The 461,373-nt window shown below is 52.2% G+C and carries 415 protein-coding genes, 4 tRNA genes, 3 rRNA genes, 1 other RNA gene, 9 pseudogenes, 2 CRISPR repeat arrays, 2 riboswitches and 1 other annotated feature (1 of these 437 running past the window's edge); of the genes and pseudogenes, 182 read left to right on the forward strand and 250 right to left on the reverse strand.

The window, feature by feature from the left end; translation table 11 throughout:
• Positions 1-92: 92 nt before the first annotated feature.
• The gene (gene zipA / locus IG609_RS16075; RefSeq protein ID WP_193400172.1) at positions 93-1,133 is read right to left on the reverse strand and encodes a cell division protein ZipA; all 1,041 of its coding nucleotides are present in this window, start codon (positions 1,131-1,133) and stop codon (positions 93-95) included.
• A 224-nt stretch (positions 1,134-1,357) separates the two neighbouring features.
• On the opposite strand from zipA, the gene cysZ reads away from it, so the two are divergent.
• Together cysZ and cysK are read left to right on the forward strand one after the other, a co-directional pair.
• Positions 1,358-2,185: a sulfate transporter CysZ gene (cysZ, locus tag IG609_RS16080; RefSeq protein WP_193398373.1), complete on the forward strand. Its 828-nt coding sequence runs from the start codon at positions 1,358-1,360 to the stop codon at positions 2,183-2,185.
• A 162-nt stretch (positions 2,186-2,347) separates the two neighbouring features.
• Positions 2,348-3,316: a cysteine synthase A gene (cysK, locus tag IG609_RS16085; RefSeq protein ID WP_102118228.1), complete on the forward strand. Its 969-nt coding sequence runs from the start codon at positions 2,348-2,350 to the stop codon at positions 3,314-3,316.
• A 49-nt stretch (positions 3,317-3,365) separates the two neighbouring features.
• Here cysK and IG609_RS16090 read toward each other — a convergent pair whose 3' ends face one another.
• Positions 3,366-3,653, reverse strand: coding sequence for a hypothetical protein (locus IG609_RS16090; protein WP_193398372.1), 288 nt, complete (start codon positions 3,651-3,653; stop codon positions 3,366-3,368).
• 114 nt (positions 3,654-3,767) lie between these two features.
• Between IG609_RS16090 and ptsH the strand changes: the two genes are divergently transcribed.
• The 3 genes from ptsH to crr all read left to right on the forward strand — a co-directional run bounded on the left by ptsH (position 3,768) and on the right by crr (position 6,456).
• Positions 3,768-4,025 carry a phosphocarrier protein Hpr gene (gene ptsH, locus IG609_RS16095; RefSeq protein ID WP_005971891.1) on the forward strand — a complete coding sequence of 86 codons (258 nt, stop codon included), beginning with the start codon at positions 3,768-3,770 and terminating at the stop codon, positions 4,023-4,025.
• 45 nt (positions 4,026-4,070) lie between these two features.
• A complete protein-coding gene (gene ptsI, locus IG609_RS16100) occupies positions 4,071-5,798 on the forward strand; it encodes a phosphoenolpyruvate-protein phosphotransferase PtsI (protein WP_102118227.1) in 1,728 nt (575 codons plus the stop codon).
• A gap of 148 nt (positions 5,799-5,946) precedes the next feature.
• On the forward strand, positions 5,947-6,456 hold the full coding sequence (gene crr / locus IG609_RS16105; protein WP_010301392.1) for a PTS glucose transporter subunit IIA: 510 nt from the start codon (positions 5,947-5,949) through the stop codon (positions 6,454-6,456).
• A 65-nt stretch (positions 6,457-6,521) separates the two neighbouring features.
• On the opposite strand, the gene IG609_RS16110 is transcribed toward crr, so the two are convergent.
• Together IG609_RS16110 and IG609_RS16115 are read right to left on the reverse strand one after the other, a co-directional pair.
• A complete protein-coding gene (locus IG609_RS16110; RefSeq protein ID WP_193400174.1) occupies positions 6,522-7,889 on the reverse strand; it encodes an ATP-binding protein in 1,368 nt (455 codons plus the stop codon).
• On the reverse strand, positions 7,889-8,569 hold the full coding sequence (locus IG609_RS16115; RefSeq protein WP_193398370.1) for a response regulator transcription factor: 681 nt from the start codon (positions 8,567-8,569) through the stop codon (positions 7,889-7,891). Before IG609_RS16115 ends, IG609_RS16110 begins: the two co-directional genes overlap by 1 nt.
• 375 nt (positions 8,570-8,944) lie before the next feature.
• Between IG609_RS16115 and IG609_RS16120 the strand changes: the two genes are divergently transcribed.
• Together IG609_RS16120 and IG609_RS16125 are read left to right on the forward strand one after the other, a co-directional pair.
• On the forward strand, positions 8,945-10,144 hold the full coding sequence (locus IG609_RS16120; RefSeq protein WP_193398369.1) for an efflux RND transporter periplasmic adaptor subunit: 1,200 nt from the start codon (positions 8,945-8,947) through the stop codon (positions 10,142-10,144).
• Between the two features lie 3 nt (positions 10,145-10,147).
• Positions 10,148-12,100 carry a MacB family efflux pump subunit gene (locus IG609_RS16125; protein ID WP_193398368.1) on the forward strand — a complete coding sequence of 651 codons (1,953 nt, stop codon included), beginning with the start codon at positions 10,148-10,150 and terminating at the stop codon, positions 12,098-12,100.
• Between the two features lie 3 nt (positions 12,101-12,103).
• Here the strand turns inward: IG609_RS16125 and cysM are convergent, their stop codons facing one another.
• The 8 genes from cysM to IG609_RS16165 form a co-directional block, all read right to left on the reverse strand.
• A complete protein-coding gene (gene cysM / locus IG609_RS16130; protein WP_193398367.1) occupies positions 12,104-12,985 on the reverse strand; it encodes a cysteine synthase CysM in 882 nt (293 codons plus the stop codon).
• A 32-nt stretch (positions 12,986-13,017) separates the two neighbouring features.
• Positions 13,018-13,917: a Dyp-type peroxidase gene (locus tag IG609_RS16135; protein WP_193398366.1), complete on the reverse strand. Its 900-nt coding sequence runs from the start codon at positions 13,915-13,917 to the stop codon at positions 13,018-13,020.
• A 171-nt stretch (positions 13,918-14,088) separates the two neighbouring features.
• A complete protein-coding gene (locus IG609_RS16140; RefSeq protein WP_193398365.1) occupies positions 14,089-14,688 on the reverse strand; it encodes an RpoE-regulated lipoprotein in 600 nt (199 codons plus the stop codon).
• A 188-nt stretch (positions 14,689-14,876) separates the two neighbouring features.
• Positions 14,877-16,550: an ABC transporter ATP-binding protein/permease gene (locus IG609_RS16145; protein ID WP_193398364.1), complete on the reverse strand. Its 1,674-nt coding sequence runs from the start codon at positions 16,548-16,550 to the stop codon at positions 14,877-14,879.
• Complete coding sequence (locus IG609_RS16150; RefSeq protein WP_193398363.1) at positions 16,547-19,321, reverse strand: M16 family metallopeptidase; 2,775 nt, start codon at positions 19,319-19,321, stop codon at positions 16,547-16,549. Before IG609_RS16150 ends, IG609_RS16145 begins: the two co-directional genes overlap by 4 nt.
• A gap of 105 nt (positions 19,322-19,426) precedes the next feature.
• A complete protein-coding gene (locus IG609_RS16155) occupies positions 19,427-22,030 on the reverse strand; it encodes a TonB-dependent receptor plug domain-containing protein (RefSeq protein ID WP_193398362.1) in 2,604 nt (867 codons plus the stop codon).
• 70 nt (positions 22,031-22,100) lie between these two features.
• Entirely contained in the window at positions 22,101-23,072 is a 972-nt protein-coding gene (locus IG609_RS16160; protein WP_193398361.1) for a TonB family protein, read from the reverse strand.
• Positions 23,073-23,408: 336 nt separating this feature from the next.
• Positions 23,409-23,834, reverse strand: a complete 426-nt coding sequence (locus IG609_RS16165; protein WP_193398360.1) for a GNAT family acetyltransferase — start codon at positions 23,832-23,834, stop codon at positions 23,409-23,411.
• A 181-nt stretch (positions 23,835-24,015) separates the two neighbouring features.
• On the opposite strand from IG609_RS16165, the gene hemF reads away from it, so the two are divergent.
• Positions 24,016-24,948 carry an oxygen-dependent coproporphyrinogen oxidase gene (gene hemF / locus IG609_RS16170; RefSeq protein WP_193398359.1) on the forward strand — a complete coding sequence of 311 codons (933 nt, stop codon included), beginning with the start codon at positions 24,016-24,018 and terminating at the stop codon, positions 24,946-24,948.
• 3 nt (positions 24,949-24,951) lie between these two features.
• Positions 24,952-25,404 (forward strand): YaiI/YqxD family protein, encoded by a 453-nt coding sequence (locus tag IG609_RS16175; RefSeq protein ID WP_193398358.1) that lies wholly within the window; start codon positions 24,952-24,954, stop codon positions 25,402-25,404.
• A gap of 67 nt (positions 25,405-25,471) precedes the next feature.
• Here the strand turns inward: IG609_RS16175 and mtr are convergent, their stop codons facing one another.
• The 8 genes from mtr to IG609_RS16215 form a co-directional block, all read right to left on the reverse strand.
• Positions 25,472-26,665: a tryptophan permease gene (gene mtr / locus IG609_RS16180; RefSeq protein WP_250127255.1), complete on the reverse strand. Its 1,194-nt coding sequence runs from the start codon at positions 26,663-26,665 to the stop codon at positions 25,472-25,474.
• A gap of 276 nt (positions 26,666-26,941) precedes the next feature.
• A complete protein-coding gene (gene maeB, locus IG609_RS16185; RefSeq protein ID WP_193400178.1) occupies positions 26,942-29,221 on the reverse strand; it encodes an NADP-dependent oxaloacetate-decarboxylating malate dehydrogenase in 2,280 nt (759 codons plus the stop codon).
• 259 nt (positions 29,222-29,480) lie between these two features.
• Positions 29,481-30,443 carry a sugar-binding transcriptional regulator gene (locus IG609_RS16190; protein ID WP_193398355.1) on the reverse strand — a complete coding sequence of 321 codons (963 nt, stop codon included), beginning with the start codon at positions 30,441-30,443 and terminating at the stop codon, positions 29,481-29,483.
• Positions 30,444-30,644: 201 nt separating this feature from the next.
• The gene (locus IG609_RS16195; protein WP_103183622.1) at positions 30,645-31,502 is read right to left on the reverse strand and encodes a phosphogluconate dehydrogenase C-terminal domain-containing protein; all 858 of its coding nucleotides are present in this window, start codon (positions 31,500-31,502) and stop codon (positions 30,645-30,647) included.
• A 27-nt stretch (positions 31,503-31,529) separates the two neighbouring features.
• A complete protein-coding gene (locus IG609_RS16200; RefSeq protein ID WP_193400180.1) occupies positions 31,530-32,357 on the reverse strand; it encodes a sugar phosphate isomerase/epimerase family protein in 828 nt (275 codons plus the stop codon).
• A 16-nt stretch (positions 32,358-32,373) separates the two neighbouring features.
• Positions 32,374-33,153 carry an L-erythrulose-1-phosphate isomerase gene (lerI, locus tag IG609_RS16205; RefSeq protein WP_193400182.1) on the reverse strand — a complete coding sequence of 260 codons (780 nt, stop codon included), beginning with the start codon at positions 33,151-33,153 and terminating at the stop codon, positions 32,374-32,376.
• Entirely contained in the window at positions 33,150-34,922 is a 1,773-nt protein-coding gene (gene lerK / locus IG609_RS16210) for an L-erythrulose kinase (protein ID WP_193400184.1), read from the reverse strand. Before lerK ends, lerI begins: the two co-directional genes overlap by 4 nt.
• Before the next feature lies 1 nt (position 34,923).
• Positions 34,924-36,306 carry an MFS transporter gene (locus tag IG609_RS16215; RefSeq protein WP_102118208.1) on the reverse strand — a complete coding sequence of 461 codons (1,383 nt, stop codon included), beginning with the start codon at positions 36,304-36,306 and terminating at the stop codon, positions 34,924-34,926.
• 542 nt (positions 36,307-36,848) lie between these two features.
• Here IG609_RS16215 and rpiB point away from each other — a divergent pair.
• From rpiB to IG609_RS16250, 7 genes and pseudogenes are all read left to right on the forward strand, one after another.
• Positions 36,849-37,307, forward strand: coding sequence for a ribose 5-phosphate isomerase B (gene rpiB, locus IG609_RS16220; RefSeq protein WP_193398350.1), 459 nt, complete (start codon positions 36,849-36,851; stop codon positions 37,305-37,307).
• 198 nt (positions 37,308-37,505) lie between these two features.
• Positions 37,506-38,456, forward strand: coding sequence for a transaldolase (gene tal / locus IG609_RS16225; RefSeq protein ID WP_193398349.1), 951 nt, complete (start codon positions 37,506-37,508; stop codon positions 38,454-38,456).
• Positions 38,450-38,554 (forward strand): annotated as a pseudogene (locus IG609_RS16230) (transketolase-like TK C-terminal-containing protein); the annotation flags it as partial. The gene tal (IG609_RS16225) and the pseudogene IG609_RS16230, both read left to right, overlap by 7 nt.
• A gap of 365 nt (positions 38,555-38,919) precedes the next feature.
• Positions 38,920-40,824: a beta-glucoside-specific PTS transporter subunit IIABC gene (locus IG609_RS16235; RefSeq protein WP_193400194.1), complete on the forward strand. Its 1,905-nt coding sequence runs from the start codon at positions 38,920-38,922 to the stop codon at positions 40,822-40,824.
• A gap of 58 nt (positions 40,825-40,882) precedes the next feature.
• On the forward strand, positions 40,883-42,310 hold the full coding sequence (locus IG609_RS16240; protein ID WP_193400186.1) for a glycoside hydrolase family 1 protein: 1,428 nt from the start codon (positions 40,883-40,885) through the stop codon (positions 42,308-42,310).
• A 148-nt stretch (positions 42,311-42,458) separates the two neighbouring features.
• Positions 42,459-43,328: a BglG family transcription antiterminator LicT gene (gene licT, locus IG609_RS16245; RefSeq protein WP_010282486.1), complete on the forward strand. Its 870-nt coding sequence runs from the start codon at positions 42,459-42,461 to the stop codon at positions 43,326-43,328.
• A gap of 227 nt (positions 43,329-43,555) precedes the next feature.
• Positions 43,556-44,593 carry a LacI family DNA-binding transcriptional regulator gene (locus IG609_RS16250; protein WP_193398348.1) on the forward strand — a complete coding sequence of 346 codons (1,038 nt, stop codon included), beginning with the start codon at positions 43,556-43,558 and terminating at the stop codon, positions 44,591-44,593.
• A gap of 195 nt (positions 44,594-44,788) precedes the next feature.
• Here IG609_RS16250 and IG609_RS16255 read toward each other — a convergent pair whose 3' ends face one another.
• The 6 genes from IG609_RS16255 to nudK form a co-directional block, all read right to left on the reverse strand.
• A complete protein-coding gene (locus tag IG609_RS16255) occupies positions 44,789-46,312 on the reverse strand; it encodes a glycosyl hydrolase 53 family protein (RefSeq protein ID WP_193398347.1) in 1,524 nt (507 codons plus the stop codon).
• A 210-nt stretch (positions 46,313-46,522) separates the two neighbouring features.
• Complete coding sequence (locus tag IG609_RS16260) at positions 46,523-47,608, reverse strand: ABC transporter ATP-binding protein (RefSeq protein WP_116163314.1); 1,086 nt, start codon at positions 47,606-47,608, stop codon at positions 46,523-46,525.
• A gap of 36 nt (positions 47,609-47,644) precedes the next feature.
• Positions 47,645-48,457 (reverse strand): carbohydrate ABC transporter permease, encoded by an 813-nt coding sequence (locus IG609_RS16265; RefSeq protein WP_039274968.1) that lies wholly within the window; start codon positions 48,455-48,457, stop codon positions 47,645-47,647.
• A gap of 1 nt (position 48,458) precedes the next feature.
• The gene (locus IG609_RS16270; RefSeq protein WP_039274971.1) at positions 48,459-49,340 is read right to left on the reverse strand and encodes a carbohydrate ABC transporter permease; all 882 of its coding nucleotides are present in this window, start codon (positions 49,338-49,340) and stop codon (positions 48,459-48,461) included.
• A 63-nt stretch (positions 49,341-49,403) separates the two neighbouring features.
• The gene (locus IG609_RS16275) at positions 49,404-50,669 is read right to left on the reverse strand and encodes an ABC transporter substrate-binding protein (RefSeq protein ID WP_193398346.1); all 1,266 of its coding nucleotides are present in this window, start codon (positions 50,667-50,669) and stop codon (positions 49,404-49,406) included.
• A gap of 381 nt (positions 50,670-51,050) precedes the next feature.
• Positions 51,051-51,632 (reverse strand): GDP-mannose pyrophosphatase NudK, encoded by a 582-nt coding sequence (nudK, locus tag IG609_RS16280; RefSeq protein ID WP_193398345.1) that lies wholly within the window; start codon positions 51,630-51,632, stop codon positions 51,051-51,053.
• 272 nt (positions 51,633-51,904) lie between these two features.
• Between nudK and IG609_RS16285 the strand changes: the two genes are divergently transcribed.
• A complete protein-coding gene (locus IG609_RS16285; RefSeq protein ID WP_010282462.1) occupies positions 51,905-52,108 on the forward strand; it encodes a 2-hydroxymuconate tautomerase family protein in 204 nt (67 codons plus the stop codon).
• A gap of 66 nt (positions 52,109-52,174) precedes the next feature.
• Here IG609_RS16285 and IG609_RS16290 read toward each other — a convergent pair whose 3' ends face one another.
• Both IG609_RS16290 and grpE read right to left on the reverse strand, forming a co-directional pair.
• Positions 52,175-53,413, reverse strand: coding sequence for an Nramp family divalent metal transporter (locus IG609_RS16290; protein WP_193398344.1), 1,239 nt, complete (start codon positions 53,411-53,413; stop codon positions 52,175-52,177).
• 259 nt (positions 53,414-53,672) lie between these two features.
• The gene (grpE, locus tag IG609_RS16295) at positions 53,673-54,260 is read right to left on the reverse strand and encodes a nucleotide exchange factor GrpE (RefSeq protein WP_095993741.1); all 588 of its coding nucleotides are present in this window, start codon (positions 54,258-54,260) and stop codon (positions 53,673-53,675) included.
• A gap of 149 nt (positions 54,261-54,409) precedes the next feature.
• Between grpE and nadK the strand changes: the two genes are divergently transcribed.
• The 3 genes from nadK to bamE all read left to right on the forward strand — a co-directional run bounded on the left by nadK (position 54,410) and on the right by bamE (position 57,520).
• Entirely contained in the window at positions 54,410-55,288 is an 879-nt protein-coding gene (gene nadK / locus IG609_RS16300) for an NAD(+) kinase (protein ID WP_193398453.1), read from the forward strand.
• Positions 55,289-55,369: 81 nt separating this feature from the next.
• Positions 55,370-57,031, forward strand: a complete 1,662-nt coding sequence (recN, locus tag IG609_RS16305) for a DNA repair protein RecN (protein ID WP_193398343.1) — start codon at positions 55,370-55,372, stop codon at positions 57,029-57,031.
• A 153-nt stretch (positions 57,032-57,184) separates the two neighbouring features.
• A complete protein-coding gene (gene bamE, locus IG609_RS16310) occupies positions 57,185-57,520 on the forward strand; it encodes an outer membrane protein assembly factor BamE (protein ID WP_010282437.1) in 336 nt (111 codons plus the stop codon).
• A 237-nt stretch (positions 57,521-57,757) separates the two neighbouring features.
• Here the strand turns inward: bamE and IG609_RS16315 are convergent, their stop codons facing one another.
• Together IG609_RS16315 and IG609_RS16320 are read right to left on the reverse strand one after the other, a co-directional pair.
• Positions 57,758-58,039 (reverse strand): RnfH family protein, encoded by a 282-nt coding sequence (locus IG609_RS16315; RefSeq protein ID WP_010282431.1) that lies wholly within the window; start codon positions 58,037-58,039, stop codon positions 57,758-57,760.
• Positions 58,029-58,475 carry a type II toxin-antitoxin system RatA family toxin gene (locus tag IG609_RS16320; protein ID WP_193398342.1) on the reverse strand — a complete coding sequence of 149 codons (447 nt, stop codon included), beginning with the start codon at positions 58,473-58,475 and terminating at the stop codon, positions 58,029-58,031. The genes IG609_RS16315 and IG609_RS16320 overlap by 11 nt, the downstream gene beginning before the upstream one ends.
• A 155-nt stretch (positions 58,476-58,630) precedes the next feature.
• Between IG609_RS16320 and smpB the strand changes: the two genes are divergently transcribed.
• From smpB to IG609_RS16385, 13 genes and pseudogenes are all read left to right on the forward strand, one after another.
• The gene (gene smpB, locus IG609_RS16325) at positions 58,631-59,113 is read left to right on the forward strand and encodes an SsrA-binding protein SmpB (protein WP_102118193.1); all 483 of its coding nucleotides are present in this window, start codon (positions 58,631-58,633) and stop codon (positions 59,111-59,113) included.
• 50 nt (positions 59,114-59,163) lie between these two features.
• Positions 59,164-59,526: a transfer-messenger RNA gene (gene ssrA / locus IG609_RS16330) on the forward strand.
• Positions 59,527-59,703: 177 nt separating this feature from the next.
• A pseudogene (locus IG609_RS16335) lies at positions 59,704-60,943 on the forward strand (integrase domain-containing protein).
• Between the two features lie 276 nt (positions 60,944-61,219).
• Positions 61,220-61,435, forward strand: a complete 216-nt coding sequence (locus IG609_RS16340) for a helix-turn-helix transcriptional regulator (protein WP_193398341.1) — start codon at positions 61,220-61,222, stop codon at positions 61,433-61,435.
• A gap of 475 nt (positions 61,436-61,910) precedes the next feature.
• Complete coding sequence (locus IG609_RS16350; protein ID WP_182101077.1) at positions 61,911-62,108, forward strand: host cell division inhibitor Icd-like protein; 198 nt, start codon at positions 61,911-61,913, stop codon at positions 62,106-62,108.
• On the forward strand, positions 62,101-62,268 hold the full coding sequence (locus IG609_RS16355; protein ID WP_193398340.1) for a hypothetical protein: 168 nt from the start codon (positions 62,101-62,103) through the stop codon (positions 62,266-62,268). The genes IG609_RS16350 and IG609_RS16355 overlap by 8 nt, the downstream gene beginning before the upstream one ends.
• On the forward strand, positions 62,265-64,823 hold the full coding sequence (locus IG609_RS16360; RefSeq protein WP_193398339.1) for a TOPRIM and DUF927 domain-containing protein: 2,559 nt from the start codon (positions 62,265-62,267) through the stop codon (positions 64,821-64,823). Before IG609_RS16355 ends, IG609_RS16360 begins: the two co-directional genes overlap by 4 nt.
• A gap of 605 nt (positions 64,824-65,428) precedes the next feature.
• On the forward strand, positions 65,429-65,557 hold the full coding sequence (locus tag IG609_RS20495) for a hypothetical protein (RefSeq protein WP_264177029.1): 129 nt from the start codon (positions 65,429-65,431) through the stop codon (positions 65,555-65,557).
• Positions 65,558-65,798: 241 nt separating this feature from the next.
• Positions 65,799-66,308, forward strand: a complete 510-nt coding sequence (locus IG609_RS16365; RefSeq protein WP_226374086.1) for a hypothetical protein — start codon at positions 65,799-65,801, stop codon at positions 66,306-66,308.
• Between the two features lie 353 nt (positions 66,309-66,661).
• Entirely contained in the window at positions 66,662-66,901 is a 240-nt protein-coding gene (locus IG609_RS16370; RefSeq protein ID WP_039351585.1) for a type II toxin-antitoxin system RelB/DinJ family antitoxin, read from the forward strand.
• Positions 66,901-67,188 (forward strand): type II toxin-antitoxin system RelE family toxin, encoded by a 288-nt coding sequence (locus tag IG609_RS16375; RefSeq protein ID WP_193398338.1) that lies wholly within the window; start codon positions 66,901-66,903, stop codon positions 67,186-67,188. Before IG609_RS16370 ends, IG609_RS16375 begins: the two co-directional genes overlap by 1 nt.
• A 14-nt stretch (positions 67,189-67,202) precedes the next feature.
• Entirely contained in the window at positions 67,203-67,565 is a 363-nt protein-coding gene (locus IG609_RS16380) for a hypothetical protein (RefSeq protein ID WP_226374087.1), read from the forward strand.
• 157 nt (positions 67,566-67,722) lie between these two features.
• Positions 67,723-68,156: pseudogene (locus IG609_RS16385) on the forward strand (hypothetical protein); the annotation flags it as partial.
• 360 nt (positions 68,157-68,516) lie between these two features.
• Here the strand turns inward: IG609_RS16385 and IG609_RS16390 are convergent.
• Positions 68,517-68,900, reverse strand: a complete 384-nt coding sequence (locus IG609_RS16390) for an HVO_A0114 family putative DNA-binding protein (RefSeq protein ID WP_193398337.1) — start codon at positions 68,898-68,900, stop codon at positions 68,517-68,519.
• A 4-nt stretch (positions 68,901-68,904) separates the two neighbouring features.
• Positions 68,905-69,270, reverse strand: coding sequence for a toxin-antitoxin system TumE family protein (locus tag IG609_RS16395; RefSeq protein WP_193398336.1), 366 nt, complete (start codon positions 69,268-69,270; stop codon positions 68,905-68,907).
• A 230-nt stretch (positions 69,271-69,500) separates the two neighbouring features.
• On the opposite strand from IG609_RS16395, the gene IG609_RS16400 reads away from it, so the two are divergent.
• Both IG609_RS16400 and IG609_RS16405 read left to right on the forward strand, forming a co-directional pair.
• Positions 69,501-70,025: a hypothetical protein gene (locus IG609_RS16400; RefSeq protein WP_193398335.1), complete on the forward strand. Its 525-nt coding sequence runs from the start codon at positions 69,501-69,503 to the stop codon at positions 70,023-70,025.
• Complete coding sequence (locus tag IG609_RS16405; protein WP_193398334.1) at positions 70,022-70,222, forward strand: helix-turn-helix transcriptional regulator; 201 nt, start codon at positions 70,022-70,024, stop codon at positions 70,220-70,222. Before IG609_RS16400 ends, IG609_RS16405 begins: the two co-directional genes overlap by 4 nt.
• Here the strand turns inward: IG609_RS16405 and IG609_RS16410 are convergent.
• From IG609_RS16410 to aas, 4 genes and pseudogenes are all read right to left on the reverse strand, one after another.
• A pseudogene (locus IG609_RS16410) lies at positions 70,188-70,527 on the reverse strand (IS1 family transposase); the annotation flags it as partial. The gene IG609_RS16405 and the pseudogene IG609_RS16410 sit on opposite strands and share 35 nt — an antisense overlap.
• A gap of 140 nt (positions 70,528-70,667) precedes the next feature.
• The gene (locus tag IG609_RS16415) at positions 70,668-71,123 is read right to left on the reverse strand and encodes a GNAT family N-acetyltransferase (protein ID WP_014916544.1); all 456 of its coding nucleotides are present in this window, start codon (positions 71,121-71,123) and stop codon (positions 70,668-70,670) included.
• A 20-nt stretch (positions 71,124-71,143) separates the two neighbouring features.
• Positions 71,144-72,367 (reverse strand): lysophospholipid transporter LplT, encoded by a 1,224-nt coding sequence (gene lplT, locus IG609_RS16420; protein ID WP_193398333.1) that lies wholly within the window; start codon positions 72,365-72,367, stop codon positions 71,144-71,146.
• Positions 72,364-74,535: a bifunctional acyl-ACP--phospholipid O-acyltransferase/long-chain-fatty-acid--ACP ligase gene (gene aas / locus IG609_RS16425; protein WP_193398332.1), complete on the reverse strand. Its 2,172-nt coding sequence runs from the start codon at positions 74,533-74,535 to the stop codon at positions 72,364-72,366. Before aas ends, lplT begins: the two co-directional genes overlap by 4 nt.
• Here aas and IG609_RS16430 point away from each other — a divergent pair.
• Positions 74,534-74,749, forward strand: a complete 216-nt coding sequence (locus IG609_RS16430; RefSeq protein ID WP_119874455.1) for a hypothetical protein — start codon at positions 74,534-74,536, stop codon at positions 74,747-74,749. The two genes, aas and IG609_RS16430, sit on opposite strands and share 2 nt — an antisense overlap.
• A gap of 191 nt (positions 74,750-74,940) precedes the next feature.
• Here the strand turns inward: IG609_RS16430 and IG609_RS16435 are convergent, their stop codons facing one another.
• From IG609_RS16435 to IG609_RS16455, 5 genes are all read right to left on the reverse strand, one after another.
• Positions 74,941-75,414, reverse strand: coding sequence for a GNAT family N-acetyltransferase (locus IG609_RS16435; RefSeq protein WP_193398331.1), 474 nt, complete (start codon positions 75,412-75,414; stop codon positions 74,941-74,943).
• A 2-nt stretch (positions 75,415-75,416) separates the two neighbouring features.
• Complete coding sequence (locus IG609_RS16440) at positions 75,417-76,184, reverse strand: FCD domain-containing protein (protein ID WP_102117275.1); 768 nt, start codon at positions 76,182-76,184, stop codon at positions 75,417-75,419.
• 90 nt (positions 76,185-76,274) lie between these two features.
• Positions 76,275-76,592 (reverse strand): PTS sugar transporter subunit IIB, encoded by a 318-nt coding sequence (locus IG609_RS16445; RefSeq protein ID WP_039283225.1) that lies wholly within the window; start codon positions 76,590-76,592, stop codon positions 76,275-76,277.
• A 29-nt stretch (positions 76,593-76,621) separates the two neighbouring features.
• A complete protein-coding gene (locus IG609_RS16450) occupies positions 76,622-78,058 on the reverse strand; it encodes a glycoside hydrolase family 1 protein (protein WP_193398330.1) in 1,437 nt (478 codons plus the stop codon).
• A gap of 28 nt (positions 78,059-78,086) precedes the next feature.
• Entirely contained in the window at positions 78,087-79,424 is a 1,338-nt protein-coding gene (locus IG609_RS16455) for a PTS sugar transporter subunit IIC (protein WP_039361387.1), read from the reverse strand.
• Positions 79,425-79,678: 254 nt separating this feature from the next.
• On the opposite strand from IG609_RS16455, the gene IG609_RS16460 reads away from it, so the two are divergent.
• The gene (locus tag IG609_RS16460) at positions 79,679-80,023 is read left to right on the forward strand and encodes a PTS lactose/cellobiose transporter subunit IIA (protein ID WP_180786359.1); all 345 of its coding nucleotides are present in this window, start codon (positions 79,679-79,681) and stop codon (positions 80,021-80,023) included.
• A 131-nt stretch (positions 80,024-80,154) separates the two neighbouring features.
• Positions 80,155-81,168, forward strand: a complete 1,014-nt coding sequence (locus tag IG609_RS16465; protein WP_116155451.1) for a LacI family DNA-binding transcriptional regulator — start codon at positions 80,155-80,157, stop codon at positions 81,166-81,168.
• Positions 81,169-81,192: 24 nt separating this feature from the next.
• Here IG609_RS16465 and lysA read toward each other — a convergent pair whose 3' ends face one another.
• Positions 81,193-82,455 (reverse strand): diaminopimelate decarboxylase, encoded by a 1,263-nt coding sequence (gene lysA / locus IG609_RS16470; RefSeq protein ID WP_193398329.1) that lies wholly within the window; start codon positions 82,453-82,455, stop codon positions 81,193-81,195.
• Positions 82,456-82,604: 149 nt separating this feature from the next.
• Here lysA and IG609_RS16475 point away from each other — a divergent pair, with 149 nt between their 5' ends.
• Positions 82,605-83,528, forward strand: a complete 924-nt coding sequence (locus IG609_RS16475; RefSeq protein WP_193398328.1) for a LysR family transcriptional regulator — start codon at positions 82,605-82,607, stop codon at positions 83,526-83,528.
• A 32-nt stretch (positions 83,529-83,560) separates the two neighbouring features.
• Here the strand turns inward: IG609_RS16475 and IG609_RS16480 are convergent, their stop codons facing one another.
• Positions 83,561-84,469 (reverse strand): LysR family transcriptional regulator, encoded by a 909-nt coding sequence (locus tag IG609_RS16480; RefSeq protein ID WP_193398327.1) that lies wholly within the window; start codon positions 84,467-84,469, stop codon positions 83,561-83,563.
• A 107-nt stretch (positions 84,470-84,576) separates the two neighbouring features.
• Between IG609_RS16480 and IG609_RS16485 the strand changes: the two genes are divergently transcribed.
• From IG609_RS16485 to pspG, 4 genes are all read left to right on the forward strand, one after another.
• Entirely contained in the window at positions 84,577-85,458 is an 882-nt protein-coding gene (locus IG609_RS16485) for an MBL fold metallo-hydrolase (RefSeq protein WP_193398326.1), read from the forward strand.
• On the forward strand, positions 85,446-86,102 hold the full coding sequence (locus IG609_RS16490) for a DsbA family protein (protein WP_193398325.1): 657 nt from the start codon (positions 85,446-85,448) through the stop codon (positions 86,100-86,102). Before IG609_RS16485 ends, IG609_RS16490 begins: the two co-directional genes overlap by 13 nt.
• 348 nt (positions 86,103-86,450) lie before the next feature.
• Positions 86,451-87,473 carry a tRNA dihydrouridine(20/20a) synthase DusA gene (gene dusA / locus IG609_RS16495; protein WP_193398324.1) on the forward strand — a complete coding sequence of 341 codons (1,023 nt, stop codon included), beginning with the start codon at positions 86,451-86,453 and terminating at the stop codon, positions 87,471-87,473.
• A gap of 165 nt (positions 87,474-87,638) precedes the next feature.
• Complete coding sequence (gene pspG, locus IG609_RS16500) at positions 87,639-87,911, forward strand: envelope stress response protein PspG (RefSeq protein WP_010279209.1); 273 nt, start codon at positions 87,639-87,641, stop codon at positions 87,909-87,911.
• A 183-nt stretch (positions 87,912-88,094) separates the two neighbouring features.
• Here the strand turns inward: pspG and IG609_RS16505 are convergent, their stop codons facing one another.
• Both IG609_RS16505 and IG609_RS16510 read right to left on the reverse strand, forming a co-directional pair.
• Complete coding sequence (locus tag IG609_RS16505) at positions 88,095-88,259, reverse strand: hypothetical protein (RefSeq protein ID WP_193398323.1); 165 nt, start codon at positions 88,257-88,259, stop codon at positions 88,095-88,097.
• A 42-nt stretch (positions 88,260-88,301) separates the two neighbouring features.
• Positions 88,302-89,285, reverse strand: a complete 984-nt coding sequence (locus IG609_RS16510; RefSeq protein ID WP_193398322.1) for a quinone oxidoreductase — start codon at positions 89,283-89,285, stop codon at positions 88,302-88,304.
• Positions 89,286-89,412: 127 nt separating this feature from the next.
• On the opposite strand from IG609_RS16510, the gene dnaB reads away from it, so the two are divergent.
• Genes dnaB through IG609_RS16525 form a run of 3 tightly spaced genes read left to right on the forward strand, consistent with a single transcriptional unit; the run spans position 89,413 to position 92,574 of the window.
• Positions 89,413-90,819, forward strand: coding sequence for a replicative DNA helicase (dnaB, locus tag IG609_RS16515; protein ID WP_039490832.1), 1,407 nt, complete (start codon positions 89,413-89,415; stop codon positions 90,817-90,819).
• Between the two features lie 41 nt (positions 90,820-90,860).
• On the forward strand, positions 90,861-91,943 hold the full coding sequence (alr, locus tag IG609_RS16520; RefSeq protein WP_193398321.1) for an alanine racemase: 1,083 nt from the start codon (positions 90,861-90,863) through the stop codon (positions 91,941-91,943).
• Positions 91,936-92,574 carry a hypothetical protein gene (locus IG609_RS16525; protein ID WP_193398320.1) on the forward strand — a complete coding sequence of 213 codons (639 nt, stop codon included), beginning with the start codon at positions 91,936-91,938 and terminating at the stop codon, positions 92,572-92,574. The genes alr and IG609_RS16525 overlap by 8 nt, the downstream gene beginning before the upstream one ends.
• A 139-nt stretch (positions 92,575-92,713) precedes the next feature.
• Here the strand turns inward: IG609_RS16525 and IG609_RS16530 are convergent, their stop codons facing one another.
• Together IG609_RS16530 and vapB are read right to left on the reverse strand one after the other, a co-directional pair.
• Complete coding sequence (locus IG609_RS16530; RefSeq protein ID WP_219606029.1) at positions 92,714-93,115, reverse strand: type II toxin-antitoxin system VapC family toxin; 402 nt, start codon at positions 93,113-93,115, stop codon at positions 92,714-92,716.
• 11 nt (positions 93,116-93,126) lie between these two features.
• Positions 93,127-93,354 (reverse strand): type II toxin-antitoxin system VapB family antitoxin, encoded by a 228-nt coding sequence (vapB, locus tag IG609_RS16535; RefSeq protein ID WP_039278475.1) that lies wholly within the window; start codon positions 93,352-93,354, stop codon positions 93,127-93,129.
• Positions 93,355-93,967: 613 nt separating this feature from the next.
• Here vapB and IG609_RS16540 point away from each other — a divergent pair.
• The 10 genes from IG609_RS16540 to cas6f all read left to right on the forward strand — a co-directional run bounded on the left by IG609_RS16540 (position 93,968) and on the right by cas6f (position 106,753).
• Positions 93,968-94,447 carry an Lrp/AsnC family transcriptional regulator gene (locus IG609_RS16540; RefSeq protein WP_193398319.1) on the forward strand — a complete coding sequence of 160 codons (480 nt, stop codon included), beginning with the start codon at positions 93,968-93,970 and terminating at the stop codon, positions 94,445-94,447.
• A 250-nt stretch (positions 94,448-94,697) separates the two neighbouring features.
• Positions 94,698-95,312: a YitT family protein gene (locus IG609_RS16545; protein ID WP_010279239.1), complete on the forward strand. Its 615-nt coding sequence runs from the start codon at positions 94,698-94,700 to the stop codon at positions 95,310-95,312.
• Between the two features lie 63 nt (positions 95,313-95,375).
• Positions 95,376-96,569 carry an amino acid aminotransferase gene (locus IG609_RS16550; protein WP_193398318.1) on the forward strand — a complete coding sequence of 398 codons (1,194 nt, stop codon included), beginning with the start codon at positions 95,376-95,378 and terminating at the stop codon, positions 96,567-96,569.
• Positions 96,570-96,652: 83 nt separating this feature from the next.
• Positions 96,653-97,150, forward strand: a complete 498-nt coding sequence (locus tag IG609_RS16555) for a M48 metallopeptidase family protein (RefSeq protein WP_193398317.1) — start codon at positions 96,653-96,655, stop codon at positions 97,148-97,150.
• 29 nt (positions 97,151-97,179) lie between these two features.
• A CRISPR array of direct repeats spans positions 97,180-97,928; the repeat unit is 28 nt; unit sequence TTTCTAAGCTGCCTGTGCGGCAGTGAAC.
• 297 nt (positions 97,929-98,225) lie between these two features.
• Positions 98,226-99,206: a type I-F CRISPR-associated endonuclease Cas1f gene (gene cas1f / locus IG609_RS16560; RefSeq protein ID WP_193398316.1), complete on the forward strand. Its 981-nt coding sequence runs from the start codon at positions 98,226-98,228 to the stop codon at positions 99,204-99,206.
• Entirely contained in the window at positions 99,203-102,505 is a 3,303-nt protein-coding gene (gene cas3f / locus IG609_RS16565; protein WP_193398315.1) for a type I-F CRISPR-associated helicase Cas3f, read from the forward strand. Before cas1f ends, cas3f begins: the two co-directional genes overlap by 4 nt.
• 396 nt (positions 102,506-102,901) lie before the next feature.
• A complete protein-coding gene (csy1, locus tag IG609_RS16570) occupies positions 102,902-104,236 on the forward strand; it encodes a type I-F CRISPR-associated protein Csy1 (protein ID WP_193400188.1) in 1,335 nt (444 codons plus the stop codon).
• On the forward strand, positions 104,233-105,165 hold the full coding sequence (csy2, locus tag IG609_RS16575) for a type I-F CRISPR-associated protein Csy2 (RefSeq protein ID WP_193398313.1): 933 nt from the start codon (positions 104,233-104,235) through the stop codon (positions 105,163-105,165). The genes csy1 and csy2 overlap by 4 nt, the downstream gene beginning before the upstream one ends.
• A gap of 13 nt (positions 105,166-105,178) precedes the next feature.
• Positions 105,179-106,189 carry a type I-F CRISPR-associated protein Csy3 gene (csy3, locus tag IG609_RS16580; protein WP_193398312.1) on the forward strand — a complete coding sequence of 337 codons (1,011 nt, stop codon included), beginning with the start codon at positions 105,179-105,181 and terminating at the stop codon, positions 106,187-106,189.
• Between the two features lie 9 nt (positions 106,190-106,198).
• Positions 106,199-106,753: a type I-F CRISPR-associated endoribonuclease Cas6/Csy4 gene (gene cas6f, locus IG609_RS16585; RefSeq protein WP_193398311.1), complete on the forward strand. Its 555-nt coding sequence runs from the start codon at positions 106,199-106,201 to the stop codon at positions 106,751-106,753.
• A 128-nt stretch (positions 106,754-106,881) separates the two neighbouring features.
• A CRISPR array of direct repeats spans positions 106,882-108,469; the repeat unit is 28 nt; unit sequence GTTCACTGCCGCATAGGCAGCTTAGAAA.
• 38 nt (positions 108,470-108,507) lie between these two features.
• Here the strand turns inward: cas6f and IG609_RS16590 are convergent.
• Positions 108,508-108,927 carry a secondary thiamine-phosphate synthase enzyme YjbQ gene (locus IG609_RS16590; RefSeq protein WP_193398310.1) on the reverse strand — a complete coding sequence of 140 codons (420 nt, stop codon included), beginning with the start codon at positions 108,925-108,927 and terminating at the stop codon, positions 108,508-108,510.
• Between the two features lie 16 nt (positions 108,928-108,943).
• Positions 108,944-111,778 (reverse strand): excinuclease ABC subunit UvrA, encoded by a 2,835-nt coding sequence (gene uvrA / locus IG609_RS16595; protein WP_193398309.1) that lies wholly within the window; start codon positions 111,776-111,778, stop codon positions 108,944-108,946.
• Between the two features lie 250 nt (positions 111,779-112,028).
• Between uvrA and ssb1 the strand changes: the two genes are divergently transcribed.
• The 3 genes from ssb1 (at position 112,029) to IG609_RS16610 (ending at position 113,995) form a co-directional block, all read left to right on the forward strand.
• The gene (ssb1, locus tag IG609_RS16600; RefSeq protein WP_193398308.1) at positions 112,029-112,592 is read left to right on the forward strand and encodes a single-stranded DNA-binding protein SSB1; all 564 of its coding nucleotides are present in this window, start codon (positions 112,029-112,031) and stop codon (positions 112,590-112,592) included.
• Positions 112,593-112,676: 84 nt separating this feature from the next.
• Positions 112,677-113,159: a hypothetical protein gene (locus tag IG609_RS16605; RefSeq protein ID WP_193398307.1), complete on the forward strand. Its 483-nt coding sequence runs from the start codon at positions 112,677-112,679 to the stop codon at positions 113,157-113,159.
• Positions 113,160-113,536: 377 nt separating this feature from the next.
• Positions 113,537-113,995, forward strand: a complete 459-nt coding sequence (locus IG609_RS16610) for a GNAT family N-acetyltransferase (RefSeq protein WP_193398306.1) — start codon at positions 113,537-113,539, stop codon at positions 113,993-113,995.
• 86 nt (positions 113,996-114,081) lie between these two features.
• Here IG609_RS16610 and IG609_RS16615 read toward each other — a convergent pair whose 3' ends face one another.
• From IG609_RS16615 to IG609_RS16640, 6 genes are read right to left on the reverse strand one after another with little or no spacing between them, the layout of a single operon-like run.
• Positions 114,082-115,119, reverse strand: a complete 1,038-nt coding sequence (locus IG609_RS16615) for a LacI family DNA-binding transcriptional regulator (protein ID WP_193398305.1) — start codon at positions 115,117-115,119, stop codon at positions 114,082-114,084.
• Positions 115,119-116,171: a carbohydrate ABC transporter permease gene (locus IG609_RS16620; protein ID WP_205558238.1), complete on the reverse strand. Its 1,053-nt coding sequence runs from the start codon at positions 116,169-116,171 to the stop codon at positions 115,119-115,121. Before IG609_RS16620 ends, IG609_RS16615 begins: the two co-directional genes overlap by 1 nt.
• An 8-nt stretch (positions 116,172-116,179) precedes the next feature.
• Entirely contained in the window at positions 116,180-117,178 is a 999-nt protein-coding gene (locus IG609_RS16625; protein WP_193398304.1) for a carbohydrate ABC transporter permease, read from the reverse strand.
• A 23-nt stretch (positions 117,179-117,201) separates the two neighbouring features.
• Positions 117,202-118,293, reverse strand: coding sequence for an ABC transporter ATP-binding protein (locus tag IG609_RS16630; RefSeq protein ID WP_180785390.1), 1,092 nt, complete (start codon positions 118,291-118,293; stop codon positions 117,202-117,204).
• A gap of 2 nt (positions 118,294-118,295) precedes the next feature.
• The gene (gene bglB / locus IG609_RS16635) at positions 118,296-119,402 is read right to left on the reverse strand and encodes a beta-galactosidase BglB (protein ID WP_193398303.1); all 1,107 of its coding nucleotides are present in this window, start codon (positions 119,400-119,402) and stop codon (positions 118,296-118,298) included.
• A 1-nt stretch (position 119,403) separates the two neighbouring features.
• Positions 119,404-121,866: a hypothetical protein gene (locus IG609_RS16640; RefSeq protein WP_193398302.1), complete on the reverse strand. Its 2,463-nt coding sequence runs from the start codon at positions 121,864-121,866 to the stop codon at positions 119,404-119,406.
• A 452-nt stretch (positions 121,867-122,318) separates the two neighbouring features.
• Here IG609_RS16640 and IG609_RS16645 point away from each other — a divergent pair, with 452 nt between their 5' ends.
• The 7 genes from IG609_RS16645 (at position 122,319) to IG609_RS16675 (ending at position 130,001) form a co-directional block, all read left to right on the forward strand.
• Entirely contained in the window at positions 122,319-123,626 is a 1,308-nt protein-coding gene (locus IG609_RS16645) for an ABC transporter substrate-binding protein (RefSeq protein WP_102117311.1), read from the forward strand.
• On the forward strand, positions 123,623-124,174 hold the full coding sequence (locus IG609_RS16650; RefSeq protein WP_193398301.1) for a glucosamine kinase: 552 nt from the start codon (positions 123,623-123,625) through the stop codon (positions 124,172-124,174). Before IG609_RS16645 ends, IG609_RS16650 begins: the two co-directional genes overlap by 4 nt.
• Entirely contained in the window at positions 124,171-125,067 is an 897-nt protein-coding gene (locus IG609_RS16655; protein ID WP_193398300.1) for a glucosamine kinase nucleotide-binding domain-containing protein, read from the forward strand. The genes IG609_RS16650 and IG609_RS16655 overlap by 4 nt, the downstream gene beginning before the upstream one ends.
• Positions 125,068-125,108: 41 nt before the next feature.
• Entirely contained in the window at positions 125,109-126,932 is a 1,824-nt protein-coding gene (locus IG609_RS16660; protein WP_193398299.1) for a metallophosphoesterase family protein, read from the forward strand.
• 588 nt (positions 126,933-127,520) lie between these two features.
• The gene (locus IG609_RS16665; protein ID WP_193398451.1) at positions 127,521-128,231 is read left to right on the forward strand and encodes a metal ABC transporter ATP-binding protein; all 711 of its coding nucleotides are present in this window, start codon (positions 127,521-127,523) and stop codon (positions 128,229-128,231) included.
• Positions 128,228-129,082 (forward strand): metal ABC transporter permease, encoded by an 855-nt coding sequence (locus IG609_RS16670; protein ID WP_116155426.1) that lies wholly within the window; start codon positions 128,228-128,230, stop codon positions 129,080-129,082. Before IG609_RS16665 ends, IG609_RS16670 begins: the two co-directional genes overlap by 4 nt.
• Positions 129,083-129,122: 40 nt before the next feature.
• A complete protein-coding gene (locus IG609_RS16675) occupies positions 129,123-130,001 on the forward strand; it encodes a metal ABC transporter substrate-binding protein (protein WP_193398298.1) in 879 nt (292 codons plus the stop codon).
• Between the two features lie 189 nt (positions 130,002-130,190).
• Here IG609_RS16675 and IG609_RS16680 read toward each other — a convergent pair whose 3' ends face one another.
• From IG609_RS16680 to IG609_RS16700, 5 genes are all read right to left on the reverse strand, one after another.
• Positions 130,191-131,273 (reverse strand): ABC transporter ATP-binding protein, encoded by a 1,083-nt coding sequence (locus IG609_RS16680; RefSeq protein WP_193398297.1) that lies wholly within the window; start codon positions 131,271-131,273, stop codon positions 130,191-130,193.
• Between the two features lie 91 nt (positions 131,274-131,364).
• Positions 131,365-132,204 carry a carbohydrate ABC transporter permease gene (locus IG609_RS16685; protein ID WP_193398296.1) on the reverse strand — a complete coding sequence of 280 codons (840 nt, stop codon included), beginning with the start codon at positions 132,202-132,204 and terminating at the stop codon, positions 131,365-131,367.
• A gap of 27 nt (positions 132,205-132,231) precedes the next feature.
• Complete coding sequence (locus tag IG609_RS16690; protein ID WP_102117319.1) at positions 132,232-133,116, reverse strand: carbohydrate ABC transporter permease; 885 nt, start codon at positions 133,114-133,116, stop codon at positions 132,232-132,234.
• Between the two features lie 67 nt (positions 133,117-133,183).
• A complete protein-coding gene (locus IG609_RS16695; protein WP_102117320.1) occupies positions 133,184-134,473 on the reverse strand; it encodes an ABC transporter substrate-binding protein in 1,290 nt (429 codons plus the stop codon).
• 229 nt (positions 134,474-134,702) lie between these two features.
• Entirely contained in the window at positions 134,703-137,840 is a 3,138-nt protein-coding gene (locus IG609_RS16700) for an alpha-mannosidase (RefSeq protein ID WP_193398295.1), read from the reverse strand.
• A 327-nt stretch (positions 137,841-138,167) separates the two neighbouring features.
• Here IG609_RS16700 and IG609_RS16705 point away from each other — a divergent pair, with 327 nt between their 5' ends.
• From IG609_RS16705 to IG609_RS16715, 3 genes are read left to right on the forward strand one after another with little or no spacing between them, the layout of a single operon-like run.
• Positions 138,168-139,103, forward strand: a complete 936-nt coding sequence (locus IG609_RS16705; RefSeq protein ID WP_102117322.1) for an ROK family protein — start codon at positions 138,168-138,170, stop codon at positions 139,101-139,103.
• 54 nt (positions 139,104-139,157) lie between these two features.
• Positions 139,158-140,144, forward strand: coding sequence for a LacI family DNA-binding transcriptional regulator (locus tag IG609_RS16710; protein ID WP_102117323.1), 987 nt, complete (start codon positions 139,158-139,160; stop codon positions 140,142-140,144).
• 24 nt (positions 140,145-140,168) lie between these two features.
• Complete coding sequence (locus IG609_RS16715; protein ID WP_193398294.1) at positions 140,169-141,155, forward strand: aldose epimerase family protein; 987 nt, start codon at positions 140,169-140,171, stop codon at positions 141,153-141,155.
• Between the two features lie 13 nt (positions 141,156-141,168).
• Here IG609_RS16715 and IG609_RS16720 read toward each other — a convergent pair whose 3' ends face one another.
• The 3 genes from IG609_RS16720 to dtnK all read right to left on the reverse strand — a co-directional run bounded on the left by IG609_RS16720 (position 141,169) and on the right by dtnK (position 144,433).
• Positions 141,169-141,984 (reverse strand): DeoR/GlpR family DNA-binding transcription regulator, encoded by an 816-nt coding sequence (locus tag IG609_RS16720; RefSeq protein WP_193398293.1) that lies wholly within the window; start codon positions 141,982-141,984, stop codon positions 141,169-141,171.
• Between the two features lie 147 nt (positions 141,985-142,131).
• Positions 142,132-143,112: a D-threonate 4-phosphate dehydrogenase gene (locus IG609_RS16725; RefSeq protein WP_193398292.1), complete on the reverse strand. Its 981-nt coding sequence runs from the start codon at positions 143,110-143,112 to the stop codon at positions 142,132-142,134.
• Positions 143,105-144,433, reverse strand: a complete 1,329-nt coding sequence (gene dtnK, locus IG609_RS16730; protein ID WP_193398291.1) for a D-threonate kinase — start codon at positions 144,431-144,433, stop codon at positions 143,105-143,107. Before dtnK ends, IG609_RS16725 begins: the two co-directional genes overlap by 8 nt.
• Positions 144,434-144,668: 235 nt before the next feature.
• Here dtnK and IG609_RS16735 point away from each other — a divergent pair, with 235 nt between their 5' ends.
• From IG609_RS16735 to IG609_RS16760, 6 genes are all read left to right on the forward strand, one after another.
• A complete protein-coding gene (locus tag IG609_RS16735) occupies positions 144,669-145,805 on the forward strand; it encodes an iron-containing alcohol dehydrogenase (RefSeq protein ID WP_193398290.1) in 1,137 nt (378 codons plus the stop codon).
• Between the two features lie 68 nt (positions 145,806-145,873).
• Positions 145,874-146,758 (forward strand): dihydrodipicolinate synthase family protein, encoded by an 885-nt coding sequence (locus IG609_RS16740; protein ID WP_193398289.1) that lies wholly within the window; start codon positions 145,874-145,876, stop codon positions 146,756-146,758.
• A gap of 37 nt (positions 146,759-146,795) precedes the next feature.
• Positions 146,796-148,211: a sodium:solute symporter family protein gene (locus tag IG609_RS16745; protein WP_193398288.1), complete on the forward strand. Its 1,416-nt coding sequence runs from the start codon at positions 146,796-146,798 to the stop codon at positions 148,209-148,211.
• Between the two features lie 3 nt (positions 148,212-148,214).
• Positions 148,215-149,402 carry a sialidase family protein gene (locus IG609_RS16750; RefSeq protein ID WP_193398287.1) on the forward strand — a complete coding sequence of 396 codons (1,188 nt, stop codon included), beginning with the start codon at positions 148,215-148,217 and terminating at the stop codon, positions 149,400-149,402.
• 61 nt (positions 149,403-149,463) lie between these two features.
• The gene (locus tag IG609_RS16755; protein WP_193398286.1) at positions 149,464-149,931 is read left to right on the forward strand and encodes a NanQ anomerase/TabA/YiaL family protein; all 468 of its coding nucleotides are present in this window, start codon (positions 149,464-149,466) and stop codon (positions 149,929-149,931) included.
• Positions 149,932-149,977: 46 nt separating this feature from the next.
• Positions 149,978-150,667, forward strand: coding sequence for an SDR family NAD(P)-dependent oxidoreductase (locus tag IG609_RS16760; RefSeq protein ID WP_116361771.1), 690 nt, complete (start codon positions 149,978-149,980; stop codon positions 150,665-150,667).
• Positions 150,668-150,712: 45 nt separating this feature from the next.
• Here IG609_RS16760 and IG609_RS16765 read toward each other — a convergent pair whose 3' ends face one another.
• On the reverse strand, positions 150,713-151,903 hold the full coding sequence (locus tag IG609_RS16765) for a LacI family DNA-binding transcriptional regulator (protein ID WP_193398285.1): 1,191 nt from the start codon (positions 151,901-151,903) through the stop codon (positions 150,713-150,715).
• A 318-nt stretch (positions 151,904-152,221) separates the two neighbouring features.
• On the opposite strand from IG609_RS16765, the gene IG609_RS16770 reads away from it, so the two are divergent.
• Genes IG609_RS16770 through fsa form a run of 4 tightly spaced genes read left to right on the forward strand, consistent with a single transcriptional unit; the run spans position 152,222 to position 154,968 of the window.
• Positions 152,222-152,665 (forward strand): PTS sugar transporter subunit IIA, encoded by a 444-nt coding sequence (locus IG609_RS16770; protein ID WP_095700577.1) that lies wholly within the window; start codon positions 152,222-152,224, stop codon positions 152,663-152,665.
• 22 nt (positions 152,666-152,687) lie between these two features.
• Positions 152,688-152,975, forward strand: coding sequence for a PTS sugar transporter subunit IIB (locus tag IG609_RS16775; RefSeq protein ID WP_193398284.1), 288 nt, complete (start codon positions 152,688-152,690; stop codon positions 152,973-152,975).
• Between the two features lie 14 nt (positions 152,976-152,989).
• Complete coding sequence (gene ulaA / locus IG609_RS16780) at positions 152,990-154,249, forward strand: PTS ascorbate transporter subunit IIC (RefSeq protein ID WP_116163713.1); 1,260 nt, start codon at positions 152,990-152,992, stop codon at positions 154,247-154,249.
• 53 nt (positions 154,250-154,302) lie between these two features.
• Positions 154,303-154,968, forward strand: a complete 666-nt coding sequence (gene fsa, locus IG609_RS16785; protein ID WP_193398282.1) for a fructose-6-phosphate aldolase — start codon at positions 154,303-154,305, stop codon at positions 154,966-154,968.
• 46 nt (positions 154,969-155,014) lie between these two features.
• On the opposite strand, the gene yacL is transcribed toward fsa, so the two are convergent.
• Together yacL and acnB are read right to left on the reverse strand one after the other, a co-directional pair.
• Positions 155,015-155,374 carry a protein YacL gene (gene yacL / locus IG609_RS16790; RefSeq protein ID WP_025919395.1) on the reverse strand — a complete coding sequence of 120 codons (360 nt, stop codon included), beginning with the start codon at positions 155,372-155,374 and terminating at the stop codon, positions 155,015-155,017.
• A gap of 205 nt (positions 155,375-155,579) precedes the next feature.
• On the reverse strand, positions 155,580-158,177 hold the full coding sequence (gene acnB, locus IG609_RS16795; protein WP_193398281.1) for a bifunctional aconitate hydratase 2/2-methylisocitrate dehydratase: 2,598 nt from the start codon (positions 158,175-158,177) through the stop codon (positions 155,580-155,582).
• A 479-nt stretch (positions 158,178-158,656) separates the two neighbouring features.
• Here acnB and IG609_RS16800 point away from each other — a divergent pair, with 479 nt between their 5' ends.
• Positions 158,657-158,968 carry an ArsR/SmtB family transcription factor gene (locus tag IG609_RS16800; RefSeq protein ID WP_193398280.1) on the forward strand — a complete coding sequence of 104 codons (312 nt, stop codon included), beginning with the start codon at positions 158,657-158,659 and terminating at the stop codon, positions 158,966-158,968.
• A gap of 106 nt (positions 158,969-159,074) precedes the next feature.
• Here the strand turns inward: IG609_RS16800 and IG609_RS16805 are convergent, their stop codons facing one another.
• Positions 159,075-161,378, reverse strand: a complete 2,304-nt coding sequence (locus tag IG609_RS16805) for a TonB-dependent siderophore receptor (RefSeq protein ID WP_193400190.1) — start codon at positions 161,376-161,378, stop codon at positions 159,075-159,077.
• Between the two features lie 208 nt (positions 161,379-161,586).
• On the opposite strand from IG609_RS16805, the gene IG609_RS16810 reads away from it, so the two are divergent.
• A complete protein-coding gene (locus tag IG609_RS16810) occupies positions 161,587-162,570 on the forward strand; it encodes a helix-turn-helix transcriptional regulator (RefSeq protein ID WP_116155419.1) in 984 nt (327 codons plus the stop codon).
• A 107-nt stretch (positions 162,571-162,677) separates the two neighbouring features.
• A complete protein-coding gene (locus tag IG609_RS16815) occupies positions 162,678-164,006 on the forward strand; it encodes an MmgE/PrpD family protein (RefSeq protein ID WP_193398278.1) in 1,329 nt (442 codons plus the stop codon).
• A 46-nt stretch (positions 164,007-164,052) separates the two neighbouring features.
• Here the strand turns inward: IG609_RS16815 and IG609_RS16820 are convergent, their stop codons facing one another.
• The 7 genes from IG609_RS16820 to pdhR all read right to left on the reverse strand — a co-directional run bounded on the left by IG609_RS16820 (position 164,053) and on the right by pdhR (position 173,054).
• Complete coding sequence (locus IG609_RS16820; RefSeq protein ID WP_193398450.1) at positions 164,053-165,240, reverse strand: dienelactone hydrolase family protein; 1,188 nt, start codon at positions 165,238-165,240, stop codon at positions 164,053-164,055.
• A gap of 167 nt (positions 165,241-165,407) precedes the next feature.
• Positions 165,408-165,605, reverse strand: a complete 198-nt coding sequence (locus IG609_RS16825) for a hypothetical protein (RefSeq protein ID WP_226373147.1) — start codon at positions 165,603-165,605, stop codon at positions 165,408-165,410.
• Positions 165,595-165,798: a hypothetical protein gene (locus IG609_RS16830; protein ID WP_226373146.1), complete on the reverse strand. Its 204-nt coding sequence runs from the start codon at positions 165,796-165,798 to the stop codon at positions 165,595-165,597. The genes IG609_RS16825 and IG609_RS16830 overlap by 11 nt, the downstream gene beginning before the upstream one ends.
• Before the next feature lie 146 nt (positions 165,799-165,944).
• Positions 165,945-167,369, reverse strand: a complete 1,425-nt coding sequence (gene lpdA, locus IG609_RS16835) for a dihydrolipoyl dehydrogenase (protein WP_014916629.1) — start codon at positions 167,367-167,369, stop codon at positions 165,945-165,947.
• A gap of 214 nt (positions 167,370-167,583) precedes the next feature.
• Entirely contained in the window at positions 167,584-169,470 is a 1,887-nt protein-coding gene (gene aceF, locus IG609_RS16840; protein ID WP_193400192.1) for a pyruvate dehydrogenase complex dihydrolipoyllysine-residue acetyltransferase, read from the reverse strand.
• Positions 169,471-169,484: 14 nt separating this feature from the next.
• Positions 169,485-172,148, reverse strand: a complete 2,664-nt coding sequence (aceE, locus tag IG609_RS16845; RefSeq protein ID WP_193398277.1) for a pyruvate dehydrogenase (acetyl-transferring), homodimeric type — start codon at positions 172,146-172,148, stop codon at positions 169,485-169,487.
• Between the two features lie 141 nt (positions 172,149-172,289).
• Positions 172,290-173,054, reverse strand: coding sequence for a pyruvate dehydrogenase complex transcriptional repressor PdhR (gene pdhR / locus IG609_RS16850; protein WP_010306328.1), 765 nt, complete (start codon positions 173,052-173,054; stop codon positions 172,290-172,292).
• 680 nt (positions 173,055-173,734) lie between these two features.
• On the opposite strand from pdhR, the gene IG609_RS16855 reads away from it, so the two are divergent.
• A complete protein-coding gene (locus tag IG609_RS16855; RefSeq protein ID WP_010681496.1) occupies positions 173,735-175,093 on the forward strand; it encodes an amino acid permease in 1,359 nt (452 codons plus the stop codon).
• A gap of 73 nt (positions 175,094-175,166) precedes the next feature.
• Here IG609_RS16855 and ampE read toward each other — a convergent pair whose 3' ends face one another.
• On the reverse strand, positions 175,167-176,021 hold the full coding sequence (gene ampE / locus IG609_RS16860) for a beta-lactamase regulator AmpE (RefSeq protein WP_193398276.1): 855 nt from the start codon (positions 176,019-176,021) through the stop codon (positions 175,167-175,169).
• Positions 176,021-176,593 (reverse strand): 1,6-anhydro-N-acetylmuramyl-L-alanine amidase AmpD, encoded by a 573-nt coding sequence (gene ampD / locus IG609_RS16865; protein WP_193398275.1) that lies wholly within the window; start codon positions 176,591-176,593, stop codon positions 176,021-176,023. The genes ampE and ampD overlap by 1 nt, the downstream gene beginning before the upstream one ends.
• A 160-nt stretch (positions 176,594-176,753) precedes the next feature.
• On the opposite strand from ampD, the pseudogene IG609_RS16870 reads away from it, so the two are divergent.
• From IG609_RS16870 to hofC, 5 genes and pseudogenes are all read left to right on the forward strand, one after another.
• Positions 176,754-176,858: pseudogene (locus IG609_RS16870) on the forward strand (nucleoside-specific channel-forming protein Tsx); the annotation flags it as partial.
• A gap of 144 nt (positions 176,859-177,002) precedes the next feature.
• On the forward strand, positions 177,003-177,893 hold the full coding sequence (gene nadC, locus IG609_RS16875; protein WP_193398274.1) for a carboxylating nicotinate-nucleotide diphosphorylase: 891 nt from the start codon (positions 177,003-177,005) through the stop codon (positions 177,891-177,893).
• A 315-nt stretch (positions 177,894-178,208) separates the two neighbouring features.
• Positions 178,209-178,655: a prepilin peptidase-dependent pilin gene (ppdD, locus tag IG609_RS16880; protein WP_193398273.1), complete on the forward strand. Its 447-nt coding sequence runs from the start codon at positions 178,209-178,211 to the stop codon at positions 178,653-178,655.
• A gap of 2 nt (positions 178,656-178,657) precedes the next feature.
• Positions 178,658-180,142: a type II secretion system protein GspE gene (gspE, locus tag IG609_RS16885; RefSeq protein WP_193398272.1), complete on the forward strand. Its 1,485-nt coding sequence runs from the start codon at positions 178,658-178,660 to the stop codon at positions 180,140-180,142.
• Positions 180,139-181,344 carry a protein transport protein HofC gene (hofC, locus tag IG609_RS16890; RefSeq protein ID WP_193398271.1) on the forward strand — a complete coding sequence of 402 codons (1,206 nt, stop codon included), beginning with the start codon at positions 180,139-180,141 and terminating at the stop codon, positions 181,342-181,344. Before gspE ends, hofC begins: the two co-directional genes overlap by 4 nt.
• A gap of 107 nt (positions 181,345-181,451) precedes the next feature.
• Here hofC and IG609_RS16895 read toward each other — a convergent pair whose 3' ends face one another.
• On the reverse strand, positions 181,452-182,492 hold the full coding sequence (locus IG609_RS16895; RefSeq protein ID WP_010681506.1) for a GMP reductase: 1,041 nt from the start codon (positions 182,490-182,492) through the stop codon (positions 181,452-181,454).
• Positions 182,493-182,784: 292 nt separating this feature from the next.
• On the opposite strand from IG609_RS16895, the gene coaE reads away from it, so the two are divergent.
• The 3 genes from coaE (at position 182,785) to yacG (ending at position 184,426) form a co-directional block, all read left to right on the forward strand.
• Positions 182,785-183,411, forward strand: coding sequence for a dephospho-CoA kinase (gene coaE, locus IG609_RS16900; RefSeq protein WP_193398270.1), 627 nt, complete (start codon positions 182,785-182,787; stop codon positions 183,409-183,411).
• The gene (gene zapD, locus IG609_RS16905) at positions 183,404-184,156 is read left to right on the forward strand and encodes a cell division protein ZapD (RefSeq protein WP_193398269.1); all 753 of its coding nucleotides are present in this window, start codon (positions 183,404-183,406) and stop codon (positions 184,154-184,156) included. Before coaE ends, zapD begins: the two co-directional genes overlap by 8 nt.
• Positions 184,157-184,231: 75 nt before the next feature.
• The gene (gene yacG / locus IG609_RS16910) at positions 184,232-184,426 is read left to right on the forward strand and encodes a DNA gyrase inhibitor YacG (RefSeq protein WP_039483526.1); all 195 of its coding nucleotides are present in this window, start codon (positions 184,232-184,234) and stop codon (positions 184,424-184,426) included.
• 44 nt (positions 184,427-184,470) lie between these two features.
• On the opposite strand, the gene mutT is transcribed toward yacG, so the two are convergent.
• The 3 genes from mutT to secM all read right to left on the reverse strand — a co-directional run bounded on the left by mutT (position 184,471) and on the right by secM (position 188,285).
• On the reverse strand, positions 184,471-184,866 hold the full coding sequence (gene mutT, locus IG609_RS16915) for an 8-oxo-dGTP diphosphatase MutT (protein WP_193398268.1): 396 nt from the start codon (positions 184,864-184,866) through the stop codon (positions 184,471-184,473).
• An 89-nt stretch (positions 184,867-184,955) separates the two neighbouring features.
• Entirely contained in the window at positions 184,956-187,658 is a 2,703-nt protein-coding gene (gene secA / locus IG609_RS16920) for a preprotein translocase subunit SecA (RefSeq protein WP_193398267.1), read from the reverse strand.
• Between the two features lie 111 nt (positions 187,659-187,769).
• Entirely contained in the window at positions 187,770-188,285 is a 516-nt protein-coding gene (gene secM / locus IG609_RS16925) for a secA translation cis-regulator SecM (RefSeq protein ID WP_193398266.1), read from the reverse strand.
• 26 nt (positions 188,286-188,311) lie between these two features.
• On the opposite strand from secM, the gene IG609_RS16930 reads away from it, so the two are divergent.
• Entirely contained in the window at positions 188,312-188,839 is a 528-nt protein-coding gene (locus IG609_RS16930) for a DUF721 domain-containing protein (protein ID WP_193398265.1), read from the forward strand.
• Positions 188,840-188,857: 18 nt separating this feature from the next.
• Here the strand turns inward: IG609_RS16930 and lpxC are convergent, their stop codons facing one another.
• From lpxC to mraZ, 16 genes are all read right to left on the reverse strand, one after another.
• Complete coding sequence (gene lpxC / locus IG609_RS16935) at positions 188,858-189,775, reverse strand: UDP-3-O-acyl-N-acetylglucosamine deacetylase (RefSeq protein WP_039490971.1); 918 nt, start codon at positions 189,773-189,775, stop codon at positions 188,858-188,860.
• A gap of 104 nt (positions 189,776-189,879) precedes the next feature.
• On the reverse strand, positions 189,880-191,031 hold the full coding sequence (gene ftsZ, locus IG609_RS16940) for a cell division protein FtsZ (RefSeq protein WP_116163731.1): 1,152 nt from the start codon (positions 191,029-191,031) through the stop codon (positions 189,880-189,882).
• 68 nt (positions 191,032-191,099) lie between these two features.
• Positions 191,100-192,356, reverse strand: coding sequence for a cell division protein FtsA (gene ftsA / locus IG609_RS16945; RefSeq protein WP_102117354.1), 1,257 nt, complete (start codon positions 192,354-192,356; stop codon positions 191,100-191,102).
• A gap of 53 nt (positions 192,357-192,409) precedes the next feature.
• The gene (gene ftsQ / locus IG609_RS16950; RefSeq protein ID WP_102117355.1) at positions 192,410-193,252 is read right to left on the reverse strand and encodes a cell division protein FtsQ; all 843 of its coding nucleotides are present in this window, start codon (positions 193,250-193,252) and stop codon (positions 192,410-192,412) included.
• A 1-nt stretch (position 193,253) separates the two neighbouring features.
• A complete protein-coding gene (locus IG609_RS16955; protein WP_193398264.1) occupies positions 193,254-194,174 on the reverse strand; it encodes a D-alanine--D-alanine ligase in 921 nt (306 codons plus the stop codon).
• An 8-nt stretch (positions 194,175-194,182) separates the two neighbouring features.
• Complete coding sequence (gene murC / locus IG609_RS16960) at positions 194,183-195,643, reverse strand: UDP-N-acetylmuramate--L-alanine ligase (protein WP_193398263.1); 1,461 nt, start codon at positions 195,641-195,643, stop codon at positions 194,183-194,185.
• Positions 195,644-195,705: 62 nt separating this feature from the next.
• Entirely contained in the window at positions 195,706-196,797 is a 1,092-nt protein-coding gene (gene murG, locus IG609_RS16965; protein ID WP_193398262.1) for an undecaprenyldiphospho-muramoylpentapeptide beta-N-acetylglucosaminyltransferase, read from the reverse strand.
• The gene (ftsW, locus tag IG609_RS16970) at positions 196,794-197,996 is read right to left on the reverse strand and encodes a cell division protein FtsW (protein WP_102117359.1); all 1,203 of its coding nucleotides are present in this window, start codon (positions 197,994-197,996) and stop codon (positions 196,794-196,796) included. Before ftsW ends, murG begins: the two co-directional genes overlap by 4 nt.
• Positions 197,996-199,312 (reverse strand): UDP-N-acetylmuramoyl-L-alanine--D-glutamate ligase, encoded by a 1,317-nt coding sequence (gene murD, locus IG609_RS16975; RefSeq protein WP_193398261.1) that lies wholly within the window; start codon positions 199,310-199,312, stop codon positions 197,996-197,998. The genes ftsW and murD overlap by 1 nt, the downstream gene beginning before the upstream one ends.
• A 3-nt stretch (positions 199,313-199,315) precedes the next feature.
• Complete coding sequence (gene mraY / locus IG609_RS16980) at positions 199,316-200,398, reverse strand: phospho-N-acetylmuramoyl-pentapeptide-transferase (protein ID WP_193398260.1); 1,083 nt, start codon at positions 200,396-200,398, stop codon at positions 199,316-199,318.
• On the reverse strand, positions 200,392-201,753 hold the full coding sequence (gene murF, locus IG609_RS16985; protein WP_193398259.1) for a UDP-N-acetylmuramoyl-tripeptide--D-alanyl-D-alanine ligase: 1,362 nt from the start codon (positions 201,751-201,753) through the stop codon (positions 200,392-200,394). Before murF ends, mraY begins: the two co-directional genes overlap by 7 nt.
• On the reverse strand, positions 201,750-203,237 hold the full coding sequence (gene murE, locus IG609_RS16990) for a UDP-N-acetylmuramoyl-L-alanyl-D-glutamate--2,6-diaminopimelate ligase (protein ID WP_193398258.1): 1,488 nt from the start codon (positions 203,235-203,237) through the stop codon (positions 201,750-201,752). The genes murF and murE overlap by 4 nt, the downstream gene beginning before the upstream one ends.
• Positions 203,224-204,987 (reverse strand): peptidoglycan glycosyltransferase FtsI, encoded by a 1,764-nt coding sequence (locus IG609_RS16995; RefSeq protein ID WP_193398257.1) that lies wholly within the window; start codon positions 204,985-204,987, stop codon positions 203,224-203,226. Before IG609_RS16995 ends, murE begins: the two co-directional genes overlap by 14 nt.
• Positions 204,988-205,010: 23 nt before the next feature.
• Positions 205,011-205,331 (reverse strand): cell division protein FtsL, encoded by a 321-nt coding sequence (ftsL, locus tag IG609_RS17000; protein ID WP_102117364.1) that lies wholly within the window; start codon positions 205,329-205,331, stop codon positions 205,011-205,013.
• On the reverse strand, positions 205,328-206,272 hold the full coding sequence (rsmH, locus tag IG609_RS17005; RefSeq protein ID WP_102117365.1) for a 16S rRNA (cytosine(1402)-N(4))-methyltransferase RsmH: 945 nt from the start codon (positions 206,270-206,272) through the stop codon (positions 205,328-205,330). Before rsmH ends, ftsL begins: the two co-directional genes overlap by 4 nt.
• A 2-nt stretch (positions 206,273-206,274) precedes the next feature.
• On the reverse strand, positions 206,275-206,733 hold the full coding sequence (gene mraZ, locus IG609_RS17010) for a division/cell wall cluster transcriptional repressor MraZ (RefSeq protein ID WP_010298042.1): 459 nt from the start codon (positions 206,731-206,733) through the stop codon (positions 206,275-206,277).
• Between the two features lie 889 nt (positions 206,734-207,622).
• Between mraZ and IG609_RS17015 the strand changes: the two genes are divergently transcribed.
• Positions 207,623-208,060 carry an L-alanine exporter AlaE gene (locus tag IG609_RS17015; protein ID WP_102117366.1) on the forward strand — a complete coding sequence of 146 codons (438 nt, stop codon included), beginning with the start codon at positions 207,623-207,625 and terminating at the stop codon, positions 208,058-208,060.
• A 66-nt stretch (positions 208,061-208,126) separates the two neighbouring features.
• On the opposite strand, the gene cra is transcribed toward IG609_RS17015, so the two are convergent.
• From cra to IG609_RS17035, 4 genes are all read right to left on the reverse strand, one after another.
• Positions 208,127-209,131, reverse strand: a complete 1,005-nt coding sequence (cra, locus tag IG609_RS17020) for a catabolite repressor/activator (RefSeq protein WP_193398256.1) — start codon at positions 209,129-209,131, stop codon at positions 208,127-208,129.
• A 267-nt stretch (positions 209,132-209,398) separates the two neighbouring features.
• Positions 209,399-209,890, reverse strand: coding sequence for an acetolactate synthase small subunit (gene ilvN / locus IG609_RS17025; RefSeq protein ID WP_010681718.1), 492 nt, complete (start codon positions 209,888-209,890; stop codon positions 209,399-209,401).
• A 2-nt stretch (positions 209,891-209,892) separates the two neighbouring features.
• On the reverse strand, positions 209,893-211,611 hold the full coding sequence (gene ilvI, locus IG609_RS17030) for an acetolactate synthase 3 large subunit (RefSeq protein WP_193398255.1): 1,719 nt from the start codon (positions 211,609-211,611) through the stop codon (positions 209,893-209,895).
• A gap of 360 nt (positions 211,612-211,971) precedes the next feature.
• Positions 211,972-213,777: an AMP-dependent synthetase/ligase gene (locus IG609_RS17035; protein WP_193398254.1), complete on the reverse strand. Its 1,806-nt coding sequence runs from the start codon at positions 213,775-213,777 to the stop codon at positions 211,972-211,974.
• A 410-nt stretch (positions 213,778-214,187) separates the two neighbouring features.
• Between IG609_RS17035 and leuA the strand changes: the two genes are divergently transcribed.
• Genes leuA through leuD form a run of 4 tightly spaced genes read left to right on the forward strand, consistent with a single transcriptional unit; the run spans position 214,188 to position 218,896 of the window.
• On the forward strand, positions 214,188-215,786 hold the full coding sequence (leuA, locus tag IG609_RS17040) for a 2-isopropylmalate synthase (protein ID WP_102117369.1): 1,599 nt from the start codon (positions 214,188-214,190) through the stop codon (positions 215,784-215,786).
• Positions 215,786-216,877, forward strand: coding sequence for a 3-isopropylmalate dehydrogenase (gene leuB / locus IG609_RS17045; RefSeq protein WP_116186251.1), 1,092 nt, complete (start codon positions 215,786-215,788; stop codon positions 216,875-216,877). Before leuA ends, leuB begins: the two co-directional genes overlap by 1 nt.
• 2 nt (positions 216,878-216,879) lie before the next feature.
• Entirely contained in the window at positions 216,880-218,280 is a 1,401-nt protein-coding gene (leuC, locus tag IG609_RS17050) for a 3-isopropylmalate dehydratase large subunit (RefSeq protein WP_193398253.1), read from the forward strand.
• 13 nt (positions 218,281-218,293) lie between these two features.
• Complete coding sequence (leuD, locus tag IG609_RS17055; RefSeq protein ID WP_116186250.1) at positions 218,294-218,896, forward strand: 3-isopropylmalate dehydratase small subunit; 603 nt, start codon at positions 218,294-218,296, stop codon at positions 218,894-218,896.
• Between the two features lie 68 nt (positions 218,897-218,964).
• Here the strand turns inward: leuD and IG609_RS17060 are convergent, their stop codons facing one another.
• The 5 genes from IG609_RS17060 to sgrT all read right to left on the reverse strand — a co-directional run bounded on the left by IG609_RS17060 (position 218,965) and on the right by sgrT (position 223,483).
• Positions 218,965-219,276: an AzlD domain-containing protein gene (locus IG609_RS17060; RefSeq protein WP_010298072.1), complete on the reverse strand. Its 312-nt coding sequence runs from the start codon at positions 219,274-219,276 to the stop codon at positions 218,965-218,967.
• A complete protein-coding gene (locus IG609_RS17065) occupies positions 219,273-220,007 on the reverse strand; it encodes an AzlC family ABC transporter permease (protein WP_193398252.1) in 735 nt (244 codons plus the stop codon). Before IG609_RS17065 ends, IG609_RS17060 begins: the two co-directional genes overlap by 4 nt.
• 105 nt (positions 220,008-220,112) lie before the next feature.
• A complete protein-coding gene (locus IG609_RS17070) occupies positions 220,113-220,949 on the reverse strand; it encodes an AraC family transcriptional regulator (RefSeq protein ID WP_193398251.1) in 837 nt (278 codons plus the stop codon).
• A 211-nt stretch (positions 220,950-221,160) separates the two neighbouring features.
• A complete protein-coding gene (locus IG609_RS17075) occupies positions 221,161-222,780 on the reverse strand; it encodes a methyl-accepting chemotaxis protein (protein ID WP_193398250.1) in 1,620 nt (539 codons plus the stop codon).
• A 538-nt stretch (positions 222,781-223,318) separates the two neighbouring features.
• Positions 223,319-223,483, reverse strand: coding sequence for a glucose uptake inhibitor SgrT (gene sgrT / locus IG609_RS17080; protein ID WP_193398249.1), 165 nt, complete (start codon positions 223,481-223,483; stop codon positions 223,319-223,321).
• 90 nt (positions 223,484-223,573) lie between these two features.
• On the opposite strand from sgrT, the gene sgrR reads away from it, so the two are divergent.
• The 4 genes from sgrR (at position 223,574) to thiQ (ending at position 228,710) form a co-directional block, all read left to right on the forward strand.
• A complete protein-coding gene (gene sgrR, locus IG609_RS17085) occupies positions 223,574-225,232 on the forward strand; it encodes an HTH-type transcriptional regulator SgrR (RefSeq protein ID WP_193398248.1) in 1,659 nt (552 codons plus the stop codon).
• A gap of 37 nt (positions 225,233-225,269) precedes the next feature.
• A riboswitch (TPP riboswitch) is annotated at positions 225,270-225,366 on the forward strand.
• Positions 225,367-225,446: 80 nt separating this feature from the next.
• Positions 225,447-226,430 (forward strand): thiamine ABC transporter substrate binding subunit, encoded by a 984-nt coding sequence (gene thiB / locus IG609_RS17090; RefSeq protein ID WP_193398449.1) that lies wholly within the window; start codon positions 225,447-225,449, stop codon positions 226,428-226,430.
• Complete coding sequence (gene thiP, locus IG609_RS17095) at positions 226,406-228,013, forward strand: thiamine/thiamine pyrophosphate ABC transporter permease ThiP (RefSeq protein ID WP_193398247.1); 1,608 nt, start codon at positions 226,406-226,408, stop codon at positions 228,011-228,013. The genes thiB and thiP overlap by 25 nt, the downstream gene beginning before the upstream one ends.
• Positions 228,000-228,710 (forward strand): thiamine ABC transporter ATP-binding protein ThiQ, encoded by a 711-nt coding sequence (gene thiQ / locus IG609_RS17100; protein WP_180773822.1) that lies wholly within the window; start codon positions 228,000-228,002, stop codon positions 228,708-228,710. Before thiP ends, thiQ begins: the two co-directional genes overlap by 14 nt.
• A gap of 4 nt (positions 228,711-228,714) precedes the next feature.
• Here the strand turns inward: thiQ and IG609_RS17105 are convergent, their stop codons facing one another.
• Positions 228,715-230,337 carry a family 43 glycosylhydrolase gene (locus IG609_RS17105; protein ID WP_193398246.1) on the reverse strand — a complete coding sequence of 541 codons (1,623 nt, stop codon included), beginning with the start codon at positions 230,335-230,337 and terminating at the stop codon, positions 228,715-228,717.
• A 630-nt stretch (positions 230,338-230,967) separates the two neighbouring features.
• Between IG609_RS17105 and ilvB the strand changes: the two genes are divergently transcribed.
• Positions 230,968-232,632 (forward strand): acetolactate synthase large subunit, encoded by a 1,665-nt coding sequence (gene ilvB, locus IG609_RS17110; RefSeq protein WP_193398245.1) that lies wholly within the window; start codon positions 230,968-230,970, stop codon positions 232,630-232,632.
• Positions 232,633-232,637: 5 nt separating this feature from the next.
• Positions 232,638-232,931 (forward strand): acetolactate synthase small subunit, encoded by a 294-nt coding sequence (gene ilvN, locus IG609_RS17115; RefSeq protein ID WP_193398244.1) that lies wholly within the window; start codon positions 232,638-232,640, stop codon positions 232,929-232,931.
• Positions 232,932-232,966: 35 nt separating this feature from the next.
• On the opposite strand, the gene IG609_RS17120 is transcribed toward ilvN (IG609_RS17115), so the two are convergent.
• Positions 232,967-233,737: a DedA family protein gene (locus IG609_RS17120; protein ID WP_193398243.1), complete on the reverse strand. Its 771-nt coding sequence runs from the start codon at positions 233,735-233,737 to the stop codon at positions 232,967-232,969.
• Between the two features lie 75 nt (positions 233,738-233,812).
• Between IG609_RS17120 and IG609_RS20670 the strand changes: the two are divergent.
• The 4 genes and pseudogenes from IG609_RS20670 to rluA form a co-directional block, all read left to right on the forward strand.
• Positions 233,813-233,890: pseudogene (locus tag IG609_RS20670) on the forward strand (IS1 family transposase); the annotation flags it as partial.
• 268 nt (positions 233,891-234,158) lie between these two features.
• Positions 234,159-236,525: a DNA polymerase II gene (locus IG609_RS17125; RefSeq protein WP_193398242.1), complete on the forward strand. Its 2,367-nt coding sequence runs from the start codon at positions 234,159-234,161 to the stop codon at positions 236,523-236,525.
• A gap of 162 nt (positions 236,526-236,687) precedes the next feature.
• On the forward strand, positions 236,688-239,591 hold the full coding sequence (gene rapA, locus IG609_RS17130) for an RNA polymerase-associated protein RapA (RefSeq protein ID WP_193398241.1): 2,904 nt from the start codon (positions 236,688-236,690) through the stop codon (positions 239,589-239,591).
• Positions 239,592-239,776: 185 nt separating this feature from the next.
• The gene (rluA, locus tag IG609_RS17135) at positions 239,777-240,430 is read left to right on the forward strand and encodes a bifunctional tRNA pseudouridine(32) synthase/23S rRNA pseudouridine(746) synthase RluA (RefSeq protein ID WP_193398240.1); all 654 of its coding nucleotides are present in this window, start codon (positions 239,777-239,779) and stop codon (positions 240,428-240,430) included.
• An 81-nt stretch (positions 240,431-240,511) separates the two neighbouring features.
• Here the strand turns inward: rluA and djlA are convergent, their stop codons facing one another.
• The gene (gene djlA / locus IG609_RS17140; protein WP_116155400.1) at positions 240,512-241,402 is read right to left on the reverse strand and encodes a co-chaperone DjlA; all 891 of its coding nucleotides are present in this window, start codon (positions 241,400-241,402) and stop codon (positions 240,512-240,514) included.
• A gap of 185 nt (positions 241,403-241,587) precedes the next feature.
• Here djlA and lptD point away from each other — a divergent pair, with 185 nt between their 5' ends.
• From lptD to apaH, 6 genes are all read left to right on the forward strand, one after another.
• Complete coding sequence (gene lptD, locus IG609_RS17145; protein WP_226374125.1) at positions 241,588-243,957, forward strand: LPS assembly protein LptD; 2,370 nt, start codon at positions 241,588-241,590, stop codon at positions 243,955-243,957.
• A 97-nt stretch (positions 243,958-244,054) separates the two neighbouring features.
• Positions 244,055-245,350, forward strand: a complete 1,296-nt coding sequence (surA, locus tag IG609_RS17150) for a peptidylprolyl isomerase SurA (protein ID WP_180785314.1) — start codon at positions 244,055-244,057, stop codon at positions 245,348-245,350.
• A 15-nt stretch (positions 245,351-245,365) separates the two neighbouring features.
• Complete coding sequence (gene pdxA / locus IG609_RS17155) at positions 245,366-246,367, forward strand: 4-hydroxythreonine-4-phosphate dehydrogenase PdxA (protein ID WP_193398238.1); 1,002 nt, start codon at positions 245,366-245,368, stop codon at positions 246,365-246,367.
• Positions 246,360-247,178, forward strand: coding sequence for a 16S rRNA (adenine(1518)-N(6)/adenine(1519)-N(6))-dimethyltransferase RsmA (rsmA, locus tag IG609_RS17160; RefSeq protein WP_193398237.1), 819 nt, complete (start codon positions 246,360-246,362; stop codon positions 247,176-247,178). The genes pdxA and rsmA overlap by 8 nt, the downstream gene beginning before the upstream one ends.
• A 12-nt stretch (positions 247,179-247,190) precedes the next feature.
• Positions 247,191-247,568 carry a Co2+/Mg2+ efflux protein ApaG gene (gene apaG / locus IG609_RS17165; RefSeq protein WP_102117392.1) on the forward strand — a complete coding sequence of 126 codons (378 nt, stop codon included), beginning with the start codon at positions 247,191-247,193 and terminating at the stop codon, positions 247,566-247,568.
• Between the two features lie 2 nt (positions 247,569-247,570).
• On the forward strand, positions 247,571-248,440 hold the full coding sequence (gene apaH, locus IG609_RS17170) for a bis(5'-nucleosyl)-tetraphosphatase (symmetrical) ApaH (protein WP_193398236.1): 870 nt from the start codon (positions 247,571-247,573) through the stop codon (positions 248,438-248,440).
• 40 nt (positions 248,441-248,480) lie between these two features.
• Here apaH and IG609_RS17175 read toward each other — a convergent pair whose 3' ends face one another.
• Positions 248,481-249,020: a DMT family transporter gene (locus IG609_RS17175; RefSeq protein ID WP_193398235.1), complete on the reverse strand. Its 540-nt coding sequence runs from the start codon at positions 249,018-249,020 to the stop codon at positions 248,481-248,483.
• A 110-nt stretch (positions 249,021-249,130) separates the two neighbouring features.
• On the opposite strand from IG609_RS17175, the gene IG609_RS17180 reads away from it, so the two are divergent.
• Entirely contained in the window at positions 249,131-250,036 is a 906-nt protein-coding gene (locus IG609_RS17180) for a LysR family transcriptional regulator (protein WP_193398234.1), read from the forward strand.
• Between the two features lie 80 nt (positions 250,037-250,116).
• Here the strand turns inward: IG609_RS17180 and folA are convergent, their stop codons facing one another.
• The 3 genes from folA to IG609_RS17195 all read right to left on the reverse strand — a co-directional run bounded on the left by folA (position 250,117) and on the right by IG609_RS17195 (position 251,932).
• On the reverse strand, positions 250,117-250,599 hold the full coding sequence (gene folA, locus IG609_RS17185) for a type 3 dihydrofolate reductase (protein WP_010299774.1): 483 nt from the start codon (positions 250,597-250,599) through the stop codon (positions 250,117-250,119).
• A gap of 98 nt (positions 250,600-250,697) precedes the next feature.
• Positions 250,698-251,168, reverse strand: a complete 471-nt coding sequence (locus IG609_RS17190; RefSeq protein WP_010681755.1) for a threonine/serine exporter — start codon at positions 251,166-251,168, stop codon at positions 250,698-250,700.
• Positions 251,159-251,932 (reverse strand): threonine/serine exporter family protein, encoded by a 774-nt coding sequence (locus IG609_RS17195; RefSeq protein WP_193398448.1) that lies wholly within the window; start codon positions 251,930-251,932, stop codon positions 251,159-251,161. Before IG609_RS17195 ends, IG609_RS17190 begins: the two co-directional genes overlap by 10 nt.
• A gap of 223 nt (positions 251,933-252,155) precedes the next feature.
• Between IG609_RS17195 and IG609_RS17200 the strand changes: the two genes are divergently transcribed.
• Positions 252,156-252,770 carry a LysE family transporter gene (locus tag IG609_RS17200; protein ID WP_193398233.1) on the forward strand — a complete coding sequence of 205 codons (615 nt, stop codon included), beginning with the start codon at positions 252,156-252,158 and terminating at the stop codon, positions 252,768-252,770.
• An 86-nt stretch (positions 252,771-252,856) separates the two neighbouring features.
• Here IG609_RS17200 and carB read toward each other — a convergent pair whose 3' ends face one another.
• The 8 genes from carB to ribF all read right to left on the reverse strand — a co-directional run bounded on the left by carB (position 252,857) and on the right by ribF (position 264,552).
• Complete coding sequence (gene carB / locus IG609_RS17205) at positions 252,857-256,081, reverse strand: carbamoyl-phosphate synthase large subunit (protein WP_014916699.1); 3,225 nt, start codon at positions 256,079-256,081, stop codon at positions 252,857-252,859.
• 14 nt (positions 256,082-256,095) lie between these two features.
• Positions 256,096-257,244 carry a glutamine-hydrolyzing carbamoyl-phosphate synthase small subunit gene (gene carA / locus IG609_RS17210; RefSeq protein WP_226374126.1) on the reverse strand — a complete coding sequence of 383 codons (1,149 nt, stop codon included), beginning with the start codon at positions 257,242-257,244 and terminating at the stop codon, positions 256,096-256,098.
• A gap of 445 nt (positions 257,245-257,689) precedes the next feature.
• Positions 257,690-258,511 carry a 4-hydroxy-tetrahydrodipicolinate reductase gene (gene dapB / locus IG609_RS17215; RefSeq protein WP_180785306.1) on the reverse strand — a complete coding sequence of 274 codons (822 nt, stop codon included), beginning with the start codon at positions 258,509-258,511 and terminating at the stop codon, positions 257,690-257,692.
• A 338-nt stretch (positions 258,512-258,849) separates the two neighbouring features.
• The gene (gene ispH / locus IG609_RS17220) at positions 258,850-259,800 is read right to left on the reverse strand and encodes a 4-hydroxy-3-methylbut-2-enyl diphosphate reductase (RefSeq protein ID WP_193398231.1); all 951 of its coding nucleotides are present in this window, start codon (positions 259,798-259,800) and stop codon (positions 258,850-258,852) included.
• Complete coding sequence (gene fkpB / locus IG609_RS17225; RefSeq protein ID WP_039461726.1) at positions 259,781-260,254, reverse strand: FKBP-type peptidyl-prolyl cis-trans isomerase; 474 nt, start codon at positions 260,252-260,254, stop codon at positions 259,781-259,783. The genes ispH and fkpB overlap by 20 nt, the downstream gene beginning before the upstream one ends.
• Positions 260,254-260,766: a signal peptidase II gene (gene lspA / locus IG609_RS17230; protein ID WP_404825809.1), complete on the reverse strand. Its 513-nt coding sequence runs from the start codon at positions 260,764-260,766 to the stop codon at positions 260,254-260,256. The genes fkpB and lspA overlap by 1 nt, the downstream gene beginning before the upstream one ends.
• The gene (gene ileS / locus IG609_RS17235; protein ID WP_193398230.1) at positions 260,766-263,579 is read right to left on the reverse strand and encodes an isoleucine--tRNA ligase; all 2,814 of its coding nucleotides are present in this window, start codon (positions 263,577-263,579) and stop codon (positions 260,766-260,768) included. Before ileS ends, lspA begins: the two co-directional genes overlap by 1 nt.
• A 31-nt stretch (positions 263,580-263,610) precedes the next feature.
• Positions 263,611-264,552 carry a bifunctional riboflavin kinase/FAD synthetase gene (gene ribF / locus IG609_RS17240; RefSeq protein ID WP_193398229.1) on the reverse strand — a complete coding sequence of 314 codons (942 nt, stop codon included), beginning with the start codon at positions 264,550-264,552 and terminating at the stop codon, positions 263,611-263,613.
• A 425-nt stretch (positions 264,553-264,977) separates the two neighbouring features.
• Between ribF and rpsT the strand changes: the two genes are divergently transcribed.
• Positions 264,978-265,241: a 30S ribosomal protein S20 gene (rpsT, locus tag IG609_RS17245; RefSeq protein ID WP_010681770.1), complete on the forward strand. Its 264-nt coding sequence runs from the start codon at positions 264,978-264,980 to the stop codon at positions 265,239-265,241.
• Between the two features lie 37 nt (positions 265,242-265,278).
• Here rpsT and nhaR read toward each other — a convergent pair whose 3' ends face one another.
• The 4 genes from nhaR to dnaK form a co-directional block, all read right to left on the reverse strand.
• A complete protein-coding gene (gene nhaR / locus IG609_RS17250) occupies positions 265,279-266,193 on the reverse strand; it encodes a transcriptional activator NhaR (protein WP_180785302.1) in 915 nt (304 codons plus the stop codon).
• A 32-nt stretch (positions 266,194-266,225) separates the two neighbouring features.
• Positions 266,226-267,422 (reverse strand): Na+/H+ antiporter NhaA, encoded by a 1,197-nt coding sequence (nhaA, locus tag IG609_RS17255; protein WP_193398228.1) that lies wholly within the window; start codon positions 267,420-267,422, stop codon positions 266,226-266,228.
• 286 nt (positions 267,423-267,708) lie between these two features.
• The gene (gene dnaJ, locus IG609_RS17260; RefSeq protein ID WP_102118484.1) at positions 267,709-268,845 is read right to left on the reverse strand and encodes a molecular chaperone DnaJ; all 1,137 of its coding nucleotides are present in this window, start codon (positions 268,843-268,845) and stop codon (positions 267,709-267,711) included.
• A 108-nt stretch (positions 268,846-268,953) separates the two neighbouring features.
• Positions 268,954-270,861, reverse strand: coding sequence for a molecular chaperone DnaK (dnaK, locus tag IG609_RS17265; RefSeq protein WP_138254581.1), 1,908 nt, complete (start codon positions 270,859-270,861; stop codon positions 268,954-268,956).
• A 482-nt stretch (positions 270,862-271,343) separates the two neighbouring features.
• On the opposite strand from dnaK, the gene satP reads away from it, so the two are divergent.
• On the forward strand, positions 271,344-271,919 hold the full coding sequence (gene satP / locus IG609_RS17270; protein WP_039487144.1) for an acetate uptake transporter: 576 nt from the start codon (positions 271,344-271,346) through the stop codon (positions 271,917-271,919).
• 114 nt (positions 271,920-272,033) lie between these two features.
• On the opposite strand, the gene IG609_RS17275 is transcribed toward satP, so the two are convergent.
• Together IG609_RS17275 and mog are read right to left on the reverse strand one after the other, a co-directional pair.
• Positions 272,034-273,371: an MFS transporter gene (locus tag IG609_RS17275; RefSeq protein WP_193398227.1), complete on the reverse strand. Its 1,338-nt coding sequence runs from the start codon at positions 273,369-273,371 to the stop codon at positions 272,034-272,036.
• A 123-nt stretch (positions 273,372-273,494) separates the two neighbouring features.
• The gene (gene mog, locus IG609_RS17280) at positions 273,495-274,082 is read right to left on the reverse strand and encodes a molybdopterin adenylyltransferase (protein ID WP_193398226.1); all 588 of its coding nucleotides are present in this window, start codon (positions 274,080-274,082) and stop codon (positions 273,495-273,497) included.
• Positions 274,083-274,471: 389 nt separating this feature from the next.
• Here mog and IG609_RS17285 point away from each other — a divergent pair, with 389 nt between their 5' ends.
• Positions 274,472-275,560, forward strand: a complete 1,089-nt coding sequence (locus IG609_RS17285; protein ID WP_102118488.1) for a GGDEF domain-containing protein — start codon at positions 274,472-274,474, stop codon at positions 275,558-275,560.
• A 73-nt stretch (positions 275,561-275,633) separates the two neighbouring features.
• Here the strand turns inward: IG609_RS17285 and tal (IG609_RS17290) are convergent, their stop codons facing one another.
• Complete coding sequence (gene tal, locus IG609_RS17290; RefSeq protein ID WP_180785294.1) at positions 275,634-276,587, reverse strand: transaldolase; 954 nt, start codon at positions 276,585-276,587, stop codon at positions 275,634-275,636.
• 313 nt (positions 276,588-276,900) lie between these two features.
• Here tal (IG609_RS17290) and yaaA point away from each other — a divergent pair, with 313 nt between their 5' ends.
• Positions 276,901-277,674: a peroxide stress protein YaaA gene (gene yaaA, locus IG609_RS17295; RefSeq protein ID WP_193398225.1), complete on the forward strand. Its 774-nt coding sequence runs from the start codon at positions 276,901-276,903 to the stop codon at positions 277,672-277,674.
• A gap of 183 nt (positions 277,675-277,857) precedes the next feature.
• Here yaaA and thrC read toward each other — a convergent pair whose 3' ends face one another.
• From thrC to IG609_RS17320, 6 genes are all read right to left on the reverse strand, one after another.
• Positions 277,858-279,147 (reverse strand): threonine synthase, encoded by a 1,290-nt coding sequence (gene thrC, locus IG609_RS17300; protein WP_180830202.1) that lies wholly within the window; start codon positions 279,145-279,147, stop codon positions 277,858-277,860.
• 3 nt (positions 279,148-279,150) lie between these two features.
• Positions 279,151-280,080: a homoserine kinase gene (thrB, locus tag IG609_RS17305; protein ID WP_039507167.1), complete on the reverse strand. Its 930-nt coding sequence runs from the start codon at positions 280,078-280,080 to the stop codon at positions 279,151-279,153.
• Positions 280,081-280,082: 2 nt separating this feature from the next.
• The gene (gene thrA / locus IG609_RS17310; RefSeq protein ID WP_180785292.1) at positions 280,083-282,542 is read right to left on the reverse strand and encodes a bifunctional aspartate kinase/homoserine dehydrogenase I; all 2,460 of its coding nucleotides are present in this window, start codon (positions 282,540-282,542) and stop codon (positions 280,083-280,085) included.
• 91 nt (positions 282,543-282,633) lie between these two features.
• Positions 282,634-282,749, reverse strand: a sequence feature (Thr leader region).
• Positions 282,688-282,774, reverse strand: coding sequence for a thr operon leader peptide (gene thrL, locus IG609_RS20675; protein ID WP_072012441.1), 87 nt, complete (start codon positions 282,772-282,774; stop codon positions 282,688-282,690). Its footprint overlaps the feature before it by 62 nt.
• A gap of 193 nt (positions 282,775-282,967) precedes the next feature.
• Positions 282,968-283,654 (reverse strand): tRNA/rRNA methyltransferase, encoded by a 687-nt coding sequence (locus tag IG609_RS17315; protein ID WP_180785291.1) that lies wholly within the window; start codon positions 283,652-283,654, stop codon positions 282,968-282,970.
• 17 nt (positions 283,655-283,671) lie between these two features.
• The gene (locus IG609_RS17320; RefSeq protein ID WP_193398224.1) at positions 283,672-283,896 is read right to left on the reverse strand and encodes a hypothetical protein; all 225 of its coding nucleotides are present in this window, start codon (positions 283,894-283,896) and stop codon (positions 283,672-283,674) included.
• A 509-nt stretch (positions 283,897-284,405) separates the two neighbouring features.
• Here IG609_RS17320 and arcA point away from each other — a divergent pair.
• Positions 284,406-285,122: a two-component system response regulator ArcA gene (arcA, locus tag IG609_RS17325; RefSeq protein ID WP_010300511.1), complete on the forward strand. Its 717-nt coding sequence runs from the start codon at positions 284,406-284,408 to the stop codon at positions 285,120-285,122.
• 54 nt (positions 285,123-285,176) lie between these two features.
• Here arcA and creA read toward each other — a convergent pair whose 3' ends face one another.
• A complete protein-coding gene (gene creA / locus IG609_RS17330) occupies positions 285,177-285,641 on the reverse strand; it encodes a protein CreA (protein ID WP_431041466.1) in 465 nt (154 codons plus the stop codon).
• A 223-nt stretch (positions 285,642-285,864) separates the two neighbouring features.
• Here creA and robA point away from each other — a divergent pair, with 223 nt between their 5' ends.
• A complete protein-coding gene (gene robA / locus IG609_RS17335; RefSeq protein ID WP_193398222.1) occupies positions 285,865-286,752 on the forward strand; it encodes an MDR efflux pump AcrAB transcriptional activator RobA in 888 nt (295 codons plus the stop codon).
• Here robA and gpmB read toward each other — a convergent pair.
• Positions 286,741-287,391 (reverse strand): 2,3-diphosphoglycerate-dependent phosphoglycerate mutase GpmB, encoded by a 651-nt coding sequence (gpmB, locus tag IG609_RS17340; RefSeq protein WP_193398221.1) that lies wholly within the window; start codon positions 287,389-287,391, stop codon positions 286,741-286,743. The two genes, robA and gpmB, sit on opposite strands and share 12 nt — an antisense overlap.
• A 50-nt stretch (positions 287,392-287,441) precedes the next feature.
• On the opposite strand from gpmB, the gene yjjX reads away from it, so the two are divergent.
• The gene (gene yjjX, locus IG609_RS17345) at positions 287,442-287,981 is read left to right on the forward strand and encodes an inosine/xanthosine triphosphatase (RefSeq protein ID WP_005973177.1); all 540 of its coding nucleotides are present in this window, start codon (positions 287,442-287,444) and stop codon (positions 287,979-287,981) included.
• Between the two features lie 3 nt (positions 287,982-287,984).
• Here the strand turns inward: yjjX and trpR are convergent, their stop codons facing one another.
• Positions 287,985-288,332, reverse strand: a complete 348-nt coding sequence (gene trpR, locus IG609_RS17350; protein ID WP_102118495.1) for a trp operon repressor — start codon at positions 288,330-288,332, stop codon at positions 287,985-287,987.
• Positions 288,333-288,404: 72 nt separating this feature from the next.
• Positions 288,405-290,339: a murein transglycosylase gene (sltY, locus tag IG609_RS17355; RefSeq protein ID WP_193398220.1), complete on the reverse strand. Its 1,935-nt coding sequence runs from the start codon at positions 290,337-290,339 to the stop codon at positions 288,405-288,407.
• A 555-nt stretch (positions 290,340-290,894) separates the two neighbouring features.
• Here sltY and ettA point away from each other — a divergent pair.
• Positions 290,895-292,562: an energy-dependent translational throttle protein EttA gene (gene ettA, locus IG609_RS17360; protein ID WP_102118497.1), complete on the forward strand. Its 1,668-nt coding sequence runs from the start codon at positions 290,895-290,897 to the stop codon at positions 292,560-292,562.
• 78 nt (positions 292,563-292,640) lie between these two features.
• On the opposite strand, the gene IG609_RS17365 is transcribed toward ettA, so the two are convergent.
• Positions 292,641-294,344, reverse strand: coding sequence for a methyl-accepting chemotaxis protein (locus IG609_RS17365; protein WP_193398219.1), 1,704 nt, complete (start codon positions 294,342-294,344; stop codon positions 292,641-292,643).
• A 413-nt stretch (positions 294,345-294,757) separates the two neighbouring features.
• Between IG609_RS17365 and IG609_RS17370 the strand changes: the two genes are divergently transcribed.
• A complete protein-coding gene (locus IG609_RS17370; RefSeq protein ID WP_193398218.1) occupies positions 294,758-295,759 on the forward strand; it encodes a zinc-binding alcohol dehydrogenase family protein in 1,002 nt (333 codons plus the stop codon).
• Between the two features lie 54 nt (positions 295,760-295,813).
• On the opposite strand, the gene serA is transcribed toward IG609_RS17370, so the two are convergent.
• Both serA and rpiA read right to left on the reverse strand, forming a co-directional pair.
• A complete protein-coding gene (gene serA, locus IG609_RS17375; RefSeq protein WP_193398217.1) occupies positions 295,814-297,046 on the reverse strand; it encodes a phosphoglycerate dehydrogenase in 1,233 nt (410 codons plus the stop codon).
• A 294-nt stretch (positions 297,047-297,340) separates the two neighbouring features.
• The gene (gene rpiA / locus IG609_RS17380) at positions 297,341-298,000 is read right to left on the reverse strand and encodes a ribose-5-phosphate isomerase RpiA (RefSeq protein WP_193398216.1); all 660 of its coding nucleotides are present in this window, start codon (positions 297,998-298,000) and stop codon (positions 297,341-297,343) included.
• Positions 298,001-298,240: 240 nt separating this feature from the next.
• Between rpiA and IG609_RS17385 the strand changes: the two genes are divergently transcribed.
• Complete coding sequence (locus IG609_RS17385; protein ID WP_116155383.1) at positions 298,241-299,134, forward strand: LysR family transcriptional regulator ArgP; 894 nt, start codon at positions 298,241-298,243, stop codon at positions 299,132-299,134.
• Positions 299,135-299,239: 105 nt separating this feature from the next.
• On the opposite strand, the gene IG609_RS17390 is transcribed toward IG609_RS17385, so the two are convergent.
• From IG609_RS17390 to IG609_RS17400, 3 genes are all read right to left on the reverse strand, one after another.
• Positions 299,240-299,965, reverse strand: coding sequence for an oxidative stress defense protein (locus tag IG609_RS17390; protein ID WP_193398446.1), 726 nt, complete (start codon positions 299,963-299,965; stop codon positions 299,240-299,242).
• Positions 299,966-300,217: 252 nt separating this feature from the next.
• Positions 300,218-300,832, reverse strand: coding sequence for an arginine exporter ArgO (gene argO / locus IG609_RS17395; RefSeq protein WP_193398215.1), 615 nt, complete (start codon positions 300,830-300,832; stop codon positions 300,218-300,220).
• Between the two features lie 102 nt (positions 300,833-300,934).
• Positions 300,935-301,753 (reverse strand): IclR family transcriptional regulator, encoded by an 819-nt coding sequence (locus IG609_RS17400; protein ID WP_193398214.1) that lies wholly within the window; start codon positions 301,751-301,753, stop codon positions 300,935-300,937.
• Between the two features lie 479 nt (positions 301,754-302,232).
• Here IG609_RS17400 and IG609_RS17405 point away from each other — a divergent pair, with 479 nt between their 5' ends.
• The 11 genes from IG609_RS17405 (at position 302,233) to araD (ending at position 313,852) form a co-directional block, all read left to right on the forward strand.
• A complete protein-coding gene (locus tag IG609_RS17405) occupies positions 302,233-303,762 on the forward strand; it encodes a sugar ABC transporter ATP-binding protein (protein ID WP_193398213.1) in 1,530 nt (509 codons plus the stop codon).
• A 108-nt stretch (positions 303,763-303,870) separates the two neighbouring features.
• Complete coding sequence (locus IG609_RS17410; protein ID WP_102118504.1) at positions 303,871-304,953, forward strand: ABC transporter permease; 1,083 nt, start codon at positions 303,871-303,873, stop codon at positions 304,951-304,953.
• Positions 304,954-305,016: 63 nt separating this feature from the next.
• Entirely contained in the window at positions 305,017-306,117 is a 1,101-nt protein-coding gene (locus tag IG609_RS17415; protein ID WP_193398212.1) for an ABC transporter substrate-binding protein, read from the forward strand.
• A gap of 14 nt (positions 306,118-306,131) precedes the next feature.
• The gene (locus IG609_RS17420) at positions 306,132-306,977 is read left to right on the forward strand and encodes an SMP-30/gluconolactonase/LRE family protein (RefSeq protein ID WP_193398211.1); all 846 of its coding nucleotides are present in this window, start codon (positions 306,132-306,134) and stop codon (positions 306,975-306,977) included.
• 250 nt (positions 306,978-307,227) lie between these two features.
• Positions 307,228-308,226, forward strand: a complete 999-nt coding sequence (gene yiaK / locus IG609_RS17425) for a 3-dehydro-L-gulonate 2-dehydrogenase (RefSeq protein WP_193398210.1) — start codon at positions 307,228-307,230, stop codon at positions 308,224-308,226.
• Positions 308,227-308,240: 14 nt separating this feature from the next.
• A complete protein-coding gene (locus IG609_RS17430) occupies positions 308,241-308,714 on the forward strand; it encodes a NanQ anomerase/TabA/YiaL family protein (protein WP_193398209.1) in 474 nt (157 codons plus the stop codon).
• A 121-nt stretch (positions 308,715-308,835) separates the two neighbouring features.
• The gene (locus IG609_RS17435; protein ID WP_193398208.1) at positions 308,836-310,137 is read left to right on the forward strand and encodes an MFS transporter; all 1,302 of its coding nucleotides are present in this window, start codon (positions 308,836-308,838) and stop codon (positions 310,135-310,137) included.
• A complete protein-coding gene (locus IG609_RS17440) occupies positions 310,137-311,642 on the forward strand; it encodes an FGGY-family carbohydrate kinase (protein WP_284070740.1) in 1,506 nt (501 codons plus the stop codon). The genes IG609_RS17435 and IG609_RS17440 overlap by 1 nt, the downstream gene beginning before the upstream one ends.
• Positions 311,639-312,295 carry a 3-keto-L-gulonate-6-phosphate decarboxylase UlaD gene (gene ulaD / locus IG609_RS17445; protein WP_193398206.1) on the forward strand — a complete coding sequence of 219 codons (657 nt, stop codon included), beginning with the start codon at positions 311,639-311,641 and terminating at the stop codon, positions 312,293-312,295. Before IG609_RS17440 ends, ulaD begins: the two co-directional genes overlap by 4 nt.
• A 1-nt stretch (position 312,296) precedes the next feature.
• Positions 312,297-313,157: an L-ribulose-5-phosphate 3-epimerase gene (locus IG609_RS17450; protein ID WP_193398205.1), complete on the forward strand. Its 861-nt coding sequence runs from the start codon at positions 312,297-312,299 to the stop codon at positions 313,155-313,157.
• Positions 313,151-313,852, forward strand: a complete 702-nt coding sequence (araD, locus tag IG609_RS17455) for an L-ribulose-5-phosphate 4-epimerase (protein WP_193398204.1) — start codon at positions 313,151-313,153, stop codon at positions 313,850-313,852. Before IG609_RS17450 ends, araD begins: the two co-directional genes overlap by 7 nt.
• A 46-nt stretch (positions 313,853-313,898) precedes the next feature.
• On the opposite strand, the pseudogene IG609_RS17460 reads toward araD, so the two are convergent.
• From IG609_RS17460 to tkt, 5 genes and pseudogenes are all read right to left on the reverse strand, one after another.
• Positions 313,899-314,027: pseudogene (locus tag IG609_RS17460) on the reverse strand (mechanosensitive ion channel protein MscS); the annotation flags it as partial.
• A 132-nt stretch (positions 314,028-314,159) separates the two neighbouring features.
• Positions 314,160-315,236, reverse strand: a complete 1,077-nt coding sequence (gene fbaA / locus IG609_RS17465; RefSeq protein WP_039487408.1) for a class II fructose-bisphosphate aldolase — start codon at positions 315,234-315,236, stop codon at positions 314,160-314,162.
• Positions 315,237-315,374: 138 nt separating this feature from the next.
• On the reverse strand, positions 315,375-316,538 hold the full coding sequence (pgk, locus tag IG609_RS17470; RefSeq protein ID WP_039361752.1) for a phosphoglycerate kinase: 1,164 nt from the start codon (positions 316,536-316,538) through the stop codon (positions 315,375-315,377).
• Between the two features lie 72 nt (positions 316,539-316,610).
• Positions 316,611-317,627 (reverse strand): erythrose-4-phosphate dehydrogenase, encoded by a 1,017-nt coding sequence (gene epd / locus IG609_RS17475; protein WP_014916731.1) that lies wholly within the window; start codon positions 317,625-317,627, stop codon positions 316,611-316,613.
• Between the two features lie 314 nt (positions 317,628-317,941).
• Entirely contained in the window at positions 317,942-319,936 is a 1,995-nt protein-coding gene (tkt, locus tag IG609_RS17480) for a transketolase (RefSeq protein ID WP_193398203.1), read from the reverse strand.
• Positions 319,937-320,346: 410 nt separating this feature from the next.
• On the opposite strand from tkt, the gene loiP reads away from it, so the two are divergent.
• A complete protein-coding gene (gene loiP, locus IG609_RS17485; RefSeq protein WP_193398202.1) occupies positions 320,347-321,099 on the forward strand; it encodes a metalloprotease LoiP in 753 nt (250 codons plus the stop codon).
• A 677-nt stretch (positions 321,100-321,776) separates the two neighbouring features.
• Positions 321,777-322,322 carry a helix-turn-helix transcriptional regulator gene (locus IG609_RS17490; RefSeq protein ID WP_193398445.1) on the forward strand — a complete coding sequence of 182 codons (546 nt, stop codon included), beginning with the start codon at positions 321,777-321,779 and terminating at the stop codon, positions 322,320-322,322.
• 59 nt (positions 322,323-322,381) lie between these two features.
• Here the strand turns inward: IG609_RS17490 and speA are convergent, their stop codons facing one another.
• Entirely contained in the window at positions 322,382-324,364 is a 1,983-nt protein-coding gene (gene speA, locus IG609_RS17495) for a biosynthetic arginine decarboxylase (RefSeq protein ID WP_193398201.1), read from the reverse strand.
• A 709-nt stretch (positions 324,365-325,073) separates the two neighbouring features.
• Between speA and metK the strand changes: the two genes are divergently transcribed.
• The 7 genes from metK to ruvX all read left to right on the forward strand — a co-directional run bounded on the left by metK (position 325,074) and on the right by ruvX (position 330,558).
• A complete protein-coding gene (gene metK, locus IG609_RS17500) occupies positions 325,074-326,225 on the forward strand; it encodes a methionine adenosyltransferase (RefSeq protein ID WP_102118517.1) in 1,152 nt (383 codons plus the stop codon).
• A gap of 136 nt (positions 326,226-326,361) precedes the next feature.
• Positions 326,362-326,874, forward strand: coding sequence for a SprT family zinc-dependent metalloprotease (locus IG609_RS17505; protein WP_193398200.1), 513 nt, complete (start codon positions 326,362-326,364; stop codon positions 326,872-326,874).
• A gap of 96 nt (positions 326,875-326,970) precedes the next feature.
• Positions 326,971-327,669, forward strand: a complete 699-nt coding sequence (gene endA / locus IG609_RS17510) for a deoxyribonuclease I (RefSeq protein WP_193398199.1) — start codon at positions 326,971-326,973, stop codon at positions 327,667-327,669.
• Between the two features lie 117 nt (positions 327,670-327,786).
• The gene (gene rsmE / locus IG609_RS17515; RefSeq protein ID WP_193398198.1) at positions 327,787-328,521 is read left to right on the forward strand and encodes a 16S rRNA (uracil(1498)-N(3))-methyltransferase; all 735 of its coding nucleotides are present in this window, start codon (positions 327,787-327,789) and stop codon (positions 328,519-328,521) included.
• An 11-nt stretch (positions 328,522-328,532) separates the two neighbouring features.
• On the forward strand, positions 328,533-329,492 hold the full coding sequence (gene gshB / locus IG609_RS17520; protein ID WP_010285797.1) for a glutathione synthase: 960 nt from the start codon (positions 328,533-328,535) through the stop codon (positions 329,490-329,492).
• Positions 329,493-329,575: 83 nt separating this feature from the next.
• On the forward strand, positions 329,576-330,139 hold the full coding sequence (locus IG609_RS17525; protein ID WP_193398197.1) for a YqgE/AlgH family protein: 564 nt from the start codon (positions 329,576-329,578) through the stop codon (positions 330,137-330,139).
• The gene (gene ruvX, locus IG609_RS17530; protein ID WP_180785261.1) at positions 330,139-330,558 is read left to right on the forward strand and encodes a Holliday junction resolvase RuvX; all 420 of its coding nucleotides are present in this window, start codon (positions 330,139-330,141) and stop codon (positions 330,556-330,558) included. Before IG609_RS17525 ends, ruvX begins: the two co-directional genes overlap by 1 nt.
• Positions 330,559-330,654: 96 nt before the next feature.
• On the opposite strand, the gene fbp is transcribed toward ruvX, so the two are convergent.
• Entirely contained in the window at positions 330,655-331,659 is a 1,005-nt protein-coding gene (gene fbp, locus IG609_RS17535; RefSeq protein ID WP_010285800.1) for a class 1 fructose-bisphosphatase, read from the reverse strand.
• 169 nt (positions 331,660-331,828) lie between these two features.
• On the opposite strand from fbp, the gene mpl reads away from it, so the two are divergent.
• The gene (mpl, locus tag IG609_RS17540; RefSeq protein WP_193398196.1) at positions 331,829-333,214 is read left to right on the forward strand and encodes a UDP-N-acetylmuramate:L-alanyl-gamma-D-glutamyl-meso-diaminopimelate ligase; all 1,386 of its coding nucleotides are present in this window, start codon (positions 331,829-331,831) and stop codon (positions 333,212-333,214) included.
• A gap of 109 nt (positions 333,215-333,323) precedes the next feature.
• Here the strand turns inward: mpl and IG609_RS17545 are convergent, their stop codons facing one another.
• The 11 genes from IG609_RS17545 to nnr form a co-directional block, all read right to left on the reverse strand.
• Positions 333,324-334,622, reverse strand: coding sequence for an adenylosuccinate synthase (locus tag IG609_RS17545; protein ID WP_193398195.1), 1,299 nt, complete (start codon positions 334,620-334,622; stop codon positions 333,324-333,326).
• 99 nt (positions 334,623-334,721) lie between these two features.
• Positions 334,722-334,922: a DUF2065 domain-containing protein gene (locus IG609_RS17550; RefSeq protein WP_193398194.1), complete on the reverse strand. Its 201-nt coding sequence runs from the start codon at positions 334,920-334,922 to the stop codon at positions 334,722-334,724.
• Positions 334,923-335,046: 124 nt separating this feature from the next.
• Entirely contained in the window at positions 335,047-336,042 is a 996-nt protein-coding gene (gene hflC / locus IG609_RS17555) for a protease modulator HflC (protein ID WP_193398193.1), read from the reverse strand.
• A gap of 3 nt (positions 336,043-336,045) precedes the next feature.
• Positions 336,046-337,305, reverse strand: coding sequence for an FtsH protease activity modulator HflK (hflK, locus tag IG609_RS17560; protein ID WP_193398192.1), 1,260 nt, complete (start codon positions 337,303-337,305; stop codon positions 336,046-336,048).
• A gap of 96 nt (positions 337,306-337,401) precedes the next feature.
• On the reverse strand, positions 337,402-338,682 hold the full coding sequence (gene hflX, locus IG609_RS17565; RefSeq protein WP_193398191.1) for a ribosome rescue GTPase HflX: 1,281 nt from the start codon (positions 338,680-338,682) through the stop codon (positions 337,402-337,404).
• Positions 338,683-338,776: 94 nt separating this feature from the next.
• The gene (gene hfq, locus IG609_RS17570; protein WP_010285823.1) at positions 338,777-339,076 is read right to left on the reverse strand and encodes an RNA chaperone Hfq; all 300 of its coding nucleotides are present in this window, start codon (positions 339,074-339,076) and stop codon (positions 338,777-338,779) included.
• A 112-nt stretch (positions 339,077-339,188) separates the two neighbouring features.
• Entirely contained in the window at positions 339,189-340,130 is a 942-nt protein-coding gene (gene miaA, locus IG609_RS17575) for a tRNA (adenosine(37)-N6)-dimethylallyltransferase MiaA (protein ID WP_193398190.1), read from the reverse strand.
• A complete protein-coding gene (mutL, locus tag IG609_RS17580; protein WP_193398189.1) occupies positions 340,123-342,132 on the reverse strand; it encodes a DNA mismatch repair endonuclease MutL in 2,010 nt (669 codons plus the stop codon). Before mutL ends, miaA begins: the two co-directional genes overlap by 8 nt.
• 51 nt (positions 342,133-342,183) lie before the next feature.
• On the reverse strand, positions 342,184-343,854 hold the full coding sequence (gene amiB, locus IG609_RS17585; RefSeq protein WP_193398188.1) for an N-acetylmuramoyl-L-alanine amidase AmiB: 1,671 nt from the start codon (positions 343,852-343,854) through the stop codon (positions 342,184-342,186).
• A complete protein-coding gene (tsaE, locus tag IG609_RS17590) occupies positions 343,851-344,333 on the reverse strand; it encodes a tRNA (adenosine(37)-N6)-threonylcarbamoyltransferase complex ATPase subunit type 1 TsaE (RefSeq protein ID WP_193398187.1) in 483 nt (160 codons plus the stop codon). The genes amiB and tsaE overlap by 4 nt, the downstream gene beginning before the upstream one ends.
• A 5-nt stretch (positions 344,334-344,338) precedes the next feature.
• Positions 344,339-345,907, reverse strand: coding sequence for a bifunctional ADP-dependent NAD(P)H-hydrate dehydratase/NAD(P)H-hydrate epimerase (gene nnr / locus IG609_RS17595; RefSeq protein WP_193398186.1), 1,569 nt, complete (start codon positions 345,905-345,907; stop codon positions 344,339-344,341).
• 143 nt (positions 345,908-346,050) lie between these two features.
• Between nnr and queG the strand changes: the two genes are divergently transcribed.
• Positions 346,051-347,190 (forward strand): tRNA epoxyqueuosine(34) reductase QueG, encoded by a 1,140-nt coding sequence (queG, locus tag IG609_RS17600; RefSeq protein WP_039317738.1) that lies wholly within the window; start codon positions 346,051-346,053, stop codon positions 347,188-347,190.
• 531 nt (positions 347,191-347,721) lie between these two features.
• Here the strand turns inward: queG and ahpF are convergent.
• From ahpF to IG609_RS17615, 3 genes are all read right to left on the reverse strand, one after another.
• On the reverse strand, positions 347,722-349,284 hold the full coding sequence (gene ahpF / locus IG609_RS17605) for an alkyl hydroperoxide reductase subunit F (protein WP_193398185.1): 1,563 nt from the start codon (positions 349,282-349,284) through the stop codon (positions 347,722-347,724).
• A gap of 129 nt (positions 349,285-349,413) precedes the next feature.
• Positions 349,414-349,977 (reverse strand): alkyl hydroperoxide reductase subunit C, encoded by a 564-nt coding sequence (gene ahpC, locus IG609_RS17610; protein ID WP_039278061.1) that lies wholly within the window; start codon positions 349,975-349,977, stop codon positions 349,414-349,416.
• 110 nt (positions 349,978-350,087) lie between these two features.
• A complete protein-coding gene (locus tag IG609_RS17615) occupies positions 350,088-351,737 on the reverse strand; it encodes a DUF4153 domain-containing protein (protein ID WP_193398184.1) in 1,650 nt (549 codons plus the stop codon).
• A 523-nt stretch (positions 351,738-352,260) separates the two neighbouring features.
• Here IG609_RS17615 and IG609_RS17620 point away from each other — a divergent pair.
• Positions 352,261-352,713 (forward strand): hypothetical protein, encoded by a 453-nt coding sequence (locus IG609_RS17620; RefSeq protein WP_103861990.1) that lies wholly within the window; start codon positions 352,261-352,263, stop codon positions 352,711-352,713.
• A 98-nt stretch (positions 352,714-352,811) separates the two neighbouring features.
• Complete coding sequence (locus IG609_RS17625) at positions 352,812-353,609, forward strand: hypothetical protein (RefSeq protein WP_193398444.1); 798 nt, start codon at positions 352,812-352,814, stop codon at positions 353,607-353,609.
• A gap of 166 nt (positions 353,610-353,775) precedes the next feature.
• Here IG609_RS17625 and IG609_RS17630 read toward each other — a convergent pair whose 3' ends face one another.
• The 7 genes from IG609_RS17630 to IG609_RS17660 all read right to left on the reverse strand — a co-directional run bounded on the left by IG609_RS17630 (position 353,776) and on the right by IG609_RS17660 (position 360,874).
• Entirely contained in the window at positions 353,776-355,041 is a 1,266-nt protein-coding gene (locus tag IG609_RS17630; protein ID WP_193398183.1) for an HlyD family secretion protein, read from the reverse strand.
• Positions 355,034-356,500: a TolC family protein gene (locus IG609_RS17635; protein ID WP_193398182.1), complete on the reverse strand. Its 1,467-nt coding sequence runs from the start codon at positions 356,498-356,500 to the stop codon at positions 355,034-355,036. The genes IG609_RS17630 and IG609_RS17635 overlap by 8 nt, the downstream gene beginning before the upstream one ends.
• Positions 356,493-357,740, reverse strand: a complete 1,248-nt coding sequence (locus tag IG609_RS17640; RefSeq protein ID WP_193398181.1) for an ABC transporter permease — start codon at positions 357,738-357,740, stop codon at positions 356,493-356,495. The genes IG609_RS17635 and IG609_RS17640 overlap by 8 nt, the downstream gene beginning before the upstream one ends.
• Positions 357,733-358,434, reverse strand: coding sequence for an ABC transporter ATP-binding protein (locus IG609_RS17645; protein ID WP_226374127.1), 702 nt, complete (start codon positions 358,432-358,434; stop codon positions 357,733-357,735). The genes IG609_RS17640 and IG609_RS17645 overlap by 8 nt, the downstream gene beginning before the upstream one ends.
• 281 nt (positions 358,435-358,715) lie before the next feature.
• The gene (locus IG609_RS17650; protein WP_180785246.1) at positions 358,716-359,234 is read right to left on the reverse strand and encodes a hypothetical protein; all 519 of its coding nucleotides are present in this window, start codon (positions 359,232-359,234) and stop codon (positions 358,716-358,718) included.
• Positions 359,235-359,594: 360 nt separating this feature from the next.
• Positions 359,595-360,287: a hypothetical protein gene (locus IG609_RS17655; RefSeq protein WP_226374128.1), complete on the reverse strand. Its 693-nt coding sequence runs from the start codon at positions 360,285-360,287 to the stop codon at positions 359,595-359,597.
• 197 nt (positions 360,288-360,484) lie between these two features.
• On the reverse strand, positions 360,485-360,874 hold the full coding sequence (locus tag IG609_RS17660) for a hypothetical protein (RefSeq protein ID WP_226374129.1): 390 nt from the start codon (positions 360,872-360,874) through the stop codon (positions 360,485-360,487).
• Positions 360,875-361,697: 823 nt separating this feature from the next.
• Here IG609_RS17660 and IG609_RS17665 point away from each other — a divergent pair.
• Together IG609_RS17665 and IG609_RS17670 are read left to right on the forward strand one after the other, a co-directional pair.
• Positions 361,698-362,171: a hypothetical protein gene (locus IG609_RS17665; protein ID WP_193398180.1), complete on the forward strand. Its 474-nt coding sequence runs from the start codon at positions 361,698-361,700 to the stop codon at positions 362,169-362,171.
• An 86-nt stretch (positions 362,172-362,257) separates the two neighbouring features.
• Entirely contained in the window at positions 362,258-363,127 is an 870-nt protein-coding gene (locus IG609_RS17670; RefSeq protein ID WP_193398179.1) for a hypothetical protein, read from the forward strand.
• A gap of 214 nt (positions 363,128-363,341) precedes the next feature.
• Here IG609_RS17670 and IG609_RS17675 read toward each other — a convergent pair.
• The 5 genes from IG609_RS17675 to IG609_RS17695 all read right to left on the reverse strand — a co-directional run bounded on the left by IG609_RS17675 (position 363,342) and on the right by IG609_RS17695 (position 368,333).
• A tRNA-Gly gene (locus IG609_RS17675) sits at positions 363,342-363,417 on the reverse strand.
• Between the two features lie 846 nt (positions 363,418-364,263).
• Positions 364,264-365,190, reverse strand: coding sequence for a D-2-hydroxyacid dehydrogenase (locus tag IG609_RS17680; RefSeq protein WP_193398178.1), 927 nt, complete (start codon positions 365,188-365,190; stop codon positions 364,264-364,266).
• Positions 365,191-365,318: 128 nt separating this feature from the next.
• Positions 365,319-365,588 (reverse strand): DUF6138 family protein, encoded by a 270-nt coding sequence (locus tag IG609_RS17685; RefSeq protein ID WP_250127226.1) that lies wholly within the window; start codon positions 365,586-365,588, stop codon positions 365,319-365,321.
• Positions 365,589-366,235: 647 nt separating this feature from the next.
• Complete coding sequence (locus tag IG609_RS17690) at positions 366,236-367,285, reverse strand: NAD(P)-dependent alcohol dehydrogenase (protein ID WP_039283638.1); 1,050 nt, start codon at positions 367,283-367,285, stop codon at positions 366,236-366,238.
• Between the two features lie 430 nt (positions 367,286-367,715).
• On the reverse strand, positions 367,716-368,333 hold the full coding sequence (locus IG609_RS17695; RefSeq protein WP_193398177.1) for a LysE family translocator: 618 nt from the start codon (positions 368,331-368,333) through the stop codon (positions 367,716-367,718).
• 250 nt (positions 368,334-368,583) lie between these two features.
• Between IG609_RS17695 and IG609_RS17700 the strand changes: the two genes are divergently transcribed.
• The 3 genes from IG609_RS17700 to IG609_RS17710 all read left to right on the forward strand — a co-directional run bounded on the left by IG609_RS17700 (position 368,584) and on the right by IG609_RS17710 (position 371,861).
• Positions 368,584-369,468: a LysR substrate-binding domain-containing protein gene (locus IG609_RS17700; RefSeq protein ID WP_193398176.1), complete on the forward strand. Its 885-nt coding sequence runs from the start codon at positions 368,584-368,586 to the stop codon at positions 369,466-369,468.
• 18 nt (positions 369,469-369,486) lie between these two features.
• Entirely contained in the window at positions 369,487-370,653 is a 1,167-nt protein-coding gene (locus tag IG609_RS17705; protein ID WP_193398175.1) for an MFS transporter, read from the forward strand.
• 68 nt (positions 370,654-370,721) lie between these two features.
• Complete coding sequence (locus tag IG609_RS17710; protein ID WP_226374188.1) at positions 370,722-371,861, forward strand: DUF1963 domain-containing protein; 1,140 nt, start codon at positions 370,722-370,724, stop codon at positions 371,859-371,861.
• A gap of 104 nt (positions 371,862-371,965) precedes the next feature.
• On the opposite strand, the gene IG609_RS17715 is transcribed toward IG609_RS17710, so the two are convergent.
• The 4 genes from IG609_RS17715 to orn all read right to left on the reverse strand — a co-directional run bounded on the left by IG609_RS17715 (position 371,966) and on the right by orn (position 373,890).
• Positions 371,966-372,664, reverse strand: coding sequence for a YjjG family noncanonical pyrimidine nucleotidase (locus tag IG609_RS17715; protein ID WP_193398174.1), 699 nt, complete (start codon positions 372,662-372,664; stop codon positions 371,966-371,968).
• 223 nt (positions 372,665-372,887) lie between these two features.
• Positions 372,888-372,963, reverse strand: a tRNA-Gly gene (locus IG609_RS17720).
• A 76-nt stretch (positions 372,964-373,039) separates the two neighbouring features.
• A tRNA-Gly gene (locus IG609_RS17725) sits at positions 373,040-373,115 on the reverse strand.
• A gap of 232 nt (positions 373,116-373,347) precedes the next feature.
• Positions 373,348-373,890, reverse strand: coding sequence for an oligoribonuclease (orn, locus tag IG609_RS17730; RefSeq protein WP_010283124.1), 543 nt, complete (start codon positions 373,888-373,890; stop codon positions 373,348-373,350).
• Between the two features lie 183 nt (positions 373,891-374,073).
• Here orn and rsgA point away from each other — a divergent pair, with 183 nt between their 5' ends.
• The 3 genes from rsgA to mscM all read left to right on the forward strand — a co-directional run bounded on the left by rsgA (position 374,074) and on the right by mscM (position 379,729).
• Complete coding sequence (gene rsgA / locus IG609_RS17735) at positions 374,074-375,123, forward strand: small ribosomal subunit biogenesis GTPase RsgA (protein WP_110162335.1); 1,050 nt, start codon at positions 374,074-374,076, stop codon at positions 375,121-375,123.
• A gap of 189 nt (positions 375,124-375,312) precedes the next feature.
• Entirely contained in the window at positions 375,313-376,341 is a 1,029-nt protein-coding gene (asd, locus tag IG609_RS17740) for an archaetidylserine decarboxylase (RefSeq protein ID WP_193398173.1), read from the forward strand.
• 64 nt (positions 376,342-376,405) lie between these two features.
• Positions 376,406-379,729 carry a miniconductance mechanosensitive channel MscM gene (mscM, locus tag IG609_RS17745; protein WP_193398172.1) on the forward strand — a complete coding sequence of 1,108 codons (3,324 nt, stop codon included), beginning with the start codon at positions 376,406-376,408 and terminating at the stop codon, positions 379,727-379,729.
• A 51-nt stretch (positions 379,730-379,780) separates the two neighbouring features.
• Here the strand turns inward: mscM and epmA are convergent, their stop codons facing one another.
• A complete protein-coding gene (gene epmA / locus IG609_RS17750; RefSeq protein ID WP_193398171.1) occupies positions 379,781-380,758 on the reverse strand; it encodes an elongation factor P--(R)-beta-lysine ligase in 978 nt (325 codons plus the stop codon).
• 475 nt (positions 380,759-381,233) lie between these two features.
• Between epmA and frdA the strand changes: the two genes are divergently transcribed.
• From frdA to IG609_RS17775, 5 genes are all read left to right on the forward strand, one after another.
• Positions 381,234-383,030 (forward strand): fumarate reductase (quinol) flavoprotein subunit, encoded by a 1,797-nt coding sequence (frdA, locus tag IG609_RS17755; RefSeq protein ID WP_102119406.1) that lies wholly within the window; start codon positions 381,234-381,236, stop codon positions 383,028-383,030.
• The gene (locus IG609_RS17760) at positions 383,023-383,760 is read left to right on the forward strand and encodes a succinate dehydrogenase/fumarate reductase iron-sulfur subunit (RefSeq protein WP_193398170.1); all 738 of its coding nucleotides are present in this window, start codon (positions 383,023-383,025) and stop codon (positions 383,758-383,760) included. Before frdA ends, IG609_RS17760 begins: the two co-directional genes overlap by 8 nt.
• Positions 383,761-383,773: 13 nt before the next feature.
• Positions 383,774-384,169 (forward strand): fumarate reductase subunit FrdC, encoded by a 396-nt coding sequence (frdC, locus tag IG609_RS17765; RefSeq protein WP_102119418.1) that lies wholly within the window; start codon positions 383,774-383,776, stop codon positions 384,167-384,169.
• A gap of 14 nt (positions 384,170-384,183) precedes the next feature.
• The gene (frdD, locus tag IG609_RS17770; protein WP_193398169.1) at positions 384,184-384,540 is read left to right on the forward strand and encodes a fumarate reductase subunit FrdD; all 357 of its coding nucleotides are present in this window, start codon (positions 384,184-384,186) and stop codon (positions 384,538-384,540) included.
• A gap of 123 nt (positions 384,541-384,663) precedes the next feature.
• Positions 384,664-385,248: a lipocalin family protein gene (locus tag IG609_RS17775; protein ID WP_226373140.1), complete on the forward strand. Its 585-nt coding sequence runs from the start codon at positions 384,664-384,666 to the stop codon at positions 385,246-385,248.
• 39 nt (positions 385,249-385,287) lie between these two features.
• Here IG609_RS17775 and IG609_RS17780 read toward each other — a convergent pair whose 3' ends face one another.
• The 3 genes from IG609_RS17780 to efp form a co-directional block, all read right to left on the reverse strand.
• Positions 385,288-385,641 carry a DMT family protein gene (locus IG609_RS17780; RefSeq protein ID WP_005972979.1) on the reverse strand — a complete coding sequence of 118 codons (354 nt, stop codon included), beginning with the start codon at positions 385,639-385,641 and terminating at the stop codon, positions 385,288-385,290.
• Between the two features lie 114 nt (positions 385,642-385,755).
• Positions 385,756-385,887 (reverse strand): entericidin A/B family lipoprotein, encoded by a 132-nt coding sequence (locus IG609_RS17785; RefSeq protein WP_102119429.1) that lies wholly within the window; start codon positions 385,885-385,887, stop codon positions 385,756-385,758.
• Positions 385,888-386,070: 183 nt separating this feature from the next.
• Positions 386,071-386,637, reverse strand: coding sequence for an elongation factor P (gene efp, locus IG609_RS17790; protein ID WP_039279757.1), 567 nt, complete (start codon positions 386,635-386,637; stop codon positions 386,071-386,073).
• A gap of 41 nt (positions 386,638-386,678) precedes the next feature.
• On the opposite strand from efp, the gene epmB reads away from it, so the two are divergent.
• Positions 386,679-387,731: an EF-P beta-lysylation protein EpmB gene (gene epmB, locus IG609_RS17795; RefSeq protein WP_193398168.1), complete on the forward strand. Its 1,053-nt coding sequence runs from the start codon at positions 386,679-386,681 to the stop codon at positions 387,729-387,731.
• Between the two features lie 59 nt (positions 387,732-387,790).
• On the opposite strand, the gene IG609_RS17800 is transcribed toward epmB, so the two are convergent.
• On the reverse strand, positions 387,791-388,138 hold the full coding sequence (locus tag IG609_RS17800; protein ID WP_193398167.1) for a DUF4156 domain-containing protein: 348 nt from the start codon (positions 388,136-388,138) through the stop codon (positions 387,791-387,793).
• 43 nt (positions 388,139-388,181) lie between these two features.
• On the reverse strand, positions 388,182-389,831 hold the full coding sequence (gene pgi / locus IG609_RS17805; protein WP_014916787.1) for a glucose-6-phosphate isomerase: 1,650 nt from the start codon (positions 389,829-389,831) through the stop codon (positions 388,182-388,184).
• A 168-nt stretch (positions 389,832-389,999) separates the two neighbouring features.
• A riboswitch (Lysine riboswitch) is annotated at positions 390,000-390,193 on the forward strand.
• Positions 390,194-390,309: 116 nt separating this feature from the next.
• On the opposite strand from pgi, the gene lysC reads away from it, so the two are divergent.
• A complete protein-coding gene (gene lysC, locus IG609_RS17810; RefSeq protein ID WP_102119426.1) occupies positions 390,310-391,686 on the forward strand; it encodes a lysine-sensitive aspartokinase 3 in 1,377 nt (458 codons plus the stop codon).
• Between the two features lie 43 nt (positions 391,687-391,729).
• Here the strand turns inward: lysC and IG609_RS17815 are convergent, their stop codons facing one another.
• Complete coding sequence (locus tag IG609_RS17815) at positions 391,730-393,376, reverse strand: Na/Pi cotransporter family protein (protein WP_193398166.1); 1,647 nt, start codon at positions 393,374-393,376, stop codon at positions 391,730-391,732.
• 325 nt (positions 393,377-393,701) lie between these two features.
• On the opposite strand from IG609_RS17815, the gene IG609_RS17820 reads away from it, so the two are divergent.
• The gene (locus tag IG609_RS17820) at positions 393,702-395,156 is read left to right on the forward strand and encodes a DASS family sodium-coupled anion symporter (protein ID WP_102119424.1); all 1,455 of its coding nucleotides are present in this window, start codon (positions 393,702-393,704) and stop codon (positions 395,154-395,156) included.
• Between the two features lie 48 nt (positions 395,157-395,204).
• On the opposite strand, the pseudogene IG609_RS17825 reads toward IG609_RS17820, so the two are convergent.
• Both IG609_RS17825 and metH read right to left on the reverse strand, forming a co-directional pair.
• A pseudogene (locus IG609_RS17825) lies at positions 395,205-395,456 on the reverse strand (AraC family transcriptional regulator); the annotation flags it as partial.
• A gap of 516 nt (positions 395,457-395,972) precedes the next feature.
• On the reverse strand, positions 395,973-399,608 hold the full coding sequence (gene metH / locus IG609_RS17830; RefSeq protein WP_250127256.1) for a methionine synthase: 3,636 nt from the start codon (positions 399,606-399,608) through the stop codon (positions 395,973-395,975).
• 364 nt (positions 399,609-399,972) lie between these two features.
• Between metH and iclR the strand changes: the two genes are divergently transcribed.
• Positions 399,973-400,803, forward strand: a complete 831-nt coding sequence (gene iclR / locus IG609_RS17835; protein WP_193398164.1) for a glyoxylate bypass operon transcriptional repressor IclR — start codon at positions 399,973-399,975, stop codon at positions 400,801-400,803.
• A 293-nt stretch (positions 400,804-401,096) separates the two neighbouring features.
• On the opposite strand, the gene aceK is transcribed toward iclR, so the two are convergent.
• The 8 genes from aceK to IG609_RS17875 all read right to left on the reverse strand — a co-directional run bounded on the left by aceK (position 401,097) and on the right by IG609_RS17875 (position 412,620).
• On the reverse strand, positions 401,097-402,872 hold the full coding sequence (gene aceK, locus IG609_RS17840) for a bifunctional isocitrate dehydrogenase kinase/phosphatase (RefSeq protein WP_193398442.1): 1,776 nt from the start codon (positions 402,870-402,872) through the stop codon (positions 401,097-401,099).
• Between the two features lie 49 nt (positions 402,873-402,921).
• Positions 402,922-404,229, reverse strand: coding sequence for an isocitrate lyase (gene aceA / locus IG609_RS17845; protein WP_193398163.1), 1,308 nt, complete (start codon positions 404,227-404,229; stop codon positions 402,922-402,924).
• 31 nt (positions 404,230-404,260) lie between these two features.
• Entirely contained in the window at positions 404,261-405,859 is a 1,599-nt protein-coding gene (gene aceB / locus IG609_RS17850; protein ID WP_193398162.1) for a malate synthase A, read from the reverse strand.
• Positions 405,860-406,142: 283 nt separating this feature from the next.
• Positions 406,143-407,072, reverse strand: a complete 930-nt coding sequence (gene metA, locus IG609_RS17855) for a homoserine O-acetyltransferase MetA (protein ID WP_104213266.1) — start codon at positions 407,070-407,072, stop codon at positions 406,143-406,145.
• A gap of 405 nt (positions 407,073-407,477) precedes the next feature.
• A 5S ribosomal RNA gene (rrf, locus tag IG609_RS17860) occupies positions 407,478-407,593 on the reverse strand.
• Between the two features lie 129 nt (positions 407,594-407,722).
• Positions 407,723-410,629: ribosomal RNA gene (locus tag IG609_RS17865) — 23S ribosomal RNA — on the reverse strand.
• A gap of 233 nt (positions 410,630-410,862) precedes the next feature.
• Positions 410,863-410,938, reverse strand: a tRNA-Glu gene (locus IG609_RS17870).
• 140 nt (positions 410,939-411,078) lie between these two features.
• Positions 411,079-412,620: ribosomal RNA gene (locus tag IG609_RS17875) — 16S ribosomal RNA — on the reverse strand.
• Together the 16S, 23S and 5S rRNA genes with 1 tRNA gene alongside form the textbook arrangement of a ribosomal RNA operon.
• A gap of 505 nt (positions 412,621-413,125) precedes the next feature.
• On the opposite strand from IG609_RS17875, the gene IG609_RS17880 reads away from it, so the two are divergent.
• Positions 413,126-413,674, forward strand: coding sequence for a gamma carbonic anhydrase family protein (locus tag IG609_RS17880; protein ID WP_193399535.1), 549 nt, complete (start codon positions 413,126-413,128; stop codon positions 413,672-413,674).
• On the opposite strand, the gene IG609_RS17885 is transcribed toward IG609_RS17880, so the two are convergent.
• Genes IG609_RS17885 through dprA form a run of 6 tightly spaced genes read right to left on the reverse strand, consistent with a single transcriptional unit; the run spans position 413,659 to position 417,466 of the window.
• Positions 413,659-413,916, reverse strand: coding sequence for a DUF1488 family protein (locus IG609_RS17885; protein WP_039466504.1), 258 nt, complete (start codon positions 413,914-413,916; stop codon positions 413,659-413,661). The genes IG609_RS17880 and IG609_RS17885 overlap by 16 nt on opposite strands.
• Complete coding sequence (gene aroE, locus IG609_RS17890; protein WP_193399536.1) at positions 413,913-414,740, reverse strand: shikimate dehydrogenase; 828 nt, start codon at positions 414,738-414,740, stop codon at positions 413,913-413,915. The genes IG609_RS17885 and aroE overlap by 4 nt, the downstream gene beginning before the upstream one ends.
• 19 nt (positions 414,741-414,759) lie before the next feature.
• Positions 414,760-415,329, reverse strand: coding sequence for an L-threonylcarbamoyladenylate synthase type 1 TsaC (gene tsaC, locus IG609_RS17895; RefSeq protein ID WP_193399537.1), 570 nt, complete (start codon positions 415,327-415,329; stop codon positions 414,760-414,762).
• The gene (locus IG609_RS17900; RefSeq protein WP_193399538.1) at positions 415,322-415,879 is read right to left on the reverse strand and encodes a DNA topoisomerase family protein; all 558 of its coding nucleotides are present in this window, start codon (positions 415,877-415,879) and stop codon (positions 415,322-415,324) included. The genes tsaC and IG609_RS17900 overlap by 8 nt, the downstream gene beginning before the upstream one ends.
• A 20-nt stretch (positions 415,880-415,899) precedes the next feature.
• The gene (locus IG609_RS17905; protein ID WP_193399539.1) at positions 415,900-416,373 is read right to left on the reverse strand and encodes a DUF494 family protein; all 474 of its coding nucleotides are present in this window, start codon (positions 416,371-416,373) and stop codon (positions 415,900-415,902) included.
• Positions 416,345-417,466 (reverse strand): DNA-protecting protein DprA, encoded by a 1,122-nt coding sequence (gene dprA / locus IG609_RS17910; RefSeq protein WP_193399540.1) that lies wholly within the window; start codon positions 417,464-417,466, stop codon positions 416,345-416,347. The genes IG609_RS17905 and dprA overlap by 29 nt, the downstream gene beginning before the upstream one ends.
• 128 nt (positions 417,467-417,594) lie before the next feature.
• On the opposite strand from dprA, the gene def reads away from it, so the two are divergent.
• The 5 genes from def to mscL all read left to right on the forward strand — a co-directional run bounded on the left by def (position 417,595) and on the right by mscL (position 422,373).
• The gene (gene def, locus IG609_RS17915; protein WP_193399541.1) at positions 417,595-418,107 is read left to right on the forward strand and encodes a peptide deformylase; all 513 of its coding nucleotides are present in this window, start codon (positions 417,595-417,597) and stop codon (positions 418,105-418,107) included.
• Positions 418,108-418,130: 23 nt separating this feature from the next.
• Complete coding sequence (fmt, locus tag IG609_RS17920; RefSeq protein ID WP_193399542.1) at positions 418,131-419,078, forward strand: methionyl-tRNA formyltransferase; 948 nt, start codon at positions 418,131-418,133, stop codon at positions 419,076-419,078.
• A 67-nt stretch (positions 419,079-419,145) separates the two neighbouring features.
• Positions 419,146-420,435, forward strand: a complete 1,290-nt coding sequence (gene rsmB, locus IG609_RS17925) for a 16S rRNA (cytosine(967)-C(5))-methyltransferase RsmB (protein ID WP_193399543.1) — start codon at positions 419,146-419,148, stop codon at positions 420,433-420,435.
• A 56-nt stretch (positions 420,436-420,491) separates the two neighbouring features.
• Positions 420,492-421,868: a Trk system potassium transporter TrkA gene (gene trkA, locus IG609_RS17930; protein ID WP_193399545.1), complete on the forward strand. Its 1,377-nt coding sequence runs from the start codon at positions 420,492-420,494 to the stop codon at positions 421,866-421,868.
• 91 nt (positions 421,869-421,959) lie between these two features.
• Positions 421,960-422,373: a large-conductance mechanosensitive channel protein MscL gene (gene mscL, locus IG609_RS17935; RefSeq protein WP_180785764.1), complete on the forward strand. Its 414-nt coding sequence runs from the start codon at positions 421,960-421,962 to the stop codon at positions 422,371-422,373.
• Between the two features lie 30 nt (positions 422,374-422,403).
• Here mscL and IG609_RS17940 read toward each other — a convergent pair whose 3' ends face one another.
• From IG609_RS17940 to IG609_RS18130, 39 genes are all read right to left on the reverse strand, one after another.
• Positions 422,404-422,616, reverse strand: a complete 213-nt coding sequence (locus IG609_RS17940; RefSeq protein ID WP_193399544.1) for an alternative ribosome-rescue factor A — start codon at positions 422,614-422,616, stop codon at positions 422,404-422,406.
• 207 nt (positions 422,617-422,823) lie between these two features.
• Positions 422,824-423,216 (reverse strand): 50S ribosomal protein L17, encoded by a 393-nt coding sequence (rplQ, locus tag IG609_RS17945; protein WP_005970246.1) that lies wholly within the window; start codon positions 423,214-423,216, stop codon positions 422,824-422,826.
• 40 nt (positions 423,217-423,256) lie between these two features.
• Complete coding sequence (locus IG609_RS17950; RefSeq protein ID WP_102119298.1) at positions 423,257-424,246, reverse strand: DNA-directed RNA polymerase subunit alpha; 990 nt, start codon at positions 424,244-424,246, stop codon at positions 423,257-423,259.
• Positions 424,247-424,271: 25 nt separating this feature from the next.
• Positions 424,272-424,892, reverse strand: a complete 621-nt coding sequence (gene rpsD / locus IG609_RS17955; protein ID WP_010286047.1) for a 30S ribosomal protein S4 — start codon at positions 424,890-424,892, stop codon at positions 424,272-424,274.
• A gap of 30 nt (positions 424,893-424,922) precedes the next feature.
• On the reverse strand, positions 424,923-425,312 hold the full coding sequence (gene rpsK, locus IG609_RS17960) for a 30S ribosomal protein S11 (RefSeq protein ID WP_002919257.1): 390 nt from the start codon (positions 425,310-425,312) through the stop codon (positions 424,923-424,925).
• A 16-nt stretch (positions 425,313-425,328) separates the two neighbouring features.
• Entirely contained in the window at positions 425,329-425,685 is a 357-nt protein-coding gene (gene rpsM, locus IG609_RS17965; RefSeq protein WP_010286058.1) for a 30S ribosomal protein S13, read from the reverse strand.
• 146 nt (positions 425,686-425,831) lie between these two features.
• A complete protein-coding gene (rpmJ, locus tag IG609_RS17970; RefSeq protein WP_002227352.1) occupies positions 425,832-425,948 on the reverse strand; it encodes a 50S ribosomal protein L36 in 117 nt (38 codons plus the stop codon).
• A 33-nt stretch (positions 425,949-425,981) separates the two neighbouring features.
• Positions 425,982-427,313: a preprotein translocase subunit SecY gene (secY, locus tag IG609_RS17975; protein ID WP_010286083.1), complete on the reverse strand. Its 1,332-nt coding sequence runs from the start codon at positions 427,311-427,313 to the stop codon at positions 425,982-425,984.
• Between the two features lie 7 nt (positions 427,314-427,320).
• Positions 427,321-427,755 (reverse strand): 50S ribosomal protein L15, encoded by a 435-nt coding sequence (rplO, locus tag IG609_RS17980; RefSeq protein WP_010286086.1) that lies wholly within the window; start codon positions 427,753-427,755, stop codon positions 427,321-427,323.
• Between the two features lie 3 nt (positions 427,756-427,758).
• A complete protein-coding gene (gene rpmD, locus IG609_RS17985; RefSeq protein ID WP_004846568.1) occupies positions 427,759-427,938 on the reverse strand; it encodes a 50S ribosomal protein L30 in 180 nt (59 codons plus the stop codon).
• Between the two features lie 5 nt (positions 427,939-427,943).
• Entirely contained in the window at positions 427,944-428,444 is a 501-nt protein-coding gene (rpsE, locus tag IG609_RS17990) for a 30S ribosomal protein S5 (protein ID WP_005970257.1), read from the reverse strand.
• Between the two features lie 14 nt (positions 428,445-428,458).
• Positions 428,459-428,812: a 50S ribosomal protein L18 gene (rplR, locus tag IG609_RS17995; RefSeq protein WP_010286111.1), complete on the reverse strand. Its 354-nt coding sequence runs from the start codon at positions 428,810-428,812 to the stop codon at positions 428,459-428,461.
• 9 nt (positions 428,813-428,821) lie between these two features.
• Positions 428,822-429,355: a 50S ribosomal protein L6 gene (rplF, locus tag IG609_RS18000; RefSeq protein WP_005970259.1), complete on the reverse strand. Its 534-nt coding sequence runs from the start codon at positions 429,353-429,355 to the stop codon at positions 428,822-428,824.
• A gap of 12 nt (positions 429,356-429,367) precedes the next feature.
• Positions 429,368-429,760, reverse strand: coding sequence for a 30S ribosomal protein S8 (rpsH, locus tag IG609_RS18005; RefSeq protein WP_005970261.1), 393 nt, complete (start codon positions 429,758-429,760; stop codon positions 429,368-429,370).
• 33 nt (positions 429,761-429,793) lie between these two features.
• The gene (gene rpsN, locus IG609_RS18010) at positions 429,794-430,099 is read right to left on the reverse strand and encodes a 30S ribosomal protein S14 (RefSeq protein ID WP_010286114.1); all 306 of its coding nucleotides are present in this window, start codon (positions 430,097-430,099) and stop codon (positions 429,794-429,796) included.
• A gap of 13 nt (positions 430,100-430,112) precedes the next feature.
• The gene (rplE, locus tag IG609_RS18015) at positions 430,113-430,652 is read right to left on the reverse strand and encodes a 50S ribosomal protein L5 (protein WP_039487909.1); all 540 of its coding nucleotides are present in this window, start codon (positions 430,650-430,652) and stop codon (positions 430,113-430,115) included.
• A gap of 14 nt (positions 430,653-430,666) precedes the next feature.
• Entirely contained in the window at positions 430,667-430,981 is a 315-nt protein-coding gene (rplX, locus tag IG609_RS18020) for a 50S ribosomal protein L24 (protein ID WP_005970267.1), read from the reverse strand.
• Between the two features lie 10 nt (positions 430,982-430,991).
• Positions 430,992-431,363, reverse strand: a complete 372-nt coding sequence (rplN, locus tag IG609_RS18025; protein WP_000613954.1) for a 50S ribosomal protein L14 — start codon at positions 431,361-431,363, stop codon at positions 430,992-430,994.
• A gap of 161 nt (positions 431,364-431,524) precedes the next feature.
• Entirely contained in the window at positions 431,525-431,779 is a 255-nt protein-coding gene (gene rpsQ / locus IG609_RS18030) for a 30S ribosomal protein S17 (RefSeq protein ID WP_010286161.1), read from the reverse strand.
• Entirely contained in the window at positions 431,779-431,970 is a 192-nt protein-coding gene (gene rpmC / locus IG609_RS18035; RefSeq protein ID WP_005970272.1) for a 50S ribosomal protein L29, read from the reverse strand. Before rpmC ends, rpsQ begins: the two co-directional genes overlap by 1 nt.
• Positions 431,970-432,380, reverse strand: coding sequence for a 50S ribosomal protein L16 (gene rplP / locus IG609_RS18040; protein WP_005970273.1), 411 nt, complete (start codon positions 432,378-432,380; stop codon positions 431,970-431,972). Before rplP ends, rpmC begins: the two co-directional genes overlap by 1 nt.
• Positions 432,381-432,392: 12 nt before the next feature.
• Entirely contained in the window at positions 432,393-433,094 is a 702-nt protein-coding gene (gene rpsC / locus IG609_RS18045; protein WP_005970274.1) for a 30S ribosomal protein S3, read from the reverse strand.
• A gap of 17 nt (positions 433,095-433,111) precedes the next feature.
• Entirely contained in the window at positions 433,112-433,444 is a 333-nt protein-coding gene (gene rplV, locus IG609_RS18050; RefSeq protein ID WP_005970275.1) for a 50S ribosomal protein L22, read from the reverse strand.
• 14 nt (positions 433,445-433,458) lie between these two features.
• The gene (gene rpsS, locus IG609_RS18055) at positions 433,459-433,737 is read right to left on the reverse strand and encodes a 30S ribosomal protein S19 (RefSeq protein WP_004929772.1); all 279 of its coding nucleotides are present in this window, start codon (positions 433,735-433,737) and stop codon (positions 433,459-433,461) included.
• Between the two features lie 16 nt (positions 433,738-433,753).
• Positions 433,754-434,575 (reverse strand): 50S ribosomal protein L2, encoded by an 822-nt coding sequence (gene rplB / locus IG609_RS18060; RefSeq protein WP_102119299.1) that lies wholly within the window; start codon positions 434,573-434,575, stop codon positions 433,754-433,756.
• A gap of 17 nt (positions 434,576-434,592) precedes the next feature.
• Positions 434,593-434,895 carry a 50S ribosomal protein L23 gene (rplW, locus tag IG609_RS18065; protein WP_005970277.1) on the reverse strand — a complete coding sequence of 101 codons (303 nt, stop codon included), beginning with the start codon at positions 434,893-434,895 and terminating at the stop codon, positions 434,593-434,595.
• Positions 434,892-435,497, reverse strand: coding sequence for a 50S ribosomal protein L4 (gene rplD / locus IG609_RS18070; protein WP_010304939.1), 606 nt, complete (start codon positions 435,495-435,497; stop codon positions 434,892-434,894). The genes rplW and rplD overlap by 4 nt, the downstream gene beginning before the upstream one ends.
• Positions 435,498-435,507: 10 nt before the next feature.
• Positions 435,508-436,137, reverse strand: coding sequence for a 50S ribosomal protein L3 (gene rplC, locus IG609_RS18075; RefSeq protein WP_010304941.1), 630 nt, complete (start codon positions 436,135-436,137; stop codon positions 435,508-435,510).
• Positions 436,138-436,169: 32 nt separating this feature from the next.
• Positions 436,170-436,481, reverse strand: a complete 312-nt coding sequence (rpsJ, locus tag IG609_RS18080; RefSeq protein WP_001181005.1) for a 30S ribosomal protein S10 — start codon at positions 436,479-436,481, stop codon at positions 436,170-436,172.
• Between the two features lie 305 nt (positions 436,482-436,786).
• The gene (gene bfr, locus IG609_RS18085) at positions 436,787-437,260 is read right to left on the reverse strand and encodes a bacterioferritin (RefSeq protein ID WP_010286186.1); all 474 of its coding nucleotides are present in this window, start codon (positions 437,258-437,260) and stop codon (positions 436,787-436,789) included.
• A gap of 72 nt (positions 437,261-437,332) precedes the next feature.
• The gene (bfd, locus tag IG609_RS18090) at positions 437,333-437,527 is read right to left on the reverse strand and encodes a bacterioferritin-associated ferredoxin (protein WP_005970281.1); all 195 of its coding nucleotides are present in this window, start codon (positions 437,525-437,527) and stop codon (positions 437,333-437,335) included.
• Positions 437,528-437,730: 203 nt separating this feature from the next.
• Positions 437,731-438,915, reverse strand: a complete 1,185-nt coding sequence (gene tuf / locus IG609_RS18095; protein WP_102116828.1) for an elongation factor Tu — start codon at positions 438,913-438,915, stop codon at positions 437,731-437,733.
• 69 nt (positions 438,916-438,984) lie between these two features.
• Positions 438,985-441,099: an elongation factor G gene (fusA, locus tag IG609_RS18100; protein WP_039281905.1), complete on the reverse strand. Its 2,115-nt coding sequence runs from the start codon at positions 441,097-441,099 to the stop codon at positions 438,985-438,987.
• Positions 441,100-441,195: 96 nt separating this feature from the next.
• Complete coding sequence (gene rpsG, locus IG609_RS18105; protein WP_009111198.1) at positions 441,196-441,666, reverse strand: 30S ribosomal protein S7; 471 nt, start codon at positions 441,664-441,666, stop codon at positions 441,196-441,198.
• Positions 441,667-441,762: 96 nt separating this feature from the next.
• Positions 441,763-442,137: a 30S ribosomal protein S12 gene (rpsL, locus tag IG609_RS18110; protein WP_005969567.1), complete on the reverse strand. Its 375-nt coding sequence runs from the start codon at positions 442,135-442,137 to the stop codon at positions 441,763-441,765.
• A gap of 131 nt (positions 442,138-442,268) precedes the next feature.
• Positions 442,269-442,556 (reverse strand): sulfurtransferase complex subunit TusB, encoded by a 288-nt coding sequence (tusB, locus tag IG609_RS18115; protein WP_193398015.1) that lies wholly within the window; start codon positions 442,554-442,556, stop codon positions 442,269-442,271.
• Between the two features lie 17 nt (positions 442,557-442,573).
• Positions 442,574-442,933, reverse strand: a complete 360-nt coding sequence (gene tusC, locus IG609_RS18120) for a sulfurtransferase complex subunit TusC (RefSeq protein ID WP_193398016.1) — start codon at positions 442,931-442,933, stop codon at positions 442,574-442,576.
• 9 nt (positions 442,934-442,942) lie between these two features.
• The gene (tusD, locus tag IG609_RS18125; RefSeq protein ID WP_102116832.1) at positions 442,943-443,332 is read right to left on the reverse strand and encodes a sulfurtransferase complex subunit TusD; all 390 of its coding nucleotides are present in this window, start codon (positions 443,330-443,332) and stop codon (positions 442,943-442,945) included.
• Positions 443,332-444,054 carry a helix-turn-helix transcriptional regulator gene (locus IG609_RS18130; protein WP_010296984.1) on the reverse strand — a complete coding sequence of 241 codons (723 nt, stop codon included), beginning with the start codon at positions 444,052-444,054 and terminating at the stop codon, positions 443,332-443,334. Before IG609_RS18130 ends, tusD begins: the two co-directional genes overlap by 1 nt.
• A 302-nt stretch (positions 444,055-444,356) precedes the next feature.
• Between IG609_RS18130 and eptA the strand changes: the two genes are divergently transcribed.
• Genes eptA through pmrB form a run of 3 tightly spaced genes read left to right on the forward strand, consistent with a single transcriptional unit; the run spans position 444,357 to position 447,762 of the window.
• Positions 444,357-446,003: a phosphoethanolamine transferase EptA gene (eptA, locus tag IG609_RS18135; protein WP_193398017.1), complete on the forward strand. Its 1,647-nt coding sequence runs from the start codon at positions 444,357-444,359 to the stop codon at positions 446,001-446,003.
• Positions 446,000-446,668: a two-component system response regulator PmrA gene (gene pmrA, locus IG609_RS18140; protein ID WP_193398018.1), complete on the forward strand. Its 669-nt coding sequence runs from the start codon at positions 446,000-446,002 to the stop codon at positions 446,666-446,668. The genes eptA and pmrA overlap by 4 nt, the downstream gene beginning before the upstream one ends.
• Positions 446,665-447,762 carry a two-component system sensor histidine kinase PmrB gene (gene pmrB / locus IG609_RS18145; RefSeq protein ID WP_193398019.1) on the forward strand — a complete coding sequence of 366 codons (1,098 nt, stop codon included), beginning with the start codon at positions 446,665-446,667 and terminating at the stop codon, positions 447,760-447,762. Before pmrA ends, pmrB begins: the two co-directional genes overlap by 4 nt.
• A gap of 131 nt (positions 447,763-447,893) precedes the next feature.
• Here pmrB and IG609_RS18150 read toward each other — a convergent pair.
• Positions 447,894-448,133, reverse strand: a pseudogene (locus IG609_RS18150) (YggS family pyridoxal phosphate-dependent enzyme); the annotation flags it as partial.
• 103 nt (positions 448,134-448,236) lie between these two features.
• Between IG609_RS18150 and pdxR the strand changes: the two are divergent.
• The gene (gene pdxR / locus IG609_RS18155) at positions 448,237-449,730 is read left to right on the forward strand and encodes a MocR-like pyridoxine biosynthesis transcription factor PdxR (protein WP_193398020.1); all 1,494 of its coding nucleotides are present in this window, start codon (positions 448,237-448,239) and stop codon (positions 449,728-449,730) included.
• A gap of 134 nt (positions 449,731-449,864) precedes the next feature.
• Here pdxR and fkpA read toward each other — a convergent pair whose 3' ends face one another.
• Positions 449,865-450,683, reverse strand: a complete 819-nt coding sequence (fkpA, locus tag IG609_RS18160; RefSeq protein WP_102117061.1) for an FKBP-type peptidyl-prolyl cis-trans isomerase — start codon at positions 450,681-450,683, stop codon at positions 449,865-449,867.
• A gap of 283 nt (positions 450,684-450,966) precedes the next feature.
• On the opposite strand from fkpA, the gene IG609_RS18165 reads away from it, so the two are divergent.
• Complete coding sequence (locus tag IG609_RS18165; RefSeq protein ID WP_010277499.1) at positions 450,967-451,185, forward strand: protein SlyX; 219 nt, start codon at positions 450,967-450,969, stop codon at positions 451,183-451,185.
• 116 nt (positions 451,186-451,301) lie between these two features.
• Here the strand turns inward: IG609_RS18165 and slyD are convergent, their stop codons facing one another.
• From slyD to kefG, 4 genes are all read right to left on the reverse strand, one after another.
• A complete protein-coding gene (slyD, locus tag IG609_RS18170) occupies positions 451,302-451,886 on the reverse strand; it encodes a peptidylprolyl isomerase (RefSeq protein WP_102116837.1) in 585 nt (194 codons plus the stop codon).
• A 120-nt stretch (positions 451,887-452,006) separates the two neighbouring features.
• A complete protein-coding gene (locus IG609_RS18175; protein ID WP_102116838.1) occupies positions 452,007-452,201 on the reverse strand; it encodes a YheV family putative zinc ribbon protein in 195 nt (64 codons plus the stop codon).
• Between the two features lie 190 nt (positions 452,202-452,391).
• Positions 452,392-454,203, reverse strand: a complete 1,812-nt coding sequence (kefB, locus tag IG609_RS18180) for a glutathione-regulated potassium-efflux system protein KefB (RefSeq protein WP_193398021.1) — start codon at positions 454,201-454,203, stop codon at positions 452,392-452,394.
• Between the two features lies 1 nt (position 454,204).
• Entirely contained in the window at positions 454,205-454,756 is a 552-nt protein-coding gene (kefG, locus tag IG609_RS18185) for a glutathione-regulated potassium-efflux system ancillary protein KefG (protein WP_193398067.1), read from the reverse strand.
• 125 nt (positions 454,757-454,881) lie between these two features.
• On the opposite strand from kefG, the gene IG609_RS18190 reads away from it, so the two are divergent.
• The gene (locus tag IG609_RS18190) at positions 454,882-456,795 is read left to right on the forward strand and encodes an ABC transporter ATP-binding protein (RefSeq protein ID WP_193398022.1); all 1,914 of its coding nucleotides are present in this window, start codon (positions 454,882-454,884) and stop codon (positions 456,793-456,795) included.
• 61 nt (positions 456,796-456,856) lie between these two features.
• Here the strand turns inward: IG609_RS18190 and IG609_RS18195 are convergent, their stop codons facing one another.
• Positions 456,857-457,459, reverse strand: a complete 603-nt coding sequence (locus IG609_RS18195) for a LysE family translocator (protein WP_039529833.1) — start codon at positions 457,457-457,459, stop codon at positions 456,857-456,859.
• A gap of 106 nt (positions 457,460-457,565) precedes the next feature.
• Here IG609_RS18195 and IG609_RS18200 point away from each other — a divergent pair, with 106 nt between their 5' ends.
• The 3 genes from IG609_RS18200 (at position 457,566) to IG609_RS18210 (ending at position 459,848) form a co-directional block, all read left to right on the forward strand.
• Complete coding sequence (locus IG609_RS18200; RefSeq protein WP_193398023.1) at positions 457,566-458,621, forward strand: hydrolase; 1,056 nt, start codon at positions 457,566-457,568, stop codon at positions 458,619-458,621.
• The gene (locus IG609_RS18205; RefSeq protein ID WP_193398024.1) at positions 458,618-458,854 is read left to right on the forward strand and encodes a YheU family protein; all 237 of its coding nucleotides are present in this window, start codon (positions 458,618-458,620) and stop codon (positions 458,852-458,854) included. Before IG609_RS18200 ends, IG609_RS18205 begins: the two co-directional genes overlap by 4 nt.
• Before the next feature lie 124 nt (positions 458,855-458,978).
• Complete coding sequence (locus IG609_RS18210) at positions 458,979-459,848, forward strand: phosphoribulokinase (RefSeq protein WP_193398025.1); 870 nt, start codon at positions 458,979-458,981, stop codon at positions 459,846-459,848.
• Positions 459,849-459,960: 112 nt separating this feature from the next.
• Here the strand turns inward: IG609_RS18210 and IG609_RS18215 are convergent, their stop codons facing one another.
• Positions 459,961-460,368: an OsmC family protein gene (locus IG609_RS18215; protein ID WP_014916835.1), complete on the reverse strand. Its 408-nt coding sequence runs from the start codon at positions 460,366-460,368 to the stop codon at positions 459,961-459,963.
• A 375-nt stretch (positions 460,369-460,743) separates the two neighbouring features.
• Between IG609_RS18215 and crp the strand changes: the two genes are divergently transcribed.
• A protein-coding gene (crp, locus tag IG609_RS18220) for a cAMP-activated global transcriptional regulator CRP (protein ID WP_004090925.1) crosses the window boundary here: on the forward strand, positions 460,744-461,373 show its 5' portion. 3 nt of this gene lie beyond the right edge of the window; 630 of the gene's 633 nt are visible here — the first part of the coding sequence; it begins with the start codon at positions 460,744-460,746; the stop codon falls past the right edge of the window.

The following is a 461,373-nucleotide window of genomic DNA, read 5'->3' on the forward strand; positions in this document are numbered from 1 at the left end:
TTTTGCACCACACCATTGCTGGGTCGAAAAATAAAAAAAGCCTCCACTAACGGAGGCTTCTCTCACCCACAGAATTCACAAGCTTTATACTATCAGGCGTTAGCTTTCAGCACATCACGAATGCGGGCTTTGTAGGATTCAACCTTCTGCGGCGTCATCATTCGACGTTCATCATCCTGCACCACACCGCCAACATCGTCAGCAATGCGCTGTGCAGACTGTAACATCAGTTTAAAGTTTTGGCTGGCATCGCCATAAGACGGCACCATCATGAAAATGGACACGCCGGGCGTCGAGAACTCAGACATGGCATCGATATTAAACGAACCGGGCTTAACCATATTAGCCAGACTAAACAACACCGGCCCTGCGCCAGCAGGGTTCACATGGCGATGGAAAATGTTCATTTCACCAAACTGGAAGCCGGCCTGAAGCAGGCTTTGTAACAGTAGTTGACCGCCGATGACACCGCCATGATGCGCCACGACGTGCAGCACCAGAACCGCTTCTTTTGCCGCCGCGGGTTCAACTGACTCTGCAGGTTGCTGAGGCTGTGCAGGTGCTGGCTGAGCTTTTTCATGCAGCAAATGTGCTGCATGTTGCTGTGGGGCTGACGCCGGTGCAGCATACGCAAACGACTCACGCGGAGCGTTAATGCTCGGTTCAGAAGCTGGGGTTTCTCTAGGAATGACAACCTGCGGGTGAGTATCGCTACGTACCTGCGCACGCGGAGAATCTACTGGCGTGGCTTCATCCAGCAGAGGATCGTAAGAAGACACGGGAGACAGATGATCGAACGGCGATTTCGCTTCTGAACGAACGTCTTCGCGTACACTGTTATTATGTGAAAAATTATTAAATGCAGGGTCATCAAATGACGCGTTATCCAGTGAAGCGCTGCCCAATGGAGGCTCACTCTGCTGCGGGCGGGCACCCTTCACGCGAACGTCACCAACGCCTTCATCCAGATCGTCAAGCGGCGTTTCATCACGCGCTTTCTTTACACGTTTAGCTGGGCGGTCACGAAAAAGGGACGAGCGTTCTTTACGGCTAGTCCACAAGCCGTGCAGTAAAAGCGCTATTATAGCGATCGCGCCAACAACGATTAATATCAGACGCAAGTCCTGCATCATTGCTATCCCAATTGTTCCAAAAAAACATTGCCACTACGGCAAATACCTATACTACTAACTCTATTTGCCTGAGTACACAAGTGCAAGCCTGCACGGTACTTTATGACAATAAAGATAGATACAACGCACTTTTTTGCTGTTTTTTCATCCAAATGCGGGCTAGTCAGCATAAGATCATCCCGATATGATGTCTCAACAAACAAATGACTGAGTCTATCGGCACTATGTCTTCAGAAAAACCATCGTCTTCAGAAAAACCATCATCTTCTGAAAAATCGTCTTACGGTAATACCACAGGCCAGGTTCGCGGCGGCATACACTATTTTCTAGCTGGATGGCGCCTGCTCTCACTGCCAGGCATCCGACGTTTCGTTATTCTGCCCTTACTGATGAACATCGCACTGATGGGCGGAGCTTTCTGGTGGCTTTTTACCCAGTTGAATGACTGGATTCCGCAGATCATGAGCCACATTCCGAGCTGGCTGCAATGGCTCAGCTACCTCATTTGGCCACTTGCCGTGCTCTCCATTTTGCTGGTATTCAGCTACCTATTTAGCACAATCACCAATTTCATCGCCGCTCCGTTTAACGGCTTGTTAGCCGAGCAGTTAGAAGCAAAACTCACCGGCCAAACGTTGCCGGACAGCGGCATACTTGGCATTGCTAAAGACGTCCCACGTATCATGAAGCGTGAAGTCCAAAAGCTGGCGTATTACCTGCCACGCGCCATTGTACTATTGCTCCTCTACTTCATCCCCGGCATTGGGCAAACTGTCGCGCCGGTACTATGGTTCCTGTTCAGCGCATGGATGCTGGCGATTCAATATTGCGATTATCCTTTTGATAACCACAAAGTGGGATTTGCCACGATGCGTCAGGCATTACGTCGCCACAAAGTCGCCAATATGCAGTTTGGCGCCTTGGTCAGCCTGTTTACGCTGGTGCCTTTTTTGAATCTGGTCATCATGCCTGTCGCGGTATGTGGTGCAACGCAGTTGTGGGTGGATCGTTATCGCGATCTGTCAGCAACCCTGCCGAAAAAATCGCCATAAAAAGACAGCAAGCACTAGCTGATAACGGCCAGTGTTTTCTATTGTAATGAAAAGATATTTCTTAAGAACATAACGATATAGCAATTCTTTACTTCACTGAAAGGTGTGAACGAGTATTCTCTCTACGTTCGCAAAAATTTCATACAGTTATAAGGACAGGCTATGAGCAAGATCTACGAAGACAATTCTTTCACAATCGGCCATACGCCGCTGGTTCGCCTGAACCGTATCGGCAACGGACGCATTCTCGCTAAAGTGGAATCCCGCAACCCCAGCTTCAGCGTAAAATGCCGTATCGGCTCCAACCTGATTTGGGATGCAGAAAAGCGTGGCGTTCTCAAACCGGGCATCGAACTGGTTGAACCTACCAGCGGAAACACAGGGATTGCCTTGGCCTATGTCGCCGCCGCTCGCGGTTACAAACTCACGCTCACCATGCCGGAAACCATGAGCATCGAGCGCCGCAAGCTGCTGAAAGCGCTGGGTGCTAATCTGGTGCTGACCGAAGGCGCGAAAGGCATGAAAGGTGCCATCGCCAAAGCCGAAGAGATTGTAGCCAGCGATCCGCAGCGTTATCTGCTGCTACAGCAGTTCAGCAACCCTGCTAACCCAGAAATTCACGAGAAAACCACCGGCCCTGAAATCTGGGAAGATACCGACGGTCAGGTTGATGTCTTTATCTCTGGCGTCGGTACGGGCGGTACGCTGACCGGTGTCAGCCGCTACATCAAGAACACCAAAGGTAAAGCCATTATCAGTGTGGCGGTTGAACCTACCGACTCACCCGTGATTACTCAGGCGCTGGCAGGCGAAGAGCTGAAGCCAGGCCCGCACAAGATTCAGGGCATCGGCGCGGGTTTCATTCCGGGTAACCTAGATCTGAAACTGATTGACCGCGTAGAGAAAGTGACGAACGAAGAAGCGATCGGCACCGCGCGCCGTTTGATGGAAGAAGAAGGTATTCTGGCGGGTATTTCTTCTGGTGCCGCCGTTGCTGCCGCGCTGAACTTGCTCAAAGAAAAAGAATTTGAAGATAAAACTATCGTCGTTATTCTGCCTTCTTCCGGCGAACGCTACCTCAGCACGGCGCTCTTTGCCGACCTGTTTACTGAGCAGGAACTGCAACAATAACCTCCCAGTCACACTCGAACAACAAGTGACCAATATGTTAAAAAAGCACCTATTTAGGTGCTTTTTTGTGGCACAGTTCAAACTTTCCACCACATATGGATTGCTTTTCTACATCAGGTTTAGTATTTAACCGAACAATTATTTTGATGCGTGAAATTAATATCCGACAAGCACCGCGCCTCATCACATTATGTTTTTCCTGCGCATGACTTTTTTCCCTGCGCACGATAGCCCACATCGCCGTTTTGCGACTGAGGTTAAGATAATGGGTAGCGGAAGCTGCGGTGTTTGATGGTATTTTATTCAGGAAATACGTTTGACGGTTTTCTTGTCGCATCGTGGCCCGCCCCTGTAACATAAATCAGGAGCTAACCAAACAGGCTAAAGTTCAGTGAATCAACTAAACTTTAGTTCCACAACATTAATCTAATCCATAAGTTGGGGAAAAAGCATGTTCCAGCAAGAAGTGACTATCACCGCACCGAATGGCCTGCACACCCGTCCTGCTGCTCAGTTCGTCAAAGAAGCTAAAGGCTTCACCTCTGAAATCACAGTGACGTCTAACGGCAAGAGCGCTAGCGCTAAGAGCCTGTTTAAATTACAAACACTCGGCTTAACACAAGGAACTGTGGTTACTATCGCTGCGGAAGGCGAAGACGAACAAAAAGCGGTTGAACACCTGGTTAAGCTGATGGCTGAGCTCGAGTAAACGACGAGTTTTTTAGTGAACACCAGAATCGAGTAAGGTAGGGTTATGATTTCAGGCATATTAGTATCACCGGGTATTGCTTTTGGTAAGGCACTGTTACTGAAAGAAGATGAAATTCTCATCAACCGGAAAAAAATCTCTGCAGATCAGGTGGAGCAGGAAATTGAACGTTTTCTGACTGGCCGTTCCAAAGCATCCGTACAGTTGGAAGCTATCAAGAAGAAAGCGGGCGAGACGCTGGGCGCAGAGAAAGAAGCCATCTTCGAAGGCCACATCATGTTGCTGGAAGATGAAGAGTTCGAGCAGGAAATCATAGCCCTGATTAAAGATGAGCATGCTTCCGCCGACGCTGCTGCATTTTCCGTCATCGAAAACCAGGCTAAAGCACTGGAAGAGCTTGATGATGAATATCTGAAAGAACGCGCCGCAGACATGCGTGATATTGGGAAGCGTTTGCTACGCAACATTCTCAATATGACCATCGTCGATCTGGGCGATATTCAGGATGAAGTCATTCTGGTTGCCACGGACCTGACACCGTCAGAAACCGCGCAGCTGAATCTGGACAAAGTGTTGGGCTTCATCACCGACCTCGGTGGCCGCACGTCTCACACGTCCATTATGGCCCGTTCGCTGGAACTGCCTGCGATCGTCGGCACAACAAATGTGACCCAGCAGGTTAAAAACGGCGACTATCTGATTCTGGATGCCGTGAACAACCAGATCTATCAGAATCCGACCGCGGATAAAATTGAAGAATTAAAAGCGGTTCAGCAGCAATACCACGCCGAAAAGCATGAGTTGGCCAAGCTGAAAGATCTGCCGGCCATCACGCTGGACGGTCATCAAGTTGAAGTCTGTGCCAACATCGGTACCGTGCGTGATGTCGCAGGTGCAGAGCGTAACGGTGCAGAAGGTGTCGGCTTGTATCGTACCGAATTCCTGTTTATGGATCGTGACTCACTGCCTACCGAAGAAGAACAGTTCCAGGCGTATAAGGCAGTTGCCGAAGCCGTTGGTGCTCAGGCGGTTATCGTTCGTACCATGGATATCGGCGGTGACAAAGACCTGCCATACATGAACCTGCCGAAGGAAGAGAACCCGTTCCTTGGCTGGCGTGCTATCCGTATCTGTCTGGATCGTAAAGAAATTCTGCATGCTCAGTTGCGTGCCATTCTGCGCGCATCAAAATTTGGCAAGCTGCGTATCATGTTCCCGATGATTATTTCCGTGGAAGAAGTCCGTGAGCTGAAAGCCGAACTGGAGATGCTAAAAGCGCAGTTGAGAGAAGAGGGTAAAGCCTTCGACGAGAGCATTGAAGTCGGCGTGATGGTTGAAACACCTGCCGCCGCCGCCATCGCGTCACATTTAGCCAAAGAAGTCGACTTCTTTAGTATTGGGACAAATGACTTAACCCAGTATACTCTGGCAGTTGATCGCGGTAATGAGCTGATTTCTCATCTCTATAATCCGATGTCCCCTGCCGTCCTGACCCTTATTAAACAGGTTATTGACGCGTCTCATGCCGAAGGCAAGTGGACAGGGATGTGTGGTGAGCTCGCCGGTGACGAACGTGCTACACTACTGTTATTGGGAATGGGGCTGGACGAATTCAGCATGAGTGCGATCTCTATCCCGAGCATCAAGAAAATCATCCGTAATGCGAATTACGAAGATGCGAAGGCGCTGGCGGAGCAAGCACTCGCTCAACCGACAGCACAAGAGTTAAGCAATCTGGTGAGTCGCTTTATTAAAGAAAAAACGCTCTGCTGATTCTGCTTTACCTAATAGATTTCAAGGTGGCAATCAGCCCCCCGACAGGCGATGCATTCGCAGTCGGGGTAGCGAAGAACGCCAATGCCACATCGACTTGAAAGATTAGGGTATACGCTGGCCCAATATTAATGCTTAGGAGAGAATCATGGGTTTGTTCGATAAATTGAAATCTCTGGTTTCTGACGACAAAAAAGACACTGGCAGCATCGAAATTATTGCCCCGTTGTCCGGTGAAATCGTCAATATTGAAGATGTTCCTGATGTCGTATTTGCAGAGAAAATTGTCGGCGATGGCATTGCCATCAAACCAACTGGCAACAAGATTGTCGCTCCGGTAGACGGCACCATCGGTAAAATATTTGAAACCAACCATGCGTTTTCCATCGAGTCTGACAGCGGTATTGAGCTGTTTGTGCACTTTGGTATTGATACCGTTGAATTGAAAGGCGAAGGCTTCAAGCGCATCGCCGAAGAAGGCCAGCGAGTGAAAAAAGGCGATCTCATTATCGAGTTTGACCTGGCTCTGCTGGAAGAAAAAGCGAAGTCTACTCTGACGCCAGTGGTTATTTCCAACATGGATGAAATCAAGGAATTGACCAAACTGAGTGGTACGGTTGTTGTCGGTGAAACGCCGGTTATCCGTATCAAAAAGTAAGCCACCTTCTACGGATGGTTTACTACGTTTGCACGAAACGGCACCCGGATGGTGCCGTTTTCGTTTCAGGCTTTCCAGCGCGGTACGCACAGACGAATCACTAAACCGCACTGTTCACCATTCTCCGCCTCAATATGTCCACCGTGCGCCAGCACAACTTTGCGGGCAATTGCCAGACCCAGCCCATAACCTTTACCAGATAGCGGTGAATCGACTCGAATGAAAGGATCGAAGATACTGGAGAGCTTGCTTTTTTCCACGCCAGGCCCCTGATCGGCGACCTGAATCATCCACTCCTGCTCATTGCCAATGAGCGACACGGAAACCTGCTGCGTGGGAGCAGAAAAACGTAGCGCGTTGCGCATCACATTATCGACCGCCCTGCGCATCAGCTCTGCATTGCCTTTGATCGTGTAATCTTCTTTTTCATCCGCCGTCAGCAGGATTTCAACACCGGTGACCTGCGCTTCATAGCGAGTATCGTTTACCACGGCCGTCACCAGCCCCAGCAAATCGAAATAGGCTTCCTCAATGCCGGAATGCTCCGTGCGCGACAGCGTCAACAACTCGCCAATCATCTTATCCATCAGCAGCGCCTCGCGTTCAATACGCTGCAAGGAACTCTCTATATTGTCGGTGTTCTGTCTTATCAATCCGATAGCGAGCTGCAAACGCGCCAGCGGTGAGCGCAGCTCATGCGAGACATCATGAAGCAACTGTTCACGCGCGCTGGCCAGGCTGTCCAGCCGTTCGACCATCGAATCGAAATCACGCGCGACATCGCTGATTTCATCATGACGCTTATGCATCACTGGTAGCAGTCGCACGTTCAGATCGCCCTGCGCAACCTGATCAAATCCCGCGCGGATCTGGCTTAACGGGCGTGCCAGACTCCATGCCAATACCGAGCTGAACAGCAGGCCACCAACCCCCGCAATGATCACAAACGGCACAGGCACGTTGAGAAATTCGATTGGACGAGGGGGACGAAACTCGCTACGTAGCCGCTCGGCGTCATAGCGTATCTGATACCACTTTCCGGTTGGGCCGCTGATCTGTTTGATAACGACAGCAGCACGCTGCGCGCCACGTTTCTCCGGTGCAAAAGCCTCGTCGAGCAACGCGTTCTGCGGAGCGGAAACTAATTCCTGTTCCGACAGCGGCAACGGCGATTCCGTGACGGAAATGTATTTCTGCTCTTTTTGCGGCAGCAGCAACATCACATCGTTGAGTTCCCCCAAACCACCGTGTTGCAGCGCCGCAGCGACCAATTCCGTTTGCATCGTCGCAATGCGCGACACCACGATTTCTTCCAGTGGCTTATGGCGCTCACCGTACAGGGAAAAAGACAGCCACAGCAGTTGAGACATGACAAGGAACGTTAGCCAAAACCCCAGCAATATTTTCCAAAAGAGCCTTCCACGCATCATCATTAGCGAATCCGGTATCCCACGCTGCGCACGGTTTCAATCGTCATCATGTTGCCTGGCAATACCGCAAGCTTCTGGCGAATATTGCTGATGTGCACATCCACGCTGCGGTCATACGCTTCACGGCGACGCCCTAGGCATTTTTCGGACAGCTCATCCTTTGACACCACCCGCTCCGGAGAACGTAACAGCAGTTCCAGTAAATTAAACTCAGACGCCGTCAGATCAAACGGCTTCCCACGCCATTCGCTGATGCGCGTGGCAGGGTTCAACACCAGATCGCCGCTGGCGGCTAGGCTCTCGTCGCGCTTTGTGCTCGGCTGATCGTCATAGCGACGTAGTACCGCACGCAGTCTTGCCACCAGCTCACGCGGATAGCACGGTTTGGGCATATAGTCATCTGCGCCCATTTCCAGACCGATGACCCTATCGATATTATCGCCTCTCGCGGTCAGCATAATGACGGGCAATTGCTGGGTTTTTCTGATCTGGCGCAGCACGTCAATCCCGCTCATATCGGGCAGCATGACATCCAGAATCATCGCCGTGTAATCCCCCGATATCGCGCCATCGACGCCCTCTTTGCCCGTCAGCACCCGCGAGGTCGAAAACCCTTCCGCATTCAGATACTCACAGAGCATATCGCCCAGCTCTACGTCGTCATCGACCAGTAAAATATTCATATCCTGTCCTCATTAATCGGGTATACCCTACGTATTCGAGTTGCGGGAAGGAAACGCACAAGCAGCTTGAAGTATGATGGGTATAGATGCTGTATTCTCAGGCCAGACGTGAATATTCGCAGCCAGATTTACTTAATCCTTACCATTTCTTTCAGCAAAGATTACCGCTACCTTTACGGACTCGGGGTAAATTACTCACCTGCGTTATTTATTCCCGTTGATACCCTAAATAATTCGAGTTTCAGGCAGGCGGCAAGCGAGGGAATCCCGATGAGCTTACTCAGGTAAGTGATTCGGGTGACTAAGCGCAGCCAACGCACATGCAACTTGAAGTATGACGGGTACAGATGCATTCATTAAGGACGACTTCCCCTGATGCAATCACGATTTTTTACACGACACCGTACGACGATCGCGCTTGGCCTTATCGCTGCTGCTGTAGTTCTTCATCTGTTTTTCAACAAGCCATCGCCAGCGCCCAATGCGCTTACCACCGCCGCCGAGATTGCGGATCTCGAACAGACCGTGCTCGCTGACGGTAAAATTGAGGCACAGAAGCAGGTTAGCGTCGGTGCACAGGCTTCGGGGCAAATCAAAGCGCTGCACGTCGAACTGGGTGATAAGGTGAAAAAGGGGCAATTGATCGCCGAGATTGATGACCTCACTCAGCAGGACACGCTAAAAAATGGTGAGGCGGCGTTAAAAAACATTCAGGCGCAGCGAGCGGCCAAACTGGCGGAATTGCGTAATAACGAATTAAGCTGGCAGCGTCAGCAAATGTTGATGAAGCGTGGCGTTGGGGCACAGGCCGACTACGACAGCGCAAACGCGACGCTGGATACTACCAGAGCCAATATCGACGCGCTGGACGCCCAAATCATTCAGGCACAGATTACCGTCAACACCGCCAAGGTTAATCTAGGATACACCCAAATTCGTTCACCGATGGATGGCACCGTGGTGGCCATTCCGGTTGAAGCGGGGCAAACGGTCAACGCGATTCAGACGACGCCGACCATCGCCAAAGTCGCTAATCTGGACACCATGACCATCAAGGTGAAAATCTCAGAGGCCGACGTCGTCAAGGTGAAAACCGGCATGCCCGTGTGGTTCAGTATTCTGGGCGAACCGAATAACCGTTACGAAGCCACGCTGAGCTCGATTGAGCCTGCGCCAGACTCCATCAACACGGACTCGACCACAACCTCATCCAGTTCAAGCAGCAGCACCAGTTCATCGTCCAGCACCGCGATCTATTACAACGGCCTGTTCGATGTGAAGAACCCTGACGGCGTATTGCGCATTTCCATGACGGCGCAGGTGTATATTCTGCTGTCTTCAGTGAAAAACGCCATTGTCGTTCCCGCGACGGCGTTAATCTCGCGTGACGGCATGTGGTACGTGCAAGTTGTGAATGCGAACAAGAAGGTTGAATCGCGTCTGGTGACGCTTGGCCTCAACGATAACGTGCGCACCCAGATTCGTTCGGGGCTCAGCGTGGGGGAACAGGTCGTTGTCAGCCCATCGTCCGGCGATGTCGCGTCTACGCATCCTGGCCCACCGATGGGGATGTAACGTATGTCCACATCCTTACTTAAGCTGACCGGTATTACCCGCCGCTTTTCCAACGGCGAACAGGACGTCACCGTCCTCAAAGACATCAACCTGACCATCAATCAGGGAGAAATGGTGGCGATCGTCGGGGCGTCTGGGTCAGGAAAATCGACACTGATGAATATTCTCGGCTGTCTGGATAAACCGTCCGCTGGTGATTATCAGGTGGCAGGACGCGCCGTTGGCGAACTGGATAACGACCAGCTCGCGGAACTGCGCCGCGAGCATTTTGGCTTTATTTTCCAGCGCTATCACCTGCTGAGCGACCTCAGCGCGCTGGGGAATGTTGAAGTGCCGGCCATTTATGCAGGCAAACGTCGGCTCGAGCGCCGTCAGCGGGCAGCAGAGCTGCTCACTCGGCTAGGACTGGAAAGTCGTCTTCACTATCGGCCCAGTCAGCTTTCCGGCGGCCAGCAGCAGCGCGTGAGTATCGCACGGGCGCTGATGAACGGCGGCGGAATTATTCTGGCGGATGAGCCAACCGGTGCGCTGGACACCCACAGCGGCAACGAAGTTCTGAGCATACTTCGCGATCTGCACAGGCAGGGCAATACCGTCGTGATCGTCACCCACGATATGACAATTGCCGAACATGCTCAGCGCATCATCGAACTGCGCGATGGCGAAGTGATTGCCGACCGGCAAACGCGCCCCGAAGAGGCCGCCGTGCCGTCAACGGAAACCGCCAGCTCTCCGGCGACGTCCGCCCTGAATCAGTTCAAAGATCGCTTTATCGATGCGTTTAAAATGGCGCTGCTGGCGATGAACGCCCAGCGGATGCGTACTTTTCTGACCATGCTCGGCATTATCATCGGTATTGCGTCTGTCGTTTCGGTCGTCGCGCTGGGAAAAGGTTCACAGGAACAGGTGCTGGCCGACATCAACTCAATGGGCACCAGCACGCTGGAAATCTTCCCCGGCAAAGACTTCGGCGACATGGATGCCAGCGCCATCCAGACGCTGCGGGCCAGTGATATCCAGCCGCTGACGCAGCAACCCTACGTGCATAGCGTCACGCCTTCTATCTCCACCAGCGTAACGATGCGCTACGGCAACATTGCCGTTTCCGCCAGCATTTCTGGGGTTGGTGAGCAGTTCTTCACCGTGCGTGGCTACACCCTGCAACGCGGCGTACTTTTCCCGCGCAGCAGCGTCGATGAACTGAAGCAGGACGCAGTAATTGACAAAAACACGCGCGATAAGCTCTTTCCCCACGGCGAAGATCCCATTGGGAAAGTGATTCTGCTGGGCTCGCTGCCCGTGCGGATTATCGGCGTCGTCAGCAAGAATCAGGGAGGCTTCGGCAGCGATGAGAACCTGAATGTCTGGGTGCCGTACACCACGGTGATGAAGCGCATGGTCGGACAGTCCTACCTGAAAAGCATCACGGTGCGGGTGAAAGACAATGTGGATATGAACGTCGCGGAGAAAAGCATCACCGCCCTGCTGACGCAGCGGCACGGTACGAAAGATTTCTTTATCATGAACACGGACAGCATCCGTCAGATGATCGAGAAAACCACCACCACGCTCACGCTGCTGGTGTCGATGATTGCCTTGATCTCGCTGCTGGTCGGCGGGATCGGCGTGATGAACATCATGCTGGTTTCCGTCACCGAGCGAACCCGAGAGATCGGCGTTCGCATGGCGGTTGGCGCACGCACCAGCGATATCATGCAGCAGTTTCTGATCGAAGCGGTGCTGGTTTGCCTGTTCGGTGGCATCATCGGCGTGGGGCTGTCGCTGGCTATCGGCGTGCTGTTCGCCCAGTTCAGCAGCAATTTCGCGATGATCTATTCCAGTTCCTCGATTATTGCCGCATTCCTGTGCTCCAGCCTGATCGGCATTATCTTCGGCTTCTTCCCCGCCCGACGAGCCGCACGGATGGAACCGATTCACGCGTTGGAGCGGGAATAGCCATCAGTCAAATACCCCGGTGGACAAATACCGATCGCCACGATCGCAGGCGATTGCCACAATCACGCTGCCGGGGTTTTCTGCCGCAAGCCGCAGTGCGCCAGCCACCGCGCCACCGGAACTGACACCGCAGAAAATACCTTCCTGACGCGCCAACTGCCGCAGCGTATTCTCAGCGTCCACCTGCGCCATATCCAGAATGCGATCGACCAGATCAGCACGAAAAATCCCTGGCATATAGTCCGGCGTCCAGCGGCGAATACCGGGAATGTGGCTTCCTTCCGCAGGCTGTAATCCCACCGTACAAATTGCCGGGTTCTGCTGTTTCAGATAACGGCTGACGCCGGAAATGGTGCCTGTCGTTCCCATACTGGAAATAAAATGAGTCAGCTTTCCCGCCGTCTGCTGCCAGATTTCCGGGCCGGTCGTGAGAAAGTGCGCCAGCGAGTTGTCTGGATTGTTGAACTGATCGAGTGTTTTTCCTTCTCCCGCCAGCACCATCTGTTTCGCCCGATCCCGCGCCCCTTCCATCCCCAGCTTGTGATTCACCAACACCAACTCTGCGCCATACGCGCGCATCGCGGTCTGGCGTTCATAGCTCATGTTGTCCGGCATCAGCAGACGCAGCCGGTAGCCTTTTACCGCCGCAATCATCGCCAACGCAATGCCGGTGTTCCCGCTGGTCGCCTCAATGAGCCGGTCACCGGGGGCAATGTCACCGCGATTCTCTGCCTGCTGGATCATGGAGAGCGCGGCACGATCTTTTACCGATCCTGCAGGGTTATTTCCTTCCAGCTTCAGCCAGATTTCACTGTTTAACCCCTGTGTTATGCGCTGCAATTTCACCAACGGGGTATTGCCAATACACAGCTCAAGCGTTGTCACTTATTAAATCCTAAAAAAACCCACGTCGGCGATCACAGCGACAACAGCTGATCCAGAGAAGGTGCAAAGAAGTAGCTACCGCTGACGGCACGCGTAAAGCGCAGCATGTCGTCACGTTTACCGTCACGATCGCCGAACATGCTCAGCAACTGCTGTTCAATGTTATGCAAACGTGCGCAGTAAGCGACAAAGTAGAGTCCGTTTTTCCCGCTCGCGGTGCCATAAGGCAGGCTCTGGCGCAGAATTTTCAGCCCCTTGCCGTCTTCTTTTAAATCTACGCGGCTAAGATGCGACGTTACAGGGCGTTCATCGGAAGACAGTTCTTCGTTATCCTGCTTCGTACGCCCGATCATCTGTTCCTGCTGTTCCACGCTAAAACGCTGGAGCTGCTTCAGGTTGTGTTCCCAACGCTGGGTAAACACGTAGCTGCCGCCTGCATCCGGCTGGCCCTCAGGGATAATCGCCACGGCGTGACCGGCATCGCCCTGCGGGTTTTCCGTGCCGTCGACAAAGCCGCTTAAATCGCGATCTTCCACCCAACGGAAACCGTGCGTCTCTTCTTCGATACGGATCGCGCTGCCAAACGCGGCCAGTGCCGCCTGTGCCAGCGTAAAATTAACATCATGACGGAGTGATTGGATGTGAATCAGTAGATCGCGCTGCGTGGCTGGAGCAAGCCCGTTACCCAGCGGCGTGAACGGTTTCAGCTCCGCTGCGCCGTGGTTGCAATCCAGATCGCGCCAAACGTCGTTGCCAAATGCCAGCACCGCGCCCAATCCCGCATCAGGATACTGCTGCTGTAACGCTTGTAACGTCTGACAGAATTTTTTGCATCCCTGCCGGATAGCATCAAACTCTCCCTGAATCATCGCTTCCATAAAAATGGCAAAACGGCGGTGTTCCAATAAAATACCGCTTTGAATTGGTGTCATTTCTGCTTCCTCAAGCGTCAGTTTTTTCTTTTGTTGTTATGGTTTACTACGGTCATTATGGCGAATATGGCTGCCGAAAAAGATATCAGGCGGCGCGGGTATCATACCGGAAGCCGCCTGACTTTAACCTTGCGTAAAAACAAATTAGCCCGTTACGAGACGTAACTTAGCTTAGTTGCGCGCCTGCGCGTGCCACACGATTTTGCTCACTTTCCAGGTTTTCAGGATATCGTCGGGCGGCATCAAACCTTCTGGGCCGCTCCACTCGCCGGAATAGACGTAGCTGATATGCGTACTCTGCGGGGCGGCACATTCCACGCTCTGCGCATCGTCACCTTGTCCCAGTTGGCAGGAGTCGAATGCTTTGCTGTAGGTAGTGCTAAAAGCATCACCAATTTTCACGCCACCTGCGCTGCCAATCGCCGGATCCATGACCTCAACTTTGCGTACGCTGCCCTTCGGCTGGCCGCTGACGATCATTTTCACCTCTTTGCCATCCAGCGCCTGATAAAACGCGACCAGTTGACCGTTGGACGTTCCCATTCCGCTACGCAGTTGATAACTGCCATCTAGCGCGCTCTGTAGCGCCCCTTCGGACAGTGGTGTACCGGCATTGATGCCACCGACACCCGCATCGGTAACCTCCAGCGAGCTGCCGAACCAGTTAAACGGCGACAGGCTGGACCAGGAGAAATTGGACAGCGTGCTGCATCCAGTCAGCAACAGCGGTAAACCCAGCACCAGCGATAAACCCAACGGGCGAAAATTCATGGCATGTACTCCTCAAGATTGAACGGCTTCCATCGTCAGCCACCATAGCAAGATGGGGGTTGGAGTCTGCAAGCAACGAAAAGTGCCGTAAAAGACGGGATAATCCTGCGGAAGATTATAAGGGGCATATGGGAAGAAACCTACCAGAACCGCAGGCCTCCCGACATTCGGAAGGCCTGCGAACAACATCAACTACGCTGTGAGGCAAAATCTGTTAAGTCATAACGGTGCGTGAACAGATCGTCCAGCTCAGTCTGGTGCGTAATCGCCACCACGGTACACGCTGGCAACGCCAGCTTGACCAGCGCCAAAAGCTGTCTGGCGGCATCATGATCCAGATTGCTGGTCGCTTCATCCAGATAGAGCGTATCGGGTTTAGCAATCAGCGCGCGGGCAAAGGCGACACGCTGCCGCTCCCCGCCGGAGAACACCCGATCCCAGTTCAGTTGCTCATCCAGACGATCGCGCCACGCGCTCAGCCCGACGCTATCCAGCGTCTGACGCAGCATCTCGCTGTCGGCTAGCGGCGGATGCGGATAGCAGAGGATCTCTGCCAGCGTCCCCTGCCCCAGATAGCTTTGCTGCGGTAACAGCAGGCTACGGCCTTCCAGCGATTGCCAGCAGCCATCGTAATACGGCCACAGACCATTTAGCGTACGCAGCAGCGTGGATTTCCCCAGCCCGCTGCGGCCAGAAAACTTACTCCAGCTACCCGCTTCACAGCGCAGATCCACATTTTGCAGCAGCGGAGAGCCCTGCGGCGTGGTGAAAGAAAGCAGATCAATACGTAAGTCCTGCCCTACCGGCGCATCGACCTGTTCAGACTGATGACGTTTGATTTCGTCCTTGAACTGGCTGAGACGCGCCATACTGGCAGAAAGAATCACGAATTCTTTGTACTTATGGATAAACCAGCTCAGCGCACCGTGCAGCTGCGCAAACGCCCCGCGAATCTGCATCAGCCCGCCCAGCGTTACCGTTTTACTCAGGAAAGCAGGCAGAGCGGCAAAGACCGGCACAATCTGGCTTACACGCATATAGCCTGTGGTGAAGAAGCCCAGATTACGCTCGGCATTCATAAAACGCCCCCAGTTCGACACGATGGCAGAGAAATGCCGCTGAAGATGGCTTTTCTCTTGCGCTTCGCCGCCGTACAGCGCGATTTGCTCGGCGTTATCATGCTTACGTAGCAGCGCCGCACGGAAATCGGCCTCTGCCTTTTGCTTCTCATAATTAATATTATGCAGACGCTTCCCGACCACATGCGTAATCAGGCTGCCGAGCAGCGTATACAGAATAGCGATCCAGACCAGATAACCTTCGATTACCCACTCTTTGCCAAACAGCGTAAAGCGCTGAACGCCCGATAATCCCCACAGAATGACGACGAAAGAGAACAAACGCGCGGTCACGATCAAAAATTCGATCACCAGACTAACGGCTTTGTCGACAAACAGGTTGATATCTTCGGCAATACGCTGGTCTGGGTTATCAATCTTGCCCGCAACTGACATCCGATAAAATGCCCGCTTCGCCAGCCAGCTATCTACCAGCTCGGCGGTTAACGCGGTACGCCAGCGGATAATCAGCAGTTTGGTAAACCACTCCTGATACACGATCGACCCGATATAGAGCAGGATGTAAACGCCGTATTCTTTCATCAGAGACAGCAGCAAATTGCTGTCGAATGCGCCTAACGCATCATAAAACGTCTTACTCCACTCGTTTAACAACACATTGAGATAGACGATCATCCCACCCATCGAAATGGTTACAAGCAGTAGGAGCCATGCCTGCCAGCTGCGTTTGCCGCCCCAGAATGGGCGGCAGAGATCGACAAATTGAGCGACAACCTTCCTCACTCTTTCACCTCTTGCGGCAAGGTGATGTAAAGCACGCGGTTATCCGGGTTATACAGCTTCGCTGACATCGCCCGTACGTCTTCCAGCGTGATGCTATCCGCCAGTTTGGCTACGCTAGTCAGATAACGCGGGTCGTTATAGTGGCGATAGCTCAGGAGCAGACGGCGCTCTATCGTTGTGAGATCGCTCTGACGCCCTTTTTCTGCACGGATGAACTGCGCTTTCTGCTCATCCACATCCTGCTGCGTAATCTTGGTCGGCAGGTCAGCAAAAACTTGCTCAGCCAGCGACCACAGCTCCTGCGCACGTTCCGGCGCACTGGTGAAGCTCACTTCCGTCTCAATACGCTGTTTTTTGTCTTCCAGTTCGCTATCGACACGCATGCGATAAATACCCAGTGCATCATCACGCAGGCTCGTCTTGAGATATTTATTCGCAATATTGCGGGCAACGCTCACCTGCACCGCGGCCTGCGGCGTCCACGTATGCGGCGTGAAGCTCCAGGTCAGGACATCGGCACGCGGTTCGATGTTGATGGCCGAGGTCGCCTCATGTTTACCCGGCAGCGCCAGAGACTGTTTTACCTCGCTGGCAGGCTGACGCGGAATTGTCGCCAGATAACGTTCAACCTGCGGCAAAATTTGTGCAGCAGGCATATCCGCCACCAAATAGTAGGTAACCGGTGCGAAAGCGGCTTTATGCCACTGTGAAAGCAGCGCTGGCGCTGAGATTTGTTTCAGCTCTGCAATTTCAGGCTGCTGCCAGGCTGGCTCACCAAAACGCAGTTTGGCAATGTCACTGGCCCGTTTTCCTGATACAGATTGATCGTCAGTAGCTTTTTGACGCGCCAGGCCCATCATGCTCTCTTTCATCACCTCAGGATCGATACCTGGCGCAACATTCAACTCACGGTATAGCCCCAGCAAATTTGCCAATTGTTCAATCGGGGCGCTCCCGCTCAACGTCAGTTGATCTGCTTCCTGAGCAATACCCAGCGACAGCATCTTTTCCTTTTTCCAGTTATTAAGCGCTTCACCGTTCCATGTTGCAGGCCCGCTTTGGTTTACCAGTTGGCTTGCCAGCTGTACCTGCCACGGATTGGTCGACGTGGACAAATACCCCGCGTCGCTCACTGCCGTCAGGTAGACTTTTTTTCCCGCTTCCGGCGCGCGTAGCCACACAACGCGGTCACCATTGCTCAACTGCCACTGCTCGACCTTCTGCGCAGCGAAGGTTTTCACCGCCGTGCGTTTCCCGCTTTGCGTCACGGCAGGAAGCTCAGGGATGACTTTCTCTTTTTCTACCTGTAACGGTGCCAGCGTCGCGGCAGCCCACTGCGCTTGTAACTTACGAATCGCATCCGGCTTCGGCAAGGTGAACGGCGTCGCGCCCGGCACGCTAAACTGTACTAACGTATCCGGTGACGCTAACCAGCGTTGCCAATGGCGGTTCACATCTTCTGCCGTGATGGTATCCAGTGCTTCCAGCGCGTCTTTACCACGCTGCTGGCTGCCGACATAAGGACGATCCTGCTGCCAGACGGTGGTCAACTGCTGAACCCAATCGGAGAACTCGCGTACTTCCTGCTTGTTAGCCATACGCTGCGCGACTTCACGAATGTCGGATGTGATCTCCGTAATATCTTGCTCGTTTAACGGATAGCGTTTAAACCGCTCAATTTCTTTCAGTACGGCAGACATCGCCGCGTCATGGCCACCCGGCATCACATTCGCGAAGAAGCCCAGCGCTGCAGTGGTTTTACCGATATCGGATTTACGCACCACCAGACTACTGGCGTCTTGCGGCAGTTCCGCTTGTTGCCGACGAACCTGACGCGTTACCGCAGACATCGTAATTTGCGTGAGTAAACGATGACGGTAATCGGATTGGCCAAATGCTTCTTTATCATTGAAACGGTAGACAAACGACACCTGACTGCTGCCGCTTTGGCTATCCTGCAAACGCGCCACGTTGAGCCGCGGTTTCAGTAACGGTTCATAGTAATCACGAACTGGCACAGCAACATTCGGCAGCGATGCAAAATAACGTTGAATTTCGCGTTCTGCATCCGCAGGCGTGATATCACCAATAATCATCAAACGCATATTCGACGGGTGATACCAGCGTTGATAGAAATCCTTCAATACGCTGGCTGGCGTGTCGTTAATCGACGCTTCCGTACCAATCACTGGGCGGGAAGGATAACGAGAGTCATGGCGAATCGCCTGTACACGTTGCTGGTTCATACGTTCCGCTACGCCCAGCTTGCCACGCCACTCCTCCAGAATGATTTTGCGCTCGTCATCGAGATCGCTTTGCAGCAGCTTGGCATGGCCCGTCATCTGGCTCAGCGCCTGCAAGGACGTGCCCAGATCGCGATTACCTTTCGGTGGGCTCATCATGTACATGGTGCGTTCGTAGTTGGTCACGGCGTTATAGCTCTGTCCGCGTCCCCAGCCCTGTTTATGCAGTTCCGTACTCACGCCTTGAGGAAACGCGTCGCTGGCGCGAAACACCATGTGTTCCACCATGTGCGCCACGCCGGATTCGTTGTCTTTCTCATCAATCGAACCAACATCTACAATCAGGCGAACATCGACCCGTGACTTCTGCCCTTCCAGCGGTACGAGGGTGTAGCGAAATCCATTCGCCAGCGTTCCTTCTTTAAAAACCGGCAGCGGACTTTTGATTTCTTCGGCCTGACTCACCAGACTCCCCGCTAACAGGCCGACAGCCGTTAGCGATAACCAGCAACATTTCTTCCAGTTCATAACAACCTTTTCGTTTTTATTTTTGCCTGCAAGGCAATTTCTGAATGCATCAATGCAAAATGCCCCGTCATTCGTCAGCATGTGACGAATGACGGGGCATAGGATTTACCAGGTGTAAGCAACGCCAAGCCAGAACTGACGGCCGGGTTTGTAGGTTACGGTCGTCGTATTAATATTCGTCTTCTGCTGCGTTTCGACCACGTTATCCAGAACGTTCAGCACATCCAGCGTGATATCCAGCGTCTGTTTTTTGTAAACCGGCTGAGAGTAAGAAAAACGCCAGTCGTAGGAGATAAAATCGTCGTATTGGGTGGAGATATATTCTTTCGCATCCCCCGAAAAACTAGGATCGGCGTCACAGGCAGGGCTACCGCCAGGGCATACCGTATTCAATGCCAGCGGCATATATCCTTTATAACCAGAGGTATAGCCTACTCGCTGTCCCCAATTGAGGCGAATTGCTGGGAAGTAAGTATCCACGTTCAGGAAGGCAGTCCAAGGGGTGTTGAAGTCCATCGCATCCATATCACCTTTATACATCAGCTTATCATCAACAATAACCCTGCTCTCATCTGAACTCACGTCATCGTAATAAGCAATCGAGTTAGCTTTATTTTCTGCAATGCTGGCGCCCAATTTCCAATTAACTTCTGCGAAGCTGAAACGATGCGGGCTAATTGGCTCCACTTCCAGAGACAATGTATTCCCTTCCGTCCGTCCAGCATTATTCATCACACGGTAGCGTTGCCCATCAACGGTCTTTGATTGAGCGCCAAACTGATCTTTTCCCTTACGATTAACCCACTTCGCCGTCCACACCGTATTCATCACACGCTGTGATAACCCCAGTGTTATTTCGTCACTGTAAGGTGTGTTTAAATCAGAAATATCGTAATCAAGACCCGCGATTCTTGCAGGGTTGGAAACCCATGGATCGCTGGCTGACGTACGGTTTTGAATAATATTCGTGTTAATCCCCTGACGCAGCTTATACGACAGCATATTCGCGCCATAATAGCGATTCGCCCCACCAAACAGACGTGTTGACCGGTCGCCGAAGACATCATAAGAGGCAGAAAAACGGGGCGCGAAATTCAGGTTCTCCAGAAAATCATCATAACTAGCACGCACGCCGGGGGTCACTTCTACACGGCCAAAAGAAATACTGTCCTGAAGGTAAACGGCGTAATTAGTATAACTTCCCTCAACGGTACGTTCTGGATATAGAGTCCGGCCTTTGAAATATTGTTCCCCGGCAATACAATAGTCATCCCCAGCCTGACACACTGTATTTTTATCAAAAGTTGGTCTTGCTCGGCTTGAGCTAACATCGCTAAAGCGGCGGTATCTTGTATTATAAGAATCAACTTGCCAGCCTAAATCTAACTGATGCTGGGTTCCCCAAATTGCTAAAGGGTTAAGCTCATAGTCCTGCTTTAATGTAATTGTGCTTTTTTCTGTTGCAAACGTTCCGGATCCGCCTATTAATGAATTTTGATAGCTACCAGCAGGAACAGAACTAACCCAGTCAATTTTTTCGGAAATAAAATTATCCCTTGTACTGTAACGATTCCATGTCTGAAAAGAATTTGACTCATGTTCAATTTTATTTTGTTCAGACTGATATCCCGCCAAGCTGATCACTTTCCCCCAGTTGGCATTGTGCTCCCACTCCATATTAAAGCGGTAACCACCACCAGTATTAGTGAACGAACCGTTTTTAACATCTCGTTTATAATATTTTGATTCGTGCGGAGAATACATGCCCATCATGCGAACAATATCACCATTATCCGCCAGATAGACGCCTTTTAGCAGGTAGGTTTCACTCACTCGCTCCTGATCGTCCCACTGTTGCAAATACTGATGATAATAGGGAATATCTGACTGCTGACGGTTATAGGCAAAAATAAAGCCTGCTTTATCACTCAACGGCTGATTAAAGGTGGCTGAATAGAACTGCTTCTTAAATTTTGGTTGATAGTACAAGTTAGTAGCAGAATAGAAGTTTTCGCTAATGTTGGAATCAACGTGATAACTCGTCCAGCTATCGTTCGAGGTACGGTAAGAAACCTTGCCAAATACATTATCCAGTTTAGGGTCCATCAGTTTGGCATCCACCACACCGCCAGTAAAATCACCGTACTTAGCGGATATGTTGCTATCAAATACTTCCAGCGACTCAATCAGCTCCGAGTTAATCCAGAATGACTGTGTCCCACCCGCAGGTAGATCTGTCGCATTGTAACCATCAGGATCGCCATCTAGCTGCCCCTTATTGGCTCCAGGGTTGATATTGCTATTATTCGATAGCCCATCGATCATAAAATTATTGTTATAAAATTTCTCGCCGTGGAACGAGACGTTCTCTGGAGCCAACTCGCCCAGCGTATTGCTGCTATTCGCTGTGTTCGAGAACTGCACAGCAGCGTTATTCTTTAATAACTCCGGTATCGAACCGTTTCCAGTAGGCATCTTTTTAATCTGCTCAGCATTAATGATCTGCGTCCCCATCGACTGGCTGGTCGGGGTTGAGCGGACTAAAATCGTATCTTCGCCGTTTTCCGAAGAGGAATCACCCTGCTGTTCTTCTTCGGTTTCTGCATTGTTTTTCTGCTGATTTTCATCAACAGAGTTGTCGTTTTGCTGTGCGAGCGCAGGCCCTGATAATAATGACAATAGCATCATTAAATAGACGTTCTTATTCATTTATTCAAAATCCCCAATAAGCATAATCATTTGAAAAATAAAATATTATTGTAAATTCCATGTGTAATATTTATTGCTGGTCGTCAACCCGAATGTGTCCATTCAGTTTGAAAACGATGGAAACCACCTGATTCTCCACCGGAGCCTCCGTGCGATAGCGCCAGCGCGCCATGTCTTTCACCACGTCATCGCCAAATACGCCGTCTGGCGTTTCAGACAGAATCTGTACGTTAGTGACCGTACCGCTACCGGTAATATCGAATTTGACGCGTACTTTTCCTTCCACACCCAGCGCTTTTGCCCGAGAGGGATAATTCACGCGGCGATGCAGCGCTTTAAAATTTTGGCTATTGCTTTTCCCTGCACCGCGCGCAGCCTGCCCGCTATCGCTTTCTCCAGCCTTAGCGGTTGCTGCACTCCCCGGCATACCAGCAGAGGCTTGCATTGGTGAAGGCGCATCGCCGGTTTGGCTTGTCGCTACGGGAGACTCACTCTTTTTTTCTGTCTGCTGCTGCGCCACCTGCTGTTGTTCTTTTGGTTTGTTCTCCGGCTTCTTTTCAGGCTGCTTTCTCTCACGCACGGGCGGCTTCTTTTCCGCCACAGGTGTGACAGGCTTGCGCTCAATGACGGGTTGTTTAATAACCGGGTTGGGGTGTTCTGGTAACGGAGGGGAAATCGGTTGTTCTAAAGAAACGGTTTGCGTCGCCACAACGGGAGGATCGGAAGATTCTGCGGTAGGAGGGGATGAATCAGCATGCTGCGTCATTGCCGCAGCCATCATCGTGACCTGCATGCTTCCGCCTGCATTTCCCGCCATATCTTCAATGCTTTCTTTCGGGGAAGAGTGCAATAGAAAGAAAAGCGCCAGCGCCGCATGCGCTACGCAGGACAAAACAAAGAATGCCAGAGAACGCCAGTTAGGCACATCGGCGGTCAGCGTTGCGGTTGGATAGGAATGAGCAAGAGGACGAGAACCCAGCAATACGCTGCGGCCAGTGCGGTTCGCACCCAGCAAAGCCCCCTGAAGATTTTCACGACTCACTATCCAACTCCATCTCTTAAACTTCAACTTCCTGGTGTCAGTCGTGCAATCACAATCTTCCAGGCGATAAAATGTAAGCAAGATCGGAACACGAAAAAACATGTCAAGGCCGATCGGACAACATTAATAAATAATAATACAAATGAGAATCGTTTTACAAATGAAAACTGTTACCCACAAAGTCTAACAAACTGCAGGCAATATCATTACAAATCACAGTAACGCATTGAGGTTAAATGAAAAAAGTGCGCTAACAGAGGCGCACTTTTACTAAAAGGGGATAACTCGGGGGAGAGGCAGTGCAGAAATAACGGTTTAGCATCAACGCAATAGCAATCAATATTCCCTGTCTTCAATCAGGCGTTTTCCCAGCGTGATACTATCGACAATCTCGTAATCGAGCTTTTCATACATGCCGATCACGGCATCGTTGTCTTCACGCACCATCAGGTGGATCTTCGGGCAGCCGCGGGCAATAAGCTTTTTCTCCAGACGGTTAATCAACGCATTCGCAATGCCGCGGCCGCGAAAATCTGGATGCACGCCCAGATAGTACGCAGACCCACGGTGTCCGTCGTAACCGCCCATCACCGATCCCACGAGTTCACCGTTCACCTCTGCGACCAGAAACAGATCGGGATCGTGATTGAGCTTACGTTCGATGTCCATTTCAGGATCGTTCCACGGGCGCAGCAAATCACAGCGTTCCCAGAGGGTGATCACGGCTTCAAAGTCATCCTGCCTAAATATGCGGATTTCCATCACAGTCGCCATTTTGCAATAAGGTAAATCGTGATTATCGCGTGATTTTTATCAGACGCAATCTCAAATTGCGCGCCGCCATCAGGAATCACACAACGGGTGGCCGGGGATCGATTTTATTGATGGTATACTGCCCGCCTTTATTATTGTGCCCTATCGCCAAAGAAACGAGATGCCTACTATGTCTGACGTCAATGCGGTAAAAAATTTTTTGCTTAGCTTACAGGAAGATATCTGTCAGAAGCTTGCGGCGATCGATGGCGGAGCCGATTTCGCCAAGGATGAATGGCAGCGGGCCGAAGGCGGCGGCGGGTGCAGCCGCGTGCTGTCCGGCGGGCGCATCTTTGAACGCGCTGGGGTCAATTTTTCCCACGTGACCGGCAAATCATTGCCACCTTCGGCCAGCACCCACCGCCCCGATCTGGCTGGCCGCAGCTTTCAGGCGATGGGCGTGTCGCTGGTCATTCATCCGCTGAGCCCTTATATCCCCACCAGCCATGCCAATGTACGCCTGTTCATCGCCGAGAAACCGGGAGAAGAACCGGTTTGGTGGTTTGGCGGCGGATTCGATCTTACGCCCTATTATGGTTTCAAAGAGGACGCAGTACATTGGCATCAGACCGCTCACGACCTGTGCCAGCCGTTCGGTGACGATGTCTACCCACGCTATAAAAAGTGGTGCGACGATTACTTCTTCCTCAAGCATCGTAACGAAGCGCGCGGCATCGGCGGGCTCTTTTTCGACGATCTCAACGAGCCCGATTTTGCAACCAGCTTTGCCTTCATCCGTGCCGTTGGTAACGGATTCCTCGATGGCTATCTGCCCATCGTTGAACGGCGTAAAGATCTGCCGTGGGGAGAACGCGAACGTGAATTCCAACTCTATCGCCGTGGCCGCTATGTGGAATTCAACCTGATTTGGGATCGCGGGACGCTGTTTGGCCTGCAAAGCGGTGGACGCACAGAGTCAATTTTGATGTCCATGCCACCGCTAGCACGCTGGGAATACCAGCACCAGCCTGAAGCGGATAGCCCAGAAGCCGCACTTTATCGAGATTTCTTGCCCGCTAGAGACTGGCTGGCAGAAAGTCACACGCACAACAAGGAAGCATAAGTCATGCAGATTTGGGTAGACGCTGACGCCTGTCCTAACGTCATTAAAGAAGTGCTATTTCGCGCGGCGGATCGCACACAAATGCAGATCACGCTGGTCGCCAACCAGACCATAAAAGTGCCACCCTCACGCTTTATCCGCACGCTGCGCGTCTCGGCGGGTTTTGACGTTGCCGACAATGAGATTGTGCAACGCGTTGAAGCCGGCGATCTGGTGATCACTGCGGATATTCCGCTGGCATCGGAAGTGATAGAAAAAGGCGGCGTCGCGTTGAATCCGCGCGGAGAGCGCTATACGCCGGATACCATTCGGGAACGCCTGAACATGCGGGACTTTATGGATACCATGCGAGCCAGCGGGATACAAACCGGTGGCCCCAGCGCATTAAACCAGCGGGACCGTCAGCAGTTCGCGAATGAGCTGGACAAGTGGTTGCAGCAGTCAAAAAAGCCATAATGACCTGAAGCTCTCGCCATCCCGCATTTGCTGCTTTTGACAGGCAAAGCAGGATGGCGATACTGACTTAGCGATACACTGGCAGCAGATCGAGGCTGGAAAGAATATGTATCAGCGCGGTGCCGATGCCAAATAGCAGCACCAGCGCAACCATCGCATTACCGCCCCGCACGCGAAACAGCGGGTTACCGAAGCGGACGCGCGACGCACGAGCCAGCAACGCAGGCGTAATCACCGCCCACACCGTAGCGGCCAGCCCGGCAAAGCCAATCGCATAAATAAAGCCGTTCGGATATAGCAGGCCACCGATGACCGGCGGCAGAAAGGTCACCAGCGCTGTTTTGGCTCTCCCCATTCGACTATCGTCAAATTTCAGCAAATCTGCCAGATAATCAAACAGCCCCAGCGTCACGCCGAGAAACGAACAGGCCACAGCAAAATTGGAAAAGACGGTCAGCAGCACATTCAGATAAGGGCTATTCAACACTCCCCCCAACGCCTGTACCAGCACGTCAATATTCCCACCCTGCTCCGCAATTCCGATAAAATCAGGGCGAGAAATATTCCCCATCGTGCCAATCAGCCAGATGGCATACATCACTAGCGCCAGCAAACTGCCAATAAACAGGCAGCGCTTGATGATCTGCGGTTCACGGCCGTAATGCTTCACCAGGCTGGGGACGTTGCCATGAAAACCAAAAGACGCCAGGCAGAATGGCAGCGTCATCAGTACATAAGGCAGATAGCTGGGTACCGGCTCCGCCACATTCAACAATACCGTTGGCTTCACATTCCACAGCAGGCTGCCGAACGTCATGAAAAAGGTCAGTACCTTTGCTGCCAGAAAAAAAGCGGTCATGCGGCTCACTGCCGCGGTACTCCACCACACGGTCAACGCGACAAACAGCGCAAACAAGAAACCACCAATGCGTGCAGAGAAATCAACCGACATCTCAGCAAGCGTGTGATGGATAATGGAACCACTCGCCGAAATGTAGGCGTAAGTCAGAATATAGAGGACAAAGGCAATCGATATGCCGTTAATCACATTCCAAGTCTTACCTAGCAGATCTTTAGTCAGCGTATCGAAGCTGGAACCAGTCGGATAATTAAGGTTCGCCTCCAGTATCATCAACCCCGAGTGATACATGCAAAACCAGGTAAACACCAACACGGCCAATGACCAGAAAAACCAGGCTCCCGACATCACCACCGGCAGGGAAAACATCCCAGCGCCAATAATCGTCCCAGCAATAATCATCGACCCGCCAAACAGCGAAGAAAGACGCTTTCCTGTACTGCTTTTTTCTACTGTATTCTCGCTCACTGCACGTGTTGCCATAACCGATAGTCGCTCGTTGGTTTTTTTATCAAGTCCGGGGGAGCTTCCCCCTAAAGACGAGGCGGGATCATGGCATAAAACCAAAATTATTCCATTGATTCATCTTAGTCAGGCGACTATTTGGTCGATAAATTGCGATAAATAAAAAAACCCAGCCGACTTCTGGCTGGGTTTGTCTGTATGACAGGAAATGGCTTACAGCGGCTGAGTTTGTGCTTCTACCACTGCCAGTGCGACCATGTTCACGATCCGGCGCACGGAGGCAATCGGCGTCAGGATGTGTACTGGTTTTGAAATACCCATCAGTACCGGCCCTACCGTCACGCCTTCTGAAGAGGAAACGCGTAGCAGGTTATAGCTGATACGCGCAGACTCCATGTTCGGCATGATCAGGATGTTAGCCGATCCTTTCAGCGGGCTGTCCGGCATTTGCTCGCGGCGGATCGCTTCCACCAGCGCGGCGTCACCGTGCATCTCGCCGTCGATCTCGAGTTCGGGTGCCAGCTTGTTGACCAGTGCCAGCGTGGCACGCATCTTCTGCGCCGTCGGAGAATCCGAAGTGCCGAAGCTGGAATGCGACAGCAGCGCGACTTTCGGCTCGATACCAAAACGGCGTACGCTTTCTGCTGCCATCAGCGTGATTTCCGCCAGCTGTTCCGGCGTCGGATCCGCGTTGACGTAGGTATCAGCGATAAAGGTGTTGCCGCTCGGTAGCATCAGCGCGTTCATCGCCCCCGCCGCATGGACGCCCTCGCGGTAACCGAACACTTTCTCAACCACGTCGAAATGCTCTTCATACGTGCCAATCGTGCCGCAAATCAGCGCGTCCGCTTCGCCACGGTGAACCATGATCGATCCAATCAGCGTTGGGTTTCCGATCACCGCACGCTGCGCTTTTTCCTGCGACACACCGCGACGCTTCATCAGCTCGAAATACTCGCTCCAGTATTCTTTGAAGCGCGGATCCGATTCGTTATTGACCACTTCGAAATCTTTACCGATGGTCAGCTGTAGTCCCAGTTTTTGCAGACGCATTTCGATGACGCTCGGACGACCAATCAGAATCGGGAAAGCCAGACCCAGCGTCACCAGCTCCTGCGTGGCGTGTAGCACGCGCGCATCTTCACCTTCCGCGAATACCACGCGTTTCGGCTGCTGACGCGCCTGCGCGAAAATCGGCTTCATGAACAGGTTGGTTTTGTAGACGAACTGGGTCAGTTTTTCGATATAGGCATCGAAATCTTCGATCGGACGCGTCGCCACGCCGGAATCCATCGCTGCCTTCGCTACCGCTGGTGCGATCTTGATGATCAGGCGTGGATCGAACGGTTTCGGGATCAGGTAATCTGGGCCAAACGACAACTCCTGATCGCCGTAGGCAGAGGCAACCACTTCACTCTGCTCTGCCAGCGCCAGATCGGCAATCGCGTGCACGCAAGCCAGCTTCATCTCTTCGTTAATCGTGGTCGCGCCCACATCCAGCGCACCACGGAAGATGAACGGGAAGCACAGTACGTTGTTCACCTGATTCGGGTAGTCAGAACGGCCGGTACAAATAATCGCATCCGGTCGCACTTCCTTCGCCAGCGGCGGCAGAATTTCTGGTTCCGGATTTGCCAACGCCATGATCAGCGGGCGCGGTGCCATGGTTTTCACCATCTCCGGCGTTAGTACACCGGGACCAGAGCAACCGAGGAAAATATCCGCATCAGGGATCACGTCAGCCAGCTTGCGGGCACCTTTATCTTCAATGGCGTAAGCGGCCTTGGTTTCTTCCATATTTTCGTCACGGCCGTGGAAAATCACGCCGCGCGAATCGCACACCACAATGTTGTGCTTCTGGAGACCCAGCGCCACCAGCAGGTTCAGACAAGCGATAGACGCCGCGCCCGCACCGGACACCACCAGGCGCACATCAGAGATATTTTTGTCCACTACGCGCAAGCCGTTCAGAACGGCGGCAGTACAAATGATGGCGGTGCCGTGCTGATCGTCATGGAAGACGGGAATCTTCATGCGTTCACGCAGTTTCTTCTCGATGTAGAAACACTCAGGTGCCTTGATGTCTTCCAGATTGATACCGCCGAACGTCGGCTCCAGCGCGGCGATCACGTCGATCAGTTTGTCCGGATCCAGCTCGTCGACTTCGATATCGAAAACATCAATGCCAGAGAATTTTTTGAACAGAACGCCTTTGCCTTCCATCACAGGCTTACCCGCCAGTGCGCCGATATTGCCGAGGCCCAGAACAGCCGTTCCGTTAGAGATCACGGCGACCAGATTGCCGCGCGCGGTATATTTGTAGGCTGCCAGCGGATCTGCCGCAATTTCCAGACAGGGAGCCGCAACGCCGGGAGAATACGCCAGCGCCAGATCGCGCTGCGTTGCCAGCGGCTTAGTCGGGGAAACCTGAATTTTGCCGGGGATCGGATACTGGTGGAAATCAAGGGCGCTTTGCTTTAGCTGTTCATCCATCTTATGTACCTTTTCGGTTTTGTTGTGTTGTGTCTGTAGGGTCAAGAGTACCCAGTATAGTGTTTGCGTATGGCTAAACTACCGAGGATGGCAAAAACTGAGGGGGAATGCTGGTTAATATAGTTATTTTATTTGACGGTTTTTTGTTCAACTTGCAGCTAGCGTCGAAGACACCAGGCGGGATAATTGAGAGAGATTCAGAGAAAACGGGGAGGATCGTCGCGTGATGCAAACACACCACGCAACAGAGAAAGAGAGGTTACTGCATCATATTCAGAATAGTACGAATGTTGCCTGCGCTGGTGGCGATAATATCGATGGCTCCGGTGCGCAGCGCGCCAAGAATCGCTAAGGCTTTGGTATTTTCAGACGCAATGGCAATCACACAGGGGATTTTATGTAGCTCTTCAATACTCACGCCAATCACCCGTTCGTTCATCACCGTATCCACATGCTGGCCCTGCGCGTTAAAGAAGTCATATCCGGCGATATCGCCAATCACACCCTGATTGAGGCTGGCATCAATAATTTCATGCGGGGTGAACCAGCCGAGTTTAACCATGTAGCTGTTCTCGTTCATATCCCCAATGCCCACCAGCGCGATATCGGCCTTGCGCGCCCGATCCAGCGTTTCCTTAATGGTGCCGTTTTGCATGAAGGCTTCTTTCAGCGCCCGGTTTTCGACATAAGCGGGTGAATACAGCGTTTCGCTGCTGCCACCGAATTTCTTTGCCAGACGGCGGCTGATATGGTCGGCGTTAATCGCATCGCCGGGACGGTGTGTTCCACCGATACCGCAGATAAAGCGGCAATTGCGTTCCGCCACATTGCTCACATGATCTGCGACCGCCGCCACATTACGCCCCTGCCCCACCGCCACCACCGTATCGTCTTTCAACGACAGCGCCAGATAGTTAGAAACCAGCGCTGCAACCTGCCGCCGCTGTTCCTCTTCATCCTGATGATCTAACGCAATCAAGGCGCGCTTGATCGAAAAGCGCTCCAGCATCTGCTGTTCAAGACGCGTGCTGAAGACCGGATGATAGCGCACGGTAATTTCAACAATGCCTTCTTCTTTCGCTCGTTTCAGCAAGCGCCCGACTTTAATGCGCGAAATACCAAATTTCTTGGCAATCTCTTCCTGAGTAATTTCGTCCTGATAATAAGCCACGGCGATTTCAGTCAGAAGTTCGCTTTCCTGAGATCCTGATTGTTTTTCCATCTGGTCACATTTTCCTTACGCAATGGGATCGGTTTATACAGACGCTGTGTCTACAGATGAAAACCGTCGCGATGAATAATTGTTGCATGCCGGGAAGAGAGGCTCAAGCCCGGCGCGATGATCCCTGACGGTGACGCAAACGAACAAAGGCCGCCGTGCCGTAAGCCAGCCCAAAAGGCTGGCTCAGACAGCGGCAGGATATTACCGTTGAATCGCATCAATCTTCAGCATTTTGGCAATCACCAGATCGAGCTCTTTCTCATCGAAAATCTTCTTCCAATCTGGCTTGATGATGTTCTCTTTACCGTATTCAATCGCGATCATACAAGCATCCGAGAACGGATTCGTGCTGCGGAAAGCCACCGCCAGCGCGATCTGAATGTGTCCATAAAGCATAGCTTTCGCCGCGGCCTCCGGTACACCAATCGTGTTGATAGTTTCATCCAGCGCTTCTTTCATCAACGTGCCAACCATACAGGCGACGGTTTCAACCAGCGTCGGTTCCAGATAGGCCAGCTGTTTTACCGTCACCCAGTGCACATCAAGCACTGGGCCATACATCACTTTCACCACGCGAGCCAGTTCAGCTTTCTGCTCGTCACTGCCCGCCTCATAAGAGGCGGCAACGTGCTGTGGCGCGGCCACGCCGCCAAATGCATCGGCATGTTCTTCCGGCGTGAAGCGATCCAGAAATACGGAAGGATGGCACGGATGGGCAACGGCGTAATCGATATCATCACGCTTGGCGATAAGGTTGGCATAGGCCGCCGCCGGGTCCAGCGTCAGCAACACCGCGTTGCTTTTCATCTGCGGGACAACCAGTCCGGAGACCACCTTCAGCGCAATATCTGGCACAGCCAAGATCACGACATCGCTTTCAGGAATCACCTGCTCAGCAACGGACAATTCTCTGCCCGCGGCAACCACTTGCTCCTGCGCACGCGGTGAGTTCTCGCAGTAAAACACCTGATAGTCACTTTTCTGGAAATTGGCAGAGATACGCATGCCCATTTTGCCGCCAGCGCCCAGTACGGTAATGGTTTTCAATTCAGCAGCCATGATTGTTACTCCTCGGATTTGGGATATTCAAAGAATGTGTGATGAACGGTTCGCATCGGGATTGCACGTGTAGAGATAATTCAGGCTATGGCGCGTCCAGGCGTCTTCCAGACGGCACGTTTCTTCCGCATTGGCCTGCCACGGCAGCCAATGCTCGACGATCTGATTAATGTTTCGCTCGTTTGGACGAACGATCTGGTGAAGTGCGTCGTAATCCAGCAGGCCAGTTCCGAGCAGACAGCCGGAATAGGTAAAGCCCACCCAACCTTCCTGACGGGCAAACGCAAAATCTTTGATGTGCAGGTTAACTACCCGCGAGGCCGTTAGTTCAATCACCTCACGCGGATATTCCAGGGCGGCAACACAGTTGCCAGGATCGAGACAAATTCCCAGCGCCGGACTGTCGATGGCGTCAACGACCGCCAGCACGTCGCGCGTTCTTACCTGCTCATAAGTTTCCAATCCCAGTTGGATATTGTGCTGCTCAAACTCAGGCAGCACCTGACGCAGTAACGTAAGCGCCTCGTCTTGTGTCGGCTTATGTGTTGCTGTGTTGAACATGGTGCGGATAAAACGGACATCCAGCGCACGCGCCATCGTGAGATAGCACGTCAGGTGATCCGTAGCAAGTCCTCGTGTTCCCAGTTCCAGTTGAATACCGAGATCGGCGGCGTGCTGTCGCAGTTTTTCCAACTCGGTGGACGAGAGCGCTTCCACCGCGGCGTAATCACAAATCTGGAAAACGCCTGCACCAGACTCTGCCGTTTGCTCCAGCATCGCTTGCAATCCCAGCGGATTCGGCACGCGGGAAGAGGCTCGCCAGAAGAACGCATAGGTACTTAATCCAATTGCCATATTTATTTCCTCTCACTTACGCCTGCGAGCCGAGCGTGAAGGCTTCATCCATAATGGCGTTAAACGCCGCCGGATCGTGGGCAAAACGCCCCAGAAACAGGCCATCAGCCGAATCGCCAAGCTGACTCAGCAATCCCGGCCCGGCGCTGCCGCCATAAATAATTCGTCCCTCACGCACGCCAGCCTGTGTTGGAAAATGCTGTTTTAATGCCTGACAGACCTCGCTGATGTACGCTGTCGGGGCGGGCTCCGTACTACCAATCGCCCACTGCGGTTCATACGCCAGTACCAGATCGCCCGTCAGCTCTTGCTTCTGGGCCAGATTCAGTGCCGCGTCTAATTGAGCCTGACAGGTGTCGATGGCTTGTTGCGTCGAGCCACGTTTCTCCTCGCCTACGCACAGTACCGGCGTTAGCCCATTACGCCAGGCCGCCGCCGTTTTCAGCGCGAAATGTTCATCCGTTTCACCAAAATAGCGGCGGCGCTCGGCATGCCCGATTTCGACATAGCGACACCCCATTTCATGTAGCATGGTGCCGCTCACTTCTCCGGTGAAGGCTCCGTTATCCGCCCAGTGCAGATCTTGTGCACCGACATGAACGGGTGACTCGGCAAAGCGCTGCACAACGGGCGCTAACGTCGGAAAAGCGGGCAGAACAAATAGCCTGACCGAAGGCAGTGACGATAATGGATGCTGTGCCACCATCGCCTGAATGTGCTGGCACCAGTCGAGTGTCTGCTGGTAGCCGAAATACATTTTCAGGCTGACGCCCAGCGTTAATTTGCGCGAACTCATCGCTCATTCTCCGCTTGCGCCGTCGTCTGATACGAAAGAGTCGGCGTCGTATCGCTGTTCAACACGGCTGACACCGCATCAAGGATCATGGCTAGCGATATCGCCCCCGCATCGGGCGTTCCCAGGCTTTTTTCTGCCAGCGGGCGTGCGCGACCAATTTTGGGTAACAGCTGTGCCGTGTCGTCAGCGGCCTGTTGGGCACACTGTGCAGCCTGCTGCCAGGCTTCTGGCAAGCGCATTCCCGCTTCGACTCGTTGCGTCAGTGCCAAACTAAAGGGGATGAGTGCATCCACCAGCGTTTTATCCCCCGGTTTCGCTTTACCGAAATGCATCACGCTCTCTTTGGCCTGACGTATACCGTCAGCCACGCGGCGACCGTCAGGACGCTGCTCATCACCCAACACCGTTCCCAGCGCATTCAACGCGACGCCCCAGATTGCGCCAGACGTTCCTCCTGCGCGATCGGCCCAGGCATCTGCCGCACGTTGCAATAACGTGCCGGCCCCCGCCTGCCGTTCCAGCATCTCCGCCGCTTTTTCCGCCGCGGCAATCACCCCGCGCTCCATACCAATGCCGTGATCGCCATCTCCGGCAATGGCATCGATACGGCCCAACTCGGTGACGTTAGCCAGTACAATGTCACGCGCCGCGTTCAACGCCGCCGCAACACAGTGTGCCGCTGCTTTCGATGCCGCCGTCGCGACTGGGATCACATCGAGTTCTGCCGTGAATGTCCGCTCAGCCAGCGGTTCGGCGGGAGACATACTGCCTTTACGGAATGCCGGTGCATCCGCAGGCGCACGCCAGAAACGTTCTAGTTCCTCATCCAGCCAGAACAACGTGAGCGATAGACCCGCCATATCAAAGCTAGTTACCAGCTCACCGACTTCCGGCTCGACCACCGTCAGCCCCTGCTCAACCAGCAGTTGTGAAACGCGGCGATAAACCACAAACAATTCTTCGTATTTCACCCCGCCGAGGCCGTTGAGTACCACGCTAATCCGCTGTCCGGAGAGCGTCGTGATGCCTTGCGGTACCTCTTTCAACAGTGAACTGACCAACAGCTCAGCCAGTTCATCAGCGGTTGAAATAAGGACATCACGGATACCCGGTTCGCCGTGAATCCCCATGCCTACCGCCATCATTCCTTCAGGAACGGTGAACAACGGGTGTTCCGCGCCCGGCAGGGTACAGCCAGAGAAGGCCACGCCGAGCGAGCGGGTACGCTGGTTGGCGCGCTCGGCAACCTCAAGCACAGCGGCCAAATCATAGCCCGCTTCCGCCGCCGCAGAGGCCGCCTTAAAAACCATCAGATCGCCCGCTACCCCGCGACGCTTTTGCCATTCATCCAGTGGCGCACTGGAAATATCATCGGTAACTGCCAGCAGCTCACACGGGATACCTTCCGCATTCAGACGCGCCTTAGCCTGTCCGAAATGAAGCACATCGCCCGCATAGTTACCGAACGTCAGCAGTACGCCACCACCATTGTGTGCCGCTCGGGCGACGGAGCAGATCTGCTGGGCTGATGGCGAAGCAAACAGGTTGCCCATCGCCGCGCCGTGCGCCAGCCCCTGCCCGACCAGTCCGGCAAACGCCGGGTAGTGGCCGGAGCCACCCCCGACCACAATAGCGACCCCACCTTCACGGCTGCGAGTGCTTCTGACCACGCCGCCAAGCACTTGACGCACTTTGTCAGCATGCGCCGCCGCAAAGCCTTCGGTCAGTTCTCGGGCAAAGGCGGAAGGTTGGTTGAACAAATACGTCATATTAATGCTCCTGTGTTACTGAGGCGGCTTTCGATACCCGATCCGAACGACTAAGCAGAACCATTAACACGGCGGAAAGCAGCATAAACCCGCCGACAATCATCATAGGCATCACGTAGGTTCCGGTTACGCCCCGCACCGCACCGGTGATGTATCCCGCGGAGAACCCAGCGACATTACCAATGGTGTTGATGAGTGCGATGGCCGCCGCCGCTGATGCGCCCGTCAGGAACTGAGTTGGTAACGTCCAAAAGTTAGGTAGCGCAGCGAAGATGGAGCAGGCCGTTACGGTAATCACCGCAATGGTCGCCGTCGGGGATTCCATAAACAGCGCCAGCGGAATGCTGATCGCACCGGTCAACGCTGGGATGGCGATGTGCCATGAACGACAACCGCGGCGCGTTGCATCACGCGACCAGAAATACATCACGATGGCCGCAGGCAAGTAAGGGATCGCGGTAATCAGCCCTTTATCCATGACGTTGAACGTCGTGCCGAACTGCTGTTGGAAACCCGCGATAATTGTGGGCAGGAAGAACGCCAGCGCGTAGAGGCCGTAAATAAAACCGAAGTAAATCAGGCACAGTACCCAGACGCGTTTGTTGAACATCACGGTCATCACGCCAGGGTGTTTGCTGTGATTTTTGGTGGCATGCTCGCTTTCCAGTTCACTGACCAGCCAGCGTTTTTCATCGGCATTCAGCCACTTGGCATCGGCCGGACGATCCACCAGATAGAACCAGGTAATGAGTCCAACAATAATGGCGGGAACAGAGACACCGAGGAACATCACCCGCCAACCGGACAATCCGAACAGGCCATGCTGCTCAATCAACCAGGCAGCCAGCGGCGCGCCTAACACCACCGTCAGCGGCTGTGCCAGATAGAACAGTGACAGGATCCTGCTACGGTAGCGGGCAGGCACCCACATACTGAGGAACAAGATCGCGCCAGGGAAAAAGCCCGCCTCCGCAATCCCCAGCAGGAAACGTAGGATATACAACCCTTCAAGACTGCTTACCCAGGTAAACAGCAATGACACGATGCCCCACGACACCATAATGCGTGACAGCCATTTGCGCGCGCCGAAACGGTGCAGCGCCAGATTACTTGGGACTTCCAGCAGAATATAACCAATGAAGAAAATGCCAGAAGCCAGTCCGAACTGCGCCACGGTGAGCGCAAGATCGGTGTTCATGCCATTCGGTCCCGCGAACGAAATAGCCGTACGATCGAGGAAGTTAATGAAAAACATCAAGCCGACGAAAGGCACCAAACGCCAGGAGATCTTGCGAATGGCCGATTGTTCTACAGCAGATGGTGTGGTGGTGGACGGTTTTGTGGCAGATTGCCCCGCCGTTGCAGCAGCCGATACTTTACTCATACAGCCCCCTTACTACCGATAGCCAACCCCTTCCCTGTCATTGCCTCTACGCCAGGCTGTTCCTGCATTTCATCCTCTTTCGTCATTCGATACCCGGTGTGACCTTTGTTGTTCGTTGTCTTTTTTATGGTTTGCATGCAGGTCTGACACATTGTTATGCCCTCTAAAGATTTAGATCATTAACACACTAAATGAACATATGAACGATATATTTGCCCCAGTCTTTTGCCTATCTCTCTGTTTAAAAATTGTGAGCATGATCTAAATATGTATCAAAAAGGTAAAATATCGCCTTAAAAGCCGCAAAAGTGACCAAGATCACTCTTTGAATCATCGTTTCCTCTCCGAGAAAACAAAAAACAAATAATCACACATTGAACATTTGAAAAAAGCGGTATATGTTTAGCCATGAAAAGGCCGGAAATGTACGGAATCATGTAGAGAGATTCTCGTTAGCGTCTGTTTATTCATGTTTTTATAAACAACTTAGCGAAAGCGACATATCAGGCTCACTTTGACCCTCAGCTAGGCAGGAGATAGATATGCTCTCGATTGCAATTGGTGCAGACAGCGCCGCGATTGATCTGAAAAACACGATTACTGATTATTTACAGCAGAAGGGGCTGACGGTGACCGACTACAGTTACGATCCCACTGGGGAAAACCCGATCTACCCCGATGTTGCCTACATGCTGGCACACGCGATCAAAGACGGTAAGCACCAACGTGGGATCCTGCTGTGCGGCACCGGGATCGGCATGAGTATCGTGGCTAACAAGGTCAATGGCATTCGTGCCGCTCAGTGCCATGACACCTATTCCGCTCAGCGAGCCAGAAAGAGTAACGATGCGCAGGTGATCGCACTGGGCGCTCGGGTTATCGGCCCTGAACTGGCAAAAGAGATTGTCGGTGCCTGGCTGGATGCCGAGTTTGAAGGCGGCGGATCGGCACCGAAAGTCGAGAAAATCAGCTACTACGAACACCAAGAAAATCACCGGTAATCCTGTCTGACGGCCCGTGGCTATCCCCAGACTGGCTGGCCGTCAGTCTTACCGTCCGTTCAACCGACTTATGCGTTCCGTCGAAAGAGCCCAACCGCAGCAATCGGAAAAAGCGCATGTTATTTCACGACCTCATGGCGCAGTGTGTTAGCTCTGTTTTACGCATGCCATTCTTCTTTTACACCAAGGAGCTCAGTCATGAATCAATTAGAAGCCCTTAAGCAGTTTACCGCGGTGGTCGCCGATAGCGGCGATATCGACTCTATTTGTCAATTTTCACCGCAAGATGCCACCACAAATCCGTCACTGATTCTAAAAGCCGCCACCTTGCCCCAGTATCAACCGCTGTTTGATGACGCGATCGCCTATGCAAACCAGCAAGGCGGTAGTCCGGAAACGCGCCTCATCAACGCCAGCGACCGACTGGCTGTGAATATCGGTGCAGAAGTGCTGAAAAGCATTCCAGGGCGCATCTCCACCGAAGTGGATGCCCGCCTCTCGTTCGATCGCGGTATGTGCGTCGCCAAAGCACGCAAACTCATTGGGATGTATCAGGAAAAAGACATTCCGCGCTCGCGCATTCTGATCAAACTTGCCGCCACCTGGGAAGGGATTCGCGCGGCTGAAGAGCTGGAAAAAGAAGGGATAAACTGCAACCTGACGCTGCTGTTCTCGTTTGCTCAGGCGCGTGCCTGCGCTGAAGCGGGTGTCTTTCTGATCTCGCCGTTTGTTGGTCGGATTTATGACTGGCATCAGGAAAAGCAGCCCACCCGCGACTATCAGGCTGAGAGCGATCCTGGCGTGATCTCCGTGCGTCATATTTATGACTACTACAAACGCCATCGCTACCAAACCGTGATCATGGGTGCCAGCTTCCGCAAAGTGGAACAGATTCTGGCGCTGGCGGGATGCGATCGCCTGACGATTTCCCCCACGCTGCTGGAGCAATTGAAAAACAGCCATGCCCCAGTCGAATGCCAACTGACGCCGTCGACCGAAGCGTTCAATCCACCTTCGCCACTGTCTGAAGCCGAGTTCCGCTGGGAACACTGTCAGGATGCGATGGCCGTCGATAAACTGGCGGAAGGCATTCGTCTGTTCGCTGCCGATCAACAAAAGCTGGAAGCGCTGCTGGCGGCCAAGCTGTAACGTCTGGAGTCGAACTGGCTGTCGGCGCGTATGACAAATTGACTGCCGCAGGCCGCAAGGTGCGCGTAGTGTCCATGCCGTCTACGGATGCGTTCGATAACGTGGTCGAAAAAGCGCAGGCGCTGCTGAAGTAAAGCGGCGGTTCGGTAAACTGACGATGCAGTAAAACACCGGTAGTAGACTGCGATATCGTGCACAAAAGGATCGCAAACCGCGCTATTGTTTGTGATCCAGATCAATTAATTCATCTGAGCACATTGCATGACTCCAGCGCCGCATGCTGATATTGCGGCGCAACACCATAAGTTGCACCAGCCTATTTTTATCGCGGCGTGCTACTGCTCCGGCAGGCAAGACCAAAATAAAAATGCATTTCCTCTTTTTTAGAGGTGCATTTTTATTTTGGTCTTTTTTTTTGGCCTAATTGGCGTCAACACAGGGTAAAGCTATGAATTATCAAAAAATGAATTATCAAAAACTTGGAGTCGACATCCTCGCGTTAAGCGGCGGCAAGCAGAACGTCAGCAAGCTGACCCACTGCGCTACCCGCTTACGCTTTGAGTTCAACGACAGCGATGCCGTACAGGCAGACGCAATTGCCAAACTCCCCGGCGTTATCAGCGTGGTCGATCGCGGCGGTCAGTTTCAGGTGGTCATCGGCAACGATGTCCAAATCACCTATCGCGCGATTTTGAACGAGATTGGCGAGATGAACGGCCAACGCACTGCCAGCAGTAAAGAACCGCAGAAGAAAGGCGGCATTTTCTCGCAAATCATCAGCGTGATTTCCACCACTTTCACCCCCGTTATCCCAGCGATTACCGGCGCAGGGATGATTAAAGCGCTGCTGGCGATCCTCAAGCTGACGGGGTTAATTTCCGCCGACAGCACGACCTATCGCCTGCTGGACACGATCTCCGATGCCGCCTTCTTCTTCCTGCCTGTGCTGCTGGCTTACGGTGCCTCCATCAAGTTCGCCTGTAACCCGATTCTGGCGATGACGATTGCGGGCGCACTGCTGCACCCGAATCTGGCTCAGCTACTGGCCTCCGGCGGCCCCATCAGCTTTATCGGTATTCCGGTACGGCTGGCGGACTATGCCGGATCGGTATTGCCGATCATTCTTACCGTATGGATCATGTCTTACATCGAGCAGTTTGCCGAAAAGATCTCGCCTTCGATGATCAAATTTTTCACCAAGCCGATGATTGTGCTGTTGTTTACCGCGCCGCTCGCGCTGGTGGTGATTGGGCCTTTCGGGATTTTCCTCAACGATCTGGTCGCCAGCGGTGCGGCGATCATTGACGGAAAAGCGAGCTGGCTTATTCCGATGCTGATGGGCGGTCTGCAACCGTTTTTGGTGATCACCGGCACCGCCTGGGCGATGACGCCAATTGCCACCTCGCAGCTGACTCGCAACGGTTTCGAGATGATCAACGGGCCCGGCATGCTGGCCTCCAACATTGCGCAGGGTGCGGCCACGCTGTGCGTAGCGCTGAAAACCAAGAATAAGAATTTGAAACAGCTGGCTTCTTCCGCAGGCTTCACCGCTCTGCTGGGCATCACCGAGCCTTCTCTGTACGGGGTGACGCTGAAACTGAAGAAACCGCTGATTGCCGCCATGATCGGCGGGGGCTGTGCGGGGATCTACGCCGGGCTGGCCGGGCTGGTTCGCTATGCCTTCGTCTCACCGGGTCTCGCGGCGCTGCCCGCCTTTATTGGTGAAAACCCGATGAACATCGTCCATGCGCTGATCACCTGCGCCATTGCGATTGTCGTCACGTTTGCGCTCACCTGGATCATGGGATTTGACGATCCGGTGGATGAAACCGAGACCACAGCAACCACCAATGGTCCGTCTACCTCGGAAACAGAGACCGCCAAAAAACCGCAGGCGGCGGAAAGCCACTCAGAACCACAAACGATACTCAGCCCGATGTCCGGCAAGCTGGTCGCGCTGAGTGACATCAACGATGACGTATTCTCACAGGGATTACTGGGACAAGGCGTGGCGATTATTCCTGACAACGGTGAAGTCGTCGCGCCGGTTAGTGGCGAAATCATCACGTTCCTTGAGTCTAAACACGCCGTCGGTATCCGGACAGATAACGGTCTGGAATTACTGATTCATGTCGGCCTTGATACGGTGAATCTCAACGGCAAGCACTTTACCGGCCATATCAAACCGGGCGACCGTGTCACCGCAGGCGACAGGCTAATTAGCTTCGATCTGCATGAAATCACGCGTCTGGGCTACGACCCGATTACGCCAGTGGTGATCATCAACAGCGATGACTACGCCAGCGTCGTCTGTACCGCACCACAGCCGATCGCCTCGCTGGATACCATCATTAAAGTGAACGCCTAATCCCCATAGAGGCATTGGGTGCTCTGCCCGATGCCTCTTCCCGGATGTGAGAGAACATATGCATTACCAACAGCAAAAACACTTCCCTGCGGGCTTTCTGTGGGGAGCCTCGACCTCGGCTTATCAGGTCGAAGGAGGCTGGCAGGCCGAGGGGAAAAGCCCGTCGATCATTGATAAATGCCTGCACCCGGAAAACACCGCCGACTTCACCGTGGCTAGCGATCACTACCATCGCTTTAAAGAAGACGTGCAGCTGTTTGCGGAACTGGGATTAAAGGCCTATCGCTTCTCTATTGCCTGGACGCGTATTCTTCCCGACGGCACCGGTGCAGTAAATCCGCTGGGCATCGCGTTTTACAACAGCCTGATTGATGAACTGAACGCGCACGGTATCGAGCCGGTCGTCACGCTCTACCATTTCGATTTGCCTTATTGTCTGGAAGCACAGGGCGGCTGGCAGAATCGCGCCACAATTGACGCCTTTGTTCACTACGCCCGCACGCTGTTTACGCATTTCGGCGACAAGGTGAAATACTGGCTGACGATTAATGAGCAGAACACCATGATTCTGCACCCCGGTGCGATTGGCCTGCCGGAAGGTGGCGTTTTGCCATCTAAAAAAGTGCTGTATCAGCAGAACCATCACATGATGCTGGCACAGGCGCAGGTCATGGCGTTGTGCCACGAACTCGCGCCCAACGGTTTGATTGGCCCGGCGATCAACACCACCTCCATGTATCAGGCCACCAGCAAGCCGGAAGATGCCATCGCCGCGCACAACTGGGAAACGCTGCGCTGCTGGAGCTTTCTGGATGTCGCGGTGCATGGCCGCTACAACGCGCTGGCCTGGCGCTATCTGGAAGATCGCGGCCTCGCGCCGGAGACATTGCCCGACGATGACGACATCCTGCAGTCAGGCAAACCCGACTACGTGGCGATTAACTACTACTCCACCGCCACCATTGCCGCCAGTAAAGGCGATGCATCGGATGTCAGCGCCCGCGCGGGCGATCAGCAAATCATGCTGGGCGAACCCGGCGTCTACCGCGCGGCGGACAATCCGCACGTCGATAAAACGCCTTATGGCTGGGTGATCGATCCCATTGGTTTGCGTTTAACGCTGCGTAAAACCTACGAGCGCTATCATCTGCCAATCCTGATTACGGAGAATGGCATGGGTGCGCCGGATAAGCTTGAGGCCGACGGGACGATCGACGATCAATATCGCATCGATTTTATTGCCCGTCATATTGAACAGATGCAGCTCGCTATCAGCGATGGCGTTGATCTTATTGGCTATTGTCCGTGGTCGGCGATCGATGTGGTCAGCACCCATCAGGGCTACGGTAAGCGCTACGGATTTATCTATGTGAACCGCGATGAGTTCGAGCTGAAAGATTTGCGCCGCATCAAAAAGAAAAGTTTTTACTGGTATCAGGGCGTCATAGCATCAAATGGCGCGCGGTTATTTCCTGGGGAATCCTAATACTGACGCCCCGGTACACGCTGTTAAAACAGAGATAAGCTCACTCTGAATCACTCATGTTGCGGGAAAACGCCCCCGCAACATGAAAGAGAAGAAATGGGTTATTATTTTACTGACGCTCCCACTGATATCACTCAAGAAACGCATGATGGCTGAACCGATAAAAGCAATAAAAATACTGAACAATAGCCTGGTGTTATCTTCCGATGCAGATAACAACGAAATCATTGTCATGGGGAAAGGGATCGGTTTTAACAGCAAAACCGGCGATATTCTCGATCCGACCAAAATTGAGAAGACCTTTATTCTCAAGGACGGCACATCGCCACGCGAATTTGCTCGTCTGATTGAGCACGTCGGGGAAGAATATGTTCATATCGTGAATAAGATTATTGATGATGCGAACCGACAGCTTCATGGTCGCCTGAGCGAACAGGTCTTTTTTACGCTGATCGACCATATCAGCTTTGCGATTGAGCGCTATCGCAAAGGCATCAGCATACAAAATCGTCTGCTTTATGAAGTAAAGCGATTTTACCCGCAGGAGTTTGCGATTGCCTCGCGGGCGCTCAACGACATTAACCAGCAAATGAACCTGGAGTTACCCGAAGAGGAAGCGGGCAATATCGCGTTCCATTTGGTCAACGCCCAAACCGACGTCCAGAATATGGAGAACACGCTCCAGTCGGTCAAAATGCTGAAAGATATCTTTAATATCATTCAGTACAACTTCCATATCGTGATTGATAAAGAATCCATTAACTACTCACGCTTCCTGACGCACATGCAATTCTTTATTCAGCGTCTGCTGGAAAATAGCCTGATTCATTCAAACGATGACTTTATTTTTGAGCAGGTCACCAAAGAATATCCTGATGCCTATAAATGCAGCCGACTGATCAAAGACTATATTCACAACCTGCTCAACATCGACATTTCTAACGATGAAATGCTGTACCTGATTATTCATATCGTCCGTATCACCCCAGAACAGGAAAGTGCGCCCAATCGGCGATAAATTGATCAGCGGTTTTCCTGCCGCTGCTGCACCTCCTCGTTCTGATGACCTCACAAGTGCAACACGCACAAGAACCCATCCCTGATAGTCCATTTGGACAAGGAACAACCCATGCGGGTGACACGGCGATTACTGAAAGTTTCATCGCATTTTTGGGTACTGGGCATGTTCAATCAATAAGGCATTGGCTACTATCATTTTCATAAGCAAATTATGGAAAATTTTTTGTGGCAACGATTACAGATATCGCTCAAAAAGCTGGGGTGGCAGCCTCAACCGTTTCTCGCGTACTTAATAACGATCCCAGCCTGTCCATAACCAAAGAAAAGCGCCAACTCATCAAGAAAATCGCCCATGAGTTGGCCTATTTATCGCCTACACAACGTAAGCAGCAGAAAAAAAAGTTAGAGAACTCGCTCGTTGTCCGCTCTCATTTCAAAATGGATAATGAAAACGTATTGAATCTCGCCGTCGTCCACTTTCTTACGCCCTCAGAAGAACTCAACGACCCTTATTTCACCGCAATGCGTATTGGCATTGAAAACCGCTGCCATCATTTTAATATTTCGTTACGCAATCTATTCACCACCAATTTATCATCCAATAGCCAGACTTTAGCTCAGGCGCAGGCGATCATTTGCGTAGGTCACTTTAGCGATAGCGACATCGCCTTAATCTATTCATTAAATAAAAACCTGATTTTTATCGACTCGGCCCCTCTCGATAAACAATGTGACGCCGTGCTTTTTGATCGGGAAGCGGCTGCACGCGAAGTATTACATTACATTGTGAATAGTGGCGCTCAGCGCCCCGCATTTATAGGGAACAATGAAAGCCGGTTGCATGTATTTCAGGAGATAACGCAAAAACACGGTATCTACGACGAGTCGCGATGCAAGGTCAGTCAGCTATTCTGTATTGAGTCCGGCTATCAGGCGATGAATGAGTTGCTGCAACAAAAAGAGTGGCCTGATGTCGTATTCGCGGCGACAGACATTATCGCTATTGGCGTGTACCGGGCGATTCAAGAGAAAGGTATTGCCATTCCTAAGCAAATAAAAGTGGTTGGGATGAATGACATCCCCACAGCACAGCATCTCAATCCCAGTTTGACCACAATGCGACTTTACCCCACTGAAATGGGCGAAGCTGCCGTCGATCTGTTTTTAGAGCTGGTGGCAGGACGCTATTATAAAAAACACGTACAGATTGGTTATGAGATGATGTGGCGCGAAAGCTTCACACTCAACGATGCCCTTTTATAATACGTCCCCTTATCTTTCCTATCCTTACAAATATACCCTAAATAATTCGAGTTGCGTGAAGGCGGCAACCGAGCGAATCCCCAGGAGCTTACACCGGTAAGTGACTGGGGTGAGTAAGGGCGGCCAACGCACAAGCAGCTTGAAGTATGACGGGTATAAAGTGGCCACGTAAGCAAACTACGTGGCCAGAGAATGTCAATTAGCGGTTATTTTCCACAGCTGATTCCATCCCCCATTATCATGCCATTGAATACCGGAGGCACCGTTCTCTGTTGAACGACTACTGATATCCAGCAGCTTTCCGCTATTTCTATTCATGATTTTATAATAGCCATCGCCAGCATCTAAAATCAGCCATTGCTGGCTAAAATGGCCGGTGTTATACATTTGGAGAATTTGCGCACCATCCTCATTGGCACTGAAATTAACATCAATGTACTTTCCGCTATTCACATTCACCAGATTGAAATAACCATTGCCAATCGCGTTAAAATAAAAACGCTGGCTGTCCCAGTTGCCGTCACTGTATTGTTCAACCCATGCGCCATCTTCACTCGAACCGCTCACGATATTCAGCGATTTACTACTGTGTCGATTAACGATTTTATAGCGGGTGCCGTTGACGAAATTGATTTGCGATTCGGCAAACGCGTCCAGTGCTCGGGTAAATTGCAATACATTGGTTGAAACTTGCGTCGTCGCGCCTAAAGCGTAGCCATCCGGTAGCACCTTTGCATTAGCCGCTGGTTCCCAATAAAAAACCCCAATCCCTTTATTTCCCGGCACGGCTTTAACAAGATTAATCGTATCCCTGATCGTCCAGTAACTGTCTGTCGGGTTGGTTTCCAAACCGCCGACTTCAACGACCATGACTTCCTTACCATACCGGCTCGCCATATCATTGAGATTGCTCGCCAGAGCGCCAGTGAGCTCCCAATAATTTTTCCCTTCCCAGTAGGGATAGAACGAAAAGCCAATCACATCGGTTTTCCCACCGTGCGTGGTGAGGAAATTATCAAAAAACCAGCGAGAGTTTGAATTATTATTCCCATGCGCCAGATGGCTGATCACCTTAGAGGAAGGGCTGACCGCTTTAACCGCATCATAGCCCGCATTCAGTAGCTGCGTTAGATTGGCAAACCGGCTTGTGCTACCTTCCGGGAGTAAAATGCCCGGGTTCATTTCGTTGCCGACCTGCACCCATTCCGGCGTCACGCCAGCGGATACCAACGCAGTCATCACTTCATGAGTGTGATTATAAACGGCCGTCGTTAATTGACTCAGATTGTAGTTCGCCCACGCCGCTGGCTTTATTTGATGACCCGGATCCGCGAAAACATCACTGTAGTGGAAATCCACCATGACGCGCATTCCCATCGCTTTGGCGCGCTGCGCGGCATCCACCACGCGGGTTTTATCCGTATAGCCAAGCATCGTCCAGGTCGTATTATCTTTATGCCATAGCGCACTGGGGTCGGGATTAACGAAAATGCGTAACCGTACAGCGTTTATACCGTGATCGCGCAATATCTGTAATACATCGCGCGGCGTTCCTGCATCATCACGCCAGCTTACCCCGCGATCTTCTAATTGCTTTACCCAGCCAATATCCGCGCCGTAAGCAAACGGCTGCGCCGCTTTCGCCAAATTGGCTGACATAAACCCTATAAACAGCATTAACAATATAGAGATGATTCCTGAATAATTATTCTTTTTCATTCATTTCTCCTTGAGGTAACACGCTTAAAGGGCATTTATTACATAAATACCCAGGTACAGATTAAAAATAGAGGGGGATACTGATAAAAATAAATTTCACAGAATAAACCAAGCAGCCATTAATGGCTGCTTAGCTATTTTCTAAATTTTTCACTTATTCAACATGACGTTTTCTATGGCGTTATCCTCGTCATGACAGACATTTTATTTTTAATTAATCCGCTTTCCATTTTCATCAAAAAAGTGCAGATGTTCACTACGGCACGTCAGCGGAATCGTTGAGTAAGGCACAATACTATTATCACCCGACAAATGAACCTTGAAATTATTAACGCCAGAATACGCACCAAAAATATAGGTCGCATTACCCAGCCTTTCCGTGACCTCACTCGTGATCGACAAGCTGACGTCCCCACCGTTCGGGTCAATACTCAGGTGTTCAGGGCGAATACCCACGGTAATTTTCTGATCGGCACACAATCCGTGGTTAGCAAGATTAACGGAAAGCGTATTGAGCTTATTGATCAAGATACTCACGTTGTTCCCTTCAACCTGTAGCACTTCGCCAGGTAGAAAGTTCATATTCGGCGAACCGATAAAACCTGCGACAAAAAGATTTTCTGGCTTATGGTAGAGCGCCATCGGTGTCCCAACCTGCTCAATATATCCCTTGTTTAACACCACAATTTTATCCGCCAGCGTCATCGCTTCGACTTGATCGTGCGTCACATAAACCATGGTGTTACGCATTTCCTGATGAAGCCGGGCAATCTGTAAACGCATTTCCACGCGTAATTCGGCATCGAGGTTCGACAAGGGCTCATCGAATAAGAACACTTTAGGATCGCGCACAATGGCACGCCCAATCGCAACACGCTGACGCTGACCGCCAGAAAGCTGTTTCGGTGTGCGGTCTAACAGTGCTTCTAGCTGGAGCGTCATCGCGGCCTTACGCACCATTTTTTCGACTTCAGCTTTGGGGTGCCCGTTCATTCTCAACCCAAACCCCATATTTTCAGCCACCGTCATATGCGGGTACAGCGCGTAAGACTGGAACACCATCGCAATCCCCCGCTCTGCGGGATCGAAATGGTTAACTAAACGGTTATCAATATGAATTTCGCCATCCGTGATATCTTCCAATCCTGCGATCATTCTCAGCAACGTCGATTTACCACACCCCGACGGACCGACGAAGACCACAAATTCGCCTGAATTAATCTCAAGATTAATACGATGGATGGTTTCAGTCTTATCGTAACGCTTCACTATATTTTTTAATAAAATATCAGCCATGTTGAACCTCAAACTTAATTTGCCATTGCGCGCGTATTACTTCACTGCGCCCGTCATGCTGGCGATAAATTGCTTTTGCATGGCGAAGAAGATAAGTAAGCTAGGAAGAGTAGAGATGACTGTTCCCACCATAATAAGCCCGAAGTCTGGAGAATAGGCAGAAGCAAAGCTGGATAACACCAGATTAATCGTCTTTAATTCATTAGACTGGAGGACAATAAGCGGCCAGAGAAAGGCATTCCATGACGTCATAAAAACAATGATAAACGCAGCGGAATAGCTGGCTCGCATAATCGGTACATAGACATACAAGAAAATTTTCCACTCCGCGACGCTTTCCACGCGCGCAGCATCGATCAACTCTCTCGGAAACGTTTTCGTACATTGCCTAAAGTAAAAAATAATAAACGCACCGGCCACCGTCGGCATGACAACGGCAAAATGCGTATCCAGTAAGCCAGCCTTACCAAACATGGTAAAAAGCGGGATCATTAATGCTGCAAACGGGATCATCATCGTCGTTAATAGTGCGACATAGACACGCTCACGATTCTTGCTGGAATAAATCTCAAAGGCATAACCTGCGATAGAGCACACCACCAGCGTTGACACCGTACTGATCAATGCAATCTTTGAGGTATTCCAAAACACTAATGCCAGATCCACCTGACTCGTCAGATTGGTAAAGTTGACCAGTAATTGATCGCCAAACGTGAATTTACCCATGTTGATTTGGCTGGTGCTATTCGTGCTCGATACCACCATCCAATAGAATGGGAAAAGCGAGAAAATGCTCATCAGCACAAGAAAAATATGCATCAGCATGCTGTTAATTTTACTTTTTCTCATATTATCCCTTCCGTGCTGCTTTAAACTGAATCAGCGCCAGTATTGCTGAGAAAACAACAATCACGTATGAAACCGTTGCCGCATAGCCAAAGTTCGGTACAAATTTGAATGACAAATTATAAATATAAAGCGATAACGTCAGCGTCGCATTTGCCGGACCACCATTCGTGATATTCATGACTTCATCAAACAACTGTAATGTGCCAATGGTTGATGTCACACTGGTAAAAAGAATAACCGGTTTCAATAAGGGTATGGTGATGAAGAAAAACTGCTTAATGGGGCTGACGCCATCAACCCTAGCCGCCTCATAAATTGACTTATCAATATTCTGCATAGCAGAAAGATAAAATATCATGTTATATCCCGTCCAGCGCCATGTAATGGCAATAATGATGGTCACTTTCGCCCAGAAAGGATCGGACAACCACGGAATCGGATCGTCAATAACATGAATAAACAGCAAGAATGAATTAATCACGCCATCCAGTTCAAACATACTCTTGAAAAGAATGGAGTAGGCCACCAGTGAGGTCACACAAGGTAAAAAGATCGCTATTCTAAACCACTGGCGATATTTAAGCTGAGACGAGTTCAAACAAGAAGAAATAGCCAGTGATAATAGAATCATAATGGGGACTTGGATTACCAGAAACGTTAACGTATTCCAAAGTGCCGTTTTGAACATAGGATCACTGAATAAACGAATGATATTTCCCAGGCCAACAAATTGTGTCACCACACCACGGCCAGACTGAAAAGAAAGCCACAGTGATTTGAAAATAGGGTATATCGTCATTAAGGCAATTAACCCAACAGCGGTAGCGACAAAAGCCCAGCCGTTGATGTTATAAAGCCTATTCATTTTAGGTTTATACATCATTATCACACCATCGATTTCTGGAGAGAAATACTTGAGGGCTTGCCGCCCTCAAGCTCACACTCGCTACTGCATAATCTGATTTTTTAATGTCGCTTCGGCGCGTTTTAAAACGTCATCAACAGAATCGCCTTTCAGTAATGCAGGTATTTCAGCAGCAATGGCGTTATCAACTTCCTGGGTATACATACCGTAGGAAACCTGTGGAATTTCAGTCACCCATTTAGAGAAATCAGCGAACACGGGTTGCCCGCCAAAGAACGGATCGTGTACCGCGTAAGCAGGGCCGGAAGTGGCGGGAAGGAAGGTGGCGAGCGCACCGCGATCAACCAAAAGGGTTTGATACATATTGCTATCTGCCGCAAAGGTTTTCTGCAAAAATTCAATCGCCTGTTTAGTATTTTTGCCACCTTTTAAGACATACCAGCTCGATCCCCCCTGATTGGAAGCATGTACCGCTTTGTCGAGGTTCAGCCGTGGGATCGGCGCGACACGCCATTTGCCTTTCTGATCTTCAGCACTTTTAATGGAGCCAATCACCCATACGCCAGAAACCACACTCGCCGATTTTCCGGCATTAAAGCTCCCGACAAAACTCGACCAGCCTGAGATAGGACGTGCAATTTTCGCGTCATTAATCGCTTTAATTGTTTTTAACGTTTCTTTCAGTGCATTATTTTTGGTGAGATTGAGTTGTCCTTGATTATCGAAGAACCATTCTCCACCGGACTGCATCATAATATGAGGGAGAACTACATCATTCATATCGTAGGTCAGCATATCAACACCGGTTTTCGCTTTTACCTGCTTACCGATTTCAATATATTTATCCCAGGTAATATTCACCATATCACTCTCTTTATATCCGGCAGCCTCCAGATAATCGAGTCGATAGAACATTCCCGCCACGCCGGAATCAAAAGGAACACCGTATACCTTATCCCCTACCGTCATCACCTTCGTTTTATAAGGTGCAAACTGGCTATAATCGATAACATCCTGTAATGGGGTAAAGGAATCAGGATAAGCCTGAAGATATTTCTGAGCATTATAATCCTCAATCAGCACAATATCAGGAAGCGAGTTTTTAACCCCTGAAGCCAACATGGTATTTAATTTCTGCTCAATATCTTCTTTACCTGAGTCGATCACTTTCAGACTAAAACTTGGATCGGCTTTTTTATATATCGACGATGCCTCATGCATTGCCGCGACATTGAAGTTAGGATCCCAGGCCCACACGGTGACTTCAGCAGCCAGGCTGTGACTCGATAAGCCCAGCGTGAGGAATGAAACTGCAAATAGGGTAGATACTTTATTCTTGATCTTCATCAGAGCAGTCCTTCTTTACTTTTTGTAAAGAGAGAATATGAGTTACTGCATAATGAAGCAACGAGTTACACCGCTTACATTCTTTCATCCGGTGATACGGGTCACACAACAGGGAGAAAAATGACTAAATATTCGATCTAAATACAAAAAATTTAGGAAAATTTTCCTCCTACAAAGCTCATACCAGCCCATAAAAATGATGAAAATAAAAGCAGAACCCACCACATACCATTGAAAATAAAACAAAAAATGGCGATGTAAAAAGGTTAATCAGCGCATATTAACCATGATCACCTCTTCACCGTGGAATTACGCAAAAATGAAAGCGTTACCACAGAAAATCAAGCGGCACATGGGATACCCGTGTGCCGCAAAACATGCCTATGCCTTGGAAAACCAGCCGCGAATGATCGCGTGCTGTAGCAGCATGATGGTCTTGCCGTCTTTAATCCGGCCATCGTTCATCATCGCGACGGCTTCGCTGAACGGCAGTTCCAGCACCTCGATATCTTCATCTTCCACACCACCGCCCAGATTATCCCTCTGCGACTCATCGTATTCAGCAGCGAAAAAGTACACACGCTCCGTCACGCTGCCCGGCGACATGTAGGCATAGAACAGCTTTTCCACGTTGCCAATCGCATAGCCCGTTTCTTCGATGGCCTCGTTACGGATACATTCTTCGGGCGAATGATCGTCCAGCAAACCCGCGCAGGTTTCCAGCAGCATGCCGCTTTCGTTGCCGTTGACGTAGGTAGGAATACGGAATTGTCGTGTCAGAATCACCGTGCCTTTCGCCCGGTTGTACAGCAGAATCGTCGCGCCATCACCACGGTCATAAACCTCACGAACCTGGCGAACGACGCCGCCATTATTTCTTTTTAAATCAAATGTATATTTGTTCAGAATATACCAATTATCGGATAGCAGCTTCTTTTCGACGATATCAATGGGAGACGACATGCAAACACCTCGATGCTCGATGACTGAAGGGATGGTTCGTTTATATAAACAACGCGAATTCATCATATCTACTTTTAGTGGCGGCATAAACGGATAAGAAGGTATCCGCAGCTACGGTAAAAGAGCCCGGCTCCCGCGAGATCGCCCCCGTGGAGTTGGGCTTGATATAGGCGTTGTGTATCAGCGATGCTATGTAGCGCAACAGCACTTTTCATCGCGGCAGGGCTCTGCTTCGCCTACCGTCGGTTACCATCCTAATCTCGGAGAACCCAATGCCATACGTCAACATCAAAATCACCAATGAAGGCGTCACTGCTGAACAAAAGCGTCAATTGATTGAGGGCGTGACCCAACTGCTGGTCGATGTGCTAAACAAAAACCCCAAAACCACCGTGGTGGTGATTGATGAGGTCGAAACGGACAACTGGGGAATTGGCGGCGTGCCGGTGACGGAATTGAGGAAGGCCAGCAAGTAAAAAGGCTGGTGATAAAAAGTGGAAAGGTGCCACGCTATTCTGGCGTAATAATCGGTGGCACCCGTTTTATATCCCCAACATCGTATCAATCAGCAGATACATATTGAGAGAAACTACCAGCACGACAATGAGTTGCCCGATGCGCTGTACCCATTTGCCATTGACCATCGTCCCCATCAGTTCACGGTTACCCGTGAAGGACAGCAAGGGAACCAGCGCCAGCGCAATCCCAAAGCTCAGCACTACCTGACTCAATACCAGCACCCGCGTCGGATCCATACCGGACAGAATCACGATAAACGACGGCAGCATCGTCACGGCGCGGCGCACCCAAAGTGGGATATGGAAACGCACGAATCCCTGCATTACCACTTGGCCTGCCAGCGTGCCAACAACGGTAGAAGACAGGCCAGCAGCCACCAGACTCAGACCGAAAATGACCGCGGCGGCTTTACCTAGCAGCGGCTCCAGCGTGAGGTAGGCTTTATCCAGATCGGCAATATCCTGATTACCACTGAAATGGAACGCCGCCGCTGCCGTCGCCATCATGGCCAGATTGACGAATCCAGCGATGGTCATCGCAATTGCGACATCGACTTTCGTTGCCGAATAACGCTCGGCACGAGTATGGCTACCTTCATGCTGCGTCAGGGAAGAATGCAGATAAATCACATGCGGCATAATGGTCGCCCCCAAAACGCCTGCGGCCAGCAGCACGGCATCGGAGGTTGGCAGACTAGGAATCGCCATCCCTTTGGCTAACGCGGACAGTTCAGGCTGAGAGAAGACCAACTCGACAATATACGCCGCCGCAACAAACAGCAGCAGGCCGCCGATAACCATCTCCAGCGGCTTCTGCCCGCGCTGTTGCAGCATTAAAATCAGGAAGGTTGCAATGGCGGTGAGGATCGCACCTTCCAGTAGCGACACGCCCAAGAGCAGTTTGAAACCAATCGCTGCACCGATAAACTCGGCCAGATCGGTCGCCATCGCAATAATTTCGGCCTGCACCCAATAGGCCCAAACGGCCGGACGCGGAAAGCGATCGCGGATATGTTCCGCCAGATTCTTACCGGTTGCGATCCCCAATTTGGCGGACAGCAGTTGGATCAGCATCGCCATCAGGTTCGCCCACACCACCACCCACAGCAGCGTATAGCCATAGGCCGCGCCAGACTGGATATTAGTGGCAAAGTTACCCGGATCGATGTAACCAATCGCCGCGATAAACGCCGGACCCATCAAAGAAAGTTTAACCTTCCTTGATGTGCGGCTTGTTGACTCAATAACACGGCTACCCAGCATAGTATGACCCTTCTAACACTGTTGTTTTATTACTCTCACAAAAACGATAATGATTATCAAGTGCATTTAAAGTGGTAATACCAATTCTTTTGATAGTTAATGATGATGAGTCATTCAAAACCTAAAAAACATCTTTTTTATCAAACAAATCTTAACAAAATATAAACAAAAAACCCCATGCGATGGCACGGGGTTTGGAATGAAGATACGCTGTCACTATGGTACGTAAAAAGCAGACGGTGCGTAAAAGCAAACAGAATCAGTCTTGTGCTTTTGATACCGCAACCATCGCCGGACGCAGCAAACGGCCGTTCAGCGTATAGCCTTTTTGCATGACCATCATGACATGGTTCGGCTGGTGATCGGCCGAAGGTAGCATCGTCATTGCCTGATGCACTTCTGGGTTAAACGGTACGCCCACATCACCCACAACCTCGATGCCAAACTTGCGTACAGCATCCAGCAACGATTTCAGCGTCAGTTCAACACCTTCAATCATCGCAGCCAGTGATTCGTTGGATTTATCCGCCGTATCCAGCGCACGTTCCAGGTTATCGATAACCGGCAGCATTTCGCTGGCAAATTTCTCTACCGCAAATTTGTGCGCTTTCTCAACATCCATTTCCGCACGGCGGCGAATGTTATCGGCTTCAGCACGGACGCGAAGCATATTGTCACGTTCACGCTGTTGCAGTTCGCTCAACTGGGCTTCCAGCTCGGCGATGCGTGCATCACGCGGGTCAGCTACGTCTGCCGTCTCTGGCGCGGCATCCGCTTGCTGCCCTTTTGCTGCTTCCTTTTGATCCAGGACTTGCTCGTCAGGCGTTTTCTGTTCTTTACTACTCATGAAATTCTCCGCGGTTTAGCATTAATCTCGCTAGTTGCTTATTATGGGGATCAAAATCGGGGATTCAAGAGAACCCGTCATATATTGGTTCCAACCGCTGCCGATACACCACGCTGAGGACAAAAACAGCAATGAACACACCGCTTACAATGAACAGGCCGTTTAATTGTATTGGCATTGTCGGCCATCCGCGCCACCCAACGGCGCTGGCAACGCATGAGATGCTTTATCACTGGCTCACCGACAAAGGTTACTCGGTTCTGATCGAGCAGCAGATCGCCCGTGAGTTGAATCTAAAAGATGCACCCACAGCGAGCCTTGCCGACATCGGCCAGCAGGCGGATTTGGCGGTTGTCGTTGGCGGTGATGGCAACATGCTCGGCGCAGCGCGCGTGCTGTCGCGCTATGACATCAAGGTGATTGGTGTGAACCGTGGCAACCTCGGTTTTCTGACCGATCTCGATCCTGATCAGGCACAGCAGCAGCTTTCTGACGTTCTCGACGGCCATTATTTGAGCGAACAGCGTTTCATGCTGGAAGCGCACGTTTGCCGCGAAAACCAGCCCGACAGTATCAGTACCGCTATTAACGAAGTAGTGCTTCACCCAGGAAAAGTTGCACATATGATTGAATTTGAAGTCTATATTGACGACAAATTCGCCTTCTCACAGCGTTCAGACGGCCTGATTATCGCCACGCCTACAGGCTCCACTGCCTATTCCCTTTCCGCTGGCGGCCCAATCCTAACACCGTCGCTGGATGCCATTGCGCTGGTGCCCATGTTCCCGCACACGCTGTCAGCCCGCCCGCTGGTCATCAACAGCAGCAGCACGATTCGGCTAAAATTTTCCTGCATTACCAACGATCTGGAGATCAGCTGTGACAGCCAGATTGCGTTACCGGTACAGGAAGGCGAAGAAGTCCTGATTCGCCGCAGCGAATATTACCTGAATCTGATCCACCCAAAAAACTACAGTTATTTCAATACACTAAGTTCAAAACTCGGTTGGTCAAAAAAATTATTCTAAAATTTCACCCAGCTACTTTACTGTATATAAAACCAGTTTATACTGTATGTAATCACATGTGATTACATACAGAGGTTTATCATGCTGGCGCAACTCACTATCAGTAACTTCGCCATCGTGCGCGAATTAGAAATCGATTTTCAGTCAGGAATGAGCGTTATAACTGGGGAAACCGGTGCGGGGAAATCCATTGCGATTGATGCCCTCGGTTTATGTCTGGGAAATCGTTCTGACGCCAGCATGGTTAGGCCGGGCACCGCCCGCGCCGACATTTGTGCCCGCTTTGCGCTGGCAGATACCCCAACTGCACGTCAGTGGCTGGAAGAAAACCAGTTGGATGACAGCAACGAGTGCCTGCTACGTCGCGTGATTAGCGCCGATGGCCGCTCACGCGGCTTTATTAACGGCACCGCCGTGCCGTTGTCTCAACTGCGCGAACTCGGTCAACACCTGATTCAGGTACATGGCCAGCATGCCCATCAGCTACTGTTGCGACCCGATCATCAAAAACACCTGCTGGATGCCTATGCCGATGAACCAAAACTGCTGGTTGCTATGCAGCAGGTTTGGCATCAGTGGCACCAAAGCTGCCGCGCGCTGGCGCAGTTGCAACAGGCAGCCATTGAGCGCGAGGCTCGCCGGGAACTGCTGCAATACCAATTAAAAGAGCTGAATGAATTCTCCCCACAGCCCAGAGAATATGAGCAGATTGACGTTGAATATAAGCGTCTGGCGAATAGCGGTCAGCTACTGACGATGAGCCAACAGGCCATGCAACTGCTGAGCGAAGACGACGAGCAGAACATCATCAGTATGCTGCACAGCGTAAAACATCATCTCGGCGAACTCATCAGTATGGATGACAAGCTGTCCGGCGTGCTGTCCATGCTCGAAGAAGCCGGCATTCAGCTTAGCGAAGCCAGCGATGAGCTGCGCCACTACAGCGAACAGATGGATCTTGACCCGATTCGGCTGTATGAACTGGAACAACGCCTGTCGCGTCAGCTCGCGTTGGCACGCAAACACCACGTTGCTCCAGAGGCGCTCCCAGCGTTCCATCAACAGCTATTAGAAGAACAGCAACAGTTGGCACAGCAGGAAAGCGACCATGACGCGCTTAGCGCTTCCGTCGGCGAATACCATCAGCAGGCGTTGCACCTTGCAGAACAGCTGCACGTGCGCCGTCAGCACCACGCCAGCGAACTGGCACAGCTCATCACCACCAATATGCGTGAACTGGCAATGCCACACGGCCACTTCTCCATTGATGTGAAATTTACGCCAGACAACCTGACGGCCACCGGTGCCGACAGTATCGAATTCCGCGTGACCACGAACCCAGGCCAGCCGCATCAGACGTTGGCAAAAGTAGCCTCGGGCGGTGAGCTATCGCGTATCGCGCTGATTATTCAGGTGATCACCGCGCAGAAAATGGATACGCCAGCGATGATCTTCGATGAGGTCGATGTAGGTATTAGCGGACCAACCGCCGCCATCGTCGGCAGAATGCTGCGCCAGCTCGGCGAATCCACGCAGGTGATGTGCGTGACGCACCTGCCACAGGTCGCAGGCTGCGGTCATCAGCACTTCTTCGTGAGCAAACAAACGGACGGTGCAGAAACGGAAACGCTGATGCAACCCTTAGATAAACGTGCACGGCTACAAGAACTGGCTCGTCTCCTCGGCGGTAGCGCCGTCACCAAAAATACGTTGGCAAATGCCAAAGAACTGCTGGCAGCCTAAAATTCACAACCGACAAGGGCGAGAAAGGTGCATCACCGGTAAAAAAGCTCAACTTTTTTACCTTCCTGAGGTCATACAATCGCCTTGCAGGTTTCCAAGTCCTGCAAGGTCTATTATCATCGGCAACCTATGCCCTTAAGGAATGTAATCACTATGCGCTGTAAAACGCTGACTGTCGTCGCCGCGGTGGTTGTTATGCTGACTGCCGGTTGTTCCACACTGGAAAAGGTGGTCTATCGGCCGGACATCAATCAGGGAAACTATCTGGCACCGGCTGACGTTGCGAAAATTCACACCGGCATGACCAAACAACAGGTCGCTTATACGCTGGGTACACCTATGATGCAGGATCCGTTTGGCAGCGATACCTGGTTTTACATCTTCCGCCAGCAGCCTGGTCATGAGTCGGTAAAACAGCAGACGCTGACGCTGACCTTCAGCGGCAGTGGCGTGTTAACCAACATCAACAACAAGCCCGCGCTGGATTAATGTTTTCAATGCCGTTCGGCTGAATCGGGATGAACGATTCTGGCAGCCAGAAGTGGCAAGTTAAGACCAAACCCACAATGGGCGGAGTACGTGAATGAAGCCAGCGCACACGCGGCTTGATGTATGGCGGGTATAACAGCAGGCAAATCTGAACACTTCAGGTTTGCCTGTGTTTTTTTGTAAGGCATTTCGAGAAGGGCGCTCAGTAAAACGTCATGTGCCGTTCAACGACATCGTTCAGGATTTACTCTTAGCACGTTCTGCGCGCTGACGACGTAGCTCTTTCGGATCGGCAATCAGCGGACGATAAATTTCCACGCGATCCCCCTCCTGCACCACATCGGCCAGCTTCGCCGCGCGGCTGTAAATACCAACTTTATTCACCTGTAAATCGATATCATGGCGCAGTTCCAGCAGGCCCGATGCCACAATCGCCTGCTCAACCGTACTGCCCTCTTCCAGCTTCACCGTGCGTAGATACTGGCGTTCCGGCAACGCGTAGACCACATCAACCTGCATTGCGGACACGGTAGACCTCTTTTGCTCGCTGCGTGAAAGCCTGCACCATATTTCCTGCCAGCTCCTTGAATACTTTGCCAAAAGCGAGTTCAATCAAGGCGTTGGTGAATTCAAATTCCAGATGCAGCTCGACTTTACAGGCCTCGGCGCTCAACGGCGTAAAATGCCAGTCGCCCCCCAACTGACGGAAGGGGCCATCGACCAGTTGCATATTGATATTCTGGTTGTGCGTCAGCGTATTACGTGTAGTAAATGTCTTGCTGATACCGGCTTTGGAAACGTCGACTGCGGCGATCATCTCTCCTTCTGAGGAAGAGAGCACACTGCTCCCCGTACAGCCCGGTAAAAACGCGGGGTAAGAAGCGACATCATTCACCAGCTTGTACATCTGTTCCGCACTGAATGGCACCAGTGCGGAACGACTTATCTTTGGCATACTCTTTTCCGTGATTCATAAAACGCGCAAAATAATATCACTGATAGCCCGGCAGGCAAAAATTCTGCGAAGCTTATCGCACGATATCATTAACCACGACACGGACGCACGGCGGGGATTTCATTCCCAATGACATCCAGTATAATGACGGCACTATGACAAAGAAAAAAGCATACAAACCCGGTTCCGCCACCATTGCGCAGAACAAGCGCGCCCGTCACGAATACTTCATTGAGGAAGAATTTGAGGCCGGCCTTGCGTTGCAAGGATGGGAAGTCAAATCACTGCGCGCAGGCAAAGCAAACCTCAGCGACAGCTATGTCACCTTCATGAACGGTGAAGCTTACCTGTTTGGCGCAACGATCACGCCACTGAATGTGGCTTCATCACACGTGGTGTGCGATCCAATACGCACGCGCAAACTCCTGCTCAACAAACGCGAGCTGGATTCACTGTTTGGCCGCGTCAGTCGTGAAGGCTACACGGTCGTCGCGCTATCCATGTATTGGAAAAATGCCTGGAGCAAAGTCAAAATCGGCGTGGCTAAAGGTAAAAAAGATCACGACAAGCGTGATGACATCAAAGAACGTGAATGGAAGTTAGACAAAGCCCGTATCATGAAGAACGCCAATCGTTAAGCCACTGGCTTAACAACGGTAAGTTCTGATATACTGGCAACAGTTTCTTGGGGGCTGATTCTGGATTCGACGGGATTTGCAAAGCCCAAGGTGCATGCCGAGGGGCGGTTTGCCTCGTAAAAAGCCGCAAAAAAATAGTCGCAAACGACGAAAACTACGCTTTAGCAGCTTAATAACCTGCTTTTAGCCCTCTCTCCCTAGCCTCCGCTCTTAGGACGGGGATCAAGAGAGGTCAAACCCAAAAGAGATCGTGTGGATGCCTTGCCTGGGGTTGAAGCACTAAATCTAATCAGGCTAGTTTGTTAGTGGCGTGTCTATTCGCAGCTGGCAAGCGAATGTAAAGATAGACTAAGCATGTAGTACCGACGGTAGAGTGGTTCCGGACGGGGGTTCAAATCCCCCCAGCTCCACCAATTTAGATTCCGGTTATTACCAGATAAGACCGGAAACACCATAAAAACCCGCATTCTCATTGAGTTTGTGGGTTTTTTATTGCCTGTTATCTATCGGGATACCCCGTTTACAGCCGGAAAGTTTAGTTATACGCTTAGTTATACCGCCCCATATAACTACAAAAGCGTATAACTACGATGGCTCGTATAACTACCCCACTGAGCAATACCGAGATCAAAGCTGCCAAACCTGCCGAGAAGGAATACACACTACAGGACGGGGATGGTTTGTATCTGCTGGTGAAACCGAGCGGTTCTAAAATCTGGCGATTTAATTATTACCGTCCCGATACGAAGAAACGTGCATTAATCAGTTTTGGTTCATACCCTGCGGTTTCTTTGGCCGAAGCCCGACAACGACGTGAGGCGGCAAAGGCACTGATAAGCAAAGGCATTGATCCGCAATTCCACCAGCAGCAACAGCGCGAACAAGAACAAGCCATCAACCTGAACACGTTCACCAAAGTTTCCGCTGACTGGTACGAATTAAAAAAGTCTCAACCGCTTGCCGAGAACACCATTAAAGATATCTGGCGTTCGCTGGAAAAACACGTGTTCCCGTTCATCGGAACCCTACCGATCACCCAGCTTACCGCTCGTCACTTCATCACCGCGCTGGAACCGATACAGGCCAGCGGCAAGCTGGAAACCGTCAAGCGGGTAATCCAGCGAATTGGATTACGCGGTTAACTCTGGGCTGATTCCTGCTAACCCCGCCGCCAAGATCCGCAAAGCGTTTCAGACACCAGTTAAAACTCATATGCCGACCATCCGGCCAGAGGCATTACCTGACTTGATGAAGACGCTATCGGTCGCCAGTATCGAACTACAAACCCGCTTATTGATTGAATGGCAACTACTGACCGTCACCCGCCCTGCTGAAGCCGCTGAAACCCGCTGGAGCGAGATAAATCTGACGGAAAGTACCTGGACGATCCCCGCCAGCCGTATGAAGATGCGCCGTGAGCACGTTATTCCCCTACCCACACAGGCGTTAGCCATTCTGGATGCCATGAAGCCCATCAGCGGACACAGGGAATACCTGTTTCCTTCCAGTAAAGATCCGAAGCAGCCGATGAACAGCCAAACCGCTAACGCCGCATTGCGCCGTATGGGTTACAAAGGCGTACTGGTATCCCACGGTCTACGCGCCATATTTAGTACCGCCGCTAATGAAGAAGGCCTCCCGCCAGATGTGATCGAAGCAGCCCTAGCCCACGTAGACATCAACGAAGTACGCCGCGCCTATAACCGTTCTACCTATCTGGAACAGCGCAAAGTGTTGATGTGCTGGTGGGGCGAATTTGTCGAAACAGCCGCAACAGGAAAAGTGATGGCGTCGGAAGGAGCCAGAGGATTACGCATCGCAAATGGTTAATGTTGTATTTATATATGGGGCAATAAACTGCACCAGAAAAAACGCGCGGAATATGTAGTGCATATAGTCGGTGCTGTTCTCAGTGAGAACACGCCGAATAAGAATGAATTCTTTCATAAACTGGTTGTAAGGCAGCGTGAAGTTATCAGAATCATTATTTCAAGAATTTACTTAATTTTCCCAATTTTAAACCTAAATTACCATACACCTCCCTCTAGAACCGTTTAACTATCTGCACTGACCGGACAACACCGGTTTCATTGGAGATAAGCACGTATGAACCTGTTAGATAGAAAAATACTGTTAAAGAAAGAAGTGAAAGCCATCCTGCGCGTTAGCTCGGACAGCAGTTTTCAGGAAATGATCAATGCCGGAGAATTCCCCAAAGGGTTTCGGGTTGGCTTACGGCGCGTAGGCTGGTTCGAGGATGAAGTTAGCAACTGGTTAAGGCAACGTATTGCCGAACGTGACCAGCAAACCGAAACCGCATAAGCCGACACATCCATTTTTATTGCCGCGATAGCGGCATATTGGAATCAAAAAATATGATGTTCCAAAACTCTGGCACTGGCTGGAACGGGCATTGTTACGCGAAAAATCAGGGAATAGCCCTTTTTATACACAATAGCGAGTCTATTTCTACCCCCCTGGAAAATGCGCAACGCTTAGCAAAACCAATACAAAACGTATTGACGCTGGCGGGGCATCTGGCTTATCGTTTCGCTGTTGCCGCAAAATCGGCGACCAGGTTTAGCAGCCTGAATGTACAAGCGGACGACCGCTTTAGTTTCATGCGGTTTTTTTACGTCCGTAAACCATGTTATGCCCAAATTATGGTGGGGCGTAATGGGGGAGCCTTCGGGCTCGCCGGTTTCTTGTACGCCGGTCTGCTAACCCTGTTACGTCCCACCACCCTGTTTAGCAGCGGAGTGGTGGGGTTTTCAAACCCGTACAAGAGGCCACCGCTATGGTTGCTACCCCTACCCCGTTTCACCCTCATTTCACCTTTCTCTTTCTGGCGGTCTACCGCACAGCGCCGCACGAAAAACCGCACCGTAAAGCCATTATTGCCCCAAATGAGCGATCCGCTCGTCAGCATTTTGAGCCTGATTTTATTCTGTTCTTTGCTGGTCGCCTTCCCGTGCAGGAGGTGCGCCATGTTTGATAACACACCGCTGGAACAGGAAGAACTGATCGATCAGTGTCGTGCGTTGGCTTATGCCATTGTGGAGTTAAGGGAGCCGCAGGCAAAAGAGAGCCTGATGTTCATTCTTGCCGAACGGCTTGATGCGCTCCACCGTGCGCAGGAGGACGAAGCCGCATGAGCAACACGTTTATTCAAGACGTGCGGGCAAAAGCCAACGGCCATTGGGAAGGGATTTTGCAGCGATTAGGCATCCCGACCAATCGGCAGGAAAGTGAATGCCCCAACTGTGGCGGGAATACCTGCTACCGTTTTGACGATAAAGAAGGCCGTGGCACCTATTTTTGTTCTCACTGCGGTGCAGGAACTGGGCTGGATCTGGTGATGAAGGTGAACAAGTGTGACGCGAGGCAAGCAGCGGAACAGGTCGCCGAGGTACTAGCGCTTCCGTTGCCGGTCGTTATGCCCGCCAGTGAAAAGCCTGATAATCGTCTGATTACCGAACGGGTAAATTCGCTGGTGGCGAAAGCGGTATCCGGTCAATCTGGCTATCTGCTGAATAAGGGGCTGCAAAACATGGACGGAACCACCACCGGCGCACAGCTTATCAAATCTAACGGAGAGAAAAAGCTAATTGCCGGTAGCCGCAAGAAAGGCGCATTCATTCCCGTTAGTACCCTACCTGAACACACGGACACCGTGATCATTGCCGAAGGGTACGCCACGGCAGTTACGGCATCGTTACTGATGCAAGGTGTCACTATCAGCGCGTTAGACAGTGGTAATCTGATTCACGTTGCGCGGTCTTGTCGTGCTGTCTGGCCGGACGCCAAAATCATCCTTGCTGCGGATAATGACCATAAAACCGATGGTAACAACACGGGAAAAATCGCGGCTGAAAAAGCAGCACTGGCGGTAAATGGTTGGGTGACGCTCCCGCCAAAAACTGAAAAAGCCGACTGGAATGATTACTACCAGCAGCATGGCGCAGCGGTATCGATATCGGCTTTTGCCGCTTCACTTTATCAGCCTGGACAAAAACAGCAGCCGTCTTCCGCTTCCCCCTTAAAACCTTACGCAGATATTCGTCATGGTGGGCTGTATTGGGTAGAGCCGAAGACTGACCATGACAGCGGCGACATTATCGAGCGTGAAAGCTGGCTGTCAGACCCTATTACGGTAGCGGGTATCGGATCGGATGAGTCAGAACGTTATCTGGTTTTAAGCTGGACGCCAAGCGGTGAAAATCAGCCCCGTACCGAAGCCATTCCAATGCGAGATATTGGCGAACGTGAAGGCTGGGCGCGATTACGTGCGGGTGGGCTGGCAGTCACAGCTAAAGGCGGGTTACGGGCAATACTGGCCGATCATTTGTGCCGTAGTCATGCAGGTTGCCTCTGGGCAATCGCCAGCGCGACCGGCTGGCAACATGGGGCATACCTGATGCCGGACGGTTCTGTTATCGGTACGCCGAGCATTCCCGTCTTGTTCAACGGTAAATCGGGTGCCGCCAAAGGTTATGCCACCAGCGGAACGGCGCAAAGCTGGCGCGAAAACGTCGCAGCGCTGGCACAGGGTAATCCCTCCATGATGCTGGGGATCGCCTGCGCCTTTGCCGCACCGCTTATCGGGCTGGTAAACGCGGACGGATTCGGCGTGCATCTTTTTGGCGGCTCGTCTGCGGGCAAAACCATCACTGGCAATGTTGCCTCTTCCGTCTATGGCGATCCTAATGCGCTTAAACTGACGTGGTACTCCACCGCGCTGGGGCTGGTGAACGAAGCCGCCGCCCACAATGACGGCTTTATGCCGCTAGATGAAATCGGGCAAGGCAGCAATCGTAAAGCAGTGACCGATGCCGCCTATGCGCTGTTTAACGGCGTGGGTAAGATTCAGGGAGCCAGAGAAGGCGGCAACCGAGAGCTAAAACGCTGGCGGGCAATGGCGTTCAGTACCGGCGAGATCGACCTGGAAAGCTATATTCGCGCTGATGGCGGACGAGTGAATGCCGGTCAGTTGGTGCGCTTGCTGAATGTCCCGATAACCAAAGCAACTGTATTTCATGGCTATCAGGATGGCAAAGCCCATGCCGATGCGATCCGCGATGCCAGCAACGCCCATTATGGCGCAGTTGGTCGGGCGTGGATCGCCCACCTTGCCAGCCAGAAAGAAAACGCGCTAACAACCTACCGCAAAACAGAGCGACGCTGGTTGTCACTCTTACCCGATGATGCCAGCGAACAAGTGCGGCGGGTGGCGTCACGTTTTGCCGTACTGGAAGCCGCTTTATTACTCTCGGCTTCTTTTACCGGCTGGACGGCGCAAGAATGCCACGATGCGCTACAACACAGCTTCTATGCCTGGGTAAATGAATTTGGCATGGGCAACCGTGAAGCCAAAGCCTGGGTAGAACAGGCCGACGCCTTTTTGCACCAGTTTGGCTACAGCCGCTATTTACCCCATCCCAATCCAGATCCACGCGATTTACCTATCAAGGATCTGGCAGGATATAGGGTGAAAAAGCCGGGAGCCGATACGCTGGTGTTTCACACCTTCCCCGCCGTGTTCAATAACGAAATTGCCACTGGTGCGAATGCCACCGCGTTTGCGCAGGTGCTGGCCGATGCCGGAATGCTGGATAAACCCGCCAAAGGCATTACACGTAAATCACTGCGCATTGACGGCAAGCAGCCGCGCTTTGTGGTGCTCATGACGCTCGACGACGAGGAAGAGTAAATCACGCGCAAGGTAAAATAAGGTCGGTTCGGTAGGTTCATTATTTTAATACATTGATTTATGGTTGTTTTTATTTGAATAGTGAACCGACCCTGAACCGACTTTAGCCATTTTGAACCGACCTAACCAAACGCCCCTTTTCTGGCTGGCTTGGTGAACCGACTTACACACCGCGTGAACCTACCCATAGGTCGGTTCAATTCTGAAAATAATCATCTTATCTATCAATTAGTTGACCACATGAACCGACTGAACCTACCGAACCGACCCACTTTTGCTTATCTATAAGAATTTGCGCACACAAAAATCATGATGGGTTAAACCATTACCAGCAAAAAAGTGCGCAAAACGACACAGCGCCGTTACGGAAAAATGCACAATGTGGTACGCAGTTGTACGCATTGCAGTGCGAACTGCGTACCTCGCTGCAACCCGCGCCACGCCTCATTTTATTCAATTTGAAATCAATTTTTTGGTCGGTACGCATGTATCGAAATGCTATGGTTTTTTGCGCAGTCGGCGCGGCTGAGAACAAAGTAGTGTTAGATATTGCATATTTTTATCCTGAATTTACAATGTTAGGTTATAAATAAAAAGGAGTATGCATGATGAAAAATGATGGAAAGAAATACGAAGATTTCGTAAAAAATATTCAAGAGTCGTTAATTGAAGCGGAAAAAATATCTCACTTAATTAATGTTAAAATTGAAAACAATAAAAAAATAAAAAAATAAAAGATAGATCTGGGATAGATAGAGAGTTTGATATTTATTGGGAGTTTGAACTTGGAGGGCAAAAATATAAAACCATCATAGAATGTAAAGATTATTCATCTCCTATATCTATAGAGAAAATAGATGCATTAATTGGGAAAACCCATGATATACCTGGTCTAAAATTAATTTATGCAACAAGAACCGGATACCAAAATGGGCAAAAATAAAAGCGGAACAGCATAACATTGACCTTCTAATTGTGAGAGATATTGCCGATACAGACTGGTTCGATGATGATGGAACACCTTTTATAAAAGAAATTCACATTAAAATCGTAGCAATAACACCTCCTATTATAACGGAGTTCAATCCTAAAGTTGATATTGAATGGTTTAAAAATCAAAATACCTACACAGAAAAAACATTAGGGAATATATTTGGACATCGTCTAACAAATGAAATTTTTATACATGAAATTTCTATAGGGGAAAAATATAGCATCCATGAACTGGAAAAAATGTTAATGAATAAAATACCAAATATATCATATGGTGTTGGTGAATATAGCGAAGAATTAAATGATGCATTTATTGAAAGTTCAGATGGGCAAATAGCAGTAAAAATAAGCGGTTATTCTTTAAAATATATACATAGAAAACCAATAGAGAACATAGCCATTATCGATTATTCAAAACAAATAATGGGCATAGTTGAAAATTATTTAACAAAAGAGAAAAAGTGGGTTTTGCAAGATGGTACTATTAAATAGGGGCTTGCCACTATTTCTAAATAACTTCGCGCATTGATGCTTCACTTATCATATGACGAGGCCAGAGCTGGCAATGTGCCTCCTTCAACAAGTGTAGCAATATTATGCAAAGCTATTTAGAGTTCATTTGACTGAAACCTATTTGTTAGCAGCGAAACAAGCTGGTAACGATCACTGACCTCCTCTACAACCGAAACAGATGTACGCTCTCGCGCATTCAGCAATGTGAGTTAAAGTACAATTCAAGATACAAAACCTTATTCCTTATTTGACAAAACCTACTCACACCTTGCAACTGAATAAAAAAAGAGCGATACTACGTAAAGACAAACGTAACTACAAAGGTAAATATAATGGGCAGCATTAACCTCCGTATCGATGATGATCTTAAAACGCGTTCCTACGCAGCGCTCGAAAAATTGGGAGTTACCCCTTCAGAAGCATTGCGACTTACACTGGAATACATTGCTGAAAATGAACGGCTTCCCTTTAAGCAAGCATTACTTAGTGATGAAGATGCCGAATTGATTGAAATTGTTCGTGAACGTCTTCGCAATCCCAAGCCAGTACGCGTGACGCTGGATGATCTTTAATGGCGTACTTTCTGGATTTTGACGAACGCGCACTAAAGGAATGGCGTAAGCTGGGCGAGACTGTTCGCAATCAATTCAAAAAGAAGCTGACCGATATTCTGGAAGCTCCACGTATAGAAGCAAACAAATTGCGGGGTATGCCGGACTGCTACAAAATTAAGCTACGCACTGCTGGCTACCGGTTGGTTTACCAGGTTCAGGATGAAAAAGTGGTAGTTTTTGTGGTGTCAGTTGGAAAACGTGAGCGTTCAGAAGCATACGATGATGCGATAAAACGCTTACGTTAATACAGTCCCATACAATGATGAGAGAAGACAAAAAATATAACCAACAATCAAGATCGTCCGGTTGGGGTGGGAAACGAGCCGGTGCCGGCGCTCCCGTTGGTAATACCAATGCGGTGAAACATGGAGAACGCAGCCGCCAGGCATTCTTTCCTTTGGCTGGTGATAATGGGCAATTCACGCCGTTGCAATTGCTACGTGTAAGAAACCTGCTCCTGGCCGAACGTGTCGGCGAGTTGATGCACAGATCTCTTTCTTTTGGTACAGCCGAGTGGCGCGAGTTTATGTTGCTCGATGGGATTCTATGGCAACACACCCGAAAAATGATGGTGTTGGAGTGTCGTAAAGCAAAATTAAATTTACAGCACTCCCAGCACTAAAAACCGACACATCAAACGAAACTCTATTGCCATACGCAGACTATTTTTCAGAGTGACTTTTCGTTTTAGTTATACGTTTAGTTATACGAAAAAAAACATCATCAGTAAAAAATAAATTAAAACAATACATTATACATTTAGTTCAATTTCCACCCGCGCACGGGAAGGCGGCAACCGTGAGCTAAAACGCTGGCGCACCGTGGCGATCAGCACGGGAGAAATGGATATGGAAACCTTTCTGACCAGTGCAGGCATAAAATCCAAAGCCGGTCAGTTGGTGCGTTTACTCAATTTACCACTGGAAAAGGCGCAGCAGTTCCACGGATACAAGAGCGGTAAAGATCATGCCGACGCACTGAAAGCCGCTGGCGATCGCTTATCCCTTCTAACTGCGGTGAACAGGTTCACCGTGTAGCAGAGCGTTTGGCCATTCTGGAAGCGGCGTTGCTGGTGGGGAGAACGATCACAGGGATGTTGACCCCGCCCACCAGCGGCAGAGGGTTTCAGCGTAAATCCCCCCGTATTGATGGGAGACAGTTTAACGTGTACGTGATCCACTACATGCCAGAGGAAGAAGCCACGCAGGAATAACCCCTACGTGCGAGAAAATGTGTTGGTTCAGTCAGTTCAGTTGGTTCAATTTGTTAATTACATTGTTTTATAAGGAAAATATTTTCTATTTTGAACCAACACTGAACCAACAAACGGGCAGTTTGAACCAACACAGCGACCTATCCGGTTATTTTCTGGCTGGACGGGTGAACCAACAAAAATCACCGCTGAACCAACGCAATAAGAGCTATGTTGGTTCACATAAACCCAGTGCTGGCGCGGCTTAGCAGCCCGTGAACCAACTGAACCAACCGAACTGACACCTTTCTGCTGATCTATAGAGAAATTGGGCGGGAATAAAAAAGGCAGGGAATAGCAGCCCAGCGAACTGGGCTACGTTCAGGCAGCTTTCGGTGAAAACTTCTCAATAAACTCCTGTTTCACCTGAATATCAAAATCAGTAAACATGGCTACTGGCTTAACACTTCTCCCGACTTTTTCCAGCCTTACAAAGCCATGCGAATTCAGTGTCTTGAGCGTCACGGATAAATTGCTTTTCTGACGACCAGACATTCCCGCCAGTTCAGTGAGGGTTTCCGGTTTTTGTTCATCCATAAGCCGCAGCAAAGCGATATTTTCATTACTGAGAACCTGAGCCAGTGCGTTCATGGAGGTAAACCAGACTTTAGGCTCCCCTTCTTCCGGCTTATACTGACCTTTGACGATGGCAAGCATTCTCGCGCGGATCACGGCTTCTGGCATGACGCCAATCAGGGCTTTCATCGTATTAACCTCTCTTTTCACGTTCTGCGATAACTTCATCTATTTTGGTAAAGAAATCTTCAAGTAACTGTTCGACAGACACAAACTCATACGGATAACCTTTATCCACAGGTGTTCGGTGTACATGGTCATAGACCAGACGCCCCGAAAACTTCCCTTTCTTGGGGGGCTTGATGGCGTGGGCGTTATCCATTCCGAATACCCGCGTATTGTGCTTATCATGCAGCGTCAGCGCATATCGGATGCCGTGGGGGATGGAAGCCGTCTGTTTAACCATCCAGGCATCCACTTTCCACCAATACCCATCTTCCCGATATACTGTCTCACCATGCAATGAAAGCAGATAATCCAAAGCACTATCACGTTCCATATGTAATCCTGTAAATGTTATGACCCAATCATAACAACAAACCTGTTCATGTCAAATCCAGTCAGACAATAATCAACATCCCTCTTACCCCATTCATCAATACGCGCTAGATTCGCGAAAGATACCGGAGTATGCCCAAAAAGCAGCTCTGGTATTTTTATGCCTAAAATCTGCCATAACCCCTAAGCCTGCATGGTTCGCCCAGCAGGCTTTTTTCATGGATACATACGATGGAAGCTCACGAATTAGTTGAAGCATTACGCGAAGAAGAAAAGCACCAGGAAGAACAAGAAACCACGTTTGGCGGCACTGACCTGAGAATTGTCTACATCGGCGATAAGCTGGAAAAACGCATTGATTACAAAGGGCGTAAGTTTCTGTTTCGCCAGTCTACCCCTTCCGATGTTCCCCCCGTTGTTGCTGGGTATTTGCTGGATAACTTCCCCCAAATATTTGCTATACCGGAAAACGCCAAACGCAAGGCCGTACAGGTGGAAGAAGCCGAACGCCAGCGGCAGATTATTGCCAACTATCGCCACCAGCAAGCGCTGGCACAAGAGCAGGCCGACGCCGCCGCAAACAGCTTTGTGGTGAAAATCGGTAATGATGCTATCGATCTGGCAAAACTCACCAGCCACCAGCTACGTGAATTAGCGGAAGAAAATGGCGTAAATCCTTACTCGCTCCCCCCTAATCCCAACGATATGCGGCGCTATCTGGTCGATCACTTCAATCAACAGAAGATGCAGGCATGAGCGAAAAAATATTACGCGAAAAAGCGGTATGCGAAAAAGTGTCTCTTGATCGAGGAACATTGCGTGTGATGTGGGAGAGCGGCCAATTCCCTGCACCATTCAGCATCACGGGAGGCCGCGCCGTTGGCTGGCGCGAAGCTGATATCGACGAGTGGATCGTCAGACAAAACGCCATTGCTCATCGAGTTCGCAGATAAGCACCACGTCAGAATGAGCGATCGGTGAGGATGTTATTCGCTTCGGCGCGAGTTTTTTAACGTGCGAATAACGGTGTTGATAACAATGTTCAGTGTCCTCGCGGTATCGCGCCTCCCGTGCCGTTGAAAGCCATTTCGGTGATCTGTTCTTTGACACCCACCTTGCGCGCTTCGTGGGTATAAGTGAGTAGAAACACGCGGTGGCGGTCACGGCAGCGAAATCTGTCACGACCTTTAGGATTATGACCATGGCGACAAACCTGAGCAGACTGACAGCGGGGACAATGAACACTAACGCTGCCCATGGGAAAACCTGAAAAGCGAGCATGATATATCACAATCAACGAATCGGATGCGTTATCCAAAAAACAGCATTAATCAATGCGCACGAAACATTTATGGTACTGACAGAATGCTAAATCCAGGTTTTAGGAATCCCTAATTTTCAAAACGCCGACAGCATATCAATATGCGGAATGCCGTCTTCGTCGTACTCCTCACCGGTCGCCACAAAACCAAATGCGCCGTAGAACGTTTGCAAATGAGCCTGCGCGGACAGGAAAAGATGCTTTTGCGGCCAGTGGCGTGCGCAGGCAATCAGCGTGTGTTCCATCAACTGGTGCCCCAGATGTTGCCCGCGGGCATGCGGCGCGACAATCACGCGTCCAATCGTCACCACATCGTTGTTCGGATGGGGCGCTAGCAACCGGGCGCATGCGGCCAGCTTGCCGTCACGGTACGCCGTAATATGGCGATTGCCGTCCACCAGATCGCGGCCATCAATGTCCAGATAGGGACAGGTTTGCTCGACCACGAATACCTGATTGCGCAGCGCCAATATGTCATGCAGTGAATACACGTTAAGGTCTGCCACATCCCAGTCATGCCATATCAGACTCATTGCTACCCTTCCTATTTCGTTTATTTCGCACCGACGGAGCGATCGCGGCGCTTAGCCAGAATCAGCCATGCCCACAGCAGCGCAATTGACAGCGCAAACAAGGCGCCAAAACCAATCCCGATGGTGATAACCGACACGCCGAGTTTCACCACCAGAGAATAAAGCCCAAGCATTAACAGCATAGCGCCGTTCTCACCCAAATTCTGTACGGCGATCGCATTCCCCGCACCGACGCTAGCCTTCCCACGCTCCTGCAACAGCGCATTCAGCGGGACGATGAAGAATCCACCGAGCGCCCCCAGCAGAATCAGTAAGGAATAGGCGCTCATGAGGTTGTGCTGAAGTGTAAAAATCACCACCACTACGCCGATCAGGAACCCCGCAGGCAGGCAGCGCCGCACGCTATCGAGCGTTATCAGCTTCGCAGCCGCACCGGCTCCCGCCACGATACCCACGGCGACCATCGCATTAAGCAGCGTCGGTGTAGCATTGTCGGTGATGCCGAGCGCATGCGGCACCCACAGCACCAGCAGAAAGCGCAGCGTCACGCCTGCGCCCCAGAACATACTGGTGCCGATCAGCGAAAGCCGGGCATCGCCATCGCGCCACAGTACCCGACAGGCGGAAAAGAAGCTTGCAGCCATCTGCACCGGATGCCACGGCTGCCCGGGTCGCGCCGCGTTGAGACGAGGAATCAGCATATTCGCCCCCAGCGCTATGCCGTAAGCTACCGCACACACCGACAGCGCTCCGTAAATGTTCCAGTCCGCCAGCACGCCGCCCGCGACTGAACCGGTCAGGATCGCCGCAATCGTCGAGGCTTCCATCAGACCATTTGCTTTGACCAACTGATCGCCGCGCGTGATCTCACCCAGAATGCCGTATTTCGCCGGGGAATAAGCGGCAGCACCAATGCCCACCAGCGTGTATCCCAGAAACGGATTACCGCCCACGCAAATCAGCAGCGCACCTGCCAGTTTCAGGGTATTGGCGAACATCATCACCTGCCCTTTGGAGAAGCTGTCCGCAATTTGCCCGACAAACGGTGCCAGAATGATGTACGCAGCGACAAACCCCATCTGCAAAAACGGCTGGCTCCAGTCGGGATACACCAGCTGTTTGATCAGCGCTAACGTGGCAAACAGCAGCGCATTATCGCCAAACGCGGAGAAGAACTGCGCGATAATCACCGCGCTCATACTGCGCGACAGCAAAGGCGTCGCGGGTTCAGTCTGTTGACTCATGCATTCGGCTCCGACGCGTTAGTTGCTGGTTCTTCGGCCATCTGGCGCAGCGTGACAAAGTCAGGCTTGCCGCTGCCGAGTAGCGGTAAGGCTTTCACATAGCGAATATCGCGCGGCACCGCCAGTTCCGGTACACCACTGCTGCGTGCCTGTGCGAGCAATGCGTCACGGGTTATCTGGTTGTCCGTCGTAAACAGCACCAGCGCCTCGCCTTTGCTGCTGTCACTTTTCGCACTGGCCGCATGCTGCGCTTCCGGCGATATCTTCACCGCTAGCTGTTCTACGCTTTCCAGCGACACCATCTCCCCTGCCAGCTTGGCAAAGCGCTTCACGCGGCCGATGATGGTGCAGAAGCCTCTTTCATCCAGCTCGACAATATCGCCCGTGTCATACCAGCCCTGCTGCAATTCACCTTGGGAGTTTTCTGCCGCAGGCGCTTCGAGCACGCCGGGATTTTCCACCCGCAGATAGCCTTTCATGATATTCGGTCCGCGTAGTTGCAGGCGGCCACCGCGCGTGATGCCCGGCACCGTAATCAAACGCGATTCAATTTCCGGCAACAGCTTGCCGACGGAATGGATTTTTGTCGCCATCGGCACGTTGATCGCCACCACCGGCGCACACTCGGTCACGCCGTAGCCTTCCAGAATGCGGATACCAAATTTGTCCTGCCAAACCTGACGCGTGGTTTCAGACAGCTTTTCTGCCCCGGCAACCACATAGCGCAGACGAGCAAAATCATAAGGATGGGCAAAGCGCGCGTAGTTGCCTAAGAACGTTGAGGTTCCGAACAGCACGGTACAGTTCTGGTCATAAACCAGCTCCGGCACGATGCGATAATGCAGCGGGCTGGGATAGAGGAACACGCGAGCGCCCGTCATCAGCGGCGTTAACAGCCCCACCGTCAGGCCAAACGCATGGAACAGCGGCAGCGCAGACATAAAGCGGTCGCGCGGCGTGAAATCCGCCACTGTACGAATCTGCTCAACGTTCGCCAGCAGGCTGTCATGGGAATGCACGACGCCTTTCGGATTCCCCTCAGAGCCGGAGGTAAACAGCACGATAGCCGCATCGTCAGGTTTCTGCGGCAGCATCGCACGAGCAGGAAACAGCAGATGAAACAGGATCCACAGCTTATCCGTCAGCGTCACAGTGTCTTTCAAATCTTCCAGATAGACCCAGTTGGCCTCGTTAACCTGCTTCGGCAGATCCGTCAGCTTGCCCTTTTCAAGAAACTGGCGAGACGTGACGATGGTTTTGATCCCCGCCGCTTTCATCGCACTTTGCAGCCCTTTCGCGCCAGCGGTGTAGTTCAGCATGGCAGGAACTCGGTTACGCAGCGATGCGCCCAGGATGGATGCCGCGGTAATGGTCGCGTTGGGCAACAGCATGCCGACATGTTCATCGACGCGGGTAAAGCGCTGCAAAATGCGCGACACGCCCAGCGATTTTTTCAATAAGCCCTGATAGCTGTCTTCATTGAATGAGATATCCGCAATACTGGGGGAGGTGCGCCCGTAACGGGTTCTCGCGGCCAGAAAGGCCTGATACAGCGTGTGCTGCGGGCGCGTATCCATCCGCGCTTTCATCATAATCTGGTGTAAATGCTCGCCGGCCAGCGCACGGCGTTCTCTGGCACTGTTGGCTTCCGGCATCGGCAACGTGGTCGGTGGCAAATAGGTGATCGTAATCTGCGGGAGGCAGCGGCGTTTAAAGACGCCCGCCAGCCGACCAAACGGCGTGAACTCTGCGCCATCAATGCGCACGGGGATAATCGTTGCTCCCGATTTCGCCGCGACAAACGCCGCGCCGCTGTAAATCTTCATCAGCGATCCGGTTACACTGATGCGCCCCTCAGGGAAAACCACGACGGGCTGGCCGCGTTCGATCACCTTGATCAGACCTTTAATCGCCAGAGGCTTAGTGGGATCTAACGGCACGAAATCGATATACGGCTTTAGCCAGCGCATAAACCAGCGGTCGGAAATGGAGGAGTACACGGCAAAGACGGGTTTTATCGGTAAGAATAACGCCAGCAAAACGCCATCAAGGAACGAGACGTGATTGGGGGTAATGAGCAATTTGGATTGCTGAAACTGGCTGCTGTCGCCCTCGATCCGGATGCGGTACAGACGCTGGAACACCCAACGTAACAGGGTATGAATCATGCCTTCTCCCAATAGACAGATAAACGGGCAGCTTGCTGAAACGCAAAAACCACCAGGCGATACGTCAAAATACTACATACATATCATACTTCAAGTGATGGGCACGCGGCTGAACGTGAAGATTGCCAACGGCACAGCATTCACATCGCATAAAATGGCTGGAAATAACGAAAACGGGAAATTCAGGCAAAAAAAAACCTACGCATCCGCGTAGGTTGGTGTAATCAAATGGTTTCAATGTACAGAGCACATCGATATATCACCAATCAATACCTCTGGGACTTGTCACTCTAAGGATCGTCACCGCTCTTCACCAGCGATGAATCGAAAGAGTTATTCTATAAGTGCAACCAACTGTAAGATTCTGGTGAATCATGTAAGGCCGCCGCCTTTTAGCGCGTTTTTCTAGCGTGATAGCGACTGGTGATACAGCCGCACGGACTTATCCGGGTAGTCCAGCCCGTCGCCGATGTAACGCCAGCCGTGTTTTTCGTAATAGCCGCTAAACGTGGCGAACAAATAGAGATCGTCAAAGCCTCGACGACGGCAGAAATCCAGTACGTGCTGTTGCAGCGCGATACCCAACCCTTTGTCACGCTGGCTTTCTTCCACGTACAGCGATGCCAGCCAGGGCGTCAGATCCTGTCGGCTGATTAAATCACAGCGCCAGAGTCCCACCGTCCCGACTAAACGCTCACCCTCCAGCGCGATAAACGTCAGCGGCAGCGCCGCCGGGTTCAGGCTATTGCGCACCACGCTGGCAAAGAATTCACGGCTGTTCTGGCTACCGAACGCCTGCCAAATCCAGTCGATCACTTGTTCCTGATGCTGAGGATGATCCGCCAGATAAACAATTTTCACGCTAGACATGTCCGTCATGATTACACCAGTTTTCCCTGAAAGATCGGCACAGAATCAAACAAATAGCCGTCAAACTCTGGTGCATCGGCGTCAGAGATTTCCATCAGCGTATTTTTGACATTTTCGAGGTGCTGCCACATCGCCTGATAAGAACCAGACACATCACGACGCCGCAGCGCCGCCAGAATAGCCTGATGATCCGCCAGCCATTTCAGACGATAGCCCTGCGTCCCAACGTGCGTATAAAGCTGCTGCCAGAGCGCGTTATCGTCACGGCACGCCCAGATATTGCTGACCGTTTCCAGCAGCATCTGGTTTTGCGTCGCACCGGCAATTTGCAGATGGAACAGGCGATCGAAATCGCCACGGTAATCTTTTACGGCAATCGCGGCCTGCTCTTGTTCCAGCGTCTTACGCAGGTTTTCGATATCCGCACGCGTTGCCATACGTGCCGCAAACGCCGCAATGTTGCTTTCCAGCAGTTGACGAGCCTGTAGCATTTCAAAGGCGCCGATATGGTTTTTTCCACCCTCTGCCGCGTCGTCTTCATCGGGAATACGCAAGACATAAACCCCAGAGCCCTGACGAATATCGACCGTGCCTTCCAGTTCAAGCATCAGTAGCGCTTCGCGCACTATCGTCCGGCTAACGCCATAGGTTTCCGCAATATTTCGTTCAGGAGGAAGGCGCGATCCGACGGGGTAGTCCCCTGACTGAATCTTCTGACGCAAATCACAGCCGATTTCCTGATATTGCTTCTTCTCTTGCAGAACTACATCCTTCGCCACGCTTTCACCCTACATGCACTGTCGCCCTAGGTGCGGACGTCAGGCCCGCACCGAATATACCCAGCCACGTACTGACGTCGCGGCGGGGCATTAGTCTACCAAACTCAGCGCCTGATCCAGTACTTTTGCGCCATTTAATGTGCCGTAGGCGACAGGGTCGATCACCGCGATAGGAATCTGGTAGCTGTCCGTCAGCTTTTTATTCTCGTTAAGCTTGAAGCGCACCTGCGGCCCCAGCAGAACCGCAATAATGTCGCCGCCAAACTCCTGCAATTCATCCCGCAAGTTTTGCTCAGGGATCGCGTAGATTTTCAGTTCCATTCCCCGCATTTCCGCTTCCTTCTCCATCTTGGTGACCACCAGTGAGGTCGACATTCCTGCTGAGCAGGCCAGTACGATTCTTTTCATATTCCGTTCCTCATTTTGGTTATCTGCACCTATTTCTCTTCATCATCCAGCGTCAATTCAAGCCGACGCGTGTCATGTAGCTGACGAAACCAGGCGGCGGATTTTTTCGGCCGCCGTTGCCGATCCTGCTCCAGATCGATTTCGATCAATCCGTAGCGATTTTTAAACGCGTTCATCGGCGAGACGTTGTCGGTAAAGGCCCACAGCATGTAGCCCTGGCAGTTTGCGCCTTCCTCCTTCGCCTTCAACGTCCAGTACAGATGTTCGGCAATAAATGCGATACGGTAATCGTCCTGAATCACGCCCGCGTCGTCTTTAAAGCGCGCCTCGTTCTCAATACCGATGCCGTTTTCCGCCACAAACCACGGCGCATTGCCGTAGTCGCGCTCTATGCGTTTTGCCATGTCGTAAATGATTTTGGGATTGATCTCCCAGCCGCGCGAGGTGTTCATGCGACGCCCCGGTAGCTCAAAATGCTCGTAATAATAGACCGGATGGAACGGTGTCTCTTTGTTCCACTCGCGGCTGGGCGCTTTGACCCGATGCGGGTAATACAGGTTGATCCCTACCTCATCGACCGTATTGTCCCGAATGATCGCCAGCTCTTCTTCCGTGTAATCCCACTTCACCCGATGCTGCGCCAGCAGCGCCACCAGCTCCGCCGGATATTCCCCTTTTAACGCCGGATCGAGGAAAACGCGGTTATAGAACAGATCGTAAAGGTGCGCCGCTTTTACATCGTGCGCCGCACGGGATCGCGGATACGTGACTTCGGGATTGAGGATCACGCCGATCGAACCGCCATCTCGGTGATAACCCTGCTGCCGAAACCGCTGCACCACTTTTGCCGTTGCCAGATTCTTATGGTGATTCCACTGCATCCAGGTGTGCGTGTTCTGCTCATAAGGGTAGCGTAGCGCGTCCAGATAAACGCGCGTCTGCACCACAATCGGCTCATTGAAGGTAAACCAGCGCTTCACTTTCCCGGCATAGCGGGCGAAAACCGCGTCGGCGTACAGCACAAACCACTCCACCACCTGCTTGGATGACCAGCCCTGATACTTCTCCAGCAAGCAGGCGGGCAGCTCGTAATGCTCAAGGCAGATCATCGGTTCGATCCCCTGCCGGTGCATTTCATCCAGCAGGTTATCGATATAGGTCGCGTACTCTTCATCGACGATGCCTTTCTCATAGTCCAGCATAAAGCGTGACCAGTTGATCGACGTACGATAGTGCGTCAGCCCTGCCAGCTTCATCAGCGCCACGTCTTCCCGATAGCGATTAAAGAAATCCGTCGCTTTCGCTGGGCCGTAGCCGTTGTGCCAAACCTGACGATCCTGCTTGTACCAGAGATCCAGATAGGAATCCTGCCCGGCTTTCTTGCCGCTCCAGCCTTCCGTTTGCCATGCCGATGCCGCCGCGCCCAGAATAAAATCCGGTGGAATAGTCAGTGCAACCTTACTCATGCGTTACCTCTCTTCTCGTCCGTTTGTTTCAGGCTTTTTCCGCTGCGGCCTGCTTTTCTGCTTCCAACTGCGCCAGCTCGGCACGACGGGACGCCACTTTGACAAACGGCAGATAGATCAACATCGCAACGATGATGCATACGATCTGTGTCGCGACGGCTCCCATCGATCCCGCCGTCGACAGCCAGGCGTTAATGATCGGCGGCGTTGTCCACGGCACCATCACCACGGCTTTACCCGCAAACCCCATGCTGGTGGCGAAATAACCAATCGTGCCCGTCACTAACGGTGTGATAATGAAGGGAATCGCCAGAATCGGGTTGAGCATAATCGGCATACCAAAAATCACCGGCTCATTAATATTGAACACGCTGGGGCCGAAAGAGATTTTGGCGATCTCTTTCATCTCTTTACGCTTGGACGCAATCATCACCGCCAGCAGCAGGCCAATCGTCAGGCCGGAACCCCCGATGCTCATGTACACATCCCAGAACGGCATGGTGATAATGTTCGGTATCTCCTGCCCCTGCTCAAATGCGGTCATGTTGACGGCAATCGCCCCCAGCAATAGCGGTTCACGAATCGGTTTAATCATCTGGTTGCCGTGAATCCCGATCACCCAGAACAGCTGAGCGACAAACATCAGCACCAGTAAACCAGGCAGGCTTTGCACCACAGATTCCAGCGGCTGCTGTACGACTTTATAAACGGCGTCATACAGGTACATGCCCGTCACGCGGTGAAACACAAACCCAAAGGTGGCGATAGCAACCACCGTGATAATGGAAGGAAACAGCGCAGAAAAAGAGGCCGCGACGTTGGGCGGCACGCTGTCCGGCATTTTAATCTGCAGCCGATCGACATTTTGCAGCTTGGTGTACATCTCGACAGACAGGATGGCGATGAACATCCCCAGAAACAGGCTCTTCGTATCGGAGAACTGTTTCGCCAGCACGTCTTTCACCACCATCATCTGCCCGTTGACGGCCATTTCGATCGTAGTTGGCGTGACGGCAATAAAGCAAATCACCGCCAGCAGGCCGGGAAACAGCCCGCGTGAACCGTTAATCTTCCCAAGCTCGATACCAATCAGGAAGACGGCACCGATAGTCAGAAAGCTGAGCGTGGCGTAGTTAATGCCGCTCATAATCGGTTTCAGTTCAGCCAGAAACGAGAACATGGAAAAACTGGCCAGACCATTTTTCGGATCCATCACCATGTTGGAAATCAGAACGGAAAACGCCCCGACGATAATGACGGGCATCAGCGTAATAAAAGATGCCTTAATCGCCATAATGTAACGCAGACTGTTAAATTTATTGGCAAAGGAGCCCAATGAATCAATCAGTTGGTCCTTAAATGACATAACACCACCTCTTTCATCATCATATTGTTATATCGCGTGTGACACGCGGGATGGCCGTTACGCGCAGGGTAAATGCAGGTACCGCGCTTTCGCGTTTGGCATACCAAAAATCAACCATAATGAATTATTTTTCTGTGACACGACTCTCACAAGACAATATTGGAATTCCAATATGATGAAAATGTGATTTTTGGCATACCATAAATTCTCAGCCAACCTAGGCTGCTTTCCTGACCGTAATAAGGAAACCGACGATGAAAGACACAGAAAACGTTCCTGCATTCGATATGGAACAAACCGTGATGGAACTGCTGATTAATGCGGGTGAAGCGCGCTCAAACGCCATGATGGCTATTCAGGCGGCGCGCCACCGGGAGTGGCAACAGGCAGACGATCTGCTCGCGGCATCACAAGAAGCGGCGCGTGCGGCTCACCGTGTTCAAACACGGCTGATCGGTCTGGACGAAGGGGAAGGCAAGGTGCCCGTCAACCTGATCATGGTACATGCACAGGATCATCTGATGACCGCCATGCTATGCCGGGATTTGGCGGAAGAGATTGTCTTGTTACGCCGAGAAATGGCTGCATCACAAAATTGACAAAAATCTGATTGAGAAACGAACATCAGGCGTTAAATCCAACAATATGCCTGTGGTAATATGTCATACGACGTTCGTAACAGGGATGGATAGGCGTTTAGCCCGTCATCATACTCAATTAAGGTGCAGCGATGAAAACCATGCTTGAGGTGGCAAGACGTGCAGGCGTGTCTAAAGCGACCGTCTCCAGAGTGCTAAACGGCACGGGTCAGGTCAAACAGACAACACGCGATGCGGTATTTCAGGCAATGGAGGAGCTAGGCTACCGTCCTAATTTTTTGGCGCGTTCGCTGGCTCGCCGTACCTCAAACAGCATTGGTCTTGTTATCTCCAATTTTAACGGCCCCTATTTTGGTCGCCTGCTGCGCCGTGCTACGGATATCGCAGAAAGCAACGGTAAACACCTGATCGTGACAGACGGGCACGATACGCCGGAAGATGAGCAGCGCGCGGTGCAACTACTGTCAGACAGGCAGTGTGACGCCATTATTCTCTATACCCGTTATATGTCCGAATCGGACCTCATGACGCTGCTCGACACGCTGACCATTCCGATGATCGTGATGAATCGCGATCTGCCGCAGGCGCGAGAGCGCTGCATTTTCTTCCGCCAGCAGCAGGCCGCGTTTGACGTGGTGAATTACCTGATCGAACAAGGCCACCGCGAGATCGCCTTTATCACCGCCCCCATGCAAACACCGACGGCGCAGGCGCGGCTCGCGGGCTATCAGCAGGCATTAACCGCTCACCAGATCGCGCTTGAACCGCGCCGAGTGGCATATGGCACCAGTATGGTCGCCAGCGGTTATCAGGCTGCACGCCAGTTGCTGAATAGCGGCATCAGTTTTAGTGCGCTGTTTGTCAGCAACGATCACATGGCGATTGGAGCAATGAAAGCGCTGTACGAGGCGGGGAAAAAATTACCGCAGGATGTCTCCGTCTTCGGCTTTGACGACGAGCCCTGCGCCACTTACCTGCACCCTTCGCTTTCCACCGTCTACATGCCGATTGAAGAGATGGCCGCTACCGCGATTACGCAAGTGCTGGATCTGATCGCGGGTAAGGACGTCAACCCGCTACAGCCCTTCACCGGCGAACTAAAAATCCGCGAGTCGGTACAGAAAGGGCCGTATTACGCTAAGTAAAACGCCCCTTTTTCTCAATCTCGATTAAAGCGCTTCCAGCGCCAGCAGCTCATCCAGCGTCTGGCGACGGCGAATCAGTCGTGGTTCACCGTTTTCAAACAGCACTTCTGGCAGCAGCGGACGGCTGTTGTAGTTCGAGGACATCGATGCGCCGTACGCACCGGTATCATGGAAGACCAGATAGTCGCCAACCTGCGCATCCGGCAGCGCGAACGTTTCCACGCCGCCGCCCGCCTGCTGGGTGAACACATCACCGGATTCACACAGCGGCCCGGCAATCACGCTGTCGCGCAACGTGGACTGGCTGATCTCGCGACCATCGCCCGGCAGCAGAGAAACATGGTGATAGCTGCCGTACATCGCCGGACGCATCAGATCGTTAAACCCGGCATCAACCAGCACAAAGTGGCGACTCCCCATAGATTTTATCGCCCGCACTTCCGCCACCAGCACGCCGGATTCCGCGACCAGAAAACGTCCTGGCTCGATTTCCAGCGTCACTGGGTGACCAAGATGCGCGGCAATTTTCTCACGCGCCGCGTTCCACAGCCCGTAATAGTGTTCGGTATCAATCGCTTCTTCGCCGTGGCGATAGGGAATCGACAGCCCGCCACCCGCTGAAATCGCCTCGATATCCTGACCGAGTTCAACAACCTGCTGCACCATCGCCTCGCACACCTGTTCCAGATGGCCGTAATCGACGCCGGAGCCAATGTGCATGTGGATTCCCACCAGCTTCAGCTGATAGCGCTGAATGTGCGCCAGCGCCAGCGGTAAGTCACCGTACCAGATGCCGTGCTTGCTGTTCTCGCCGCCGGTGTTGGTTTTCTGGCTGTGACCATGACCAAAGCCCGGATTCACACGTAGCCACACCGGATGCCCCGGCGACTGCTGCCCAAGCTGTTCCAGCATATCGACCGATCCGGCGTTCACCGGAATGTTCAGTTCGGAAACGCGTTGCAGCGTCGGACGATCCAGCAGATCGGCAGTAAACACGATCTCATGCGCATCGGTGCCTGGAACAAAGCCTGCAATCAGCGCACGCTCGATCTCGCCCAGCGATACCGAATCCACTTTCACACCCTGCTCACGCATCAGGCGCAAAATGTGCGTGTTGGAACACGCCTTCTGCGCGAAGCGAATTGTGTCGAACTGGCGTAGTTGGCCGATACGGTTAACGATGGTCTCCGCGTCATAGGCCCAAACCGGGCAACCAAAGCGGGCAGGCAGTTCACGCAGACTTTGCGCGTTCAGGGCGTGTGTTACGTCATTCAGATCGTGAGGCATAAATAATTACCAATTACGGGTTAATCGTGGTTAAGAATCACTATAAAAATTACCATTCTGGTAAACAAATATCGTTTTAAGCACACTCTATTCATTTCTGATATGGTTTATCAAAATGATGGTTTATCAAAGTAAAGGAAGGAGGCGATATGGCAGCAGTATCCCTACGACACATCGAAATTTTCCACGCAGTCATGACGACCGGGAATCTGACGGAAGCGGCGGATCTGCTGAACACGTCGCAGCCGACCGTCAGCCGTGAGCTGGCCCGCTTCGAGAAACTGATTCAGATGACGCTGTTCGAGCGACTGCGCGGCCGGCTTTACCCCACCGCACAGGGGCTACAGCTGTTTGAAGAAGTGCAGCGCTCGTATTATGGACTGGATCGGATCATCAACGCCGCCAGCGATATTCGCCGTTTTCAGCAGGCACAGCTTTCCATTGCCTGCCTGCCCGTATTCTCACAGTCGCTGCTGCCCGACGCCTGTAAACCGTTGCTGGCGCGTTACCCGCTGCTTAATCTGCACATCATTCCGCAAGAGTCGCCGCTGCTGGAAGAGTGGCTGTCTGCCCAGCGCCACGATTTGGGCTTAACGGAAAACAGCCTCACGCCAGCGGGTACAGAACGGCAAACGCTGATGTTACTCAATGAAGTGTGCGTGCTGCCTGCGGGGCATCCGCTGGTGCAAAAAGCGGTGCTCACGCCGCAGGATTTTGCCGATGAGCCCTTTATCAGCCTATCGAGCGCCGACAGCTATCGCCAGTTGCTGGATAAGCTGTTTCAGGAACAGGGCGTGTCGCGCCGGATGGTACTGGAAACGCACAGCGCGGCATCGGTGTGTGCGATGGTGCGGGCAGGCATCGGGCTGTCGATCGTTAACCCGCTCACCGCGTTGGATTATGCCGCTTCCGGTGTGGTCGTGCGGCCTTTCAGCATCGACGTGCCCTTTACGGTCAGCCTGATTCGTCCACTGCACCGCCCTGCTTCGGCGCTGGTCGATACCGTGATTGATCAACTCAAGCAGTATGCCGCCGATGTACCTTCACGTCTGGAGCAGGTCTTGCGGCAGTAATATTCCAGCCTTGGGTTGGCTCACATCAGCGATTACAGCGCTGACACCCGCCAGCGAGGATCGTGAGCAAACCAGTCCACCAGAAAATCCAACAGGGTACGCAGCGCAGCGGGCATCTGGCGGCGCGAGGTGTAAATACCGTAAATTCCCATCGCCTGCGGACGGTATTCCGGCAACAGCGCCACTAATTGTCCACTAGCGAGATACGGCGCCACAGAATAGCGCGGTTGCAGCGCGATGCCCGCGCCTTCCAGCGCACCGGCCAGCAGCACCAGCGACTCATTGCCGCTCAGGTTACCGCTAACGGGAATCGTAAACTTTTCATCATCGCGGGAAAAATGCCACAGGCTTTTGCCGAAATAGGTGTAGGTCAGGCAGTTATGAATCGAGAGATCGGTCAGCTGTCGTGGAATACCGTGCTCATTCAAATAAGAAGGCGATGCACACAGCACCGACTCACAGCGTGAAAGCGGTCGGGCAATCAGATTGGGATCCAGTTCGTTGGTGATGCGCAGCGCTAGATCGATACGTTCCTCGACCAGATTCACCGTTCGGTTATTCATTTGCAGATCGATAGCGACCCGAGGATGCCGCCGCAGGAAAGCGGTTATCGCCATACCGAGCGCGCCCTGCGCCAGCGATTGCGAACAGCTGACGCGCAGCAAACCGCTTAACGTAGCATCGTCGGTATCGGCCTCGACGCGCATATCCGCCGTCAGCGCCAGCATCTCCCGACAGCGCGCCAGCGTTTTTTCACCGGCATCCGTCAGGCTCAACTTGCGCGTGGTGCGGTGCAATAGTCGCGCCCCTGCCCACGTTTCCATCTCCGCCAGATAGCGCGTCACCATCGCCCGGGACATGTCCAGCGTCTCTGCCGCCGCGATCATGCTACCGCGATCGATAATCGTGACAAACACTTCAGCAGCCGTAATACGATCCATAAATTAGTCCGTTTTATGCAACAAACAATTGCCCGTTTTGCGGTTTTTCGTACGATTAATGCAACATAACATAAACCCACTTTCTGTCCTACCTGTGGAGTATCACCATGTCTAAATCTATCGTTTTTACTGTCTCTTTACTCGCGGCATCAATGAGTCTGGCTTCTGCGGCTAACGCCGCCGAGTTAAACATCGACGTGTTTAATCCAGGTGAAGCCAGTATGTTCCCAGTTTCTTCTGAAATTATCAGCGGCGATAAAGAAGTCGCGTTGATCGATGCGCAGTTCCAGCGTAACGATGCTCAAACGCTGGTTGATCGCATCAAAGCCACCGGAAAAAAACTGACTACCGTCTATATCAGCCATTCTGACCCTGACTACTATTTCGGTCTGGACGTGATTAAAGCCGCGTTCCCAGACGCTAAAATTATTGCGACCCAAGCCACCATCGATGCGATCAACGCCAGCAAAGACGGCAAAGTGGCACACTGGGGCCCAATTCTGAAAGAAAACGCGCCGAAAGAGATCGTGGTTCCTCAATCGCTGGCAGGCGATAGCTTTACCATTGATGGCAAAAAGCTGGAAGTGAAAGGACTGAAAGGACCAACGCCGGATCGCACGTACGTCTGGATCCCTTCGCTGAAAGCTGTGGTCGGCGGTATTCCGGTGTCTGCCAACATCCACGTCTGGCTTGCCGATACCCAAACGCCAGAATCTCGCGTTCACTGGCGTGACACGCTGAAATCCATTGAAGCGCTGAAGCCAACCACCGTCGTGCCGGGTCACTTTATCGCGCCAACGGATTACACCTTGAAAAACGTGACGTTTACGCTGCAATATCTGGATACGGTGGAAAAAGAGCTGGCAAAAAGCAAAGATTCTGCCGAACTGATCGCAGCAATGAAAAAACACTACCCGACGCTGAAAGAAGAATCGGGTCTTGAACTGAGTGCCAAAGTCCTGAAAGGTGAAATGAAGTGGCCACAGTAAGACTGCATTACATTTACGATCCGTTGTGTGGTTGGTGCTACGGCGCCGCCCCACTCGCACTGGCAGCGCAGGAGATTGACGGGCTGGATCTGATCCTCCACGGCGGCGGTATGATGACGGGCAGCAATAGCCGTACTATCACCCCAGAGTGGCACGATTACGTGATCCCCCACGATCGCCGCATTGCGCAAATGACCGGGCAAACCTTCGGGGAAGCGTATTACGAAGGGCTACTGCGTGACACCAGCGTCGTACTGGATTCCGCGCCGCCAACAGCTGCCGTACTCGCTGCGGAAGCGATGGATGATAAAGGCATGCTGATGCTGCACGAAATCGAGCGTGCGCACTATGTTTCTGGACTAAAAATCGTCGACGCCGCCGTGCTACGTCAATGTGCAGAAGCGATCGGTCTGGATGGTGAGACGTTCAGCACCGAGTTCACCATTATTCAGGCAGAAACGCTGTCAAAACACATCAGCGCTAGCCGGGAATTACTGGCAAAAGTACGTGGACAAGGCTTCCCCACGTTTGCGCTGGAAGACGCTAACGGGAATTTCCAGCAAATCCCGGCGGCAAACTACCTCGGTCAGGTAGACGCATGGCGCAAGGTGCTGACACAGAGGGTCAACGACGCGACGGCATAAGCATCCGCATCAACCTTCATTAAGGGAGCACGCCAATGGCCTGCTCCTTTTTTTCGTTCCCGATGACGCCTGAATCTGATTTGATCTTTGAGCTCTTCCCCCTGCTCAGTACCGACGTAAAGTCGCGTGTTCGAACACAGGACACAGCCGGCTCCAACCCTCGTAATACGTAACTAACGTCGTGATTCATACTTCTTGATCTCAGGTTATCGCGTATGCGGGACGTCTGTTCCCTGATGCAGAGTAAGATAGCTATCAGTCACAACCCGCTCCCTGTGCTATAGTCGGCACCAGAAAAGATAACCTCAGACCACACCGCCAGACACACGAAACGATAACTGACAAACCATGACCGACGTAAAATCAGGTACACCCCACACGGTATCCACCGACTCTCGCGCTTCTCGCCTTAACCGCTTCTCCATCGCGCCGATGTTGGACTGGACCGATCGCCATTGCCGTTATTTTCTTCGCCAGTTGAGCAGCCAGACACTGCTGTATACCGAAATGGTGACGACAGGCGCGATTCTTCACGGCAAAGGCGACTATCTGGCCTACAGCGAAGAAGAACACCCGCTGGCGCTACAGCTCGGCGGTAGCGATCCGCAAGCGCTGGCGCAGTGTGCCAAACTGGCAGAACAGCGCGGCTATGATGAAGTTAACCTGAACGTTGGCTGCCCGTCTGACCGTGTACAGAATGGCCGTTTCGGTGCCTGCTTGATGGGCGAAGCGGCACTGGTGGCGGACTGCATCAAGGCGATGAAAGACAGTACCTCAATCCCGATTACGGTGAAAACCCGCATCGGCATTGACGATCAAGACAGCTATGAATTCCTGTGCGATTTTATTCAAACCGTCGCCGAACGCGGCGAGTGCGATACTTTTATCGTCCACGCGCGCAAAGCCTGGCTATCGGGCCTGAGTCCGAAAGAGAATCGGGAGATTCCACCGCTGGATTATCCGCGCGTTTACCAGCTCAAGCGCGATTTCCCTGCGCTCACTATCGCTATCAACGGCGGCGTCAAAACGCTGGAAGAAGCCACAACGCATTTACAGCATCTGGACGGCGTGATGATGGGCCGTGAGGCTTACCAGAATCCCGGTATTCTGGCGCAGGTTGACCGTGAGCTATTTGGTATCGACACCGCCACGCCGGATCTGGCTGGCGTGGTACGAGCCATGTATCCCTATATCGAGCGCGAACTCTCTGGCGGCGCGTCATTAGGCCACATCACGCGTCACATGCTCGGCATGTTTCAGGGCATCCCCGGCGCGCGTCAGTGGCGACGCTATTTGAGTGAAAACGCCCACAAACCCGGTGCTGACGCTGCGGTGGTAGAGCGTGCGCTGGCGCTGGTTAATCTGGTTTAAAAAACACTAACAGTTAGTCTTTTTCACCAACACTCTTTCATTTCTCTTCCCTGTGCCGCTGGTAAATCAATCACTTACCAGCGGCGCATCTTGGCATGATTCTTGTTATAGCTTATGTGGCACGCAGAACTTTTCTCTGCGGTTTAACCGCTACAGGAGCACACCATGTTGGAAATTTTCTTCGTTATTGGCTTTTTTATCATGCTGATGTTGACGGGCGTGTCACTGCTGGGCGTGATTGCGGCACTGTTTGTGGCGTCCCTTTTTATGTTGATTGGTGGGCTGTTTAGCATCGCGATAAAGGTGCTGCCGTGGCTGATTTTAGCCGTCGCAGCGGTGTGGCTGTGGCGCAAATTTAGCGGTCGACCTGTCTACAACTCGCACCGCTATACCTATCGCAAATACACCTATCGCCAGCGCAACGGAAATGAGTGGTAATGCCAGAAAAATCTGGGTTACACGAAAATGAGTTGAGCACAAAAATGACGGGCAACGCCGTGTTTAACATCAACTTGTTTTACTACGGCTTGTTTTAATACGGATTATTTTAATATGACCTGTTTTAGTACAAAAGTGTGCGCCAGCAGATATTTTTTCCCAGATGTGGCTGCTAGGATGGCGCTACTGTTTGATACCCCAATGTCGTTTACACGGGTAAGCAAGCACTGTGGCAGAAAGCCACACAATTTCATCATCGTCAGGGAAATAATAGCCGCACAGCGGCACTTTCGTGACGATCACCACGCTGTACCCTACATACAGTTTGATGAAATTGGCGAACGGCAAGGGCTTCCTAACAGGAAGCCCTTTGCTTTTCAGAAACAAATATTAGGGAATCAGCAGACATGAACCCTGTGTACTGCGGCTTTCCAGCGCCCGATGCGCCGCTTGCGCATCCGACAGCGCGAATTTCTGGTTCTGCGGCACATCTACCGTAATTGCTCCACTCGCGATCAGTGAAAAGAGTGCATTGCTGGCCTGTTCGAGTTCGGCGCGGTTCGTCACATAACCAAACAGCGACGGACGCGTGACGTACAGCGAGCCTTTCTGGTTCAAAATCCCCAGATTGATGCCAGTAACCGGCCCAGACGCATTGCCGAAGCTAACCATCAGTCCGCGACGGCGCAGGCTATCGAGCGAGGCTTCCCAAGTATCTTTCCCAACCGAGTCATACACGACGTTCACCTTCTGCCCCTCGGTCAGTTCTGCGACACGCTGTGCAATATTCTCGGTACGGTAATTAATGGTCGCCCAGGCACCTGCCTGTTTTGCCCGCTCCGCCTTCTCATCGGAACCCACCGTCCCGATCAGCTTCGCCCCCAGCGCCTTTGCCCACTGGCAGGCGATAAGCCCAACGCCACCCGCAGCGGCATGGAACAGGAAGACTTCATTTGGCTTGATTTCATACGTCTGGCGCAGCAAATAGTAAACCGTCAATCCTTTCAGGAAAGAGGCTGCCGCCTGCTCAAAGCTGATGGCATCCGGCAGCAGCGCCACTTTTTCCGCCACCACGTTGTGCACGTCGCTATACGCGCCCAGCCCAGACTGCGCATACACCACGCGATCGCCGACTTTCAGCTCGCTAACCCCTGCCCCAACTTTCGTCACGACGCCTGCCGCTTCGGTTCCCAGACCGGAAGGTAAGCCAGGTACCGGATACAGACCACTGCGAATATAGGTATCAATAAAATTAATGCCGATGGCGCGGTTCTCAACCTGAATCTCTCCCGCTGCGGGGTCGGCAGGTGTGAAATCCACATATTGCAGAACCTCTGGGCCACCATAAGCTCGGAACTGAACGCGTTTTGCCATGTTATTTCCTTAATCGTGACAGCTTCATCATTGCTCTATTATGGATATGGATTGTGTTATTTCGGACGTGCGGCATATACAATGCACCCTAATCCAATGGCAAATCAACCGGTAAAGAACCCGTTTTATGGCAGAGAAAAGACCCACCAATAAATCGAATGCACCTCGCGACCGCCAGATGGAAGGTCTGAAACTTCCGCCACATTCGCTGGAAGCGGAGCAATCGGTATTGGGTGGCCTGATGCTCGACAATGAACGCTGGGATAATGTCGCCGAGCGTGTTGTTGCTAACGATTTCTATAACCGTGCTCACCGTCTGATCTTCACCGAAATGCATCGGCTGCTGGAAATGAGTAAGCCGATCGACCTGATCACGCTGTCCGAATCGCTCGAACTGCAAGGCTCACTGGAATCCGCTGGTGGCTTCGCCTATCTGGCTGAATTGGCAAAGAACACGCCGAGCGCCGCTAACATCGGTGCCTACGCCGATATCGTGCGCGAGCGCGCCGTGGTGCGTGAAATGATCTCCGTTGCCAATGAGATCGCCGATGCCGGCTACGATCCACAGGGCCGCAGCAGTGAGGATCTACTCGATCTGGCGGAATCTCGTGTCTTCCAGATCGCCGAAAACCGCGCCAGCAAAGATGAAGGCCCGAAAAGTATCGACCGCATTCTGGAAGATACCGTTTCCCGTATCGAGCAGCTTTACCAGAAACCACATGATGGTGTGACGGGGGTGGACACGGGCTATCAGGACCTCAACAAAAAAACCGCTGGCTTGCAGAAATCCGACCTGATCATCGTGGCAGCCCGTCCATCAATGGGGAAAACTACCTTTGCGATGAACCTGTGCGAACATGCCGCGATGACACAGGAAAAGCCCGTCCTAATCTTCAGTCTGGAGATGCCCGGCGAGCAGATCATGATGCGTATGCTCGCGTCTCTGTCTCGCGTGGATCAGACGCGAATCCGTACCGGCCAGTTGGATGACGAGGACTGGGCGCGCATTTCCAGCACCATGGGGATTCTGCTGGAAAAACGCAACATGTACATCGATGACTCCTCCGGCCTGACGCCGACCGACGTGCGATCCCGCGCCCGCCGCGTGTTCCGTGAACATAATGGCCTGAGCCTGATCATGATCGACTACCTGCAATTAATGCGCGTGCCGTCATTATCCGACAACCGTACGCTGGAAATTGCAGAAATTTCCCGCTCGCTCAAAGCCTTGGCAAAAGAATTGCAGGTTCCCGTCGTCGCCCTGTCGCAGCTTAACCGTAGTCTGGAACAGCGCGCCGATAAGCGCCCGGTTAACTCGGATCTGCGTGAATCCGGCTCCATCGAGCAGGATGCCGACCTGATTATGTTTATCTATCGTGATGAGGTTTATCACGAAAACAGCGACCTGAAAGGCATCGCTGAAATCATTCTGGGGAAACAGCGTAACGGCCCGATTGGTTCCGTTCGTTTGACCTTTAACGGGCAGTGGTCGCGCTTTGATAACTATGCCGGCCCACAATATGACGATGAATAACGCAGCGCTCAGCAATGACAACACTGCACTAAGGAACAAGAATGAAAACGGCAACGGCCGTCATTAACCGGCGTGCTTTGCGCCACAACCTGCAACGTATCCGCCAGCTAGCACCTGGCAGTCAGGTCGTTGCCATCGTGAAAGCCAACGCCTACGGCCACGGCATGATCGACGCTGCCCATACCTTTTCCGACGCTGATTGCTATGGCGTCGCGCGGCTCTCCGAAGCGCTGGCGCTGCGTGCCGCAGGCATCACCAAGCCTATTGTCCTGCTGGAAGGCTTTTTCTCCGCCGACGACCTTCCGCTTCTGGTCGAGCACCAGCTAGAAACCGCCGTTCACAGCCCCGAACAGCTTGCCGCACTGGAACAGGCCACGCTGCCACAGCCGATCCCCGTGTGGATGAAGCTCGATAGCGGCATGCACCGCCTTGGCGTTCTGCCGGAACACGCCGATGCGTTTTGGCAGCGCCTGACCGAATGCCGCAATGTGGTTCAGCCGGTCAATATCATGAGCCACTTTTCTCGCGCCGATGAGCCCGAAGCCGGCACCACCGAACGCCAACTGGCCTGCTTCGATGCTTTTACACAGGGTAAACCCGGCGCGCAGTCCATCGCGGCCTCCGGCGGTATTCTGCTGTGGCCGCAGTCGCACCGCGATCGCGTTCGTCCCGGCATCATTCTCTATGGCGTGTCGCCGCTGGATAACGAAGACGCCGCGCATTTCGGCTTCCAGCCCGCAATGACCTTTACGTCTCACCTGATTGCCGTTCGCGAACACCACGCGGGCGAAGCGGTGGGTTACGGCGGCACCTGGACCAGCCCGCGCAATACCCGTCTGGGCGTGGTGGCCGTCGGCTACGGCGATGGCTATCCACGCTGCGCGCCAGCAGGAACCCCCGTGCTCATCAACGGGCGCGAAGTGCCGCTTTCCGGCCGCGTATCAATGGATATGATTACGGTGGATTTAGGGCCGGATGCGCAGGACAAGGTTGGCGATGAGGTCATTCTTTGGGGGCCAACGCTACCGGTTGAACGCATTGCCGCGCATACGGGTGCCAGCGCCTACGAACTGATTACGCGCTTAACCCAGCGCACTGCGTTGGAATACGTCGACGGTGAGTAAAAACGGACTGGCTAGCTTTTATCGGCAGGCTCATGGCTTGCCGACCTTAAAACGGGTTATCTACTCTACGGCAAGCTGGCTTGCCGTCTCCGCGATCCTGACGCTGTTTGCCCTCGTCAATTTCTATACTCTGAAACCGACGGATGTCGGCGGCACGCTGTTTGGCGGCATGTTTAGCGCGATGTTCGACCTCATCTATTGGTCTTGCGCCGCGTCGGGATTCTGCTTTCTGGCGCTCTTTCGGCTTTCAGGATGGCGTGTTGCCTGGATACTCGCGGGGCTGGTGCAAATCGGTATCGGCGCACTGTGGCGCATTCAATATTGGCAGGCGTATGAAAGCGAAGAGCTGATACTTTCCCCGATGCCCGGCGAACTGTATGTTTCCATGCTGGTGGGCGCAGGCATGGCCGCCATCGGCGTCATGAAATATCGACACGCGCGGCGCAACCCAGTCGCTCAACGTCCAAGCTATGCGAAAGCGGTCGCTGCATTGCTGCTGATCGCGCTTTATTTCGCGCTCCCGCTGCATTTCTACCTGCGTGAACCTCTCCCCTACTGCGCTTTTAGCCCCAGCGGTCAGCAGTTAACGGTATGTCTGGGAGACAATGACGAGCGGATTATTGTTGAGTGATGGATTTACCGCCGCACAGGCAGCTAAGAAACACCACGTTTTAACCTTATCGACAACATCAAGGTTCACTGCCGTATAGGCAGCTTAACAAATATCAGGACATTCACTTCGCCAAACATCATCCTGTCAGCCTGACCGATTATTTAACCCAATCTTCCAACGTCAGCCCCGGTACTCGCTCAAATTCTCTCAGATTATTGGTGACTAATATGGCCTTAGCGCTGATGGCATGGCCCGCGATGGCCGTATCGTTTGGACCAATAGGCGTGCCAGCGGCGGCTAGCTCGATTTTGATTTTCGTGGTGGCATCTACTGCGGCGCTATCCCAAGGTAATACCGCATCGAGCCGACGGCAAAAAGCATCGACCAGTTGCATATGGCGTGGCGAGGCTTTTTTACCAACCGCCCCGAAACGCATTTCAGCGTAAGTGATGGCAGAGACCACAATACGATCACGCCGCAGCGTGCATTGCTGCAACTTTTCAATCACCTCCGCAGGGTGTTCCCGCATAATGAAGGAACAGATATTGGTATCCAGCATGAACAAGCGACTCACAGTTTGAATCTCCCCTCCTCGACCACATCCTGACGTTCTGTCATAAAGTCGGCGTCAGCGCGATCTTCTTGCAAAAACGAATGCCAATTGGGTTTAACAGGACGCAGCATGATGGTATCTCCCTCACGCACAATCTCCAGTTCGTTGACCCCTTCAAAGTCCATATCACGCGGCAAGCGAATGGCACGGTTGTTACCGTTTTTAAATACCGAAACAATACGCATGAGCACCTCCTCCTTAATAAATACATAAATTCAGCCAGAGACTTACCGTTTATTATTGCTGGCTAAAACATAGGCTAAGTATAGATATTAATCACTCGGTTGTATATCCATAGCATATGCAGATACCTGACATAGGCCTATTGTCGATAAATAAAATCTTTGCCATACGTTCATGACCCTTTTTTACGCATCGTCGTAACTTATTGATTTTAAATTTAGATTATCAGCTCTGATAAAAAAGGTTTTTTCGGGGAAAATGGTTTATTTCCTTTTAAAATTAGGCAACTACCGTAAAATATGAACGTTCACTGCCGTATAGGCAGCTTAGAAACACGGTTTAGCGCTAGCAGTTGGGTCTTCAACGTTCACTGCCGTATAGGCAGCTTAGAAATGCTGGTACGTGATAGAGCCTTCGTCATAAATGTTCACTGCCGTATAGGCAGCTTAGAAACTCCATCGAACGGCGAGAATAAATTAATCTCAGTTCACTGCCGTATAGGCAGCTAAGAAAATTAAACGCGCCGAAAATCAGGAATAAAAAACTCATAGGCAACGCGGCCTAAAAAGCTGGTAGTCTGTTTGGCCGACTGCCTGATACTGTTTAGGAAACGCGATGTACCACATTGATGACTTCGATCTGAAAATCCTGACGCTGCTACAGACGAACGGCCGCCTGACCAATCAGGAACTGAGCGATCTGGTTGGGCTTTCCGCCTCGCAGTGTTCCCGCCGTCGCATCGCGCTAGAGCAGGCACAGCTGATTCTCGGCTATCATGCCCGCCTGTCGCCGAACGCCGTCGGGCTGGAATGTCTGGGGTTAATTGAGGTGCGACTCATCAATCACACCAGCGAATACGTTGAGCGCTTTCACCAGATGCTGGGGGAAGTGGATGCCATCATCGACGCCTATAAAACCACGGGTGATGCCGATTACCTGTTAAAAGTCGCCGTGGCCGATCTGCCCGGACTCAGCACGCTGATTAGCCAAATTCTGTCGCAGAACAAGAGCGTCGCGCACCTGAAAACCTCAGTAGTATTGAACCGCCTCAAAGAGAACGGTTTGGTGATACCAGAACGGCCTGCGTTGCCCTAAATTGGGGCAATCGCCTCTATTTGGTGCAGAAAATGAATATCTCACGCAATAATATCCAAATAAACGCACAAAATAGACAAATAAATGATAAAAAACGCATGAATCGCGCATTATTTTCATTCATATAATTCAATATGTTGCTCTTATCGCAGGCGAGATTATGCTGATGCCAGCCGCTAAGTAGCACTATTTGGTGTGATTCTTGCTTTGGTAAGCACATGTTTTTACGACAGTCTGTTGAGTGCTCACCATGGATAACGTTATTCCCACACAAAAACTATCACACACGCTGCTGGAAGATATTCTGGCGATACTGATCGGCACGCTGATGGTATCGTTTGGCGTCATTCTGCTGCGTCAGGCCGGTGCCCTCACCGGCGGCACCGCAGGTATCGCTTTTCTTATCCACTATCTGACAAACGTCTCCTTTGGCGTCGCGTTTTTCCTGCTGAACCTGCCCTTCTACTATCTGGCCTTGCGCCGCATGGGGTGGGAATTCACGGTGAAAACGTTCTGCGCCGTCGGGCTGGTTTCGCTGTTTTCCGACCTGCACCCGATGTTCGTTCATTTCGATCAGCTCAATCCGTTCTACGCCACGCTGTTTGGCAATATCATCACTGGAATTGGCTTCGTGGTGCTGTTCCGCCATAAGGCCAGCCTCGGCGGCATGAACATCCTAGCGCTGTATCTTCAGGACAAATACGGCCTGCGGGCGGGAAAACTCCAGATGGGCGTTGACGTTGTGATTGTGCTGACTTCCCTGTTCGTGGTAAGCATACCGATGTTGATTGCTTCGATTCTGGGGGCAACCATTCTGAACCTGATTATCGCGATGAACCATCGCCCCGGCCGTTACGCGGCCTGATTGTCCCCACCATCGTCGGGGTTGCGGTACCCATAAAAATGACACATTCAGGAGAGCTACACTGTGTTTCAAAACGTTGATACCTATGCCGGAGATCCTATCCTGTCTCTGATGGAAAAATTCAAACAGGATCCAAGAGCGGATAAGATCAATTTGAGTATCGGGCTCTACTACAACGAGCAGAATATTATCCCGCAGTTGCGCTCCGTCAGTGCGGCAGAAAGCAGCCTGAAACAGCCAGCGCAGAGCGCGAGCTCTTATTTGCCGATGGAAGGGCTACAGCCTTACCGTACCGCGATCCAACAACTGCTGTTTGGTGCAAACCACGCGGCGCTGGAAGCGGGTCGCATCGCCACCATCCAGACGTTGGGCGGTTCCGGTGCGCTGAAAGTAGGTGCAGATTTCCTGAAACGCTACTTCCCGAATTCAGAAGTGTGGGTCAGCGATCCAACATGGGAAAACCATATTGCGATTTTTGAGGGGGCGGGCTTTAACGTTCACACTTATCCGTATTTCGATGGCGAAAGTCTGGGCGTGAAATTTGACGCCATGCTCGCCACCCTGCAAGCGTTGCCAGCACGCAGCATCGTGCTGCTGCACCCGTGCTGCCACAACCCGACCGGTTCTGACCTCACCACCGAACAGTGGGATCGCGTCATTGAGATCATCATCCAGCGTGAGCTGATTCCGTTTATGGACATCGCCTATCAGGGCTTTGGCCTCGGGATTGAGCAGGATGCCTATGCGATTCGCGCCGTTGCCAGCGCGGGCGTTCCGGCACTGATCGCCAACTCGTTCTCCAAGATTTTCTCACTGTATAGCGAGCGCGTTGGTGGCCTTTCTGTAGTGTGTGACGATGCTGACAGCGCACAGCGCGTGCTGGGCCAGTTAAAAGCCACCGTTCGCCGCAACTACTCTTCCCCACCGAATTTCGGCGCACAGGTGGTTTCTAAAGTCCTGAACGACGCGCAGTTGAATGCCGACTGGAAAGCGGAAGTCGAAGAGATGCGCACCCGCATTCTGAGCATGCGTCAGGAACTGGTTTCGGCACTGAAAAACGCACTGCCGAACCGTAACTTCGACTACCTGCTCACCCAGCGCGGTATGTTCAGCTACACCGGATTCAGCCCGGAACAGGTTGATCGTCTGCGTGAAGAATTCGGCGTGTACCTGATCGCCAGCGGCCGTATGTGTATGGCGGGGCTGAACCACAGCAACGTCCAGCTCGTTGCTGCGGCTTTCGCCGCGATTCAGTAAATCGTAAAATAATAAAGCCACTGAGTTAACCGACTCACCGTTGTGAACTCGCTTAACTCAGTGGCTTCTGTGATAAAAATCCCATGACCCAACTACGCTACCTGAACGGCTATCCCCCAGCGATTGTTGCCCAAGTACAAACGCTCCTCGATCAAGGCAAACTCGGCCTCTGGCTGGAAAAAAAATACCCTGACCGTCATCCGATCCAGAGTGATAAGTCGCTCTATCAGTTTGTCGCCGAGCTGAAACAGCGCTATTTGAAAAACGCCCCGGCGATATCAAAGGTGCTTTACGACAATAAACAAAACCCGATAAAAGGGACACTAGGAACCAATACGTTTGTGGCGCGTGTGCAGGGCGGAAAATTAAAGTCCAATAACGAAATCAGAATAGCGATGCTGTTCCGTGACGGGCCAGAAGATTTCCTGCGGATGATCGTGATACACGAACTCGCTCACCTCAAAGAAAAAGATCACAACAAGGCCTTCTACCAACTCTGCTGCCATATGGATCCTGATTATCACCAGTTGGAATTTGATATGCGAATCTGGCTGAACTGGCGAGAAATAAATGCGGGTTAGGATCTATTGACGCGGTAATGATTCACGCTTTTCTAAGCTGCCTATACGGCAGTGAACTAGCGGGCCGTTCTCCTGCTCTAACTGGTTCATTTCTAAGCTGCCTGTGCGGCAGTGAACTCAGCCGTAGGTCAGCAGATTCAACCAATGCTTTTCTAAGCTGCCTGTGCGGCAGTGAACGTCACTGTAGAGCCAGTCAGTAACTGTGCCGTTTTCTAAGCTGCCTATACGGCAGTGAACTCAATCAGCGCATCATCGGGTACACAGGGAGATTTCTAAGCTGCCTATACGGCAGTGAACTAACGCCTGGATCGACAGCTCATCCAGCAAGTTTTCTAAGCTGCCTATACGGCAGTGAACATGGCAAAGATAACAAGGGCCGTTTGCAGAATTTTCTAAGCTGCCTATCCGGCAGTGAACTGCCGTAAGGTCGGAAGTACCCACGACGAATATTTCTAAGCTGCCTATCCGGCAGTGAACTGATTAACAATCCATTAACAAGGCCACCTTAATTTCTAAGCTGCCTATCCGGCAGTGAACAAAATGTTAACAGAATGTACAATTCAATGAACTTTCTAAGCTGCCTGTGCGGCAGTGAACAGTCATTTTGTGTTGCTCCGCTGTTTGTGTTTTTTCTAAGCTGCCTGTGCGGCAGTGAACATTCAGAGCGAATGCTAACCGTAACTCAATCATTTCTAAGCTGCCTGTGCGGCAGTGAACGCAACTGCTGCGTGCAATGTTTGCAGCCGTCAGTTTCTAAGCTGCCTGTGCGGCAGTGAACTGTAGCCCGATCACTCTAACGGTTTGTTTTATTAGTAGCAATTGCCGTTTTCCCTGCAAAAACCCTTTTTTTCAGCTCATCTGTAACTCATTGATTGTTAAGCCTGTGAAATAGGCCAAATAAAAAGGGTCTGTGTTTGGGTCATATTTTTTGCAGCCACCATTTTTTCTGAATATTTGTGATAATCTGATTTTCGTTAGTTTTCTGAAGATTATATTTTTTTCTTTATCAAATAGTTAGCCTGCGATTCATTCCGCTGGCGTCACAGCTATTATCGATTGCGGCAGAAAATACATTATGGATAACGCCTTTAGCCCTTCGGACTTAAAAACCATTCTGCATTCTAAACGTGCCAATGTTTATTATCTCCAGCATTGTCGCATTCTCGTTAACGGTGGGCGTGTCGAATATGTGACGGAGGAAGGAAACCAGTCTCTGTACTGGAATATTCCCATCGCCAATACCAGCGTGGTGATGTTGGGAACCGGCACCTCCGTCACGCAGGCAGCGATGCGGGAATTTGCCAGAGCGGGCGTGATGATCGGTTTTTGTGGCGGCGGCGGTACTCCGCTGTTTGCGGCAAACGAGGCGGAAGTCGCGGTGTCCTGGCTATCGCCACAGAGCGAATATCGGCCAACCGAGTATTTGCAGGACTGGGTGAGTTTTTGGTTCGATGATGAGAAAAGGCTGGCTGCCGCCATCGCTTTCCAACAGGTACGAATAACGCAAATTCGTCAGCACTGGCTGGGCTCTCGCCTGTCCCGCGAATCTCGTTTTACCTTTAAAACCGACCATCTTCAGGCGCTTCTGGATCGCTATGAAAAAGGGCTAACCGACTGCCGCACCAGCAATGACGTGCTGGTGCAGGAAGCGATGATGACCAAAGCTCTGTACAGACTGGCCGCCACTGCTGTGAGCTATGGCGACTTTACCCGCGCCAAACGCGGCGGTGGCACCGATTTGGCTAACCGCTTTCTCGACCACGGTAATTATCTGGCTTACGGGCTGGCCGCCGTCGCGACATGGGTGCTGGGTCTGCCGCACGGGTTAGCCGTGTTGCACGGTAAAACTCGCCGTGGTGGGCTGGTATTCGACGTCGCCGATTTAATTAAGGACGCACTCGTACTGCCGCAGGCGTTTATTGCCGCGATGGAAGGCGAAGATGAGCAAGAATTTCGTCAGCGCTGCCTGACCGCATTCCAACAATCTGACGCGCTGGATGTGATGATCGGCAGCTTGCAGGATGTCGCTGGCAAGCTGAGTCAGGTGGGTCGATGAACATTCTGCTGATTTCAGAATGCAATAAGCGCGCGCTGGTCGAAACCCGCCGGATACTGGATCAATTTGCCGAACGCAAGGGCGAGCGCACGTGGCAAACCGCTATCACGCAGGAAGGGCTGAACACGCTACGCAAGCTGCTGCGCAAAACGGCGCGTCGTAACACGGCCGTCGCCTGTCACTGGGTTCGCAGTGCGAATCATACCGAACTGCTGTGGATCGTCGGTAATTTACGGCGTTTTAATGCACAAGGGAGCGTACCGACCAACACCACCAGCCGCGATATTCTGCGCGCGCAAGATGAAAACCCGTGGCACAGCGCCGAGGTGTTTAGCCTGCTGGCCGCTATTGCTGGGTTATTTCACGATGTCGGCAAGGCTAATGCGCTATTCCAGACGGGGTTGAGCGGTACAGGTCCACGCAGCCAACCGTATCGGCATGAATGGGTATCACTGCGGCTGTTTCAGGCCTTCGTGGGGGAGCAAGACGATAAAGGCTGGTTAACCGTGCTCAGCACGGTGACTCCAGAGGCAGAAACAACCCTGCTGGCGGCCTTACAGCGGGATAAGCAAACGCCCAGTAGCAGTCCATTTCGCACTTTGCCGCCGCTGGCGCAGGTTATCGCCTGGCTGATTGTTTCGCACCATCGGCTGCCTGTGTTTAACAAATCGGCAGAGCTTGCCCCCAACAGCCGTGAACCCCAGCTCGACTATGCAGAAACATGGTTAACCGACCATCTCTCGGCACAATGGAATGCACTCAATCATTGCAAGCTCGATGTCACGCCAGCCAATCTGGCACAGGTGTGGCAGTTTCCGCATGGCACACCGCTACGTAGCAGCGTCTGGCGTGAGAAGGCGCGCAAGTTTGCGGGTCGAGCGCTAAAGCTCCCCTCATTCATGCATTTCGCTCGGTTAGATCAACGGCTGACCGTGCATCTGGCGCGTCTCGCACTCATGCTGGCTGACCATCATTATTCAGCAGGCGCGGCAACGGTTGGCTGGCAGGATATGACTTATTCAGTCTGGGCTAACACCGATCGCAAAACGGGGGAATATAAACAGAGGCTGGATGAACACTGCGTCGGCGTCGGGCAAAATGCTCTGCTGCTGGGGCGCAGCCTGCCGAACCTGCGCGATACGCTACCCGCAATTACTCGCCATAAGGGGTTTCGCCAGCGCAGCACACACCCGCGCTTTCGCTGGCAGGATCGCGCATTCGATCTCGCCTGTTCCATTCGTGAATCCAGCAGGCAGCATGGTTTTTTCGGCGTCAACATGGCCTCGACAGGCCGGGGGAAAACCTTCGCTAACGCCCGAATTATGTATGGTTTGTCGGACGAGTCTATCGGCTGTCGCTTCTCTGTCGCGTTAGGGTTACGCACGCTGACGCTACAAACGGGTGATGCGCTACGGCAGCGCTTAAAGCTGGATGAAGACGACTTAGCGGTGCTGATTGGTTCACAGGCTGTGCAAGATCTCCATGAAATGCAGTTGGAAAATGAGACGTGCCAACAAAACACAGCGCAGATGGGCAGTGAATCCGCCGACCCGCTGTTCTCTGAACATCAGTATGTTCGTTACGATGGCTCGCTGGACGATGGTAGGTTAAAGACGTGGCTGGAACGTAGCCCAACCCTGCATCAATTACTGAGTGCACCGGTGCTGATCACCACCATCGATCACCTGATGCCCGCCACAGAAAGCCTGCGCGGCGGCCACCAAATTGCCCCGATGCTACGGCTATTGACCTCCGATCTGGTACTCGATGAACCGGATGATTTTGGGCTGGAAGATCTTCCCGCGCTCTGCCGACTGGTTAACTGGGCAGGCATGCTGGGATCGCGTGTTCTACTTTCCTCGGCCACGTTGCCACCCGCGTTAATTCGCGCATTATTCGGTGCCTATCTTGATGGCCGTGCCGCCTGGCAACAGGCTTACGGCACGCCGAATACGCCGCTGAACGTGTGCTGCGGCTGGTTTGATGAATTTGATTGTCAGCATGAGCAGTACGGCGATGTGAAAGGCTTCATAACCAGGCACGATTCATTCGTTCAGCAACGGCTGAAGCATCTTACCAAAGAGGAACTCCCGCTCCGGCTGGCCTCCATTGTGCCCGTCAGTAGCCCCAGTAAAAATAAAGATGATGTTCATCTGGCCGTCGCGCAGGCGATCCACCCACTGCTACGCGATTTGCACTTACAGCACCATCAGAAACACAAGAACGGCAAAGCCGTTTCTCTGGGGCTGGTCAGAATGGCAAACATCGGCCCGTTGGTTGCCGTCGCCCGCCAGTTGCTTGCCATCCCCTCACCGCCGGATACCTGTATTCACTACTGCATTTACCACAGCCAACATCCGCTGGCGATGCGTTCCTATATTGAGCAACGGCTCGATGCCGCGCTGATGCGTAACGACGCCGATGCACTATGGCAGGTCGATGAAATTCGTCAGGCGATAGAAAACACGCCGCAGCAACATCATATCTTTGTGGTGCTGGCGACCTCGGTCGCCGAAGTCGGTAGAGATCATGATTACGACTGGGCGATTGTTGAACCTAGCTCAATGCGTTCATTCATCCAACTCGCCGGACGAATATTGCGCCATCGGCAGGATGAACAGCATGTGCCTAAAACGCCGAATATCTGCCTACTTAGCCACAATATTCGCGCGCTGAGAGGGGAAGATATCGCGTACTGTAAACCCGGCTTCGAGTCAAAAGACGAACGGCTGGATACGCACGACCTTCGTCAGCTATTGCAGGAGAAGGACTACCGTCATCTCAACGCCGCCCCGCGCATTGTGCAACCGCCGGCCCTCACCAAACCGTTTTCACTGGTGGCGTTAGAACATGCTGTTTTAGGAAAAACGCTGCTTGGCCTCAAAAATCAAAAGCTCGATGGCCTGAAACGCCCGCCCGCTGCATTCTGGTGGCGTGCACATCCGCACTGGAACGGTGAATTACAACGGCGCACACCCTTTCGAAAATCCGACAGAGATGAACCGTACATCCTATGGATCGCCGATGACGATGAAGATGCCGTGTTCATGATACCGGACGACAGCCCCAGTAAATGGAAGCCAAGCGATGTGATCCGCCCCACGTCACTGCACATGGCAGAAGGCGTTTGTGCATGGGTCGATCCCAACTACCACGCCTTATACCAGCGGCTGGCGGATGAGAAACAGTGGGAACTCAAACGGGTTAGCGCTCGCTTCGGCGAAATCCGCCTGCGGGAAGACGAGGAAAAAGACTGGCTCTGGAACCCGCTACTGGGAGTGTTTGGCGCACTCAATTGAGTGCGCCGCTACCTGTACGGCAGTTTTACTTAGAGCATCTATTTCTAAGCTACCAATGCGGTAGTGATTTCATTCTATACGGAGTGCTATACAAAGACCAGAAAACCAAAAAAATTTAGAGTATCTAGGTTGTATGCATAAGAATTTCCATTTATGATGCTTTCATAGTGCAGGCTTTAAGCAGGTCACAGCATATGAAACGATTAAACGTTATTGGATTAGCAGCGTTATTGGTCGCCATTTTGATTGTCATCCTTTGTATGAAACCCATGACCATGCATATCAATAACCAAGCAGACAGTTCAGCAAAGGGACAGCAATTTTCCATTTTTTCTATCACAATCAACCGAAACTAGAAGAAAGTTCATGTAAAAGGCTAATAATAAAGGATTAACTATGAGTGGTGAGAAATTGAAAACGTTCATACTCTCCTACATCAGCACGCGAAAGCAGGCCAAACTGGATGCATTCGATAAAGAAGCGGAGAAGAAACGTGCGGTGCTCAGCGGTGAAGCGTTAGCCGCAGAGGAATTGGAGCTGGCCGAGAAGCGGCGAGAGATAGAGCAAAAACACGAGGTTCGCGCGTGGTTAAGCGATGCCGCCAGCCGCGCCGGACAAATCAGCCTGGTCACCCACGCGCTGAAATTTACCCACAGCGATGCCAAAGGCACCAGCGTCTTTAGCGCTGAAACGGTAACAGAGGCCAAAACGCTCTCCACTGCGACGCTGGCACAACCCGCTATCGATGCCGTGGGAAACGCCGCCGCCCTTGATGTCGCCAAATTGCTCCAGACCGAGCACGACGGGGATTCGCTGGTCGCGGCCCTACAGCGTGGCGATCACCGTGCATTAGAAGCGCTGGCAGAAAGCCCGGAACAGCTCGCACAGTGGCTGGCAGGGTTTCAGCAGGTCTTCACCGATCGCCAGCCCAGCTCACATAAGCTAGCCAAACAGATCTATTTCCCCATAGCAAACGGTGAATACCATCTGCTCAGCCCGCTGTACTCCTCTTCACTCGCGCAAGCGCTCCACCAGCGGATTAATGCCGTGCGCTTTGGTGATGAAGCCAAAGCGATTCGTCAGGCGCAAAAAGCAAATCAGTGGCACGACCAGCTCTCCATCAGCTACCCCAATCTGGCGGTGCAGAATATGGGGGGCACCAAGCCGCAAAATATTTCATCACTCAATAGCAGCCGCAGCGGCCGTTCCTATTTGCTCAGTAGCGCACCTCCACAGTGGAACAGCATTGAAAAACCGCCGCAGCAGCATGACTCTATTTTCCGCCCACGCGGCGAGGTGGACTATCACACCCGAGCGACCTTAGCGCAGATGCAGCGCTTTCTGCTTAGCGTCAAAGAGGTGGAAAACAATCGTGACATTCGTCAACAGCGCCTGCGTTATCTCGACCAGTTGATCGATCAGCTCTTCTTTTATGTCTCCAGCGTGCAAAACCTGCCCTCCGGCTGGAGCGCAGAGTCTGAACTGAAACGCGCCCAGCAGTTGTGGCTCGATCCCTATCGTGCAGAAACGGATACGGTTTTCCGCCGCGAGCGTGAAGCAGGAGACTGGCAAAAGGCCGTGGCCTACGATTTTGGCCGCTGGCTGAACCGTCGGCTCCAGCATGAAGAGTTGATCTTCGGCGAAGTCGAACGTCGCGAATGGTCTACCGCTGCGCTGTTCAAACGCCGGATGCGTGAAATGGAAAGCGCAATGAAAGAGGATCTGGCATGAGCACTTTACTTATCCTGCGCCGTATCAAGGTGGAAAATGCCAACGCTATCGCCGGGCTGACCTATGGTTTCCCCGCTATTACGCACTTTCTCGGCTTTACCCATGCGCTGTCACGCAAGTTACAAACCAGCCACGGGCTAACGCTGGAAGGCTGCGGCGTGGTGAGCCATCAGCATCAGCTACACGCCTACGGTTCTAGCTGGGAACGGAGTTTCGCCCTGACCCGCAATCCATTGACCAAAGAAGCGAAAACCGCCGCTTTCAATGAAGAAGGCCGTATGCACATGACCGTCTCGCTGTTAATCCGCTGTGAGGGCCAGATCCCAGCGGATACCACGGCATTGTGTGATTTCCTCACCCAGCAGGCACAGTGCCAGCGACTGGCGGGCGGCACCATTGTTGATATCGAGCGCGTCACCATCCAGTCATTACCCAGCGACGAAGCGGAAACTCGTAAAGTTATGCGCCGTTTGTTACCTGGCTTTGTACTAAAAGATCGCACATCGCTGCTGCATGACCATTTCCAGACGCTACAGCAGGACAATCCGCAAGCGGAACTGATTGATGCCTGGCTGGATTTCGCCGCGTTAAAAATGCGGGCAGAGCGCGATCCCAACGGGAGCAATGTACAGTGGCAGTACCAGCCCAAACCCGGCGGCGGTGGTTTCTTGATCCCGCTAATGATCGGCTACCGCGCCATTTCGACGCTTTATGCCCCCGGCGAGGTCGATAAAACCCGCGATCCGCACACGCCATTCTGTTTTGCCGAAGCCGCCTACGGCATCGGGGAATGGCAAGGCGCGCATCGCATCAGTGATATCCGCCAGATACTCTGGGAGTACGACTATCAGAACGGCGATTATCACTGCCGCCAATTAGCAGACACCCATTCAGCAGCAGAAGACACTTCCTACGAATTCGATGACTAAAAAGGACGATATCATGGCAAAAGCACCAACAAGTTTAAAAACTGCGTCAGTACTGGCTTTTGAACGCAAGCTGGCGAATTCGGACGCGGTAATGTACGCAGGCAACTGGGCGCAGCAGGATAACTGGACGCCTATTGCCATTCAGGAGAAATCGGTGCGCGGGACGATCTCCAACCGCCTGAAAAATGCCCTCACCAGCGACCCCGCCAAGCTGGATGCAGAAATCCAAAAAGCCAACCTGCAAACCGTAGACGTTGCCGCCCTTCCCTTCGGAGCCGATACCCTGAAAGTCGTGTTTACTCTGCGGGTGCTCGGTAATCTGGCGCAACCCTCGGTCTGTAACGATCAGGATTATCAAACCGCGCTGGGTAACATCATCACCGGATACGTTCAGGATCAGGGTTTTGGCACACTGGCGGCACGCTATGCGGAAAATATCGCGAACGGTCGTTTTCTGTGGCGCAACCGCGTCGGGGCAGAAGCCATTCGTGTGGTCGTGACCACAGGTGAACAACGCTGGGAATTTAACGGCGAAGACTATTCGCTGCGTGAGTTCAGCCAACCAACCGGTGACCTTGCAGCACTGGCACAGGCGATTGAGCAAGGGTTGGCTGGCGACTCATCGGTGCTTTTTACCGTGGAAGCCTATGTGCAGTTAGGCAACGGGCAGGAAGTCTTCCCGTCTCAGGAACTCGTGCTCGATGAAAAAGCGCGTAACGGCAAGAGCAAGATTCTCTATCAGGTGAACGATGTCGCGGCTATCCACTCGCAGAAAATCGGTAACGCGCTACGCACCGTTGATGACTGGTATCCCGCCACAGATGAAGCGGGCCCGATTGCCGTCGAGCCCTACGGTTCCGTCACCAGTCGGGGTAAAGCCTACCGCCAGCCCAAGGAGAAGATGGATTTTTACACGCTGCTGGATAACTGGGTGATTAAAGGCGATGTACCTGCACCGGAGCAGCAGCATTACGTGATTGCCACGCTGATTCGCGGCGGCGTGTTCGGTGAAAAAGGCGAATAAGGTGGCGGTATGGATCACTACATTGATATTCGCGTCCAGCCCGATCCTGAGTTCACTGCCTCGCAGCTCTTGAACGCGCTGTTTGCCAAACTGCACCGAGCACTCGGACAGGTGGCGGATGGCAAGATTGGGATCAGCTTTCCCCAAGTGGGTAAAACGCTGGGGGAATGTTTGCGGCTGCACGGTACAAAAGAGGCGCTCTCTACGCTAGATCAAACGGCCTGGCTGAAAGGATTGCGGGATTACACATTGATTTCTGAGTGTAAAGCCGTACCCAACGGCGTGAAATTTCGCACCGTGCGCCGCGTTCAGCTCAAGAGCAGCGCAGAACGGTTGCGCCGACGCTCGGTGAACAAAGGCTGGCTAACGGAAGCGGAAGCCGCAGCACGAATTCCCGATGCGGTGGAAAAACGCAGCGCACTGCCGTTTGTGCAAATTAAGAGCTTGTCCAACGGGCAGATGTTTTTCGTGTTTGTGGAACATGGTCCGCTACAAGACGCCCCTGTCGCCGGACGCTTTTCCTCCTACGGCCTAAGCGCAGAAGCCACCGTCCCTTGGTTCTGACCCTTTTTTGGCGACCATCTGCAACCCATTGATTTTTAAATGCAGTTGGTCGCCCTAATAAAAAAGGGTTTCTCGCGATAAAATGAATATTCTCTTTAACAATCTGGTAGTTAGCATAAAAACTTAACGTTCACTGCCGCATAGGCAGCTTAGAAAGCGACCGCTGTCGCTGGGCTGACGTATTCGTAGTTCACTGCCGCATAGGCAGCTTAGAAATTGCTTGACAGGGCAGAGGCGTCGACCAAAAAGTTCACTGCCGCATAGGCAGCTTAGAAACCGAAGCCGTAGTTTTTGTCCATCCACTTCTCGTTCACTGCCGCATAGGCAGCTTAGAAATCGTTCCAGACCACCAAAGACGGCACTATAGAGTTCACTGCCGCATAGGCAGCTTAGAAAAAGGCCCAGCTCGCAGTTATGCGCCAGTAAATGTTCACTGCCGCATAGGCAGCTTAGAAATCCGCGGCGCGCGACACAGCCGAACTGCCAGCGTTCACTGCCGCATAGGCAGCTTAGAAAAAGAGTCATATAAGCCAGCACATCATGCATCGGTTCACTGCCGCATAGGCAGCTTAGAAAGTCTCGCGAATGATTATGCGCAACTGTTCTTCGTTCACTGCCGCATAGGCAGCTTAGAAAATGATAATGTCTGCCTCGAACATGCTGACCTCGTTCACTGCCGCATAGGCAGCTTAGAAAGTCCATTGCAACAGCCGACGACAAGCGTCCGGGTTCACTGCCGCATAGGCAGCTTAGAAAATCACGTCGGCCATCTTGAACAGCAGGTCCACGTTCACTGCCGCATAGGCAGCTTAGAAATGATTGCCTAAGCTTTGTAGCGCGCGGTCGGCGTTCACTGCCGCATAGGCAGCTTAGAAATTGACTAAAGTTTAACCGGGGCCACAATGGACGTTCACTGCCGCATAGGCAGCTTAGAAAGAGAACCTGAGCGTCGGCGGTTACCTCGACCTGTTCACTGCCGCATAGGCAGCTTAGAAATCAACCTGAATGTTGGGTATCGCAGTAATAGAGTTCACTGCCGCATAGGCAGCTTAGAAACGCCCGTACTCAATAATTTTGTGACTAGAGCCGTTCACTGCCGCATAGGCAGCTTAGAAATCGGATATGGGACCCAATGCAATGAGTGAAGCGTTCACTGCCGCATAGGCAGCTTAGAAATCGGATATGGGACCCAATGCAATGAGTGAAGCGTTCACTGCCGCATAGGCAGCTTAGAAAGTGACCAAGCTGGCCGACGAAGACGTCGAAGCGTTCACTGCCGCATAGGCAGCTTAGAAAAAGACAGGGCCGCGACACATATTTCGAGCCTGGTTCACTGCCGCATAGGCAGCTTAGAAACACCCGCCATGTGCGCAAAGTCACCCGCACGCGTTCACTGCCGCATAGGCAGCTTAGAAAGAAAGACGAGCCGAAAGGCCCGGACGTAGCGAGTTCACTGCCGCATAGGCAGCTTAGAAAAGCCAGGGTTTTAATCATGGGTGACTTATATTGTTCACTGCCGCATAGGCAGCTTAGAAAGGTAGAACTCCTGTCAAAGGCGCGACCCGCTGGTTCACTGCCGCATAGGCAGCTTAGAAAGATGTTATATGCCAGACTTACCATCGCGTCGAGTTCACTGCCGCATAGGCAGCTTAGAAACACAGAATTACGGGGGTTAACCGTGGGTAAAAGTTCACTGCCGCATAGGCAGTTCAGCACTTATCGAGATGCGTCGCTGGCGCGACGCATTTTAGAGGCTATTCCCCGTTGAGGGTAACCACCAGCGAGCGGCCGCCGCCGTGGTTGCGGTGTTCACACAGGTAAATGCCCTGCCAGGTGCCGATGTTCAGGCGTCCGTTGGTGATGGGAATCGTTAGACTGTTGCCCAGCAGGCTACCTTTTAGGTGCGCGGGCATGTCGTCGTTGCCTTCATAGGTATGGCGGTAATACGGCTCATCCTCCGGCACTAAGCGATTAAAAAAGCTCTCGAAATCCTGCCGCACTGTGGGGTCGGCATTCTCGTTAATCGTTAGCGCCGCCGAGGTGTGTTTGATGAACACCTGCATCAGCCCGACGTTTATCTGGCGCAGTCCAGTAACCTGCGCCAGTATTTCGTCAGTCACCAGATGGAAGCCTCTGGCTTTCGGCTTCAGGCGGATTTCATATTGTGCCCACATCACCGTACTCCCACTATCAGGCTTCGCGCGCCAGAATCGGCCGCAGGAAGCGCGCGGTGTGAGACGCTTCGCACTCTGCCACCGTTTCCGGCGTGCCGGAGACCAGAATTTCTCCGCCGCCGCTGCCGCCTTCCGGTCCTAAATCGACAATCCAGTCTGCCGTTTTAATGACATCCAGATTGTGCTCAATCACCACGATGGTATTGCCCTGATCGCGCAGCTGATGCAGAACGGTAAGAAGCTGCTGAATATCGGCAAAATGCAGGCCGGTCGTGGGTTCATCAAGAATATACAGCGTCTGTCCGGTTCCGCGTTTTGACAGCTCACGCGACAGTTTTACACGCTGCGCTTCCCCGCCGGACAGCGTAGTGGCCGACTGCCCAAGGCGAATGTAAGACAGACCGACGTCGATCAGCGTTTGCAGCTTCCGCGCCAGCGCCGGAATAGCATCAAAGAACTCTCGAGCCTCTTCGATGGTCATATCCAGCACTTCATGGATGCCTTTGCCTTTGTATTGAATTTCCAGCGTTTCGCGGTTATAGCGCTTGCCTTTGCACTGGTCGCACGGCACATAAACATCCGGCAGGAAGTGCATTTCGACCTTAATCACGCCGTCGCCCTGACAGGCTTCACAGCGTCCACCGCGCACGTTAAAGCTGAAACGGCCGGGGTTGTAACCACGGGTACGCGCTTCCGGCACGCCGGCAAACAGCTCACGAATCGGCGTGAAAATACCGGTATAGGTTGCCGGATTGGAGCGCGGCGTACGGCCAATCGGGCTTTGATCGATATCGATCACCTTATCGAAATGCTCCAGTCCCTGAATTTCACGGTGAGCGGCAGGTTCCGCCAGCGTCGCGCCGTTCAACTGACGCTGCGCCAGCGGGAATAACGTATCGTTGATGAGGGTGGATTTGCCCGATCCCGACACGCCAGTGATGCAGGTAAACAGTCCAACCGGCAGCGTCAACGTGACGTCTTTCAGGTTATTGCCCTTGGCGCCAATCAGCTTCAGCACTTTAGTGGGATCCGCAGGCACGCGCTGTTTCGGGATTTCGATCTTGCGTTTACCGCTAAGGAACTGCCCCGTCAGGGAATCCGGCACCGCCATGATCTCTTCCATCGTGCCTTCTGCGACAATCTGGCCGCCGTGCACGCCCGCACCGGGGCCGATATCAATCACATGGTCGGCAGCACGAATCGCATCTTCATCATGTTCCACCACAATGACGGTATTACCCAGATTACGCAGGTGAATCAGGGTTTCCAGCAGGCGCTCGTTGTCACGCTGATGCAGGCCGATAGAGGGTTCATCCAGCACGTACATGACGCCAACCAGCCCGGCACCAATCTGGCTCGCCAGACGAATACGCTGCGCCTCGCCGCCGGACAGCGTTTCTGCCGAACGAGAGAGCGATAAATAGTTCAGCCCGACGTTCACCAGAAACTTCAGCCGATCGCCAATCTCTTTCAGCACCTTCTCGGCGATTTGGGCGCGTTGCCCACTGAGCTTCATATTTTGGAAAAACGTCATCGCATGGCCGATGCTCATATCGGAAATCTGCGGCAATGTCGTCTGTTCAACGAACACGTTACGCGCTTCTTCACGCAGGCGCGTTCCGCCGCAGCTGGCACAGGAGCGGTTGCTGATGAATTTCGCCAGCTCTTCGCGCACCGCTGTGGATTCCGTCTCTTTATAGCGGCGCTCCATGTTGTGCAGCACGCCTTCAAACGGATGACGACGCACCGAGGTGTCGCCGCGATCGTTGATATATTTGAATTCGACGTTCTCTTTACCGGAGCCGTACAGAATCACTTTCTGCACCGCGGCACTCAGGCTTTCAAATGGGGCATCGACGTCAAATTTGTAATGCTCCGCCAGTGAGCGCAGCATCTGGAAATAGTAGAAGTTACGGCGATCCCAGCCGCGAATCGCACCACCCGCCAGCGACAGCTCGGCATTTTGCACCACGCGGGACGGATCGAAGAATTGCTGCACACCCAGACCATCACAGCTTGGGCACGCGCCCGCCGGATTGTTGAACGAGAACATACGCGGTTCCAGTTCGTGCATGCTGTAGCCACACACCGGACAGGCAAAGTTCGCCGAGAACAGCAGTTCAGGCTGCGTCGGATCGTCCATATCCGCGACCACCACGCTACCGCCGGACAGATCCAGCGCGGTTTCAAACGACTCTGCCAGCCGCTGCGCCAAATCTTCGCGCACTTTAAACCGGTCAACGACAACTTCGATGGTGTGCTTTTTCTGTAATTCTAGCTTCGGCGGATCGGACAGATCGCACACTTCGCCGTCGATACGGGCGCGGATATAGCCCTGCGAGGCCAGGTTTTCCAGCGTCTTGCTGTGTTCGCCTTTGCGATCTTTCACAATCGGTGCCAGCAGCATCAGGCGCTTGCCTTCCGGCTGCGCCAGCACGTTGTCCACCATCTGGCTGACCGTCTGCGCATCCAGAGGCACATCGTGATCGGGGCAGCGCGGTTCACCCACGCGAGCAAACAGCAAGCGCAGGTAGTCATGAATTTCGGTAATCGTCCCGACCGTGGAACGCGGGTTATGCGAGGTGGATTTCTGTTCGATAGAGATGGCGGGCGACAGCCCTTCTATATGATCGACGTCCGGTTTTTCCATCAGCGACAAAAACTGACGGGCATAGGCGGAGAGGGATTCCACATAGCGCCGCTGCCCTTCGGCATACAGCGTGTCAAACGCCAGCGATGACTTACCCGACCCCGACAAACCGGTGATTACGATCAGCTTGTCACGAGGGATTATCAGGTTGATATTCTTGAGATTATGGGTACGAGCACCACGAACTTCGATCTTATCCATTCACACACTTCCCGGAATAAAAACGGTTTGTCATCGCCTCTCGAAGAGAGAGAACCGGTACGAAACGAGCAATTATGGCACAAACAAGGCTGAATGAATATCCAGTATTAAACCCGTTTACCTTGCAAACGCTGCAAATTTTACTTTCATTTCTGAAGCCATTTCGCAGGTATGACAGAGAGTTTTCCACATGGTAAGATTGATCGTTTAGACTTAGAAAATAAATCTACCGATTCATCAGGAGACGAGCATGGCCAGCAGAGGCGTTAATAAAGTGATTCTTGTCGGGAATCTGGGTCAAGACCCAGAAGTCCGCTATATGCCGAATGGTGGTGCAGTTGCCAACATCACGCTGGCTACGTCGGAAAGCTGGCGTGACAAGCAAACCGGTGAGCAGAAAGAGAAGACCGAATGGCACCGTGTCGTGCTGTTCGGCAAACTGGCAGAAGTCGCGGGCGAATACCTGCGCAAAGGCTCTCAGGTTTACATCGAAGGCGCACTGCAAACCCGTAAATGGGCCGATCAGGCTGGCGTAGAGCGCTACACCACCGAAGTCGTCGTTAACGTCGGCGGCACCATGCAGATGCTGGGTGGACGCCAGGGCGGCGGCGCACCAGCAGGCGGTGGCAATGCAGGTGGCAGTCAGCAACAAGGCGGTTGGGGTCAACCTCAGCAGCCGCAGGGCGGCAACCAGTTCAGCGGCGGCGCGCAGTCTCAACAGCGTCCGGCCCAGAACTCATCTTCCTCACAAAATAATTCCCCAGCACAAAGCAACGAACCGCCAATGGATTTCGACGACGACATTCCGTTCTAATTTGCGTTAGTTAGAATAATTACTAATATATTTATTTAATGGCCTGAATATCCAGGCCATTTTGCATGGAAAGCTCGTAACACCATGAACAAAAATATTGACCATGTGCCAACACTGACACTACCGCTAATTCTGATTGAAAATAGCAATGGATATTCTTCGCAAACCCGAGAGAGGAAAAAAATTGATATTTCTGGTTTCCCTGAAGAAATTGGTGCCTACGTTATCCGATATCAACAGCATCCGATCCCTCGATTAATAGGAACCAGCCCTATATTAAAGATAGGTTGCACTACCGATAGTTTCAGAAAACGTTTCAAGAACTACAATCATCAATCAGATATGACCACTCCTGATGTTGATTTATATGAAAAACTTAGTCTAAGAACACAAAAAACGAATATCAGGATTATGTATTTTCTTTCCCACCATAAACATCAAGATGAGATTGTTATCGACTTTTATTTCTCCACACTTGATGAACCGAAATCATTAGAGTACAAACTTATCAAAAACTATATGGAATCACATGGTGAATTACCACCACTTAATTTTGGCATGAAATAATGTAATAACACCCATTACATTTTCTTTATTTAAAATTTATTCCGCCCGCTGCACAGGCTACCTGTACGACAATCCGCCGTATGGATAAACACCACATAGCCGTCCTCCATTCTGCGAAATAACCTGCCGCCATAAAGCCGTTTGCATTCATTTTCACTTGGCGCACCGGAGACCAAACGTGGGATATGACCATAACAGCCCGCTAACACTACGGCAAAACCCACGGCCTGTTCAGGCTCAGACCGTGGGAATTTAAACGAATTGGTCTGGTTATCTCTCAATAAGTGGAGGGGCATATCCATCTATTTGATTGCTATTTTATTCCGGTACATATCAGCCTGATTGCCAGCACTTATCCACGATAATATGAGAGTAAGATGATGAATAGAGACCAAGAAATTATTGTTAATTCCGTTGAGCCAGAAGATCACGAGCAGTGGCTGCCCTATTGGAAGCGTTATCAGGAATTCTATAAGGTGCAGCTTTCCGATGAGGTCACGGAAGTCACCTGGGATCGTTTTTTTAAAGCCGAGATTCCCGTGTATTGCGCCGTGGCGCGGGAAGGGTCGCACATTATTGGTTTCGTACACTTTGTTTTTCACGATTCAACATGGGGAGTAAACTCTTATTGTTATTTAGAGGATCTGTTTGTTACCCCCACCGCTCGCGGTAAAAACGTTGGCAAAAAACTGATTGAATACGTGAGAGAACAGGCACAGGAAAAAAGCTGCGATCGGCTGTATTGGCATACTCAGGAAACCAATAAAACCGCCCAGCGACTTTATGATTGGATCGCGGAAAAACCCGGTGTTATAGAATATAGAATGCCGCTTTAACTATCGTATTTATGCATAAAAAATAGTATTTATGCAGAAACTATAGTGCTTATGCGGGATGAAACTTCCCTGTAAATAACGCCCGCCTACCCTACCCGCCGCACCGATTCTCTGACCACCACCTGTCCGGCTAGCTCGGTGCGCTGGGCAATACCCAGCGCCTGTGCAGGCGTCATTTGCTGTGCCAGCAGTTGTAGCGCCGCGCGGGCGATGGTCTCAAACGGCAGATGCACCGTGGTGAGCGAAACGGGTAGCATGTCGAACGGCAGAATGTCGTCCATGCCCATGACGGAAATATCCTCCGGCACTCGTAGCCCATGCTGATACAGCGCGTCGATCACACCGATAGCCTGATTATCCGCGGCGCAGAAAATCGCGGTGACGCCCAGCCTGTCGGGGTTAGCCGTCAGCCAGCGCAGCAGTGCATCACGCGCGGTACGCGGATGGAAATCCGGCAGCGAGAGGATCAAATCCTCATCCACCGCAATGCCCGCCTGCATGAGCGCATCTCTATAGCCGCGCTCGCGCTGTTTGATCGTCATGCGCGACGTCCAGGTCAGATGCAGGATCCGCGTATGCCCTTGTTCGATCAGGTAACGCACGCCCGCCGCCGCCGCGTAGTGGTTGGCGGGCGTGACGCTGCTCAGGCGCATTGAGGGATCTTCACCGTTGATCAGCACCGCCGGAATCCCGCTTTCCGCAACGGCGTTCAGCAGCGTCGGGTGATCGTCATTCACAATCAGAATGCCGCTCTCTTTTCCGCCCTGAAGCTCACGCAACAACTGTTGTTCGTTAATGGTGTCGTGCTCCCCCAGAAACGGACGCAACTGGATATTACGTTGCAGGCAGAGCGTTTTTAGGGCGTTGATCAGCGTCAGCGACACCAGATTGTACTCACTCTCCAGCATCAGATTGCGCGGCGTCGCCAGCAGAATGTGGCGCAGCGGCTCCGTCTGCGCGATGGCCGCTTTGCCCACTTTATGCAGCGGATAACCCTGCTCGGTGGCAATCGCCATAATGTGCTGCCTGACTTTGGCGCTGATCGGTGCCGTCCCGTTCAGCGCACGGGAAACCGTGCTGATGGAAACCCCGGCGCGGTCGGCAATATCCTTGAGTGTCGCCATTATTTCATCCCCGTGTTGGCAATCCCCGTCGTGATGTATTTTTGCAGGAAGACGAACACCGCCGTCACCGGCAGAAGCGAGAGCATCGTCATCGCCAGTATATAGTGCCACTGCACCGAGAACTGCCCCTGAAACGCATTCAGCCCGATTTGTAGCGTAAAGTTCTCCTGGCTGGAGAGGACGATAAGCGGCCAGAGGAAATCATTCCAGCGCCAGATCACCGAGAAGATCGCCAGCACCGCCAGCGCGGGGGCGGTTAACGGCAGAATGATCTTCCAGTAAATACGGAACTCGCTGGCGGCATCGATACGCGCCGCTTCGATCAGCTCATCGGGGATCGTCAGCATGTATTGCCGCAGCAGGAATACGCCGGTCGGCGTCGCTACCGTAGGGATAATCACGCCCCACAGGTTATCGCCCATGTTCAGGCCAATCACCACTAGGAACGTCGGCACCATCACCACCGACAGCGGAATCATCATGGTGGAGAGAAACAGCGTCAGCACCGTACCGCGCCCGCGAAACTCGTATTTCGACAGTGCAAACGCCGCCATCGAACTGAGCAACAGGGTCAGCAGCGTCGCGATCACCGTCACGAATACGGTGTTCTTCAGGTAGGTGGCAAAGTGGAACTTCGTTATCGGCGTCGTGTAGTTCTCCGTCTCCAGATGCAAGGCCTTCATCGGCACCAGATCTTTCGTCGATACACGCACCACCTCACTGGGCGCAGTTGGGTTCACCATCTGCGCGATCAGGCCGATGCGCCTGACCAGCGCCATGGTTTTCGCTTCGCCGTCGTCCTGCTTAACCTGCCACAACTCCAGCGGTTTCGGGTACTCAGGCAACGTGATGGTATCCGCCGCCTGTGGCAGAAAACTGGGCGGAAAACGGTTGATCTCCGCAGGCGTTTTGAACGACGACATCGCCGCCCACATCACCGGAATCATCACCAGCAACGTACCTACCACCAGCCAGACCCAGCTCATGATATCCGTGATGTGAATGCGCCCCGGATGACGGGTACGGGTGAGAAATGCGATTATTTTCATCATGGCTCCCGTTATTTTTTCCCTTCCAGCCGACGCGTCAGCAGGAACTGCAACGCCGTCAGGATCATCAACACCACGCCCATCAACACCGAGGCAGCCGAAGCCAGCCCGTAGAGTGACGCGTTTGACGAAAAAGCCGTCTGGTAGATGTACTGCACGATAAAGCTGTTGGCCGTGCCGGGGCCGCCGCCGTTGGTGAGCACCCAGGCTTCATCGAAGATCTGCACGCTGTGGATGGTCAGCAGAATCACCACCACCAGAATGTTCGGTGCCAGCAGCGGCAGCGTCAGGCGATAGAAACCACGCCAGCGCGAGGTGCCGTCCACCGCCGCCGCTTCATAGATATCACGCGGGATCGCCTGCAATCCGGCCAGCAGGATCAGGGTATAAAACCCGACGTGAAACCAGACAGAAACAAACACCACCCAGAAACGCGATAGCGTCGGGTCGAGCAGGAAGGTAATCGGCTGCCCACCCAGCGATGACAGCACCAGATTCAGCAGGCCGTTGCGATTAAGGAACCATTGCCAGATCAGACCAACGACCACCGGCGACAACAGCACCGGATAGAAGAACATGGCGCGGAAAAAGCCACGGGCGATAATCTTGCGGTTGAGGATCAGCGCCGTCACCAGCGCCACCAGCAGCGTGCAGAGCACATTGAAAAAGGTGAACGACACGGTGTTGTAGACGCCGGTCCAGAACAGATCCTGTTCACAGGTGGATGGCTCGGCGTAGTTGCCGCAACTCAACAGCGTGGAAAAGTTATCCACGCCAACGTAAGGGCGTTCCCACAGCAGGATATTGGTGCCGCCAGTAAAGGCGTAGCACACCGACAGCAGAATAGGAATGAAGACAAAAACGGCGAACAGCAGCATATTCGGCGCGATAAAAAACCACGGCATCACTTTGCGGCCACCGAGTTTTTGTAGCAGATTCACCGCTTTTTCCACTGGCGTGACCAGCTTGTCGAGCAGCGATCCTGCGGGCAGTAAGGCAATCTTTTTCATGTCGTCCTCTCCCGTCGCGATAATTAGTGCTCGGTACAACGCGGCAATGTGTCATCCGTTTTGCCGTCGAACAGATGGCAATACGCCGGTGGAAAGCGGACGAACACCGATTCGCCTGCGGCGAACTCACGGTGCTGCGCCAGATGGACAATCATCTCATCGTCAATGCCGCTCATTCGCCCGTAGATAAAGGTTTCATGCCCCATCATCTCGCAGCGATCGACACACAGCGCCATGCCCTCGCCATCCCCCACCAACTCACAGTGTGAAGGACGAATGCCGAGCGTGACGTTCTGCCCGACAGTGCCGATAAACGGCAGCACCAGACGATTACCCGACGGACACTGCACCTCAACGCCGTCTGCACAAGTGGCGACAATCTGCGCCGGGAACATATTCATCCGCGGTGAACCGATGAAGCCCGCGACAAATTTGTTTTTCGGCCGATTGAACAACTCCAGCGGCGTGCCAACCTGCTCAATGCGACCGGCGTTCAGCACCACAATACGCTGCGCCATCGTCATCGCTTCCACCTGATCGTGAGTCACATAAATCATGGTGGTGCGCAGCTTCTGGTGCAGGCGAGACAGCTCGCCGCGCGTCTGCACGCGCAGCTTGGCATCCAGATTGGAGAGCGGTTCGTCGAACAGGAACAGGTCGGGTTCACGCACAATCGCGCGACCTATCGCCACGCGCTGCTGCTGCCCACCCGACAGGGCACGCGGTCGGCGATCCAGATAAGGTTCCAGCCCCAGCATGCGGGCGGCTTCATCAATACGGCGAGCGATTTCGTCTTTGGGGAAGTGCAGGTTCTCCAGTCCGAACGCGAGGTTCTTACGCACCGAAAGGTGCGGATAGAGCGCGTAGGACTGGAACACCATCGCAATCTTGCGCTCTGCCGGTGTGAGATCGTTCACCTTGCGGTTGTCGATCAACAGCTCGCCGCTGCTGATCTCTTCCAGCCCGGCAATCATGCGCAGCAGCGTGGATTTTCCACAGCCCGACGGGCCAACAAAGACCATGAACTCGCCATCATGAATCGTTAAGTCCACACCTTTGATGATGTTCACCGCACCATAATTTTTGTGGACGTTTTTTAGTTCCAGACTCGCCATTGTCAGCCCTCGCAAACAGAATCTAACTGTGCCAATAACATCAGCATGACCAGCGCCTGCCCGTAAGGCACGGCAACATTGGGAATATCGCGATAGAACTGTAAGTCGTGCCCCATCGCCGTGCCGTCCGAGACACCCTGCACCACGCCCTGTGCGTCAATCTGCGCCACCACGGCAGCATAGCCTTTTTCCAGTACGTCCTGCGGGAAATCGTGCAGCATGCCCAATCGACGCGCCGTCAGAATCCCAGCAATGAATCCGGCGCTGGCGGAGGTCTCCAGCGGCGAATCTGGGTCATCCAGCAGCGTGTGCCACAGGCCAGACTCGTGCTGCCAGCGTGCCAGCGTGGTCGTTTGCTGTTCCAGAATCGCTTCCAGCGTGCGCAGAACTGGCGCGGACAGTTGATCCTCCGCCAGCACTCGCATTTCCGGCAGCACCAGCGTGATCCAGGCGTTGCCGCGTCCCCAGAACGCATTGGCATAGTGATGGCGACCGACAAACGTCCAACCGTGATACCACAGCCCGCTGCGCACATCGGCCAGATAGCGCGCATGCGTAACGAGCTGGTATTCCGCCTCTTCGATCAGATCGCGGCGGGAGAGCAATTTCCCCGCCACCACCAGAAACAGACCGGCCATGAACAGCGTGTCATCCCACAGCTGTCCGGTGTTCGGGCGCTCTTTCACCGTGTGCTGGAAGCCGCCGTCCTCGGTTTTCGGCAGCGAGTGCAGCAGCCAGTCCGCCCAGTCGCTCACCGTTTCACGCCACTGCGCGGGCGCATCCGGCTTGTCCTGACACAGCAACGCCAGCACCAGCATCGGTGCCGTCGAGTTGATCTGGCGCGGCGGCAGCCCGGCATCCAGCTTTTGCTGATACCAGTTCGCCAGCGTCGTCAGCATGGTGTCGTCCTGCGTCAGATGCGCCAGCTTCCAGAAACCGTACAGCCCGACGCCAACTTCCCAATCCCATTCTTCGAATTGAATCGTCAGTCCAGCGTCCGGCGTGTCGTCCTGCGTCACGCTGTCGATTGCTTTCAGGCGGCAAAATGCCCGCGCCACCTGCGCCAGCAGCGCTTCGGTTTGTTGTCGGTTAAGTAAACCTGTCTGCATGTCATGGGTTTCCTGTGTTGAACTGCGGGACGACCGGGACATCGTCGGGAAAAATGAAAGGCTGCTGTGCCACGCTGAATCCTGCCGTGTGGCTAAAGGCCAGTTCGCCGTAATCGGGATCGTCGATGCGTACGCCGTCGCGGTCCTGTATCAGCGAACGTCCTCGGAAACGGGCAGCGAATGCGGCGAATCCTTGCGCGCCGTCGCCGCTGTCCACGGCAACGAACCAGACGTTCTGTTCGCCATACGCGCGTAGTTCGCCTTCCGCCTGCTGGCCTGCGGTCGCAAACGGCTGTAACCCAGCGGGATTATGGAAGGCGGCATAACCGTTGCCGCCGCGTACGAAACACCAGACGCCTTCAACGATGACGTCATCCAGCGCGGTTTGTGGCAGATAGAGATGTGTCCAGGGGCGGATATCCTGTTGCAGATCGAACACCATCAGCGCGCGATTGCGGTACTGCATCAGGTGCGGCAAGCGTCCGTTGCCCGCCCAGTAAGAAGGACGGTGCACACCGTCAGGGCGATCTTCGCCGGGGTGGTTCACCCACAGGCGGGCGGCATAGTGTGTCCCCAAACGTACATCCAGCAGATGCTGCTGGTGTCCGGGCTGGCTGGGGTGATGATCGAAGACGGAAGAAAACGCTACGTCGCGCTGCTTCCAGGCGATGATGCGGGCGCTACGGTTCAGCCCTTGCACCCAACGTGCTTCTGCGCCGTGCGGCAGTGACCAGTGCGCGATCCGATCCGTTGTTTCCGGCGGCTGATAGTCGCTCAGGCACAGCAGCGGCAGCGCGGCGCAGTGCGGAATCAGCCAGCCCTCGCCCCACATCAACGCACACAGGCCGGACAGCTCGGTCAACATGCCGGAGCGCAGTTCTTTATCGTAGGCGCGTCCCATGGTGCCAACCGCGACGCCGTTCTGATGTACCCACGCCGTCATCAGCATGATGCGGTCAATCACCACGCGAGATTTCTCGCGCAGATCGGCGTCCTGTGCCAATTCGTACAGCGCCACCAGCCCAATCAGATCGATGGGGTAATAAGCTGCCGAATTCCACTCCACCAGCCCGTGCTCCAGAATGGAATCAAACCAGCGCGTCAGGCGCTCGTGAGCAATCGCCTTTTGCTCCAGACCGCGACGGCCGCTGCATGGGAAGGTGTCATCAGGGAAGTTTTGTCCGGCCAGATATTGCGCGACGTGGAAGCACAGGCAGTGGTTTTCGCTCCAGAACCACATGGTGTCGTTGCCCGGTTCATCAATCCAGTAGCGGAAGCCAAGAATGGCACTGCGCACGCGCCGCCAGTCCTGCGGTGGCAACTGCTGCCCCTGATAGCGCTGCCACAGCCAAATTAGCGGCACCAACTGGAAATCGGCACAGTCTTCGCGGCGACTGATTTTCTGCAACGCGCTGTTGAGAATCGGCGCAGCCGCATCACTGCCCTCACCCGTCGCGACAATCGCCAGCAGCCTTCCGAGGCGTTCAAAACCGTGCAGCGCGGTATGGCGCAGTACCGCTTCACGCCGCGCGGCCAGAGTCGGTAACGCGGGCATCGTTTGCGATGGCAAGCGCCCGAAACTGAGCGTACGCGTCAGCGTAATGCCGTTGCAGGTCGCGGCGCAGACCAGATCGTAATAGCCCACCAGAACCGCAGGCAGATCCACCTGCCAGCCGAGATTGCCAGCAGGCAGCGTTTGTTTTTGCTGCCATGCGGGGACGGATTCGTTGACGTTGCCAATCAGCCGATGCGCCATCGTCACGGATTCCGGCAGCAGTTGCGCGCTATTGAGCACCAGCACAGGCGGTTGGATCAGATTATTTTCCAGCGTCAGCCCGTTCACCCAGCTATCCAGCGCGGTCAGCTGTGCGCTGAACGCCGCGTCGTCATCAAGCTGCCAGAAGAGCGTGTCGTCTCCCTGATAGCACAGGCTGAACAGGTAGTCGGTATCGCGCTCGCACAGCTCTTCGCTATGCACCACCAGCGTGTTCGCCCCTGATTGCAGCGGCAGCGTGATAGCACAGGTGTGTTCGGTGTTGCGGGTAAACGGCGTAAAGCGGGTAATCGGCTCACCATTCAGCCACAGCGTAACGCCGCCGCAGGTGCTGAGCGTAAACGGTGCCGTCTGTGCGCTGTCGCTGTGGATCACGCAGCGGGAAAAGCGCTGCACGTGAACCGGACACGGCCAGAAATCGCTGAAATTCACGCTGCGGCTTTCATCGCCGCCGCTCCACATCAGTGGGAAACGTAAATCGTCCGGCAGCACCACCTCACGCTTTGCCTCTTCCTGCAAAAAACGCACGCGACAGGGTAAAACGCCAACATCGACAAAACCGTTAATAAATCGGTAATTCACCTTATCCGGCAGCGTATCCGGCTCGGCAAAATAACGTCTTTCCGTCAACTCGGTGATGAGAAACCGATTAATGACACCGTTCTTCTTTAATTTCCAACCGATATTCATACGGAATCCTGTTTACGGCGTTGAAAAATAAAATAACGAAAATGTATGGCGTAACTTATTTGCACTTTCGCTGTGCACACTCTGCCAATATGTAGAGCGAAGGGGCATTCCTTGCACCGTGATATCGCAATTTAATGCAAATTTGCATTAAAATTTCATTTGCATTCATTTATTGACATTTCGCATTAATAAATAAGATTATCGCGTTTACATATGTGATCAATATCACAAAAATGTTTTATTTAAATCAATATTTAAAATATCTTTAACCTGCTTCACATAAATCAATCAGGGTTCTGTCCATGATTGCATGATGAAAATGACAGATGAATGCAAATTTGCATTAATAAGAAAACGGAATAATTCACAGAAATAAAATAAACCCCGTCGCCAACGCCAGGGTATTTACGTCATTAATCAAACATAAGATGTGCTCACCAACGGAGAGGTTTATGATGCGTTCCAACACCGCGTTATTTTTTTCCGCCCTTGCACTGGGGTTATTCAGCAACAGCGCGTTAGCCGCTAAAACGCAAATAACATTTTTATATAGTGACGACGATCCCGAATTAGTGCATTTCATGGAGCAGAAAGTAAAATCTTTCTCTCAGAGTAATGAGCGCATCGATGTGAATTTTGTCAGCACCGGCTATAACGCGCTGCAAACACAGTTACCGATGCAGTTGGCGGCGGGCTTAGGCCCGGATATTGCCAAAACCACGCAAATGGGGCTGCTCGGCTATACGCTAGATTTGCGCCCCTATCTGAAAGATCCAGCCGCCTTTGAGAAACGCTACAGCGCGGGTATCGAAAAGATCATGCGTGTAAAAGGCGTGCATAAAGCCGATGCACTGCCGGGCTTTGTCGCCTCCTGGACTGCCGACCTGCCATTTATTAACGTGACGCTGTTTGAGCAGGCAGGTGTGCCTCTGCCGCAGCCGGGCTACACGATTGATGATTTGATGAAAGCCTCGAAGCTGGTCGCGGAAAAAATCGGCGTGCATATTCCCTTCACCATCGACCGCAGCGGTTTCCGCTTCTCTGGCCCAGCCTATTCTTACGGTGCACGTTACGATAAAGACGGGCTGATCAACTTCCCGGACGCCGCCGCGCAGCAGTGGATTAAAGATCTGAAACGCTGGTCGGACGAAGGCGTGTTCCCGCGTGAAATGTGGGGCGCGGCAGGCGGTGGTCAGTACAAGAGCATGGCGGACGATTTCGTGAACGGCAACATCGTGACCTACTTCTCCGGCAACTGGCTGTTGAACCAGTTCAGTAAGCAGATTGGCGACGGTTTTGACTGGAAAGTGCTGCCCGCGCCTTGCAAAGAGAAGTGTATTTCGATGGGCGGCGCGACCTTCATCATGCCGTTCACCACCACCAAACACCCGCAGGAAGTCGCCGAATTCATGGAATGGCTGGGCAGCGAGCCGCTGCAACGAGAGATCGCCGAGCGCTTCAATATCATCGTCGGTGCGGATATTGCCGATCTGCACTACCAGACCAAAGATAAGCACGTGATCGACGGCCTGAACACCGCGCGTGAAGAGATCAAAAAGATCCCGTCTTACGTCTTTGATTGGGAACGTATGGAAAGTCTGGGCGCGAACGAACTGTACCCTATCATCCTGACGCGCTTTACCCAATATCTGAACGATCAGGTGTCATTTGATGAGTATCTGCGCCTGACCTCAAACGATGTGAAGCGCCTCAACGAAACGATCGCGACGAATCAACAACAGCGGAAAAACGCACCGTGAAAGGGCAACTGAGGGAGATCGGCATCGATGGCGATCGCCCCTTTGATCGCGCAAAAGAGAGCACGTTGTGCGAACAGCGCTGGCCGGGACAAAGCCGCTATCTGCTGGTCACCGGCGGCTTCACTCGCCTGCTACACTGGCATAACGGCCTCCTGACCTGTCGCGGCGGCGATAGCTTTCCCCTCGGCAATCCGGCCAGCCTATCTCGGCTGGGGCTGTGGGCGGTGCAGGAGATGCTTCAGGCCGTTGAGGGCATCACGCCGCTTACACCGCTCAGTGAAGCGCTGTTCCTGCACTTCGATAAGCATATCGATCGCGTGATCGACTGGTCAAAACAGGCGCAGGCCGCTGACTACAGCACGTTCGGACAAATAGTGCTGGCACACCCGCAGGACGCGCTGGCGGTGCAGTTGCTGACCCGCTGCGCGGGTGAGCTGGCTCTACTGCTCAGCAGCCTGCCGGATTCACAGACTGAATCCATCAGCCTCAGCGGCGATCTGGCGATTGCCTGCCTTCCCTATCTGGATTCAGGAGCGCACGCATCATGACAACATGGCTCTATGCCGGTGTGGATGGCGGTGGCACAGGCTGTCGGGCACGGATTTATCAGGACGACGGTACGCCGCTCGGTCAGGGACACGGCGGTCGTGCCAATCTGCTGCTCGGCGTGGAAAGCGTGCGCCAGTCAGTGGACGATGCCATTGCACAGGCGTTGAAGCACAGCGGGCTGTCGCCGGATGACGTATCCCGGCTGAAAGTCGGTCTGGCACTCGCCAGCGCAGAACATCGCGCCGCCTACGAGGCGTTTCTGGCGTTGCCGCATCCTTACGCGACGCAGGTGCTCAATACCGATGCGCTGGGTGCCTGTCTGGCCGTCAATCAAGGGAAAGACGCAGGCGTGGTCATTGCCGGAACAGGCTCCTGCGGGCTGGCGTGGCAGAACCAGACGATTACCGCCTACGGCGGCCATGAATTCCCGATTTCCGATCAGGGTAGCGGCGCACGGCTTGGGCTGGCGGCGCTGCAACACACCTATAATGTGCTGCAAGGCTGGTGCGCGCCGTCTGCGCTCAGTCAGCGTATCGACGATTTCTTTTCCGCCAGCACAGCGCCTACGAACACGCTCGACGCGCTACAGACATTTAGCCAGCAGGCGAAACCGGGCGACTATGCGCAGTTCGCCCGCCACGTATTTGACTGCGCTCAGCAGGACGATGCCGTTTCTTACGCGCTACTCGCGCAGACGGCCAGCGAAATCGGCCTGCTGTTGGCCGCCGTGGCACGCCATACGCCTCCCCGCCTGTCGCTCATGGGCAGCATCGGCTTACATATTCGCCCCTGGCTACCAGACGAGTGGCAATCCCAACTCGCGGCCCCGATGGGCGATGCACTCGACGGCGCGCGATTGATAGCCTGTCATGATTATGCGTTATACCGCTAGTCCTTTGGGTTCGACCAGCAACCCCACCTATGGAGATAGTCATGGAATCACTCACTCGCAGAACCTTCGTCAAGCTCGGTGCAGGCAGCGCCATTACGCTGGCTGGCGGCTTTTTCCACGCTAACGGCGAATCGGCAGCACCCGCCGGACCGCTGCGTATTGCCATTATTTCGGATGTCCACGTCCACAATATCTACGGCAACTACGATTTTGACGGCCTGCCCGATGCGCAGACGGGAAAGACGCTAACCATTCGCACCCTGAAAGATTCGGTGAATTCGACACGCATCTTCAATGAACCCTACTTTGCGCTGCTGGCCGCGCTGGACGAACTGGCAAAACAGCAGGTGAAATACGTGGTACTGTCCGGCGATTATTCTGATGACGGCCAGCAGCCTACCGTTGAAGGGATTGCCGCCATCCTGACGCAATATGAGCAGCGCCACGGGATGCGCTTCTTTGCCACGCCCGGCAACCACGACGTTAATCGCCCGCAGGGGGATGACAGCTCGGAGAGAATGCTCAATGCTGATGGCAGCAGCACCATGCTGAGCAGCAAACCCGGCGTTAAACTTGGCGACGCGCAGTCGCTGATTGTCACCGCCAAGATGCAGGCGCTCGGCTATGAGCGCGGCCTGCCGCTGATGAAGCCGTTTGGTTTCTTTAAACGCGACGACTTCCTGCACTGGGAAACCCCATTTGGCGACAGCGATGAACTAAGTAAACGCCAGTATCTCGCCCGCTCGCCAGACGGCAGTAAGCAGTGGAATATCGTGGACGCCTCCTATCTGGTGGAGCCGGAAGCGGGACTGTGGCTACTTTCCATCGATGCCAACGTATATCAGGTCAAAGATGGCCCAGAGAAACGCGAAGAGATTAAAGGCTACTCCACCAGTAACGACACTGGTTGGAATGCCTTGTTGACGGAAAAGCCGTTCATGCTGCCGTGGGTGAAATCGGTCGTGCAACGGGCAAAAGCGCAGAACAAGAAGCTGCTGGTGTTCTCGCACTATCCGTTGGTCGATTTCCTCGACGGTACGGTAGAAGACGAAAAACAGCTGTTTGGCAGCAATAGCTTCATTAAACGCACGCCGCGGCCGGAGGTTGCCGAACAGGCGCTGGCAGCCGGAATCCGTCTACACTTCAGCGGCCACCTGCACGTTAACGATACCGGCGTGTATCGCGGTTCACAGGGGACGCTGGTGAATGTCGCGGTGCCGTCGCTGGCCGCTTACCCGCCCGCCATGAAGCTAGCGACGCTGCATAGTGACCGAGTCGATATCGATACGCTGGTCCTGCGCAACGTGCCGCAATTCAACCATCTATTCCCGTTCTATCAGAAAGAGTTGGATCGCACTGGTGAACCGCTGGGCGACATCCTGAAAAGCCGCGATTATTACGACTTCCTGCACCATCATCTGGCACTGCTGGTACGCCAGCGTTTTCTGGTGCAAGACTGGCCGGAAGATTTGTCACCCCTCATCAATACGCTGAACTGCGCCGATCTGCTGTGGATCGCACAGCAACAGGAACCGCTCAGCGCCAAAGCACTGCCCGACGCGGCCGATCGCAAACCGAACGCGGTCGCGGGCACAGATGGGTTACAGGATATTTCACTGCTCACGCTGGTGACCGACTGGTACTGCCTGCGCAACGGCAGCGATCTCGCCTGGCAGGATATTCCGGCTGCACGGGTGAAACAGTACCGCGCTCTGCTGGCGGCCTACACGCCAACGGCCACGCTACCTCCGGACAGTCTGCAATACCGCTTCGGCCTGATGCTGAAAATCCTCGCCGGTTATATCAACGATGAGCCCGCGACGCACTTTGTGGTTGATATGCAGGGGAATTTCGTCACGGTGTAATGTGTTTCATTTCGCGGGGCTGTCGCTTAGCTACATTGGTTATGCCGAGGGGGTTTCGTGCGCTTCAAACACCGTTCTCTTCATGCTACGTCGTAGCACGCGCCCGACATAGGGGGCTACGCCAGCCCCCTATGAACCCCGGCTTTTTGGCGGAAATTATGCCGCTAAAGCGGTGCCTTCGTCGGTATCAGGCTTAGAGGACCGCTTGCGACACGTTCCATACGTGGCGCAAGCTTGAGCCGCGTCCATGCGGCTCATCCTAAGCCTGCTATCTCCTCAGCATAATTTTTTACGCCGTGAAAAGAAGCGCCATCGTGATATGAGTTAGCTGGGTTTTGTCAGCTGTGTGGCGCACGAAATATTCCCCCAAACCAAACCAAACCAAACCAAACCTAATCGGCTTACATAATTTTTTACCTATTCCCTCTGTCGTCATCACCAAAAAATGATATGTTATAATATAACAATTAATCTTTTATCGATGATGATGACACGTTTTTACTCCCTCTCCGCGCTGAAGCGCGTGTTACTGGTTTCCCTGCTGTTGATGCTCATGTGGCTAGTGGTTGGGTGGGCGGTGATGTTGCCATGATTGCCCTACAGGAACTGGCGTTTGGCTATCATAATCAACCACCGCTCGCGACGCTCAGCGGGTGCTTTCATCAAGGCTCGCTGACAGCAATTATCGGCGCAAACGGCACGGGCAAATCCACGCTACTAAAAACGCTGGCGGGTCTATTGCCGCCGCTTTCCGGTTCGTTCAGCCTCGGTAACGGCGGTAAAGATAACGCGATTAGCTATCTACCCCAGCTATCCGAATTTGATCGGCAGTTCCCTATCAGCGTACGCGATCTGGTACTCATGGGGTCGCTGCCACACCGCGGATTACTACGCAGTATCAATGCCAACTGGCATCGTAAAGCGGCAGACGCGCTCGACGCCGTCTCAATGGCAGACTTTGCCGATCGGCATATTGGCGTCCTGTCCGGTGGGCAGCTACAGCGTGTGCTCTTCGCGCGGCTGATGCTGACACAGGCTCCCATCATTCTGCTGGATGAGCCTTTTACCGGGGTCGATAGCCACACCACGCAGGCGCTTTTGCAGATTATCGAGCAGCTTCACGCCGAAGGCAGGACTATTCTGGCCGTGTTGCACGATCTGGAACTGGTCGGTCAGCACTTCCCGACTATATTGCATCTCACCCCAGACGGCCACCGCTGGGGAGATGCCCAACCCCTATTACATAGCCTGCGCAAGGCCGACAGCGATACGCCAACGCTCAGGATCGTCACGTCATGATGCTATTTCACCTGATGACTTCTCCTTTTGCCGAGTTCGGTTTTATGCGTCGGGCGCTGGTCGGCTGTCTGGTCATCACGCTGAGCGCCGCGCCGTTGGGCTGTTTCCTGCTGTTGCGGCGCATGAGCCTGATTGGTGATGCGCTGTCGCACGCGGTCTTACCCGGCGTCGCCATCGGCTACCTCATATCCGGGATGTCGCTGCTGGCGATGGGGATCGGCGGTTTTATCGCTGGGCTATCTGTCGCCATGCTCTCCGGTTTCGTCACTCGCCATACGGAATTAAAAGAGGACGCCAGCTTTGCCGGATTTTACCTCGGTTCGCTGGCGCTCGGCGTCACGCTGGTGTCACTGCGCGGTTCCAGCGTCGATCTGTTGCATGTGTTGTTCGGATCGATTCTCGCAGTGGATCGCGCCGCGCTGATCGACATTGCTCTGATCGGATCGACCTCTTTGCTGGTGCTAGCCGCTCTCTATCGGGCGCTGGTGATTGAATCGTTTGACGTGACCTTCCTGCGCATCAGTTCAGGGCGCTATCGGGCGTTAATCCACGGGCTATTTCTGTCGCTGGTGGTGTTGAATCTGGTCGCAGGATTCCAGCTGTTAGGCACGCTAATGACGGTCGGCATGATGATGCTACCTGCCGCCAGCGCGCGTTTCTGGACACAGCGTCTGCCCGTTATGCTCGGCATTGCGGTGCTGCAAGGGATGCTCGCCAGCCTGATCGGGCTACTGTGGTCCTACTATGCCGAGCTGCCCGCCGGGCCTGCCATCATTCTGACGATTACGCTGTTTTTTTGTTTCTCGGTCTGCGTTGGTCACAACGGTGGGCTGTTACGCCTGCGTCGGTGACCGATGAATCTCGTTATCTGCAACTGTCTGTGAGGGAAAAATGAAACGTTCACTGTTAGCTATTGCGTTATCCGGCCTGCTGCTTAGCCCACTGGCGATGGCAAAGAACCTTGATGTTGTCGCCAGCTTTTCCGTACTGGGCGATATGGTCAGCCACATCGGCGGCGATCGCGTGACCGTGATCGATCTGGTGAAGCCGAATGGCGATCCGCATGAGTTTGAACCGTCGCCGAAAGACAGCAAAACGCTGGCGAAAGCCGATCTGGTTTTCGTTAACGGGCTGGGTCTGGAAGGGTGGATCGATCGGCTGGTCACCGCCTCCGGTTACCGTGGTGAGGTCATCACGGCATCAAACGGCATTGAAACCCGCACCATGGTGGAAGACGGAAAAACCGAAACCGATCCTCACGCCTGGAACAGCATGGGCAACGGCATCGTTTATGCGCACAACATCGTCAACGCGCTGGCAAAAGTCGATCCGCAGAATGCCGATTACTATCGTCAGCAGGGTGAAGCCTACATCAAGCAGTTGCAGGAACTGGATCGCTATGCGAAGAAAACCTTTGCCGACATTCCGCCAGAAAAACGTAAAGTGCTGACCAGCCATGATGCGTTCGGCTATTTCGGCCAGGCCTACGGCGTGACGTTCCTGTCGCCAGTGGGCTACTCGACCGAGTCGGAAGCCAGCAGCAAAAAAGTGGCCTCGCTGATTAAGCAAATCAAACAAGAGAAGGTGAAAAGCTACTTCATTGAAAACCAGACCGATGGACGTCTGGTGAAGCAAATCGCGACGGCCAGCGGCGCGCAGCCCGGCGGTGAACTGTACCCAGAAGCGCTGACCGATGCATCCGGCCCCGCGTCAACCTACACGGCCGCGTTTAAACACAACGTCGATACCCTCGCCGCCAGCATGAAGTAAACGTGATGGTGCGCGCCACTGCCGCTTTTCGCCGCTACTGACAGCCGCCACAGGACTACAGCTAGTCAGAAGGAGCGGGCGTGATGTACCGTCCGTGATATGTCATCGCAGGCATCATCCTGATGGGATCTGCACCGAGGAAGCTTTACGACGCTGCCCGCCCATTGAAGAAAAAGGGCGGGCACACGTTTAGGCATTAAGACGTTTGCCGCTGGCTTGATCAAAAACATGAACCGTATTGGCTTTAGGACGCAGATAAACCCGATCGCCCGCTTGCAGCATCAGGCGTGTTTTCTGGCTGACAGTGATGCGGCGACGATCGCTCAACAAGCAAAAAACATGCAGGTCACTGCCGGTATTTTCCACCGTTTCGACCGTAGCCGCGATCGTGTTATTTCCCTCTTCCACCCATTCAAAGTGTTCAGGGCGTACTGCATAGACGATTTGTTGGCCTACCGTAACCGTCACATCTTGCGGCACGGGCATTTGGGTATGTTCATCCAGTTGCAACACGCAGGTGCCCTGATGTTCAACCGCCCAGCCGGACAATTGGTTAATCTCAGGAGAGCCAATAAATCCCGCCACAAAACGGTTGGCAGGGCGATCGTACAGATCGAGTGGCGACCCTACCTGTTCAATCACGCCATCACGCAGCACCACAATCATTTCGCCCATGGTCATGGCTTCAATTTGATCGTGCGTAACATAAACCGATGTCGTATGTAGACGCTGGTGCAGTTCACGAATTTCCGCCCGTACCTGAGTACGCAGTTTGGCATCCAGATTGGAGAGCGGCTCATCGAACAAAAACACCTGTGGGTTGCGCACAATCGCACGTCCCATCGCCACACGCTGACGTTGGCCACCAGACAACTCTTTCGGCAAACGGTCGAGCAATTTTTCCAACCCAAGCAGGACGGCAACGTCATCCACCTTCTGGTTGATCTCTTTTTTCGGCATCTTTGCTAATTTAAGTGCAAAGCCCATATTTTCCCGCACCGTCATCTGCGGATAGAGCGCGTAGCTTTGGAACACCATAGCGATATCGCGTAATTTGGGCTCCTGCTCGGTCACATTCAGGCCGTTGATGTGAACCTCACCCGAGGTCACCTCCTCCAAACCCGCGATCAAGCGCAATAACGTGGATTTACCACAACCGCTGGGGCCAACCAGCACGCAGAACGTCCCGTCTGGGATCTCCAGTGACACATCACGAATGATTTTCGTGTTATCAAAAGATTTGCTGACGTTTTTAAGAATGACAGAACCCATAGTAATCCTCAGTCTCATTCACAGGGCGCGCATGACTGCCGCCAAAACCAACCGGCGGCGCGCTGCCTGCGCGCCGCAACACAACGGGAAATCACCCTTTTACTGCACCAGACATCAGCCCACGGTTGAAATATTTTTGCAGTCCCAGGTAGACAATGGCGCTCGGCAACATCGCCAGCAGGGTGATCGCGATAAAGACGTTGGGCGAACTGTTTTCATCCGAGCTGAGCACACGCAACATGACCTGAATGGTGTACATGCTCTCCTGGTTCACCACGATCAGCGGCAGCAAATACTGATCCCAAATCATGATGAAACCAAAAATCACCACCGTACCCAGCGCGGGACGAACCAAAGGCAGAATCACATTCCAGAAAATTTGCCATTCGGAAGCCCCGTCGACGCGGGCAGCATCTTCCAGATCCTTAGGAATGGCGGACATAAATTCACTCAACACAAAAATCGAAAAGGCCCAGCCAACAATCGGCAAGATCATGCCCATGTAGCTGTTGGCAATCGAGGCATCCAACACGGGTAACTTCCAGTTGATAATGACGTACAGCGGAATAGCGATCACTTCTTCTGGCAACATCATTGTGGACAGGATAATCAACCCGACGACGGACGCGCCGCGAAATTTTTTGCGCGACAGGGCGTAGGCAGCCAATGCGCTCACCCCAACCTGTAAGATCAAACCGAAAGCCACCACCACCAGCGAATTGAACAGAAATTTCCAGACGCCAACCTCAAACCAGGCGCGACGGAAATTCTCCAACGTAAAATATGAGGGCCACAGCACCAGCTCTCCCGGTTTCACCGTCGCACCACTGAACGCAGTCATAACGATACCGATAAACGGCCCCACGAAAACAATCAGTACCGCCGCATAAATAATGCCGCAACCGATACGATCCCACAGTTTCATTTTCATCTACTCATACCTCTGGTGCCTTTCAAATTAATACTTCACGTAACGTTTCTTGACGGCAAAATGAATTAACGTCAGCAACACGGTAAAGATGAACAGCACAAACGACACCGCCGAGGCATAGCCGTAATCAAACTGAACGAATCCGGCCTTATAAATTTGCGTCATCACGACTTCTGTCGAGCCTGACGGTCCGCCCCCGGTAGAAGCGTAGATTTCGGCAAACACGCGAAAACCGCGAATGAAGGAGAGCATGATGATGACCGAAATCGCGGGAATCAGCCCCGGCAAGGTCACATAACGCAAACGATTCCAACGACTGGCGCCGTCAACGTTAGCTGCGTCATACAGTTCGCGGTTGATGGTGGCAAGCCCAGCAATGAAGATCACCATGTTGTATGGCACCGCTTTCCAAATTTGCAGCAGCATCACCATCGGCATAGCCTGGTGCGGATCGGTGAGAAAGCCCTGCGCATCAATGCTAAACCATGACAACATGTGGTTGATCACGCCGTTGGGCGTAGGGTTGAACATAATTTTCCACATTTCTGCCACGATAGCCGCGCTGGTGATCGCTGGCAGGAAAATCGCAGTACGGATAAAACGCAAATGCCGTGCTGGCCCTTCCAACACAATGGCAATAAAGAAAGCAATAAATGCTGACGCCAGCGCGGTCACTACCACGTTAAGCAAGGTGTTGAGCGTGGCATCATGGAGATCGCCGTCGTTCACTATGCGTGAAAAGTTTGCCAGCCCGACCCAATTATCGGGCTGACCAAAGTTGATCTGATAAAAACTCATCACCATGCCCTGCACCATTGGAATGAATTTAAACCAGGTAAAAACGATCAATGCCGGAGCCAGAAACAGCCAAGGCGTTAACCAGCGTTTAGTACGTGGGGAAAGGATGCTCATATTCACCGCCTGAATGCATCGTCATCGCGGCCGCCAACAACAGGCGGACGCGATGACGTGGAATGACTTATTTTGCTAAAACTTTTTGTTTACCCAGTTCAATATTCACTTTTTCATTGAGCTGTTTCAGCTCAGTTGGAATATCAGACTGGCAATTGGACAGGATTTTGTTGAAACCATCGGCAGTTACCTGACGAATTGGCGTCCAGTTCGGCACGGCAGGCACATAGTGACCATCTGAGGCATACTGCTCAGCAAATACGCCCCAACGTTGATCCTGATAAATCGCATTGGCATCTACCGTTTTATTCACTGGCAAACGAACGATCGGTTCGTTAGGCGTGCCGACAGCAGTACCGATCTTCTGTCCTTCCTGCGAGATAAAGAAGTCGATAAACTTCAGCGCCTGTGCTTTTTGCTTACTACTTTTTACCAAGAAGATCGCTTCACCTTCCGCCAGGCTAGCGTTGCTGACCGGACCACGCGGCGGTTTTACCACTTCAAACTTATCCGGACCTGGCTCATTAGAGAACACGGGCATACTGTATGGGCCAGACAGCACCATACCCACCTGACCAGAGCGGAAGGCGTTGGAAATATCAGAGGTTACTGCGTTGATAGCCCCCGGCTGAACCACTTTGTCACACACCATGCCACGCATGAAGGTTACGGCATCGACCACGCCTTTATCATCCAGTGAGGCTTTGAAAGCATCACCTTGACGGCTCACAAATTCGCCCCCCGCCTGCCAAATAAAGGAAGAGAGGATCCAACTGGTATAACCACGCGTAGCGGAACCCGGTAGGCCAAAACCGTAGGTATCATTTTTACCGTTACCATCGGGATCCTTTTCAGTAAAAGCTTTCGCAAGCGCCTTCAGATCATCCCATGTTTTTGGCTGCGGTAACCCAAGCTTTTCACGCCAGTCTTTGCGAATATAGAGTGCGGAGGCCTGCACCGACGTCGGAATACCGTAGTATTTACCATCACCAAATTTCAGGCTGTTCAACGCCACAGGTTGCAGATCCTTCCCATAGGACAACTGACTTGGCTCAATAGCATCTACCACGTTTAATTGAATCAACTGCCCCATGTAAGCTGCATCATTGATGATCAGATCCGGTAGTGTATTACCTACGGCTGCACGAGCCAGACGCTGTTCAAAGTCAGTGCTGGCACTGAAGTAGCTCACTTTGATACCGGTTTGCTTCTCAAACGCTGCTGCTTCTTGTTCATAGATGACGCGGGCGTTGTTGTTGGCTCGGATCCAGACATTCAATTCGTCAGCGGCGTGAACCGCCAACGAGCTTCCCGCCAACAGCGCGGTCGCAACTACCTTGGCTACTATTTTTTTCATTATGGTTGTTCCTCGTTTTCGGATGGCCCTGGTGTCAGACGCATAAAGCGTTATTCTTCATTGCGATGACTGAACGGATGCAAAGCCACTTCCCACGATTCAATCTCTACAGGGAATGCCGCCTCGCACCAAATGATTACTAAACAGATATTTTTATAGTAAACAAAAATACAACATAGTAAATTGGACAGATCGCGATTTGTGATTAAGATCGACATGTCCTTTCCCATCAGACTGCGGTATCGGCATGGGCAAAACAGATGGCCACCGTCTTAATCTCATAAGGTGCGAACGTCAATGTCAGCGGTCCCTGCTGTGGCGTTTTCCCGCTTTCCGGCGCTTCCAACAGATCGCATTCCCTCCACTCGCGGATAGGCAGCGAGCTATCAAGCGTGAGCTGCTGCCGCCCACCGGCAAACTCATGCAGTCGCACGATAACCCACTCGCTTTGTTCTGCTTTCTTAATCGCATCCAACGCAACAAAAGGATGATCACAGCGAATCACACCATTTGCTGCTTCTCGCCATTCTCCCAGCAATACCTGCAATGGTTCATTGAGTGAGAAGGCCTGTTGTGCCACGGCAGCATCACGCCAGTCTCCGGCATGTGGAAGCAGCGCATAAGTAAACTCATGTTCGCCGCGATCGGCATGAGCATCTGGACTAACCGCAGATTTGATCAGCGTCAGTTGCATCACGTTATCTTTGATCGCATGACCGTACTTGCAGTCATTCAGCAGGCTAACGCCATAGCCGTACTCCGAAAGATCGGCCCACTGGTGTGCCACGCTCTCGAAGCGCGCAGCGTCCCAGGTGGTGTTCCAGGTTGTGGGTCGTTTGACGTTGCCAAACTGGACGTCATAGGTGGCCTCTGTGGCACGCACCGCCACTGGGAAAACCACCTTGAGGAGTTGATTAAAGTCTTGCCAGTCGACACGGGTATGGAAATCGATACGGCGCAGTTGGCTATAAACCTGCATCTGCTGTACCACGCGACTGTTATGATAACGCCATACAAATTCAATGGAGCAGCGCAAGGCACCTTGTTCAACAACGCGTACTGATTCCAATTCGGTTACTGGGCGCTGTTTCTGGAAGTAGAAAATTTCGATATCCCAGGCGTCGTATTTCAATGGTTTATCTTCATATACCGTCAATACGTTGCCGTGATCCGCCAAGACCTCACGCTGATACTGTCGGTCGTAAATACGCGTCAAATGGCCTTGTTCATTCCAGACAATCAGGTAGTGTGGCGTTTCCAATTGACCTTCACCGAACACAAACGGGGTATTTTCTTCGACATTCGTTTCCAACGGCGTAGCGTAGATCGTCGTACCTGACAGCGAAGGCAAATCACTTACCTGCACCAGGCTTCCGCCATCCACAGGCTGCGATAACAGCATTTGTCCTTGCGCATCACGCCATACCACATCGCTAGCACCAGGAATAAAGGCCATATCGTCGCGCTTCCAAGAGCCGCTGTTCACTAAGCTCACCGCATCCTGATGCGGCGTCACCAAGTGATGCCAGCTTTCATTAAGCACGTCAGCCACGATGTTTTCTGCCTCCTGATACTCCAACGCCGCATCCTGATACACCTCAGCAATGGAGGAACCAGGAATGATGTCGTGGAACTGATTGCGCAGCAGGATTTTCCAACCGTCAGTCAAATCGTCAGCGCGATACTGTGACCAGCCCCCACCTGTCAAGGCGCTCAGCACCTGAACCCACTCTGCTCGACGGTAGCGTAACTCGGCCTGACGGTTGGCCTTTTTCACTTGAGCCTGACTGGTGTAGGTACCACGATGGCTTTCAAAATAGAGTTCACCGTCCCAGGTGTGTTGGTATTCATTACTGTCCTGCAAGCGCGCATCAAGGCGGGTAAAGTAATCATCCACACGCCCCATCTGAATCGCAGGTAGTGCCGGCATTTTTTCAAAGCGGCGTAACAACTCCAGCATCTCTTCCGTTGGGCCACCGCCACCGTCACCATAGCCGTAGGCCAGCAGTAATTCCTGATTGAGCGGTTTGTCTTTATAGTTGTCCCAAATACCTTGCACCGATTCCGCATTCACCATGCCGTTATAGGTATAACGAGGATGACCAGCCTCTGGGGTAGTGATGAAGTGTGCCAACACATCGCTACCGTCAATACCACGCCAGGTAAACGTATCATGCGGCATCTTATTGAATTCATTCCAACTTATCTTCGTGGTCATGAAGTATTTGATGCCGCTTTTTTTCAGAATTTGTGGCAGTGCCCACGAATAACCAAAAACATCAGGCAGCCATAGGCAGTGTGGCGTGATGCCAAATTCATCCTGCATAAAGCGACTACCCAGAAGAATCTGGCGCACAAAAGACTCACCCGAGGGTAAGTTACAATCCGCTTCAACCCACATTGCCCCATCCACTTCCCAGCGCCCTTCTTTGATGCGCTGTTTTATTTGACGATAAAGATCGGGGTAATCCTGTTTAATGTAGTCATACAACTGGGGCTGAGACTGGAAGAAGGTGTATTCAGGATAGCGTTCCATCAAACGCAGCACCGTGGAGAATGAACGAGCGCATTTTTCACGTGTGTGTTTGAGTTGCCATAAAAAGGCGACGTCGATATGCGTATGCCCGACACAATGCACCGTCACTGGGTGTGACTTGTTGGGCTGCGCATAGTCACGCTCCAACTGAGTGGAAGCGTCAGTAATGGAGCGGTAAAAACCGTCACTGCCGGGATCTCGCCAATCAATCAGGCGGTAGGCAGCATCAGTGACCGTTAATAATCGTATACGCCAAGGATCGTTTTCCGGCAACACTGCCAGCGTTTGCAAGATTGCCAATGTGGTGTAATAGAGCGTGTCAGTCGGTTTATCCAACACGGCAAATTGCGCGGTTTCAAACCCGTTCCCAACGTGGAATGCCTGAAAATGTTTACGAACCTTACCTTCCAGAATCCCCGACCAAAGACGGAAACAAAGTTCGAGGGTTTTACCCTGATATTCCTCAGGGAAAACAACCTGCGCATGGTTTTGATCGATGCCATGAAACGGCAGACCGTCAATATACAGCAGAGCTTCAAAGTCAGGCCGTTGCACGCCCAAGCCAAAATCAAAATGCCCGACGACAGTGTATTGCGGGCCTCCCTGTGGCAACGTTACACGTAATTTCAGCCAGGCATAAATATCCCGTTCCTGCCAGCGGAATCCCTGTTTACAGGGCTGCCAGTCAGCCTCGGTGCCCGGTGGGTAAGCACCGTTTTTTCCTTCACGATCAAAGCAAATCTCCGCCAGCTCTACCGATTGAATCTGTCGCAATCGATATTGGGCTACTTCGTCCAAGCGCTGGCTTAACTTTTCCTCGGTAAAAAACATAGCGTGCTCACTGTAATCATAGGGGGGTAAATGCGGCTCCTATGTAATAGCACTCAGTGTTTTTTTAGTAAACAAAATGAGTTTTTTAATTAAACATCCGTGATGTGATTCACAACATGGCGTTATTTTTTCATATGCCATGACAATAAAAAAACACAAAACAATGATTAATAAAGGTTAAAACCAAAACCCACTTGTCTAACCCCCCAAAACACCGATTGAGTTTAGTAAACATAAAAAGTACCCTAGACGAAAATTAACAATTTATAGCGCCTCTAATTTATGGCGTATCTCTGTCGCCAGTGGGCGGCACAGGAGCGAAACACCATGTTAAGTTTGGGCATTGATATCGGCGGGTCTAAAATCGAGGCCGTTGTGCTGAACGCAGCGGGCGAAGTCGTCTATCTACAGCGCTATGCCACAGAAAAGCAGAGCTATGAATCTTTCTTTCACCGTCTGTGCCAAGTGATTGAAGAGGTGCGGAAAGCCCTTCAGCAGCCTTTTACCATTGGCATCTGCCTACCCGGCACGGTAGAAGCCAGTAACCGCTGTATCAAGAACTCCAATATTCTGGTGATTAATCAGCAACCGCTGCCAGCCATGTTGGAGGCGTACGTAAAGCAACCCATCGCCATTAGCAACGATGCCAACTGTTTCACTCTCTCTGAGGCTATCGACGGAGCGGGCCGAGGCTACGATACCGTATTCGGTGTCATTCTCGGCACCGGTTGCGGCGGTGGTATCGCTATTCATCAGCGGGTACTGGATGGCCGTAATCGCTGTGCAGGTGAGCTGGGTCACAATGCGCTGCCACGCTATACGCCGGAGTATGACGGCCCAGCGGTCAGTTGCTATTGTGGGCAAAGCAACTGTATTGAATCGTTTGTCTCTGGTACCGGTTTAGCCCAACGCTACAATCACTTTAATGGTACTACGCTGAGCGCCAGAGAAATTATGGATGCAGTCGAATTCAAAGAGAGCAACGCGCTGGCTTACTTTCAGCGTTATCAGGATCAACTCGCACGTGCATTGGCCAGTGTGGTCAACCTGCTCGATCCCGACGTGATCGTGCTGGGCGGCGGGTTATCAAATAGCGAAGCGATTTATACCGATCTTGGCGATCGTATTGCCCGCTACGTGTTTAGCAATACCTTTATGACGCCGATCGTACAAGCCAGATACGGCGACAGTAGCGGTGTGCGCGGCGCTGCCTGGCTCGGTGCAAAAGCCGGTTACCCCATGCCAGACGATGAAACGTTGTGATACCATAATGCAATCATCACGGAGTTCCTTTTTATTCACAGCGTAAGGTAACGCATGACCAAGCGGATCAGGATCAGAGATATTGCCGCCGCATCCGGCGTGTCCACGGGAGCAGTGTCCCGAGCCCTAAAAGGACAGCCAGGACTAAAAGAAGAGACTCGGCAGCGCATTCTCTCTATCGCCCAGCAACAGGGTTATGATTTTACTCGATTACGCACAGAAAAAATTCGTCGAGTCCTGTTTCTGCTACACCGTCAACACAACATCACCAGTGCATTATCCTTCTATTCTCCACTGTTGCTCGGTGTTGAAAATGCTTGCCGTCAGGAAGGTATTGCCTTGAGTTTTCTTGCATTAGGGCCGATGGATCCCGTCGAGGAACAAGTCAGGCTGCACGAGCCGGATGCATTACTGTGTGCAGGTTTCTTTGAGCCTGAGCTTCTGGCCGTGCTGCACAAGATGCAACTGCCTTTGGCGTTGGTGGATCTTTGGGCACCTGATTTACCCAGCGTCAACCCAGATAATGTGCAAGGTGGTTATCTGGCGACCCAGCATCTGATCGCCCAAGGCCGGACACGTATCGCCTATTTGGCAAGCAGCTTGGCTCACTACAGTATTCGCCAACGAGAAAAAGGCTACCGCCAAGCGCTATATGAAGCGAAATTGCTGATGCCCCCAGAGTATGAAGCGATCGCCCCACCATTGCTGGATACCGAAAAGGCGCTGACGCAGGCGGTGGAAGAGCTGCTGGCACTGCCGCAGCGTCCTGACGCCATTTTTGCCTATAATGATTCCGCGGCGTTGATTGCTATGCGCGTCTGTCAAAAACAAGGGCTTAATCTGCCGCAAGATATGGCAATTGTCGGGTTTGATGACATTGATTCTGCACGTTTGGCTCATCCGCCCTTAACCACAGTTGCGATTGATAAAGCACAGTTAGGTCATCAAGCACTCGCTCTCTTACTTGACCCTGAACGGCGCGTGGGCGCTCAGCATCTCGCAGTGCAGCTAGTGATCCGTAAAAGTGCAGGTGAAGAGTAGTATTCCTTTTACCTTGGAGACATTATGCCTTCACAACCCCACCTGTTCTCTTTGACCAGCCATGATGGCCAACTTGCTGCCACGCTGAGTACGGCGGGTGGCATTTTGACTTCGCTACGTTACAAGACATCCGTTCTGCCGCCCCGAGAAGTGCTCTACCGCGCCCCTTGGCTGGATGATGTAGCAGCCTGTGCCAATCTTCCGCCATTAATGCAGCGCCTTGCGGGAGAGTGGGTGGCCGTCCCATTTGGCCATAGTTCACAGGATGGTGAGGGCTTTTTTCATCATGCTTCACATGGTTTGCCTGTTAACGGTGAATGGCAGGTTACATCTCAGAAAGAAAACGTCATTCAGCTCCAGTTTCTGTTTGCTGAGGATTTTCCACTCACACGCTTAACGCGTGAAGTAACGTTGCAAGACGACGGAAGGGCGTGTTTTCGACTGATTGTTGAAGCGCGCCGAGAATGCCGTTTTCCTATCGGCCTGCATCCCATCTTTCCCATTGGCAATGACGCAGGAGATGTCATTTTAACGGCAGAAAACATGCAAAGTGGGCTGGTGTACCCCGAAGCACCGGAGCCAGGCATCAGCCAGTTACGCCCCTTGGCAAGGTTCAACAGCCTTGCTACCGTGCCAACGGTATCAGGCAATGCGATGAATCTGCAACGGCTTCCATTAGCAGAAGCCACGGAAGAAATCGTCCAGCTACTGAGCCCAGTATCAGCCATCAGTCTGCATTATCCAGCACAACAGCACCGCGTCACGCTGCGTTGGGACACGCAATCGCTTCCTCACTGCTTGCTGTGGTTTAGCAATGGTGGCCGTGCTTATGCACCCTGGAATGGGCGAAACCGCTGTTTGGGTGTTGAACCCATTTGTTCAGCTTGGGATCTTGGCCCCAAAAGCCTCAGGGAAAATCCTATCGCCGCGCAAGGTTATGCGACCAACCAGCAAATAACGCCAGAAAAACCACTGAAGATTGATTACCAGCTACATTGTCAGCCCGCTTAAACGGTAAGCATGCTTAAACAAGATGCAATTGAAAAGGTTGTGCGTTGAGCTGCTGCTGCACCTCAAACGCTAACGCGCTGTCGGTGATGATATCGGTTAGCCCCGACAGCGGCATGACGCAGAACAGTGAGTACGCGCCGTATTTGCTGCTGTCAGCCAGCAGTATCCGGCGACTGGCATTCGCACCGAGATCTTGCTTCACGCCGGCTTTCTCTTCCGTCGGCGTAGTGACACCTTTATCCAGACTCCACGAGTTGCAGCTGATAAAGGCAATATCGGGGTAAATGCTGCGTAACAGACGGCGGCCGTGTTCGCCGATGCAGGACTGACTGCTGTCATCAATACGTCCACCGATAATCGTCACTTCGATCTGCTTGAACTCAGACAGAAACAGCGCAATTTGCAAATCGGCGGTAATCACGCGCAGCGGCAAATGTGTCAGGTTTCGCGCCAGCTCCAGCATGGTCGTTCCCGCATCCAGCACCACCGCGCTGCCCGGTTTGACCAGTGTCGCGGCGTAGCGAGCAATCGCCTGCTTCTCCTGAAGGCTGCGCTGTAATTTCTCATTCGTGGTCGGCTGGGAAGGAATAAAACGATTGAGCGTCACGCCGCCATGACTGCGGCTAATCACGCCTTGCTCATCCAGTTTGATTAAATCACGACGGATCGTCGCCGGAGAAGCGTCGATCACGGACACCAGTTCATCGACTGTCACCAGATTATGGCTTTTCAGATAATCCATAATCTGATCAAGACGGCTCTGGCCTCTTACTTTATCCCCGCTCATGCGGAAAGCATCAGTTAATGTAGGATCCACGGCGATATCCATCTTGCGGTTGTTAAACTCTCTATTCTTGATTGCAGGATACCAGAAACCTTCCCAAACGCGGGAAGGAAGATATCCTGCAATGCGTGCTGTATCGCGTTTTATTCGCTTACAAAAACCGAGCTATCAGCCGTGATGAGTTAGCCTGAATCATGCCAACTGCATGGCGAGCTGGATAGAGATCGCCATACTTTCTGACTTCGCTTTCCCTGTCCAGGCAATATCAAACGCCGTGCCGTGGTCAGCAGAGGTGCGGATAAACGGCAATCCAGCGGTGATATTCACCCCATCATAGAAGCCCAGCAGCTTAAGCGGAATGTGCCCCTGATCGTGATACATCGCTACCACCATGTCGTACTGGCCTTCATACGCCTGTAGATAGACGGTATCCGGCGGGCATGGGCCATACACATCAATGCCTTTGGCCTTCATGGCTTCCACCGATGGCGACACAATTTTGATCTCTTCATCACCAAACAGGCCATTCTCGCCCGCATGCGGGTTAACCCCGGCAACGGCGATACGCGGGTGGGTAAAACCAACGCGCTTGAGGAAGATATCCGCCATGTCGATCACCGTTTCCACGCGATCGCGGTTCAGCGTATCCAGGAATTTACGCAGCGCAATGTGCGTTGAAACATGGATCACCTTCAACTTATCGGTATACAGCACCATCGCATAGTCGCGGCTGTTGGTCAGCTTCGCTAGCAGTTCGGTGTGGCCCGGATAGAGGTGGCCCGCCGAGTGCAGCGCTTCTTTATTCAGCGGCGCGGTGGCAATCGCATGGACTTCACCCGCCATCGCCAGTTCAGTCGCTTTCTTGATGCAGCGGTAAGCCAAATCGCCCGCCTGCGCCTGAACAATGCCAGGCTTCAGTGCCTGAGGATCTTCCAGCGGCTCATCAATCATGTTGATTACGCCCGGCGCGAAGACCGCGTCAGCTGGTTTATCAATAATTTTCAGCTCTACGGCTGGCACCACATTCAGCGCCAGAATACGTCGCATCGTCTGTACGCAGCCCACCACCACGGCAGACGCACCGGAAAGCTCGCCTTCGGCCAGAGACTTGATAATAATTTCCGGTCCAATCCCTGCCGGATCACCCATCGTTACCGCAATAATTTTACTCACTGACCTTCTCCTCAATAAAACGTAAAACGTCGAGCAAAGTAGTTTCGTTGCCAAAACCCCCCGCTTTAGTCATCACAGGGGTCGTGCCGACAACGCTGTTCAGCAGGTATCCCCAGGGCACACAGGATGCGATTTGCCCCTTAATCTGAAAGCCGGTCGCGCCCAGTGCGGTTGCCACGGCAATCGCAATGTCACCACCGGATAAATACAGTCCGCCCGGCAGGCGCTGGTTAGCGCTGTCCGCCGTCAGGGTGTCTAGCGCCTTAACAATATTGCGCGTCAGTTCCCCCAGATAGTGGCTGATCGTTTCGCCAAGCTGCTGTCGGCTAAGCCCAAGCTGCTGGCACCGCGCGTCAATCTCGAAGCGCTGATTTTCGTTATGACAAGTACGAATAATGCAGTGATTACCGATCATCAGCGCCTTCACCGCGTCCTCACACTGGGATGCCATGACGGTGGACGAATCGGCTGAAAAAAGTGCGTTGATATCGATATCAACCAGCGTGACATCGCTGCGCAGCCTGACGGCCGCAATCTGTTTTTGAGCGATGTCGCTCATCGACCCGACGACAGCCAGCAGCGGCTTTTCGGTTTTACGCGTAAAATTCTGCGTATTCGCCAGCGCTTCGCTCAGCCCCGCCGAGCCGACCAGCAAGGGGCGAAACGGCAACTTTCTGGCGGCATCAACGATATGTGTCAGATCGTCCTGCACGTCCGTATCAAGAATAATCAGACGCACGCCCTCGTCCGCCAACTGCTGCAAACGGTGGGCTAAATTAGCCTGACGGACGTCATCAAGATGTATTTCCGCCACGAATAAAGCGGTTTGCTCTGCCAGACGGGCTGCGATAGAAGCCGAAGCAACCGGTGTTTTTGGGTCGCTGGCAAATTCCGTGTCGGTAAGCAGACGACCATTCACCCAGACTTCGCCTTGGCGGGTCACACGCCCTAGCGTCGGCGACGCGGCAGCAATCAGCGCCACGGGCACGCCTGCCGCAGACAGCGCAGCAGCCACTTCCGCCCCCAGATTCCCACGCAGCGTCGAGTCAATCTTCTTAATAATCCAGCCTTGTCCGCCGACTGCCTGCCAAGCTGTAACCGCTTCTACGATACGTTGAGACGCCACGTCATCACGCGCCGCACGGCTATCGGTGTTGATCACCACCGCATCGCCCAGTAAATCCGCGTGCAGTTTATTAACGTCAAAGACGACGCTAACCCGCGCGCCATGCTGCGCCAGACCGACGCCCGCATCATTGGCACCCGTAAAGTCATCAGCGACCACTAATACCTGTTCTGCTGATTGCTGCACGTTTGGCATACCTCATCCCCGGTTCATGATTACCTGATAATGATTATATTGAATCACATTTGATTATATGTGAGCAATATCAAATTATTTAAAAGGAATTTCACCTATAAATTATCACCACGATGTGGCAAATGGCGTTTAGCAGTGACTAAAACCGTTCCATTTGACTGAAAGTAATCAATATTGCAACCATTATCATCGCGATAACGCTCTGGCGAAGAAGAGAAAAGGCAAGGTAATAAGCATGAATATCAATAGCACTATCCTCAGCGGTTACCGGGTACTTCAGGACATTAGTCACCTGTTGGCAGGGAAACAGCACGTTTTATTTGTCACCGACAAAAACATCGTCGGGCTGCCTGACGTTCAGGCGCTGATCGCACAAGTTAAGCACGCCGTTCCGCAGGTTCTGTTGGTTGATCATGTTCCTGCCGAGCCAAGCCAACACGACGTTGCCCAGATACTGAGCCAGCTCACACAAACCCAGACCGATCTGGTGATTGGCGTCGGTGGCGGTAGCGTGCTGGACGTCGCCAAACTGCTTTCCGTACTGTGCGCGGGCGATGAAACCGTCACGCTGGATAGCCTGCTGGCAGGAGAGAAACCGACGCGCCGCACGACATCCCTGCTTATCCCAACCACAGCAGGAACCGGCTCAGAAGCTACGCCAAATGCCATTCTGGCGATCCCAGAGAAAGAGACCAAAGTCGGCATTATTACGCCAGTGATGCTGCCGGATTACGTTGCGCTGGTGCCAGAGCTGACCATCAGCATGCCGTCACATATCGCCGCTTCAACCGGTATCGATGCGCTCTGCCACCTGATTGAGTGTTTCACCTCAACGATTGCCAACCCAGTCAGCGACAACTACGCGCTGATTGGCCTGAAAAAGCTGTTTGCCAACCTCGAAACCTCCGTGCGCGAGCCGAGCAATATGGAAGCCAAGCTGAACATGCTGTGGGCGTCCTACTACGGCGGTGCAGCCATTGCCCACTCCGGTACGCATCTGGTTCACGCCATGTCTTACCCGCTGGGCGGCAAGTACCACATCCCGCACGGCGTGGCGAACGCCATCCTGCTCGCCCCTTGCATGCGTTTCGTGCAGGACGCCGCACAGGACAAATTCGCACAGGCGTATGACCTGCTGCCGGATGCCGATCTGACGCTGAATACCGAGGAAAAAGCGCAAGCGCTGGTGAGCTACTTTAGCGAGTTGGTTAAACGCCTCAATCTGCCTAACACCTTACAGCAGCTCGGCGTGGAAAAAGACCACCTGCCGTATCTGGTTGATGCCGCGTTACAGGTTCAACGCCTGATGAAAAACGTGCCAACACAGGTCAGCGCTGACGACGTCCGCGAGGTTTATCTGACCCTGTTTTAAAACGTACGGATTTAGGTTGAACGGTTTTAAATTTTCATCTTTTTGATTACGTGTCACGAGGAAGAACAATGCGTAAAAATATTACCGGCGTCCTGACCGCCATCGTCACGCCGTTTGATAAACAAGGCGAATTTAATCCCGCTGCTATGCGTCTTCAGGTTCAGCGCCAGATGCGCTATGGCAACGGTATTTTCTGTAACGGCACCAACGGTGAGTTTTTCGTTCTACACACCGATGAGAAAGTTGCCGTCACAGAAACCTGCGTTGATGAAGTCGCCGGAAAAGTGCCGGTTGTCGGCCACATCGGTGAAATCTCCACGCGGGAAACCATCAAGCTCGGCAAGCGCATCGCCGCGCTGGGTGTTGATGCCGTTTCGGTCATCACCCCGTATTTCATCCCACTCAAACAGGAAGAACTGATCGCCCACTACACTGCCGTCGCCGATGCGCTGACTGTGCCGGTGTTTCTCTACAACATTCCTGCACGCACGGGGAATACGCTGGCGCCGGAAACCGTCCGCACGCTGGCAGATCACCCGAACATCATCGGCATTAAAGACAGCGCAGGCAGTTATGAAAGCCTGAGCGGTTATGTGCAAGCGGTGAAAGGCGTACAGGGTTTTAACGTACTGAATGGCCCAGACTCGCTCATTCACCAGGGCTTTGTTGACGGCTGCTCCGCCTGTATTTCTGGGCTGGCTAACGTAGCACCGGAACCGATCAGCCAGATTTGGCATCGTTTCCACGCCGGTGACATCGAAGGCTCTCGTCAGGCACAAGAACAGGTTGCCGAGTTGCGTAAGACACTGTACGCCATCGCGTTCTCACCGGCTGTGGTGAAAAAAGCGCTGGCGATCATGGGTGAAGATGTCGGCGTCAGCCGCTATCCAATCCAGTTTTCCGCACAGGATGAAGACAACATCCGCAACATCCTTAATCAATTCTCGCAGTAACAGAGAAATATCAATTTCCATTTAAGGCCGAGAAGATATGAACCATTTTGACTTCACCGATACCCTCATCATCATTGGGATGATAGTGTTTTATATCGCGTTTACCTCTTGGTTAACGCTCAAACTACGCAGTAAATCAAACGCTGAGTTCATGGAAGGGTCGCGTGCGCTACCGGCATTTATCGTCGGTGTTTTGCTGATGACCGAATTCATCGGCGCCAAATCGACGGTCGGTACGGCACAGTCTGCCTTTGAGAACGGCATCGCCGCCTCCTGGTCGGTGATTGGTGCCGCGATCGGCTTTCTTTTGTTCGGTATGATTCTGGTTAAGAAAATCTATAACACCGGCAAATTGACTATTTCTGGTGCTATCGCCGAGAAATACGGTACGAGTACCAAAAATATCATTTCGATCATCATGATCTACGCTCTGCTGTTGGTAAACGTGGGCAACTACGTCAGCGGTGCAGCCGCAATCTCTACGGTGTTGAAGATTTCTCTGCCCGTCGCCGCACTGATCACGGCGATCGTCAGTACCTTCTATTTCTACTTTGGTGGTTTAAAAGGCGTGGCTTACGTCACCCTGATTCACAGTGCCATCAAATACATTGGTGTGATGATCATCCTGTACGTCGCATTGAAAATGACCGGCGGCATCACCCCGATGATCGAAAAAATGCCGGATTACTACTGGACATGGGACGGTAACATCGGGGCCAGCACTATCTTCGCTTGGCTGATTGGCACCATCGGTTCCATCTTCTGTACCCAGTTCGTGATTCAGGCCATCTCTTCAACCAGCAGTGCAAAATCAGCCAAACGCGCTACCTGGGTTGCTTTCTTTTTCTGTATGCCTATCGCAATTGCTATTGCGGTCATCGGTGTTGCAGCGAAGTTTGCTCACCCAGAAATCAAAAGCCTCTACGCTATGCCGATTTTTCTACAAGATATGAATCCATGGGTTGCCGGTCTGGTTACGACATCACTGGTCGCGTCTATCTTCATCAGCGTGAGTACCGTCGCACTGGCGATTGCTTCACTGATTGTTAAAGACTTTTATGTTCCGTATTACAACCCAACACCAGAAAAAGAGATGAAGATGACGCGCGTATTCTCGCTCATCATCGGCTTCCTGCCATTGATCTTCGTTTTACTGGTGCCTGAAGTTCTCAAGCTGTCATTCTTTACCCGTGCCATCCGCCTTTCTATCTCGGTGGTCGCCATCATTGCCTTCTATCTGCCGTTCTTTAACAGCACCCGAGGCGCGAATGCCAGCCTGATATCAGCCTGCGTCGTCACCTCTGTTTGGTATATTCTCGGCAACCCGTACGGTATCGATAACATGTATGTCGCATTGGCCACGCCAGCGATCGTCATGCTGATCGACCGCATGATTCCGAACAAAGCGACCAAAATCAAAATTTCTCAAACTGAAAATAAATCAGGAGCCTGAGTCATGAGTAGCGAAATCATTACCGTGGAACGTAGCGGAAAAGTTCATCACGCAGAAGGCGATGCCGCGCGTATGGATGCCTACATTCCATCGGAATGCCCGCAGAATCATGCGGCCAACCTGCTCCATCTGCCGAACGGCGATGTGTTGTGCGTCTGGTTCGGCGGCACACAGGAAGGGATTGCGGATATCTCTATCTACATGTCCCGTCTGGTGAAAGGCAGCAATAGCTGGAGTCAAGCCGTTAAGCTGTCTGAAGATGCTACGCGTTCCGAGCAGAACCCAGTGCTGTTCCTCGCACCGGACAACGTGCTGTGGCTACTGTACACCGCACAGAAATCCGGTAATCAGGACACCGCGATTGTGCGCTACCGTCAGTCTACGGATTTCGGTGCGACCTGGGGCGAGATCGGCACGCTGCTCGATCAACCGGGTACCTTCATCCGCCAGCCCATCACCGTGTTGGCAAACGGCGACTGGCTGCTGCCCGTGTTCTACTGCCGCGTTCAGCCAGGTGAAAAATGGGTCGGCAACGATGATGACAGCGCCGTAAAAATTTCCAGCGATCAGGGGAAAACCTGGCAGGAATATCCAGTGCCGAACAGCACGGGCTGCGTACATATGAACATCACCCCGCTGAAGGACGGCACGCTGCTGGCGCTGTACCGCAGCCGCTGGGCGGATTTCATCTACCAAAGCCGTTCAACGGATGGCGGTAAAACCTGGTCAGATCCCGTGCCGACCGAGTTGCCGAACAACAACTCGTCCATTCAGGTGACGACGCTGGAGAATGGCCATCTGGCGCTGGTGTTCAACCACATGAGCGCCGCCGATGCTACCGAACGCCGTCTGTCGCTGTACGATGAAATCGAAGATGAAGAAGACAAAGCCAGCAATGCCAAAATGCCGGAAGTGCAAGCCGGTGCTCGTAGCGCCTTCTGGGGTGCCCCGCGCGCCCCGATGACGCTCGCCATTTCGGAAGACGGCGGTAAAAGCTGGCCGTGGCAGCGCAATATCGAAGTGGGCGACGGCTACTGCATGACCAATAACTCCACGGAGAAGCTGAACCGCGAGTTCTCTTACCCCAGCGTCAAGCAAGCGCAGGACGGTAAACTGCACGTTGCGTTCACCTACTTCCGTCAGGCGATAAAGCACGTCGTGGTGAGTGAAGAGTGGGTCAAAGCGAACTAAACCACGCTGCTTTTTCTCTTTGTCAGCGGGGGCTCTCCCCCGCTACCTTAAGGACACTATTATGATTGCAGGAAACCTCAACGCCCTCAAACTCGCCACGCTGCCCGATGCACTGTGGACCATTCTGTCCGCACCGGGCATGTCGTTAGCTGAACTGAATGCGCTACCCGAAGGCCGCTATCAGCCGGAAGGAGCCGACTGGTTCTATAACATCGGCACCGTGAACACCACACCGCGCGCCACGCGACACACCGAATTTCACAGCAACTACCTCGATATTCAGTTGATTCTGGAAGGCGAGGAAATTATCGGTTACGGTCTGAATGATGTGCACGGCCAACCCGCGACCGAACGTAAACCGGATCTCTACATTCTGGATAATCCTCAGGTGCCGCATCAGATCCACCTGCGGGCAGGCGACTTCGTCACGTTTTATCCGGGCGAAGCCCATCAGGCGCTATGTGCCATTAACGACAGCCCTGCTCCGGTCAAAAAAGCCGTGTTTAAAATCCCCGTCACGTTATTGTAATTAAGAATGGTTGCATCAAAGCCGTTAAGTTTGATTAAGGAGACACATGTCAGCGACAGCCCCTAAACACGCCCTGATTACCGGTAGCAGCTCAGGGATCGGTGCCGCCATCACACAAAAATTACTGGCGGAAGGCTGGCGGGTAACCGGCCTGTCACGCAAGCCGGGTGACTACTCACATCCAAACTTTACCCACCGCGCGGTGGATATCATGGATACGCCCGCGCTGACGGCCATTCTGGACGAAATTACGCAGGTTGATGCCGTCATCCATGCCGCGGGCATCATGAAAACCGCCCCGCTCGGTCAACTTTCGCTCGAAGACGGTGAAACGCTATGGCGATTGCATATCAACGCGGCACAGGTGCTTGCCGACCGTCTGGTCGATAAGCTGCCGCAAGGTGGCCGCATCGTGCTGCTGGGCAGCCGAACGTCGAGCGGTTCAGCAGGGCGTAGCCAGTACGTCACCACCAAATCCGCGATGATCGGCATGGCAAGAAGCTGGGCGGCGGAACTGGCTCCGCGCGGCATTACGGTAAACATCGTCGCGCCGGGCGCAACGGAAACGCCGATGCTGACGATGCCGGGCCGCCAGAGTTCTCCGCCGAAGCTGCCGCCGATTGGGCGCTTCATCCAGCCACAGGAAGTGGCCGATCTGGTGGGCTATCTGCTCTCCCCGTCTGCCGCAGCCATTACCGGACAGCAGTTGGTGATGTGCGGTGGTGCGTCGCTGTAATTCATCACACTGTCCTTGCTAAGCCGGCCGCGCAGGCCGGTTTAGCTAGCTGCTGGCACGCGGTTCAAAGATAAACTTCACTTTTTCCACTACCGGTGGATGTTCGTCGTTGTCCATCATGGCGAGTACCAGACGCCCAACCTCCGCGCCCAGCTTTTCATAATCAAGCCGCATTGCAGTCAGCGTCGGGAACGTGTGCTCACATTGTTCAGAACCATCCAGACAGGTAATCGCCAGATCGTAAGGGACTTTCATCAGACGGCGTTGACATTCAAAGAGCGCCCCCAGCGCAATTTCCTCATGGCTACAGATAATCGCATCCAGCTCCGGCTGGTTTTGTAGCAGTTCCGTCATCGCATAGCGGCCAAACTGTAGGCTAGGCGCTTCCGGGATCGTAATTTTCAAATCCGCATTGTGATAATGCGCCAGCATGGCTTTATTCCAGCCGTTCAACTGCTGTTTTTGCAAACGGTTATCCGTATGCGCGCCGATATAAGCCACGTGGCGATACCCCTTTTCCAGCAGCGACATCGTCAGTTGCTCCGCCGCTTCGGCCAGGGCGATATCAATATTGATATTCGCACTCAGCACGTCAGCACCGGAAACGTTCACCGTAATAACGTTGCTGGCCTGAATAATGTCTCGGGTTCGCTGTGAGAGTTGCGCGCTGAATAACACCAGCGCCGCTGGCCGCTGCTGCAGGAGTTTTTCGACCATTCCCGCTTCGGTATGCTGACGATATTCATGGCAGCCCATGATTAACGGAACGTTATGTTTGCCCACCGCCTGTTGCAGCGCCTGCACAAAACGCACGCTGGCGCGATCTTGCTGAAAAGGATAAAGCACCGCGACAGCAGGCTGATAGGCTGATGCCAGCGCGCCTGCGGCCTGATTCGGAACATAGCCCAGCGTTTTTATCGCGTCATTGATTTTCTTCTGTGTCGCATCAGAAACCAGACCGGGTTCCCGCAACGCGCGGGACACCGTCATCGCGCCGACACCGGCATGGCTCGCAATGTCCTGTAGCGTCACGCGACTCGTGCTCTCGGTGAGCTGGCTGGCCTCTTGATTGGGTTCATAGCCTAATGCTCTGGCGGCCAGTTCCACTTTGCTGCGTAACTTTTCAGAGACCAGATCGGGTTTGCGCATTACGCGTGATACCGTCATCGTCCCTACGCCCGCGTAGTCGGCGACATCCTGTAGCGTAACCTTACCGGTACTGCGACGCTTACGCATGCTCACTTCCTCTCCATTCGTCATTTTTCTCATCGCACGGTCGCGATAACAGCCTGTTACGTCATTGCCTTCAGGCTAGCGTGAAGGGGTAAGCAACGTGCGAACACCCTGATTTCTACTGCGCCATTCACGCCGTGTCATCGCCGTTCATAGTGTGCCTGTGACAACACGGGGGAACAAATAATGGCCCCGCTTGTGCTAAGCCGGTCACAGTTAATGATAGCTATATCAGTTAGCGCTATCTTTTTAGATGTTAATCACATTATTTTCGAGGGCGGCACACTATCCTGCGTTCAGAATGATACAGAGGTGACTCTAATGCTTAACACTTTACTAACACCAGACATTGTTCAGATTTTACCTGCCTGTGATGACTGGCGTCACGCTATCGCCTTGTCCTGTAAGCCTTTACTGGATAACGGGTCGATTGAACCCACCTATGTTGAAGCGATCTACCGCTCTCATGAGGCTATCGGTCCTTACTATGTCGTCGGCCCGGGAATTGCCATGCCGCATGCACGCCCGGAAGACGGCGTGAACCAACTTGCCGTCAGCCTGACGCTGATTCGCGACGGCGTGGTTTTCCATTCCGAAGGCAACGATCCCGTGCATTTGCTGATCGTTCTGGCCGCCACGGACAGCAATAGCCATATCGATATTATTTCACAGCTCGCTCAGTTGTTCGACACGCCTGATGACGTCGCCGCGTTAATTAACGCGACGGAAGTAGAACAGGTGCTTTCCGTTATTTCTCGTTATTAATTGCCACCAGAGGACACAGATTATGAAAATTACAGTCGTATGCGGTAACGGCCTGGGTACCAGCCTGATGATGGAAATGAGCATTAAAAACATCGTTAAAGAACTCGGCGTGGTTGCTGACGTGGACCACGTGGATTTAGGTTCGGCGAAAGGTACGGACAGCGACATCTTTGTCGGTACAAAGGATATTGCCGATCAGCTCGTCGCGCAGGCAGTGGGGGGAAAAATCGTGTCCCTGAATAACATGATCGATAAAGTGGCGATGAAAGAGCACCTGTCGGTCGCCCTGACAGAACTTGGCGCGTTATAAGCGAGGGATCAAAAATGGAATTCTTCCGTTTTTTAATGAGTGATGTGCTGTCTGAACCGTCCATATTGGTCGGTTTGATTGCGCTTATCGGCCTGATTGCACAGAAAAAACCGGCCACGGAATGCATCAAAGGCACGGTGAAAACCGTAATGGGCTTCCTGATCCTCGGGGCGGGCGCGAGCCTTATAGTGTCCTCGCTGGGGGATTTCGCCCAGATTTTCCACCATGCGTTTGGTATCGCCGGTGTAGTACCGAACAATGAAGCTATTGTCGCGGTAGCACAGAAGAACTTCGGCACCGAGATGGCGATGATCATGTTCTTTGCGATGGTCATTAATATCGCGATCGCCCGCTTTACGCCGTGGAAATACATTTTCCTGACCGGCCACCACACGCTGTTTATGTCGATGATGGTTGCGGTGATTCTGGCAACAGCAGGCATGAAAGGAGTGATGCTGATTACCGTTGGGTCACTGGTCGTTGGGGTATCAATGGTGCTGTTCCCTGCCATTATTCACCCGTATATGAAGAAAGTCACAGGCTCGGATGACGTCGCCTTTGGTCACTTCTCGGCGATATCACAGCTGCTGTCAGCGTTTATCGGCAGCAAGTTTGGTAATAAAGAGAAATCAACAGAGGACATGGAAGTACCGAAGAGCCTGCTGTTCCTGCGTGATACGCCGGTTGCCATCGCCTTTACCATGTTTTTCATCTTCATTTTCACCTGTCTGTTTGCCGGTCCGGAAGCAGTGAAAACGATGAACGCCGGTGGGAAAAACTGGTTCATGTTTTCGCTGATCCAATCCATTACCTTTGCCGCTGGCGTGTATATCGTGCTGCAAGGCGTGCGGATGGTGATTGCGGAAATCGTGCCTGCGTTTAAAGGTATTTCTGACAAACTGGTTCCCAACGCTAAACCAGCATTAGATTGCCCCGTTGTCTTCCCGTATGCCCCGAATGCTGTTCTGGTCGGCTTCCTGAGCAGCTTTGCGGCTGGGGTGATCGGTATGGTTCTGCTCTACCTGATGGGGTGGACGGTGATCATTCCCGGCGTGGTGCCGCACTTCTTCGTCGGCGCAGCGGCTGGCGTTTTCGGTAACGCCACCGGCGGACGTCGCGGTGCGATTTTAGGTTCTTTTGCCAACGGATTACTGATTACCTTCCTGCCTGTTTTCCTGCTCCCAGTGCTAGGCAGTATCGGACTGGCGAACACCACGTTCAGCGATTCCGATTTCGGCGCGGTAGGGATTCTGCTGGGTATTATCGTGCGCTAAGCCCGCATAATGAATGTCATCCAACAGACCGATTTTAGTTAATGGGGAAAATGATGGAATTCTATTTAGATACGGCGGATGTCGCCGCAGTAGAACGACTCGCTGGCGTGTTGCCGATTAAAGGCGTGACCACCAATCCGAGCATTGTCGCACGCGGAAAATCCGATATTTACAGCGTGCTGCGGGATATGCAGGCCATTATCGGCACGGAAGGACAGCTGTTTGCTCAGGTGATGTCGCGCGATCCTGATGTGATGGTGGAAGAGGCATTGAAGCTCAGAGAGGTGATTCCTTCTCTGGTCGTCAAAGTGCCGGTGACGCATTCGGGTTTAAGCGCTATCAGGCAATTGACGGCGCTGGATATCCCTACCCTCGGCACCGCCGTGTATGGCGCAGGGCAAGGGTTTTATGCCGCGCTGGCGGGGGCGAGCTACATTGCGCCTTACGTCAATCGCATTGATGCACAGGGTGGAGACGGGATTGCGCTAGTAAAAGAGTTGCAAACCCTGATTAACCTGCACAGCCCGCAAACTCAGGTGCTGGCAGCCAGCTTTCGCACGCCGCGTCAGGTGCTGGACTGCCTGCTGGCGGGGTGTCGGGCGATTACCGTCGACCCTGCCGTTGCTGAACTGTTCCTGCAAGATCCTGCGGTTGACGATGCGCTTAACCGGTTCGATCATGACTGGCAGGCACGCTTTGGTCATGCCGATCTTGGCTGATTGATGGAAAACACCACTCGCTCGCCGGGTGGTGTTTTCAACACGCTCAATGCAGGACGAACTCGCGATACTTTTCCACCAGCGTCAGAAAGTCATCCAGACCGCATAACGACAGGCTCTCTTCGTCGTAATAACTCATGCCCTCCTCCAGCTCATCCGTGGTGAAAGACAGTTGATTTGCCTGCACCATCACTTCTTCTTCATCAAGAAGCAGCGTGTATTCATGGCCCACGCGCCGCCACTGCCGCTCACTGCCCGCAACAGAGCGCGCCGCTTCTTCAACATCAGTCAATACCGTTAGCTGGCCTTTTACTTCTTCATTGAACCAGTGCCCGATCGCTTCATGTCCCATCGACATACGAACGATGACCTGGCCCGTCACATCCCGCAAAAATTCATAGTCCATGGTGCCATCCTCACTGTGATGTTGCTTATGTTCAGTTTAGTCGCCTCTGCACCCTACCGTCGTGATACACCTTCACCTTTCATGTTGCAAAGGCACGATACCAAACGCCAATGCACAGGCAAAGTGAGGTATGACGCGTATAAAACGGGCAGAAAAAAAGGAGGCACAAGGCCTCCTTCGGTGTAGAGATGCGAACTATAGCGAGTTAGACCGCCGTCTGGAAGATCACGCTATCCGCTTTCTCGGTATATTGACCTAACTGGTCAAAATTCAGATAGCGATAGGTGTCCTGCGCGGTTTTATCCACCTGCGACATGTAGGTTTGGTACTCTTCCGAGGTCGGCAAACGACCCAGCAGCGACGCAACCGCAGCCAGTTCGGCAGAGGCCAGATACACGTTAGCACCGGTTCCCAAACGGTTCGGGAAGTTACGCGTCGACGTGGAAACGACCGTTGCACCATCCGCTACGCGCGCCTGGTTACCCATGCACAGCGAGCAACCTGGGATCTCGATACGCGCGCCACTCTTACCAAACACGCTGTAGTAGCCTTCTTCGGTCAGCTGTGCCGCATCCATCTTGGTCGGCGGCGCAACCCACAGGCGGGTCGGCAGTTGGCCTTTGTGGCTATCCAGCAGCTTACCTGCCGCACGGAAGTGGCCGATGTTGGTCATACAGGAACCGATGAAGACTTCATCAATCTTCTCGCCCTGCACGTCAGACAACCAGCGCGCATCGTCTGGATCGTTCGGCGCACACAGGATCGGCTCTTTGATGTCGGCCAGATCGATGTCGATCACCGCAGCGTACTCGGCATCGGCATCCGCTTCCAGCAGTTGTGGATCGGCCAGCCATTTTTCCATGCCCTGAATACGACGTTCCAGCGTACGACGATCGCCGTAGCCTTCGGAGATCATCCACTTCAACAGCACGATGTTGGAGTTCAGATACTCGATGATCGGCGCTTTATCCAGCTTGATCGTACAGCCAGCCGCAGAACGCTCCGCCGAGGCGTCGGTCAGTTCAAACGCCTGCTCAACTTTCAGATCCGGCAGACCTTCGATTTCCAGAATACGGCCAGAGAAGATGTTCTTCTTACCTTTCTTCTCAACGGTCAGCAGGCCTTGCTTGATGGCGTACAGCGGAATGGCGTGAACCAGATCGCGCAGAGTAATGCCCGGCTGCATTTTGCCTTTGAAACGCACCAGAACGGATTCCGGCATATCCAGCGGCATCACGCCCGTCGCGGCAGCAAACGCCACCAGACCGGAGCCCGCAGGGAAAGAGATACCGATTGGGAAACGGGTGTGTGAGTCACCGCCCGTACCAACGGTATCCGGCAGCAGCATACGGTTCAGCCAGGAGTGGATAACACCATCGCCCGGACGCAGCGAGACGCCGCCACGGTTCATGATGAAATCAGGCAGCGTGTGGTGCGTGGTCACGTCAACCGGCTTCGGGTAGGCCGCAGTGTGACAGAACGACTGCATCACCAGATCGGCGGAGAAGCCCAGACAGGCCAGATCTTTCAGCTCATCACGGGTCATTGGCCCGGTGGTGTCCTGTGAACCTACAGACGTCATCTTCGGTTCGCAGTATTCGTCAGGGCGAATACCCGCAACGCCACAGGCACGTCCCACCATTTTCTGCGCCAGCGAGAAGCCTTTTTTGCTGACTTCAACCGCTTTGGAAATACGGAAAACATCGCTGTGCGGCAAGCCCAGTGATTCGCGCGCCTTGGACGTCAGCCCACGACCGATAATCAGTGGAATACGGCCACCGGCGCGGACTTCATCCAGTAAGACGTCAGTCTTCAGCGCAAACGTCGCCAGCACGTCATTGGTGTCATGGCGGCGCACTTCACCTTCATACGGGTAGATATCAATCACATCACCCATATTCAGATCGTTCACATCGACTTCGATCGGCAGCGCACCGGCATCTTCCATGGTGTTGAAGAATATCGGGGCGATCTTGCCGCCCAGCACTACACCACCGCCGCGTTTGTTCGGGACGTGAGGGATATCATCCCCCATGAACCACAGCACGGAGTTAGTTGCCGATTTACGCGACGAACCGGTACCAACAACGTCACCGACGTAAGCCAATGGGAAGCCTTTTTTGTTCAGTTCTTCGATCTGTTTGATCGGGCCCACGACGCCAGGTTGATCGGGATCGATACCTTCACGGGCGTTTTTCAGCATCGCCAGCGCGTGCAGCGGAATATCCGGGCGCGACCAGGCATCAGGTGCCGGAGACAAGTCATCCGTGTTGGTTTCACCGGTGACTTTAAAGACAGTAACGGTAATTTTTTCCGCCAGTTTCGGGCGGGACAGGAACCACTCGGCATCAGCCCAGGATTGAATTACTTTCTTGGCGTGCGCATTGCCTGCTTTCGCCTTTTCTTCTACATCGTAGAAGTTATCAAACATCAGCAGCGTGTGGGACAGCGCTTCGGCGGCAATCGGTGCCAACTTGTCGTTGTCTAACGCATCAATCAGCGGATGAATGTTATACCCCCCCTGCATAGTGCCCAGCAGCTCAACCGCTTTTTCCTGGGTGACCAAGGGGGAAGTGGCTTCGCCTTTAGCGACGGCAGCCAGAAAACCGGCCTTCACGTAGGCGGCTTCATCAACGCCGGGGGGGACACGGTTAATCAGCAGGTCAAGCAATACTTCTTCTTCGCCCGCTGGGGGATTCTTGAGTGACTCAACCAGCGCGGCCATCTGCGTGGCATCTAACGGTTTAGGAACAATCCCCTGCGCAGCCCGGTCGGCTACGTGCTTACGATATTCTTCTAGCACGACGTTCTCCTCGCTCTCATTGTCTTCATTATGCCCGGCGCTCTTGTTCCCGCTTGTGGTGTCCATGCCTGGGTGCCAGCGTGTGGATGTAAGGTAGTAGAGTGTCCGGTCCAGCCTCGTCAGCATATCAGGATTTGAATTGATTGTTAATTCGTTCACATAATAGCAACATTAATTTTTATTCAACTACGCTATGTGCCCAATTTCGCTCTCACTGAAAAATGCCGACCTCAGCAGAATAGCATGTCCCTGACGGTGCACACTAACTATGCTGAGTTAACCACATAATAGGTAGGTTTTTAACAATATAGTGTGATTAATCATCGTTTGATGGCGTAACGATAATCAGAATGTTCGCAATAGCGTCGGGAAAAGTGAATATGACGGGTACGGATATCATCCCGCTCGAAGCCGAGGGTATGATAAGCTCAATATATTAGGTATCACTAAATTAGTCAGTTACGCAGGATGGTAGAAACATGGCGTTGAGCAATTCGGATCGAGAATTCATGCAGGACGGCGCAGCAAAAGCAGCGGCTATGCTGCGCGCGATTGGCAACGAGAACAGACTACTGGTGCTTTGCCTGCTTATCGAGCACGGCGAAATGTCGGTTGGCACGCTGCTTGAACACATCCCGCTAAGCCAATCCGCCCTCTCGCAGCATCTGGCAAAAATGCGTGAAGAAGGGTTGATTAGCTATCGGCGCGAGTCACAAACGCTGTACTACCGCATCGAAAATCAGGACGTGGAAAAAATCATCTCCACCTTAAAAGGCATTTTCTGTCCCTGATAGCGGCAACGGCCCGCAGGGTGAAGGCCAGAGATGGCACGCCATAAAAAACGCCACGGCACAATGGCACCGTGGCATTCGCGATTCAGTATGACGGAGATAAAACTTAGAACGACGTATTCACACTGACAAAGAAAGTCCGTCCCGGTTCGTTATAGGTTGCCGCACCAGCGCCCGCAATGGTAACCACGTTATTGTTCACCACATCCTGCGCATTACCCGCGCGGAACAGGCGTTTATCAAACAGGTTATCGACACCACCGGTCACGCTCAGGTTCTTGTTAAACTTATAGGTACTGCTTAACCCAAACAGCGCATAAGGGCTTAACTCATTGGTTGCGCTACCCGTTACTCGCTCACCTTTGTAGTTATATTTCTTCGGCTTCTGGCGGCCATACCAGGTCACATCGGCCAGGAAGGAAAGGCTTTCCGTTGCCTGCCAGTCCACTGATGAGTTCAGGGTAAACGCCGGCGTAATCGACAGATAATCGCCCGTGGTTTTATTTTTCGATTCCAGCATCCAGGTCAGGTTGTTACGCCAGTTGATGCTTTCCGTGACAGGAACGGTCAGGTTACCTTCCAGTCCCTGAATAACGGCTTTCGGTACATTGCCCCACTGGAAGATATTGGCATTAGCATATTGGGTATTGGTTCCGCCTACCGCTTTACCGATAACATTGTTGCCTGCTTCAATTTTGTTACGGTAATCGTTGTGGAAGTAGGTAATACCCGCGATCAACCCATCACGGTGAAACTCCAGACCAATCTCTTTATTCAGGCTGGTTTCCGCCTTCAGGTCTTCATTGCCGATCAGGTAGCAAGACGTGCCGCCAGCACAGCCCTGTCCACGGCTATAGAGGAGATAATTCTCGTTAGTCTGGTACAGGTTCGGCGCTTTGTAAGCACGAGCGATACCTAACTTCAGCGTGTAATCGTCACCCAGTTCCTGCGACAGGTTGAGCGACGGGCTCCAGTTGGTGCCTGCCGTGCTGTGATGATCGACGCGCAGCGCTGGCGTCAACATGGTACTGTCCGTCAGTTGGACGTTATCTTCCACAAAGGCAGAAGCCAGACGAGCCGCAGATTTCTCACTACGACCGCTGCTGCTCAGTGAACCTACGCTGCCCGCTTCGGTTGTCGTCTGCAAGTTCGAAACCGGATCCGTCATCTTCTGCTCGTTCCACTCAACTCCGAACGTGAGTACCTGATCGACCCATAGATTCAGCGGAAGATTCACTTCGTTGTGCGCGGTGAAATTATCCAGTTTTATAGTTCCGAAGGTATCCGCTGCAGAAAACAGTCCTTCGGTTCCGCCTGCCAATCCTTCCAGAATACGGGTATTGTGCGTGCGTTCGTATTGCAGATACGACGTAGAGCTGACGCCGCTGTCCCAGTAGCCGCGATGCGTTACTGCGAAGTTTTGGCGGTACATGCGGTTGGTTTCCTTACCATAATTACCGCGAACATAACCTGTATTGACATCGGTATTTGTATTTTGTGTATCGCCCGCATAGATATTGCCCTGACGGCTGGAACCCGCTTCAAATTCCAGCGACTGCTGCTTGGTCATATCCCAACGCAACAGACCATTAACATCTTTATTACGCACCCCTTCTCGTCCGGAAGGCAGTGAAGCTGATTGATTGCCCGCGCGTGCGGACTGATGCCCTTGGTTAATATCGCGTGCATCAGCCTCGGTTTTATTCAGGTTGCCGTACAGACGGAAGCTCAAGCTGTCGGTCAGGCCGCCCATCAGGCTGAAATCGGTACGCTTGGTTGCGCCTTCTGAACGATGCTCCGGTGCGTTCAGGAAGGTATTCCAGGTGCCGTGCCATTCTTGCGTCGGCTGTTTGGTGATGATATTAACCACACCGCCCGCTGCGCCGTTACCATAGCGCGCCGCGGCTGGGCCGCGCAGCACTTCAATGCGCTCGACCATATCGGCAGGCACCCAGTTGGTGTCACCACGGGTATCACGCTCGCCGCGCCAGCCGTAACGCACAGCTGTACGGCTCGACACGGGCTTGCCATCCACCAGAATCAGTGTGTTTTCCGGTCCCATGCCGCGGATATCGATCTGGCGGTTGTTACCACGCTGGCCGCTGGTTGAGTTACCGGACAGATTGACGCCCGGCATGGTGCGAATCAGATCGGACAGATCGTTAGCGGGCGGACGTTTGCTGATATCTTCAGCCGTAATCACCGACACGCCTGGAGCCTGACGGGTTTGCTCAGCGGCCGTCACCACCATCGTATCGCCCGATGCTTTACTTTCGGCCTGATTCTGCACCTGAGGGGCAGGTTCTGTTGAAGGCGCGGTCGAAGTCTGCGCAGCGCTCAGAAACGACGTCATCCCGCAGCTAACGCCAATGAGCGTCGCCAGATAACGACGCGATTGTGGTAGTTTCATCAAAATTATCCTGCCCTGTAAGAAATGAGGCCTCGCACTGTGACGTCCCCAACGAAAAATGCTATTGAGAAGTATTTGCATTACCATTTTGGCGCGGTCATTGTTACATTTGTCATTCAGGACGGGGTTTGCTCTAGCAGCAAAATGTTTTGCCAAAGCATCAAAATGGAAGGCGCAGGTCGAAGGGTTTAATCAGGTAGGTAATCACGTGCGCAGCTTCACTCAGTCATCAAAGCCGATCTATAAAGATCACATCGTTCAGCAATCGAGTCTGGTCGCGAATAATTACCGGTTTATCGGCCCCCGGCTGATCGATAACACGCCGGTGCTATTCGGGTCGTTCACTGTCGTACAGCTCAATCCCCATCTGATCCTGCATACCGCGGATGTGATTAATCGCCACAATATGAAAACCCAAAACCTGCTGGATGGCGCCATCAAGCTGGCCATCGTGGTAAGTGGCAATGCGCACATCTCCTTTGGTCATCAGGAACTGCATCTGGGAGAGAAGCAGCCCGCCTCGCTGATTGCGCTGACGGAGCCGACGATGTTTACCCGCATCGGCAAGCGCGATGAATATGAGCGAACGATTACGCTGACGTTCGACAGGGAATGGCTGTACGGCAATATGCTGGATACCGTTGGCGACTGGCAGGCCATCCACGATTTCACGCAGACCCATCTGGCGACACACCTGTGGACACCGTCCCGGCAGGCGCTGGCGATTGCTTTACAAACGCTGGATGCCGAACCTTGTCAAACGCCGCTCCAGCGCCTGTATCTGGAAATGCAGTGTATGAGCCTGATTATCGAGGCGTTTACCTCATTGACCGCCAGCGTCGCGCAGGAAAAAAGCAGCGGTGTGACCCTGCGCAGCTACCATCGCATTCAACAGGTCAGAGATATGCTGGAAAGCGGCAGCGCCGACCATCTTTCGATGAGTGAAATCGCTAAAAGCGTCAACATGAGCGAAAGCACGCTACAGCGCCACTTTCGTCAGACGTTCAATATGAGCGTGTTTGAATACCTGCGTAACTGCCGTTTACAGCGCGCTATGCTGGCCTTGCAGAAAGACGGGATCGGTATTGCCCAAGCCGCCAGCATCGCCGGTTACAACAGCCCCGCCAACTTTGCCACCGCTCTGCGTCGTGCATTCGGTATCACACCGGGGCAGCTAAAAGACCGCTTCTGATTCCGAATTACTAATAACCAAATGGAATTTATTATTCCGTTTGGTTATTAATCGCTCTTCAGCGATGCGCAGTAAATTAGTGTTTTTCTGCCAGCACACGACTATCCATGACCAATCAGACTGATATCACCGCAACGCTTGCCCACCACATCATCCATAGCGAACCTCATCGAGAAGCGCTAGAGGCTGCCCGTAACGGGGTGACTGACTTCGTTTCAACCGCACTTCCCATCGTACAGGGTGCGATTGCCGATAGCGGGCTTGCGCCGTTAAAGCAGGTCTTCAGCGGCACGGACAGCCTGACGCGTAGCCTGATTCTGGGTTATGCCGGTCACGTATTGGATTTTGACGATTACCATCCGGCGTTTCGCGGCCACCCCAGCACCGTCATTCTGCCTGCCCTGTTTGCTCTGGCTGCAGAAGATTTCTCCGTCACGGAAGAGGCATTTTTGACGGCGTATGTGATCGGTGTGGAAGCCGCAGGCAGAATCGGGCTGGCATGCGGCCCGCGTCATTACAGCCTCGGCTACCACAACACGGCGACGCTCGGCGCTATCGCCGCCGCTGCCGCTGCTGCACGTCTGGCTGGCGCGTCGGTAGAACAGACGCAAACCATTCTTGGTCTGGCGGCCACGCAGGCCGCTGGGCTGCGGGCGCAGTTTGGTTCAGCGGTCAAACCGCTACATGCCGGGCTTTCCGCCAGAGCGGGGCTAACCGCCGTCAAGCTGGGCTTAGCGGGCTTTGAGGGCAACGAACAGCAGGTGATTGACGCCTTTCTTGCGGCGCACGGCGATCAAAAACAACAGCCGGAGCTGCTGGTTGAAAACTGGGGCGCGCCGTGGCGTATGTTGTCTCCCGGTCTGGAGTTCAAGCGCTACCCAACCTGTGGTGGCACCCACAGCGCTGCCGAAGCCGCGTTTGCCCTGCGGGAACAGTGGCATCAGCAGAATGGGGCGGATGCCGATCTGGCCGCTGCCATCGAACAGATCACGGTGACTTTCCCGCCGGGCGGCGATGTTGCTCCCTTTATCCGTAACGCGACAAACGGGGTAGAAGCCCGGTTCAGTCTGGAATATGTGATTGCGGCAGCACTGATTGAAGGGGAGCTAAAGCTGGCTCATTTTTCAGAAGCCCCGGTTGAAACCACGATCGCCGCGCTAGCGAACCGCGTCATACGCCACGCCGATGAAACCGCTCCACCCGATGAGCTTGACCCGGAAGCACGTTTTCATGAGGTTACGCTGCACTTGCGTAACGGCAGCACGCTAATCCAGCGCACCACACGTCAGGAAACCTCGGCACGCCCTACCGATCTCCGCGCCAAACTGCGGCAAACGATCGGTTCGCTGGCGCATCTCGACAGCAATCAGATCGCCGACCGCTGTGCATTACGGCAGGAAGGCGATTTACTCTATTTGCTTGGGCTGTTGTTTTAACAAGGTACTGTTTTAACAAAATGCTAGTTTTAACAAGATGCTGGTTTTAGCGGGATGCAGGCTTTAGCCACTGGTCCAAAAAGCTAAAGACTTCTTCCTGCTGCTCCTGATAGAAAACGTGTCCCAGCTCAGGCCAGATCTTGGTTTGCAGCTTGCTGTCCGCCCGCTGGGATTGCCACACCTTGTGCATTTTGGCATAGGCATCCTCGACGGATTGCGTCGGGAACAGTTTGTCTTTGCCGCCGTTAAATAACAGCATCGGTTTTGGCGCGGCGACGCTAGCCACATCTGGGAAGTCAAAGCGTGTCGGTAACCCCGGATGCAGCATATAGAATGCCGACTGCCCTCTCAGTACATTGTTGCCTGGCGTCATCAGGCCATCGTACGTGCCAATCCAGGACACCGCTGCCGTTGCCGCCACCTTGTCGGACAGCGCGGCGAGCTGCCAGGCACGATAGGCCCCCATCGAGAAGCCCACAACGCCGATGCGTTGTTTATCAACCTGTTCAAGCGATGCCAGAAAGTCCGTCGCCCGCATGTCTTCGTAGGCCATCAGCCCTGCAAGTGAGCGCCCCAGATTAAAGAAATTGCTCGCCAGCGCCTGCTGCTGCTCATATTTGATCGGCCCGCGCGATCCCCAACCTAGCGCATCGACCGCCAGCACCACATAACCCCGCTTCGCCAGCTCATCCCCGACAAAGCGGCCAGTGAAAAACTTATCTGCCCATGCCTGTGCGGAATCGAGCTGTGCGTCATTGCCCCACGGCTTGATCATCTTCTCTTTGCCGATATCAAACTTCGCGCCGTGATCGTGCAGCAGGATCACCGCAGGATGCGGCCCCGCACTTTTTGGCGTCAGGAGCAACGCGTCTACGCGGCTTTCATCCGTCAGATTGAATGCGACTTTCTCCGCCGTGTAACTACCGCGATCCTGTTTTTCCATCGCCTGCGGGGCAAAGTCTTTGGTGGAATCCGGCGTCAGGAGCAGCGAACGCAGCGTTTTTCTCGACTGGGCTTGCCACTGGCTAAAATCCGTAAAACGCCCAGATAGCCAGGAATCCGAGTAGGTCATCTGCCGTTTCAGCTGCGGATAGAATGAAGGAAGCCCTTCATCCGTCACCGCCTGATCTGTCGCGGGTTGAATCGTAGGGGTCATATCGTTCGCCATCAGTGAAGGACTGGTCAGCAAAGCCGCCAGTAGCCAGACAGAGGAGCGTAAGGTATTAAGATTCATCATAACCTCAAAAATAAAACGTCGTTTCTTTTTGAGGTTTGATTGTAATTGACGCGGCTAAAAATAAACGGACGGAACGCGCATTCTGCGAAGCCGCAGGCAAAAAAAATCCAGCACCTTTACGGTGCCGGATTATGATTCATCGTAGCAGTAGGCGCAAAATGACATCAGGCTACAGATTCACCTCGTTTACGTTCAGCCACCAGCACAGCCCCTTTGCGCGATTCATTCGGTGCAAGACTCCAGATATTGCTTTCGGGAATACTGCGACCATCATATCGGATTCGTTCTCCGTCATACGGCCAAAACGCACGCTGTTCTGAGTCGAATACAAATACCTGAATACCGGCTTCTTTACGCGCCATACGTGCCCACAAGGTTTTCCCACCTGGGAATTGAGTTATCACTCACCAGCACAATGCCGTCATTAATGAGCGCCTTATACATGGCGCTCGCGACATTGGCGTTTCGTTCACGTTTAGTGACAATCACACCTTCAACCTGAGCAAGAGTGTCATCTACCAGTTGCTGATTTTCGTAATAACCGATGACCGCCAAAATAGTCTCGGTTTCATCATGCCAAAAGTACGGGCACTCGTCGATTTCCTCTGCGCACGAGTATTTCCCGCCTCTGATGCGTAAAAAAAATCCGGCACCTATAAAAGGTGCCGGATTGAATTCACGCTAGTCGAACCTGAGCGAACTTACTTCTTCTTCGCTTTCGGGTTCGGCAGGTCGGTGATGCTGCCTTCAAAGATTTCAGCCGCCAGACCAACAGACTCATGCAGCGTTGGGTGCGCATGGATGGTCAGTGCGATATCTTCTGCATCACAGCCCATCTCGATCGCCAGACCGATTTCACCTAACAGTTCACCACCGTTAGTACCGACAATCGCCCCACCGATAACACGGTGAGTTTCTTTGTCGAAAATCAGTTTGGTCATACCGTCAGCGCAGTCAGACGCGATAGCACGGCCAGACGCCGCCCATGGGAAAGTCGCGGTTTCGTAGCTGATGCCTTTCTCTTTCGCTTCTTTCTCTGTCAGACCTACCCAGGCCACTTCCGGTTCGGTATAGGCGATAGAAGGAATCACTTTCGGATCGAAGTAGTGTTTCTTGCCGGAGATCACTTCGGCAGCAACGTGGCCTTCATGCACGCCTTTGTGCGCCAGCATCGGCTGACCGACGATGTCGCCGATAGCGTAGATGTGTGGCACGTTGGTGCGCATTTGCTTGTCAACGTGGATGAAGCCGCGATCGTCAACTTCCACGCCCGCTTTGCCAGCATCCAGGTTTTTGCCGTTCGGTACACGACCGATAGCAACCAGAACCGCATCGTAACGCTGTGGCTCGGCTGGCGCTTTTTTGCCTTCCATCGTCACATAGATGCCATCTTCTTTGGCTTCTACTGCCGTCACTTTGGTTTCCAGCATCAGGTTGAACTGCTTGCTGATACGCTTGGTGAAAACCTTAACGACATCTTTGTCAGCAGCCGGGATAACCTGATCGAACATTTCAACCACGTCGATCTGTGAACCCAGAGCATGGTAAACGGTACCCATTTCCAGACCGATGATACCGCCGCCCATAACAAGAAGACGTCCTGGGACGCTTTTCAGCTCCAGCGCATCGGTAGAATCCCATACGCGCGGGTCATCATGAGGAATGAAAGGCAGTTGGATTGGACGTGAACCCGCCGCGATAATCGCGTTATCGAAGTTGATCGTCGTTTTGCCGTTTTCGCCGTCAACTTCCAGCGTGTTGGCACCAGTGAATTTGCCCAGACCGTTAACCACTTTAACTTTACGGCCTTTCGCCATGCCAGCCAGACCACCGGTCAGTTGGGTGATGACTTTTTCTTTCCACAGACGGATTTTATCAATGTCGGTTTTAGGTTCACCGAACACGATACCGTGTTCTGCCAGTGCTTTGGCTTCTTCAATAACTTTAGCAACGTGCAGCAGGGCTTTGGAAGGGATACAACCCACATTCAGACACACCCCACCCAACGTGGAGTAGCGCTCTACCAGTACGGTTTCCAGACCCAAATCCGCCGCGCGGAATGCAGCAGAGTAACCCGCGGGGCCGGCACCAAGTACCACTACCTGAGCTTTAATTTCAGTACTCATCATGACCTCTTAATTGATTTCCGGCGGGTCTGTGACGTCATTGTTATTGAGTCTTAACGCCCTCTTCCACCGGGACGTGTCTTTGCCGCAGTAGTTTACAAAATCGTTAACAATTTTGAAACAACAAGCGACTAACGATTTGTCCTTGATCACTGACAGCTGTAACAAATTACAGCTTATCAGAAAAAAGCCGGCCGTCAGGCCGGCTTTTCGATTACATCACCAGACGGCGGATGTCAGACAACATGTTATTAATGATGGTAATGAAGCGAGCACCATCAGCACCGTCAATGACACGGTGGTCGAAGGACAGAGACATCGGCATCATCAGACGCGGAGTGAACTCTTTACCATTCCAGACCGGTTCCATCGCGGACTTAGACACACCAAGAATAGCAACTTCCGGCGCGTTGACGATCGGCGCAAAGTGCGTAGTCCCGATGCCGCCCAGGCTGGAGATCGTGAAGCATCCGCCCTGCATTTCGCCAGCGGTCAGCTTACCGTCACGGGCTTTCTTGGAGATCGCCATCAGTTCACGAGACAGTTCAGTGATGCTCTTCTTGTTCACGTCTTTAAAGACCGGAACCACCAGACCGTTCGGGGTATCAACCGCAACACCGATGTTGATGTATTTCTTCAGCGTCAGACGTTGTGCATCTTCAGACAAGGAACTGTTGAAGCGTGGCATCTGCTCAAGCGCAGCGGCAACAGCTTTCATGATGAAGACAACTGGGGTGAATTTCACATCCAGCTTGCGCTTCTCAGCTTCGGCGTTCTGCTGTTTACGGAACGCTTCCAGATCGGTGATATCCGTTTTGTCGAAGTGCGTAACGTGCGGGATCATCACCCAGTTACGGCTCAGGTTAGCACCAGAGATTTTCTGGATACGGCCCAGTTCCACTTCTTCCACTTCACCAAACTTGCTGAAGTCGACTTTCGGCCATGGCAGCATGCCCGGCAGACCGCCGCCAGCGGCAGCAGTTGGCGCGGACTCAGCGCGTTTCACGGCATCTTTCACGTAAGCCTGAACGTCTTCGCGCAGGATACGGCCTTTACGACCAGAACCCTTCACTTTCGCCAGATTCACGCCGAATTCACGAGCCAGACGACGGATAACCGGCGTGGCGTGAATGTAAGCATCATTCTCAGCGAACTCGCTCTTGCCTTCTGCTTTCGCAGCCGGTGCAGCAGCAGGTTTTGCCGCTGGAGCAGGTGCAGTTGCCGCTTCTTGCTTAGCAACTGGAGCCGCCGCAGGTGCGGCGCCTTCCACTTCGAAGACCATGATCAGTGAACCGGTTTTCACTTTGTCGCCGGTGCTGATTTTGATTTCTTTAACCGTACCCGCGAACGGCGCAGGGACTTCCATCGAAGCCTTATCGCCTTCAACGGTGATCAGTGATTGCTCAGCCGCGATTTTATCGCCCACTTTAACCATCACTTCAGTCACTTCGACTTCGTCACCGCCGATATCCGGTACGTTAACTTCTTTAGCGGCAGAGGCCGCTAAAGAAGCTGCTGCTGGAGCAGCGGCTTGTGCCGGAGCGGCAGCAGGTGCAGCACCCGCCACTTCGAATACCATGATCAGAGAACCGGTAGAAACTTTATCGCCGGTGCTGATTTTGATCTCTTTAACCGTACCTGCGAAAGGTGCCGGGACTTCCATAGACGCTTTATCGCCTTCTACGGTGATCAGAGACTGTTCAGCAGCAACGGTGTCGCCCACTTTAACCAGCACTTCAGTCACTTCGACTTCGTCACCGCCGATATCCGGTACGTTGACGTCTTTCGCTGCCGATGCCGCTGGGGCAGCAGCCGGAGCCGCTTCTTTCTTCTCTTCTGCCTTGGCAGGTGCAGCGTCAGCTGCACCGTCGGCGGAATCGAAAATCATGATCAGTTTGCCAGTTTCAACTTTGTCACCGACAGAGACTTTAATCTCTTTCACGACACCAGCCTGCGGAGAAGGGACTTCCATAGAAGCCTTATCACCTTCAACCGTGATCAGCGATTGTTCAGCTTCAACTTTATCGCCAACCTTCACCAGCACTTCGGTGACTTCAACTTCATCTGCACCGATATCCGGTACGTTGATTTCGATAGCCATGTAATCTTTACCTCTTATGCCAGACGCGGGTTAACTTTATCTGCATCGATGTTGAATTTAGTGATGGCATCAGCAACCACTTTCTTATCGATTTCACCGCGTTTAGCCAGTTCACCCAGAGCCGCAACCACGACGTAAGACGCATCAACTTCAAAGTGGTGACGCAGGTTCTCACGGCTGTCAGAACGACCGAAACCGTCAGTACCCAGTACGCGGTAATCGCTAGCAGGGACGAAGTTACGGATTTGCTCAGCAAACAGCTTCATGTAGTCAGTAGATGCCACCGCTGGCGCATCGCTCAGTACCTGAGCCACGTAAGGTACGCGTGGCGTTTCGGTTGGATGCAGCATGTTCCAACGCTCACAATCCTGGCCTTCACGTGCCAGTTCAGTGAAGGACGTCACGCTGAATACGTCAGAACCGATGCCGTAGTCTGTCGCCAGAATCTGAGCTGCTTCACGTACGTGACGCAGGATAGAGCCAGAACCCAGCAGTTGCACTTTACCTTTGCTACCTTCAACCGTTTCCAGCTTGTAGATACCCTTACGGATACCTTCTTCCGCACCCTGCGGCATGGCAGGCATGTGGTAGTTTTCGTTCAGCGTGGTGATGTAGTAGTAAATGTTTTCCTGCGCTTCACCGTACATGCGATGCAGACCGTCATGCATGATGACCGCAACTTCGTAGGCAAATGCCGGATCGTAGGAAATACAGTTCGGAATAGTCAGAGACTGAATGTGGCTGTGACCATCTTCGTGCTGCAGACCTTCGCCGTTCAGCGTCGTACGACCGGAAGTACCACCGATCAGGAAGCCACGAGCCTGTTGGTCACCCGCTGCCCAGCACAGGTCGCCAATACGTTGGAAACCGAACATGGAGTAGTAGATGTAGAACGGGATCATCGGCAGGTTGTTGGTGCTGTAAGACGTTGCCGCCGCCAGCCAGGAAGAACCTGCGCCCAGCTCGTTGATACCTTCCTGCAGAATCTGACCTTTCTGGTCTTCTTTGTAGTAAGCAACCTGCTCACGGTCCTGCGGAGTGTACTGCTGGCCTTTCGGGCTATAAATACCGATCTGGCGGAACAGGCCTTCCATACCAAAGGTACGCGCTTCGTCAGCGATGATTGGAACCAGACGATCTTTGATAGATTGGTTCTTCAGCATCACGTTCAGGGCACGTACAAACGCGATAGTGGTAGAGATTTCTTTGTTCTGCTCTTCCAGCAGGGTGCTGAAATCTTCCAGCGTTGGCAGTTCCAGTTTTTCGCTGAAGTTAGGCTGACGAGATGGCAGGTAGCCACCCAGCGCCTGACGACGTTCGTGCAGGTATTTGTACTCTGCAGACTCTTTATCGAAAGTGATGTACGGCAGTTTTTCGATGTCAGCATCAGACACTGGCACGTTGAAGCGGTCGCGGAAGTAACGCACGCCATCCATGTTAACTTTCTTAACCTGGTGAGCGATGTTCTTACCTTCAGCCGCGTCGCCCATACCATAACCTTTAATGGTATGTGCCAGAATAACGGTTGGTTTGCCTTTGGTGTCCTGCGCTTTTTTCAGTGCAGCGTAGACTTTCTTCGGATCGTGACCACCACGGTTCAGTGACCAAATTTGATCGTCGGTCCAGTCTTTAACCAGTTCTGCCGTCTCCGGGTATTTACCGAAGAAGTGCTCACGCACATAGGCACCGTTTTTGGATTTGAAGGTCTGGTAGTCACCGTCAACGGTTTCTTCCATCAGTTGGATCAGTTTACCGCTGGTGTCTTTACGCAGCAGTTCGTCCCAACGGTCGCCCCACATGACTTTAATCACATCCCAGCCAGCGCCGCTAAAGATACCTTCCAGCTCGTTGATGATCTTACCATTACCGGTAACCGGACCATCCAGACGCTGCAGGTTACAGTTGATGACGAACACCAGGTTGTCCAGTTTTTCACGGGTCGCGATAGTGATCGCACCTTTGGATTCTGGTTCGTCCATTTCACCGTCGCCCAGGAAGGCATAAACGGTTTGCTTAGAGGTATCTTTCAGACCACGGTTTTCCAGATACTTCAGGAATTTAGCCTGGTAGATAGCACCGATCGGGCCCAGACCCATAGAGACGGTCGGGAACTGCCAGAAGTCCGGCATCAGTTTCGGGTGCGGATAAGAAGACAGACCGTTACCGTGAACTTCCTGACGGAAATTGTTCATCTGATCTTCAGTCAGGCGGCCTTCAAGGAAGGCACGAGCGTAAACGCCCGGAGAAATGTGGCCCTGGAAGTAGACCAGGTCGCCGCCGTCCTGCGCAGTGCGAGCACGGAAGAAGTGGTTAAAGCACACTTCATAGAAAGTGGCGGAAGACTGGAAAGAAGCCATGTGGCCGCCCAGATCCAGATCCTTTTTAGAAGCACGCAGCACTGTCATGATCGCGTTCCAGCGGATTGCTGAGCGAATACGACGTTCCAGATCCAGATTACCAGGGTATTCCGGCTCGTCTTCCACTGCGATGGTGTTGATGTATTGACGTGCAGCTGTACCAGCAGCAACGCTGACACCGCCTTTACGTGCTTCACTCAGAACCTGATCAATCAGGAACTGGGCGCGTTCAACACCCTCTTCACGGATGACCGATTCGATCGCCTGCAGCCAGTCGCGGGTTTCGATCGGATCCACGTCATTATTTAAACGATCTGACATGGTTATTCCTTATCTTCTCTAATCAGTTAGTTTATGGAGCCTGTCTTCCTGCATTCTGAGTCAGGTTTCGTCCTAAGCAAAACACATGAAGACAGGCTCATCGTCGTCATTACCGCATTCAGAGCACCAAATTACGGATGCTCAATCCCTGCGTTGCTGGAGCCGACGCAGCGATCTCTCGCGCCGACTATGTTCCCGGTTAAGATCCAGCAATACTTCCTCAATAAACGCCAGATGACGGTGTGATGCTTCGCGCGCCTTCTCTGGCTCACGGGCAACAATCGCCTCAAAGATGCTGGCGCGATGAATGCTCACCTGAGCCAACACTTCACGGCTCAAATAAAGCAATTCAAAATTCTGCCTCACATTCTGTTCGAGCATCGGCCCCATACAGCGCACCAAATGCAGCAACACCACATTATGCGTCGCTTCTGTTACAGCAACCTGATACTGCATAACGGCTTCTGATTCGGCGTCCAGATCGCCCGCTTCCCTCGCCTTCTCAATCACGGCATGACAATCCCGGATACGCTGCAGATCCGACTCTGTGCCACGCAACGCAGCATAGTAGGCAGCAATGCCTTCCAGCGCATGACGCGTTTCCAGAAGATCGAACTGTGATTCGGGATGTGTGCTCAGTAATTCTGCCAGCGGATCGCTGACGCTTTGCCATAGATTGGCTTGAACGAAGGTACCACCACCCTGACGGCGCAAAAGGAGACCTTTGGCTTCCAGGCGTTGAATGGCTTCTCTCAGAGAAGGGCGGGAAACATCGAACTGCTTTGCCAGTTCGCGCTCCGGTGGGAGCTTCTCGCCGGGGCGCAAGGTTCCCTCAAGAATCAGAAACTCCAACTGCTGTTCAATCACATCTGACAGTTTGGGCTGACGGATCTTGCTGTATGCCATAATGAATTCTTCTCTGCGAATGGCGCGGAGTCAATTGGTAATACCAATTTCAAAAACGTGACGCTAAAGTAACAAAGTATTCACCTTCTGTCCATAAGGACCTTGAGCTAAATCACCAATCCCACCAGATTTTAACAAATGCACGAGAAATATGCGGCAAAGTGATAGCCCGCCTGTGGTATTACCATTAATCCCCTCTGTCTATATTTTAACTTTTTTGAAACGTAAAGCAGGCATTGCTGAACCGTTTAAATACGGAAATAATGAATTTTAATTCAAAAAATAAGAATTTTTATTCTAAAAAGAAAAGCATTCTCCAGCAACGCCACATTGTGGTGAGCACTCTTTTTACTGCGGGGATAAAGAGATAATAAAAAGGAGTAAACCTAAAGAGGTAACAACCCCTTCCCATCCTAAAAAACCTCTCTCGATTTTCTTGTCATCAGGCTCTTAATTAAAGAAGGATGAAAATTTTGATGTAGCGATAGCTTTTAATTATCAGACGATAAGAAATCAGTGCAATCTTGCGCACTTACCACTATTCTCTGGCAAACGGTAGCGGTTTCATTATTTTAAGAAATACCGTTCCGTAAAAATAAAATTACACAAACGTATAGTCACTAATACGCGTGTTCGTTCACACCGTGTTTTTTACTTGCACTGGCAGAGGGTTAAATTTGATGGATAATCAACAAACGGACGGCACGCTAAAGCGTGGTTTGAAAAACCGTCATATTCAGTTGATTGCCTTGGGTGGCGCGGTAGGTACTGGCCTCTTTCTTGGTATTGCGCAGACAATCAAAATGGCTGGGCCATCGGTCCTGTTAGGCTATGCGATTGGCGGCCTGATCGCGTTTCTCATTATGCGTCAACTGGGCGAGATGGTGGTTGAAGAGCCGGTAGCCGGATCGTTCAGCCACTTTGCTTATAAATACTGGGGCGATTTCGCGGGCTTTGCATCAGGATGGAACTACTGGGTACTGTATGTGCTGGTTGCCATGGCCGAACTTAGCGCCGTGGGGATTTACGTCCAGTACTGGTGGCCAGACATTCCGACCTGGGTGTCCGCCGCCGTCTTCTTCCTGCTGATTAACGCCATCAATCTGGCGAACGTCAAAGTCTACGGTGAGATGGAATTTTGGTTTGCCATCATCAAAGTCGTTGCGATTATTGGCATGATCGTCTTCGGTGGCTGGCTGCTGCTTAGCGGTACGGGCGGGCCGGAAGCGACCGTAACCAACCTGTGGGCGCAGGGCGGGTTCTTCCCGAATGGCGTGCTCGGTCTGGTGATGGCGATGGCCGTTATCATGTTCTCATTTGGCGGGCTGGAGCTGGTGGGGATTACCGCAGCAGAAGCAGATGACCCAGAGAAAAGCATTCCACGCGCGACCAATCAGGTTATCTACCGCATCCTGATTTTCTACATCGGTTCACTCGCGATCCTGCTGTCACTGTACCCGTGGGGCAAGGTTGTGGAAGGCGGTAGCCCATTCGTCATGATCTTCCATGAACTGAACAGTAACGTTGTGGCAACGGTGCTGAACATCGTGGTACTGACCGCGGCGCTGTCCGTTTACAACAGCTGCGTGTATTGCAACAGCCGCATGCTGTTCGGTCTGGCGAAACAGGGTAACGGACCGAAAGTACTGAAAACTGTCGATGCTCGTGGCGTTCCGGTTGTTGCTATCGGTATCTCCGCGCTGGCGACGGCGCTGTGCGTCCTGATCAACTACCTCATTCCGGGTAAAGCCTTCGAGTTGCTGATGGCGCTGGTCGTGTCGGCTCTTGTGATTAACTGGGCGATGATCAGTCTGGCGCACCTGAAGTTCCGTGCGCAAAAGGACAAAGAAGGTACGGTGACCAAGTTTAAAGCGCTGCTTTATCCGCTGGGTAACTATATCTGTCTGCTGTTCCTGGCCGGCATACTGGTCATCATGTTCCTGACGCCAGGCATTCAGATTTCCGTCATGCTGATTCCGGTCTGGCTGGTTATTCTGGCCGTGGGCTACTTTATCAAAAAGAAAAATCAGGCGGCTTAAGCCTCAGCGTTCACCACATCCTTTTCCATGGCCGACTCTGTCGGCCATTTTTAGATCATATCAACGTTTAAAATCAAACCAGCGCGCCGTATATGGTCAGGAGCGCGACCACCACCACCAATGCTAGCGTCACCTTTTTCGCCAGCGTCACGGCGGCTTTGGGCGTATCTACAGGCTCAACGTGGGATTCACGCGCGAGAGAAAACTGAGCCAGTTGAGTCAACACCCAATACTGTGAACTGCGAGAATCCCCCAGCGAAGCGAACCAGGCAGGCAGCGCTTTCTCGCCGTGTCCCAGCAGTGCGTAAGCGGCACCCGCTAAACGTGCAGGGATCCAATCAAGCCAATGCAGTAAACTATCGACGCCAGACTGCGCGCGCTCCAGCGGGGTGTGGTGGCGGGCAAGCCAGGTTTGTCTGGCGCGTAAAAATGCATACCCCGTCAGCGCAATCGGCCCGTAGGGTCCAACTGCGATAAACCAGAACAGCGGCGCTAAATAAAACCGGAAATTTATCCACAGCAGCGCATTTTGCAGCTCTTTCAGTTGCTCTTCTTCTCCCGTGCCAACGGGCAGACCGTGAATCAGCGCCAGTTCAGCCGCCATCTCCCGGCTGGCATCCGCCTCACCGCGCTGTGCCGCCTGCAAATAGCGCCGATAGTGCTGACGGATTTCACCCGCACCAATGCACATCAGGCTGATGACAATCCACAGCAGAAGAGAAATCAGGCCAAACAGAATGCCGCTCGTGAGCCACAGCAAGCACGCCACGATGCCCATGCTGCAGAGCGTCAGAAACAGCGTTTGCAGCAAAGACGGAGACGGCACGTGCCGGAATACAACCTCAAGCCGATGATCGATCTGCCAGTGCTCGCCCTGTTTGAACAAGCGTTCCCATGCCAGCGTAAGCAACAGTGTAAACAGCGTCATTAATCCAGACTCCCTTTGTTCTCTGTCCCGTTTTCTTGTAACAGACGATGATAGCCGTCCCAGTCAAATGCCGGTCCGGGGTCGGTTTTACGGCCCGGTGCGATGTCGCTGTGTCCGGTAATTCGCGATAGCGTAATAGGATAGGCCTGCATTAACAGGCGTGTAATTGCAACCAGCGAGTGATACTGCTGTGCGGTAAAAGGCAGCGTATCCGTCCCTTCCAGCTCAATGCCAATAGAGAAATCATTACAGCGTTCCCGACCTTCAAACACCGAAACACCGGCATGCCAGGCGCGCTGATCGAAAGGCACATACTGGGTGATTTGCCCATCGCGGCGAATCAGGCAGTGTGCCGCGACGCGTAAATGGGAAATATCGGCGAAATAAGGATGCGCAGTGGGATCCAACGTCGCCGTAAACAGTTGATCAATATACGGACCGCCAAACTCACCGGGCGGCAGGCTGATATTGTGGATCACCAGTAGGGAAGGCACCTCATCATTCGGGCGACTATCATAATGCGGTGAAGGCGTGTGTGTAATGTCGGATAACCAGCCATTTTCCAAAAGCATCGGCGATAACCTCGCATCGTATCGTTTGCCGGCTGAATCAGGCGAAAAATCAATTTCAGGAGTAAAAACAACGTCAGTGTAAAAACAATTGTAACCAAAAGTCCTTGTATTCAAGATACCATGTTTCACACCACGCTATCTATTCAACTGGATATCAACAGGCGGCCAATGGGCTGATGGCGCAGAACTCAATTTCGGCAAAGGCCCGTTTGAAGTGAAATCTACCGGCTGGGGCTACTACCTGGTCGTAGGTTACCACTTCTAAAATCGCCTCCGCTTTCCGGCGACCACGGATGTTCGCCGGAAGACTCATAAAAGTAACATATTGAATTGTAATAAGTATTCATTCTGGATGTCCTGATATAAACAAGGTAGCATAGACCTCCGAATCCCCTTTCGGAGTTTTGTCATGTCAACGCGTCGCTACAGTCAGGAACAACGCCAACAAGCCTTACTTGCTCGTATTACACAAGATATCCCCGCCAGCGTGCAACTGGCCTTGCGTGAAGATTTAGGTGGCATCGTCGATGCTAATCAAGACATTACCGCGCTTCTGCTTCCCGACAACGAGACTGTCAGCGCACGCATTATCACGCGTGAAGCGGGCATATTCTGCGGCACGCGCTGGCTTGAGGAAGTCTTTTCTCAATTAGGCGATACAACAACGATCGTCTGGCACGTTGCCGATGGCGACGCTATCACGCCCAACCAAACGCTGTGTGACATCACAGGCCCAGCCAAACAGCTCCTGACAGGTGAACGCACTGCGCTGAATTTCCTGCAAACGCTGTCCGGCGTCGCCACTGAAGTCAGCCGCTATGTTGCCGTATTACAGGGAACGCGTACTCGACTGCTGGATACACGCAAGACGCTGCCTGGGCTGAGAACCGCGCTGAAATACGCCGTATCATGCGGTGGTGGAGACAACCATCGACTTGGCCTATCCGATGCTTTCCTGATCAAGGAAAACCATATCATCGCCGCGGGTTCAATCAAAAATGCAGTAGAAAAAGCACAGTCTCTGCGCAGCGATGTTCCGGTAGAGGTTGAAGTCGAATCACTGGACGAATTACAGCAAGCGCTGGAAGCGGGTGCCGATATCATCATGCTGGATAATTTCAGTCTGGATAACATCCGGGAAGCCGTTAACACCACGCAAGGCCGCGCGCTGCTGGAGATATCCGGTAACGTCACTCTCGACACGCTGCGTGGCTATGCGGAAACGGGCGTAGACTATATCTCCGTGGGGGCGTTAACCAAGCACGTACAGGCACTGGATTTATCTATGCGCTTCGTCTAACCGCTCTTCTATTTCTATCGGCGAGGTGCTATTCCGCACCTCGTTCACCTCTCGACATCTCATCCTCTCGCACACCACCGTAACAACACAAACTACAAATCCCGCGCGGACTTCCTGTCCCGACAGCGTGAAAATTGCGTCTCTGCTCGCAAAAAATTTTCAATCCTCTGCAAGTCCGCTCAAAACATGTCGTAGCGCTTTCCTGTTTCACATTTCCCTGCTCGTCAGCCTTCGCGCCCTTTTCTATGCTGCCGCCATCCGTATGGATTTCTGCACCAAAGCCTTTAATTTATGAGCCACAACAGGGAAATCAACATGACAACACAACAAGGATTTACGCTGATTGAGCTGATGATCGTTATTGCGATCGTCGCCATCCTCAGCGCTATTGGCGTACCGGCTTATCAAGGCTATCTGCAAAAAGCAGCGCTAACGGACATGCTACAGACGATGGTGTCTTATAAAACGCCTGTCGATCTCTGTGGTCTGGAAAATGCCGCGTTTACCGCCTGCAATGCAGGTAGTCAGGGCATTCCGAGTAGCAAATCTTCACGCTATGTCAGCGCCGTTAGCGTCGCTCAAGGCGTGATTACGCTGACTGGCCAATCTACTCTGCAAGGGCTGCGCGTTATTCTGACGCCAACGTGGGATACCGAAATCGGCGCTTCACGCTGGACGAAAAGCTGTGCCACGGATGACAGTACAGAAAGCCTGCAATCTGCCTGTCAGGACGTTTTCCGTTTCGATAATACAGCAGGCTAATCATGACAGACTCCTCCTTCTCCTCCGAGCATACCCTCAGCGAATTACAGACGCTGTGCCGACGTTATCAGGCATTGTTGCTCAGTCTCGATGAACAAACGCTGTCGGTCGCCGTCACGGCCTCCCCTTCTGCAGAGATGATTGCCGCGCTGCGTTTCGCCAGCAATCGCCGAATTATGGTGGAACAGTGGCCACAAGCCAGAATGGAACAGCAGCTTAACCCGGTGAACGCCGTTGCCGAGCCCGCAGAAACCTACCATGCCAGCACTCATAACAATATTCATAACAACAGCACAGGGCAGCAGGATCATGACGATGACTCCCCTGTTGCACAATTTATCCATCAAACGCTGCGTCTCGCGGTTCAGCGTCGCGCTTCTGATATCCACTTTGAGCCATTACTGGACAGCTATCGCGTACGCTTACGCATTGACGGCGTGCTACAGGCCATATCCGCACCGCCGCCCGAACTGACAAACCGTATTACCGCACGGCTGAAAATCATGGGTAAGCTGAACATCGCTGAACGGCGATTGCCGCAGGACGGCCAATTCAGCCTGACGCTGGATCAACAAGCCTACTCATTACGCATCGCTACGCTGCCCGTACAACAAGGCGAAAAAGTCGTACTGCGTATTCTGCAAACGCACCAGCAGGAGTTAGCACTGGATAAACTCGGGCTAACCGCAAAGGCGTTACAGCAGGTGATTAGCGTGCTGAGCGCCTCACAGGGAATGCTATTAGTCACGGGCCCAACAGGCAGTGGAAAAACCGTCACGCTTTACAGCGCGATACGCTGGCTAAACGAGTGCAGCCGCAATATCTGTAGCGTGGAAGATCCGGTCGAAATTCCCTTGCAGGGCATCAACCAAACGGCAATCAATCCCAAAGCCGAACTGGGCTTCGGCCGAATTTTACGAGCGCTGCTGCGGCAGGATCCAGACGTCATTATGATCGGTGAAATCCGTGACGCTGAAACCGCAGAAATTGCGGTAAAAGCCGCACAAACCGGCCATCTGGTCATGTCAACGCTGCATACCAATTCTGCCGTAGAAACGTTAACTCGCCTCAGTCATCTGGGCATCCCCGGTTACCTGTTAGCTGCGGCGCTAAAACTCATCATCGCACAACGCCTTGTACGTCGGTTATGCCCGCACTGTAAAACCCCAGGGGAACCACTACTTTCACTACCAAACAACGTATGGCAAGGGCCACTGCAACATTGGCAAGCCCGCGGCTGTAGCCACTGTTTTTCTGGCTACTATGGTCGCGTCGCGCTCTATGAATTGTTGCCTATCACGCCAGATTTTCAGGCAGCGCTAGCGGGCAACGCCAGCACAGGGGAATTATCTGCACTCTCTCGCCATGCCGGTTTTCCAACGTTGCTGGCTGCAGGGCTTGGGTTGGTCAACGACGGCCTGACCTCACTTGCTGAAGTCTACCGTGTGGTGGGCGATGAGAGGTCAATGAATCAGGAGGCGAAATGAGGCTACAACGCTTATATCACTGGCAGGCCATCACGTCCGAGGGCGAATTTATCGATGGAGAACTCATTAGCACACATCGCCAGCACGCCTATGCCAGCCTGATTGCACAGGGTTACCAACCGCTTCTCGTAAAAGCCAGCCATTACCTGTCGCTACGCTACTGGAAACGTGAACAGCTAGGTGAGTTAATCAAACAGCTTGCTGCCCTGCTACAAGCTGGATTACCACTGCTGGAAGCATTAAAACTAGTATCGGAACAGCACGAGCGCCCCGGCTGGCGCTGCGTATTACGGGATGTTCGTACCCACGTTGCTCAGGGAAGCTCACTGTCTGAAGCACTACAGGAATATCCTCACATCTTTCCCGTTCTGTATCGTTCCCTCATTGCCGTCGGCGAGCTAACCGGCAAGCTGGACGCATGCTGTCTACAGCTCGCCAAGCAGCAAGAAAAACAGTCCAGGCTGCAACAGAAAGTCATCAAAGCGTTACGCTATCCCTGCTTTGTTTTAGCCATCGCCATGCTAGTCAGTATGATGATGTTAACGCTGGTTCTTCCCGAGTTTGCATCGCTCTATTCCTCGTTCGATACGCCGTTGCCGTGGTTTACCCGGCAATTGCTTTATCTGGCAGAGGTCATATCTGACTACGGATTCATTGGGGTGCTGGTACTTAGCAGTTTGATAGTGGGGTACGCCCGCTTGAGGCAGAAACGGCCATTGTGGAAAACCCGAGAGCAAGAATGGCTGCTGAAGCTTCCTATCGTATCCAGCCTGTTACGCGGCAAATCGCTGAACCAGATATTCCATATTCTCGCCATGACGCAACATGCTGGCTTGACGCTCCCGGAAGGGCTGGATGCCGCCGCGACGATCCGTCACCCACTTTATCAGGCCGCAATTCAACAAATACAGGCGCAGCTGCATCAGGGGACGTCGCTATACCATGCCACACAGCATCACGCCATACTGTTCCCTGCGCCCTGTCCGCAACTGATCCGCGTGGGGGAAGAAACCGGTGCGTTGGATGCGATCTTTACACAACTGGCAGAATGGCATGAAGGTCGGGTACAACAGCAGGCAGACATGATGACACAAACGCTGGAACCGTTGTTGATGATGGTCGTCGGGGGAATGGTCGGGGCGCTGGTGATTGGCATGTATTTGCCTATCTTCCAGTTGGGGAATGTATTGGCCGGTGCCTGAACCGGCCAATACAACATACAAACCAATACAACATACAAACAGCGACAAACTACGCCGTATGCACCGTCGCTAGCAGCGGACGGAAAGACGGCGCGTAACAGCGGCAATTACCCGTTGAAAATACGGTTTTCCTGCTCGGCTACGCGGATAAACGTTGTACGCTTTGTCAGCTCTTTCAAACGGGATGCACCAACATAGGTACAGGCCGAGCGCAGGCCGCCAAGAATATCGCGCACGGTATTGTCTACCGGACCGCGCAGAGGCAACTTCACGGTTTTTCCTTCTGCGGCACGGTATTCCGCCACGCCGCCAACGTGACGCTCCATCGCAGAGGCGGAACTCATGCCGTAGAACAGCATCATCTTCTCACCGTTTTCTTCAACGATAGTGCCTTCACATTCATCATGTCCTGCCAACATACCGCCCAGCATGACGAAATCGGCTCCGCCACCAAATGCTTTCGCGACATCGCCCGGCATGGCGCATCCGCCATCGCTCACGATTTGCCCACCGAGACCATGTGCTGCATCAGCGCATTCGATCACGGCAGAAAGCTGAGGGTAACCTACACCCGTTTTAACGCGCGTCGTGCAGACAGAACCGGGGCCAATACCAACTTTCACGATATCCGCGCCGGAGAGGATAAGCTCTTCCACCATTTCACCAGTCACGACGTTTCCAGCACAGATAACTTTGTCTGGGCAAGCCTCGCGTGCTTTTTGCAGGAACGTGACGAAGTGCTCGGAATAACCATTGGCGACATCGATACAGATAAATTTCAGCTCAGGCGACAGCGCCAAGATTTGCTTTAACTTGATGAAATCAGCCTCAGATGTCCCAGTCGAGACCATGACATGGCGCAATACCGATGCTGGTGTGCGTTGCACAAATTGAGACCATTGTTCGACAGAGTAGTGTTTATGCACAGCCGTCAGAACATCAAAAGAGGCCAGGACTTCCGCCATACTAAACGTACCCACGGTATCCATATTGGCTGCGATAATCGGTACGCCGGACCAGTTGCCGCCAGCATGGAGGAAGGTGAATTGACGTTCCAGTTCAACGTCGGAGCGGCTTTTCAGCGTCGAACGCTTTGGCCGGATGAGAACGTCTTTAAAGCCTAACTTTAAATCTTCTTCAATACGCATGAGGTTCGAGTTCCTGGTTAATGACGGCGGAATACTCAGTATCGTTACTGAGCATAATCATTTCTGAAAAAATAATGCCCTTTACCAGTGACGTTATCATACGCAGGAATAATCCTGCGGCAAGACTGCGATTTTCACTTTATTTGGGATAAAATCAGAGAAATTTACCTATCACCCAGCAAGTGATAACGTGAAGCACACTGCGGTTGATACCTGATTGACTTCAGGGGGGCGGGAAGATATTCCTCACCCTTGAAAATAGTAGAAATGTTAACTTTTCAACACGGGTGCAATGACATACATCGTAGCCTTAACGGGCGGTATCGGCAGCGGAAAAAGCACCGTAGCTGATGAATTTGCCAAATTAGGGGCCACCATCGTTGATGCGGATATTATCGCGCGTCAGGTAGTCGAGCCTGGGGAACCCGCACTGGATGCCATCAGGCTCCGGTTTGGCGACGCTATGCTCAATACTAATGGTTCATTGAACCGTGCCGCACTACGCCAACGGATTTTCTCCTCACCAGAGGAGAAACAGTGGCTGAATAATTTACTCCATCCGTTGATCCACCAAGAAACACAGGCCCAGTTTCAGGCTGCATCCGCACCGTACATTCTGTGGGTCGTCCCCTTACTGGTGGAGAATGGTTTACAGCAGCGGGCACAGCGTATTCTGGTCGTTGATGTAGACAAAGAAACACAGCTTGCACGTACGCTGGCCCGCGATGGCATCAGCCAGCAACAAGCAGAAAACATACTGGCAGCACAGGCTACCCGAGAACAGCGCCTGGCTTATGCCGATGATATTATTGATAACAGTCGCTGCCCAAACGAGCTGGCTCCACAGGTTGCGGAATTACACCGCCAGTACCTGGAGCTTGCCGCCTCCGCAGCCGACAGGATGACTAAGAATGAGTGACGCCCCCTCAACGATTTTATTCGAATACCCGCTAAACGAAAAAACACGTACCTGGTTGCGTATCGAATCATTATTGCAGCAGTTACATCAAAACCACTCCCTGACCGATATGGGAGGCGCTCTAACATTTTTTCGTGCTATCGCCGAACTGCTCGATGTTCTGGAACGTGGAGATGTACGTACCGAGCTGCTGAAAGAACTGGAACGGCAACAGCAAAAACTGCTGCAATGGAGTGATGTACCGGGCGTTGACATGGAGCGCATCCATACGTTGAGACGCCAGTTGAAAGATCTGGCCAGTACGTTGATGGCCGCACAACGAATGGGGCAATTCTTACGGGAAGATCGCCTGATTGGCATGGTACGCCAGCGGCTTGGTATTCCCGGCGGGTGCTGTAGTTTCGATCTGCCCACTCTGCATAGCTGGCTGCACCAGCCTCAGGAACTGCGTGAGAAATTGGTTTCCGGCTGGCTTAACTCCTTATCACCGCTCAAACAAGCGTTGGACATGATCCTGGAACTGATCCGCCATTCTGGCACGTTCCGCCCACAGACCAGCCTGAACGGTTTTTTCCAGGACAATGCCTCCGATGCTGACCTGCTACGTTTGCGCCTTGAACAGGAACATCAACTCTATCCGCAGATATCAGGCCATAAGACACGCTATGCCATCCGTTTCCTGCCATTAGATAGCGAAAACGGCCACATTCCTCCGCGTTTAACATTTGAACTGGCCTGCTGCTAGACTCAGCCCTGACAAACCAAAATGCGTTAAGTACCCAATATGTGTTAAGTAACAAATAGAGTGAAAAAGAATCTTATGACAACAGAAATTACGACGGTGAAATGCCCAACTTGCAAGCAGGCGGTCATCTGGGATGAAACTAGCATCTATCGCCCATTTTGCAGCAAACGTTGTCAACTCATCGATTTGGGTGAATGGGCTGATGAAGAAAAGCGCATTCCAAGTGATGATATGGTTTCTGATAGTGAAGACTGGAGCGAAACGCAGTAACAACCACGTTTCGCGATAGCGGTTTTCAGGCAGGTAACGTTAGATTAAAGCGATTTCAGCCAGTGGATCATTTCTGCATTTGCTGGCGGAAATTCTTCCTCACATAATTCTTCTACGCTCACCCAACGAGATTCCTGGCCTTCCCGACCATAGGGTTCCCCCTGCCACGTTTCAACCAGAAAGAAATGAAGCGTGATGATTCTCTCCGGCGTAGAAAACGCTTTGTTGTTTAGCGGCTGTGGTGCGCTGGCTTCGATACCCGTTTCTTCACGCAATTCACGAATCAGCGCCAGCTCTGGCGTTTCGCCTTCTTCAATTTTACCGCCGGGAAATTCCCACATCCCTGCCATATGAACGCCATCAGGGCGGCGAGCAATGAAATATTGCTGATCCGCATTGCGGATGATGCCTACCGCGACAGATAACTTTTTTTGCGTCATGACACTTCCTATCAGGTTCTTATCAAGTAAAAGGCGGTCAATGACCGCCTTTTACTTATCACATGTTAATCACTGGATTCAGCAGTCAATTATTTCTGTAAGCGGCCGTGGCACTGCTTATATTTCTTGCCTGAACCACATGGGCAAGGATCGTTACGCCCAATTTTACGGTCTGCCTGCGCCGGTGAACCGGTATTCAGGCCATCTTCTTCCTGATGGCTAAACTGCTGCTGCTGCGCCAAACGATCAGCTTCTTCACGGCGTTGCTGCTCCAGCGCTTCGATTTCTTCCGGCATTCTCACCTGAACTTTGCTCAGCGTACTGATCACTTCATATTTCAGTGATTCCAGCATCGCGGCAAACATAGAGAACGACTCACGCTTATATTCTTGTTTCGGATCTTTCTGTGCATAGCCACGCAGATGAATGCCCTGACGCAGGTAATCCATTGCCGCCAGATGCTCTTTCCACAAGGAATCCAGCGTCTGCAGCATCACGCCTTTCTCGAAGTTGCGCATGACTTCCGTGCCAACCACTTCTTCTTTGCGATGATAAACCTCAAGCGCGTGCTGGAAAATACGTTCACGCAGCGTTTCTTCGTGCAGCTCAGGCTCTTTATCCAGCCACGCCTTGATCGGCATATCCAGATCGAAGTCGTTCTTCAAGCGCTGTTCCAGACCTTCCGTATCCCACATTTCTTCCAGAGATTCAGGTGGAATATAGCTGTCGATAGTCGCTTTAAACACATCCTCACGAATACTGGTTATGGTTTCACTGATATCGGACACATCCAGCAGTTCGTTACGCTGTGTGTAGATCGCACGACGTTGGTCGTTCGCCACATCATCGTATTCCAGCAGTTGTTTACGAATATCAAAGTTACGGCTTTCCACTTTACGCTGTGCGTTAGCAATCGCCTTGGTGACCCACGGGTGCTCAATCGCTTCGCCCGGTTTCATACCCAGCTTGCGCATCATGTTGGAAACGCGATCGGAGGCAAAAATACGCATCAGCGCATCTTCCATCGACAGATAGAAGCGTGATGAACCCGCATCCCCCTGACGGCCGGAGCGACCACGCAGTTGGTTATCGATACGGCGAGACTCATGGCGCTCTGTACCAATAATGTGCAAACCACCCGCTGCCAATACAGCATCATGGCGCACTTTCCAGGCCGCTTTGATTTCTGCAATTTGCGCATCATCCGGGTTTTCCAGATGGGCAACTTCGGCCTGCCAGCTACCGCCCAATACGATGTCTGTACCACGACCGGCCATGTTAGTCGCGATAGTGACCGCACCAGACTGACCCGCCTGCGCAACGATGTCCGCTTCCATGGCGTGGAATTTCGCATTCAACACATTGTGTTTGATCCCCGCTTTTTCGAGCGCCTGAGAAACCACTTCGGATTTCTCGATGGAAATCGTACCGACCAGAATAGGCTGGCCTTTTACGGAACGGTCTTTGATATCTTCAATGATGGCATCGATTTTTTCCTGCTCGGTCATGTAGACCAGGTCAGGCAAGTCTTTACGAACCATCGGACGGTTGGTCGGCACCACAATCGTATCCAGCTTATAGATAGAGCTGAATTCGAATGCTTCGGTATCTGCCGTACCGGTCATCCCTGCCAGTTTTTCATACAGGCGGAAGTAATTCTGGAAGGTAATGGAAGCCAGCGTCTGGTTTTCATTCTGAATGGCCACCTTCTCTTTCGCTTCCACAGCTTGATGCAAGCCATCGGACCAGCGACGCCCCTGCATGGTACGGCCAGTATGTTCGTCGACGATGATCACTTCACCGTCTTTCACAATGTAGTCCACATCGCGGGTAAACAGCACGTGCGCACGCAGCGCAGCGGTAACATGGTGCATCAGCATGATGTTCGTCGGCGAGTACAGTGATTCGCCCTCCTCCATAATGCCTTCCCGCACCAGCAGTTCTTCTACCAGAACCAGACCACGCTCGGTGAGGTTAACCTGACGCGCTTTCTCATCAACAGAGAAGTGGCCTTCGCCGTGGAAGGTATCCGAATCGTCTTTCTCCTGACGGATCAGGTGAGGGATGATTTTATTGACGCTGATATAAAGCTCAGAGCTGTCTTCAGCCGGGCCAGAAATGATCAGCGGCGTACGTGCTTCATCGATCAGGATGGAGTCAACCTCATCCACCAGCGCGTAGTATAATTTACGCTGCACGCGCTCTTCTGGGCTGAACGCCATGTTGTCACGCAGGTAGTCAAAACCGTATTCGTTATTGGTACCATAAGTGATGTCTGCCGCATAGGCTTCACGCTTCGCTGGAGCAGGCATTCCCGGCAGGTTGATACCAACGCTCAGGCCAAGGAATTCAAACAACGGACGGTTATTTTCGGCATCACGCTGTGCCAGATAATCGTTCACGGTAACTACGTGTACGCCACGACCAGTCAGCGCATTCAGGTACGCAGGCAGCGTTGCCGTCAGCGTTTTACCTTCACCAGTGCGCATCTCCGCGATACAGCGTTCATTGAGTACCATACCGCCGAGAAGCTGCACGTCGAAGTGGCGCATACCAAATACACGTTTACTGGATTCACGCACCACGGCGAAGGCTTCCGGCAGCAGGTTCTCCAGAGACTCACCTTTTTCCAGACGGGCACGGAACTCCTGCGTTTTCGCTTGCAGTTCCTCATCTGAAAGTTTTTCCATTTCTGGCTCTAAACGACCAATAACATCAACATTTTTACGCATACGACGCAGCGTACGATCGTTACGGCTACCAAAAATTTTGGTTAGGATATTCATGACCATAATAGTTTTAATCTCACAAGTGCCACGTATCCAGTGGCAACACAACATCGAAAAACTGAGAAACTCAGCAAAAACGAGAGTAATTTCTTCAGCTAATTATCCACTACACTTTCAACTGAGAAGAGAGGGCCCTGCACGGATGCCGCGGATTTGGGCAAGCCAGATACCGATTTGATGGTATGCCTGAAGATAAAAAGTGACGCGCCCAGCATGCGGGGAGATCACAAAGGGATGGTGGGAATCCTGCGTCAGCAACGCATTTAGCGTATCCAGCAAAACCAGAGAATGAGGTTGAAGATCGTCAACTTGCTGGGCACTAGCCGCCTGTGGCGTCGTCAACGCAAAAGAAAGGTGGCGAATTACCGTACGAATCGCATGCTGGTGCCAGTAGTCAACGCTGTAGGACGAGCGCCGATGCGCTTCTTTCAGCGCGACCAGATCGGTAAGGTTCAGCGATACGTTATTCTGGCGACTCACGCTGGAGCTTGAATTAGGGAGTGAAGCGATATCCTGTGAGTCGTTCAGGCTTGTCGGCAGGCCAAAACTCGCCGCGACCATCCCTAATAAGAGATGCGGCCAAAAATAACGTCTGCCAAATTGTCGCCAACGATTTAGAATACCAATCACGAGTAACATCCACCGGAGCCAAGTCTATGCGTGATAGCCGCCCACAATCACTGGAATTTCTGTTTGATAACGCATCCATGTCGGGTAAAGGCCCGCTACAAGATGTGCAACAGCGCGCTATCGCCTTATTAAAACTCAACCGTGCCGTACGCGGGTTATTGCCTGCACCGTTGCACCCATGGTGCCGCGTCGCTAATTACCGGCAAGGTTTACTGATACTGGAAACCGCCAACGCCAGTTGGTTGATGCGGTTACGTTACGAACAACCTGCATTACTCTCTGCATTACGCGCACAAATATTACCATCATTGGCTTCAATCGACATCAGGATTAATCCAACGCTTGCCGCAAAAGGACATGAAATCGTGAAAAATAGTGACATTACAGCGACGGAAAATCCCCATGACAAACCGTTGCGTCAGTTGAGTGAACAAAGTGCGGAGACATTGAGGACATTAGCAGGCAACAGCCCAGAAAAACTCAGAAAGATATTAGAACGACTGGCTTCTCTGGCCGGAGAGAGTACCAGTAAAACCAGTCGTAATAAGAAGTGATTACTTCAAGTTCAAGCGTTACGCCAGCACGATAGACGGTGCTTTAAATGCCAACGGCATTTCAGCTTCGTCTTCAAAGGTGACGTATTCCCACGCTTCCTGATTTGCCAGCACAGCCTGCAACAGTTTGTTGTTCAGCGCGTGTCCAGACTTAAACGCAGAAAACGCACCGATGATGTTGTAGCCACACATAAACAGGTCACCAATGGCATCCAGCATTTTATGGCGCACAAACTCATCTTCAAAACGCAGACCGTCTTCGTTCAGTACGCGGTAATCATCAACAACGATGGCGCAATCCATACTGCCGCCCAGGCACAACCCACGAGACTGCAAGTATTCGATATCGCGCATGAAGCCGAATGTACGCGCACGGCTGATCTGACGAACAAACGCATCAGCGGAGAAATCCAAACGATAACGCTGGTTGCCTGCATCAATCGCCGGGTGGTTGAAATCGATAGTGAAATCCAAACTGAAGCCGTTAAACGGTTTCATCTCGGCCCACTTGTCGCCATCTTCAACACGAACAGGCTGTTTGATACGTACGAATTTCTTGGCACAATTCAGCTCTTCGATACCCGCATCTAACAACAGGTAAACGAACGGGCTAGCGCTGCCATCCATGATTGGAATTTCCGGCGCGTCAACATCAATGACAATATTGTCAATGCCCAACCCTGCAAGCGCAGCGTTAAGATGCTCCACCGTAGAAATACGGACGTCATGCTCATTAACTAGGCAAGTACAGAGCATGGTATCACGCACGGATTTTGCATCAGCCGGAAAATCAACCGGGGGATTCAAGTCTGTGCGGCGATAGATGACCCCGGTATTTGCCGGTGCAGGACGCATGGTCAACGTGACCTTCTTGCCGGTATGTAACCCGACACCAGTCGCCTGAACAATACGTTTTAATGTACGTTGTTTGATCATCATTTTATCTCGCATGTTACTGAACCTACCGACCTAGTATACACCAGGCTCGGTGGCACAGTTTAGCACAAAGAGCGGAGATTCCAACGTTATCTGGCAGCAAATTAGTCTGCCTGCTTACGCAGAAACGCTGGGATATCGAGATAGTCTGGCTCTTTATTCGTCTGCGGATTCGGGTCGTTAACCACTTTAGCAGCCGGTTTTTCCTGCGCCAGTGGAGTCATACCATGTTGCTGATAACGATGATCCATCACAGGCTGGCTGGCCTGCTTGTTCGTCACCAGAGTAATCTCAGGACGCTTGTCCATGCCGATACCCGTCGCAACAACCGTGACACGCAGTTCATCATTCATTTCCGGGTCAAGCGACGTACCGATGACGACTGTCGCATTATCAGACGCGAATGCACGGATGGTGTTACCTACAGTCTCAAACTCATCCAAACGCAGGTCAAAGCCCGCCGTGATGTTGACCAACACGCCACGCGCGCCGGACAGATCGATATCTTCCAACAGTGGGCTAGAGATCGCCATTTCAGCCGCTTCTTCTGCACGGTCTTCACCACGCGCAACACCGGAACCCATCATGGCATAACCCATTTCGGACATCACGGTACGCACGTCTGCAAAGTCGACGTTCATCAGGCCCGGACGTGTGATCAGTTCGGCAATACCCTGCACCGCGCCTTTCAGTACATCGTTTGCAGCGCCAAATGCATCCAGCAGGGAGATACCGCGTCCCAACACTTTCAACAGTTTGTCGTTTGGAATGGTGATCAGCGAGTCGACGTGCTTAGACAGCTCGGCGATACCCTGCTCCGCAAATGCCATACGCTTTTTGCCTTCAAAGTTGAAAGGCTTGGTCACGACAGCGACGGTCAGAATGCCCAGGTCTTTTGCAACTTCGGCAACAACTGGCGCAGCCCCTGTACCTGTACCACCGCCCATACCTGCGGCGATAAACACCATGTCCGCACCTTCCAGTGCTGAACGCAGTGCTTCACGATCTTCTTCAGCCGAATTACGGCCAACTTCGGGGTTAGCGCCTGCACCCAGACCTTTCGTGATGCCACTGCCGATCTGAATCGTCTGGCCAACAGCCGTTTTGCGTAATGCCTGCGCATCCGTGTTGACCGCGAAGAATTCGACGCCTTCGATGCGCTCACGCACCATGTGTTCGACGGCATTACCACCGCCGCCACCGACGCCGATGACTTTAATCACCGCGTCGTTGGTTAATTCCATTGGTTCAAACATAATTTCTCTCCGTTTGTGCCTGTAACTGCGAGATCATAAAACTGTGCCAAGTGATCTCTTTGATAAAATTAAAATTCTTTCCTCAACCAGCTGTTGATTCTCTTGAACCAGTTGCTCACTGAGGCACGTTTTTCGACTTCATGCTCACCACCCAGATGAGATTCTTTTCCGTAATGCAGCAACCCAACCGCCGTTGAGTAATAAGGCTCTTGGGCATAATCCGTCAGCCCTGTTATATTCATTGGTTGTCCAATACGCACCTGTGTATGGAACACACGCTGCGCACAGGCCGCCAGACCGTCTATTTGCGCGGCACCGCCGGTCAGCACGATCCCTGCCGCCAGATGGTGTTTCACGCCTTGTTGACGCAACTGCTCCTGCAACTGTAAAAGTTCATCGTTCACCAAGTTCAACAGCTCGGTGTAACGTGGTTCAATCACTTCCGCTAATGTCTGCCTTTGCAGACTTCGGGGTGGACGTCCTCCAACACTCGGGACTTCCACATTCTCATCTTTGCCGACGATCGCGCCTAATGCACAACCGTAGCGTACCTTGATCGCTTCGGCATCCGTCGGCGGCGTGCCAAATGCATAGGCAATATCGCTGGTAACTACATTGCCCGCATACGGAATCACTTTAGTGTGTCGCAATGCACCGCCGGTATAGACCGCAATGTCCATTGTACCGCCGCCGATATCCACAACGCACACACCCAACTCACGTTCGTCTTCAGTCAGAACCGCATAACTGGAAGCCAGTCCCGCAAAAATCAGTTGGTCGACCTTTAAACCGCAGCGTTCAACGGCTTTAACAATGTTCTTCGCCATATCGTTATGGCAGGTTATCAGGTGGACTTTCGCCTGCATGCGCACGCCGGATAAGCCAACTGGGTTTTTAATCCCTTCCTGATAATCGATCGCGTACTCCTGTGGAATCACATGGAGAACACGATGTTCATCACGCACGCGCACAGATTTAGCGGTATGCACCACGCTTTCCACATCGTCCTGTGTCACTTCTTCTTCTGAAATAGGCACCATCCCTATTTCATTCTGGCAACTGATGTGTTTTCCCGACAGCGCCAGATACACGGAGGAGATCTGGCAGTCTGCCATCAACTCAGCCTGATCAATAGCGCGCTGCACACATTTAACGACCGATTCCAGATCGTTTACGCCGCCTTTATCCATACCGCGTGACGGGCAACTGCCTACGCCAATAATGTTGACCATGCCGTCGGGCAGAACTTCCCCTACCAGCGCAGCCACTTTTGCTGTACCGATTTCCAGCCCAACTACCAGTTTTCTGTCCGTCGACTTGATCATTGTTGTTTAGCCTGTGCCTATTTCTGGTTACTGTTCTTTTGCTGATCAATGTCTTATTGCTGACCAACTCGTTGCCGATCACCGTGTTGTGGTTGATCACCATGTTGTTGATCAAGCAAGGCAGGAGCCCAACCTATCGCGGCCCCGCTGTCATACCGCAAATCCACATGGCTGATACGTTTGTTTTCGCTCTGAGCCTGCCGCTGCAACAGCGGATACAGCTCGATAAAGCGTTGCAGACGTTTGGCCCTATCGTCCCGCCCTAACTCAAGGCGAGTATCATCGTCTAATCCTAGTTGCCACGAATGCCGCGCACTCATCGCCACCATTTTTAACGTAAACTTCGCGGCGGCTAGCGTCTGATTCATTGCACGATAGCCTTCCAGAACTTCTGCCTCACTGCCTTCCGGACCATACAGCAATGGCATCTTACGATTGCCAATACGTTCGGCAGGTACACTGAACGAATTTCCTTCTGCATCAACCATTAGCTGATCATTCCAACGCGCTACCGGAACATACTCAACCAAATGAATCTTTAATTCGTCCGGCCACTGCTTACGTACACTAGCCTGTTTTATCCACGACAGACGCTCGATCTGCTGCTGGATCACGTTCACATCCTGTGTCATGAACGTTCCCGGCGACCCCAACGACAAAATCGCCTGACGGATATCGTCGTTGGTGGTGTACTGCCTTTCCCCTGTCACTGCCATGCGGGAGAGCGGTAAGCGGCTGGCGTCTTTCATCCACCCCACAACCATCCAACTTCCCCAAACGATCGTCCCTATCACCATCAGCAGGAAAATCATCCCTGCCAGTTGGCCTCCATTACTGCGACGTGTTCCTTTCGTTTCAGGCTCTCGTCCGCGTGTATTCAGCGCTGCCTGCGACATATCAGCCAGCAAGCCCTAAAATTTTCACGACCAGTTGTGAGAAAGTCAGCCCGCGTTGGCGCGCCGCCATAGGAACCAGACTGTGGCTCGTCATACCTGGAGACGTATTCACTTCAAGTAGATAGAAGGCGCCGTCGCTATCCAGCATAAAATCGACGCGCCCCCACCCACTACAATCCACCGCACGATAAGCCGCCATTGCCAGTCCCGCTAACGCCTGCTCTTGCTCGTCCGGCAAACCACTCGGACAGAAATACTGCGTATCATCCGATAGATATTTCGCTTCATAATCGTAAAACGTACCCGCAGGCTGAATACGAATAGAAGGCAACACGTCATCACCTAGAATAGCAACCGTATACTCTGGGCCACTCAGCCATTTCTCGACCAGAACATCATCGTCGTGACGGAATGCTTCTTCCAGTGCCGCAGGCAGCTCGCTAAGCGTATTCACTTTGCTCATGCCAACGCTGGAACCTTCACGGCTTGGCTTGACGATCAACGGCAATCCGAGATGGGTGAACTTCGCCAACAAGGCGTTTGCCGCCGTTTCTGAATATTGGCGACGATCCAGCGCCACGTATGGCGATACAGGCAATCCCACCGTTTGCCACACCTGTTTGGTGCGGAGTTTATCCATCGTTAGTGCGGATGCCATGACACCGCTGCCAGTATAAGGCAGCCCTAGGAATTCCAGAACGCCCTGCAATGTGCCGTCTTCACCACCACGCCCATGCAACGCGATGAAAACCTTGGTAAAGCCTTGTTCCTTTAACGTCGTCACAGAGACGTTACGGGTATCAACCGCATGTGCGTTGATGCCCGCTTCTTTCAGGCCAGCCAAAACCGCCTGACCGGAAAGTAACGACACTTCACGTTCGGCAGAGGTTCCACCAAGCAATACAGCAACTTTCTCAGTCATGATGTTCCTCATTCACTCATCTGCGGCTGTAATCTGGAATCAGCCAGTTTACGCGCCAATTTACCGATGTTGCCGGCACCCTGAACCAAAATCAGGTCTTCACCTCGCAGCGCCTGTGACAACAGTTCAGGTAAAGTATCCACATCCGTCACCAGAATCGGATCAATCTTACCTCTTCCACGAATCGTACGGCACAGCGAACGGCTGTCCGCGCCTGGAATCGGCGACTCTCCGGCGGAATACACATCCAACATCAGCAGCACGTCAACCTGTGATAGCACGTGCGCGAAATCATCATACAAATCGCGGGTTCGCGTATAGCGATGCGGCTGAAAAATCATGACCAACCGCTTATTCGGCCACCCAGCACGGGCAGCTTTAATCGTGGCGTCGACTTCCGTCGGATGGTGGCCGTAATCATCCACCAACATCGCCGTGCCGCTTTGCCCGTTAACCAACTCAAGCGGGTATTCACCGAGAAAATCAAAGCGACGGCCAGTGCCCTGAAAACGCTCAAGGGCGCGTAGAATCGCCTCATCATCAATCCCTTCATCGGTCGCCACAGCAACCGCCGCCGCCGCGTTGAGCGCATTGTGACGCCCCGGTGCATTCAGCGTAACGTTTAGCAGCGGTTTATCTTTCCGCTCCAGCGTAAAGTGCCCTTGCGCGCCAGTTTGGCGATACCCAGCAACACGCACATCAGCATCATCGCTAAAACCATACGTGGTGATATGACGACCTACACGCGGGAGCAACTCACGGATTACCGTATCATCAATACACATCACCGCTTGTCCGTAAAACGGCAGGTTGTGCAGGAAATTGATGAACGTCTGCTTCAGGTTCTCAAAATCGCCCTGATAGGTATCCATATGGTCGGCTTCAATGTTAGTCACAATCGCCACCATCGGCTGCAAATGCAGGAAAGACGCATCGCTTTCATCCGCTTCCGCAATCAGGTAGCGGCTTGAGCCCAAACGCGCATGCGTTCCTGCCGCCTTCACTAATCCGCCATTCACAAACGTCGGGTCTAACCCTGCTTCCGCGTAAATACTGGTGACCATCGCCGTTGTCGTCGTCTTACCGTGCGTACCCGCAATCGCAATACCGTGACGAAAACGCATCAGTTCCGCCAACATCTCAGCACGACGGATCACCGGAATACGAGCGTCATGTGCGGCGACAATCTCAGGGTTATCCGCAGTAATCGCACTCGACACCACCACCACGCTGGCGTTCAGAACATTCTCCGCACGGTGGTGGAAGTAAATCTGCGCGCCAAGTTCAGTCAACTGCTGCGTCACCGCATTTGGAGCCAGATCGGAACCGCTAATTTCATAACCTTCGTTGGCCAACACTTCAGCGATACCACCCATGCCAGCACCGCCGATGCCGACAAAGTGTATGTGTCGGACGCGATGCATCTCGGGCACGATTGAACGTAGTTTCGCCAGTTGTTGAGTATTCACTTTATTCTATCGCTACCTTGTAGCGTCGTCGCACAGCCTTATGTCCGACAACGTTGTATTAATTAACCATGAGCCACATGTGTGGCCCGACTGCCTGCCGCTGCACTGACTTCCGCCGCAACCCGGTCGGTTGCATCTGGAATGGCCACTGCGCGGGCTTTTTGTGCCATTGTCAGCAAGGTTGTGCGATCCCAACTGGATAGCACATCGCTAACAGCCGCCACGCTGAACTGTGGCTGCTCAATAATTTTTGCCGCACCTGCCTTTTCCAACGGCAGCGCATTCCAGTACTGCTGCCGATCTTTATGCTGGAACGGAACAAACAGTGCCGGTAGCCCCACCGCCGCAATTTCACTGACGGTTAATGCGCCGGAGCGGCACACCACCACATCCGCCCAGGCGTAAGCTGCCGCCATGTCATCAATAAATTCGGTAATCTTGTGCTGCGTCTGCCCAACATCCTGATAGGCCTGTTGAACGGTTGATAACGCCCCTTTACCAACCTGATGCCAAACCGTCACGCGATCGCCCAACTGTGCTGCAACGCCGGGTAGCGTTTGATTCAGCACTCTTGCGCCCTGACTCCCCCCCACAACCAGCACCCTCACAGGGCCTGAGCGATCGGCTAATCGTGTTTCTGGGGCAGGCAATGCCAGCACATCGGTTCTGACCGGATTCCCCACAACATCTGCGTTGGGAAACGCGCTCGGAAATGCCTGCAATACCTTTTTTGCGATATGGGATAACCAGCGGTTGGTCAGCCCTGCAATACCGTTCTGCTCATGCAGTACGACCGGAATGCCACACAGCCAGGCTGCCAAGCCGCCAGGGCCGGAAACGTAACCGCCCATACCCAGCACCACATCAGGCTGGTAGCGGCGCATAATCGCGCGAGCCTGAAGCACGGCCTGAAAAATACGAATCGGCGCACTTAACTGCGCCATAATACCTTTACCACGCAAGCCAGAAATGCGGATAAAATCAATTTCGATGCCATGCTTAGGCACCAAATCAGCTTCCATACGATCCGCCGTACCTAACCAGCGAACCTGCCAGCCCTGCGCCATCAGGTGGTGCGCAACCGCCAGCCCAGGGAAGACATGCCCACCCGTACCGCCAGCCATCACCATCAAACGCTTGCCTTCGCCACTCATCGGGCACCTCTCGTAAACGCCTGCGCTTTCGTCAGACGCGTTTCAAAATCAATGCGTAACAACAACACAATCGCCGTCGACATAATCAGCAAACTGGAACCGCCATAACTGATCAGCGGTAGCGTTAACCCTTTTGTCGGCAACATTCCCGCTGCCGCGCCAACATTTACCAGCGTCTGAAAGCTGAACCAAACGCCGATCGAACATGCCAGAAAGCCCGAAAAACGCTGATCGATCTCCAGCGCTCGCTTCCCGATAGACATCGCGCGAAAAGCGACGAAGAATATCATTAACAACGCTAAAACCACACCGATATAGCCGAGTTCTTCACCTAAAATGGAGAAAATGAAATCGGTATGCGCTTCTGGTAAATACTCCAGTTTCTGTACTGAATTTCCCAGCCCTTGTCCCCAGAATTCACCGCGTCCAAACGCCATCAGGGACTGCGTTAATTGGTAGCCATCGCCGAACGGATCGTCCCATGGATTCCAGAAAGACGTCACACGGCGCATACGGTAGGGTTCAGCCACAATCAGCAGGCCAACAGCAAACCCACCGGAACCAATGATCGCTAGAAACTGCCACATTTTGGCACCAGCCAGAAACAACATCGCCAGTGTCGTAATAAACAGAACAACCACGGTACCGAGGTCAGGCTGCGCCAGCAGCAGCACCGCCAACACCACCATCACACCCATCGGTTTGCAAAAGCCCCAGAAGTTATTTCGTACTTCTTCAACTTTTCTCACCATGTAGCTGGACAGGTAGCAAAACAGCGCCAGCTTGGATAATTCCGCAGGTTGGATGCGCAATGGCCCCAGCGAAATCCAACGTGATGCACCGTTCACCGAGCTTCCTACTGCGAGCACCACCAGCAGCATGACCATGGAGAGCAGTAGCAGCACCGGGCTGTAACGTTGCCATATCTCCATCGGGACACGCAGCGTGATTAACGACAAGCCAAATGCCAACCCCAGATAAATCGCATCACGCTTCGCGAACAAGAACGGATCACTAGCAAGCCGCTGCCCGACAGGCATAGAAGCCGACGTCACCATCACAAAACCAATCACGGCCAGCCCAAGTGTCAACCACACCAATGTTCTGTCATACAGAACAATGCTGAGCGTATCGCTTTCGCGCGTTCCCATCACCCAGCTCTTGATGCGCTCGATAAACGCCAGCCCGAAGAACCGCATCAGCCTAATTCCTCCGCCAAACGAGCGAATTCATCGCCTCGCTGTTCAAAACTGCGGAACTGATCCAGGCTGGCGCAGGCTGGCGACAACAGCACCATATCGCCCGGCTTAACGCGTTCGGCGATAACGCGCATTGCCTGTTCCATTGTTTCAGTCTGCTCGGCAATTTCCGGGCGCAACGCAGCCAACTGTTGCCCATCCTGGCCGAAGCAATACAAATGAATGTGCTCACCCTGCAAATACGGCACTAGCGGCGAGAAATCAGCAGATTTACCGTCACCGCCTAACAGCAGATGCAGCGTGCCTTCCACCGCTAAACCGCTCAATGCAGCCTCGGTGCTGCCCACATTGGTCGCTTTAGAGTCATTGATCCACCGCACGCCATTACGCTCAAAAGCCATTTGAAAGCGATGGGGCAATCCGGTAAATGACGTCAACGCCGTCAGCGCAGACGCACGTGGAATCTTCACTGCGTCAGCCAGCGCCAGCGCTGCCAACGCATTGGTATAATTGTGCTGCCCGACCAGCTTGATTTCACGGGTATTGAGCACACGTTCGCCGTCGACCCGCAGCCAGGTTTCGCCCTGCTGGCGGTTAAGATGGTAATCGCCAACATCGACGCCAAAACTGCGACAGCGCGCATCCGCACCGCGAACCGGCATGGTCAGCGCATCGTCGGCATTCACAACACACAACTCCGCGCGTTCATAAATACGCAATTTCGCCGCGCGATACTGCTGTAGACCAAACGGATAACGGTTGGTGTGATCTTCCGTCACGTTCAGAATGGTTGCCGCCGCGGCGTGCAGGCTACTCGTCGTTTCCAGTTGGAAACTCGACAGTTCCAGTACATACAGTTGAGCAGGCTGTTCAAGCAGTTGCAGTGCAGGTAGGCCGATGTTGCCACCCACCCCCACCAGCCAGCCTGCGGCACGCGCCATTTCACCGACCAGCGTCGTCACCGTGCTTTTACCGTTAGAACCGGTAATCGCCACAATCGGAGCCTGCGCTTCACGGCAGAACAGTTCGATATCGCCAACGATCTCAATGCCAGCGTCGGCAGCGTCACACAGAATCGGCGTCGCCAACGCAACACCGGGGCTGGCGACAATCAAATCAGCGTTCATCAACCAGTCTTCATTCAGGCTACCAAGGTGTCGTTCCACCTGCTCCGGCAGTTTATCCAAACCTGGCGGACTGATACGGGTATCCACTACGCGCGGTACGACATCGCGCGCGAGAAAGAAATCAACACAGGATAGCCCAGTCAGACCCAACCCGATAATGACGACTTTTTTACCCTGATAGTCCACCATGTCTTATCGTACCTTCAGCGTTGCCAGGCCAATCAGCACTAGCATCAACGAAATAATCCAGAAGCGCACAATCACGCGCGGTTCCGGCCAGCCTTTAAGTTCATAATGATGATGAATCGGCGCCATGCGGAAAATCCGCTGCCCACGCAACTTAAAGGACCCAACTTGTAAAATCACCGACAGCGTTTCGACTACGAAGACACCGCCCATAATCACTAACAAAAACTCCTGACGCAGCAGGACCGCGATAGTCCCCAGCGCGCCGCCCAGCGCCAGCGAGCCTACGTCCCCCATGAAGACCTGAGCCGGATAGGTGTTAAACCACAGAAACCCAAGCCCCGCGCCCACAATCGCGGTACAGACGATCACCAATTCACTGGCATGACGGATATACGGAATATGCAGGTAACCAGCAAAATTCATGTTCCCCGTTGCCCATGCTACCAATGCAAAGCCAGCGGCAACAAATACGGTCGGCATGATTGCCAAGCCATCCAGACCATCGGTCAGGTTTACCGCATTACTGGTGCCGACAATCACAAAGTAGGCCAGCGCAATATAGAGCAGGCCCAATTGCGGCATTACGTCTTTGAAAAATGGCACAACCAGCTGCGTGGCTGGCGTATCTTTGCCGATGGAATACATGGTGAAAGCCACCACAAGCGCAATCACTGACTGCCAGAAATATTTCCAGCGAGCAATCAACCCCTTGGTATCCTTACGGACCACTTTGCGGTAGTCATCAACAAAACCGACCGCGCCATAGCCAGCTAACACCAGCAGTACGCACCAGACATACGGGTTAGACAGATTCGCCCACATCAAAACGGAAACGATAATCGCCACCAGGATCATCACGCCGCCCATCGTCGGGGTACCGCGCTTACTGAAATGTGATTCTGGTCCTTCGTTACGCACAACCTGCCCAATCTGCAAACGCTGCAGCCAGGCGATCATATGTGGTCCCATCCATAGGGAAATAACCAATGCGGTCAGCAGGCTGACAATGGCGCGGAACGTCAAATAAGAAAAGACGTTAAAACCGGTATAAAGTTTGGCCAAATGTTCGGCCAGCCATACTAACATTGCGCATTCTCCTGTAATGCATGTACAACATGCTCCATCGCAGCACTGCGTGAGCCTTTGACCAATACGCTGATGACGTTATGTTGTGACATCAGCACCTTCAAACGTGAAACCAGCGCGGCTTTATCCTGAAAATGCTCACCATTGCCACTGGCAGTGCCGATCAATTCACTCAATGTTCCCACACTCAATACGCGATCAATGCCTGCAACACGCGCCGCTTCTCCCACTAGACGATGGCACTCGGGAGCGTCATCCCCCAGTTCGCCCATATCACCAACGACCATCACGCGGTAGCCCGGCATCTCCGCCAACACCTGTGCCGCCGCCGTCATTGAACCGACATTGGCGTTGTAGCTGTCATCCAGCAGCAGCTTGCCTTCAGACAAAGTTATCGGGAACAGTCGCCCCGGCACCGCCTGAAGCTGAGATAATCCGGCTTTAACGGCTTCCAGCGTCGCTCCGACGGACATCGCTAGCGAAGCCGCCGCCAGTGCGTTAGAAATGTTGTGTCGACCCGGTAAAGGCAGCAGAACCTGCGTTTCGCCAAACGGTGTATGCAGCGTGAAACGCGTGCCTTGCGCCAAAACGTCTACGTCGCTGGCAAAAAAATCGATATCGCAAGCAGCCTGCGGTGAGAAACGCCAGACGGTTTTATGATTCAGCATGACCTGCCAGTGCGGGAAATCGTTGCTGTCCGCATTCACGATCGCTACGCCGTCTGCTGGCAAACCAGAAAATATCTCACCTTTCGCCTGCGCCACACCGGCCAGTGAACCAAACCCTTCCAGATGCGCAGCAGCCAGATTGTTGACCAGCGCGCTTTCCGGCCGCACTAGATCGGTGGTATAGGCAATCTCACCAATGTGATTTGCCCCCAGCTCAATCACTGCGAACTGGTGTTCCGCCGTCAGACGCAACAGCGTTAGCGGTACACCGATATCATTGTTGAAGTTACCAGCGGTATACAACACGGAGCCACACTGGCGCAGAATCGCCGCCGTCATCTCTTTAACCGAGGTTTTGCCGGAAGAGCCTGTCAGGGCGACAACACGCGCCGTTGACTGCTGACGAACCCAAGCACCCAATTGACCCAGCGCCAGACGCGTATCGCTCACCAGCAGTTGCGGCACATTTAGAGGTAAGTGCTTACTGACTAACAGAGCCGCCGCACCGCCTTTCACTGCATCCGCAGCGTAATCATGCGCATCGAATTTCTCGCCTTTCAGCGCGATAAATAAACCGCCAGACGTCAGCTTACGCGTATCGGTTGAAACATCTTCAATATCAATACTTTCGCCAATCAACTGCGCATTCAGCACCGTGGCAAGCTGCTGCAAGGAGACGCGAATCATGCAATTACCCCCAGCAGGCGGGCAACGGTAATGCGATCGGAATAATCAAGACGCTGATTGCCAACCAGTTGGTAGTCTTCATGTCCTTTACCCGCAACCAGCACCACGTCATTTTCCTGCGCCTGCATAATTGCGCTAGTGACCGCTTCAGCCCGTCCGTGAATCACCTGAACGCGCCCAGCATCCAGCAGCCCAGAGAGAATATCGGCAACAATTGCCTGAGGCTCTTCACTGCGCGGGTTATCATCGGTCACCACAACGCGGTCGGCCAACTGTTCTGCGATGCCGCCCATAAGTGGGCGCTTACCTTTATCACGATCGCCACCACAGCCAAACACACACCAGAGTGTCCCCTGACAGTGCAGGCGTGCCGCTTCAAGCGCTTTTTCCAGCGCGTCTGGCGTGTGGGCGTAATCCACAACGACCGTTGGTTTTGCTTCAGCATGGAAAACTTCCATGCGGCCACATACCGGTTGCAGTTGAGAACCCGCGATAACCAATTTATCGAGCGGATAGCCCAGAGACAGCAGCGTTGCCAGCGCCAGCAGCATATTGCTGACGTTAAACGCGCCCATCAGGCGGCTTTCAATTTCGCCATGCCCCCAGCTTGAATCAAACGCAATCGTGGCGCCGTTATCGTGATAATCAATATGTGTCGCTTTCAGCCAGCGCCCACGGCAGCCGGGGACAAGATTGTTTTCCATAGTGACAGCAACCGCATCCGGCAGCTTCGCCAACCAGCGCAGCCCGACGTCGTCATCCGCGTTGATAATCATCTGCCCAACACGATGCTCGGAGAACAGCGCCCATTTCGCCGCTTCGTAGCTTTCCATATCGCCATGGTAATCAAGATGATCGCGGCTCAGGTTAGTGAACACCGCCGCCGCAAACGGCAGCGCTGCCACACGATGCTGCACCAGACCGTGGGAGGACACTTCCATTGCGGCGAAGGTCGCACCTTGCTCTACCAACTGGCTCAGCACCTGCTGAACATCGACAGCAGACCCTGTCGTATTCTCTGTCGGAATCGCCCGACCCAATAGGCCATTGCCTACCGTGCCCATCACCGCACTCGTTTCGCCTAATGCCTGGCTCCACTGCGCCAGAAGCTGAGTCGTCGTCGTTTTCCCGTTGGTTCCCGTTACGCCAATCAGCTGTAACGTTTCCGCAGGCTGCTGATAAAAACGGCCTGCCAGCGCGGAAAGCCGCTGGTTCAGATTGCTGAAATATACCACTGGCACACCATGCATTTCGCGAACGGTGCCATCAGCGGCTTCACCTTCTGCTTCGGCAACAATCGCTGCTACGCCTTGCGCAATTGCCTGCGGAATATAGCGCCGTCCATCTGCTTTGTGCCCGACAATCGCGACAAACAGATCCCCGGCAGCCGCAACGCGGCTGTCTAATGTCATTTCCCGCAGCGCGCACGCCGGAGTGTCTTGCACCCACGGCGCAAGTAAATCGCGCAAATTACGATCTGCCACCTGATCCCTCTTCTCTATTAATTACAAACTCGTTTTTGTCGCCTGTCGGCAACGCATCCGGTTCGATATTCATCGTACGCAGAACGCCGCCCATGATGGCGCCAAAGATTGGCGCAGAAACCGCGCCGCCGTAGTACTTCCCTGCCTGCGGATCGTTAATCACGACAACCAGAGCAAAACGTGGGTTACTGGCAGGTGCCACACCCGCCGTGTAGGCAATATATTTGTTGATGTACTTGCCATCTGGGCCAACTTTCTTGGCCGTACCGGTTTTAATCGCGATACGGTAACCTTTGATGGCCGCCTTGGTGCCGCCGCCGCCGGGCAGTGCCACGCTTTCCATCATATGCACCACGGAACGCACCAACGCCTCAGGGAAGACACGCTCGCCTGGAACGGGTGGATCAACTTTGGTAATCGACAACGGACGATAAATACCGAAACTGCCAATCGTGGCGTAGACTCGCGCTAACTGTAACGGTGTTACCATCAGCCCGTAGCCGAAAGAAAAGGTGGCCCTCTCTATGTCAGACCACCGTTGTTTTTGAGGGTATAAGCCACTGCTTTCTCCGACCAATCCCAAATTGGTCGCTTTTCCTAATCCAAAGCGCGCGTAAGTATCTACAAGCGCAGAGGAAGGCATCGCTAACGCCAGCTTAGACACGCCAACGTTACTCGACTTTTGAAGCACACCCGCCAGCGTCAATTCGCTGTAACGCGCCACGTCTTTGATCTCATGGCCATTCACGTAATAAGGTAGGGTGCTGAGCACACTGTTTTCTTTCACGACCCCGCGCTGTAGCGCCGTCATTACCACCATTGGTTTAACGGTAGAGCCGGGTTCGAAAATGTCGGTAATCGCTCGGTTACGCATAATGTCTTGCGGCGTACCCGCCAAATTGTTCGGGTTATAAGACGGGCTATTCGCCATCGCCAGCACTTCGCCCGTATTCACATCGACCAGTACGGCCGTTCCTGACTCAGCTTTGTTAAAAGCAACGGCGTTGTTGAGTTCGCGGTAAACCAGCGCCTGCAAACGCTCATCAATGCTAAGCGCCAGATTGTGTGCAGCCTGACTGTCAACAGAGGAGATATCTTCAATCACGCGGCCAAACCGGTCTTTACGCACGGTTCGTTCACCAGGTTGCCCGGTCAGCCAGCGGTCAAAACTTTTCTCAACGCCTTCAATGCCCTGTCCATCGATATTGGTGAAACCAATGAGGTGAGAAGTCACTTGCCCAGAAGGATAATACCGGCGAGATTCCTGCCGCAGATTAATACCCGGCAGCTTCAGCTTATGAATGTATTCGCCAATGGCTGGGTTCACCTGACGCGCGAGGTAAACAAAGCGGACTTTAGGGTTAGCATTGATCTTCGCTGCCAACTGATCCAACGGAATATCAAGCGCATCAGACAGTGCTTTCCAGCGCGTATCCAGCGTAATACCGCCACGATCGTTCACTTCTTTCGGATCGGCCCAGACGGCATTCACTGGCACGCTAACGGCCAAAGGACGGCCAGCACGATCGCTTATCATGCCGCGTGCCGTTGGTACTTCCTGTACGCGCAAAGAACGCATATCCCCTTCGCGTACCAGTTTATCTGGGTTGATGACCTGAAGATAAGCCGCACGCGCCATCAAGCCAACCATCGCAAGCAGAATACAGCCGCAAAGCAACGCAAAACGCCAGCTAACAAAGCTGGCTTGATCTTCCTGGCGCTTTAACTTTCCTGTACGGGCTGCTTTCATGCTTAGCTGGTTGCCTATTTAGTTCATTGCTTAACCACAATGTTTTCCTGTGACGGATCAACGTGCCCCATTTGCAGTTTTTCTGTCGCGATCCGCTCCACACGGCTATGATCCCCTAGTGAGTTTTCCTCCAGGATCAGGTTTCTCCATTCGATATCCAACGCATCACGTTCCAGCAGAAGCTGCTCGCGTTCGGCTGTTAGCAAGCGCGTCTTATGCGCCGTTGTGACCACAAAGATCGCAGAAACCAGCACGGCAACCATCAGCAACACTGGGAGCTTTGCATGACGCAGCAGATCCTCACCGATGACGCCGACCAGCGTATGCCGCTCGTTACCTATCACGCTGGCAGTCTCTCCGCGAAACGCAAAACAGAACTGCGCGCGCGTGGGTTTTCCGCCACTTCTGCTTCCGAAGGCATCAGTTTCTTGCCGACAGCTTTTAACGTCTGCCCGCCTTGGCTACGCAACTGCTCTTCCGTTAACGGCAGACCAACTGGCACCTGTGGCCCACGGCTCTGATGGCGAATAAACCGTTTCACAATCCGATCTTCTAACGAGTGAAAGCTGATCACCGACAGACGCCCCTGCGGAGCCAGTACGCTCAATGCACCTTCTAATGCACGTTCGATCTCTTCCAGTTCGCTATTGATATAAATGCGGATCGCCTGAAAACTGCGCGTTGCAGGATGCTTATGCTTTTCTCTAATCGGGCTAGCGGCAGCGATCAATTCGGCGAGTTCTTTTGTCCGCGTCATCGGGTCGAGACGATTACGTTCCACAATGGCGCGAGCAATACGCTTGGCAAAACGCTCTTCGCCGAACGTTTTCAAGACCCAGACAATGTCGTCAGCTTCCGCTTTCATCAGCCATTCAGCGGCGGACAAACCATGCGTCGGATCCATACGCATATCCAGCGGGCCATCGCGCATAAATGAAAACCCCCGTTCAGGGTCATCAAGCTGAGGAGAAGAAACGCCAAGATCGAGCAGAACGCCATCGATCTGACCGGTCAGCCCGAGTTCCGCAACATACTCCGCCATCGCGGAAAACGGCCCGTGAATAATAGAGAAACGAGGATCGTCAATCGCCTTGGCGGCTTCAATTGCCTGAGGATCGCGATCGATAGCTAACAGACGTCCTTCCGGCCCCAGTTGGGAAAGAATCAGACGAGAATGACCACCACGGCCAAATGTGCCATCGATGTATATGCCGCCGCTGCGAATGTTCAGGCCATTTACTGCCTCATCCAACAGGACGGTGGTATGTTTATAATTTTCCAGCATGGCTATAGCGATAGGTCCTGCAACCGCTCAGACAAAGGTTCCTGAGTCGATTGTTCAGCGTCAATATCATCCCTGACCTGTTGATACCAAGTCTGTTCATCCCACAGTTCAAACTTGTTGAACTGCCCGACTAGCATCACTTCTTTTTTGAGGTCCGCATGCTGCCTTAACGTATTCGCAATCAACAAACGCCCTGCACTATCCATTTGGCACTCGCTGGCATGCCCCAATAGCAAACGCTGAACACGACGTTCAGCAGGGTTCATGCTCGACAAGCGCGACAATTTTTGTTCAATAATTTCCCATTCAGGTAAGGGATAAAGCAGCAGGCAGGGCTGATGCAGGTCAATGGTGCAAACCATTTGACCTTGTGATTCCCCGTTCAGCATTTCCCGATATCGGGTAGGCACAGCAAGGCGCCCTTTACTGTCGAGGTTAACCAGCGTAGCTCCACGAAACATACCTGAGTTACCCCTCCATCACCTTTTTCACCACTTTACCCCACAAAATCCCACCTTTAAGAGTGTACGGAGGGTATGAAAACCTTGTCAAGCCAGAGCGGACGCGCTTTGGGATTATTCCTGAATGAATTGGGGCCGTCATAGAGGTAAAAGGAATAAGGAGTCAGAATTAACAAAGATTAACATCATGATAATTTGAGGAAAATCCATAGCAGAACGGGAATATTGCAAACATATAGCCACCAACTCCGGTATATCGATTATTTTTATTGTCACACGCTGATACCAAAGACAGCCGTTTTCAGAATAGTCTTACCAAGCCAAACACCCTGAATACCAAGGCTTATACAAGCCGCAGCATCATACCGTAGCTGTTAACATCTACTCAATGTTACATTTTTAACATCAACACCACCGATTCTTCATTAATCAGCCGATTTACGTTGATGGATACCCTACTGACGAATGCGGCTTCCTGAAAAGAAAAGTAGGTTCAGGAAACGCGCCGAATAAATTGAGCGTCCCCATATCCAAAGACGCATTAAAAATGGGGCAACGCAAGCAACCCTATTTTATCGGTCATCTACTCACTTCCTTTAATGCTTGAACGCCATTCCCTCTCGCGCAAAAAGTCCTCTCGCAAAAAGAATAACAAATTGTTTTTAAATAACTTTAAATCCCTTGTCGCGATAAAAAAACGGGAAAGTTATGGGACAGAGATAAAGTAGCGAGAAAGTATAAAAAAAAATCAAAAATAAATGTTTTTACCTAGTACAAAGCCATCAACGCAGTGATGTACACTACACAAACAAAATAAGGCATGACAAAAAACCATACATAATCATTACACCAGTTATCCGCCCTAATACTAATAATGGAGCAACCAGGAATGTTTTCCCCGACGTCACGATTGCGAAGTGCCACCGCAGATACCTTTGCGCTCGTTGTCTATTGTTTTATCACTGGCATGGCGATAGAAATCATGCTTTCCGATATGAGCGTCGAGCAATCGCTGTCTTCACGCTTGTTATCTATCCCCGTCAATATTGCTATTGCCTGGCCGTATGGGCTTTACCGCGATCGCGTGTTGAATATGGCCAGACGTCACGGCGGTGAGCATTTCCTGGTGCGCAGCGTCGCCGATCTGTTTGCCTATGTCAGCTTCCAATCCCCGGTTTACGCCATTATTCTCTGGTCTATCGGAGCGAATTCTGCACAAATCCTGACCGCTGTTACCAGTAATTTGGTAGTGTCGATGGTGACGGGCGTGATATATGGCTACTTTCTGGAATATTGCCGTCGGCTATTCCGAGTCGCCTTGCCGTAAAAGTGAATTGAGGCTGGGTAAAGAAGAGACGCCATAGCAATCTATGGCGCAAAAAGCAGGTCGAGATTACGCGCGGCTCAAAGAACCACGACGATACAGATTACGCCGGATACGATTCAAACCAGGTTTCGGCCTTTTCGGCTCATCCAGACTGGCCAACACCAACTCCAGTACGCGTTCCGCGACTTCACGATGGCGCTGAGCGACGGACAATACCGGGCATTCCAGATAATCCAACAGTTCATTGTCCCCAAAGGTCGCGATAGCCAGATTATTCGGCAAACGCCCATTAATCTTCAGGTTGACGTCCATCACTCCCTGCAATAGCGGGAATGAAGTGGTGAATAACGCTTCGGGCATAGGATTATTTTTCAAATAATCCATAAACGCGGCAGCGGCAGCCACGCGTTCATAGCTATTAGAATAAAGGTAATTCACTTCGCGCGGATCGCCCGCCCACGCCTGACGGAACCCCTGCTCACGCAGGAAGCTGACGGAAAGCTCAGGCAAGGCACCAAGATAAAGTACCGATTTAGCAGGCATTTTCCTTAATTCCTGTGCCAGCATTTCAGCATCTTCAAGATCGGCCCCCACCACGCTGGTGAAGTGCTCACGATCTAACGCCCTGTCTAACGCAATAATCGGCAGACTGCCGTTTATCCAACGTTGATAAAACGGGTGTTCCGGCGGTAATGCGGTAGACACAATAATCGCGTCAACCTGGCGCTGCAACAGATGCTCAATACACCGCATCTCATTGTCTGGCTGATCTTCTGAACACGCAATTAATAGCTGATATCCGCGCTGTCTGGCCTGACGCTCCAGATAATTAGCGATGCGTGTATAGCTGGTATTTTCCAAATCGGGAATAACCAAACCAATTGAACGCGTGCGCCCGGCACGTAATCCAGCCGCGACGGCGTTGGGATGATAGTTGTGCTCCCTGACGACAGCCATGACTTTCTCAACGGTTTTATCGCTGACGCGATATTGTTTTGCTTTCCCGTTAATGACATAGCTGGCTGTCGTGCGTGAAACACCCGCAAGACGCGCGATTTCATCCAGTTTCACGGTAACCCCTTAGTAGGCCGGAAAATAAGTAGGCCGGCTCAATAAATAGTGTGATGACCATAAAATCATCATGGATATGGCGTAGATCTAACAGCAGAAGCTTTTGTACGGCAACTGCTTTTATCACGTTACCCACATATTTCAAGCTGCCATATCAATAATGGATGTCTTTTAAGCTGAATATATTGTGTTTATATAAGATAAGGGAAATAAAAAGGCCCGATACGATTATCGGGCCTCTTAAAGGAAAAAGCAGCGAAAAATCAATTAACGCATGATTTTATCGCCGCGCGATACGCCGACGATACCAGAGCGCGCCACTTCAACAATTTCAGACACTTCCCGTACGGCGCTGAGGAATGCGTCCAGTTTATCGCTGGTGCCAGCAAGCTGTACGGTATAAAGCGAGGCGGTGACATCCACGATCTGACCGCGGAAAATGTCGGCGCAGCGTTTCACTTCTTCACGACCATAGCCTGTGGCCTGTAGCTTCACCAGCATGATCTCACGCTCAACGTGCGCGCCCTGCCCCAGTTCGCTAACGCGCAGGACATCCACCAGCTTGTGCAGTTGCTTTTCGATCTGCTCCAGCACTTTCTCATCGCCTACCGTCTGGATAGTCATACGAGATAGCGTTGGATCTTCGGTTGGTGCCACCGTCAAACTTTCGATGTTGTAGCCGCGCTGTGAAAACAGGCCGACGACACGTGACAAGGCGCCTGATTCATTCTCAAGTAATACTGATAAAATCCGCCGCATGATCAGGTCCTCTCCGTTTTGCTCAACCACATTTCATCCATCGCCCCGCCGCGAATCTGCATAGGGTAAACATGCTCGCTACTGTCGATGTTGATATCAACAAACACCAGACGGTCTTTCTGTGCCAGCGCTTGCAACAGCTTGCTTTCCAGTTCGTCCGGCGTATCGATAGAAATCCCGATGTGACCGTACGCTTCAGCCAGCTTGACGAAATCCGGTAATGATTCCATATAAGAGCTGGAATGGCGGCCAGAGTAAATCATGTCCTGCCACTGCTTCACCATACCGAGGAAACGGTTGTTCAGGTTAATGACCACCACAGGCAGATCATATTGCAGCGCCGTAGAAAGCTCCTGAATATTCATCTGAATACTGCCGTCGCCCGTTACACAAATCACCGTTTCTTCCGGCAGAGCAAGTTTGATGCCCAATGCCGCAGGCAGGCCAAAGCCCATCGTGCCCAACCCACCGGAGTTCACCCAGCGGCGCGGTAAATCGAACGGATAATACAGCGCAGCGAACATCTGGTGCTGACCGACGTCCGATGCCACATAGGCTTTGCCTTCGGTCAGCCGATGCAACGTTTCAATGACCGCCTGCGGTTTAATCTTGTCGCCTTCGGTGCTGTATTTCAGACAGTGACGCCTACGCCACTGTTCGATACCCTGCCACCAGTCACGCAACGCATCAAACTGCTGCTGTGCGCCATCCTGTGCCAGCAACTCCAGCATCAGGCTCAATACCTGTTTGGCATCGCCGACGATAGGAACATCGGCGTTTACCGTTTTGGAAATCGACGCGGGATCGATATCAATGTGCAGAACCGTCGCATTCGGGCAGTACTTCGCCAGATTGTTCGTCGTACGGTCGTCGAAGCGCACCCCAACGGCGAAAATTACATCGGCGTTATGCATGGCCATATTGGCTTCATACGTCCCGTGCATCCCCAACATGCCGAGGCATTGGCGGTGCGTTCCGGGAAAACCGCCCAGCCCCATCAGCGAGGTTGTCACTGGCAGGTTAAGTTTTTCCGCCAGCGTCAGCAGTTCTTCGTGGCACTCCGCGTTAATCACGCCACCACCGCTGTAGATAATCGGCTTTTCTGCTGCCAGCAGAGTTTGCAGCGCACGACGAATCTGCCCTTTGTGCCCTTGAACCGTCGGGTTATAGGAGCGCATGCTGACACTTTCTGGATAAACGTACGGCAGCTTATTCGCCGGATTCATGATGTCTTTCGGCAGATCGACCACCACAGGCCCCGGACGTCCGGTTGATGCCAGATAAAATGCTTTTTTCAGGATCGTCGGGACATCTTCCGCTTTCTTGACCAGAAAACTGTGCTTAACGATAGGCCGAGAAATCCCCACCGTGTCGCATTCCTGAAAAGAATCATAGCCAATCAGCGAAGTCGCAACCTGACCGGACAACACCACCATAGGAATGGAGTCCATATAGGCAGTCGCGATACCGGTAATCGCGTTGGTCGCACCGGGGCCGGACGTGACCAGCACGACGCCGACCTCACCCGTCGCACGCGCATAGCCATCCGCCATATGTACCGCACCTTGCTCATGCCGCACCAAAATATGCTCGATACCGCCAACCGTATGCAGGGCGTCGTAAATATCCAGCACCGCACCGCCCGGATAACCGAACACATGTTTTACGCCCTGATCGATCAACGATCGGACCACCATTTCGGCGCCTGACAACATCTCCATGGGTCTGCCTCTTTTGTTCAGAAAGCGGAATCCGCTTCTGTATTGACCGGGGAAAATCCCCGCGCTCACGTTGTGTTAATACTGTTAACTTTTAGTACAACAATACGAAATATTACAGGATTGCTAATAACCCATTAACATAACGCCAGATTATGGCGCAGACAAACGGCAAAAAACCACCGCCCTTAATCAAGCCCAGGGGAAATCGAACGTTAGGGGAAAAATAACTGAGATAAAATACTAACTAGAAACCTTCAGACCTGAGAAATCGTCCATAAAGGCCATAAATTACAGAGTGAAATATTGAGGCCGAAAACCACATTTCTTCTCAGGAAACGCGCTTCTCGGCCTACGACAGCATCAAGACTCTGCGTACATCGCATCAATTTCCAGTTGGTAACGCTGGTTGATGATCTTTCTGCGCAGCTTGAGCGTTGGCGTCAATTCCCCTTCCGCCATCGAAAACGGGACAGGCAACAGCGTGAATTTCTTCACCTGCTCAACGCGGGAAAGCTCTTTCTGCATCTCCCGCAGGCGCTGCTCGAACAGCTCAATAATATGGCTGTGGCGCAGCAGTTCCAGACGATCGTGGTACTTCAGGTTGATGGAGTGTGCGTATTCTTCCAGCGCCTCGAAACAGGGAACAATCAGCGCAGACACGTACTTGCGCGTGTCCGCAATAATCGCAACCTGTTCAATGAAGCGATCCTGCCCCAGCGTGCCTTCCAGATGCTGTGGTGCAATATATTTACCGCCGGAGGTTTTCATCAGATCTTTCAACCGTTCGGTAATAAACAGGTTACCGTTGGTATCCAGTTCCCCCGCATCGCCGGTTTTCAACCAGCCGTCTTCGGTAAAGGTTTCTGCGGTTTCCTGCGGACGGTGGAAATAACCTCGCATGATGGTTGCGCCGCGTACCTGAATCTCTTTTTCCTCACCAATGCGGACCTCAATGCCCGGCAGAGGCGTACCAATAGAGCCTAAGCGGAAGCGGCCTTCTTCCCAGCAGGAAACCGTCGCGCAGGTTTCAGTCATACCGTAGCCATAGATGATGCGAATCCCAATCGACCGGAAAAACAGGATGATGTTGTCATCCAATCGCGCGCCCGCAGCTGGCATAAAGCGAATCTCTCCCCCCAAAAGTTGGCGCAGTTTCCCTAACACCAGTCGGTCTGCATAGCGATGCATCACGCGGCGGAAAAGACTGCCTTTCTTCGCGGCCTGGCTCGCCAGAAAAGCGTGTTGTCCCTGCGCAATAGCCCAGTTAAATAGACGCTGGCGATACCACGGTGCCTGCGCCACTTTTTCATGGACTGCGCTGTAAACTTTCTCATAAAAACGCGGTACGGCACACATCACGGTAGGCTTCACCGCCTGCATCGCGGCACGCACCAGATTCGTATCGCTGAGATACACGTTCTGCGCGCCACGGTGCATAATGACAAAGCTCCATGCGCGCTCAAATACATGAGAAAGCGGCAAGAAACAGAGCGATACGTCGTTTTCTGACATATCCAGACGATCGTCATGCAGCTTTAGCTGCATCGCCATGTTGGTGTAATCCAGCATGACGCCTTTCGGTTCACCCGTCGTGCCAGAGGTATAAATCAGCGTAAACAGATCGTTGAGATCGCGGCTGTCGATGCGTGTTTGCCATTCGTCACGCCAGAAATCGTCTACCGCCTGCGCTTCAAAATCGCGCAGGGATTGCACAATGTCACTGCCGCGCAGGTTAACACCGTCATCCATCACGATGATGTTTCGCAGCTGTGGGCAGGTATCGCGCAACGCCAGCAGCGCATCCAACTGTTCCTGACCGCCAACGAATATCGTACGGATATCCGCATCATTGATAATGAATGCCGCCTGTGCCGCCGTATTCGTGGCATAGATTGGCACGCTGATCGCACGCAGGTGCAGCAACGCCAGATCGGCCAGCGACCAGTTCATTGAATTATGAGAGAAAATCGCCACCCGTTCCTGAACATCCAGCCCCAGCGCTAAGAGCGCGCTGGCAATGCGCTGAATGCGCTGCCCGGCCTGTGTCCAGGTGAGCTGCAGTTCGCCCGCAGGCGTCCACTCGCGCAACGTAATACGGCCTGCGCAGTGATTGATTTGATCTTGGACCCGGTGCACCACATGGTATGGCTGTAAATGATTATTCATCTGTAAAAGAATTTCTAAGGGGGAAGAATTTGACAGCATTTCAGCGTACAGCTGTACATTATTTGGCGTGCAGTCTACCGTCATTGTTCAAAACTGCAACGATCTTTCGTTCATTCGCCGCTGGCTATCGCTGGTTTACTTGACGCACGTCACACCAATCAAACGTTGACATAACCCTGATAATAGAGTACCAATAAAAGAACACCGAATTTTAGATGACGAGACACTATGTTCAATTTTACTGTCCTACTAGGCCTACTACTAAACGCATCCTTCTTGCGCGGTAGGTTTGTGGGCAGAGTTCAGAACTAAGTTTCTCGCCACACGATACAAAAACCCGCGCTGATGCGCGGGTTTTTTTTTACTCGCCGAGCGCCAAGTACAAGTAGACATGACAAGGAACTAAACCGATGAGCGAGCAAGTCATTATTTTCGATACCACATTACGCGATGGTGAACAGGCTTTACAGGCCAGTCTGAGTGTAAAAGAAAAGCTGCAAATTGCCTTCGCCCTGGAGCGTATGGGCGTTGATGTGATGGAAGTTGGCTTCCCTGTGTCCTCTCCAGGCGACTTTGAATCCGTTCAGACGATTGCCCGCAACATCAAAAATAGTCGTGTGTGTGGCCTGACCCGCTGTGTTGAGAAAGACATCGATGTCGCCGCAGAAGCGCTGCGTGTCGCAGAAGCTTTCCGTATTCACACTTTTATCGCGACCTCACCGATGCACATCGCCACCAAGCTGCGCAGCACGTTGGATGAAGTGATCGAACGCGCCATTTACATGATCAAACGCGCACGTAACTACACAGACGACGTTGAATTTTCCTGCGAAGATGCGGGCCGCACGCCAATCCCAGACCTGTGTCGCGTGGTTGAAGCTGCCATCAACGCCGGTGCTCGCACCATCAATATTCCTGACACTGTCGGCTACACCATGCCGCATGAGTTCGGCAATATCATCGCCTCGTTGTACCAACATGTTCCCAATATCGATAAAGCCATTATTTCTGTTCACACTCATGACGATCTGGGTCTGGCCGTTGGCAACGCTATGGCGGCAGTGCACGCAGGCGCTCGTCAGGTGGAAGGCACATTGAACGGTATCGGCGAACGTGCGGGTAACTGTTCACTGGAAGAAGTCATCATGGCGATCAAAACCCGCCATAACATCCTGAATGTCCACACCAACATCAATCATCAGGAAATCTACCGTACCAGCCAACTGGTCAGCCAGATTTGCAATATGCCCATTCCTGCCAACAAAGCGGTTGTGGGCGCCAACGCCTTCGCCCACTCCTCTGGTATTCACCAGGATGGCGTGCTGAAGAACCGTGAAAACTACGAAATCATGACACCGGAATCCATCGGCCTGAAAGAAGTCCAGTTGAACCTGACTTCCCGTTCCGGTCGCGCCGCGGTGAAACACCGCATGGAAGAAATGGGCTATCAGGACAGCGACTACAATCTGGACGATTTGTACTCTGCCTTCCTGAAACTGGCAGACAAGAAAGGTCAGGTCTTTGATTACGATCTGGAAGCGCTGGCCTTTATCAACCGTCAGCAGGAAGAGCCTGAGTTCTACCATCTGGATTATTTCAGCGTTCAGTCCGGCTCCAGCGTGATGGCAACCGCCTCTGTCAAACTGATCTGCGGCGAAGAAACCCAATCAGAAGCCGCGACGGGTAATGGCCCAGTGGATGCCGTTTATCAGGCGATCAACCGCATTACGGGTTATCAGGTTTCGCTGGTCAAATACCAACTAACCGCCAAAGGCCAGGGTCGTGATGCGCTGGGTCAGGTTGATATTGTCGCGGATTATCAAGGGCGTCGTTTCCACGGCGTTGGTCTGGCAACGGATATCGTTGAATCTTCCGCGCAGGCAATGGTAAATGTATTAAACAACATCAAACGTGCTCAGCAGGTAGAAAAAGAAATTCAACGTCTGCAGCAGCACAGTAACCAACAACAAAACGATAGCAAACAACAAAACAGTCAGGAAACAGTGTGATGACAAAGAGCTACCATATCGCCGTTTTACCCGGAGACGGCATTGGCCCAGAAGTAATGGCGCAGGCCCATAAAGTACTGGATGCGGTACGTCAGCGTTTTGGCATCCGCATTACCACCAGCGAATATGACGTTGGCGGTATCGCCATTGACCGTCAGGGCACGCCGCTGCCGGAGGCGACCGTTGCAGGCTGTGAGCAGGCCGATGCGATTCTGTTTGGTTCCGTTGGCGGCCCGAAATGGGAACACCTGCCACCGGCAGAACAGCCAGAGCGCGGTGCGTTATTGCCTCTGCGTAAGCACTTCAAACTGTTCAGCAACCTGCGTCCTGCTCGTCTGTATCAAGGACTGGAAGCGTTTTGTCCGCTGCGTAGCGACATCGCCGCGAAAGGCTTTGATATCCTGTGCGTCCGCGAACTGACGGGTGGGATCTACTTCGGCCAGCCAAAAGGTCGTGAAGGCAGCGGTCAATATGAGCGCGCTTTCGATACCGAGGTGTATCACCGTTTTGAGATTGAGCGCATCGCGCATATCGCGTTTGAATCCGCTCGCAAACGTCGCAGCATCGTGACCTCCATCGATAAAGCCAACGTGCTGCAAAGCTCGATTCTGTGGCGCGAGATCGTGAATGAAGTTGCCAAAGACTATCCAGATGTGAAGCTGTCCCATCTGTATATCGATAACGCGACAATGCAGTTAATCAAAGATCCGTCTCAGTTTGACGTGATGCTGTGTTCTAACCTGTTCGGTGACATTCTGTCCGACGAGTGCGCCATGATTACCGGTTCAATGGGCATGCTGCCTTCCGCAAGCCTGAACGAACAAGGCTTCGGTTTGTACGAGCCGGCTGGCGGTTCCGCACCGGATATCGCGGGTAAAGATATTGCTAACCCGATTGCACAGATTCTGTCGCTGGCGCTGCTGCTGCGCTACAGCCTGGGGGCGGATGATGCCGCAGAAGCGATCGAAAAAGCTGTCAATACCGCACTGGCTGAAGGCTATCGCACTGCCGATCTGGCAAGCACCGGCAGCGCGATCGGCACCAATGAAATGGGCGACGTGATTGCGCGTTTTGTCGCGCAAGGGGCATAACCATGGGTAAGACGTTATATCAAAAATTGTTCGAAGCGCACGTGGTTCATGAAGCGCCGAACGAAACGCCGCTGCTGTACATCGACAGACATCTGGTACACGAAGTGACTTCCCCACAGGCTTTCGACGGCCTGCGCGCGATGGGCCGCAAGGTTCGTCAACCGGGGAAAACCTTCGCGACCATGGACCACAACGTGTCCACGCAGACCAAAGACATCAACGCAAGTGGCGAGATGGCCCGCATTCAGATGCAGGAATTAATCAAAAACTGTGCGGAATTCGGCGTTCAGCTGTATGACCTGAACCACCCGTATCAGGGCATCGTTCACGTTATTGGGCCTGAACAAGGGATGACCTTGCCGGGTATGACCATCGTCTGCGGTGACTCGCACACGGCAACGCACGGCGCATTTGGTTCACTGGCTTTCGGTATCGGTACGTCGGAAGTGGAACATGTGCTGGCGACGCAAACCCTGAAGCAAGGTCGCGCCAAAACCATGAAGATTGAAGTCACCGGCGATGCACCACACGGCATCACCGCGAAAGACATCGTGCTGGCGATCATCGGTAAAACCGGTAGCGCAGGCGGCACCGGTCATGTGGTTGAATTCTGTGGTACCGCTATTCGTGCGCTGAGCATGGAAGGCCGTATGACGCTGTGTAATATGGCGATTGAAATGGGCGCGAAGGCAGGTCTGGTCGCACCGGACGAGACGACCTTCAGCTACCTGAAAGGCCGTCAGTTTGCACCGAAAGATGCCAACTGGGATGCCGCCGTTGCGTACTGGAGCACGCTGAAATCCGATGATGACGCGCAGTTCGACACGATCGTCACGCTGGACGCCGCTCAGATCGCGCCGCAGGTTACCTGGGGCACCAACCCCGGTCAGGTTATCGCCGTCAATCAGGAAATCCCGAGCCCTGACTCTTTCAGCGATCCGGTAGAACGCACCTCCGCGGCCAAAGCACTGGCCTATATGGATCTGCAACCCGGCATTAAACTGACTGACGTGAAGATCGATAAAGTCTTCATTGGCTCCTGCACCAACTCGCGTATCGAAGATTTACGCGCTGCGGCAGAAATCGCCAAAGGGCGTAAAGTCGCCGCTGGCGTTCAGGCTATCGTCGTACCCGGTTCCGGCCCGGTAAAAACCATGGCAGAGCTGGAAGGGCTGGATAAAGTGTTCATCGAGGCGGGCTTTGAGTGGCGTTTACCAGGCTGCTCCATGTGTCTGGCGATGAACAATGACCGTCTGAACCCCGGTGAGCGTTGTGCATCAACCAGCAACCGTAACTTTGAAGGCCGTCAGGGGCGCGCTGGCCGCACCCATCTGGTCAGCCCGGCAATGGCTGCGGCTGCAGCGGTAACAGGTCGCTTTGCCGACGTCCGCGAGTTGAATTAAGAGAGAAACCGACATGGCTAAATTTACCCAACACACAGGTCTGGTGGTTCCTCTGGATGCCGCTAACGTCGATACCGACGCCATCATTCCCAAGCAGTTTCTGCAAAAGGTGACGCGTACTGGTTTCGGCCAACACCTGTTCCACGACTGGCGCTTTCTGGACGATGCGGGCCAACAGCCTAACCCTGAGTTTGTGCTGAATCAGCCGCATTACAAAGGGGCGAGTATCCTGCTGGCGCGGGAAAACTTCGGCTGCGGCTCTTCCCGTGAGCACGCACCGTGGGCACTGACCGATTACGGCTTCAAAGTTGTTATCGCGCCAAGCTTCGCCGATATCTTCTACGGTAACTCGTTTAACAACCAGCTGCTGCCGGTGAAACTGAGCGACGAGGAAGTGGACGAGCTGTTCAAGCTGGTTGACGGTCAGGAAGGGACTAACTTCACCGTTGATCTGGAAAATCAGGTTGTTCAGGCGGGCAGCAAACGCTATCCGTTCGAAATCGACAGCTTCCGCCGTCACTGCATGATCAACGGATTAGATAGCATCGGCCTGACGCTGCAACACGAAGCATCTATTACTGAGTACGAAAAGAATCAGCCTGCATTTTTGAACTGATTCAAGATTACAGATAGCCCGAAGCCCGCACTTTATTGCGGGCTTTTTCTTTTGGAAGAATGGGGGGATTACAGTAAAGCGGCAATCATATAGAAAGCCAGCATACTCAAGAGCACCGCGACGACTATATTTCTGATAAAGAATGAAATTACGACACTCACTATCGCGCCGAGAAAATATGGATTATCAGGAAAGGCGCGAATCACGCCGTGATCCATTAAAATAATCGGTCCGCAAATCGCAGTGAGTAAACAAGGTGCTGAATACTTTAATGCACGATGGAGTAAAACCGGAATTTTTACCGGCACCGCGGGTTCGAGAAAAATATAGCGATTAAAAAAAACGATCCCTGCCAGAACGAATATCAATAACCAGCTCATTTTTCTTCCTTAAGTACAGACGCAACGAACACAGAGAAAAACATGCCGCCGACACCAGCAATAGCAATGGCGCCTTCTACCTTGAAATAGGTCAACAGCATCGACAACATCAGAGAAAACAAGACACCAGAGAAGGTACTGATCTTCTTTATCATCGGTACGACAATGGTGATAAACGTAGCAACGATAGAATAATCAAGATGATACTTATCTAAATCAGGCACAGAAGACGCCATGACCACGCCAAGAATGCTGAAGATATTCCAAAAAATATAAAAGGTGAAACCCGCACCGATTAAATAACTCGTGCTAACGTTGTTCTTCCTGTCTTTCTTTTCGCTGAGTGCAAAAAGCTCATCCGATAATAAAAATCCGATCGGAAGCCGTTTTCTTAATTTCAACGTTGAAACATATTCACGCAGCGTCAGGCCATATATCAGGTGTTGTGCGGTAATAAAAAAAACGGAGATTAATAGCGTCGCAACATTCGCTCCGGACATAAGCAAGCCTAACGAGACGAGCTGCGCCGCTCCCGCGAAAATAATCGCGGACATCCCGATACTTTGCCCGACAGATAATCCCGATTGGATTGCCATGGAACCAGCCAGAATGCCCCAGGGTACTACAGATAAACAGAGCGGCAGCATTTCAACCACGCCGGTCATAAAATGCATCCACGGACTCACGGTGTCTTTTGATTCAGACGATGAACGGGCTACGGTGTTTTCCATATAACATTGCTCTACCATAAAAATATCGATAGCGGAAAACTAACAAACCGTCTTTTAAGAGTATTGGATAAAGTTGCTTACCCTCGGAATAGAGGGAAAGCCTGCTTATGCGTTGCCTTTAGCAAACTCGCCAGGCGTCAATCCCAACGAGTTTTTGAAATGGCGATGGAAATGGCTCTGATCGGTAAAACCACACGACACGGAAACATCAAGGATAGCGTCGCCTTTACGCAATAATTCCTTAGCCTTGCGCAGACGAGCCTGAATCAAGTAGGCGTGAGGCGTAATCCCCACCACCGCTTTAAACTGTCGCAAGAAGTGCCACACACTGAGTTCAGCCAGCGCGGCTAATTCAACGAGAGCCAGTTCCCTCTCGGGATAGCTGTCCATAAACGCTTTAACATTCAGTATATTTTGGGTCGCAACGGGCAGCATCTGTGGCGTCAGGCGCGTCTTGCTATAGCGCATCGTCAGCCAGGTTAATGACGACAACAGCAGCGTTTCTTTCAAGAGCATATTGCCCGGCTGAGCGAGCATATTGAACGTCATGAGCAGTTGATCCGACAGCCCTGGGTCGTGAACAACCGCGTAGGGAAACCACGGGATGGAATCCTTTGAGCGTTGCAGATCCTGATTAATCGAACGAAAAAGATCGGGGTGCGGATAAATGGCGCGATAGGCCCAGCCGGTTTCGACCTCCGAACTCCCCGTGTGTACATCGTCCGCATTCACCAGAATGATGTCGCCTTTGGGCGCAACGTGCTCTGCACCGGAGCGATAAAAACGCTGAGCTCCCTGCTCAATCACACTGATGCAATACGTATCATGCACATGGCGAGGAAAACGCTGCTGGTAGTACTGCGCCTGCAACATATCCAGACCACCTAATGCCTCCAGGTGTCTGAAATGTGTTTGCTCTTGCACTATCGGCTTTTTATGCACGCGTGAATCCTCTTATCGTTTGTACAAAATTGCTCTGGCGGAAGCGACATGTGCGTACTTCTTTATAGCCAGAAACAGCGTACCTGTTTCACTGATTCTATCAGAAGCGGATTCACATCCCCATGCTCGAAAAAACGACGAAAAAAAGCCAGCGACAAAGCCGCTGGCCATTGATGACGCATTCTCGTCTTTATGTCTTTTACCAACCGGGTTACATCAGATGAAATCGGGATACGCCAAGATTCAACCGTTCGGCCTGCTGTTCGAGCGATGCGGCAGACGAGGAAGCCTCTAGCACCAGTGTCGCGTTTTGTTGCGTAACCCGATCCATTTCTGATATCGCTAACGATACCTGATTGATACCGCTGCTCTGTTCATCGGAAGCCAGCGCGATTTCATTCATAATGCGGGTGACGTTATTAATTTCAGCCACAATCTCGGCCATCGCTTTACCCGCTTCGGATGCCAGCGTCGTTCCCTCTGTCACTCTGGCTTCGGATTCTTTAATCAGTGCAGCAATTTCCGTTGCGGCATTAGCCGAGCGCTGTGCCAGATTACGCACCTCTCCTGCGACTACCGCAAATCCTTTACCCTGCTCACCCGCTCTCGCGGCTTCAACCGCCGCATTCAGTGCCAGAATATTGGTCTGGAATGCAATCCCGTTAATGAGCGCAATAATCTCAGAAATCTTGTCTGAACTCTTGGCGATATCCGCCATAGACCCCACCACCTGTTCAACAATACCGCCACCGTTCACCGCTTTGGCAGAGGTCTCCGTCGCCACAACGCTTGCATGGTGCGCATTATCGGTATTCTGCTTCACAGCAGCCGTGAGCTGCTCCATGCTGGCCGCCGTTTCCGCCAACGCCGCAGCCTGCTGCTCTGTTCGTGCAGACAAATCCGTATTACCGACGGCAATTTTCGTCGAACTGCTGTGAATCGACTCCGCACTGTCGCGCACTGAGCCAACCGTTTCGGAGAGCGAGTCCTGCATTTTCTGGATGTTGTTTCCCAAAATACCGATTTCATTCCGCCCGACATCCACACTTGTGCACGTTAAATCTCCGTGCGCGATGGCCTGTATACGCGACACCCAATACTGCACTGGATTAATAATGACCCGACGAATTAATAAGAACGTCATACCCGTTAATACGATAGCTAAAATAAAGGCACCTATCATGAGCGTGTAGCCCAGTGTGGAATTCCGTTCAGCTGTCACATTAATATTTTTTGCCATTTCAACACGATAAAGATAGGACGCTTTCAACGGCACATCATATTCATCATCCAATTTAGACAGGGTCGTCGACTCAAATGCATTGAGTTCTTCAACATTGCCCTTCTTCGCGATGTCAAACATGGGTTTAATACCGCGTTCGACATAATCGCCATAGCGCGCTTTTAATTCATTATCGCGGGCAAGTTCAACATCTGAACGAACCGACCTATTTTGATACCCATTAAACATTTTCTGAGACATCGACAGACGTTCTTCTGCCGCTTTCATACTCGCATTGTAGTTATCAGTAAGACCATTACGTAAGTGATTCACAGCATGGAGCAAATTCATACGCGCTGCTCGCATATGATTAGCACTATCAACCAGTTCCATTCGAACATTCAATTCCAACGTCGAACTATTTAACGACTGTTCAGCCTGCTTAAGAAAATAGGACGATGTGGAAACTGCCAAGGCAAAGAGCAGTAAAACACCAGAAAAAACAACGATAAAAAGCGGAGTTAATTTGATGTTATGCAATCCAGAAGCGGAATGCTGGAGTTCTGGTTTTTCGTAAATAGCTATTGACTGATAAGGAATATCGCTCATTTTTACATCCGTCGAGTTATTCAAAAAATTGCTGTGAAGTAAATTGTCGGTAAGCAAGAAAAAACAAAATGCCGCCACATGTTACATAACATTTAAAGATTGTGATAATGTGCGTTAAAGACAAGATAAAAAACAGTGGCGTATAAGAAATAATTTTATACATAGGAGCGTCATCACAAAAAATCGCTATGATTTCAACGGAAATAGTTTCAAAAAAAACAGTTTATAATTGGAATCATTACGCTAACTTAATGAACTATTTTAGTCATTATTATTACATTAATATTAATTATTAAAGAAAAAATAAATTAGCGAACTCATTCTTTTTTATTGAAAAAAATACGATTTGACATTCAACATTATTGATTGATTTATTATTTCGTCATTCTGAATATAAAAGCATCACGTAAACAACGCCGCTGCGACCTCACTACCCTGCAAACCACCCGCAGCAGGTAAACACCATAAAAAAAGCCAGCGAAAAACTCGCTGGCTGGTGAAACGTCACCATTACTCAGAATAAATTGTTTCGCACCGCCTAAAGCCAATGACGGTACTCGTCGTCAGACATGTCTTTCAGGTGCCACTGCGTCGCCTGCTGTAGTAATGCAATACGCTGTTGGGTAGACATCCATCGCAACCACTTTGCTTTACAGGTCGATAAGTAGGTTTGATAGAACGGGTACAAACGGGAAATCGCCATCAGCTACCTCCTCTCTTTTCTTGTTGCAAAGTATCGGCGTAATATAGGGAAAGATAAATTGATGACTTTAGTGCTGGGAGTTCCTCTTTTATGTCTTCCCCTCGATTGCAACAACAGTTCATCCGCCTGTGGCAGCACTTTCAGGGGCAAACCACCGACACCACGCTGCAAGAGTTGACCGGGGTGTTGAACTGTTCCCGCCGCCATATCCGCTCATTGCTGAACGCGATGCAGCAAGAAGGTTGGCTGATCTGGCAGGCAGAAGCCGGCAGGGGAAAACGCTCTCAGCTATCGTTTGTTTATACCGGACTGGCGCTACAGCAGCAGCGCGCTGAGGATCTGCTGGAGCAGGATCGCATTGAGCAGCTAGTGCAGTTGGTGGGTGACAAAGAAGCAGTGCGCCAGATGTTGCTAGCCCACCTTGGGCGGAGCTTCCGGCAGGGGAAACACATTCTGCGCATCCTCTATTACCGTCCTTTACGCAATTTACTGCCCGGCTCGGCGCTACGGCGTTCAGAGATGCACATTGCCCGACAAATTTTCAGCGGACTCACCAATATAAATGAGGAAAATGGGGAAATTGAGCCCGATCTGGCTCATCACTGGCAGATGATCTCCCCCCTGCATTGGAGATTTTATCTGCGTCCGGCCATCCGCTTCCATCACGGTCGCGAGCTCACGATGGAGGATGTCATCACCTCCCTCAAGCGCCTCAGCGCCTGGCCACTGTTTGCGCACCTTGAAACCGTCATATCACCGATGCCCTTCGTGATTGATATTCGGCTAAACAGCTCGGATAAATGGCTGCCGTGGCTATTGGGCAGCGTGCACGCCATGATTTTGCCGCAGGAATGGCAAACGCTCCCCGATTTCGCTCAACACCCGATTGGTACCGGTCCTTACGCCGTGGTGCGCAATAACAGCAACCAGTTAAAGATCCGCGCCTTCGATGATTATTTTGGCTATCGGGCGCTAATTGATGAGGTCAATATTTGGGTCTTGCCCGACGAGCCAGAGGAGATGCCGGTATCTATCCAACTCCAGTCTGACAATTCTCGTCACGAACAGCTGGAAAGCCGGATGGAAGAAGGCGGCTATTTCCTGCTATTCGATAAGCGTTCGCCGTTAGCATCACGACCGGAAGCTCAGCGATGGCTCAGGCAGGTATTTAACCCTATTTCGCTACTCAACCACGCCAATATCAGCAACCAGCGTGACTGGTCTCCCGCCTACAGTTTGCTACCGCGCTGGCACCATCACCATCCCGATGTACCGCAATCCATGCCGAAAGGGCTAACGGACGTCACGCTCACGTTCTATCAGGCACACCCTGAATATCGGATATTAAGCGAGATAATGCGCACACTGCTGGCACAACATGGCGTCACATTACATATTCAGACGGTCAGCTACGAAGACTGGTATCAGGGCAATGCCGACAGCGATATCTGGTTTGGTAGCCTGAATTGTTACCTGCCTATCGAATTCTCCCTATTCGCGATGCTCTACGAACTCCCGCTGGCACAGCACTGTCTGGATGACGATCTGCATGCAGACGCACAGCAGTGGCGTAACCACACGCTGCCGATGGCAGAGTGGTGTGAAAAGCTGATCGCCAGCGGCCAACTGCACCCTCTTCTGCATCACTGGCTACAGCTTCAGGGGCAGCGCAGTATGCGCGGCGTCAGGATGAATATGCTCGGCTGGTTTGATTTTAAATCTGCCTGGTTCGCACCGCCGGAACGCTGAGAGCCTTTCGCTGCCCGACTTAACCCTTTACAATGTGCCGTTCTCAACGGGGTGCGGAAAATTTTTCGCTGAGAAGATACCCGTCGAACCTGATCCGGTTAATACCGGCGAAGGGATTTGAGAGTGCTGCTCATTGCTGCCTCAAAGTCCTTTGCCACCCTATGATTCTCAGGAGTGCAAAGTGTTAAATCAATTATTACCGCGTTCAGCCACCGTGCTGAAAACCAGCCTGTCTTGCCTGCTACTGCTCTCTGCTTCGGCGTTCGCCAAGCCTGCGCTTACCGTATATACCTACGATTCATTTGCTTCCGAGTGGGGTCCAGGCCCTGTCATCAAGACCGCATTTGAAAAAGAGTGCGAGTGCGAACTGAACTTCGTCGCGCTGGAAGATGGTGCCTCGCTGCTGAACCGTCTGCGTATGGAAGGCAAGAACAGCAAAGCGGATATCATTCTGGGGCTGGACAACAACCTGTTGCAGGCGGCGGAACAAACCGGCCTGTTTGCGCCACACAATCTGGACACCCGCGCCGTCACGGTGCCGGGCGGCTGGAACAATAAGACGTTCGTGCCTTATGACTACGGCTATTTCGCGTTTGTGTATAACAAAAACACGCTGAAGAACCCGCCGAAAAGCCTGCATGAGCTGGTGGACAGCAACGAACCGTGGAAAGTGATCTATCAGGATCCACGCACCAGTACACCGGGACTGGGGCTGCTGTTGTGGATGCAGAAAGTGTATGGCGACGATGCGCCGCAAGCCTGGCAGAAGCTGGCGAAAAAAACCGTTACCGTCACCAAAGGCTGGAGTGAAGCCTACGGTCTGTTCCTGAAAGGGGAAGCGGATCTGGTGCTGAGTTACACCACGTCGCCGGCCTATCACATCATTGAAGAAAAGAAAGATAACTACGCGGCAGCGACCTTCAGCGAAGGGCACTATCTGCAAATTGAAGTCGCCGGACAGCTGGCTTCCAGCAAAAATCCCGAGCTGGCAAAACGCTTTATGCAGTTCATCCTAAGCCCAACGTTCCAGCAGGCGATCCCTACCACAAACTGGATGTATCCGGCGGTTAAAACCGATCTGCCAGCAGGCTTCGCGACGCTCGCGGTGCCGGAAAGAGCCATGCAGTTCAGCGCGCAGGAAGTAACCGATCAAAGGACGCAGTGGATTCAGGCATGGCAACGCGCCGTCAGCCACTGATCGGCGGACGTCTGTGGCCGGGGCTACTGGCCACCACGCTGTTAATTTCCGTTGCCGCACTGGCTTTCGGCGCTCTGTGGCTACAGGCGCCCGAAAGCCAGTGGCGCACGCTATGGCATGACAGCTATCTCTGGCATGTCATTCGGTTTACCTTCTGGCAGGCCTTTCTCTCCGCGCTGTTTTCTACCGTTCCAGCCATGTTTCTCGCCAGAGCGCTGTACCGACGACGCTTTCCCGGCCACCGCTGGCTGCTGCGCCTGTGCGCGATGACGCTGGTGCTGCCCGTGCTGGTTGCCGTTTTTGGCCTGCTCAGCGTTTACGGTCGCCAAGGCTGGCTGGCTTCTGCGCTGGGCTGGTTTAACCTGAAATATACATTTTCGCCCTATGGGTTGCAGGGCATCCTGCTGGCGCACGTCTTCTTTAATCTGCCGCTGGCAACCCGATTGCTGTTGCAGTCGCTGGAAGGCATCGCTACCGAGCAACGTCAGTTGGCCGCGAATCTGGGTATGAACAGCTGGCAGCATTTCCGACTGCTGGAATGGCCCGCCCTGCGTCGGCAGATTTTACCCACTGGCGCACTGATTTTTATGCTCTGCTTCGCCAGCTTCGCCACCGTGCTGTCGCTGGGCGGCGGCCCGCAGGCAACCACCATTGAGCTGGCTATCTATCAGGCATTAAGCTTTGATTACGATCCGGGGCGCGCAGCGCTGCTGGCGTTAATTCAGATGGTTTGCTGTCTTGGTTTGGTACTGCTGAGCCAGCGGCTGGGGCGCATTCTGCCCGTCGGCAGCACACAGCAGCTTGCCTGGCGCAACCCACAAGATAGCGCCTTAAGCCGCCTCACCGATGGGCTGCTGATTGGTGCGCTGTTGTTGCTGGTCGTCCCTCCTTTACTGGCCGTGGTGGTGGATGGCGTGAACCGATCGCTGGTTACCGTGCTGCAACAGCCTGTGCTCTGGCAAACGCTGTTTACCTCACTGCGCATCGCCTTAGGCGCAGGGCTCCTGTGTCTGGTACTGACCATGATGCTGCTCTGGAGCAGCCGCGAACTCAAGTTACGCCAAAAGCCGCTCTACGGGCAGTTGATGAACCTGAGCGGAATGCTCATCCTCGCCATGCCCGGTATTGTGCTGGCAACCGGCTTTTTCCTGCTGCTGAATAACAGCATCGGGTTACCGCAATCCCCTTACGCGCTGGTGGTGTTCACCAACGCGCTGATGGCGATTCCCTACGCGATCAAAGTGCTGGAAAACCCCATGCTGGACGTTGCCGAGCGCTACAACCGACTCTGCACGTCGCTGGATATTCGCGGCTGGCAGCGATTGAAACTGATCGAACTCGCCGCGCTGAAACAGCCGCTGGCGCAGGCGTTAGCTTTTGCCTGCGTGCTGTCGATTGGTGATTTCGGCGTTATCGCGCTGTTCGGCAATGAGCAGTTCCGCACGCTGCCGTTCTACCTGTACCAGCAAATTGGTTCCTATCGCAGCGCCGACGGCGCAGTCACGGCGCTGCTCTTAATGCTGCTGTGCTTTATGTTATTTACCCTGATTGAGAAACTGGCAGGCCGTCATGATCGCGCTTGAGAAATTGACCTACTTTTATCAGCACTTGCCCATGCGTTTTGATTTTCACGTCAAACCGGGCGAGCGCATCGCCATCCTCGGCCCTAGTGGCGCAGGGAAAAGTACATTGCTGAATCTGGTTGCCGGTTTCCTGATGGCAGACAGCGGGGAATTACGACTTAACGGCGAATCTCACCGCGAGACACCTCCCGCTAAACGACCGGTGTCGATTCTGTTTCAGGAAAATAACCTGTTTCCTCATTTGACAATCGGACAGAACATCGCGCTGGGGCTACATCCCGGCCTGCGCCTCAGTGCTGTACAGCATGAAACGTTACGGCAGATCGCCGATCGGGTCGGTCTGGCGGATCTTCTGGATCGTCTGCCGTCGCAGGTGTCCGGCGGGCAGCGCCAGCGCGCGGCACTGGCACGCTGTCTGGTGCGCCACCAGCCTATTCTGCTGCTGGATGAACCCTTCTCAGCGCTCGATCCTGCGCTGCGTCAGGAGATGCTAGATCTGGTTGAGAGCGTGTGTCAGGAGCGTGAATTCACGCTGTTGATGGTGTCCCACAATCTGGATGATGCCATGCGGATCGCGAAGCGTACGGTGCTGATCGTGGACGGACAGATTTATTATGACGGGCCGACTCAGGCGCTACAGGATGGCAGCGCTGAGGCCGCCGCCATCCTGGGAATTTCACGTCCGTCTTCGGATTGAGAAATTAAGGCAACGCCTGATAGCGCAGGTTGCTGAACGTCACCTCGCCTTCGCCTGAAGCATACAGGGCAGGCCGCAGACTGAGGAAATCATACGCGACGTTGTGATGGTAGCCGGACACTTCCATCTGCACCGGGTATTTCTTCCACGGTTCCTGATCCGAGGTTCGAGTGTAGAACGTCACGATATGGCGATCGTTTTTCATCCGAATCTGCACCTCATTGCCCGTAATATGCGGCAGTTTCTTCTCCACTCTTTCCAGCCCGTAGCGATGCATGACGGTGCCATCCTGATTAAACGACAGCCCGACATATAGCTTCGCATTGTAGAACAGCAATAAACCAGCCTGTGCACCGGGCGCAAAGTTCGCTGTCACTTCAATCTGGTAAGCCTGATCGCCGGGGATCATCGTCAGCGGCGCGCTATCTTTCGGCGACGTGCCTTTTGCCTTCAGGTGCAGCTTGCCGTCACTGAGCGTAACCCGCTTTAGCTCTTCCGCATTGGCGCGGTAGAAATGCCAGCGAGCCGGAAATTTCTCGTCGGTAAAGCTATCAGACCAGCCGATGCCGTGAGGCACCGCGTCGCCCCCTGCCGGCTTGCGAATCGGTTTGCCGGTATCGAATCCGGCAGACGTAAACCAGCCGTCATCGCCCCAGACAATTGGCTCCAGCATCGCCTGCCGCCCCAGCGTCATAAAGCCATTTTCATAACCGTGATACACCATGTACCAGTTTTTATCCGGCCCTTCGATCAGCGTGGCATGACCGCGTGACCACCACTTCTCTGAACGATCCTGCGTGCGGATAATCGGGTTGTGCGGCGAGTTTTCCCATGGTCCGTTGATCGATTTAGATCGCGCGGCAATCACCATGTGCCCGGTCGGTGGTCCAGCCGTTCCGCCTTCCGCCAGTACCATGTAGAAGTAGTCGCCGTGGCGCAGCATCTTAGGCCCTTCCTGCGAGAAGCTTTCCACATCCCACTCTTCCGGGTACTGCCATCCCTGATAGACCACCTCCATGTCGCCGACCGTCGACAGCCCGTCGTCCGTTAATTGCACGCGGTTGCCACCAGACATAAAGATGTAACGCTTGCCATCCTCTCCCACGACGTGGCCGGGATCGCTAGCCGGGTTTTTCAAGCCAGTATCTTTCGGCGGCGTCCACGGGCCGTGGATATCATCGGCGGTAATCACATACAGCGTTTTCTTTTTCGTCCCTTTGGCGTCGATAATCCGGTTTGTAGTGAAGTAGATATAATACTTGCCGTTGTGCTTCACCAAATCCGGTGCCCAGATCGCGTCGACAGGCGTCGTGATCGCGGGACCAAGCGGTTCCCAGTTCACTAAATCGCGAGAATGCCAAATCAGCAGCCCGGGGATGTCGTCAAATGACGAGAACGTCATGTAATAGTCATCCCCGTCTTTGATCATCGTGGGGTCAGGATGATCGCCCGCAATAATCGGATTGAGATAACAGCCATTGCCCAAATCCGCCTGACGCTGCTGTTCAATACCCCGCTTCCATTCGTTAGCAGGGCCAGCCTGACAGGCCATCGCCGTGCCGATACCCATTGCCATCAATAAGATACCGCTTAATACGCCTTTCCCTACCGCTCGGGACACGCCCATTTATCACCACCCACTATCTCAATGATTATTTTATAATTTATAACATTGAAACCCTGTTCCAATTGTGAAAACAGTCACGCTTCTCTCGGTTATACGGCGAAAAATCAGGCGATAGTCGTGCGGTGAAATACCAATATATACCCTAAATAATTCGAGTTTCAGGAAGGCGGCAAGTGAGGGAATCCCGATGAGCTTACTCAAGTAAGTGATTCGGGTGACTGAGCGCAGCCAACGCACATGCAACTCGAAGTATGACGGGTATACTGTGACCAATTCGACATATTCAGTTTTTATCCCTTGTAGGTATTGTGTCTTTTTGTACTGCTGTGCTTATATGAGTTGACGAGTGAATAACTCATTCGAACACAACATTCGGCCATAAATAATTCACTAGAACATAAATAGGATTCCCGTGACGCACTATTCTTCTTCCACTTCAGCACTACTAAGCACCGCGCATGTTGACGCGGTCGTCGTCGTGCGCGTGGCAGTCGTGGTCGTCGTCGGCAGCGCGCCGTAACGGGTTCCGAATCAAAGATTCTCAAACCCCGCCGGCGCAAGCCGAGCGGGGTTTCTTGTTTCTACCCTCCCCGCTCCGACACCGCACCGGCCCTGATGAAGGATGTAAACATGCGTTATACAGGCGCTCAGTTAATTGTTCGGCTGCTCGAACAGCAGGGCATCACCACCGTCGCGGGCATTCCCGGTGGCGCGGCCCTGCCGTTATATGATGCACTGGGTCAGAGTAAGACGATTCGCCACGTTCTGGCTCGCCACGAACAAGGCGCTGGATTTATGGCACAAGGCATGGCGCGCGCCAGCGGACGCGCTGCGGTTTGTATGGCTTCCAGCGGGCCGGGGGCGACCAACCTGCTCACCGCCATCGCCGATGCCAAACTGGATTCGATCCCGCTGGTGTGTATCACCGGTCAGGTGCCTTCCAGCATGATCGGTACCGATGCGTTTCAGGAAGTCGACACCTACGGCATCTCTATTCCCGTCACCAAACATAACTATCTGGTTCGCGACATCAACGAACTGCCGCGCGTGATCCCGGAAGCCTTTCGCATCGCGCAGTCGGGTCGTCCTGGCCCCGTGTGGATCGATATTCCCAAAGACATTCAGAATGCGACCATTGAGCTGAGCGAACTGCCGGACGTCTTCCCTCTCGATACGCCACCCGCCATTGCCCAGCAGGAAATCAAGCGTGCTGCGGCCATGATTAACGCGGCTCAGCGTCCGGTGCTCTATCTGGGCGGTGGGATCATTAGCAGCGCCGCGCACGAACAGGCGATTCAACTGGCGGAACGCTCCAGCCTGCCAACCACCATGACGCTGATGGCGCTGGGAACCATGCCCGTCGATCACACTCTGTCACTCGGGATGCTGGGTATGCACGCCGCACGATCAACCAATCTGATCTTACAGCAGGCGGATTTGTTAATTGTGCTGGGTGCACGTTTTGACGATCGCGCGATTGGCAAAGCGGAACAGTTTTGCCCGCAGGCCAGCATCATTCACATCGATATCGATCCCGCCGAGTTGGGCAAGATCCGCCAGCCGCACGTGGCGATCAACGCAGATGTCGCACAGGCGCTGGATCAACTGCTGCCACAGATTACACCACAGCAGCGTGACGTATGGCGCACAACCGTCCGCGGGCTGCAACAGGAATTTCCGTTCAGCATGCCGAGTGCTGACGATCCACTAAGCCATTATGGTCTGGTTCAGGCCACGGCGCAGGCACTGACGGATGATGCCATCATCACGACCGATGTCGGCCAGCATCAGATGTGGGTCGCGCAGTCTTATCCGCTGCGTCGTCCACGCCAGTGGCTGACATCCGGCGGGTTTGGGACGATGGGTTTTGGCCTGCCTGCGGCGATTGGCGCGGCCCTGGCTGAACCAGATCGCACCGTGGTGTGTTTCTCGGGTGATGGCAGCCTGATGATGAATATTCAGGAAATGGCGACCGCGGCAGAAGAAGGACTCAACGTAAAAATCGTCCTGATGAACAACCAATCGCTCGGTCTGGTTCACCAACAACAGGATATGTTTTTCCAGAAACGCATCTTCGCAGCCGATTACCGCTACAGCACGAATTTCCTCGCGATTGCCGCAGGTTTTGGCTTTGCAACTTGCGATCTGAACGCCGCCGCCGACCCACAGGCAGCGCTGCAAGAGATGCTCAATCAACCAGGTCCTGCGCTGATCCACGTACTGATTGACGCCAATGAAAAAGTGTTACCCATCGTGCCACCGGGCGCAGCGAACATCGATATGATCGGAGATTAATGACTATGTCAATTCAACCAACTTCAAATCAGGTCACGCTAGAACTCTCTGTGCGCAACCATCCCGGCGTCATGTCACACGTTTGCGGCCTGTTTGCCCGCCGGGCATTTAACGTGGAAGGCATTCTGTGTATGCCGCTGGCCAACGGTGAAGAAAGCCGCATCTGGCTACTGGTCAAAGATGACCAGCGGCTACCGCAGATGATCAGTCAGGTGGAAAAGCTGGAAGACGTCCTTCAGGTTCGCCGTCACGGTGAAGAAATGCGTATTTTCGAGCAGGTCGCCGAGTTCTACTGCTAACTGGCTTGGCCGGGTCTTTCCCGGCCTGCCCAACATTACCCGTTTAACACCTGCCACAGCAGATGGCGGTAAACGGGCATCAGCGGATGCTGTAGTAGTACGATCAGCAAGGCAACCGCTGCCACGGACATCACGGGCGCGACCCAGCGCAGGCGTTTGAGCGGCATCGTTCTGTTAAACCAGTCATGATGCTTACGCTTATCACTGCGCCACCAGCGCCAGTTTAGCCAGCCTGCGCCCCACACCATGATGGCAGTAATCAGCAGCAGCCATTTAAATCCTGCGCTGTTTGTCCCCGCGGGAATATCAATCGCGACACCAGCCAGAATACCCGGTAAGAAATAGGCCAGCGGCCACAGCAGGCAGCCAATGATATTCGGCACGGCAAATTTATAAGGTGGTAACCCCAGCATCCCCGCCACCATCGGGATGAGCGGACGCGTCGGGCCGACGAAACGCCCTATCAGTATCGTCGGCATCGGATGCTGATATAGGGCATATTCGGTTTTACTCAGTAACGTCTGATACTTTTTCAGGAAAGACCAGTTATGTAACGGGGCTTTGAAACGCCTACCAATAAAATAGGAAATCCAGTCCCCTAGCAGGCAACCAATAATCCCAGCCGCCCACGCTGGGTAAAGCCCCAATTGTCCGCTGCCGATCAGTGCCCCTAGCGTTGCCATCATCACCGTGCCCGGCAACAGCAGCCCCACCATAGCCAGAGACTCCAGAAAGGCGACCAGCATGACGGCGATCAGTGAATACGCGAGTGATTGGGTAACCAGATGATCCAGCCACACTTCCATAAAACCTACCCGTACGTTATAAAAACAAGGATTGTCTGGATCATAGCAGAAGCGGTCAACTCCTGATTTTATCCCATCATTGAAGTTGCCTGCCGATATTGCCAGCAAACAAAACCCGTCCGTAAGCATGGAACAGGAAAGGCAGGATTTTCCTGATACTACTGTCAACAATGTTGGTTTTTTCACCACCGATGATTGGGGGTTGCTACGCACGAAAAATCGTGTCAGAAAAACACCATTACAACGCATTTGCGCCATAACCATAAATGTCATGTTATCAGGTGAGAGAGAGGCCTTTTCCCTGCCCGACGATAACAGCGGGCTCATTACCGCATAGCCAAACACTGGACATCACCTGTATAAATAACCATACTTACTCCTACCATCCTTCCCTATCTCGCTTGCGATAAAAGGCCGCTTAGTGACTCAGGTTCGTCAGGGGTTTCTACTGACCCGCCATTGGAACGATACACCAGCCGGCACGCAGGTTGAATTCTGGCTGGCCACCGATGAGGGCCCGCAACTCGCACGCCTGCCGGTACAGCAGGCCGTTGCCTTTATTCCAGCACAGCAAGAAGCCCGCGCAAGAACGCTTTTACAGCAGGAAAAACGCTGGCAGTTAAAACCGCTCGCCATGCAGGATTTCCACCATCAGCCGCTGCTAGGGCTGTATTGCCCACAATACCGCCAGTTGCTGCGACTGGAGAAATTGCTGCGTGAAGGTGGCGTTCAGATTTACGAAGCGGATATTCGGCCGACGGAACGCTTTCTGATGGAGCGCTTTATCACCGCGCCCGTGTGGTTTAGCGGTAACCCAACGTCAGGTAGCCTGCTGACGGAAGCCCGCATGAAGCCCAATCCTGATTACCGCCCGACGCTCAAACTGGTGTCGTTGGATATCGAAACCACCCGCCACGGCGAGCTTTACTGCATCGGGCTGGAAGGCTGCGGACAGCGTCAGGTTTACATGCTTGGCCCGCCGAACGGCACGCCTGCCGAGCATGAGGATTTTACGCTGGAGTATGTTGCCAGCCGTCCGTTGCTACTGGAAAAGCTGAATACCTGGATGCAGCAGCACGATCCCGATGCCATCATCGGCTGGAATCTGGTGCAGTTTGATCTGCGTGTCTTGCAGAAACATGCCGAGCGCTACAACATTCCGCTCAAGCTGGGGCGCAACGGTCAGGCGTTAGAATGGCGGGAGCACGGCTTTAAACAGGGGCATTTTTTTGCCAGCGCCACCGGCCGTTTGATTATCGACGGCATTGACGCGCTCAAATCTGCGACGTGGAATTTTGCCTCGTTTAGTCTGGAATTCGTCGCGCAGTCGCTGTTGGGGGAAGGCAAAGCCATCGACACGCCCTATCAGCGGATGGATGAAATCGACCGCCGTTTTGCCGAAGATAAACCCGCTCTCGCGCGCTATAACCTGCAAGACTGCGAACTGGTCACGCGTATTTTCGACAAAACCGAGCTGCTGCCTTTCTTGCTAGAACGCGCCAGCGTCACTGGTCTGGCGGCCGACCGCAGCGGCGGTTCCGTGGCGGCATTTTCCCACCTTTATTTACCGCGCATGCATCGCATGGGTTACGTTGCCCCGAATCTGGGTGACGTCGCACTTGAAGCCAGCCCCGGCGGATTTGTGATGGATTCGCGTCCCGGACTGTATGATTCGGTGCTCGTGCTGGATTATAAGAGCCTCTACCCTTCTATCATCCGCACGTTCCTGATCGACCCAGTCGGGCTGGCGGTGGGAACACAGAATCCTGACGCTCAGTACGCCGTCTCCGGCTTTCGCGGAGCGTGGTTCTCCCGCGAACAGCACTGCCTGCCGGCGATTGTCGAGCAGATCTGGCAAGGGCGTGAGGCGGCGAAGCGCGCCAATAATAAACCTCTGTCTCAGGCGCTCAAGATCATCATGAATGCCTTTTACGGCGTACTGGGCGCGACAGGCTGTCGCTTCTTCGATCCGCGTCTCGCCTCCTCCATCACCCTACGCGGCCATGAAATCATGCGCAAAACGCGCGAACTGATCGAGGAACAGGGCTATCAGGTAATTTATGGCGATACCGACTCCACCTTTGTCTGGTTGAAGCACGCGCATAGCGAAGAAGAAGCAGCAAAGATTGGCAAAACGCTGGTGCAGCACGTTAACCAATGGTGGACGCAGCATTTGCAAGACACTCAGCAGTTGACCAGTGCGCTGGAGCTGGAGTTTGAAACGCATTTTCGCCGCTTCCTGATGCCAACGATTCGCGACGCGGAACAAGGCAGTAAAAAACGCTACGCCGGCCTGATCGACACGCCACAAGGCGAAAAGATGGTATTCAAAGGGCTGGAAACCGTGCGCACCGACTGGACACCGCTGGCGCAGCAATTTCAGCAGCAGCTCTATCTGCTGATTTTTCAGCAACAGCCTTATCAGGACTGGCTGCGGGATTATGTCGATCGTACCCTGAACGGTGATGTTGACGACCTGCTGATCTACCGTAAACGGCTGCGCCGCCGGCTCGATGATTACCAACGCAACGTGCCGCCCCACGCCAGAGCCGCGAAAATCGCCGATGACTATAACCGCCAGCAAGGGCGACCGCTGCAATACCAAAACGGCGGCTGGATCAGCTATGTGATGACCGTCAACGGCCCCGAACCGCTGGAAACCCAGCATTCTCCGCTGGATTACCAGCATTATGTCGAACGCCAGCTCCAGCCCGTCGCGGACGCCATTCTACCGTTCCTGCACGACGATTTTGCTACACTGGTAACCGGCCAGATGGGCTTGTTTTAAATGAAAGGGGTTAATTCGCGCCACAGCAAGTTTGAGGGGTGACGAACGCACCGTCATCTATTACCATAACGCCCTTTCTGAATTTGCATCAGCAGCATTATCAGCACCCGATAATGTAATCAGACATTCCTCCGACACAGACGAACATCGAGCTAAGAATTTATGCCTTTTACACTTGGTCAGCGCTGGATCAGCGATACGGAAAGCGAACTTGGACTGGGAACGGTTGTTGCCGTCGATACGCGTATGATTACGCTGCTTTTCCCTGCCAGCGGTGAAAACCGACTTTATTCCCGCAGCGACGCCCCCATCACCCGCGTGATGTTCAATCCCGGCGACACCGTCACAAGCCATGAAGGCTGGCAGCTCAAAGTGGATGACGTGCGAGAAGAAAAAGGGTTGCTAGTGTATTGCGGCCAACGCCTGGACGATGAAACGTCGGCGGAACTGCGTGAAGTCTTTTTGGATAGCAAACTGACGTTTAACAAACCGCAAGATCGCCTGTTCGCCGGACAGATCGATCGTATGGATCGCTTTGCCCTGCGCTATCGCGCCCGCAAGCATCAGAACGAGCAGGCGCGACAACAATGGGGCGGATTGCGCGGCATGCGTGCCAGCCTTATCCCCCATCAACTTCATATCGCTCATGAAGTCGGCCAACGCCACGCGCCACGCGTTTTGCTGGCGGACGAAGTCGGACTGGGAAAAACCATTGAGGCGGGGATGATCATCCACCAGCAACTGCTGGCGGGTCGTGCTAGTCGCGTGCTGATTGTCGTGCCGGAAACGCTGCAACACCAGTGGCTGGTCGAAATGCTGCGCCGCTTTAACCTGCTGTTTTCCCTGTTTGACGACGAGCGCTATGCCGAAGCCAAGCTGGACAGCAGCAATCCGTTTGAAACTGAACAGTTGGTCATCTGCTCACTGGGATTTGTGCAACGCAGCGCCCAGCGCTTTGCGCAGCTCGTCAACGCCGACTGGGATCTGCTGGTGGTGGATGAAGCCCACCATCTGGTCTGGAGCGAAGAAAGCCCCAGCCCAGAATATCAGGCTATTGAAACGCTGGCACGCGCCACGCCGGCCGTTCTGCTGTTAACCGCGACGCCGGAACAGCTTGGCCAGCAGAGCCACTTTGCGCGCTTACGCCTGCTCGATCCCAATCGTTTCCACGACTATAAGGAGTTCGTTGCCGAACAGCAGCAGTACCGTCCGGTCGCCGATGCCGTCACGTTGCTGTTAGCGGGCGAAAAGGCTAAAACGGCTGAACTGAATGCGCTGAGCGATCTGCTGGGCGAGCAAGACATCGAGCCGTTACTGAAAGCCATCAACAGCGATAGCGATGACAATCAGAAGGCGCGTCAGGAACTGATCACCATGTTGATGGATCGCCACGGCACCAGCCGCGTGCTGTTCCGTAACACGCGTCAAGGGGTTAAAGGCTTCCCGCAGCGTGTCCTGCATCAAATTCGCCTGCCGCTGCCGGCGCAGTACCAAACGGCGATTAAAGTATCCGGCATTATGAACGCGAATAAGGCGCTGGAAGTCCGCGCCCGCGACATGCTGTACCCGGAACAAATTTATCAACAGCTCGAAGGGGACGATGCCACCTGGTGGAACTTCGATCCACGCGTAGAATGGTTACTGAACTACCTGACCGCCAATCGTAATGAAAAAATCCTAGTGATCTGTGCGCAGGCAGCCACCGCGCTACAGTTGGAGCAAGTGCTGCGCACGCGTGAAGCGATCCGCGCCGCCGTCTTCCACGAAGGGCTGTCGATTCTGGAACGTGACCGCGCCGCCGCCTATTTTGCTTCCGAAGAAGAAGGTGCGCAGGTGCTGATCTGTTCAGAGATTGGTTCCGAAGGCCGTAACTTCCAGTTTGCCAGCCATTTAGTGATGTTCGATCTGCCGTTCAACCCCGACCTGCTGGAACAGCGTATTGGTCGTCTGGACCGTATCGGGCAGGCCAAAGAAATTCAGATTCTGGTGCCGTATCTGGAAAGCACCGCACAGGCGTTGCTGGTGCGCTGGTATCACGAAGGGCTGGACGCATTTGAGCACACCTGCCCGACAGGCCGTACCATCTATGATGCCCACCACACGCAGCTGATCGAGCGACTGACGACAGTCGGTGAACAGCAGGGACTGGATGAGTTTATCCATGTTTGCCGTCAACAGCACGACAGCCTGAAACAACAGCTTGAACAAGGCCGCGATCGCCTGTTGGAAATGCATTCTAACGGTGGCGAACAGGCTCAACTGCTAGCGCAAGCCATTGCCGAGCAGGATAATGACGTCAATCTGGTGACATTCGCCCTGAACCTGTTCGATATTGTTGGCATCAATCAGGAAGATCGCAGCGATAACCTGATCATCCTGACGCCATCCGATCATATGCTGGTGCCAGACTTCCCGGGCCTACCGCAGGACGGCTGTACGATCACTTTCGATCGCGATCAGGCGCTCTCTCGCGAAGATGCACAGTTTATCAGTTGGGAACACCCGCTGATCCGTAACGGGCTCGATCTGGTGCTGTCCGGCGATACCGGCAGCTGTGCGGTGTCACTGCTGAAAAATAAAGCGCTGCCGGTCGGCACACTGTTGGCGGAACTGGTTTACGTGGTGGAAGCGCAGGCACCAAAACACCTGCAACTGACCCGCTTCCTGCCACCTACGCCGGTTCGCCTGCTGATGGATCGTAAAGGCACCAATCTGGCAGCACAGGTTGAGTTTGAGAGTTTCAACCGCCAGCTCAACGCGGTAAACCGTCATACATCCAGCAAGTTGGTGAATGCGGTACAGGCCGATGTTCACGCCATGTTGCAACAGGCGGAAGCGCTGGTCGAAACGCAGGCACGACAGCTCATCACCGAAGCTCAGGAGCAGGCTGACCTGCAATTGCGCCGCGAGCTGGAACGTCTGGAAGCGTTGAAAGCCGTCAACCCTAACATTCGTGAAGATGAGCTGACCGCGCTGGAAAACCAGCGCGAGCAAGTGCTGAGCAACCTGCATGAAGCCAACTGGCGTCTGGATGCGATCCGTCTGGTTGTGGTGACACACCAGTAATGTTCCGCCCGTACTATGCGTTATGCGTATTATGGGCAGCCAGACTTTTCAGCACACGGATAGTTGCATATTAGGGAAAGCACGGGGATGAGGTTTCCGCAGGAACACCTCGCCCCGTGATAAGCCCGTGTATCTCGGTCAAACAGCAACGACGTCCCTGTTTCTTGCCTATTTTTGGAGCGTGAATGGAACCCTATAATCCGCCTACCGATCCCTGGTTGCCTATTCTGTACCAGGATCAGCACATCATGGTGGTGAATAAACCCAGCGGTCTGCTGTCGGTTCCCGGCCGTGCGCCAGAACACAAAGACAGCGTCATGAGCCGTATTCAGGCTGACTATCCGACCGCAGAATCCGTACATCGTCTGGATATGGCAACCAGCGGCGTGATTGCCGTTGCCCTCACGAAAGCCGCCGAGCGCGAATTAAAGCGTCAGTTTCGCGAGCGTGAACCCAAGAAATCCTACCTTGCCCGCGTCTGGGGACATATGGCGCAAGATGAGGGCGTCATCGACCTGCCACTGATCTGCGACTGGCCGAACCGCCCGAAACAGAAAGTCTGCTTTGAAACAGGAAAATCAGCACAGACGGAGTATCAGGTACTTTCGCGTGACGCTGACGGTACAACACGCGTCAAGCTGATGCCGATTACCGGTCGCTCCCATCAACTGCGAGTCCACCTGCTCGCGCTGGGTCACCCTATCCTCGGCGATGGCTTTTATGCGCACCCCGATGCCAAAGCACTGGCCCCCCGTCTTTTACTGCATGCACAAGAACTGGCTATCACGCACCCCGCTTTCAATACCCCAATGCACTTTCGTTGCGAAGCCGATTTCTGAGGCAAACTCACTGAAGGTATTTGCAAATCGGTGTTTGGTAGAGCATTAAAATGGGGAAGTAATGAAGAGGAAGGATGCGGATTATTTTGTCTGATTCGCGCTTTTCAACAGTTCATAGGCGGCCTGAATATCCTGCGCCTTGCGCTTGGCCATCTCCATCATCCTTGGCGAAAGCTTCTTGGCGACCAGCTTATCGGGATGATGTTCGCTCATGAGTTTGCGGTAGGCGCGCTTAATCGTCACAGCGTCATCGCTGCTGCGCACGCCTAGCGTACGGCAGGCACTTTCGACCGTTGGCCCTCGCGGCGGTGAAGCCGGGCGTTGGCCGCCATAAGAGTGTCCGTTGGAGTAACCCCCGCTGGAGTGACCGTTACTGCGACGCTGATACGATTTACCGTTCTGGCGTGACTGATTCTGCCGCGACTGCTGCCCCGTGGTACTTTCCATATTCCGCAGAAAGAACTCAAACTGCTCGCGCGTCACCCCCAACTCATCGGCAATCACGTACAACACGCGTCGTTCGTTAGGATGCAGAACGCCATCAACAAACGCGACCTGAAGCTGAATTTCCAGAAACATCTTAATTAAATCAAAACGTCCCAGACAGGCATCGCGCAGCTTGCGTAATTTTATTCGCAGAGGGAAATGGCTGGTTTTTCCTTCTCGGAAAGCCCGTTGAGCGGCAGCTCTGGCCTCACCAAATAGCTCAAGGCGATCCATCATTTTGGTCGCGATCCTGATATCAGCTTCCGTCACCCGGCCTTTGGATTTGGTCAGGTGTCCCATGGCCTGAAAGGTCGTGAGAAAGAACAATGACTGACGGGTAGACTGAGCAGAGAAATAATCACGGCGACGCGATGCCCGAGCTTTGTCAATCCAATGCCCCATCAGTAAGCCCATGATCATTCCCCAGATGCCAGCACTTGAGACGATTCCCAGCGCCAACCCCAGCAACTTTCCCCAATACCGCATATACTCCTCAAATCCTCATGCCGTCAGCCAAAAATTGCTTTATCATACCTGTCATTTATCTTTGCACCTAACGGCGGTGCGTATAGGCGGTGGGGATTTAACACTGGCGCAACGCTAACGAGTGATATAGTCTCTGACCGTTTGCCAGCATGATGCCCCTGATGACGGAACACCTGATACCACGTATGAAAAAAAGTTTCCCAACTCTGCTGGCCACTCTGGTTTGGTCGGCGCTTTACAGCCAGCACGCGCTGGCCGATCTCGCTCAACAGTGCATCCTGGGTGTACCTACGTACAACAGACCGCTGGTAACAGGCGATCCCAACCAGTTGCCGGTCAAGATTCAGGCTGACAAAACCGAAGCCAGTTATCCCGACAACGCCAAATTCATCGGCAATGTTAACATCCAGCAGGGCAACAGCGTCATGACCGCCGAACAGGTGGAACTGAACCAGATGGATCCGACAACGCAGGGTAGCACACCAACGCGTACTATTACTGCAACGGGAAATGTCCACTACGACGACAATCAGGTTATCCTGAAAGGCCCTAAAGCGTGGGCCAACTTGAACACCAAAGATACCGACGTCTATGAAGGCGACTATCAGATGGTGGGCCGTCAAGGGCGTGGTTCCGCCGACAAAATGAAAATGCGTGACAGCAATCGCTACACCATTCTGGAAAACGGCTCCTTCACTTCCTGTCTGCCGGGAGATAATAGCTGGAGTGTCGTCGGTTCGGAAGTGATTCAAGACAGAGAAGAGCAAGTTGCTGAAATCTGGAATGCGCGTTTCAAGATTGCTGGCGTACCTGTGTTCTATAGCCCGTATTTACAGCTTCCTATCGGCGATAAACGACGCTCTGGCTTCCTGATCCCCAATGCGAAATACGGTAGCAGCAATGGCTTCGAACTGCTGACGCCCTATTACTGGAATATCGCCCCTAATTTTGACGCCACGATCACGCCGCATATGCAAACCAAACGTGGTATGCAGTGGCAGAACGAATTCCGCTACCTGACCACGCCAGGCCTTGGCGTTATTCAATTCGACTGGCTACCCAGCGACAGTGAATACGCCAAATATACACCACAGGACGATAATGATACCCGTTGGTTGTTCCACTGGGGTCACAGCGGCGTGATGGATCAGGTGTGGCGTTTTGACGCGGACTATACAAAAGTCAGTGACGATCGCTACTTTACCGATCTGGACTCGCAGTATGGCTCAACCACCGATGGCTACATTACCCAAAAATTCAGTGCGGGCTATGCGAACCAAAACTGGAATACCACGTTGTCCACCAAACAGTTTCAGGTTTTTTCCAATGCGACCAGCCGTGATGTCTATCGTGCAGAGCCGCAGCTCGATATCAATTATTACCAGAATGATATCGGCCCAGTTGATATGCATCTTTATGGTCAAGCAGTAAAATTTACCAACGTCAACGACAATCGGCCGGAAGCGACTCGTCTGCACGTTGAACCAACGCTGAATCTGCCGCTGGCAAACCGCTGGGCTAGCCTGAATACCGAAGCCAAGCTGTTGGCGACACACTATCAGCAGGATAACCTAGATCGCTATCGTGCCTCCTCGACGCCAAACATTGCCCAAGAGACAAAAGATGCACTGAAAGATTCAGTGAATCGGGTGATGCCGCAATATAAAGTCGATGGCAAAATGGTCTTTGAACGCGAAATGGACTGGTCGCAGGCCTATACCCAAACGCTGGAACCTCGCGCGCAGTACCTTTACGTGCCTTATCGCGATCAGAGCGGTATCCATACCTATGATTCCACGCTTATGCAGACTGACTATTCCGGCCTGTTCCGCGATCGCAGTTACAGCGGTCTGGACCGCATCGCGTCCGCGAATCAGCTTGTGACCGGTGTCACCACGCGTATTTATGATGATACGTTGGTTGAACGTTTTAACGCTTCTATTGGTCAAATCTATTACTTCGATCGCCCACGCACGGGTGACCGCAGCACGTCACTCGATAAAAGCGATAACAACGGTAGCCAAGTATGGGCAGGTGACTCCTTCCTGAAAATCGATGACAGATGGGGTGTTCGCGGAGGTCTGCAGTATGACAATCGCCTGAACGAAGTCGCGCTGGGCGATGCCGTGTTAGAATACCGTCGCGACGCGGAACGTCTGGTGCAGTTGAATTATCGTTACGCGAGCCCAGAATATATCCAGGACATGATCCCTAATGTCACGAACCCTGGCTTCCAGCAAGGTATCTCGCAGGTCGGTATCACCGCAAGCTGGCCGATTGTCGAGCGTTGGGCGGTGGTTGGCGCTTATTATTACGACACCAAAGCCAATCAGCCGGCAAACCAACTGATTGGTTTACAGTATAATACCTGTTGTTGGGCCGTGAGCGTCGGTTATGAACGTAAAATTACCGATTGGAACAGAGCCAGTCGCAGCAGCGAATACGACAACAAAGTGTCATTTAATATCGAATTACGTGGTTTAAGCAGCAATTACAGTCTGGGTTCCGAAAAAATGCTTCGCTCGGGTATTTTGCCTTACCAGCGCGCATTCTGATGTCATCCAGAGTGCTTAGCCGATAAGGGCAAACAGGCTGTCTCACTGAAATGTTGGAACTTTTAACCCGCCTTGCGGATGAAATAATGGGAAAGGTATGAAGAACTGGAGAACGCTTATTCTCGGATTGGCACTGAGTGCCTCTACCGCGTTCGCAGCACCACAGGTGGTTGATAAAGTCGCAGCAGTGGTCGATAACAGCGTCGTGTTGGAAAGTGATGTAAACAGCCTTTTGCAGTCGGTAAAACTGAACGCCCAGCAGGCCGGGCAACAGTTACCGGATGATGCCACGCTGCGTCATCAGATTACCGATCGCCTGATCATGGATAACATCATCCTGCAAATGGCGCAGAAGATGGGTATTCAGGTGACGGATGAGCAACTGAATCAGGCGATTACCAATATTGCTGCTCAGAACCGGATGTCTCTGGACCAGCTAAAAAGCCAATTGGCTTATGAAGGTCTGAACTACAACACCTACCGTAACCAGATTCGCAAAGAGATGCTGATTTCGGAAGTACGTAACAACGAAGTCCGTCGTCGCATTACCGTATTGCCTCAGGAAGTCGATACGCTGGCTAAGCAAATCGCCACCCAGACCGGTGAAAACGATGAGCTGAATCTGAGCCACATTCTGATCTCATTACCGGAAAACCCGACTCAGCAGCAGGTTGATGAAGCGGAAAATCTGGCAACATCGCTGGTGAAACAAATCAGTGACGGTGCGGATTTTGGTAAGCTGGCCATTACTTATTCATCTGATTCTCAGGCGCTGAAAGGCGGTCAAATGGGTTGGGGTAAGCTGCAAGAGATCCCAACGCTGTTTGCTGAACGCTTAACACAGGCGCAGAAAGGTCAGGTCGTTGGCCCGATCCGTTCTGGTGTGGGTTTCCACATTCTGAAAGTGAACGATATTCGCGGCGGTAACAAAAGCGTATCGGTAACCGAAACGCATGCTCGCCATATTCTAATCAAACCGTCTGTCGTCATGACGGACAGCCAGGCGCAAGCCAAGCTGGCCGAAGTGGCACAGCAGATCAAAAACGGCAGCACCGATTTTGCCTCACAAGCCAAACTGCTCTCCCAGGATCCTGGTTCAGCGAATCAGGGCGGCGACCTTGGCTGGGCTTCTCCAGATATGTACGATCCGGCCTTCCGCGATGCGTTGTTGAAACTGAAGAAAGGCGAAATCAGTCAGCCTGTTCATTCCTCTTTTGGCTGGCACCTGATTCAGTTGCTAGACACCCGTCAGGTTGATAAAACCGACGCGGCGCAAAAAGAACAAGCGTACCGTATGATCTTTAACCGTAAATTCGCTGAAGAAGCGCAAACCTGGATGCAGGAACAGCGTGCGGCGGCCTATGTCAAAGTAATTAATGGTGCCAGTAACTAATGCAGATTGAAACTCATGCAGACTGAGAGCAATACGCCACGCGTTGTGATCACCCCCGGCGAACCCGCCGGGATTGGCCCCGATCTGGTGATTGCTCTGGCTCAGCAGGCCTGGCCTGTAGAGCTCGTGATCTGTGCGGATCCTGACCTGTTACTCAGTCGCGCATTGCATCTGTCTATGCCGCTGACACTGCGTGACTATCAACCCGGCCAGCCCGCACAACCACAACAGGCGGGTAGCCTGACCATTCTGCCGATCGCCGCACCAGCAACCATCATTCCAGGCCAATTGAATGTCGCTAACAGCGCTTATGTGGTTGAAACGTTGACGCGTGCTTGCGATGGCTGCCTGAATGGTGAATTCGCCGCGCTGATTACCGGCCCAGTGCATAAAGGCATTATCAACGATGCTGGCGTCCCCTTCAGCGGACACACTGAGTTTTTCGCCGATCGCAGCCGCTGTGACCGTGTCGTCATGATGCTGGCAACAGAAGAACTGCGCGTCGCCTTAGCGACCACGCATCTTCCGCTTGCAGCCGTTTCTGCGGCGATTACCCGCCAGAGCCTGCACGAAGTCATCACGATTTTGCATCATGATTTGCAGACAAAATTCGGTATCGCTCAACCGAAAATCTATGTATGTGGGCTAAATCCTCATGCCGGTGAAGGCGGCCATATGGGCCGTGAAGAGCTGGATGTGATTAACCCAGCGCTGGACGAACTCCGGCAGCAGGGCATCACGCTGGTTGGGCCGTTGCCTGCCGACACGCTTTTCCAGCCAAAGTATCTGCAACACGCTGACGCCGTTTTGGCGATGTATCACGATCAAGGGCTCCCAGTTCTGAAATATCAGGGCTTCGGGCGCGCCGTTAATATCACGTTGGGGTTACCTTTTATTCGTACGTCGGTCGATCACGGTACAGCGCTTGAGCTGGCCGCAACCGGCAGCGCCGACCCCGGCAGCTTCATCACGGCATTAAATCTTGCCATTAAAATGATAAAACACAGTAATGAATAATCGCGTACACCAAGGTCACTTCGCCCGTAAACGTTTTGGGCAAAACTTTTTAAACGATCACTTCGTGATCGATAGCATCGTTTCGGCGATTCATCCTCAACCTGGTCAAGCGATCGTCGAGATCGGTCCCGGCCTCGGCGCGTTGACTGCGCCCGTTGGCGAACGGATGGATCGTTTTACCGTTATTGAGCTGGATAGGGATCTGGCAGCGCGCCTGGAAACGCATCCGACGCTGAAAGACAAGCTGACGATTATTCAGCAAGATGCCATGACGATCGATTTCGCCGCGCTCGCTGAACAGGCTGGGCAACCGCTGCGTGTTTTCGGCAACCTGCCGTATAATATTTCCACACCGCTGATGTTCCACTTGTTCACCTATACTCAATCTATCCGCGACATGCACTTTATGTTGCAGAAAGAGGTGGTTAACCGCTTGGTGGCAGGGCCGAACAGTAAAGCCTTTGGACGCCTGAGCGTCATGGCACAGTATTATTGTCAGATAATCCCAGTGCTTGAAGTACCACCAGAGGCATTCAAGCCCGCGCCTAAAGTTGATTCAGCCGTAGTGCGACTCGTTCCTCATGCCGAGATCCCCTACCCGGTCAGCGACATTCGCGTGCTGAGCCGCATCACGACGGAAGCGTTTAACCAGCGCCGTAAGACATTGCGTAACAGTCTAGGCAACCTGTTCACCCCGGAAATCCTCACCGAGCTGGGGATCAATGTAACCAGTCGCGCAGAGAATGTGACCGTTGAGCAATATTGCCGATTGGCGAACTGGCTGAGCGAGCATCCTGCAAAACAGGAATAACTGGAGTTCATCATGATTAATGCGCCCCGTGTTTGTTTACAGGTTCAAAGCTTCTACGTGGAATCACAGTCGGAGCCTGATGAAGAACGTTTCGTGTTTGCTTACACGATTACGATCCGCAATCTGGGGCGTCATGAAGTCCAGCTTTTGGGGCGTTATTGGCAGATCACCAACGGTAACGGCCGCCAGACTGAAGTTCAGGGTGAAGGCGTCGTCGGCGAACAGCCGATTATCCAGCCCGGCGGCGAATTCCACTATACCAGCGGTGCCGTCATAGAAACGCCTCTTGGCACGATGGAAGGCCACTACCATATGGTTGACCATCAAGGTAAAGCGTTTCAGGTCCCAATCCCCGTTTTCCGTCTGGCTATCCCTTCACTGATACATTAATTATGTCTACCTATTTAGTTGGCGATGTTCACGGCTGTTACGTTGAACTCAACGCGCTATTGGCGCAAGTTTCCTTTAATCCAGAGCAAGATACACTTTGGTTAACGGGTGATTTAGTCGCACGGGGGCCGGATTCGCTTCAGGTTCTGCGGTTTGTTCGTTCTCTCGGTTCTTCTGTCCGTATGGTGCTTGGCAATCACGATCTGCACCTGCTGGCCGTTTATGCCGGTATCAGCCGTAATAAGCCGAAAGATCGTCTCAACGACCTCTTCACCGCACCGGACGCCGATGAGCTTATCAACTGGCTACGTCGCCAGCCGATCTTGCAGGTTGATGAAGAGCTGAAGCTGGTTATGGCGCACGCGGGCATCACGCCGCAGTGGGATCTGCCGACGGCGCTTATGTGTGCACGCGAAGTCGAGTCGATCCTGAGCAGCGACAGCTATCCGCTTTTCCTCGATGCCATGTATGGCGATATGCCGAACCACTGGAGCCCGGAGCTCAGCGGTCTGGCTCGTTTACGCTTTAGCACCAATGTCTTTACCCGTATGCGCTACTGCTTCTCTGGCGGACAACTGGATATGCTGTGTAAAGAGCCACCGAGTCATGCCCCTTCTCTGCTAAAACCGTGGTTTGAGCTGCCGAGCCAGGTTACCGAGGAATACGCTATTGCGTTCGGCCATTGGGCCTCGCTGGAAGGGAAAGGCACGCCGGAGAACATTTACGCGCTGGATACCGGGTGCTGTTGGGGGGGAGATCTGACTATGCTGCGTTGGGACGATAAGCGCTATTTCACGCAACCGTCGCTTTCATCAAACACTTCATCAACTGACGAGCTTTCTGGCGATAGCGCGCCCTTATCGGGTGAGTAAAGGCTCGAAAGCCGTTGCTCCATCGCCAACCGTGCCAAAGTCATAAAAAGGGGAAAGTCGTCTCAGACTGAGCCTTTTTGGATGATGGTACGGCCAGTGGTTGAGAAGCCGCAGAATATTGCACCACCAGCATCCCCATCACGATTAACGCGACACCCGCGATTCGCCCCAGCGTCGCAGGCTTCACCGCCAACCCCATCAAACCAAAATGATCGATGATCAGCGATGCCACCACCTGCCCAACAATCACGCAGACAATAAAACCTGAGGCTCCGAGCTTTGGCGTCAGCAATAAGGCGGCGGTGATATAGGCCACGCCTGCCACGCCGCCCAGCCAGATCCACCACGGCCCCTGCAAGGCATTGCCCAGTGTTGGCGTGGGTACCCGAGCAGCAAACAGAATCGGCAACAGCACGCAGATGCTAACCAGCAGTGAGACCAGCGTTGCCCAAAGTGGATGGCCTAACGAGCGCCCCAGCATCGCATTACTGGCGGCCTGAAAAGGCACAATGCTCCCAGCGAATACCGCAATACCCAGCGGCAACAATAATGAGAGAGAAAAAGAAGAGAATAACGACATAGAGTCCCCTGATTCACAATATAAGTTCACAACGTAATTGGGATGTTCCAATACTCCATCATCCATTAAACTGATGGAAATTCGTAATTCATACGAAAGGCATTCATAAAATGGATGATTTACGGCGTATCGATATGAATCTGCTGCTAACGCTTCATGCACTGTTGACGGAAAAACACGTCACGCGGGCGGCACTGCGCCTGCACCGCAGCCAGCCTGCCGTCAGCCATTCACTAGCACAGCTTCGCCAGATTTTTAACGATCCGCTGTTAGTCCGACGTGAAGTCGGTCTGACGCTGACGACGCGCGCTCAGGCGCTACTCGGCCCGCTGGAACTCGCGCTTGATCAACTAAATGGCCTCATACAAGCTCCGCAGTTCGATCCACGCCATAGCACGCGACATTTCCGTTTGGCGCTTTCTGATTACGGTACGAATGCCGTTTTGCCAACGCTCATGCGGCATCTACGCGTGCAGGCTCCCGGCGTTTCGCTGGCCGTCAGTCATGCCGGCCGTGAAATGATGCTGGCACAGTTGATTGATGGAGAAATCGATTTAGGCCTCGGCGTATTTCCTGAACGCCCGTCTGAAGTACACGCCGAGCTTCTCTTTGAAGAACAGTTTGCCTGTCTGGCCGACCACGCCACGCTGCCGGAAAACGGTACGCTGTCGCTTGAGGCATGGCTGGAACGACCACATATTCTGGTCACCATGCATCCCGATTCAGCCAATGAAGTGGACAGCGCGCTGGCTGCAAGCGGCCTGTCGCGCAATGTCGTGCTGACGCTGCCCCACTGGCACGCCGCCATCAATCTCATTGCCGGTACTGACCTGATTTTGACTGCCGCACGGCGCAGCATGGCCCACATCACTACGCTAGATTTGCACATTTTTCCGCCTCCATTCGTGATACCCGACTTTGCATTCCAGCAGGTGTGGCATACGCGACGCGAGAGCGATCCAGCGCATCGCTGGCTGAGACACGCCATTTGGGAAAGCTGTCAGGCGGGGAAGTAAACATCGGGCCAGAAACGAAAAAACCCGCAACAAGACGGGTTTAGTGAGTCATCGACAGAATGTTATCGCAGGAAAGGCGCTTAGCGACGTTCCAAAATTTCGAAGCAGTAACTGTGTGAGTTGCGCTCGTCAGCATCATGGAATTCGCTGAAAACAGACTGCCACTCATCCGGCTCATAGTCAGGGAAATGCGTGTCGCCTTCCACTTCGGCATCAATGTGCGTCAGATAGAGGCGATTAGCCTGCGCCAGCATTTGTTGATAGATACTGCCGCCGCCAATCACCATCACTTCCTCGACGTCGCCCGCTGCCGCCAGCGCAGCGTCCAGCGAAGAGACCCAGGTCACACGATCGTCATCACCGGGATGATTGCTGACGACAATGTTCAGCCGGCCGGGCAGCGGCTGACCGATAGAACGGAAAGTATTACGCCCCATAATAATCGGCTTATTAAGCGTATTACGCTTAAACCATGCAAGATCGGCTGGCAAATGCCACGGCATCGCGTTTTCCATACCAATCACGCGATCCACTGCCAGTGCAGCAATCAAACTAATAACCATGGTGAAAAAACCCTGTAGGCCAGAAAATTGCAGACACTATACGGAAAGCCCTTTCGCTCGTCGATATAGATACAAGACCGAAACGTAATATAAGCGTTTTATACTCCCGGCCGTTTACGGTAGAGCCAGATCCCCGGTAAAGACAGGCCGATAGAGAGCGCACCGACGATAAAACTAGCCTTCAGAAAATTGGTTATCATGACGCTCATCAGCGCTTCGCTGTAGCCAAGATGCGAAATCTCTACCACCGAAATCATCGCCGTATAGGCAGAAATACCGGGAAACATCGGGATCACCGCCGCTACGGTAAAGACTTTCGGATGCGCCAGCAGCCAGCGTGACCAGCGAATACCGATGATGCCAATCAATATCGCCGCCAGAAACGACGCCCATTCGATATTCATGCCGAAATGTATCGCCAGAAACCGTACGCCATGCCCGACACCACCTAGCAGTGCACAGTAAGGCAGTACTTTCAGCGGGACGTTGAAGACCATCGCAAAGCCCAACGCAGGAACCGCCGCCAGCACCATATCCTGCAAGAGTGCCCACAGTAAACTTAAGCCCATCCGCGTAACCCCCACAGCGACATCGCCATCACCACACCAATACAGGTCGCCAGCGTCAGTAAACTCGCGACCGTCCAACGTGCCAGACCGGTATTTACATGCCCTTTAAACATATCCGCCACGGCGTTAATCAACGGGAAGCCGGGAACCAGCAACAGCACGCTCGCCGCCATCGCGACCGTTGAGGTTTGTTCAAAAGCAGGCAAACGCATCAACAGCCCAGATGCCGACGTCGCCACAAACGCCGTAATGCAGAAGTTGATCAACGGATTCAGGTGCCGCGCCGTAAAGACCTGTCGGATATACATTGCCAGGCCGCTGGCGAGCAGCGTGACGATAAACGCATCCCATCCGCCGCCGTTCAAACGGCTGAAGCAGCCGCAGGAAAGTGCGACAACGGAAACCATCAGCCAGCGCGGATAACGCAACGGTTTGATATTTCCCAGACGTTTTTCCACCCCTGCCACATCTAGCAGCTTATGCTCAGCCATGATGACCGCATGCTGAACCTCAATGACGACGTGCATATTAATACCGCGATCCGCATTCTTCCGCGTTGACGTTAGGCAATGCCCCTGCATGATGGTGGTCAGCACAATCGAATTTGCTGAGATGGAGCTCTCAACGCTATCAGCGCCGAGTGCCATACCTAGCCGTGACGACAACTGCTCTACGACCATGCTTTCTGCGCCATGCTGTAACAGCAACAGCGCACATTGGATGCACAGTCGGGTTATTTCCCGCTGCATCGGTGCTTCCCCCATCTGTTTTTCGGCACTACATTGTTTTTCACTACTGAATGGTTCACAGTTCTCACGTTCACTGACCATGTTGTTATCTCAACCCGCCCCTGAAATTAACCGCAAAAAATGAAAGGACAATTGTTAACATATCGCCGCCGAATAACCAATAAGTGTGATGCGAATTCATTATTCTGGCACTATGATTTCCCTCGGCCCCTCTCTTTCTTCACTGCCTGGAATGACCATGTTAGAAACATCACTGTTTGTCGCGACCATCGCCACGCTGGGGATGCTCTCTCCCGGCCCCGACTTTTTCCTCGTTATCAGGAATGCGGCGCGCTATCCACGTGCTGCTGCAATGATGACCGCCTTTGGCGTCATCTGCGGCGTAGCAACTCACATGGCGTACTGCGTCGCTGGGCTAGCCGTCGTCATCACCACCACGCCTTGGCTGTTTAATGTACTGAAATATGCAGGTGCCGCCTATCTGATCTGGATCGGTATTCAAGCGCTATTCGCGCGCAGCGGAAGCAAAATGGACGTATCAAATCTGACACAGCAAAGCGTCAGCCTGAAAAAAGCGTTCCTCCAAGGCTATCTCTGCAACCTGCTGAATCCGAAAGCCACACTCTTCTTTCTGGCGATGTTCACTCAGGTTCTGAATATTCACTCAGGCCTCGGTGAAAAACTGTGGTACGCCATGATTATCTGGCTGCTCTCTCTCGTCTGGTGGCCGCTGTTGGTGGTACTTTTCCAAAGCGAACCAGTACGCCGCGGATTGGCTAAAGCACAGAAACTGGTGGATAAGCTGCTCGGCACAGTATTAATCGCGTTAGGTATCAAAGTCGCGCTAGGTTAACACCCAAAACGCTTACCATGAAAAAAGCCAGCGCTGTTACCAACGCTGGCTTCACTATCGGCTTACTGCCTACCGAGGTCGGTCAATCAGCCTTTAATCATCGCATGCATTTCCTGTACGGAAGTGACCTTCTCCGTCGGATCTGCCGTCAACGACATCGCGGTCGCGAAACCACCGTTCAGCGTGGTGTCGTAGTGCACCTTGTATTGCAGCGCACTGCGGCGAATCAGCTTAGAGTCTTCAATCGCCTGACGTCCTGCGGTGGTGTTGACGATGTAGGTGTACTCACCGTTCTTGATGCGGTCCTGAATGTGCGGACGACCTTCATGCACCTTGTTCACCAGACGCGGATTAATGCCCGCTTCGCCCAGCTCAATCGCCGTGCCATGCGTCGCATCCAGCTCAAAGCCGTACTTCAACAGCTTAGCCGCCAGATCCACCACGCGAGCTTTATCACCTTCACGCACTGACAACAGGGCGCGTCCGGTTTTCTTCATGTGCGAGTTACTGCCCAGCATCGCTTTAGCAAACGCTTCAGCAAACGTGCGGCCCACGCCCATCACTTCACCGGTTGAACGCATTTCTGGCCCGAGGATCGGGTCAACGCCAGGGAATTTGTTGAACGGCAGCACCACTTCTTTTACGGAGTAGTACGGCGGGATAATTTCTTTCGTGACGCCCTGCTCAGCCAGCGTTTTGCCTGCCATCACGCGTGCCGCGACTTTAGCCAACGGAACGCCCGTCGCTTTCGAGACAAACGGTACGGTACGCGCCGCACGTGGGTTCACTTCAATCAGATAAACTTCGTTATCCTTCACCGCGAACTGCACGTTCATCAGACCACGAACGCAGAGTTCAAACGCCAGTTTCTCAACCTGCTGACGCATCACGTCCTGAATCTCTTTGCTCAGCGTATAAGCCGGCAGTGAACAAGCTGAGTCACCGGAGTGAACGCCCGCCTGCTCGATGTGCTCCATAATGCCGCCAATCAGCACACGCTCGCCGTCACAAATCGCATCAACGTCGACTTCGATAGCATCGTCAAGGAAACGGTCCAGCAGAACTGGCGCATCGTTGGACACGCTAACGGCGTTTTGGAAGTAGCGACGCAGGTCGATTTCGTCGTACACGATTTCCATCGCGCGGCCGCCCAGAACATAAGAAGGACGGACAACCAGCGGGTAGCCGATGCCACGCGCTTTTTCTACCGCCTGCTCAATGGTCGCGACCGTGGCGTTAGCCGGTTGCTTCAGCCCCAGACGATTAACGGCCTGTTGGAAGCGCTCGCGGTCTTCTGCGCGGTCAATCGCGTCCGGGCTGGTGCCAATCACTGGCACACCTGCGGCTTCCAGCGCACGCGCCAGTTTCAGCGGCGTCTGGCCACCGTACTGCACGATCACGCCTTTTGGCTTCTCGATGCGGACGATTTCAAGCACATCTTCAAACGTTACCGGCTCGAAGTACAAGCGGTCAGACGTATCGTAGTCTGTTGACACGGTTTCCGGGTTACAGTTGACCATGATGGTTTCATAACCATCTTCACGCAGCGCCAGTGAAGCGTGGACGCAGCAGTAGTCAAATTCGATCCCTTGACCAATACGGTTCGGTCCACCACCCAGTACCATGATTTTGTCACGATCCTGAGTCGGATTGGCTTCACACTCTTCTTCATACGTGGAGTACATGTACGCTGTATCGGTCGCAAATTCTGCCGCACAGGTATCGACGCGTTTATAGACGGGATGCAGGTCGAACTTATCGCGCAGCTTGCGAATTTCGCTTTCCGCCACGCCAGCCAGTTTCGCCAGACGCGCATCGGCAAAGCCTTTACGCTTCAGCGTACGCAGGAATTCGGCATCCAGCGCAGTTGCACCTTTTTCAGCAACCTGCTCTTCCAGACGCACCAGCTCTTCAATCTGCACCAGGAACCAGCGGTCAACGTTGGTCAGGTTAAACACGCCATCGACAGACATCCCCGCGCGGAAGGCATCAGCGATGTACCAGATACGCTCTGCACCCGCATCTTTCAGCTCGCGGCGAATTTTGGTCAGCGCTTCTGGATCGTCCAGATCCACTTTCGGATCGAAGCCGGTTGCGCCCACTTCCAGGCCACGCAGCGCTTTCTGCAAGGATTCCTGCTGCGTGCGGCCAATCGCCATCACTTCACCCACAGATTTCATCTGCGTGGTCAGCCGGTCGTTGGCACCCGCGAACTTCTCGAAGTTAAAACGTGGAATCTTGGTCACAACGTAGTCGATAGCGGGTTCGAAGGACGCTGGCGTACGGCCGCCAGTGATGTCGTTCATCAGCTCATCGAGCGTGTAACCTACAGCCAACTTGGCCGCGATTTTCGCAATCGGGAAGCCCGTCGCTTTAGAGGCCAACGCGGAAGAACGTGATACACGCGGATTCATTTCGATAACAATCAGACGGCCAGTTTTCGGGTTTACCGAGAACTGAACGTTGGAACCGCCCGTTTCTACGCCGATTTCACGCAGTACCGCCATCGAGGCGTTACGCATGATTTGATATTCTTTATCGGTCAGCGTTTGCGCCGGTGCGACGGTGATGGAGTCTCCGGTGTGGATCCCCATCGCATCGAAGTTTTCGATGGAGCAGACGATGATGCAGTTGTCGTTCTTATCACGCACCACTTCCATCTCATACTCTTTCCAACCGATCAGCGATTCATCGATCAGCAGCTCTTTGGTTGGAGACAGATCCAGACCACGTTCGCAAATCTCTTCGAACTCTTCACGATTGTACGCGATACCGCCACCGGTGCCGCCCATCGTAAAGGAAGGACGGATGATGCACGGGAAGCCGACGTCAGCCGCAACCGCCAGCGCTTCTTCCATATTGTGTGCAATACCGGAACGCGCGGTATCCAGACCGATCTTCTTCATTGCTACGTCGAAGCGGCGGCGATCTTCTGCTTTATCAATCGCATCCGCCGTTGCACCAATCATGGTAACGCCGAATTCGGCCAGCACGCCCTGACGTTCCAGCTCCAGCGCACAGTTCAGCGCAGTCTGGCCGCCCATCGTTGGCAGCACCGCATCTGGACGCTCTTTTTCAATGATTTTGCGCACCACTTCCCAGTGAATCGGCTCGATGTAGGTCGCATCGGCCATTTCCGGGTCGGTCATGATGGTTGCTGGGTTGGAGTTCACCAGAATAACGCGGTAACCCTCTTCACGCAGCGCTTTACACGCCTGTGCACCCGAGTAGTCAAACTCACACGCCTGGCCGATAACAATCGGGCCTGCGCCCAGAATCAGGATGCTTTTAATATCTGTACGTTTTGGCATTTTCTCGCTCCTGATTATTTAGCTGAAGAACGGTAAGTCTGAATCAAGTCAATAAAGTGGTCGAACAGCGGCGCGGCATCGTGCGGGCCTGGGCTCGCTTCTGGGTGACCCTGGAAGCTGAACGCGGGCTTATCCGTGCGGTGAATCCCTTGAACCGTATGGTCGAACAGGGATTTATGCGTGACGCGCAGCGTGGCAGGCAGATTATTTTCATCAACCGCAAAGCCGTGGTTCTGCGCGGTAATCATCACACAGTTGTTATCCAGATCTTTGACCGGATGGTTGCCACCGTGGTGACCCAGCTTCATTTTGATGGTCTTGGCACCGCTCGCCAGTGCCAGCAGTTGGTGACCCAGACAAATGCCGAATACCGGAATATCCGTTTCCAGGAAGGTTTTGATCGCGCGAATCGCGTAGTCGCACGGTTCCGGGTCACCCGGGCCGTTAGAGAGGAAAATGCCGTCTGGATTCAGCTTCAGTACGTCCTCAGCAGGTGTCTGCGCCGGAACCACCGTCAGGCGGCAGCCGCGATCCACCAGCATACGCAGAATGTTGCGTTTCACACCATAGTCATAAGCCACAACGTGGTAAGGCAGTTCGCTTTCGTTTTTCGCCGCTGGCAATTCGCCTTCCAGCGTCCAGCTTCCCTGTAACCAGTTGTAGCTTTCTGGCGTCGTCACTTCTTTTGCCAGATCCATGCCCTTCAGCCCTGGGAACGCTTTCGCTTTCTCCAGCGCGACAGCAGCATCCGGCGCATCGCCCGCGATGATGCAGCCATTCTGTGCGCCTTTTTCACGCAGCAGACGGGTCAGTTTACGGGTATCGATATCAGCAATGGCGACGATGTTGTTGCGTTTGAGGTATTCAGACAGGCTTTCTTCACTACGGTAGTTGCTGGCAATCAGAGGTAAATCACGAATAACCAGACCTTGAGCCTGTACAGAGGGGGATTCTTCATCGTTGGCATTGGTGCCGACATTACCGATATGGGGATAAGTGAGAGTGACAATCTGGCGGGAATAGGAAGGATCAGTAAGGATTTCTTGATAACCGGTCATCGACGTATTGAAGACCACTTCCCCCACTGCCGACCCTTCTGCCCCAATGGCCCGACCGTGGAATTGGGTTCCGTCTTCCAGAACCAATAGCGCTGACTTAATCAAAACACCCTCCAAGGAATAAACAATCACGTTATTTGCATATTAATTCAGATTTGAGTCACTAAATCAATGCAAAAACTACCCGTAAGGCCAATTTTTGGCAAATTGGGCGCATTTTAATGATGGTCTTCCCGATTGTCTACCCAAACCGCTTTTTTTCTCTTATTTTTATGCTTTACGAAATAAATAGTGGCCCACTGACGTAAAAAACCCTATCAACTGAGAGAAGTAAACGGTTGCGAGACAACATTGCTAAAATAAGAGTAACAAATCACCAGCCAAGGACATTTTGAGAGTAAGGAGGGAAAATCATCACTAAAAAATAGAATAAAACACAAACAAAAATCAATGGTGATAGAAAAAATAATCCAAAAAGATAAAAGTAAAGGTGATCATAAAAATAACCACCTTTATCAGTTAGATATAATATCTATATAAAAATTAAATACTATAAATCATTCAGAGAAAGCACATCTCTCATATCAAAAATGCCACTTTCTTTCGAACTAATCCAGATAGCGGCTCTTACTGCACCATTGGCAAACGTCATACGGCTGGATGCCTTGTGGGTAATCTCAACGCGCTCGCCAATGTCAGCAAACATCGCCGTATGTTCACCGACAATATCGCCCGCTCGCACGGTCGCAAAACCAATGCTTTTCGGATCGCGTTCACCCGTATAGCCTTCACGCGCATACACGGCACAGGACTTCAGATCGCGTCCCAACGCATCGGCGATCGCTTCGCCCATCGCCAGCGCGGTACCCGATGGCGCATCCACTTTGTGACGGTGGTGTGCTTCAATGATTTCGATATCAGTATAGTCGCCCATGACCTTGGCCGCCTTTTCCAGCAGCTTCAGCATGACATTGACGCCAACGCTGAAGTTCGCCGCAAACACAATCCCGATATCCTGCGCAGCCTGCTTAATCGCCGCTTTCCCTGCGTCATCAAAGCCAGTTGTGCCAATAATCATGCCTTTACGGTGCTGACGACAAAACGCCAGATGCGCTAAGGTGCCTTCCGGGCGAGTGAAGTCGATCAAAATATCGAAATCATTCTGCACGGCATCCAGACTTTCATTCACGGTAATACCGCTTTTACCCAGCCCAGCAAGTTCGCCGGCATCGCTTCCTATCAGAGACGAACCAGAACGCTCCAGCGCCGCGCCCAATACCACGCCGTCCATTTGCTCGATAGCCTGAATCAGTTGGCGTCCCATACGGCCGCCCGCGCCTACAACCGCAATACGGATGGATGAATCCTTCATAATGTCTCTCTCTTTTTGATCCTGACGACATAAAAATAACATCAGGTTAACGGGCGCTGCGCACTATCGCCAGCGGATTTACCGCCAGATTAGAAAATACTGTTTGAAGCCGCAGAAAATCAGCAAAACTGTCTAACCACAGACAGCAAAATGGCGCATCAGAGCGATGAAAAGCCGCAAGGTATTTGAAGATAAGCAAAAGTGGTCAAAATTAAACCACATGGCATAACGCATAAAAATTCATTTTTATGCATTAACATTTTCATGGGTGAATAACAGGGGAACATAGATAGGAATAACAGCGATAGGGCCGAAGAAGCCCTACCGCAGAAACAGCATTAATCTATCTGTTTGACGTCAACACGCAGTTCTTTCGGCACTTCAAAGACGATGTTTTCTTCACGTCCCTGCATTTCAACCGCCACCTTGCCGCCTAATGCTTTCAGGCGCTGAATCACCTGTTGTACCAGAATATCCGGTGCCGATGCGCCTGCGGTTACCCCAACATGCGAAGCGCCCGCTAGCCATAACTCCTGGATATCTTCTGCTGAATCAATCAGATAAGCTGCTTTCCCCGCGCGCTGTGCTAATTCAGCAAGGCGATTGGAGTTTGAGGAGTTTTTAGAGCCGACGACAAAAACGACATCCGCCTTATCCGACAAGTGGCGAACGGCTTCCTGACGATTGGTCGTGGCATAGCAGATGTCATCTTTACGCGGGCCGACGATCTGCGGGAAACGCTCACGCAATGCATCAATCACCGCATAGGTATCATCAACAGAAAGCGTGGTCTGCGTCATAAAACACAGATTGCTTTCGTCTTTTACCTGTAGCTGCCAGACATCCTCAGGGGATTCCACCAGATACATGCCGCCGTCCGCATTGCTGTACTGCCCCATCGTCCCTTCGACTTCAGGGTGCCCGGCATGCCCGATAAGAATCGCTTCTACGCCTTTCTTACTGGCTCTGGCCACTTCCATATGCACCTTGGTCACCAGCGGACAGGTCGCATCGAATACCGTCAGATCGCGGTTTTTGGCTTCATTACGTACCGCTTGCGAAACGCCATGTGCCGAGAAAATCAGAATCGCACCGTCCGGCACGTCTTCAATCTGCTCAATAAAAATCGCACCACGTTCGCGTAATCCGTTAACCACATAGCGGTTATGTACCACTTCATGACGGACGTAGATCGGCGTACCAAACAGCTCCAGCGCCCGTTCCACAATGCTGATAGCCCGATCGACACCGGCACAAAAGCCGCGCGGATTAGCCAGCAGGATCTGCATGTGTCACCTCCTGTTGTACGGGATCGATATCCAGCACTTCAAGATCGAAGGTTATCGCCTGACCGGATAGAGGATGGTTGAAATCCACGGTGACGGACTCTTCGGTCACATCGCGGATAATCCCCGGCATATCATTTCCGGCAACGCCGCTGAACAGCATGATAGTGCCAACTTCCGGCACGCCGGTCTGGGCGAAATCACGACGCAGGAAGAACTGGATCAGGTTCGGATTGGTCGGCCCAAAGGCCGACTCCGGCGGTAGCGTAAACTTGCGTTTATCGCCACGCCGCAATCCCAACAGATGTTGTTCCAACGCGTCAGACAGGCTGCCGTCGCCAAGGCGAAACAGCGCTGGTTTGCCGCGCTCACGCGTAGATTCAGCCGCTGAGCCATCCTCTAGCGTCAGAATAAAATGCACCAGCAGCGCGCTGTTATGCTGAACACTCTCGGACATCAGTGACCCTTTTGCTTAACGGTATCAGTATCATCATACGTACTGAAAAAACCTTCCAGTACGATGAGCGCCGCGCCAATACAGATAGCGGTATCGGCAAGGTTAAACGTGGCGAAATGCCAATCACCGACATAAAAGTCGATGAAATCGACAACAAATCCGTGCCATGTCCGGTCGAACAGATTGCCCAGTGCACCGCCGATAATCAGCGAATACGCAATGTTATTGAGCCGCTGTTTGACGCTGCCACGGTACATCATCACCAGCAGAGCAACCACGATAGCAATCGCGATGCCAGCAAAGAACCAGCGTTGCCAACCGCCTTTATCCGCCAGGAAGCTGAATGCTGCGCCGTAGTTACGGGCGTAATGCAGATTCAGAGAAGGCATCACTGGCACCGTATCCCCCAGCGCAAAGTGGGCAAGAATCCACTGCTTGCTGCCAAGATCGACAACTAAAACCAGTATCGCCAGCCAGAGCCAGCGCAGTCCACTCGCACAGATTTTATTCATCAGACAAATTTACGCTCTTCGCCGTTACCGCCCACGTTAGTCGCACAGCGACCACACACTTCAGGATGCTCGGCATTGCTACCAATATCCGTCTCGTAATGCCAGCAGCGTGGACACTTGTGTCCTTCTGCCTCACTTAAGGCAATTTTCAGTCCGGTGAGTTCCGTTACCTGCGCGCTATCCGGCGCATTTTCATAACGTTCGACCTGCGCTTTTGACGTCAATAACGCAAAGTGCAGTTCTTGATGCAGTTGGCTCAATTTACCTGCCAGATTAGCATCGGCGTACAGCGTGACGGAGGCTTCCAGCGATCCACCGATGCGCTTGTCATTACGCGCCTGCTCGATGACTTTGTTCACTTCGCTACGCACTTTCAGAACATCCGTCCAGAACGCATCGTTCATGGTTTCTGCGCTATCCAGCGCGAACAGACCGTCATACCACTCTTCGGTAAACACGTACTGCGCACGCTCACCCGGCAGGTAGTTCCAGATCTCATCGGCGGTGAAGGACATAATCGGTGCCATCCAGCGTACCAGCGCTTCTGAGATATGGTACAGCGCAGTCTGGCAGCTACGGCGTGCTACGCTGTCGCCTTTTGCCGTGTACTGACGATCTTTAATGATATCCAGATAGAACGAACCCATTTCAATCGAGCAGAACTGCATTAGACGCTGTACGACGCGGTGGAAATCATAGCTTTCATACGCTTCGAGGATCTCTTCCTGTGCCGCTTTCGCACAGCCGACCGCCCAGCGATCCAGCACAACCATATCTTCTGGTTTCACCATATGCTGCTGTGGATCAAACCCATTCAGGTTCGCCAGCAGGAAACGCGCGGTGTTACGGATACGGCGATAGGCATCGGCGGAACGCTTCAGGATCTCATCGGATACGGCGATTTCACCGGAGTAATCCGTTGAACCGATCCACAGGCGCAGAATGTCGGCACCGAGCTTGTTCATCACGTCCTGCGGGCTGACGGTATTCCCGATCGATTTGGACATCTTGCGGCCCTGACCATCAACGGTGAAACCGTGGGTCAGTACCTGGCGGTAAGGCGCTTTGCCTTTGATCGCCGTAGAGATCATCAGGGAAGACATGAACCAGCCACGATGCTGGTCGGAACCTTCCAGATACATATCCGCCGCATGACCGCCGAATTCAGGGCGTACATCCACGACAGACGAGTGCGTTGATCCAGAATCGAACCACACGTCCAGCGTGTCCGGCACTTTGACGTAGTTGTCCGCGTCTGCGCCCAGCACATCGGCCGGATCGAGATCCCACCATGCCTGAATGCCATCGGCTTCAACACGTTTCGCTACTGCTTCAATCAGCTGTGCGGTACGCGGATGCAATTCTTCCGTCTCTTTGTGGACGAACAGCGACATTGGCACGCCCCAAGTACGCTGACGGGAGATACACCAGTCAGGACGGTTGGCGACCATCGCTTCGATACGCGCCTGACCCCAATCCGGGATCCACTGCACGCCTTTGATTTCAGACAGCGACTGCTTACGCAGGCCTTTTTGATCCATGCTGACAAACCATTGTGGCGTGGCACGGAAAATGATCGGCGACTTATGACGCCAGCAGCACGGATAGCTGTGCTGCAATTTCTCTACGTGCAGCAACATGCCTTTTTCACGCAGGATTTCAACGATCAGGTCGTTGGCTTTGAAAACGAATTTGCCATCTAGTTCAGGATAGGTGCCGCTCAGGTAGCAGCCGTTCGGCCCAACTGGGTTGGCGATTTCCAGATTGTATTTCTGGCTGATCACATAGTCTTCAGGACCGTGACCACCGGCGGTATGCACCGCACCCGTACCCGCATCCAGCGTCACGTGGTCGCCCAAAATGGCGGGTACATCGAAGCCCAGGAACGGATGTTTGAAACGCAGCAGCTCAAGATCCGCGCCTTTGCAGTCGCCCAGAACGATCCACTGGGTCACACCTGCGCGTTTCATCACGCTTTCAACCAAATCGGCCGCCAGAATCAGCGCCTGACCGCCAATCTGCACCAGCTGATAATCGAATTCCGCATTCAGCGAAATAGCACGGTTTGCTGGCAACGTCCACGGCGTGGTCGTCCAGATCACCAGCGAGACAGGGCCGTCTACGCTACTCACGCCAAATTTAGCTAATACCGCAGCCACATCGCTGGCGTTAAACGCGACATCAATGGATGGAGACGTTTTGTCGTAATATTCGACTTCCGCTTCCGCCAGCGCGGAACCACAGTCGGCACACCAGTGAACCGGTTTCGCCCCTTTGTGCAGGTGGCCATTTTCAATGATGCGGCCCAGCGCACGGATGATGTTCGCTTCGGTTTTGAAATCCATCGTCAGATAAGGACGATCCCAGTCGCCCAGTACGCCGAGACGGATAAAGTCGGCTTTCTGACCGGCAACTTGCTCTGCCGCATATTTACGGCACTCCGCGCGGAATTCTGCGGCGCTGACTTTCTCGCCCGGCTTACCGATAAGCTGTTCTACTTTCAGCTCAATCGGCAGACCGTGGCAGTCCCAGCCAGGCACGTAAGGGGAATCGTAGCCAGACAGACCTTTCGATTTAACAATAATATCTTTCAGAATCTTGTTAACTGAGTGACCAATGTGAATGCTGCCGTTCGCGTACGGAGGGCCATCGTGCAGAATGAAGGTCTTCTTTCCCTTCTTCGCATTGCGAATAATCCCGTACAGATCCTGCTCATACCAACGTTTCAGCATGTCAGGTTCGCGCTTGGCCAGATCGCCACGCATCGGGAACCCTGTTTCCGGCAAGTTCAGGGTAGTCTTATAGTCACTCATTAGATTCTCGATTTCGTTTCGGCTAGAAAAATTAAACCGGTGTCTTTAACCCGAAGAACGTCCGGGCTGTCACCACATCATCGGCGATTTGCTGTTTTAACGCATCGAGCGAAGCAAAACGCTGTTCATTACGGATCTTTTTACGCAGTACGACTTCAATATGACGACCATAGAGGTTCATCGTCACGTCCAGCAAATGCACTTCAAGCTGCTGGCGTTTGTCACCGTTTACGGTCGGACGCGTGCCAATATTGGCAACGCCCGGTAGCGGTTCTTGCCCTAGCCCATAAACGCTGACGGCATACACGCCGCTGACGGGGGAAACCTGACGTTTCAACGGCAGGTTGGCGGTAGGGAACCCAATGGTTCGCCCCAATGCTTTGCCATGTTCTACACGCCCGGAAATGCTGTAAGGATGGCCTAACAGACTTTCTGCCAGCTCAAGTTCATCACGACTGAGCGCTTCACGTACGGCAGTGCTGCTAACCCGTTTGCCGCCATTACAGAACGAATCAGTGCTGATGACATCAAATCCCGACTCACATCCAGCCTTCTGTAATAACAGGAAATCTCCCTGACGACCAGCCCCGAAGCGGAAGTCATCTCCCACCACCAGAAACTTCACGCCCAATTTTTTCACCAGCAGGGAAGAAACAAACGTCTCAGCATCGTTGGCGGCAAAACGTGCGTCGAATCTGACGCACAGCAGATAGTCCACGCCGGCCTGCGCCAGATATTTCACCTTGTCACGCAGACGCGTCAGACGGGCGGGCGCTTTTTCCGCAGCGAAGAGTTCCAGCGGCTGTGGTTCAAAAATCATGACCATCACCGGCAGCCCACGAGCGCGACCTTCCTGCTTCAGTCGTTCAAGCAGCATTTGGTGTCCGAGGTGCACGCCGTCAAAATTACCAATAGTGAGCACACAGCCGTAATGGTGTGCCCGAAGATTGTGTATACCGCGAATTAGCTGCATGGCTGGCCCAGAACAAAGGGTTAATATTATGGAAATCGGCGGATTATACCTTGTACAGCGAGTAAGGTTAACCCGCGATTCGCGCCTTTTGCAGCCACCTTGTAAATCGTGCCAGTATTTGCACGTTTTTTAGCTGAATCATCGATGGATGAGGCCTATACGCAGAATATCCAGACGGCGGACGGCACATGCAATCCGACTTTACCGATGACAGACAGGGCTTTATCAAATTCAGGATGAATTTATGATGCGAAAAGCTGTATTCCACCGCGTGAAGCTGCTAAAATCCTGCGCCATCACAACGTAACAAGTGTCGACGTACAAACGACGCTTATTTGCACAAATCCATTGACAAACGAAGGCTAAACGAGCATATTCCACGGCCTTTGAATTGTCCTCGATTGAATATATTTGGGAGTTGGACCTTGGCTAATATCAAATCAGCTAAGAAACGCGCCGTACAATCTGAGAAGCGCCGTAAGCATAACGCAAGCCGTCGCTCAATGATGCGTACTTTCATCAAGAAAGTATACGCGGCGATCGCTACTGGCGATAAAGAAGCGGCACAGAAAGCATTTAATGACATGCAACCAATCGTGGATCGTCAGGCTGGTAAAGGCCTGATCCACAAAAACAAAGCTGCACGTCATAAATCCAATCTGGTTGCGCGCATCAACGCCATGCAATAATCACGCATCTGCGTGTTGTTGCTAAGAAAAAACCGGCCTAGGCCGGTTTTTTTGTGTCTGTGGTATCACAGAAGAGCGCTGAAAAATCCGCGTTACAGACGCGCTGCACCGCAGGGTGCTGGATCATTCTGGCCGCAAAAATCGCATAATACTCATCCTGAATGTTCTCGATCCTACCGATCTCGACGATATCGCCCTGCTGGTAGATTTCATTGGCATACAGAGACGGTGCAACGAAAATCGCGTCGTTATTAATGCCGAACGCGGTCATCAGAGCCGCATCATCAAATTCGCCCAAAATAGTCGTCTGAATATTTTGCGCCGTAAACCAGTTCAGCAGTTTCCGTCCCAGCATGGTTCGCCGCCCGGGAATCAGCAGCTTACGTTGTTCAAGGCAAGCGGGAAAAGGCTGCTCAGGCTGCGGACGTTTACAATAAAAACTCACACCACATTCGCCCAGCTTGAGTGAAAACAGCCCTTCCTGCTGCGTCGAATCCACCGGACAATCTGACAAAATCATATCCAGCTTATGCTGGCTCAACTGCTCCAGCAGCATTTCGTGCGTCGACTCAAAACAGCGTAAATGGATATGTTCCTGTTCCGTTACGACCGTTTCCAGCACCCTGCTCACCAGCCGTTTGGACAACGCATCAGCCACGCCGACATCAAATAGCAGGTTCGATTCTTTGCGGTAGTTCACAATATCCAACATTTCCTGGCTAAGCTGGAACATGCTATCCGCATAGCGAAAAACAAGCTGCCCCAGCTCCGTCGGTTCCAACCCGCGCCCCTTACGCTTGAAGAGCTTGCCCTGTAAACGCTCTTCCAGACATTTGATTTGTCCGGTAATAGTCTGCGGCGTTAAGAACAGCGTCTCTGCCGCACCCGCAACGGATCCCGACTTATAAACCTGCCAGAAATAATAGAGATGATTAAAATTCAAATGAGACACACCCGCCCCCTCTTCGCGCCTCCGGCATAGCATCAACCCTTACACGGTTGCATCACCTTGTCCAGCGTAGGCAACACAACACGTAGCGCCAGATAGCCAAGCAGTGCCGCTAGCCCCGATGCCAGTAAGATTCCCAGCTTGGCATAGGTAATCAACTCCGCATCGCCGCCGGAGAAGGCCAGCAGCGTAATAAATATCGACATGGTAAAACCGATGCCGCACAGCATTGACACCGCCACAATCTGGCTAAAGTGAACACCAGCGGGCAGACGCGCGTAGCCCAGCCGGATGGTTAGCCAACTGAACAAAGTAATGCCCAGCGGTTTACCAATCAGCAACCCGGCAGCAATGCCTAGGCTCAAAGGGGAAAACAGTTTTTCCAGCACAATCCCCTGCAATACAATGCCTGCGTTAGCGAAGGCAAACAGCGGAATAATCAGAAACGCGACCCACGTTTGTAAGCCATGTTCCAACGTAGCTGCCGGAGAAGATTCCCCGTTGGACGTACGTAAAGGAATAAAGAATCCGACAATCACCCCAGCGAGCGTCGCATGAACGCCACATTTTAGAATGCAGATCCACAAGACGATCCCCACCAGCAAATAGGCGGAGTTTTTACCAACCTGCTGCCTGTTCATATAGGCCAGCGCTATAATCGCCAACACCGCGCCACCTAGCGCAGGCCAAAAAATCTGCTGCGTATAAAACAGGGCAATGATCAGGATCGCCCCCAGATCGTCAATGATCGCCAGCGCTAGCAGGAAGACTTTCAGCCCAGCGGGAACACGTTTACCCAAAAGCGTCAGTACACCAATCGCGAACGCGATATCTGTCGCCGCGGGAATCGCCCAGCCCGCGCGCGTCATCTCATCATTCGCGTTGAAAAGCAGAAAGAACAAAGCAGGAAAAACCATTCCGCCTACCGCAGCCGCCAGTGGCAGCATCGCCTGTTGGCGGCTGGCTAACGAGCCTTCGACAAGTTCGCGCTTTACTTCCAGACCAATCAGCAGGAAGAAAATCGCCATCAGACCATCATTAATCCACAGCAGCAGGTTCTTATTGATTTCCAGTGCGCCAAAGCGCATTTCCACCGGCATCATCAGGAATTGTTGATAGCCAGCGGCAGTCATCGACCAGTTGGCAAACGCAATTGCCAGAACTGTTGCCATCATTAGCATCACACCAGCGGCGGCATCCAATCGAATAAAGCGACGAATCATTGTTATCATTGACTTAATCTCCCATTAGGCACGAGCGTTAATACCGTATGCCCGCTTTCTTGCTGGCAAGACTACGCAATCTAACCACTCGCTAAAAGCAGATTAAAGCTGGCTTAATCATCGTAAAAAACGATCTATTGAATTGAGGCTATCAAGAGAAAGGAATAAAAAAACGTCGGGAGCGTTTTTCAACATTGCACAGTAACGGCCACAAGGTGACGCGCAGGGATGTCCGTCATAAAAAAACCGGCAGGTTTACCCCACCGGTTTCTTATCACGCATTAACGACAAACCATTAACGGGTTAAATCATCGAAAAATTTCTTCACGCCATCGAAAAAATTTTTCGAGCGTGGGCTATTTTTCTCGCCAGACGGGCCACCAAAGCTCTCATCGAGTTCTTGCAGCAGTTGTCTTTGACGCTCATTCAGGCTAACCGGCGTTTCGACAACCACACGGCACAACAGATCGCCCTGCGCACCGCCACGTACCGATTTCACGCCCTTGCCACGCATACGGAACAGTTTCCCAGTTTGCGTTTCCGCAGGCACTTTCAACTTCACGCGACCATCCAGCGTCGGAACTTCAATCTCGCCACCTAATGCTGCCATCGCAAAATTGATCGGCACTTCACAGTACAGATTGTTTTCTTCACGTTGGAAGATCGGATGCGCTTTAACCTGCACCTGAACGTACAAATCACCTGACGGTGCACCGTGCTCACCCGCTTCGCCTTCACCAGACAAACGGATACGGTCGCCCGTGTCCACGCCCGCCGGAATTTTCACCGACAGCGTTTTGCTCTTCTCTACGCGACCATGGCCGTGACATTTGACGCACGGATCTTTAATGATCTTACCGCGACCATGACAGTGCGGACACGCTTGCTGCACGGTAAAGAAGCCCTGACGCATCTGAACCTGACCGTTCCCATGGCAGGTTGGACAGGTGATCGGGGAGCTACCCGGCTTCGCACCATTACCGTGGCACACATCACATTCTTCGAGTGCGGGAATACGGATCTCTTTGGTGACGCCACGTACCGCTTCTTCTAGCGTCAACTCCATGTTGTAGCGTAAATCGGATCCACGGCTCGCACGCTGACGGCGACCGCCGCCAAAAATATCACCGAACACGTCGCCAAAAATATCACCAAAATCGGCACCGCCGCCGCCAAAGCCACCGCCGCCTCCGCCCATACCACCTTGCTCAAACGCCGCATGTCCATACTGATCGTAGGCTGCGCGTTTTTGCGAGTCGGTAAGGATCTCGTAGGCTTCTTTGATCTCTTTGAACTTGGCTTCTGCCTCGCTATCACCCTGATTACGATCTGGGTGGTACTTCATCGCCAGACGCTTATACGCTTTCTTTATTTCGCGCTCATCCGCGTTTTTAGCAACGCCCAGGCTCTCGTAATAATCTTGCTTCGCCATTTATTTTCCTGCCCCTCAACATGCATGCACGGGCGCAGAGTTTCCTCGACGCCCGTGCTGATTGCCAGCAATAGCTTTGTGACAGCTACTGCGCCCGCTCAAGGGCGATTACTTTTTATCTTTTACTTCTTCAAACTCAGCATCAACGACATCGTCGTCGCGACGAGCAGAGGCATCATCAGCGGCACCTTCGGCACCTGGCTGTGGCTGAGATGCTTCCAGCAGCTTGCCAGAAACCTGAACCAGCGCCTGAATTTTCGCTTCGATTTCTGCTTTGTCTTCACCTTTCAGCGCGCTTTCCAGCGCTTTCAGTGCGTCGTCAATCGCAGTTTTATCATCAGCAGCCAGTTTGTCGCCCACCTCTTCCAGCTGCTTACGCGTGCTGTGCAGCAGGTGATCTCCCTGGTTACGCGCCTGAACCAGCTCTTCAAACTTACGGTCAGATTCCGCATTCGCTTCTGCATCACGTACCATTTTCTGGATTTCTTCTTCGTTCAAACCAGAAGATGCCTTGATGGTGATTTTCTGCTCGCGGCCGCTGTTTTTGTCTTTCGCGGAAACGTGCAGGATACCGTCGGCGTCGATGTCAAAGGTCACTTCGATTTGCGGCATACCGCGCGGCGCAGGCTGAATACCATCCAGGTTAAACTGACCCAGAGATTTGTTGTCATGCGCGCGCTTACGCTCACCCTGCAGAACATGAATCGTTACCGCAGACTGGTTGTCTTCCGCCGTTGAGAACACTTGGCTGTGTTTCGTCGGGATCGTGGTGTTTTTAGCGATCAGCGCCGTCATCACGCCGCCCATGGTTTCGATCCCCAGAGACAGCGGGCTTACGTCCAGCAGCAGAACGTCTTTCACGTCACCCGACAAGACACCGCCTTGAACCGCAGCACCGATGGCAACCGCTTCGTCTGGGTTCACGTCTTTACGTGGTTCTTTACCGAAGAAGTCAGCGACTTTCTTCTGCACCAGAGGCATACGCGTCTGACCACCAACCAGAATCACGTCCTGAATTTCAGAAACGGACAGGCCAGCATCCTGCAATGCCACTTTCAGCGGCTCCAGAGAACGGTTCACCAGCTCTTCGACCAGTGACTCCAGTTTTGCACGCGTCACTTTGATGTTCAGGTGCTTAGGACCAGTCGCATCCGCCGTGATGTACGGCAGGTTAACGTCAGTCTGCTGTGCAGAAGACAGCTCGATCTTGGCTTTTTCTGCGGCTTCTTTCAGACGCTGCATGGCCAGCGGGTCGTTGCGCAGGTCGAAACCTTGCTCTTTCTTAAATTCATCAACCAGATAGTTGATCATGCGGCTATCGAAGTCTTCACCACCCAGGTGGGTGTCACCGTTGGTTGCCAACACTTCAAAGGTTTTCTCGCCATCAACTTCGTCGATTTCGATAATGGAAATATCGAACGTCCCGCCGCCCAGGTCGTAAACCGCGATAGTACGGTTGCCAACTTCTTTATCCAGACCGTAGGCCAGCGCAGCCGCTGTTGGTTCGTTGATGATACGTTTGACTTCCAGACCCGCGATACGGCCGGCATCTTTAGTCGCCTGACGCTGCGCATCGTTGAAGTAAGCGGGTACGGTGATAACCGCTTCGGTGATGGTCTCACCCAGATAGTCTTCCGCCGTTTTCTTCATTTTTTTCAGCACTTCAGCTGAAATCTGCGGCGGAGCCATTTTCTGATCTTTCACTTCCAGCCAAGCATCGCCATTATCTGCCGCGATGATTTTGTACGGCATGATGTTGGCATCGCGCTGAACTTCTTCGTCTTTAAAACGACGGCCAATCAGACGCTTGATAGCAAACAGTGTATTTTTCGGGTTGGTCACTGCCTGACGTTTAGCCGGTTGGCCAACCAGAGTTTCACCGTCTTGCGTATAAGCAATGATTGAAGGCGTGGTGCGATCGCCTTCGCTATTTTCCAGTACTTTTACCTGAGTACCGTCAATAATCGCGACACAAGAGTTGGTTGTACCCAGGTCGATACCAATAATCTTACCCATCTAAACATCTCCACTAAAAAGTCATATTCGGTATGGTGGTTAAACCTACTGTGCGGGCGAAATGTCATTTTTCAACAAGATTTCTCGTTTTCCAACGACATCCCCTCGTTTTTCAGCAGCAGCACACGTTTCATTTTTATGCTAACCACCGATGTAACGGCCCGACACACGCCTTTGCGGCAGGTCAAACTGTTTCGGTTGCAAATAAGATGGGGCCAACATTTCTATCATCAAGGGGGGAAGATGAAAAAAAATGACCTTTACCCCTCGTACGATCAAACTATTCTGCCTTCCCTATGTTGTGTCCGTTCCAAACGCCCGATATGATGCCGCGCTCGCTGCAAAAATGGGGACATTTCCCTACACAATAGCGGGCAATAACACCTAAACGACACCTATCCCAACGTGATTGGCGCACTCGCTAGCCTTAATGCAGCGCCGACGCGAAGGGACTATTAATAATCTGTTATTGCAGAGGATTTATGAGCACGAACACGTTGGCAAATCCTGGTCCATTAGGACTGATGGGCTTCGGGATGACCACTATTCTGTTGAACCTGCACAACGCAGGCTTTTTCCCACTTTCTTCCATCATTCTCAGCATGGGTATTTTCTACGGCGGTATTGCCCAGATTCTGGCTGGCCTGCTGGAATATAAAAAAGGGAATACGTTTGGCGTGACCGCATTCACGTCTTATGGCGCATTCTGGCTGACGCTGGTTGCCATTCTTATGCTGCCAAAAATGGGCCTGGCGGAAGCCAGCGACGCTCAGTTCCTTGGCGTGTTCCTTGGCCTGTGGGGCGTCTTCACACTGTTTATGTTCTTCGGCACCTTCGGTACCAACCGCGCACTGCAATTTGTCTTCGGCAGCCTGACCGTGCTATTTGCGCTGCTGGCCGTGGGTAATTTTACCGGCAACCACGCCCTGCTGACCTTCGCGGGTTACGAAGGTATCATCTGTGGCGCAAGCGCGATTTATCTGGCCATGGCTGAAGTGCTGAACGAGAAGTTTGGTCGCACCGTACTGCCAATTGGTGCTCGTGGCGCGTCTCACTAAGTTCTGGCGCCATACCCGTACCGACGCGATCCGGTGTAACATGCTAACGAGCCCTGTCAGATTGACAGGGCTCGTTTGTTTTTGATGACGCGCTATTTTTTAAGAAAAGCGGACTTAAACTTCGACGGGCGAACGATCGCGCGCGTCGCTATCGGCCGAAGCACGCGAGTCCGCATCCAGATCGCGCTGCAAATAAATACCCAACAGCAATCCCACGCCAGCCAGCGTCAGGACATAGAAGGCAGGCGCCATCGGCGTCACTTTCATGATCAGCGTCACGAAGACGGGCGTCAGGCCACCGAAAATGGCATAGGAAACATTGTAGGAAAAAGAAATCCCGGAGAACCGCACTGCCGCCGGGAATGCCCGCACCATGACATAAGGCACACCACCCACCACACCCACGCTGAGCCCGACAATCGCATAGCTGACAAAGAGCAGCGTCGTACTGCTTGCTGCCGAGCTATAAAAGAACCCGCTACATACGGCCAGCAACAAGCTACCCACAATGAACAGCTTGCTCGCACCGAAGCGGTCAACCAGCAGCCCCGCACCGACGCAGCCCACCATCAGCGCAATCGTTGCCAGACAGTTTGCCTGCAATGCCAGCGCAGCAGGAATGCCGTGGACTTTTTGCAGGTAGGTCGGTGCCATCAGAATAACGACGACAATGCACGCAGACAGCAACCAGGTCAGCAGCATTGAAACCACAACCGCGCGTTTATGATTTAAGACGACAGATTTCAGCGGCAGCTCTTCCGCCAGCTTTTTCTGCTCACGCATCTCCATAAAAATGGGGGTTTCCTGCAACCAGCGGCGCAGATACATGGCGACAAGACCGAATACTCCGCCAATAAAGAACGGCAGACGCCAGCCGCCGCCAGACATCTGCTCTGGCGTGAGCACAGTGTTCAGCAGCGTCGCGATCAGCGAGCCCAGCAGAATCCCCATCGTTAAGCCAGCAGTCAGCGTACCGCAGGCAAAACCAATACGGGCGCGAGGCACATGCTCCGCAACGAAGACCCATGCACCGGGGACTTCCCCACCGATTGCGGCACCTTGCAGCACGCGCATTAACAGCAGTAAAAGTGGTGCCGCAATACCAATAGCTTCATAGGTTGGCAGCAAGCCCATTGCCAGCGTCGGTAGCGCCATCAGCAATATGCTCAGGCTGAACATTTTCTTACGTCCGCTCTTGTCGCCAAAGTGGGCCATGATGATGCCCCCAAGCGGGCGGGCCAGATAGCCTGCGGCGAAAATACCGAACGTCTGTACCTGCCGTAGCCATTCAGGGATATCGGGTGGAAAAAAGAGATCGCCAATCACGGCGGCAAAGAAGACGAAAATAATAAAATCGTAAAACTCTAACGCGCCACCCAGCGCAGCCAGAGACAGCGTTTTATAGTCCTGCCGGTTCAACCGGCGAGGATGGGCGTGTTGGTCCTGAGTCATAAGTTACCGTGCATTGCCAGAGTGAGAAAAAACATCACCGCAGTGTGTAAAGTAGAAATTACTATAGCGGCAAAATTTTTATACACCAGCAAAGCTGAATCTTATGTTTCAAATCGCCTAACTTCAGTTTTTTATTTCGCGCACGGCATTTTTAGGGCGAAAAGCTGCTACCACATCCGCATTGGTTTCAATATAAGGGCCTTCCAGCAACTGGATACAATACGGTACGCTGGCAAAAATACCGGCGACAACGACCTTGCCATCTGCATCTTTTAAGCCTTCCAGCGTTTCCTTAATCGACTTGGGTTGCCCTGGAAGATTAAGAATCAGCGCCTGTTTACGCAGCACGCCCACCTGGCGGGAGAGGATCGCGGTAGGTACGAAACGCAGGCTGATCTGACGCATTTGCTCGCCAAACCCTGGCATTTCTCGATCGGCAACGGCCAGCGTAGCGTCTGGCGTGACATCACGGCGTGCAGGTCCCGTTCCTCCGGTTGTCAGCACTAGATGACAGCCACGCTCATCCACCAGTTCACACAGCGTTTGTTCAATCATTGGCTGTTCATCTGGCACCAACCGAGTTTCCACTTCAAAAGGCGTAGTCAGGGCGCTACGGAGCCAGGATTCCAGTTCTGGGATGCCTTTATCCTGATAAATCCCGCCGGAAGCACGATCGGATACGGAAACCAAGCCAATACGCAATACGTTCATAAGCACCTCAGTTTAAACAAAACACCAATTTTATCAGGATATTGACGGCTTTTAGCAAACAATTCGCTCTCATGAGGAAATTCACACGATGTTCGTTATTTCACGCTGAGTGCGGTATGACATTTGATAATAATTATTAAATAGCGTCTCAAAAAAAGTCAGGACATGACTTAAATTAATAATAACGCAGCGCAATTAAAATTTAAGAATAGTAGGCAAATAAAAAAGATCGCTAACCCATTAAGAGCGGGTGAAATACGCCGATAGATTAAAGAGAAAAGGATGATATCCACCACGACAGAGCATCACGTTAAATCAAATAATATGATAAAATTAAAGCACTTCTTTAGTATCACTAAAAATAAAAAAGCCCTATCAAGGAAGTCGCCATGACCGACCTTAAGTATAAAATACTTAAACTTTTTGCCCATCCGACATACGCGTTTTTTCTGTTCGGTGCGATTTCCTTTATCTTCACCATCATTATTATGCATGAAGCCAATAAGTCGACCTGGAAAACAGAACGGATAAATCTCGATACCGCGATCAAAACCTACGGTTCTTACACCAACAGCGGTGAAGTAACAGAAAGCGATATGATTCGGCAATCCGGTACTTATTTATTGTCACGTACCAGAACATTTGCCTTTAACACTCGGGATTCACGTAGCGAATGTATAAACAAGCTTTCCTCTTCCGATCTCAACTTCAACGATATGGCCGTTATTCGCACCTGCCAAAATAAACTGCCCTCTATCGGGGACTATGCGGGTAAAAACACGCTGACAATTATTTTCCCTATTCTGTCACCAACCGATGAATTACTGGGTATTTGGATAAGAACGACGTCAGAAAGCCCACCACCATCATTTATCCAGACGCTATTTTCCCTGTCATCAACCCTCATTATTGTTGGTAGCGTACTCCTTTTCGCTATTTTAGGCAGCCTGCTCTCAGTGCTGACGAAAAAATATTTGGTGGAGTTGCCCATCATCGCGCGGTATGACGATCTCACCGGTTATTTACGGCGAGATGCGTTCGTTATGGCCGCAAATAAAGCCTTTAGTATCGCTAACCTGACCAAGCGCCCCGTTAGCGTCATTCTGATCGACATTGACTACTTTAAGCAGGTGAATGATAGCTTTGGCCATAGCGTCGGGGATGATGCGCTGAAGTTTGTCGGCGACACCTTCAAAAAATCATTTCGCCGCGAAGATATTTTTGGCCGTATTGGCGGCGATGAATTCGCGATCGTATTACCTAATATCGGATTAGACGATGCGTACACCATCGTGGACAAAGCAAGAGAGCGCGTGAGCGACACACCTTGTGAAACAACCGCTGGGGCTATCAGGCTGACGGTCAGTATTGGGCTGGTTGAATACTATATCGCTGGGGAAGATCTCAGCGAGGTCATGAAACGTGCCGATGATAATCTTTATATCGCGAAGAAAACACGTAACGCGACGGCAAAATAAATGTATCCCCGCGATACCAAATTGCAGACAAAAAAATAGCCGGAATTCCCGGCTATTTTTATCCGCAGAATGCTTACAGTAAATCTGCGATCATCTTCTCCAGTTTTTCCTGGTCGATAGCAAATTTACGGATCCCGTCGGCCAGTTTATCAATCGCCATTGGATCCTGGTTGTGCTGCCAGTAGAACTCAGCTTCTGTCATTTTCGCCGGACGAACTTTCACGTCACCAACGTAAGACAGCTTGCGAACCACTTCGCCTTCGCTTTCTGACAGCTCTTTCAGCAGGGCGGGTGCAATCGTCAGACGGTCACACCCGGCCAGTTCCAGAATCTCACCGACGTTACGGAAGCTCGCGCCCATCACAACGGTTTCATAGCCGTGCTCTTTGTAGTAGTCGTAGATTTCGCTAACGGAAACCACGCCTGGATCTTCATTCGGCGCGAATTCTTTCTTATCGCCATTGGCTTTGTACCAGTCAAGAATACGGCCAACGAATGGAGAAATCAGGAACACGCCCGCTTCAGCACAAGCGCGCGCCTGTGCAAAGGAGAACAGCAGCGTCAGGTTACAGTTGATGCCTTCTTTTTCCAGTTGCTCCGCCGCGCGGATGCCCTGCCAGGTTGAAGCCAGTTTAATCAGGATACGCTCGTTACTGATGCCTGCGTCGTTGTACAGCTTGATCAGGTGTTTTGCCTTCGCCACGCTGGCTTCGGTGTCATAAGACAAGCGCGCATCCACTTCTGTGGAGATGCGGCCGGGGATCAATTTTAAAATTTCGAGACCGATATTGACCGCCAGTTTATCCGTGGCATCCACGACCTGCTGTTTGCGATCGCTGCTCTGCTCACGCGCCCAGGCAATTGCCTCGTCGATCAGCTTGCGGTATTCAGGAATTTGCGCAGCGTTCAGAATCAGTGAAGGGTTGGTGGTCGCATCTTGCGGTTGGTACAGTTTCATTGCCGCAATATCGCCGGTATCAGCTACAACCGTGGTCAGTTGGCGTAGGGAAGTCAGTTTATCCGTCATGTTGGCATGTCTCGTTGTTTATACGTGGTGCTCGTGAATGAAAATAGCTCGTATATGAATCGACTGGTTATCTAATCGGGTGGCCGTCTGTTTTGCGCCGAAATCTGATAATAACACGCGCACTTTCCCGCGCAAGCCAGCCTTTTCCCACTCGCCCCTGCAACGGTGCTTACACGCCGATAAGACGCCATATTTTCCCCTTCTCGAACACGCGGGAACGAGAAAGACGAGGCGTATTATAGCTATCGCCGTTTTCTTACTACGTTCTTGCTATAGTAGGTGCATCAAAAATCAGACCGACAGGACATGGCGCATGCTTATTACTATTTCACCCGCAAAAACGCTCGACTACACCAGTCCTTTGGCAACGACGCGTTATACCCAGCCGGAACTTCTGGACTATTCCAGCCAGTTGATTGATGTGTGTAAAAAACTGACGCCGGCACAGATCGCTTCTCTGATGAGCATCAGCGATAAGCTAGCTGACCTGAACGCAGGCCGCTTTAGCGATTGGCAGCCGGATTTCACACCGGAGAACGCGCGTCAGGCGCTGTTGGCGTTTAAGGGCGACGTCTATACCGGATTGGCCGCAGAAGATTTCAGCGAGGAGGACTTCGATTTCGCTCAACAGCATCTGCGTATGCTGTCAGGCCTGTATGGCGTGTTGCGCCCGCTGGATTTGATGCAGCCGTATCGGCTGGAAATGGGCACCAGGCTGGAAAATAAAGCCGGTAAAGATCTCTACAGTTTCTGGGGCGACACCATTACTGAAAAGCTGAATCAGGCGCTGCGCGAACAAGGCGACGATGTGCTGGTTAATTTAGCATCGGACGAATATTTCAAAGCCGTTAAACCGAAAAAGCTCAATGCCCGTCTGATCAAGCCCGTTTTCCTGGATGAGAAAAACGGTAAGTTTAAGGTAATCAGTTTCTACGCTAAGAAAGCTCGCGGTCTGATGAGCCGTTTCATTATTCAAAACCGCCTGACTCAACCAGAGCAGTTGAAAGCGTTTAATCTGGAAGGTTACTTTTTCGAGGCTGCGGATTCTTCGGCTGACGAGCTGGTGTTCAAGCGTCACGAACAGTAAATATACCCGTCATACTTCAAGCTGCATGTGCGTTGGCTACGGTCATTCACCCGAATCACTTACCTGAGTAAGCTCATCGGGATTCACTCTCTTGCCGCCTTCCTGCAACTCGAATTATTTAGGGTATAAATAGTACGATAGGCAAAAAAGAAAGGCGGCGAAAACGCCGCCCTTTCAATCGATTTATTCCGGCAGCGACATCAGGAACTCACGCAGCTTCGCGAAATCATCTGGGAAGTTGTGCGACAGCAGATCCAGATCGGCACGCTCAGCCAGCGCTTCTGGCAGATCCAGCTTTTTGCCCAGAATGTCTTCCACGCTTTCCTTGAATTTCGCCGGGTGCGCCGTGCCCAAGAACAGACCGAATTCACCCGCTTGCAACTGATCGCGCAGCAGACGGTAAGCAATCGCAGCATGCGGCTCTGAAAGATAGCCTAACGCATCCAGCTCATGCATGGTTTCTTTCGTCGTCTCATCGCTCACTGCGCCAAAGCCCAGCGTTTTCAACTGCCAGTTCTTACGGCGGAACAACTCTTCCACGCGCGGCCAGTTGTTCGGCTGGCTTACGTCCATCGCGTTGGATAAGGTTGCCACCGTTTTATTCGGTTCCCAATTTCCGCTGCTCAGGAAACGCGGCACGGTGTCATTGGCGTTGGTCGCCGCGATGAAGCGCTTAATCGGCAGACCCAGCGATTTTGCCAGCAGACCGGCAGTCAGATCGCCGAAGTTACCACTCGGCACAGAAACCACCAGTTGGTTACGGGCTTCCTGCGGCAGTTGTGCAACGGCTTCAAAGTAGTAGCAAATTTGCGCCAGCAAACGGCTGATGTTGATGGAATTTGCTGAGTTCAGGCCAATCGCCTTTTTCAGTTCTTCATCATCAAACGCCTTTTTCACCAACGCCTGACAGGCATCGAAATCGCTGTCGATAGCGATGGTGTGAATATTGCCACCCAGCGTACAGAACAGTTTTTCCTGCAACGGGCTGATCTTGCCCTGCGGATACAAAATCACAACGCGGACATTTTCCAGACCGTAAAAGGCGTGCGCCACAGCGGCACCGGTGTCGCCAGAGGTCGCCGTCAGAATAGTGATTTTCTCGTCGCCAGACACTTCCGTCAGCATTTGCGCCATAAAGCGGCCGCCGAAGTCTTTAAAGGCCAGCGTCGGGCCGTGGAACAGCTCCAGCGCAGCGATATCTTCCGCAACTGGCGCAACCGGAGCCGGGAATGCAAAGGCCGCTTTCACACGCTCAAACACCGTTTCGGTCGCAATTTCATCACCGATATAGGCAGACAGAATGCGGCTGCTGCGGGTCACAAAATCCAGATCCAACAGAGCATCGATTTCAGTGCGCTCGAATTCCGGCAGTTCCAGCGGGAAGAACAGCCCTTGCTGGCTACCCAGCCCTTGCTTGATAGCCTGAGCAAAACTGACCTGCTCGTTATGATCTTTAAGGTTGTACAGTTTCATGCGTTATCCCAGTTGTCGTGCGCCAGTCGTATCAAGACGGCAAATATGAACAAAACCTTCATCGTTCTGCAAATAGTTATCCCGCAGCCAGTCGGCCAGACGCTGTGCGCTCGCCATGTCGTTGCAGACGGAGAATAACGTTGGGCCAGAGCCGGAAATACCGCAGGCCAGCGCCCCGATATCTTCAGCAGCCTGGCGAGCGGCAGCAAAGCCGGGCAGCAGTTTCGTCCGATAAGGTTCCGCGATGACATCCTTCATCAGTTTTGCCGCCAGCGCGGCCTGTCCGGTATGGCAAGCGTGGATAAAGCCCGCCAGATAACGGCCGTGGCTGATGCAATCCTGACGACGATATTGCGCAGGCAGAATCGCGCGCGCTTCAGCAGTGGAGACTTTAATCCCCGGATACGCCATGACCCACAGCCAGTCATCGAATGACGGCACAGGCTGGCTGATGATGCCGTTTTCTTCCAGCATCAGTTGGACGCCGCCGAGAAAACACGGGGCAACGTTATCGTAGTGAACGCTGCCGGAAATGCGCCCTTCCAGCTCACCCATCAGCGTCAGCAGACGGTTATCATCCAGCGGCTTACCGCAAAATTCGTTCATCGCCATCAGCCCAGCGACGACAGAACAGGCGCTGGAACCGAGCCCTGAACCAATCGGCATATTCTTTTCGAGCGTCATCGCCACTGGCACGGTTTTGCCAATTTCCTGACAGAACAGTTCCCAACATTGATACACAATGTTTTCTTTCGGGTTATCCGGCAGCTTGCTAACAAAACGCCCTTCATTACGCAGGCTGAACAGATCGGCGGCTTCAACAGAGACGCAATCCCCCAGCAATGAACCGTCTACCGGCGAGACGGCCGCACCCAGCACATCAAACCCAACGCTGACGTTACCGATTGATGCAGGTGCATACACCTTAACCATAATTATGCTCCCAACTTCCATGACAAGGTGCGCAGCAGATCTGCGAACACACCAGCAGCGGTAACATCGTTACCCGCGCCATAACCGCGTAACACGAGCGGCAGTGGCTGATAATAACGGCTGTAGAATGCCAGCGCATTCTCGCCATCTTTGACTTTAAACAGCGGATCGTTGCCGCCAACAGCACTGATTTTGACCTTACAGCGGCCTTCTTCAATCACGCCGACATAGCGCAACACTTTACCTTCATCACGCGCTTGTGCAACACGGCTGGCAAATTCATCATCAGCCGACGGCAGGCGCTGCATGAAGCTGGCAACATCGCCGGAGGCATCGAAGCTGGCAGGCAGAACGGATTCCACCTCAATATCGCCCAGCTCCAGTTGATAACCCGCTTCACGCGCCAGAATCAGCAGCTTACGCGCCACGTCCATACCGGACAGATCGTCACGCGGATCGGGCTCGGTATAGCCTTTCTCTTTCGCCTGCGTGGTCGCTTCCGACAGCGACATGCCTTCATCAAGTTTACCGAAAATAAAGGACAGCGAGCCAGAGAGAATACCGGTAAAGCGAATCAGCTCATCACCCGCATTCAGCAGATTTTGCAGGTTCTCAATCACCGGCAGGCCTGCACCGACGTTAGTGTCATACAGGAAGCGACGGCGGGATTTCGCCGCGGCGCTACGCAGTTGGTGATAATAGTTCATCGACCCCGTGTTGGCTTTCTTGTTTGGCGTCACCACGTGGAAACCGTCGGCCAGGAAATCCACGTACTGATCGGCTACAGCCTGATTCGACGTACAGTCAACGATCACCGGGTTCAGCAGATGGTACTCTTTAACCAGACGGATCAGACGGCCCAGATTAAATGGTTCGCGGGCTTTACCCAGCTCTTCATGCCAGTTTTCCATCGAGATGCCGTTAATATTGGTCAGCATCGCTTTTGAGTTGGCGATCCCACACACGCGCAGGTCGATATGCTTGTCTTTCAGCCACGGCTGCTGGCGGTGGATCTGATCCAGCAGTGCACCACCCACGCCACCGACGCCGATCACAAACACGTCGATCACCTGATCGGTGTTAAACAGCATCTGGTGGGCAACACGTACGCCAGTGGTGGCGACATCGTTATTCACCACGACAGAGATAGAACGCTCGGAGGAGCCCTGCGCGATAGCCACGATATTGATATTTGCGGTCGCCAACGCCGAGAACAGGCGCGCAGACAAGCCGCGCAGCGTGCGCATGCCATCGCCTACCACAGAGAGGATCGCCAGACGCTCCATCACATCCAGCGGTTCCAGCACGCCTTCTTTCAGTTCTAGATAGAATTCGTCTTCTAGCGTTTTTCTAGCACGCGCCAGCTCGTTTTGCGATACGCAGAAGCTGATGCTGTATTCGGAAGATGACTGCGTAATCAGAACAACAGAGATACCCGCGCGCGACATCGCAGCAAACACACGCGCCGCCATGCCTACCATGCCTTTCATGCCAGGGCCGGAGACGTTAACCATCGCCATATTGTTCAGGTTGGTAATGCCTTTCACCGGATACTGCGTATCCGTGCTGTCCATACCGATGAGCGTACCGGGAGCCTGAGGATTTTCGGTGTTTTTGATGAGGCAGGGAATTTGGAACTGGGCGATAGGAGCGATAGTGCGGGGGTGGAGGACTTTGGCGCCAAAATAGGACAGCTCCATCGCCTCCTGATAGGACATCGACTTCAATAATCGAGCGTCCGGCACCTGACGCGGATCGCAGGTATAAACGCCGTCCACATCGGTCCAGATCTCACAACAGTCGGCACGTAAACACGCAGCCAGTACCGCAGCAGAATAGTCAGAACCGTTCCGGCCCAGCACGACCAGTTCCCCTTTGTCGTTACCGGCAGTAAAGCCTGCCATCAGGATCACATGATCTTTCGGGATGGCACTTTCAGCGATGCGGCGAGTCGACTCCGTGATATCCACGGTGGATTCAAGATAGTGTCCCTGCGCCAGCAGCTTCTCAACCGGGTTGATAACGGAGACCCCATAGCCGCGCGCCTGAAAGACCGCTTCCATGATGGCGATAGACAGTTTTTCCCCTCGGCAGATGATCGCAGCGTTCACACTATCAGGGCACTGGCCCAGCAGCGCGATGCCGTGCAGAACGTGTTTCAGCTGTGCAAATTCCTGATCCACGAATGCCTTCAGGCGGGCATGGTCAAAGCTGGGTTGAGACGCGGCAAGGCCTTGCAGCAGCGAAGAAAAGATCGTTTCGGCGTCGTTTAAATGAGGCAGGATATCTTGTCCGGCGACGGTTTTCTCAATCATGGCAACCAGATGGTTGGTAATTTTCGCCGGAGCGGACAATACGGTAGCCACCTGTCCCTGGCGCGCGTTGTTCTCGATAATGTCGGCAACGCGTGCAAAACGCTCCGCATTTGCTACTGAAGTCCCGCCAAATTTCAACACTCGCATTTTTATCTGTTCTCCTGAATTTCTGCCAACCAAACGCCGAAAGCGTTTTTTGTATGCCGCTTACAGACGGCGTTGAGGGATAACCTGCCATAAAAAAAAAGCCCGCACTGTTCGGTGCGGGCTTTTTCTGGAATCTTTATATGCGTCAGCCCGCACCGTTACTGGTTGTATCGGTGATGGTAATAATCGTGGTGATTAGGCTGATAGTGCGCATGCTAAAATTGAATCTCATTAGAAGTAGAGTTATCTGCCCTATTAGTTAGGCCAATCGCCCTTTGAAGTCAACGGATTTCTTTTTTTTCTTCTCGCCGAAGGAAAAATCCCTGCCGCTCAACCCACTGCCTAAACAGGAATAAGCCGGACAAACCGTTGTCAAAATACGTGACTCAAGATGTTCGACTGCCAAAAAAGCCATCTCTGCTATCTTATTTCGGCAACCTTTTTTCAATGTCGTGTAGCAACCGATGAAGCATCGCCGTATCGCGTTGCTCTAAACGCCCTAGCCGCTGATGCAACCAGTCCCGCAGTTTTGCATCGTCTTCAACCGCCAGATTGACCAGTAGCCGCTCCATACGATCGCGCAGCGCCGATAACTGCCCCGCCACCGCTGGCTGTGTCGCTTCCGGTTTGACCTGCATGAGATCAGCCAGTTGGTAACAATACACCATCACCGCCTGACCAAGATTCAGCGAGGGATAATCCGCTTTCATCGGCACGCCAGTCAGCACATCCGCCAGTTCGAGCTCTTCATTCGTCAGGCCAACATCTTCCCGACCAAACACCAGCGCCGCAGACGCCATCCATTGAACCTTCTCCTGCAATACGCCAGTCAGTTCCGCTGGCGTGCAGTAATAACGATATTTCGCCCGGCTGCGCGCGGTGGTCGCGACCGTAAAATCGATATCTGCCAGTGCTTCCGTCAACGTGGAAAACACCTGTACGTTATCCAGAATATCTCCTGACCCGTGCGCCACCCAGCGGGCGGCGGGCTCCTGATGTACCGCGCTACCGACAATACGCAAGCTGCTGAACCCCATCGTTTTCATCGCACGAGCGGCCGCCCCGACATTTTCAGCCCGAGCGGGCTCAACCAAAATAATATGAAACTGCATAGACTCCTCAGTATGGGTTACATGCGTTTTGGCAAGAGTTCATCTGCTCGCCAAACAACGCAGCCCTGCAATCGATAACAATTTATTGATGACGACGATTTGTTGATAACGGCAATTTGTTGGGCATCACGGTAAAAAATTAACAATAAACCAACAACATTTTCGGCATCAATTCGGCCTTCGGTAGGAAACATCGGTGAGTCCAAAATATGGGCGGGAAGATAAAACCCTAATAAAAACAAGGTAAATTACCTTACTTCAATAAGTTATAAAACTACCAGCGACTGTGTAGCGCCAATTATGATTATTGGCATTTGCTATGCTAAATCGTTCATAAAAAGTGCTAAATTGTGACGTAAACTGGCAATCTTATAAGTGTTTATCACAAAATAGTTAACGTGCTAAAATGAAATTTGATATATGTCAACAGAACCGTAGATTTATCAGCAGGCAAAATCTGTGCTTACTGTTATGTTGCTGTTAATAAGGTTAAACTGTGCGCCACTTTGAGCGCAGTTAAATTAGCGCCACGCTCATCCGCTAGCAGTACCTCTAAGCGGGTAGAGAATGAACACCAGTAACGCATTTACGTACTTGAGTCTGACGTTGAGCGAGGGCGTAGTCTACCTCGATAAGCTCCAGGGAAATACCCAGAATAACTGGCGTTGTAGCCAGCGGGCCAGCAGGGTATGACAGCGACTTCTGTACTTCCGATTTCTATAATTTAAGTTGGCAATTTTAGGTAGCAAACATGCAGACGCCGCACATTCTTATTGTTGAAGACGAGCTAGTAACTCGTAATACCCTCAAAAGCATTTTTGAGGCGGAAGGATACGTTGTTCACGAAGCCACTGATGGCGCAGAAATGCACCACATTTTGTCCGAGAACGACATCAATCTGGTGATCATGGACATCAACCTGCCAGGAAAGAACGGCCTGTTGCTGGCACGTGAATTGCGCGAGCAAGCCACCGTTGCCTTGATGTTCCTCACCGGCCGCGACAATGAAGTCGATAAGATCCTCGGTCTGGAAATCGGTGCGGATGACTACATCACCAAACCGTTCAACCCACGTGAACTGACGATCCGCGCACGTAACCTGCTGTCACGCACCATGAATCTGGGCAGTGGCACCGAAGAGCGTCGTCTGGTGGAAAGCTATCGTTTCAACGGCTGGGAACTGGACATCAATAGCCGTTCTCTGATTAGCCCGGCTGGTGAACAATACAAGCTGCCGCGTAGTGAATTCCGCGCCATGCTGCACTTCTGCGAAAATCCGGGTAAGATTCAGTCACGTGCGGAACTGCTGAAGAAAATGACGGGTCGTGAGCTTAAGCCGCACGACCGTACCGTTGACGTCACCATCCGTCGTATCCGCAAGCACTTTGAATCCACGGCTGATACGCCAGAAATCATCGCGACAATCCACGGCGAAGGCTACCGCTTCTGCGGCGATCTGGAAAATTAATTCCCTCAGCCGGAACAGGCTTCTGTTCCGGCTGTTTTCCCTTCTTACCGCACGTTACTCACTCTTTCCCCACGGCATAACTGGCACCGCACTTAACGCATTCTTCGGCGAACCATCGACTAAGCGATCAGAGTAAGCGAGATAGATCAACGAGTTACGCTTTTGATCGTAAAACCGAACGACCTGCAATTTCTTGAAAACCAGCGATGTTCTTTTCTGGAACACCACAGATCCGCGATCGCCGCCGTTTTTGATCTTATCGGACAGCGTAATCGGCCCAACCTGCTGACAGGAAATGGCAGCGTCCGACGTGTCTTCCGCCAACCCTAACCCGCCTTTGATTCCGCCTGTTTTGGCTCGGCTAATGTAGCAGGTCACATTGGATACCTCCGGATCGTCAAACGCTTCCACGACAATCTTATGATCCGGACCCAGCAGTTTAAAGGCTGTATCGACAGACCCAACTTCTTCCGCACTGACAACACCAGCGGTAGATAGCAATAGCAGACCCGCTCCCATGATGCGCTTTATGTTCATATTTCAGGTCCTGTGACAATTCATAACAAACGATTAATAACCACAATTAAAAAGGGGATGAGCAAAATAAACCGCTATAATCTCCCTCCTTATCCAAATTACCTGCGGAACATTTTCAAAAATCTTCGGCAGTACCAAAGTGAAAATATTGCTATGATGCGGGATCTCAATACGCTCGCGCTCAATGTGTTTGATGAGGAAGATTATGGATCAAGCCGGTATCATACGTGACTTGCTTAACTGGCTGGAAAGCCATCTCGACCAGCCGCTATCACTCGATAATGTGGCGGCGAAAGCGGGTTATTCCAAGTGGCATCTGCAAAGAATGTTCAAAGATGTGACGGGCCATGCCATTGGTTCATATATCCGAGCGCGGAGATTGACCAAAGCAGCGGTTGCACTTTGTCTGACCAGTCGCCCTATCCTTGATATTGCCCTGCAATACCGTTTTGATTCACAACAGACGTTTACCCGCGCGTTCAAAAAACAGTTTGCACAAACGCCCGCGTCTTATCGTCGTTCCGATAACTGGAACACGTTCGGCATTCGTCCGCCGATCAGGCTCGGTGAGTTTACCCTGCCGCAACCACAGTTTGTCGTCCTTCCAGAAACACAGCTTCTTGGGCTAACGCAGACCTATAACTGCAGTCTGGAGCAGATTTGTAATTTCCGTACGGAAATTCGCGTCCACTATTGGCGTCAGTTTTTGGGAGAAACACGCAGCGTCCCACCGGTGCTTTACGGGCTACATCATTCACGGCCGAGCAAAGAGAAAGACGACGAACACGAAGTGCTCTACACCACCGCGCTGGAGCCACAATATCTGCCTGACGATGTTCACACAGTTGAACCGATTACGCTACCGGGCGGAGATTACGCGATGTTTGTATTCGAAGGGCCGAAAGACGAGCTACAGGACTTCATTATTACACTGTATGACACCTGTCTGCCGACCTTCCAACTCACACGTCGCAAAGGGTTCGACGCCGAGCGTTTTCATCCTAGTCGTGATGCTGATGGGGAAATACCTGACATCATCCGCTGCGAGTATTTTATCCCCATCCAGCACACAGAGCCGCTCTCAGCGCTGTAATTCATCCAGTGCCGGAATATCCAAATGCGAAATATCTCCGGCCGTTTCCACTACCCATCCCGGTGCCAGCCACGGGCTTTGCTGATAATCAATGCGCGACAGGGAGCAGTTGCGCAGACGCAGACGCCGCTCAGCCGATGCGGGTAACCCCAGAACCGTACTCAGCAAGCACCCCAGCGCCATACCGTGGCTAACCAGCAAAGGACGACTTCCTGCGGGCAACGCCAGACAACGTTCCAGAACGCCGTGCATGCGCAATGCCACATCAACCATCGACTCGCCTTCTGGGATGCGGCCATCGGGCGTGCCATCCACCAGCCCTTTACGCCACTTTTCTTCCTCAGCGGTCAGCGAATCCAAATCGCGAGCTTCTAAGACGCCCATGTTCAACTCACGTAACCCAGGCTCTAGGATTATCTGGCAATCACCACAAGATTTAGCGATGATTTCTGTCGTCTGGCACGTTCTCCCGAGATCGCTGGTAAAAATATGCGTAATCCCTAACGTCCCGATTCGTTCAGCAACCTGTTGTGCCTGTTGCTCACCTCTTGGCGTCAGCGCACTGTCAGATTGACCTTGAATACGTCGAGCCACATTCCATTCCGTTTCGCCGTGGCGAACAAGATATACCTGTAACATGGTTATTTTCCGTTATACTGCGTCAAATTAACTAAAGGTACGAAACTGTTATGTATCACGTTGTTGCTGCAACTACCAACCCGGCAAAGATTAAGGCTATTACTCTGGCATTCACCGATGTCTTTGGTGCAGAAAACTGCCGCATCGAAGGCGTTGACGTCGACAGTGGCGTCCCGCGCCAGCCTCTCGGCTCTCTCGAAACCCGTACAGGCGCAAGAAACCGCGTCATGATGGCGCGCCAGGTGCGACCAGAAGCCGATTTTTGGGTCGGTGTCGAAGCAGGCATTGAAGAAAGCATGACGTTCGCCTGGATGGTGATCGAAAACGCCCACCTGCGTGGCGAATCACGTTCTGCAAGCCTGGTTCTTCCAGAAAGTATATTACATGGCATTCGTGAAGGACGGGAATTAGGTGATGAAATGGAGCGTTTGACGGGCGTTCAGAATATCAAGCATAAAGGTGGTGCCATCGGCGTCTTCACCGACGGCAAATTATCACGCACTAGCGTGTATCATCAGGCATTGCTGCTGGCATTGGTGCCATTTCATAACCCGATCTATCAAATTCCCGTTCAGACAGCGAAACAGTAATCGTTACGCGTCGCCACTCAACGGCTTATCTGCCGACAGCAACTGCGCTTCCAGCCAGCTTTTTAACGCGGGGGGCGCGGCTTTCAGACTGTTTGAACCGCGCGTAATCGTCGCAATGCCCGCACCTAACTCGCTTTTCAGCTCACGCTGGCTCATTTCACCCCGCATGAGCTCCTGGATAATTCGCACCCGCGTTCCCAACGCTGTACGCTCATCCGGCGTTAGCAGGAGTTGGAGCAGCGGCAATTGAAGATCCTCCGCAATAGACTGCTGCAATAGCGCGACAAAGCGTAACCAGTGCTCATTGTCTTGTTCAGAAAGTGCTGGGTCGATCAGCGATAACGGAGTCATAACAGGCTGCCATACTATTTAACTAGTACGGCAGCATAACACAATTTCAGGTAACGAGCGCAACGCCACCTATCAATAACGCCTCTGCCATTCCGCATCCGTCAGCACACTGGCTGGCTGATTCAGGAAATAGCGATAGAAGACGTCATACGCCAGCACATTTTTCACGTAACCCCGTGTTTCCGAAAACGGAATACTTTCGATAAACGCAACGGGATCGATGCGCCCGGCGCTGTTTCTCAGCCAGGTATTCACACGCGATGGCCCTGCATTATAAGCCGCGGAAGACAGAATGCGGTTACGGCCAAATGTCTGGTACACGTACTCCAGATAGTTCGTCCCTAACAGGATATTAGTTTCGGGATCGAACAACTGGCTGCTGTTCGTATAGAACGTGATATTGCTCATTTTGGCCGTATGCTGCGCCGTCGCGGGCATCAACTGCATCAGACCCGATGCACCAACTGGGGAACGTGCTTTCGGGTTCCACGCGCTCTCTTGACGAGCAATCGCCATCGCATAGCTCTGGCTAATACCTTTCCCCTGCGTTTCACGGCGGAATTCATCGTTCCAGGCTAGCGGGAAACGCTCTTCCAGATGATCCCACAGCTTCGCGACAATCGTCGCCTGTACGCTCAAATCCGCCCAGCGCTGTTCAAACGCATAGCGAGTCAGTGCTTCCTGCTGCGGTTTGCTGCGATTCGCCACCAGCCCACTCCATTCGTTGCGTGCCAGATTATCCATCTGCCAGAACATCAACTCGCGCACGCGGGTGATTTCCGGTAGCTGAGACAGAGAAAGATCCGGCTTCACCGCCGCCATGATAGTAATGGGGTAGCGCTCATTCAATTTCTGGGCCGCCGCCATCGGGTAGAACCCGCGTTCCTGCATCAGGCTGCGTAATAACGTCTCGCCTTCCTGCCGTTTGCCCTGATCCAACAGCACCATCGCACGCCAGTAGCGCCATTCGTCTTTCTGTAACGCATCTGCGGGTAAACGCGCCATCCAGCTCGTTAGCCCCTGACGATCGCCGGCTCCCAGCGCCATACGTACGCGGCGTTCCAGCAACGTGGTCGACGTGCTCTGCCGCACCACGCTATCCCGCCACTGCGCCTGCTCTGGCGTGGCATCGTTGCCCATCAAACGCCAAGCAATCGTTTCTTCCATCTCCTGACGTTCTGCCGCACTCATTTTCTGCAAACGGGCAATGACTGGCAGCATCGAACGGGCATTATCAGCATCCTGACGCGCCGTGCGTGTAAAGGCCGACAGCGTGACTTTACGCGTAAAATCCGTTGGCCCAACGGTACGAGCAAAGCTCTCCAGCGAACTCGGATCGTTCTGGAGTTTTAGCAGCGCATCGCCCATCGTTTTATAATCGTCAGGCAGTTGCTTAATGAGGTAACTCACCAGACTGCCACTGCCTTCATCCATCGCCAAACGCGCACGTTCCAGCGTCGTCAACGGCGTCTGCCCGCCGGCCTGCTGCCAGACGGAGAAGAGTTTATCGCACACGGTCGGGAGCGAGCGCCCTGTCAGCCAGATATCACGCGTGGCTTCCCACACGCCCTGACGCTGACCGGTTGCCCACTGGGCGTAATAAAAATTACAGCGTGCGCTGACGGGCTTCGGTGGCTGGGGGCTAAATGCCAGCAGTCCGCTCCAATCCTGACGACGTGCCAGTTCATTCACAAAGCTGGTAGTCAGGTTACGGGCAGGCGGCAGCGTCGGGTGCGTTGCAATAAACTGTTTTACCTGCGTCGCGCTGACCTGGTTCAGATCCTGCGTGAGCGAGCGGTATTCAAGATAAGGATAAAGTGGGTAACTGCGCAGCGTCGGCATCAGTTGCGCGACCGTCTCCATCTGGTTGCTGTCCCATGCTTGCTTAACCTGCTGATAGCGCTGACGCTGTTCGTCCAGAGAATCCGCCAGCGCATGGCCGGAAATCCCAGCCAGACATATCGCCGAAACGGCGTACCACCAATGACCCGCTTTTATCACCTGCATTAACCTCATCCGTTATCGAACTTGCTATCGGCATCCTTCATCGTATCGATCCCCCTATCCTATACCCAAAATAATTCGAGTTGCGTGAAGGCGGCAACCGCATGAATCCCCAGTAGCTTACTCAGGTAAGTGACTGGGGTGAGTAAGGACAAATTGGCTAAGCCAATTTGAACGCCGCTTGCGGCGGCCCTTCAGGGCGAGGCTCAGAGATGAGCCGAGTATTGCCAACGCACAAGCAACTTGAAGTATGACGGATATATCGGGCAGATCCAGTGTGGCACATCATGCCAGACAACGATACGCCGATCCGCAAACCGATTCTGAAATTCATCACGCGGGCATACGTCTCAGATCGGCCATGGCAAATCGCCGGATAGCTGGGATCGCAGGCTGAAACCCGCTACACTTCATACTTAGAGTAATGCGCTTAGAATAATTGATCCGCTGCCAGGGTATTTCCTTAGCAGCGATTTAGTATTAGGTAACACAGTGCTACATATGGTCACCCGCTTATGGTGACAAATCATAGAGATAAGAGAGAGGCGAAGTCGCAACGTGGCTCAATATGTTTATACCATGCATCGCGTCGGTAAGGTCGTACCGCCGAAGCGTCACATTCTGAAAAACATCTCCCTCAGTTTTTTCCCCGGTGCCAAGATCGGCGTGCTGGGTCTGAACGGAGCCGGTAAATCAACGCTGTTGCGTATTATGGCTGGCATTGATACGGACATCGAGGGCGAAGCTCGCCCACAACCTGGAATCAAAATCGGCTATTTGCCGCAGGAACCGCAGTTAAACACGGAGCACACCGTCCGTGAATCCGTGGAAGAAGCGGTGTCTGAAGTCGTGACCGCGCTGAAGCGTCTTGATGAAGTCTATGCGCTCTATGCTGAGCCGGATGCGGATTTCGATAAATTGGCCGCCGAACAAGGCCGACTGGAAGAAGTCATTCAGGCGCACGACGGTCATAATCTGGACAACCAGCTAGAGCGTGCCGCCGATGCGCTGCGTTTGCCGGAGTGGGATGCAAAAATCGCCACCTTGTCCGGGGGGGAACGTCGCCGCGTGGCGCTGTGCCGTCTGCTGCTGGAAAAGCCGGACATGCTGCTGCTCGACGAACCAACCAACCACCTGGATGCCGAATCTGTCGCCTGGCTGGAACGCTTCCTGCACGATTTCGAGGGCACCGTGGTGGCGATTACCCACGACCGTTACTTCCTCGATAACGTCGCAGGCTGGATTCTGGAGCTAGACCGTGGTGAAGGTATTCCATGGGAAGGCAACTACTCTTCCTGGCTGGAGCAGAAAGATCAGCGTCTGGCACAGGAAGCCTCTCAGGAAGCGGCACGCCGTAAGTCCATTGAGAAAGAGCTGGAGTGGGTGCGCCAAGGCGCGAAAGGCCGTCAGTCCAAAGGTAAGGCACGTCTGGCGCGCTTTGAAGAGCTGAACAACACCGAATACCAGAAACGTAACGAAACTAACGAACTGTTTATTCCGCCAGGTGCTCGCCTCGGCGATAAAGTGGTGGAAGTCTCCAACCTCAGCAAGTCTTACGGCGAACGTCAGCTCATCGACGGGCTGTCTTTCTCTGTACCGAAAGGCGCGATTGTCGGCATTATCGGCCCGAACGGTGCCGGTAAATCGACCTTGTTCCGCATGATGTCCGGTCAGGAACAGCCGGATGGCGGTTCGATTGAGCTGGGTGAAACGGTGAAACTGGCGTCAGTCGACCAGTTCCGTGATTCGATGGACAATAGCAAAACCGTCTGGGAAGAAGTGTCTGGCGGGCAGGACATCATGCGTATCGGCAACACCGAGATGCCAAGCCGCGCTTACGTTGGCCGTTTCAACTTCAAAGGGGTTGATCAGGGCAAACGCGTTGGCGAGCTGTCCGGTGGTGAACGCGGCCGTCTGCATCTGGCGAAGCTGTTGCAGGTAGGCGGTAACGTGTTGCTGCTCGATGAGCCGACCAACGACCTGGATATCGAAACTCTGCGTGCGCTGGAAAACGCCCTGCTGGAATTCCCTGGCTGTGCCATGGTGATCTCGCATGACCGTTGGTTCCTTGACCGTATCGCAACGCACATTCTGGATTATCAGGATGAAGGTAAAGTGGAATTCTTCGAAGGTAACTTTACCGAGTACGAAGAGTACAAAAAACGTACGCTGGGTGCCGATGCGTTGGAACCACACCGCATCAAATACAAGAAGATCGCTAAATAAGCCGTCACTGAACGTGATAAACAAATGGCCCGCAAATTGCGGGCCATTTTTCTTTCCAAAACGGCTTCACTTATCCGATCAGAACGTTTCCCAGTTTTGACTATCGCGGCCTTTGCTACTGGCTCCGGCAAGGGCCATCGCTGGCGCTAAGCGCGGTTGCGGTGCAACCTGCGGCAAGGACGATTTCAATCTCTGAGCCACACCAGCCAGCTTGAATACCGCGACAGCCTGCGTCAGACGTGCAGCCTGTTCTTCGAGTGAAACAGCTGCCGCCGAGGCTTCCTGCACCAACGCCGCATTCTGCTGCGTCGCACTATCCATTTCAGACACGGCCTGGCTGACTTGCCCGATACCTCGGCTCTGTTCGTCAGAAGCGGACGCAATTTCCCCCATGATGTCAGTCACGCTGACGACCGCACGAACAATCTCGCCCATAGTTGTGCCCGCCTGAGACACAAGCTCAGACCCTGTATCCACCAGCCGGCTCGATTCGCCAATCAGCCCTTCAATCTCTTTCGCTGCCTGTGCGCTGCGCTGGGCCAGACTACGGACTTCACCCGCCACCACGGCAAAACCACGCCCTTGTTCACCCGCCCGCGCGGCTTCTACTGCCGCATTCAGCGCCAGAATGTTGGTCTGGAAAGCGATGCTATTAATGACAGACGTGATTTCGGAAATACGGCGTGAACTGGTAGAAATATCCTGCATGGTGTCCACCACCCCTTGCACAATTTGTCCGCCCTTCTCGGCTTTTTCAGAGGCATTTTTCGCCAATTGGCTGGCGTGGTGCGCATTGTCAGAGTTCTGTTTCACCGTTGCGGTCAACTGTTCCATGCTCGCAGCGGTTTCTTCCAGCGCGGCCGCCTGCTGCTCGGTGCGCGAAGAGAGATCGACATTACCTGCCGTAATTTCTGACGATCCTTGATAGATCGAATCTGCGCCTTCGCGCACGATCGTCACCGTATCCGTCAGTTCCGCCTGCATAGTCTGGATATTCGTCCCCAGAATGCCGATTTCATTACGCCCCATCGCCATCGGCGGCTGAGTCAAATCACCCGCTGCAATTTTCTGGATACGATCAACCAGTCTGTTGATGGGCGCGAGGATCACGTTGCGTACCATGATGTAGGCCATGATCGCCATAATGATAGCTAAGACAAATGAGCCCGCCATCATCCAGTAACCCAGTTTGGCATTATCTGCCGCACGATGGTTGATATCCTGCGCGGTTTTCGTCAATTCGCTTACTTTCTTACGCACCGGGACGCTAAATGCTTCATCTAACGTGCGAGTGAGTGACCCTTCCAGCGAAATAAGGTCTTCAAATTCACCATCCTTTGTCGCTTTCTGCATAGCCAGAATCGCATTATCACGGTAGTTGGCGTATGCCTTAAGGATATCCTCATCCAGCGCCTTTTCGCTCTCTAGCTTATCTGGCCGCGCGATATATTCATCTAGACGCTTCTGTGAGGCTCTGACTCGACCAGCCGCCTCTTCGGAGGCCGCTTTGAACACCGTGTGATCGCTAATACGGTTTGCTGCACCTGCCTGAATGAATAGTAATCTGGCAACGCGCAACTGATCGAGGCTGCTGCTAATACCAGCTCGGATATCAGACAACTCATTAGCCTTATCCAGGGAATCATTACTCTGCTTTAAGAAATAGCTCGCTGTGCCAATAGAAAGCGCAAATAAAATCAGGATAATTGAAAAAAGAGTAATAAATAACGAAACGAGACGTATATTGTTAATATAACTCAACTTCTCTTTTTGAACAGACATCGGTTGCATTCTCATTTTCACCATCACTGGTCTACATTATCTCTGCCATTATTGGTACGGCAGAGCCAAGATATCACTGTGGCAATAACGCCACGCAGGACAAACCTTTCATAAAAAGGTCAAAAGGAACCACGGTTGTTATCGGCATTTTCAGTCTAAAACGTACCTAAAATAAGTTGATGGAAATCACGTTTCAATAAAAATTGAAAAATACTTATAAAAATGAAACAAAAATATTATAGGTACGACAATCTCTACTGCTTTTTCAAAAACGTTGAGTAACCATCCAATGCACGATACGGCATTATTTATTGTCCATCTTATCAGCCCTATATCTTTGCTCTACAATGGGTTTTATTCAAAAACATGTCTTATTCACAAGACCATATTCTGAAAATAATGAGGAGCAGACCATGAGCGCTCATGCGATAGCCGTTGATCCACAACAGCCAGAAAATTTCATTGCCATCACGCAGGATATCCCCGAGCCCGGTGAATACGATCTGTTGGTCGGTGTAAAAGCCATTTCCGTCAATCCGGTGGATACCAAGGTTCATGCTGGATTGCGTCAGAATGGATTACAGCAGCCCCGAATTCTCGGCTGGGATGCCAGCGGTGTCGTGCTGAAAACTGGCAGCGCGGTGAGCGACCTTCAGGTAGGTGATGAAGTTTGGTACGCCGGCGACATCACCCGCCCCGGCAGCAACACCACCCATCATCTGATTGATTCACGCATCGTGGCACGCAAGCCCGTGTCGCTGGACTGGGCAGCGGCGGCCGCACTGCCGCTCACGGCGCTGACCGCCTGGGAAGGCTTGTTCGAGCATCTGAAAATACAGCAGGCCGACAGCGACAAAACGCTGTTGATTATCGGCGGCGCAGGCGGCGTAGGGTCTCTCGCGATTTCTCTGGCGGCATTGCGCAGTGCAGTGAACATCATTGCCACCGCGTCACAGCCGGACTCGGCAGAGTGGTGCCGCCAGCGTGGTGCCCATAAGGTCGTGGATTACCGTAATCTGGTCGAGTCTCTGGAAAAAGAAGGGATCAAACAGGTCGATTACATTTTCTGTCTGAACGACACGGACGGCCATTGGGATGCCATCAGCAAACTGATCGCGCCGATGGGACACATCTGCACCATCGTGGAAAACAAAAATCCGCTCGACCAAACGGCGCTGAAACTCAAAAGCGCGGCGCTGCACTGGGAACTCATGTTTACCCGCAGCATGTTCACCACGCCGGATATCGCGGAACAGGGGAATATTTTGCACGAAGTCGCACAGCTGGTTGATGCAGGAAAACTTCAGGGAACCGCCAGCGAAACGCTGCAAGGGTTAACGGTAGACACACTGAAGCAGGCTCACGGTAAAGTGCTGGAAGGGCATATGCGCGGCAAGATCGTTATCGAGCTGTAATAACGCAATCAGCCCCTTTCGGGGCTGATTAATAACGCACGGATCAATCACACATCAGAACAGCAGACGGGCACGAATGGTGCCTGGAATCGCCTTCATCAGTTGCAGTGCCGTTTGCGCACCGTCAGTTTCGACGTCAATGACCACATAACCAATTTCAGGTGTCGTTTGCAGATACTGCGCGGCAATGTTTATGCCCTGCTCAGCAAAGATCTGGTTAATTTTGGTAATAATGCCAGGACGGTTTTCATGGATGTGCAGCAGGCGGCTGGCGCGTGCGCCATGGACAGGCAGCGACACTTCTGGGAAATTCACCGCAGACAGCGTAGAACCGTTGTCTGAATATTTCGCCAGTTTTCCAGCGACTTCATCACCGATATTTTCCTGCGCTTCCTGTGTGGAACCACCGATGTGCGGCGTCAGCAGTACGTTGTCAAACTCGCACAGCGGCGACAGGAACGGATCGCTGTTGGTTGCTGGTTCCTGTGGGAATACGTCAATCGCCGCACCGGACAAATGCTTGCTGCTCAACGCGTCGCACAGTGCAGGGATGTCAACCACCGTACCGCGGGCGGCGTTAATCAGGATTGAGCCCGGCTTCATCAGCGCCAGCTCTTCCGCCCCCATCATGTTATACGTGCTTTCATTTTCCGGCACGTGCAGGCTCACCACGTCGCTCATATTCAGCAAATCAGACAGGTGACGCACCTGCTGAGCATTGCCCAGCGGCAATTTACTTTCGATATCATAGAAGTAAACGTGCATACCGAGGCTTTCAGCCAAAATACCCAACTGCATACCGATATGGCCGTAGCCGATGATCCCCAGCTTTTTACCACGCGCTTCAAACGAGCCCACAGCCAGCTTGTGCCAGATACCACGGTGCGCTTTCGCGTTGGCCGCCGGGATACCGCGCAGCATCAGCAGCATTTCGCCGATCACCATTTCTGCCACGGATCGGGTATTGGAAAAAGGTGCGTTAAATACCGGGATACCGCGCTTGGTCGCGGCCGACAGATCAACCTGATTAGTCCCGATACAGAAACACCCTACCGCGATCAGTTTTTCCGCAGCAGCAAAAATCTCTTCTGTCAGATGGGTACGCGAGCGGATACCCACAAAATGCGCATCGCGGATGGAGGCTTTCAACGCCTCAGGCTCCAGCGCACCTTTATGGAACTCGATGTTGGTGTAACCCGCTGCACGCAGGTTATCCAGCGCGCTCTGATGCACGCCTTCCACTAACAGAAACTTAATCTTGTCTTTTTCCAATGATACCTTTGCCATTTCCCGACCTTATTTTCAGACTTCAAATGTGACAGAGTGCTCAATAGCTTCTGCCAACATAACAAAAATTACGCAGTCAGCAATACAAACGATTGCTTCGCCCAAATCGCGCCACAGAGGAGCGCGCCTGATTTATGGCAAAAAATATTGCCAAAGATGTGCATCGCCATATCGACGATAAATAAAATAAGAAAATGTGATATTAAGTACCAAAAATGAGCCGTTAACTAAATGGATTTTTTTAGCTAAAAAATTTCTGACGTGGGGGTTCACCACGCCAGAACGATCGCGCACTCATTTAACGACGGTTTTTACACCCTCAGCCGTACCGACTAACGCAACATCCGCACCGCGGTTGGCAAATAACCCAACGGTTACGACGCCGGGGATACCGTTGATGTGGTTTTCTACTGCGACCGCATCCATGATATTCAGGTTGTGCACATCCAGAATGACGTTGCCGTTATCCGTCACGACGCCCTGACGATAGACTGGCTGCCCGCCCAACTTCGCCAGTTCACGCGCCACGTAAGACCGCGCCATCGGGATAACTTCAACCGGCAGCGGGAATTTACCCAGCACATCAACCTGTTTGGATGCATCGACAATGCAGATGAACTGGCGCGACAGTGCTGAAATAATTTTCTCGCGGGTCAACGCTGCACCACCACCCTTGATCATCTGCATGTGTCCGTTGATCTCATCCGCGCCATCCACGTAGACATCCAGCGAATCCACATCATTAGCGTCAAAAACCGGGATACCCAGACTTTTCAACTTTTCCGTCGAGGCATCCGAGCTGGAAACCGCGCCTTTGATTTGATGTTTTATCGAACCCAGCGCATCAATAAAGTGTGCTGCCGTCGATCCGGTTCCTACTCCCACAATAGTATCGGGGCGGACGTAGTCGAGCGCTGCCCATCCCACTGCTTTTTTCAGTTCATCTTGCGTCATAATCTGCTTCTGGCCTGTAGAATCGATATACGAAAACGTGTGCGTATTATAGAACATGCACGTTGGGGAAAGCGTGCAAATTCACTTCACCGCCGATGCATTATTTCATGCACATCATTCCACACCTACCCTGCTGAATCGTGATTGCGCACAACAGCCAAAATAAGATTTCTGCATGGCAAATCTGCAAAATGTGGCATAGTGAAAAAAAACAGACTCATTCAGAGGATTTTGACTTTCATGAAACGCCCGGACTATCGAACGCTTCAGGCTCTGGATGCCGTCATCCGCGAGCGTGGTTTTGAACGCGCTGCCCAAAAACTGTGTATTACCCAATCTGCCGTTTCACAGCGTATTAAACAATTAGAAAACCTGTTCGGCCAGCCGCTATTAGTCAGAACCATCCCGCCTCGTCCGACAGAACAAGGGCAGAAACTGCTGGCTCTGCTGCATCAGGTCGAGCTGCTGGAAGAAGAGTGGCTAGGCAATGAAACTAACAGCGATATCCCACTGCTGCTGTCGCTGGCGGTGAACGCCGACAGCCTCGCAACCTGGCTGCTGCCTGCGTTACAACCGGTGCTGGTCGATTCACCGATTCGTCTTAATTTGCAGGTAGAAGATGAAACGCGCACGCAGGAAAGGCTGCGCCGGGGTGAAGTGGTCGGTGCGGTGAGTATTCAATCTCAGCCGCTGCCAAGCTGTCTGGTGGATAAACTGGGTGCACTAGACTATCTGTTTGTCGCCTCGCCGAGGTTTGCCGCCCGCTATTTCCCGAATGGTGTAACGCGTTCGGCGCTGCTACGTGCCCCTGCGGTCGCCTTCGACCATCTGGATGATATGCATCAGGCCTTTTTACAGCAGAACTTTGATTTGTCACCTGGCAGCGTTCCCTGCCACATCGTGAATTCGTCGGAAGCGTTTGTACAACTGGCGCGTCAAGGCACAACCTGCTGCATGATCCCACATCTGCAAATCGAAAGAGAACTTGCCAATAACGAGTTAATCGACCTGACGCCAGGGCTGTTTCAGCGCCGGATGCTCTACTGGCACCGCTTCGCGCCGGAAAGCCGGATGATGAGGAAAGTGACGGACGCTCTGCTCTCGCACGGTCATCAGGTACTGCGGCAATCATAACGTACTGAGAAAGTGATACTGAAGTCGTGATAAAGAACAACAGGCCCGACTAATCAGGCCTGTTGTTCTCATCACGGTTTACACCACAATGGCTTAAGGTTCTCGCTACGGCGTACGCTGTAGCTCAAATACCACATCCACCTGATCGTCAAAGTGAATGGTTTGCTGTTCATAGGTTTGTGCCGCTTCGCTTTGCACCGCAGCATCTGCCGTTTTGAACATCCGTGCCATTGGCATCGGCTGATAGTTGGCAACGTGATAGCGAACGCTGTAGATCGGCCCCAACTTAGCGTTAAAGCCCTGCGCCAGCGCTTCCGCCTGACTCGTCGCCTGCTCAATGGCTTTCTTACGCGCTTCATCACGATAGGTTTCTGGGTTGGCAACGCCTAATTCTACCGTACGAATCTCATTCAGCCCCGATTTCAGCGCCCCGTCCAGCAGCTCGTTCAGTTTATCTAGCTGGCGCAGCGTGACTTCCACCTGACGCACCGCACGATAGCCTTTCAGCACCGAGCCACCTGTTTTCAGATAGTCATATTCTGGCTGCGTACGTAAATTGGCGGCATTAATATCTTTTTTCTCAATGCCATTTTTACCGAGAAAATCAAAATATTGTGCAACGCGGGCATCGACCTGCTTTTTCGCTTCAGCCGCATCCTTCGATGACACGCTCACTTCAATCGCCAAACGTGCGATATCCGGTGTCGCGTCTACGCTAGATGTCCCTGACGTCACGATATGTGGGCCATCCGGCAATTCCGCAGCCTGCGCAGCTATTGACACACCGCCCAGTCCTATCGCAGCGGCCAACGCCAGTGCATTGAGCTTCATCATACCTCGCTTCACACTCTCTCCTTACTTATGTTTCGTCACGCATGCCGCTCGCAGATTACCTGTATCAATAGATCGTCTGTATCAATAGACTGTCCGTATCAATAGATTATCTGTGCCAACACGGTATCTTCCAGAATGAAAGAGACAAGACGGATTGCTTTACCGGCCAACATAACGCATTACCAACTCCACACAATATAGGTGAATTTCTGAAACACAGCGTAAGGTGGGGTTATTTATTTGCACCCATTATTGCCAACCGTGACGCGCCAGTTGCAAGGCAATGCCCCACATCACTAGGCCGACAAAAAAGTTGATGACCCGCTGTACCCGCGGCGTATTCAGCCACGGCGCCAGCCAGGAGGCCAATAGCGCCAGCGCAAAGAACCAAGTGAAGGAAGCCGTCATCGTCCCTAGCGCAAACCAGCTTCGGGCATCGCCTGCAAACTGGCTACCCAGACTCCCTAGCACCACAAAGGTATCCAGATAGACATGCGGATTAAGCCAGGTCACCGCCAGCATGGTAGCAATAATACGCCAGCGGCTTTGTTTCATCACTTCGGCGCTGGCGAGCGCAATATTCTTGCTGAAGGCCGTTTTCATCGCTCCCCAGCCAAACCAGAGCAGAAACGCTACACCGCCCCAGGTCACCGCCCCCAACAGCAGTGAAGACTGACTCAGCAACGCACTACCGCCAAAAATACCAGCGGCAATCAGCACCATATCGCTCAAGGCACATAGCAGCGCCACCATCAGGTGATACTGCCGGCGAATGCCCTGATTCATCACAAACGCATTCTGTGGCCCCAGAGGCAGAATCATCGCCGCTCCCAACAAAACGCCCTGTAAATACACCGCCCACATACTTCTCTCCTGCATCATTTGTTGTTATCGCGGGGGAGTGTATGGAAGCCGATAAGATAAGTGAAATTGAATATTCTAACGCTACATTAGCTAAGCTAATGTTCAATTGGGTATGACAAACCCCAACTCTTGAGAAATACGCTGGGCAGTAGCAATCACTGGCTTAATCAATGATTTAATACCAATTTGTTGCAACTTAGCTGTTGGCAATGATACAGATACGGCATAAGGAACGCGTTGCTGAATGTCAAATACCGGCGCGGCAATGCACGATACCCCCAGCTCATTTTCTTCACGATCCATCGCGAGTCCGCGCTGGCGAATATCCTCCAGCTCTTCATACATTTTCGGTAATTCCGTGATGGTATTTTTCGTTAGCGTCTGAATTTCATTCTGATGGGTTTGCCAGTAGTGATCGGGATAATCACTCTTACCGTATGCCATAAAAATCTTACCCATTGCCGAACAATACAGCGGCATATGCTGCCCGATATAGGCACGGGTACGCATCATGCCGGTTGTCGGTTCCAGCTTGTAAATCAGGATAACGTGATCGTCTTCCCGGCTGGAGAAATTCACCGTTTCACCCAATTCCAGATTCAACTGCACCAAATGTGGAGATGCCACATGGATGATATTCAGCGACGATAGCGCTTTTTGCCCGATAGAAATAAATTTAGTCGTCAAACGATAACTGCCCGGCGAAGGGGCCTGTGTGACATAACCGCTGGTATGCAATCCCTGTAGCAACCGGTGCACGGTGCTTTTGTTCATACCTGCCAATTCGGACAGGTGCGCCAGCGGGCAACCATTTGGGAAGTTACTCAAAATTTCAATAAGTTGTAAACCACGAAACAGACTCTGGCTCCCCAGCGGTTTTTCTTTCTGATCGTCTTTTTCATTAACAGCTTTCGGACTCATAACAGATCTCCAGAATCGAGCCACCAGGCAATCTTGCCCAGGAATTCCTGCCACACAGTGCGTCGGGGCCGCCAATTCTCTTCAAGATAAAGATGTTACCGCAAGGGCTACATGAGGTGAAGTGGAACGGCATTTCATTGTCAACAGGGAGACAAAAATACGCAACATTGCCCTTAACCAGGAAGTGCGTAGTGCGTCACAAATACGAAACAACAAAAATAACACATTGTTTTTTATATAAATTAAAAACGCTTTCGGCTTTGCTTTAACGTTACGTTCGGCATATTATTTTTTGAAATCAGATTTCGTATATTGGAATTTAACGTTCACTAAAACACCTATAGTTTGTTTATTTTGTTTTTAGTTCATTGCTTAACCAGAGAAGGTATCTCAGTACTGATGCCTAAACGCGACAAGGATAAGTCACTTACCGATGTTGCATCGTGCAGGTTACAAGTACTGGATAAAAGGGCGCGTACATGAATCAAGTCAATATGGATTACCCCATACTAACGCTCAGCCATATCACCAAGCGTTTTGGTGGAAATATTGCAGTCAACGATGTCAGCCTCCAGGTAATGCCGGGGGAAGTACTGGCGCTACTCGGCGAAAATGGGGCCGGAAAATCGACACTCATTAAGGTACTGGCTGGCGTTTATCCTCGTGATCATGGCGATATTCAATTTCGCGGAACCAACATAGCCTCTGCCGCGGCGATAAAAAGTGACGGCCTCCAACCTATTGCCTTTATCCATCAAGATCTCGGGCTGATCGAGTGGATGACCGTCGCGGAAAATATGGCACTGGTGATGGGCTTCCCCCGTCGCTACGGCTTAATTGATTGGCGAGCGATACGCCGACGCGCCACTCAGGCCTTAGACGATGTTGGGATCGTGTTGGATCCTGATGCCCGTGTATTCGAACTTTCACGAACGGAAAAATCCCTTCTGGCGATCGCCCGCGCGGTGGCCGTTAATGCAGAACTGCTGGTGCTGGACGAACCCACCGCGTCGCTCCCAGCGAACGATGTTCGTCATCTATTTTCCGTCATTAACCGACTACGTGCGAAAAAGGTTGGCATGATCTACGTCACCCACAGACTAGATGAAGTGATCGAAATTGCCGATCGGGTTTGCGTCATGCGCGATGGCCGCTATGTGGCAGGAGGAAATACCGCAGATTACTCACTGCGCGATCTCGTGCAAATGATCGTAGGAGAAGCGATATCAGGCGATCAACGCGAACCACTACCCGAAGCCCAGTCCCCCGTTTTGCAATTGGACAATGTCATCGTCGGTGATATCGGCCCAGTCAGTTTCAGCCTGCAACCGGGGGAAATGCTGGCGTTGGCAGGTCTACGCGGCGCAGGGCAGGAAGAAATTGGCCGTTTGCTGTTCGGGCTTCGCAAGCGCGAAAGTGGAGATATCCGCTTTCGTGACGCACCTTACCGCGCAAATTCGCCACAACAGGCAATGAACAGTGGCGTGTCATTGGTAGCTGGCGATCGCACCAATGAGAGCCTAGTGATGTCGATGAGCGTACGCGAAAATTTGTTCATCAATCCCTGTGCCAGCGGACATAAATTGCTCTCAACCTATAGCCGGCGCGAAGAAATCGGGGCCAGTTGGTGGAAAGTACAACTGTTCGATGTTCGGCCAAAGAACGTCAATATCGATATCAGCGCGCTCTCCGGTGGGAACCAGCAAAAAGTGGTGATGGCACGCTGGATGCACCTCGGTGCGCCTTTACTTATCCTGGAAGACCCCACAGCAGGCGTAGATGTGGGCGCACGGGCAGAAATTTACCATCTGTTAAATAAATCACTCGCGGACGGTGTAGCCGTATTGGTGATCTCTAACGACTTTGAAGAAATCGCCCATATCTGCAATCGGGCGCTGGTTTTCAACCGTGGGAAAGTCGTTGGTGAACTCAAAAATCAGCAAGTCTCTTTTGCCAATTTATTAGAGCTGGCCTCTGCCAGCACTGGGGAAACCGCAGCCTCGATCTAAGAGGCTCGCTTACGCATTACAGCACAGACGGCCTTGATGGGTAACGGTTGGCTTTCAGTGAGCCATACCAACCACCCAAATTGCATCACCTGTTTGAAGGAAAAAATAATGTCGAATAAAACTTCAGTAAAATCAACGGCACTAGAACAGCGCGTGAGTCTATCTCAGGATGGCGCAGGCCCGTGGCTGACGCAAATGCTGACCCGCTATGGTCTGCTGTTGCTGTGCATTGCACTGGTTATTCTATTTTCTCTGACAACGCCGTCGTTTGCGTCTTTATTGACGCTACAGGCTATCCTGTCTAGCAAAGCAAAAATCGCGCTATTAGCCTTGGCCGCTACCATTCCCATGATCGTCGGAAAAATCGATCTCAACGTCGGCTTTGGCATCGTGCTCTGGCACATTTTGGCGATTACCCTTCAGGTGGAATACGGTTTTTCATGGCAGATGGCCGTGCTTATCGTGCTCGTGATTTCAGCACTGTACGGCCTGCTTAACGGTATTCTTGTGGCCCTTGCCGATATCGACAGCTTCGTTGCCACACTTGGTTCAGGCACCGTGCTATACGCTGTCGCGCTGTGGCACTCAGGGGGGCGTCAGATCGTTGGCGATCTACCGGATGCCTTTATTGCACTCCATCACACCGAAATAGCGGGGATCCCTCTCGCAGCCTTTTATGTGCTGGTTGTCGCCATCGTACTGTGGCTCATCACCGAACACACGCCGCTTGGACGCTGTATGTATGCCGTCGGCGGTAATCCGGCAGCCGCAAGACTGAATGGCATTTCTGTCAACCGTTTCACGATCGGTGCCTTCATTGCCTCAAGCGTATTAACCGGTTTTAGCGGAGTGCTGATTGCCGCCGAACAGGGCGTCGGGCAAGCCAGCGTCGGCATGGACTATTTGTTACCCGCGCTGGTCGGCGCTTTCCTCGGCAGCACCACCATTCGCCCCGGACGAGTGAACGTCTGGGGAACGGTAGTCGGCATCGCTATTCTTGCTATCGGCATTGCCGGAATCCAGCAATTTGGCGGCGAATTCTGGGTTGAACCGCTGTTCAACGGTGCAACGCTGTTACTGTCTATCACGCTGGCAGGCTATGCCCAGCGCCGTCGGTTACTCAATCAGAAAGCAGTACAACGTAGTCAAACCGTCAAGCCTCAACGCCCTCACCAGGAGAGTTCTCAGTAGGAAAACCTTCAAACCCGAAAATGATAACCATAACGCGACACATCACTAGCAGGAGTACACCCTATGAAACGTTTTTTGATGTTATCAGGACTTAGCGCACTCTTCTTGAGCAGTATGCCAACATGGGCGGACAGCTATCTTGATCAAGCGACAGCAGCGGTAGCCAAAGCGACCAGCAGCAGTACCCAGTGGGATGGACCGACCAGCGGGCCAGCACTTCAACCCAATAAAAAGATCATTTTTATCGCTTCCGATATGAAAAATGGCGGCGTACAGGGCGTACAACAGGGGCTGAGTGAAGCGGCAAAAGCCGCAGGCTGGAAACTGGAAACGTTGGATGGGGGAGGATCAGTCAAAGACCAACTGTCTTCACTCAATCAGGCCATTGCCCAGAAACCAGATGGTATCGTCATCGGGGGATGGAATCCAAACGTTGCTAAGATCCCGCTGAAAAAAGCGGTTCAGCAAGGCATCATTTTGACCGCCTGGCATGCGGTGCCAGAGCCCGGCCCCTTACCCAAATATGACGTTTTCTATAACGTCACCTCAGATTCTAATGAGGTAGCCCGTATTGCGGCACAGTACGCCGTCGTGAAGTCGGGTGGCAAGGCCAATGTGCTGATTTTTACCGATTCGCTCTATCAAATTGCACTCGACAAAGCCAATGTCATGAAGGAAGAGATCGGCAAATGCAGCGGCTGCAAAGTGCTGGAGTTTATTGATACTCCGCTGGCAGATACAGCAAACCGTATGCCCGCGATGACCTTTAGCCTGTTACAGAAATACGGAGATAGCTTCCAATATTCGCTGGCCATTAACGATCTGTATTTCGATTTTATGGCTCCTTCACTGAAGACAGCAGGTAAAGGTGGCAAAAATGCCCCTTACAATATCTCAGCAGGTGACGGTTCCGTCTCCGCTTATCAGCGCATCCGTTCCGGCGATAGCCAATCGGCTACGGTACCCGAGCCGCTGAAACTGCACGGTTGGCAGTTGTTGGATGAATTTAACCGTGCCTTTGCCAAACAGCCACCTTCAGGTTACGTGACGCCTGCACATCTGGTTACCGCAGAAAATATTGGCAGCGACGGCGGCAATAGTAATCAATATGACCCACAGAACGACTATCAAAGCCATTACAAATCCATTTGGGGCGTGAAGTAAGTGGAGACCACATCATGACACAGCAACTTGAGCGTCTGTGTTCTCCTGCCATCTGGGCCGAAGGCCCAGTATGGTTACCGCAGCAGGATGCCGTGGTATTCAGCGACGTCAAAGGAAACCAAATGTTTATCTGGTATCGCGATGGCGATATACGCATTTGGCGATCCCCATCGCACTATGCGAATGGTAACGCGCTGGATGCACAGGGACGTATCGTGAGCTGTGAGCATGGGCGGCGCTGTATTAGCCGCCACGAAAGCAATGGCGAGATTCGTGTGTTGGTCGATCGTATCGATGGGAAACGTTTCAACTCCCCAAATGATGTGGCGATCCGTAGCGACGGTACGATCTGGTTTACTGACCCACCTTACGGCATCACTGGCGATGAGGAAGGGTATAAATCAGAAAGCCAGGTCATCGGCTGTTACGTGTACTGTTTCGATCCACGTGACGGTTTACTCAGTATCGCCGCCAGCGATCTCCAGCGTCCTAACGGGTTAGCATTTTCACCGGATGAAACGCACTTGTATGTCGCAGATATGTCGATTGTTGATTTTCCAACACTTGGCCGCCGCGAACTACGGGTTTATCCGGTAGAGGGAAACCAACTCGGTACCGGACGCCATTTTGCTGCTGTGGCTCCCGGTTTTCCAGATGGTTTTTGTCTTGACCGTGCAGGGAATCTCTTTTGTAGCTGTGCCGATGGTGTATTAATTTTTAATCCCTCTGGCGAGCAAATTGGCAAGATCGATGTACCAGAACGCGTATCCAATTGCACATTAGGGGGCCCCAACGGCGATGAACTCTATATTACTGCAACAACATCACTGTACCGAATCAGGCTAACGCTCCCACTATAGGGGGCCGCCTCTCTGGCAGGGCGATTCTATCGCCCTACTCCGTCACGCCTAAACCCCACGTACAAGGCAAAATGCGCCCCAGATCACAAACTCATCAAATTAAAATAACCATCTGTTTTTAAATGAAAATTTAACACACTCTCGTTTTGACTTCATGCAAGCACAGGTATAGCATTTATTTGAAATGCAATTTCGCATAATGAAATATGACGAATAAAAAGCAACCTAATTATCGTCATGGAGACGCGTTATGAGAGTGAGTTACAACGACCTTAAGCAACAGTTCAAACGTGTTTTACTGGCGCGCAATGTAGCGGAAGAAACCGCCGATGCCTGCGCGACGCTGTTCGCCGATACTTCAGCCGACGGCGTTTATTCTCACGGTGTAAACCGGTTCCCACGCTTTATTCAGCAGTTGGACGCTGGCGATATCATACCCAATGCCGAACCCAGCAAACTGCTCTCACTCGGTGCTATCGAGCAGTGGGATGCCCATCAGGGCATTGGCAACCTGACAGCTCGCCGTATGATGGGTCGCGCTATGCAGTTGGCAGATGCACACGGTATCGGTCTGGTGGCGCTGCGCAACGCCAACCACTGGATGCGCGGCGGAGGCTACGGCTGGCAAGCCGCCGAGAAAGGCTACATCGGTATTTGCTGGACTAACTCGATCGCCGTTATGCCACCGTGGGGAGCAAAAACCTGCCGCATCGGCACTAATCCGCTGATCGTCGCCGTCCCCGGCAACCCAATCACCATGGTGGATATGTCGATGTCGATGTTTTCCTATGGCGCGCTAGAGATAAACCGATTGGCAGGCAAGACCTTGCCCGTTGATGGCGGGTTTGACAACGACGGTAATTTGACCCGCGATCCAGCCATTATCGAGGAAAACAGGCGCATTCTCCCAGCGGGCTACTGGAAAGGATCGGCCCTGTCTATTGTGTTAGACATGATCGCCACCCTACTGTCCGGCGGTGCCTCCGTCGCAGAAGTCACAGAAGATCATCGCGACGAATACGGCGTATCGCAGGTCTTCATCGCCATTGAGATCGATAGGTTGATCGACGGCAAAACCCGCGATGAAAAACTGAAACGCATAATGGATTACATCACCAGCGCCGAGCGCACACAACCGGATGTCGCCATCCGTCTGCCGGGCCATAAGTTTCCGCGTATTCGCGAAGAAAACTTGCGCGACGGCATCCCAGTTGATGAAAGGGTGTGGGCACGAATTCAGGCGCTTTAACAAGGAGACGTCCCATGATCTTCGGTCATATCGACAATACCGTTTTTGGTCAGCACCCTGCGCCTGTCGCCCGTGCGCTGGCCTACCTGCAAAAAACCGACTTCAGCGCCTTACCGGCTGGCCGCTACCTTGATGAAGAGACAGGCTATGCCGTTCAGGTACTGGATCTACACACGCAGGCTAAAAATGACTTACATCCCGAAGTCCATCGTCACAATATTGATGTGCAATTTTTAGTCAGCGGAACCGAAAAGATCGGCGTGGTAACGGATAACGGCCGTAATCCGGTACATCAGGAATGGAACGAAGCACGCGACATCTTGTTCTATCAGGATGTTGATGACGAGTCCTGGCTGACCATGCATTCGGGCAACTTTGCCGTGTTCTTTCCTCAGGATGTGCATCGTCCGGCCTGCATTCACGAGCAGTCCTGCTCAATCCGCAAAGTAGTGGTGAAGATACCGATGGCACACTTTCACGCGCCCTAATCGTTTCTGATTTTGTCATGTAACGCGACACATGCCTGCGGGCATGTGCGGGGATCGCTACGCGCGAAAAAGCCCAAAATGACGCACGCCATGCACGCAACATGTTGAAGGGTAAAGTGATATGAATACAGCTACAGTTTCTTCTAGCCAGCCCACAGCGGCAAACATTCCTCGATTACGCTGGTTGAGGATCGTGCCTCCTATTCTGATTACCTGCATTATTTCCTACATGGATCGCGTCAATATTGCATTTGCCATGCCCGGCGGTATGGATGATGAACTGGGTATTACGGCATCTATGGCGGGTCTGGCCGGTGGTATTTTCTTTATCGGTTATCTGTTCCTCCAGGTTCCGGGCGGCAAACTGGCGGTACACGGCAATGGTAAGAAGTTTATCGGCTGGTCGCTGTTAGCCTGGGCTGTTATCTCGGTACTGACGGGTCTGGTGACCAATCAATATCAGTTATTGTTTCTGCGTTTCGCACTCGGCGTCTCTGAGGGTGGCATGCTGCCCGTGGTGTTAACCATGATCAGCAACTGGTTCCCAGATAAAGAACGCGGTCGTGCCAACGCCATCGTCATCATGTTTGTGCCTATCGCCGGAATTTTGACCGCTCCGCTTTCTGGCTGGGTGATCACAACCTGGGACTGGCGCATGCTGTTTCTGGTTGAAGGAGGGTTCTCGCTGGTGGTTATGCTGCTGTGGTGGTTTACCATCAGCAACCGCCCGCAGGAAGCGAAATGGATTTCACAGGCAGAAAAAGATTATCTGATCAAAACGTTACAGGAAGAACAAGCAGCCCTGCAAGGAAAAACCGTCCGTAATGCCTCCCTAAGCCGAGTACTGCGCGAAAAGTTGATGTGGCAGTTAATCTTGGTAAATTTCTTTTACCAGACAGGCATTTACGGCTACACCCTGTGGTTACCCACTATTCTAAAAGGGCTAACCAACGGCAATATGGAACAGGTCGGCATGCTGGCTATTTTGCCTTATATCGGTGCGATCATCGGCATGTTCACGATCTCTTATCTGTCCGATAACTCAGGAAAGCGTAAAGTCTTCGTCGCATTACCGCTCGCCTGTTTTGCTATCTGCATGGCGCTGTCCGTCTTGCTCAAAAACCATATCTGGTGGTCCTATGCCGCACTGGTCGGCTGTGGCGTCTTCATTCAGGCGGCTGCGGGCGTGTTCTGGACCATTCCTCCCAAGCTGTTTGATGCCGGCGTCGCTGGCGGCGCTCGTGGTGTCATTAACGCACTCGGTAATCTCGGTGGTTTCTGCGGCCCCTATATGGTCGGCGTCCTGATTTCAGCCTTTAACAAAGACGTTGGTGTCTACAGTTTGGCCATCTCGCTGGCGATTGCTGCTGTACTGGCCATGATGCTACCACCGCGCTGCGATGAGTCTACGGAGGCAGCATGATGGACTATTTTCTGGGGCTCGACTGCGGCGGTACCTTTATCAAAGCAGGGATCTATGACATCACCGGAACAGAGTACGGCATCGCACGTCGTAATCTGCCAATTACCACACCGCAACCCGGTTGGGCTGAGCGCGACATGCACACCCTGTGGCAGACCGCTGCTGAGGTTATTCGCGAACTGCTGAGCAGAGCAGCACTCCCCACCAGCGCCATTTCTGGCGTAGGGATCTCTGCCCAAGGTAAAGGGTTATTTTTGCTGGATAAACATGACAAGCCGCTAGGCAATGCGATGCTGTCATCCGATCAACGCGCACGTGAACAGGTTCTGGCATGGCAGCAGGCAGGGATACCGCAAGCGCTTTATCCTCAGACGCGGCAGACGCTGTGGACAGGCCATCCGGTTTCGCTACTACGGTGGCTTAAAGACCACCAGCCAACACGCTATGCACAAATCGGTACGTTGTTCATGGCACACGACTATCTGCGTTTTTGCCTGACCGGAAAACGGGCTTGTGAAGAAACCAATATCTCCGAATCCAATCTCTACAACATGGATACGGGCCGCTACGACCCAGAACTAGCAAAACAGCTCGGGATTGCAGAAATCATCGATGCTTTACCGCCGCTTATCGGTTCTGCTGATATCGCAGGCCAAATTACCCCAGAAGCGGCACAGCTCACCGGGCTACAAGCAGGAACCCCCGTCGTCGGCGGATTATTCGATGTGGTTTCTACCGCGCTGTGTGCGGGGCTTCAGGACGAAACCCGACTCAATGCTGTAATGGGAACATGGTCTGTTACCAGCGGCATCACCGACACGCTCGCTGATGGCTACGACCATCCTTTTGTGTATGGCCGCCATGCGGAAGCAGGCCGTTACATCGTGCATGAAGCCAGCCCTACGTCTGCCGCCAATCTGGAATGGTTCTGCCAACAATGGGGGCTGAGTGACGGTTTAGAGGTCGATTATGCTCAGATCAACCGCTGGGTTTCGGATCTGCCTAAAGCAGGCAGCCCCCTACTGTTTGTCCCGTTCTTGTATGGCTCCAACGCCGGATTAGGGCTCAGCGCCAGCTTCTACGGCCTGCAAGCGTTCCACCAGCGAGAGCACCTCGTTCAGGCCATTTACGAAGGCGTGGTGTTCTGCCACATGGCGCACCTGAATCGTATGCGTCAGCGCTTCCCTCACGTGGACGCGTTACGAATTACTGGTGGGCCTGCCAAGTCTCTCCCTTGGATGCAGATGTTCGCGGACATCAGCAGCCTGCCTGTCGAACTCCCACAGGTAGAAGAAACCGGCTGTCTTGGTGCGGCGATGGCGGCGATGGTCGGCAGCGGTGCCTTTAGCGATTTCACTGCCGCCCAGCGGGTGCTCTCACCACGCATTACACGCCTTACCCCAGATGAAGACGTTCGCACAGCCTACGACAAAAAATACCAACACTATCAGGCACTGGTTGAGACATTAAAATCGCTGCAACCCGCCGTTAAGGAGAAACCATGAAAATGCAACCACGCCTGCAACTGGCGCTCGATCATACTCGGCTGGATGCGGCCTTAACGACAGTGGAGCAGCTTCATCCCTATGTCGACATTATCGAGGCGGGCACCATTCTATGCATCAGCGCAGGTATCCAAGCCATCAGCCATCTGCGGGAACGCTGCCCACAACACATTCTGGTAGCAGACCTGAAAGTCGCTGACGCAGGCGGCACGCTCGCCGAACAGGCATTTTCCCACGGTGCCAACTGGATGACCGTCATTTGTGCAGCACCGTTGCCTACCATGGCAAGCGCATTGGAAGTGGCAGAACGCTACCAAGGGGAAATCCAAATTGAGTTATTTGGTCGCTGGACGCTCGAAGACGCCAAAAATTGGCGCAACGTGGGTATAAAACAGGCTATTTACCACCGTGGACGCGATGCACAGGCTAACGGTCAGACTTGGGGACAACAGGATCTCGACGCAATGAAAGCACTATCAGACCTCGGCATAGAACTGTCCGTCACAGGGGGATTGACGCCCACAGATCTCCCCCTGTTCAGCGATATTGCCGTCACGTCCTTCATTGCCGGACGTGCACTGTCCGATGCTCCCAATCCAATCGACGTAGCTCAGCAGTTCCGCAGCGCGATTAACACAATCTGGAGGCCTTAAGATGCGCCAGCACCCATTAGGAATTTACGAGAAAGCGTTGCCAAAACACCTGACCTGGCCTGAAAGGCTGGCGCTGGCAAAGGCCTGTGGCTTTGATTTTGTCGAAATGTCAGTGGACGAAAGTGACGAACGCCTCTCACGCTTGGAATGGACAAAAGAACAGCGGCTCTCGCTGGTCAGCGCCATGTTGGAAACAGGTATCCGTATTCCTTCAATGTGCCTATCTGGGCATCGGCGTTTTCCCTTCGGCAGCCACGACGAGGCGTTACGTCAGCGAGCCTTTGCGATCATGGAGCAGGCGATTCAACTGGCTAATGATGTCGGTATCCGAACGATTCAATTGGCAGGCTATGACGTTTATTACGAACAGCAGGATGAAGGGACACTCGCCCGATTTACCGAAGGCATGCAGTGGGCCGTCGAACGCGCAGCCGCTGCACAAGTGATGTTAGCCGTAGAGATCATGGACACCGCGTTTATGAACTCGATCAGTAAGTGGAAAGCCTGGGATGCCTGCCTAGCTTCACCGTGGTTTACCGTCTATCCAGACGTCGGCAACCTGAGTGCCTGGGGCAATAACGTCAACCATGAGTTACAACTCGGTATCGATCGTATCGCCGCAATCCATCTAAAAGACACCTTTCCTGTCACTGAAACCTCACCAGGGCAGTTTCGTGACGTGCCATTTGGAGAAGGCTGCGTGGATTTCGTTTCCGTTTTCAAAACATTAAAGAACCTCAATTATCGCGGCGCTTTTTTGATCGAAATGTGGACAGAAAAAGCCGATGAACCGGTCGCCGAAATTGTTCAAGCGCGCCGTTGGATAGAACAGAAAATGCAGCAAGGGGGAATGACATGCTAACGTTACAACAGCTTAAACAACAGGTATTGGAAGCAAATTTGGATCTACCACGCCATCATCTGGTGACCTTTACCTGGGGTAACGTCAGCGCCGTCGATCGAGAACGCGGCGTCGTCGTCATCAAGCCCTCGGGCGTGGACTACGATTGTATGACCGTAGACGATATGGTGGTGGTCGACCTAGTTTCTGGACAACCCCTTGAAGGCAGCAAGAAGCCCTCGTCAGATACCGCAACACATCTGGCGCTGTATCGTGCGTTTACCGATATCGGCGGCATCGTACACACGCACTCTCGCCACGCCACCATTTGGGCCCAAGCTGGGCTGGATCTCCCCGCGTGGGGCACCACGCACGCTGACTATTTCTACGGTTCAATCCCGTGTACCCGGCTTATGACGCAGGATGAAATCGAACAGCACTACGAATTGGAAACCGGCAACGTCATCATCGAAACGTTCCGTCAACGTGGTATTAGCCCTACAGATATCCCTGCGGTGCTGGTCAACGCCCACGGCCCTTTTGCCTGGGGCAAAGACGCCCACAACGCAGTACATAATGCCGTTGTGCTGGAGGAAGTGGCTTACATGGGGATTTTTTCACGCCAGCTCACCCCTGGCATAGCGGACATGCAACAGGTTCTGCTGGATAAGCACTATCTGCGTAAACACGGGAAAAACGCCTATTACGGGCAATAAGAAAGGAAACGCATCAGGGGTCAATTGGCCCCTGATAACATAACGATTATTCCGCGCGTTCCTGCGGTACGTTATGCAGGTGCACACCCATCTGCGGATAAGGAATGGCAATATGGTGCTCATCCAGCACGCGTTTAAAGCTTTCCAGCAGATCCCAATACACCGCCTGCGCGTCGTCGAGAGCTCTGTACCTGCGTGACCGAGCCGGACACGCCCCCCAAACCCACCCATTCGCCAGTACGAAAACTCGCCAAAATTAAGGCTCCCGTAGGAGCCTTAGCATCAAACCATGTTTACGTCGTCTGACTTACAGCACATCAACAGCATTAAGCTCTTTGAAGGCTTGTTCCAAACGAGTCACCATGCTTGCCTGCGAGGCACGCAGCCATACACGCGGGTCATAGTATTTCTTGTTCGGCTGATCGTCGCCTTTCGGGTTGCCCAATTGGCCTTGCAGATACGCTTCGTTTTCTTTGTAGTATTTCAGGATACCTTCCCACGTTGCCCACTGGGTATCGGTATCGATGTTCATTTTCACTACGCCGTAGCTAACGGAATCTTTGATTTCCTGAGCACTGGAACCAGAACCACCGTGGAATACGAAGTCCAGGCTGTTGTGCGGCAGGTTATGTTTCTTGGAAACATATTCCTGAGAATCACGCAGGATGGTCGGGGTCAGCTTCACGTTACCTGGCTTGTATACGCCATGCACGTTACCGAAAGAAGCAGCGATAGTGAAACGTGGGCTGATCGCGTTCAGTTTGGTGTACGCGTAGTCAACGTCTTCTGGCTGGGTGTACAGCGCAGAAGCGTCCATGTGGCTGTTATCCACGCCGTCTTCTTCACCACCGGTGCAACCCAGTTCGATTTCCAAGGTCATATCGATTTTGGCCATACGCGCCAAATACTTAGAGCAGATCTCGATGTTCTCTTCCAGAGATTCTTCAGACAGGTCGATCATGTGAGAAGAGAACAGCGGTTTGCCAGTCGCAGCAAAGTGTTTTTCACCTGCGTCCAGCAGGCCATCGATCCACGGCAGCAATTTCTTCGCACAGTGGTCTGTGTGCAGAATCACTGGCACGCCATAGTGTTCAGCCATTTGATGCACATGATGAGCGCCAGAAATCGCACCCAAAATTGCCGCCTGCTGACCTTCTGCTTTCAGGCCTTTACCGGCGATGAATGCGGCACCGCCGTTAGAGAACTGAACGATGACCGGCGCGCGCACTTTGGCTGCGGCTTCCAGCACAGCATTGATTGAGTCGCTACCGACACAGTTCACTGCTGGCAAGGCGAATTTGTTTTCTTTTGCTACTGCGAAAACTTTCTGAACGTCATCACCAGTGATGACACCGGGTTTTACGAAATCAAAAATTTTAGACATGTTACGTGTCCCGTTTCGTTGGCCGTGGAGGGGTTAGAGAGGTCGATGTTAAATCGACAAGGTTGTCTCGACACGATATTGCGAACATCACCTATCGAGACAACCACAGGGAAGAGGAAAAGCGCCCCTTACCTTAAATTATTGCTTGGCACGTTCTTCCAGCATAACCACTGCTGGCAGTTTTTTCCCTTCGACAAATTCGAGGAATGCACCGCCACCGGTAGAAATGTAGGAGATTTTATCTGCAATACCAAACAGATCGATCGCAGCGAGCGTATCGCCGCCACCTGCAATAGAGAACGCGTCGCTCTCTGCGATAGCACGGGCGATGGTCTCGGTTCCTTTACGGAAATTCGGGAATTCGAAGACGCCAACTGGGCCATTCCACAGGATGGTCTTGGCATTCTTCAGAATTTCAGCCAGACGCTCAGCGGACACATCACCCAGATCCAGAATTTGCTCTTCGTCTTTGATTGCCGTAACAGACTTCAGCGTTGCAGCTGCAGTTTCAGAGAATTCTGACGCGACACGCACATCGCTCGGTACAGGAATATCACAGGTTTCCAGCAGCTTTTTCGCTTCAGGAATCAGGTCAGCTTCATACAGGGATTTACCCACGTTGTGGCCTTGTGCAGCAACGAAGGTGTTAGCGATACCGCCACCGACGATCAGTTGATCGGCGATTTTAGACAGGGAATCCAGTACGGTCAGCTTGGTGGAGACTTTAGAACCGCCCACGATCGCAACCATAGGACGTGCGGGTTCACTCAAGGCTTTACCCAGCGCTTCCAACTCACCAGACAGCAGCGGGCCTGCACAGGCAATAGTGGCAAATTTACCCACGCCGTGGGTGGAAGCCTGCGCACGGTGCGCCGTACCGAATGCGTCCATTACGAACACATCACACAGCGCCGCGTATTTCTTGGACAGGACTTCGTCGTCTTTTTTCTCGCCTTTGTTAAAGCGGACGTTTTCCAGTACAACCAGCTCGCCTTCAGCGACATCAACTCCATCAAGATAGTCTTTCGCCAGACGCACAGGAGAAGACAGTTTCTCTTTCAGGTAGTCAACGACAGGCAGCAGAGAAAACTCTTCGTTGTACTCGCCTTCAGTCGGACGTCCCAGGTGGGAAGTGACCATAACGCGAGCGCCTTGTTTCAGGGCGATTTCGATGGTCGGCAGAGAGGCACGGATGCGCGCATCAGACGTCACTTTACCTTCTTTTACTGGTACGTTCAGATCCGCACGAATAAGAACACGTTTACCAGCCAGATCCAGATCGGTCATCTTAATTACAGACATGGTGAATCCTCTTGTTGATTCTCTTTTAAAGTTGCTTGAGCGAGATAGCGACCCCAGATCGCCACCGTCGTACTAGAAACCGCTAGCCGCCATCGCCCGTGTTGTATCCAACATCCGGTTGGCAAAGCCCCATTCGTTATCGCACCAGACCAATGTTTTAATCAGATGCTGACCACTGACCCGAGTCTGCGTACCGTCAACAATGGCACTGTGCGGATCGTGGTTAAAATCAGCCGACACTAACGGCAATTCAGTGTAATCAACTATACCACGAAACGACTCGTGCGCTGATTTTTGCAATAGTGCGTTAATTTCATTCACGTTTACGGCTTTCCTGACGCTAACGCTCAGGTCAATTGCCGTGACGTTAATCGTCGGCACACGCACCGAGATCGCCTCAAAACGATCGACAAACTGCGGAAAAATACGGGTGATCCCCGCCGACAGTTTAGTATCTACCGGAATGATCGACTGGCTGGCGGCGCGTGTACGCCGCAGATCGTGATGATAAGCATCGATCACCGGTTGATCGTTCATCGACGAGTGAATCGTCGTCACCGTCCCATTCTCGATACCAAAGGCATCATCCAGCAGTTTGATGACTGGGATAATGCAGTTGGTCGTGCAGGACGCATTGGAAACAATGCGGTGCCCGCTTTCCAACTGGTGGTGATTGACACCAAACACCACCGTAGCATCCAAATCCGTCGTTCCCGGATGAGAAAACAGCACTTTCTTCGCACCTGCCGCCAGATGGGCTTCTCCATCTTCCCGGCTACCGTAAACGCCGCTGCAATCCAGCACGATATCGACACCGAGTTCTCGCCAGGGCAATGGCTGAATCTCTGCCTGATGCAACAGCCGAATACAGTCATCACCGACATAAAGCTGGTCGCACTCCTGACGCACATCCCACGAAAAACGGCCGTGGCTGGAATCATACTTGAGCAAATGCGCCATACCTTCCGCGCTCGCCAGCTCGTTAATAGCCACAACGGTAATCTCGGCTCGGCGGCCTGATTCATACAACGCACGTAAAACACTGCGGCCGATGCGGCCAAAACCGTTTATCGCAATACGGATTGTCATGGCGTTCTTTGTGATTCCTTGTGTCGTGGCAGGGTTACCCAGCACATAGGATATACCCTTCTTAGATACCAGAGAACCCCTGAAGAAACGCCGTCAGCACAACAACTGAAACGCTTCAGCTAGCATAAACGAATTAACGCATAAAAGAAATATTCTCGTCTGGCACACACCAGAAGAGTGACCGGTGTCATAAAAATGAAAAAACCGCGATCGGGGGGCAGACAACGCGCATTGAGAGGTGGGTTAAGTTAAAGATGAAAAAAAGCCGCCAGCGCTAGCTGACGGCTTCCCATATCGAGACTAATGCGGCGTGATTACTTCAGCAGCGCCTGCGCTTTTTCAACGACGTTATCGACGGTGAAGCCGAACTCTTCGAACAGCAGCTCAGCCGGAGCCGATTCGCCGAAGCTCGTCATGCCGACAATCGCGCCGTTCAGGCCGACGTACTTGAACCAGTAGTCCGCAATACCCGCTTCAATCGCTACACGTGCCGATACCGCTTTCGGCAGCACCGCTTCACGGTAAGCTGCATCCTGCTTGTCGAACGCATCCGTAGACGGCATCGACACTACGCGCACCTTGCGGCCTGCGGCAGTCAGTTTGTCATACGCACCGACAGCCAGTTCAACTTCAGAACCGGTGGCAATCAGGATCAGCTCAGGTTGACCCTCGCTGTCTTTCAGCACGTAGCCACCTTTCGCCACGTTCGCCAGTTGCTCAGCCGTACGTGACTGCTGTGCCAGGTTCTGACGGGACAGGATCAGCGATGTCGGGCCATCCTGACGCTCAATGGCGTATTTCCACGCCACCGCCGTTTCCACCTGGTCTGCCGGACGCCAGTTGCTCATGTTCGGCGTGACGCGCAGGCTGGCCAGCTGTTCAACCGGCTGGTGGGTCGGGCCGTCTTCGCCCAGACCGATGGAGTCGTGGGTGTAAACGTAGATGCTGCGGATTTTCATCAGCGCCGCCATACGCACGGCATTACGCGCGTATTCCACAAACATCAGGAAGGTCGCCGTGTACGGTACAAAACCACCGTGCAGCGCAATCCCGTTGGCAATCGCCGTCATACCGAATTCGCGCACGCCGTAGTGGATATAGTTCCCCGCGTGGTCTTTATCCAGCGAAACAGAGCCAGACCAGATGGTCAGGTTGCTCGGTGCCAGGTCGGCAGAGCCGCCCAGGAATTCCGGCAGCAGTTTGCCGTAGGCTTCCAGCGCGTTCTGTGACGCTTTGCGGCTGGCGATTTTCGCCGGATTTGCCTGCAAATCGTCGATAAATTTCTGTGCGTCCGCCTGCCAGTTGGCCGGCAGTTCACCACCGGTGCGGCGTTTGAACTCGGCAGCCAGTTCAGGGTACGCGCTGTCGTAGGCGGCAAACGCCTCATCCCAGGCCGCTTCCTTACGCTGACCGGCCGGTTTCGCATCCCAGGCGGCATAGATATCAGCAGGGATCTCAAACGGCGCATGCGCCCAGCCCAGCTGTTCGCGCGACGCTGCTACTTCTGCATCACCCAGCGGTGCACCGTGGGAGTCGTGCGTACCGGCCTTGTTCGGTGAGCCGAAGCCAATCACGGTTTTGCACATCAGCAGCGACGGCTTGTCGGTCACCAACTGGGCTTCACCGATAGCGCGTTTGATAGCGTCCGCATCGTGACCGTCTACGCCGCGCACCACGTGCCAGCCGTAGGCTTCAAAGCGGGCGGCAGTATCGTCGGTAAACCAGCCTTCAACGTGACCGTCAATGGATATACCGTTGTCATCATAAAACGCGGTCAGCTTGCCGAGCTTCATCGTGCCGGCCAGCGAGCAGACTTCGTGGGAAATCCCTTCCATCATGCAGCCGTCACCGAGGAACGCGTAGGTATGATGGTTAACAATCTCATGGCCCGGACGGTTGAACTGCGCCGCCAGCGTACGCTCGGCAATCGCCATCCCCACGGCGTTGGCAATACCCTGACCCAGCGGGCCGGTGGTGGTTTCGACGCCGGCGGTATAGCCGTATTCAGGGTGACCCGGCGTTTTGGAATGCAGTTGACGGAAGTTTTTCAGTTCTTCAATCGGCAGGTCGTAGCCGGAGAGATGCAGCAGGCTGTAAATCAGCATGGACGCATGGCCATTGGACAGCACGAAGCGGTCACGGTTGGCCCAGTTAGGGTTGGCCGGATTATGGTTGAGATAATCGCGCCACAGCACTTCGGCGATATCGGCCATGCCCATCGGTGCGCCCGGGTGACCGGATTTGGCTTTCTGCACCCCATCCATGCTCAGCGCACGGATAGCATTGGCAAGTTCTTTACGAGAGGACATGCTTGACTCCAGATCGGATTGAACGACTACCACTCTTGAATAATCGATAAAAAACAAAAAGTTAAACAAGAATGACAAAATAAATATGATTACAAATGTACATGAAAAGTAGAGGGAATGCACATGGAACCGTGAGCAAAAAACAGGGATTTATCAGCTAACGAATCAATGGCGGTTCTTTTACCAATTAGGCAGTTGATTACAGCGCCATACGCCATGTTTTCTAGTAGGTTCACCTTTATCAACCACGTCTTTTTGGAACGCACCAAAACAAAAACTCATCGTCGACGAGATATCGGAGGGCAGACAAATCAGATTTTCCGATCTATTTATGAATGTCGTTTTCGGGTACCTTAGAGCCGCTTTTTCGGTATTAGAAAATAAACATTAATCGTATGGAGATGATTTTTATGACTATTCGTTCTTCTGTACTGGCGCTGTGTGTCGCAACCTTGCTGACTGGCTGCCAGAACTTAAACACCAATACCTTAATGCAATCTGGCGCACAGGCGTTTCAGGCGGCAACGCTCAGCGATGCTGATGTTAAATCACTCAGCAATCAGTCCTGTGAGCAAATGGATAAAGAAGCAAAGATTGCCCCTGCCGACAGCAAGTACACACAGCGCCTGAATAAAATTGCAGATGCGCTGGGTCATGACATCAACGGTACACCAGCCAACTATAAGGTTTATCTGACAAAAGATGTTAACGCCTGGGCAATGGCTAACGGCTGCATCCGTGTCTACAGCGGCCTGATGGATATGATGAATGACAATGAAGTGGAAGGCGTTCTCGGCCACGAAATTGGCCACGTTGCACTGGGCCACACGCGTAAAGCGATGCAGGTTGCCTATGCAGCGACGGCTGCACGTACTGCCATTGGCTCTGCGGGTGGCGTAGCGGCGTCCCTGTCACAGTCTCAACTCGCCGATCTGGGAGAAAAACTGGTTAATTCCCAATTCTCTCAAACTCAGGAAACGCAGGCAGATGACTATTCCTTCGATCTGCTGAAGAAACGTGGCGTCAAGTTGGAAGGTCTGGCAAGCAGCTTTGAAAAACTAGCCAAACTTGATGCAGGTCGTGAGAGCAGCATGTTTGATTCCCACCCTTCATCGGAAGGGCGCGCCAAACACATTCGTGAGCGTATCGCTGCAGAGAAGTAACCCCACACGCTGATTACTCGCCAAGCATGCACACAGGGGCAATTGAAAAAATCTCAATTGCCCGCTAGTCATCCGACCACTATCATCCCCCTCATATTCACGGTAAGCTGGTTACATAACCGCTATCTGCGATCGCTTCTATCCTCAAAATGATAGGATTTAAGAATTAATAGATATAAACAGATAGCTATTTTCAATCATATTTACTTTGTGTTCTCTTTTTAAGAAACGAATCTCAGCAGGTTTCCAAATGCTGGAGGCAGCACTCCGCGAATGCAGCAGCATACGGAAAAACAGACAATCGCGATTAGTACAGAGACCTACATCGCAATAAACAAGAATAATGGAGTAACCCCCTGTATTTAAAGATAGAAATAAACCAGTAAATCAAGCATACTATGTTAAACCAATAAGAATTTTTCCAGTTTGATCATATAGATATATGATAAAACCTGTTATCGCTTACGCAGGTTTCTTTAGAGGCTCCACTTTTTAGCGATTTAAAGGCATTTCAGGATCGCGATTTCTTAATAACTGGATAACATCAGCAGCGATTATTGGTTTATGGCCACTTTCAGACAATAAACTCATATGTGTTAAAAATCATGGATGTGAGAATTTTCAGTAAATGCAATTTTACCACGGTAGGATTACGGGAAATCCTATCCAGTATCCCTATGCTCTCGATAAAACCTGTCAACAGGTTTACGCTGCAGCAAGGAAAGAAGAAATGTATTTTCATCATTGACGGTAGCAGCGAGGGCTTTGAGGAATACTACGAGTCGATAAGAACCCACTTTTATAATATGGCGTCGTCGTTCGTTATCATCAATAATTCCCCCAATCACCCTCCCGTGTGCATTGACGAAAAAACGATTCTTATTTCAAAGTCAGCAACCATCGATTCTTTTTATAAATTACTCGATTTCGTCCACCTTCACGACCGCCGTTTATTCAGTCCCGTCAGACTGTCAAAATCTGAATATACCGTATTCCAGCATTGGTGTGCAGGCTACACAGCGGAAGCGATTGCCGATATCATCGGATTAAATAAGAAGTCAGTACTGAACAGCAAATCACGATTACTGAATAAATATGGCGTTCAGGATAAAAACTCTTTACTGCTTATTGCTAAAATTATCTTCAAAGACAGTGTCATTGAGGAATTTGATTCCCTTCCAAAACCAGCAGCCGATATCAATATGAGTCATTCGCTTATCTGAGCGATAGACGAAAAAAAAGGGATGCTCACTCGCATCCCTTTTTACTCAGTCAGTCACACTCACTCTTCATCTTCCAAATAAGTATAGCCGTACAGCCCTGTTTCAAACTCCTCCAGGAACTGCGCCTGAAGTTCGGTATCCAGGTCAGTTTCTTTCACCTGATCGCGGAAACGGGTCATCAGCACTTTGGGGTCAAGCTGCACATATTCCAGCATGTCGGCAACCGTATTACCTTCGTCAGATTCTTCAATCTCAACGGTACCATCTTGGAAGACAAACACGTCAACCGTCGACGTATCGCCGAACAGGTTATGCATATTCCCCAGAATTTCCTGATAGGCACCGACCATAAAGAAGCCCAGCAGCGGCGGATTTTCTGGATCGTAAGGCGGCATTGGCATCGTCGTCGCGATCCCGTCACCATCGACATAATGATCGATTGTACCATCGGAATCACAGGTGATGTCGAGCACGACAGCACGGCGCTCAGGCGGCTTGTTTAGTCCTTCCAACGGCATTACTGGGAACAACTGATCGATCCCCCATGCATCCGGCATAGATTGGAACAGCGAGAAGTTGACATACAGCTTATCAGCCATCCGCTCCTGTAATTCATCAATTATCGGCCGGTGCGCACGGTTGCTCGGATCCAACTGTTCCTGAATCATCTGACAGATGCTCAGATAAAGCTGCTCTGCTTTCGCACGCTGCGTCAGATCCAACATGCCGTGCGTGTATTGGGTATGCACATCGTGCAAGTCCATCTGGCTGTCGTGCAGCCATTCACGCAGCGAACGGCGTTTCCCCGGCTGCTTGATTTCTTTCCAGGTTGACCACAGGCTCTCCAGCGCACGCGGAGCGCCTTCTTCCGGCTCAGTCGGGTCACTGAACTCGTTGCGTTCAACACCGATAATATTGGAAACCAACACGGTATGGTGCGCGGTTACCGCACGGCCAGACTCGGTGATGACCGTCGGATGTGGCAACCCGTGTTCGTTACAGGCATCACCGATACCCCAAATCACGTTGTTGGCATATTCGTTCAGGCCATAGTTCACTGAACAATCGGACTGCGAGCGCGTGCCTTCATAATCCACGCCCAAACCGCCACCGACGTCGAAGCACTGGATATTTACACCCAGCTTATGCAGCTCGACATAGAAGCGCGCGGATTCACGCACGCCCGTCGCGATATCACGGATATTCGCCAGTTGCGATCCCAGATGGAAATGCAGCAGTTGCAGGCTATCCAACCGCCCCGCTTCACGCAGCATCTCAACCAGTTGCAGCACCTGAACCGCCGCCAGACCAAACTTGGATTTTTCACCGCCGCTGGATTGCCACTTGCCCGATCCCTGAGAAGCCAGACGCGCACGGACACCAAGGCGCGGCACCACATTCAAGCGCTCGGCTTCTTCCAGCACCAGCCGAATTTCGGACATCTTCTCGATGACCAGATAAACTTTATGGCCCAGCTTTTCACCGATGAGTGCCAGGCGGATGTATTCACGGTCTTTGTAGCCGTTACACACAATCACCGTGCGGGTCATGCCCGCGTGGCCCAGTACCGCCATCAGCTCCGCTTTTGAACCGGCTTCCAGACCCAACGGCTCACCGGAATTAGCCAGTGACTCAATGACGCGACGATGCTGGTTAACCTTGATCGGATAAACCAGAAAATACCCGCCTTCATAGCCAAACGATTCGCGAGCCTGTTTAAACGCGGCGTTAATAGAACGCAGGCGATGCTGAAGGATTTGCGGAAAGCAGAACAGCGCAGGAAGGCGCTGATGGCTCTCTTTTTGCATATCTTTGACCAATCTGGCCAGATCGACGCGAGCTTCAGGTACGTCAGGATCTGGGCACACGCTAATATGGCCGAGTTCATTGACGTCATAGTAATTATTGCCCCACCAGGCAATATTGTAAGTACGAAGCATTTCGCTGGCATTACGGTCATTCATGGCAACCTCCTGCATAGAGCGCAAATTTTCATGTTTACCCGTCGCTGACGAGCCGTGATGAATCATGTCGTCAGACATAACGAACCTCTTCTTTTTCTAGACTGCGGATCACATCAGTACCTGAATAAACAGCCCACATGAGCATACCTGCAACATGCGGCATCGACAGTGAAAAAACCGGCGTAGTGAAGTATGCCGTCACTTTATTACTCTTATTAGTGTAAAACACGTTGTCAGGCTCCGTGTTACGGGTCGATAAAACTCGTTGTGAAAATCACCGGGCGAACGTGACCAGAAAGACGCTAAAGGCTTCTGGCAGAAAGAATAACAGGCAGGTTAACCAGCCCTGGAGTCCTGTGTCGAATTTAAAGACAGGCTACGTCGAGAAACGGAAAAGAAGGGTTGAGTCGCGGACGCGGTAGCGTCAAAAGGGACATATTGCGAACGCAATATACTCAGTAAACAACGGATCATTAATCCTACCACCTCCACGTGCGCCGCAGGCTATGCGGTCAGCTATCAATAAAAAATTCAAGATGTCGCGGGTTGTATCACCGCTCGCCGTTTATACCTACATGCTGCTGGAAAAGCAAAATGAAAATTACCGCTAGTCATCTCTTGTAAAAGAAAAATCGGCCGATGATAAAAGGACGATGGCGCGCTAACGCGAAAAACTACTGGCACTGAGACTAAAAGGTGACCTAGAATAGCCATCCAGATGTTAATCCGTCTATACTGATTAACTGATACTCTGCTTAACGGCTTTGATTTGAAGGTAAAGAAACTCATGGCTAAACACCTTTTTACGTCCGAGTCAGTCTCTGAAGGACATCCTGATAAAATTGCTGACCAGATTTCTGATGCGGTTCTCGACGCCATTCTGGAGCAAGACCCAAAAGCGCGTGTCGCTTGTGAGACTTATGTAAAGACCGGCATGGTGTTAGTCGGTGGTGAAATTACCACCAGCGCCTGGGTCGACATTGAAGAAATTACCCGCCGTACCGTGCGTGATATTGGTTATGTCAATTCTGATATGGGCTTTGACGCTAACTCTTGTGCCGTACTGAGTGCGATTGGCAAGCAGTCTCCTGATATCAATCAGGGCGTTGACCGCCGCGATCCGCTAGAACAAGGCGCAGGCGATCAGGGTCTGATGTTCGGTTACGCGACCAATGAAACCGACGTCTTGATGCCCGCACCCGTGACTTATGCACATCGTCTGGTTCAGCGCCAGTCAGAAGTCCGCAAGAGCGGTTCTCTGCCGTGGCTGCGCCCAGATGCAAAAAGCCAGGTTACGTTCCTGTACGACGATGGCAAGATTGCTGGCATCGATGCCGTGGTACTGTCTACCCAGCATTCGGAAGCTATCAGCCAGAAAGATCTGCATGAAGCGGTAATGGAAGAGATCATCAAACCGGTTCTGCCTGCAGAATGGCTGACTGCCAATACCAAATATTTCATCAACCCAACTGGGCGCTTTGTTATCGGCGGCCCAATGGGTGACTGCGGTCTGACCGGTCGTAAAATCATCGTTGATACCTACGGCGGCGCGGCACGTCACGGCGGCGGTGCATTCTCCGGTAAGGATCCGTCTAAAGTAGACCGTTCTGCTGCCTATGCTGCACGCTATGTCGCCAAAAATATCGTCGCGGCTGGCCTAGCCGATCGCTGCGAGATTCAGGTGTCCTACGCTATCGGCGTGGCAGAACCAACCTCTATCATGATCGAAACCTTCGGCACAGAGAAAGTACCCACCGAGCAACTGACGCTGCTGGTGCGCGAATTCTTCGACCTGCGTCCTTACGGCTTAATCCAGATGCTGGATCTGCTGCATCCGATTTATCAGGAAACGGCTGCCTACGGTCACTTTGGCCGCGAACATTTCCCGTGGGAAAAAACGGACAAAGCCGCAGAGCTGCGCGAAGCTGCGGGCCTGTAACCCGCACAGGCAACTTGAAGTATGACGGGTATAAAACGGCGAATGAAAATTCGCCGTTTTTCATTCTAGCTCCCTGAATATTTCGCTTCAGTTTCGCCTATTGCGTCTCCCTGCCACTCAATTTATGCTCACAGCAATGAATACACCCCGAATCCCCATTGCCAGCCATCAGGCTGTGATGCGCTGTCTGCGTGATAAATTGCAGCAGGCTAACCTCACCTTGCAGACGGACTACACCGAGCCAGCAGTAAATTACCAGCAACGCGGTTCAACGGCAGGAACGGCCTGGCTGCAACACTGGGAAATTCGGCTGAATCCCATCTTGTTGCAGGAAAATCAGCAGGCCTTTATCGATGAGGTCGTTCCTCATGAACTGGCCCATCTGCTGGTTTATGCCCGTTTTGGTCGTGTCGCACCGCATGGCAAGGAATGGCGCTGGATGATGGAAAGCGTCCTGCACGTCCCAGCAAAACGTACGCATCGGTTTGCGGTGCAATCCGTACAGGGGAAAACCTTCACCTACCTGTGTGATTGCCAACAGCATGAGCTGACGATCCGCCGGCACAATCGGGTGCTGCGCGGCGAAACAGAATATCGCTGTCGTCGTTGCGGGAAAACCTTACGTCATGATGTAAAAAATTCTATTTAAAAGGGAATTTCCAGTTTTAAAAACTGTTTTTGCATTTGCCTGCCGACGAGACATCCGGTAGTCTGCCAACTTTACAGCCTGTGGATTATTTGGAATATGCTACGCAAAATTCTCGCTATCGCCGCCGTTGGCGCGACGCTGTTTTCGGCTACCGCGCTGGGTCAAAACATCAATAATTTTTCGCAGGCAAAGGCCGCGGCTGTCGACATTAATCGCGATGCGCCGGGTTCGTTCTACTGTGGCTGCAAGATTACGTGGCAGGGCAAGAAAGGCACGCCTGACCTTGAATCCTGCGGCTATCAGGTGAGGAAAAATGAGCAGCGTGCCAGCCGTATCGAGTGGGAGCACGTTGTACCGGCCTGGCAATTCGGCCACCAGCGCCAGTGCTGGCAGGATGGCGGCAGAAAGAACTGTAACAGCGACCCTGTCTACCGCGAGATGGAAACCGATTTGCATAACCTGCAACCTGCTATCGGCGAGGTCAACGGCGATCGCGGCAATGCCATATATGGGCAATGGAACGATGGTGCATCCCAATATGGTCAATGCGAGATGAAGGTCGATTTCAAAAATAATCTGGCAGAACCACCCGCTCGCGCTCGCGGCCAGATCGCGCGTACCTATTTCTACATGCGCGACCGCTATCAATTACGCCTTTCCAGCCAGCAAACCCAGCTGTTCGAAGCCTGGGATAAGCAATACCCGGTCACCCAGTGGGAATGTACCCGCAATCAGCGTATCGCCGCAAAACAGGGAAACCCAAATCCCTACGTTCAACAGGCTTGCCAGCGCTAGTTCGTCTACCTACTATAGCGAATCTGTTTCCAGCAAAACCACCGCCAGATGACGGTGGTTTTGCCTATTTCTGGCGTTTCTGCGCCGCTCTATTTTATTCAAAGGTCTTAATTCAGCATGCGAGTACCACGCATTTTTCATCCCGAAACGCTCCCCCTTAACGGTGGTGAAGTCGAACTGAGTGACGATGCCGCCAATCATGTGGGTCGCGTGTTACGCATGACGATGGGTCAGTCATTGCAGCTATTTGATGGCAGCAATCATGTCTTTGATGCAGAAATCATTGCGGCTGGCAAAAAGAGTGTGCGCGTTCGCTTCACAGCAGGTAAGTTGGAAGATAAAGAATCGCCCCTACATTTACATCTGGGACAGGTGATGTCGCGCGGCGAGAAGATGGAATTTACCATTCAGAAATCCATCGAGCTGGGCGTCAATGTGATTACCCCACTGCTTTCTGAACGCTGTGGCGTCAAACTGGATGCCGAGCGTATGGAGAAAAAAATTAGCCAGTGGCAGAAAATTGCGGTTGCCGCCTGTGAACAGTCCGGCCGCAATTGTGTGCCGCTGGTGCGGCCAGCGATGACGCTGGAAGCCTGGTGTGCGGAGCAAGACAACGCGTTGAAATTAAATCTGCACCCGCGCGCCACACAAAGCATCAATACGTTACCACTGCCGGTCGCTCGGGTCAGGCTACTGATCGGCTCGGAAGGCGGGCTCACCGCCGGTGAAATTACCATGACCTCAGAACACGGATTCACTGATATCCTGTTGGGGCCACGCGTTTTGCGCACAGAAACCACTGCACTCACCGCCATGACCGCCTTACAGGTACGTTTCGGCGATTTGGGGTAAAGGAGAAAAGAATGATCAAACTCGGTATCGTGATGGACCCGATTGACACCATCAATATCAAGAAAGACACCAGCTTTGCCATGCTGCTTGAAGCACAGCGCCGTGGTTGGGAACTGCATTATATGGAGATGAACGATCTCTATATGCATGCGGGCGTCGCACGTGCAACAACGCGTCGCCTGAGCGTCCAGTACGATTACGACGGCTGGTACGATTTCTCCGGCGAGCAGGATATTGCGCTGGAAGAGTTGGATGTGGTGCTGATGCGTAAAGATCCGCCGTTCGATACGGAGTTCATCTACGCCACCTATATTCTGGAACGTGCGGAAGAGAAAGGTACGCTGATCGTCAACAAGCCGCAGAGCCTGCGTGATTGCAATGAGAAGCTGTTCACCGCCTGGTTCCCGCATCTAACCCCCGATACGCTAGTTACGCGTCGTGCAGACAAACTGCGTCAGTTCCATGAAAAACACGGCGACGTCATTCTCAAACCGCTTGACGGCATGGGCGGCGCGTCTATTTTCCGTTTGAAGCAGGATGACGCCAACGTTTCGGTCATCATCGAAACGCTGACCGAACACGCGACCCGCTACTGCATGGCACAAAACTATCTGCCTGCAATTAAAGACGGCGACAAGCGTGTACTGGTGGTCGATGGCGAACCCGTTCCTTACTGCCTGGCGCGTATCCCGAAAAGCGGTGAGACACGCGGCAATCTGGCAGCCGGTGGGCGCGGCGAAGCACGTCCGCTAACCGAAAGCGACTGGAAAATCGCCCGTGATGTCGCACCAACGTTAAAAGCCAAAGGCCTGATTTTCGTCGGTCTGGACATCATCGGTGACCGCCTGACAGAAATTAACGTCACCAGCCCGACCTGCGTACGTGAAATCGAAGCGGCTTACCCGGATGTTTCCATCACTGGCATGCTGATGGACGCCATTGAAAAGCGTCTGGCTGCACGTACCCGCTAAGACCAGAGACACCTGAGACGCCACCCGGCCCGCGCAATACGGGCCGTTTCTCCAACGCTGACGGATATCGATAAAAATACACAATGAATTTACAGCATCACTTCCTCATTGCTATGCCAGCACTACAGGACTCTATATTTAAACGTTCGGTGGTCTATATCTGCGAACATAATGAAGACGGAGCCATGGGGCTGATCATCAACAAACCGATGGATCAGTTTTCCGTGGAAAATGTGCTGAAAAAGCTAAAAATAGACCCAACACCGCGCGATCCCACCATTCGATTGGATAAACCCGTCTTCATAGGCGGCCCATTGGCGGACGACCGTGGCTTTATCCTGCATACGCCCTGCCCCGGCTTCGGTTCCAGCATCAGTATTTCTGAGGACACCATGATCACCACGTCAAAAGACGTGCTGGAAACGTTAGGCACGCCTAAACAGCCAAAAAATACGCTGGTCGCCTTAGGCTATTCCGCTTGGGAGAATGGCCAACTGGAAGAAGAACTGCTGGAGAATGCCTGGCTGACGACGCCAGCCGATGAAGACATTCTGTTCCACACGCCGATTGCCGAACGCTGGCGGGCAGCGGCCAGGAAGTTGGGCATCGATATTCATAATATCTCCACTGAAGCAGGACATGCCTGATGAGTAGCAGAACCCTTCTTGCCTTTGATTTTGGGACAAAAAGCATCGGTGTCGCTATCGGTCAGGAAATTACCGGTACAGCGCGTGCACTGACATCGTTCAAGGCACAGGAAGGGATACCCGACTGGCAAAAAGTGGAGAAGCTATTGTCAGAATGGCAGCCCGATCTGGTCGTCGTCGGCCTGCCGCTCAACATGGATGGCACCGAACAACCCCTGACGGCACGGGCGCGGAAGTTCGCTAACCGACTGCATGGCCGTTTTGGTATCGCGATTGAGTTACACGATGAACGCTTGAGTACGGTGGAAGCACGTGCCGATCTCTTCGAACGCGGTGGTTTTAAAGCGTTGGATAAAGGTAGCGTAGATGCGGCGTCTGCGGTAATTATTCTGGAGAGCTGGTTCGAAGCACAGCGTTAAAAGACAATCCCGTGTAGCCGAATATCCGACCACACGGGATTATATTTATGACTAATTAATTGATGACTAATTAGCATTAACGACTAATTAATGTAATTAGGCGTCTGGGAATTCACGGATGAAACGTTCGACGTCATCAACCATGGATTCTGTTCCTACGAAGAACGGTGAACGCTGATGCAGTTTCTCTGGCGTGATATCCAGAATACGGTTTTTACCGTCGCTGGCCTTGCCGCCTGCCTGCTCCGCCAGAAACGCCATCGGGTTGCATTCGTACAGCAAACGCAGTTTACCTTTCGGATAGCTCGCGGTGCTTGGGTACAGGTAAATTCCGCCTTTCAGCAGATTGCGGTGAAAATCCGCAACCAGTGAACCGATGTAACGCGACGTATAAGGACGCTGCGTCTCTTCATCCTGCTCCTGACAGTATTTGATGTATTTCTTCACGCCGACAGGAAACTTGATGTAGTTCCCTTCGTTGATGGAATACATATTCCCTTTTTCTGGGAAGCAAACTTTTTCATGCGAGAGACAGAACACACCGAGCGACGGATCGTAGGTAAAGGCATGAACGCCGTGACCCGTGGTGTACACCAGCATGGTTGAAGAACCGTAAACGATGTAGCCCGCAGCAACCTGCTGACTACCCGGCTGCAAGAAGTCAGCTTCCGTGACTGACGTTCCCAGCGGCGTAATGCGGCGATAAATAGAGAAAATCGTACCGACAGAGACGTTTACATCAATATTCGACGAACCGTCCAGCGGATCCATCAGAACGACATACTTGGCATTTTCCGCCTTATCACCTTCAAAGATAACAATTTCGTCTTCTTCTTCGGAGGCAATACCAGCCACTTCACCACGCGCTTTTAATGCCGCTTTTAGTTTCTCATTGGCATACAGATCGAGCTTCATCTGCACTTCGCCCTGAACATTAGAAATACCGCTGGCTCCCAGGATATCAACCAGACCCGCTTTATTGATATCACGGTGAATAATCTTGGCACCCAGTTTAATAGCAGACAACAGCGCGGTAAGCTCACCTGTGGCGTGAGAGAAATCGTGCTGTTTTTCGACGATAAATTCGCCTAACGTTTTCATAACACTATTCCAGAATCTACGGATGAAAAGCGGTTTCATTTCTGCACCGCCAACGTTTGCGCATGCAGTGTAGCCCAAAGAGAAAGTGAGTACCTAGTCAAATCCATTTCTTATGGCGGATTCATAGCGTTAGAATGTGACGCAGACTCACTGTGAAGATGGAAAATGTATGCGTATTCATATTTTAGGTATCTGTGGCACCTTTATGGGTGGCCTTGCCCTGCTTGCTCGTTCGCTGGGGCATGACGTCACAGGCTCAGATGCAAATGTTTATCCCCCCATGAGTACCTTACTTGAAGAACAGGGAATCACACTGATTCAGGGCTACGATCCGGCACAGCTTAGCCCTGCGCCTGATTTAGTCATCATCGGTAATGCGATGACGCGCGGAAACCCGTGCGTTGAGGCCATATTGGAACAGGGACTACCTTATGTTTCCGGTCCACAGTGGCTGCATGATTATGTGCTGCGCGATCGCTGGGTGATTGCCGTTGCGGGTACACATGGCAAAACCACCACGGCGGGGATGGTCACCTGGATTCTGGAAGATTGCGGCTACCAGCCTGGCTTTGTGATCGGTGGCGTTCCCGGAAACTTCACCGTTTCAGCACGCCTGGGGGACAGCCCGTTCATGGTGCTCGAAGCCGATGAATATGACTGTGCATTCTTCGACAAACGCTCCAAATTCGTACACTACTGCCCAAGAACGCTGGTGCTCAACAATCTTGAGTTCGATCACGCCGACATCTTTGACGATCTGAAAGCCATTCAGAAACAGTTCCATCATCTTGTGCGGTTGGTGCCGGGTAGTGGGAAAATCATCCTGCCAAGCAATGACCTTAACCTTAAACAGGTGATGGCAATGGGATGCTGGAGTGAGCTGGAACTGGTCGGCGAAGAAGGCACATGGCGGGCACAAAAAGTGTCGACCGATGCCAGCCAATATCAGGTTTACCTGAATAAGGTACTCATCGGTGAAGTCCATTGGAAGTTGGTGGGTGAACACAATATGCACAACGGACTGATGGCCATTGCTGCCGCTCACCACGTTGGCGTACTGCCTGCAGATGCCTGCCGCGCACTGGGTGGATTTATCAACGCACGTCGTCGTCTGGAGTTACGCGGTACGGAGCATGGCGTCACGGTTTATGACGATTTTGCGCACCACCCTACCGCAATTCTGGCGACGCTGTCGGCGCTACGCAGCAAGGTTGGCGGCACGGCGCGTATTTTGGCTGTGCTTGAACCCCGTTCTAACACCATGAAATTGGGGATGTGCAAAAACGAGCTAGCGCCGTCATTAGGCCGCGCCGATGAGGTTTTCCTATTCCAGCCCGCACATATTCCATGGCAGGTGGTAGAAGTTGCGGAAGCCTGCGTACAGCCCGCTCACTGGAGCGCGGATATTGACACGCTGGTAGAAAACATCGTCAAGACCGCACAGCCTGGCGACCATATTCTGGTGATGAGCAACGGCGGGTTCAGTAACATCCACAATAAGCTGCTGGATTGCCTGAAAAAGAAAGCGCAGAAGGCGAAAGACGCTCAAGAATAGCGTGTGACAAACTGTCGTCGTTCACACACGGCGATGACACGATAAATAGCAAAAAGGACGGGAATCCCGTCCTTTTTCATCTTCGCATCACCCATTAAGGGTGGCAAAATCAAGCGTCGAACGGATCGCGCAGCACCATCGTTTCGCTACGATCTGGGCCAGTAGAAATAATATCAATCGGCACACCCGTAATTTCTTCGATACGTTTGATGTAGTTCAGCGCAGCCTGCGGCAGTTTGCTGTGATCTTTCACGCCAAACGTGCTTTCAGACCAGCCTGGCATCGTTTCGTAAATCGGCTCAAGACCTTCCCAACCTTCAGCCGCCAGCGGCGTGGTATCCACTTCACTGCCATTCGGCAGGCGATAGCCTACGCAGATTTTAATCTCTTTCAGGCCATCCAGAACATCCAGCTTGGTCAGGCAGAAACCAGACAGCGAGTTGATCTGTACCGCACGACGTACGGCAACCGCATCCAGCCAGCCAGTACGACGACGACGACCCGTTGTCGCACCAAACTCGTTACCTTTCTGAGACAGATGCTCGCCTACTTCTTCAAACAGTTCAGTCGGGAATGGACCTGCACCTACACGGGTAGAGTAAGCTTTAACGATACCCAGTACGTAGTCTACATAGCGTGGACCCAGACCAGAACCGGTAGCAACGCCGCCCGCAGTGGTGTTTGAAGAAGTCACGTACGGATAAGTACCGTGATCGATATCCAGCAGCGTACCCTGCGCGCCTTCAAACATGACGAAATCGCCACGCAGGTGCGCTTTGTACAGCAGATCGGAAACATCAACGACCATCGCGGTCAGGATGTCAGCAATCGCCAGCACATCGTCCAGCACTTTCTGGTAGTCGACGGCATCGGCTTTATAGTAGTTAACCAGTTGGAAGTTATGGTATTCGACGATCTCTTTCAATTTGACAGCAAAGGTTTCTTTATCAAACAGATCGCCAACGCGCAGGCCACGGCGAGCAACTTTATCTTCATACGCAGGGCCGATACCGCGGCCAGTCGTACCAATTGCTTTCGCACCACGCGCCTTTTCACGCGCGTTATCCAGTGCGACGTGATAAGGCAGGATTAACGGACAGGCTTCAGAAAGCAGCAGACGTTCGCGTACCGGGACGCCACGCGCTTCAAGCTCCGTCATCTCTTTCATCAATGCGTCAGGTGCCAGCACAACACCGTTACCGATGATGCTGACAACATTTTCACGCAGAATGCCAGAAGGAATTAAATGAAGGACGGTTTTTTCACCGTTGATAACCAGCGTGTGGCCAGCGTTGTGTCCACCCTGATAGCGCACAACATATTTAGCCCGTTCAGTCAGCAGGTCAACGACCTTGCCTTTACCTTCGTCACCCCATTGGGTGCCCAGTACGACGACGTTCTTACCCATTTCAAGAATCACCAGGTTGCTTAAAAAAGGATTCTAACATCTCATTTGGATGCTTTCAGTACTTTTAGCACACGGTTGCGCACATTTTTCCGCTTAATTTTAACCACCCATCCGACTACGCAACATGTAGTAGATCACGCAACCCGCAACGACTATTCCGCCGCCAAAACGGCGCAAAATAGTATCCGGTAACTGCGCGATCCCCAAAATCATCCGCCGCCAGAGACGAGGGAATAGTAGCGGCCCCAGCCCTTCAAGCACCAAAACTAGCCCAAGCGCCAGCCAAATTATTGAATTCATAACAACCCCTTTCCCCGCTTCAGATTCGAGCAGGACCAACCCTTTGAATATCTCTCTGCCAGAAAATGGCAAAAAAAAGCCCGGAGAAATAACCCGGGCTTGATGAGACGTCAGTGAATGACTATCAGCGGCGTGGAACCATACTGCTTTCCGGTGACTTCATGTAGCGGAAGAAGTCGCTATCCGGGCTGAGAACCATGACGTCCTGATTATTACTGAAGCTGTTTTCGTACGCGCGCAGGCTACGAACGAAAGCATAGAAATCAGGATCTTCACTGAATGCGTTAGCAAACAGTTTCGCTGCTTCAGCATCCCCTTCACCGCGAGAAATTCGGCCCTGACGCTCCGCTTCTGCCAGCGTACGGGTGACTTCATAGTCTGCCGCTGCTTTCAGCTTTTCAGCTTCTTCCTGACCTTGTGAACGATGACGACGCGCTACCGCTTCACGTTCTGCACGCATACGTTGGTAAATCGCATCAGACACTTCAGTTGGCAGGTTGATTTGCTTAATTCGCACATCGATAACCTCAATACCCAGCGCAGCCATGCTGTTAGGGTTGATGTGAGGTTCCTTGCTCGCCGTCTCTTTCTCGACGCGTGCAGCCGCAGAAGCAATCGCATTATCGGCCTCGGTCGTTTCACCAGTACCGGTATTCAGCGCTTCACGTACGTCAGACATCAGTTGACCACGTGAGTCGGTCACAATCCCTTTCACATCCAGACGACCGATTTCAGAACGCAGACGGTCACTGAATTTACGTTTCAGCAGCACTTCCGCCTGAGAGATGTCACCACCGCCCGTTGCCAGATAGTAGCGGCTGAAATCGCTGATACGCCATTTGAGATAGGAATCGACAATCAGGTCTTTTTGCTCTTTAGTGATAAAGCGGTCAGCCTGGTTTTCCATGGTCTGGATACGCGCATCCAGCATTTTCACTGAGTCGATAAACGGAATCTTGAACCGCAATCCCGGGGCATAGATCAGCGGCTTATTGTCGTCATCACGCAATACTTTGCCAAAACGCATCACAATGCCGCGCTGACCTTCCTGCACCACAAACAGTGACGCATAGACCACCATCAGTACCAGGATCAGGATAAATAGTAAGGGCTTACGCATCGATTATTCTCTCCCTACTCGAGTGAAGTCATCACGCTGCGCATTTGCTCTGCGCTGATCCATGATATTTCCATTGTTGCTGCTGCGCGTTTGGTTGCTATTCGTCGCACCGCTGCTGTTGCCAGGCAAACGCAGTGGACTAGCGCTGCTGCTGTTATTGCTTGGCGTATTTTCACCACCTTGTCCACGCAGCATCTGATCCAACGGCAGCACCATCAGGTTGCCCCCCTTGTCATTGACCAGAACTTTACGGGTATGGCTCAGTACACGTTCCATCGTTTCGATATACAGACGTTCACGAGTGATTTCAGGCGCCGCTTTATATTCCGGTAATATTCTGGCAAAACGGGCAACTTCACCCTGAGCTTCAAGAATAGTACGGGTTTTATAAGCGCGGGACTCTTCCAGAATACGCTGCGCCTGACCGTTGGCACGCGGCTGCACTTCGTTCGCATAGGCTTCCGCTTCGCGAATATATTGCTGTTCGTTTTCACGTGCGGCAATCGCATCATCAAACGCGGCCTTCACTTCTTCCGGCGGACGCGCGGTTTGGAAGTTCACGTCCAGCAACGTGATACCCATGTTGTATGGACGAACCGTCTCTTCCAGTACACGCTGAGTATCCGTACGCACAATGGTACGGCCTTCCGTCAAAATTTTGTCCATCGTGTACTTACCAATAACGCCGCGCAGCGCGCTGTCAGTTGCCTGACGTAGGCTGTCATCCGCATTGGTTACACTGAACAGATATTGTTCTGGCTGCGTAACACGATACTGCACGTTCATTTCAACGCGCACGACGTTTTCATCTGACGTCAACATCACGCCCGATGTCGCCAGTTCACGCACCGATTCAACGTTCACCGCACGAACGGAGTCGATGAAGGTCGGTTTCCAATTAAGGCCGGGGCCGACCAAATGGCTGAATTTACCAAAGCGCGTGACGACACCGCGTTCCGCTTCTTTAATGGTATAGAAACCCGTAGCAGCCCAGATCACAACTGCAGCGACGGCAGCGATACCGACGATCCGGCCACCCAGTGCTGGGCCGCCAGAATTTCCGCTGTTGCTTGAGCCTGAACCTTTGCCGCCACCCAGATCGCTGAGTTTTTTGCTCAGCTTACGGAAGATGTCGTCCAGATCCGGCGGCCCCTGATCTCGGCCACCTTTATTGTTATTTCCGCCAGAGTTGCCGCCATTATTGCTGCTGCTCCCCCACGGGTCGCGGTCTTGTCCGTTATTACCGGGCTGATTCCACGCCATGTTTTAGCTCCATTCTTTATGATAGGTGTTCTTCAGGTTCAATATCCCAGAGTCCGTCAGACTATTTCACCGTTCAGACTGTTTATACCAGTCAGATCAGACAATATAGTCCATCAGTTCCTGCTCTTTTTTGCAGAGGCGGCGCCAGTCAGCAATCGGCATACGAATAACCAAACCAATTTGCCCATCCTCTTCAATCCATTCTTTTTCTATTGCCTGAAGCTGGTAAAAACGACTACGCAAGCGTCCTGCCTGCGGGGGAAGATGCAAAGTATGTTGTGCAATTTCCCCGGAAAGCCGCTCAGTCAATGCCTGAAATAGCAACGGAATACCGTCGCCAGTCTGTGCTGAAAGCCAGACCCGTACCGGTAGATTCTCTTCGTTGCGATCGATACGCGGAACGAAATCATCCAGCATATCAATTTTGTTCATTACCAACAGCGCAGGTATTTCGTCTGCCTCAATTTCCGCCAATACGTCATCAACCGCGTCGATGTTCTCGTCAAGACGAGGATCGGCAGCATCAACAACGTGCAGCAGCAGCGAGGCCTGACGTGTTTCCTGTAATGTAGCCTTAAACGCAGCCACCAAATCGTGGGGCAACTGCCGGATAAAACCTACGGTATCCGCCAGCACGGTATCACCCACATCATCCACTTGAATGCGGCGCAATGTTGGATCCAGTGTGGCAAATAACTGATCGGCGGCATAGACGCCTGCCGATGTAATCGTGTTAAACAGCGTGGATTTACCGGCGTTGGTATAGCCCACCAGCGAAACGGTGGGGACATCAGCACGGACCCGCGAACGCCGCCCCTGTTCACGCTGTTTTTCTACCCGTTCAAGACGCGACAATATCTGACTGATACGGTTACGCAATAAGCGACGGTCGGTTTCAAGCTGGGTTTCACCAGGACCACGCAAACCGATACCGCCTTTCTGGCGCTCAAGGTGCGTCCAGCCGCGAACCAGTCGGGTCGCAAGGTGGCGCAGCTGTGCCAGTTCTACCTGTAATTTCCCCTCGTGCGTACGCGCACGCTGGGCAAAAATATCTAAAATTAGTCCGGTACGGTCTATCACCCGGCACTCGCACAAACGCTCCAGATTACGTTCCTGAGCAGGCGTCAGCGCGTGATCAAACAGCACGACAAACGCGCCAGTTTCTTTTACTGCCTGAGCAATTTCTTCAGCTTTACCTTCCCCAACAAAATACTTGGGATGAGGCGATTTACGGCTGCCAGTAACCACCTGTAAGGATTCAATACCGGCAGAAGAAACCAGAGACTCAAACTCCAGTAGATCTTCCGTATCTCTATCCTGAGCAAAGAAAATATGAACTAATATAGCCCGTTCACCTGATTCATAACGGTCAAACAAGCGAATAACCTCTCAAACGAGCAAAAAACACCACAGCGAAGGAGTCGAGCGATGCGTCAAGCTCTCCCGCGCCGTGGTGAATTGACAATACGCCTTATTCGGCGTCATCAGCTTCCTGTGACTGCTGCTGAGCAGTCGTGTTACTACCGTGATAGTTGTTGCTGCCGCCTGGATTGTTGCTATGGTGAGAGACTGGGCGAGAAGGAACAACTGTAGAGATGGCGTGCTTATAAACCATCTGACTTACCGTGTTTTTCAACAAAATCACGAACTGATCGAAAGATTCGATCTGACCTTGCAGCTTAATACCGTTCACCAAATAAATCGAAACCGGAACACGTTCACGACGCAAAGCGTTCAAGAACGGATCTTGCAAAGATTGCCCCTTAGCCATTCTATATTTTCCTTATTTGTATGTTGTTTGTAACAAAGAACCCTACGGTTCTAAAATAACGGTGTAAAAAACTTGCACGCTGAGACTCACCGATTGTACACAATCACTCAACCTATGCACTAACAACCTCTATTACCTTGTCCAGTGCTTCAGTCGGTTTTTCGCTATTCAGCCAGCAGACATCATCCCAACCGCGCAGCCAAGTCATTTGACGCTTCGCTAACTGACGCGTCGCACAAATTCCCCGATAAACCATCTCATCGTAATCAATTTCACCGGATAAATATGACCACATCTGGCGATAACCAACACAACGAATAGAGGGCATATCCGTATGAAGGTCGTGCCGGGCAAACAATGTCCGGGCTTCTGTCTCAAAACCTGCCGCCAACATCTGATGAAAACGCTGTTCAATCCGCTCATGCAACAATTCACGCGTCGCTGGGGCGATAGCAAACTGATGAACCTGATAGGGCAGCGCGTCGCCAGACGTTTTTGTCAGTTCAGTTAAAGTGTTACCTGAAACGAAAAAAACTTCCAGTGCTCGCGAGAGTCTCTGCGGATCATTTGGATGAATCCGAATGGCCGCTACCGGATCGATCTCACTGAGCTGCCGATGCATCGCTTCCCAGCCGATTTCTTTTGCCTGCTCTTCAATGCGTTGACGCACGGCGGCATCGGCTGACGGCAGAGGAGAAAGTCCCTCCAGCAGCGCCTTGAAATACAGCATCGTCCCCCCGACTAACAGGGGAATGCGCCCAGCAGCGGTAATGTCCGCCATCTCACGTAACGCATCGCGGCGAAAATCGGCCGCAGAATAGGATTCTGTCGGATCGAGAATATCGATTAACCGATGCGGGGCCAGTGCCAGCTCTTCCGCACTCGGTTTCGCCGTCCCAATATCCATATCTTTATAGATGAGGGCGGAATCTACGCTAATCAACTCTACCGGCAAATATTCTCGTAACGCCATTGCCAATGCCGTTTTTCCTGACGCCGTCGGCCCCATGATAAAAATGGCAGGCGGCAACGACGCTTGTTCTACATCACTCATGCTTTAAAGCCTTGATGGCATCCTGGATGTCCATCATCGATAAAAGTTCAGACGGCGGCGCTTTCGCCAACTGCGGACAAAGCCGCTCGACATCCGCCAGTAATTGTATGGCCTGAGAATGACTCCAGCTTTCCTGCTCACTCTGCAATCGCGTTGCCATCCACGATGCCAATTCGCCAGGTTCCACCTGCTGTTTCTCAACCGTCTGATAGTCGGCCAGATAGCCTATCAGTTCGGAGATCAAGTTTTGTAAATTTTGTTGGCGCAATGGTAAAGGTACAGCACGCAATGTGGCACGCTGTGACTCAACCACAACGTCAATACCAAAACGCGCCAGCAAAGCGTGATGGGCAGACAAAACGTTCAGCTCAGATTTACTCAATGTCAGGCGCTGCGGAATCAGCAACGGCTGCGCCCGCAATCCCTCTTCCGACGGCGTCAACTGCACCGCTTTCAGATAACGTTCAGCAACGGAAAGCGACAGCATCGCCAAGCCCTTATGGTACTCCAACAGCGCGTAGCACGGCGGATAAACCGTCAATACCCGCCCAAAACCGTTTGATTGGCTTTCCAGCGGTGATTCAACCGGCGCACGTTGCTTGTTATTGTTAGCTGCGGTGTCCGTCGCGGTTCGATTTGGCGGTGCGTCATGCGATACCGTGGGTGGGACAACCCTATCCGGCGACATAACGTGACTCGACGGTACAGAAATACGCTCGCCAGACGACGGGGGTGCACTTGCTGCATTATCCGCTGGTTGCAGCAGCGCCTTATACAGATCACCCTGCTTCTTCTGGTACGGATTCTCTGGTTGATAGCCGGAATAAGCAGATTCTCTCGCCTGACCAGAATGGCTCGCGCGCGGCGTTTTCCCACCATACGACGGCGAACTATCGGTACGTGACGGCTGGGCAAAATGGTTTTCACCGGCGGCAGTGCGGTTTTCCTGCTGCCATTGCACGGGTTTCCCGGTCTCCGGCTCTGTTATGCCGAGCGCCGGTGAGGATGCCTGTTGCAGAACGGACATCACCGCCTGATAGATGAAGTCATGCACCAGACGCGCCTGATGGAATCGAACTTCGTGCTTGGCAGGATGCACATTGACATCCACCTGATGCGGGTCGATCTCCAGATACAGCACATAGGCGGGCTGCTGCTCGTCACTAAGCTGATCCTGATAGGACTGCCGAATGGCATGATTAATCAGCCGGTCACGCATCATGCGCTGGTTCACGTAGCAATACTGCATATCAGGCAGTTGCTTGGCTCCAACCGGATCGGCCACCCAACCATGAATGGTGAGATCGCCGTGTTGCCATGACACTGCCAGCGCATGTTGCAGGAACGTCGCCCCGCAGATGCTGCCCAAACGGCGTTCATACTGGCTTTTATCCGGCGCAGCACGATACTGCCGCATCAGCTTACCGTTATGATGCAGCGTGATGGCGACATCGAAACGCGCCAGCGCGATGCGGCGCACCACCTCATCAATATGGGTGAATTCGGTTTTTTCGGTGCGCATAAATTTACGGCGGGCGGGCGTGTTATAAAACAGATCCAGCACTTCCAGCGTGGTGCCCACAGGGTGAGCCGCGGGTTTAACCGTCACTGCCATGTCACGCCCTTCGGCGTAGGCCTGCCAGGCTTCGGATTGTTCAGCGGTGCGCGATGTCAGGGTTAGACGAGAGACGGAACTGATACTTGCCAGCGCTTCGCCGCGAAAACCCATACTCACGATGGCTTCCAGATCGTCGAGCGTGGCGATTTTGCTGGTCGCATGACGCGCCAGCGCCAGCGTTAATTCATCCTTTCCAATCCCCGAGCCATTGTCACGAATACGGATCAGCTTCGCGCCGCCGCGCTCGATGTCGATATCAATCCGGGTCGCACCTGCATCCAGACTGTTTTCCACCAGCTCCTTCACGACCGAAGCCGGACGCTCAACCACTTCTCCGGCAGCGATCTGGTTAGCCAGTTGCGGTGGCAACACCTGAATCGGCATGGCGTATTCCTCTTACTATCCTCAATCTATCGACATCGTCAGCATGAAGAATCAGGCAGACGGAATAACCAGCGTTTGCCCCAGTTGTACCGTGCCGGAGCGCATATTATTCGCCTGTTGGATCTCTTTCATGCTGACACCGTAACGGGCAGCAATCGCACTCAGGCTATCACCCTTTACGACCTTATGCTTCACCGGCGCTGCCTTTTTAGGCGCAGGTGTTGATGCCGTCTGTCTCGTCCCAGTAGCCGGAATATTCAAGCGCTGTCCAACCCAGACGATGTCGTTGTTCAGCTTATTCACATCACGCATAGCCGCGAGGCTAACGCCATAATGCCGAGCAATCGAAGAGAGCGTTTCACCACGCGCAACGGTATGACGCGCGCTGCCCGCACTCGCTTTTGCCGTAGTCACGTTACCGCCCGACGTTTCTGTATCACTTGCCGCCGACTGTAGTGGGCGGCTTTCCTGCTTTGGGAGGGATTGCATCGGGTGCGTTTGGAAATAACCTCTCAGCCCCTGATAAATCGCATTAGCAATTTTTTCCTGATAATCGTTACTCCCCAGCAGTCGCTCTTCCGAGACATTGGTGATAAACCCAGTCTCCACCAGTAGAGAGGGGATATCTGGCGAACGCAACACACCCAGACTGGCGTGCTCAGGGCGTCGTTTATGCAGCCCACCGACGCGCTGGAGCTCACGCAGCACCTTGGTCGCGACGTCATACCCCACTCGCTGAGAGTGACCGAATTGCAGATCCAACACCGCCTGACTGAGGTAAGGATCGGCACTGCTGTTCGCCAGTAGATCACCCGCCCCGCCCAGCAGTTCAGACTGTTTCTCATGCTGCTCCAGCCAGTTTGCCATTTCACTGTTCGCACGGCGGTTGGACAGTACCCAAACAGACGCGCCTTTAGCATTACGGTTCGGCGCAGCATCCGCGTGAATCGACACTAACAGATTCGCACCCTGCTTACGCGCCACGTCCGAACGCCCCATAACGGAGATAAAGTAGTCGCCGTCACGCGTCAGCACGCCTTTAAAGGCCGGATCATTATTCAGTAAGGCTTGTAACTTACGCGCGATAGAAATGGTGACATTTTTCTCCCGCAGCCCGTTCGTGCCAATCGCACCAGGATCTTGTCCACCGTGACCGGCATCAATCGCCACGACAATCCGTTCATTACCTTGTTGGGCCGGCGCGCGGGTAGATGACGAACTGCTGTTGACTGCAACCGTCGATTTGTTACTAAACGGATTTTTGGCGGGTTCTGCCGGCGCACTATTTTGCTGCCGTGAAGCCGGAGGCGCTGAGGCTTGTACCGTTTTCGCTTTATCACCCGTGATGGTGAAGACAACAACGTAGCCCGAACCTTCTTTTTGCGTCACCGCCCGCGTTTTAGCCGCCTGGGTCAAATCCAGCACCAAACGCAGGCTTTGTGCATCCTGCGCGTTGCTGGTGCGCACACGCTTAATTAGATTTTGTCCGCTGAAATCCAACGGCAAGCCATTAATGACACCAGTCTGACGAATATCGATGACCACTCTGGCGGGGTTACTGAGCGGGAAAAAAGCATAAATAGGCTGACCACTAAAGCTCAGGCGCACCGTGGCCTGGCCTGACGCATTATCCACCTTGATATCCGACAGATTGGCCGACCACGCCGAGCTTGCCAGCAACAGCCATACGCCGATGAACAGCGTAACCAGACGACTCATCATGATTCTGCTGTTCCTAGCTGAAGAGAAAAACGTTGTAACATCGCGTCTCCCGCCGCAGAGACAGCGGACAGTTCAGCCTGTCGGCCCTGATCCTGGTAGCGCAAATGCAGTTCGATATCCGCCTCAGGCAACACACCAGCACCCTGCTGCGGCCATTCAATCAGACAGATGGCATCCTGTGCCAGGTAATCGCGGATCCCCATAAACTCCAACTCTTCCGGGTCGGCCAGTCGATAGAGGTCAAAGTGGTAGACCGCCAGCGGCGATAACGCATAAGGCTCGACCAGCGTATAAGTGGGGCTTTTAACATTGCCTTTATGACCGCGCGCCTGTAGAAAACCGCGACTAAACGTCGTTTTTCCCGCACCAAGGTCGCCATAAAGGTGGATAACACAAGCACCGTCACAGGCTTTCGCCAGCGCCGTACCTAAAGAGATCGTTGCTGCCTCATCCGGCAGAAGTAAGACTATTTTTTTCATTCTATCTATTGTTCTAAAAACATCGGTTCTAAAAACATCGGCTCTAGAAACATCCGCTCGGGATTCACATATCGGAACAGCACAGGCAGTAAATCGGTTGCCAGCATACCTCGGGTACCGCGTCGCGCTGCCAGCCAATCAGCCGCCGCACCATGTACGACACCCCCTGCACAGGCAGCATCATACAGCGAGAGCTTTTGCGCCAGCAAACCGCCAACGATACCCGACAGCACATCACCCATGCCACCTGTCGCCATGCCGGGGTTTCCCACATCAGCAATGGCAACCTCGTCTCGCTCGCTGGCGATCACCGTTCCTGCACCTTTTAATATGACAACACCACCATAGCGTTTTACCAACTTTGTGGCCGCCAGTAAGCGATCGCTTTCAATATCAGAGACGCGGCAATTCAGTAAACGTGCCGCCTCACCGGGGTGAGGTGTCAGCACGCGATTCTGCCGCTTATGCGGATTGATTGCCAGCAGGTTAAGCGCATCCGCATCCCATAACATGGGTTTGTTACAATTTTCTGCCAGACGCAGTGCACTTTTGCCCCAGTCATCCTGCCCTAAACCAGGTCCAATCACCACGACATCGGCCCATTCCAGCCCCTGCCGCAGCGTCTTTGTCGTCAATTCTTGCACCATCAGCTCAGGCCGAGCCGTCAGAAACGCCGATTGATACTGCTTGTGAGTAAGTACTCGCACCAATCCTGCGCCGCTGTGTAACGCCGCATCCGCAGCCATCAATACCGCGCCGCCTAAGCCGACGTTGCCGCCTACCACCAGCAGCCTGCCGTTATCACCTTTATGTTGTCCGGCTGGACGAGGCGTCAACCACTCGGGAAGTTGCGCCGCGGTCAACCGTCGTATCGGCGCGGTTTGGCAGTCCAGCCACGCCTGCAATCCTAACGAATGATAATGTAATGTTCCGACGTGCTCACGGGCGCGGCCGGTCAGTAGTCCCGGTTTCAGCGCGATAAACGTCACCGTCTGTGCCGCACAAATCGCAACGCCCGCACAGGCGCCAGTTTCGGCATCTAAACCAGAGGGAATATCCAGTGAAACAATGGGAGCAGGATAGGTGTTCGCCTGCGTCATTAACGCCGCATAAGACGCACGCGGTGCAGCGGAAAGACCGGTTCCCAGTAGACCATCAACAATGAGATCGATCCCATCCGGCCACGGTATATCACCATCCTGCGCATTCACGTCCTGAACACGACCACCCTGTTCCAGCCAGCTCTGGCGCGCAAGATGAGCCTCATCAGGCAGCGGCTTATCGCTGACACAGGCAACAACATCTACCTCTATGCCCGCCGCCAGCGCCAGACTGGCGACCACATATCCATCGCCGCCGTTATTGCCGTGTCCAGCCAGCACCCGCCAGCGTCGAGCTGAGGGATAGCATCGGCGAGCCACCTGAAATGCGGCTTCTCCCGCACGCTGCATGAGTTCCCACAGCGAAAGCCCCGACTCGCTGGCCGCTCTGGCTTCTTCACACCGCACCCACTCGGCGTAAAACACCGAATCAGGCAACTCATCCTCTCGCTTCCGGTCGTGACGCGTCATCATCTGCTCTTAGTTTTCATTACAATGGCTTAAAATTAGCAAGCAACCTAAACGACCGCCAGCATTCCGCACATCTCAGCAGGCATCGGCTCTGCAGCGCGAATATGGTAACATCGGCACGTCTTGTTTATTTCTGTGGCCCCATCATGTCATACCCCTACGATCTCAACGAATTAGCGCAACACATCAAACAATGGGGACAGGCATTGGGGTTCCAGCAGGTCGGAATCTGCGACACCGATTTGTCCGCAGAAGAGCCTCGGCTTCAGGACTGGCTGGATAAGCAATACCACGGGGAAATGGACTGGATGGCGCGCCACGGTATGCTGCGGGCGCGTCCGCATGAATTGCTGCCCGGTACACTGCGCGTCATCAGTGTTCGTATGAATTACCTGCCAGCCAAAGCCGCATTCGCCAGTACCTTAAAAAACCCAGAGCTCGGCTACGTTAGCCGCTATGCGCTCGGCCGTGATTACCACAAGCTGCTACGCCAGCGACTGAAAAAACTCGGCGACCAGATTCAGGAATACTGCGGTGAATTGAATTTTCGCCCCTTTGTCGACTCCGCTCCCATTATGGAGCGTCCTTTGGCTGCGAAAGCCGGGCTTGGCTGGGTTGGTAAACACTCACTAATTCTGAATAGAGAAGCCGGTTCCTGGTTCTTTCTCGGTGAACTGCTGATCGATTTACCCCTACCCGTCGATCGCCCACAGGAAGAACAGTGCGGTCGATGCGTCGCCTGCATGACCACCTGCCCAACCGGCGCGATTGTCGCCCCTTACACCGTTGATGCCCGCCGCTGCATTTCCTATCTGACTATCGAATTGGAAGGTCCGATTCCTGAAGAATTTCGTCCGCTAATGGGTAATCGCATTTATGGCTGTGATGACTGTCAGTTGATTTGCCCGTGGAATCGGTTTTCACAACTTACCGACGAGGCAGATTTCAGCCCGCGTGCCGCGCTGCATACGCCAGAGCTGCTGGCGCTATTCGGCTGGAATGAAGAGAAATTTCTGCGCATTACGGAAGGGTCGCCGATCCGGCGCATCGGCCATCTCCGCTGGCTACGCAATATTGCTGTCGCACTGGGGAATGCTCCCTATCAGGATAGTATCGTACTGGCGCTGCAGGCGCGTCTGGGTGAAAGCGAACTGTTAGATGAACATATCCACTGGGCAGTTCATCAGCAGTTGGAACGCCGTGCATCACTGGGAATCGACGTCCAATCCACACAGAAAAAACGACTTATTCGTGCAGTAGAGAAAGGATTACCGCGTGATGCGTGAGCCGCTCAAAACTGTTGTCATCAGTTTGTCGCACGCGCTGTGAATAAATAAAAAAAACCGTTGCCAATCAACTGTCACAAAAAGTACAAGCGATAGTTATAATGTTTTATAAGTAAAATTTATAAATAGATATCAATAAGATACTCTACAGTATTTTATCAAAAATATAGCGTGATTAATAAATAACCAACTCACAGCCTGTGGATAAGTCTGTTAAGAAGAATATTATTTTTTGTATTAACTGATAAAAAATGATGTGGATTTGAGGTAACGCTTGCGCTCGAAACAGGATGCTGTGTGGACAGTAAAAAACGGGCAGCAGCACAAAGCGGCGAGCATTATGAATTTCTTATTGTCCTTTAGCAAGGGCTGAGATCTACTTTTTACGATCGAAAGAAAAATTTTACGATCAAAAAACAAAAACGCGGCGACACCTCTTTGATGAGGCATCGCCGCGCGGAACGTTAAGATCGTCGTCAGAGAAACAGAAGGATGGCAAATATATCCACCTTCGTCCTCAACAGGCCGACGTTATGCACGGGTTCTGATCAGGTAGTCAAAGGCGCTCAAGGACGCTTTTGCGCCTTCACCCGTCGCGATAATGATCTGCTTGTACGGCACCGTCGTACAGTCGCCGGCAGCAAAGATCCCTTTCACGCTGGTTTCGCACTTAGCATCGATCTCAATTTCACCGATGCGGTTTCTGGCTACCGTACCTTCCAGCCAGTGGGTGTTAGGCAGCAGGCCAATTTGTACGAAGATCCCTTCCAGCGCTAAATCATGCACTGAATCAGTAATACGATCTTTGTAGCTCAGCCCCGTCACCTTCTGTCCATCACCTTTCACTTCCGTGGTTTGCGCATTCAGGATGATGTCAACATTCGGCAAGCTACGTACTTTCTCCTGCAATACCGAATCCGCTTTCAGTTCCGGCGCAAACTCAAGCAGCGTGACATGTTTCACCACGCCAGCCAGATCGATAGCCGCTTCGACACCGGAGTTTCCGCCGCCAATCACCGCAACGTGCTTGCCTTTAAACAGCGGGCCATCACAGTGCGGACAGTATGTTACGCCGCGCGTACGGTACTGATCTTCGCCGGGTACATTCATGTTTCTCCAGCGCGCGCCGGTCGCAATGATCACACTGCGCGCTTTCAACGTCGCACCGGACACGGTAATCACCTGATGCGGTTTACCCGGTTCGCCACCAGGAATTAAGGCTTCTGCGCTCTGCGCGTCGATCACGTCGACATCGTAGTCATCAACATGGCTCTTCAGCGCAGTCGCCAGCTTAGCCCCTTCCGTTTTTGGCACGGAAATGTAGTTTTCGATATCAACGGTATCCAGCACCTGACCACCAAAGCGCTCACCGACCAAACCGGTACGGATGCCTTTACGCGCTGAATAGACCGCCGCCGCTGCGCCCGCTGGGCCGCTACCGATGATTAACACATCATAGACGTCACGCTGGTTCAGTTTCTCAACCTGTTTAGCGCCCGCACCGGTATCAATTTTCGTCACAATCTCAGCCAGGCTCGTGCGCCCCTGACTAAAGTGTTCGCCGTTCAGGAAAACGGTCGGAACGCCCATGACATTACGGCTTTGAATCTCATCCTGGAACACGCCACCGTCAATCGCGGTATGGGTGATATTTGGATTCAAGACCGCCATTAAATTCAGTGCCTGCACCACGTCCGGGCAGTTGTGGCAGGACAGCGAGTAATAGGTTTCAAAGTGGAATGAACCGTCGAGATGGCGGATTTGATCGAGTAATTCTTTCGCTTCTTTCGACGGATGACCGCCCACCTGCAATAACGCCAGAATCAGGGAGGTAAATTCGTGTCCCATTGGCGCACCGGCAAAACGCGGGCCACTTTGGGAATCTGGATTGGTAATCAGGAATGAAGGCTTACGTACTGCCAAATCATTCTTTTCAATAAAACTTACCCGATCGGACAGCTCGGCAATCTCAGCCAGCAGGGTTCTGACTTCAGTAGATTTAGCAGAGTCATCCAGAGTCGCAATCAACTCAACAGGTTTGGTTAATTTTTCCAGATAGGCTTTCAACTGGACTTTCATCGTATTGTCGAGCATTGGTCGTCCTTAATTAGGCAAGGTAGTACAAAAGCAAAATCGTGCGGGGATGCTGGCCCAAAAAAGCCGGGCCAGAAAAATCGGGTGCAATGCACCCGACAAAACAGTCATATTTTCCGAGGTGTCAGCTTAGATTTTGCCAACCAGATCCAGAGACGGTGCCAGCGTAGCCTCGCCTTCTTTCCACTTGGCTGGGCACACTTCGCCTGGGTGAGAAGCCACGTACTGCGCCGCTTTCACTTTACGCAGCAGGTCAGAAGCATCGCGGCCAATACCTTCCGCCGTGATTTCTACCGCCTGGATGATGCCCTGTGGGTCAACGATGAACGTACCGCGATCGGCCAGACCTTCTGCTTCGCGCATGTTTTCAAAGTTACGCGTCAGTTGACCCGTTGGGTCACCGATCATGGTGTATTTGATTTTGCCAATGGTTTCAGAGCTGCTGTGCCACGCTTTGTGCGTGAAGTGGGTGTCGGTGGAAACAGAGTAGATTTCCACGCCACGCTGTTGGAATTCGTCGTAGTGGTCAGCGACATCACCCAGTTCGGTCGGGCAGACAAACGTAAAGTCAGCCGGATAGAAGAAGAACACGCTCCATTTGCCTTCGATGTTTTTCTCCGTCACCTCAATGAATTGACCGTCTTTGAAAGCCATGTTTTTGAATGGTTTAACTTGGGTATTGATTACTGACATCACTTTATCCTCATGTGTTTTCGCATGTGGCTAAAGTACAGAAACGTGATCACTATCACCAATCCGTTGTCTTTATCGAATCAATAAGTAATACCTAACGTAGGGTGGAATCAGGGATACGTAATCTCCATATTCTGGTCACCGATTCTGACAGTCTTAAAGCGTGGTGTAACTACTTCAACCTTGCCGTCCTTCACCTGCTCGACCAGTTTTTCCGTACCTATCGCGCCATACATACTGGCCGCAATCTGCCACTGCCCCTGTTCATCACGGGCGAGGATCTTGCCACCGCCACCCCAGCCTACCCGAGGGAAAATGAGCACTTCATTATGGCCATCGCCAGTCAAATCAATCGCAAAGAGCAGGCAAGCGATTTCTCTGCACCTATTGCCTAAATTATCGCCCTGCAACAGGCTTTCGACCCCGTCCTCCAGCAGCCCCACCCATTCGACCTGAACGGGGCGGACTTGTGCGGCGCGCCCCTGCAACCGATCGCGCAGCGCCTGACGCCCTGTTTCATCCAGTATCCGGTCTTGCTTCAATTCCTCAGTCAGCCAGGTAAACTGCTGCCTGCCCGCCGCCCCTAACTCATCGCGCAGCGCCCACAGGTCAAATTCATCGACCGGCGTTTTCCCGCTAAGCAGACGCTGAACCTGGTTTCTCGCACTAAACGCTTCTGGGTTTAACAACGGCGTATGCAGCAATACCATCAGAACGCAGGTGACAGCAGCAAGCAGCGGATTGCTCGTGCGCAGGTTCCCCAGCCAAACGCCAGAGCGGCGGATGACGGCCCATACCATCGCCAGGCTATAAAGCATCGCGATCGACACGACGAAGATCGACTGAAAACGGAAAGGCGTCAGGCCATACTGTTCGATACGCAACCTGCTGGAATAGCCCGCTAATCCAACCAAAATCGGCAAGCACATCACACTGGCGCTAACCAGCCCGCGTAACACTGCCGGGTAAGCGCGGCCTTCGTTATCATCCTGAGACGTGCAGTTAATCAAAAAGAGGTTTACGCCCATCAGGCATAACAGAATGACAGTGGAACGGCCGGTATTCCATATCGGTTCCAGACCGCTAAAAGGCAGCGTCAAGGTGAAAACCACCGTAATCAGTGCGCTAAACGGCAGCAGGAAACGACACGCCGATAGCAGAATCCCGCGCAGCAACCCGACTACGGTTTCTTTGGTCATTCCGATATATATGCCGAGAGAAAACACTACCGGCAAAAGCAGCATATAGAATCGGTAATGACTGAATACTTTACTTACCTGCCGGAATCCCAACATGTCGAACAGCATGCCGCACAGCACGAGCAACAACACAACAACCAGAACAAGTAACCAGGCCAGCAGCACAGTAAAAATATTGATCCAGGCGTGTTTACAAAGTGCGTCATAGGACGGCCATCGCCCTTCACGGTCTGGCCAACTGCAAATGAAAGTACAGCAGATATAGCCGAGGAGGATGCCACACAGCACCCAGGAATCCAGCAGACGGAATAGTCCATTTTCGAAGAGGACCCAACCGCTGATGGCGGTCATCAGCACGGTCAACACGCCAGCCAACAGCCACGTCTTTTTCACAAAGAGAGTGCGTTCCAGCAATTGCAGACTGATGCCGCCAACCACCGCTATCGTTATGAGCATTCCCTGAAGAGCGCCCTCTTTCATTTCCAGCGCCGCGACAAGGAGCAGCCCCTGAAGCAGGCCAATAGCCAGATAAAACTTTAACGATGGGGAATGGGCGGACATGGCAAATCCTTTTATCGACGTACGTCACATGTCGGGCGGTGGTGTAGACACGTTTTCACCACTCGAATGATGTGGGGTAGCAAAATGAGAATAGTGCGAGCAGTCTACAAGTAAACGCTTCAGGTATCACGCTTCGGTGACAAGTTTGCAACACCATGTTTTTCCCTAATAACACCACGAGACAGTGCGCTAAAATTTAACGCATTCAGAATAGTCAGATCAAAAACATTAGCCATGAATATAATTTCATGGAAATTATATTAAAATGAAACATCACTGGGATTGAATAATAATAAACTCAGTAAAATAGCGCACCAAATATATCAACATGGGCTATAAATCTATTTCAAAATAACCACAAAGAATTAAAGTTATTTAATTCAATTGCCGATTTTATACTAATACCCATATCGCGGTTTGTCTGAATCTTATGGCTACAGCGCGCAGACGCTGTATTCCGCCCTATGGTATGAGTAAGGATAAAAGACTGTAGCCTCAGATGAAAATACATGGAGTTTTTCAAGTGAATACAAAGAAAGTATTGTTATCTTCTATTGTTGCAACAGCGCTGTTAGCGTCAGCTGCCGCCAATGCAGGCCCAAAATTCAATGTAACATTTAAGAATTTAGGTTCGGCCTCTGCTCCAGCTGCAATATTCTCACCGACGACAACCGCAGAAGTCTTCTCACAAGCGAACGCATCCCCCACACCAATGGCTTCCGTCTTAGCTGGGCAATCAAATGCTTATACAATCTCCAGCCCATATAATGACGTGAGTTCAATGCACGTTCGCTACAAGATTGGAACTAAAGTCTGTCAATTTGATATGACCTATACTGTAAAATATGTTCTGGGGAATAAAATTCCACAGTGGACGAAGAGTACAACGCCAAGCAACGGTGCTCGATGCGATCTGCGAGTCACTTATGCCAGTGTCACAACTTATGATTCAGATGTTGAAATCACCATGAGATAGAACCACTCAGGTGAAGCATTTACATGAGTAAATTGGATAAGCCACCTTTTAGCGTGGCTTATCTTTCAGATATCAGCCTGCTACCTGGAAACCTGAAGATGATTAATTTAAATAACCTTCCCGCCACCAAAAGCATTGATGTTAGAGATACGGAAAAAACAAACTCATCTGCGGTAACAGGCAACACGTCGAACAAAACGACGTCATCCGTCTCCTCAAATGAATCAACAACAAAAGATAAAAGCAGCGTATCGTCGCTGGCACGGCAATTGAATGATGCCGCAATACGTGCAGAAGCGAGGGATAGCAGCAATAGCCGTGGAAAACTGGCGTCATATGCACATTCGGTCATTGAGGAACTGGCTGGTAGCAGCTATGAAAGCCGCCGAAAAGCGCTAGCTGAAGAATTACCTGATACTGACGATCCGCAATTACTTGCTCGCGCAAAGCAAGCTAATGACTTCGCTAACGGTCATGGCTCAAACCCCTTTAAAGGACTCTCTCGCGATCAACTCTCACTCATTATTTATGATGATAGCAATACCTTTACCGTCAACGAGCGCAGAGCGGCATTGCATGAATCAAATGAAATAGAAAGCGCCTGGAGCCATCGAGTCGTAGCGCAGAGCAAGCAAGAATGGAATCGAGGGGAATTTAAACAAACCGAGTTCTTCAAACTTGTTCTGGAACACTATGAAGGCTTGCCGTTAATCGAACAGGTACAGGCTCCCGCCAACTACGAATCTCGACTCAAACATCTAATCGAAATGGATTACAACTTTGTGACCGGCGAGCCTGGGAAAAATGCAAACCCGCTGAACAATCTGTTCGACCTGCTTTTACCACGTAATATCCCAATGGGGAGCAATACCACCCCTGCGGGAAAGGCTGAATAAGCAAGATCAATCGTCCTACAGCGGCTAATTTTCGAGGCGGGTGTTCAGGGGAAATAAACGGCAAGCATGTGCTAACAACCCTAACACCCACTTCTGCGTCAAAAAATAGAAACCGACACACTCACCATTATCGTTTCTAGTATCCGGCACATGCTTAAGCCGATAATTACGGAATCTGTACTTCACCCGCCGCCAGCCCGGAGATTTCGACGCCCTGCGCCACCGTTTTCCCTAACGTCACGTTAATTTTCTTTGACGGTTTGTCAGCAGTCGGACGGTAAACCACATAGGCTCGGCCATTCTCATCAGTCTGCACAGCCTGTGCAGGCACCGCGATACCGTGCTCATTACAATAGACAATAATAGCCAGCCGTGCGCTCATCCCCAGTCGAATATGTTGCCTTAAATCCGCCAACGGCGTATCAAGTGACACCACCACATCATAATAAGCGCCGCTACCTGACATCTCAGCAGCATCGGCCTGCATATCAATCGAAGTAACCTTGCCTGTCAGGGTCTGTCCGGCAAATCCATCCCCGCTCACGTTAACCACCATCCCCTCTTGTAGCTGATGCAGATCCGTCTCTTCTACCCGAGTTGCCACCTGAAAACGGTCCTGGGCAATGACGCCAAACAGCGGCGCGCCTTGGCTAACCAGCAAACCGGGCTGGATGACCACAGGCTTACCATTATCAGGTGTCGCAGGACGCACCACAAAACCGCTAAACGGCGCCTTGACGGTCTGTCGTTCAACCTGTGTCGCCAACGCCTGATGGCGAACCTGTGCATTGATCAGTTCCATCTCAGCAATCTTACGATCCTCACCGTTCGCACGTGCCAACACCGTTCGATACTCCTCTTGCGCCGCGATAACATCCTGCTCCTGGGTACGAATCTGCTGCTTTAACGTATCCACTTCCATTCGCGCAACAATGCCACGCTCGAACAGCGCCTGTGTATCGCGAAGGTTGGCCTGCGTGTTGCTAAACGTTGACTGGGCTGAATTTACCGCACGTCGCGCCCGCGATACCTCAGCGCTTTGCTCCCACTGCTTGAGTGACTGCACCTCACGCTGTGCTTTGAGCAGTTCAGCCTGCGCCTGACGGAGCTGAATCTCAATTTGCCCAGGGTCCAGTACCAGCAATGTTTGCCCTTGCTCGACACGTTGCCCCTCACGCGTCAGTACCTCACGGATAACGCCTTCAAAAGGGGCAGCTAGCGTTGTCTGCGTCGCGGCCTGAATTCGTCCCACCAGCCCTAATTGATTTTCCAATCGCTGAGGCTGAATGGGTAGCCATTGCCCCTGAGGGACGCTTTCCTGCTCACCCGTACGCCCAGTCAATAGCCACATAAATACACCACATGCCACAATCAGCGACACGATAATATAGTGACGCCGACGCAGTCGAGATAGAAAGCGATGTCTAATCATTAAGTGCAATATCCCAGCTTTGTAATGTAGTGCCCAGCGTCTCATCCAGTTCAGCCTGCGCATTAAGGTAGCTAATGAGCGCATTGAGACGGGCGTTTTCCGCGTTGCGTAAATCGTTCTCGAAGCTCAGCACCTGAAAGTTACTGGAACGCCCAACCGTGAGCTTTTCTCGCTCAATGTCCAGTTTACGGCGTGACAGATCTCGTGCACGTTGAGAAATCTCGAATTGCCGCCAGCGTGTCCCAATATCACGCACCGCATTGGCAACATCACGTTCAAGCTGCTGCCTAACCTCATCCAACTGAATGTGCTGATTACGCACATTGACCCGCGCTTGAACCTCAGCCTGACGGGTACTCAGATCGCCAATCGGGATCTCCACCTGAACACCCACATAATTTTCCCAGGTACGTGAAGTGCTATTCTGTGCTGCACGGTCACGAACCTGACTCGCTCCGCCGACTAGCGAGACATCCCACAGGCGATCATTACGCGCAACCGCCAGACTGAGCGCCGCCTGCTCGTTAGCGATAATCTGTGCAAGATAAGCAGGTCGAGAAGCTTCGGCCTGTTTCAACGCCTGCGCAGCGTTGACATCAACGCGCTGTGCCTGCATGGATTCTGTTGCCACAATCAGCGTATTTAAATCCAACGCCAGAAGTTGCAGCAGCGCAAGCCGCGCGGTATCCAGTTGATTTCTAGCTTCCTCATACGCCAATTCCTGCGTGGCAACTTCAGCTTCGGTTTGCACAATTTCAAACTCGGCCATACGCCCTGCGGCAATCATCGCACGGTTGACGTCAACCAGTTGGCGCGCACGCGCCAGAACATCACGAGCAATTTGCAGTTGCTCCTGTGAACGCAGCAGTTCCCGATAGGCAGCGATAATCTGCGTAATAGTCTGCGAGACTGTAGATTTCAACGTCAGACGATTGAGTTGTTCAGTCAGACGCGCAATATGAACTGGCGCAGTAGTGACATCTTTACCTGCTCCACGAAGCAAAGGCTGAATCACCGTGATGTTGGCACCATCATTACGCGATAACCCTGCGTTATCAGCCTGCGTGTGGCGGTAGGTCCAGCCTAGGCTGAAGCGGGTGCCATAAGGCGTGAGCAGTGTCGATGTTGGCGTCAGGTTGCCCTGTCGATAACGATCACTTTGATTGCGATTGGAAAGATAGCTACCCGTCAGCGACAATTTGGGAGTAAAACGATCCTCCGCGACACGCAGATCAAATTTCTGCGAGATACGATCCAGATAGGCGCTGCGGATCGCGCGATTGTCACGCAAACCAAGATAAATGGCATCGCTTAGCGTGAGATCGATAGTTTGCGCATTTAGCGATACGCTCATGTCCGCCAGCCCTTGCCGCGTCGCCTGAGAAGGATTCAAAGCCGTTTCTGCATACCCTTGATGGGCAGAAAACAGGATCAGTAAACACAGGAGAGATTTACGCATCGCGTAGCGCCTGTACGGGTTCGAGCTGAGCCGCAGTCATTGCTGGGTTAAGCCCAAAAAACAGACCAATCGCCAATGAACTGCCAATGCCAAGGGGAAGTGACAATACCGAAAGTGAAAAGTTGGACCAACCTGAAAAAAAGACAAACAGCCACGCCGCCGCAACACCACATATCGCCCCGATCAGGGCTCCACAAGCAGACAACACAACAGCCTCCAGCAAAAACAGCCCCGCAATATCACGTGGTCGCGCGCCCAATGCCATACGAACACCAATTTCGCGACGCCGCTCGGACACATTCATCACCATGACGTTCATCACCCCTACCCCACCGACCAACAGGGAAATACCTCCCAGCCCCGCTAGCAACCATGAAAACATCCGCGACTGCTGCGCCATTCCCTCCAGTAGTTGCTGTGGGATTTGCACATCGATATCAACCTTCGGCATCAGAGACACCAAATAATCCTTTAGCTGCGAGCCCGTTTGCACCAACGTGTCGCTGCTGCTATTACGTGCAATCACGCTGATGATTTGTGGTGTTGGCATGACACGACGCATACCAGAGATCGGCATCAAGATAGCGTCGTCAACTGAGACGGGAACCAAAGGGTTGTTCCCCTGCGGTTGAAGGATTCCTACGATCTCAAATAAGTATCCACTCACCTGCACGCGCTCACCTAAAGCGGCTACGCCCCCCTGCGATGCCCACTGTTCGGCAACATTCGCACCCAACACGATGTAAGTACTTTGTGCATCGAAATCGCTCAGGTAGCGACCTTGTGCGAGCTTTAATCCTAAGACTTCCGACAATTCAGCCCTGCTCCCCACAACCATGCCGGTAAACGAACGGCCGCGCAATCGCACCTCAGTAGCAGTAATAATGAGAGCCGTTGCTGCTTTAATATCAGGCAAATTTTGTCGCAAAACGGGGATATCCAGATCCGCAGGCACCAAACCAATAGCGTGACTCCCTGCCCTATTCTGTACGGCAGCGACCAGCAGGTCGCTGCCCATGCCTTTGAATACCCCCATGGCTTCAGCTTCCGCGTTGTGCCCGATGTTAAGCAACGCAACAACAGAACCACACCCCACAGCAATCCCAAGCAGGGCCAGAACGGCACGCCGCCCTAGAAGAATGAGACTGTTCAATGGCTCAAGCAGACGCTGTTGCAGAGAAGGACCATAGTGGGATTGTCGGGTCTGGCACGCTTGCGTTCGTAAACGACGGTCAGACATGCTTCACCTCATGGATTCGTCCGTCCTGCACATGAATGCACCGAGCCATACGACAAGCTATACCTTCATCATGTGTCACCATCACTAATGTCGTCCCCTGTTCGCGGTTCAATGCCAGTAACAGCGTGATGATGTCATCAGCTGTTTGGCTATCAAGGTTGCCGGTTGGTTCATCTGCGAGAAGAAGTGCTGGTTCGCCAACCAGTGCGCGTGCAATCGCGACCCGCTGACGTTGGCCACCAGATAAATCAGCAGGGCGATGATAGGTTCGCTCAGCCAAACCAACGCGCGCCAGTTGTACTTGCGCGGCTTGCCGAGCAGCCTGCCGAGACATTCCACGATAGATCAAGGGGAGTGCGACGTTATCCAACGCGTCCAGACGCGGCAGCAAATTAAAACTTTGGAAGACGAAACCAATGACCTGATTGCGCATGATGGCGCGTTCATCGGCACTTGCTTTGGTCATATCTTGCCCAGAAAGCAGTAAACGCCCTGAAACGGGCTGATCGAGTAAACCGATGATATTGAGCAAGGTGCTTTTACCAGAACCCGATGCACCAACAATAGCGCAGCTTTGTCCGGCAGGAATGGATAGATAAATATCATGTAATACCGATTGAGAAGAAGCGCCGGTACTGTAGAGGTGTGAAATAGCTTGTAAACAGATCAGATCCGTTATTCTTGCATCAGACATCCTTGCCTCTTTGCCGATCCCCTAGAGCATCATATGAATCGGATTATCCTACTGTTTATGCTTTAGGAAAAGCCTTCAACATCATCATTTAGCTACCTCTCCGATTACTCCGTATTGCCGAGATATTTATTCTATATGCCTAAAATAATTTGCGTTTTGAATAAAACGTTAGGGTTTTGAACAACACAAAGCATTGGAGATACACATCAGTGTGCCACATGACGTAGCCAACGCACCTGCAATTTGATGTATTACGGGTATAAAACGGGCAGAGCGATCAATTACATCTCTTGGTTCGGCCAATTGATCTTTCTTAAAAAACTCTCTGGTTGTTGGCTTATATGCGTCTGAATTTTTAAATAAATGTCTGAAGATGAAGAACCCTTTGCACGTTCACTATTATATATACGCGTCGTTTCTGCTAACACGGCCTGATCCCACTCAGCAAATTTAGCAGCAGACTCAGGTGTTACTTGCTCACCAGTATAAGAATTAAACACATCAGGATAATGTTCGATGGAAACTAACTCTCCTGAATGACGAGGTGTTGCGTATAGGTCTCGAATATAAGAATCAACTTCATTCTGATCGACACGACTACGTAATTCTTGGTATCTTTTGACAATCGAATCAGGTAATGCAGCCTGCTGCTGTGCCTGAGACGACAGCGACACCTTAGTGCTAGATTTCGATTCAATTGACTGATTAATTTGATGTTCATTATCGAAAAATGGTTGATTTTGCTTTCCAGTACCCATTGTGGAAAGGATGCCTGATGTTAGATCAACTTTTGATAACACTTTTATACCTCCCAAAATCACGCTATTTTTATAGCAGTCTATGTTACAGAGACATTCAACGCTAGCGAGAAAAAAATACGCAAACATTCTATCGTTTAGCAAAAAATGCTTGCATATCATGTTAACTTACGACTGCTTTTTATTGACTATTTTGCCAATTTACAGTTACCTGCGTTGATCCTGAACCATAGATAGACCCGATGGTTGAACGACTATTCACACGATAATACAAAAATAGGTAAAGCGAACAACTGCTGCTGTTGTGTTCGCCATATATAACGCTGATAGTCATGAAGGCTGAATGTGCTGTTGGCTAAGATCAACTCTCCATCATACTATCCAGAAATACTTGCAAGTCCTTTACGCTCTGAGGTAAGCCACCGCTTTCCGAAGCTTGAATCTGAGACAATAGCTGCGCATCGTATCCTTTGGGCAATTGTGCTTCTTCAATTGCTGGTAAGGATTTGTAATGCTTAATAATCTCTGACAATGTACCAGAAGAGACTTGTCCAGTACGGTTATACTCCTCATCCATTTTGGCGATCGCGGCACGCTTCCACTGCTGCTCTTGATCATAAGACTCCAACCAGGCCGCACGTCTTTCATTGACGGTGAAATCACCACTTTATCGTAGGTGATCAACGCTAACTGCTCGCGGGACATTCCCCTGAACGGATTTGCACCATCACCATTCACGAAGCTGGTCGCTTGTTTGGCCCGAGCTAATAAATCGGGGTCTTCTGTTTTAGGCACTTCAGCATCATGAGCGACTTTATTCATATCATAGTTCGCGCCTAACAGCTTCTCAGTGACCGATCTGGCGATCTCCCCTAAACCATCACGATCGGTTCCTGCATCTCGGGCGGCAGCACGAACAGCAGCGTCGCTTAGCTGACGAGCGAGTGCGGATACCTGAGTGCTCTCATTGTTCGTCGCTGTTGCATTATTCTCTTGAACCGATGCTACAGCCTTTGCATCAACAGCGCTTTTTCCAACCGTATTGGCCGGTATATAGCGGCTGGATACAGCATCAAGTGAATTTATTTTTTCCATAATCTGCCCCTATTTAAAAGCAGCGATGCAATGACATTGAACATACCGCGGTGCTATACCAGCAAAGCTGAGCGAGTCAAAAAAGGGACGTCAATGATGCATGACGTCCCCATGACATACATAATAATAGCGCTAGCGATGCGTTTTATACAAAAACGCGACCTCTCGCCTATCAGCCAAAATACATCGCCTGCTGATTATTTCATTGTGAATTCAACATTCCACGCATATGTGGATAAACTCTGCGAAGTAATCGTTGCAGTACAGACAGCCCCACCGCTCCCCTCAGCTGATTTATTCCATTTTGGAGCCTTTTTAGGGCCGCCAGGATTAAAAAGGCCACCAGGAATGATGGTATTGACGAAGGTAGTACCGAATACGCACGTTTTACTGCCCATGGTATAACGAACAATTGCTGCATTAGCATCAGGGCTGATGACATTCTGAACCCGATAAATATCAGATTCCTTCGCAGGAACAGTCGTAGCGGGTTTGGGGCTGGTGCTGGCGTTAGTACTGACTTCATTGTTAGTAATAATTTTGTATGTCGCGGTTTCGTTGCCCAAGTTTTTGAAAGTCACAGTCACTGGAGGCCCCGCTTAAGCCGCTCCAGCAGCAAACATAGAAGTCACAATACTAGCCAGAAGCACCTTTTTAAAAGTCATCGCACTTTTCTCCATGTGTTAATGTTTTTTTGCTTGTATGACGGAACATCCGCCCAGCTCAGATGCGGCACAGACCTTGAATCTGCGCCACAAATCCATTCCAGTGGCGACGTAATATTATTTCCCCCACCATAACTTCAGAGGAACGCTAAAAAACAACGTTAACTTTTGTGAAATTTAACGGCAAAGGTGGAAAAAAATTTAATTTATTTCCATATAAATCCGTCGACATCACAAATCCCTTGAGGAAATAAAAACCAACAACAAATAAAAAACCCACAGGAAAAACAATGATCACAATAATAATTACCGTGATCACATTATTAACCAACAACGCCAACTCAAAAATCACAGTCGAATTACAGACGTGTATGATATATATTACGGAAAAATTGGAACCGCTATAGAAAAAAACATCCGACACACTTTAGCGTTCATCGTTTAGATTTATTTTTTATAAACATTAAATTTTACTTTTCTTGTTCCGTTAATAATGGATAGTGAATGCGGAGTTCGTATAAGGCCCCGACCGCGCAGTAATACACTGGCTGGAAGGAAATCGTCATATAGGAACCATTAACAAAGTACCGGATCTGCTAACACAATGGTTGGACATTTATTGCCCCATAACAAGGCTGCCAAGAGACTGACATCCTGATATCGATAGCAAAAAATACCGCCATGATGCCTGATGCAGAAAAGCACTGTAATGAGTAAAAAAACGTAAGAATACCCAAGAGAAATCATGAAGAAGGAATTCGTTTCTTTGTCCCTACTAATTGCTGCCAGTGTAGCAGCGTTCCCTTTAATGGCCGCCACTGGCAGTATCAGTGAAACACCACTATCAGCACAAATAAGATTTGTTTATTCCGATGGCTCAAGTACCCCTGCGTTGAACCAGTTTTATGCGAGTGCAACAAAGTTTCCCTCTGGGACATTGAGCAAAACTAAGAAGCTGACCCAGGTAAATTATAGCGTAGCGTCCTACCCCACTGCATATACTGAAAGTGTCGACATATGTTATTATCTACCTTATCAGACATCACCAACAAAATGTATTATTGTCCCTAAAGGTACATCAGGAACAACCGCTCAATTCAATGAGTTACGTTTTAACCACGGTGTACGAATTCAAATTCAGCACAAACTGACGGGAAAACCCGGAGAGAATCTACATCCATTACAAAAAGAGAGCATTACTTGGGAATATACTTATTAGCCTAATTAATTATTCACATCGTTATAATTGACGGTAGCGATATATTTCTAGCTTCCTTTAAAAACAGGCAAGGGGTAATTTCCATTATGATTATCAATACATCCACAGCGGCATACGCTCAGATAAAAAATATATCAGGCGATGACCAAAAAACAGTTCGCCCCTTGCCTACAACGGTAAATAGCACGAAGGATGAGATATTATCGACCAAGCAAGCCCAAATAAGTGGTAAAGGGCTGATGATGTCTCGCTTGTTTGGTGGTACAGATACTATCCCATCAGTGCAGACACAATTAACCGAAGCTACGATGCAGATGCCCTCTGTTAACTTCCTCACCAATGAGGACCGCAGTATGTTGTCCGAGTTGTACGCTCAGACTCAACAACAAGGAACGGACTTGGGGTATGTGGACGCTCTGGCAAGAGATCTGGGTGACTATCGTATGTTTGGGGGCGTAAGTGCCAACGTCAATAGTGGGGGAATGTATGATACCAGTGGGCGCATGCAGACCTTTAAATTTACCGAAACGGATACTGCAACAGCTGCACGCATACTAACCGGTGATGGAATCGCTAAAACATCACTGGATTCTGGATTTCTACGCTATGCACTCGATCCTGGCTTTTCGTTCGATCATCGAACAAATTTTGAATTCCTAGAAGAAGTTGTGAACACTTTCGGTCAGGGGACGGTAAATGAAGGTCAGCCTTTCTCCGGTAAATTCTCTGTCTACACACCGTCTGGAAATCAAAACTTCATTATTGAAACCTCCAGCGAGATTACATTGCATTCTGAGGAACCGGACTTTCGAAATGTCGATGGGGTATTCTTTGTCACCGAAACCGGGTTAAAGAATGGATTTAACCTTATCGATGGAAATCCTGTACAGGGGCTTCCAATGATTATGCTGGATCTCCTTAAGACAGGTAACACTCTCTGGAATAGTATGAAATAGCCATATTCGATGCTAGTTTCTGAACCACATGCCAAGAACTCAACTAAGCTAGCGTTAATCTGCGGTCACACCGATGTTCTTAACCGTAGGAAAATCGGTGTCTAAAAGAGTCTTCGAGGTATCAATATTTAGCCAGGATGAATAATAGGCGGTATAGAGATAAGAACCTAATATCAGTGTATTGGAAGGTTTTAGAAAAAACGATGAAAGATTTTGGAGCGGGAAACGAGACTCGAACTCGCGACCCCGACCTTGGCAAGGTCGTGCTCTACCAACTGAGCTATTCCCGCATAGAATCGGATTTACTATTTTTTACTTCAGCAAACTACACTGAATCAAAATTTATCAAACCCTGCCAAATCACTCGTAACCTAATGAATTTAATCACTATTTAATAACCAGGCGATTCAACGGACAGCATTATGTACCAACCAACTCAGCGTGGCAAGCCCTTTTCACTGAAAAACATCTCCGCGCGATTTCAGCAAGTAGTAAACTGTGGAAGCTCTGAACACGCTTCCACAGACCAACCACTCAGGCATCTGCGGTTTTTCATTACACCGTTTAACGCCTCGGAAACCTTATATTATTAATTATATTTGGTTATACCAGTTGCTATCCCTGTTCCGTTGGTGGATCGCCACAGCAGTACCATCACGAGGGGCAGAACGTGCGAGATGCCTTGTTAGGATATCAACCCCCATATCGATGGTTTCACCGTAATTATCTCGGCTAAGCGTTAGTAGATCATAAAACTCTATGCCTGTCTCCTTTTCTGGGGATCCCTCACCCTTCGGGGTCAGCGCAAACGCTGTTCAAAAACGCGTTGCCGTTTTTGTCCTGAAACTCGAATTATCTAGGCTATATAAGAGCCATCGCGATTTCGGTTGAATTGATCCACCAGGCACCGAATATAGGTCTGAACTGCGATGTGTTATCTGGCTATTCGCTTATCCTGGGAGCAGCTAAAATAGGGGGGATTTACCCCGACCGCAGAGTTAAAAACGGACTAAATTAGGGCGATATTATTCCGCCCTACTATAGTCTTAACGGTTATTTTTCAGAATTCTTTACAATAGTTTTTATATGCAATTATTATTTTAAATATTAATTTATGGCGGTAATTAATTTAGCAATCAATACTCGCGACTAAAATCCACCTCGCCCCGCAGCGTATTATCAGCATGAAAGCGGGTGAGATTATCCAGAAATAATCGTCCCATCAGTCTCGGCACCATCGGCCCAGCAATGTGCGCCGTCAACGTCAGATTCGGTGTGTTCCAGAATGGATGGCTGTACGGTAGCGGCTCTTGTCTGAATACATCCAGCACCGCTCCCGCAATCTGCGCATCACATAGCGCCGCCCGCAAATCATCATCCACCACAGCGCTACCCCGCCCGACATTAATGAACAGCGCCGAAGGCTTCATGGCAGCAAACAGCAGGGCATCATAGATATCGGTGGTTGCCGACGTATCGGGAAGGAGATTGATGACATAATCGGCCTTCGGTACCGCAGCGGATAACTCCGCTAAGCTCATGATCCGTTTAAAATCAGGCCGCTGTCTTGGCGTACTAACGATGCCATATAACTCAACGCCAAAAGGCCGTAGAAAACCTGCGACTTCACAGCCGATCTCTCCCGCACCAACAATCAGTACGTTTTTATCCGCCAGCGATCCTGGTAAACGGTGATCCCAGCGCCGTTCTTCCTGACTGATTTGCCGTTCCCCCAGACGCAGTTCATGCCTGAGCATATAGGCAATCACATATTCGGCGATGGGCTGCCCAAACACGCCAACGGCACGGCTTAAACGGTAATCACGCGGCAACTCATCAGCCAACAATGGTTTGAATCCTGCCCAGGTCGACTGTAGCCACTTTGGTTTGGCTCCCTGAGCCAGCAATGCCGCAGCGGTATCCGGTTCACCCAGCCAAATCGGGCAGCTTGCGGCCTGCTCTGCCGTACCGTTCGAGAGCACCAGCTCAAGCTCTGGTGCAGCATGATTTAAGACAGAGCCAATCTCATCGGCCCGCGAGTCCAGCAGCAGAATAGCGGTCATAAGCACGTTCCTTAGCAGAGTGAGACACCTCCGGCCTCACTCCGAACATTGTCGTCATTAGGTTTACGATTAGGCAGAAGCCTGAATGAGCGACGTCAGTAGCGCGCCGCGCTTCGCTTCCGATTTTTTCACCAGTGCAGCGAGCTTTTTGGTATTACCCCAGTATCGAAAAATGCACGAATGAAGGCATCCTGTACCGATTGATGCTCATCATCCACACTTTCCATGTAATCTTTAACGAGTGGGAAGTATCCCGCCTCAGTCAGGCCCAGCCCGAATACCGCATAGCTTCCCGGCATACAGCACTTTTCGCCTTCCGAATCGGCGTACCATTCAAATTCTTCAATCGCAGTACGCGCATAATCCTCAAGAAGCGGATAGTTCGATGCATACTGCAACGCGTTAGCAAAAAAACGATGGGTAGGCGGCCTTCCATTGCCGGGAAGATGGCACGGAAGCAAAACCGATAGTCAATCAGCGCCGTATCTGCCAGTTTTTCAACACGCTGCGCGATAGCCTGAGTCAGCACAGGAACGATACTTTCCTGTATCTGCGTCACGCTCAGCCCCCCTTTGCTCCTGCGTATCAAACCATTTGTTGATTGCCGTAAGCGACTCGTCCCGCATAGGGAAATCGTGTTGTGGTGATACCCCTGTTTCGTTTGAATGCTTGTCCGTCATTTTTCTATTTTTCCTTATTATTTATCGCAGATGAAACATTGCCCCAAAGCACGGTATTGATGGGGTTTACCAACTGCCAAAAAGATATTCCTTTCTCGTCATTCTGTAGCAGTAAGAGGTAGCGAACATCGCAGGAGAGCTAAACCAAGATAAATTTCTATTTTGAACTGTCTTTTCGCTGTGATAGAGAAGGAAAATCAACGCGTTGGTATAAAAACATGACGACGAATAGTACCGCATTCACGCGTCGTTGGTGACAGGAAATTACGCTGGTTTGGTTTTTCTCATGATGTAGAGAAGGCGTGATAAATCAATCAATGACAATCCCACAGCACGGGGAAATCCGTGCTGTGGGGTACAGCTAATCAGGCGTGCAGCGTGGCGTTATCAATGACGAAGCGGTACTTCACATCGCCTTTGAGCATCCGCTCGTAGGCTTCATTGATTTCGTCCGCGCGGATAAGCTCAATATCGGACACAATCCCATGCTCGGCACAGAAATCCAGCATTTCCTGCGTTTCAGGAATGCCGCCAATCATCGAACCCGCCACCGTGCGGCGTTTCATGATCAGGTTGAACACGTTAGGAGAAGGATGCGGCGACGCAGGTGCACCGACCAGCGTGAGCGCGCCATCGCGCTTCAGCAACACCAGAAACGCATCCAGATCGTGCGGCGCAGCAACGGTATTCAGGATTAAATCGAAGCTGCCCGCGTGCGCCGCCATTTCTTCCGCATTACGAGACACCACAACTTCATTTGCGCCCAGCGCCTTGGCATCTTCACGTTTGGATTCAGACGTGGTGAACGCCACAACATAAGCCCCCATGGCATGCGCCAGTTTGATCCCCATGTGGCCAAGCCCACCGATACCTACGACACCGACCTTCTTACCCGGCCCGGCATTCCAGTGGCGCAGCGGCGAATAGGTGGTAATCCCCGCACACAGCAGAGGCGCGACCGCGGCCAGCTCCGCCTCGGAATGACGGACGCGCAGCACATAGCGCTCATGCACGACGATCTGCTGGGAGTAGCCACCCAGCGTCCAGCCGGGCTCATCCGCAGTCGGGCCGTTATACGTGCCGACCATTCCGTCACAGTAATTTTCTAAACCATCGTCGCATTCTTCACAGTGCCGACAGCTGTCCACGATGCAGCCAATACCCACCAGATCGCCAGCCTTAAAGGCTGAGACATGAGCCCCTACAGCCGACACCCGCCCGACGATTTCATGGCCAGGTACACAGGGAAACTGTGTTCCTGCCCATTCAGCACGTACCTGATGCAGGTCCGAGTGGCAGATACCACAGTACGCAATCTCAATCTGGACATCGTGGGCCCCCGGCGCACGACGGACGATCTGCAACGGTTCAAGAGGTTTATCGCCCGCATGGGCCCCATACGCATGTACAAGCATGGCTATTTCCTTTTCTGTTGAGAAACCGATTATGTTGAGAAACACGCTATACCCTAAATAATTCGAGTTGCGTGACAAAACGTTAGCGTTTTGAACAACGCTCTGCGTTGACCCTTTAGGGCAAGGCCCATTTATGGCCTTGTAACGCGGCAACCGAGCGACAAATTCGTCGGGAACGAATTTGACCAGCCAACGGCTGGCCTCCGGTGAGAGACAGGATGTCTCTCATTTCATCCCCAGGAGCTTACACGAGTAAGTGACTGGGGTGAGTAAGGGCAGCCAACGCACAAGCAACTTGAAGTATGACGGGTATATTTTCCTCAATTCCCCCTGCAAACAGGTATAGCATTCCGCTTGTTTTCTTGCCTAATTCTCCATTTTTATGTTCGCACGACGTATTACAGACGGCTTTATTCACCACCGTCATTCATCAGAGCGTAATTTTGGTGAACGCCAGCGAAGCGCCCAACGCAATCAGTGCAACGCCGATACCTTTGTCGACCAGACGTTGCTTGTCGAGCAACCGGCGACGCATAGCCGGTGCGGCAAAAAACAGCGCGACAATGCTGAACCAGACCCAGTGCGCCACCGACATGAATAACCCGTAGCCAAAATTATGGCTCATTGGGCTACCGGGCTGCACAACCTGAGTATAGGTGGCGACAACAAACAGCATGGTTTTTGGGTTAAGCGCGTTAGTGAGAAAGCCCATGCGAAACGCGGCAAGCGATGACGGCGCATGACCGGATGCTTCTTCTAATGTTATTTTTGTTTTATTAGTTAATGACTTATACCCCAGATAAATCAGATATGATGCTCCCAGAACTTTCATCGCCATAAATAGTATCGGAGAGTTCACAATGAATACCGCGATGCCAAAAACGGTATACATCACGTGGATCTGGACACCGCAGGCAATGCCAAACGCACTGAGTAAACCGGTGCGCGAGCCAAAGGCATAGCTGTTGCGGGTCACCATGGCAAAATCAGGCCCCGGACTGATCACCGCCAAAATGGTGATCGTCGCGACGGCAATTAACTCATTCATTAACGTTTTCCTTGTTCGGCAAGCCATCACTTTCACGATGATTTTGCACAGATGGGCAACAGACAGGTTAAAGGAGGGATGCAAACATCACTGACGCAATACGGCTAGTAAAGATGCGACTCCTACGATATTTCCTCATTATTTAGGCCGTTAGGCCTTTTAAATCTGAAGATGGTGTGATTATTCAGCGTTTGCATGTGGCAAAAAAGCGATTTATCTTGGTATAAATCTGTCAAATTTCATCGTGTATATGAAAATTCCCTCGTTAGCCTCTTTTCGCTTCTTTGAAGCGGCCGCACAAACCGGTAGCTTTGTTAAAGCCGCTGAGTCTCTGCATGTCACGCATGGTGCCGTTAGCAGGCAAATCAGATTGCTGGAAGAGTCTCTGGGGGTTGAGCTATTTGAACGACGCAACCGGGCGATCTTTTTAAACGCGGCGGGGCGTTCTTTGCATACGGTCACGCAGTCCGTCTTCGAGCAGCTCGAAGGCGCGGTCTATCGGCTACAGCAAGGTGCGCAGGATGAGGTATTGACGCTATCATGCGAGCCCACGATTGCCATGAAATGGCTGATTCCGCGGCTACCGGCTTTTAATCAGGCGAATCCCGATATCAAACTTCATCTGGTGGCTGCGGGCGGGCCGATTGATTTTGTGCGTAGCGGCGTTGACCTCGCGCTGCGGCGTGACGATTTTCACTGGGATCCGCAAACGTATGGGGTAAAAGTGTGTGACGAATGGATGGGGCCAGTAAGTCGCGACAAAGCCGAGCGCAAAAACAGTCTGGAAGGGATGCGTTTGCTCTATACCGGAACGCGACCGAAAGCGTGGGCAACCTGGCAACGACAGACGCATGTGTCACTCAAAGGCAGCACCAGAGCGGACTATGAACACTTTTATCTGTGTATTCAGGCGGCGGTATCAGGATTAGGCATGGCAATGGCGTCTTTCCTGATGGTGCAGGACGAGATTGCAAACGGGCAACTGCATGCACCGTATGGATTTGCGCGGGAGGGGTCTGCTTATTATCTATTATCGCCCATCCCCCTTGAACAAAATGAAAAGTACGTACGATTTCATACCTGGCTAATGCAGGAAGTGTCCACCTGCCTTTCCGGGGTTGAAAATGCTTGTTAAAACCGCACTGGAAAGACAATGACAGCACATTCCCGTGAAGCCAATTTCACGACACTGAACATGATTATCGCCGCCTCACTCGTAGGCTTGGTTACGGGGTACACGCTGCCGCTCATCAGCCTAAAGCTGGCCGAGCTCGGGCACAGCACCGCGACACTCGGTATTCTGGCAGCCCTTCCCGCGGCGGGGATGATGCTATCCTCTTTCGTTACGCCATGGCTCAGCCGCCACCTGCACGCCAGCTATCTGTTATCCGGTAGCCTGATCGTTCTGGCGGCATCCACCGTTGCCTCGTTCCTGCTGTCACACCCTGTCTCGCTTATTTTACCGCGCTTGTTAACCGGGCTGGCCTCGGGGGTTTTGGTGGTGCTGGGAGAAACCTGGGTCACCAGCCGGGCTTCTGACAAACACAAAGCGACGCTGACAGGGCTGTATGCTTCCGTTTTCACAGGATGTCAGCTGATAGGGCCGCTGCTTATTGCCGCTGGGGAGCATATTCAAATCTATGCGCTATGGCTGATTTGTGGCATATCCGCCGCGTGTGCGTTCATGCTGAGGAACTGCGCCAGTATGGTTCGAGCGGATGAACAGTCCTCGACGTCTTATCGAGATCTTATCCCTTTTCTCCCGGCAATCGCTTCTGGCGTGCTCTGCTTCTCCTTCTTCGATGCCAGTATCCTTGCGCTCTTTCCGCTTTACGGCATGGAACAGGGTTTAGACGAAAAATCCGCGATCTTACTGGTCACACTCATTTTTCTGGGTGATGCCATATTTCAGACGCCGATTGGCTGGCTGGCAGACAAATGCGGCATCATCAAAACCCACATCGGCTGCGGCATCCTTTTTTGTGTGATGCTGGTCTCGATCACCTTCTCGTTCTCCTCCCCTTCACTTTTGATCCCCGTCTGTATCGTACTGGGTGCAGCGGCAGGCGGGCTTTACACGCTGTCTCTGGTTCGGGCAGGTCAGAAATTTGCCGGTCAGAGGCTGATTGTGATGAATTCACTTCTGGGGCTGGTGTGGTCGGCGGGTAGTATCAGCGGGCCGCTATTCTCTGGTGCTGCCATCACGTTTTACGGCTACGACGGCCTCATCGCTATCTTGCTGCTAACCGGCGTGCTGTTTGTCGGTATACAGGGCGTATTAAGAAAAGCACGCGTATCGCGTTCGCTGGGGGAAGAGTGAATGCAGAAATCTGGCTCACCCTATCGAGTACTCCGATACTTTGAAGTGCCATTCAGACAGGAATAGTTATGCCAATCATACACACGGAAGAGTCGGCCAATCCCTCCGTGGCTGTCAATCCCGCTATCCACCCGCTGCTGGCGGAGCATTCTCCGTTACGGCGGCACCTTGTGGATACGCTGCTCTCAGCGGATATCATCACCCCCATAGCCCATGCAGTGGCTGGCACTTTACGCAGCAGCGTCGATTTCTATCATGGCACAGAGGACGACCAGACAGCGCTGGGTAATCATCGGCTGGGCGGTCTACCGGATTTACCTCTCGATATCCCCTATCCTTGTGTCAACGTCGCTGAAGACATTCTGCTCAAATACGAGGAATGCTGGGAAGAAAGTGAAGACGGAAAAGATATTTGTATCTTCCCCTGGGATGACACCACACAAACTTACCGTGTACCGCTGGAATTTATTGCACAGATAGACTGCCGCGATTTGTCTCCATTGCAAGATTATTTACCGCGCGAAGGCACCTTATTCTTCTTTCTGGAATGTGGAAGCAGCCCTGTAACAACCCGAGGGAAAGTCATCTATGTGCAGGATGCAACAAGTCTGTGCAGCGGCATTCGCTTTGCCGGCCTGACCTTCAATGACGAGAAGACACTCGGGCAGAAGCCCGCCTTCAAACTATATCCGAGAATCAGCGTCGCCGTCCCCAGCTTTTACGCATTGCGCCAAAATCCTCATCTTGGATCCATACTCTGCTCGAACCTGAGTCTAGAGCAGCAGGCAGCGCTGGACGATGATACATACGACGATGCACTGTCCCATCTTGGCTTTGCACAATATTACGCCTGGCAGTTACGGCAACTGGGCGCATTCAATCTGCTGCCTGGCAGCAAAGCGACGGAAGAACAGCTAGCCTGGATGATCAACAACGACATGCTTCCATCGGACTTTTCGCCTGATGCCCCATTGCCTGAATATCAGGGCATTGCTCGGATCAACGGCTGTGGCTTTAGCCAGCATGAATTGCCAGAGTTGCAGGCAGCACAGAAATTGGGGGGAGAAGCACAAGACTGGCTGGTGCTGTTTCAGGTCTGTCTGGACGGACAATTTCAGTGGGATGACGGTACTCTGAATTTCATCATCCATCGCACAGACCTTGCCGCCCTATGCTTCGACCGCGTATTTCTGGTCTGCGATTACTGAAGATGCGCATGTTGCTAAAGCTAAGTGAGCAATTGTGATAAGTGCGACGACAATCCACCGCGAGTTAACCATGGTGATTGTCGTCGACGCGGTTTTATATTGGCTTAAGACTTCGCACTGAGCTGCGTGAAGACATCCAGGAGGGTTGCGGCCTCGTAGGTTGGCGCGATGATGTCCGAATCGTTGGCGGCTCCGCCTGCGTTGAACCAGCAGCTGTCTATGCCGTACAGGTTCGCCCCAAGAATATCGGCATCGAGCCTATCGCCCACGATGATCGCTTTGGCTTTCTCGAACGAGCTAAATTTGCTGGCGGAGAACTCGAAGAAGCGCGCATCCGGCTTGGCAAAGCCGCAGGCCTCTGAGGTGGCGACAAACGAGAGCCAATCCGCCAGGCCCGAATTTGCCACTCGCTGCGCCTGAACATACTCAATGCCGTTGGTAATAATGCCAACTTCACCGATCTCGGCAAGCGCCTCACAGATCTGAACCGCGCCATCCACCAACACTACGGTCTCAGGCAGGCATTCCAGATAGAGATTGCTCGCTTTGTGGGGATCGATATCGATGCGATGAAGGGAAAAAGTGCGCCGAAATAGTTCGACTTTCAGGAGATCCTTGGAGATTTCCCCCTTTTCAAACTCGCTCCATAGCTGGGAATTTTCGCGCTGATAGTCTGCGAACAAGGTCGTATTCTCAATATCGACGCCAAGGTTCGTCAGCGTACGCGCAAACGAAAGACGCTCAGAAGCTTTGAAGTCCAACAGCGTGTCGTCAAGATCAAACAGGAAGTGGCGGTATTTCATCAATGTTGGTTACCCGAAATCAAGAAATCGCTTTTGGCGGAAACGGATTGCACTGACTTAGCTCCTGCCAGCGCGCGATATTTAGCGGCACACTGAATTCGACCACCTGAATAGCGATGATATCATCCCTTCCGAGCCATAGAGCTAAACGGAAATACGATACGCAAAAAAACAGGATAAGAAATAATCTGACTAAGAGTTAATAACAGAAAGTAAAAAAGATTGGAGCGGGAAACGAGACTCGAACTCGCGACCCCGACCTTGGCAAGGTCGTGCTCTACCAACTGAGCTATTCCCGCATATCGGACAGACATTAACAGGCGTTACGTCTGATTACTGCACACGGCTTGTATGGTGACAAACAGTGATAAAACTTGGAGCGGGAAACGAGACTCGAACTCGCGACCCCGACCTTGGCAAGGTCGTGCTCTACCAACTGAGCTATTCCCGCTCGGGAAATCTTTATACGATGTTGACGTTCTTTAATTGAAATTCTTCATCGGTATGGGGTGCGCATTATACGAGAAATCCGTTTAACCGCAAGCCCCCAAAAATGAAAAATTGTCTGACTGCTGATAAAAAAAACAATATGTTGATAAAATAGACATGCGCCGACAAAACAGACGTTGTGACGTAAATAGCAGAGGTTCGCTGCACATCACGCCCTCCCCGTCTTGCTTCATCTACAGCCGCAGGAAATTCTCACGGTAATAGGCCAGTTCCGCCAGTGATTCGCGAATGTCGTCCATCGCCTGATGCGTACCTTGCTTCTTAAAACCCGTCAGGATTTCTGGCTTCCAGCGCCGCGCCAGTTCTTTGAGCGTGCTGACATCCAGATAGCGGTAGTGGAAGTAAGCTTCCAGCTCTGGCATGTAGCGGAACAGGAAGCGGCGATCCTGGCCGATGCTGTTGCCACAGATCGGCGATTTACCCGCCGGTACCCATTTTTGTAGAAACGCCAGCGTTTCCAACTCGGCAGCGCGTTCATCCGTCGTGCTGGCTTTGACGCGATCCGTCAGGCCGCTGGCACCGTGCGTACGCACATTCCAGTCATCCATCAGCGCCAGTTGGCTGTCTGACTGGTGCACCGCCATGACCGGCCCTTCAGCCAACACGTTCAAATTTGCATCCGTCACCAGCGTTGCGATTTCAATAATGCGATCGTGATCTGGGTTCAGACCCGTCATTTCGAGATCGATCCAGATCAGGTTATTTTCATCTACCATCGTGGGAATTCCTGTTGCATTGTGCCCTGTCGTCGAGGCAAGGATATCAGTAACCATCTCAATACTGATACCGACAAGGTGGTATCAGTTAATTAAAATCAAATAGGGTGTATTATAGTCCGTTCAAACGCGGCGGGCGATAACGCACTGCCGCGAACGATAAATCGTCTTAAGTGAGGCTCAGTGAGCAAAAAGAAACTGTCGAAAGGTCAGCAGCGTCGGGTTAGCGCAAACCACCAGCGTCGCCTGAAAAAAACGGAAAGCAAAGTCGAATGGGAAGATAGCCAACTGGGCGATGCACAGGAAGGCATCATCATCAGCCGATTCGGTATGCACGCCGATGTGGAAGCCGCCGATGGCGTGGTACACCGCTGCAACATTCGTCGGACCCTTTCATCGCTGGTCACGGGCGACCGCGTCGTCTGGCGCCCCGGCCATGAATCACTTGCTGGCATCAGCGGGATCGTGGAAGCCGTTCACCCCCGCCATTCCGTCCTGACCCGCCCCGACTATTACGATGGCATTAAACCGATCGCCGCCAATATCGATCAGATCGTGATCGTTTCGGCGATCTTGCCTGAGCTGTCGCTGAACATTATCGATCGCTATCTGGTCGCCTGCGAAACGCTGGAGATCGACCCGCTGATCGTGCTGAACAAAATTGACCTGCTGGATGACAAATCCCGCCAGTTTGTTGATAAACAAATGGATATCTACCGCGCCCTCGACTATCGCGTGTTGATGGTTTCCAGCCATACCCAACAGGGTATCCCTGAGCTGGAGCAGGCACTCACTGACCGTATCAGTATTTTCGCCGGACAGTCAGGTGTCGGGAAATCCAGCCTGCTTAATGCGCTGCTCGCACTGGGTGAAGAACGCATTCTGGTGAATGAGGTGTCTGATAACTCAGGATTGGGACAACACACCACCACCGCCTCTCGGCTTTACCACTTCCCGCACGGCGGTGACGTGATCGACTCACCGGGCGTACGTGAATTTGGTCTGTGGCATCTGGAGCCTGAACAGGTGACAAGCGGTTTCATTGAGTTACGTAAATACATCGGCTCGTGTAAGTTCCGCGACTGCAAACATGAAAACGATCCAGGCTGCGCGATCAATGCTGCACTGGCGCGTGGAGAGATTGCCACAGAGCGTTTTGATAACTATCACCGGATTCTGGAAAGCATGGCGCAAGTAAAAACGCGTAAAGGCTTTTCGGATACAGATAACTGACATTTATCATGACCATCGTTACAATGCGCCCCCTTTAAGGGTAGGTGAGCCAACTTACCCTCTGAACTACCGTCGGCTTTCTGGGCTGGCGCTGGCAATGCCAGGCGTGTTCCCCAGACAGCTTGTTTTATGCCGCATTTCTTCATGACAAATTATTTTATAGCGCACTATTAATCCAAGAGGCTCACAGTGCTGGATAATATCAAAATCAAATTACAGTATTGGCTTCCCAAGATCTGGCTGACCCGCTTAGCGGGCTGGGGAGCAAATAAGCGTGCAGGAAAACTCACCAAGCTGGTGATCGATCTGTTTGTCCGCCAATACAACGTCAATATGCAGGAAGCACAGCAGCCGGATACCGCCTCCTACCGCACGTTTAACGAATTTTTCGTTCGCCCTCTGCGCCAAGGCATTCGTCCTGTCGATCCTCATACGCACCGTCTGGCGCAGCCCGCTGACGGCGTGCTGTCGCAGTTTGGCCCCATTACCAACGGCAAACTGATTCAGGCAAAGAATCACGACTACACGCTGGAAGCGCTGCTGGCTGGCAACTATATGATGGCCGATCTGTTTCGTGACGGTCTGTTTGCCACCATTTATCTTTCGCCGCGTGATTATCACCGCCTCCACATGCCGTGCGACGGCGTGCTGCGCGAAATGATTTATGTACCGGGTGACCTGTTCTCCGTCAATCTGTTGACGGCCGATAACGTGCCGAATCTGTTTGCACGTAACGAACGCGTCATTTGCCTGTTTGATACTGAATTCGGCCCATTGGCACAGATTCTGGTCGGTGCGACCATTGTCGGCAGCATCGAAACTGTGTGGTCAGGCGTGGTGACGCCACCGCGTGAAGGCATCATCAAGCGTTGGACTTACCCGCAAGCGGGTGAAGAAGGAGCCGTCGTACTGGCAAAAGGCGAAGAAATGGGTCGCTTCAAGCTGGGTTCCACTGTGATTAACCTGTTTGCCGCAGGCAATAATCTCCAGTTTGCTGCTCACCTGAATACCATGAGCGTGACGCGTATGGGCGAGCCGTTTGCCGAAGTCCGTCAGGATGAGCAAACGCCTGTTGTCTTCCCAGAAGGCACAGAGCTGGAAGCCAACGACGCCGCACTGTCGCCTGCCGCAGTAGCATCTGAGCACGTTCAGGTTGAGGGACAACATCCTGCGGCCGATGCATCAGGCAAGACCGGCCACAAACCCGACGTGCCGTAAATAACGTCCGACTTTCGTCGCTTGTAAGAGTGTTGTTTGTAATACTGTAATAAAGGTAGCTAACGTGCGTCTGATTCTGACTTTTCTTTTGGGATGTTTATTATCAACTGCCGCGTTGGCTGCCACTGCGCCCAATGAAACGCAGCTACGCCAGCAACTACAGCAGGCGGAAGCCAACAAAGGTGCAGCCGATCAGGCGAAAGTCGTTGAAGAATATCAGGCTGCACTGAACACCCTGCAGGACCGCAAAGCGTCACTGGAGCGCGCCACACAGTATCAGCGCGTGATTGATGATTTCCCCAAGCTGGTTCAGGAGTTGCGTCGCCAGCTTAATGCCGAAGATGGCAAACCCTCGTCTATTTCAGAAAGTCTCTCTAGCAACGATCTCGAACAGCAGCTACTGCAAACCAGCAGCCAACTGTTGGAACAGGCCCGCCAGCTACAACAGGAACAGGATCGGCTGCGTGAAATCAGCGACTCACTGAGCCAGCTTCCCCAGCAGCAAACTGAAGCCAGCCGCATGCAAAGCGAGGCGGAACGCCGTATTCAATCTCTCGGCACACCCACTACACCGTTGGGGCAAGCGCAGCTCACAGCACTTCAGGCCGAATCTGCCCTGCGCAAAAGCAGAGTGGATGAACTGGAACTGGCACAGCTGTCAGCCAGCAATCGTCAGGAGTTGTCCCGGCTACGCGTCGAACTGTATAAAAAGCGCCACGACAAGCTGGATCTGCTGCAACAGGATTTACGCAGCCGACTCAACAACCTACGCCAGCGCGAAGCCGAACAGGCATTAGAACGCACGGAGCTTCTCGCGGAACAAAGTGGTGATTTACCCAGCGTCATCAGCAAGCAGCTACAGGTTAACCGCGAGCTCTCCATCGCACTGAACCAGCAAGCACAGCGGATGGACCTCATTGCTTCTCAGCAGCGTCAGGCTGCCACACACACCATTCAAGTTCGTCAGGCGCTGAGCACCATCCGCGAACAGGCACAGTGGCTCGGTATTTCACCAATATTGGGTGAAACCTTACGGGCACAGATAGCCCGCCTACCAGAAATGCCCAAGCCTCAGTTGCTGGATAGCGACATGGCACAGTTGCGCGTACAGCGCCTGCACTTTGAAGACCTGACTAACAAACCGCAAGATCTTGATAATGCCAAGCAGGATAACGGCGATCCGCTGACCAGCGCACAGCAGCGTATCCTGACCGATCAGATACGAACCCAGCGCGACCTGCTGACTTCGCTGATCTCCGGCTGTGATTCGCAAATACTGGAGTTAACCAAACTTAAAGTCGCCAATAACCAGCTGGCGGATGCGCTCACCGAAACACGGGAAGCAGCCCATCGCGACTTGTTCTGGGTGGCGGATGTCGATCCCGTGACGTTCGCTTATCCGCTCAAACTGGTACAAGATCTGACGCGCCTGCTGTCATTAGACACGCTGACACAGCTGGGTAGCGCGCTGGTGATGATGGTCACCAGCCAGGAAACCGTGCTGCCGCTGCTGGGCGCACTGCTGCTGGTTGGCTTCAGCATCAGTTCCCGCCGTCACTATCATGCGTTTATGGAGCGTGCCAGCAGCCGCGTCGGCAAGGTCACACTCGATCACTTTATGCTGACGCTGCGTACCGTATTCTGGTCTATCCTTACCGCCCTGCCACTGCCGGTACTCTGGGCCGCGCTGGGCTACGGGCTGCAAAACGCCTGGCCTTACCCGATTGCCGTCGCTATCGGCGACAGCGTGACCGCCACCGTGCCGTTGATGTGGCTGGTGATGATCAGCGCCTCGTTCTCGCATCCGCAGGGGCTGTTCATTGTCCACTTCCGCTGGTCGCCAGAGCGCGTAGCCAGAGCGATGCGCTACTATCGTCTCTCCATTGCCTTTATCGTGCCGCTGATTATGGCGCTGATTACGTTCGATAAGCTCAACGATCGCGAGTTCTCCGGCACGCTCGGACGGCTCTGCTTCATCCTGCTCTGTATGGCGTTGAGTTTGGTCACCACTGGGCTAAAACGCGCGGGTATCCCGCTGTATCTGGATAAAGAAGGCTCGGGGGAAAACTCCGTGAACCGGGCGATGTGGAACATCCTGATCGCCATGCCGCTCGTTGCAGCGCTGGCTTCCTGCATCGGCTATCTGGCGACTGCACAGGCGCTACTAGCCCGTCTGGAAACCTCCGTCTCTATCTGGTTCTTCCTGCTGGTGGTTTACCACATTATTCGCCGTTGGATGTTAATTCAGCGCCGCCGCATCGCCTTCGACCGCGCCAAACAGCGACGTTCGGAAATTCTGGCGCAGCGTGCCAAAGGTGAAGAAGACACGCCGTCTGGGCTATCCCATGAAAGCAGTTCGGACGCGGTGGAAGAACCCGTCGTCGATCTGGACGCCATCAGCGCCAAGTCCCTGCAGCTAGTACGCTCCATTTTGACGCTGATCGCACTGGTTTCTGTTATCGCGCTGTGGTCAGAAATTCATTCGGCCTTCGCGTTTCTGGAGAATATCAGCCTGTGGGATGTCTCCAGCACGGTTAAAGGCGTGGAGAGCGTGCAGCCGATTACGCTGGGATCGGTGCTGATCGCGATTCTGATCTTCATTATTACCGCGCAGTTGGTACGTAACCTGCCCGCCCTGTTGGAGCTGGCAATCCTACAGCATCTGGATCTGTCGCCGGGCAGCGGTTACGCCATTACCACCATCAGCAAATATATTCTGATGCTAATCGGCTGCCTGATGGGCTTCTCGCTGATCGGGATAGAATGGTCGAAACTGCAATGGCTGGTTGCTGCACTGGGTGTGGGACTCGGATTCGGCTTGCAGGAGATCTTTGCCAACTTTATCTCCGGCCTGATCATCCTGTTTGAGAAACCGATCCGCATCGGCGATACGGTCACGATCCGCGATCTCACGGGGAGCGTCATGCGGATTAACACCCGCGCCACCACCATTTCCGACTGGGATAGAAAAGAGATCATCGTGCCGAACAAGGCGTTTATCACCGAGCAGTTTATCAACTGGTCGCTGTCGGATTCGGTCACGCGTGTTGTGCTGACGGTGCCTGCTCCGGCGAACGCGAACAGTCAGGAAGTCACGGAACTGCTGATGGACGCAGTGAAGCGCTGTTCGCTGATTCTGGATACGCCAGAGCCCGAAGCCTTCCTCGTTGACCTGCAACAGGGCATCCAGATTTTCGAGTTGCGCGTGTTCGCCGCCGAAATGGGGCACCGTATGCCGCTGCGTCACGAACTGCATCAGTTGATTCTGGAAAACTACCGCAAGCACAATCTGGAGCTTCCTTTCCCACCGTTTCAGGTGAAAATGGACAATCTGTCGCGCAGTGGGAAAACGCTGACGCCACGGCAGCGGACGCCGGGCAGCTTATAAGAAGGGAAAACGGGCGGTGGACAGATGTGGCACCGCCCTGTATCAGACCGGTTACGCGCGCTCTACGGAGAACGCAATCACGTCACTCAGCTTCTCGGCATTCAGCGCCAGCATAATCAAACGATCCACGCCCAACGCCACACCGGCACAATCCGGCAGACCGTGTTTCAGCGCCGCCAGGAGGTTTTCATCAATCGGCTGCTGTGGCAGACCACGCGCAGCACGCTTGCGGTTATCCTGCTCAAAGCGCTGACGTTGCTCATCGGCATCGGTCAATTCACGGAAGCCGTTCGCCAGCTCGATCCCCTTGAAATAGACTTCAAAACGTTCGGCGACGCGATGGTCTTCCGAACTGATCTCTGCCAGCGAGGCCTGTGTTGCTGGGAAATGGTAGACAAACGCCGGTTTGTCACGCCCGATTTGCGGCTCAACGCCAAAGGTAAACAGCATCTGCACCAGCGAATCGCGATCGTCTTCACGGCAGGCGATATCGCCCAGCCCGAGTTTTTCTGCCGCTTCGCGCAGTTGCGCTTTATCAACAGACAGAGGGTCGATCTCCAGATGGCGTAAAAACGCTTGCTGATAGGAGAGCATTTCCGCACTTTCACAATCCAGTACCTGCTGCAACAGGTCATCGACCTCATTCATCAGGCGGTACATATCATAGTGAGGGCGATACCATTCCAGCATGGTGAATTCAGGGTTGTGGTGTCGGCCTGACTCTTCATTGCGGAAGCTGCGGCACAGCTGAAAGATCGGTCCACTTCCAGCAGCCAGCAGGCGCTTCATGTGGTATTCCGGGCTGGTCATCAAATACAGCGTCATGCCATCCGCAGCACCGGGGCCAACGAAGCGGGTCTGGAACGGGCATAAGAAAACATCCGTTACTGTAGCCTGGCTCATCGCGGGCGTTTCAACCTCCAGTACACCACGATCGGTGAAGAAACGTCGGACAGCAGCAATGATCGACGCTCGTTTCAACAAATTAGCGACAGAAGCACTAGGTTGCCAACTTGTCGTCTCGCTCATGGTTCTTACTCCAAAGTCAAACAGGGGGTGCAGTCTACCCGCATCAGCCCAAATTTCCAGCGGAAAAAAAGGCTAGACGCGCTTTTCAGCAACGCATGCTCTACCCTCTAAGAAGGCGCGGTAAGGATAGCAGCCGTCAATTATATCCAGTGGATCATTTTCTTATATCTATCTCAAAAGGGTTATTAAAGAAATAAAAGCATTATTCCTCCCGAAATAAGCCTTTCGATCACGTTTTTATCAATAAATACGCGACCTGCTAAAAAAACCACAAAATGCAGGATCACATCAAATTTCATCTACCCATAATTCGGTATAATCATTCCCACACAAAAATTATAGGTTTATCTATTCTTTATACCTCTATCACATAATTTTCAGCGAGTTTGATATTAAGCTCGGATATAAAGACAGAAACGAATAGATATTATTTTTTTATTTTAACTTAATTAACTTAAGTAACTGGAGGAATGCATTGCAAACCTTTAACGCCGATTTGGCCATTATCGGGGCCGGAGGCGCTGGCCTGCGAGCGGCAATTGCTGCCGCAGAAGCCAACCCTCAACTGAAAATTGCGCTGATCTCAAAAGTCTACCCAATGCGTAGCCATACCGTGGCGGCAGAAGGTGGGTCAGCAGCAGTGACTCAGGAACACGATAGCTTCGATTATCACTTCAACGACACAGTTTCCGGTGGCGACTGGCTATGTGAACAAGACGTTGTTGAGCACTTCGTCAAACACTGCCCGGAAGAGATGATTCAACTGGAACAGTGGGGCTGCCCCTGGAGCCGTAAACCGGATGGTTCTGTCAACGTGCGCCGTTTTGGCGGAATGAAGATCGAACGCACCTGGTTTGCCGCCGATAAGACCGGCTTCCACATGCTGCATACCCTGTTCCAAACCTCCCTTAAATATCCACAAATCCAACGTTTTGATGAGCACTTTGTCCTCGACGTTCTGGTCGATGACGGCCAGGCGCGCGGTCTCGTTGCCATCAATATGATGGAAGGTTCGCTGATTCAGATCCGCGCTAACGCCGTGGTGCTAGCGACAGGCGGCGCAGGCCGCGTGTACCGTTACAACACCAACGGCGGCATCGTCACCGGTGACGGCATGGGTATGGCGTTCCGCCACGGTGTTCCACTGCGTGATATGGAATTCGTTCAGTATCACCCGACCGGTTTACCCGGCTCCGGTATCCTGATGACCGAAGGCTGCCGTGGCGAAGGCGGCATCATGGTCAACAAAGACGGCTACCGTTACCTGCAAGACTACGGCATGGGCCCAGAAACACCGCTCGGCGAACCGAAAAACAAATACATGGAGCTGGGGCCGCGCGATAAGGTATCGCAGGCGTTCTGGCACGAATGGCGCGCAGGCCGCACCGTCTCAACCCCGTTGGGCGATGTGGTTTACCTCGATCTGCGCCACCTCGGCGAGAAGAAACTTCAGGAACGTCTGCCGTTCATCTGCGAACTGGCAAAAGCCTATGTCGGCGTCGATCCGGTGAAAGAACCGATTCCTATCCGTCCTACTGCGCACTACACGATGGGCGGCATTGAAACCGATCAAAACTGCGAAACCCGCATCAAGGGTCTGTTCGCCGTCGGTGAATGTTCCTCGGTTGGTCTGCACGGTGCGAACCGTCTCGGTTCCAACTCGCTGGCCGAACTGGTGGTCTTCGGTCGCGTTGCGGGTGAACACGCCGTGCAGCGTGCACAGGCGGCGGCACCGGCCAACGGCACGGCGCTGGACGCACAAACCCGCGATATCGAACAGCGTCTGCATGACCTAATGAATCAGGAAGGCACCGAAAGCTGGGCGAAAATCCGCGACGAAATGGGGATGTCGATGGAAGAAGGCTGCGGTATTTACCGCACCACCGATCTGATGCAGAAAACCGTCGATAAGATGGCAGAGCTGAAAGAACGCTTCAAACGCGTGAAAATCACCGACCGCTCCAGCGTGTTCAACACCGACCTGCTGTATACCGTTGAGTTGGGCCATAGCCTGGATGTTGCGGAATGTATGGCGCACTCAGCAATCAACCGTAAAGAATCCCGCGGCGCACACCAGCGTCTGGATGACGGTTGCACCGAGCGGGATGACGTTAACTTCCTGAAACATACGCTGGCGTTCTATAACCCCGAAGGCGCGCCTCGTCTGGAGTATAGCGATGTGAAGATTACCAAACTTCCACCGGCCAAACGCGTATACGGTGCAGAAGGTGATGCGCAGGAAGGCAACAAGAAGGAGCAGGCGAATGGCTGAGATGATCAAAACCCTGAAAATGGAAGTCATGCGCTATAACCCTGAACAGGACAGCGAACCGTATTTTGAGACGTTCGATGTTCCGTACAACACGCAGACGTCCCTGCTGGATGCGCTGGGTTATATCAAAGATAACCTGGCACCGGACCTCTCCTACCGCTGGTCCTGCCGTATGGCGATCTGTGGTTCCTGCGGCATGATGGTGAATAACGTCCCCAAATTAGCCTGTAAAACCTTTCTGCGTGAATACACGAACGGTCTGAAGGTCGAAGCGCTGGGCAACTTCCCTATCGAGCGCGATTTAGTGGTCGATATGACCCACTTCATCGAGAGTCTGGAAGCCATCAAGCCGTATATCATCGGCAACGATCGTAAACCGGCTGACGGCCCGAACAAACAGACTCCGGCGCAAATGGCGAAGTATCACCAGTTCTCCGGCTGTATTAACTGCGGTCTGTGCTATGCGGCATGTCCGCAGTTCGGCCTGAACCCTGAGTTCATCGGTCCGGCGGCCATTACGCTGGCACACCGTTATAACCTGGACAACCGCGATCACGGCAAGAAAGAGCGTATGGCGCAGTTGAACGGGAATAACGGCGTCTGGTCCTGTACGTTTGTGGGCTACTGCTCAGAAGTGTGTCCGAAGCACGTCGACCCTGCCGCGGCTATCCAGCAAGGCAAAGTCGAAAGTGCGAAAGACTTCATGATCGCCATGCTGAAACCACAATAAGGGAGGGACAATGATGACATCTAAACGTAAAGCGTATGTTCGCGGTATGTCGCCGACCTGGTGGAAAAAGCTGGGGTTCTACCGCTTTTATATGTTGCGTGAAGGGACTGCCGTCCCTGCCGTCTGGTTCAGCATCGTACTGATGTTCGGTGTTTTCGCGCTGAAAAATGGGCCAGAAGGCTGGGCAGGCTTCGTCAGCTTCCTGCAAAACCCACTGGTGCTGCTGATCAATATCGTTGCTCTGCTTGCTGCCGCGCTGCATACCAAAACCTGGTTTGAACTGGCACCGAAGGCCAGCATCATCGTGATTAAAGATGAAAAAATGGGGCCAGAGCCAATTATTAAAGGGCTGTGGGCTGTCACCGTGGTGGTAACCGTAGCCGTTCTGGCGATCGCCTTACTATTCTGAACAGGAGAAATAACGTGATTAACCCAACGCCAAAACGTTCTGACGAACCGCCTTTCTGGGGCCTGTTCGGCGCTGGTGGGATGTGGAGCGCGTTCTTCGCTCCGGTGATCATCCTGCTGGTCGGTGTGATGCTGCCTCTGGGCTTGTTCCCAGACGCATTAACCTATGAGCGCATCGCCGCGTTCAGCCAGAGCTTTATCGGCCGTGTCTTTTTACTGCTGATGATTGTGCTGCCGCTCTGGTGTGGCCTGCACCGTATCCACCACGCGATGCATGACCTGAAAATCCACGTTCCTGCTGGGAAATGGGTGTTCTACGGTCTGGCAACCATCCTGACCGTGGTTACCGTTATCGGTGTCGTTACTCTGTAGAGGTAACATCGGTAAATTTGTACCTAACGGCCTGCACGAGATAGTTGCAGGCCGTATTATTTCCCCGCCTGACCGCATCCATCGTCTACACTGGAACAGAGATGAAAACGATGAGATGTCAATATGATGCCCTTTAACGCTATTCGCTTTAACAGCACGTTATTCAAAAGCCTTATCTTCACAATCAGACGACGTGGGAAAGCCTGCATTGCCGTGCTGATAGCACTCTTTTCTGTCGCCTGTAGCGTGACGCCGCCCGATAACGTCACCGTCGTGGAAAATTTTGACGTCAATCGTTACCTCGGCACATGGTATGAGATCGCACGCCTCGACCATCGCTTTGAACGCAATATGGAACGCGTGACGGCAACCTACAGCCCGCGGGATGACGGGGGCATCAAGGTGATCAATCGCGGCTTTAACGTCGAAAAACAGGAATGGAAAGAGAGCATTGGGAAGGCGTATTTCACGGGTTCGCCTCAACGGGGCACACTAAAAGTATCGTTCTTCGGGCCGTTCTATGGCGGCTATAACATTATTGAACTGGACGACGACTACCGCTACGCCCTGATTTGCGGGCCGAACCGCGACTACCTGTGGATTCTCTCACGCACGCCAACGTTGGATCCTGCGACACGCGACAAACTGGTCGCCACGGCCAAACGCTACGGCTTCCCAACGGAGGCGCTTATCTGGGTCAATCAGTAATCTGAGTATATTGACCGCAACAATGGGATAGCCAATGCGTTATCCCATAATCTTATCGCGAAACATAAAGAAAACCGCGCCCAGCAGGCACAGCCCCGCCCAAATATAATCGGTGCGGAACGGTTCTTTTAAAATGAACATGGAAAAAGGGATAAATACGGAAAGGCTGATCACTTCCTGCAATATTTTCAATTGACCGGCAGAAGCAACCTGATAACCAATCCGATTTGCTGGCACCTGCAAGAGGTATTCAAATAATGCGATCCCCCAACTAATCAACGCAGCAATTATCCAGGTTCGGCCACTGAAATAGCGCAAATGCCCGTACCAAGCGAACGTCATAAATATATTACTCAACGTCAGCATGCCGACAGTAATGAAAAGAGGCGACATTATTACTTCTCCGAGTGATCCACTTTCACATTATCTCGCCGCGGGGAAGAAAACACCATAAACCGCATTTTCCTCCACTCGGAAAAGTTATTACGACTTATTTCTCACGTTGGGCTATTGGGTGCTGCGCTGAATTGCCTTCCCGCCCGCTTCAACATCTTGCCCAACACCTCGGGTGGTATTGCACCCAACTACCGCAAAGAGAATAACCAGAGAGAAAATGGCAACAAACGCTTTCTTCAACATACTCGGTTCCTTCTTTATGAGAGTAGGATGTCAACGGTACGAAAGTGACTGCTTTTTAAGCGTAGCCAATTTTAATGCTTGTGCCGGTTTTTTCGGACGGGGAGCAAAACAGGGGGGAGACTGGGGTGAGGAAAAAATGAATTAAAAATGCCGCCCTCACAGAAGGCGGCATTTTCAGATACATTACTTAACGCGTGAAACGTATTCGCCAGAACGGGTGTCAACTTTGACAACTTCGCCGATCTGCACGAACAATGGCACTTTAACGACTGCGCCAGTGCTCAGCGTTGCTGGCTTACCGCCAGTACCGGCAGTGTCGCCTTTCAGGCCTGGATCGGTATCGGTGATTTCAGCTTCGATGAAATTCGGTGGCTGAACGGTGATTGGGCTACCGTTCCACAGAGTAACGATACATTCGGCATTGTCTTGCAGCCATTTTGCAGCATCACCAACGGTCTTCTCTTCAACCTGATGCTGTTCAAACGTTTCAGGGTGCATGAAGTGGTAGAACTCACCGTCGTTGTACAGGTAGTTCATGTTGGTATCGACGACGTCTGCGCCTTCTGCAGAATCGGTAGACTTGAAGGTTTTTTCAACGCGAGAGCCCGTCAACAGGCGACGCATTTTTACGCGAGCAAAAGCCTGGCCTTTACCCGGCTTAACAAACTCACTGGATTCGACGGCATACGGCTCGCCTTCGAATATGATTTTAAGACCGGAACGGAAATCGTTGCTAGAATAAGTCGCCATAAAGGCCCTCTACAATTTTAATACTGGTACGAAGCCAAAAAATGGCACACATTGTAACCCTAAATATACCTTCCAGAGAAGATTGGTTGCAGCAACTTGCAGACGTAATTACCGATCCTGATGAATTACTGCAACTTTTGGCACTGAACGATCACGCTAAACTCCGGCAAGGCCGTGATGCACGCAGGCTTTTTGCGCTGCGTGTGCCGCGCGCCTTCGCTGCACGGATGCAAAAAGGCAATCCTGACGATCCGTTGCTGCTACAGGTATTGACCGCGCGTGAGGAGTTTATCGCCACCCCAGGCTTCACCCATGACCCGCTTGATGAACAACATAGCGTCGTGCCGGGGCTACTGCACAAATATCACAACCGTGCCCTGCTGCTGGTTAAAGGCGGCTGTGCGGTAAACTGCCGCTACTGCTTCCGCCGCCATTTCCCCTATCAGGATAATCAGGGCAACAAGGCAAACTGGCGTCAGGCGCTGGATTATATCCGCCAGCACCCAGAACTGGATGAAATTATTTTTTCCGGTGGCGACCCGCTGATGGCTAAAGACCATGAGCTGGACTGGCTGATCACCGAGCTGGAACACATCCCGCATCTGAAACGCCTGCGCATTCACAGCCGTTTGCCGGTGGTGATCCCTGCACGTATTACCGATGCGCTGTGCGATCGCCTGTCACGCAGTTCGCTTCAGGTGTTGCTGGTGACGCATATTAACCACCCGCAGGAAATTGATCCTGATTTAACACAAAGTATGGCGCGTTTGCGCCGTGCAGGCGTCACGCTGCTCAACCAAAGCGTGCTGCTGCGCGGAGTGAATGACAGTGCAGAGACACTCGCCCGGCTCAGCAATGCGCTATTTGACGCAGGAATTCTGCCTTATTACCTGCACGTGCTGGATAAGGTTCAGGGTGCCGCGCATTTTCTGGTAGATGACAACGAAGCGCGCATCTTGGTCAAAGCGCTGCTGAAGAAGGTATCCGGCTATCTGGTGCCTCGTCTGGCACGGGAAATCGGTGGAGAAGCCAGCAAAACACCGCTGGATTTAGGGATGAAGCAGCATCAGGATGACGCTGGGATAGTCGGTTGAGCAATACGTTAGGAAAGCGGTGAGAGCAAAATGCCACTCTCACCGGGTTTTTCTTTAGCTTAAGGACATTTGTAGACGCTGCCGCTCATCTTGCTGTCCAGCGGCGCAAAGCTTGACCAGAAGGTCTCACTCGGACTGGTTGCGCCATAGACAGTATTGCCCCCCATCGCCGCCGCTTTATTACGCAGATCGTTTGCCGCACCGCGCATAGAACTGCCGTCGCTATGGTTGCCCGCCAGCCAGTTAGACTGGCTACCGCTAGCCTGCCCCAACAGCTGACATTCGCTGCCTGGCTTGGTATCCGTGAACGTCACGGCCTGCCCGGCTGCGCTGAGTTGGCTACTGCTACTGCTACATCCCGCCAGCAACACTGCCGCTGATAGCCCCAACAAAATACGAACCTGCATGTCTTCCTCCTTGCGATTGAAAAACCAAAGGGCACAGGCCCGATTAGTTACGCCACGCCTTGAAGCGGTTAATCAGTCCGTTGGTAGAACTGTCATGGCTGTCGATCGTACTGTCATTTTCCAGCTCTGGCAGAATACGGTTCGCCAGCTGTTTCCCTAACTCCACACCCCACTGATCGAATGTGAAGATATTCAGGATCGCGCCCTGAGTGAAGATCTTGTGCTCATACAGCGCAATCAGCGCGCCCAGGCTGTACGGGGTGATTTCGCGCAGCAGGATAGAGTTGGTCGGGCGATTGCCTTCGAATACTTTAAACGGCGCGACGTGTTCAACTTCTTTTGGACTTTTGCCTGCCGCCGCAAATTCTGCTTCTACCACCTCACGACTCTTACCGAACGCCAGTGCTTCCGTCTGTGCAAAGAAGTTCGACAGCAGTTTGCTGTGATGATCGCTCAATGGGTTATGACTCACCGCCGGCGCAATAAAATCACACGGAACCAGCTTGGTGCCCTGATGGATCAACTGGTAGAACGCATGCTGGCCGTTCGTACCCGGTTCACCCCAGATAATCGGCCCAGTCTGGTAATCCACTGGATTGCCATTGCGATCGGCAGATTTCCCGTTGGATTCCATATTTCCCTGTTGGAAATAGGCAGCAAAACGGTGCATGTATTGGTCATACGGCAGAATCGCTTCAGTTTCAGCACCGAAGAAATTGTTGTACCAAATGCCGATCAGCGCCAGCAGCACGGGCAGGTTTTTCTCCGCTGGCGTGGAAGCAAAGTGCTTGTCCATCGCATGCGCGCCGCTGAGCAGTTTCTCAAAGTTATCAAAGCCCAGAGAGAGAATAATCGACAGCCCAATCGCCGACCATAGAGAGTAACGTCCGCCAACCCAGTCCCAGAATTCGAACATGTTGTCGGTATCGATACCAAATTCGCCGACGGCTTTCGCGTTGGTGGACAGCGCAGCAAAGTGCTTGGCAACGTGTTTCTCGTCCTGCGCCGTTTTCAGGAACCAGTCGCGAGCGCTGTGCGCGTTGGTCATGGTTTCCTGCGTGGTGAAGGTTTTCGACGCGACGAGGAACAGCGTGGTTTCTGGGTTTAGCGGCTTCAACGTTTCAGCAATATGCGTGCCGTCAACGTTAGAGACAAAGTGCATGTTGAGGTGATTTTTATACGGCTTCAGCGCTTCCGTTACCATGAACGGGCCGAGATCGGAGCCGCCGATACCGATGTTAACCACATCGGTAATGGTTTTGCCGGTATAGCCTTTCCACTCACCGCCAATCACGCGTTCGCTGAAATCTTTCATCTTCGCCAGCACCGCGTTGACTTCCGGCATCACATCTTTGCCATCCACCAGAATCGGCGTGTTGCTGCGGTTACGCAGGGCAACGTGCAGAACGGCGCGGTCTTCCGTGCGGTTGATTTTCTCGCCAGCAAACATGGACTGAATCGCCGCAGACAGGTCCGTTTCCCGTGCCAGCGCGTGCAGTTTTTCCATCGTTTCTGCGGTGATGCGGTTTTTGGAGTAATCCACCAGCATCTGATCGTCGAACGTCGCAGAAAAATGCGCGAAACGATCGCTATCTTGTGCAAACAGCTCACTGATTTGCACGTCTTTCATCGCGTCAAAATGGTGTTGTAATGCCTGCCAGGCGGCAGTTTGGCTTGGATTAATATTTTTCATAATGCGACTTTCTCTCTAAGCATGAGTTCAAAGTGACTGAATCGATTGTATCCCTTAAAATCCCGATTGAGATCCCTTTTCTTGCTAAAAGCGGTTCATGCTCTTTTGTTTATTGACAGAAACGGCATAACCCGTTATTTGTAACACCGTACTTGCACACTCGGTGTGCAAGCCAGAAGAGGCGCATCGCCCAGGTAAGATATCGGAGGAACCGTAATCCGCTGATGATATCCGAGGGGGAGCGATGCCGAGATGCGGTGAAAATACGGCTTTCACCTTATCGACTACAGAGGCTGAATCCTCTGGGTTGTCACCGGATTTGTCCTGATGGACGTCCAGCAAGGTGGAGCGCTTCTGGGTGTATCGTAGTCATTTTCTACGCCTGCCCCCTACTTTTGCTCTCCCCCTGTGCCAAGGCTGATTAATGGAATGCTGTTTACTGAAAAACAGCCTACCCCCTGACACGAGGTTTTTTGACATGTCTGCAACCGAAGTCTCCGCGAACGCGAACTCTACCGTTATTGCCAAATTTGGCGGCACCAGCGTGGCGGACTTTGACGCCATGAATCGCAGCGCCGATGTGGTGTTATCTAATCCCAATGTACGCGTTGTGGTGCTGTCAGCATCGGCGGGTATCACCAACTTACTGGTCGCGCTCGCCGAAGGCCAGGCGTCGGAAATGCGCGCTGAAAATCTGGCGAAAATCCGCCAGATCCAATACGCCATCATCGACAGACTGACTAACCAGAGCGTTATTCGCGATGAGATCGATCGCATGCTGGACAGCGTCACCACGCTGTCTGAAGCAGCGGCGCTTGCGACGTCAAACGCCCTGACCGATGAACTGGTCAGCCACGGCGAACTGATGTCTACCCTGCTGTTTGTCGAGATTCTGCGTCAGCGTGATGTCACTGCAGAATGGTTCGATGTGCGAAAAATCATGCGTACCGACGATCACTTTGGCCGTGCTCAGCCGGACGTCGACGTTTTAGGTGAACTGACTCGCAGCCAGTTGCAGCCGCGTCTTGAGCAAGGTCTGGTGATCACGCAGGGCTTTATCGGCAGCGAAGCGAAAGGTCGCACGACCACGTTGGGTCGCGGCGGTAGTGATTATACGGCGGCGCTGCTGGGCGAAGCGCTCAACGTCGGCCGGATTGATATCTGGACCGATGTTCCTGGCATCTACACCACCGATCCACGCGTGGTACCGACCGCAAAACGCATCGACCAAATCATGTTTGAAGAAGCTGCCGAAATGGCGACATTTGGCGCGAAAGTCCTGCACCCAGCCACGCTGATGCCTGCGGTACGTAGCGATATTCCGGTATTCGTCGGTTCCAGCAAAGATCCGGCTGCTGGCGGTACGCTGGTGTGCAATAAAACCGAAAATCCGCCGCTGTTCCGCGCGCTGGCGCTGCGTCGTAAACAAACGCTGCTTAAGCTGTATAGCCTGAACATGCTGCACGCACGCGGTTTTCTGGCCGAAGTGTTCAGCATTCTGGCGCGTCACAACATTTCCGTTGACCTGATCACCACGTCAGAAGTCAACGTGGCCTTGACGCTCGACACAACCGGCTCTACCTCAACGGGCGACAGCCTGCTATCCAGTGCCTTGCTGACCGAGCTGTCATCGCTGTGCCGGGTTGAGGTTGAAGAGAATCTGTCGTTGGTCGCGCTGATCGGCAACAATCTGTCTCAGGCCTGTGGCGTCGGGAAAGAAGTATTTGGCGTACTGGAGCCGTTCCGTATTCGCCTGATCTGCTACGGCGCCAGCAGCAACAACCTGTGCTTCTTGGTACCGGGTGACGACGCCGAGCGAGTGGTACAAACGCTGCACCGCAGCCTGTTCGAGTAAGCAATTTCTATCTTGTGGGGGAAACACCCCCCACAAGATTCTGTCACAGCGTCAGCGGTGACTCTTCGCGTTCTTCCTCACCATCCTGCTGCACAATCAATACGTTATACGCTACCGCACAGAACAGTGAATTCAGTCGGTTCATGTCACCAAGTAAGCTCAAATGGAGCGAACTGGTTTCCAGACTCTGTACGTTGTGCTGATGTAAGCGATCAACATGCGCATGCGCATAACGGCGGTTCATAATGCGGAAACGGTGTTTGGCACGGCGCAGGCGTTTCGCGCTGGTAACATCCCCCGACAGGAAAACTGACAGCCCCAGACGCAGATTCACCAGCAGTTGTTCATGCAGATGGTTCAACTCTTCCAGACCCTGCGCGGAAAACGCCATGCGTACACCAGAGGAATGATTGGCAATGTCATCTGCCATGCGTTCGATAATATCTCCCGCCTGCTCCAGATTCAGCGCCACTTCGATCACTTCGGCCCAGCGCCGAGAATCTCGCTCATCCAGCCCGTCTTTCTGAATCTGCGCCAGATAGAGCTTAATCGCGGTGTAAAGGATATCGACATCATCATCGAGTCGGCGAATCTCACGCCGCTGTATAGGGTCGCCTTGTAAGACTTCACGGTACAAACGCAGCATTTGCTCCAGCACATCGCCAATGCGCAGCGTTTCCCGCGCAGCGTTGGCCAGCGCGAGCGCCGGCGTATCCAGCGAGCTGGTGTCCAGATGGCGCGGTTTCATCTGGAGATCGACTTGCGGCGAATCAGCAATCATCACGCAGGACAGTCGTGCCACCACGCCGGTAAGCGGGATCAGCAGCAGGCAGCGAATCAGGTTGTAGAACAGGTGGAAGTAGATGACCAGCTCTTCGGTGTTTAACGGGATACGCGTCAACCAGCGCGAAAGCGGTTCAACCAGCGGCAGCACAACCAAACAGCCTATCAACTTGAACAGCATGCTGCCGAGCGCCACGCGTCGACCTGCCGCATTCTGCGTCGAGGTGCTCATCATCGTCAGTAATCCGCTGCCCAGATTGGCACCAATCACTAAGCACATCGCCACTTCCAGCGAGATCACACCGCTTGCCGTCAAGGTTGCCGTTAGTAACACCGCAGCCAGACTGGAATAAGTAATCACCGCGAACAGCGCGCCAGCCAGCGCGTCCAGCATGACGTCGCCCGTCAACGAGGAAAACAGCACCTTCACACCCGACGTTTGCGTGATCGGAGCAGCGGCCACGACAATCATTTCCAGCGCCAGCAAAATCAGCCCAAGGCCAATCGCCACGCGACCAACCTGCCCCACCCGCGTCTGCTTACGGCTGAGGAAAAAGATCACGCCCAGAAAAATCAGCAGCGGAGAAAGCCAAGACAGATCGAACGTCAAAATTCGCACCATCAGTGCCGTACCAACATCCGCCCCGAGAATAATCACCAGCGCAGGCGTTAGTGCCACAAGTCCCTGTGCAACAAAAGAGGTCGTCAGCAATGCAGTGGCATTGCTGCTCTGCACCAGTGCGGTTACGCCAATGCCGGCCATAAAAGCCAACGGTTTTTTCTCAACGCTATCGCTGAGCACGCGCCGTAACTGGGTACCATAAACCCGCATGATACCGGTACGCACAATGTGAGTGCCCCAGACCAGCAACGTAATCGCAGAAAGGAGATTCAACAGTGTTAACAAAAAGTCCTCGCTCCCAGCTAAACAATATATCGATGAAATACAGTGTATCGAAAGAAAACAAAGTATTAATGAAGTACTAAATCACCATCTTACCAGATGTTTGCAGACCGTATTGCGAGGCAGCCCGCGCCCAAGCAAAATCGTCCAGCGATCAAGGAATGATAAAAATTACTTAACTGACAATATTTAAAAAACAGAATCCAAATCAATAAGCCGATAGTTTTGCCTCACGCCTTCCCCAGTTAGCGCTATGCTCTCTTTATCCCTATAACTCCTATGGGTTATATACCCGTACCGCTCTGCTAGCCATAAGTAAGGAAAATGGATGAAGACGAAAACCTCGTATGGACTGAACTGGCTCCCGCTGATCGTGATTCTTATCATCGCGGCTTTTTTCTGGCACATAGCCCCCCCGACCGGCTTAAGCCCCGCCGCCTGGCACTCCGCCGTCATTTTCGTGGCCACGATCGTATGTATTGTCGCGAACATCCTTCCGATTGGAGCCATCGGTATTATCAGTATCACGCTCTTTGCACTGACATACGCTGCAGGAGATAAAACGGCCAGCGGCGCAATACAAACCGCACTCAGCGATCTGAACAGCTCGCTGATCTGGCTGATTGTTGTCGCCTTCATGATCGCGCGCGGCTTTATCAAAACAGGGCTGGGCCGCCGCATCGCCTTGCAGATGATCCGCATGTTGGGAAAACGCACGCTGGGTCTAGCTTACGGTTTGGCCTTTGCCGATCTGGTGCTTTCCCCTGCCATGCCGAGCAACACCGCACGCTGCGGCGGGATTATTTATCCCATTGCCGATTCGCTGTCCCGTAGCTTCGACTCCAAACCGGAAGATGCCTCGCGCAGTAAGATTGGCACCTTCCTCATTACCTGCATCGGTAACGTTAACGACGTGACCGCAGCGTTGTTTATGACCGCTTACACCGGCAACCTGCTGGCGGTGAAACTCGCGGCCAACGCGGGCGTGACCATCACGTGGGGAAGCTGGTTTCTGGCGGCGCTCGTGCCCTGTTTGATCTCTCTGGCGGTTGTCCCGCTGCTCGTCTACTGGCTGACCAAACCGGAAATTCGCCATACGCCGGATGCGCCAAAACTGGCCGTCGCCGAACTGGCAAAAATGGGCAACATGAGCCGCGGTGAATGGCTGATGGCATTCACCGTCGTCTTGCTGCTGGTGCTGTGGATTTTTGGCGATAAATTAGGCGTGGATGCCACGACAGCCTCTTTTGTCGGGCTGTCTTTTCTGCTGTTAACCGGCGTACTGAGCTGGGAAGACGTGAAGAGCGAGAAAGGGGCATGGGATACGCTGATTTGGTTCGCCGCGCTACTGATGATGGCAAATCAGTTGAAAAAGCTCGGCTTCACCAACTGGTTTGGCGATCTCATCGGCAGCAACATCGGCCACTTAATGCAGGGAACCAGTTGGGTATTGGTGTTGTTACTGCTAAATGCAGCCTATTTCTACACCCACTATTTCTTCGCCAGCGGCAACGCGCAGATCGCCGCACTTTTTGCCGTGTTCCTCAGTGTCGGGATCAACCTGAATATTCCAGCAGTGCCGATGGCGTTCATGCTGGCGTTTACCAGCAGCCTGTACTGTTCACTGACGCAATATACCCACGCTCGCGGCCCCATCCTGTTCGGCGCAGGCTATGTGCCCACCGCCGTCTGGTGGCGCACCGGTTTCGTCGTCAGTCTGGTGAATCAGGCAATCTTCATGAGCGCGGGTCTGCTGTGGTGGAAGGCGATTGGCCTGTATTGATCGTTAGCGAATACATGATGTGAAAAAGCCGGGGAAACCCGGCTTTCGTTTCATTACCACCAGCGTATAAAACGGACAGTACTGCAAAGCCGTCGATTCGTAAGGTTGCAACACGCGCACGTTAGAATTTGTCAGGCAAATCCCAGAGGACAGCGTCATCTCTTCGACATAACCCTGCATCACGATACGCTTTTCTTTCGTGCGCTCATAGCAAGACGACAGCTGCGGGAAGTGATAATCAATCCCGTAACGTTCAGCGATGTCGAAGAAATCCTCAATGGAAAAGAGTCGTTTTAGCATGGGCAGGAAGATACCCTCATCCTGTTTAACGCCCAGAATCAGGCCAGCGGTTAGCGGAAATGCGTGGAATGAAAACAGAAAAATGCTTTCTGCTTAATTGATGCTCACCTTACCATTACAATGAAACTGCATCAATAAGACTGATAACTATTCTCATTGAAATGGTGTTCTAAATCCTGAACACCTTGGCTAACGTAGGGAAGGTTCTCTGGCTGGCATCAGAAATCATGCTGAGGTATCAGTGAACGCCGAGTGAGCGACAGGACGTCGCGAAAGCCAGTGCCGCGTCGGGAACGCGTCACTGGCGGCTCGATTAGCGTTCAATGATTCCGAAGGCACCGCGTAGCGGCAGGATTTCAGCCAACAGCCTGGGTACATAGGGCAAGCGGCGTTTGAGCTGCCCTATGTCGGGCGTGGCGTATTCGTCACAAAATATCACCTTTGCCCTCACGCCCGAAACGCTCACAGTCATACATAACTCAGACAACAATATCTGTAAGCACCTTACTCAATCCCTTAATCCGCATCATAGCCGAGATTCGGCGCCAGCCAGCGCTCCACCTCACTCACATCCATCCCTTTACGTACCGCGTAATCCTCTACCTGATCGTGCTGGATTTGCGCGACGGCGAAGTATTTGCTGTCGGGGTGGCTGAAGTACCAGCCGGATACCGATGCCCCCGGCCACATGGCATAGGATTCGGTGAGCTTCATGCCGGTATGCTTTTCCACATCCAGCAACTGCCAGATTTGCACTTTCTCCGTATGGTCAGGACAAGCCGGATAGCCCGGTGCGGGCCGAATACCCTGATAATTCTCGCGGATCAGCAGCTCACTACTGAGATTCTCATTCGGCGCATAGCCCCAGAACACCTTGCGCACGCGCTCATGCAGGTATTCCGCAAAGGCTTCCGCCAGACGGTCAGAAATCGCTTTCACCATGATCTTGTTGTAATCATCATGCTGAGCTTCCCACAGATCGGCCAACGTATCCTCTTCCAGCCCGCCAGTGACGGCAAACGCCCCGAGATAGTCCGGCTTGCCGCTGGATTTCGGTGCCACAAAATCAGACAGGCAGTAGTTCGGGAAGTCGGTTTTTTCCGTCTGTTGACGCAGATGGTGGCTCACTGACAGCACCGTTTCACGCCGTTCATCGGTATAAATCACGACGTCATCGCCAACGCGGTTCGCTGGGAATAAACCCACCACACCACGCGGATTCAGCGCACCGCGTGCGGACAAGTCGTCCAGCATCGCGTTGGCATCGGCAAACAGGCGCTTGGCCTCTTCACCCACCACCTCATCTTCCAGAATACGGGGGTATTTCCCGGCCAGCGACCAGGTCATAAAGAACGGCGTCCAGTCGATGTAGTTGCGCAGCGTTTCGATGCTGGCTGTCACCGCCTGCACGCCCAGACGATGCGCAACGGGCGGCGTGTAGTTCTCCCAATCCAGATCGGAAGCGTTAGCGCGCGCCGCTTCCAGCGTCACGGGCGGCGTTCTTGGTTTTTTACGCGCATGCTGAATGCGCACGGTTTCGTACTCTTTACGGGTACGTGCAACAAAGTCGTCATATTGCGCACTGGACAGCAGCGCCGACACCACGCCGACAGAGCGCGAAGCATTCTGCACGTAGACCGTCGGGCCGCTATAGTTCTGCTCAATCTTCACGGCGGTATGCGCTTTAGACGTCGTCGCCCCACCAATCAGCAGCGGCAGCGTAAAGCCCTGACGCTCCATCTCTTTCGCCACGTTGACCATTTCGTCCAGCGACGGCGTGATCAAACCGGACAGCCCGATGATATCAACATTCTCTTCACGCGCAGTCTTCAGAATCTTGTCCGTCGGCACCATCACGCCCAGATCGATAATTTCGTAGTTGTTACATTGCAGCACCACACCGACGATATTCTTACCGATATCGTGAACATCACCTTTTACCGTCGCCAGCAGGACTTTCCCAGCGGAACTCCCTTTGTCTTTACTGGCTTCAATGTAGGGTTCAAGGTAGGCTACGGCCTGCTTCATCACGCGGGCGGATTTCACCACCTGCGGCAAAAACATTTTACCCGCACCGAACAGGTCGCCGACCACGTTCATGCCGTCCATCAGCGGGCCTTCAATGACCTCGATCGGCCGCGTCGCCTGCTGGCGCGCTTCTTCGGTATCCAGCTCGATAAATTCGGTAATGCCTTTAACCAGCGAATATTCCAGACGCTTCCGCACGTCCCAGCCACGCCACTCTGCCTGCGTTTTGCTGCCTTCATCTTCCGTTTTGCTGCCGCGATATTTTTCTGCCAGATCGAGCATGCGTTCGGTGGCATCGCTGCGACGGTTAAGGATCACATCTTCAACGGCATCGCGCAGCTCAACAGGGAGATCGTCATAGATCGCCAACTGGCTGGCGTTCACGATCCCCATGTCCATACCATTGCGGATCGCGTAATACAGGAAGACGGCGTGGATCGCCTCACGCACCAGATCGTTGCCGCGGAATGAGAACGACACGTTGGATACGCCGCCGGAGATCATCGCATGCGGTAGCTGCGCCTTGATGTCCGCACAGGCTTCGATGAAATCCACCGCGTAGTTGTTGTGCTCATCGATCCCCGTTGCCACGGCGAAAATGTTTGGGTCGAAAATAATGTCTTCTGGCGGGAAACCGACTTCTTCCGTCAGGATGCGGTACGCTCGGCGACAAATTTCAATTTTGCGCGCGCGGGTATCCGCCTGCCCAACTTCATCGAACGCCATCACTACCACGGCTGCACCATAGCGCCGCACCAGCTTAGCGTGATGGATAAAGGCCTCGACGCCTTCCTTCATGGAGATCGAGTTAACAATCCCCTTGCCCTGAATGCATTTAAGTCCTTTCTCAACCACATCCCATTTTGAGGAGTCAATCATGATCGGCACACGGGCGATATCCGGCTCGCCGGCAATCAGATTCAGGAAGCGAATCATCGCCGCTTCCGCATCCAGCATGCCTTCATCCATGTTGATATCGATGATCTGCGCGCCGCTTTCCACCTGCTGACGGGCAACATCCAACGCTTCGTTGTATTTTTCTTCTTTAATCAGGCGCTTAAAACGTGCGGAGCCGGTAACGTTCGTCCGCTCCCCGACGTTAACAAACAGGGTGTTGGCATCGATATTCAGCGGTTCCAGGCCAGATAAACGGCAGGCCACCGGAATCTCTGGCAGCTTACGCGGCGGCACGCCTTCCACCACTTTCGCCATCGCAGCAATGTGCGCAGGTGTCGATCCACAGCAACCGCCCACGATATTCAGGAAACCGGAGCGCGCCCATTCTCCGATATGTTTCGCCATATCGGCCGGATCAAGATCGTATTCCCCGAAGGCATTAGGCAGCCCCGCATTCGGGTGTGCGCTCACATAGCATTCTGAAATACGTGATAGTTCGGCGACATACTGGCGCAGCTCATCTGGCCCCAGCGCACAGTTCAAGCCGAAGGAAAGCGGGCAGGAATGGCGTAAGGAGTTGTAAAAGGCTTCCGTGGTTTGGCCTGACAGCGTACGCCCTGACGCATCAGTGATCGTGCCGGAAATCATCACGGGCAGTACGATTCCTAACGCCTCAAATTCACTTTCGACGGCAAAACTCGCCGCTTTAGCATTCAACGTATCGAAAATGGTTTCGATCATGATTAGATCGACACCGCCTGCGATCAATGCCCGTGTCGATTCGCGATACGCTTCCACCAGTTGATCAAAACTGACGTTGCGGTATGCCGGATCGTTAACATCGGGAGAGATCGACGCGGTACGGTTCGTCGGGCCAAGCACACCGGCAACATAGCGCGGCTTATCCGGCGTTAAGGCCGTCCATTTGTCCGCGCTGGCACGCGCCAGCTGTGCAGCAACGGTATTAATTTCCGCCGACAACGCCTGCATATCATAGTCCGCCATCGCAATGGTGGTGGCGTTGAAGGTGTTGGTTTCGAGAATGTCGGCACCGGCTTCCAGATAGGCGTCATGGATTTCACTAATCACCTGCGGCTTGGTCAGCACCAGCAGATCGTTATTTCCTTTCACATCGCTCGGCCAGTCAGCAAAGCGCTCACCGCGATAATCTGCTTCCTGCAGGCGATAACCCTGGATCATGGTTCCCATACCACCATCCAGCACCATAATGCGTTGCGCCAACTGACGCCGCAATTCGTCTACCTGATTACTCACGCGAACCCCATCCCCGGCCAATAAATGCGATATGTTGTGTCTATACCCTAAATAATTCGAGTTGCAGGAAGGCGGCAATCGCACGAATCCTCAGGAGCTTACATCAGTAAGTGACTGGGGTGAGTAAGAGAAGCCAACGCACATGCAGCTTGGAGTATGACGGGTATATCCTAGCATAAGTTATGAGCACGCTAACGCCGTGTAGCATGAGACTTTTTCAGGTCATTTACCGATAAAAAGCGCAGAGAAAGAAGAGTTGCATTCTGCGGTGAAAAAACGAAAATCAATTCCATTACCATAAAAAGGAATCGACGCCATGACGCCACCAGAGCCAGCCAAACGCGGGAAAAAACCCAGAGCCAGCGCGAGCACCGCCGCACAGCCAACCGGGCAAGTGCAGTCGCTGACCCGTGGCCTGACGCTGCTTGAATATATCGCCAAAGCAAACGGCAGCGTGGCACTAACCGATCTCGCTCAACAGGCCGGTTTACCGAATTCCACGACCCACCGCCTGCTCACCACCATGCAGCAACAGGGCTTTGTGCGTCAGGTTGGCGACTTGGGGCTGTGGACGATAGCCTCACACGCGTTTATCGTCGGCAGTAGCTTTCTGCAAAGCCGCAACCTGCTGGCCATTGTGCACCCAATACTACGTAAGTTAATGGAAGATTCGGGCGAGACGGTCAATCTGGCCGTTCTCGATCAAACCGATAGTCAAGCGATCATCATCGATCAGGTGCAATGTACGGCGCTGATGCGTATGTCCGCCCCCATCGGCGGTAAATTGCCGATGCATGCTTCGGGGGCTGGGAAAGCGTTTCTGGCGCATTTACCCGATGCTCAGGTCACTCAACTGCTGCACAAGAAAGGGCTGCACGGCTACACGCCACACACGTTCAGTTCACCGCAAACGCTGAAGGAAAATCTGTCGCTGATTCGCAAGCAGGGCTATTCGTTCGATGACGAAGAGCATGCGCTGGGGCTACGCTGTATCGCGGCCTGTATTCTGGATGAACATCATGAAGCCTTCGCCGCCATTTCCATCTCTGGCCCCGTGTCGCGCATCACGGACGACCGCGTCACAGAACTCGGCGCGCTGGTGATCAAAGCCGCCAAACAAGTCATGCAGGAATACAGTGGGTTATGAATAAGGTGTATTTCTCGTCAGGCCTTTCAGGTGCATGTTTATGCAGACTCTGGGAGGTTTCGTGCGCGATGATGTCGTTATTTTCATGCTACCTCGTAGCACGCGCCCGACACAGGGCGCTCAATCGCCGCCGCCCTGTGTACCCAGGCTTTCCGGCTAAATTATGCCGCTGACGCGGTTCCTTCGTCGGTATCAGGCTTAACGGACCGCTTGCGACACGTTCCATACGTGGCGCAAGCTTTCGCCGCGTCCTGCGGCTCATCCTAAGCCTGCTATCTCCTCAGCATAATTTTTTACGCCAGATAACGGCAAAGGCCAGAATCATTCTCAGCGGTTGTGTATCGCGGATCAGCACGCTGGCTGAAGCGCTTGCGGCGTCGGTAGGCGTAAACATCCTCAATGTGCCCGTCCCGGATACGTTGCTGTAGTGCTCGCCAGTAATCCGCACAAAACAGATCGCCGTGCATTTCCTCAAATAGCGTACGAATGTGACGATCACAGCACAGGAAATGGGGGAACTCTTCGGGAAACACATCATTCGGTGCAACGCTGTACCACGGCTCGCCGGCAAGTTCATCCTCTGGGTGACGCGGCGGCGGAATCTTGCGGAAATTCACTTCAGTCATGTAGCAAATTTCATCGTAGTCGTAAAATACGACTCGCCCATGACGCGTGACGCCGAAATTCTTGAATAGCATGTCGCCGGGGAAAATATTCGCCGCGGCCAGCTGTTTGATGGCATTGCCGTATTCTTCAATCACATCGTGCAGTTGCTGTGCGTTTGCCTGTTCCAGATAGAGGTTCAGCGGCGTCATCCGGCGTTCCATGTACAAGTGCCGGATCACCAACCGATCGCCCAGATCTTCCAGCTTATCCGGCACCTCACGCCAAAGCTCCTCCAGCAACTCTAGACTGATACGATGCTTATCAATGATGAAGTTTTCATATTCCTGCGTGTCCGCCATGCGCCCGACGCGATCGTGCTCTTTCACCAGTTGATAGCATGCCATGACCCGCTCGGCGCTCACTTCTTTCTGCGGCGCGAAACGATCTTTGATGACTTTAAATACGCGATCAAACGAAGGCAGCGTAAACACCAACATCACCATACCTTTCACGCCGGGAGCGATAATAAACTGCTCTTCTGATGCCGCAATGTAGTGCAGATATTCGCGGTAATACTCGGTTTTACTGTGCTTCTGGCAGCCGATGGCCAAATAAAGCTCCGCTGTCGTCTTCCCCGGTAAAATGTCACGCAGCCAAGCCACCAGCGCCGACGGCAGCGGGGCATACACCATAAAGTAAGAGCGGGCGAAACCGAACACAATGCTAGCGTCAGCCTGACTGGTTAAACAGGTATCGATAAATAGCGCCCCGCGTTCGTTGTGGTGAATCGGCAGCAGGAACGGAAAAACACCGCCAGAGAGCGACAGCTTGCCCACCAGCCAGGCCGCTTTGTTACGATAAAACAGCTCATTCGCCACCTGTAACGTCGCGTGCGCAAGCTGCTCCGTTGAGAAGGTGCGCTTTAAATACGCAGTGATATAGTCAATATCACGCGGCAAATCTTCCCACGGTAAACGCAGCGGCACGTCACCCAGCAGCTTTTCCAACATGCTCTGCCAGCCGTCAGTGGGCACAAATGTCTTGGCGATAGGCCGGGGGATCTCACGAAAGCGCTGTTCAGGCTGAGAGCTGAAAACAAACAGCTTATCAGGCGTCAGTTCCCGATGGTTGAACAGCCGACAGTAGACGGAATTAAAGAAACTCTCGGCAATCTCAAAACGCGGGTAGTCCGGCAGTAAGCGGGTGTAGATATGCTTCACGCGAGCCAAAAAATCCGCATCATCGCAGCGAATACCCGTAATACAGCGCAGCTGTTCAACCACCAGACCAACATGGTGATCGTAGAGGTGAATACGCTGTTTCATTGCCTGTTGTACGGCAGGCCAATCAGCCTGTTCAAAGCGCTGCTGCGCCCCCGCCGTCACTTCGAGAAAACGTCCATATTGCGCATCAAACCCTTGCAGGATCGTTTGCGCCACCAGCTTTTCAAGGTCACGCGTCATCATGATCTCCCGATGAAACCCGGCCAGCCGAACACTGACCGGGTTAGGATCAGAACTGCTGTTCTTCCGTCGATCCCGTCAGCGCCGTCACTGAAGACTCGCCTCCCTGAATGATGTTCGTCACCTTATCGAAGTAGCCAGTACCGACCTCCTGCTGATGCGATGAGAAGGTATAGCCGTCTTTAATCGCCTCAAATTCAGGCTGCTGCACTTTTTCTACGTAGTGCCGCATCCCTTCGCCCTGCGCATAGGCATGGGCTAGGTCAAACATGTTGAACCACATGCTGTGGATACCGGCCAGCGTAATGAATTGGTACTTGTAGCCCATCGCCGATAGTTCGTCCTGAAAACGTGCGATCGTGCTGTCATCCAGATTCTTCTTCCAGTTAAAAGAAGGGGAACAGTTGTACGCCAGCAGCTTACCGGGGAATTTCGCGTGGATAGCGTCAGCAAAACGACGTGCCAGCGATAAATCCGGCGTTGAGGTTTCGCACCACACCAAATCGGCATACGGTGCGTAGGCCAGACCGCGGCTGATTGCCTGCTCAATTCCAGCACGCGTGCGATAGAAGCCTTCCACCGTACGTTCTCCGGTGATGAAATCACGGTCATACTCATCACAATCGGAAGTCAGCAAATCCGCTGCATCCGCATCGGTTCGCGCAACCAGTAAGGTCGGCACACCCAAGACATCCGCCGCCAGACGCGCCGCAACCAGTTTCTGAATGGCTTCCTGCGTCGGCACCAGCACCTTGCCCCCCATGTGCCCGCATTTCTTCGCTGATGCCAGTTGATCCTCAAAGTGAACCGCCGCAGCACCTGCTTCAATCATCGATTTCATCAGCTCAAACGCATTCAACACGCCGCCAAATCCCGCCTCCGCATCCGCCACAATCGGCAGAAAGTAGTCGGTATGACGCTTATCGCCAGGTTCAATGCGGTTCGCCCACTGAATCTGATCGGCACGCCGAAACGTATTATTGATGCGTTCAATCACCGCAGGTACGGAGTTCGCTGGGTAGAGCGACTGGTCGGGATACATACTGGACGCAAGATTGGCATCCGCCGCCACCTGCCAGCCGGAAAGGTAAATCGCCTCAATGCCCGCTTTCGCCTGCTGTAAAGCCTGTCCTCCCGTCAGCGCGCCTAGGCAATTCACATAGCCTTTGCGTGAGTCACCATGTAGTAGGTTCCATAGCTTTGCCGCGCCGAGCTGCGCGAGCGTGCATTCTGGGTTCACCGATCCCCGTAGATTAATCACATCTTCTGCGCTGTAAGGACGCGTAATGCCTTCCCAGCGGGCGGTTTTCCACTCTTTTTCAATATGCTGGACTTGTTGGGTGCGAGAGGTCGTCATAGCAGAGGTTCCTTTTTATTATCAGTCAGGATTAATCAAGCAATGCGTAGCCAGGTAGCGTCAGGAAGTCGATCAGCTCATCTTGCGTGGTAATTTGCTCCATTAGCCGAGCGGCTTCATCAAAGCGCCCTTCGCTGAAACGGGCATCACCGAGTTCCTCTTGAATCACAAACAGTTCTTCGGCCAGCATTTGGCGGAACAGCGCTTTGGTGATCACACGGCTATCGCTCAATGTCTTGCCGTGGCGAATCCACTGCCAGATTGAGGTGCGGGAGATTTCTGCCGTCGCCGCGTCTTCCATCAGCCCATAAATCGGGACGCAGCCATTACCGGATATCCATGCTTCTATGTACTGCACCGCAACGCGGATATTCGCGCGCATCCCCACTTCCGTTCGCTCTCCCGGGCAAGGCTCCAGCAACTCTTCTGCACGGATGGGCGCATCCTGTTCACGGCTGATATCGAGCTGATTTTTACGCTCACCTAACGCCCGATCGAACACTTCCATCACCGCATCGGCCAGCCCCGGATGCGCCACCCAGGTTCCATCGTGACCATTGTGAGCTTCCAGCTCTTTGTCTTTACGTACCTTATCCAACACCCAGTTATTGCGTTCCGCATCCTTACTCGGAATAAACGCCGCCATCCCGCCCATAGCGAACGCGCCGCGACGGTGACAGGTTTTGATCAACAGCCGCGAGTAAGCGCTAAGAAAGGGTTTTTCCATCGTCACCGACTGGCGATCGGGCAGAACGCGATCGCTATGGTTCTTTAATGTTTTGATGTAGCTGAAGATATAATCCCAGCGGCCGCAGTTCAGCCCAACGATATGGTCACGTAAGTGATAGAGAATTTCGTCCATCTGGAAAACGGCAGGCAACGTTTCAATCAACACCGTCGCTTTGATCGTCCCGCGCGGCAGGTCAAAACGATCTTCCGTATAGCAGAAAACATCATTCCACCAGGCCGCTTCCTGCCATGACTGCGTCTTTGGCAGATAGAAGTAAGGGCCGCTACCTTTCTTCAGCAATTCCTGATAGTTGTGGAAAAAATACAGTGCGAAGTCAAACAGGCTGCCGGGAATCGCTTCCCCCTGCCAGGACACGTGTTTTTCGGGCAGATGCAAACCGCGTACCCGGCAAATCAATACGGCAGGGTTGGGTTTCAGTTGGTAGATCTTTCCTGTTTCATTGATGTAGGAAATCGTACCGCGTACGGCATCACGCAAGTTGATTTGCCCATCGATCACCTTTTCCCATCCCGGTGACAGCGAATCCTCAAAGTCCGCCATGAAAACTTTCACGTTGGCATTCAATGCGTTGATCACCATCTTGCGTTCGACCGGACCGGTAATCTCAACGCGACGATCCTGAAGGTCATCGGGAATTCCGCGTATTGTCCATGCCCTATCACGAATGGAATCCGTTTCTGAAATAAAATCAGGTAGCTTCCCCTGATCGATATTACGTTGTTGTACCTGCCGCTCGGCGAGCAACTGATTACGTGCCGGTGTGAAATGCGCGACCAGCTCCGTTAAGAAATCAATCGCTTCTTCCGTAAGAATTTGCTTCTCACCTTCACCAAAACGCTGACTAAACGCCAATTCTTTGCTTATCGTCTGCTGCATCATTCGTGGTTCCTTTTCAGATTCCGCTTCATTTATCAACAACCGCCAAATCGGCAAACCAGTATGTACATTTCTTAGCCGACAGAATTAAGCGTAATACAATAAAAAACAAAATCAAAAACAATTTCCATTTTAATAAAAAAGTAAAAATAACCTCATGATAAAAATGAAAATTAAAATCAAAAAGGAAGAGAAATAACTTTCACTAAGAAACAGAAATGAAAGAGTTCAGCACAAAAAAGAAAGGCACCTCAAAAGGTGCCTTAGCGAAAAGAAGGGGAATGGGTTAGTCCAACGTAGGGTTCATCCGGCGTAAATCGTAAGGCGTAATCTGGTAAACATAGTAATTCAGCCAGTTAACAAAAAGCAGATGACCATGGCTACGCCAGCTCGCTTTCGGTGCCAGTTCAGGGTTGTCATCGGGGAAATAATTCACCGGAACGGCCGGATCCAATCCAGCGTCGCAATCACGGAAAAATTCGCCCGCTAGCGTCGAGACATCATACTCTGGGTGTCCGGTAACAAATGCCAGACGCTTATCTTTGCTGGCAAACAGATAGGCTCCGGCCTGCTCTGACTCAACCAGAATCTCTAAATCCGTCTGCTGACGAATGACATCAGCAGGGAAATCTGCATAGCGTGAATGTGGTGCCAGGAACGTTTCATCAAAGCCACGAGTCAACAACGCATGAGGTTGCAACGTTTGATGTGAATAAACACCAGATAGCTTTTCCTTGCGCGTCATCTTGGGAATACCGTAGAGGATATTGAGAGCAGCCTGCACAGCCCAACACACGAATAATGTGGAGGTAACATGCTCTTTTGCCCACTCGATGACGCGTGCGATCTGTGGCCAATAAACAACATCGCAGAAATCGACCAATCCCAGCGGTGCGCCGGTCACAATCAGGCCATCAAAATTTTCGTTTTGGATGTCGTCGAAATCGCAGTAGAAGTTATTCAAATGCTCAGCCGGCGTATTCTTTGATTCACGACTATCGATACGCAGCAACTGGATATCGATCTGTAAGGGGGAATTGGATAACAGGCGCAGAAACTGGTTTTCAGTCTCGATCTTTTTAGGCATCAGGTTCAGAACCAACACTTTGAGGGGCCGAATTTCCTGCGTTTTAGCACGCGAGGACGTCATCACAAAGACATTCTCATTCCGCAGAAAATTGACGGCTGGTAACTCATCAGGAACCCGAATTGGCATAACCTTATATCCTCAAAGCATACGTTTAAACGTTTAGACATCCAGATGCCCGAAGATAACGAGTTTTCGTACTAATGTCGAGCGCTCAACGCATAAGGTGAAAATGTTTCACGAGACCAAGTATGCACTATCAGTACTACTTCTGCCGAATACGTTCAAGTGCGTCAGAATCACTCAGGATAAGAGTACATAAGCAAAAAGCCCCTGTCTTTCGACAGGGGCTTTCGCTTATTTGATGCCTGGCAGTTTATGGCGGGCGTCCTGCCCGCCACCCTCCGGGCCGTTGCTCCGCAACGTGCAAATCCGCTCCCGGCGGATTTGTCCTACTCCAGAGAGCCCTCACCGACAAACAACAGATAAAACAAAAGGCCCAGTCTTTCGACTGAGCCTTTTGTTTTATTTGATGCCTGGCAGTTCCCTACTCTCACATGGGGAAGCCCCACACTACCATCGGCGCTACGGCGTTTCACTTCTGAGTTCGGCATGGGGTCAGGTGGGACCACCGCGCTATCGCCGCCAGGCAAATTCTGTTTCATTCCAGCCGTTACTTTACATGACTTTCTCTTTGTCATCTCCGTAACCACCAGAACCAATCTCTGAACAAGCTGAATATCGTTCTCTATGAGTCTTTAAAACACCTTCGGTGTTGTAAGGTTAAGCCTCTCGGGTCATTAGTACTGGTTAGCTCAACGTATCGCTACGCTTACACACCCAGCCTATCTACGTCGTCGTCTTCAACGGCCCTTCAGGGGCATCTAGTGCCCAGGGAAGACTCATCTCGAGGCAAGTTTCCCGCTTAGATGCTTTCAGCGGTTATCTCTTCCGCACTTAGCTACCGGGCAATGCAATTGGCATCACAACCCGAACACCAGTGGTGCGTTCACTCCGGTCCTCTCGTACTAGGAGCAACCCCTCTCAATCTTCCAACGCCCACGGCAGATAGGGACCGAACTGTCTCACGACGTTCTAAACCCAGCTCGCGTACCACTTTAAATGGCGAACAGCCATACCCTTGGGACCTACTTCAGCCCCAGGATGTGATGAGCCGACATCGAGGTGCCAAACACCGCCGTCGATATGAACTCTTGGGCGGTATCAGCCTGTTATCCCCGGAGTACCTTTTATCCGTTGAGCGATGGCCCTTCCATTCAGAACCACCGGATCACTAAGACCTGCTTTCGCACCTGCTCGAGCTGTCACTCTCGCAGTCAAGCTAGCTTATGCCTTTGCACTAACCTCCTGATGTCCGACCAGGATTAGCTAACCTTCGTGCTCCTCCGTTACGCTTTGGGAGGAGACCGCCCCAGTCAAACTACCCACCAGACACTGTCCGCAACCCGGATTACGGGCCCACGTTAGAACATCAAACATTAAAGGGTGGTATTTCAAGGTCGGCTCCACGCAGACTGGCGTCCACGCTTCAAAGCCTCCCACCTATCCTACACATCAAGGCTCAAGGTTCAGTGTCAAGCTATAGTAAAGGTTCACGGGGTCTTTCCGTCTTGCCGCGGGTACACTGCATCTTCACAGCGAGTTCAATTTCACTGAGTCTCGGGTGGAGACAGCCTGGCCATCATTACGCCATTCGTGCAGGTCGGAACTTACCCGACAAGGAATTTCGCTACCTTAGGACCGTTATAGTTACGGCCGCCGTTTACCGGGGCTTCGATCAAGAGCTTCGCCTTGCGGCTGACCCCATCAATTAACCTTCCGGCACCGGGCAGGCGTCACACCGTATACGTCCACTTTCGTGTTTGCACAGTGCTGTGTTTTTATTAAACAGTTGCAGCCAGCTGGTATCTTCGACTGATTTCAGCTCCGTGAGCACGTCACTTCACTTACCATCAGCGTGCCTTCTCCCGAAGTTACGGCACCATTTTGCCTAGTTCCTTCACCCGAGTTCTCTCAAGCGCCTGAGTATTCTCTACCTGACCACCTGTGTCGGTTTGGGGTACGATTTGATGTTACCTGGAGCTTAGAGGCTTTTCCTGGAAGCGTAGCATCGGTTACTTCATCACCGTAGTGACTCGTCATCACGCCTCAGTGTTAATGACGACCCGGATTTACCAAGGTCATCCACCTTCACGCTTAAACCGGGACAACCGTCGCCCGGATAACCTAGCTTTCTCCGTCCCCCCTTCGCAGTAACACCGAGTACAGGAATATTAACCTGTTTCCCATCGACTACGCTTTTCAGCCTCGCCTTAGGGGTCGACTCACCCTGCCCCGATTAACGTTGGACAGGAACCCTTGGTCTTCCGGCGTGCGGGTTTTTCACCCGCATTATCGTTACTTATGTCAGCATTCGCACTTCTGATACCTCCAGCAGCCCTCACAGGCCACCTTCGACGGCTTACAGAACGCTCCCCTACCCAACAACACCTAAGTGTCGCTGCCGCAGCTTCGGTGCATGGTTTAGCCCCGTTACATCTTCCGCGCAGGCCGACTCGACCAGTGAGCTATTACGCTTTCTTTAAATGATGGCTGCTTCTAAGCCAACATCCTGGCTGTCTATGCCTTCCCACATCGTTTCCCACTTAACCATGACTTTGGGACCTTAGCTGGCGGTCTGGGTTGTTTCCCTCTTCACGACGAACGTTAGCACCCGCCGTGTGTCTCCCGTGATAACATTCTTCGGTATTCGGAGTTTGCATCGGGTTGGTAAGTCGGGATGACCCCCTAGCCGAAACAGTGCTCTACCCCCGAAGATGAGTTCACGAGGCGCTACCTAAATAGCTTTCGGGGAGAACCAGCTATCTCCCGGTTTGATTGGCCTTTCACCCCCAGCCACAAGTCATCCGCTAATTTTTCAACATTAGTCGGTTCGGTCCTCCAGTTAGTGTTACCCAACCTTCAACCTGCCCATGGCTAGATCACCGGGTTTCGGGTCTATACCCTGCAACTTAACGCCCAGTTAAGACTCGGTTTCCCTGCGGCTCCCCTATTCGGTTAACCTTGCTACAGAATATAAGTCGCTGACCCATTATACAAAAGGTACGCAGTCACCTAACGAGTAGGCTCCCACTGCTTGTACGTACACGGTTTCAGGTTCTATTTCACTCCCCTCGCCGGGGTTCTTTTCGCCTTTCCCTCACGGTACTGGTTCACTATCGGTCAGTCAGGAGTATTTAGCCTTGGAGGATGGTCCCCCCATATTCAGACAGGATGTCACGTGTCCCGCCCTACTCATCGAACTCACACCTTGTGCATTTTTGTGTACGGGACTATCACCCTTTACTGTGCGACTTTCCAGACGCTTCCACTAACACACAAACTGATTCAGGTTCTGGGCTCCTCCCCGTTCGCTCGCCGCTACTGGGGGAATCTCGGTTGATTTCTTTTCCTCGGGGTACTGAGATGTTTCAGTTCCCCCGGTTCGCCTCATTATGCTATGTATTCACATAATGATAGTGTGTCGAAACACACTGGGTTTCCCCATTCGGGTATCGTCGGGTATAACGCTTCATATCAGCTTACCGACGCTTATCGCAGATTAGCACGCCCTTCATCGCCTCTGACTGCCTAGGCATCCACCGTGTACGCTTAGTCGCTTAACCTCACAACCCGAAGATGTCTTTGATAAATCAAAGTCACTGTCGCGCTGCGATTATTTGAGAGACTCATTGACAGACTGACTCACCACGACACACCCGAAGGCTGTCATGCATGTTCAGCTGTCATGTTTCAATTTTCAGCTTGTTCCAGATTGTTAAAGAGCAATATCGTAAACATGACTCCGAAGAATCATCTTTAAGATATTCATGATAATGTCTTTCACTCATTATCGGATTGGCGTCCCCAAGGGGATTCGAACCCCTGTTACAGCCGTGAAAGGGCAGTGTCCTAGGCCTCTAGACGATGGGGACACGAAAAATCCGCACCAGGTCATAAACCTGGTACGCTCGCGTCAGCATGAGTTTACACTCATCGCATCAACAGGTGCGCTTGCTCAGTATTTTCATCAGACAATCTGTGTGAGCACTTCACTTAACGCACATCTTCTTGGTAAGGAGGTGATCCAACCGCAGGTTCCCCTACGGTTACCTTGTTACGACTTCACCCCAGTCATGAATCACAAAGTGGTAAGCGCCCTCCCGAAGGTTAAGCTACCTACTTCTTTTGCAACCCACTCCCATGGTGTGACGGGCGGTGTGTACAAGGCCCGGGAACGTATTCACCGTAGCATTCTGATCTACGATTACTAGCGATTCCGACTTCATGGAGTCGAGTTGCAGACTCCAATCCGGACTACGACGTACTTTATGAGGTCCGCTTGCTCTCGCGAGGTCGCTTCTCTTTGTATACGCCATTGTAGCACGTGTGTAGCCCTACTCGTAAGGGCCATGATGACTTGACGTCATCCCCACCTTCCTCCGGTTTATCACCGGCAGTCTCCTTTGAGTTCCCGACCGAATCGCTGGCAACAAAGGATAAGGGTTGCGCTCGTTGCGGGACTTAACCCAACATTTCACAACACGAGCTGACGACAGCCATGCAGCACCTGTCTCAGAGTTCCCGAAGGCACCAAAGCATCTCTGCTAAGTTCTCTGGATGTCAAGAGTAGGTAAGGTTCTTCGCGTTGCATCGAATTAAACCACATGCTCCACCGCTTGTGCGGGCCCCCGTCAATTCATTTGAGTTTTAACCTTGCGGCCGTACTCCCCAGGCGGTCGATTTAACGCGTTAGCTCCGGAAGCCACGCCTCAAGGGCACAACCTCCAAATCGACATCGTTTACAGCGTGGACTACCAGGGTATCTAATCCTGTTTGCTCCCCACGCTTTCGCACCTGAGCGTCAGTCTTTGTCCAGGGGGCCGCCTTCGCCACCGGTATTCCTCCAGATCTCTACGCATTTCACCGCTACACCTGGAATTCTACCCCCCTCTACAAGACTCTAGCCTGTCAGTTTTGAATGCAGTTCCCAGGTTAAGCCCGGGGATTTCACATCCAACTTAACAGACCGCCTGCGTGCGCTTTACGCCCAGTCATTCCGATTAACGCTTGCACCCTCCGTATTACCGCGGCTGCTGGCACGGAGTTAGCCGGTGCTTCTTCTGCGGGTAACGTCAATCGATAAGGTTATTAACCTCATCGCCTTCCTCCCCGCTGAAAGTGCTTTACAACCCGAAGGCCTTCTTCACACACGCGGCATGGCTGCATCAGGCTTGCGCCCATTGTGCAATATTCCCCACTGCTGCCTCCCGTAGGAGTCTGGACCGTGTCTCAGTTCCAGTGTGGCTGGTCATCCTCTCAGACCAGCTAGGGATCGTCGCCTAGGTGAGCCATTACCTCACCTACTAGCTAATCCCATCTGGGCACATCCGATGGCGAGAGGCCCTAAGGTCCCCCTCTTTGGTCCGAAGACGTTATGCGGTATTAGCTACCGTTTCCAGTAGTTATCCCCCTCCATCAGGCAGTTTCCCAGACATTACTCACCCGTCCGCCGCTCGTCACCCAGAGAGCAAGCTCTCCTGTGCTACCGCTCGACTTGCATGTGTTAGGCCTGCCGCCAGCGTTCAATCTGAGCCATGATCAAACTCTTCAATTTAAGATTTGTTTGATTTGCTGAACTCGTCAGCGATGCTCAAAGAATTAGTAACTGTTTATTCGTAATGAATTTACTGTTGTTCACTCTTCAAGACTTTTTTATATCGTTAAGATACGGTCTTGTGAGTGCCCACACAGATTGTCTGATTATATTGTTAAAGAGCAGTGCGTTGCGGCCTTAACCACTTCGCGAGGTGGCGTATATTACGCTTCTCACCTTCAGAGTCAATGCTTATTTTAAAGCGTTTTCTCTTTCTTTATCGACCCAGTTGTGTGTTCACAGCGCCGTGTCGATGGAGGCGCATTATAGGGATCCGTTTTCGTTACACAACAACTTTATTGATCTTTTTTTCTGTTCGCGTGTTTTTCGACCCTTTCGATGAGATCTTACTCGATCCACACCACTTTTCAGTTGCCGACATCCCATATCTGTCGATATTTTGTCTAAAACGAATCATCAGTATGTGGCAAATAACTACATATGCTAAATAACTACGAGGTTATCGATGAGTACAAAAACATTCCGTCGTTATAACGGTATTTCTCCCGTTTTAGGCGAAAGAGTCATGGTCGATCATTCCAGCGTGGTGATTGGCAAGGTAACACTAGGCGATGATGTCAGCATCTGGCCCCTTGTCGCCATACGCGGTGACGTTAACTACATTACTGTTGGTGCAAGGAGTAATGTTCAGGACGGTTCTGTACTTCATGTCACCCATTGCTCAGAGAAAAAACCAGAAGGTAATCCGCTTATTATTGGTGAAGACGTCACGGTAGGCCATAAAGCGATGCTGCACGGTTGCCAAATAGGAAATCGGGTTCTGGTCGGGATGGGATCAATACTTCTGGATGGAGCAATTGTTGAAGATGATGTCATGATTGGCGCTGGTAGCTTAGTCCCCCCAGGAAAACGGCTAGAGAAGGGACATCTATACCTCGGCAGCCCAATCAAAAAAATTCGGCCACTCACACAAGAAGAAATAGAAGGGTTGATTTACTCGGCAAACAACTATGTTCGCTGGAAAGATGAATACCTTGCTCAGGACAACGAGTAACAACCTTCATCATCCCATTCTTCCACAACGATCATTTGTTCCAGTTCATCTTCAAGATCCCATCGATATTCCCTGAACAGTGCCAGCCACCGTTCAGGGCTATCACCGCCATAACGTTGCTGGAGCAGCTCAGCACTCACTAAACACTCCTGCTGAAAACCATTCACTAAAACGGGAAAGCGGATTGCCATTACCTTATCATCCCAGCTTTCACGATCGGGAAACTGGATCGCCTGATTCATTTAGCAACATCCTGCTTTAGTAAAGCAATCACGGGTTCCACATCCGGCATGACACCATGCCAAAGTTTAAACGCATGTGCCGCTTGCCCCACCAGCATTCCCAAACCATCTGCATAATGGAAGGCACCATGCTGTACGCACCATGACAAAAATGGTGTCAGCTGCGGCAGGTAAAACATGTCATAACAGCACGTTTCCGGCGAAATGAGTTCTGTCGGTAAGTTAGGAACGCTGTCGTACATACCAGAAGATGTGGCGTTGATGATCAGATCGAACGATTGACCTTGTAAATCATCGAGAGCAACAGCGTTAATATCACCAATATCACGGAAGATCTTAGCTAAGGCATCGGCCTTGGAAAAGGTCCTATTCGTCAGCACAACTGTACAGCCGTAAGCCAGCAGGGGTTGGATAACACCCCGCGCTGCGCCACCCGCACCAACCAGCAAAACACGATCCAACGGCTTCACCAGCGCCAATCGTTGCAGATCGCTGAGCAAACCGATGCCATCGGTATTATCACCAAACAGGCGGCCGTCACTCAATCTCTTCAATGTATTGACCGCACCCGCAAGCGCGGCACACTCGCTACACTCATCGGCTTCAGCAAAGGCACGCTCTTTAAAGGGCGCTGTCACATTCGCCCCACCAGCACCATCACGAAAATACTGGCGCAGCATCTGCTCAAAATTATCCAGAGGCGCCAACACGCGCTGGTACGTCAACGTTATCCCCGTCTGTGCAGCAAATAGCTCATGTATGCGAGGTGATTTACTATGCGCAATCGGGTTGCCAAAAACCGCAAAAGACGTTACTTCAGACACGTTCCTCTCCAACTTGTCGTTACCCCTGACGAATAAGCTCGCCTGTTAATACATCCCTGATTTCTGATGGGTTCATTCTTCCGCCGACATCCCCAACCAGCATAGGAAAATCATCACCAAACTGTAGAGACACTTCCTGAGCCGTGCGGCAAGGCGGTTGACCACTTAAATTGGCACTGGTCGATACCAACGGTTTACCGTAGCGCAGGCACAGTTCTTTGACTAACGGATGATCGCTAACACGCACCGCAAGCGAAGAAAATTGGCCCGTTAACCACTGCGGAGTCGTGCGTTTTGCTGGCAATACCCAAGTAACCGGACCTGGCCATGTGGAAAACATCACGGCTTTCTGCTCATCGGATAACGCACTGTCATCAATATAAGGAGCCAGTTGGCTAAAATCTGCCGCAATCAGGATCAACCCTTTTTGCCAAGGGCGTTGTTTTAACGCCAGCAGGCGATTAACCGCCACTTCACTATCAGGATCGCATCCCAACCCAAATACCGCTTCAGTCGGGTACGCAATAACCTGCTCGTTATGTAACTTCCGCAAAACGGGAATCATTCGTTCATCAGACACATCACTCATTCTTATCAACTTCTACCGCTATCGGTTTTCCACATAATTTACTGGCACAAAATAGCTTGATACCTTGTGCCGTTTTTTTCTCAAATAATAAAGCGTAATGGCAATAAGGGCATTCACCCGCTATCGGCTTATAGTTTAACGTAAAGTGGCAATCGGGATAGCGATCGCAAGAATGAAACACCTTGCCGTAGCGAGATTTACGCTGTAACAGCGTGCCTTCATTACACTGTGGACATCGAATCGCCGTATCATCAGGGCGATCGATAGTCTCGGTATGATGGCATTCAGGGTAATTGCCACAGCCGATAAACATCCCATAACGACCTTGCCGTAAGACCAAGATCGACTGACAAAGCGGACATTGCTGCCCATCTAACACTTTGACGATATGTCCATCAGCCTGTGCTTTCAGCGGGCGAATGAACTCACATTCTGGATATGCAGAACAGCCAAGAAATGGGCCGTGCCGACCAGAACGGATAACCAGCACTGACCCACAGTCTGGACACATTTCCTGTTTTTTTTCAGCAAACAGTGCAGACTTAGCCATTCGAACTATTATTCCTCTGGCTATTGCACATAACCGTCATTGACCTCAAAGAGTAATTCTTCCATTTGCTGATAAGCATTCTCACAACCAGGTACATTGAAAAGCACCATGAGAATGACCCACTTCAGATCTTCCAGATAAAATTCCTGCGTTTCCAACGCCATGATGCGTTCAATAATCATTTCCCGCGTTTCAAGGTTCAGAACCTGAATTTGCTCAAGGAACAATAAAAAGCCACGACATTCTGCATCAAGACGCAGCGCCTCATCCTGCGTATAGATCCGCATAGCCAGAGGATCGTTCGCTAAATAAAGCGGCGCGGTCTGCCCTTCCTGAATATCGGCCAGTTTTTCCAGCCAACTCAACGCGCTATAGATATCGTTACGATGGAATCCAGCGCGAGTGAGGTCATCAGTTAACGTATCCTGATCGACACCCATTTCAGTTTCATTGTGGATGTAGCTCTCAAACAAGTACATGAGTACGTCGAACATGGCTTGCCCTCCTTAATCGGACATAGCCGCCGGGTACTGCTGCGATCCATCCTGCTAACTCCAGCTCCAATAGCTTAGTGACTATCTCTGGCACAGGTTGGCCGGCACGTTCAGCGACAACGTCAACAGGTGTAACCTCATCTCCTACGTTAGCCAACACGTCGGCAAATGGCAATTCGCCATCCTCTTCTTCGTTAGAAATAGTTTGCCCGCTTTGCATCGGCAACCACTGCAATTCACTCACCAACTGTTCAAGAATATCTTTCGGATGTGTAACTAGGCTTGCCCCTTGCTGGATTAACCAGTGTGTCCCCTCAGTCATCGGGTTACCAAGCGGCCCTGGCAAAGCAAAAACTTCCCGTCCTTGCTCCAAAGCATAACGCGCAGTGACTAACGACCCACTGCGGATAGACGCTTCAATGACCAGAACCCCCAGCCCTAGCCCACTGATAATACGGTTTCTTCTGGGAAAGTTGGTTGGGAAAGGCGGCATCGCGAGAGGAAATTCGGAAACCAGCGCGCCACCACCGCCACAAATACGTTCGGCAAGCTTAGCGTGCCGCTTGGGATAAATATTCTCCAGTCCGCTTCCCAGCACGGCAATGGTTCTGCCTCCGGCATCCAAAGCGGCCCGATGGGCAATACCATCAATGCCAATCGCTAGCCCACTTGTCACTGTGAGTTCATTCGCAGCAAGCTCCTGGGCGAAAAAGTATCCCCAACGCTCACCGTAAGCACTGCTCCCTCGGCTACCAATAATTGATATTTGTGGTGATGCCAGCAACTGAGGAGAACCAGAGACAAAAAGCAACAACGGAAAATCACGAATATTGCTCAACAGAAAGGGATACAGGGCATCTTCGCATGTCACGATGTGATTATTGGGATGAGACAACCAGTTGAGAGTTTCTTCTATAATCTTAAGATCATAGGAACAGAATTGGGCAATTTGAGCATCAGAAAGACCTAACGCACTCAAAGTCTCATTATCGAACGTATTTAAATCAATAAGCTTTCTGACAATCGCCTGAGCACGCCTGGCCCCTAGGTGCCGTACGCCCGTCATACGTAGCCAGATTTCCGTTGATAGCATCGGCGCCCCTTACTCAGCTCTGTTCAGATAAGTGCTGCAATTCAGTGCTGATGCTGTCAATCGGGGCAGGAAATGTCTAGAATGAGCGTTAAGACTCTCTCACTATTCAGATACAGATCTAAACATATATGTCAGTTTTGCAGGTATTACATTTTCCAGACGATCGGCTCCGCATCACTGCGCAGCCCGTAAAAGAAGTCAATGCAGATATTCAACGTATCGTGGATGATATGTTCGATACCATGTACGAAGAAGAAGGTATTGGCCTGGCAGCGACACAAGTCGATATTCATCAACGTATTATTGTTATTGACGTCTCTGAAGAACGAGACCAACGACTGGTGCTGATCAATCCCGAGCTGATTGAAAAGAGCGGCGATACTGGCATCGAAGAGGGTTGTCTGTCGATCCCTGAAACGCGTGCGCTGGTTCCTCGTGCAGAGCATGTGAAAGTGCGCGCATTGGATCGTGAAGGTAAGGCGTTCGAACTTGAAGCAAGCGAGCTACTCGCCATTTGTATTCAGCACGAAATGGACCATCTGGTTGGGAAACTGTTTATCGATTACCTTTCCCCGCTTAAACGCCAGCGCATTCGTCAAAAACTGGAAAAACTGGCTAAGCAGAATAGTCGAGCCCGATAATTTTCATCCTGACAGGAAGCACCGTGTCTGATTCTTTACGCATCATCTTTGCCGGAACCCCTGACTTTGCCGCGCGTCACCTCGACGCGCTTTTATCATCGGGCCATGAAGTCGTTGGCGTTTTCACCCAGCCCGATCGTCCAGCAGGCAGGGGCAACAAGCTCACTCCCAGTCCAGTAAAAGTACTGGCAGAGCAGTATAGCCTCCCCGTTTTCCAGCCTAAATCTCTGCGGACGGAAGAAAATCAAGCGATGGTTCAGGCGTTAAATGCCGATGTTATGGTCGTTGTCGCCTACGGCTTAATTCTGCCGCAGCCCGTATTATCCATGCCTCGTCTTGGCTGCATTAATGTCCACGGTTCTCTGTTACCTCTTTGGCGTGGTGCAGCACCCATTCAGCGGGCATTGTGGGCTGGAGATAGTGAAACCGGCGTGACGATCATGCAGATGGACGTTGGACTCGATACTGGTGCAATGCTGCACAAAATGTCGTGCCCCATCCTGCCACAGGATACCAGCGCAACCTTGTACGATAAACTTGCGGAGCTGGGCCCACGTGGCTTATTGGAAACGCTGGAACAGCTTTCTCATGGCAGCACTGTTTCTGAAGCACAAAATGATGCCCTTGCAACCTATGCAGAAAAGCTCAGCAAAGAAGAAGCTCGTCTAAACTGGCAGTTATCTGCTGAGCAGCTTGAGCGCTGTATTCGTGCTTTTAATCCTTGGCCAGTCAGCTATTTCATCGTCGATGAACAGCCAGTGAAAGTCTGGAAAGCTGAGGTCATCGCCAAAGCACATGCTTCACAGCCTGGCACAATTATACAGGCAGACAAGCAGGGCATTCAGGTAGCAACAGCAGATGGCATCTTGAATATTCAGGAATTGCAGCCCTCAGGCAAAAAAGTCATGGGTGCGCAGGATCTGCTTAACTCACGTCGTGAGTGGTTTGTTCCCGGTAATACACTGGACTAGTCTATTTTTCATACCGGCGCCATGCCGGTATATCCTCTCTCTTTTACGTATACGTCATCGCTAACACATGAAAAGCTCATACAATCTACGCAGTATTGCCGCAAAAGTGGTGGGGCAGGTTCTGGATCAGGGACAATCTCTCAGTACCTTATTACCTGTTCATCAGCGTGAAGTCTCCGATAAAGATCGCGCACTTTTGCAAGAGCTTTGCTTCGGCGTATTACGCGTTTTACCGCAGTTGGAATGGTGTATTCAACAACTGATGGCCAAACCCCTAACGGGCAAACAACGCACATTGCATTACCTCATTATGGTCGGCATCTACCAACTGCAATATACGCGAATCCCGCCACATGCAGCACTGGCTGAAACAGTAGAAGGTGCTGTGGCGTTAAAAAAACCGCAACTCAAGGGGCTGATTAATGGCGTATTACGCCAATTCCAGCGTCAGCAGGAAGAACTGATTCAACGTGAGGCGACGCACTCATCTCACTACCTGCACCCAAGCTGGCTACTGGCGCGCATTGAACGTGCCTATCCAAATCACTGGCAAAATATCGTTGAGGCGAATAATCAACGTCCTCCGATGTGGCTACGAGTGAATCGGTTACACCATACACGCGAAGCATATTTAGACTTGTTAGTACAAGAGGGAATCGAGGCATTTCCTCATGTTGAATACAGCGATGCAATACGACTTGCCTCTCCCTGTGCGGTCGATCAATTGCCAGGATTTTCGCAAGGGTGGGCAACGGTACAAGATGCATCTGCTCAAGACTGCGTCTATTGGCTCGATCCACAAGATGGTGAACAGATCCTCGATCTCTGCGCTGCACCCGGAGGAAAAACAACACACATTTTAGAAGCGGCACCAAAGTCTCATGTACTCGCTGTCGATGTAGATGAAACCCGTTTAGGCCGGGTAAAAGAAAATTTACTGCGGCTACAAATGCATGCCGACGTAAAACAAGGTGATGGACGTTACCCCGATTCATGGTGTGAAGGACGTGTATTTGATCGCATTCTGTTAGATGCCCCTTGCTCGGCCACTGGTGTGATTCGCCGTCATCCTGATATTAAGTGGTTGCGCCGAGACAGAGACATCGATGAGCTAGTGGCATTGCAAAAAGAAATTCTTGATGCCATCTGGCCACATCTCAAAATAGGCGGCACGATGGTCTATGCTACCTGCTCTATTCTGCCGCAAGAAAATACCCAACAAGTTGCTGATTTCCTGACTCGCCACACCGATGCAACGCTTGTCGATACAGGAACAAGAGAAATGCCGGGTATACAGATGCTTCCCAATGCAGATGGTGGTGATGGTTTCTTTTATGCGAAGCTGGTAAAAAATTAATATTGAACCCAGTATTGTCTGCAACAAACAGCAATTAATAAATGGCATGGCTTATTATGAAAATTATCATTCTTGGCGCAGGTCAGGTCGGCGGAACACTGGCAGAAAACCTTGCAGGCGAAAACAATGACATCACTGTTGTTGATACTGATGCAAATCGGTTACGCCAGCTTCAAGATAAATTTGATCTACGTGTCGTTACAGGCTATGCCTCTCACCCACGAGTGCTGCGTGAAGCAGGAGCGGAAGATGCCGATATGCTGGTTGCTGTTACCAATTCAGATGAAACGAATATGGTAGCCTGCCAGATCGCGTACTCGCTTTTCAAAACACCAAACCGGATTGCGCGCATTCGTGCAACTGAATACATACGTGAATCAGAACAGCTGTTTTTACCAGAAGCGGTTCCCATCGATCACTTAATTTCTCCAGAGCAGTTAGTGATCGATAACATTTACAAACTGATCGAATATCCTGGAGCACTTCAGGTCGTCAACTTCGCTGAAGGTAAAGTGAGTCTTGCGGCAGTTAATGCCTACTATGGCGGCCCACTGGTGGGTAATGCCCTCACTTCCCTCCGTGAACACATTCCTCACGTAGATACCCGCGTTGCGGCTATTTTTCGTCACGATCGCCCAATTCGCCCACAGGGTTCCACCATTATCGAAGCTGGAGATGAAGTGTTTTTTGTCGCCGCTTCACAGCATATTCGTGCGGTGATGAGTGAGCTGCAGCGCCTTGAAAAACCATATAAAAGGATAATGATCGTTGGTGGCGGTAACGTCGGTGCAGGATTAGCGCAGCGGTTAGAAAAAGACTACAGCATTAAGTTGATAGAACGAAATGCAGACCGAGCTGTGGAACTGGCTGAGCTTCTGCAAAATACGGTCGTATTCCATGGCGATGCTTCAGATCAAGAACTCCTCGCCGAAGAGCATATCGAGCAGATCGATGTATTCATCGCCATTACCAACGATGACGAAGCGAACATTATGTCAGCTATGCTGGCTAAACGCATGGGCGCGAAAAAAGTCATGGTACTGATCCAACGTCGGGCTTATGTCGATCTGGTTCAGGGTAGCGTTATCGATGTCGCAATATCCCCACAGCAGGCAACAATTTCTGCGCTACTCAGCCACGTCCGCAAGGCGGATATTGTTAGCGTATCCTCTTTACGTCGTGGTGTCGCCGAAGCAATCGAGGCCATCGCCCATGGAGATGAGGGCACATCGAAAGTTGTCGGCAGAATGATCGAAGATATTAAGCTTCCACCCGGTACAACCATCGGTGCTATCGTTCGCGGTGATGACGTCATCATTGCCAACGCAAATAGCAAAATTGAACAAGGTGATCATGTCATCATGTTCTTGGCCGACAAGAAATTTGTGCCTGATGTTGAACGTCTATTTCAACCAAGTCCCTTCTTTTTATAACGTGGGAACAGATTTATTGCCCATCGATAATCTGGCAAAGATACGGCTAGTGGTTAGAATTAATTTATAAATTTTGGCAAGGAGAACAGATATGAGCATCATCAAAGAATTCAGAGAGTTTGCCATGCGTGGCAACGTTGTCGATTTGGCGGTGGGTGTCATTATTGGTGCAGCTTTTGGCAAAATCGTCTCTTCTCTGGTATCAGATATTATTATGCCGCCACTTGGGCTTTTGATTGGTGGTGTCGATTTTAAACAATTCAGCCTTATTCTCCGTGATGCACAAGGCGAAATTCCTGCCGTTGTCATGAATTATGGCGCTTTCATCCAGAATATTTTCGACTTTATCATCGTCGCTTTTGCGATTTTTATAGCTATCAAGCTTATGAATAAAATGCGCCGTAAACAGGAAGATACTCCTGCCGCCCTACCAAAACCGAGTGCAGAAGAGAAGCTACTAGCTGAAATTCGCGACTTACTAAAAGAACAACAAACTAGACAGTAAGAATTAAGTTTCTACTTAGACTCAGTATCGTTACACAGAAAGTAGAAAGGCCAGTGGTAAATAATCATTTGATTGCTTACCACTGGCCTCCCAATTACCTTTCTTCATGTGCTTCTCTTTCCTACGATAACTTCCTTTCCCTTTTTCATTCACTTCAATTCGTTGACGAAACAGTGGGTCATGTAGCAATGCCTCAATGGCGTTATCCTGTATTTTCCCGCGTTTATGACGGTATGTGGTCATCATTACTCCTAAGGAACTCGGGTTAGTATGTGCATCAATAAAACGTGCAGAGTATATAGTCGAAATGGGTAGATGAGAACAGGTGGAGTGTATTTTTCAGTTCACTCAGACACAGATAGTTGCTTACCATGTATATTTATGCAAAAGCATGACTTATTTCAGATATAAAAAAACCGGGTTTCCCCGGCTTTTTTACGCTCTTACAGATTACTCTGCAGTAGCCACTTCTTCTGTCTGAGAAACTGAGCGATCAACGAGCTCGATGTATGCCATCGGCGCATTGTCACCAGCACGGAAACCACACTTCAGAATACGAGTGTAACCACCGGCACGGCTCGCGAAACGCGGGCCCAGTTCATTAAACAGTTTTGCCACGATCTCGTTATCACGAGTACGGGCGAATGCCAGACGACGATTAGCAACGCTGTCGGTCTTGGCAAGAGTAATCAGCGGTTCAACAACGCGACGCAGCTCTTTCGCTTTCGGCAGGGTCGTCTTGATGATTTCATGACGAACCAAAGAACTAGCCATGTTACGGAACATAGCCTGGCGATGGCTGCTGTTACGGTTCAGTTGACGACCACTCTTACGATGGCGCATGACCTTATCCTTCTCAGTAAAACCTTAACCTGTGATCTGGTTACTCATCAGCAATGCTTGCCGGTGGCCAGTTTTCCAAGCGCATGCCCAGAGACAAACCACGGGAAGCCAGTACATCTTTAATCTCAGTAAGAGATTTTTTACCCAGGTTCGGCGTTTTAAGCAGCTCAACCTCGGTACGCTGTACCAGATCACCGATGTAGTGGATAGCTTCTGCCTTAAGGCAGTTAGCAGAGCGGACAGTCAATTCCAGATCGTCAACAGGGCGCAGCAAAATCGGATCGAATTCTGGTTTCTCTTCTTTCACTTCTGGCTGACGAACATCACGTAAGTCAACAAAAGCTTCAAGTTGTTCAGCCAGAATGGTAGCCGCACGGCGGATCGCCTCTTCAGGATCGATCGTGCCATTGGTTTCCATTTCGATGACTAGCTTGTCCAGATCAGTACGCTGTTCAACACGAGCTGCTTCAACATTGTAGGCAATACGTTCTACAGGGCTGTAGCAAGCATCAACTAACAGACGACCGATCGGGCGCTCATCTTCTTCCGTATGAATACGGGCAGATGCCGGCACATAACCACGACCACGTTGAACTTTGATACGCATGCTAATAGATGCGTTTTCATCAGTCAGGTTGCAAATTAAGTGCTGCGGCTTGACGATTTCGACATCACCATCATGGATAATGTCGGCTGCAGTCACAGGGCCAATGCCAGATTTATTCAGGGTAAGAATAACTTCATCTTTGCCTTGAACTCTCACCGCCAGCCCTTTCAGGTTGAGCAGGATTTCCAGGATATCTTCCTGTACGCCTTCTTTGGTGCTGTACTCATGCAGTACACCATCAATCTCAACCTCGGTCACCGCGCAACCTGGCATGGATGAAAGCAGAATACGGCGCAGTGCGTTGCCAAGAGTATGGCCGAAGCCCCGCTCTAATGGCTCAAGGGTCACCTTGGCGTGCGTCGAACTCACTTGCTCGATATCAACCAGGCGCGGTTTTAGAAACTCTGTCACAGAACCCTGCATTGTGTCCTCTCTTTGGTACTAAGCTTTACTTGGAGTAAAGCTCGACGATCAGGTGTTCATTAATGTCCGCAGACAGATCGGTACGTTCAGGAATACGTTTGAACACACCTTCCATCTTGGCAGCATCAACTTCCAGCCAAGTTGGCTTTTCACGCTGTTCAGCCAGCTCCAGAGCGGCTTTCACGCGAGATTGCTTTTTCGCTTTCTCACGGATGCTGACTACGTCATTCGGGGATACCTGATAAGAAGCGATGCTAACAACGCGACCATTTACCATAATAGCTTTGTGGCTTACCATCTGACGTGCTTCAGCACGAGTGGCACCAAAACCCATACGATAAACAACGTTATCCAGACGACCTTCCAGCAGTTGCAGCAGGTTTGCACCTGTGTTGCCTTTAAGACGTGCAGCTTCTTTATAATAGTTACGGAACTGACGCTCCAGAACACCGTAGATACGGCGAACTTTTTGCTTTTCACGCAACTGTACACCATAGTCAGACAGACGCGGTTTACGCGCACCGTGCTGGCCAGGAGCTTGTTCAATTTTACACTTGGAATCGATCGCACGAACACCAGACTTCAGAAACAGGTCGGTGCCTTCACGACGGCTCAGCTTGAGCTTAGGACCCAAATATCTTGCCATTTTCTTTCTCCAACAATCCTAAAAGCGGCGTTATACGCGGCGCTTTTTCGGCGGACGACAACCGTTATGAGGGATCGGAGTCACATCAGTAATATTAGTGATGCGGAAACCAGCCGCGTTCAACGCGCGGATAGTAGACTCACGGCCCGGACCAGGTCCTTTAACCATAACTTCCAGGTTCTTAATACCGTACTCTTTCACGGCCTCTGCGCAACGTTCTGCAGCTACCTGAGCAGCGAACGGCGTAGATTTACGAGAACCACGGAAGCCGGAACCACCGGCAGTTGCCCAACCCAGCGCATTACCCTGACGATCAGTAATGGTTACGATGGTGTTGTTGAAAGAAGCATGGATATGAGCCACACCGTCAGAGACTTGCTTTCTGACACGCTTACGTGCACGAATAGGTGCCTTTGCCATTATTCAATCACCCCGATTATTTCTTGATCGGTTTGCGCGGACCCTTACGGGTACGGGCGTTAGTCTTGGTACGCTGACCGCGAACCGGCAGACCACGACGATGACGCAAACCACGATAAGTACCAAGGTCCATAAGACGCTTGATGCTCAGGGTAACTTCACGACGCAGATCACCTTCTACAACAAACTTGGCAACTTCGTCACGCAGCTTATCGATTTGCTCTTCAGACAGCTCACTGATCTTAACATCTTCGGCAATCCCTGTTGCAGCACAAATAGCCTGCGACCGGGTTTTACCGATACCGAAAATCGACGTTAACGCAATAACGGTATGTTTATGATCAGGAATGTTAATGCCTGCTATACGGGCCACTATGCACTCCTACAATTTTATACAGCAACACCATTCTGAAAAGCCCGTTTTCAGGATACTCAAATAATGTTGCAGCTACATACAAAAGATTGGCTGGCTAATCTAGCCAGCTCAATCCAACTTTGCAAGAAAAATATGCGAGATAATCAGCCTTGACGCTGTTTATGCTTCGGCTCGGCACTGCAGATCACACGAACGACACCGTTACGCTTAACAATCTTACAGTTACGACATAATTTCTTGACGGAAGCACGAACTTTCATTTTTACTCTCCGTAACTTCTCAAGCTCACCTAATTAACGGTTATAGCCTTTCAGGTTTGCTTTCTTCAATGCAGACTCATATTGACTCGACATCATCAGAGTTTGCACTTGAGCCATAAAGTCCATGATGACGACAACAACGATCAATAAAGATGTACCTCCGAAATAGAAAGGTACTTTCATTGCGTCACGCATAAACTCCGGGATCAGGCAGATAAAAGTAATATACATCGCACCAATCAGAGTCAGGCGAGTCATCACTTTATCGATATATTTCGCCGTTTGCTCTCCCGGACGAATTCCTGGCACGAATGCACCGGACTTCTTCAGGTTATCTGCTGTTTCGCGTGGGTTGAAAACCAACGCAGTGTAGAAGAAACAGAAGAAGATGATTGCAGACGCATAGAGTAACACATAAAGCGGTTGTCCGGGCTGCAAATACAGCGAAATAGTTGTCAGCCAGTTCCAACCGGTACCGCCCCCAAACCAAGATGCAATCGTAGCTGGGAACAGAATAATACTGGAGGCGAAAATTGCAGGGATAACCCCAGCCATGTTCACTTTCAGCGGTAAATGCGTACTCTGTGCTGCATAAACACGACGCCCCTGTTGACGTTTTGCATAGTTAACGACGATACGACGTTGACCACGCTCAACGAAAACAACGAAGAAGGTTACTGCAAACACTAAAACTGCAACCAACAGCAACAGGAGGAAGTGCAGGTCGCCTTGCCGAGCTTGCTCGATAGTATGGCCAATGGCCGGCGGTAGTCCCGCAACAATACCAGCGAAGATTATGATCGAGATACCGTTACCGATACCACGTTCCGTAATCTGTTCTCCCAGCCACATCAGGAACATTGTCCCAGTAACCAGGCTCACAACAGCGGTAAAGTAGAAAGCAAAACCTGGATTTATTACCAAGTCTTGCATTCCAGGCATATTCGGCAAACCGGTAGCAATACCGATCGACTGAAATATAGCCAATACCAAGGTGCCGTAACGGGTATACTGGCTAATCTTACGACGGCCAGCTTCCCCTTCTTTCTTTATTTCAGCCAACGCGGGATGAACCACCGTCAGCAACTGGATAATAATCGACGCTGAAATATACGGCATAATACCCAGTGCAAAGATAGAAGCACGGCTGAGAGCACCACCAGAGAACATGTTAAACATTTCAATGATGGTGCCTCGCTGCTGTTCAAGCAATTTGGCAAGCACAGTGGCATCAATACCAGGAATTGGGATAAAAGAGCCAATACGGAAAACAATTAGCGCACCGATAACAAACAAAAGTCTGCGCTTCAGTTCACCAACTCCGCCTTTAGCACTTTGAAAATCTAATCCTGGTTGCTTAGCCATCTGCTACTTATTCCTCAATTTTACCGCCAGCAGTTTCGATAGCAGCACGAGCACCTTTAGTGACACGCAGACCACGAATCGTTACCGGACGAGCAACTTCACCAGACAGAATCACTTTCGCGAACTCAATCTGAATGCCAATAACATTAGCGGCTTTCAGCGTATTCAGGTCAACCACGTCGCCTTCTACTTTAGCTAAATCAGACAGACGAACTTCTGCCGTGATCATCGCTTTGCGAGAAGTAAAACCGAATTTCGGCAGACGACGATATAAAGGCATCTGACCACCTTCAAAACCACGACGCACGCCACCGCCAGAACGAGAGTTCTGACCTTTGTGACCACGACCACTGGTTTTGCCCAGGCCAGAACCAATACCACGACCTAAACGCTTCGGTGCGTGTTTAGCACCTTCGGCCGGAGACAGAGTATTTAAACGCATCTGTTACTCCTCTACTTTAACCATGTAGGAAACCGCGTTGACCATACCGCGAACCGCAGGAGTATCCTCACGTTCAACTGTATGACCAATACGACGCAGACCCAGGCCAAGCAGTGTCGCCTTATGTTTCGGCAGACGACCGATTGCACTACGGGTTTGAGTAATTTTAATAGTCTTTGCCACGGTCATTACCCCAGAATTTCTTCAACGGATTTACCACGCTTGGCAGCGACCATTTCTGGGGACTTCATATTGGCCAAACCATCAATCGTTGCACGAACCACGTTAATCGGGTTAGTGGAACCATAGGCTTTAGCCAATACGTTGTGAACCCCTGCAACTTCCAAAACGGCGCGCATTGCACCACCGGCAATAATACCGGTACCTTCGGAAGCTGGCTGCATGAACACACGAGAACCCGTGTGAGCACCTTTAACTGGGTGCTGCAGGGTGCCGTTGTTCAGCGCGACATTCATCATATTGCGACGGGCTTTTTCCATCGCTTTCTGGATCGCTGCTGGAACTTCGCGAGCTTTACCGTAACCAAAACCAACGCGGCCGTTGCCATCACCCACTACAGTCAGTGCGGTGAAGCTGAAAATACGACCACCTTTAACGGTTTTAGATACGCGATTTACCGCGATCAGCTTTTCCTGCAGTTCGCCAGCTTGTTTCTCGATGTGAGCCATCTTACACCTCTACCTTAGAACTGAAGGCCAGCTTCACGGGCAGCATCTGCCAGTGCTTGGACTCGACCATGATATTGGAAACCGGAACGGTCGAAAGAGACATCTTTGATGCCTTTTTCTAACGCGCGTTCTGCAATAGCTTTACCTATTGCACTTGCTGCGTCTTTATTACCGGTAGACTTCAGTTGTTCAGCGATAGCTTTTTCTACAGTAGAAGCGGCTACCAGGACTTCAGAACCGTTCGGTGCAATGACCTGCGCATAAATATGGCGTGGAGTACGATGTACCACCAGACGCGTCGCACCCAGTTCCTGGAGCTTGCGGCGTGCGCGGGTCGCACGACGGATACGAGCTGCTTTCTTATCCATAGTGTTACCTTACTTCTTCTTAGCCTCTTTGGTACGCACGACTTCGTCGGCGTAACGGACACCCTTGCCTTTATAAGGCTCAGGACGACGGTAGGCGCGTAATTCCGCAGCAACCTGACCAATAACCTGCTTATCAGCACCTTTCAGTACGATTTCAGTTTGGCTTGGGCATTCTGCAGTAATACCTGCCGGCAGTGCATGCTCTACTGGGTGAGAAAACCCGAGAGACAGGTTAACCACGTTGCCTTTAACAGCAGCACGGTACCCAACACCAACCAGTTGCAGCTTCTTAGTGAAGCCTTCGGTAACACCGATAACCATTGCGTTCAACAGAGCGCGAGTGGTACCCGCTTGGGCCCATCCGTCAACGAAACCTTCGCGTGGAGCGAAAGTCAGAGCGTTGTCAGCTTGTTTCACTTCAACAGCATCGTGGATCTTACGACTCAGCTCGCCGTTTTTACCCTTAATCGAAACATCCTGACCGTTGAGTTTTACCTCTACGCCGGCAGGAATGACGACGGGTGCTTTTGCAACACGAGACATTTTTCCTCCCGATTAAGCTACGTAGCAGATAATCTCGCCACCAAGACCAGCCTGGCGAGCTGCACGATCAGTCATAACACCTTTAGAGGTAGAAACAACAGCGATACCCAAACCGGCCATAACTTTTGGCAGCTCATCTTTTCTTTTATAGATGCGCAGGCCTGGGCGGCTTACTCGCTGAATGCTTTCTACGACTGCCTTGCCCTGGAAATATTTAAGTTCTAATTCCAGTACTGGCTTGGTGTCGCCTTCGATTTTGAAATCTTCAATGTAACCTTCTTCCTTCAGCACGTTGGCAATTGCCACTTTCAGCTTGGAGGAAGGCATGGTGACCGCAACTTTGTTCGCGGCTTGACCGTTACGGATACGGGTCAGCATATCCGCGATCGGATCTTGCATGCTCATCTGTCTTTACTCCCGTGATTCAATTGGTGACAATTACCAGCTAGCCTTTTTCAGACCCGGAATTTCACCGCGCATAGCGGCTTCACGGACCTTGATACGGCTCAACCCGAACTTCCGCAGGAAAGCGTGCGGACGACCAGTTTGGCGACAGCGGTTACGCTGACGAGACGGGCTGGAATCACGCGGCAGAGTCTGCAGCTTAAGAACTGCATCCCAACGATCTTCGTCGGATGAGTTCACACCAGAGATGATAGCTTTCAATTCCTCGCGTTTAGCGCGGTATTTTTCAGCCAGTTTCACACGAACAACTTCGCGTGCTTTCATGGATTGCTTAGCCATTAGTAACCCTACCTTACTTGCGGAATGGGAAGTTAAAGGCGGCCAACAGCGCACGGCCTTCATCATCGGATTTCGCAGTAGTGGTAATGGTAATGTCCAAACCACGAACGCGATCGACTTTATCGTAGTCGATTTCCGGGAAGATGATCTGCTCACGCACACCCATGCTGTAGTTACCACGACCATCGAATGACTTAGCGGACAAGCCACGGAAGTCACGAATACGCGGTACAGCAATGGAAATCAGACGCTCAAGGAACTCCCACATGCGTTCGCCACGCAGAGTTACTTTACAGCCGATCGGATAGCCCTGACGGATTTTGAAGCCTGCAACAGATTTGCGTGCTTTGGTGATCAACGGTTTTTGACCGGAGATTGCTGCCAGATCGGCTGCTGCGTTATCCAGCAGTTTCTTGTCAGCGATCGCTTCACCAACACCCATATTCAGGGTGATCTTCTCGACCCGAGGGACTTGCATGACAGAATTGTAGCTAAACTCGGTCATGAGTTTTTTAACTACTTCGTCTTTGTAGTAATCATGCAGTTTCGCCATCGTACTACTCCAAATTACTTGATAGTTTCGCTATTAGATTTAAAGAAACGGACTTTTTTTCCGTCTTCGAATCTAAAGCCTACACGGTCAGCCTTACCAGTTGCCGCATTGAAGATTGCAAGGTTAGAAACTTGAATTGCAGCTTCTTTTTCAACGATGCCACCTGGTTGATTCAGGGCCGGAACCGGCTTCTGATGTTTTTTAACCAGGTTAATACCTTCAACAATGACCTTACTAGCAGACAGGACATTTTTTACTTTACCGCGCTTACCTTTATCTTTACCGGTTAGCACAATAACTTCGTCATCACGACGGATTTTCGCTGCCATGATTCGCTCCTTAAAGTACTTCTGGTGCCAGAGAGATAATTTTCATGAACTTCTCATTACGCAGTTCACGAGTTACCGGCCCAAAAATACGCGTACCGATAGGCTGTTCGCTGTTATTGTTTAAAATAACGCAAGCATTACCATCGAAGCGAATGACAGAACCGTCCGGGCGACGAACACCCTTCTTGGTGCGCACCACTACCGCCTTCAGAACATCGCCTTTCTTCACCTTACCGCGAGGAATTGCTTCCTTGATGGTAATTTTGATGATATCGCCGACGCCTGCGTAGCGACGGTGCGAGCCACCTAGAACCTTGATACACATTACGCGACGTGCACCGGAATTATCGGCCACATTCAGCATAGTCTGTTCTTGGATCATTTTAGTGCTCCGCTTGTCAACTACTACTCTAGGACCCTTTCGGGCCATTAAATACCCCATAATTGAGGGCGCAGCATTATAACACCGCTTCCTTGGTATGGGTAGAAAAAATAAACGGCCCTTTGCAGAGCCGTTTATCATAAGAGAAGAGCGCTACTTTATTACAGAATTGCTTTCTCTACAACGCGAACAAGTGTCCAAGACTTATTTTTGGACAGCGGACGGCATTCGCGGATTTCAACCACGTCACCGATACCGCATTCATTGTTCTCGTCATGTACGTGCAGCTTAGTCGTACGCTTAATGAATTTACCGTAAAGCGGGTGTTTCACAAAACGTTCGATAGCAACAACCATGGATTTCTCCATTTTGTCGCTTACAACACGACCTTGCAGAGTACGGATTTTATCGGTCATTACGCACCCGCCTTCTCAGTCAGTAAAGTCTTAACACGTGCAATATTGTGACGCACTTGTTTTACCAGGTGAGTCTGTTGCAACTGACCACTGGCAGCCTGCATACGCAGGTTAAATTGCTCGCGCAGCAGGCCGAGCAGTTCAGTGTTCAGCTCTTCGACGCTTTTTTCACGCAGCTCATTTGCTTTCATTACATCACCGTCTTAGTTACAAAGGTGGTTTTGATAGGCAGTTTCGCTGCTGCCAGTTGGAATGCCTCACGGGCTAACTCTTCCGGCACACCGTCCATTTCGTACAGGACTTTACCTGGCTGAATCAAGGCAACCCAATATTCCACGTTACCTTTACCTTTACCCATACGAACTTCAAGCGGTTTCTCGGTGATCGGTTTGTCCGGGAATACACGGATCCAGATCTTACCTTGACGCTTAACAGCACGAGTCATGGCACGACGTGCAGCTTCGATTTGACGAGCAGTCAGGCGACCGCGGCCAACAGCTTTCAGACCGAAAGTGCCGAAGCTAACATCCGTACCCTGCGCCAGACCACGGTTGCGGCCCTTGTGCACCTTACGGAATTTTGTACGCTTTGGTTGTAACATCAGCGACTCTCCTTACTTGCGGCCTTTACGCTGCTGCTTTTTAGGTTGAGCAGCCGGTTTTTCCGGTTGTTCAACGGCAGCCATACCACCCAGGATCTCACCTTTGAAGATCCACACTTTCACACCGATAACACCATAAGTGGTGTGCGCTTCGGAGGTGTTGTAGTCGATATCCGCACGCAGTGTATGCAATGGAACACGACCTTCACGGTACCATTCGGTACGCGCGATTTCAGCGCCGCCCAGACGGCCACTTACTTCAACTTTAATACCTTTAGCGCCCAGACGCATGGCGTTCTGTACCGCACGCTTCATAGCACGACGGAACATCACACGACGCTCCAGCTGAGAAGTGATGCTGTCAGCAACCAATTTTGCGTCCAGTTCAGGTTTACGAACTTCTGCGATATTGATCTGTGCAGGCACGCCAGCGATATCCGCTACGACTTTGCGCAGTTTTTCAACATCTTCACCTTTTTTACCGATCACGATACCCGGGCGAGCGGTGTGAATAGTCACACGGATGCTTTTTGCCGGACGTTCGATAACGATACGAGAAACGGAAGCCTTCTCCAGTTCCTTCGTCAGGTATTTACGAACTTTAAAATCGCTGTCCAGGTTGTCAGCGAATTCTTTGGTATTCGCATACCAGGTAGAGTTCCAAGGTTTGACAATACCCAGGCGAATACCATTAGGATGTACTTTCTGACCCATTGCTAGTCTCCAGAGTCTCAGCGATCGGACACAACCACAGTAATGTGGCTGGTACGCTTCAGGATGCGATCCGCACGACCTTTAGCACGCGGCATAATGCGCTTCATGCTTGGGCCTTCGTCAACGAAGATTTTCGCGACTTTCAGATCATCAATGTCAGCGCCATCGTTGTGTTCTGCGTTAGCAATAGCAGACTCCAGCACTTTTTTAACCAGACCAGCAGCTTTCTTGTTGGTGTAGGTCAGAACTTCCAGAGCTTGCGACACTTTCTTACCGCGAATCAGGTCTGCCACTAGGCGAACCTTTTGAGCAGAAGAACGAGCGTGGCAATGTTTAGCGATAGTTTCCATCTCTTCCTCCTACCTTAGCGCTTCTTGGCCTTTTTGTCGGCCGCATGGCCGCGATAAGTACGAGTCGGCGCGAATTCACCCAGTTTGTGACCGACCATTTCATCGGAAACAAACACCGGAACGTGCTGACGACCATTATGGACAGCGATGGTCAAACCGATCATATTTGGAAAGATCGTTGAACGACGGGACCAAGTGCGCAAAGGCTTCTTGTCTCCGCTTTCCACCGCTTTCTCTACCTTCTTCAGCAAGTGCAGGTCAATAAAAGGACCTTTCTTGAGAGAACGTGGCATGGTTTATCCTCTAAGATTATTTAGTACGGCGACGTACGATAAATTTATCAGTACGCTTGTTGCTGCGGGTCTTCTTACCTTTGGTCTGGAGGCCCCATGGACTAACTGGGTGCTTACCAAAGTTACGACCTTCACCACCACCGTGTGGGTGGTCGACTGGGTTCATTGCCGTACCGCGAACGGTAGGACGAACACCACGCCAGCGTGCAGCACCCGCTTTACCCAGAACGCGCAGCATATGCTCAGCGTTGCCAACTTCGCCCAGCGTAGCGCGGCAGTCGGATTCGACTTTACGCATTTCGCCAGAACGCAGACGCAGGGTAACGTAAGCACCGTCACGAGCAACGATCTGAACGTAAGTACCAGCAGAGCGCGCCAACTGGCCGCCTTTACCTGGTTTCATTTCTACGTTGTGAACCGTTGAACCGACTGGAATGTTACGCATAGGCAAGGTGTTGCCCGCTTTAATCGCAGCATCAACGCCAGATTGGATCTGGTCGCCTGCTTTCAGGCCTTTCGGCGCCAAGATGTAACGACGCTCGCCGTCTTTGTACAGAACCAGCGCGATATTCGCGGAACGGTTCGGATCATACTCAAGACGCTCAACAACCGCAGGAATACCATCTTTATTGCGTTTGAAGTCAACCAGACGATACTGCTGTTTGTGACCACCACCGATGTGACGGGTAGTGATGCGGCCATTGTTGTTACGGCCACCGGATTTGCTGTTCTTTTCCAGCAATGGGGCGTAAGGCTTGCCCTTGTGCAGCTCAGGGTTAACCACTTTAACAACGTGGCGACGACCCGGAGATGTCGGTTTACATTTAACAACTGCCATTGTCTTTCTCCTCCGACTTACTCAGCGCCGCCGATGAAGTCCAGATTCTGGCCTTCTTTCAGGGTGACGTAAGCTTTTTTCCAGTCGCTACGACGACCAATACGCTGTCCGTGACGCTTAACCTTACCCTTAACTACCAGGGTGTTTACGTCTTTAACTTCTACTTCGAACAGTTTCTCGACAGCAGCAACGATCTCTGCTTTAGTCGCGTCTTTAGCAACTTTGAGAACGATGGTGTTAGTTTTTTCCATCGCGGTAGATGCTTTTTCAGATACGTGCGGCGCGCGCAGTACTTTCAGCAGACGTTCTTCACGGATCATGCCAGCATCTCCTCAACTTGCTTAACTGCATCAGCAGTCATAACGACTTTGTCGAAGGCGATCAAGCTAACTGGGTCGATACCTGCTGCATCACGCACATCAACCTTGTACAGGTTACGAGCGGCCAGGAACAGATTCTCATCCAGTTCACCGGTGATGATCAACACGTCTTCCAGTGCCATATCTTTCAGTTTCTGTGCCAGCAACTTAGTTTTCGGTGCTTCTACAGAGAACGTCTCGACAACGATCAGACGATCTTGACGTACCAATTCGGACAAAATGCTTTTCAGCGCGCCGCGGTACATCTTTTTGTTAACTTTCTGACTGTGGTCCTGTGGCTTAGCAGCAAAGGTCACACCACCGGAACGCCAGATCGGGCTCTTAACAGAACCAGAACGCGCACGGCCAGTACCTTTCTGACGCCACGGTTTTTTACCGGAACCAGTTACTTCAGCACGGGTCTTCTGGGCACGAGTACCTTGACGGGCACCTGCTGCATAAGCAACAACAACCTGATGTACCAGCGCTTCGTTGAAATCACGACCGAAGGTAGTTTCGGAAACAGTCAGCGCGCTTTGCGCGTCTTTCAATACTAATTCCATTGCTATCTCCTCACGCCTTCACAGCTGGTTTAACGATCAGGTCGCTACCGGTAGCTCCCGGAACAGCACCTTTAACCAGCAGCAGGTTGCGCTCAGCGTCAACACGCACTACGTCCAGGCTCTGAACGGTTACACGCTCGTTACCCAGCTGGCCTGCCATTTTCTTGCCTTTGAACACTTTGCCCGGAGTCTGGTTCTGACCGATAGACCCTGGAACGCGGTGGGACAAGGAGTTACCGTGAGTAGCATCCTGAGTACGGAAATTCCAGCGCTTAACTGTGCCAGCAAAACCTTTACCTTTAGATGTACCAGTAACGTCTACTTTTTTAACGTCTGCGAAAATTTCGACACTAATGCTCTGACCTACAGTGAACTCTTCGCCTTCAGAAAGACGGAATTCACGAAGAGTACGGCCAGCTTCTACGCCAGCTTTAGCAAAGTGACCTGCTTCTGGCTTAGTAACACGGTTTGCTTTTTTAGCACCAGTAGTTACTTGCACAGCGCGGTAACCGTCGTTAGCCAGGTCTTTAACCTGAGTTACGCGGTTTGCTTCAATTTCGATAACGGTTACGGGGATAGATACGCCATCTTCAGTGAAGATACGGGTCATGCCCACTTTTTTACCGACTAAACCAATCATTGTTTCAACCTCTCAATCGCTCAATGACCTGATTAACCCAGGCTGATCTGCACGTCTACACCAGCAGCCAGATCCAGACGCATCAGAGCATCAACGGTTTTCTCGGTTGGCTCAACGATGTCAACCAGACGCTTGTGAGTGCGAATTTCGTACTGATCGCGCGCATCTTTATTGACGTGCGGAGAAATCAGAACGGTAAAGCGCTCTTTGCGGGTCGGCAGCGGGATCGGACCACGTACTTGCGCACCAGTGCGCTTAGCAGTCTCGACGATTTCCGCAGTTGATTGATCAATCAGACGATGATCAAACGCTTTCAGGCGGATACGGATTCTTTGGTTCTGCATGAGACCAGAGCTCCAATTATTTATAAACGTAAATGATTACTCCTCGCACCCATTTCGATTGATGGGGGAGTGTAATCGTCAGCACATAACCCCCATATCGGGAGTATTGTTTTGGGCAATAAATGAATATTGACCGTCTGATTCGGATTGAATCAGGCTTACCTAGTTTCGGCAAGCTCGCGCATTATACGCAAATTGGCAGGGGAAGCAACAAGCGGGATGAAATGATTTTAAATCCGGCCGGAGGATATGTGCGACTCCAGCCGGATTGGGGATAACAATACAACATAGCATCACCTGCTATGTTACTCAGCTTTTAGCTGAGCTTGAAGATAGTTTTGTATACCAAGACGTGAAATCAAATCTAATTCTGTTTCCAGCCAGTCGATGTGCCCTTCTTCATCAGCAAGAATTTCTATCATTAAATCCCTACTGACGTAGTCATGCACCGAATCAGCATAGGCAATTGCCTCACGCAAATTCTTTGCGCCATCCAATTCAAGTTGAAGGTCAGAACGTAAAATCTCTTCGACATCCTCGCCAATATTTAACTTACCCAAATCCTGTAGATTCGGGATACCTTCAAGAAACAGGATTCGTTCGATGTAGCGATCAGCATGCTTCATTTCGTCAATAGACTCATGATATTCGTGATCGTTTAGACGGGTTAAGCCCCAGTTTTTAAACATTCGGGCATGAAGAAAATATTGGTTAATGGCTACCAGCTCGTTGCCCAATAACTTATTCAGGTGTGTGATGACTTTTTTATCGCCTTTCATGACATGCTCCTCCGCTCCAGTTCTTAAAGTGTAGAACCGGTAAGCAGAGAGTCAAAGAAACGACCCTACATTTTATGCTACTTCATACATATCAGGAATTTTAGCCTGTTCTTCCTCAAAAATGACACGCGCCTGACGAATACACTTACCGCAATCGGTCCCAATAGGAACGAGCTTGCGTAATTGTTGCATAGATTGAGGTTGGTGCTGACGAACAGCATTACGAATGACTTTGTCAGAAATTGCGTTACACAAACAAACATACATACCAGAATGACTCATTGTTATCGCGAGTGCCTTTCACACGACCTTTCGGGACACTGCAGACGGTATTTGAAACCGCTCCTAGCGATTTTTTAACCAACTGAGTTATTCTAAATAAGAATTATTTTTATTTCAATTTACATTGAATCATTAACCGTAAAAAAAGGCACCGAAGTGCCTTTTTCATGCATTGCGTTTATCAGCGATTAAGCGATAACTTTAGCAACAACGCCCGCGCCTACTGTACGGCCGCCTTCACGGATTGCGAAACGCAAACCGTCATCCATCGCGATTGGGTGGATCAGGGTAACAACCATTTTGATGTTGTCGCCCGGCATTACCATCTCTACGCCTTCTGGCAGTTCGATGGTGCCCGTCACGTCAGTTGTACGGAAGTAGAACTGAGGACGGTAGCCTTTGAAGAACGGAGTATGACGGCCGCCTTCATCTTTGCTCAGGATATACACTTCGGATTCGAACTGAGTGTGCGGCTTGATTGAACCCGGCTTAGCCAGTACCTGACCACGCTCGATTTCTTCACGCTTGATACCACGCAGCAGAACACCAACGTTCTCGCCTGCACGACCTTCGTCCAGCAGTTTGCGGAACATTTCTACGCCAGTACAGGTAGATTTCGCCGTATCTTTGATACCAACGATTTCAACTTCTTCACCCACTTTAACGATACCGCGCTCTACACGACCGGTAACAACAGTACCACGACCGGAGATGGAGAATACGTCTTCGATTGGCAGCAGGAACGGCTTGTCAATCGCACGCTCTGGTTCTGGGATATAAGAATCCAGGTAGCCTGCCAGTTCGATGATTTTTGCTTCCCACTCAGCGTCGCCTTCCAGCGCTTTCAGAGCTGAACCACGAACCACTGGGGTATCGTCGCCTGGGAAGTCGTACTGAGACAGCAGCTCACGCACTTCCATCTCAACCAGTTCCAGCAGCTCTTCGTCATCAACCATGTCACATTTGTTCAGGAACACGATGATGAAAGGAACGCCAACCTGACGACCCAGCAGGATGTGCTCACGGGTCTGAGGCATTGGGCCGTCAGTCGCAGCAACAACCAGGATCGCGCCGTCCATCTGGGCAGCACCGGTGATCATGTTTTTCACATAGTCGGCGTGTCCTGGGCAGTCAACGTGCGCGTAGTGGCGAGATGGGGTATCGTATTCAACGTGAGAGGTGTTGATGGTGATACCACGTGCTTTTTCTTCTGGCGCGTTATCGATCTGGTCGAATGCACGCGCGTTACCACCGTAGGTTTTAGCCAGAACGGTAGTGATTGCAGCGGTCAGCGTTGTTTTACCATGGTCAACGTGGCCGATAGTACCGACGTTAACGTGCGGTTTTGTACGTTCAAATTTTTCTTTAGACACGGCGATATTCCTTACTCAAATGCTCTCCCCCTATGGAGAGAGCACGGGATTTTGTTTTAACCCTGAGGCTTATTTACCACGGGCTTCAATTACGGCCTGAGCAACGTTGTTAGGCGCATCATCGTACTTCAGGAACTCCATGGAGTAAGAAGCACGGCCTTTGGTCAGAGAACGCAGTTGAGTTGCGTATCCGAACATTTCAGACAACGGAACTTCAGCGTGAATCACAACGCCAGTAACGTTAGATTCCTGACCACGCAGCATACCACGACGACGGCTAAGGTCACCGATGACATCACCAGTGTTCTCTTCCGGCGTTTCAACTTCAACCTTCATGATCGGCTCAAGCAGAACAGGTTTTGCTTTCTTAAAGCCGTCTTTAAAGGCGATAGAAGCAGCCAGTTTAAACGCCAATTCAGAGGAGTCAACGTCATGGAAAGAACCGAAGTGCAGACGCACGCCGAGATCAACCACTGGGTAACCAGCCAGAGGACCCGCTTTCAGCTGTTCCTGAATACCTTTATCAACAGCAGGGATGTATTCACCAGGAATTACACCACCTTTGATGTCGTTGATGAACTCGTAACCTTTCGGATTTGAGCCCGGCTCCAGTGGGTACATGTCGATAACAACATGACCATACTGACCACGACCACCAGACTGCTTGGCGTGTTTACCTTCGATATCGGTAACTTTCGCACGAATCGCTTCACGATAAGCGACCTGTGGTTTACCCACGTTCGCTTCAACGTTGAATTCACGCTTCATACGGTCAACGATGATATCGAGGTGCAATTCACCCATACCAGCGATTATAGTCTGGTTAGATTCTTCGTCAGTCCATACGCGGAAAGACGGGTCTTCTTTAGCCAGACGGCCCAATGCCAGACCCATTTTTTCTTGGTCAGCTTTGGTTTTCGGTTCTACCGCGATGGAGATTACCGGCTCTGGGAATTCCATACGTTCCAAAATGATGACGTTATCTGGATCACACAATGTGTCACCCGTCGTTACATCTTTCAGACCGATAGCAGCAGCGATATCGCCCGCACGAACTTCTTTGATCTCTTCACGCTTGTTAGCGTGCATCTGAACGATACGACCAAAACGCTCACGTGCTGATTTAACTGGGTTCAGTACGGTGTCACCGGAGTTAACCACACCAGAGTACACGCGGAAGAACGTCAGGTTACCAACAAACGGGTCGGTAGCAATTTTGAACGCCAGTGCAGCAAACGGCTCTTCATCACTTGCATGACGCTCAGCCGGCGTGTCTTTACCGTCATCCAAAAGACCATTGATCGCAGGTACGTCAACTGGGGATGGCAGGTAGTCAACTACCGCATCCAGCATCGCCTGAACACCTTTGTTCTTAAATGCAGAACCACAGGTTACCAGGATGATTTCGTTGTTCAGAACGCGCTGACGCAGAGCTTTTTTGATCTCTTCTTCAGTCAGTTCTTCACCACCCAGGTATTTCTCCATCAGCTCTTCAGAAGCTTCTGCGGCGGATTCGATCAGGTTTTGGTGCCATTCTTCAGCCAGTTCCTGCATATCAGCTGGGATCTCTTCGTATTCGAAGGTCACGCCCTGATCGGCATCGTTCCAGTTGATGGCTTTCATTTTCACCAGGTCAACAACACCGGTGAAACCTTCTTCAGCACCAATTGCCAGCTGCAGCGGAACAGGGTTCGCGCCCAGACGGGATTTGATCTGACCAACAACTTTCAGGAAATTCGCACCCATGCGGTCCATTTTGTTAACGAACGCAATGCGTGGAACTTTATATTTGTTTGCCTGACGCCATACGGTTTCAGACTGCGGCTGAACACCACCAACTGCGCAGTAAACCATTACCGCACCATCCAGTACACGCATGGAACGTTCTACTTCGATAGTGAAGTCAACGTGTCCTGGGGTGTCGATGATGTTTACGCGATGCGGTTCATACTGCTTAGCCATACCAGACCAGAATGCAGTTGTCGCTGCGGAGGTGATAGTAATACCACGCTCCTGCTCCTGCTCCATCCAGTCCATGGTAGCTGCGCCGTCATGAACTTCACCGATTTTATGGTTTACACCAGTGTAGAACAGAATACGTTCGGTAGTAGTGGTTTTACCGGCGTCGATGTGCGCACTGATACCGATATTACGGTAGCGTGCGATGGGTGTTGTACGAGCCATTTGTATCCTCTATTTACTAGGGCGTTCAATTTAGTTAACCCAAGCGGGTTGGCTATTTTTAGCGCCCGCTTGGTTAGCATGACTACAGCGAAGGGATTACCAACGGTAGTGAGCGAACGCCTTGTTAGCTTCGGCCATACGGTGAACGTCTTCACGTTTCTTAACAGCAGTACCTTTGTTTTCTGCTGCATCAGAAAGTTCGTTCGCCAGGCGCAGAGCCATAGATTTATCACCGCGTTTACGAGCAGCTTCTACGATCCAACGCATTGCCAACGCATTACGACGAACCGGACGGACTTCTACTGGTACCTGATAAGTAGAACCACCAACGCGGCGCGACTTAACTTCGACAGTCGGGCGAACGTTGTCCAGAGCTACTTCAAAAGCTTCCAGATGATCTTTACCAGAACGCTGAGCCAGGGTCTCCAGCGCGGTATAGACGATTGCTTCTGCAGTAGATTTTTTACCATCTACCATCAGGATGTTTACAAATTTGGCCAGCAGTTCTGATCCGAACTTAGGATCCGGCAGAATTTTACGTTGACCAATGACGCGACGACGTGGCATGGAAATACTCCGTTGTTAATTCAGGATTGTCCAAAACTCTACGAGTTTAGTTTGACATTTAAGTTAAAACGTTTGGCCTTACTTAACGGAGAACCATTAAGCCTTTGGCTTCTTCACGCCGTATTTGGAACGGGATTGCTTACGGTCTTTAACACCTGAGCAGTCCAGCGCGCCACGAACGGTGTGGTAACGCACACCTGGCAGGTCTTTAACACGACCGCCACGGATCAGGATCACGGAGTGCTCCTGCAGGTTATGACCTTCACCACCGATATAGGAGGTAACTTCAAAACCGTTAGTTAAACGAACACGGCATACTTTACGCAGTGCGGAGTTCGGTTTTTTAGGGGTGGTAGTATATACACGGGTACATACGCCACGTTTCTGCGGGCATGCTTCCAGCGCCGGAACGTTGCTTTTAGCAGCCTTCAGGGAGCGTGGTTTGCGTACCAGCTGGTTAATCGTTGCCATTCAAAAAGCTCCTGGGTTTTGCTTCGTAAACACGTAATAAATCGCCTCATGTTTGCGCAAGGCAAAGTATGAGGACGCAGAATTTTAGGGCTGGCAGTGGAAGGAGTCAAGAAATATACAAAAATTCGGCGTTACCACGCGAGTTGCTGCGGGTGCTCCACTGTCAGTTGAACAAACTGATTATAGTCAATGAGTGTCACATTGTTTGAAATTTGTTCAGCCATTCCTCTTGCCGCGGTATCAGGCTGGAGCGCGTAGAGAAGAACCGCTGAATCAAGAAGACGCGGAATAATATCTCCACCAGCCAGCGCAGCGATAACACCGTCTTGCAATAAGACCAACGCATCACCCTGATCCAAACTGCGCAAGAGTGCATCCAGGTCAACGTGATAAGGAGAACGTGAGAGCGTATGCAGCATAAAGGGGAAACCCGTCGCTAGAATGAAAGGATGGAATGATAATCGGCCAGCTTACTGCGCCATGCTTGCGGCGCTAATAGTTCGACATCCAAAACCCAGTCTGTCTCTATACCCAACCCGCGCTGGCGCGCAGAAGTCTCGCACAGATAACAAGTTTCGATATCGTATAACGGCAGCACGCCAAACGTTGCGATGTAATTACGCATCAAAATCTTTTCCGGCTGTTGATGCGGCAGCAGTTGCAGTACGCCATCACCAACAAAAAATACGCCAATCTCTTCCGTCAGGGCTGACATCGCCAATAGTGCATCCAGCCCTTCCCGTCCGGAAGCGCTCCCATGTGGAGAATGCGTAAAAACAAATGCGACTCGCTTCATAACGCTACCTTAAAACTGAATAACCCGATCGCAGGTCAGCACCGATTGCGCCAGCTCCCCTAACCCGCTCAGAACAAAACCGGGTTGCAGATTCGCGCCAGCAAGGTTGAGCTGAGTCGCTTGCTGTGCGTCGGTCACACCTCTGCGTAATGCCGCGGCGACACAGACATTCAGCGCCACCTGATGCATTTCGCCCAACTGCTGCCAAGCGCGAACAAGATCAAACTCATCATTAGCGGGTGACGTTAGCTGGTTGGCATTTAGCACGCCCTCGCGATAGAAGAACACGCTTTTCAGTCTGTGCCCTTCAGCCAACAGCGCCTGTGCAAACTGCAACGCGCTGCTCGCTTGCTGTGTGCCATAAGCTGGGCCAGTCACCAGCAAACAGTAACTCAGCATTAACGTTCGTGCCCGCTGAAGTCGCCGCTTTTGAATTGACGAATATAAAGGTAGACCGTGTGTTTGGAGATATTGAGACGTTCGGCGACCTGGTTGATGGCGTCTTTAATATCAAAGATGCCTTTCTCATACAGGCTCAGTACGATTTGGCGATTTTTCGCATTATTGGAGACGTTGCGATCCGCATTGACTTCCTCAATCGAAAATTCCAGCGTTTGTGCCACCAGATCATCAACGGATGACGCAAAGTTGACGGAAGAGGCGGCATCATGCGTTTCAGGTGGAATAAAGGTCTGCACAATCTGGGAGAAAGGCACATCCAAATTCATGTTGATACACAGCAGCCCAATCACGCGCTGATCGCGATTGCGAATGGCAATCGTCACTGACTTCATCAACACGCCGCTTTTTGCGCGGGTAAAATAGGCTTTCGACACGCTGCTATCTTCACCTGCCATGTCATGCAGCATGCGCAATGCAAGATCCGTAATCGGCGAGCCAATCTTCCTGCCAGTATGTTCCCCATTCGCAATACGCACGGCGGAACATTTAAGATCCTCAAGCGAGTGCAACACAATCTCACAATGCTCGCCAATTAACATGGCCAAGCCATCAACCACCGCTTCATACGATTTCAGGATCTCATAGTCCGTTTGACTAAAAGGACGTTCATCCAGCAAATCAAGCTCATAAGATTCGCCAGATACAAGCGAATTAGACATGGCAGACACCACCCTCAGCATCATTATCCCCTAAATAATTCGAGTTGCGTGAAGGCGGCAACCGCGCAAATCCCCAGGAGCTTACTCAGGTAAGTGACTGGGGTGAGTAAAGGCGGCCAACGCACAAGCAGCTTGAAGTATGACGGGTATCTTTTATTTGTATTGACAAGGGACACAGTCTAGCAAATGTCCACACTCGCGTCCCTGAATTTAACGGGCTACCTCTTAAGGTTGCATTAATTTAATCCCGCTAGAGTCAGCGTCTTCTTTCCTCTCCATCATGGAAATCACGAGAGACGTGTATGAGAAAACGAATACCGATGGGCAGACCACACCTGAGCAGCATCACGTTCGTGCTGATCTTTTCTGCCTTTATTACTCTGGTCCAGAACATTGCCTACTACCGCCAAACGCTGAAACTGCTGGACATGACAGACTGGGTTACTATCCCTTTCTTTCTCAGCATGCCCGTTGTGATTTTCGCGGTGCTGAATATCATTTTCACACTTCTGGCAGTACCTTATCTGCGTAAGGCCGTCATTGTTCTTTTCCTGCTGACCGGTGCCGCAGCACAATACTTTATGCTGAACTACGGCATTATCATTGACCGAACCATGATCCAGAATATCCTGGAGACAACCGCTGGCGAATCCTTTTCACTGCTTACGCCACAGCTTGTCGCCTGGGTATTCTTTATTGGCGTCATTCCTGCGGCACTCGCCGTCTGGATAAAAATAAAACCCGCCAAGCCGACAACGCTCTATATTGGCATGCGCTTTCTTAGCGTCATTATTTCGTTATTCGCTATTTTATCTATCGCGGCATTCTTTTATAAAGATTACGCCTCATTAATGCGTAATAACAAAGAGTTGGTAAAAGCAATTACGCCCAGCAATATTGTGGCGGCCAGCTTGTCCTACCATAAACATCGTGTGCTGGCTAATTTGCCTCTGGAGCAGATTGGTCTGGATGCCCACAAAGCGGCTCCGCCATCTCCGACGGCAAAAAAGAATCTGGTTATTCTGGTAGTTGGCGAGACATCCCGGGCACAAAATTTTTCGCTGGGTGGCTACGGGAAAGAGACCAATCCGCTGCTGGCGAAAGACAACGTTATCTACTTTGAAAACACGTCATCGTGTGGCACATCAACAGGCGTTTCCGTACCCTGCATGTTTTCCAACATGCCGCGCCAACGCTTTAATGGTGACGTAGCCAGCCATCAGGAAGGGCTACTGGATATATTACAACGTGCGAACGTTAACGTGCTTTGGCAGGAGAATGACGGCGGCTGCAAAGATGCCTGTACACGAGTGCCAACCGTTGATGTGACATCGCTGAAACTGCCGGGATTATGCACCAACGGCGAATGCCACGATGAAGCGTTATTCCACGGCGTTGAAGACTATATTAACAAGCTCGATAACGACGGCATTATCGTATTACATACGATGGGCAGCCACGGCCCGAGCTACTACCAGCGCTATCCTGACGCCTTTAAGAAATTTACGCCAACGTGTGATACCAATCAGATTCAGACCTGTACGCAGGAAGCGCTGACCAATACGTATGACAATACGATCCTGTATGTCGATTTTGTTCTGGATAAAGCGATCGATTTACTGAAACAGCATCAGGATAAATTTAATACGTCGCTGGTTTACCTGTCCGACCACGGCGAATCGTTAGGGGAAAACGGCATCTACCTGCATAGCATGCCCTACTCTATTGCGCCGAAGCAGCAAACGCATGTCCCGATGTTTATTTGGTTATCAACGGGTTACCAGCAAAAACAGTCCATTCAGGACACCTGCCTGCGCCAGAACGCGAAACAGTTGGATTACTCGCAAGATAATCTTTTCCATACCATACTGGGAATGTTTACTATCACCACGAAAGAATATCAGCCTCAGCTTGATATCCTTCAGCCGTGCAGGGATAAGGCAACATGAAATTATTGATTGTTGAAGACGATAAGCTGTTGCAGGAAGGATTATTATTAGCGTTGAGTCATGAAGGTTATGCCTGTGATTGTGCAGGCACAGCCAAAGAAGCGGACGCGCTCATCAGCAGCGCACACTACAGTCTGGTCATTCTCGATCTTGGCTTACCGGATGAAGATGGGCTCGCTCTGCTCTCACGCTGGCGTAAGCATCATTACCAGCATCCCGTACTCATCTTAACGGCGCGGGATAAGGTAAACGATCGCGTCAGCGGGCTGGATGTCGGCGCAGACGATTACCTTGCCAAGCCTTTCGCTCTAACGGAATTACAGGCACGCGTACGCGCGCTGATCCGCCGCCATCAGGGTTCAAGCAACAGCTTGATACAGGTCGACAACATTACGTTGGATTTAAACAATCAACAGGTGTTACTGGACGACAAACCGGTGGTGCTAACGCCGAAAGAGTTTGCGATACTGTCCCGTCTGGTGTTGAAAGCTGGTTCCCAGGTACATCGCGAGGTTCTGCATCAGGATATCTACGCCTGGAACGACGACCCGTCCTCCAACTCGCTAGAAGTGCATATCCATAATCTGCGGCACAAGATAGGGAAAGACCGCATCCGAACCCTGCGTGGTTTTGGCTATCTGCTGACTAAAGGCGAACAGCCATGAAGAGCGATACCGACACCGTCACCAGCATGCGTCGTCGTTTGGTGCTGGCACTGGGCGGCATCCTGCTCGTTTGTCAGATGATCAGCGTATTCTGGCTTTGGCACGAAAGCGAAGAACAGATCGGCCTACTGGTTGATAAATCCCTGAGCGCCAGCGCCCAGAACATACAGATCGATCAAGAGATCAATGAGGCGATCGCCTCGCTCAGTATTCCAAGTCTGGTGATGGTCATTCTGACATTGCTCATGTGCTTTCAGGCGGTCAGTTGGATCACGCGTCCGCTTTCACGCCTACAGGAAGAATTGCAGGATCGCACGGCGGAAAATCTGGAACCACTGCCACAACAGAGTGACATTAAAGAAATCGCTGCTGTCACCCATACCATCAACCAGCTTTTTCAACGTCTGGACGAAACGTTGAAACGCGACAGGCAATTTACTGCGGATGTCGCTCATGAATTACGCACCCCGCTAGCTGGAATTCGTCTACACCTTGAATTACACCAGCAGCAACATCAGATTGACTGTAGTTCACTCATCAAACGCATTGATAAAATGGTGAAAACGGTGGAGCAGCTTTTGCTGCTTGCACGTGTTGGACAAGAGTTTTCAGCGGGGCATCACCAAAATGTCGCGTTCCTGAAAGACGTCATTTTTCCTATGCAGGATGAACTGGCCGAGATGCTGCAAAAGCGGCAGCAGACGTTGAAATGGGTATTACCACAAGAAGATGTCACTCTCCGTGGGGATGCCACGCTACTCCAGTTACTGTTACGCAATCTGGTAGAAAACGCCTATCGCTATAGCCCAGAAGCAAGCCAGATCACCGTGAGCCTAGCTATACAGCAATATCTTGAACTACAGATCGAAGATGAAGGGCTGGGTATCGATGAAAGTAAGGTGGGTGAATTAAGTAAGGCGTTCGTTCGCATGGACAGCCGCTATGGCGGTATCGGCCTCGGGCTAAGTATCGTGACACGCATTGCTCAGTTGCACGATGGAAAATTTTTCCTCTGCAACCGGCCACAACGTTCCGGCGCCCTCGCTCGCGTGGTACTCACCGCCCCTAACGAATACCTGGATGAAAAAAACTAGCGAGTCTGCGCCGAAATAATACAGGTCCTGTGCGCAAACCCACATGTCTGATCAGTACGCTGGATAGCGATTCCAGTGTGTCGACGTCATCAGGTTCATCACTGAGGTGCTGGTTTTATTGGGCCAGTAGTAGCCTTGTTGGTTTGTAGGTGACCAATGACAGACCACTGTAAATCGGTTAAATCCTGCATGGCTTCCCATTTACGAAACGCCTCCTGCACCTTGTTTTCGCCCAATATTCGACAACCTGCCGCATGGACCATGCGCAGGAGACTTTCGGGCTTGGTCTTGCTGACAGGCAGCAGTCGCACCGTTGCAGGATAGCAGTCGTGCCTGTCGTGCCGAGTTTGAGTATCGGAGGATATCGACATCAGCGTCACTCCTGACGAAGAAGATGAATAGATTGTGAAACGTATTTATAGATTTAAAATAGCTGGATGTTCCCCACCATTTTCCCGATAAGAGGCAGACCAATTGTTCAAACACGCCCAGCTTGAATCGGTCAAGGCCTGGATTGGCGACCCCGCGCAAGGTGCCTTACCCCTGCACGCTCGTATCCAGCGAGCGATTCGCCAGTTAATCCTCGATGGCGTTCTTGATGTGGGCAAGCCCTTACCTGCATCACGTGCGCTGGCGACATCACTGGGAGTATCACGTGATACGGTCGAGTCGGCTTACAGCCAACTGCATGCAGAAGGGTTTATCGAACGTCGCGTCGGCAGCGGCAGTTTCGTGTCGGAGCGGGCAAAGCGTCTGCCGGGGCGTGGCAAAGCTCGGAAAACGGGAGATAGCAAAGCAGAACTGCGCCTCAGTCAACGCGGTAGCGCCATGTTCCAAAATGGCGGGGTGCGCGACTTCATCATCCCGCGCGCGTTCGCGCCCGGCGTGCCGGAAACCCGCAGTTTTCCCCTCCAGACATGGGAACGACTGGAACGGCAGGTACTAAAAGAATATGGCACGCGGGCACTGCTGCACAGCCCACCGCAGGGCATAGAAGTGCTAAGGCGCGCCATCGCAGATTATGTCAATCTCGAACGGGGAGCTCGTGCCACGCCCGATCGCGTACTGGTGCTGACCAGTTCCCAGCAAGCGCTCACCCTGTGTGCGACTGTATTGCTGGATGCCGGCGATTCGATCTTCCTTGAAGATCCCGTATACCACGGCGCCCGCAAGGCGTTCGAGGCGGCCGGGCTCGCGTGCGTACCGATTCCATTAGATGCCGATGGTTTGCAGATTGATCACCTGCTTGAGGCAAGCAACAAACATAATGTGCCCGCTAAAGCCGTGTTCCTGACGCCCTCACACCAGTTTCCCACCGGTGCAACGCTGGCGCTGGATCGGCGTCTGGCCGTGATTGAATGGGCCTGGCAGCACCAGAGCTGGATTATTGAAGACGACTACGACAGCGAGTTTCACTACGCGGGCAAACCTACCGCATGCGTTCAGGGGCTCGACCCGCACGATAGAACGATCTATATCGGTACCTTCACCAAATCGCTTTTTCCCGGCCTGCGCATCGGCTACATGGTACTGCCGCCACAGCTGGTTGCCCCCATGACCGTGGCACGCACGCTGATGGATGGGCACAGCGCGCCCATTCCACAGCTCACGCTGGCGCGTTTTATCGAAGGAGGTCACTTCGGTGCCCATGTACGCACAATGCGCGCCGTTTATGCCGAACGCCGCGATGTGCTGGCACAACTGGTGCGTCAGCATCTGGCTGATTTCGTGGAGCCACGAGTGCCAGCCGGAGGCATGCAGATGCCCTGTATCTTCATCCGTGGCATCTCTGAACACGATGCCGTGGAATCCGCGCGTCGGGCCGGTATCGATCTGCTCGGGCTGACAGCACTGTATACGTCGGACCAGCATCAAGCCGGTTTTCTCATGGGATTTGCTGCCCACTCACCGCATGAACTGGAAACGGCGGTCAAGACGTTGGCGAAGGTGCTACGCGCGGTGTGCTGATGATGGAGTGCGAGGTGGATGACAGTGGGTGCCGCCACGGTTAACGGGAAAGGGATTCAATCGCTGGGAAGTGATGGTGAAACAAAAAAAACCGCAGGTCGAAGCCTGCGGTTATATCGCCATTATCGCGATGCTTATTTAGCCGCTTTCTCTTCGGCTGCTGGTTTTTCAGCTTTCGCATCATCCGCTGCTTTCAGGTCAGCTTCAGATTTAATGTCCAGCAGTTCAACGTCAAACACCAGCGTAGAATTAGCCGGAATGCCAGGCACACCGTTTTCGCCATAGGCCAGAGCCGGTGGGATAGCCAGCTTGATTTTTCCGCCTTTCTTAACGTGTTTCAGACCTTCAGTCCAGCCTGGAATCACACCGTCCAGACGGAAAGAAAGTGGCTCACCACGTTTGTAGGAGTTGTCGAACTCGCTACCGTCAACCAGCGTACCTTTGTAGTTAACCACTACGGTATCGCTGTCTTTCGGCGCGTTGCCGCTACCTTCTTTCTCAACCTGATACAGAAGGCCAGATTCCGTTTTCTTCACGCCTTTTTCTTTGGCGAAGGACTCAAGATACTTAGCGCCTTTATCCGCGTTATCTTTCGCATCTTGCTTCATCTTGGCTTCAGCCGCAGCTTTCACTTTACCTTCAAAGCCTTGCAGCGTTTTCTCGATTTCTTCGTCAGTCAGCTTGCTCTTATCAGCAAAGGCATCCTGAACGCCAGCAATCAGCTGATCTTTATCCAGTTTGATACCTAATTTTTCTTGCTCTTTCAGAGAGTTATCCATATAACGCCCTAAAGATGCACCTAGCGCATAAGCCGCTGCCTGCTCATCGTTCTTGAATTTGGCTGCCGCAGTGGTGTCAGATGCCTGCGCTTTGTCTGCCGCCAGAGCCTGGCCTGCGTTCAGAGCCAGAGCCATCGTTGTTGCTAACAGCGTTACTTTAAACAGTGATTTCATCCATTTCTCCAGCATCTGGAGCGACGCGCTCCAGCCATCATTAAAATACATTCGCGCCTACTATAACTGTGCGGGCGAAGACAACACAACGACGCACGCGACAATCCTTTGATAAAAAACGTCAGGAAGCTTTTCTGACATCATTTGTGTCGTCCTAAGGCCTTCTGGCAACGATATGCCCCATTCCGGATAGTGCATTGCGCCCTAGTGCGACCGTTTTTACTACCAGAAGTTTCCGCTTTCTGACAAACTCGCGGGTAACAAGAAGTAAGGGGAAATACCGATGTCACCATCAGCACTTGAAGAACGGCTCGAACAGTTGGAAAGCCGACAGGCTTTTCAGGAATTAACCATAGAAGAACTTAACCAAACGGTTATTCAACACGAGCGGGAAATTAGCCGCCTGCGTGAACATGTCCGTCTACTCACCGATCGGCTGCGCAGCCAGCAAACCTCGCTCGTTGCCCCCCAGTCGGAAGAAACGCCGCCACCGCATTACTGAGATTCGCGGCCCGTTATGCCGATGCCCACCATCGTCCAGATATAACAATAAATAAAAAAACCTCAGGCGATCTTCATCAACCTGAGGTTTCTTTTATGCGTATGCGCTACGACTCATTAGTGGCAGCCGCATCCACCGTTGCCGCCGCAGCCGCCTTTACCGTGCTGGTGACCGTGGTCGTGATCATGGCCGTGACCGCCACAGCAGCCGTCACCATGGTCATGTTCATGATCGTGCTCACCGTGAACGTGACCGTGCGCCAGCTCTTCTTCCGTCGCTTCGCGGATAGCCACAACTTCAACGTTGAAGCTCAGGTTTTGGCCTGCCAGCATGTGGTTGCCGTCGACAACAACATGGTCGTCTTCAACTTCGGTGATTTCAACTGGCACTGGACCCTGATCGGTCTCAGCCAGGAAACGCATGCCAACCTGCAGCTCGTCAACGCCCATAAAGACATCTTTCGGTACGCGCTGAACCAGATTCTCATCATAGTTGCCGTAAGCGTCGTTTGAACCGATGTTCACATCAAACTTCTCACCTGCCTCACGGCCTTCCAACGCGTTTTCCAGACCAGAAATCAGGGAACCGTGACCATGCAGATAGTCCAACGGCGCGCTCACCGGAGACTCATCAACCAACACACCGTCTTCTGTACGTACCTGATAGGCCAGGCTGACCACCAGATCTTTTGCTACTTTCATGATATCTCCTACCGTTGGAAATCAAACTGGCGCAAATTGTAGCTGAAAAATATCCCTATGTACCGTCTGGAATCAAAAAACGTAAACGGTTGGTGACAATGCCACCACGACACTCATCCCTCATTCTGGCCGGAAGATCCCGATAATCTCGTTAGCCTGTGGGACGGATGCCGTCGTGGGCTCATCTGCCTGACTTTGGCGATATCCGCACTTCACACACACCACAACCTCGACATCATCCTCTCGTCCAACTGCCAGCGTGTCCTGCGCCTGACACGTCGGGCACACCGCCCCTGCAATAAAACGTTTACGCATGATAACTCCCATTCATCTCCGCCCTAAAATCTAGAACCTGGAATCTAGAACCTATTCTACTAGGCGTTATTGGCGCAGACAGTTTGGACTCGGACAGCGCGCAGAAACCGGAGCGTACACGTAGTACGTGAGGATTTCGAGCACTGCCCAGGTTCAAAATGGCAAGTAAAATAGCCTAGAGAATAGGTTCTTACTCGTCGTCCTCATCCCACACACTCGGCCGACGGCGCTCGCGCAGCATTTCCCGCTGGAAAATATCCTCTAGCTCACGGCGTGCCTCTTTCACACGGGAGATTTGTGCGACATCCCCCGTCAGTTGCGGCATCAATTCACGCAGCATGCGCATATCCAGACGGCGGAAATGCTGTTGCGCACGCATCGCCTGATGTGGGTGCATGCCGACCGTCACCAGCGTTTTCCGCCCTAGCTCCAGCGCGCTGGAAAAGGTTTCGCGCGAGAAATGTTTTACACCTGTCTGTAACAACTCATGGGCTTCAACACGCCCGCGTGCCCGCGCCAGAATCTCCAGATTTGGAAAGTGTTGCTGACAGAGATGCACAATCTCCATCGTATCTTCTGGTGCATTACAGGTGATCACGATTGAGCGCGCTTTATCCGCCCCCGCCGAGCGCAGTAGTTCCAGCTCCGTGGCATCGCCATAATAAACCTTATAACCATAGCTTCGCATCAGGCTCACGGCACTGATATCGCGTTCCAGAACGGTAATCCGCATTTTGTTCGCCATTAATAAGCGACCAATCACCTGTCCGAAACGCCCGAAGCCCACCACGATCACCTGCGGTTCGTCATCCTCGACATACGGTTTCTCATCCGGCACATCCTGCACGTTATAGCGACGCACCAGAATGCGGTCGATCAACTGCATCAGCAGCGGCGTCGTCATCATTGATAGCGTCACCGTCACCAGCAACAGCGGCAGTTGCTCACCTTTCAATACGTTGAATGAAGCCGCAGCGGAAAACAGGACGAAAGCGAACTCGCCGCCCTGACTCAGAACCCCGGCAAACTGCAAGCGCTCGGAGCGGCGCATACGATTAATCCGCGCAAGGACATACAGTACGGCCGCTTTCACCGCCACCAGCACCAATACCGCAACCATAATCTTCACGATGTGGGTGTAGAGGATCCCGAGATTCAGCGCCATTCCTACAGAGATAAAGAACAGGCCAAGCAGCAAACCTTTGAACGGCTCAATCGCGATTTCCAGTTCATGCCGATACTCACTTTCCGCCAGCAGAATACCGGCGATAAAGGTGCCTAACGCCATGGAAAGCCCTAATGCTTCCATAAACAGCGCAGAGCCGAGCACTAGCAACAACGCGGCGGCGGTGAACACCTCGCGCACGCCGGATGCTGCAATAAAACGGAACAAAGGACGCACCAGATAGCGGCCGCCGATTAACATCCCGAGAAACGCAGCGACTTTCAGACCAATCCGCTCCCAATCGCCAAAATCACCCTGCACACCAGCCAGAATCGGAATCAGTGCTAACGCAGGGATAACCGCCAAATCCTGAAACAGCAGAACAGAGAAACCTAATTGCCCCGATTCATTGCGGTTCATGCCCTTTTCGCGCATCAGTTGCAGCGCCATGGCCGTTGACGACATCGCCAACCCCACGCCACCAATCAGCGCGGACTGCCACGAGAAATCCGTCAGATACAGGGCGCCGCCTAAAATCAACGCACTCAGTCCGACCTGAGCCGCCCCAACGCCAAAGATCGAGCGGCGCAGCGTCCAGAGCTTGGACGGATTCAGTTCCAGACCAATGATAAACATCAGGAAAACGACACCCAGCTCCGAGAAATGCAGGATGGCTTCCACATCACGGATAAAGCCAAGCCCCCAAGGGCCAATGGCGATCCCAGCGATCAAATAGCCCAATACGGCACCAATCCCTAATCGGGCAGCGATCGGTACGGCGACTACCGCCACAAACAAAAATAAGACGCTGGCGGTCAGTAGCGCAGAACTTTCCATACTAGCGCTCCTCTTCAGGTAAAGGGGAGGATAGCCATTCACCGTAAGCTCTGGCTTGACTCGATAACACATCGGGCTGTAAACGACGTGCCCAGTAAACAATCATGGGGCGCATCCAATGCATACGGCACAGGGCGGCCGTCAGCTCAAACGGGCGGAGCAAATCATCCATGGGATAGCGATTGTTACCATCAGCATGATAGGCATCTTCCGGTTCACCGGTTGTAATCACCGAGCGCCAGTATTTCCCCGCCAGCACATTCCCGCCGATCCCATTCGCGAATCCGCGAGATAACACCCTATCGAGCCACTCTTTCAGCAGCGCCGGACAGCTATAGGTGTAAAACGGATGTTGGAAAACAATGACCTGATGCTCACGCAGCAGCTGTTGTTCGTGATGAATATCGATAAAAAAATCAGGATAGAGTGCGTAAAGATCGTGCACAGTTACATGTGCCAACTGCTGCGCCGGTTGCAATAAGACCCTGTTTGCTACCGAGTCCTGTGGTTCCGGATGGGCATACAGCAGCAAAATCTTCGGTGGCTGCGACATCATTCCCCTCCAAAGCGTCGTCATAATAATCGTTTTCCGTTACCATGCAGCGCAACGACTAAAAACGGGACACCGCGTGTCCTGATATGTCCATAATTTAACATACTCTGAACATACGGCGCTTTATGATTGTTTTCTCTTCGCTGCAAATTCGACGTGGTGTACGCGTTCTGATCGACAACGCGACAGCAACGGTTAATCCTGGCCAGAAAGTCGGTCTGGTTGGCAAAAACGGCTGTGGTAAATCTACGCTGCTGTCATTACTGAAAGGTGAAATCAGCGCCGACGGCGGCACCGCAACCTTCCCGCAAAACTGGTCACTGGCCTGGGTTAATCAGGAAACGCCGGCGCTGGACAAGCCCGCGCTGGACTACGTGATTGACGGCGACCGCGAGTTTCGCCAACTGGAAGCTGCGTTGCAGACCGCCAACGAAGAGAACGACGGTAACGCGATTGCCACGCTGCACGGTAAGTTGGATGCGATTCAGGCTTGGACGATTCAGGCCAGAGCATCAAGCCTGCTCAATGGGCTAGGATTTTCTCAGTCACAGCTACAACAGCCCGTCAGCGCCTTTTCCGGCGGCTGGCGGATGCGTCTGAATCTGGCACAGGCGTTAATCTGCCGTTCAGATCTGCTATTGCTGGATGAACCTACCAACCACCTCGATCTGGATGCCGTTATCTGGCTGGAAAAGTGGTTGAAAAACTACGCGGGTACCTTGGTACTAATCTCGCACGACCGCGATTTCCTCGATCCGGTGGTGACCAAGATTCTGCACATCGAACAGCAGTCGCTCAACGAGTACACCGGTAACTACTCCTCGTTTGAACGCCAGCGCGCCACTCGTCTCGCACAGCAGCAATCGCTCTATGAGCATCAGCAGGAGCGCGTCGCGCATCTGCAACACTATATCGATCGCTTCCGCGCACAGGCGACCAAAGCCAAGCAGGCGCAAAGCCGGATAAAAATGCTGGAACGCATGGAGATGATTGCGCCGGCGCATGTCGACAACCCTTTCCGCTTCAGCTTTCGCGCTCCGGAATCGTTGCCCAATCCACTCATGAAGATGGAAAAGGTCAGCGCAGGCTACAACGACAAGCTGATTCTGGAATCCATCAAACTCAATTTAGTGCCAGGTTCCCGCATTGGGCTGCTCGGTCATAACGGCGCAGGCAAATCCACGCTAATCAAGCTGCTTGCTGGCACACTCGCCCCACTGAAAGGGGAAATTGGCTTGGCGAAAGGCGTGAAGCTCGGTTACTTCGCCCAGCATCAGTTAGAGTTTCTGCGTGCGGACGAATCGCCTTTGCAGCATCTGGTGCGTCTGGCAGAGCGGGAAACGGAACAGCAACTGCGCGACTACCTCGGCGGCTTCGGTTTTCAGGGCGACAAAGTCACCGAGATCACCGAGCGCTTTTCCGGCGGCGAAAAAGCCCGTCTGGTGCTGGCACTGATCGTCTGGCAGCGCCCGAACCTCCTGCTGCTCGACGAACCGACCAACCACCTCGATCTGGATATGCGTCAGGCGTTGACCGAAGCGTTAATCGATTTTGAAGGCGCGCTGGTTGTCGTCTCGCACGATCGACACTTGATCCGTTCTACTACGGACGATCTCTATCTGGTACACGACCAGAAAGTAGAACCGTTCGACGGCGATTTGGAAGACTACCAGCAGTGGCTGGTCGGCCTGCAACGTCAGGAAAATGCGGCCGATGAAACGCCAAAAGAAAATGCCGCCAACAGCGCGCAGGGCAGAAAAGATCAGAAACGCCGCGAAGCTGAGTTGAGGACGCAAACGCAGCCGCTGCGCAAACAGATAACCAAGCTTGAACAGCAAATGGAAAAGCTGGGGGAAGTGCTGGCGGCGCTTGAAGCCCGATTGGCGGACAGCGCCATCTATGACATCAGCCGCAAAGCCGAACTCACCGATTGCCTGCAACAACAAACCAAAGTCAAAATCGAGCTGGAAGAAACGGAGCTGTCCTGGCTGGACGCGCAGGAACAGCTAGAGCAGATGATGCAGAACGATTCGCTTTAAGATTTGTGTCCTGAAAGGTATAGCGAGCGGAAAACCGCTCGCTATACTCGTGAACGAAGCCTTAATGCCAAATCAGCAGCACGCAGGCGGCGGTCAGCAGTCCCATTGACACATTGAAGATAATCCACGCTTTCTTACTGCGCAGCAGCCGCCCAATCATCGTGCCGAACCCGAGCCAGATGACGCCGGACACCAGATTAACCAGCACAATCCCGATGCTTATGGCGATCACAGACTGGTTATAGCCTTCCCCCGCCAGACTAAAGCTGGCCACCGCGCCCAGCGCCATAAGCCACGCTTTCGGGTTCAGGAATTGCAGCAACCACCCTTGATAAAGCCGGATCGGCTGGGGCGGCGCAACGGACGTTTCCAGCCGTTCGTAAGCCGCCGTGGCAATTTTCCACGCCAGCCAGAGCAGATAGGCACTGCCGAGGACTTTCAGGATAAAATGCAGCGAAGGGTAAATCAGAATCAAACCACCGACACCGAATGCCACCAGCAGCAAAATACTCTGCATGCCCAGCATAATGCCGACCATCAGCCACAGTGAACGCATAAAGCCAAAATTCGCGCCCGAAGTGGTCAACAGCATATTGTTCGGCCCCGGCGTGATGGCCGCTACCCACAAAAAACCCAACATCGAAAGAAATAAACTCAGTTCCATTATTTGTGGGCGCTCCTGACCCAAATGTCGTACCAACTGGCAGCATTGAAGCTAACAGTGTGATATTGATCGTACAAGAGCCGACAACAAGATTTCTATATCCTTTATGTATGATCATTTTCGTCCGCTGAGCGGCGCGCATAATCCACATCTGCAAACGCTATTGCCGCGTCTGATCCGCCGTCATGCGCAATTCTCGCCAGTCTGGCAGCCGCTTGAATTGCCGGACGGCGATTTCGTCGATCTGGCCTGGAGCGAAGCCCATGAACAGGCACGGCACAAACCGCGCGTGGTGCTGTTCCACGGGCTAGAGGGCAGCTTTCATAGCCCCTATGCCCACGGCCTGCTGCATGCCTGTAAGCAGCGCGGCTGGCTGGCCGTCATCATGCATTTTCGTGGATGCAGCGGGAAACCCAACCGAATGAAGCGCATTTATCATTCCGGCGAAACCAGCGATGCCAGCTATTTCCTGCGTTGGATGCAAGAGACGCAGGGCAATGCGCCTACCGCCGCCATTGGCGTGTCTCTCGGCGGCAACATGCTGGCCTACCTGCTCGCGCAGCAAGGCGAATCCTGTTCCCTGTCCGCGGCCGTCATTGTTTCCGCGCCACTGATGCTCGAACCCTGTAGCCGTCGGATGGAACAGGGTTTCTCTCGCGTCTATCAACACTACCTGCTGCGCCTGTTGAAACAAAACGCCGGTCGCAAGCTGGCGGCTTATCCAGATACACTGCCGATTCAGTTGCCGCAGTTGAAGCGAATCCGCCAGTTGCGAGAGTTTGATGACGTCATTACCTCACGTATCCACGGCTTCCGCGATGCAGCCGACTACTATCGACGCTGTAGCGCTCTGCCACTGTTGCCTCAGATTCGTAAACCGCTTCTCATTATCCATGCGAAGGACGATCCCTTCATGACGTCGGAGGTGATTCCCGATCTGTCGCAGTTACCGTCTAATATTGAGTATCAACTGACGGAACATGGTGGGCATGTCGGCTTCGTCGGAGGAACGTTGCTGAAACCGGAAATGTGGCTGGAACAGCGCATTCCCAACTGGCTTAGCCCATTTTTGGACCAAGCCAGCGACTCTTTTTCTTCAGGCACCGTTTTTACTCAGGCACCCTTTGAATCAGGAATTTTTTATTCAGGAGAGATCGCGTGATTATTCCCTGGCAACAGCTCGATCCAGAAACACTGGATAGCATCATCGAATCTTTCGTCCTGCGGGAAGGCACCGATTACGGCGAACAGGAGCGATCGCTGGCGCAGAAAGTGGAAGATATCCGCGGCCAACTCCAGTCTGGCAAGGTGGTGTTGGTGTGGTCTGAGTTACATGAAACCCTCAATATCATGCCCCGCAACCAGCTCAATGCTGGAGGACATGCCCCTTATTGAGCATGGCGAAAGTCGTGAAAGAACGCGTCAAACATGCTAACAATGATAATAATTACGTCTTTTTTGAGGATGCGCGCAGGCCTTCGGTCTATGCGAACCTCGCGATCACGGAGTCACGCGTCTTATGTCACATCAGCATCCGATTATTGCGGTTACCGGCTCCAGCGGAGCGGGAACCACAACAACCAGTCTGGCCTTCCGTAAGATTTTCCAGCAGTTTGATCTGCGTGCAGCCCAGTTGGAAGGCGATAGCTTTCACCGCTATACCCGCCCGGAAATGGATATGGCGATTCGTAAAGCGCGTGATTCAGGACGCCACATCAGCTATTTCGGCCCAGAAGCGAATGATTTCAGCCTGCTGGAACAGTCGTTTATCGAATATGGCCTGCACGGGCTCGGTCAGACGCGTAAATACCTTCATACCTATGATGAAGCCATTCCCTATAATCAGGTTCCCGGAACGTTCACGCCGTGGGAGCCAATGCCGGAACCCACGGACATCCTGTTCTATGAAGGATTGCACGGCGGCGTAGTCACCGAACAAAACGACGTGGCACAGCATGTCGATTTACTCGTCGGCGTGGTGCCGATCGTCAACCTGGAATGGATTCAAAAGCTGATTCGTGACGTTAATGAGCGCGGTCACTCGCGTGAAGCGGTGATGGATTCCGTCGTCCGCTCAATGGAAGACTACATCACCTATATCACGCCACAGTTCTCTCGCACACACATCAACTTCCAGCGTGTGCCTACCGTGGACACCTCCAACCCGTTCGCAGCCAAATCGATTCCGTCACTGGACGAAAGCTTCGTCGTGATTCATTTTCAGGGATTGGACAATATTGATTACCCCTATCTGCTCGCCATGTTGCAGGGTTCCTTTATTTCGCACATCAACACGCTGGTCGTTCCCGGCGGGAAGATGGGGCTGGCGATGGAATTGATCATGGCGCCGCTGGTGCAGCGGTTAATTGAAGGGAAAACTATCGAATAAGCATCGAGATACACGGGGCGGCCATAGGGGTGAGGCCTCCCTACCGGAACCTCCCCTGTGTTTCCCCTAATAACAGGCTTAAGTGACCAGAATGAGTGCCCAGAGAAAGGGATTATTCCAGCACTCTAATTTCGTGGCTGTGCGTCACCTCAACGGCTTTACCCAGCATCAGTGCTACAGAGCAGTATTTTTCCGCCGACAGTGCGACGGCTCGCTCGACAACTTTGTCGGTCAACCCTTTTCCCGTCACGATAAAATGCAGATTGATGTGGGTAAATAAACGCGGTGCGTCAGACCGACGCTCTGACGTTAATTTCACTTCACAATCCGCTACATCGTTGCGGCCTTTTTGCAGAATCGATACCACATCAATCGCGCTGCATCCGCCTACAGACATCAACACCATTTCCATCGGACTGGGCGCTTTATCACCGGAATTGCCGTCCATCAATATCTGATGCCCTGATGCAGATTCGCCCAAAAACGTTAAGCCTTCAACCCATTTCACCCGTGCCTGCATGATGCCTCTCCACTAAAAATTTTTTGAAAATTTATACCGTTACTGTACAAAAACCAGCGTTAATCAGCGCTTTGTCATGCTGAAGCGAGACAACACAAGACACGTCCTTCAAGCTGTGTTAAAACGAAAACAGAATAGACCTTTTCTGGACAAACCCAGAAACGAAGAAGATGATGGCCTGGCCAGACATACCCCAGCCACGTTTACGGTGCGGCAAGGCAGCAACCGGAAAATAAAGGGTACAGTGGTTTCAGTATATTCCCTGACGTCATTCTGCCTAGACTGAATTTTATTTTTTTAGCAGTAAAACACGCCGTACAGGGAACTCTGACCCCTGTAATTTGCGCAGTGAATTACAACAGAGGATGATAGCGAATGGTTCTCGGCAAACCGCAAACAGACCCAACTCTCGAATGGTTCCTTTCCCATTGTCATATTCACAAGTATCCATCGAAGAGCACGCTGATTCACCAAGGTGAAAAAGCAGAAACGCTTTACTACATCGTGAAAGGCTCTGTCGCAGTGCTAATCAAAGATGAAGAAGGCAAGGAAATGATTCTCTCCTACCTCAATCAGGGCGATTTTATCGGCGAGCTCGGCCTGTTTGAAGAAGGTCAGGAACGCAGCGCATGGGTTCGGGCAAAAACCGCCTGTGAAGTGGCCGAAATTTCCTATAAAAAATTCCGCCAGCTCATCCAGGTTAACCCGGATATCCTCATGCGCCTGTCTGCACAAATGGCAAGCAGACTTCAGGTTACCTCTGAGAAGGTCGGCAACCTCGCCTTCCTTGATGTGACCGGCCGTATTGCCCAAACCCTACTCAACCTGGCCAAACAACCTGATGCCATGACGCATCCAGATGGCATGCAAATAAAAATTACCCGTCAGGAAATTGGGCAAATCGTTGGCTGCTCGCGTGAAACCGTGGGCCGCATTCTGAAAATGTTAGAAGACCAGAATCTGATCTCTGCACACGGTAAAACGATTGTCGTTTACGGCACTCGC

The sequence above is a fragment of the Pectobacterium quasiaquaticum genome, from assembly GCF_014946775.2.
GTDB classification, from domain to species: Bacteria; Pseudomonadota; Gammaproteobacteria; order Enterobacterales; family Enterobacteriaceae; genus Pectobacterium; species Pectobacterium aquaticum.

Excerpts from the sequence above, each read along its gene's own strand:
- zipA (WP_193400172.1), bottom strand. The coding sequence starts at position 1,133 with ATGATGCAGGACTTGCGTCTGATATTAATCGTTGTTGGCGCGATCGCT.
- cysZ (WP_193398373.1), top strand. The coding sequence starts at position 1,358 with ATGTCTTCAGAAAAACCATCGTCTTCAGAAAAACCATCATCTTCTGAA.
- cysK (WP_102118228.1), top strand. The coding sequence starts at position 2,348 with ATGAGCAAGATCTACGAAGACAATTCTTTCACAATCGGCCATACGCCG.
- IG609_RS16090 (WP_193398372.1), bottom strand. The coding sequence starts at position 3,653 with ATGCGACAAGAAAACCGTCAAACGTATTTCCTGAATAAAATACCATCA.
- ptsH (WP_005971891.1), top strand. The coding sequence starts at position 3,768 with ATGTTCCAGCAAGAAGTGACTATCACCGCACCGAATGGCCTGCACACC.
- ptsI (WP_102118227.1), top strand. The coding sequence starts at position 4,071 with ATGATTTCAGGCATATTAGTATCACCGGGTATTGCTTTTGGTAAGGCA.
- crr (WP_010301392.1), top strand. The coding sequence starts at position 5,947 with ATGGGTTTGTTCGATAAATTGAAATCTCTGGTTTCTGACGACAAAAAA.
- IG609_RS16110 (WP_193400174.1), bottom strand. The coding sequence starts at position 7,889 with ATGATGATGCGTGGAAGGCTCTTTTGGAAAATATTGCTGGGGTTTTGG.
- IG609_RS16115 (WP_193398370.1), bottom strand. The coding sequence starts at position 8,569 with ATGAATATTTTACTGGTCGATGACGACGTAGAGCTGGGCGATATGCTC.
- IG609_RS16120 (WP_193398369.1), top strand. The coding sequence starts at position 8,945 with ATGCAATCACGATTTTTTACACGACACCGTACGACGATCGCGCTTGGC.
- IG609_RS16125 (WP_193398368.1), top strand. The coding sequence starts at position 10,148 with ATGTCCACATCCTTACTTAAGCTGACCGGTATTACCCGCCGCTTTTCC.
- IG609_RS16135 (WP_193398366.1), bottom strand. The coding sequence starts at position 13,917 with ATGACACCAATTCAAAGCGGTATTTTATTGGAACACCGCCGTTTTGCC.
- IG609_RS16140 (WP_193398365.1), bottom strand. The coding sequence starts at position 14,688 with ATGAATTTTCGCCCGTTGGGTTTATCGCTGGTGCTGGGTTTACCGCTG.
- IG609_RS16150 (WP_193398363.1), bottom strand. The coding sequence starts at position 19,321 with ATGAACTGGAAGAAATGTTGCTGGTTATCGCTAACGGCTGTCGGCCTG.
- IG609_RS16155 (WP_193398362.1), bottom strand. The coding sequence starts at position 22,030 with ATGAATAAGAACGTCTATTTAATGATGCTATTGTCATTATTATCAGGG.
- IG609_RS16165 (WP_193398360.1), bottom strand. The coding sequence starts at position 23,834 with ATGGAAATCCGCATATTTAGGCAGGATGACTTTGAAGCCGTGATCACC.
- hemF (WP_193398359.1), top strand. The coding sequence starts at position 24,016 with ATGTCTGACGTCAATGCGGTAAAAAATTTTTTGCTTAGCTTACAGGAA.
- IG609_RS16175 (WP_193398358.1), top strand. The coding sequence starts at position 24,952 with ATGCAGATTTGGGTAGACGCTGACGCCTGTCCTAACGTCATTAAAGAA.
- mtr (WP_250127255.1), bottom strand. The coding sequence starts at position 26,665 with ATGATTATTGCTGGGACGATTATTGGCGCTGGGATGTTTTCCCTGCCG.
- maeB (WP_193400178.1), bottom strand. The coding sequence starts at position 29,221 with ATGGATGAACAGCTAAAGCAAAGCGCCCTTGATTTCCACCAGTATCCG.
- IG609_RS16190 (WP_193398355.1), bottom strand. The coding sequence starts at position 30,443 with ATGGAAAAACAATCAGGATCTCAGGAAAGCGAACTTCTGACTGAAATC.
- IG609_RS16195 (WP_103183622.1), bottom strand. The coding sequence starts at position 31,502 with ATGGCTGCTGAATTGAAAACCATTACCGTACTGGGCGCTGGCGGCAAA.
- IG609_RS16200 (WP_193400180.1), bottom strand. The coding sequence starts at position 32,357 with ATGGCAATTGGATTAAGTACCTATGCGTTCTTCTGGCGAGCCTCTTCC.
- lerI (WP_193400182.1), bottom strand. The coding sequence starts at position 33,153 with ATGAGTTCGCGCAAATTAACGCTGGGCGTCAGCCTGAAAATGTATTTC.
- lerK (WP_193400184.1), bottom strand. The coding sequence starts at position 34,922 with ATGACGTATTTGTTCAACCAACCTTCCGCCTTTGCCCGAGAACTGACC.
- IG609_RS16215 (WP_102118208.1), bottom strand. The coding sequence starts at position 36,306 with ATGAGTAAAGTATCGGCTGCTGCAACGGCGGGGCAATCTGCCACAAAA.
- rpiB (WP_193398350.1), top strand. The coding sequence starts at position 36,849 with ATGCTCTCGATTGCAATTGGTGCAGACAGCGCCGCGATTGATCTGAAA.
- tal (WP_193398349.1), top strand. The coding sequence starts at position 37,506 with ATGAATCAATTAGAAGCCCTTAAGCAGTTTACCGCGGTGGTCGCCGAT.
- IG609_RS16235 (WP_193400194.1), top strand. The coding sequence starts at position 38,920 with ATGAATTATCAAAAACTTGGAGTCGACATCCTCGCGTTAAGCGGCGGC.
- IG609_RS16240 (WP_193400186.1), top strand. The coding sequence starts at position 40,883 with ATGCATTACCAACAGCAAAAACACTTCCCTGCGGGCTTTCTGTGGGGA.
- licT (WP_010282486.1), top strand. The coding sequence starts at position 42,459 with ATGGCTGAACCGATAAAAGCAATAAAAATACTGAACAATAGCCTGGTG.
- IG609_RS16255 (WP_193398347.1), bottom strand. The coding sequence starts at position 46,312 with ATGAAAAAGAATAATTATTCAGGAATCATCTCTATATTGTTAATGCTG.
- IG609_RS16260 (WP_116163314.1), bottom strand. The coding sequence starts at position 47,608 with ATGGCTGATATTTTATTAAAAAATATAGTGAAGCGTTACGATAAGACT.
- IG609_RS16265 (WP_039274968.1), bottom strand. The coding sequence starts at position 48,457 with ATGAGAAAAAGTAAAATTAACAGCATGCTGATGCATATTTTTCTTGTG.
- IG609_RS16270 (WP_039274971.1), bottom strand. The coding sequence starts at position 49,340 with ATGATGTATAAACCTAAAATGAATAGGCTTTATAACATCAACGGCTGG.
- IG609_RS16275 (WP_193398346.1), bottom strand. The coding sequence starts at position 50,669 with ATGAAGATCAAGAATAAAGTATCTACCCTATTTGCAGTTTCATTCCTC.
- nudK (WP_193398345.1), bottom strand. The coding sequence starts at position 51,632 with ATGTCGTCTCCCATTGATATCGTCGAAAAGAAGCTGCTATCCGATAAT.
- IG609_RS16285 (WP_010282462.1), top strand. The coding sequence starts at position 51,905 with ATGCCATACGTCAACATCAAAATCACCAATGAAGGCGTCACTGCTGAA.
- IG609_RS16290 (WP_193398344.1), bottom strand. The coding sequence starts at position 53,413 with ATGCTGGGTAGCCGTGTTATTGAGTCAACAAGCCGCACATCAAGGAAG.
- grpE (WP_095993741.1), bottom strand. The coding sequence starts at position 54,260 with ATGAGTAGTAAAGAACAGAAAACGCCTGACGAGCAAGTCCTGGATCAA.
- nadK (WP_193398453.1), top strand. The coding sequence starts at position 54,410 with ATGAACAGGCCGTTTAATTGTATTGGCATTGTCGGCCATCCGCGCCAC.
- recN (WP_193398343.1), top strand. The coding sequence starts at position 55,370 with ATGCTGGCGCAACTCACTATCAGTAACTTCGCCATCGTGCGCGAATTA.
- bamE (WP_010282437.1), top strand. The coding sequence starts at position 57,185 with ATGCGCTGTAAAACGCTGACTGTCGTCGCCGCGGTGGTTGTTATGCTG.
- IG609_RS16315 (WP_010282431.1), bottom strand. The coding sequence starts at position 58,039 with ATGCAGGTTGATGTGGTCTACGCGTTGCCGGAACGCCAGTATCTACGC.
- IG609_RS16320 (WP_193398342.1), bottom strand. The coding sequence starts at position 58,475 with ATGCCAAAGATAAGTCGTTCCGCACTGGTGCCATTCAGTGCGGAACAG.
- smpB (WP_102118193.1), top strand. The coding sequence starts at position 58,631 with ATGACAAAGAAAAAAGCATACAAACCCGGTTCCGCCACCATTGCGCAG.
- IG609_RS16340 (WP_193398341.1), top strand. The coding sequence starts at position 61,220 with ATGAACCTGTTAGATAGAAAAATACTGTTAAAGAAAGAAGTGAAAGCC.
- IG609_RS16350 (WP_182101077.1), top strand. The coding sequence starts at position 61,911 with ATGGTTGCTACCCCTACCCCGTTTCACCCTCATTTCACCTTTCTCTTT.
- IG609_RS16355 (WP_193398340.1), top strand. The coding sequence starts at position 62,101 with ATGTTTGATAACACACCGCTGGAACAGGAAGAACTGATCGATCAGTGT.
- IG609_RS16360 (WP_193398339.1), top strand. The coding sequence starts at position 62,265 with ATGAGCAACACGTTTATTCAAGACGTGCGGGCAAAAGCCAACGGCCAT.
- IG609_RS20495 (WP_264177029.1), top strand. The coding sequence starts at position 65,429 with ATGATGAAAAATGATGGAAAGAAATACGAAGATTTCGTAAAAAATATT.
- IG609_RS16370 (WP_039351585.1), top strand. The coding sequence starts at position 66,662 with ATGGGCAGCATTAACCTCCGTATCGATGATGATCTTAAAACGCGTTCC.
- IG609_RS16375 (WP_193398338.1), top strand. The coding sequence starts at position 66,901 with ATGGCGTACTTTCTGGATTTTGACGAACGCGCACTAAAGGAATGGCGT.
- IG609_RS16380 (WP_226374087.1), top strand. The coding sequence starts at position 67,203 with ATGATGAGAGAAGACAAAAAATATAACCAACAATCAAGATCGTCCGGT.
- IG609_RS16390 (WP_193398337.1), bottom strand. The coding sequence starts at position 68,900 with ATGAAAGCCCTGATTGGCGTCATGCCAGAAGCCGTGATCCGCGCGAGA.
- IG609_RS16395 (WP_193398336.1), bottom strand. The coding sequence starts at position 69,270 with ATGGAACGTGATAGTGCTTTGGATTATCTGCTTTCATTGCATGGTGAG.
- IG609_RS16400 (WP_193398335.1), top strand. The coding sequence starts at position 69,501 with ATGGAAGCTCACGAATTAGTTGAAGCATTACGCGAAGAAGAAAAGCAC.
- IG609_RS16405 (WP_193398334.1), top strand. The coding sequence starts at position 70,022 with ATGAGCGAAAAAATATTACGCGAAAAAGCGGTATGCGAAAAAGTGTCT.
- IG609_RS16415 (WP_014916544.1), bottom strand. The coding sequence starts at position 71,123 with ATGAGTCTGATATGGCATGACTGGGATGTGGCAGACCTTAACGTGTAT.
- lplT (WP_193398333.1), bottom strand. The coding sequence starts at position 72,367 with ATGAGTCAACAGACTGAACCCGCGACGCCTTTGCTGTCGCGCAGTATG.
- IG609_RS16430 (WP_119874455.1), top strand. The coding sequence starts at position 74,534 with ATGCCTTCTCCCAATAGACAGATAAACGGGCAGCTTGCTGAAACGCAA.
- aas (WP_193398332.1), bottom strand. The coding sequence starts at position 74,535 with ATGATTCATACCCTGTTACGTTGGGTGTTCCAGCGTCTGTACCGCATC.
- IG609_RS16435 (WP_193398331.1), bottom strand. The coding sequence starts at position 75,414 with ATGACGGACATGTCTAGCGTGAAAATTGTTTATCTGGCGGATCATCCT.
- IG609_RS16445 (WP_039283225.1), bottom strand. The coding sequence starts at position 76,592 with ATGAAAAGAATCGTACTGGCCTGCTCAGCAGGAATGTCGACCTCACTG.
- IG609_RS16450 (WP_193398330.1), bottom strand. The coding sequence starts at position 78,058 with ATGAGTAAGGTTGCACTGACTATTCCACCGGATTTTATTCTGGGCGCG.
- IG609_RS16455 (WP_039361387.1), bottom strand. The coding sequence starts at position 79,424 with ATGTCATTTAAGGACCAACTGATTGATTCATTGGGCTCCTTTGCCAAT.
- IG609_RS16460 (WP_180786359.1), top strand. The coding sequence starts at position 79,679 with ATGAAAGACACAGAAAACGTTCCTGCATTCGATATGGAACAAACCGTG.
- IG609_RS16465 (WP_116155451.1), top strand. The coding sequence starts at position 80,155 with ATGAAAACCATGCTTGAGGTGGCAAGACGTGCAGGCGTGTCTAAAGCG.
- lysA (WP_193398329.1), bottom strand. The coding sequence starts at position 82,455 with ATGCCTCACGATCTGAATGACGTAACACACGCCCTGAACGCGCAAAGT.
- IG609_RS16475 (WP_193398328.1), top strand. The coding sequence starts at position 82,605 with ATGGCAGCAGTATCCCTACGACACATCGAAATTTTCCACGCAGTCATG.
- IG609_RS16480 (WP_193398327.1), bottom strand. The coding sequence starts at position 84,469 with ATGGATCGTATTACGGCTGCTGAAGTGTTTGTCACGATTATCGATCGC.
- IG609_RS16485 (WP_193398326.1), top strand. The coding sequence starts at position 84,577 with ATGTCTAAATCTATCGTTTTTACTGTCTCTTTACTCGCGGCATCAATG.
- dusA (WP_193398324.1), top strand. The coding sequence starts at position 86,451 with ATGACCGACGTAAAATCAGGTACACCCCACACGGTATCCACCGACTCT.
- pspG (WP_010279209.1), top strand. The coding sequence starts at position 87,639 with ATGTTGGAAATTTTCTTCGTTATTGGCTTTTTTATCATGCTGATGTTG.
- IG609_RS16510 (WP_193398322.1), bottom strand. The coding sequence starts at position 89,285 with ATGGCAAAACGCGTTCAGTTCCGAGCTTATGGTGGCCCAGAGGTTCTG.
- dnaB (WP_039490832.1), top strand. The coding sequence starts at position 89,413 with ATGGCAGAGAAAAGACCCACCAATAAATCGAATGCACCTCGCGACCGC.
- alr (WP_193398321.1), top strand. The coding sequence starts at position 90,861 with ATGAAAACGGCAACGGCCGTCATTAACCGGCGTGCTTTGCGCCACAAC.
- IG609_RS16530 (WP_219606029.1), bottom strand. The coding sequence starts at position 93,115 with ATGCTGGATACCAATATCTGTTCCTTCATTATGCGGGAACACCCTGCG.
- vapB (WP_039278475.1), bottom strand. The coding sequence starts at position 93,354 with ATGCGTATTGTTTCGGTATTTAAAAACGGTAACAACCGTGCCATTCGC.
- IG609_RS16540 (WP_193398319.1), top strand. The coding sequence starts at position 93,968 with ATGTACCACATTGATGACTTCGATCTGAAAATCCTGACGCTGCTACAG.
- IG609_RS16545 (WP_010279239.1), top strand. The coding sequence starts at position 94,698 with ATGGATAACGTTATTCCCACACAAAAACTATCACACACGCTGCTGGAA.
- IG609_RS16555 (WP_193398317.1), top strand. The coding sequence starts at position 96,653 with ATGACCCAACTACGCTACCTGAACGGCTATCCCCCAGCGATTGTTGCC.
- cas1f (WP_193398316.1), top strand. The coding sequence starts at position 98,226 with ATGGATAACGCCTTTAGCCCTTCGGACTTAAAAACCATTCTGCATTCT.
- cas3f (WP_193398315.1), top strand. The coding sequence starts at position 99,203 with ATGAACATTCTGCTGATTTCAGAATGCAATAAGCGCGCGCTGGTCGAA.
- csy1 (WP_193400188.1), top strand. The coding sequence starts at position 102,902 with ATGAGTGGTGAGAAATTGAAAACGTTCATACTCTCCTACATCAGCACG.
- csy2 (WP_193398313.1), top strand. The coding sequence starts at position 104,233 with ATGAGCACTTTACTTATCCTGCGCCGTATCAAGGTGGAAAATGCCAAC.
- csy3 (WP_193398312.1), top strand. The coding sequence starts at position 105,179 with ATGGCAAAAGCACCAACAAGTTTAAAAACTGCGTCAGTACTGGCTTTT.
- cas6f (WP_193398311.1), top strand. The coding sequence starts at position 106,199 with ATGGATCACTACATTGATATTCGCGTCCAGCCCGATCCTGAGTTCACT.
- IG609_RS16590 (WP_193398310.1), bottom strand. The coding sequence starts at position 108,927 with ATGTGGGCACAATATGAAATCCGCCTGAAGCCGAAAGCCAGAGGCTTC.
- uvrA (WP_193398309.1), bottom strand. The coding sequence starts at position 111,778 with ATGGATAAGATCGAAGTTCGTGGTGCTCGTACCCATAATCTCAAGAAT.
- ssb1 (WP_193398308.1), top strand. The coding sequence starts at position 112,029 with ATGGCCAGCAGAGGCGTTAATAAAGTGATTCTTGTCGGGAATCTGGGT.
- IG609_RS16605 (WP_193398307.1), top strand. The coding sequence starts at position 112,677 with ATGAACAAAAATATTGACCATGTGCCAACACTGACACTACCGCTAATT.
- IG609_RS16610 (WP_193398306.1), top strand. The coding sequence starts at position 113,537 with ATGATGAATAGAGACCAAGAAATTATTGTTAATTCCGTTGAGCCAGAA.
- IG609_RS16615 (WP_193398305.1), bottom strand. The coding sequence starts at position 115,119 with ATGGCGACACTCAAGGATATTGCCGACCGCGCCGGGGTTTCCATCAGC.
- IG609_RS16620 (WP_205558238.1), bottom strand. The coding sequence starts at position 116,171 with ATGATGAAAATAATCGCATTTCTCACCCGTACCCGTCATCCGGGGCGC.
- IG609_RS16625 (WP_193398304.1), bottom strand. The coding sequence starts at position 117,178 with ATGAAAAAGATTGCCTTACTGCCCGCAGGATCGCTGCTCGACAAGCTG.
- IG609_RS16630 (WP_180785390.1), bottom strand. The coding sequence starts at position 118,293 with ATGGCGAGTCTGGAACTAAAAAACGTCCACAAAAATTATGGTGCGGTG.
- bglB (WP_193398303.1), bottom strand. The coding sequence starts at position 119,402 with ATGCAGACAGGTTTACTTAACCGACAACAAACCGAAGCGCTGCTGGCG.
- IG609_RS16640 (WP_193398302.1), bottom strand. The coding sequence starts at position 121,866 with ATGAATATCGGTTGGAAATTAAAGAAGAACGGTGTCATTAATCGGTTT.
- IG609_RS16645 (WP_102117311.1), top strand. The coding sequence starts at position 122,319 with ATGATGCGTTCCAACACCGCGTTATTTTTTTCCGCCCTTGCACTGGGG.
- IG609_RS16655 (WP_193398300.1), top strand. The coding sequence starts at position 124,171 with ATGACAACATGGCTCTATGCCGGTGTGGATGGCGGTGGCACAGGCTGT.
- IG609_RS16660 (WP_193398299.1), top strand. The coding sequence starts at position 125,109 with ATGGAATCACTCACTCGCAGAACCTTCGTCAAGCTCGGTGCAGGCAGC.
- IG609_RS16665 (WP_193398451.1), top strand. The coding sequence starts at position 127,521 with ATGATTGCCCTACAGGAACTGGCGTTTGGCTATCATAATCAACCACCG.
- IG609_RS16670 (WP_116155426.1), top strand. The coding sequence starts at position 128,228 with ATGATGCTATTTCACCTGATGACTTCTCCTTTTGCCGAGTTCGGTTTT.
- IG609_RS16675 (WP_193398298.1), top strand. The coding sequence starts at position 129,123 with ATGAAACGTTCACTGTTAGCTATTGCGTTATCCGGCCTGCTGCTTAGC.
- IG609_RS16680 (WP_193398297.1), bottom strand. The coding sequence starts at position 131,273 with ATGGGTTCTGTCATTCTTAAAAACGTCAGCAAATCTTTTGATAACACG.
- IG609_RS16685 (WP_193398296.1), bottom strand. The coding sequence starts at position 132,204 with ATGAAAATGAAACTGTGGGATCGTATCGGTTGCGGCATTATTTATGCG.
- IG609_RS16690 (WP_102117319.1), bottom strand. The coding sequence starts at position 133,116 with ATGAGCATCCTTTCCCCACGTACTAAACGCTGGTTAACGCCTTGGCTG.
- IG609_RS16695 (WP_102117320.1), bottom strand. The coding sequence starts at position 134,473 with ATGAAAAAAATAGTAGCCAAGGTAGTTGCGACCGCGCTGTTGGCGGGA.
- IG609_RS16700 (WP_193398295.1), bottom strand. The coding sequence starts at position 137,840 with ATGTTTTTTACCGAGGAAAAGTTAAGCCAGCGCTTGGACGAAGTAGCC.
- IG609_RS16705 (WP_102117322.1), top strand. The coding sequence starts at position 138,168 with ATGTTAAGTTTGGGCATTGATATCGGCGGGTCTAAAATCGAGGCCGTT.
- IG609_RS16710 (WP_102117323.1), top strand. The coding sequence starts at position 139,158 with ATGACCAAGCGGATCAGGATCAGAGATATTGCCGCCGCATCCGGCGTG.
- IG609_RS16715 (WP_193398294.1), top strand. The coding sequence starts at position 140,169 with ATGCCTTCACAACCCCACCTGTTCTCTTTGACCAGCCATGATGGCCAA.
- IG609_RS16720 (WP_193398293.1), bottom strand. The coding sequence starts at position 141,984 with ATGGATATCGCCGTGGATCCTACATTAACTGATGCTTTCCGCATGAGC.
- dtnK (WP_193398291.1), bottom strand. The coding sequence starts at position 144,433 with ATGCCAAACGTGCAGCAATCAGCAGAACAGGTATTAGTGGTCGCTGAT.
- IG609_RS16735 (WP_193398290.1), top strand. The coding sequence starts at position 144,669 with ATGAATATCAATAGCACTATCCTCAGCGGTTACCGGGTACTTCAGGAC.
- IG609_RS16740 (WP_193398289.1), top strand. The coding sequence starts at position 145,874 with ATGCGTAAAAATATTACCGGCGTCCTGACCGCCATCGTCACGCCGTTT.
- IG609_RS16745 (WP_193398288.1), top strand. The coding sequence starts at position 146,796 with ATGAACCATTTTGACTTCACCGATACCCTCATCATCATTGGGATGATA.
- IG609_RS16750 (WP_193398287.1), top strand. The coding sequence starts at position 148,215 with ATGAGTAGCGAAATCATTACCGTGGAACGTAGCGGAAAAGTTCATCAC.
- IG609_RS16755 (WP_193398286.1), top strand. The coding sequence starts at position 149,464 with ATGATTGCAGGAAACCTCAACGCCCTCAAACTCGCCACGCTGCCCGAT.
- IG609_RS16760 (WP_116361771.1), top strand. The coding sequence starts at position 149,978 with ATGTCAGCGACAGCCCCTAAACACGCCCTGATTACCGGTAGCAGCTCA.
- IG609_RS16765 (WP_193398285.1), bottom strand. The coding sequence starts at position 151,903 with ATGCGTAAGCGTCGCAGTACCGGTAAGGTTACGCTACAGGATGTCGCC.
- IG609_RS16770 (WP_095700577.1), top strand. The coding sequence starts at position 152,222 with ATGCTTAACACTTTACTAACACCAGACATTGTTCAGATTTTACCTGCC.
- IG609_RS16775 (WP_193398284.1), top strand. The coding sequence starts at position 152,688 with ATGAAAATTACAGTCGTATGCGGTAACGGCCTGGGTACCAGCCTGATG.
- ulaA (WP_116163713.1), top strand. The coding sequence starts at position 152,990 with ATGGAATTCTTCCGTTTTTTAATGAGTGATGTGCTGTCTGAACCGTCC.
- fsa (WP_193398282.1), top strand. The coding sequence starts at position 154,303 with ATGGAATTCTATTTAGATACGGCGGATGTCGCCGCAGTAGAACGACTC.
- yacL (WP_025919395.1), bottom strand. The coding sequence starts at position 155,374 with ATGGACTATGAATTTTTGCGGGATGTGACGGGCCAGGTCATCGTTCGT.
- IG609_RS16800 (WP_193398280.1), top strand. The coding sequence starts at position 158,657 with ATGGCGTTGAGCAATTCGGATCGAGAATTCATGCAGGACGGCGCAGCA.
- IG609_RS16805 (WP_193400190.1), bottom strand. The coding sequence starts at position 161,378 with ATGAAACTACCACAATCGCGTCGTTATCTGGCGACGCTCATTGGCGTT.
- IG609_RS16815 (WP_193398278.1), top strand. The coding sequence starts at position 162,678 with ATGACCAATCAGACTGATATCACCGCAACGCTTGCCCACCACATCATC.
- IG609_RS16820 (WP_193398450.1), bottom strand. The coding sequence starts at position 165,240 with ATGAATCTTAATACCTTACGCTCCTCTGTCTGGCTACTGGCGGCTTTG.
- IG609_RS16825 (WP_226373147.1), bottom strand. The coding sequence starts at position 165,605 with ATGGCGCGTAAAGAAGCCGGTATTCAGGTATTTGTATTCGACTCAGAA.
- lpdA (WP_014916629.1), bottom strand. The coding sequence starts at position 167,369 with ATGAGTACTGAAATTAAAGCTCAGGTAGTGGTACTTGGTGCCGGCCCC.
- aceF (WP_193400192.1), bottom strand. The coding sequence starts at position 169,470 with ATGGCTATCGAAATCAACGTACCGGATATCGGTGCAGATGAAGTTGAA.
- aceE (WP_193398277.1), bottom strand. The coding sequence starts at position 172,148 with ATGTCAGATCGTTTAAATAATGACGTGGATCCGATCGAAACCCGCGAC.
- pdhR (WP_010306328.1), bottom strand. The coding sequence starts at position 173,054 with ATGGCATACAGCAAGATCCGTCAGCCCAAACTGTCAGATGTGATTGAA.
- IG609_RS16855 (WP_010681496.1), top strand. The coding sequence starts at position 173,735 with ATGGATAATCAACAAACGGACGGCACGCTAAAGCGTGGTTTGAAAAAC.
- ampE (WP_193398276.1), bottom strand. The coding sequence starts at position 176,021 with ATGACGCTGTTTACACTGTTGCTTACGCTGGCATGGGAACGCTTGTTC.
- ampD (WP_193398275.1), bottom strand. The coding sequence starts at position 176,593 with ATGCTTTTGGAAAATGGCTGGTTATCCGACATTACACACACGCCTTCA.
- nadC (WP_193398274.1), top strand. The coding sequence starts at position 177,003 with ATGTCAACGCGTCGCTACAGTCAGGAACAACGCCAACAAGCCTTACTT.
- ppdD (WP_193398273.1), top strand. The coding sequence starts at position 178,209 with ATGACAACACAACAAGGATTTACGCTGATTGAGCTGATGATCGTTATT.
- gspE (WP_193398272.1), top strand. The coding sequence starts at position 178,658 with ATGACAGACTCCTCCTTCTCCTCCGAGCATACCCTCAGCGAATTACAG.
- hofC (WP_193398271.1), top strand. The coding sequence starts at position 180,139 with ATGAGGCTACAACGCTTATATCACTGGCAGGCCATCACGTCCGAGGGC.
- IG609_RS16895 (WP_010681506.1), bottom strand. The coding sequence starts at position 182,492 with ATGCGTATTGAAGAAGATTTAAAGTTAGGCTTTAAAGACGTTCTCATC.
- coaE (WP_193398270.1), top strand. The coding sequence starts at position 182,785 with ATGACATACATCGTAGCCTTAACGGGCGGTATCGGCAGCGGAAAAAGC.
- zapD (WP_193398269.1), top strand. The coding sequence starts at position 183,404 with ATGAGTGACGCCCCCTCAACGATTTTATTCGAATACCCGCTAAACGAA.
- yacG (WP_039483526.1), top strand. The coding sequence starts at position 184,232 with ATGACAACAGAAATTACGACGGTGAAATGCCCAACTTGCAAGCAGGCG.
- mutT (WP_193398268.1), bottom strand. The coding sequence starts at position 184,866 with ATGACGCAAAAAAAGTTATCTGTCGCGGTAGGCATCATCCGCAATGCG.
- secA (WP_193398267.1), bottom strand. The coding sequence starts at position 187,658 with ATGGTCATGAATATCCTAACCAAAATTTTTGGTAGCCGTAACGATCGT.
- IG609_RS16930 (WP_193398265.1), top strand. The coding sequence starts at position 188,312 with ATGCGTGATAGCCGCCCACAATCACTGGAATTTCTGTTTGATAACGCA.
- lpxC (WP_039490971.1), bottom strand. The coding sequence starts at position 189,775 with ATGATCAAACAACGTACATTAAAACGTATTGTTCAGGCGACTGGTGTC.
- ftsZ (WP_116163731.1), bottom strand. The coding sequence starts at position 191,031 with ATGTTTGAACCAATGGAATTAACCAACGACGCGGTGATTAAAGTCATC.
- ftsA (WP_102117354.1), bottom strand. The coding sequence starts at position 192,356 with ATGATCAAGTCGACGGACAGAAAACTGGTAGTTGGGCTGGAAATCGGT.
- ftsQ (WP_102117355.1), bottom strand. The coding sequence starts at position 193,252 with ATGTCGCAGGCAGCGCTGAATACACGCGGACGAGAGCCTGAAACGAAA.
- IG609_RS16955 (WP_193398264.1), bottom strand. The coding sequence starts at position 194,174 with ATGACTGAGAAAGTTGCTGTATTGCTTGGTGGAACCTCTGCCGAACGT.
- murG (WP_193398262.1), bottom strand. The coding sequence starts at position 196,797 with ATGAGTGGCGAAGGCAAGCGTTTGATGGTGATGGCTGGCGGTACGGGT.
- ftsW (WP_102117359.1), bottom strand. The coding sequence starts at position 197,996 with ATGCGGTTCTTCGGGCTGGCGTTTATCGAGCGCATCAAGAGCTGGGTG.
- murD (WP_193398261.1), bottom strand. The coding sequence starts at position 199,312 with ATGGTGGACTATCAGGGTAAAAAAGTCGTCATTATCGGGTTGGGTCTG.
- mraY (WP_193398260.1), bottom strand. The coding sequence starts at position 200,398 with ATGTTAGTATGGCTGGCCGAACATTTGGCCAAACTTTATACCGGTTTT.
- murF (WP_193398259.1), bottom strand. The coding sequence starts at position 201,753 with ATGATTCGCGTCTCCTTGCAGCAGCTTGCCACGGTGCTGAATGCGCAG.
- IG609_RS16995 (WP_193398257.1), bottom strand. The coding sequence starts at position 204,987 with ATGAAAGCAGCCCGTACAGGAAAGTTAAAGCGCCAGGAAGATCAAGCC.
- rsmH (WP_102117365.1), bottom strand. The coding sequence starts at position 206,272 with ATGCTGGAAAATTATAAACATACCACCGTCCTGTTGGATGAGGCAGTA.
- mraZ (WP_010298042.1), bottom strand. The coding sequence starts at position 206,733 with ATGTTTCGTGGAGCTACGCTGGTTAACCTCGACAGTAAAGGGCGCCTT.
- IG609_RS17015 (WP_102117366.1), top strand. The coding sequence starts at position 207,623 with ATGTTTTCCCCGACGTCACGATTGCGAAGTGCCACCGCAGATACCTTT.
- ilvN (WP_010681718.1), bottom strand. The coding sequence starts at position 209,890 with ATGCGGCGGATTTTATCAGTATTACTTGAGAATGAATCAGGCGCCTTG.
- ilvI (WP_193398255.1), bottom strand. The coding sequence starts at position 211,611 with ATGGAGATGTTGTCAGGCGCCGAAATGGTGGTCCGATCGTTGATCGAT.
- IG609_RS17035 (WP_193398254.1), bottom strand. The coding sequence starts at position 213,777 with ATGAATAATCATTTACAGCCATACCATGTGGTGCACCGGGTCCAAGAT.
- leuA (WP_102117369.1), top strand. The coding sequence starts at position 214,188 with ATGAGCGAGCAAGTCATTATTTTCGATACCACATTACGCGATGGTGAA.
- leuB (WP_116186251.1), top strand. The coding sequence starts at position 215,786 with ATGACAAAGAGCTACCATATCGCCGTTTTACCCGGAGACGGCATTGGC.
- leuC (WP_193398253.1), top strand. The coding sequence starts at position 216,880 with ATGGGTAAGACGTTATATCAAAAATTGTTCGAAGCGCACGTGGTTCAT.
- leuD (WP_116186250.1), top strand. The coding sequence starts at position 218,294 with ATGGCTAAATTTACCCAACACACAGGTCTGGTGGTTCCTCTGGATGCC.
- IG609_RS17060 (WP_010298072.1), bottom strand. The coding sequence starts at position 219,276 with ATGAGCTGGTTATTGATATTCGTTCTGGCAGGGATCGTTTTTTTTAAT.
- IG609_RS17065 (WP_193398252.1), bottom strand. The coding sequence starts at position 220,007 with ATGGAAAACACCGTAGCCCGTTCATCGTCTGAATCAAAAGACACCGTG.
- IG609_RS17075 (WP_193398250.1), bottom strand. The coding sequence starts at position 222,780 with ATGAGCGATATTCCTTATCAGTCAATAGCTATTTACGAAAAACCAGAA.
- sgrT (WP_193398249.1), bottom strand. The coding sequence starts at position 223,483 with ATGGCGATTTCCCGTTTGTACCCGTTCTATCAAACCTACTTATCGACC.
- sgrR (WP_193398248.1), top strand. The coding sequence starts at position 223,574 with ATGTCTTCCCCTCGATTGCAACAACAGTTCATCCGCCTGTGGCAGCAC.
- thiP (WP_193398247.1), top strand. The coding sequence starts at position 226,406 with ATGGCAACGCGCCGTCAGCCACTGATCGGCGGACGTCTGTGGCCGGGG.
- thiQ (WP_180773822.1), top strand. The coding sequence starts at position 228,000 with ATGATCGCGCTTGAGAAATTGACCTACTTTTATCAGCACTTGCCCATG.
- IG609_RS17105 (WP_193398246.1), bottom strand. The coding sequence starts at position 230,337 with ATGGGCGTGTCCCGAGCGGTAGGGAAAGGCGTATTAAGCGGTATCTTA.
- ilvB (WP_193398245.1), top strand. The coding sequence starts at position 230,968 with ATGCGTTATACAGGCGCTCAGTTAATTGTTCGGCTGCTCGAACAGCAG.
- ilvN (WP_193398244.1), top strand. The coding sequence starts at position 232,638 with ATGTCAATTCAACCAACTTCAAATCAGGTCACGCTAGAACTCTCTGTG.
- IG609_RS17120 (WP_193398243.1), bottom strand. The coding sequence starts at position 233,737 with ATGGAAGTGTGGCTGGATCATCTGGTTACCCAATCACTCGCGTATTCA.
- rapA (WP_193398241.1), top strand. The coding sequence starts at position 236,688 with ATGCCTTTTACACTTGGTCAGCGCTGGATCAGCGATACGGAAAGCGAA.
- rluA (WP_193398240.1), top strand. The coding sequence starts at position 239,777 with ATGGAACCCTATAATCCGCCTACCGATCCCTGGTTGCCTATTCTGTAC.
- djlA (WP_116155400.1), bottom strand. The coding sequence starts at position 241,402 with ATGCGGTATTGGGGAAAGTTGCTGGGGTTGGCGCTGGGAATCGTCTCA.
- lptD (WP_226374125.1), top strand. The coding sequence starts at position 241,588 with ATGAAAAAAAGTTTCCCAACTCTGCTGGCCACTCTGGTTTGGTCGGCG.
- surA (WP_180785314.1), top strand. The coding sequence starts at position 244,055 with ATGAAGAACTGGAGAACGCTTATTCTCGGATTGGCACTGAGTGCCTCT.
- pdxA (WP_193398238.1), top strand. The coding sequence starts at position 245,366 with ATGCAGACTGAGAGCAATACGCCACGCGTTGTGATCACCCCCGGCGAA.
- rsmA (WP_193398237.1), top strand. The coding sequence starts at position 246,360 with ATGAATAATCGCGTACACCAAGGTCACTTCGCCCGTAAACGTTTTGGG.
- apaG (WP_102117392.1), top strand. The coding sequence starts at position 247,191 with ATGATTAATGCGCCCCGTGTTTGTTTACAGGTTCAAAGCTTCTACGTG.
- apaH (WP_193398236.1), top strand. The coding sequence starts at position 247,571 with ATGTCTACCTATTTAGTTGGCGATGTTCACGGCTGTTACGTTGAACTC.
- IG609_RS17175 (WP_193398235.1), bottom strand. The coding sequence starts at position 249,020 with ATGTCGTTATTCTCTTCTTTTTCTCTCTCATTATTGTTGCCGCTGGGT.
- IG609_RS17180 (WP_193398234.1), top strand. The coding sequence starts at position 249,131 with ATGGATGATTTACGGCGTATCGATATGAATCTGCTGCTAACGCTTCAT.
- folA (WP_010299774.1), bottom strand. The coding sequence starts at position 250,599 with ATGGTTATTAGTTTGATTGCTGCACTGGCAGTGGATCGCGTGATTGGT.
- IG609_RS17190 (WP_010681755.1), bottom strand. The coding sequence starts at position 251,168 with ATGGGCTTAAGTTTACTGTGGGCACTCTTGCAGGATATGGTGCTGGCG.
- IG609_RS17195 (WP_193398448.1), bottom strand. The coding sequence starts at position 251,932 with ATGGGGGAAGCACCGATGCAGCGGGAAATAACCCGACTGTGCATCCAA.
- IG609_RS17200 (WP_193398233.1), top strand. The coding sequence starts at position 252,156 with ATGTTAGAAACATCACTGTTTGTCGCGACCATCGCCACGCTGGGGATG.
- carB (WP_014916699.1), bottom strand. The coding sequence starts at position 256,081 with ATGCCAAAACGTACAGATATTAAAAGCATCCTGATTCTGGGCGCAGGC.
- dapB (WP_180785306.1), bottom strand. The coding sequence starts at position 258,511 with ATGAAGGATTCATCCATCCGTATTGCGGTTGTAGGCGCGGGCGGCCGT.
- ispH (WP_193398231.1), bottom strand. The coding sequence starts at position 259,800 with ATGCAGATCCTGCTGGCTAATCCGCGCGGCTTTTGTGCCGGTGTCGAT.
- fkpB (WP_039461726.1), bottom strand. The coding sequence starts at position 260,254 with ATGTCCGAGAGTGTTCAGCATAACAGCGCGCTGCTGGTGCATTTTATT.
- lspA (WP_404825809.1), bottom strand. The coding sequence starts at position 260,766 with ATGAATAAAATCTGTGCGAGTGGACTGCGCTGGCTCTGGCTGGCGATA.
- ileS (WP_193398230.1), bottom strand. The coding sequence starts at position 263,579 with ATGAGTGACTATAAGACTACCCTGAACTTGCCGGAAACAGGGTTCCCG.
- ribF (WP_193398229.1), bottom strand. The coding sequence starts at position 264,552 with ATGCAGCTAATTCGCGGTATACACAATCTTCGGGCACACCATTACGGC.
- nhaA (WP_193398228.1), bottom strand. The coding sequence starts at position 267,422 with ATGATAACAATGATTCGTCGCTTTATTCGATTGGATGCCGCCGCTGGT.
- dnaJ (WP_102118484.1), bottom strand. The coding sequence starts at position 268,845 with ATGGCGAAGCAAGATTATTACGAGAGCCTGGGCGTTGCTAAAAACGCG.
- dnaK (WP_138254581.1), bottom strand. The coding sequence starts at position 270,861 with ATGGGTAAGATTATTGGTATCGACCTGGGTACAACCAACTCTTGTGTC.
- satP (WP_039487144.1), top strand. The coding sequence starts at position 271,344 with ATGAGCACGAACACGTTGGCAAATCCTGGTCCATTAGGACTGATGGGC.
- IG609_RS17275 (WP_193398227.1), bottom strand. The coding sequence starts at position 273,371 with ATGACTCAGGACCAACACGCCCATCCTCGCCGGTTGAACCGGCAGGAC.
- mog (WP_193398226.1), bottom strand. The coding sequence starts at position 274,082 with ATGAACGTATTGCGTATTGGCTTGGTTTCCGTATCCGATCGTGCTTCC.
- IG609_RS17285 (WP_102118488.1), top strand. The coding sequence starts at position 274,472 with ATGACCGACCTTAAGTATAAAATACTTAAACTTTTTGCCCATCCGACA.
- tal (WP_180785294.1), bottom strand. The coding sequence starts at position 276,587 with ATGACGGATAAACTGACTTCCCTACGCCAACTGACCACGGTTGTAGCT.
- yaaA (WP_193398225.1), top strand. The coding sequence starts at position 276,901 with ATGCTTATTACTATTTCACCCGCAAAAACGCTCGACTACACCAGTCCT.
- thrC (WP_180830202.1), bottom strand. The coding sequence starts at position 279,147 with ATGAAACTGTACAACCTTAAAGATCATAACGAGCAGGTCAGTTTTGCT.
- thrB (WP_039507167.1), bottom strand. The coding sequence starts at position 280,080 with ATGGTTAAGGTGTATGCACCTGCATCAATCGGTAACGTCAGCGTTGGG.
- thrA (WP_180785292.1), bottom strand. The coding sequence starts at position 282,542 with ATGCGAGTGTTGAAATTTGGCGGGACTTCAGTAGCAAATGCGGAGCGT.
- thrL (WP_072012441.1), bottom strand. The coding sequence starts at position 282,774 with ATGAGATTCAATTTTAGCATGCGCACTATCAGCCTAATCACCACGATT.
- IG609_RS17315 (WP_180785291.1), bottom strand. The coding sequence starts at position 283,654 with ATGCAGTTTCATATTATTTTGGTTGAGCCCGCTCGGGCTGAAAATGTC.
- arcA (WP_010300511.1), top strand. The coding sequence starts at position 284,406 with ATGCAGACGCCGCACATTCTTATTGTTGAAGACGAGCTAGTAACTCGT.
- creA (WP_431041466.1), bottom strand. The coding sequence starts at position 285,641 with ATGGGAGCGGGTCTGCTATTGCTATCTACCGCTGGTGTTGTCAGTGCG.
- robA (WP_193398222.1), top strand. The coding sequence starts at position 285,865 with ATGGATCAAGCCGGTATCATACGTGACTTGCTTAACTGGCTGGAAAGC.
- gpmB (WP_193398221.1), bottom strand. The coding sequence starts at position 287,391 with ATGTTACAGGTATATCTTGTTCGCCACGGCGAAACGGAATGGAATGTG.
- yjjX (WP_005973177.1), top strand. The coding sequence starts at position 287,442 with ATGTATCACGTTGTTGCTGCAACTACCAACCCGGCAAAGATTAAGGCT.
- trpR (WP_102118495.1), bottom strand. The coding sequence starts at position 288,332 with ATGACTCCGTTATCGCTGATCGACCCAGCACTTTCTGAACAAGACAAT.
- sltY (WP_193398220.1), bottom strand. The coding sequence starts at position 290,339 with ATGCAGGTGATAAAAGCGGGTCATTGGTGGTACGCCGTTTCGGCGATA.
- IG609_RS17365 (WP_193398219.1), bottom strand. The coding sequence starts at position 294,344 with ATGTCTGTTCAAAAAGAGAAGTTGAGTTATATTAACAATATACGTCTC.
- IG609_RS17370 (WP_193398218.1), top strand. The coding sequence starts at position 294,758 with ATGAGCGCTCATGCGATAGCCGTTGATCCACAACAGCCAGAAAATTTC.
- serA (WP_193398217.1), bottom strand. The coding sequence starts at position 297,046 with ATGGCAAAGGTATCATTGGAAAAAGACAAGATTAAGTTTCTGTTAGTG.
- rpiA (WP_193398216.1), bottom strand. The coding sequence starts at position 298,000 with ATGACGCAAGATGAACTGAAAAAAGCAGTGGGATGGGCAGCGCTCGAC.
- IG609_RS17385 (WP_116155383.1), top strand. The coding sequence starts at position 298,241 with ATGAAACGCCCGGACTATCGAACGCTTCAGGCTCTGGATGCCGTCATC.
- IG609_RS17390 (WP_193398446.1), bottom strand. The coding sequence starts at position 299,965 with ATGAAGCTCAATGCACTGGCGTTGGCCGCTGCGATAGGACTGGGCGGT.
- argO (WP_193398215.1), bottom strand. The coding sequence starts at position 300,832 with ATGTGGGCGGTGTATTTACAGGGCGTTTTGTTGGGAGCGGCGATGATT.
- IG609_RS17400 (WP_193398214.1), bottom strand. The coding sequence starts at position 301,753 with ATGAGTCCGAAAGCTGTTAATGAAAAAGACGATCAGAAAGAAAAACCG.
- IG609_RS17405 (WP_193398213.1), top strand. The coding sequence starts at position 302,233 with ATGAATCAAGTCAATATGGATTACCCCATACTAACGCTCAGCCATATC.
- IG609_RS17410 (WP_102118504.1), top strand. The coding sequence starts at position 303,871 with ATGTCGAATAAAACTTCAGTAAAATCAACGGCACTAGAACAGCGCGTG.
- IG609_RS17415 (WP_193398212.1), top strand. The coding sequence starts at position 305,017 with ATGAAACGTTTTTTGATGTTATCAGGACTTAGCGCACTCTTCTTGAGC.
- IG609_RS17420 (WP_193398211.1), top strand. The coding sequence starts at position 306,132 with ATGACACAGCAACTTGAGCGTCTGTGTTCTCCTGCCATCTGGGCCGAA.
- yiaK (WP_193398210.1), top strand. The coding sequence starts at position 307,228 with ATGAGAGTGAGTTACAACGACCTTAAGCAACAGTTCAAACGTGTTTTA.
- IG609_RS17430 (WP_193398209.1), top strand. The coding sequence starts at position 308,241 with ATGATCTTCGGTCATATCGACAATACCGTTTTTGGTCAGCACCCTGCG.
- IG609_RS17435 (WP_193398208.1), top strand. The coding sequence starts at position 308,836 with ATGAATACAGCTACAGTTTCTTCTAGCCAGCCCACAGCGGCAAACATT.
- IG609_RS17440 (WP_284070740.1), top strand. The coding sequence starts at position 310,137 with ATGGACTATTTTCTGGGGCTCGACTGCGGCGGTACCTTTATCAAAGCA.
- ulaD (WP_193398206.1), top strand. The coding sequence starts at position 311,639 with ATGAAAATGCAACCACGCCTGCAACTGGCGCTCGATCATACTCGGCTG.
- IG609_RS17450 (WP_193398205.1), top strand. The coding sequence starts at position 312,297 with ATGCGCCAGCACCCATTAGGAATTTACGAGAAAGCGTTGCCAAAACAC.
- araD (WP_193398204.1), top strand. The coding sequence starts at position 313,151 with ATGCTAACGTTACAACAGCTTAAACAACAGGTATTGGAAGCAAATTTG.
- fbaA (WP_039487408.1), bottom strand. The coding sequence starts at position 315,236 with ATGTCTAAAATTTTTGATTTCGTAAAACCCGGTGTCATCACTGGTGAT.
- pgk (WP_039361752.1), bottom strand. The coding sequence starts at position 316,538 with ATGTCTGTAATTAAGATGACCGATCTGGATCTGGCTGGTAAACGTGTT.
- epd (WP_014916731.1), bottom strand. The coding sequence starts at position 317,627 with ATGACAATCCGTATTGCGATAAACGGTTTTGGCCGCATCGGCCGCAGT.
- tkt (WP_193398203.1), bottom strand. The coding sequence starts at position 319,936 with ATGTCCTCTCGTAAAGAACTTGCCAATGCTATCCGTGCGCTGAGCATG.
- loiP (WP_193398202.1), top strand. The coding sequence starts at position 320,347 with ATGACTATTCGTTCTTCTGTACTGGCGCTGTGTGTCGCAACCTTGCTG.
- IG609_RS17490 (WP_193398445.1), top strand. The coding sequence starts at position 321,777 with ATGCTCTCGATAAAACCTGTCAACAGGTTTACGCTGCAGCAAGGAAAG.
- speA (WP_193398201.1), bottom strand. The coding sequence starts at position 324,364 with ATGTCTGACGACATGATTCATCACGGCTCGTCAGCGACGGGTAAACAT.
- metK (WP_102118517.1), top strand. The coding sequence starts at position 325,074 with ATGGCTAAACACCTTTTTACGTCCGAGTCAGTCTCTGAAGGACATCCT.
- IG609_RS17505 (WP_193398200.1), top strand. The coding sequence starts at position 326,362 with ATGAATACACCCCGAATCCCCATTGCCAGCCATCAGGCTGTGATGCGC.
- endA (WP_193398199.1), top strand. The coding sequence starts at position 326,971 with ATGCTACGCAAAATTCTCGCTATCGCCGCCGTTGGCGCGACGCTGTTT.
- rsmE (WP_193398198.1), top strand. The coding sequence starts at position 327,787 with ATGCGAGTACCACGCATTTTTCATCCCGAAACGCTCCCCCTTAACGGT.
- gshB (WP_010285797.1), top strand. The coding sequence starts at position 328,533 with ATGATCAAACTCGGTATCGTGATGGACCCGATTGACACCATCAATATC.
- IG609_RS17525 (WP_193398197.1), top strand. The coding sequence starts at position 329,576 with ATGAATTTACAGCATCACTTCCTCATTGCTATGCCAGCACTACAGGAC.
- ruvX (WP_180785261.1), top strand. The coding sequence starts at position 330,139 with ATGAGTAGCAGAACCCTTCTTGCCTTTGATTTTGGGACAAAAAGCATC.
- fbp (WP_010285800.1), bottom strand. The coding sequence starts at position 331,659 with ATGAAAACGTTAGGCGAATTTATCGTCGAAAAACAGCACGATTTCTCT.
- mpl (WP_193398196.1), top strand. The coding sequence starts at position 331,829 with ATGCGTATTCATATTTTAGGTATCTGTGGCACCTTTATGGGTGGCCTT.
- IG609_RS17545 (WP_193398195.1), bottom strand. The coding sequence starts at position 334,622 with ATGGGTAAGAACGTCGTCGTACTGGGCACCCAATGGGGTGACGAAGGT.
- IG609_RS17550 (WP_193398194.1), bottom strand. The coding sequence starts at position 334,922 with ATGAATTCAATAATTTGGCTGGCGCTTGGGCTAGTTTTGGTGCTTGAA.
- hflC (WP_193398193.1), bottom strand. The coding sequence starts at position 336,042 with ATGCGTAAGCCCTTACTATTTATCCTGATCCTGGTACTGATGGTGGTC.
- hflK (WP_193398192.1), bottom strand. The coding sequence starts at position 337,305 with ATGGCGTGGAATCAGCCCGGTAATAACGGACAAGACCGCGACCCGTGG.
- hfq (WP_010285823.1), bottom strand. The coding sequence starts at position 339,076 with ATGGCTAAGGGGCAATCTTTGCAAGATCCGTTCTTGAACGCTTTGCGT.
- miaA (WP_193398190.1), bottom strand. The coding sequence starts at position 340,130 with ATGAGTGATGTAGAACAAGCGTCGTTGCCGCCTGCCATTTTTATCATG.
- mutL (WP_193398189.1), bottom strand. The coding sequence starts at position 342,132 with ATGCCGATTCAGGTGTTGCCACCGCAACTGGCTAACCAGATCGCTGCC.
- amiB (WP_193398188.1), bottom strand. The coding sequence starts at position 343,854 with ATGATGAGTCGTCTGGTTACGCTGTTCATCGGCGTATGGCTGTTGCTG.
- tsaE (WP_193398187.1), bottom strand. The coding sequence starts at position 344,333 with ATGAAAAAAATAGTCTTACTTCTGCCGGATGAGGCAGCAACGATCTCT.
- nnr (WP_193398186.1), bottom strand. The coding sequence starts at position 345,907 with ATGATGACGCGTCACGACCGGAAGCGAGAGGATGAGTTGCCTGATTCG.
- queG (WP_039317738.1), top strand. The coding sequence starts at position 346,051 with ATGTCATACCCCTACGATCTCAACGAATTAGCGCAACACATCAAACAA.
- ahpF (WP_193398185.1), bottom strand. The coding sequence starts at position 349,284 with ATGCTCGACAATACGATGAAAGTCCAGTTGAAAGCCTATCTGGAAAAA.
- ahpC (WP_039278061.1), bottom strand. The coding sequence starts at position 349,977 with ATGTCAGTAATCAATACCCAAGTTAAACCATTCAAAAACATGGCTTTC.
- IG609_RS17615 (WP_193398184.1), bottom strand. The coding sequence starts at position 351,737 with ATGTCCGCCCATTCCCCATCGTTAAAGTTTTATCTGGCTATTGGCCTG.
- IG609_RS17625 (WP_193398444.1), top strand. The coding sequence starts at position 352,812 with ATGATTAATTTAAATAACCTTCCCGCCACCAAAAGCATTGATGTTAGA.
- IG609_RS17630 (WP_193398183.1), bottom strand. The coding sequence starts at position 355,041 with ATGATTAGACATCGCTTTCTATCTCGACTGCGTCGGCGTCACTATATT.
- IG609_RS17635 (WP_193398182.1), bottom strand. The coding sequence starts at position 356,500 with ATGCGTAAATCTCTCCTGTGTTTACTGATCCTGTTTTCTGCCCATCAA.
- IG609_RS17640 (WP_193398181.1), bottom strand. The coding sequence starts at position 357,740 with ATGTCTGACCGTCGTTTACGAACGCAAGCGTGCCAGACCCGACAATCC.
- IG609_RS17645 (WP_226374127.1), bottom strand. The coding sequence starts at position 358,434 with ATGTCTGATGCAAGAATAACGGATCTGATCTGTTTACAAGCTATTTCA.
- IG609_RS17655 (WP_226374128.1), bottom strand. The coding sequence starts at position 360,287 with ATGGAAAAAATAAATTCACTTGATGCTGTATCCAGCCGCTATATACCG.
- IG609_RS17665 (WP_193398180.1), top strand. The coding sequence starts at position 361,698 with ATGAAGAAGGAATTCGTTTCTTTGTCCCTACTAATTGCTGCCAGTGTA.
- IG609_RS17670 (WP_193398179.1), top strand. The coding sequence starts at position 362,258 with ATGATTATCAATACATCCACAGCGGCATACGCTCAGATAAAAAATATA.
- IG609_RS17680 (WP_193398178.1), bottom strand. The coding sequence starts at position 365,190 with ATGACCGCTATTCTGCTGCTGGACTCGCGGGCCGATGAGATTGGCTCT.
- IG609_RS17690 (WP_039283638.1), bottom strand. The coding sequence starts at position 367,285 with ATGCTTGTACATGCGTATGGGGCCCATGCGGGCGATAAACCTCTTGAA.
- IG609_RS17695 (WP_193398177.1), bottom strand. The coding sequence starts at position 368,333 with ATGAATGAGTTAATTGCCGTCGCGACGATCACCATTTTGGCGGTGATC.
- IG609_RS17700 (WP_193398176.1), top strand. The coding sequence starts at position 368,584 with ATGAAAATTCCCTCGTTAGCCTCTTTTCGCTTCTTTGAAGCGGCCGCA.
- IG609_RS17705 (WP_193398175.1), top strand. The coding sequence starts at position 369,487 with ATGACAGCACATTCCCGTGAAGCCAATTTCACGACACTGAACATGATT.
- IG609_RS17710 (WP_226374188.1), top strand. The coding sequence starts at position 370,722 with ATGCCAATCATACACACGGAAGAGTCGGCCAATCCCTCCGTGGCTGTC.
- IG609_RS17715 (WP_193398174.1), bottom strand. The coding sequence starts at position 372,664 with ATGAAATACCGCCACTTCCTGTTTGATCTTGACGACACGCTGTTGGAC.
- orn (WP_010283124.1), bottom strand. The coding sequence starts at position 373,890 with ATGGTAGATGAAAATAACCTGATCTGGATCGATCTCGAAATGACGGGT.
- epmA (WP_193398171.1), bottom strand. The coding sequence starts at position 380,758 with ATGAGCGAGACGACAAGTTGGCAACCTAGTGCTTCTGTCGCTAATTTG.
- IG609_RS17760 (WP_193398170.1), top strand. The coding sequence starts at position 383,023 with ATGGCTGAGATGATCAAAACCCTGAAAATGGAAGTCATGCGCTATAAC.
- frdC (WP_102119418.1), top strand. The coding sequence starts at position 383,774 with ATGACATCTAAACGTAAAGCGTATGTTCGCGGTATGTCGCCGACCTGG.
- IG609_RS17775 (WP_226373140.1), top strand. The coding sequence starts at position 384,664 with ATGATGCCCTTTAACGCTATTCGCTTTAACAGCACGTTATTCAAAAGC.
- IG609_RS17780 (WP_005972979.1), bottom strand. The coding sequence starts at position 385,641 with ATGTCGCCTCTTTTCATTACTGTCGGCATGCTGACGTTGAGTAATATA.
- IG609_RS17785 (WP_102119429.1), bottom strand. The coding sequence starts at position 385,887 with ATGTTGAAGAAAGCGTTTGTTGCCATTTTCTCTCTGGTTATTCTCTTT.
- efp (WP_039279757.1), bottom strand. The coding sequence starts at position 386,637 with ATGGCGACTTATTCTAGCAACGATTTCCGTTCCGGTCTTAAAATCATA.
- epmB (WP_193398168.1), top strand. The coding sequence starts at position 386,679 with ATGGCACACATTGTAACCCTAAATATACCTTCCAGAGAAGATTGGTTG.
- IG609_RS17800 (WP_193398167.1), bottom strand. The coding sequence starts at position 388,138 with ATGCAGGTTCGTATTTTGTTGGGGCTATCAGCGGCAGTGTTGCTGGCG.
- pgi (WP_014916787.1), bottom strand. The coding sequence starts at position 389,831 with ATGAAAAATATTAATCCAAGCCAAACTGCCGCCTGGCAGGCATTACAA.
- lysC (WP_102119426.1), top strand. The coding sequence starts at position 390,310 with ATGTCTGCAACCGAAGTCTCCGCGAACGCGAACTCTACCGTTATTGCC.
- IG609_RS17820 (WP_102119424.1), top strand. The coding sequence starts at position 393,702 with ATGAAGACGAAAACCTCGTATGGACTGAACTGGCTCCCGCTGATCGTG.
- metH (WP_250127256.1), bottom strand. The coding sequence starts at position 399,608 with ATGGTGCTGGATGGTGGTATGGGAACCATGATCCAGGGTTATCGCCTG.
- iclR (WP_193398164.1), top strand. The coding sequence starts at position 399,973 with ATGACGCCACCAGAGCCAGCCAAACGCGGGAAAAAACCCAGAGCCAGC.
- aceK (WP_193398442.1), bottom strand. The coding sequence starts at position 402,872 with ATGACGCGTGACCTTGAAAAGCTGGTGGCGCAAACGATCCTGCAAGGG.
- aceA (WP_193398163.1), bottom strand. The coding sequence starts at position 404,229 with ATGACGACCTCTCGCACCCAACAAGTCCAGCATATTGAAAAAGAGTGG.
- aceB (WP_193398162.1), bottom strand. The coding sequence starts at position 405,859 with ATGATGCAGCAGACGATAAGCAAAGAATTGGCGTTTAGTCAGCGTTTT.
- metA (WP_104213266.1), bottom strand. The coding sequence starts at position 407,072 with ATGCCAATTCGGGTTCCTGATGAGTTACCAGCCGTCAATTTTCTGCGG.
- IG609_RS17880 (WP_193399535.1), top strand. The coding sequence starts at position 413,126 with ATGAGTACAAAAACATTCCGTCGTTATAACGGTATTTCTCCCGTTTTA.
- IG609_RS17885 (WP_039466504.1), bottom strand. The coding sequence starts at position 413,916 with ATGAATCAGGCGATCCAGTTTCCCGATCGTGAAAGCTGGGATGATAAG.
- tsaC (WP_193399537.1), bottom strand. The coding sequence starts at position 415,329 with ATGAGTGATGTGTCTGATGAACGAATGATTCCCGTTTTGCGGAAGTTA.
- IG609_RS17900 (WP_193399538.1), bottom strand. The coding sequence starts at position 415,879 with ATGGCTAAGTCTGCACTGTTTGCTGAAAAAAAACAGGAAATGTGTCCA.
- IG609_RS17905 (WP_193399539.1), bottom strand. The coding sequence starts at position 416,373 with ATGTTCGACGTACTCATGTACTTGTTTGAGAGCTACATCCACAATGAA.
- dprA (WP_193399540.1), bottom strand. The coding sequence starts at position 417,466 with ATGCTATCAACGGAAATCTGGCTACGTATGACGGGCGTACGGCACCTA.
- def (WP_193399541.1), top strand. The coding sequence starts at position 417,595 with ATGTCAGTTTTGCAGGTATTACATTTTCCAGACGATCGGCTCCGCATC.
- rsmB (WP_193399543.1), top strand. The coding sequence starts at position 419,146 with ATGAAAAGCTCATACAATCTACGCAGTATTGCCGCAAAAGTGGTGGGG.
- trkA (WP_193399545.1), top strand. The coding sequence starts at position 420,492 with ATGAAAATTATCATTCTTGGCGCAGGTCAGGTCGGCGGAACACTGGCA.
- mscL (WP_180785764.1), top strand. The coding sequence starts at position 421,960 with ATGAGCATCATCAAAGAATTCAGAGAGTTTGCCATGCGTGGCAACGTT.
- IG609_RS17940 (WP_193399544.1), bottom strand. The coding sequence starts at position 422,616 with ATGACCACATACCGTCATAAACGCGGGAAAATACAGGATAACGCCATT.
- rplQ (WP_005970246.1), bottom strand. The coding sequence starts at position 423,216 with ATGCGCCATCGTAAGAGTGGTCGTCAACTGAACCGTAACAGCAGCCAT.
- IG609_RS17950 (WP_102119298.1), bottom strand. The coding sequence starts at position 424,246 with ATGCAGGGTTCTGTGACAGAGTTTCTAAAACCGCGCCTGGTTGATATC.
- rpsD (WP_010286047.1), bottom strand. The coding sequence starts at position 424,892 with ATGGCAAGATATTTGGGTCCTAAGCTCAAGCTGAGCCGTCGTGAAGGC.
- rpsK (WP_002919257.1), bottom strand. The coding sequence starts at position 425,312 with ATGGCAAAGGCACCTATTCGTGCACGTAAGCGTGTCAGAAAGCAAGTC.
- rpmJ (WP_002227352.1), bottom strand. The coding sequence starts at position 425,948 with ATGAAAGTTCGTGCTTCCGTCAAGAAATTATGTCGTAACTGTAAGATT.
- secY (WP_010286083.1), bottom strand. The coding sequence starts at position 427,313 with ATGGCTAAGCAACCAGGATTAGATTTTCAAAGTGCTAAAGGCGGAGTT.
- rplO (WP_010286086.1), bottom strand. The coding sequence starts at position 427,755 with ATGCGTTTAAATACTCTGTCTCCGGCCGAAGGTGCTAAACACGCACCG.
- rpsE (WP_005970257.1), bottom strand. The coding sequence starts at position 428,444 with ATGGCTCACATCGAGAAACAAGCTGGCGAACTGCAGGAAAAGCTGATC.
- rplR (WP_010286111.1), bottom strand. The coding sequence starts at position 428,812 with ATGGATAAGAAAGCAGCTCGTATCCGTCGTGCGACCCGCGCACGCCGC.
- rplF (WP_005970259.1), bottom strand. The coding sequence starts at position 429,355 with ATGTCTCGTGTTGCAAAAGCACCCGTCGTCATTCCTGCCGGCGTAGAG.
- rpsH (WP_005970261.1), bottom strand. The coding sequence starts at position 429,760 with ATGAGCATGCAAGATCCGATCGCGGATATGCTGACCCGTATCCGTAAC.
- rpsN (WP_010286114.1), bottom strand. The coding sequence starts at position 430,099 with ATGGCTAAGCAATCCATGAAAGCACGCGAAGTTGTTCGTGTGAAACTG.
- rplE (WP_039487909.1), bottom strand. The coding sequence starts at position 430,652 with ATGGCGAAACTGCATGATTACTACAAAGACGAAGTAGTTAAAAAACTC.
- rplX (WP_005970267.1), bottom strand. The coding sequence starts at position 430,981 with ATGGCAGCGAAAATCCGTCGTGATGACGAAGTTATTGTGCTAACCGGT.
- rplN (WP_000613954.1), bottom strand. The coding sequence starts at position 431,363 with ATGATCCAAGAACAGACTATGCTGAATGTGGCCGATAATTCCGGTGCA.
- rpsQ (WP_010286161.1), bottom strand. The coding sequence starts at position 431,779 with ATGACCGATAAAATCCGTACTCTGCAAGGTCGTGTTGTAAGCGACAAA.
- rpmC (WP_005970272.1), bottom strand. The coding sequence starts at position 431,970 with ATGAAAGCAAATGAGCTGCGTGAAAAAAGCGTCGAAGAGCTGAACACT.
- rplP (WP_005970273.1), bottom strand. The coding sequence starts at position 432,380 with ATGTTACAACCAAAGCGTACAAAATTCCGTAAGGTGCACAAGGGCCGC.
- rpsC (WP_005970274.1), bottom strand. The coding sequence starts at position 433,094 with ATGGGTCAGAAAGTACATCCTAATGGTATTCGCCTGGGTATTGTCAAA.
- rplV (WP_005970275.1), bottom strand. The coding sequence starts at position 433,444 with ATGGAAACTATCGCTAAACATTGCCACGCTCGTTCTTCTGCTCAAAAG.
- rpsS (WP_004929772.1), bottom strand. The coding sequence starts at position 433,737 with ATGCCACGTTCTCTCAAGAAAGGTCCTTTTATTGACCTGCACTTGCTG.
- rplB (WP_102119299.1), bottom strand. The coding sequence starts at position 434,575 with ATGGCAGTTGTTAAATGTAAACCGACATCTCCGGGTCGTCGCCACGTT.
- rplW (WP_005970277.1), bottom strand. The coding sequence starts at position 434,895 with ATGATCCGTGAAGAACGTCTGCTGAAAGTACTGCGCGCGCCGCACGTA.
- rplD (WP_010304939.1), bottom strand. The coding sequence starts at position 435,497 with ATGGAATTAGTATTGAAAGACGCGCAAAGCGCGCTGACTGTTTCCGAA.
- rplC (WP_010304941.1), bottom strand. The coding sequence starts at position 436,137 with ATGATTGGTTTAGTCGGTAAAAAAGTGGGCATGACCCGTATCTTCACT.
- rpsJ (WP_001181005.1), bottom strand. The coding sequence starts at position 436,481 with ATGCAGAACCAAAGAATCCGTATCCGCCTGAAAGCGTTTGATCATCGT.
- bfr (WP_010286186.1), bottom strand. The coding sequence starts at position 437,260 with ATGAAAGGCGATAAAAAAGTCATCACACACCTGAATAAGTTATTGGGC.
- bfd (WP_005970281.1), bottom strand. The coding sequence starts at position 437,527 with ATGTATGTTTGTTTGTGTAACGCAATTTCTGACAAAGTCATTCGTAAT.
- fusA (WP_039281905.1), bottom strand. The coding sequence starts at position 441,099 with ATGGCTCGTACAACACCCATCGCACGCTACCGTAATATCGGTATCAGT.
- rpsG (WP_009111198.1), bottom strand. The coding sequence starts at position 441,666 with ATGCCACGTCGTCGCGTCATTGGTCAACGTAAAATTCTGCCGGATCCT.
- rpsL (WP_005969567.1), bottom strand. The coding sequence starts at position 442,137 with ATGGCAACGATTAACCAGCTGGTACGCAAACCACGCTCCCTGAAGGCT.
- tusB (WP_193398015.1), bottom strand. The coding sequence starts at position 442,556 with ATGCTGCATACGCTCTCACGTTCTCCTTATCACGTTGACCTGGATGCA.
- tusC (WP_193398016.1), bottom strand. The coding sequence starts at position 442,933 with ATGAAGCGAGTCGCATTTGTTTTTACGCATTCTCCACATGGGAGCGCT.
- tusD (WP_102116832.1), bottom strand. The coding sequence starts at position 443,332 with ATGCTGAGTTACTGTTTGCTGGTGACTGGCCCAGCTTATGGCACACAG.
- IG609_RS18130 (WP_010296984.1), bottom strand. The coding sequence starts at position 444,054 with ATGTCTAATTCGCTTGTATCTGGCGAATCTTATGAGCTTGATTTGCTG.
- eptA (WP_193398017.1), top strand. The coding sequence starts at position 444,357 with ATGAGAAAACGAATACCGATGGGCAGACCACACCTGAGCAGCATCACG.
- pmrA (WP_193398018.1), top strand. The coding sequence starts at position 446,000 with ATGAAATTATTGATTGTTGAAGACGATAAGCTGTTGCAGGAAGGATTA.
- pmrB (WP_193398019.1), top strand. The coding sequence starts at position 446,665 with ATGAAGAGCGATACCGACACCGTCACCAGCATGCGTCGTCGTTTGGTG.
- fkpA (WP_102117061.1), bottom strand. The coding sequence starts at position 450,683 with ATGAAATCACTGTTTAAAGTAACGCTGTTAGCAACAACGATGGCTCTG.
- IG609_RS18165 (WP_010277499.1), top strand. The coding sequence starts at position 450,967 with ATGTCACCATCAGCACTTGAAGAACGGCTCGAACAGTTGGAAAGCCGA.
- slyD (WP_102116837.1), bottom strand. The coding sequence starts at position 451,886 with ATGAAAGTAGCAAAAGATCTGGTGGTCAGCCTGGCCTATCAGGTACGT.
- IG609_RS18175 (WP_102116838.1), bottom strand. The coding sequence starts at position 452,201 with ATGCGTAAACGTTTTATTGCAGGGGCGGTGTGCCCGACGTGTCAGGCG.
- kefB (WP_193398021.1), bottom strand. The coding sequence starts at position 454,203 with ATGGAAAGTTCTGCGCTACTGACCGCCAGCGTCTTATTTTTGTTTGTG.
- kefG (WP_193398067.1), bottom strand. The coding sequence starts at position 454,756 with ATGTCGCAGCCACCGAAGATTTTGCTGCTGTATGCCCATCCGGAACCA.
- IG609_RS18190 (WP_193398022.1), top strand. The coding sequence starts at position 454,882 with ATGATTGTTTTCTCTTCGCTGCAAATTCGACGTGGTGTACGCGTTCTG.
- IG609_RS18195 (WP_039529833.1), bottom strand. The coding sequence starts at position 457,459 with ATGGAACTGAGTTTATTTCTTTCGATGTTGGGTTTTTTGTGGGTAGCG.
- IG609_RS18200 (WP_193398023.1), top strand. The coding sequence starts at position 457,566 with ATGTATGATCATTTTCGTCCGCTGAGCGGCGCGCATAATCCACATCTG.
- IG609_RS18210 (WP_193398025.1), top strand. The coding sequence starts at position 458,979 with ATGTCACATCAGCATCCGATTATTGCGGTTACCGGCTCCAGCGGAGCG.
- IG609_RS18215 (WP_014916835.1), bottom strand. The coding sequence starts at position 460,368 with ATGCAGGCACGGGTGAAATGGGTTGAAGGCTTAACGTTTTTGGGCGAA.